This is a genomic window from Methylomonas sp. EFPC1, from assembly GCF_016925515.1.
GTDB classification, from domain to species: Bacteria; Pseudomonadota; Gammaproteobacteria; order Methylococcales; family Methylomonadaceae; genus Methylomonas; species Methylomonas defluvii.
Window position 1 is genome coordinate 3219559 of record NZ_CP070494.1, and the last position, 461373, is coordinate 3680931.

Annotated in this window: 409 protein-coding genes and 1 tRNA gene (2 of these 410 cut by a window edge); 202 read left to right on the forward strand and 208 right to left on the reverse strand. The window is 52.7% G+C overall.

Going from position 1 to position 461373, the window contains the following annotated elements:
* Both JWZ98_RS14870 and JWZ98_RS14875 read right to left on the reverse strand, forming a co-directional pair.
* Window positions 1-327: the 5' end (the start) of a hypothetical protein gene (locus JWZ98_RS14870; protein WP_205450686.1), read on the reverse strand. The gene continues 1044 nt to the left of window position 1, outside the view; the window shows 327 of its 1371 coding nt (coding positions 1-327); the start codon lies at window positions 325-327; its stop codon lies beyond the left edge, outside the window.
* A 102-nt stretch (window positions 328-429) separates the two neighbouring features.
* Window positions 430-1470 (reverse strand): M14 family metallopeptidase, encoded by a 1041-nt coding sequence (locus JWZ98_RS14875; RefSeq protein ID WP_205450687.1) that lies wholly within the window; start codon window positions 1468-1470, stop codon window positions 430-432.
* A 264-nt stretch (window positions 1471-1734) separates the two neighbouring features.
* On the opposite strand from JWZ98_RS14875, the gene JWZ98_RS14880 reads away from it, so the two are divergent.
* Window positions 1735-2091: an Imm51 family immunity protein gene (locus tag JWZ98_RS14880; protein ID WP_033155298.1), complete on the forward strand. Its 357-nt coding sequence runs from the start codon at window positions 1735-1737 to the stop codon at window positions 2089-2091.
* A 148-nt stretch (window positions 2092-2239) separates the two neighbouring features.
* Here the strand turns inward: JWZ98_RS14880 and JWZ98_RS14885 are convergent, their stop codons facing one another.
* The 8 genes from JWZ98_RS14885 to JWZ98_RS14920 form a co-directional block, all read right to left on the reverse strand.
* Complete coding sequence (locus tag JWZ98_RS14885; protein ID WP_205450688.1) at window positions 2240-3670, reverse strand: glutamate--cysteine ligase; 1431 nt, start codon at window positions 3668-3670, stop codon at window positions 2240-2242.
* Window positions 3671-3781: 111 nt separating this feature from the next.
* Entirely contained in the window at window positions 3782-4141 is a 360-nt protein-coding gene (locus JWZ98_RS14890; RefSeq protein ID WP_205450689.1) for a DUF4186 domain-containing protein, read from the reverse strand.
* Between the two features lie 9 nt (window positions 4142-4150).
* Window positions 4151-5164 carry a dihydroorotate dehydrogenase-like protein gene (locus JWZ98_RS14895; protein ID WP_205450690.1) on the reverse strand — a complete coding sequence of 338 codons (1014 nt, stop codon included), beginning with the start codon at window positions 5162-5164 and terminating at the stop codon, window positions 4151-4153.
* On the reverse strand, window positions 5157-8789 hold the full coding sequence (gene nifJ / locus JWZ98_RS14900; protein ID WP_205450691.1) for a pyruvate:ferredoxin (flavodoxin) oxidoreductase: 3633 nt from the start codon (window positions 8787-8789) through the stop codon (window positions 5157-5159). Before nifJ ends, JWZ98_RS14895 begins: the two co-directional genes overlap by 8 nt.
* A gap of 311 nt (window positions 8790-9100) precedes the next feature.
* A complete protein-coding gene (locus JWZ98_RS14905) occupies window positions 9101-9643 on the reverse strand; it encodes a hypothetical protein (RefSeq protein ID WP_205450692.1) in 543 nt (180 codons plus the stop codon).
* Between the two features lie 92 nt (window positions 9644-9735).
* A complete protein-coding gene (locus JWZ98_RS14910; protein ID WP_205450693.1) occupies window positions 9736-10200 on the reverse strand; it encodes an SRPBCC family protein in 465 nt (154 codons plus the stop codon).
* A 169-nt stretch (window positions 10201-10369) separates the two neighbouring features.
* Window positions 10370-10741 carry a hypothetical protein gene (locus JWZ98_RS14915; protein ID WP_205450694.1) on the reverse strand — a complete coding sequence of 124 codons (372 nt, stop codon included), beginning with the start codon at window positions 10739-10741 and terminating at the stop codon, window positions 10370-10372.
* 68 nt (window positions 10742-10809) lie between these two features.
* A complete protein-coding gene (locus JWZ98_RS14920; protein WP_205450695.1) occupies window positions 10810-12567 on the reverse strand; it encodes a L,D-transpeptidase family protein in 1758 nt (585 codons plus the stop codon).
* 382 nt (window positions 12568-12949) lie between these two features.
* Here JWZ98_RS14920 and JWZ98_RS14925 point away from each other — a divergent pair, with 382 nt between their 5' ends.
* The 4 genes from JWZ98_RS14925 to JWZ98_RS14940 are packed head-to-tail and all read left to right on the forward strand — an operon-like array spanning window position 12950 to window position 15189.
* Window positions 12950-14239, forward strand: coding sequence for a hypothetical protein (locus JWZ98_RS14925; RefSeq protein WP_033155306.1), 1290 nt, complete (start codon window positions 12950-12952; stop codon window positions 14237-14239).
* A gap of 15 nt (window positions 14240-14254) precedes the next feature.
* Entirely contained in the window at window positions 14255-14470 is a 216-nt protein-coding gene (locus JWZ98_RS14930) for a DUF2905 domain-containing protein (protein ID WP_033155307.1), read from the forward strand.
* A 24-nt stretch (window positions 14471-14494) separates the two neighbouring features.
* Window positions 14495-14998: a YqiA/YcfP family alpha/beta fold hydrolase gene (locus JWZ98_RS14935; RefSeq protein WP_101055280.1), complete on the forward strand. Its 504-nt coding sequence runs from the start codon at window positions 14495-14497 to the stop codon at window positions 14996-14998.
* Between the two features lie 17 nt (window positions 14999-15015).
* Window positions 15016-15189, forward strand: a complete 174-nt coding sequence (locus JWZ98_RS14940) for a rubredoxin (RefSeq protein WP_033155309.1) — start codon at window positions 15016-15018, stop codon at window positions 15187-15189.
* Window positions 15190-15208: 19 nt separating this feature from the next.
* On the opposite strand, the gene JWZ98_RS14945 is transcribed toward JWZ98_RS14940, so the two are convergent.
* The 4 genes from JWZ98_RS14945 to JWZ98_RS14960 form a co-directional block, all read right to left on the reverse strand.
* Window positions 15209-15565 (reverse strand): hypothetical protein, encoded by a 357-nt coding sequence (locus JWZ98_RS14945; protein ID WP_033155310.1) that lies wholly within the window; start codon window positions 15563-15565, stop codon window positions 15209-15211.
* 105 nt (window positions 15566-15670) lie between these two features.
* On the reverse strand, window positions 15671-16636 hold the full coding sequence (gene hflC, locus JWZ98_RS14950) for a protease modulator HflC (RefSeq protein WP_033155311.1): 966 nt from the start codon (window positions 16634-16636) through the stop codon (window positions 15671-15673).
* Window positions 16633-17610: an FtsH protease activity modulator HflK gene (gene hflK / locus JWZ98_RS14955; protein ID WP_051669611.1), complete on the reverse strand. Its 978-nt coding sequence runs from the start codon at window positions 17608-17610 to the stop codon at window positions 16633-16635. Before hflK ends, hflC begins: the two co-directional genes overlap by 4 nt.
* A 124-nt stretch (window positions 17611-17734) precedes the next feature.
* Window positions 17735-20998, reverse strand: a complete 3264-nt coding sequence (locus JWZ98_RS14960) for an EAL domain-containing protein (RefSeq protein WP_205450696.1) — start codon at window positions 20996-20998, stop codon at window positions 17735-17737.
* 314 nt (window positions 20999-21312) lie between these two features.
* Between JWZ98_RS14960 and JWZ98_RS14965 the strand changes: the two genes are divergently transcribed.
* Window positions 21313-21858: a peroxiredoxin gene (locus JWZ98_RS14965; protein ID WP_051669613.1), complete on the forward strand. Its 546-nt coding sequence runs from the start codon at window positions 21313-21315 to the stop codon at window positions 21856-21858.
* Between the two features lie 58 nt (window positions 21859-21916).
* Here JWZ98_RS14965 and corA read toward each other — a convergent pair whose 3' ends face one another.
* Window positions 21917-22906 (reverse strand): magnesium/cobalt transporter CorA, encoded by a 990-nt coding sequence (gene corA, locus JWZ98_RS14970; protein WP_205450697.1) that lies wholly within the window; start codon window positions 22904-22906, stop codon window positions 21917-21919.
* A 12-nt stretch (window positions 22907-22918) separates the two neighbouring features.
* Complete coding sequence (locus JWZ98_RS14975) at window positions 22919-24070, reverse strand: hypothetical protein (RefSeq protein WP_033155759.1); 1152 nt, start codon at window positions 24068-24070, stop codon at window positions 22919-22921.
* Window positions 24071-24271: 201 nt separating this feature from the next.
* Here JWZ98_RS14975 and JWZ98_RS14980 point away from each other — a divergent pair, with 201 nt between their 5' ends.
* A complete protein-coding gene (locus JWZ98_RS14980; protein ID WP_205450698.1) occupies window positions 24272-26983 on the forward strand; it encodes a cation-transporting P-type ATPase in 2712 nt (903 codons plus the stop codon).
* Between the two features lie 128 nt (window positions 26984-27111).
* Here JWZ98_RS14980 and JWZ98_RS14985 read toward each other — a convergent pair whose 3' ends face one another.
* Both JWZ98_RS14985 and JWZ98_RS14990 read right to left on the reverse strand, forming a co-directional pair.
* Complete coding sequence (locus JWZ98_RS14985; protein WP_205450699.1) at window positions 27112-27909, reverse strand: flagellin; 798 nt, start codon at window positions 27907-27909, stop codon at window positions 27112-27114.
* A gap of 62 nt (window positions 27910-27971) precedes the next feature.
* Window positions 27972-28361: a hypothetical protein gene (locus JWZ98_RS14990; RefSeq protein ID WP_205450700.1), complete on the reverse strand. Its 390-nt coding sequence runs from the start codon at window positions 28359-28361 to the stop codon at window positions 27972-27974.
* 316 nt (window positions 28362-28677) lie between these two features.
* On the opposite strand from JWZ98_RS14990, the gene JWZ98_RS14995 reads away from it, so the two are divergent.
* Window positions 28678-28968, forward strand: coding sequence for a hypothetical protein (locus JWZ98_RS14995; protein ID WP_051669617.1), 291 nt, complete (start codon window positions 28678-28680; stop codon window positions 28966-28968).
* Between the two features lie 150 nt (window positions 28969-29118).
* On the opposite strand, the gene JWZ98_RS15000 is transcribed toward JWZ98_RS14995, so the two are convergent.
* The gene (locus JWZ98_RS15000) at window positions 29119-30084 is read right to left on the reverse strand and encodes a VacJ family lipoprotein (protein WP_205450701.1); all 966 of its coding nucleotides are present in this window, start codon (window positions 30082-30084) and stop codon (window positions 29119-29121) included.
* Between the two features lie 233 nt (window positions 30085-30317).
* Between JWZ98_RS15000 and JWZ98_RS15005 the strand changes: the two genes are divergently transcribed.
* Window positions 30318-32099, forward strand: a complete 1782-nt coding sequence (locus JWZ98_RS15005; RefSeq protein WP_205450702.1) for a GspE/PulE family protein — start codon at window positions 30318-30320, stop codon at window positions 32097-32099.
* A 151-nt stretch (window positions 32100-32250) separates the two neighbouring features.
* Here the strand turns inward: JWZ98_RS15005 and JWZ98_RS15010 are convergent, their stop codons facing one another.
* The 5 genes from JWZ98_RS15010 to JWZ98_RS15030 all read right to left on the reverse strand — a co-directional run bounded on the left by JWZ98_RS15010 (window position 32251) and on the right by JWZ98_RS15030 (window position 40309).
* A complete protein-coding gene (locus JWZ98_RS15010; protein ID WP_165786410.1) occupies window positions 32251-32406 on the reverse strand; it encodes a hypothetical protein in 156 nt (51 codons plus the stop codon).
* A 204-nt stretch (window positions 32407-32610) separates the two neighbouring features.
* Window positions 32611-33327: a YebC/PmpR family DNA-binding transcriptional regulator gene (locus tag JWZ98_RS15015; protein ID WP_205450703.1), complete on the reverse strand. Its 717-nt coding sequence runs from the start codon at window positions 33325-33327 to the stop codon at window positions 32611-32613.
* A 190-nt stretch (window positions 33328-33517) separates the two neighbouring features.
* On the reverse strand, window positions 33518-36766 hold the full coding sequence (locus JWZ98_RS15020) for an EAL domain-containing protein (protein ID WP_205450704.1): 3249 nt from the start codon (window positions 36764-36766) through the stop codon (window positions 33518-33520).
* 24 nt (window positions 36767-36790) lie between these two features.
* Window positions 36791-37420, reverse strand: a complete 630-nt coding sequence (locus tag JWZ98_RS15025; RefSeq protein WP_165786408.1) for a biliverdin-producing heme oxygenase — start codon at window positions 37418-37420, stop codon at window positions 36791-36793.
* Window positions 37421-37537: 117 nt separating this feature from the next.
* Window positions 37538-40309 (reverse strand): bifunctional diguanylate cyclase/phosphodiesterase, encoded by a 2772-nt coding sequence (locus tag JWZ98_RS15030; RefSeq protein WP_205450705.1) that lies wholly within the window; start codon window positions 40307-40309, stop codon window positions 37538-37540.
* A 317-nt stretch (window positions 40310-40626) separates the two neighbouring features.
* On the opposite strand from JWZ98_RS15030, the gene JWZ98_RS15035 reads away from it, so the two are divergent.
* Both JWZ98_RS15035 and JWZ98_RS15040 read left to right on the forward strand, forming a co-directional pair.
* Window positions 40627-41148, forward strand: coding sequence for a hypothetical protein (locus tag JWZ98_RS15035; protein WP_205450706.1), 522 nt, complete (start codon window positions 40627-40629; stop codon window positions 41146-41148).
* A gap of 414 nt (window positions 41149-41562) precedes the next feature.
* On the forward strand, window positions 41563-42216 hold the full coding sequence (locus tag JWZ98_RS15040; protein WP_205450707.1) for a DUF2076 domain-containing protein: 654 nt from the start codon (window positions 41563-41565) through the stop codon (window positions 42214-42216).
* Window positions 42217-42413: 197 nt separating this feature from the next.
* Here JWZ98_RS15040 and katG read toward each other — a convergent pair whose 3' ends face one another.
* On the reverse strand, window positions 42414-44636 hold the full coding sequence (katG, locus tag JWZ98_RS15045; protein WP_205450708.1) for a catalase/peroxidase HPI: 2223 nt from the start codon (window positions 44634-44636) through the stop codon (window positions 42414-42416).
* 284 nt (window positions 44637-44920) lie between these two features.
* On the opposite strand from katG, the gene JWZ98_RS15050 reads away from it, so the two are divergent.
* The 23 genes from JWZ98_RS15050 (at window position 44921) to JWZ98_RS15160 (ending at window position 68981) form a co-directional block, all read left to right on the forward strand.
* Window positions 44921-45796: a LysR substrate-binding domain-containing protein gene (locus JWZ98_RS15050; protein WP_205450709.1), complete on the forward strand. Its 876-nt coding sequence runs from the start codon at window positions 44921-44923 to the stop codon at window positions 45794-45796.
* Window positions 45797-46116: 320 nt separating this feature from the next.
* A complete protein-coding gene (locus tag JWZ98_RS15055) occupies window positions 46117-46398 on the forward strand; it encodes a hypothetical protein (protein WP_240348006.1) in 282 nt (93 codons plus the stop codon).
* A 37-nt stretch (window positions 46399-46435) separates the two neighbouring features.
* On the forward strand, window positions 46436-46627 hold the full coding sequence (locus JWZ98_RS15060) for a hemin uptake protein HemP (protein ID WP_033155322.1): 192 nt from the start codon (window positions 46436-46438) through the stop codon (window positions 46625-46627).
* 82 nt (window positions 46628-46709) lie between these two features.
* On the forward strand, window positions 46710-47495 hold the full coding sequence (locus JWZ98_RS15065) for an energy transducer TonB (RefSeq protein WP_205450711.1): 786 nt from the start codon (window positions 46710-46712) through the stop codon (window positions 47493-47495).
* A 3-nt stretch (window positions 47496-47498) separates the two neighbouring features.
* Window positions 47499-48233, forward strand: coding sequence for a MotA/TolQ/ExbB proton channel family protein (locus JWZ98_RS15070; RefSeq protein WP_205450712.1), 735 nt, complete (start codon window positions 47499-47501; stop codon window positions 48231-48233).
* On the forward strand, window positions 48233-48655 hold the full coding sequence (locus tag JWZ98_RS15075) for a biopolymer transporter ExbD (RefSeq protein WP_205450713.1): 423 nt from the start codon (window positions 48233-48235) through the stop codon (window positions 48653-48655). The genes JWZ98_RS15070 and JWZ98_RS15075 overlap by 1 nt, the downstream gene beginning before the upstream one ends.
* A 303-nt stretch (window positions 48656-48958) precedes the next feature.
* Window positions 48959-51460 carry a TonB-dependent hemoglobin/transferrin/lactoferrin family receptor gene (locus tag JWZ98_RS15080; RefSeq protein WP_240348008.1) on the forward strand — a complete coding sequence of 834 codons (2502 nt, stop codon included), beginning with the start codon at window positions 48959-48961 and terminating at the stop codon, window positions 51458-51460.
* A 14-nt stretch (window positions 51461-51474) separates the two neighbouring features.
* A complete protein-coding gene (locus JWZ98_RS15085) occupies window positions 51475-51720 on the forward strand; it encodes a hypothetical protein (protein ID WP_205450714.1) in 246 nt (81 codons plus the stop codon).
* A 146-nt stretch (window positions 51721-51866) separates the two neighbouring features.
* Complete coding sequence (locus JWZ98_RS15090; RefSeq protein WP_026604117.1) at window positions 51867-52598, forward strand: VPLPA-CTERM sorting domain-containing protein; 732 nt, start codon at window positions 51867-51869, stop codon at window positions 52596-52598.
* Between the two features lie 122 nt (window positions 52599-52720).
* On the forward strand, window positions 52721-53722 hold the full coding sequence (locus JWZ98_RS15095; protein ID WP_205450715.1) for a ChuX/HutX family heme-like substrate-binding protein: 1002 nt from the start codon (window positions 52721-52723) through the stop codon (window positions 53720-53722).
* A gap of 69 nt (window positions 53723-53791) precedes the next feature.
* A complete protein-coding gene (locus JWZ98_RS15100) occupies window positions 53792-54337 on the forward strand; it encodes a pyridoxamine 5'-phosphate oxidase family protein (RefSeq protein WP_205450716.1) in 546 nt (181 codons plus the stop codon).
* A 102-nt stretch (window positions 54338-54439) separates the two neighbouring features.
* Window positions 54440-55339, forward strand: coding sequence for a hemin ABC transporter substrate-binding protein (locus tag JWZ98_RS15105; RefSeq protein WP_205450717.1), 900 nt, complete (start codon window positions 54440-54442; stop codon window positions 55337-55339).
* A complete protein-coding gene (locus tag JWZ98_RS15110; protein ID WP_205450718.1) occupies window positions 55336-56430 on the forward strand; it encodes an iron ABC transporter permease in 1095 nt (364 codons plus the stop codon). Before JWZ98_RS15105 ends, JWZ98_RS15110 begins: the two co-directional genes overlap by 4 nt.
* Before the next feature lies 1 nt (window position 56431).
* The gene (locus JWZ98_RS15115) at window positions 56432-57247 is read left to right on the forward strand and encodes a heme ABC transporter ATP-binding protein (protein WP_205450719.1); all 816 of its coding nucleotides are present in this window, start codon (window positions 56432-56434) and stop codon (window positions 57245-57247) included.
* A gap of 360 nt (window positions 57248-57607) precedes the next feature.
* Complete coding sequence (locus JWZ98_RS15120; RefSeq protein ID WP_026604111.1) at window positions 57608-57823, forward strand: SMI1/KNR4 family protein; 216 nt, start codon at window positions 57608-57610, stop codon at window positions 57821-57823.
* A 378-nt stretch (window positions 57824-58201) separates the two neighbouring features.
* The gene (locus JWZ98_RS15125; RefSeq protein WP_026604110.1) at window positions 58202-58783 is read left to right on the forward strand and encodes a hypothetical protein; all 582 of its coding nucleotides are present in this window, start codon (window positions 58202-58204) and stop codon (window positions 58781-58783) included.
* A 920-nt stretch (window positions 58784-59703) separates the two neighbouring features.
* Window positions 59704-60981, forward strand: coding sequence for an HlyD family efflux transporter periplasmic adaptor subunit (locus tag JWZ98_RS15130; protein ID WP_205450720.1), 1278 nt, complete (start codon window positions 59704-59706; stop codon window positions 60979-60981).
* 8 nt (window positions 60982-60989) lie between these two features.
* Window positions 60990-62138 (forward strand): cupin domain-containing protein, encoded by a 1149-nt coding sequence (locus tag JWZ98_RS15135; RefSeq protein WP_205450721.1) that lies wholly within the window; start codon window positions 60990-60992, stop codon window positions 62136-62138.
* Between the two features lie 50 nt (window positions 62139-62188).
* Window positions 62189-62434, forward strand: coding sequence for a hypothetical protein (locus JWZ98_RS15140; protein ID WP_168030509.1), 246 nt, complete (start codon window positions 62189-62191; stop codon window positions 62432-62434).
* A gap of 429 nt (window positions 62435-62863) precedes the next feature.
* On the forward strand, window positions 62864-63157 hold the full coding sequence (locus JWZ98_RS15145; protein ID WP_205450722.1) for a hypothetical protein: 294 nt from the start codon (window positions 62864-62866) through the stop codon (window positions 63155-63157).
* Window positions 63158-63251: 94 nt separating this feature from the next.
* A complete protein-coding gene (locus JWZ98_RS15150) occupies window positions 63252-63692 on the forward strand; it encodes a hypothetical protein (RefSeq protein ID WP_205450723.1) in 441 nt (146 codons plus the stop codon).
* Between the two features lie 434 nt (window positions 63693-64126).
* Window positions 64127-66886, forward strand: a complete 2760-nt coding sequence (locus JWZ98_RS15155) for a M16 family metallopeptidase (RefSeq protein ID WP_205450724.1) — start codon at window positions 64127-64129, stop codon at window positions 66884-66886.
* Window positions 66873-68981 (forward strand): peptidase domain-containing ABC transporter, encoded by a 2109-nt coding sequence (locus JWZ98_RS15160; RefSeq protein WP_205450725.1) that lies wholly within the window; start codon window positions 66873-66875, stop codon window positions 68979-68981. The genes JWZ98_RS15155 and JWZ98_RS15160 overlap by 14 nt, the downstream gene beginning before the upstream one ends.
* A 117-nt stretch (window positions 68982-69098) precedes the next feature.
* Here JWZ98_RS15160 and JWZ98_RS15165 read toward each other — a convergent pair whose 3' ends face one another.
* Window positions 69099-69344, reverse strand: coding sequence for a hypothetical protein (locus tag JWZ98_RS15165; RefSeq protein WP_205450726.1), 246 nt, complete (start codon window positions 69342-69344; stop codon window positions 69099-69101).
* Between the two features lie 707 nt (window positions 69345-70051).
* Here JWZ98_RS15165 and JWZ98_RS15170 point away from each other — a divergent pair.
* From JWZ98_RS15170 to JWZ98_RS15185, 4 genes are all read left to right on the forward strand, one after another.
* A complete protein-coding gene (locus JWZ98_RS15170; RefSeq protein ID WP_205450727.1) occupies window positions 70052-72244 on the forward strand; it encodes a TonB-dependent siderophore receptor in 2193 nt (730 codons plus the stop codon).
* A 117-nt stretch (window positions 72245-72361) separates the two neighbouring features.
* On the forward strand, window positions 72362-73072 hold the full coding sequence (locus tag JWZ98_RS15175; RefSeq protein WP_205450728.1) for a PepSY-associated TM helix domain-containing protein: 711 nt from the start codon (window positions 72362-72364) through the stop codon (window positions 73070-73072).
* A 3-nt stretch (window positions 73073-73075) separates the two neighbouring features.
* A complete protein-coding gene (locus JWZ98_RS15180) occupies window positions 73076-73759 on the forward strand; it encodes a Fe2+-dependent dioxygenase (protein ID WP_205450729.1) in 684 nt (227 codons plus the stop codon).
* 558 nt (window positions 73760-74317) lie between these two features.
* On the forward strand, window positions 74318-76327 hold the full coding sequence (locus JWZ98_RS15185; protein ID WP_205450730.1) for a TonB-dependent receptor: 2010 nt from the start codon (window positions 74318-74320) through the stop codon (window positions 76325-76327).
* A gap of 137 nt (window positions 76328-76464) precedes the next feature.
* Here the strand turns inward: JWZ98_RS15185 and JWZ98_RS15190 are convergent, their stop codons facing one another.
* From JWZ98_RS15190 to JWZ98_RS15235, 10 genes are all read right to left on the reverse strand, one after another.
* Window positions 76465-76851 carry a nitrogen fixation protein gene (locus JWZ98_RS15190; protein WP_205450731.1) on the reverse strand — a complete coding sequence of 129 codons (387 nt, stop codon included), beginning with the start codon at window positions 76849-76851 and terminating at the stop codon, window positions 76465-76467.
* A 226-nt stretch (window positions 76852-77077) separates the two neighbouring features.
* Window positions 77078-77920 (reverse strand): methyltransferase, encoded by an 843-nt coding sequence (locus JWZ98_RS15195; protein WP_240348010.1) that lies wholly within the window; start codon window positions 77918-77920, stop codon window positions 77078-77080.
* Between the two features lie 55 nt (window positions 77921-77975).
* A complete protein-coding gene (locus JWZ98_RS15200; RefSeq protein WP_205450732.1) occupies window positions 77976-80696 on the reverse strand; it encodes an EAL domain-containing protein in 2721 nt (906 codons plus the stop codon).
* A 6-nt stretch (window positions 80697-80702) separates the two neighbouring features.
* Window positions 80703-84002 (reverse strand): PAS domain S-box protein, encoded by a 3300-nt coding sequence (locus JWZ98_RS15205; RefSeq protein WP_205450733.1) that lies wholly within the window; start codon window positions 84000-84002, stop codon window positions 80703-80705.
* Between the two features lie 3 nt (window positions 84003-84005).
* Window positions 84006-84626 (reverse strand): YfiR family protein, encoded by a 621-nt coding sequence (locus JWZ98_RS15210; protein ID WP_033155769.1) that lies wholly within the window; start codon window positions 84624-84626, stop codon window positions 84006-84008.
* Between the two features lie 123 nt (window positions 84627-84749).
* The gene (locus JWZ98_RS15215; protein ID WP_205450734.1) at window positions 84750-87212 is read right to left on the reverse strand and encodes a TonB-dependent receptor; all 2463 of its coding nucleotides are present in this window, start codon (window positions 87210-87212) and stop codon (window positions 84750-84752) included.
* A 283-nt stretch (window positions 87213-87495) separates the two neighbouring features.
* Window positions 87496-87939, reverse strand: coding sequence for a roadblock/LC7 domain-containing protein (locus JWZ98_RS15220; RefSeq protein WP_205450735.1), 444 nt, complete (start codon window positions 87937-87939; stop codon window positions 87496-87498).
* 20 nt (window positions 87940-87959) lie between these two features.
* Window positions 87960-88373, reverse strand: a complete 414-nt coding sequence (locus tag JWZ98_RS15225) for a roadblock/LC7 domain-containing protein (protein ID WP_033155353.1) — start codon at window positions 88371-88373, stop codon at window positions 87960-87962.
* Window positions 88374-88406: 33 nt separating this feature from the next.
* Window positions 88407-88955: a V4R domain-containing protein gene (locus tag JWZ98_RS15230; RefSeq protein WP_051669630.1), complete on the reverse strand. Its 549-nt coding sequence runs from the start codon at window positions 88953-88955 to the stop codon at window positions 88407-88409.
* A gap of 23 nt (window positions 88956-88978) precedes the next feature.
* Window positions 88979-89806, reverse strand: a complete 828-nt coding sequence (locus JWZ98_RS15235; protein ID WP_205450736.1) for an OmpA family protein — start codon at window positions 89804-89806, stop codon at window positions 88979-88981.
* A 328-nt stretch (window positions 89807-90134) separates the two neighbouring features.
* Here JWZ98_RS15235 and JWZ98_RS15240 point away from each other — a divergent pair, with 328 nt between their 5' ends.
* On the forward strand, window positions 90135-90929 hold the full coding sequence (locus tag JWZ98_RS15240; protein WP_205450737.1) for an EAL domain-containing protein: 795 nt from the start codon (window positions 90135-90137) through the stop codon (window positions 90927-90929).
* 16 nt (window positions 90930-90945) lie between these two features.
* On the opposite strand, the gene amrS is transcribed toward JWZ98_RS15240, so the two are convergent.
* Window positions 90946-92028: an AmmeMemoRadiSam system radical SAM enzyme gene (gene amrS, locus JWZ98_RS15245; RefSeq protein ID WP_205450738.1), complete on the reverse strand. Its 1083-nt coding sequence runs from the start codon at window positions 92026-92028 to the stop codon at window positions 90946-90948.
* 155 nt (window positions 92029-92183) lie between these two features.
* On the opposite strand from amrS, the gene amrB reads away from it, so the two are divergent.
* From amrB to JWZ98_RS15285, 8 genes are all read left to right on the forward strand, one after another.
* On the forward strand, window positions 92184-92963 hold the full coding sequence (amrB, locus tag JWZ98_RS15250) for an AmmeMemoRadiSam system protein B (protein WP_205450739.1): 780 nt from the start codon (window positions 92184-92186) through the stop codon (window positions 92961-92963).
* Window positions 92950-93507, forward strand: coding sequence for an AmmeMemoRadiSam system protein A (amrA, locus tag JWZ98_RS15255; protein WP_205450740.1), 558 nt, complete (start codon window positions 92950-92952; stop codon window positions 93505-93507). The genes amrB and amrA overlap by 14 nt, the downstream gene beginning before the upstream one ends.
* A 204-nt stretch (window positions 93508-93711) precedes the next feature.
* Window positions 93712-95178: a glucose-6-phosphate dehydrogenase gene (zwf, locus tag JWZ98_RS15260; RefSeq protein ID WP_205450741.1), complete on the forward strand. Its 1467-nt coding sequence runs from the start codon at window positions 93712-93714 to the stop codon at window positions 95176-95178.
* 31 nt (window positions 95179-95209) lie between these two features.
* Entirely contained in the window at window positions 95210-95920 is a 711-nt protein-coding gene (gene pgl / locus JWZ98_RS15265; RefSeq protein ID WP_205450742.1) for a 6-phosphogluconolactonase, read from the forward strand.
* Between the two features lie 105 nt (window positions 95921-96025).
* Entirely contained in the window at window positions 96026-97846 is a 1821-nt protein-coding gene (gene edd / locus JWZ98_RS15270; protein ID WP_205450743.1) for a phosphogluconate dehydratase, read from the forward strand.
* A 141-nt stretch (window positions 97847-97987) separates the two neighbouring features.
* Window positions 97988-99433 (forward strand): decarboxylating NADP(+)-dependent phosphogluconate dehydrogenase, encoded by a 1446-nt coding sequence (gene gnd / locus JWZ98_RS15275; RefSeq protein ID WP_205450744.1) that lies wholly within the window; start codon window positions 97988-97990, stop codon window positions 99431-99433.
* 89 nt (window positions 99434-99522) lie between these two features.
* A complete protein-coding gene (locus JWZ98_RS15280) occupies window positions 99523-100152 on the forward strand; it encodes a bifunctional 4-hydroxy-2-oxoglutarate aldolase/2-dehydro-3-deoxy-phosphogluconate aldolase (protein ID WP_171695930.1) in 630 nt (209 codons plus the stop codon).
* A 108-nt stretch (window positions 100153-100260) separates the two neighbouring features.
* Window positions 100261-100815: a cytochrome b gene (locus tag JWZ98_RS15285; RefSeq protein WP_205450745.1), complete on the forward strand. Its 555-nt coding sequence runs from the start codon at window positions 100261-100263 to the stop codon at window positions 100813-100815.
* A 54-nt stretch (window positions 100816-100869) separates the two neighbouring features.
* Here JWZ98_RS15285 and JWZ98_RS15290 read toward each other — a convergent pair whose 3' ends face one another.
* The 5 genes from JWZ98_RS15290 to JWZ98_RS15310 all read right to left on the reverse strand — a co-directional run bounded on the left by JWZ98_RS15290 (window position 100870) and on the right by JWZ98_RS15310 (window position 104102).
* Window positions 100870-101283: a Dabb family protein gene (locus tag JWZ98_RS15290; RefSeq protein WP_205450746.1), complete on the reverse strand. Its 414-nt coding sequence runs from the start codon at window positions 101281-101283 to the stop codon at window positions 100870-100872.
* A 61-nt stretch (window positions 101284-101344) separates the two neighbouring features.
* Entirely contained in the window at window positions 101345-102358 is a 1014-nt protein-coding gene (locus JWZ98_RS15295; RefSeq protein ID WP_205450747.1) for a M48 family metallopeptidase, read from the reverse strand.
* Window positions 102359-102565, reverse strand: a complete 207-nt coding sequence (locus JWZ98_RS15300; RefSeq protein ID WP_275899117.1) for a DUF898 family protein — start codon at window positions 102563-102565, stop codon at window positions 102359-102361.
* 133 nt (window positions 102566-102698) lie between these two features.
* Window positions 102699-103064, reverse strand: coding sequence for a hypothetical protein (locus JWZ98_RS15305; protein WP_205450749.1), 366 nt, complete (start codon window positions 103062-103064; stop codon window positions 102699-102701).
* Window positions 103065-104102 (reverse strand): YjgN family protein, encoded by a 1038-nt coding sequence (locus JWZ98_RS15310; RefSeq protein ID WP_205450750.1) that lies wholly within the window; start codon window positions 104100-104102, stop codon window positions 103065-103067.
* 213 nt (window positions 104103-104315) lie between these two features.
* Here JWZ98_RS15310 and JWZ98_RS15315 point away from each other — a divergent pair, with 213 nt between their 5' ends.
* Window positions 104316-105896 carry a PAS domain-containing methyl-accepting chemotaxis protein gene (locus JWZ98_RS15315; protein ID WP_205450751.1) on the forward strand — a complete coding sequence of 527 codons (1581 nt, stop codon included), beginning with the start codon at window positions 104316-104318 and terminating at the stop codon, window positions 105894-105896.
* Window positions 105897-106032: 136 nt separating this feature from the next.
* Here JWZ98_RS15315 and JWZ98_RS15320 read toward each other — a convergent pair whose 3' ends face one another.
* Entirely contained in the window at window positions 106033-106599 is a 567-nt protein-coding gene (locus JWZ98_RS15320) for a thioredoxin family protein (RefSeq protein WP_205450752.1), read from the reverse strand.
* A 97-nt stretch (window positions 106600-106696) separates the two neighbouring features.
* Here JWZ98_RS15320 and JWZ98_RS15325 point away from each other — a divergent pair, with 97 nt between their 5' ends.
* From JWZ98_RS15325 to rpe, 4 genes are all read left to right on the forward strand, one after another.
* Window positions 106697-111817 carry an AAA family ATPase gene (locus JWZ98_RS15325; protein ID WP_205450753.1) on the forward strand — a complete coding sequence of 1707 codons (5121 nt, stop codon included), beginning with the start codon at window positions 106697-106699 and terminating at the stop codon, window positions 111815-111817.
* A gap of 28 nt (window positions 111818-111845) precedes the next feature.
* On the forward strand, window positions 111846-112547 hold the full coding sequence (locus JWZ98_RS15330) for a response regulator (RefSeq protein ID WP_033155367.1): 702 nt from the start codon (window positions 111846-111848) through the stop codon (window positions 112545-112547).
* 20 nt (window positions 112548-112567) lie between these two features.
* Window positions 112568-114958 (forward strand): EAL domain-containing protein, encoded by a 2391-nt coding sequence (locus JWZ98_RS15335; RefSeq protein ID WP_205450754.1) that lies wholly within the window; start codon window positions 112568-112570, stop codon window positions 114956-114958.
* Window positions 114959-115064: 106 nt separating this feature from the next.
* Window positions 115065-115736, forward strand: a complete 672-nt coding sequence (rpe, locus tag JWZ98_RS15340; RefSeq protein WP_205450755.1) for a ribulose-phosphate 3-epimerase — start codon at window positions 115065-115067, stop codon at window positions 115734-115736.
* Window positions 115737-115806: 70 nt separating this feature from the next.
* On the opposite strand, the gene JWZ98_RS15345 is transcribed toward rpe, so the two are convergent.
* Window positions 115807-117579 carry an autotransporter domain-containing protein gene (locus JWZ98_RS15345; RefSeq protein WP_205450756.1) on the reverse strand — a complete coding sequence of 591 codons (1773 nt, stop codon included), beginning with the start codon at window positions 117577-117579 and terminating at the stop codon, window positions 115807-115809.
* 311 nt (window positions 117580-117890) lie between these two features.
* On the opposite strand from JWZ98_RS15345, the gene JWZ98_RS15350 reads away from it, so the two are divergent.
* Entirely contained in the window at window positions 117891-119105 is a 1215-nt protein-coding gene (locus JWZ98_RS15350) for a nucleotide disphospho-sugar-binding domain-containing protein (protein WP_205450757.1), read from the forward strand.
* On the opposite strand, the gene JWZ98_RS15355 is transcribed toward JWZ98_RS15350, so the two are convergent.
* From JWZ98_RS15355 to JWZ98_RS15375, 5 genes are all read right to left on the reverse strand, one after another.
* Window positions 119084-119848: an inositol monophosphatase family protein gene (locus tag JWZ98_RS15355; protein WP_205450758.1), complete on the reverse strand. Its 765-nt coding sequence runs from the start codon at window positions 119846-119848 to the stop codon at window positions 119084-119086. The two genes, JWZ98_RS15350 and JWZ98_RS15355, sit on opposite strands and share 22 nt — an antisense overlap.
* Window positions 119849-119932: 84 nt before the next feature.
* Window positions 119933-121201: an ammonium transporter gene (locus JWZ98_RS15360; RefSeq protein WP_205454462.1), complete on the reverse strand. Its 1269-nt coding sequence runs from the start codon at window positions 121199-121201 to the stop codon at window positions 119933-119935.
* Between the two features lie 157 nt (window positions 121202-121358).
* Window positions 121359-121697 (reverse strand): P-II family nitrogen regulator, encoded by a 339-nt coding sequence (locus JWZ98_RS15365; protein ID WP_020485493.1) that lies wholly within the window; start codon window positions 121695-121697, stop codon window positions 121359-121361.
* Between the two features lie 181 nt (window positions 121698-121878).
* Entirely contained in the window at window positions 121879-123231 is a 1353-nt protein-coding gene (gene amt / locus JWZ98_RS15370) for an ammonium transporter (RefSeq protein ID WP_225587861.1), read from the reverse strand.
* A 73-nt stretch (window positions 123232-123304) separates the two neighbouring features.
* Window positions 123305-123643, reverse strand: a complete 339-nt coding sequence (locus JWZ98_RS15375; RefSeq protein ID WP_020485491.1) for a P-II family nitrogen regulator — start codon at window positions 123641-123643, stop codon at window positions 123305-123307.
* A 561-nt stretch (window positions 123644-124204) separates the two neighbouring features.
* On the opposite strand from JWZ98_RS15375, the gene JWZ98_RS15380 reads away from it, so the two are divergent.
* A complete protein-coding gene (locus tag JWZ98_RS15380) occupies window positions 124205-125428 on the forward strand; it encodes a porin (RefSeq protein WP_225892875.1) in 1224 nt (407 codons plus the stop codon).
* A 164-nt stretch (window positions 125429-125592) separates the two neighbouring features.
* Window positions 125593-127002, forward strand: coding sequence for a glutamate--ammonia ligase (glnA, locus tag JWZ98_RS15385; RefSeq protein ID WP_020485489.1), 1410 nt, complete (start codon window positions 125593-125595; stop codon window positions 127000-127002).
* A 131-nt stretch (window positions 127003-127133) separates the two neighbouring features.
* Here glnA and JWZ98_RS15390 read toward each other — a convergent pair whose 3' ends face one another.
* Complete coding sequence (locus tag JWZ98_RS15390) at window positions 127134-127496, reverse strand: hypothetical protein (protein WP_205450759.1); 363 nt, start codon at window positions 127494-127496, stop codon at window positions 127134-127136.
* 239 nt (window positions 127497-127735) lie between these two features.
* Here JWZ98_RS15390 and JWZ98_RS15395 point away from each other — a divergent pair, with 239 nt between their 5' ends.
* A complete protein-coding gene (locus JWZ98_RS15395) occupies window positions 127736-129115 on the forward strand; it encodes an L-serine ammonia-lyase (protein ID WP_205450760.1) in 1380 nt (459 codons plus the stop codon).
* A 329-nt stretch (window positions 129116-129444) separates the two neighbouring features.
* On the opposite strand, the gene JWZ98_RS15400 is transcribed toward JWZ98_RS15395, so the two are convergent.
* Window positions 129445-130011 carry a hypothetical protein gene (locus JWZ98_RS15400; protein ID WP_205450761.1) on the reverse strand — a complete coding sequence of 189 codons (567 nt, stop codon included), beginning with the start codon at window positions 130009-130011 and terminating at the stop codon, window positions 129445-129447.
* Between the two features lie 158 nt (window positions 130012-130169).
* On the opposite strand from JWZ98_RS15400, the gene JWZ98_RS15405 reads away from it, so the two are divergent.
* Window positions 130170-131345, forward strand: a complete 1176-nt coding sequence (locus JWZ98_RS15405; protein WP_205450356.1) for an integrase — start codon at window positions 130170-130172, stop codon at window positions 131343-131345.
* 338 nt (window positions 131346-131683) lie between these two features.
* Window positions 131684-131824, forward strand: coding sequence for a hypothetical protein (locus JWZ98_RS15410; RefSeq protein WP_155931185.1), 141 nt, complete (start codon window positions 131684-131686; stop codon window positions 131822-131824).
* Window positions 131825-132018: 194 nt separating this feature from the next.
* On the opposite strand, the gene JWZ98_RS15415 is transcribed toward JWZ98_RS15410, so the two are convergent.
* The gene (locus JWZ98_RS15415) at window positions 132019-132687 is read right to left on the reverse strand and encodes a Bax inhibitor-1/YccA family protein (protein ID WP_205450762.1); all 669 of its coding nucleotides are present in this window, start codon (window positions 132685-132687) and stop codon (window positions 132019-132021) included.
* Between the two features lie 126 nt (window positions 132688-132813).
* On the opposite strand from JWZ98_RS15415, the gene JWZ98_RS15420 reads away from it, so the two are divergent.
* Genes JWZ98_RS15420 through JWZ98_RS15440 form a run of 5 tightly spaced genes read left to right on the forward strand, consistent with a single transcriptional unit; the run spans window position 132814 to window position 136984 of the window.
* Complete coding sequence (locus JWZ98_RS15420) at window positions 132814-133206, forward strand: group II truncated hemoglobin (RefSeq protein ID WP_033155379.1); 393 nt, start codon at window positions 132814-132816, stop codon at window positions 133204-133206.
* Window positions 133207-133211: 5 nt separating this feature from the next.
* Entirely contained in the window at window positions 133212-135116 is a 1905-nt protein-coding gene (locus tag JWZ98_RS15425; protein ID WP_205450763.1) for a LapD/MoxY N-terminal periplasmic domain-containing protein, read from the forward strand.
* Window positions 135103-135774, forward strand: coding sequence for a transglutaminase-like cysteine peptidase (locus JWZ98_RS15430; RefSeq protein ID WP_240348011.1), 672 nt, complete (start codon window positions 135103-135105; stop codon window positions 135772-135774). Before JWZ98_RS15425 ends, JWZ98_RS15430 begins: the two co-directional genes overlap by 14 nt.
* A complete protein-coding gene (locus JWZ98_RS15435) occupies window positions 135771-136505 on the forward strand; it encodes a SprT family zinc-dependent metalloprotease (RefSeq protein WP_205450764.1) in 735 nt (244 codons plus the stop codon). Before JWZ98_RS15430 ends, JWZ98_RS15435 begins: the two co-directional genes overlap by 4 nt.
* Complete coding sequence (locus JWZ98_RS15440; RefSeq protein ID WP_205450765.1) at window positions 136505-136984, forward strand: protein disulfide oxidoreductase; 480 nt, start codon at window positions 136505-136507, stop codon at window positions 136982-136984. The genes JWZ98_RS15435 and JWZ98_RS15440 overlap by 1 nt, the downstream gene beginning before the upstream one ends.
* A gap of 23 nt (window positions 136985-137007) precedes the next feature.
* On the opposite strand, the gene JWZ98_RS15445 is transcribed toward JWZ98_RS15440, so the two are convergent.
* Complete coding sequence (locus JWZ98_RS15445) at window positions 137008-137397, reverse strand: PilZ domain-containing protein (protein WP_033155384.1); 390 nt, start codon at window positions 137395-137397, stop codon at window positions 137008-137010.
* 4 nt (window positions 137398-137401) lie between these two features.
* Window positions 137402-138046, reverse strand: a complete 645-nt coding sequence (locus tag JWZ98_RS15450) for an FHA domain-containing protein (RefSeq protein ID WP_033155385.1) — start codon at window positions 138044-138046, stop codon at window positions 137402-137404.
* Window positions 138047-138296: 250 nt separating this feature from the next.
* On the opposite strand from JWZ98_RS15450, the gene pta reads away from it, so the two are divergent.
* The 13 genes from pta (at window position 138297) to bfr (ending at window position 152835) form a co-directional block, all read left to right on the forward strand.
* Window positions 138297-140426, forward strand: coding sequence for a phosphate acetyltransferase (gene pta / locus JWZ98_RS15455; RefSeq protein WP_205450766.1), 2130 nt, complete (start codon window positions 138297-138299; stop codon window positions 140424-140426).
* The gene (locus JWZ98_RS15460) at window positions 140423-140950 is read left to right on the forward strand and encodes a DUF2380 domain-containing protein (protein ID WP_171695953.1); all 528 of its coding nucleotides are present in this window, start codon (window positions 140423-140425) and stop codon (window positions 140948-140950) included. Before pta ends, JWZ98_RS15460 begins: the two co-directional genes overlap by 4 nt.
* 24 nt (window positions 140951-140974) lie before the next feature.
* The gene (locus JWZ98_RS15465) at window positions 140975-142180 is read left to right on the forward strand and encodes an acetate kinase (RefSeq protein WP_101055159.1); all 1206 of its coding nucleotides are present in this window, start codon (window positions 140975-140977) and stop codon (window positions 142178-142180) included.
* A gap of 277 nt (window positions 142181-142457) precedes the next feature.
* Entirely contained in the window at window positions 142458-144488 is a 2031-nt protein-coding gene (locus JWZ98_RS15470; protein ID WP_101055157.1) for a TonB-dependent receptor, read from the forward strand.
* A gap of 80 nt (window positions 144489-144568) precedes the next feature.
* The gene (gene zigA, locus JWZ98_RS15475; protein WP_205450767.1) at window positions 144569-145786 is read left to right on the forward strand and encodes a zinc metallochaperone GTPase ZigA; all 1218 of its coding nucleotides are present in this window, start codon (window positions 144569-144571) and stop codon (window positions 145784-145786) included.
* On the forward strand, window positions 145779-146024 hold the full coding sequence (locus tag JWZ98_RS15480; protein WP_033155389.1) for a hypothetical protein: 246 nt from the start codon (window positions 145779-145781) through the stop codon (window positions 146022-146024). Before zigA ends, JWZ98_RS15480 begins: the two co-directional genes overlap by 8 nt.
* Window positions 146021-146806, forward strand: a complete 786-nt coding sequence (locus tag JWZ98_RS15485) for a ZIP family metal transporter (protein WP_205450768.1) — start codon at window positions 146021-146023, stop codon at window positions 146804-146806. Before JWZ98_RS15480 ends, JWZ98_RS15485 begins: the two co-directional genes overlap by 4 nt.
* A gap of 9 nt (window positions 146807-146815) precedes the next feature.
* Window positions 146816-147532, forward strand: a complete 717-nt coding sequence (locus JWZ98_RS15490; RefSeq protein WP_205450769.1) for a DUF1826 domain-containing protein — start codon at window positions 146816-146818, stop codon at window positions 147530-147532.
* Between the two features lie 10 nt (window positions 147533-147542).
* A complete protein-coding gene (locus JWZ98_RS15495; protein ID WP_205450770.1) occupies window positions 147543-149228 on the forward strand; it encodes a formylmethanofuran dehydrogenase subunit A in 1686 nt (561 codons plus the stop codon).
* A 43-nt stretch (window positions 149229-149271) separates the two neighbouring features.
* Window positions 149272-150060 (forward strand): GTP cyclohydrolase FolE2, encoded by a 789-nt coding sequence (gene folE2 / locus JWZ98_RS15500; protein WP_205450771.1) that lies wholly within the window; start codon window positions 149272-149274, stop codon window positions 150058-150060.
* 10 nt (window positions 150061-150070) lie between these two features.
* Entirely contained in the window at window positions 150071-151066 is a 996-nt protein-coding gene (locus tag JWZ98_RS15505) for a GTP-binding protein (protein ID WP_205450772.1), read from the forward strand.
* A 189-nt stretch (window positions 151067-151255) separates the two neighbouring features.
* A complete protein-coding gene (locus JWZ98_RS15510; protein ID WP_205454465.1) occupies window positions 151256-152230 on the forward strand; it encodes a GTP-binding protein in 975 nt (324 codons plus the stop codon).
* 134 nt (window positions 152231-152364) lie between these two features.
* Window positions 152365-152835 (forward strand): bacterioferritin, encoded by a 471-nt coding sequence (bfr, locus tag JWZ98_RS15515; RefSeq protein ID WP_205450773.1) that lies wholly within the window; start codon window positions 152365-152367, stop codon window positions 152833-152835.
* A 112-nt stretch (window positions 152836-152947) separates the two neighbouring features.
* On the opposite strand, the gene JWZ98_RS15520 is transcribed toward bfr, so the two are convergent.
* The 5 genes from JWZ98_RS15520 to JWZ98_RS15540 are packed head-to-tail and all read right to left on the reverse strand — an operon-like array spanning window position 152948 to window position 163155.
* On the reverse strand, window positions 152948-156106 hold the full coding sequence (locus JWZ98_RS15520) for a response regulator (RefSeq protein WP_205450774.1): 3159 nt from the start codon (window positions 156104-156106) through the stop codon (window positions 152948-152950).
* A gap of 52 nt (window positions 156107-156158) precedes the next feature.
* Window positions 156159-158801: a PAS domain S-box protein gene (locus tag JWZ98_RS15525; protein WP_205450775.1), complete on the reverse strand. Its 2643-nt coding sequence runs from the start codon at window positions 158799-158801 to the stop codon at window positions 156159-156161.
* A complete protein-coding gene (locus JWZ98_RS15530; RefSeq protein WP_205450776.1) occupies window positions 158798-161113 on the reverse strand; it encodes a PAS domain S-box protein in 2316 nt (771 codons plus the stop codon). The genes JWZ98_RS15525 and JWZ98_RS15530 overlap by 4 nt, the downstream gene beginning before the upstream one ends.
* Before the next feature lie 13 nt (window positions 161114-161126).
* Window positions 161127-162047, reverse strand: a complete 921-nt coding sequence (locus tag JWZ98_RS15535) for a response regulator (RefSeq protein WP_205450777.1) — start codon at window positions 162045-162047, stop codon at window positions 161127-161129.
* 7 nt (window positions 162048-162054) lie between these two features.
* Complete coding sequence (locus JWZ98_RS15540) at window positions 162055-163155, reverse strand: two-component system response regulator (RefSeq protein ID WP_205450778.1); 1101 nt, start codon at window positions 163153-163155, stop codon at window positions 162055-162057.
* A 283-nt stretch (window positions 163156-163438) separates the two neighbouring features.
* On the opposite strand from JWZ98_RS15540, the gene tgt reads away from it, so the two are divergent.
* Complete coding sequence (gene tgt, locus JWZ98_RS15545; RefSeq protein WP_205454466.1) at window positions 163439-164563, forward strand: tRNA guanosine(34) transglycosylase Tgt; 1125 nt, start codon at window positions 163439-163441, stop codon at window positions 164561-164563.
* A 71-nt stretch (window positions 164564-164634) separates the two neighbouring features.
* Here the strand turns inward: tgt and lpxB are convergent, their stop codons facing one another.
* From lpxB to JWZ98_RS15560, 3 genes are all read right to left on the reverse strand, one after another.
* Window positions 164635-165786: a lipid-A-disaccharide synthase gene (lpxB, locus tag JWZ98_RS15550; RefSeq protein ID WP_205450779.1), complete on the reverse strand. Its 1152-nt coding sequence runs from the start codon at window positions 165784-165786 to the stop codon at window positions 164635-164637.
* A 61-nt stretch (window positions 165787-165847) separates the two neighbouring features.
* A complete protein-coding gene (locus JWZ98_RS15555; protein WP_205450780.1) occupies window positions 165848-166945 on the reverse strand; it encodes a DegT/DnrJ/EryC1/StrS family aminotransferase in 1098 nt (365 codons plus the stop codon).
* 12 nt (window positions 166946-166957) lie between these two features.
* Window positions 166958-167896 (reverse strand): Gfo/Idh/MocA family oxidoreductase, encoded by a 939-nt coding sequence (locus tag JWZ98_RS15560; protein WP_101055132.1) that lies wholly within the window; start codon window positions 167894-167896, stop codon window positions 166958-166960.
* A gap of 371 nt (window positions 167897-168267) precedes the next feature.
* On the opposite strand from JWZ98_RS15560, the gene JWZ98_RS15565 reads away from it, so the two are divergent.
* Genes JWZ98_RS15565 through JWZ98_RS15580 form a run of 4 tightly spaced genes read left to right on the forward strand, consistent with a single transcriptional unit; the run spans window position 168268 to window position 172468 of the window.
* Window positions 168268-169734, forward strand: a complete 1467-nt coding sequence (locus JWZ98_RS15565; protein WP_171695972.1) for a hypothetical protein — start codon at window positions 168268-168270, stop codon at window positions 169732-169734.
* 2 nt (window positions 169735-169736) lie between these two features.
* Window positions 169737-170243 carry a cytochrome c3 family protein gene (locus tag JWZ98_RS15570; protein ID WP_033155403.1) on the forward strand — a complete coding sequence of 169 codons (507 nt, stop codon included), beginning with the start codon at window positions 169737-169739 and terminating at the stop codon, window positions 170241-170243.
* A gap of 11 nt (window positions 170244-170254) precedes the next feature.
* Window positions 170255-170836 (forward strand): hypothetical protein, encoded by a 582-nt coding sequence (locus tag JWZ98_RS15575; protein WP_033155404.1) that lies wholly within the window; start codon window positions 170255-170257, stop codon window positions 170834-170836.
* Window positions 170837-170851: 15 nt separating this feature from the next.
* Window positions 170852-172468 (forward strand): methyl-accepting chemotaxis protein, encoded by a 1617-nt coding sequence (locus tag JWZ98_RS15580; RefSeq protein ID WP_205450781.1) that lies wholly within the window; start codon window positions 170852-170854, stop codon window positions 172466-172468.
* A gap of 44 nt (window positions 172469-172512) precedes the next feature.
* Here JWZ98_RS15580 and JWZ98_RS15585 read toward each other — a convergent pair whose 3' ends face one another.
* From JWZ98_RS15585 to JWZ98_RS15595, 3 genes are read right to left on the reverse strand one after another with little or no spacing between them, the layout of a single operon-like run.
* Window positions 172513-173070: a Uma2 family endonuclease gene (locus tag JWZ98_RS15585; RefSeq protein WP_101055124.1), complete on the reverse strand. Its 558-nt coding sequence runs from the start codon at window positions 173068-173070 to the stop codon at window positions 172513-172515.
* Window positions 173071-173079: 9 nt separating this feature from the next.
* Window positions 173080-175329, reverse strand: a complete 2250-nt coding sequence (locus tag JWZ98_RS15590) for a heavy metal translocating P-type ATPase (protein ID WP_205450782.1) — start codon at window positions 175327-175329, stop codon at window positions 173080-173082.
* Window positions 175330-175381: 52 nt separating this feature from the next.
* The gene (locus JWZ98_RS15595; RefSeq protein ID WP_192396183.1) at window positions 175382-175591 is read right to left on the reverse strand and encodes a heavy-metal-associated domain-containing protein; all 210 of its coding nucleotides are present in this window, start codon (window positions 175589-175591) and stop codon (window positions 175382-175384) included.
* A gap of 120 nt (window positions 175592-175711) precedes the next feature.
* On the opposite strand from JWZ98_RS15595, the gene JWZ98_RS15600 reads away from it, so the two are divergent.
* Genes JWZ98_RS15600 through mutM form a run of 4 tightly spaced genes read left to right on the forward strand, consistent with a single transcriptional unit; the run spans window position 175712 to window position 178831 of the window.
* Window positions 175712-176917: an HDOD domain-containing protein gene (locus JWZ98_RS15600; protein ID WP_205450783.1), complete on the forward strand. Its 1206-nt coding sequence runs from the start codon at window positions 175712-175714 to the stop codon at window positions 176915-176917.
* A 28-nt stretch (window positions 176918-176945) separates the two neighbouring features.
* Window positions 176946-177383 (forward strand): rhodanese-like domain-containing protein, encoded by a 438-nt coding sequence (locus tag JWZ98_RS15605; RefSeq protein WP_205450784.1) that lies wholly within the window; start codon window positions 176946-176948, stop codon window positions 177381-177383.
* A gap of 1 nt (window position 177384) precedes the next feature.
* Entirely contained in the window at window positions 177385-178008 is a 624-nt protein-coding gene (hflD, locus tag JWZ98_RS15610) for a high frequency lysogenization protein HflD (protein ID WP_171695979.1), read from the forward strand.
* Window positions 178009-178015: 7 nt separating this feature from the next.
* Window positions 178016-178831, forward strand: coding sequence for a bifunctional DNA-formamidopyrimidine glycosylase/DNA-(apurinic or apyrimidinic site) lyase (gene mutM / locus JWZ98_RS15615; protein ID WP_205450785.1), 816 nt, complete (start codon window positions 178016-178018; stop codon window positions 178829-178831).
* Between the two features lie 5 nt (window positions 178832-178836).
* Here mutM and JWZ98_RS15620 read toward each other — a convergent pair whose 3' ends face one another.
* Window positions 178837-180540 (reverse strand): fused response regulator/phosphatase, encoded by a 1704-nt coding sequence (locus JWZ98_RS15620; protein ID WP_205450786.1) that lies wholly within the window; start codon window positions 180538-180540, stop codon window positions 178837-178839.
* A gap of 75 nt (window positions 180541-180615) precedes the next feature.
* On the opposite strand from JWZ98_RS15620, the gene JWZ98_RS15625 reads away from it, so the two are divergent.
* Entirely contained in the window at window positions 180616-180987 is a 372-nt protein-coding gene (locus JWZ98_RS15625; RefSeq protein ID WP_205450787.1) for a DUF6164 family protein, read from the forward strand.
* Between the two features lie 7 nt (window positions 180988-180994).
* Here the strand turns inward: JWZ98_RS15625 and JWZ98_RS15630 are convergent, their stop codons facing one another.
* From JWZ98_RS15630 to JWZ98_RS15680, 11 genes are all read right to left on the reverse strand, one after another.
* Window positions 180995-181231, reverse strand: coding sequence for a TIGR02647 family protein (locus tag JWZ98_RS15630; protein ID WP_171695983.1), 237 nt, complete (start codon window positions 181229-181231; stop codon window positions 180995-180997).
* Between the two features lie 24 nt (window positions 181232-181255).
* Window positions 181256-182029, reverse strand: coding sequence for a DUF3530 family protein (locus tag JWZ98_RS15635; protein WP_240348013.1), 774 nt, complete (start codon window positions 182027-182029; stop codon window positions 181256-181258).
* 8 nt (window positions 182030-182037) lie between these two features.
* Window positions 182038-183108, reverse strand: coding sequence for an AI-2E family transporter (locus JWZ98_RS15640; protein ID WP_033155782.1), 1071 nt, complete (start codon window positions 183106-183108; stop codon window positions 182038-182040).
* Window positions 183109-183126: 18 nt separating this feature from the next.
* The gene (locus JWZ98_RS15645) at window positions 183127-183762 is read right to left on the reverse strand and encodes a DedA family protein (RefSeq protein ID WP_205450789.1); all 636 of its coding nucleotides are present in this window, start codon (window positions 183760-183762) and stop codon (window positions 183127-183129) included.
* 67 nt (window positions 183763-183829) lie between these two features.
* Window positions 183830-184150, reverse strand: coding sequence for a cold shock domain-containing protein (locus tag JWZ98_RS15650; protein ID WP_051669653.1), 321 nt, complete (start codon window positions 184148-184150; stop codon window positions 183830-183832).
* Window positions 184151-184505: 355 nt separating this feature from the next.
* Window positions 184506-184868: a hypothetical protein gene (locus tag JWZ98_RS15655; protein WP_033155415.1), complete on the reverse strand. Its 363-nt coding sequence runs from the start codon at window positions 184866-184868 to the stop codon at window positions 184506-184508.
* A gap of 105 nt (window positions 184869-184973) precedes the next feature.
* Window positions 184974-185381, reverse strand: coding sequence for a ketosteroid isomerase-related protein (locus tag JWZ98_RS15660; RefSeq protein ID WP_064007374.1), 408 nt, complete (start codon window positions 185379-185381; stop codon window positions 184974-184976).
* 62 nt (window positions 185382-185443) lie between these two features.
* A complete protein-coding gene (gene cobO, locus JWZ98_RS15665; RefSeq protein WP_033155417.1) occupies window positions 185444-185980 on the reverse strand; it encodes a cob(I)yrinic acid a,c-diamide adenosyltransferase in 537 nt (178 codons plus the stop codon).
* A gap of 180 nt (window positions 185981-186160) precedes the next feature.
* Window positions 186161-186991, reverse strand: a complete 831-nt coding sequence (locus tag JWZ98_RS15670; RefSeq protein WP_205450790.1) for a hypothetical protein — start codon at window positions 186989-186991, stop codon at window positions 186161-186163.
* Window positions 186992-187124: 133 nt separating this feature from the next.
* The gene (locus JWZ98_RS15675; RefSeq protein ID WP_101055111.1) at window positions 187125-187889 is read right to left on the reverse strand and encodes a VPLPA-CTERM sorting domain-containing protein; all 765 of its coding nucleotides are present in this window, start codon (window positions 187887-187889) and stop codon (window positions 187125-187127) included.
* Between the two features lie 86 nt (window positions 187890-187975).
* Complete coding sequence (locus tag JWZ98_RS15680; RefSeq protein ID WP_205450791.1) at window positions 187976-188305, reverse strand: hypothetical protein; 330 nt, start codon at window positions 188303-188305, stop codon at window positions 187976-187978.
* Between the two features lie 134 nt (window positions 188306-188439).
* Between JWZ98_RS15680 and JWZ98_RS15685 the strand changes: the two genes are divergently transcribed.
* Window positions 188440-189384, forward strand: a complete 945-nt coding sequence (locus tag JWZ98_RS15685; protein WP_205450792.1) for a ribokinase — start codon at window positions 188440-188442, stop codon at window positions 189382-189384.
* Here the strand turns inward: JWZ98_RS15685 and JWZ98_RS15690 are convergent.
* Genes JWZ98_RS15690 through JWZ98_RS15705 form a run of 4 tightly spaced genes read right to left on the reverse strand, consistent with a single transcriptional unit; the run spans window position 189381 to window position 193002 of the window.
* Window positions 189381-190199 (reverse strand): GntR family transcriptional regulator, encoded by an 819-nt coding sequence (locus tag JWZ98_RS15690; RefSeq protein ID WP_205450793.1) that lies wholly within the window; start codon window positions 190197-190199, stop codon window positions 189381-189383. The two genes, JWZ98_RS15685 and JWZ98_RS15690, sit on opposite strands and share 4 nt — an antisense overlap.
* A gap of 19 nt (window positions 190200-190218) precedes the next feature.
* A complete protein-coding gene (locus JWZ98_RS15695; protein WP_033155423.1) occupies window positions 190219-190485 on the reverse strand; it encodes a SemiSWEET transporter in 267 nt (88 codons plus the stop codon).
* A 10-nt stretch (window positions 190486-190495) separates the two neighbouring features.
* The gene (locus JWZ98_RS15700; protein ID WP_101055105.1) at window positions 190496-190690 is read right to left on the reverse strand and encodes a hypothetical protein; all 195 of its coding nucleotides are present in this window, start codon (window positions 190688-190690) and stop codon (window positions 190496-190498) included.
* Window positions 190691-190695: 5 nt separating this feature from the next.
* The gene (locus tag JWZ98_RS15705) at window positions 190696-193002 is read right to left on the reverse strand and encodes a DNA translocase FtsK (RefSeq protein ID WP_205450796.1); all 2307 of its coding nucleotides are present in this window, start codon (window positions 193000-193002) and stop codon (window positions 190696-190698) included.
* 171 nt (window positions 193003-193173) lie between these two features.
* On the opposite strand from JWZ98_RS15705, the gene trxB reads away from it, so the two are divergent.
* The gene (gene trxB / locus JWZ98_RS15710; protein WP_205450797.1) at window positions 193174-194130 is read left to right on the forward strand and encodes a thioredoxin-disulfide reductase; all 957 of its coding nucleotides are present in this window, start codon (window positions 193174-193176) and stop codon (window positions 194128-194130) included.
* Between the two features lie 43 nt (window positions 194131-194173).
* On the opposite strand, the gene JWZ98_RS15715 is transcribed toward trxB, so the two are convergent.
* On the reverse strand, window positions 194174-194746 hold the full coding sequence (locus JWZ98_RS15715) for an isoprenylcysteine carboxylmethyltransferase family protein (RefSeq protein ID WP_240348015.1): 573 nt from the start codon (window positions 194744-194746) through the stop codon (window positions 194174-194176).
* Between the two features lie 88 nt (window positions 194747-194834).
* Between JWZ98_RS15715 and JWZ98_RS15720 the strand changes: the two genes are divergently transcribed.
* From JWZ98_RS15720 to JWZ98_RS15745, 6 genes are read left to right on the forward strand one after another with little or no spacing between them, the layout of a single operon-like run.
* Window positions 194835-195533, forward strand: coding sequence for an ABC transporter ATP-binding protein (locus JWZ98_RS15720; protein ID WP_205450798.1), 699 nt, complete (start codon window positions 194835-194837; stop codon window positions 195531-195533).
* Window positions 195530-197941, forward strand: a complete 2412-nt coding sequence (locus JWZ98_RS15725; protein WP_205450799.1) for an ABC transporter permease — start codon at window positions 195530-195532, stop codon at window positions 197939-197941. The genes JWZ98_RS15720 and JWZ98_RS15725 overlap by 4 nt, the downstream gene beginning before the upstream one ends.
* A 47-nt stretch (window positions 197942-197988) precedes the next feature.
* Complete coding sequence (locus tag JWZ98_RS15730; protein ID WP_205450800.1) at window positions 197989-200175, forward strand: PhnD/SsuA/transferrin family substrate-binding protein; 2187 nt, start codon at window positions 197989-197991, stop codon at window positions 200173-200175.
* Window positions 200172-202358, forward strand: coding sequence for a CHASE domain-containing protein (locus tag JWZ98_RS15735; protein ID WP_033155431.1), 2187 nt, complete (start codon window positions 200172-200174; stop codon window positions 202356-202358). The genes JWZ98_RS15730 and JWZ98_RS15735 overlap by 4 nt, the downstream gene beginning before the upstream one ends.
* Window positions 202348-202797 carry a response regulator gene (locus JWZ98_RS15740; RefSeq protein WP_033155432.1) on the forward strand — a complete coding sequence of 150 codons (450 nt, stop codon included), beginning with the start codon at window positions 202348-202350 and terminating at the stop codon, window positions 202795-202797. The genes JWZ98_RS15735 and JWZ98_RS15740 overlap by 11 nt, the downstream gene beginning before the upstream one ends.
* Before the next feature lie 2 nt (window positions 202798-202799).
* Window positions 202800-204464: a diguanylate cyclase gene (locus JWZ98_RS15745; protein WP_033155433.1), complete on the forward strand. Its 1665-nt coding sequence runs from the start codon at window positions 202800-202802 to the stop codon at window positions 204462-204464.
* Between the two features lie 32 nt (window positions 204465-204496).
* Here the strand turns inward: JWZ98_RS15745 and JWZ98_RS15750 are convergent, their stop codons facing one another.
* The 4 genes from JWZ98_RS15750 to crtI (JWZ98_RS15765) form a co-directional block, all read right to left on the reverse strand.
* On the reverse strand, window positions 204497-204910 hold the full coding sequence (locus JWZ98_RS15750) for an RNA-binding protein (RefSeq protein ID WP_033155434.1): 414 nt from the start codon (window positions 204908-204910) through the stop codon (window positions 204497-204499).
* Between the two features lie 168 nt (window positions 204911-205078).
* Window positions 205079-206596, reverse strand: coding sequence for a phytoene desaturase family protein (crtI, locus tag JWZ98_RS15755; protein ID WP_225892877.1), 1518 nt, complete (start codon window positions 206594-206596; stop codon window positions 205079-205081).
* Entirely contained in the window at window positions 206578-208161 is a 1584-nt protein-coding gene (locus JWZ98_RS15760) for an aldehyde dehydrogenase family protein (protein WP_033155436.1), read from the reverse strand. The genes crtI (JWZ98_RS15755) and JWZ98_RS15760 overlap by 19 nt, the downstream gene beginning before the upstream one ends.
* Before the next feature lie 12 nt (window positions 208162-208173).
* The gene (crtI, locus tag JWZ98_RS15765) at window positions 208174-209709 is read right to left on the reverse strand and encodes a phytoene desaturase family protein (RefSeq protein ID WP_033155437.1); all 1536 of its coding nucleotides are present in this window, start codon (window positions 209707-209709) and stop codon (window positions 208174-208176) included.
* Between the two features lie 59 nt (window positions 209710-209768).
* On the opposite strand from crtI (JWZ98_RS15765), the gene JWZ98_RS15770 reads away from it, so the two are divergent.
* On the forward strand, window positions 209769-209942 hold the full coding sequence (locus JWZ98_RS15770; RefSeq protein WP_165385975.1) for a hypothetical protein: 174 nt from the start codon (window positions 209769-209771) through the stop codon (window positions 209940-209942).
* Between the two features lie 80 nt (window positions 209943-210022).
* Window positions 210023-210868, forward strand: a complete 846-nt coding sequence (locus JWZ98_RS15775) for a PA4780 family RIO1-like protein kinase (RefSeq protein ID WP_033155438.1) — start codon at window positions 210023-210025, stop codon at window positions 210866-210868.
* A gap of 69 nt (window positions 210869-210937) precedes the next feature.
* Here JWZ98_RS15775 and JWZ98_RS15780 read toward each other — a convergent pair whose 3' ends face one another.
* From JWZ98_RS15780 to JWZ98_RS15795, 4 genes are all read right to left on the reverse strand, one after another.
* Complete coding sequence (locus JWZ98_RS15780; protein ID WP_165385976.1) at window positions 210938-211108, reverse strand: hypothetical protein; 171 nt, start codon at window positions 211106-211108, stop codon at window positions 210938-210940.
* Between the two features lie 127 nt (window positions 211109-211235).
* Window positions 211236-213593 carry a xanthine dehydrogenase family protein molybdopterin-binding subunit gene (locus JWZ98_RS15785; protein ID WP_051669657.1) on the reverse strand — a complete coding sequence of 786 codons (2358 nt, stop codon included), beginning with the start codon at window positions 213591-213593 and terminating at the stop codon, window positions 211236-211238.
* The gene (locus tag JWZ98_RS15790; RefSeq protein WP_033155785.1) at window positions 213590-214057 is read right to left on the reverse strand and encodes a (2Fe-2S)-binding protein; all 468 of its coding nucleotides are present in this window, start codon (window positions 214055-214057) and stop codon (window positions 213590-213592) included. The genes JWZ98_RS15785 and JWZ98_RS15790 overlap by 4 nt, the downstream gene beginning before the upstream one ends.
* Window positions 214058-214592: 535 nt before the next feature.
* On the reverse strand, window positions 214593-215336 hold the full coding sequence (locus JWZ98_RS15795; RefSeq protein WP_033155439.1) for a polyphosphate--glucose phosphotransferase: 744 nt from the start codon (window positions 215334-215336) through the stop codon (window positions 214593-214595).
* A gap of 1212 nt (window positions 215337-216548) precedes the next feature.
* On the opposite strand from JWZ98_RS15795, the gene JWZ98_RS15800 reads away from it, so the two are divergent.
* The 4 genes from JWZ98_RS15800 to JWZ98_RS15815 all read left to right on the forward strand — a co-directional run bounded on the left by JWZ98_RS15800 (window position 216549) and on the right by JWZ98_RS15815 (window position 219330).
* Window positions 216549-216965 (forward strand): DUF393 domain-containing protein, encoded by a 417-nt coding sequence (locus JWZ98_RS15800; protein WP_033155440.1) that lies wholly within the window; start codon window positions 216549-216551, stop codon window positions 216963-216965.
* A 24-nt stretch (window positions 216966-216989) separates the two neighbouring features.
* On the forward strand, window positions 216990-217607 hold the full coding sequence (locus JWZ98_RS15805; protein ID WP_033155441.1) for a heme-binding protein: 618 nt from the start codon (window positions 216990-216992) through the stop codon (window positions 217605-217607).
* A 9-nt stretch (window positions 217608-217616) separates the two neighbouring features.
* On the forward strand, window positions 217617-217982 hold the full coding sequence (locus JWZ98_RS15810; RefSeq protein ID WP_033155442.1) for a CbiX/SirB N-terminal domain-containing protein: 366 nt from the start codon (window positions 217617-217619) through the stop codon (window positions 217980-217982).
* A gap of 208 nt (window positions 217983-218190) precedes the next feature.
* Window positions 218191-219330 (forward strand): DEAD/DEAH box helicase, encoded by a 1140-nt coding sequence (locus tag JWZ98_RS15815; RefSeq protein WP_026604005.1) that lies wholly within the window; start codon window positions 218191-218193, stop codon window positions 219328-219330.
* 547 nt (window positions 219331-219877) lie between these two features.
* On the opposite strand, the gene JWZ98_RS15820 is transcribed toward JWZ98_RS15815, so the two are convergent.
* The gene (locus tag JWZ98_RS15820; protein ID WP_033155443.1) at window positions 219878-221053 is read right to left on the reverse strand and encodes a heparan-alpha-glucosaminide N-acetyltransferase domain-containing protein; all 1176 of its coding nucleotides are present in this window, start codon (window positions 221051-221053) and stop codon (window positions 219878-219880) included.
* A gap of 78 nt (window positions 221054-221131) precedes the next feature.
* On the opposite strand from JWZ98_RS15820, the gene JWZ98_RS15825 reads away from it, so the two are divergent.
* The 3 genes from JWZ98_RS15825 to JWZ98_RS15835 all read left to right on the forward strand — a co-directional run bounded on the left by JWZ98_RS15825 (window position 221132) and on the right by JWZ98_RS15835 (window position 224092).
* Window positions 221132-221380 carry a Rho-binding antiterminator gene (locus JWZ98_RS15825; protein ID WP_033155444.1) on the forward strand — a complete coding sequence of 83 codons (249 nt, stop codon included), beginning with the start codon at window positions 221132-221134 and terminating at the stop codon, window positions 221378-221380.
* 60 nt (window positions 221381-221440) lie between these two features.
* Window positions 221441-222115, forward strand: coding sequence for a transaldolase family protein (locus tag JWZ98_RS15830; protein ID WP_033155445.1), 675 nt, complete (start codon window positions 221441-221443; stop codon window positions 222113-222115).
* 204 nt (window positions 222116-222319) lie between these two features.
* Window positions 222320-224092, forward strand: coding sequence for a L,D-transpeptidase family protein (locus tag JWZ98_RS15835; RefSeq protein ID WP_225892878.1), 1773 nt, complete (start codon window positions 222320-222322; stop codon window positions 224090-224092).
* Between the two features lie 65 nt (window positions 224093-224157).
* On the opposite strand, the gene JWZ98_RS15840 is transcribed toward JWZ98_RS15835, so the two are convergent.
* Window positions 224158-225135, reverse strand: a complete 978-nt coding sequence (locus JWZ98_RS15840) for a DUF882 domain-containing protein (protein ID WP_033155447.1) — start codon at window positions 225133-225135, stop codon at window positions 224158-224160.
* Window positions 225136-226221: 1086 nt separating this feature from the next.
* Here JWZ98_RS15840 and JWZ98_RS15845 point away from each other — a divergent pair.
* Window positions 226222-227526 carry a DUF3422 domain-containing protein gene (locus tag JWZ98_RS15845; protein WP_225892879.1) on the forward strand — a complete coding sequence of 435 codons (1305 nt, stop codon included), beginning with the start codon at window positions 226222-226224 and terminating at the stop codon, window positions 227524-227526.
* A 242-nt stretch (window positions 227527-227768) separates the two neighbouring features.
* Window positions 227769-227939, forward strand: a complete 171-nt coding sequence (locus tag JWZ98_RS15850; RefSeq protein ID WP_084153209.1) for a rubredoxin — start codon at window positions 227769-227771, stop codon at window positions 227937-227939.
* Between the two features lie 70 nt (window positions 227940-228009).
* Here JWZ98_RS15850 and JWZ98_RS15855 read toward each other — a convergent pair whose 3' ends face one another.
* A complete protein-coding gene (locus JWZ98_RS15855; RefSeq protein WP_033155450.1) occupies window positions 228010-229719 on the reverse strand; it encodes a proline--tRNA ligase in 1710 nt (569 codons plus the stop codon).
* A 163-nt stretch (window positions 229720-229882) separates the two neighbouring features.
* Between JWZ98_RS15855 and JWZ98_RS15860 the strand changes: the two genes are divergently transcribed.
* On the forward strand, window positions 229883-230521 hold the full coding sequence (locus JWZ98_RS15860) for a response regulator (protein ID WP_033155451.1): 639 nt from the start codon (window positions 229883-229885) through the stop codon (window positions 230519-230521).
* Between the two features lie 43 nt (window positions 230522-230564).
* Here the strand turns inward: JWZ98_RS15860 and JWZ98_RS15865 are convergent, their stop codons facing one another.
* The 3 genes from JWZ98_RS15865 to JWZ98_RS15875 all read right to left on the reverse strand — a co-directional run bounded on the left by JWZ98_RS15865 (window position 230565) and on the right by JWZ98_RS15875 (window position 233308).
* The gene (locus JWZ98_RS15865) at window positions 230565-231470 is read right to left on the reverse strand and encodes an NAD(P)-dependent methylenetetrahydromethanopterin dehydrogenase (protein WP_033155452.1); all 906 of its coding nucleotides are present in this window, start codon (window positions 231468-231470) and stop codon (window positions 230565-230567) included.
* A 48-nt stretch (window positions 231471-231518) separates the two neighbouring features.
* Window positions 231519-232427, reverse strand: coding sequence for an NAD(P)-dependent methylenetetrahydromethanopterin dehydrogenase (locus JWZ98_RS15870; RefSeq protein ID WP_026603994.1), 909 nt, complete (start codon window positions 232425-232427; stop codon window positions 231519-231521).
* An 86-nt stretch (window positions 232428-232513) separates the two neighbouring features.
* The gene (locus JWZ98_RS15875; RefSeq protein WP_033155453.1) at window positions 232514-233308 is read right to left on the reverse strand and encodes an inositol monophosphatase family protein; all 795 of its coding nucleotides are present in this window, start codon (window positions 233306-233308) and stop codon (window positions 232514-232516) included.
* Between the two features lie 90 nt (window positions 233309-233398).
* Between JWZ98_RS15875 and JWZ98_RS15880 the strand changes: the two genes are divergently transcribed.
* From JWZ98_RS15880 to JWZ98_RS15900, 5 genes are all read left to right on the forward strand, one after another.
* Entirely contained in the window at window positions 233399-234124 is a 726-nt protein-coding gene (locus JWZ98_RS15880; protein ID WP_205450802.1) for an RNA methyltransferase, read from the forward strand.
* A 4-nt stretch (window positions 234125-234128) separates the two neighbouring features.
* Window positions 234129-234881 (forward strand): serine O-acetyltransferase, encoded by a 753-nt coding sequence (cysE, locus tag JWZ98_RS15885; protein WP_171696016.1) that lies wholly within the window; start codon window positions 234129-234131, stop codon window positions 234879-234881.
* Between the two features lie 288 nt (window positions 234882-235169).
* A complete protein-coding gene (gene iscR, locus JWZ98_RS15890; protein WP_205450804.1) occupies window positions 235170-235655 on the forward strand; it encodes a Fe-S cluster assembly transcriptional regulator IscR in 486 nt (161 codons plus the stop codon).
* Window positions 235655-236758 carry a cysteine desulfurase family protein gene (locus JWZ98_RS15895; RefSeq protein WP_205450805.1) on the forward strand — a complete coding sequence of 368 codons (1104 nt, stop codon included), beginning with the start codon at window positions 235655-235657 and terminating at the stop codon, window positions 236756-236758. The genes iscR and JWZ98_RS15895 overlap by 1 nt, the downstream gene beginning before the upstream one ends.
* Window positions 236759-236773: 15 nt before the next feature.
* Window positions 236774-237097, forward strand: coding sequence for an iron-sulfur cluster assembly accessory protein (locus tag JWZ98_RS15900; RefSeq protein ID WP_033155458.1), 324 nt, complete (start codon window positions 236774-236776; stop codon window positions 237095-237097).
* Window positions 237098-237148: 51 nt separating this feature from the next.
* Here the strand turns inward: JWZ98_RS15900 and JWZ98_RS15905 are convergent, their stop codons facing one another.
* A complete protein-coding gene (locus tag JWZ98_RS15905) occupies window positions 237149-237493 on the reverse strand; it encodes a hypothetical protein (protein ID WP_205450806.1) in 345 nt (114 codons plus the stop codon).
* A gap of 198 nt (window positions 237494-237691) precedes the next feature.
* Here JWZ98_RS15905 and def point away from each other — a divergent pair, with 198 nt between their 5' ends.
* Genes def through JWZ98_RS15925 form a run of 4 tightly spaced genes read left to right on the forward strand, consistent with a single transcriptional unit; the run spans window position 237692 to window position 240335 of the window.
* Window positions 237692-238219: a peptide deformylase gene (def, locus tag JWZ98_RS15910; protein ID WP_205450808.1), complete on the forward strand. Its 528-nt coding sequence runs from the start codon at window positions 237692-237694 to the stop codon at window positions 238217-238219.
* Between the two features lie 11 nt (window positions 238220-238230).
* The gene (locus tag JWZ98_RS15915; RefSeq protein WP_205450810.1) at window positions 238231-239145 is read left to right on the forward strand and encodes a quinoprotein relay system zinc metallohydrolase 2; all 915 of its coding nucleotides are present in this window, start codon (window positions 238231-238233) and stop codon (window positions 239143-239145) included.
* A gap of 18 nt (window positions 239146-239163) precedes the next feature.
* Window positions 239164-239997, forward strand: a complete 834-nt coding sequence (locus JWZ98_RS15920; protein WP_205450812.1) for a quinoprotein dehydrogenase-associated SoxYZ-like carrier — start codon at window positions 239164-239166, stop codon at window positions 239995-239997.
* Window positions 239997-240335 (forward strand): DUF2845 domain-containing protein, encoded by a 339-nt coding sequence (locus JWZ98_RS15925; RefSeq protein ID WP_101055009.1) that lies wholly within the window; start codon window positions 239997-239999, stop codon window positions 240333-240335. The genes JWZ98_RS15920 and JWZ98_RS15925 overlap by 1 nt, the downstream gene beginning before the upstream one ends.
* 135 nt (window positions 240336-240470) lie before the next feature.
* On the opposite strand, the gene JWZ98_RS15930 is transcribed toward JWZ98_RS15925, so the two are convergent.
* The 5 genes from JWZ98_RS15930 to JWZ98_RS15950 all read right to left on the reverse strand — a co-directional run bounded on the left by JWZ98_RS15930 (window position 240471) and on the right by JWZ98_RS15950 (window position 246218).
* Window positions 240471-241373 carry an EAL domain-containing protein gene (locus tag JWZ98_RS15930; protein WP_205450814.1) on the reverse strand — a complete coding sequence of 301 codons (903 nt, stop codon included), beginning with the start codon at window positions 241371-241373 and terminating at the stop codon, window positions 240471-240473.
* Between the two features lie 28 nt (window positions 241374-241401).
* Window positions 241402-242400: a sulfate ABC transporter substrate-binding protein gene (locus tag JWZ98_RS15935; protein ID WP_205450816.1), complete on the reverse strand. Its 999-nt coding sequence runs from the start codon at window positions 242398-242400 to the stop codon at window positions 241402-241404.
* Window positions 242401-242694: 294 nt separating this feature from the next.
* Window positions 242695-243423, reverse strand: a complete 729-nt coding sequence (locus JWZ98_RS15940; RefSeq protein ID WP_205450818.1) for a VPLPA-CTERM sorting domain-containing protein — start codon at window positions 243421-243423, stop codon at window positions 242695-242697.
* Between the two features lie 526 nt (window positions 243424-243949).
* Window positions 243950-245452: a hypothetical protein gene (locus JWZ98_RS15945; RefSeq protein WP_205450820.1), complete on the reverse strand. Its 1503-nt coding sequence runs from the start codon at window positions 245450-245452 to the stop codon at window positions 243950-243952.
* Window positions 245453-245816: 364 nt separating this feature from the next.
* Complete coding sequence (locus JWZ98_RS15950; protein WP_205450822.1) at window positions 245817-246218, reverse strand: hypothetical protein; 402 nt, start codon at window positions 246216-246218, stop codon at window positions 245817-245819.
* Window positions 246219-246662: 444 nt separating this feature from the next.
* Here JWZ98_RS15950 and JWZ98_RS15955 point away from each other — a divergent pair, with 444 nt between their 5' ends.
* From JWZ98_RS15955 to JWZ98_RS15985, 7 genes are all read left to right on the forward strand, one after another.
* Window positions 246663-247049, forward strand: a complete 387-nt coding sequence (locus tag JWZ98_RS15955) for a hypothetical protein (protein ID WP_101055002.1) — start codon at window positions 246663-246665, stop codon at window positions 247047-247049.
* A gap of 434 nt (window positions 247050-247483) precedes the next feature.
* Window positions 247484-249379 carry an ATP-dependent zinc metalloprotease FtsH gene (gene ftsH, locus JWZ98_RS15960; protein ID WP_205450829.1) on the forward strand — a complete coding sequence of 632 codons (1896 nt, stop codon included), beginning with the start codon at window positions 247484-247486 and terminating at the stop codon, window positions 249377-249379.
* Between the two features lie 243 nt (window positions 249380-249622).
* On the forward strand, window positions 249623-251137 hold the full coding sequence (locus tag JWZ98_RS15965) for a TolC family protein (RefSeq protein WP_240348017.1): 1515 nt from the start codon (window positions 249623-249625) through the stop codon (window positions 251135-251137).
* Between the two features lie 119 nt (window positions 251138-251256).
* Window positions 251257-251727 (forward strand): MarR family transcriptional regulator, encoded by a 471-nt coding sequence (locus JWZ98_RS15970; protein ID WP_205450832.1) that lies wholly within the window; start codon window positions 251257-251259, stop codon window positions 251725-251727.
* Window positions 251714-252163 (forward strand): YtcA family lipoprotein, encoded by a 450-nt coding sequence (locus JWZ98_RS23240; protein WP_240348019.1) that lies wholly within the window; start codon window positions 251714-251716, stop codon window positions 252161-252163. The genes JWZ98_RS15970 and JWZ98_RS23240 overlap by 14 nt, the downstream gene beginning before the upstream one ends.
* Before the next feature lie 15 nt (window positions 252164-252178).
* Window positions 252179-253336, forward strand: coding sequence for an efflux RND transporter periplasmic adaptor subunit (locus JWZ98_RS15980; RefSeq protein ID WP_205450834.1), 1158 nt, complete (start codon window positions 252179-252181; stop codon window positions 253334-253336).
* Window positions 253333-255606 (forward strand): FUSC family protein, encoded by a 2274-nt coding sequence (locus tag JWZ98_RS15985; RefSeq protein WP_205450840.1) that lies wholly within the window; start codon window positions 253333-253335, stop codon window positions 255604-255606. The genes JWZ98_RS15980 and JWZ98_RS15985 overlap by 4 nt, the downstream gene beginning before the upstream one ends.
* A gap of 88 nt (window positions 255607-255694) precedes the next feature.
* Here JWZ98_RS15985 and JWZ98_RS15990 read toward each other — a convergent pair whose 3' ends face one another.
* From JWZ98_RS15990 to JWZ98_RS16010, 5 genes are all read right to left on the reverse strand, one after another.
* The gene (locus tag JWZ98_RS15990) at window positions 255695-256825 is read right to left on the reverse strand and encodes a HupE/UreJ family protein (protein WP_240348367.1); all 1131 of its coding nucleotides are present in this window, start codon (window positions 256823-256825) and stop codon (window positions 255695-255697) included.
* A 122-nt stretch (window positions 256826-256947) separates the two neighbouring features.
* Window positions 256948-258087, reverse strand: coding sequence for a hypothetical protein (locus JWZ98_RS15995; RefSeq protein ID WP_205450841.1), 1140 nt, complete (start codon window positions 258085-258087; stop codon window positions 256948-256950).
* A gap of 92 nt (window positions 258088-258179) precedes the next feature.
* Entirely contained in the window at window positions 258180-259820 is a 1641-nt protein-coding gene (locus JWZ98_RS16000) for a DUF4331 domain-containing protein (protein ID WP_205450843.1), read from the reverse strand.
* Window positions 259821-259912: 92 nt separating this feature from the next.
* Window positions 259913-260602 carry a DVUA0089 family protein gene (locus tag JWZ98_RS16005; RefSeq protein ID WP_205450847.1) on the reverse strand — a complete coding sequence of 230 codons (690 nt, stop codon included), beginning with the start codon at window positions 260600-260602 and terminating at the stop codon, window positions 259913-259915.
* 12 nt (window positions 260603-260614) lie between these two features.
* Window positions 260615-260788, reverse strand: a complete 174-nt coding sequence (locus tag JWZ98_RS16010; RefSeq protein WP_205450848.1) for a hypothetical protein — start codon at window positions 260786-260788, stop codon at window positions 260615-260617.
* Between the two features lie 283 nt (window positions 260789-261071).
* Here JWZ98_RS16010 and JWZ98_RS16015 point away from each other — a divergent pair, with 283 nt between their 5' ends.
* Together JWZ98_RS16015 and JWZ98_RS16020 are read left to right on the forward strand one after the other, a co-directional pair.
* Entirely contained in the window at window positions 261072-261689 is a 618-nt protein-coding gene (locus JWZ98_RS16015; protein ID WP_205450850.1) for a sigma-70 family RNA polymerase sigma factor, read from the forward strand.
* A gap of 5 nt (window positions 261690-261694) precedes the next feature.
* The gene (locus JWZ98_RS16020; protein WP_205450851.1) at window positions 261695-262534 is read left to right on the forward strand and encodes a cupin domain-containing protein; all 840 of its coding nucleotides are present in this window, start codon (window positions 261695-261697) and stop codon (window positions 262532-262534) included.
* Window positions 262535-262563: 29 nt separating this feature from the next.
* Here the strand turns inward: JWZ98_RS16020 and JWZ98_RS16025 are convergent, their stop codons facing one another.
* Entirely contained in the window at window positions 262564-264156 is a 1593-nt protein-coding gene (locus JWZ98_RS16025) for an ABC-F family ATPase (RefSeq protein WP_036276341.1), read from the reverse strand.
* 145 nt (window positions 264157-264301) lie between these two features.
* On the opposite strand from JWZ98_RS16025, the gene JWZ98_RS16030 reads away from it, so the two are divergent.
* Entirely contained in the window at window positions 264302-264988 is a 687-nt protein-coding gene (locus tag JWZ98_RS16030; protein ID WP_205450857.1) for a glutathione S-transferase, read from the forward strand.
* 12 nt (window positions 264989-265000) lie between these two features.
* Complete coding sequence (locus tag JWZ98_RS16035) at window positions 265001-265303, forward strand: hypothetical protein (RefSeq protein ID WP_026603966.1); 303 nt, start codon at window positions 265001-265003, stop codon at window positions 265301-265303.
* Window positions 265304-265400: 97 nt separating this feature from the next.
* On the opposite strand, the gene JWZ98_RS16040 is transcribed toward JWZ98_RS16035, so the two are convergent.
* Window positions 265401-265562: a hypothetical protein gene (locus JWZ98_RS16040; protein ID WP_165786391.1), complete on the reverse strand. Its 162-nt coding sequence runs from the start codon at window positions 265560-265562 to the stop codon at window positions 265401-265403.
* 205 nt (window positions 265563-265767) lie between these two features.
* On the opposite strand from JWZ98_RS16040, the gene JWZ98_RS16045 reads away from it, so the two are divergent.
* Both JWZ98_RS16045 and JWZ98_RS16050 read left to right on the forward strand, forming a co-directional pair.
* The gene (locus JWZ98_RS16045) at window positions 265768-266052 is read left to right on the forward strand and encodes a type II toxin-antitoxin system HicA family toxin (protein ID WP_205450858.1); all 285 of its coding nucleotides are present in this window, start codon (window positions 265768-265770) and stop codon (window positions 266050-266052) included.
* A 73-nt stretch (window positions 266053-266125) separates the two neighbouring features.
* Window positions 266126-267379: a hypothetical protein gene (locus JWZ98_RS16050; protein WP_205450860.1), complete on the forward strand. Its 1254-nt coding sequence runs from the start codon at window positions 266126-266128 to the stop codon at window positions 267377-267379.
* 52 nt (window positions 267380-267431) lie between these two features.
* Here JWZ98_RS16050 and JWZ98_RS16055 read toward each other — a convergent pair whose 3' ends face one another.
* The 6 genes from JWZ98_RS16055 to JWZ98_RS16080 form a co-directional block, all read right to left on the reverse strand.
* Window positions 267432-271862, reverse strand: coding sequence for an EAL domain-containing protein (locus JWZ98_RS16055; RefSeq protein WP_205450869.1), 4431 nt, complete (start codon window positions 271860-271862; stop codon window positions 267432-267434).
* A gap of 5 nt (window positions 271863-271867) precedes the next feature.
* Window positions 271868-272812 carry an ABC transporter substrate binding protein gene (locus JWZ98_RS16060; RefSeq protein WP_205450872.1) on the reverse strand — a complete coding sequence of 315 codons (945 nt, stop codon included), beginning with the start codon at window positions 272810-272812 and terminating at the stop codon, window positions 271868-271870.
* A 50-nt stretch (window positions 272813-272862) separates the two neighbouring features.
* The gene (locus JWZ98_RS16065) at window positions 272863-275013 is read right to left on the reverse strand and encodes a TonB-dependent receptor (RefSeq protein ID WP_205450873.1); all 2151 of its coding nucleotides are present in this window, start codon (window positions 275011-275013) and stop codon (window positions 272863-272865) included.
* A gap of 205 nt (window positions 275014-275218) precedes the next feature.
* Window positions 275219-277057: a bifunctional protein-serine/threonine kinase/phosphatase gene (locus tag JWZ98_RS16070; RefSeq protein ID WP_240348021.1), complete on the reverse strand. Its 1839-nt coding sequence runs from the start codon at window positions 277055-277057 to the stop codon at window positions 275219-275221.
* Window positions 277058-277076: 19 nt separating this feature from the next.
* Complete coding sequence (gene cynS / locus JWZ98_RS16075) at window positions 277077-277520, reverse strand: cyanase (protein WP_101054970.1); 444 nt, start codon at window positions 277518-277520, stop codon at window positions 277077-277079.
* Window positions 277521-277595: 75 nt separating this feature from the next.
* On the reverse strand, window positions 277596-278408 hold the full coding sequence (locus JWZ98_RS16080; RefSeq protein ID WP_101054968.1) for a formate/nitrite transporter family protein: 813 nt from the start codon (window positions 278406-278408) through the stop codon (window positions 277596-277598).
* Between the two features lie 531 nt (window positions 278409-278939).
* On the opposite strand from JWZ98_RS16080, the gene JWZ98_RS16085 reads away from it, so the two are divergent.
* The 12 genes from JWZ98_RS16085 (at window position 278940) to JWZ98_RS16145 (ending at window position 292254) form a co-directional block, all read left to right on the forward strand.
* The gene (locus tag JWZ98_RS16085) at window positions 278940-280142 is read left to right on the forward strand and encodes a hypothetical protein (protein ID WP_101054966.1); all 1203 of its coding nucleotides are present in this window, start codon (window positions 278940-278942) and stop codon (window positions 280140-280142) included.
* Window positions 280143-280144: 2 nt separating this feature from the next.
* A complete protein-coding gene (locus JWZ98_RS16090; RefSeq protein WP_101054964.1) occupies window positions 280145-281275 on the forward strand; it encodes a glutathionylspermidine synthase family protein in 1131 nt (376 codons plus the stop codon).
* Between the two features lie 2 nt (window positions 281276-281277).
* On the forward strand, window positions 281278-281694 hold the full coding sequence (locus tag JWZ98_RS16095; RefSeq protein WP_051669659.1) for a DUF350 domain-containing protein: 417 nt from the start codon (window positions 281278-281280) through the stop codon (window positions 281692-281694).
* Between the two features lie 4 nt (window positions 281695-281698).
* Window positions 281699-282382: a two-component system response regulator CreB gene (gene creB / locus JWZ98_RS16100; RefSeq protein ID WP_205450875.1), complete on the forward strand. Its 684-nt coding sequence runs from the start codon at window positions 281699-281701 to the stop codon at window positions 282380-282382.
* Window positions 282379-283809 (forward strand): two-component system sensor histidine kinase CreC, encoded by a 1431-nt coding sequence (creC, locus tag JWZ98_RS16105; RefSeq protein WP_205450877.1) that lies wholly within the window; start codon window positions 282379-282381, stop codon window positions 283807-283809. The genes creB and creC overlap by 4 nt, the downstream gene beginning before the upstream one ends.
* A gap of 84 nt (window positions 283810-283893) precedes the next feature.
* Window positions 283894-285909: a pentapeptide repeat-containing protein gene (locus JWZ98_RS16110; protein WP_205450884.1), complete on the forward strand. Its 2016-nt coding sequence runs from the start codon at window positions 283894-283896 to the stop codon at window positions 285907-285909.
* Window positions 285910-286536: 627 nt separating this feature from the next.
* Window positions 286537-287100 carry a protoglobin domain-containing protein gene (locus JWZ98_RS16120; RefSeq protein WP_205450894.1) on the forward strand — a complete coding sequence of 188 codons (564 nt, stop codon included), beginning with the start codon at window positions 286537-286539 and terminating at the stop codon, window positions 287098-287100.
* A gap of 10 nt (window positions 287101-287110) precedes the next feature.
* On the forward strand, window positions 287111-287473 hold the full coding sequence (locus tag JWZ98_RS16125) for a roadblock/LC7 domain-containing protein (RefSeq protein WP_033155499.1): 363 nt from the start codon (window positions 287111-287113) through the stop codon (window positions 287471-287473).
* A 339-nt stretch (window positions 287474-287812) separates the two neighbouring features.
* A complete protein-coding gene (locus JWZ98_RS16130) occupies window positions 287813-288562 on the forward strand; it encodes a flagellar brake protein (protein ID WP_205450900.1) in 750 nt (249 codons plus the stop codon).
* A 131-nt stretch (window positions 288563-288693) separates the two neighbouring features.
* A complete protein-coding gene (locus JWZ98_RS16135) occupies window positions 288694-289326 on the forward strand; it encodes a response regulator transcription factor (protein WP_205450902.1) in 633 nt (210 codons plus the stop codon).
* A 43-nt stretch (window positions 289327-289369) separates the two neighbouring features.
* A complete protein-coding gene (locus JWZ98_RS16140; RefSeq protein ID WP_205450911.1) occupies window positions 289370-289894 on the forward strand; it encodes a PepSY domain-containing protein in 525 nt (174 codons plus the stop codon).
* A gap of 467 nt (window positions 289895-290361) precedes the next feature.
* Window positions 290362-292254 (forward strand): twin-arginine translocation signal domain-containing protein, encoded by a 1893-nt coding sequence (locus JWZ98_RS16145; protein WP_205450918.1) that lies wholly within the window; start codon window positions 290362-290364, stop codon window positions 292252-292254.
* 94 nt (window positions 292255-292348) lie between these two features.
* Here the strand turns inward: JWZ98_RS16145 and JWZ98_RS16150 are convergent, their stop codons facing one another.
* Window positions 292349-293854: a phenylacetate--CoA ligase family protein gene (locus JWZ98_RS16150; RefSeq protein ID WP_205450920.1), complete on the reverse strand. Its 1506-nt coding sequence runs from the start codon at window positions 293852-293854 to the stop codon at window positions 292349-292351.
* 99 nt (window positions 293855-293953) lie between these two features.
* Here JWZ98_RS16150 and JWZ98_RS16155 point away from each other — a divergent pair, with 99 nt between their 5' ends.
* The gene (locus JWZ98_RS16155; RefSeq protein ID WP_240348023.1) at window positions 293954-294931 is read left to right on the forward strand and encodes an alcohol dehydrogenase catalytic domain-containing protein; all 978 of its coding nucleotides are present in this window, start codon (window positions 293954-293956) and stop codon (window positions 294929-294931) included.
* 48 nt (window positions 294932-294979) lie between these two features.
* Here the strand turns inward: JWZ98_RS16155 and nadA are convergent, their stop codons facing one another.
* From nadA to JWZ98_RS16170, 3 genes are all read right to left on the reverse strand, one after another.
* Entirely contained in the window at window positions 294980-296074 is a 1095-nt protein-coding gene (gene nadA, locus JWZ98_RS16160) for a quinolinate synthase NadA (protein WP_205450924.1), read from the reverse strand.
* Between the two features lie 71 nt (window positions 296075-296145).
* On the reverse strand, window positions 296146-296541 hold the full coding sequence (locus JWZ98_RS16165) for a hypothetical protein (protein ID WP_205450926.1): 396 nt from the start codon (window positions 296539-296541) through the stop codon (window positions 296146-296148).
* A 157-nt stretch (window positions 296542-296698) separates the two neighbouring features.
* Entirely contained in the window at window positions 296699-297247 is a 549-nt protein-coding gene (locus JWZ98_RS16170) for a DUF2780 domain-containing protein (protein ID WP_033155505.1), read from the reverse strand.
* 265 nt (window positions 297248-297512) lie between these two features.
* Here JWZ98_RS16170 and JWZ98_RS16175 point away from each other — a divergent pair, with 265 nt between their 5' ends.
* The 3 genes from JWZ98_RS16175 to JWZ98_RS16185 all read left to right on the forward strand — a co-directional run bounded on the left by JWZ98_RS16175 (window position 297513) and on the right by JWZ98_RS16185 (window position 303304).
* A complete protein-coding gene (locus tag JWZ98_RS16175; RefSeq protein WP_205450928.1) occupies window positions 297513-298442 on the forward strand; it encodes a ZIP family metal transporter in 930 nt (309 codons plus the stop codon).
* 82 nt (window positions 298443-298524) lie between these two features.
* Window positions 298525-299181, forward strand: a complete 657-nt coding sequence (locus JWZ98_RS16180; RefSeq protein ID WP_205450930.1) for a TMEM165/GDT1 family protein — start codon at window positions 298525-298527, stop codon at window positions 299179-299181.
* Between the two features lie 25 nt (window positions 299182-299206).
* Entirely contained in the window at window positions 299207-303304 is a 4098-nt protein-coding gene (locus tag JWZ98_RS16185) for an EAL domain-containing protein (protein WP_205450932.1), read from the forward strand.
* Between the two features lie 189 nt (window positions 303305-303493).
* Here JWZ98_RS16185 and rnd read toward each other — a convergent pair whose 3' ends face one another.
* Window positions 303494-304642, reverse strand: coding sequence for a ribonuclease D (gene rnd, locus JWZ98_RS16190; protein ID WP_205450934.1), 1149 nt, complete (start codon window positions 304640-304642; stop codon window positions 303494-303496).
* Window positions 304643-304841: 199 nt separating this feature from the next.
* On the opposite strand from rnd, the gene JWZ98_RS16195 reads away from it, so the two are divergent.
* Window positions 304842-307172, forward strand: a complete 2331-nt coding sequence (locus JWZ98_RS16195) for a TonB-dependent receptor (RefSeq protein WP_205450936.1) — start codon at window positions 304842-304844, stop codon at window positions 307170-307172.
* Window positions 307173-307202: 30 nt separating this feature from the next.
* Here the strand turns inward: JWZ98_RS16195 and JWZ98_RS16200 are convergent, their stop codons facing one another.
* The 3 genes from JWZ98_RS16200 to lptD are packed head-to-tail and all read right to left on the reverse strand — an operon-like array spanning window position 307203 to window position 311718.
* The gene (locus JWZ98_RS16200) at window positions 307203-307754 is read right to left on the reverse strand and encodes a DbpA RNA binding domain-containing protein (RefSeq protein ID WP_205450938.1); all 552 of its coding nucleotides are present in this window, start codon (window positions 307752-307754) and stop codon (window positions 307203-307205) included.
* 6 nt (window positions 307755-307760) lie between these two features.
* Window positions 307761-309047: a peptidylprolyl isomerase gene (locus tag JWZ98_RS16205; protein WP_205450940.1), complete on the reverse strand. Its 1287-nt coding sequence runs from the start codon at window positions 309045-309047 to the stop codon at window positions 307761-307763.
* A 7-nt stretch (window positions 309048-309054) separates the two neighbouring features.
* A complete protein-coding gene (gene lptD / locus JWZ98_RS16210; protein WP_240348029.1) occupies window positions 309055-311718 on the reverse strand; it encodes an LPS assembly protein LptD in 2664 nt (887 codons plus the stop codon).
* Window positions 311719-311975: 257 nt separating this feature from the next.
* On the opposite strand from lptD, the gene JWZ98_RS16215 reads away from it, so the two are divergent.
* Together JWZ98_RS16215 and murU are read left to right on the forward strand one after the other, a co-directional pair.
* The gene (locus JWZ98_RS16215) at window positions 311976-312977 is read left to right on the forward strand and encodes a phosphotransferase (protein ID WP_205450949.1); all 1002 of its coding nucleotides are present in this window, start codon (window positions 311976-311978) and stop codon (window positions 312975-312977) included.
* A complete protein-coding gene (gene murU / locus JWZ98_RS16220) occupies window positions 312974-313672 on the forward strand; it encodes an N-acetylmuramate alpha-1-phosphate uridylyltransferase MurU (RefSeq protein WP_205450951.1) in 699 nt (232 codons plus the stop codon). Before JWZ98_RS16215 ends, murU begins: the two co-directional genes overlap by 4 nt.
* Here the strand turns inward: murU and hemJ are convergent.
* From hemJ to pyrC, 6 genes are all read right to left on the reverse strand, one after another.
* Entirely contained in the window at window positions 313669-314094 is a 426-nt protein-coding gene (gene hemJ, locus JWZ98_RS16225) for a protoporphyrinogen oxidase HemJ (protein ID WP_205450953.1), read from the reverse strand. The two genes, murU and hemJ, sit on opposite strands and share 4 nt — an antisense overlap.
* A 17-nt stretch (window positions 314095-314111) precedes the next feature.
* Window positions 314112-314564: a DUF4124 domain-containing protein gene (locus JWZ98_RS16230; protein WP_205450955.1), complete on the reverse strand. Its 453-nt coding sequence runs from the start codon at window positions 314562-314564 to the stop codon at window positions 314112-314114.
* Between the two features lie 127 nt (window positions 314565-314691).
* Window positions 314692-315063 (reverse strand): lipid-A-disaccharide synthase N-terminal domain-containing protein, encoded by a 372-nt coding sequence (locus tag JWZ98_RS16235; protein WP_033155518.1) that lies wholly within the window; start codon window positions 315061-315063, stop codon window positions 314692-314694.
* 47 nt (window positions 315064-315110) lie between these two features.
* Window positions 315111-315836 (reverse strand): glycosyltransferase family 2 protein, encoded by a 726-nt coding sequence (locus JWZ98_RS16240; RefSeq protein ID WP_033155519.1) that lies wholly within the window; start codon window positions 315834-315836, stop codon window positions 315111-315113.
* A 76-nt stretch (window positions 315837-315912) separates the two neighbouring features.
* Window positions 315913-317490: a glycosyltransferase family 39 protein gene (locus JWZ98_RS16245; RefSeq protein WP_205450956.1), complete on the reverse strand. Its 1578-nt coding sequence runs from the start codon at window positions 317488-317490 to the stop codon at window positions 315913-315915.
* A 203-nt stretch (window positions 317491-317693) separates the two neighbouring features.
* Window positions 317694-318731, reverse strand: coding sequence for a dihydroorotase (pyrC, locus tag JWZ98_RS16250; protein WP_205450957.1), 1038 nt, complete (start codon window positions 318729-318731; stop codon window positions 317694-317696).
* 113 nt (window positions 318732-318844) lie between these two features.
* Between pyrC and JWZ98_RS16255 the strand changes: the two genes are divergently transcribed.
* Together JWZ98_RS16255 and aspS are read left to right on the forward strand one after the other, a co-directional pair.
* On the forward strand, window positions 318845-319108 hold the full coding sequence (locus JWZ98_RS16255) for an FmdB family zinc ribbon protein (RefSeq protein ID WP_205450958.1): 264 nt from the start codon (window positions 318845-318847) through the stop codon (window positions 319106-319108).
* Window positions 319109-319197: 89 nt separating this feature from the next.
* Entirely contained in the window at window positions 319198-320988 is a 1791-nt protein-coding gene (aspS, locus tag JWZ98_RS16260) for an aspartate--tRNA ligase (protein ID WP_205450959.1), read from the forward strand.
* A 611-nt stretch (window positions 320989-321599) separates the two neighbouring features.
* Here aspS and epmA read toward each other — a convergent pair.
* Both epmA and efp read right to left on the reverse strand, forming a co-directional pair.
* Window positions 321600-322577 (reverse strand): EF-P lysine aminoacylase EpmA, encoded by a 978-nt coding sequence (epmA, locus tag JWZ98_RS16265; RefSeq protein WP_205450960.1) that lies wholly within the window; start codon window positions 322575-322577, stop codon window positions 321600-321602.
* Complete coding sequence (gene efp, locus JWZ98_RS16270) at window positions 322574-323143, reverse strand: elongation factor P (protein ID WP_033155525.1); 570 nt, start codon at window positions 323141-323143, stop codon at window positions 322574-322576. The genes epmA and efp overlap by 4 nt, the downstream gene beginning before the upstream one ends.
* 73 nt (window positions 323144-323216) lie before the next feature.
* Between efp and epmB the strand changes: the two genes are divergently transcribed.
* From epmB to JWZ98_RS16295, 5 genes are all read left to right on the forward strand, one after another.
* On the forward strand, window positions 323217-324203 hold the full coding sequence (gene epmB, locus JWZ98_RS16275) for an EF-P beta-lysylation protein EpmB (RefSeq protein WP_205450961.1): 987 nt from the start codon (window positions 323217-323219) through the stop codon (window positions 324201-324203).
* Window positions 324204-324302: 99 nt separating this feature from the next.
* On the forward strand, window positions 324303-328301 hold the full coding sequence (locus JWZ98_RS16280; RefSeq protein WP_205450967.1) for a PAS domain-containing protein: 3999 nt from the start codon (window positions 324303-324305) through the stop codon (window positions 328299-328301).
* A 4-nt stretch (window positions 328302-328305) separates the two neighbouring features.
* Entirely contained in the window at window positions 328306-329229 is a 924-nt protein-coding gene (locus JWZ98_RS16285) for a diguanylate cyclase (RefSeq protein WP_205450969.1), read from the forward strand.
* Between the two features lie 89 nt (window positions 329230-329318).
* Window positions 329319-330044 carry a sulfite exporter TauE/SafE family protein gene (locus JWZ98_RS16290; protein WP_020485298.1) on the forward strand — a complete coding sequence of 242 codons (726 nt, stop codon included), beginning with the start codon at window positions 329319-329321 and terminating at the stop codon, window positions 330042-330044.
* A gap of 11 nt (window positions 330045-330055) precedes the next feature.
* Window positions 330056-331009, forward strand: a complete 954-nt coding sequence (locus JWZ98_RS16295) for a sigma-54 dependent transcriptional regulator (RefSeq protein ID WP_033155529.1) — start codon at window positions 330056-330058, stop codon at window positions 331007-331009.
* A gap of 54 nt (window positions 331010-331063) precedes the next feature.
* On the opposite strand, the gene JWZ98_RS16300 is transcribed toward JWZ98_RS16295, so the two are convergent.
* The 10 genes from JWZ98_RS16300 to smc all read right to left on the reverse strand — a co-directional run bounded on the left by JWZ98_RS16300 (window position 331064) and on the right by smc (window position 342271).
* Window positions 331064-331810, reverse strand: coding sequence for a PP2C family serine/threonine-protein phosphatase (locus JWZ98_RS16300; RefSeq protein ID WP_205450970.1), 747 nt, complete (start codon window positions 331808-331810; stop codon window positions 331064-331066).
* A gap of 4 nt (window positions 331811-331814) precedes the next feature.
* A complete protein-coding gene (gene pdxJ, locus JWZ98_RS16305) occupies window positions 331815-332558 on the reverse strand; it encodes a pyridoxine 5'-phosphate synthase (RefSeq protein WP_205450971.1) in 744 nt (247 codons plus the stop codon).
* 73 nt (window positions 332559-332631) lie between these two features.
* The gene (recO, locus tag JWZ98_RS16310) at window positions 332632-333333 is read right to left on the reverse strand and encodes a DNA repair protein RecO (protein WP_205450972.1); all 702 of its coding nucleotides are present in this window, start codon (window positions 333331-333333) and stop codon (window positions 332632-332634) included.
* Window positions 333333-334223, reverse strand: a complete 891-nt coding sequence (gene era, locus JWZ98_RS16315; protein WP_033155533.1) for a GTPase Era — start codon at window positions 334221-334223, stop codon at window positions 333333-333335. Before era ends, recO begins: the two co-directional genes overlap by 1 nt.
* Window positions 334220-334903, reverse strand: coding sequence for a ribonuclease III (gene rnc, locus JWZ98_RS16320; RefSeq protein ID WP_205450973.1), 684 nt, complete (start codon window positions 334901-334903; stop codon window positions 334220-334222). The genes era and rnc overlap by 4 nt, the downstream gene beginning before the upstream one ends.
* On the reverse strand, window positions 334900-335277 hold the full coding sequence (locus tag JWZ98_RS16325) for a DUF4845 domain-containing protein (protein WP_033155535.1): 378 nt from the start codon (window positions 335275-335277) through the stop codon (window positions 334900-334902). Before JWZ98_RS16325 ends, rnc begins: the two co-directional genes overlap by 4 nt.
* A 96-nt stretch (window positions 335278-335373) precedes the next feature.
* Window positions 335374-336150, reverse strand: a complete 777-nt coding sequence (lepB, locus tag JWZ98_RS16330; RefSeq protein WP_033155536.1) for a signal peptidase I — start codon at window positions 336148-336150, stop codon at window positions 335374-335376.
* Window positions 336151-336162: 12 nt separating this feature from the next.
* Window positions 336163-337962: a translation elongation factor 4 gene (gene lepA, locus JWZ98_RS16335; RefSeq protein ID WP_101054918.1), complete on the reverse strand. Its 1800-nt coding sequence runs from the start codon at window positions 337960-337962 to the stop codon at window positions 336163-336165.
* A gap of 71 nt (window positions 337963-338033) precedes the next feature.
* Window positions 338034-338771, reverse strand: a complete 738-nt coding sequence (locus JWZ98_RS16340; RefSeq protein ID WP_033155538.1) for a cell division protein ZipA C-terminal FtsZ-binding domain-containing protein — start codon at window positions 338769-338771, stop codon at window positions 338034-338036.
* The gene (gene smc / locus JWZ98_RS16345) at window positions 338771-342271 is read right to left on the reverse strand and encodes a chromosome segregation protein SMC (RefSeq protein ID WP_205450974.1); all 3501 of its coding nucleotides are present in this window, start codon (window positions 342269-342271) and stop codon (window positions 338771-338773) included. Before smc ends, JWZ98_RS16340 begins: the two co-directional genes overlap by 1 nt.
* A 380-nt stretch (window positions 342272-342651) precedes the next feature.
* On the opposite strand from smc, the gene nhaD reads away from it, so the two are divergent.
* The 3 genes from nhaD to JWZ98_RS16360 are packed head-to-tail and all read left to right on the forward strand — an operon-like array spanning window position 342652 to window position 346372.
* Complete coding sequence (gene nhaD, locus JWZ98_RS16350) at window positions 342652-344100, forward strand: sodium:proton antiporter NhaD (RefSeq protein ID WP_205450975.1); 1449 nt, start codon at window positions 342652-342654, stop codon at window positions 344098-344100.
* Between the two features lie 50 nt (window positions 344101-344150).
* Window positions 344151-345677 carry an ATP-binding protein gene (locus tag JWZ98_RS16355; protein WP_205450976.1) on the forward strand — a complete coding sequence of 509 codons (1527 nt, stop codon included), beginning with the start codon at window positions 344151-344153 and terminating at the stop codon, window positions 345675-345677.
* Window positions 345674-346372, forward strand: coding sequence for a response regulator (locus JWZ98_RS16360; protein ID WP_205450977.1), 699 nt, complete (start codon window positions 345674-345676; stop codon window positions 346370-346372). Before JWZ98_RS16355 ends, JWZ98_RS16360 begins: the two co-directional genes overlap by 4 nt.
* Before the next feature lie 256 nt (window positions 346373-346628).
* Here JWZ98_RS16360 and JWZ98_RS16365 read toward each other — a convergent pair whose 3' ends face one another.
* Window positions 346629-346988, reverse strand: a complete 360-nt coding sequence (locus JWZ98_RS16365) for a hypothetical protein (protein ID WP_205450978.1) — start codon at window positions 346986-346988, stop codon at window positions 346629-346631.
* A gap of 294 nt (window positions 346989-347282) precedes the next feature.
* On the opposite strand from JWZ98_RS16365, the gene queF reads away from it, so the two are divergent.
* The 13 genes from queF to tpx all read left to right on the forward strand — a co-directional run bounded on the left by queF (window position 347283) and on the right by tpx (window position 358782).
* A complete protein-coding gene (queF, locus tag JWZ98_RS16370) occupies window positions 347283-347672 on the forward strand; it encodes a preQ(1) synthase (RefSeq protein WP_205450979.1) in 390 nt (129 codons plus the stop codon).
* Between the two features lie 6 nt (window positions 347673-347678).
* The gene (locus JWZ98_RS16375) at window positions 347679-347963 is read left to right on the forward strand and encodes an EscU/YscU/HrcU family type III secretion system export apparatus switch protein (protein ID WP_205450980.1); all 285 of its coding nucleotides are present in this window, start codon (window positions 347679-347681) and stop codon (window positions 347961-347963) included.
* On the forward strand, window positions 347960-348820 hold the full coding sequence (gene asd / locus JWZ98_RS16380) for an archaetidylserine decarboxylase (protein ID WP_205450981.1): 861 nt from the start codon (window positions 347960-347962) through the stop codon (window positions 348818-348820). The genes JWZ98_RS16375 and asd overlap by 4 nt, the downstream gene beginning before the upstream one ends.
* Window positions 348821-348928: 108 nt before the next feature.
* Window positions 348929-349279: a preprotein translocase subunit YajC gene (gene yajC / locus JWZ98_RS16385; RefSeq protein WP_205450982.1), complete on the forward strand. Its 351-nt coding sequence runs from the start codon at window positions 348929-348931 to the stop codon at window positions 349277-349279.
* 75 nt (window positions 349280-349354) lie between these two features.
* Window positions 349355-351202: a protein translocase subunit SecD gene (gene secD / locus JWZ98_RS16390; protein ID WP_205450983.1), complete on the forward strand. Its 1848-nt coding sequence runs from the start codon at window positions 349355-349357 to the stop codon at window positions 351200-351202.
* 148 nt (window positions 351203-351350) lie between these two features.
* Window positions 351351-351782 carry a nucleoside-diphosphate kinase gene (gene ndk, locus JWZ98_RS16395; RefSeq protein WP_020485277.1) on the forward strand — a complete coding sequence of 144 codons (432 nt, stop codon included), beginning with the start codon at window positions 351351-351353 and terminating at the stop codon, window positions 351780-351782.
* Window positions 351757-352869 (forward strand): 23S rRNA (adenine(2503)-C(2))-methyltransferase RlmN, encoded by a 1113-nt coding sequence (rlmN, locus tag JWZ98_RS16400; protein ID WP_205450984.1) that lies wholly within the window; start codon window positions 351757-351759, stop codon window positions 352867-352869. The genes ndk and rlmN overlap by 26 nt, the downstream gene beginning before the upstream one ends.
* A gap of 25 nt (window positions 352870-352894) precedes the next feature.
* Window positions 352895-353620, forward strand: a complete 726-nt coding sequence (pilW, locus tag JWZ98_RS16405; protein WP_240348036.1) for a type IV pilus biogenesis/stability protein PilW — start codon at window positions 352895-352897, stop codon at window positions 353618-353620.
* A gap of 19 nt (window positions 353621-353639) precedes the next feature.
* Window positions 353640-354926 carry a histidine--tRNA ligase gene (hisS, locus tag JWZ98_RS16410; protein WP_205450986.1) on the forward strand — a complete coding sequence of 429 codons (1287 nt, stop codon included), beginning with the start codon at window positions 353640-353642 and terminating at the stop codon, window positions 354924-354926.
* A 33-nt stretch (window positions 354927-354959) separates the two neighbouring features.
* Window positions 354960-355616: a tetratricopeptide repeat protein gene (locus JWZ98_RS16415; protein ID WP_205450987.1), complete on the forward strand. Its 657-nt coding sequence runs from the start codon at window positions 354960-354962 to the stop codon at window positions 355614-355616.
* A gap of 28 nt (window positions 355617-355644) precedes the next feature.
* Window positions 355645-356856, forward strand: a complete 1212-nt coding sequence (gene bamB, locus JWZ98_RS16420; RefSeq protein ID WP_205450988.1) for an outer membrane protein assembly factor BamB — start codon at window positions 355645-355647, stop codon at window positions 356854-356856.
* Between the two features lie 4 nt (window positions 356857-356860).
* Window positions 356861-358252: a ribosome biogenesis GTPase Der gene (der, locus tag JWZ98_RS16425; RefSeq protein ID WP_205450989.1), complete on the forward strand. Its 1392-nt coding sequence runs from the start codon at window positions 356861-356863 to the stop codon at window positions 358250-358252.
* A gap of 26 nt (window positions 358253-358278) precedes the next feature.
* Window positions 358279-358782 carry a thiol peroxidase gene (gene tpx / locus JWZ98_RS16430; RefSeq protein WP_205450990.1) on the forward strand — a complete coding sequence of 168 codons (504 nt, stop codon included), beginning with the start codon at window positions 358279-358281 and terminating at the stop codon, window positions 358780-358782.
* Window positions 358783-358860: 78 nt separating this feature from the next.
* Here the strand turns inward: tpx and JWZ98_RS16435 are convergent, their stop codons facing one another.
* The 3 genes from JWZ98_RS16435 to JWZ98_RS16445 all read right to left on the reverse strand — a co-directional run bounded on the left by JWZ98_RS16435 (window position 358861) and on the right by JWZ98_RS16445 (window position 360247).
* Window positions 358861-359415, reverse strand: a complete 555-nt coding sequence (locus tag JWZ98_RS16435) for a hypothetical protein (protein ID WP_205450991.1) — start codon at window positions 359413-359415, stop codon at window positions 358861-358863.
* Between the two features lie 154 nt (window positions 359416-359569).
* Complete coding sequence (locus JWZ98_RS16440) at window positions 359570-359959, reverse strand: glycine zipper family protein (RefSeq protein ID WP_205450992.1); 390 nt, start codon at window positions 359957-359959, stop codon at window positions 359570-359572.
* Window positions 359960-360061: 102 nt separating this feature from the next.
* Window positions 360062-360247: a hypothetical protein gene (locus tag JWZ98_RS16445; RefSeq protein WP_205450993.1), complete on the reverse strand. Its 186-nt coding sequence runs from the start codon at window positions 360245-360247 to the stop codon at window positions 360062-360064.
* Between the two features lie 171 nt (window positions 360248-360418).
* Here JWZ98_RS16445 and JWZ98_RS16450 point away from each other — a divergent pair, with 171 nt between their 5' ends.
* On the forward strand, window positions 360419-360925 hold the full coding sequence (locus tag JWZ98_RS16450) for a YkgJ family cysteine cluster protein (RefSeq protein WP_205450994.1): 507 nt from the start codon (window positions 360419-360421) through the stop codon (window positions 360923-360925).
* Here JWZ98_RS16450 and JWZ98_RS16455 read toward each other — a convergent pair.
* The 5 genes from JWZ98_RS16455 to JWZ98_RS16475 all read right to left on the reverse strand — a co-directional run bounded on the left by JWZ98_RS16455 (window position 360908) and on the right by JWZ98_RS16475 (window position 366956).
* Window positions 360908-361192 carry a hypothetical protein gene (locus JWZ98_RS16455; RefSeq protein ID WP_026603887.1) on the reverse strand — a complete coding sequence of 95 codons (285 nt, stop codon included), beginning with the start codon at window positions 361190-361192 and terminating at the stop codon, window positions 360908-360910. The genes JWZ98_RS16450 and JWZ98_RS16455 overlap by 18 nt on opposite strands.
* 128 nt (window positions 361193-361320) lie before the next feature.
* Window positions 361321-363126 (reverse strand): PAS domain S-box protein, encoded by a 1806-nt coding sequence (locus tag JWZ98_RS16460; RefSeq protein ID WP_205450995.1) that lies wholly within the window; start codon window positions 363124-363126, stop codon window positions 361321-361323.
* A 335-nt stretch (window positions 363127-363461) separates the two neighbouring features.
* Window positions 363462-363971 (reverse strand): aspartate carbamoyltransferase, encoded by a 510-nt coding sequence (locus JWZ98_RS16465; RefSeq protein ID WP_205450996.1) that lies wholly within the window; start codon window positions 363969-363971, stop codon window positions 363462-363464.
* A 215-nt stretch (window positions 363972-364186) separates the two neighbouring features.
* Window positions 364187-366055, reverse strand: coding sequence for a diguanylate cyclase (locus tag JWZ98_RS16470; protein WP_205450997.1), 1869 nt, complete (start codon window positions 366053-366055; stop codon window positions 364187-364189).
* Between the two features lie 88 nt (window positions 366056-366143).
* The gene (locus tag JWZ98_RS16475; protein WP_205450998.1) at window positions 366144-366956 is read right to left on the reverse strand and encodes a Crp/Fnr family transcriptional regulator; all 813 of its coding nucleotides are present in this window, start codon (window positions 366954-366956) and stop codon (window positions 366144-366146) included.
* A 506-nt stretch (window positions 366957-367462) separates the two neighbouring features.
* Between JWZ98_RS16475 and JWZ98_RS16480 the strand changes: the two genes are divergently transcribed.
* The 3 genes from JWZ98_RS16480 (at window position 367463) to JWZ98_RS16490 (ending at window position 372619) form a co-directional block, all read left to right on the forward strand.
* Entirely contained in the window at window positions 367463-370957 is a 3495-nt protein-coding gene (locus JWZ98_RS16480; RefSeq protein WP_205450999.1) for a PAS domain S-box protein, read from the forward strand.
* Window positions 370954-371562 carry a response regulator gene (locus JWZ98_RS16485; RefSeq protein ID WP_205451000.1) on the forward strand — a complete coding sequence of 203 codons (609 nt, stop codon included), beginning with the start codon at window positions 370954-370956 and terminating at the stop codon, window positions 371560-371562. The genes JWZ98_RS16480 and JWZ98_RS16485 overlap by 4 nt, the downstream gene beginning before the upstream one ends.
* Before the next feature lie 745 nt (window positions 371563-372307).
* Window positions 372308-372619 (forward strand): hypothetical protein, encoded by a 312-nt coding sequence (locus JWZ98_RS16490; protein ID WP_051669669.1) that lies wholly within the window; start codon window positions 372308-372310, stop codon window positions 372617-372619.
* Window positions 372620-372637: 18 nt separating this feature from the next.
* Here the strand turns inward: JWZ98_RS16490 and JWZ98_RS16495 are convergent, their stop codons facing one another.
* The gene (locus JWZ98_RS16495; protein ID WP_205451001.1) at window positions 372638-373459 is read right to left on the reverse strand and encodes a thermonuclease family protein; all 822 of its coding nucleotides are present in this window, start codon (window positions 373457-373459) and stop codon (window positions 372638-372640) included.
* Between the two features lie 14 nt (window positions 373460-373473).
* Here JWZ98_RS16495 and JWZ98_RS16500 point away from each other — a divergent pair, with 14 nt between their 5' ends.
* From JWZ98_RS16500 to JWZ98_RS16510, 3 genes are all read left to right on the forward strand, one after another.
* Window positions 373474-374019 carry a DUF1415 domain-containing protein gene (locus JWZ98_RS16500; RefSeq protein ID WP_205451002.1) on the forward strand — a complete coding sequence of 182 codons (546 nt, stop codon included), beginning with the start codon at window positions 373474-373476 and terminating at the stop codon, window positions 374017-374019.
* A 244-nt stretch (window positions 374020-374263) separates the two neighbouring features.
* The gene (locus JWZ98_RS16505; RefSeq protein WP_205451003.1) at window positions 374264-378337 is read left to right on the forward strand and encodes a response regulator; all 4074 of its coding nucleotides are present in this window, start codon (window positions 374264-374266) and stop codon (window positions 378335-378337) included.
* Window positions 378330-379493, forward strand: coding sequence for a two-component system response regulator (locus tag JWZ98_RS16510; protein ID WP_205451004.1), 1164 nt, complete (start codon window positions 378330-378332; stop codon window positions 379491-379493). The genes JWZ98_RS16505 and JWZ98_RS16510 overlap by 8 nt, the downstream gene beginning before the upstream one ends.
* Before the next feature lie 223 nt (window positions 379494-379716).
* Here JWZ98_RS16510 and JWZ98_RS16515 read toward each other — a convergent pair whose 3' ends face one another.
* Window positions 379717-380418, reverse strand: a complete 702-nt coding sequence (locus JWZ98_RS16515) for a hypothetical protein (RefSeq protein WP_205451005.1) — start codon at window positions 380416-380418, stop codon at window positions 379717-379719.
* 83 nt (window positions 380419-380501) lie between these two features.
* Here JWZ98_RS16515 and JWZ98_RS16520 point away from each other — a divergent pair, with 83 nt between their 5' ends.
* On the forward strand, window positions 380502-380828 hold the full coding sequence (locus JWZ98_RS16520) for a DUF2288 domain-containing protein (RefSeq protein WP_033155566.1): 327 nt from the start codon (window positions 380502-380504) through the stop codon (window positions 380826-380828).
* On the opposite strand, the gene JWZ98_RS16525 is transcribed toward JWZ98_RS16520, so the two are convergent.
* Window positions 380770-381429 (reverse strand): DoxX family protein, encoded by a 660-nt coding sequence (locus tag JWZ98_RS16525; protein ID WP_225892884.1) that lies wholly within the window; start codon window positions 381427-381429, stop codon window positions 380770-380772. The genes JWZ98_RS16520 and JWZ98_RS16525 overlap by 59 nt on opposite strands.
* A 42-nt stretch (window positions 381430-381471) precedes the next feature.
* Here JWZ98_RS16525 and JWZ98_RS16530 point away from each other — a divergent pair, with 42 nt between their 5' ends.
* The gene (locus tag JWZ98_RS16530; protein WP_033155567.1) at window positions 381472-381816 is read left to right on the forward strand and encodes a cupin domain-containing protein; all 345 of its coding nucleotides are present in this window, start codon (window positions 381472-381474) and stop codon (window positions 381814-381816) included.
* 60 nt (window positions 381817-381876) lie between these two features.
* Here JWZ98_RS16530 and JWZ98_RS16535 read toward each other — a convergent pair whose 3' ends face one another.
* Window positions 381877-383163 carry a DEAD/DEAH box helicase gene (locus JWZ98_RS16535; RefSeq protein WP_033155568.1) on the reverse strand — a complete coding sequence of 429 codons (1287 nt, stop codon included), beginning with the start codon at window positions 383161-383163 and terminating at the stop codon, window positions 381877-381879.
* 150 nt (window positions 383164-383313) lie between these two features.
* On the opposite strand from JWZ98_RS16535, the gene JWZ98_RS16540 reads away from it, so the two are divergent.
* Entirely contained in the window at window positions 383314-383676 is a 363-nt protein-coding gene (locus JWZ98_RS16540; RefSeq protein WP_033155569.1) for a PilZ domain-containing protein, read from the forward strand.
* Between the two features lie 53 nt (window positions 383677-383729).
* Here the strand turns inward: JWZ98_RS16540 and rapA are convergent, their stop codons facing one another.
* On the reverse strand, window positions 383730-386492 hold the full coding sequence (rapA, locus tag JWZ98_RS16545; protein ID WP_205451006.1) for an RNA polymerase-associated protein RapA: 2763 nt from the start codon (window positions 386490-386492) through the stop codon (window positions 383730-383732).
* 198 nt (window positions 386493-386690) lie between these two features.
* On the opposite strand from rapA, the gene JWZ98_RS16550 reads away from it, so the two are divergent.
* Window positions 386691-387128: an NUDIX hydrolase gene (locus JWZ98_RS16550; protein ID WP_205451007.1), complete on the forward strand. Its 438-nt coding sequence runs from the start codon at window positions 386691-386693 to the stop codon at window positions 387126-387128.
* Between the two features lie 44 nt (window positions 387129-387172).
* Here the strand turns inward: JWZ98_RS16550 and dapB are convergent, their stop codons facing one another.
* The 17 genes from dapB to nikR form a co-directional block, all read right to left on the reverse strand.
* The gene (dapB, locus tag JWZ98_RS16555; RefSeq protein WP_205451008.1) at window positions 387173-387979 is read right to left on the reverse strand and encodes a 4-hydroxy-tetrahydrodipicolinate reductase; all 807 of its coding nucleotides are present in this window, start codon (window positions 387977-387979) and stop codon (window positions 387173-387175) included.
* A gap of 3 nt (window positions 387980-387982) precedes the next feature.
* On the reverse strand, window positions 387983-389122 hold the full coding sequence (gene dnaJ / locus JWZ98_RS16560; protein WP_101054857.1) for a molecular chaperone DnaJ: 1140 nt from the start codon (window positions 389120-389122) through the stop codon (window positions 387983-387985).
* Window positions 389123-389163: 41 nt separating this feature from the next.
* A complete protein-coding gene (locus JWZ98_RS16565; RefSeq protein ID WP_205451009.1) occupies window positions 389164-389346 on the reverse strand; it encodes a hypothetical protein in 183 nt (60 codons plus the stop codon).
* Between the two features lie 4 nt (window positions 389347-389350).
* Window positions 389351-389944, reverse strand: a complete 594-nt coding sequence (locus tag JWZ98_RS16570) for a DUF4160 domain-containing protein (protein WP_205451010.1) — start codon at window positions 389942-389944, stop codon at window positions 389351-389353.
* Between the two features lie 262 nt (window positions 389945-390206).
* Complete coding sequence (locus JWZ98_RS16575; protein WP_205451011.1) at window positions 390207-390398, reverse strand: DUF2158 domain-containing protein; 192 nt, start codon at window positions 390396-390398, stop codon at window positions 390207-390209.
* Between the two features lie 105 nt (window positions 390399-390503).
* Window positions 390504-392438, reverse strand: a complete 1935-nt coding sequence (gene dnaK / locus JWZ98_RS16580) for a molecular chaperone DnaK (RefSeq protein WP_205451012.1) — start codon at window positions 392436-392438, stop codon at window positions 390504-390506.
* 71 nt (window positions 392439-392509) lie between these two features.
* The gene (gene grpE, locus JWZ98_RS16585) at window positions 392510-393148 is read right to left on the reverse strand and encodes a nucleotide exchange factor GrpE (protein ID WP_205451013.1); all 639 of its coding nucleotides are present in this window, start codon (window positions 393146-393148) and stop codon (window positions 392510-392512) included.
* A gap of 50 nt (window positions 393149-393198) precedes the next feature.
* On the reverse strand, window positions 393199-394239 hold the full coding sequence (gene hrcA, locus JWZ98_RS16590; RefSeq protein WP_033155579.1) for a heat-inducible transcriptional repressor HrcA: 1041 nt from the start codon (window positions 394237-394239) through the stop codon (window positions 393199-393201).
* A gap of 356 nt (window positions 394240-394595) precedes the next feature.
* Window positions 394596-394730 carry a hypothetical protein gene (locus JWZ98_RS23435; protein ID WP_275899126.1) on the reverse strand — a complete coding sequence of 45 codons (135 nt, stop codon included), beginning with the start codon at window positions 394728-394730 and terminating at the stop codon, window positions 394596-394598.
* 65 nt (window positions 394731-394795) lie between these two features.
* Window positions 394796-395125, reverse strand: a complete 330-nt coding sequence (locus tag JWZ98_RS16595; protein ID WP_205451014.1) for a glycine zipper 2TM domain-containing protein — start codon at window positions 395123-395125, stop codon at window positions 394796-394798.
* A 235-nt stretch (window positions 395126-395360) separates the two neighbouring features.
* Window positions 395361-396899: a TonB-dependent receptor gene (locus tag JWZ98_RS16600; protein ID WP_205451016.1), complete on the reverse strand. Its 1539-nt coding sequence runs from the start codon at window positions 396897-396899 to the stop codon at window positions 395361-395363.
* Between the two features lie 55 nt (window positions 396900-396954).
* Window positions 396955-397176 (reverse strand): hypothetical protein, encoded by a 222-nt coding sequence (locus JWZ98_RS16605; RefSeq protein ID WP_205451018.1) that lies wholly within the window; start codon window positions 397174-397176, stop codon window positions 396955-396957.
* 58 nt (window positions 397177-397234) lie between these two features.
* On the reverse strand, window positions 397235-397774 hold the full coding sequence (locus JWZ98_RS16610) for a hypothetical protein (protein ID WP_205451019.1): 540 nt from the start codon (window positions 397772-397774) through the stop codon (window positions 397235-397237).
* A gap of 15 nt (window positions 397775-397789) precedes the next feature.
* A complete protein-coding gene (locus tag JWZ98_RS16615) occupies window positions 397790-398899 on the reverse strand; it encodes a HupE/UreJ family protein (RefSeq protein WP_205451021.1) in 1110 nt (369 codons plus the stop codon).
* 10 nt (window positions 398900-398909) lie between these two features.
* Entirely contained in the window at window positions 398910-401114 is a 2205-nt protein-coding gene (locus JWZ98_RS16620; RefSeq protein WP_205451027.1) for a TonB-dependent receptor plug domain-containing protein, read from the reverse strand.
* A 1-nt stretch (window position 401115) separates the two neighbouring features.
* Window positions 401116-402552 carry a HupE/UreJ family protein gene (locus JWZ98_RS16625; protein ID WP_240348040.1) on the reverse strand — a complete coding sequence of 479 codons (1437 nt, stop codon included), beginning with the start codon at window positions 402550-402552 and terminating at the stop codon, window positions 401116-401118.
* Between the two features lie 165 nt (window positions 402553-402717).
* A complete protein-coding gene (nikR, locus tag JWZ98_RS16630; protein WP_033155586.1) occupies window positions 402718-403185 on the reverse strand; it encodes a nickel-responsive transcriptional regulator NikR in 468 nt (155 codons plus the stop codon).
* A 128-nt stretch (window positions 403186-403313) separates the two neighbouring features.
* Between nikR and JWZ98_RS16635 the strand changes: the two genes are divergently transcribed.
* From JWZ98_RS16635 to JWZ98_RS16655, 5 genes are all read left to right on the forward strand, one after another.
* A complete protein-coding gene (locus JWZ98_RS16635) occupies window positions 403314-403892 on the forward strand; it encodes a hypothetical protein (protein WP_205451035.1) in 579 nt (192 codons plus the stop codon).
* An 11-nt stretch (window positions 403893-403903) separates the two neighbouring features.
* A complete protein-coding gene (locus JWZ98_RS16640) occupies window positions 403904-404323 on the forward strand; it encodes a hypothetical protein (protein WP_205451037.1) in 420 nt (139 codons plus the stop codon).
* Window positions 404324-404332: 9 nt separating this feature from the next.
* A complete protein-coding gene (locus tag JWZ98_RS16645; protein ID WP_171696132.1) occupies window positions 404333-404722 on the forward strand; it encodes a copper resistance protein CopC in 390 nt (129 codons plus the stop codon).
* On the forward strand, window positions 404719-405345 hold the full coding sequence (locus tag JWZ98_RS16650; RefSeq protein ID WP_205451039.1) for a hypothetical protein: 627 nt from the start codon (window positions 404719-404721) through the stop codon (window positions 405343-405345). Before JWZ98_RS16645 ends, JWZ98_RS16650 begins: the two co-directional genes overlap by 4 nt.
* A gap of 143 nt (window positions 405346-405488) precedes the next feature.
* On the forward strand, window positions 405489-406046 hold the full coding sequence (locus JWZ98_RS16655) for a hypothetical protein (RefSeq protein WP_205451041.1): 558 nt from the start codon (window positions 405489-405491) through the stop codon (window positions 406044-406046).
* A gap of 191 nt (window positions 406047-406237) precedes the next feature.
* Here the strand turns inward: JWZ98_RS16655 and JWZ98_RS16660 are convergent, their stop codons facing one another.
* The 10 genes from JWZ98_RS16660 to JWZ98_RS16705 all read right to left on the reverse strand — a co-directional run bounded on the left by JWZ98_RS16660 (window position 406238) and on the right by JWZ98_RS16705 (window position 418092).
* Window positions 406238-406606 (reverse strand): hypothetical protein, encoded by a 369-nt coding sequence (locus JWZ98_RS16660; RefSeq protein ID WP_205451043.1) that lies wholly within the window; start codon window positions 406604-406606, stop codon window positions 406238-406240.
* A 123-nt stretch (window positions 406607-406729) separates the two neighbouring features.
* The gene (locus JWZ98_RS16665) at window positions 406730-407281 is read right to left on the reverse strand and encodes a HupE/UreJ family protein (RefSeq protein WP_051669675.1); all 552 of its coding nucleotides are present in this window, start codon (window positions 407279-407281) and stop codon (window positions 406730-406732) included.
* A 118-nt stretch (window positions 407282-407399) separates the two neighbouring features.
* Window positions 407400-409679: a TonB-dependent receptor gene (locus JWZ98_RS16670; RefSeq protein ID WP_205451054.1), complete on the reverse strand. Its 2280-nt coding sequence runs from the start codon at window positions 409677-409679 to the stop codon at window positions 407400-407402.
* A gap of 131 nt (window positions 409680-409810) precedes the next feature.
* On the reverse strand, window positions 409811-411133 hold the full coding sequence (locus JWZ98_RS16675; RefSeq protein ID WP_240348042.1) for a sensor histidine kinase: 1323 nt from the start codon (window positions 411131-411133) through the stop codon (window positions 409811-409813).
* The gene (locus JWZ98_RS16680) at window positions 411133-411798 is read right to left on the reverse strand and encodes a response regulator transcription factor (RefSeq protein ID WP_205451056.1); all 666 of its coding nucleotides are present in this window, start codon (window positions 411796-411798) and stop codon (window positions 411133-411135) included. The genes JWZ98_RS16675 and JWZ98_RS16680 overlap by 1 nt, the downstream gene beginning before the upstream one ends.
* A gap of 11 nt (window positions 411799-411809) precedes the next feature.
* Entirely contained in the window at window positions 411810-412244 is a 435-nt protein-coding gene (locus JWZ98_RS16685; protein WP_240348044.1) for a hypothetical protein, read from the reverse strand.
* Window positions 412245-412538: 294 nt separating this feature from the next.
* Window positions 412539-413549: a class II fructose-bisphosphate aldolase gene (fba, locus tag JWZ98_RS16690; protein ID WP_205451057.1), complete on the reverse strand. Its 1011-nt coding sequence runs from the start codon at window positions 413547-413549 to the stop codon at window positions 412539-412541.
* 82 nt (window positions 413550-413631) lie between these two features.
* Window positions 413632-415056, reverse strand: coding sequence for a sigma-54 dependent transcriptional regulator (locus tag JWZ98_RS16695; protein WP_205451058.1), 1425 nt, complete (start codon window positions 415054-415056; stop codon window positions 413632-413634).
* A complete protein-coding gene (locus JWZ98_RS16700; protein ID WP_205451059.1) occupies window positions 415046-417115 on the reverse strand; it encodes a DAHL domain-containing protein in 2070 nt (689 codons plus the stop codon). The genes JWZ98_RS16695 and JWZ98_RS16700 overlap by 11 nt, the downstream gene beginning before the upstream one ends.
* Window positions 417112-418092, reverse strand: coding sequence for a cytochrome c peroxidase (locus JWZ98_RS16705; protein ID WP_205451061.1), 981 nt, complete (start codon window positions 418090-418092; stop codon window positions 417112-417114). Before JWZ98_RS16705 ends, JWZ98_RS16700 begins: the two co-directional genes overlap by 4 nt.
* A 419-nt stretch (window positions 418093-418511) precedes the next feature.
* Between JWZ98_RS16705 and JWZ98_RS16710 the strand changes: the two genes are divergently transcribed.
* Window positions 418512-419354 carry a PEP-CTERM sorting domain-containing protein gene (locus JWZ98_RS16710; RefSeq protein ID WP_205451063.1) on the forward strand — a complete coding sequence of 281 codons (843 nt, stop codon included), beginning with the start codon at window positions 418512-418514 and terminating at the stop codon, window positions 419352-419354.
* A 149-nt stretch (window positions 419355-419503) separates the two neighbouring features.
* On the opposite strand, the gene JWZ98_RS16715 is transcribed toward JWZ98_RS16710, so the two are convergent.
* The 5 genes from JWZ98_RS16715 to JWZ98_RS16735 form a co-directional block, all read right to left on the reverse strand.
* Window positions 419504-419722: a bacteriocin gene (locus tag JWZ98_RS16715; RefSeq protein WP_205451064.1), complete on the reverse strand. Its 219-nt coding sequence runs from the start codon at window positions 419720-419722 to the stop codon at window positions 419504-419506.
* A 520-nt stretch (window positions 419723-420242) separates the two neighbouring features.
* The gene (locus JWZ98_RS16720; RefSeq protein WP_205451071.1) at window positions 420243-422156 is read right to left on the reverse strand and encodes a restriction endonuclease subunit S; all 1914 of its coding nucleotides are present in this window, start codon (window positions 422154-422156) and stop codon (window positions 420243-420245) included.
* Window positions 422153-422683, reverse strand: coding sequence for an endonuclease domain-containing protein (locus JWZ98_RS16725; protein WP_205451072.1), 531 nt, complete (start codon window positions 422681-422683; stop codon window positions 422153-422155). The genes JWZ98_RS16720 and JWZ98_RS16725 overlap by 4 nt, the downstream gene beginning before the upstream one ends.
* A 6-nt stretch (window positions 422684-422689) precedes the next feature.
* Window positions 422690-424279 carry a class I SAM-dependent DNA methyltransferase gene (locus JWZ98_RS16730; protein ID WP_240348046.1) on the reverse strand — a complete coding sequence of 530 codons (1590 nt, stop codon included), beginning with the start codon at window positions 424277-424279 and terminating at the stop codon, window positions 422690-422692.
* Between the two features lie 102 nt (window positions 424280-424381).
* A complete protein-coding gene (locus JWZ98_RS16735) occupies window positions 424382-426745 on the reverse strand; it encodes a DEAD/DEAH box helicase family protein (RefSeq protein ID WP_205451075.1) in 2364 nt (787 codons plus the stop codon).
* Between the two features lie 615 nt (window positions 426746-427360).
* On the opposite strand from JWZ98_RS16735, the gene JWZ98_RS16740 reads away from it, so the two are divergent.
* On the forward strand, window positions 427361-427546 hold the full coding sequence (locus tag JWZ98_RS16740) for a type II toxin-antitoxin system HicA family toxin (RefSeq protein ID WP_171696149.1): 186 nt from the start codon (window positions 427361-427363) through the stop codon (window positions 427544-427546).
* Complete coding sequence (locus tag JWZ98_RS16745) at window positions 427543-427938, forward strand: type II toxin-antitoxin system HicB family antitoxin (protein WP_033155605.1); 396 nt, start codon at window positions 427543-427545, stop codon at window positions 427936-427938. Before JWZ98_RS16740 ends, JWZ98_RS16745 begins: the two co-directional genes overlap by 4 nt.
* 99 nt (window positions 427939-428037) lie before the next feature.
* Here the strand turns inward: JWZ98_RS16745 and JWZ98_RS23245 are convergent, their stop codons facing one another.
* The gene (locus JWZ98_RS23245) at window positions 428038-428433 is read right to left on the reverse strand and encodes a site-specific integrase (RefSeq protein WP_346015178.1); all 396 of its coding nucleotides are present in this window, start codon (window positions 428431-428433) and stop codon (window positions 428038-428040) included.
* Window positions 428434-428457: 24 nt separating this feature from the next.
* Here JWZ98_RS23245 and JWZ98_RS23250 point away from each other — a divergent pair, with 24 nt between their 5' ends.
* Window positions 428458-428778 carry a hypothetical protein gene (locus tag JWZ98_RS23250; protein ID WP_240348048.1) on the forward strand — a complete coding sequence of 107 codons (321 nt, stop codon included), beginning with the start codon at window positions 428458-428460 and terminating at the stop codon, window positions 428776-428778.
* A 117-nt stretch (window positions 428779-428895) separates the two neighbouring features.
* Here the strand turns inward: JWZ98_RS23250 and JWZ98_RS16755 are convergent.
* From JWZ98_RS16755 to rlmE, 6 genes are all read right to left on the reverse strand, one after another.
* Window positions 428896-428980: transfer RNA gene (locus JWZ98_RS16755), tRNA-Leu, on the reverse strand.
* A 16-nt stretch (window positions 428981-428996) separates the two neighbouring features.
* On the reverse strand, window positions 428997-429398 hold the full coding sequence (secG, locus tag JWZ98_RS16760; protein WP_171696150.1) for a preprotein translocase subunit SecG: 402 nt from the start codon (window positions 429396-429398) through the stop codon (window positions 428997-428999).
* Between the two features lie 21 nt (window positions 429399-429419).
* Entirely contained in the window at window positions 429420-430166 is a 747-nt protein-coding gene (gene tpiA / locus JWZ98_RS16765) for a triose-phosphate isomerase (RefSeq protein WP_205451076.1), read from the reverse strand.
* Window positions 430167-430220: 54 nt separating this feature from the next.
* Window positions 430221-431561 (reverse strand): phosphoglucosamine mutase, encoded by a 1341-nt coding sequence (glmM, locus tag JWZ98_RS16770; RefSeq protein ID WP_033155614.1) that lies wholly within the window; start codon window positions 431559-431561, stop codon window positions 430221-430223.
* Window positions 431562-431632: 71 nt separating this feature from the next.
* Entirely contained in the window at window positions 431633-433552 is a 1920-nt protein-coding gene (gene ftsH, locus JWZ98_RS16775) for an ATP-dependent zinc metalloprotease FtsH (protein WP_205451079.1), read from the reverse strand.
* A 120-nt stretch (window positions 433553-433672) separates the two neighbouring features.
* Window positions 433673-434290: a 23S rRNA (uridine(2552)-2'-O)-methyltransferase RlmE gene (rlmE, locus tag JWZ98_RS16780; protein WP_205451081.1), complete on the reverse strand. Its 618-nt coding sequence runs from the start codon at window positions 434288-434290 to the stop codon at window positions 433673-433675.
* Between the two features lie 50 nt (window positions 434291-434340).
* On the opposite strand from rlmE, the gene yhbY reads away from it, so the two are divergent.
* A complete protein-coding gene (gene yhbY, locus JWZ98_RS16785) occupies window positions 434341-434607 on the forward strand; it encodes a ribosome assembly RNA-binding protein YhbY (RefSeq protein WP_205451089.1) in 267 nt (88 codons plus the stop codon).
* Window positions 434608-434648: 41 nt separating this feature from the next.
* Here the strand turns inward: yhbY and greA are convergent, their stop codons facing one another.
* The 4 genes from greA to JWZ98_RS16805 form a co-directional block, all read right to left on the reverse strand.
* Window positions 434649-435125 carry a transcription elongation factor GreA gene (gene greA / locus JWZ98_RS16790; RefSeq protein WP_020485125.1) on the reverse strand — a complete coding sequence of 159 codons (477 nt, stop codon included), beginning with the start codon at window positions 435123-435125 and terminating at the stop codon, window positions 434649-434651.
* 33 nt (window positions 435126-435158) lie between these two features.
* Window positions 435159-438374, reverse strand: a complete 3216-nt coding sequence (gene carB / locus JWZ98_RS16795) for a carbamoyl-phosphate synthase large subunit (protein ID WP_205451093.1) — start codon at window positions 438372-438374, stop codon at window positions 435159-435161.
* Window positions 438375-438391: 17 nt separating this feature from the next.
* Window positions 438392-439525, reverse strand: a complete 1134-nt coding sequence (gene carA / locus JWZ98_RS16800) for a glutamine-hydrolyzing carbamoyl-phosphate synthase small subunit (RefSeq protein WP_205451098.1) — start codon at window positions 439523-439525, stop codon at window positions 438392-438394.
* Between the two features lie 244 nt (window positions 439526-439769).
* A complete protein-coding gene (locus JWZ98_RS16805; protein ID WP_205451101.1) occupies window positions 439770-440210 on the reverse strand; it encodes a periplasmic heavy metal sensor in 441 nt (146 codons plus the stop codon).
* Window positions 440211-440388: 178 nt separating this feature from the next.
* Here JWZ98_RS16805 and JWZ98_RS16810 point away from each other — a divergent pair, with 178 nt between their 5' ends.
* From JWZ98_RS16810 to JWZ98_RS16825, 4 genes are read left to right on the forward strand one after another with little or no spacing between them, the layout of a single operon-like run.
* Window positions 440389-441072, forward strand: coding sequence for a response regulator transcription factor (locus JWZ98_RS16810; protein ID WP_205451103.1), 684 nt, complete (start codon window positions 440389-440391; stop codon window positions 441070-441072).
* A 1-nt stretch (window position 441073) separates the two neighbouring features.
* Entirely contained in the window at window positions 441074-442552 is a 1479-nt protein-coding gene (locus tag JWZ98_RS16815) for an ATP-binding protein (RefSeq protein ID WP_205451105.1), read from the forward strand.
* Window positions 442553-442554: 2 nt separating this feature from the next.
* A complete protein-coding gene (locus JWZ98_RS16820) occupies window positions 442555-442950 on the forward strand; it encodes a hypothetical protein (RefSeq protein ID WP_205451107.1) in 396 nt (131 codons plus the stop codon).
* Between the two features lie 15 nt (window positions 442951-442965).
* On the forward strand, window positions 442966-443481 hold the full coding sequence (locus JWZ98_RS16825) for a glycine zipper family protein (protein WP_205451109.1): 516 nt from the start codon (window positions 442966-442968) through the stop codon (window positions 443479-443481).
* 22 nt (window positions 443482-443503) lie between these two features.
* Here JWZ98_RS16825 and JWZ98_RS16830 read toward each other — a convergent pair whose 3' ends face one another.
* Window positions 443504-446266, reverse strand: a complete 2763-nt coding sequence (locus JWZ98_RS16830; protein ID WP_205451111.1) for an autotransporter outer membrane beta-barrel domain-containing protein — start codon at window positions 446264-446266, stop codon at window positions 443504-443506.
* 127 nt (window positions 446267-446393) lie between these two features.
* On the reverse strand, window positions 446394-446960 hold the full coding sequence (locus JWZ98_RS16835) for a c-type cytochrome (RefSeq protein WP_033155627.1): 567 nt from the start codon (window positions 446958-446960) through the stop codon (window positions 446394-446396).
* A 134-nt stretch (window positions 446961-447094) separates the two neighbouring features.
* On the opposite strand from JWZ98_RS16835, the gene JWZ98_RS16840 reads away from it, so the two are divergent.
* Window positions 447095-448756: a putative transporter gene (locus JWZ98_RS16840; protein ID WP_171696163.1), complete on the forward strand. Its 1662-nt coding sequence runs from the start codon at window positions 447095-447097 to the stop codon at window positions 448754-448756.
* Window positions 448757-448826: 70 nt separating this feature from the next.
* Entirely contained in the window at window positions 448827-449462 is a 636-nt protein-coding gene (locus JWZ98_RS16845; protein ID WP_205451113.1) for an alpha-ketoglutarate-dependent dioxygenase AlkB, read from the forward strand.
* Here JWZ98_RS16845 and JWZ98_RS16850 read toward each other — a convergent pair.
* From JWZ98_RS16850 to JWZ98_RS16865, 4 genes are all read right to left on the reverse strand, one after another.
* Complete coding sequence (locus JWZ98_RS16850) at window positions 449398-451155, reverse strand: LTA synthase family protein (RefSeq protein WP_205451115.1); 1758 nt, start codon at window positions 451153-451155, stop codon at window positions 449398-449400. The two genes, JWZ98_RS16845 and JWZ98_RS16850, sit on opposite strands and share 65 nt — an antisense overlap.
* Before the next feature lie 25 nt (window positions 451156-451180).
* Window positions 451181-451747 (reverse strand): hypothetical protein, encoded by a 567-nt coding sequence (locus JWZ98_RS16855; protein WP_240348050.1) that lies wholly within the window; start codon window positions 451745-451747, stop codon window positions 451181-451183.
* Between the two features lie 69 nt (window positions 451748-451816).
* The gene (locus JWZ98_RS16860) at window positions 451817-452212 is read right to left on the reverse strand and encodes a hypothetical protein (RefSeq protein WP_205451116.1); all 396 of its coding nucleotides are present in this window, start codon (window positions 452210-452212) and stop codon (window positions 451817-451819) included.
* A 32-nt stretch (window positions 452213-452244) separates the two neighbouring features.
* A complete protein-coding gene (locus tag JWZ98_RS16865; RefSeq protein ID WP_033155632.1) occupies window positions 452245-452703 on the reverse strand; it encodes a DUF302 domain-containing protein in 459 nt (152 codons plus the stop codon).
* A gap of 17 nt (window positions 452704-452720) precedes the next feature.
* Between JWZ98_RS16865 and mobA the strand changes: the two genes are divergently transcribed.
* Window positions 452721-453329: a molybdenum cofactor guanylyltransferase MobA gene (mobA, locus tag JWZ98_RS16870; RefSeq protein WP_171696167.1), complete on the forward strand. Its 609-nt coding sequence runs from the start codon at window positions 452721-452723 to the stop codon at window positions 453327-453329.
* Between the two features lie 17 nt (window positions 453330-453346).
* Here mobA and JWZ98_RS16875 read toward each other — a convergent pair whose 3' ends face one another.
* Together JWZ98_RS16875 and JWZ98_RS16880 are read right to left on the reverse strand one after the other, a co-directional pair.
* Window positions 453347-456610 (reverse strand): chemotaxis protein CheB, encoded by a 3264-nt coding sequence (locus JWZ98_RS16875; protein ID WP_205451117.1) that lies wholly within the window; start codon window positions 456608-456610, stop codon window positions 453347-453349.
* Between the two features lie 80 nt (window positions 456611-456690).
* Window positions 456691-457275 carry a PAS domain-containing protein gene (locus JWZ98_RS16880; protein ID WP_205451118.1) on the reverse strand — a complete coding sequence of 195 codons (585 nt, stop codon included), beginning with the start codon at window positions 457273-457275 and terminating at the stop codon, window positions 456691-456693.
* Window positions 457276-457748: 473 nt separating this feature from the next.
* On the opposite strand from JWZ98_RS16880, the gene JWZ98_RS16885 reads away from it, so the two are divergent.
* Window positions 457749-458681 carry a hypothetical protein gene (locus JWZ98_RS16885; RefSeq protein ID WP_205451119.1) on the forward strand — a complete coding sequence of 311 codons (933 nt, stop codon included), beginning with the start codon at window positions 457749-457751 and terminating at the stop codon, window positions 458679-458681.
* A gap of 63 nt (window positions 458682-458744) precedes the next feature.
* On the opposite strand, the gene JWZ98_RS16890 is transcribed toward JWZ98_RS16885, so the two are convergent.
* Together JWZ98_RS16890 and JWZ98_RS16895 are read right to left on the reverse strand one after the other, a co-directional pair.
* Window positions 458745-459299 (reverse strand): copper resistance protein NlpE, encoded by a 555-nt coding sequence (locus JWZ98_RS16890; protein ID WP_240348051.1) that lies wholly within the window; start codon window positions 459297-459299, stop codon window positions 458745-458747.
* A gap of 214 nt (window positions 459300-459513) precedes the next feature.
* Window positions 459514-459846: a hypothetical protein gene (locus JWZ98_RS16895; RefSeq protein WP_101054777.1), complete on the reverse strand. Its 333-nt coding sequence runs from the start codon at window positions 459844-459846 to the stop codon at window positions 459514-459516.
* 439 nt (window positions 459847-460285) lie between these two features.
* Here JWZ98_RS16895 and JWZ98_RS16900 point away from each other — a divergent pair, with 439 nt between their 5' ends.
* The 3 genes in view from JWZ98_RS16900 to JWZ98_RS16910 are tightly spaced (at most 9 nt apart) and all read left to right on the forward strand, a layout consistent with a single transcriptional unit that may run on beyond the window.
* On the forward strand, window positions 460286-460438 hold the full coding sequence (locus JWZ98_RS16900; protein WP_051669688.1) for a hypothetical protein: 153 nt from the start codon (window positions 460286-460288) through the stop codon (window positions 460436-460438).
* Between the two features lie 9 nt (window positions 460439-460447).
* Entirely contained in the window at window positions 460448-460972 is a 525-nt protein-coding gene (locus JWZ98_RS16905; protein ID WP_033155639.1) for a cytochrome c oxidase subunit II, read from the forward strand.
* Window positions 460965-461373, forward strand: partial view of a b(o/a)3-type cytochrome-c oxidase subunit 1 gene (locus tag JWZ98_RS16910; RefSeq protein WP_205451120.1) — the 5' portion only. Its footprint extends 1211 nt past the window's final position; only the first 409 of its 1620 coding nucleotides appear in the window; it begins with the start codon at window positions 460965-460967; its stop codon lies off the right edge, out of view. Before JWZ98_RS16905 ends, JWZ98_RS16910 begins: the two co-directional genes overlap by 8 nt.

The window sequence follows — 461373 nt, forward strand, 5'->3', positions numbered from 1 at the left end:
GCCAGCCGCTAAATCCAGCAAAATCTTGATAAATTCTTCGCGATGGATCACTTCGCCGAACTGAAAAAATTGCAACCACGCTGGCAGTCGGCAGCGACAGCGGCCGCCGATAGTCCGTTGCGTCAGGGTTAAGGCGGCGATGGCCTCGGCCTCGGTTCGGGAAAAGCGGGCATCCAACAATTCCAGCAAGTCGGCCAAACCGGTGCGCAGATTGCGGCCGCGGCTGGCCAGTAAATTCAAAATGCCCTGACTGATTAAGGTCACCGCCATGCTGACGATCAACATCACCACCGATAAACCCAGTAACACGTCGAGTGACTTCAACATTATTCTTCTCCTTTGGAAGGCCGTTGCGGCCGAATGAATCTAACATTCCCGCAAAGGCGGCGTCCAGGATTTTGGCTCTGCCGATCCAGCAGCAGCACAAACTCAAATGCCAGTCTCCACAGCCAAACGCTCCATCAAATAACACAAACAGTCCTGGCGGATGACTCGTGCGTCCAGCGTTAGCATGGACGGCATTGTTTGCCGAGTGATTTGCACTTGGCCATCCGTAACAGTCAGGAATTGCTCCGTAACCGGCTTACCGTCGTTGTCTTTGGCAATCAAGGGCATCCTGGCGCAGTCGGTTGTGCCCAACACCGTACCGGCCGGAATCTCCGTGAAATTCAGACTTTCCAATTCCGGATCAAGAAGCAGATCGGCAGTGGCATCGCTAAAGCTATAACGGACATTTTCGGCAACAGTCACTTGCGCCACCGTGTGATAAATATCCACATCCTGCTTCGCGACTGGTTGGGCCGGAAATTCATGCAAGTGCAGGCAACTGTCCAGAAATTGAAAAGCATGTTCGGTACCGTGCGGCTGGCCGGGACGGCCGCATTCCAAGGTCACCGCCGGGCAAAACTCGGCAAAGGCGCTGGATTGGGTACCCTTGGGATGGGTGAAATACACCAGCAAACGGCCGAACAGCGCACCCAGATGCAGAAAATCCTTATCCAATTTGTTGATGCAGGCGTAATGCGGATTCAGGCCGGTATTGTTATGCACATCCACACTGGCAAACACCTTGCGTTCACGCATAATCTGGCAGATCTGCGCCGCCCAAACCGTCTCCGGCGACTCGGGTAGCGCTGTGCCGGGCCAGATGCGGTTGAAATCCGGCTGGCCATCCAGCCGTCTTAGGTTAAAACGCGCCGCCTGGGTATTACCGAAAAACAGCGTCAAGCCGCGCGGCAAGCTTTGGCCGTGATATTTTTGCAGCAGCTTTTGTACTGCCAGAAAGCCGGTGAATTCGTTGCCGTGCAGCAGCACCGAGACGAATAACGTTTCCGGGCGTTTGCCGGGGAGGTGGAATAGTGTTGGTTCGGCGATTAGGGTGTGTAGGTTATTAACCGAAATATCCAGCAAACCGTTTGGCAGGCTGTCGAATTGTTTGGGGATGCAATTGGCGCGTGAAATCTGTGGCATAACGAATTTAACTGATTTGCTTGGAGCGATTCTATCGTTATTTTCAGGCTGACATAAATGAAACCGGGAAAACCACCTATGCTTACCCGGCCACAGCCTTATTAACCCGGCCCTATTTATCTCTGGTGCCCCGTTAGGGCTGAGCTCGTCGAAGCCTGAGGTGGCTGGCCCTTCGTTAAACTCAGTATCCTCAGGGCAAAGGCGAATGGCATTTCCGATCTACGCACCCGCTACATTTCACTAAATTTACATCCCGAGGTCCTTATGGATAAAGACAATACAGACAAGACTACCTATGCGCCGTTCATTCTTCTGGACTCGGGAGAATACCGGTCTCTAATACTTTCCGACCAGGATATGGTTGAGAAATTGCATGTATTCGAAGAGCGGGCTGACGAAGGCTGGAATGGCAACGGTTACGACTGGAACTCAATTGCTCAAGTCATACTATTCGAACAACTGCCCGATTTACAAGATGAGCTCGATTTCGATCCGGAGGCGGGAATGTTTTCCGCACAAGGATCACGTTCCGCGCTGGAACGTCTCGGAAAAGCAATGTCATTGGCCTTTAACAACGAAGAGGTACTTCGAGATCTGCTGTCACGGGCTGAACTTGATTGATCGGTTGGCGTAGAACAGTTGTTTATCATTCCCACGCTCCAGCGTGGGAATGTAGCCCGCACCGCTCCAGCGGTGCACATCGGGACGCTGGAGCGTCGTGCAACCCCGTTCCCACGCCGGAGCGTGGGAACAATGATGTTGTGCTTATTCATATCCCCCACCCGGCAACCGCTTCCTCGCTCCGCTGCCGCTGCAAATAAACCCGCGTCAGCTCCGCAAATTCGCCCGGATTTTCCTTGATAAACCGCCGCTGCCAGTGGCTGCCGGTCTGTTGATTGGCTAGGCGCTGGCGAATCACATCCAGATAATTCTCACAATCAGCAGTGCAGATGCCCAAAGCCTGCAAGCCCTGAACGGCACGCGGCACTAGCTCCTGCTCGATCAGCGCCGCCAACCTTAGTTTACGTTCCCCAAACCAGACGACATGGCTGTCCAAACCATGCCGCGCCGCTTGATAAAAATTATCCTTGGCTTGGGCGAAGGATAACTCCGCCCCGCCCGCTTGCCGTTCGTCGGCCAGATTTTTCACCAGTCCATAATAAAAGGCGGCGTTGGCAATCATGTCCAATACGGTCGGCCCGGCGGCAGGCGTACGGTGTTCGATGCGGATATGCGGGGTGCCGTCGGCATCAAAACCCACCAGCGGCCGGTTCCAGCGCCAGATCGTGCCGTTATGCAGGCGTAAGTGTTGAAACGCTTCCGGCGCATCGTCGAAATACTCCGGCAGCAGAACCGGAAAATGCTGCTGGTTTTCTACAAAGCATTCCAGAATCGAATGCCGGGCAAAATCGGAGCCAAAACTGACCCTGTGCAACGGGCCGTCCGCCGCGCCGGCATAGCCGCCGGTGGCAATGGCTTGCTCGAACAAGGGAATACGGGTTTCCGCCCACAAATCCTTACCAAACAAAAACGGCGCGTTGGCAGCCAACGCCACTATCGCCGCCGAAGCAATGATAGCCGCGTTGTAAACGTGATGGGCAATGTTCAAAGGACATTGGATATGCAATTGAAACGAAGTGGTGGCGGCCTCCAGCATCACATCGTGATGCTCTATTTTCAGATGGTCATGCCCGCATATATCCAGCACAATCGGCCGGCCTCGGCAGCGCAAAATCTGTTGATTCAAGGCCCGGTAGCGATTCATGTCCGACATATTGCCCAGATGCAGATCGCTTTGCTGCAAGGTTGGCAAGGTGCCTATCGCCAATAAATGCAAATCCCGTTGCCGGGCATGCTGTTCGGCTTGCTGCCAGGCGTTTTGCAAATCCTGATGCATGCGGCTGAATATGTCGCCGGTCAGCGCCAGCGGTAGCGTGTTCAGTTCGATGTTAAATTTGGCCAGTTCCGGCCCGGCCATAGGGTGGGCAAAAGAGTGCAGATAGGCCTGATTCATCGGTGCCGGCCGCATGTTGTCGTCCAGCAGCCAAGCTTCGATTTCAAAACCAGCCACCGGCTCGGCTTCCGAACAAGCGCGATTTTTAATCAGCCGGCCGAGCAGTTCGGTTTCTGCGGCTAGGCACTGGCGGAAACGCCGAAAGTCGGCATCTTGGTAGATTGCGGCATGAATTTCTTGACCCATGACATTTGCGCTCGTAGTCCGGCGGAACAGCAGGGAATAGTAAGACCATTGCAGCTAAAGCACGAATTTAATCCATTTATGCGGATTACAGATCTGCGGTTATCTGGCTGACTAAATATCGGTAACAGCAATCCTTAACCACCGCTCCAACACCTTACAAACATAGGTTTGTTCGGCGTCACTCAACTCCCTGCCTTGCGGAATTTTATGCCATTTTTCCAGGCACCCCCGGCAGCAGCAAGCGGTGGCGTGTTGCGCCACAAACACCGGATGGCCGCGAAATGGGGTTTGTTTACCGTCATTGCGCGGCTCTGCAGCAGCCAAGCGTTTTTCAACAAAGTCTCGGGCATGGTTCAATACCGTTTCCAGGCCCTTGTTGCGCAAATAATCCCGGTCTTTGGCATTCAAGCGAAACTGGCTGCGGAACCTGGATTTAGCCAAGCCGGCGAATAGTTCATCCAAATCCCGCACGGCTTCAGGCTATCTCAACACGCCCGCAGAGGGCGTGTAACTATCCAATACATGGATGTAATTGGCACGCTCATAGGCACTGGGGTCAATGGCGTGTTGCTGGCTGACGCTGCCTTTTAACTGGCTGATGGAATCGTATTCGTGTTCGATCAGCCATTGTTCCAGTTCCGCGCGGATTTCGCTGAGTTTGCCCACACCTTGCGCCAGCAATACGCTGCACAGATGCACCACGTCCGCGCCGGCCAGCAAGGCTTTGATCACATCCGCGCTGTGGTGAAAACCGCCGGTGACCGCCAAGGACAATTTCACGCGACCATATAGCAAGGCGGTCCAGCGGATACGCAACAAGGCTTCGGCTTGCGTGGACAATTGAAGTTTCGGCACCACTTCCAGCGTTTCCAAATCAATATCCGGTTGATAGAACCGGTTGAATATCGCAATACCATCGGCGCCGGCCGCTTCCAGGCGTTGTGCGAAATGAATCGGCGAACTGAATTGCGGACCAAGTTTCAGGGTCAGCGGCACGCTCACCCGGCTTTTTAACTCGCGCAGAATATCCAGATAGCGGTTTTCCACCGTTTCGCTGCTTTCATCGGCATTGGCCGCCAGATGGTAGATATTCAGTTCCAGCGCATCGGCCCCGGCTTGTTGCAAGGCTTGGCCGTATTCGATCCAGCCGCCCTGGGAAATGCCGTTCAGGCTGGCGATCACCGGAATATGCAAACTACTTTTCAAGCGTTGCAGATGTTCCAGATATTGTTCCTGGTAAGTCAAAATATGGTCCGGCACAGGATGAAAGGAATCGGCCTCGCCGTAACCGATACCCTGGCCGTAAAAAAATCGTTCCATCTGTTGCTGTTCGGCTTCGATTTTTTCTTCGAATAATGAATACATCACTAAAGCCGCAGCCCCCGCATCTTCCAACCGACGGGCACTATCCAAATCCTTGCTCAGCGGTGACGCCGACGGTACCAGGGGATGCGCCAGTTTCAGGCCCAAATAATTTGTCGTTAAATCAACCATGTTGGCTCTCCTGGGCAAGATCGGCTTTCAGTGCGGCTTTGGCGGCCGCGACGCTGGTGGCATCGCTCCATTCCAGCGCGGCCAGTTGTTGATAATAGCGGTAACGGTTTTTGACGTCCTGCTGCGCCTGTTTCAAAAACGCTTCGGCGTGATCGGGATGACTTTGCCAGAGCATGCTGAAGCGGGTTTCACTCATCACAAACTCGCGTAGCAGCACCGACGGTTCCGCGGAATCCAGTTGCATCGGATTCTTGCCTTGCTGAATGCGGCCGGGATTGAATCTAAACAAAGGCCAATGCCCGCTTTTCACCGCCAGATTTTGCTGTCTATGATTATTGGACAAATCCACACCATGGGCAATGCAAGGCGCGTAAGCGATGATGATGGAAGGGCCATTGTGGGCTTCCGCTTCCAGGAAGGCATTCAAGGTTTGCGTGTCCTTGCCGGCGTAGGCCACATGGGCGACATAGACATTACCGTAATCCATGGCCAGCAAAGCCAGGTCTTTTTTCGCGGTGGCCTTACCACCGGCCGCAAATTTAGCCACCGCACCCAGCGGTGTAGATTTGGAGGTCTGACCGCCGGTGTTGGAATACACTTCCGTATCCAACACCAGGATATTGACGTTACGGCCGCTAGCCAATACGTGATCCAGACCGCCGTAACCAATATCGTAAGCCCAGCCGTCCCCGCCGATGATCCAGACGCTTTTCTTGCAGAGATAATCGGCTAACGGTAACAAGGCCTGGGCAGCGGGTTGCTTCAAAGAGGGTAAATGCTGCTTTAATTCAGCGACGCGTTGGCGTTGTTCGTAAAGACCGGCTTCATCGGATTGGTCGGCTTGTAAAATCGCATCGACCAATTCGCCGCCCAAGGTTTCCCGCAGCGACACCAGCAATTCGGCCGCATGCTCGGCTTGCTTATCGATCGCCACCCGCATGCCTAAACCGAACTCGGCATTGTCTTCGAATAAGGAATTATTCCAGGCCGGCCCCCTGCCCTCTGGGTTCTTGGTCCAGGGCGTAGTCGGCAGATTGCCGCCGTATATCGACGAGCAACCGGTGGCGTTGGCTACCACCATCCGATCTCCGAACAGCTGCGACGCCAGTTTCACATAAGGGGTTTCGCCGCAGCCCACACAGGCGCCGGAGAATTCAAACAAAGGCTGTAATACCATCGAACCTTTTATGGTGTTGTTTTTTAGCAAACGGCGGTCATATTCCGGCAAGGACAAGAAGTAATCCCAGTTTTGGCTTTCCGGTTCGCGCAGCGGCGCTTGCGGTTGCATATTCAAAGCCTTGCGACTAGCGTTGGATTTATCGCGGATCGGACAAATATCCACGCACAAACCGCAGCCGGTGCAGTCTTCCGGCGCCACCTGATAACTAATCGACAGGCCGGCAGGAAAATCCTTACCCAGCATCGCCGCATGCTTGAAGGTTTCGGGCGCATTGCTCAGGGCTTCGTTAGGCACGATTTTGCTGCGAATCGCCGCATGCGGGCACACCATCGGGCATTTGCCACATTGGGTACACAAATCGGTTTCCCAGACCGGAATCTCTAGCGCCAGATTGCGTTTTTCGTAGGCAGCGGTGCCGGTCGGGAAGGTCCCATCGACCGGCATCGCGCTCACCGGCAAGGCGTCGCCACGGCCAGCGATGATTTCACCGGTGACGCGACGAATAAATTCGGGTGCGCTATCGGCGATCAACGCGGCAATATCGAAACCGCTGTCGGCTTGTTTCGGTAGCGGCACATGCCGCAAGCCGGCCAGGGTTTCGTCGATGGCTTTGAAGTTTAAATCGACGATGCGCTGGCCTTTTTTGCCATAGGTTTTTTCGACAGCGTGCTTAATCGCGGCAATCGCCTGTTCCTGCGGTAACACCCCGGAAATCGCGAAAAAACAAGTCTGCATGATGGTGTTGATGCGTTTACCCATCCCGGATTTTTCCGCGACCGCATTACCGTCGATCAGATAAAACCTGATTTTCTTATCCAGCATTTGCTGCTGCATCTTGCGCGGCAAGGTTTCCCAAACTTCATCAGGTGACGCGGGGCTGTTTAATAGAAACACCGCTTTGTCGGCGGCGTTGACCAGCATGTCGTATCGTTCCAGAAATACGGTTTGATGACAGCCGATAAATTGCGCGTCGTTCTCGCCGATCAAATACGTGGAACGAATCGGCTTTGGTCCAAAGCGCAGATGCGAAACGGTAATCGCGCCGGATTTTTTCGAGTCGTAAACGAAATAACCCTGGGCAAATAAATCGGTTTCTTCGCCGATGATTTTGATGGTGTTTTTGTTCGCGCCAACGGTGCCGTCGCTACCCAAACCGTAAAACATGGCCTGAAAGGTTTGATCGTGGGTATCGGTGCGGTAAGCGGGGTTCCAATCTAAGCTAGTGTGGCTGACATCGTCGTTGATGCCGACCGTGAAGTGATTTTTCGGTTTATCGTTTTTCAGTTCGTCGTAAACCGCCTTGATCATACCCGGCGTGAACTCTTTGGATGACAAGCCGTAACGACCACCCACCACTTTGGGCAGGCTGGTGAATTTTTCGCCGTCGCTGAAGGCTTGCGCCACTGCCCCCAAGACGTCTTTGTACAAAGGCTCACCGTCGGCGCCCGGTTCCTTGGTGCGATCCAGTACTGCGATTTTTCGACAGCTGGCCGGCAAGGCTTCGATCAAACGCTCCGGCGCGAACGGCCGGAACAAGCGCACTTTCAACAAACCAACCGCTTCTCCCTGGCGATTCAGATAGTCCAGGGTTTCTTCGACTGCCTCGGCGCCGGACCCCATAATTACTATCACCCGCTCGGCTTGCGGCGAACCGACGTATTCGAACAAGCGATATTGGCGACCGGTCAAACCAGCGAGCCGGTCCATGGTTTGTTGCGCAATCTCCGGCAACGCAGCGTAGTAAGGGTTGACCGATTCCCGGCCCTGGAAATACACATCCGGATTTTGCGCAGTACCGCGCAGCACCGGATTATCCGGGGTCAAAGCTCGGCCGCGATGCTCGCTAACCCAGTTGTCGTCTATCATCGCCCGGATGACGCCGTCGTCAATCTCAACAATTTTGGCGACCTCGTGCGAGGTGCGGAAACCGTCGAAAAAATGCATGAACGGTATGCGGCTTTGTAAGGCCACGGCATGTGCCACCAAGGCCAAATCCTGCACTTCTTGCGGCGAATTGGAACACAACATGGCGTAGCCCGTCATCCGCGCCGACATCACATCGCTGTGATCGCCGAAGATAGACAGGCCCTGACAAGCCAGCGAGCGGGCGGCAATATGAAACACGGTCGGGCTCAGTTCGCCGGCGATTTTGTACATATTCGGCAGCATCAACAATAAGCCTTGCGAGGCAGTGAAGGTGGTGGCCAAGGTACCGGCTTGCAGCGCGCCATGAATGGTGCCAGCCGCGCCGGCCTCGCTTTGCAGTTCGACCACGCGGGGCACAGTACCCCAAAGATTGGGTTGATCGCGAGACGCCCATTCGTCAGCCCATTCACCCATCGCCGAGGACGGGGTGATGGGGTAAATCGCAATCACTTCATTGAGTTTGTAGGCAATACTGGCCGCAGCCTGATTGCCGTCGATGGTGAGGGTTTGCTTTTGCATGGAATAACCTTTTCAGGAAATAAAACGGGGGAGCCGCCGGGCAAGTGCCGGCGGCTGTTTTTCTAAGATGCTCTAAGCATAGTCAAAAAATGCCTGACTAATTTTTAGTCAATTTAAAGATGTCCCAAACAGGACGGGCGATTGGCTGGTTTGCTCACGATTTGATCACAAGTTTATCCACAACTTCTGTGTATAACTGTACTTTTGGACAATGGCTGCCTGCGAAAACAATAGCCCCTAACCCATAAATTCAAGCTTGTTAATCCTCCCCCGGCAGCTTATCGGCCACCTAAAACTCGCAGTTCCTTAGTTTATTCAGACCAGTCGTCGCGCAGTACGATAGGCATCACTTTATCTTCGACTTCAATCACTGCCTTATTTAACACCACCAATTGTTTGTCCTCGACGAACTGCACACCCAACATATAAAAAATCGGCCCCCAAAACGGGTTGATCATCAAGCCACCAAGTATGCTTTTCCCGGTGCGTTGCAAATTTTTTAATGGGTTAAAAGCGACAGCCAGCGTTTGCTGGGGATGCTCGGCAAATACGTCCGTTATCGGCTTAAACGTGTGTTTATCCCGGCTTTCCAGCTCCGCCAAGGAAACCGAAAGCTTACGAGCCATTTTGTAAAAATGCAGACGCGCCGCGGTGGCCGATACCGCAAAGGCAATAGCCATCAGCGGTAACAGAATACTGGGCGGCAACAAGGGGGCGAAAGCCGGCGCCAGCAACACCAAACCATAACCCAACATCACCGTATCTTCACCGCGTTCGACATCGCGGTCCAGATTTTTAACGATACCAACCACTTGATTGCCGGACTGATCCAAATAACCTTTGTCTTGAGCCATATTCGTCTCCTTCAGGTTGAATGTGCAGGGTCTTGATTAGATGCCTGCGGATAAAAAAAGTCAACTGCCAAACCGATGCCCGATTTAATACACTACGGCTCGCCAACACCCCACTTTGCTTGCAGATAATCGCGGCGCGTATCGAAAATACGCTGCAACTTGTAGCCGATAAACCCATGTAGCAATTGTCCCAGCCAACCTAAGGGCATCGTATAAAACACGATGTCTTCCAGAACGACGCCCTCTTCGCAATTGCTTAGGCAAACCTCATGGCTCCAGAATCCGAAAGGACCGACCGCCTGCTGATAGACAAACCGATTCGGCTTATCGCAGTGACTGACTTCCGATAACCAGGACATGGGCACACCAAACACAGCCTTCATCCGATATCGAATCAGCAAGCCCGGGTAAATATCCTCGGGCACCGGCGAAGTAATATCGACATGAAAAAACTCAGGCGTAATTTGATTTAGATAGTGCGGAGACGAGAAGAAATCCCACGCCTGCTGCTGACTAAGCGCCAAGCGTTGCTGCCGGTGGATGTGATAAATTTTCATATTAATTGCGGATAACGATGCCGAACTACTGCGATAGTCAGCAATCTACCGTAAATTTTTTTTTGCGGTAGTGCTGCTTATGCAGCGCAGTCACGCGGATGCACAAGTCCGGAAATCAACTCGCCCATAGGTGAAACAACAGATCGGATAAACCCAAATAAACCGATGACTATTTAGTCTTTCCGCTTTCTTCCTTAATTTCCGCGATTAGATCGCCGAGGTTTTCGCGCTGTCTCAACACGAAATTCCGGCTTTCCTCGGCGGTGCGACCACCCAGCACGATGATGTCTTTGCGATGTTTATGCGCCAGATACCCCGCCAGCAAACCACCTGAGAATAAAGCGAGCGGGTGGCGGATCAGCGCTCGCGTGATGCTTTTGCTGGCGTGCGTCAACCCGGAAATAACGATGCCCATCACCACACCTTTGACCAGAATCTCGCCATTGGTTGGCGGCGCCATTCTGCCTTTCTTGCCTTTGCGCGTTGGCGACTTCTTAACTTTCTCGGCCACAGCTTGGTTTACTATTTTTGCTTGCGTCATACCCCTGTCTCCTAAAAAACAACACGCCAACTAACAGCATAATCCAAAACAGGCAAAACTGAATCCTGTTAACCGCCGCCAGCACTATTCACAGTTTTACTGACTAACTGCTGCTTAGCGCTCGGATCGGCGGCCTTGCTCAAAGCAGTCTGCAACAATTCATCTTGACCATAAATGTCCGGGTAAAAGCGCGGTTTATCATCAAGACCCACAAAAACAGTGGTATAAAAAAATAACACCGGTATCGATTTTTTCAGAGTGACTCGCTGGGTTTTAGGCCCGGCCATGGCCTGCTGTATGGTTTGCTGATCCCACTCGCTTTGGTCGCCGAGCACAAATTCCGCCAGCTTTCCAGCTTCCGCCACTCTAACGCAGCCGTGGCTGAGATCGCGGCGATCCCGGTTAAACGCCGCTTTGCCCGGCGTATCATGCAAATACACATCGGCCTTGTTCGGGAAAATAAATTTCACCCGCCCCAAGGGATTGTTACTGCCGGGGCGTTGTCTGGCGCGCACCCGCCCGCTCTTGATTTCGTCGACGATGCTGTCCTGATTTTCCTCTTCATCGTCGTCGGCGTCACGTCCCACCAACTCTATATCCTGATTCGCCAGAAACTCTTCATCGCTCACTAGCTTGGGCAGCATTTCCTTGTCCATAATGCTTTTCGGGATATTCCAATACGGCATGAATTCCAGATATTTCATGTCCTCCCAGAGTACCGGCGTCTGATTTTGCTCGGCTTTGCCGACGATGACTTTCATCGTCAAAGGCTGTTGATCGTCGCGAGAATTGAAAGCCCATAACTGAAACGCCGGAATATTCACAAATATCCTCGGCCCTTCCGGCAACTCCGGCATCCAACGCAAACGCTCCATGGCTAATTCAAGCATCGCAATTTTTTCGGCCGGCGTTTGATTCAATAAGGCCAGGGTTTGCTTACCGATCACCCCATCGGCTTTTAAGCCTTGTTGCTGCTGTAAGCGTTGCACTGCTTCCGTCGCGGCCGCATCGTAAAGTGTTTCCGTGTTGCCGGCACCGACAACGTCTTCCGCTTTCAACACACCCAACTCCAACAGACGCCGGCGTAACTCGGGCAATTGCGCGTCTTGCTCGCCTGGGCGCAACGATTTCGCCAAAAGTAGTTTTGGCTTCTGCGCCCCAGTATTTTGCTGTCGATAAGCCGCCAACAAAGTCTTTAACTGCTGATATTGCTTGAGTTTTGGCGCCAGCGCCGCCGGCAGTTCGGCAAGGGATTGTTGTTGAATATGTTGGTTCAGCGATACCGCCACCTCGCTTGCCGATTTGGCGGCAAACTGTGGGGGATAATTGAAGTCGCGCGGATCAACCCGGCCAATATGCAGATCATGCGCGTAATGCACCAATGCTATCGACAAAGCCACGTCGTAAGAGACCAACTGCGTCGTTGCAGTGTGTGGCAGCGCAGCGGCTTGTTGTATGTAGCCGCGCAAACGCTCGACTTCGTAAACGTCCGGATTTAAACCATCGACTTTGGCATTGCTTAACAGACTCAAAGCGTCTTCGCGATTTTTCGCGGCCCGACCTTCGCCCAGCCAAATCAGCTGGTTGGCATTCATCTGATACAACTGCTTCAGAGCATCGCTATACTGCGAAAAATCCGCTTGCGCCAGTAAAGGCTGCTGTTTGCCGGCTAGTAACGATTGTATGGCTTGCCCTACGGAAGGCTCCGGGCTCTGGCTGCTGGCGGATTGCGAAAAAACATACAACAGCATCAGTACCGTCAGCAGATACGGTGGAAAATTGCGCCATGTTGTTTGATTACTGCTTGATACGGCTTGCTGGGTCATGATTTTTGCAAGTTCAAATTCGGACAAAGGTTGCCATATTGACAAAATACGGGCTCAAGTTCTAGTTTTGCCTTATGAAAAAGGCTTAATGCCATACAGTTCTCCGATCATTGCCGCACCCTAAAAAGTTTCGGCTAAAGTGATGTTGCTATCGGCAAAATACCGTGCAGGCTCAAGTTTCACAAGTTTGGATCAAGCTGTTCAGAACATGTCGATCAGCATGTACGCTAGCTAACAAAATAAGCTCAACCGCCTGTTTGTAAATGATTTTTGCCGATTTAGCAGATATCTGTATAAGAATTTACCGATTAACGGACAGGCGTATCGCGCTAGAATAGCCGCGTAAATTCTGTTTCAGCACCCATCCACGCCTATCGTTTTCATGCATCCCCATCCAGAACCTGAGCAAACCCCTAACGCCAGACAGCTGAATAGCGATTGCCGCTGCTCGTCGCTAAATCGCACAGCGCTACGTCGCGAACTGAACAAGCTGGACGGAAACGGCGATTTGTATCGGATGATTGCGGAGGAACGGCCGAATTTGTTTGCCGAGTCTGCGGTGTTTATCGATCAAGCTTGCCTGGATCAACAATTGGCAATCATCGCTGCACTGGAACGGGTGATTGCACTACCGGCGTATCAACAACAGGTACTTACATACGCACCGGACGCGGCGCGGTTTTTAGCCAAAGCCCATGGCGTATTTCTAGGCTACGACTTTCATTTGAGCGCTGACGGCCCAAAACTAATCGAAATCAATTCCAATGCCGGCGGCGCGATGATTAATGCATTATTGATTCGCGCGCAAAACAGCTGTTGCGAAATCGCCGGCAACCAGCAGCCTGGCTCACTTAAATTGCCTGGGCAGGATACTCGGCCAGCCGAAACCTTATTTATCGACATGTTTTACCGGGAGTGGCGCGCGGAGCGTGGCTTGGCGCCGCTGCGCAGCATTGCCATTGTCGATGAAGACCCAGAAAATCAATACTTGTGGCCGGAGTTTCTGTTGTTTAAACAGTTGTTCGAACAACATAAAATCAAAACCGTAGTCTGCGACCCCAGGGCCTTGCGCTATGACGACGGCGCACTTTGGCACGGTGATCTGCAAATCGATCTGGTTTATAACCGCTTGACCGACTTTGGCTTGGAATCGCTGGAATGCCGGACTTTACGGGAAGCCTATTTAGCTGGTGCGGCCGTGCTGACGCCGCACCCCAGAAATCATGCGCTGTATGCCGACAAAAGGAATCTGGTTTGGCTAAGCAACGACGAGTTTCTGCGTACAATCGGCGTCGATGAGCGCACCCGAATACTATTGCGAGAAGGTATTGCCAGCACGGTGCTGGTTGATGCGCAAAATGCCGATCAGTTCTGGGCCGAACGTAAGCAGCTGTTTTTCAAACCCGCCAGAGGCTATGGCAGTAAAGCGGCGTATCGCGGCGATAAATTGACCCGGCGCGTTTTCGAGGATATTTTGCAACACGATTATGTCGCGCAGACGCTGGTAAAACCCAGCGAACGGCATCTGGATGCCGGCGAGCTAAAACTGGATTTGCGCCACTATGTCTATCAAGGCCAAACCCAATTGCTCTGCGCCCGCCTCTACCAAGGCCAAACCACCAACTTTCGCACGCCGGGCGGCGGTTTCGCGCAGGTGGTGGTAGTGCCATAACGCACAGGAAAAGAGATGGAACCCGGCAAAGCACTAATCGTTATCGGCGCGGCCATCCTGGTGATCGGCTTGATTCTTAATTATGCCCCATGGTTGCTGAATTGGTTCGGCAAGCTGCCTGGGGACATTCGGATTCAGAATAAAAACAGCTTCGTGTTTATACCGATTACATCGATGATTGTGGCCAGCGTGCTGATCACGTTACTGGCCAATTTATTTTTCAGAAAATAAGCTTTCGCACAGCGAGAAAAAATCATGAGCAAACTGGTGATATACAACCACGGCAAGGACAGTATTCCCTGGGGCGAAAAACCCTTGGCATTGGCGGAGGTCGCCAAACGGCAAGGGTTTGAATTTATCAGCCCGGATTATCAAGCCAGCAACGATCCGGACTGGCGGGTACAACAGCTGTTAGCGCTGGATGTATCGGGACATGAAACGATAGTGCTGGTGGGCTCCAGCATGGGTGCTTATGTTTCGACCGTCGCGGCGGAAATCATCAAGCCGAAGGGCTTGTTTTTGATCGCGCCGGCATTCTATTTGCCGGGCTACGCGCGGACCGAGTTTAAACCAACAACAGCCAATATCGAGGTATTTCACGGCTGGGAAGATGATGTGGTACCACCGGAAAACGCCTGGCGCTTCTGCCGCGAACATCGCGCGCGTCTGCATATATTGGATGCCGACCACCGCTTATTAAGCATATTGCCGATAATGGCGACTGCTTTCTCGCGATTTCTCGGCGATTGCGCCGCTTAATATCCAGGGAAAATCCAATGAGCGATTACAAAAAATACCATTGCCAGGAATGCGAACACATTTACGACGAAGCCAAGGGCGATCCGGATAGCGGCATTGCGCCCGGCACCCGCTGGGAGGACATCCCCGACGACTGGGACTGTCCGATTTGCGGCGCGCCGAAAAGTTTTTTCAAGTTACTGGAATATTGAGCGCTCCGATCAGGCAATCTCAGTACATACCGTTACCGAGCAAAGCCCCGGCGGCGGCACCAATGCCGGCGGCTATCGGGTCGCCATTTCCGAGCTGATAGCCCATTGCACTACCGACCATCCCACCTAACAAGCCCTGCGGCGAACGCTGGTCGTAGCCGTAATAAGCCGGTGGCGGTGGTGGCGCGTAATACCGAGGAGCCGGCACATATTCAACGACCGGGGCGGGTTGATAATAAACCACTTCTTCCCGGTACATCGGCCGATAATGCCCGTGATGATGGTGGCCATGATGATGCCCCCAATGCTCATGGTCGGCCAACGCAGCAGACGAAACCAATAAACCCAAAACGATGACTGTTGTTGTTTTTAACATCGCAAACCTCCTGTTAAACAATTATTTGCTTGCGATAAAGTTTGCCGTCCGTAGCTTAATTTTTGCTTATTGGCGATACAAACAGCAGCGCTGTTTTGGCGGCTATCAACGATTCTTTTGCTCCACCCGCTTCAACAAGCCAAATAAATCGCTATTGGTAGACAATACTATGGTGGCGTCGCCGTCTATCACTTTGCGATAGGTTTCCATGCTCTTCAAGAACTTGTAAAACTCGGCGGACTCGGACTTTTGCCCGTATGCCTTAGCGTAAATTTCCGTGGCCTTGGCATCCGCTTCCCCTTGAATTTCTTGCACGCGCTTGTAAGCCGTCGATTCGATTTCGTTAAGATCCCGGTCCCGATTACCGTTAATTCTGGCCGCCTCGCCTTCGCCTTCCGAGCGGAAGCGCTGGGCAATTTGCAAGCGTTCGCTGATCATCCGTTGATGGATACGCTCCAACACTTGATGGTTGTAATTAATGCGTTTGAAACGTACATCCAGCAGCTCGATACCAAACTCCGCCAATTTCGGCGCGGCCGCATCGAATACGTCTTTTTCGATTGCCGCCCGGCCCACCCGAATCGGCCGCAGCACCCCTATGGTGCCTTCGCCGGTCAACGGCCCCAAACTTTCGTCTTGCAAGGGTTTGCGATCCTTATCCGAACGCACCACTTCGATCAATTCATGGCGGGCAATCGCCGTGCGGGTCTCGCTACCCAAAATATCTTCCAAACGCGATTGCGCGCTGCGTTCGTCGCGCAAGCGCAAGTAATATTGCATGGGCTGGGTGATGCGCCAGCGGGCGAAGGTATCGACCTGTACATAGGTCTTATCTTTGGTGGACATTTCCACCATCGGCCCATCCCAGGCCAGGTAACGCTTATCGAAGCTATTGATCTGCTGGGTAAACGGGATCTTGAAATGCAAACCAGGGCTGGTAATCGGCTCGCCGACCGGTTTGCCGAACTGGGTGATGATGACTTGCTCGGTTTGATCAACGGTAAACACCGATTGCCATAGCAAAAACCCCGAAACAACGATTAACAGCCAGTTTCTTATCGATAAATTCATTTCACTACTCCCGCTGCCTGACCGGGAAACGGCAACATCGGCAATATTTGCTGCACCGTGTCATCGACAATAATTTGCTGGCTGGCTTGCGGCAACACCTCGCCCATGGTTTCCAGATAAATCCGCGCGCGGGTCACGTCCGGCGCTTTTAGATATTGCTCCAACACCTGATTGAAAGCGGTGACATCCCCTTCCGCTTCGTTAATTCGTTTAAAACGATAACCTTCCGCCGCGCGAACTTTCTGATCCGCTTCACCACGTGCACGCGGCACGGCTTTGTTATATTCGCCATTAGCCAAATTGATGACATTCTCTCTATCTTGCTGAGCACGATTCACTTCATTGAATGAGGGCTGTACCGGCTCGGGTGGATTCACATTTTTGAGCTGTACCTGGTTAATTGACACCCCCAATTGATAGCGCTCGGCCAACAAGCGTGCTCGCGCCAACACGGTTTCTTCAATTTCCTGTCGACCGATGGTGATGATTTCATCGACAGTGCGATCACCAACCACTTCGCGCATCACGGCTTCGGAAATATCCCGCAAAGTCACACCGGGGTCGCGGACCACAAATAGATATTTTTCCGGATCGGTGATCCGGTATTGCACGATCCACTCGACCAGCGCCGAGTTCAGATCGCCGGTTACCATAGATTTTTCCAACGCGGGCTCGTCACTGATTTGATCCGGGTTGGTGAAACCTGCCGTGGCAAAGCCAAACTCCAGCTTCTGCTGACGCTGAGTCGGCACGGTGATGACGCTATCCACGCCAAATGGCAGTTTGGCATGCAAACCGGACGGGACTTTTTCGATGTATTCGCCAAAGCGCAACACAATCCCCTCTGACTCGGCGGGAATGGTATAAAACGACATGCTCGCGCCGACCAGCACCGTGATGAGAATCAGAACCGCCAAGGGCGAAATCGGCAGCGAATCGGGCAGATTTTTAAAAAGGGGATTGACGTCGTTCAAGGGCTGACTCCGTTAAGTCGGCGAAAAATCAAGATGCAAGGCAAGGCATTGCCAGTCACCAGCACCACCGAATTTAGTAAACAAGCATGGACCCGCTCCACCCTTTCGTCAATTTGTATGCTATTCAAATCGCTATGGTGGACTCGATAACACTTTGCCGCAAAAACAGCTCAAATTGGTCACTGGGCATCGGCTTAGCGAATAAATAGCCTTGAATTTCCTGACAGCCCTGTTCGCGCAAAAACTCCCGCTGTTCAACCGTTTCCACACCTTCGGCTATGGTCCGCAAACCCAGGCTGGCGGCCAAACTAATCACCGCATTGACAATGGCTTTATCTTCCGAATCAGTACTGATGTCGCGCACGAAAGATTGGTCAATCTTCAACTTGTATACTTTAAATTTTTTCAGATAACTCAACGACGAATAACCGGTACCAAAGTCATCGATAGACATGCGTACTCCGCGCTCATGCAGATTATTCATCACCGCTATAGCCGCTTCTGGATTCTGCATCGACACGCCTTCGGTCAATTCCAATTCTAAATATTCGGGCGGCAAGCCCTCCTCTTCCAAAATACGCGACACCATCTCCGGCAAGGCCGGATGGCTAAATTGAGCAGCCGAGAGATTGACCGCCATGATCAAAGGCCCCACCCCCTGATCAAGGCAGGTTTTCGCTTGCCGCACCGCCGTTTGCAATACCCACTCGCCGATAGGCAAAATCAGTCCGCTATCTTCCGCCACCGGGATGAATTCGGCCGGCGAAACCATGCCAAACTCGGGATGCCGCCAGCGCAACAAAGCTTCCGCACCGATCACGCGCCCGCTATGAATGTCAGCCTGCGGTTGATAATAAACATGCAATTGTTGACGGTCCAAGGCATGGCATAAGGCATTAACCAGTTGCAGATTACGCTGGGCGCGAGCTTGCATTTCCGGTGTAAAAAAGCGGTAACCGTGCCGGCCATCGGTTTTGACTCGGTACATGGCCACATCGGCGCTTTTAGACAGGCTTTCCAGGTCTTCGCCGTCGTTAGGATACAAGGCTATGCCAATCGATGCGCTCATCGTCAAATCGAATTCCTCAATCCGGTAAGGTTCGGCTATCGCATCAAGAAGCTTCTGTGCGACATTCGCCGCCCCGCCGGCATCGGTGCCCGGCAACAAGAAAATAAATTCGTCGCCACCCAAACGGGTCACGGTATCTTCTTCGCGTAACACGGCACAAAGCCGATTGGCTAACTCCACCAATAGCGCATCGCCGACGCTATGCCCCAAGGTATCGTTAATATTTTTGAAATGATCGAGATCAAGAAACATCAGAGCTAAGTGGCCGTTACTCCGTTTGGCCAAACTCAATGCATATTTCAAATGATCGTCCAATTGACTGCGATTCGGCAAGCCGGTGAGCGAATCGTAATTGGCCAAGAAATAAATGTGCTCCTCCGCCTGCTTACGTTCGATAGCCAAGGCGACGAAATGCGCTACCATTTCCAGCAAGCGCAATTCATGTTTGCTGGGAACGGCAGGGTGACGATGATAAATCGCAAAGGTACCCAGCACTTTTTTACCGGCGGAGAGTACCGGCTCCGACCAGCATGCCGCCAAACCGGCCCGTTCTGCCAGCGGCAAAAAAGGCTGCCAAAAGGGATGCTCGGCCAGATTTTCCGCAATCGTTCTTTGCCCGGTGTACGCGGTATTGCCGCACGACCCCACTCCGGCACCAATTTTTAGCCCATCGATCGCCTGATTGTAAAAATCCGGAAGACTAGGTGCCGCGCCTAGCCGCAGACGTTCGTCATCATCCACGAGCAAAATCGAACAAACGCTACCAGCCAACATAATTTCCAGTTCGGTAACCGCATCATGCAAAATATCCGTCAACTGCAGGTTACCGTTGAGCCGTTCCAGCATAAACACCCGCAAACTTTCCATCTGCTGTGCTTGCTGGCGCTCGGCCTCACGCTCGAAGCCACCGATGGCATGATCGATGTCCATGGCCATTTCCAACAGCAGATTGCGCGCGGCATCGTCAAACACATTAATTTGATCGCCGTACAGCATAAACGCCCCAGCCGGCTTGCCGTTTCGATGCAAGGGTAAGGCCGCGGAAGCCTGCCAATCGAATTTTGCCCCACGCGCATGCCAGGCAATGGTGGCGGGGTCGTGTTGAAAATCCTGACACCAATATGGCTTGTCCTCCCTGACTGCGGTACCGGTTGGTCCGCACCCGGTCGGCAGGTTCTCGTCTATTGATATTTCAATGCCATCCAGATACTCAATGCCGATGCCATAACAGGCAACCGGTTTGATAGTTTGGCTGTTTGGGTCAAGCATGCCGATCCAGGCCATTTTCATGCCGCCAAATATCACGGCGTCGCGGCAGATTTGCGGGAATAATTCGGCTTCGCTGGTACAGCGAACGATGGCTTGATTACATTGACTTAGCGCGGCGTACAATTGCGTCAATCGCAGATTTCTTGCCTCGGCAGTGCGGCGCGCGGCTTCAACGCTTGCCAAACTGGCCCGCGTTTCCGCCAGCCAGCCCAACACGCTGTTGCGCATGCCCTTGCTTACCGGAATATCGGCGGAAAAATCGCCTCTACCCAAACGCACGATCTGATCGTGCAATTCATCGACCGAAGCCCCCAATATTGCGTGTAAAGTCCGATACGCCCGCCAAAGCGTCAATAGCAACATTACCCCGAACACCACAAACACCACCCGCAACCAAAAGGCAATACGCGCTCTGGCAACCACACTCTGTTGCGTGCGCAGGTCTATCAATTCGAAGGCGTCGATGATCGATTGCATGACTTTCGCTTTTGCTCGATGGTAAGTCGCATCGTGCAGCATTAGATTGGCTTGATGCCATTTGCCGTCGGGCATTCCCTGATTCGAATCAACCATGTCCATCGCCGTGCGCTCTATTTGGATAAGTGCAGCGGAATCGGTCGTGGCTTCGGCCATTTTCGCCAGTTCCTGCTCGGAAAACCCGGCTTGCCGCATCAACTCCAGCAAGGCCACCGGCTGCGTGCTTGATTGCGGCGCCGGATGAGCATTGGCGATCACCAAGTCCCAATACATGTCGTGATAATTTTCGGGCCTGGGCAGTTTGCCGTCGCGAATGTCGATAATCTCTTGAAAATAGTGTTTATAAACCGGATCGCCGGTCGCGACATAACTGCGCGCCACATGCGAGAGATCGTTGGACGATTGCCTAAATTCATCGGCCAGCAAGTGTGACGCAAAGCGGATTTCGTTGGCGCGATCAATTTGCTTCTCGGCGCGCACGTAAACCGCGAATGCGATCACGAAAATCACAAACATGACCAGATTCAGCCACAAAATTCGAGAAAACCGGGAAAAGTAATACGGTCGCGTCATTTTGCTTATTCCGTTATTCAACTCCAAAATAGACACCAGCCGGCCAAAAACTTAAAAACAACCGGCCTAAAACCACGAGTAATATAAGTGAAATATAAGGTGAACCGTAACACTAAAGTTTTCCGGCTTTCGGTCCGGACGCCCGAACCATGGGGCTTATCTGTTGAAAATGGATGTCGGGCCTATCCAAACGAATCACTGCGATTACCTATTCACCATTGTGTAAGCGGCTTTTTGCGGCATACTGGCGATTATAATTAAACACAAAAACATTCGGTATTTCACCGTCGTAAGCCCCTTAAGGGAGATCATGCATGCAAAAATACACTCTTACATTCAGGCTCTTGGTCTTCATGCTGCTCGCCTTACCAACGTTTTCGATGACAGCAAACGCGGCTCCGCTGCAAGTTGGCCAATCGGCACCGATATTTCAACTGCAAGCGCACGCTGGCGACCCAGTAAGTTTAGCCGCTCGGCGCGGGAAAGGTTGGACAGTCTTGTATTTTTATCCTAAAGCCGGTACACCCGGATGCACTGCGCAAGCTTGCGCTTTCCGCGACGCCATCGAACTGATCCGCAAACAAAATGCCGAGGTATACGGGATCAGTACGGATGACGTCCAGGATCTGTTGGCATTTCATCAGCAACACAAACTGACCTTCACCTTATTGTCTGACGCGGACGCCAAAGTCAGCGAAACCTACGGCGTAAAAATGCCCATATTGAACATGGCCAAACGCTGGACCTTTATCGTCGATCCCGACTTAACCATACGCCGTATCGATGACGATGTAGACCCGGCCCTGGATGCCAAACGGGTCGCGGAAACGCTGAAGCAATTGCAGGCGAGCGGGAACTGATACAAAGCCAAGCGTATAAATAATCACCCAACCGGGCAACTCTTAGCGGGTTTGTAGCTCACAACCATCCTGCCCGCTTCAAACGCCAATACAAGGCCAAGCTGCACACCGCCACGCTGCCCACTACCAAGGGATAGCTATAGGGCCAATCCAGTTCCGGCATATGCCGGAAGTTCATGCCGTACCAACTGAATACCATAGTCGGTATCGCTAAAATCGCCCCCCAACCGGCCAAGCGTTTGACCACCTCGTTTTGCCGCACGGTCTCGAAAGTCAGATGCACCTGCATCGCCGCCAGCAGCATCTCGCGCATACCGTGGATAGCCTGATCAACGCGCTTGATGTGATCGGCGATGTCGCGGAAATATACTCTGACATCCTTATGTATCAGGCCAACATGAAAGCGCATCAACTCGTTGCAAATGTCGATAACCGGATTAATCGCCCCTTCCAAAAGCAATAATTCGCGCTTTAGCTCGTATAAGTCTTCCATGGTTTGCCGGCTGGGCCGGTATTGAAATATCGCGGATTCCAGTACATCGAAACGGTCTTGCAAGCCGGCTATCGCCACCATGTAATTATCGACGATGAAATCCATAATCGAATACAAGGCAAAGCCCGGCCCCTTGCTGAGTTGGTGCGGCATGGCCTGACAACGCTCGCGCACCTTGCTCAAACTTTGCGACGCGCCATGGCGCACGGTGACCACAAAGCGCGGCCCCATAAAAATGTGCGTCTCGCCGAATTCCACTTTTTTCTCGATCAATTCCGCCGTATGCAGGACGATAAACAAGGAATCGCCGTATTCCTCGATCTTCGGCCGCTGGTGCGCGGCACAAGCGTCTTCAATCGCCAGATCGTGCAAACCAAACTCCTGCTGAATTTTTCTCAATATCTCGGCATTCGCCTCGCGTAGACCCAACCAGATAAAGGTATCGTCTTTCAGCAACACTTCGCTGATGTCTTCGATGGTGACATCGCCGATACCCAGGCCTTTTTGATAGGCCACGCAGCGCATCACCATGTTTTTATCGATAGTTTCGCTCAAAATGTCTCCTGTTTATTTGGAAATGGTGATTTCCGGCGCACCTTTGCGCGCCAAATCGGTCATGGTCATTTGAAAAATCTGGCATAACAATCTAAAACCTTCCCGATTCCATTGATAGCCGGTTTCCGGCTCTAAGGCATAATAATTGTCGCCGAAACGCACGCTAATATCGGTTGACGACGGCTCGTCTTCGCTAACCAGCAAGGCCATGGTTTGCGCAGGATTCTCTCTAACCGAAGGCGTTTGCGGATGTTTATCGACAGGATACTCCGGATCGTCGCTTATCGTTTGACCGATAAAATTCAATACATTGTGAAAACTGCGCAAACGAAACACGCCATGCAGCGGCCACTCGCCGCCAGGATAGCCTGCTCGAATATCGACGCTGACATCGTTCTCGGCGCCTTGATCGGCTTCTTCATGCAAACGCAAACGCTCTTCGTTGCTCAATGTTACGGGATCGTAATTGGTCAATAGGATTCGTCCGGTCACCCGCTTAGTTAAGGTCAGTTGCTTTTGGTCTGCGCTAAACTCCACTTTATAGTCTTTTTGCAAAGCAGCCAATTGCTCGGCGTTTAGCGATTCGGCAGGCAGACTCCAGCTGCGATTGAATATCAACGGTTCCACAAACAACTTATGGCTATCCTGAATGGACGACAAATGCAGCACGGCTTGGCGGAACAGCCTATAACCGTCACCATCCATGGGTTTGTTCAAGTACACGCCAGCCTGCTCGCCGCCGTTTAGACGCAGCTCGCCAGCAAGCAGACGCAGCACCAAATCCACGTCCACGCCTTGCCGCAACAACATGGTCAGCTTGCTTTCCTGAAACGGTGTCAACAAGCGCCGGGTAAACTCTTCGCCTTCAATAGGCACAATGCTGATAGTCGGATTTTCCGACATCGTCCCGCCAAATACCGGTGTCATCACCGAACCGACTTCACCGGTAAAAGCCGGCGTGGCGCCGGCATTGAATTGAAAATTAAACGTAGCGGCGATGTTCGAAACACCGGTGAAATGCATGGGTTGGTGCTGATGGGCCCGGCCGATATTCAGCAACAACTGTTTCGACAAAATATCGGTGGCAACCTTGTCGTATTCGACAACTGCCCTGTCCAGCGCCAGCGGCGAAAAGCAGCCTTGCAAAGCACATAAAGCCAACACAGTCGTGTACCTGACGGCGAAAGGCGCGAGAGAATAGCAGCAATTCAAGCTCATCTTTTCTGTCCAAACCAAAAATGAGAGAGTGTGCCTGCTACGCCATCCAAAACGCAAGTAAGCTGATGGACACACCGCGACGCATACCGGAAATACTCCGAGTCGTTTTAAACTGCCGAACCTAATTCTGCTGATCGGATTACGAGCATGAAAATTCACCATCTAAGCCCCGAAGAAGCTCTGGACAGTTTAGGCTCCAGCATGAACGGCCTCACCGATGCCGCCATTGAAGGCCGTTTACATGAATTTGGTTTCAATCGTATCGAGGAATCGAAAAAGACCTCGGCGTTGCTACTGTTTGCCCAAGAGTTTCTGCACTTTTTTGCCTTAATTTTATGGTTGGCAGCCGGCTTGGCGTTTTTCGCGGAATCCCGGCAACCCGGTGAAGGCATGGCCACGTTGGGCTATGCGGTGCTGGGCGTCATCGCGATCAACGGCTGTTTCTCATTCTGGCAACGGCATCAAGCCGAGCAAGCAATCGCCGCCTTACAAAAGCTGCTACCGCATCAAGTTAAGGTGATCCGCGACGGCGAGCTGAGTTTGGTATTTGCCGACGAACTGGTGCCGGGCGACCTGCTGGTATTGCAGGAAGGCGATAACGTGCCGGCCGATTGCCGGCTGCTGGAAGCATTTAATTTGCGGGTAAACAACGCCACCATCACCGGCGAGTCACTCCCCAAGGGCCGCGATGCGCAAGTGTCGGATGTCGAGGACATCAGCCAAAGCCGCAACATTCTGCTCGCCGGTACCTCGGTGGTAGCCGGCGAAGGCAAGGCACTGGTGTTTGCCACCGGCATGCATACCGAGTTTGGCAAGATTGCCCACACCCTAAAAACCACGATCAAAGGCCAATCGCCGCTGCAATTGCAAATCCGCCGCCTCAGCCGTTTTGTGGCTTTGCTGGCCCTGCTGTTGGGCGTGGTGTTTTTCTTTATCGGGCAAATCATCGGCCTGACCTTTTGGGAAAATCTCATGTTCGCAATCGGCATCATCGTCGCCAACGTGCCGGAAGGTCTGCTCCCCACCGTGACGCTGTCGCTGGCGATGGCTACCCAGCGCATGGCCAAGCGTAATGCCTTGATCCGTAACCTGCCCTCGGTGGAAACCCTGGGCTCGACCACGGTAATCTGTACCGACAAAACCGGTACGCTGACTCAAAACCGCATGGCGGTTAAGCAGCTGTTTCTGGACAATCAATATTGGCAACCCGAGCAATTGGGCAGCGATAGCCTGCAACATCACACCGCCTTTTTAGCCAACGCGGCTTTGTGCCATAGCCTGAAACACGTGGAAGGCAAAGGTTTGCTGGGCGACCCGATGGAAGTGGCGTTGGTGTCCATGGCACATGAACAAGGCATGCGCATCGATTACCCGAAAATCGGCGAAGTGCCCTTCGATACCGACCGCAAACGCCTGTCGACTATTCACAATACACCACAAGGCAAAATGTTGTTTTGCAAAGGTGCGCTGGAAATGGTACTGCCGCTGTGCCGGCACATTGTGATACACGGTAACGTAGAACCTCTAGGTGACGCTGGTCGTCAACAGCTGGTAAACGCACTAAAAACCCTGGCCGACCAAGGATTGCGCGTGCTGGCGTTTGCCTATCGGCCCCTATCGGACCCTGTCGAAGCCGAGCCGGAACAAGCCTTGATTTTCAGCGGCCTGGTCGGTCTGGAAGATCCGCCGCGGCCGGAAGTCGCGGATGCCATCGCTCAATGCCATATCGCCGGCATTAAAGTCATCATGATTACCGGCGACCATCCGCATACCGCCGTGGCGATTGCCCGGCAAATCGATTTGGTCAAAACCGAAAATCCCAAGGTGATTACCGGCGACAGACTAAAAAAACTCACGGGCAGCCAGTTGCAAGTGGCCTTGGATGCCCCGGAAATCATTTTCGCCAGGGTCGGCGCCGACCAGAAAATGCTGATCGTGGATGCCTTGCAGCGCAAGAAACATGTGGTCGCGGTGACAGGTGACGGCGTCAACGACGCACCGGCCTTGAAGAAAGCCGACATCGGCATTGCGATGGGCAAGGCCGGTACCGATGTCGCCAAGGAAGCGGCCGATATGATTTTGCTGGACGACAACTTTGCCAGCATCGTGGCCGCCATTGAGGAAGGCCGCGCGGTGTTCGACAACATCCGCAAATTCCTCACTTATATCCTCAGCTCCAACATCCCGGAACTGATCCCTTATCTGGCCTTTGTGTTGTGCAAAATTCCGCTGCCATTGACCATCATCCAGATTTTGGCGGTTGACTTGGGTACCGACATGCTGCCGGCTTTGGGCTTGGGCGTGGAAAAACCGGATGCATCCGCCATGAACAAAGCGCCGCGCTCTTACAAGGAAACGCTGATCGACTGGCGCTTGCTGGCCAGGGCATACGGCTTCCTGGGTCTGCTAGAAGCCCTCGCGGCAATGGCTGCATTCTTTTTTGTGTTGCATCGCGGCGGCTGGGATTATGGCGAGATATTGTCCAACCATCACCCGCTCTACCTGCAAGCCACTACCGCCTGCCTGACCGCGATCATCATGATGCAGATCGCGAATGTGTTTATTTGCAAACAGCGGCAACGCGGCCTGTTGGCCACATCTATTCTGGACAATAAACTGATCCTGTCCGGCATTGCTCTAGAAATTGCGTTGATTCTGACGATTGTCTACACGCCCTGGGGCAACGCGCTGTTCGGCACCGCGCCGATAGACATCAAAGTTTGGCTGTTTACCTTGCCTTTTGTGCTCGGCATGCTGCTACTGGAAGAATTCAGAAAATGGTTGGTGCGGCGCTTCACGCTTTTTCCTGTCCTGGTAAAACCGCTGAAACTGCGTAAGCGCTTACTGAGTCGCCACTAAGCAATCACGCCCACTAGGCTACCCATCCTTCAGCCTAAGCAGCGGCAGCGCGCCGATAAAACAGCGGAAAAGCGATAGGCGATTGCGGACAATCAAAACCTGACGTGTAGATGCAGGTCACACGGCGTTCAGATTCCGGTTAACAACGCCGATGCGGCTTTTTGATTGTCTTGATATAGCTTGAGCGCGTAGCTAGCCACCTGGTTTTGCAACTTTCCCTTGTTCAAGTCAGCAGCCGTTTGCGCATAGTCAGTGTCTTGAATACGGCTGCGGGTTTCGGCCAGATTCTGATAGCTGCTGCTCAGATTCGCCAGATTTGAATTCAAGCCTGCAGCGGTACTTGCCAAGTTACTCTGCTGATTCCCGACATTTTTAATCGCACTGTCTATGCTATCCAGCGCATTGGACGCATTTGCAGCGCTCGATACATCCAATCCCGACACACCCAGGGCGGTGCTGGATACATTACTGAGGCTTAAGCCAAAGGTATCGCCGGGATTGGGGCCGATTTGCAATTGACCGGAAAAACTGCCGTCCAACAGTTTTTGATCGTTGAACTGGGTGTTGCCGGCGATACCATCAATGCTTTTACCCAAGCCGTTGATCTCGTCCTGAAGGCTTTGCCGATCAGCGGCCGACAGAGAGCCGTTTCCGGCTTGCACCGTCAGTTCACGAATGCGTTGTAGGTTGTCGGTTACCTGAGTTAATGCGCTACCGGCTGTATCCGTGAGCGACAGACCCTTGCCGATATTGCCGATTGCTTGGTTTTGCCCTCCCAAGCGACTGCTTATGGCATCGGCAATTGCCAACCCGGCAGGGTTGTCGGCGGCCGAATTGATCCGCTTCGCGGAGCTAAGGCGCTGGATGCTGGTTTGGATCAGACTTTGGGATTTGTCCAGGTTGTTAGTATTGATTGACGACAACATGATGTCACCTCGCTTACTGTTTTTTGACGGCCTCTTGCTTATCTAACTGAACGGTAATCAGGCTAAGCAACGATGTCTATTGAACTCCCCACTGCTTTATTGTCATCAGCCGCAGAAGTTGTCGTTATACCCGCCACGGTTTGCGAATAGGTAGACGGTCTTACCTCAGCGTTCTGAATAGTCTTAGTTAACTGCGCGCCTGCATCTTGAAAAGCGTTGGACAGATTCAATCTTAAGTGTGCAGCGTCAGAGTTCACCTTGGCCTTACTGGCTTGGGAATCGAGCGCCTGAGCTTTGGCTGCGTATTGGTCGGCTTGAGCTTGAACGGCATCCGCCTGTTTTCTCAAGGCTTGCGCCATTTGCTCGGCTTGGTCGGCATTTCTTTTGGCCGTCAGCGCGCTCAACTGTTGAAAGCCGGATTGATTAACACTGGAAACAGTTAGGGAAGACATAGCGTTCTAAACTCCCTGAATACACCGCAGGCTGGCGGCAGGTTTCGGAATGAACATGCGGTTTCACTCCAATAGGACACCGTATTACTCCAGGTTCAGAGGAATGTCAAACACCAATTTCGGATATTGCCGGCACTCAGCGCAGCAAAGAAACCTCAGTCCGATAACACCAACGATTGCCGACAATCTTCGCCGGCATTCGCTGCCCACTCCCGCTGACAAGCAGCTCGAAACTGACTAAAATGCAGGCGATTTTTCTGCTGAGCCGCCGGGAAACCCGGTTGCGATTAGTCCACCAACTACGCCCGCAATCCACATGAACCACGAAGTTATTGCCACTAGGGTAGAACATATCGCCATGGCGACTGGCATCATTGCCGGGCTATCGGCTGTCGCGGCGACAATAGCCACGCCGACCGGCCTAAGCGCTTTTGGCGTCTGGTTGGGGCTGGTCGATGAACCTTTGATAGTAACCGTCGCGCCTATTCTGGATAAATTAGCCACGGTATGCGGCACCATTTCCGGCATGACCTACTTTTATGCTGTCAGGAAAAAGCGGCAAACCGCTAAGCAATCTGTATCCGATCATTCCGCACCATCCGATTAGATCAAATTCGCTCAAACAACAAACCTCTGGATTGCCCCTGCGGCGTTGCTTAGTACATTGTGGAAAAAAGGCCCTCTCCAATACGTTACTAAACAATCAAAACAGCTTGCCTGGATAAAGCCGCATAGTGGGCCTTATCCAGGTCTTTACTCACCTTCTACGCCTGTGCTTACTCAGTTTATCGAGCTTGTTTGAAGCTTCTTCAAACGATTGCAGCATGTTGTCGAAGGCATTGGTATCGGCAGTAGCGCCGACGGCAGGCTGAGTGGAGGGTGAACCACTCTGTTCAGTCTTGTTGGTGGTGTCTAGCGATGGCTTGAGAACTTCCGAGCTTTTAGACTTGGATTCAGCCGCAGCATCAACGGTCGGATCGATATCGAGATCATAGTTCGCGCTGTCGCTTTTTCCGTCGTTGACCAAATTGCGCCGATATTGCAGGAAGGATTCCCGAGTAAACACATAAGGGTCTAAAGCAGCCTCATTGATAAAGTTCAACGCCCCTTCGGCATTTGCCCGATCATTAATCCCCTCGAGAATACCGGTACCCGGCACGTAGGTACCTGGGTTGGCGGCTCTATCGAGGATGCCCGCGCCGCCATCGCGAATAGTGGTGGGCCCAAAAACCGGCAACACCAAATACGCACCTTGCCCGACTCCCCACACAGCCAAAGTTTGCCCAAAATCTTCAACGTTGTTTTTTAAACCGACCTCGCTGGCGACGTCTATTAATCCACCCACGCCAATAGTGGTATTGGTTAAAAAGCGTCCGGCGTCCGAAGCGCTCTGTTGGAATTTACCCTGAAGGACATCGTTGAGCACCACGTTAATACCCTTCAAGTTGGTGAAGAAATTATTGACGCCAGTTTCCATAAAATCAGGCGTAATAAATTTATAACCATCGGAAACCGGCTTAAAAAAATATTTGTCCAGTGTCATGTTAAACCCGTACATAGACCGGTTAAATCCCTCGTACGGATCAGCGTGGCCTGCCTCATAAACCGAAAGCTCGTCACGCTTTTCAGTACTCGCGCATCCGGGCAGCAGCAGTGCACTGGTCAATAAACACACTTCGATCAAAAGTGCACGGTTCTTGCCTGGATGCAATTGGGTAAACATCGCTTAAAAATCCTGAAAGTAGTTTGTTTCTGGAAGCTTTAATTGTAGGGTTAAGACTTAAACCACTCCATATTAAAGAATCGATTCGCTATTATAGCTCTTGTCGTCGTCTCACTTTGCCTTTTTGCAGTGTTCCATGCTCTGCCTGAAAATTCCACCGCCAAGCTTTAAATCTACACAGCGTCCTGCATATTTGGCTAGACTAAACCTTTATATCATAGCAAACCAGGCGTATGCGGGAAGAACACAAATCCGAAGACAGAAAGCTGGACATCAACCAGATCGTGAAGTGGCTGGAAGAAGACGGCATGTTATCCGCCAAGGATGTCGAAAAATGCCGGCAATACGCAGCCGCCAAAATCAATCTCAACAAGCACCCGTTAAAAGTCTTAGCCGAGTGCGAACTCACCGACCAAAGCCAGCTCGGCACGCCGTTGACGCAAGAAGACTTGACCCAATGGCTGGCGAAAAAGCTGGCTATGCCTTATTACTATTTCGACCCACTGAAAATCGACGTACCTACGGTCACTGCCTTGTTCAGCAAGGCTTACGCCGGCAATTATAATATTTTGCCGATCAAGATCGACGCCGATGAAATCGTGGTAGCCACCGCCGAACCCTTCATCCGTGCCTGGCAACTCGACCTGGCGAAGATGCACCACGGCAAGATTCGCTGCGTGTTTGCCAATCCGGACGAGATCAAACGCTATCTGGACGAGTTTTATAACTTTTCCAAATCGCTAAAAGGCGCGCAAACCCACAATGATGGCCGCACTGCGGAAGGCCAGAACTTCGAACAGTTGGTCGAGCTGAGTAAAAGCGCCGATTTGGACGTGAACAATCAGCATGTGGTGAATTTGGTCAACTGGTTGCTGCAATATGCCTTCGACCAGCGCGCCAGCGATATTCACATCGAGCCGCGCCGTCAGCAAGGCAATGTGCGATTCAGGATCGACGGCATTCTGCACAAGGTTTATCAACTACCGATGCCGATTATGAATGCGGTCTTAAGCCGCTTGAAGATTCTAGGCCGGATGAATATCGCCGAGAAACGCCTGCCGCAAGACGGCCGGATCAAGACCCAAAATAGCAACGGCAAAGAGATAGAACTAAGACTTTCCACCATGCCGACTGCGTTTGGCGAGAAGCTGGTGATGCGAATTTTCGACCCGGAAGTGCTGCTGCGCGATTACGAGCAGCTCGGTTTTAATAAACAGGAGCTGGGGATTTGGAACCGGATGACCAGCCAGACCCACGGCATTATTCTGGTAACAGGCCCGACTGGCTCCGGCAAAACCACTACCTTATATTCCACGCTGAAGCGCTTGGCCACCTCGGAAATCAATCTATGCACCGTGGAAGACCCCATCGAGCAAATAGAGCCGGCTTTCAATCAAATGCAGACTCAGGCCAATATCGGCTTGGATTTCGCCAGTGGGATTCGCACCCTACTTCGGCAAGATCCAGACATTATTATGGTCGGGGAGATTCGCGATTTGGAGACGGCGGAAATGGCCGTGCAAGCTTCGCTGACCGGACATTTAGTGATTTCCACCCTCCATACCAATAGTGCGCCGGCTGCGGTGACACGTTTGTTAAATCTTGGCTTGCCAGGCTATCTGATTCAGCAAACCATTTTGGGGGTAATGGCGCAACGCTTGATAAGGGTGCTATGTGGGCAATGCAAAACCGCGACAACCGTAGACCAAGCACAGTGGCAGGCATTGGTGGCGCCGTTTAAAGTCGCTACCCCTAAACACATTTATAAAGCTGTTGGTTGCAAGACCTGCCGCAATACCGGCTTTGCCGGCCGTATCGGCATCTACGAAATTTTCGAAAACCAGCCGACCCTGCAAAAATTGATCGTGGAAGGCTGCGACACACTGTTGCTGCAACGCCAAGCGATCAGAGAAGGTATGCGCCCGTTGCGGCTAAGTGGCGCGGAAAAAGTTGCCGCCGGCATTACCACCATTGAGGAAGTGTTGCGGGTGGCGCCGGAGCGGATAGATTTTTAAATCTGTCGACCAAATGCAAATTTATTGATCGCCTAGATTAGGATAAAACCGAGAAGAGACAGCAGACTCCAGAAAAACCCGGCCTAAGCCGATGCCTTATTTCCCTGCTAAAACGATATAGGCCAATAAAACCGCCCTATAATAAGCCAGCTTAATCCTGGCGCTTTTTCCGATTTGCGTTGATGTTGCTCGCAACAGTCGTTGAAGCAAATAGTGCCGATGAAAGAATAAATTCACCTGACATAAAACCGATCACGCCGGTGATAAAAGCCAAACCGTTCAAAATATCTTTTTGTAAGTCATTCATTTTTGTTACTCCGTAATAAACACGCTTACACTATAAGATAGATATAATTTATCAACAATACCCTCGAATACATACTGTTTGTTTTACAAAAAGAAACAATAGCCGCGTTATCACGGTAAAACAAGCAATGGCAATGCACTTTAGTGGATCAGGAACGCTGAGGTTCCTGAATGCAATATCTCAAATTACTGAACGGTTTTGCCTTTAATACTCGGCATCATGGAAAACGTTTTGCACGTCATCCAGGTCGTTCAACATATCCAAAAACTTTTCGAACATCACCACATCGTCGCCGCTGATAGGGGACACGCTTCTTGGTATAAACTGAATTTCATCCACTTCAAAATCGATCTCGCCCAACAAATCCGTTAAGGCCTGCTTGGCTTTCGCGTAGTCGGCATGAGGGGTAAACACGGTCAACTTGCCGTCCTCGTTTTCGATGTCGGACACATCCACATCCGCACTGAGTAGGGCTTCCAACACGGCATCTTCGTCGTTGTGTTTAAACGCCAGAATTGCCGAATGATCGAACATATGGCTGACAGCACCTTGCGTACCGATCTTGCACTTGGTTTTGGTAAAACACAGCCGCACATCGCCAAACGTGCGATTCGGATTGTCGGTCAAGCAATCGACGATCACCATGCAGCCACCAGGTCCAAAGCCTTCATAGCGGGCAGGCGCAAAATCTTCCCCGCCGCCGCCCTTGGCTTTATCGATGGCTTTTTCGATGACATGCGTAGGCACTTGGTCTTTTTTGGCTCTATCGATCAACCCCCGCAAAGTCAAGTTGCCGGATGGATCGATACCACCGGATTTGGCGGCCATATAGATTTCCCGACCATATTTGCTGTAAACCTTGGCCTTGGCGTCAGCCGTCTTGGCCATGGAAACTTTACGGTTTTGATACGCTCTACCCATTCGACTTTTGCTCCCCGGATCGCTTGGCAAAAAAACCGCGATTCTACAGATAAGTATTTGCCGTGGGAATTTTTTGACCTGTATATGCCAGGTCGGGCTCTGCGAATGATGCTTGGACTCGCTCCAAAACTAATCGAGCAAGCTCTAAGGAGGCTCTTATCAAATCCGTCCTCAACTAGTTAATAACCCCCTAGGGTAACAAGCGTTCAAAGCTATCTAACGGTAAGGGTTTACTGTAGAGATAGCCTTGAAATGTATGGCAGCCATGGTTTTCCAGAAAACTACGTTGCTCTTCGGTTTCCACCCCTTCGGCTATCACGTCCAACCCCAAATTATTGGCCATGGCAATAATCGTTTGGACGATCACGGTATCGTCCGGATCGACAGAAATATCTCTTACAAAGCTTTGATCAATCTTCAATTGATCGATAGGCAGTTTTCTAAGATTAGATAACGAGGAATTCCCGGTGCCGAAATCATCCATTGAAAAACGCACGCCAATTTCCCTTAACGCATGCATTTTGCGGATGGTCTCATCAATATCGTCGAGCACCAGACTTTCAGTTAACTCCAACTTCAAGCGATTGGGATTGATATCGCTCTCTCGAATGATTTGCCGCACCACGTCGACGAAATCAGTTTGCCTAAACTGCCGCGCACTGACATTTGCAGCCAGTTGCAAATGTTGAGTATGTGTGCTGCTTTCCCAAATCTTCAGTTGTCGGCAAACGGTTTCCAGTACCCAACGCCCTATCGGCACAATCAAACCAATATCCTCGGCCAAAGGTATAAACTCAGCCGGTGAAATCAAGCCGCGTTCGGGATGTTGAAAACGGATTAAGACTTCAGCACCGATAATATCCAAACCCTGCGAGACTTGCGGCTGATAATACAGTTGGAATTGCTTATCCGCTAAAGCACCGTGTAAATCCGCCTCCAATTTGACCCGAGCATTGATACTGGCCTGCATCGCAGGGTCGAAGAAACGTATGGTATTCCGCCCGGCTTTTTTGGCCTGGTACATGGCAATATCGGCTTGTTTCAGCAAGCTTTCTATGTCCGAATCATGGTCGTTGAATAACACCGCGCCGATACTGGGCGAATTGCGATATTCGTGGTCGGCAAGCCGGTAGGTTTGCGTCAAGGCAGTAAGGATTTTATTCGCTATCACTTCGGTCTGCGCGCCGGCATCCAGCATTTCATCGCTCAGATCGGTCAACATCACCACAAATTCGTCCCCGCCCAGGCGCGAAACCGTGTCGCCTTCGCGCACGCAAGCCACCAAACGTTGTGCCACCAATTGCAACAATAAATCACCCATGTCGTGACCGAGGGTGTCGTTTAAGGTCTTGAAATTGTCCAAATCGATAAACAGGATGGCCCCCTCCCGCCCGCTACGCGCACTGGCAATCAGCGCTCGTTTCAAACGATCTTGCAGTAATCGGCGATTCGGCAAACCGGTCAACGGGTCATAAAACGCCAAGCGCTCAATTTCCTCGGCAGCGGCTTTAATCGAGGTAATATCTACAAACGTGGCCACATAATTTTTGATGCAACCCGTCGGGTCTTTCACCGTACTGACGGCCAAATGCATGGGAAACACCGCACCGTCCTTGCGTTTACTAGAAATCTCACCTTCCCAGACCCCTGAGTTATTGACCCTTTCCCACATCTCCTCGTAATAGACCAGACCCTGCAAATCCAATTCCAATACCCGCGGATTCTTGCCTACTACTTCCTCGCTGAGGTAACCGGTAATACGGGTAAACGCCTGGTTTACCCGCAGTATCAAGCGATTCTCGTCCAAAACCACGATGCCTTCCTGCGACTCGAAAGCGGTAGCGGCAATCCGCAGCTCCGCGTCCAATAACTGTTGCTGTCTCAGCGCGTGCTCCAACCGGCTTTTTTGTGCCAAGCCCTCGGGTAAGGTCATCGCCAACATCCGGGCAATATCAATTTGTACAGGCGACCAAGGTTCGCTGCGACCCCGCCATAATTCCGTCCACATTTCAAATGACTTACGCGGTGTCAGTTGGTAGTTTCCGCTTTTGTCCATCACCAAGCCTTTCTCGGCCTTGCCCGCCCAGCTTACGGTGCGCGGCTTTTCCTGTCTGAACCAAACTATGACATTGCGCATATCGCCGGGCAGCGGTGTGGTCAATATCCCTGAGGCTATTTCCTGGTATTTTTCTGCCGGTAAAAAATCATTGGCAAGATGATCAGAACTAAATATCTGGCCGCTGGCTTGTTTGCCCAGCCAGAGCAATAATGCCCCTAGATCTGCAGGTTTCAACACCTCGCCGTAAACATGCCGCTTACCTTCCACCACAGCTAATATCCCGGTTGCATCCAGCAACGCCATCAATGGCGGTAGTAACCTTTGCAAGACCCGTTGCTCGTGATCGGTAAAAATATAATTCAGCAACTCACCGATCACATGGTTAGCGCTGGCAACGCAGTTGTACTGCTCCAAGGCCTCAATCGAGGATAATTTCGACGACACCATCCGGCTTATAAACGTCACCGCTTCGCGTTGAGCAATCGACACACGTTTTGCCGTGAAGTGATGACAAGCTATCAATCCCCACAATCGGCCGTTTTGCAGCAAAGAAATCACCATTGAGCCCTGCACACCGATATTGCGCAAATACTGGATATGTATCGGCGACAGGCAACGCAACGCCGAGTAACTCATATCCAAGGGCCTTTCGGTTACGGGATTGAGGCCAGGTAAAATGGGCACCGGCTCGGCATCAATATCGGCAACCAAGCGTACCAGATTACTCGTGTAAAGGCGCCGCGCTTGTGGCGGAATGTCACTGGCCGGAAAGTGCAACCCAAGGTAGGATGGCGCATGATCCACGCTATTTTGGCTGATCACTTGACCGTTCCAATTAGAGTCAAACCGATAGATCATCACGCTATCGTAGCCGCTCATCCGCCGCACCAACAGCGCGACATCATCGAAATAGCGCGAGAAATCGCTATTCGCGTCGTATCTCAGCAATGATTCCTGCATTTCCATTAGCAATTCGGACAATCGCCCTTCCTGGTCGGCGTCGTGATCAGGCACGAGTTCCAGCACAAATAGCCCGTCACTCAAATAAGCATGGGCCTGTAGATCAAAAGGGCCCTGGCGCTGGGGAATGCTGAGTTTCCCGGCGGCAGTGTTTTTACTCTGCGCCGATTGAAACATTTGCTCGATTTGCCCGGCAATTTTTTCGCCGACCAACTCCTGAAGCGGTTTACCGTAAACATCGCCGGTCAATTCGCTGAAAAATTCGCTAATATTGGCGCTCGCCTGCAATACCGTGTAAGGACGATCAGCGCTTAAAACCAACAAGGCGCCATGCGGCTGAATCTGCCCGATTTGTTGAATGGGCTCTGCCGCGCACTTTTCCAGGGCTTGTTGCAACGCCTGTTGATCAATATCATCCATTAGACCGGGCGGAGAACGTGTAACTTACGAATAGGCATAATCATCCAGTACTTGAATAAAAAATTGAAAAGTTTGGCAGGCCGCGTGCTCGGCAGCCGAACGCTGGTCATCGTCACCGGCTAGGTTTTCCGCAAACCGCAGAAAATCTTGCCACATAGGCCCGGTGTTCTGACCATAACCGCGGAAAAAGCAAGCGCCGGCTTCGCCATTTAAACCGTGGTAGGCCTCAAGGCTACGCGAAATAAGCTGTCCACCCAACATCGATCCCTCTATCACGTATAAAACCCCGGTATATTCACCCATGCTGGCTACCTGCGGTGCCGGCAGGTTTTGCGCCATGTTGTATTCCCTAAGCGGGTCTATCCCCAAAAACGCCAGATCGCGGCAAATCCAAGGCAACTTAAGGCGTTGAGAATAGTCGAATTGACAGTCTTGAGAGGACTGAAAGGCAATTAACCGCTGTTCCAAAGCCTGATAGAGATGGTAGTAAGCGGACAGCAGCTTTCGGTATTTAGCCAGCGAATAGTCTGGTTGGGTGATTCCGACCAGCAAACTATGCTGATTTAACCGGTTGTGATAGTCATTGCTTGCTGCCTTCAAAGCCTCGCGGACTGCCAGCCGGGAATTGTGCGGATGTGTATCGGACGATTTCATTCGGAGCCCCGGCAAACCCAATTTAGTAAAAACGGCAGTAAACAGGAATATACCAACAATTCCGCTGAAGGCCAGGTGCATACCTGATAGCCGGAGCGGCTACATTGACAGGCTGGGTTAACACTTGGGCAAACGCCGGCTCCAGGCCATAAACTCGTCTATCGGCACCGGCTTGCTGAACAAAAATCCCTGACAGGCGTGGCAGCCGTGCTGTTCCAGAAACAAACGTTGCGCATCGGTTTCGACCCCTTCGGCAATCACCTCTATCCCCAAGTTATGGGCCATGCCGATGATGGTTTGCACGATCACCGCATCGCTGGTCTTGACACCGATGTTATGCACAAAGGAGCGGTCAATTTTTAACTGGTCGAACGGCAACTGAGTCAGATAGGAAAACGACGAGTATCCGGTACCGAAGTCGTCCAACGAAAAGCGCACCCCTATCTCTCTGAGTGCATGCATTTTCAAGATCGTGTCGTTGATATTCTCCAGTACCAGACTTTCAGTCAGTTCTAGTTCCAGCAAGTCCGGGTTAACGCCATTGTTATCCAGCGCCCGCCGCACCTGTTCGACAAAATCCGCCGATCGAAACTGGCGCGCACTGACATTGACGGCTAACCGAAACTGCTGCGAATAGGCATGTTCCTCCCACTGCTTCAGTTGCGTGCAGGCGGCTTCCAGCACGCACTGGCCAATCGGCAGAATCAAACTGGTTTTTTCTGCCAAGGAAATAAACTCCAACGGCGATACCAATCCGCGTTCCGGATGCTGCCAACGCAACAGCGCCTCGGCGCCCACCACTTGATGGTTTCGATACATCTGCGGTTGAAAATACAGCTTGAACTGATTATGAGCCAGAGCAAGGCGCAAATCTTTTTCCAAATCGGCGCGAGCCGTGGCCAACGCCTGCATGCTCGGATCGAAGAAGCGCACGGTATTGCGCCCGGCAATTTTGGCTTGATACATGGCAAGATCGGCGTGCCGGAGTAATTCTTCCGCACCCTCATGATCGCGGTACAAGCGAATGCCGATACTGGCCGAACAATGGAACTCATAGCCATTTAAATCGTAAGGATGAGCCAACGCGTCCAACAATTTTTCGCCGACTTGCTTGGTTTGCATCGCGGCAAGCTCGACATCGGCGCTCAAATCCGCCAGCAACACCAAAAACTCATCGCCACCCAGGCGTCCGACGATGTCGCATTCGCGCACGCTAGTGCGTAAACGCCGCGCCACTTCGACCAATAACTGGTCACCGGCATCATGCCCGCGCGTGTCGTTAAGCGTCTTGAAATTATCCAGATCCAAGAACAGAATCGCACCATATAGGCCGTTGCGAGCGCCGGCAACCAACTCCTGGCCCAAACGATCTTGCAGTAAACGCCGGTTAGGCAAATGGGTTAAAGGATCGTAATAAGCCAAACGGTGGATTTCCGCCACCGCCTCCTTGTTCTCGGTAATATCCGAAAATGTACCGACATAATGGGTAATGCGGCCATCGGGTGCGACTACGGCTGCTATCGTCAGCCATTCGGCGACGATCAAGCCGTTTTTGCGGCGATTCCAGATTTCGCCTTGCCAATGGCCGGTCTCCTGCAATATAGTCCACATAGCCGCAAAGAAGCCCTTGTCGTGGCGCCCGGAGTTGAGCATTTGCGGCGTTTGGCCCAGCACTTCTTCCGAGCTGTAGCCGGTCAGCGCGATAAAGGCCCGATTCACCCGCAGGATCACTCCGTCCGGGGAGGTGACGATCATCGCCGCCTGCGATTCGAAGGCGATGGCGCTGATACGCAGCATTTCTTCCGCCTGCTTACGCTCGCTGATGTCCCGAATAATCGCAATACCGCCAACAATTTTGCCGGCACCGTCGCGCGACGGCGCGCAGATCATGTCTATCACTATGCCGGCGGCATCCAGCGCCGGCCGGAATTCGCCTTCATAACTCACCTTTTCACCGTTCAATGCCTGATGCAAGGCGGCGAGTATTGAACCGCCTTTAAACCCCTTAATATCCAATCCGACAATGTTATCGACGGTATTCTGCAAAATAGCAGCGAACGGTTCGTTACAGTAAGTAACGATCAGATCGGTGTCGTAATGAAAAATACCGATGGGCGAGTGTTTCAGCAACAAGCGATAGCGCTGCTCACTGATACGCATGGCCTCCTCTCTTTCCGCGGCATCCAGATGCAGCACAATATTCTCGGTGATACTTAGATTGATACGACGCAAGCTGATCACCATGAAGCACAGGTATAAAGACCCTGCCACGCTCATCGCCACAAACAATCCATTGCCTGACATGAACAAGCGAACAATGATGGGCAGCAGCGAGCTCAAAGAAAATAGCACCGCGCTGAGCAGATCGGCGGAAAATGCCACCACGCCGCCGGCCGACAAACCCGCCAGCATAAAAACCAGGAATAGTTGATGTTGCGAGTTGTTGGCCGGAAACATCAGAAAACCGGCCGCTCCCCACACCAAGCCCACGGCCAGCACCCCAATCCGAAATCTTTTCATCCAGAACCGAGTGCTTTCCCCGACTTCTGGCGCGGCGGATCGATAAGCCTTGACCAGCAAAGTGCGGGAAACCGCCACCAACACAATCAGCGTCAACCAACTGAGCACCACGGGGGCCGCAATCATGTCGCGCTGCATATAGGCCAGAATCGCCGCCAGTAGCGTACTGCTGATCAATGACACATTGCTTGCCGCAAACAGTTGCCGCAGCTGTGCCGCTTGAATTGCTGCTTGTTTGTTCGGGTTACTGCTCACGTATGATTTAGCGGCCGGCTGCTGACTAACGATTGAAGTGGGTTTGAAACGACTATCGATAAGCACTCTGGATTGTACGCTAACCGGATTAACAGGCAATGCTGTTTTTCGCATACGTTTTTCCGAGAACGTAAGCGGATTGCTTCTTACCCTAATCCGGCCAGATATAAGAATTTTTTTATTTCGACCGCCGCGCGCCGGGATATACGATGCCGATCTTTTAGCCAATAGCCAAGGCTAGAAAGCGCCAAATCAATGAAACTTTTCACATCCTCGGAGTTTACTAGCTCACTGATTCTGCTGACCGACCCTCCTACAGTAGGAACGTGACAATGCTTGAAACATGGCTTAGTCGCCCGGGCCTTGAAAATCGTTATATCCAGTTAGGAACGGGTGAAATAAATCCCTTAAACATTAATCGGGAGTCGATCATGACCACAACAACTAAATCTAAGATTTTGCAACACTGTGCGAAATTGGGCTTTTTAGCTTGTCTCGTTAGCCCGCTCAGTCAGGCTGGCCCGTTGGGGCTGGGTTCCAAAGTGCCGCCACGCTCGCAAGTGATTGCGTGCGGCATACACTTTTCATCTGGAGAGCATCCCGTCTCAGTGCGCTGCCCACTGACGACGGCTTGCAAAGGCACCCCTGAACCGGACGTATCCTTAGCGGTTAGCTGGGATGTATTGCGTTGGGATAACAATCAAGTAGTAGCAGGCCCGGACCAAGGCTGTGCGGTTAATCTGAATCTTCCTGCGATTCCGATGCAACCCGACGCTTGCGCGGCGGAAGTCGCCGCGACATTTACGGATAACCCGGATTGTGAAAACGCTGGGCTGAGAGCTATTGTAAAGCCGGCAATTACCGGACCTTACGTTGACATTTATTACGACCCGCAAAACCCGGGCGAGATGTCTATCCCCGGACCGGCGAGCACCGGCACCCTGGTAAAATAATCGATCCGGCCATACGGTAGCCTGTTGGCTTGGTTAATTTCCCCCTAAGCCAAGCCAATCGGCGACCATTACAGCGGGAAACCCTCGGGTAATTTTGACTGACAATTGCGAGTAACCCCAAGAATACCGAAAGAGCAGTAAACCCAATAAATTACCTGATTAGCAAGCTGCTTCTACTGAGTACCTCGTATATCCTCAAAATCGTCAGGTCGGCATACCTTCTTTGGCACATGAGGAATGCCGAAATCCACACCGCATAGACAGCTCGAAGCTGAATCACGGGTAATTATTTCGATCCGGCTATTGAAACTTCTGTAGCTTCACCCAACTGTGAAGGAAACTTTGCAGCCATTTTGAAGTCTTTGCCCATGCCGGCAGTTAGCCGGGTTATATCTTCACGATAGGAGTTATTGAATGAATTCACAGGAACGCAACCAGCTCAGCCAGTTTCTGAATCAACTGAACGAAGTTAAGCTCACGCAAAAAGATGCCGAGGCCGAAGCGTTGATTAGAGATGCGGTGGCCAAACAACCCGATGCCGCGTATCTGCTGGTCCAACGCGCCTTGTTGCAGGATCAAGCTTTGACTGCGGCTAAAGCACAAATCGCCGAGTTGCAAAATCAATTGCAAGCCGGTGCAAGCTCACAACGTAGCGGGTTTCTGGGCAACGATCCTTGGGCTCAACCCACTAACAATAGCGGTGCGGTGCCCGGTGTCGGCAATTATCAAGTGCCGAGAGCTGCTGCTCCCGCGCAATCGCCAGGCTTTTTCGGTGGTGGTGGCGCTGGCGGCAGTTTTCTGGGCAATGTCGCGACCACAGCAGCCGGTGTCGTAGCCGGTTCGTTTTTATTCCAGGGCATCGAAAGTCTGATGGGGCATCACGGTTCCAACGCCTTGGGCCAGCAAGCACTGGGCGAGCACAGCGGCGTTCAGGAACAAACCGTGGTCAATAACTATTACGGCGACGACGCCATCCAGCAAACCAACTTGGATAATAGTGACGATTTTTCGCTTAGCGACGCAGACTACAGCGTGCCGGACGAAAGCGACGACTCCGACTGGATTTGATTCACCTTGAGTTCTCCCTCACAGGGCAATCTTTGGATTGCCCTTTTTTACTTTTGCTCTATGACGGACGATGGTGACACTTGGCACAAGCGACAGGGGTTGACGCTAGTCTGTTAAGTTGACGATGAAAGGTCTTTTTGCGCAAGGCACCCGACTTGACCCAATCTCGGCCAAATTTGGTGCCTTGCAAGCCAAGCTCAGCGTTTATCAAATCGATCCAATTCCATCACTTTAGCCCAGGCATTCGCAAAATCCTGCACGAACTTTTCCTTGCCATCTGCCGAGGCATAGACTTCCGCCACCGCCCGTAACTCGGAGTGGGAACCGAAAATCAAATCCACGGGTGTGGCGGTCCATTTAACTTGATCGTTGGTCCGGTCCCGTCCTTCATAAATGCCTTCGGTAGCTGACTTGCTCCATTTCGTGGACATATCGAGCAAATTAACGAAGAAGTCATTGCTGAGTGTACCCGGACGACTGGTGAACACCCCGTGTTTAACACGGCCGGCGTTAGCATCCAAGGCCCGCATGCCGCCCACTAGCACCGTCATCTCCGGCACGCTCAAGGTCAGAAAATTAGCGCGTTCGACCAGCATTTCGGCAGGCGAATGCGCATTGTCTTTGCCAAAGTAATTTCGGAAACCGTCGGCTTTAGGCTCCAGCACCGCAACGGAATTGACATCGGTTTGCTCTTGCGCCGCATCCATCCGCCCGGGTTTAAACGGCACTTGCACCTTGTAACCGGCTTTTTTGGCCGCCTCTTCCACCGCTGCCGAACCACCCAGCACGATCACATCGGCCAGAGACACTTTTTTCCCGCCTTTCAGGGAGCGGTTGAATTCGGTTTGGACGGCTTCCAGTTTTGCCAGCACTTTGGCCATTTCGGCGGGATCATTGACCTCCCAATCTTTCTGCGGTGCTAACCGAATCCGCGCGCCGTTGGCCCCGCCGCGCATGTCGGTTCCGCGGAAGGTCACTGCGGACGCCCAGGCCGTTTTCACCAACTCGGGAATCGTCAAATCCGAGGCCAGGATAGTAGACTTCAATTTGGCAACATCCTTGCTGTCGATCAGCTTATGATCAGCTTTCGGAATCGGATCCTGCCAAATGAAATCCTCGGCCGGCACTTCGGCACCAACATAGCGAGCTTTGGGCCCCATGTCGCGGTGGGTCAGCTTGAACCAGGCCTTGGCGAAGGCCGCCTCGAATTCTTTGGGATTATCCAAAAAGCGCTTGGAAATTTTTTGGTAATCCGGGTCCATTTTCAAAGCAATATCGGTGGTAAACATGATCGGCGGGTGGCGTTTGGTCTGGTCATGCGCATCCGGTACAAAGTTGTCGCCTTTGCCGTCTTTAGGTATCCATTGCGTCGCACCGGCCGGACTTTTGGTTTGTTGCCAATCAAAGGTGTATAGCCAGGTCAGATAGTCGTGGGTCCAGCGAGTGGGGTTGGTCGACCAAGCACCTTCCAGACCGCTACTGACGGTATCGACGCCGTTGCCGGCACCGCATTTATTCGCCCAGCCTAAGCCTTGCTCTTCAACGCCGGCAGCGGCCGGCTCTTTGCCGACGCAATCGTCAGGTTTATGGGCACCGTGCGCCTTGCCGAAGGTATGGCCGCCGGCGATCAGCGCCACGGTTTCCTCGTCGTTCATCGCCATCCGGCCGAACGCTTCGCGGATATGCTTGGCCGCGGCCAAGGGATCGGGATTACCTCCCGGCCCTTCCGGGTTGACGTAAATCAAGCCCATTTGCACAGCAGCCAGCGGTTTAGCCAACTCGCCTTTGCCGTCGTGGCGTTCGTCGGCCAGAAATTTCTTTTCCGTGCCCCAATTGACCACTTCGGCCTCCCAATCATCGGCGCGGCCACCGGCAAAACCCAGCGTTTTGAAGCCCATATCTTCCAGGGCAACATTACCCGCCAGCACCATCAAGTCAGCCCAGGATAGTTTGGCGCCGTACTTTTGTTTGACCGGCCACAACAGGCGGCGGGCTTTGTCCAAATTGACGTTGTCCGGCCAGCTGTTTAGCGGCTCAAAACGTTGCTGACCGCCGGACGCACCGCCGCGACCGTCGAAGATGCGATAGACCCCGGCACTGTGCCAAGCCATGCGAATGAAAAACGGCCCGTAGTTACCGTAATCAGCCGGCCACCACGGTTGGGAGGTATGCAGCGCGCTGGCGATGTCTGCTTTCACGGCTTTCAAGTCCAGGGTTTTGAATTGCTCGGCATAATTAAAGGCTTTGCCCAAGGGGTTGGATTCGGCGGCGTTCTGCCGCAGCGGTTGCAGATTCAGTTGCTCCGGCCACCAGAAGCTGTTCATGGTCGGTTCCGGCTCGGCCTGCACCGGTGTGGCGGTCAACGCTGCTGATATGGCTAGCGCCAATGTGGAAGCCAGGAAAATTTGTTTGCTTGTCATGGTGCACCTCTGTTCCTTGTTGTGATTTAAGATAAAAACCAGCCGTTGTTTTTTTCGTTTTAAAGACCGCACGGGATTAACTGTAGCGGCATTTAGTTGCAACGGCACCCTATCCCTTCAGAAAACGGGTTCGGTGGACATATTCAACGGGAGATTGGCCGCAAACTGAAATTGATTTCTTCGATGGACCGATAGGCCAAGTCAATAATAGGCGCTTCCGAGCTGGTATGATTCCGGTCCGGGTGCGCTTTCGGAATACTTAACTCAACAGCGGATAACAGTCGATGAACTTGCGGGATTTAAGCTACCTAGTGGCCGTAGCGGAATTGAAAAACTTCAGCCAAGCGGCTGAGCATTGTTCGATTAGCCAGCCGACGTTGAGCACGCAGATTAAGAAACTTGAGGATTATTTAGGCGTGGATTTATTCCTGCGCGAAAAAAATGCGGTAGAAACCACCGACACTTGCCGGGAAATTTTACCGCTCGCCCGCCGTATACTTGACGATGCCCGCTCCATTCGCCAAATCGCCGCCCACGCCAGTGATCGGCACCGCAACATGTTGTCGTTGGGGGCTTTTCCTTCGCTGGCAAGTTACGTGTTGCCGGAATACGTCTTTCGCATCAAGCAGCATTACCCCGAGCTGAAACTCCAACTGGTCGAGGAAAAAACCAACGCACTCGTCGCCTTACTGCTCGACAAAAAGCTGGATGCTGCCTTGCTGGCCTTACCTGTCGAACAGGCGAGTTTGGAATCGCGAACCTTGTTCGAAGACCCTTTCACCCTGGCGGTGTGCGCCGATCATCCTCTTGCCGAGCAGGCAGAAATTGACCTGAACACGGTGGCCAAAGAAAATCTGCTGTTGCTGGACGAGGGCCATTGTTTGCGGGATCAGGCACTAAAATTATGCCATCCGTCGCGCTTTGTGGAGCACGACTTCCGGGCATCCAGCCTGGAAACCTTGCGTTTCATGGTCAAAAACGGCGTCGGCGTGACGTTGATGCCTTCGGTCGCTGTGCAGCCGGACGATCATGACATTCGTTATATCAGCATCCGCCAGCGGCCCAGCCGGCAAATCGCGCTGGTCTGGATCAAAAATCATCCCCGTAGCGAACTCCTGGAAACGCTGGCCGGACTGCTGGCTTATAAACCGCTGCCCTAAAACTAAAAAAAGCCGAAGCCGCGCTATAAGCCTGACCAAGGGTGGCGACTTCCGCTGCGATTTGCAGCCATATTCTCAAATCATTTACCACAAACAAAACACCTCTATCGTCTTCCCCACCCCGTTGGCCCTGCCAATTGCTTCCCGACAAATTCCCAAACCACCCACAGCAAAATACTTTTTCTTGACATATAGATGATAATCATTATCATTTGTATCCGACAGTCATCTCTCGTGCTGTCATTGCCGCACCTGCACAGCCTCCTAAGTTATCCAGTGTGCGGCAATTTAACTTATAACTTATGCAACCCGAGGTCATCATGTTTGAAGACAAATCTATCGGCGCGCCGAGAAGCCGCGATGTGGCGCAAATTCATGCCGCGACCTGCGTGTTAATGACCCAATTCATCAACGGCCATCACAACCCCAAGTTGGCACATCTCATCGTGCAGCAATTGGGGCGCCTGCTAAGCCACCCGGAACTGGCACATAGCGCCTCCAGCCGCGATATGTACCTGCAATTGCTGGAACACTGGCAAACCGTTACCAACCTGTTATTAGAGCGAAAAGCGGCTCGCCAGCAACCGGCAACAGCGCATTGAGCGGGTTTGGCATTTATTCGTCACCATTTTTAGTCCCATGAAAAATCCGTCTAACCCAGTGCGACTTAGCCCGTCAACCGCCGACACGCCGCCGGAAATACCGCAAGCCAGGCAGCGGGTGAATAGCCGTTTATTGTTCGGCACCCAAAACGAAATTGTCATCGAACATCAAGGCGACGAGTACCGCCTGCGTATTACCAGCAACGGTAAATTAATTTTGACCAAGTAAACCGTAACACCCGACAACACCAGCCAGCCAACCCCAGGGTAGCCAGCCAATCGTTTTCAGCTCAGTTAATCGAGAGGCCTGTATGTTACCGACCGCCAGTTTCCGCCAGCTTGCCTGTCTGGCCCCCATGCGCCTCGTAGCCAGCGAAGAGCCGTATAAATCGATAGCCACAATCCAAAAAGCCGAATATAACGAACGTGGCCTGGGCTTGCTCATCGCGCTCGGCTTGCATTTGGCCTGGTTCGGCCTGATGCCGAACAGCGAGAAACCGCAGCCCGTCACGCCGCCGCAACCTATCATGGTGCAGTGGATCGGCGACGCGCAAACTCAGCAGGCACCCGCCAAACCGCCGGTGCAGCAAGCCCAGCAACCGGTTGAAAAAGCCGTCAGCAAACCCAAAACGCCGCCCAAACCGGTTAAAAAACCGAATCTCGTATCGACCGCCAGCCAAGCGCCGGCGGCAATGGCGGCGCCCGAACCGACGCCGGAACCACCGCGCGCCGAACCTACACCAACGGCCGCTGCGGCGGCGCCTGCTCCGGCACCCAGTTCAGCCAGCACCAGCGAGGCCGCCTCGGCGCCGATGACCTTGCCCAACCTGAACGCCGATTATTTGAACAACCCGGCCCCGGCCTATCCCAGCGCATCGCGGCAACTCGGCGAACAAGGCAAGGTATTGCTGCGGGTACTGGTCAATACCGACGGTGCGGTCGAACAAGTCACGCTACGTAAATCCAGCGGCTACGAACGCCTCGACCAAGCCGCCCAGGAAACCGTCCAAAAATGGCGTTTCGTCCCCGCCCGCCGCGGCGAACAGGTGGTTTCCGCCTGGGTCGTGGTTCCCGTTTCATTCTCTCTCGAAGGATAAATCATGGCACTCAATCAAAGTCTCGACCATTTCCTGGCGCAAACCGACAGTGTCGGCGCCTTCCTGTTTAGCTTACTGCTGATTATGTCGGTAGCCAGCTGGTATTTCATCGTCGTCAAAGCTTGGCACGCCATCCAGGTCCGCCGTCGCGCCGAGCTGTTTTTACAAAAATTTTGGGCCAGCGATACGCTGAGCGAGGTAGCCGGACACCTACCCGATGGCTCCCAAACCGACCCTTTCTCGAATCTGACCCGCCACGCCTTAGCCGCCTCGCAACATCATGCCCGCCACGGTAGCCATGGTCTGCAACAGGCCGGCTCGACTGCCGAGTTTCTGACCCGCTCGATGCGCAGGGTCATCGACGAGGAAACCGCGCAACTGGAGTGGGGTTTGACCGCGCTGGCTTCCATCGCCAGCACCGCGCCATTTATCGGCTTGTTCGGCACGGTCTGGGGGGTTTACCACGCCCTGGTCAATATTGGTCAAGGCGGATTGGGCGGTTTGGATCAAATCGCCGGCCCGGTCGGCGAAGCGTTGATCATGACCGGCTTAGGTCTCGCTGTCGCAATTCCGGCGGTACTAGCCTATAACGATTGCGTGCGCAGCAACCGCTTATTACTGGCCAGGCTGGACGGCTTCGCCCACGATCTATTCGCCTTTTTAACCACCGGCGCCACCATCGCCAGCGCGCCAGCCGTTACCGGCGTCGAACTGGCCTACGCCAACGGAGAACACTAATGGCATTCGGCGGTTTCGATCAAAACAAGGGCGGCGGCCACACCGTCGCCGAAATCAACATGATTCCGTTAATCGACGTCATGCTGGTGCTGTTGGTCATTTTTATGATCACCGCCCCGTTGATGACTCATGCGGTGAAAATCGATCTACCCAAGGCCAGCAGCGTGCCGCAACCACCCAGCGACGATCCGGTGGCGCTGTCGGTAGATGGCGAGGGGAAATTGTTCTGGAACCAAGAGCAAATCGACCGTACCGTCTTGAATCAGCGCCTGGCGGACATCGCCCAATCGCCGCAGCAGCCGGAACTGCATATCCGCGCCGATCAAAACGTGCCCTACCACTTCGTCGCCGAAACGCTGGCGGATGCGGCCAAAGCCGGGGTCAGTAAAATCGGTTTCGTTTCCGAACCTGAAAAAAAATGATGTAAGCAAGTCTTGGCTTTCCCGCCGACAGCGGCAAGCCAAAACCAAACGCGGGAAAAATAACGGCCGGTTTCGGGGTGTCTGACGTAGGCAAGGCAAGGATTGCCGATTTGTAATGGCGAACAAAGCGCGGGAGGCCTAGCCGTCAGACACCCCGAAACCGGCCGCACATAGCCCGTTAAATTTAAGAACCCTATCCGTAAAAGCGGCTTCAGCCGCGATTACAAAACCAAACAAAACAGCCACCTAGCCATTCGTGCCAGGCAGCCAGCATTTGAGACTGCACTGCCTGTTGGAATCGCTATGCCTTTAACTTTAAGCGCTCGACCTTGGCCGGCCACCCCCCGTGCGGACTACTGTCCTTGCGTGTTGTGTGGCTCGACCGATAGTCGCTCCGTTTGTATCACATCGAAAATCAGCCGTTTCCGTCCGCTCGCCGGACCGATTGTTTACGCCCTGCTGTTACTGATGAGCGCGATGCCCGCCAGCGCCGCCGACGATGCCACGCTAGGTAATATCGAGGAAACCGAGGACGTGGAACTGGCAATCGTTACGGTAAAAGCCAAAAACGGCAATCCTCCGGCAAAAGCCGTTCCCGGTACCGAGTCGGAAATTGATGCAGCAACCATCGAACAACGCATGGTGCGCAACATCAAGGACCTGATCCGTTATGAACCCGGCGTCATCGTCGGCAACGACCCGCAGCGCTTCGGCGCCAGCGGCTTTACCATACGCGGTCTGGGCGGCAACCGGGTGTTGATGCAGATCGACGGCGTACGCCTGCCGGAAGCCTTTCGCATCGGCTCGTTTGCCAGCGCCAACCGCAACGCCGTAGACATGGACGCCTTAAAAGCCGTGGAAATCGTCCGCGGCTCCGGCTCGGCCTATTACGGCGGCGACGCAATGGGCGGCACCGTCAACTTCGTCACCAAGGACCCGCGCGATTACTTGAACGTATTCGGCAAGGATTACTACACCGGCCTGAAACTGAACTACAACACTACCGACAACGGCTTCGTGCAAACCGCAACCTTGGCGGGTGCCTGGGGCGGCTGGGAAAGCATGGCGCTATTCACTCACAACCAAAGCAACGAAACCGACAATAAAGGCACGGCGGATTTCGCCGACGGCCGCCGCACCACGCCCAGTCCGCAAGAAAACGGCAGCTACAATCTGCTGGCCAAACTGCTGTACCGTTTTAACGACGACAACGTGTTGCGCCTGACCGGCGAATGGCTGGACAGTCGAGCCGATATTGATGCCCTATACCTGCGGGGTGCCGACATCAGCCTGCGCAACGTCAACAGCATGCTCACCACCGATACCCAATCGCGCTGGCGGCTGACGCTGGACCACACCCTAAAGCATCTGGATACGCCGCTGTTCGACGCTGTGCTCTGGAAGTTTTACACGCAAAAATCCGCTACCGGGCAAGTCACGTTGCAAGATCGCACCGCCAACGTGGACGGCAACACACTCACCGAGCGGATTTTCGATTTTGCCAACGACGACTTCGGCGGCGAACTGCAACTGGGAAAGGACTTTGTTTTAGGCGAGACCGCGCATGCGTTGCAATACGGTGGCCAGATCAGTAAAAACAGCATAGCCCAACAACGCGACGGCAGCTACACCTGCGTCAGCGGCTCGGTTAACCCGCGCACCGGACGGCCCAATAACATTTGTCCCAAAGGCCGGATCAGCAAGACCGTGACGCCGGACGAGTTTCCGGTCCGCGACTTTCCGCTCTCCACCGTCACCAAGGCAGGCGCTTATCTTGAGGATAGTATTGGCCTGTTTGATAAACGCATCGAGCTGATCCCCGGCGGTCGTTGGGAATATTTCCGCTTATTGCCCAAGCCTGATTATTTGTTCGATAAAGCCTCCGCGGCAGCGGTTGCCGAAGGCGCCGATCCGGTTATACCCATCATCATCGACGCCAACGCCTTTTTACCCAGATTTGGCGCCTTACTGCACCTCAACGAGATATTCACGGTGCACGGCGAGTATGCGCACGGCTTTCGCGGCCCCAACTTCAGCGAGAGCAATCTCGGCTTTACCAATATCACCGGCGGATACACCAATCTGCCCAATTACAACATTCAGCCGGAAACCAGCGTCGGCGCGGAAATGGGTTTGCGCGGCCAGGGCGCTGCCGGGAGTTTCGACATAAGCCTGTTTCGTAACGATTACGACCACTTCATCTATAACGCGGTGATTTGCAACCCGGCGACCGCCGCCTGTCCGCCGTTGGGTTTTACCACCTATCAAAACATCAATAGCCCTGACCCGATCCGTATTCAGGGCATCGAAATGAAAAGCCAGTTTTACCTGGACTGGCTGGCGCCGTCGTTGTCGGGTGCCAGCCTGCTATTCAGCGGCTCCTTCACCGAAGGTTTGAATCTCAAGAGCCAACGCAGCGACGACGACGCCTTAAGGCAAATCAGCCCGATGAAAGCCGTCGTCGGCCTGCGCTACGACCAACCCAGCGGCGACTGGGGCACGGAATTAAACCTGACCTTGGTCGGCGCCAAACAAGCCAATACCGCCCCGGCTGACGCCCTATTTCTGCCCAGCGGTTACGGCGTCATCGATTTCAATGCCTACTACAACGCCAGCAAGCATCTCTCGTTCAATGTCGGGGTATTTAACCTGCTGGATAAGAAATATATCGACTGGGAAGACATCAACACCCGCGCCGGCGATCCGCATACCACGCTGGGCAATTTCGCCGGTGCGGAGCACTGGGCCGACCGCTATTCGCGTCCCGGTCGCAATCTCGGCGTCACGGTAAAACTGGCCTTTTGATGGAGAAAAATCTTATGACCAAGGGATACAGGGCAAAGAAAGAGGCCCAAAAAAAATTGGAAACACTGTTCGAAGAATTGCTGGAGCACGAAGGCTTTGGCGAATTGCGGATAGAGATGCGCTTGTTAAAACGCGGGCAAAAGGAAGTGATCATCTATTGCGGCAAACAGTACCGCTATGTCCTGGACTTTCAGGTGCAAGACGCGCCGAACGGCAATCGCGACACCAACCCGCTTCTCGCATGCCGAGAGCCGCACTGAGTTTTAAATTTCCGCCACCGCAAAGGCCATTGGCCAGCGCGGATAGCCGGCACGGGGCCGAAGCGGCGGAAGCTATTTTTGACGACAGCAACGGATCGTCTTCGCGGTGAAGAGATGCGTCAATTTACTCACAAAGGAAACCAACCATGAAAACTGCACAAAAACTGACTTTAATCGCCGGCCTGTTGGCTGTTTCCGGTAGCGCTTCGGCTGACTTGACCAATGGTCCCGACCCTTACGCCGCCGGCTACGGCTTCGACACCCCAAGCGAAGCCAGCTGGGGCAACTGGAACCGTGGCGATGCCGGCACGCTGTATGCGGAATGGGACAGCTTCGTGGATAACTCTTATCCCGGCATCCGCACCGCAGCGGCGGACGTGGGCAGCGCCGGCACCACCGACGCCAATATCGGCTGGAACGCCGGCACATTCGCGGCCGGATCGGGCAATTTGTACAGCTTCAGCGTCACCGAGAATTTCACGGCTTCGCTAAGCGGCTCTACCAACAACGAGCCCTTAAGAGCGGCATTGCAATTCGAAACCTGGGGCATACAGATGGACTACAACAGCCTGTTACTGAATGGTGTGGCGCCGACCTTTACGACGCAAACTTTCTACGATGACGACTATGAAAGTTCGTTCGGCCCTGTCGAACTGGTGCAATACCTGGCCTATTGGGATTTATCCGGACCGGCAAGCAATTATTTGTTCTCGTTCAACAGCGCCGGACATAGCTTGAGTTTGGGCCAAGTCGCTATCGACATCGGTCCCAGCACCGATCCCGTAACCAGTGTGCCGCTGCCTGCGGCAGTATGGCTGTTCGGCGCCGGCTTCATGGGCTTGCTGGGTTTAAATCGTAAAAAAGGCCTGGCGGCATAAACGTCGACCTGTAAACGCTTTGCATCCTGGCCGCGCGGCCCGGCTGCAAAGTCCCTAACCTGCGCTGACTTGGAAACATACAGCGCATTCGCTTAACGGAGCTCAGCGTAATGGCAAAATCCATGACTAAACATCCCGAATCCAGCGCGGACACTTTGAAGCAAGCTTGGCAAGACCTGCGCGCCGATCACCCGCATATGCGAATTCGCGATGCCGCGGCGACTTTGGGCGTCAGCGAAGCCGAACTGCTGGCAACCGACTGCGGCAACCGGGTCACCCGTTTGCGGGAATACTGGCCCGCGCTGCTGGGCGCGGTAGGCACGCTGGGTCCGGTGATGGCTTTGACCCGCAACGCTTTTGCGGTGCACGAAAAAACCGGGCTCTACGAGGATATATGTCCATGCGGCGACTTTATTCTGATTACCGGACACCATATCGAACTGTGCCTATCGACCGGCGTTTGGCATTCGGGTTTCGCAGTGATGGAAGAAACGCATCTCGGCCCGCGCCACAGCCTGCAATTTTTCGACTCAGGCGGCGAAGCCGTGCACAAGATTTATCTCACCGAGCATTCCGATGCCGGCCTTTACCGGCGCTTGATCGACATCTTTCGTGCCGACGATCAGTCGCCCCATCTGGCACTACCCACCGATGGCCCCAAGCCGGCGCTTGGCGCCATCGCCCCATCCAAGGATTTGTCGGAACACTGGCGGCGCTTGCTGCTAGCCGACACGACCGAGGCTGCCGTCACAGGCCGGATTGCCGTACCGGCACTACGCGAGCTCATGCAGCAACTGGCGGAACTGATGTTGCCGATACAAGTTCTAGTCGGCAATCCCGGCGCGATGCAATTGCACGACGGCCCGATTCAAAACCTGAAAATTACCGGACCCTGGTTCAATGTTCTGGACCGGGATTTCAATCTGCATCTTAACGAAATGGCCGTGGCCGGCGCGGACATCGTCCAACTCACTTGCAAGCAACAGGCTTTGACCGGTCTGCTGATTCGCGGCCAAAACCAGCAGACCATCGCCTCCGTCTTCGGCGGCTACGACGAAACCGACGGCGAAAGCGTTTTCTGGCGCGACTTGCTACTGGCCTCGGCGGTTACAGGAGGTTCCTAGCATTTTGCATCGCTACCTAAACCCGTTAACCGATACGTTTTATCGATACCCCCACACCAGGAAACCCGCATGAACCACAAAACCATCGATCTCGAACAAGTCAGAGCAGCCTATACCGCTCTGCCGCAAACATTTTCCTCCGCGCTAATGGCCACGGTCAGCGCCTCCGGCGAACCCGAAGCCAGTTACGCCGCCTATATAAGGCATGACGGCCAATATTACGTGTATGTCAGCGAACTATCGGCGCACACCCAAAACCTGTTGCACAACGGCCGGGTTTGTCTGTTGTTCGTCGAGGACGAGGACAAAGCCGCGCATTTGTTCGCCCGGCAGCGGGTTACCTATCACTGCTCGGCCGGCGAGATCGACCGCGATACCGACGCTTTCGCCTACATCATGGGCTTATTCGAGGAAAAATTCGGCGCGTTCATGAAACAGTTACAAAACATGCAGGACTTTCATCTGTTCCGCATCCGTCCGCAGCGCGGCAGTTTTGTGCAGGGTTTTGCCAAGGCCTTTTCGATAGAAGGCGACGATCTGGCGCAAATCCGCCACGTCAACGATGTCGGCCATAAACAGCGGAAAGCCGAAGCGGAAGCCGATGCCCCGGCTTAATTGCAAAACCAGGTAGTGCGCCGAGGCTAGGCATTCGGTAGGAAGGACTTGGTCGCGACTCCCGCCGACTTTTGATTTGTAGAGAGTATCTAAAACCCCAACATGAAACAGACCACATCCCTAAGCCATAAACTCGCGCAAGCGGCATGCGCGGCCGTCCTCTGGCTATCGGCCGTCGTGCCGGCCGCCGCCGGGCCGGGCCGCATCGTCTCGGTCGGCGGCGCGTTGACCGAAATCGTCTACGCCCTGGTCGGCGCCGAGCACCTGGTCGGCGTCGATAGCACCAGCCTGATGCCGGCCGCCGCCCAGGCGCTGCCGCAAGTCGGCTACATGCGCACGCTGTCGGCCGAAGGCGTGCTGTCGCTGCGTCCCGACCTGCTGCTGGCCAGCGCCCACGCCGGGCCGCCGGCGGTGCTGGAACAATTACGCGCGGCCGGTGTGCGTATCGAAACGCTGGCCGAGGATTACTCCACCGCCGGCATTGCCGCCAAAATCGGCACGATTGCCGGCTTGCTGGATAAACCGGAGCAAGGCCGGGAACTGGCCGGCCAAGTGCAAGCCGACTTCGACAGCTTAGCGCAGTGGCGCGCGCAAAGCCGTGAACAACCCAAGGTGCTGTTTTTGATGGCGGTGGCTCACGGCGCACCGCTGGCATCCGGCCGCGGCACCGCCGCCGACGCGGTGTTGGCGCTGGCCGGCGCCCGCAATGCCGCCGGCGAACTGCAAGGCAACAAACCCATCGGCACGGAAGCGATGATCGCCGCCGCGCCGGACGTGATTTTGTTAACCGACGTCGCCGCCAACGCCATCGGCGGTCTGGAGGCGTTCTACCGGCAACCCGGCATCGCCCAAACCCCGGCCGGCCGGCAGCGTAACATCTTCGTGGTCGATACCCTGGCCTTGCTCGGTTTTGGCTTGCGCAGCGGTCAGGCGGTGCTGGAACTGGCCAAACGACTACACGTCGAGCCGGCGGTCGCCATCGACGCGAATGCCGGCCGATGACGGTCCATGCCGCAGCCGCAGTAGCCGGACCGCGTTTTCGGCTGAAACCGGCCATGAGCCGCGCCGGCCTGTGCTGGCTGCTGGCATTGCTGCTGGTTATCGCCGCCTTAGCCGCGCTGGGCAGCGGCGCGGTCGCCATCTCGGCCGGCCAGGCCGTCGCCATCGTCGCCGACCGGTTCGGTATCGCCCTGCCCTGGCCGTTCGGCGCCGACCAGCAAGCGGTGCTGTTGGCGATTCGCGCGCCGCGCCTGGTGTTGGGATTGCTGGTCGGGGGAGCCTTGGCCGCGTCCGGCGCGGCGATGCAGGGTTTATTCCGCAATCCGCTGGCCGATCCGGCCTTGATCGGCGTTTCCAGCGGCGCGGCGCTGGCCGCGGCGGCGGTCATCGTCTTGCGCGACAGCCTGTTCGGTGCAGTGGCCGGCGTATTCGGTGCCTATCTATTGCCGATCGCGGCCATAGTTGGCGGCTTTGCGGTCAGTTGGCTGGTGTACCGGCTGGCCGACAGCGGCGAGCGGCTGGACGTAGCCTCGCTGTTACTGTCCGGCATTGCTATCAACGCGCTGGCCGGCTCGGCCACCGGCTTACTGGTCTATCTGGCCGACGACGACCAGTTGCGCAGCTTGACCTTCTGGAGCCTGGGCAGCCTGAACGGCGCCGGCTGGGACGGCGTCGCCATCGGCGCGCCGTTTTTACTGGCCAATTTGCTGCTGTTGCCGTGGCTGGCCGATGCCTTGAACGCCTTGCTGCTCGGCGAGGCCGAAGCCGGCCATTTGGGATTTTCGGTCGAACGCATCAAAACCGGCGTGGTGGCCTTGGTCGCGCTTGGCGTCGGCGCGGCGGTGGCATTATCCGGCGTGATCGGCTTCGTCGGCCTGGTGGTGCCGCATCTATTGCGGCTCGCACTGGGGCCGGATCATCGGTGGCTGTTGCCCGCGTCGGCGCTGCTCGGCGCCTTGCTGCTGATCTGCGCCGATTATCTGGCCCGCAGCTTGGCGGCGCCGGCCGAAATCCCGATCGGCATCGTCACCGGCCTGCTCGGCAGTCCGTTTTTTCTGTGGCTGCTGTTTCGGCAAAAATTGATGGGCCATTGACATGCTGCAAGCCATCGACCTGACCCTGCGCGCCGGCGCGAAAACCTTGCTGGACGGCGTGACGCTGGAACTGCGCCCCGGCGAAGTGCTGGCCGTGGCCGGCCCGAACGGCGCCGGCAAATCCAGCCTGCTGCGGGCCATCAGCGGCGAGCTGGCGCCGTTCGCCGGCCAGGTGACGATGAACGGCCGGCCGCTGGCGGAATGGCCGCCGCAACAGGCGGCCTTGCTGCGCGGCGTATTGCCGCAAAGTTCCGGGCTGGCGTTCCGGTTTACGGTGCGCGACGTGGCCCTGATGGGCCGCAGCCCGCAACGCAAAAGCCACAGTGCCGCACAAAACCGGGTCATCGCCGAACAGGCGCTGGCGATAACCGATACCGGCCATCTGGCCGAACGCATCTACACCACGCTGTCCGGCGGCGAACGCCAACGGGTGCAGCTGGCGCGGGTCCTGGCGCAAATCTGGGAACCGCAAAACCCGCTGCACCGCTATTTGTTGCTGGACGAACCCACCTCGGCGCTGGACCTGGCCCACCAGCACGCGGTGTTGGCCATCGCCCGCCGCTTCGCGGATGAACAACAGGCTGGCGTGCTAGCGGTCTTACACGACCTGAATCTGGCCGCGCTGTATGCCGACCGCATAGCCCTGCTGCACCAAGGCCGGCTGGCCGCCATCGGCACGCCCGCACAAACCCTGAGCAGCGAGTTGATCCGGCAAGTGTTCGCTTACCCGGTCAGCATCAGTAGTCATCCGCAAATCCCGGACGCGCCGTTGGTGATTCCGCAACGGCAAACCGCGCCGGGTATTCCGGCGCAATGAGAAAGTCGGCGATACGGCTGTAGCTCGATTAAGCCGGAATATCCGTTTTAGCGTGTTCGGAGGAATGCGTTAACAACAGCCGCCAGGGATGGCGGCACCTTACGATTCGATGCCACAGATTTTCCGGCAGGGCGATGGTGTTGTTGGGAGAAAAATCGAATAAACTGGCAGCGAACACAAGCCCTGTTGCAGTCGGTCGATCCAGTGATTCAATGACGCAAATTGCTCCGTTAACGGTCATTGGTTTTGGTTGCCCAGTGGTATACAGACAGGAAAATTGCATGCTAACCAATCAGTTATTGAAAAAGTGCGTATTTGCTTGGTGATATACGGAAACCGCTTAGCAATTAGTTAGACCTTATGACTAAACATCATCGCGAGTTTGCGACCGAAGAGCTCATACATAGCGCCGAGGCAGAGCTTGGCGTTGTGTTTCCTGCGGAGCTAAAAGCCATTTGGAGCATCAATAACTGCAATGAATTGCCCGGTGGATGGAGATTCTTTCCCGTGTTCGATCCCTCCAACCCGAGGAAGACGGCCGGTGCGATTACGTATGAGAATTTGCGTGGCGCTTGAGGAAAGCGCATTCGCGAGCTTGGGATGATTGCCCTCGCCTCAAACGGAACGGGAAATCACTTAGTAGCGCGTGTTGTGGATGGGAGTGTTGAGCCACACGTGTTTCACTGGCACCACGAGACTGAACGATTGACGCATTGGAAGCCTGGCTTAGAATCCGTATTGAGAGCTGCCACGAAGTCTGCTGACGCGATTGAGCGGCTCAGGACGCGGTTTGCGCGTGATAAGGCTTAACTCCAGTGTTGGGCGTCACCACAAAGAGGCCATAAATGCACGTAAATATTGTCACGTTCCCAGAAACAACCGCGCAAGGCCGGTTACCTTGAACACTAGGCCTCATGGCATCTTCTTTCATCTGCCCGAACTACGCACAACATCATGCCAAGATCACCGTCAGTCATAGACCAAGCACGACTACCACGGAAGTGGCCCACGGACCTTTTCCCGGCGGAGTTTTGGGAGCAACTTGGGCGCACGATCGCGGCGTTCGGGCTCCTTGAGGAAGTGCTCGGCAAAGCCATCTTCGCATTCACCGCCACAACAATATTCGACGAAAAAGATGCAATCGAGCATTTGGCGAAGTGGGACAAGCAGTTGCACCAAGCTCTAACAGACACTCTTTGGCCGCTCGCAGAGGTCTATGGCAAGGTCATGCGAGATCATCAGGAATCAGACTTCAAGAACCTCGAAGGACTCGTTGAAGACATCAAGAAGGCCTCCAAGATTCGCAATGCGCTGTGCCATGGATCATGGCACGCTCCCGATTCATCAGGAGCTACGGACCTGTACTACTTCGACAAGAAGGATGGCAAGTTCGATACTCGAATCGACATCGAATGGCTAAGGCGGGTCCATGATCACGTCGTTGTTCTCATCTGCACCGTCATTGATTCCGTGACCGTGATGGGATGGGAGTTCCCTGGCGGTGCCGGTCCAGGCGAGCCGATCTGGCAGAAGTGAATGTCAAAGTCCTGTAAGGTGGGCACGGGGTTTTGTGCCCACGCGGATTTGAATGGTGGGCAATTTTGCCCAGTCTACCTCTGCTCGCAACAGGCGCTGGCGTAGGCTACCGGTGAGATTGCGAACCGCACCGTTCGCGAAACGGTATAATTTATTCCTTGCGGTTCGTTACCTCACCGGTTGCCGCGAACCTCCTATTTTTTCACAGCCGGCCCGGCGCATACGCCGCCGAAACCGACAGCGACACGACGCTGCCAACCGTCGAAGTTAAAGCGCAAGCCGCAGGCGATCAGCGTGATCGACCATGACTAATTCACGGCCCGCCAGCGCAGAACGTTAATCGGGTGGCCGCGTAATCCCAGGCTTGCTAGCCGACATTGTCGATTAAGTGCCTGGGACGAATGTTTAAATCTGCTCGGCTTCGATAGACAGTTCAAGACGGGCAAATACAAGATTGGTTATTCAGTCGATGCCTTGGCTGCTGCAAAACTAAGCAAACAATATCTACCGCACAATATGAGTTGACAGAGAGCCAGAACTTCCTTAAAGTCCACTCAGCCTTCGTGCAGAAGGCGTATCGCCAGCCATGTCTCCTGACTAGCCAGCCCTCACGGTGCTAATCAATTCATCCAGGGGACCTTATGACCATATCATTTTTCGCTAGCCGCCATGTCGTTTCTAGCTTTCTCACTAAAGCCGCAAACTCCATCGGACAGCTGATTTTTAGCTCTACGTTATTAACCCAGCCCTTAAACACCGTTAGCCTCCATGCCCTTGAGGGTACTGAAGGGCCAACCCGCTCAGGCCTCGACGCGCTCAGCCCGGACGGGGCACATAGGATTAATAAGGCCGGATTTATCGCTTAAGCGGCCCAACGAAACGCTTCGCTGTCAAACATCGAAATTCGATAGGCAAGACGCATGTTCTCGACGAATCTTTATCGCGCGGAAGCCATGGCTGCGCAGACCGGACGCTTGGAAGGCGACATCCTGCTGGCAAGGTCCTGGTCGTCGTGGCTGGTATTCGCGATTGTGTTGACGCTGGTCGCCGCAACCATTTTATTTATCAGCTTTGCGTCTTATACCAAACGAACCAACGCTGCCGGTATGTTGGTCCCGAATGGCGGTGCGATTATTATTGCCACGCCGGCGCCTGGGCTTATTTCGGCCGTTCATGTTGAGGAAGGTCAAACGGTTCATGCCGGAGACACCTTGTTTACGTTAAGAGACGAACGCCATCTTTCTTCATTCACAAACCGGTCGGACGCCAGCGGAGCCCGATTCGCCGATCAGCTTGAAGCGGCACTCCGCGCCGAAGAAGAAGCCAATCTCCGGGAAAAGCGCCAATTAAGCACCCTGCAAGACAAAAATAATTCGGCACTATCCAGACAATTGGCGGCAATACAAGTATCGATTGCCGACGCCAAACAACAGATAAATCAGCATCAGGAAAGATTGCTCCTGGCGGAGCAGCGCCTGAATAAGCATCGCGGTCTGGCGACATCCGGCTTTATTGCAAAAGACAAATTGGATGAGGAGCTGGATAACCTGGCGCTATTGCGTGCCCAGGCAGCGGATCTAAAACGGGATTACGACGAATTAGCGCGGAAAAAACTCGAGCTGGAAGACGAAAAACGCATCGCACCGGAAAAAACCCAAATCAGCATCGCCAATATCGACCAAGACTTAAGCATACTCCGCCAAAAAATCCAGGAAACCCATATTCAAAGCCAATTGGCTATCGTCGCCCCGATTGACGGCATGGTCACCGGTATTAGCGTGCACCCCGGCCAAATTTCGGATAAGGATACCTTGGCAACCTTGCTTGGCGATGGCGCGGAACTGACCGCGCAATTGTACGTGACCACGCGCGGCATCGGCTTTGTCGAATCCGGCCAGAAAGTACGTTTGCGTTACCAAGCCTACCCCTATCAAAAGTTCGGCCAGTATTCCGGAACGGTCGCAACCGTCTCGAAAAATCCGGTTTCATCGAAGACCTTACCGAATTTATTCGCCAATTCCCCACCGGACGATTATTACCGCGTCACCGTAAAACTCGATTCCCAGTTTGCCTCGGTGTACGGCGAACCGAAACGACTGGTATCCGGCATGATCGTGGAGGCAGACATCGAACAAGATACGCGGCGCTTAATCGAGTGGATGATCGAACCGCTTTACGGATTAACCAAATATAACTAGGGAACGCTATGTCATTGATTCATTTTGATTTCGATAGAACACAGTTTTTCGACACTCACTATCAAAGCCGGTGGTGGCTGAAGCGCCAAGTGCTGTCCGAGAACAATTTAAACTGGAAGCATATCGACCAGGCGCTTTACGCCATGGAAAACGCCAATACGCAAATTAAGTTATTTAAAGACGGACCGGTCGAGCCAGGCCGCTATACCGAGCCCTATTGGGAACTGGGCGAACAACGCACACGTATCGTCAAAGACCTTTTTTACCGCTATTTAACGGACGGTGCGACCTTGGTGTTAAACAAACTACAGCTCTACCTCCCGGAAATTAACGACTATTGCATGGACGTGGCGCAATTCGTCGGCGAAAAGACCAACGCCAATGCTTATGCGGCATTCGGCGGCGATGGTTCGTTTGGCAAACATTGGGATACCCACGATGTGTTCGCCTTGCAACTGATCGGACGCAAAAGATGGCGCCTCTATCAACCCACATTCGAATTACCTTTAAACCATCAAACCAGCCTAAACCATAAAGCGGAATGCCCGGCGGAACCGGTGCTGGATACGGTATTGGCGGCCGGGGATTTGCTGTATATCCCAAGAGGCTGGTGGCACGAGGCCCTGCCTATCGCCGGCGACGAGACGTTTCATATCGCCATAGGCACCTTCCCGCCTAAATTATTGGATTATCTACTTTGGCTATGCGGCAATCGACTGCCGGACCGCATTGAAAGCCGGGGGTCTATCAACCCTTATCTCAATACGACGGACCTTATTGAAAGTTTTACTCCGCTATTACAAAGCACGCTAGCCGAACCGGAAAATCTCCATAATTTCTACATCGCTTTTACGGAACAGCAAAGAGTTAAATCGCGATTTAATATTGGCAGTTTGTCTCCGACCGGCATATCGGATAACCCCACCCTTCTGCGCAATAACATTCGAATAAACTCGTTCCTACCCATATCCAACGATCAGAAAACTTTATTAGCCAACGGCTTCAAGATAAATCTCGACACCGAAAGCGCCAACTTCCTTGCCGGCATCAGTTCAGCCGATAACTTGCAAGCCAATAAAAATGCTAAGCAATTATCCGACAAGGAGAATCAACTGTTGAAACAATTATCGATACTCGACCTTATTGAGCGGTTTTAGGTAATTCGATAAAAAATAATTTTATAATCTTTATTCAAGGAGATAAATATATGCGTGAATTAACTATTACGGAAATGGAGATTGTCAGCGGAGGGGTTGACTGGGATGAAGTTAGCGGTGGTTTAGCATTTGTAGGAACCGGCATCGCACTAGTTGCGGCCGCACCTGAAGTGGGCGCTGTAGTCGTTGCAACCGGGGCGGCGGCCGTAATCTTAGGTGGGTTTGCCATAGGAGATGGCTTGGTTGAAGGCGGTGCTTTGAGTAGCGGTGGCGGGGAAGATGGCGATGGAAGCTAAACATCATTCACTCCCATATTTATCAACTTAACATGGCGTTATTGCGATATGAACGAGACACAGACTTATTTATTGGTTTTCGGCATTATCCTTGTGATGATTACAACCATTATAGGAAAATCAAGATTTATTAAACCCAGCTCAGAAACAATAAGAAAGAGAGTGCTTTGGATTAGTTTATCAATTATTTATATCAACGCCTTGACTCATTTTACCATTAAACTTTTATCGTGAATAAATTACCTAACCCCATAAAATACGCCACACCGAAATGTTCGGCATTGCTTATATGGCTGGGCCTATTGATTATTTAAACTATCAGAACTACGAACCATTATCGCAATCCACCTTGAATCAACAACAAAAGCATTGAGAATCGGTGGCCGGTAAAAACAAATATACCTATTAATTAAGGATAAGGAGATAGAAATGCGTGAATTGACAATTACTGAAATGGTACTCGTTGGTGGCGGCTTATCGGAAGCAGATACTCTAGCAATTGCCGGCGCTTTAGGTGCCGGTGTGGGTATGGGCATGGCGCAATGGGCCGGGTTGACAACAGCACAGCAAATCGCCGCCGCCGGATATTTTGGCGTGGCCGCTTCCGCAGTAACCGCTGCCGGAATAGCGGGCTGGTCTATTGGTGAATATCTTAACCAACACACGCCGATTCAAAGTGTATTGAGTAATTTGCTAGGCGGAGAGGATGGGGACGGTAGTTAATGTATTCGACAAAGGGATACCAAAAGAAAGACTCTCTCACCATTTTGAGTCTTTCTTACCGGTGCAGTATTAAATTAATCTATCGGTACTACTCATGAGATATAACCCGTTTCTGATTATCATCGCGTCGGTTTTCGCCCTATTATCGACGCTTGCGGTATTAATATTCGTGTTTCCAAAGGCAACTTCGGATATCGCCTCTCATCTCGACGGTGAGCAATCGATTGTATTGTACATCGCTTTATGTTTAATATTTCTGGCAGGTTCTTTTTATTTTAAAAAAAACCAAAATCATATCGAAAGACTATTCTCGGGAAGACAAACCGCCGAATTTGTGTATAGACGCGATATAACCACTTACTTAGTGACGGGATTTATTTGTGCCGGCGCGGCTTCAGAGTTAATGACACAAGATAAAGCACTGCATGACAATATTGTTCTGATCTCGGGGATATTGTTATTACTGAGCATTATCTCTGTTATTTATCGGCGATTTTGGCCATCAAATAAACCGTTTCGACGAAATATCAATTGAACATCTCGGAAAAAACCGTAGATCGGATTAGTAAAACTTAATCGGACGAAATTGAGATCTACATTCCTCGGAATCGCTTCTCCATTCGAAACGACCAGGAATATACGATTTATCGTTTTAGGGTTAATAAAATGATTTACCTAATTGTTAGCTTATATTTTGCTGTGATGGCACTCTGTATTTCTTTAGAGATGTTAGTTAAAAATACCTTGGGCAAGTCCGAAGACAAAATTAACAGAATGCAGTTTTTGCTTCATGCGCTTAATTCCACGGCAATTCTCTTAGTTGCATGGTCTTATTTCAAAAATTGAGTTTTTAGTTCCGTCCGATTATAGAAACAAAATCTGACGAATTTTTAGTTCTCATGCCAGCGCACTTTCCAAAACTGATGAGCGCTTAATCCATTTATCCAACCCTAGAAAGGAATCTTACCCATGAACCCTACCCGCTCGACCTTAATAGCATGTTTAATACTAACTCTCGTCAACGTTGGTAGCGGGCACGCCACGGAAAATAATACAAATAGCGCCGCCGAGAAATACGGCGCGATCGAACGGCGATTCGAGAACGGTTTCCGGGCCTTGTTGGTTCCCGATACCAAGGCCGAGAAGACGGCGGTGACGCTGGTGTATTTCAGCGGTTCGCTCGCCGATCCCGAGGGAAAGTCGGGCCTTGCGCATTTGCTGGAGCATTTGCTGTTTAACGCGCCGACGACGCCGGACAATCATTCGCTGGTGAGCGAGCTGGCGCGCCGCAACATTGCCTATAACGGCAATACCCATTTCGACCGCACTATCTACCACACGGCCTTTTCCAGCGACCAGCCCACTCTGAACTGGCTGCTGGAGCAAGAAGCCTTGCGCATGCATAAACTGACGATTACGGAAACGGATATTGCCAGGGAATTACCCGTGGTATTGCGGGAAAAGGAGCTTGGCGATAGCAATCATCGGCAAAAATTGGCGCAACAAATACTGCCGGTTGTTACTCGCTTTGCCCCCTATGTACGCCCGCCGATAGGTAACGAAGCCGAATTACGCGGTATCGCCATCGAAGACGTCCGGGCTTTTTATCGGACACACTATCGTCCCGACAATGCGCTGTTGATCATTACCGGTCGATTTGACGTTGCCGAAACCTGGAAGCAATTGGCAACTCATTTTGGTGAGATTAAATCGCCCAAAGTCGGGCCACCACTCGCATTCCAGGCGGCGTCCGGACAGGAGAGTAGCGACTTGCAACGGAGTTTTCGCGGCGAAGGCGATGTTGCTTCCGTGTCGTTATTTTATCCGTTACGCCATTCGTTCGATGCCAAGCATGTAGCGGCGATGGGCCTACTGAGCGGCTTGCTGGCCGGTTCGCCCGCCAGTCGCTTACATGAATCACTGGTTAGTACCGGACAGGCAGCCTCTGTCTCGGCTATGCCCTTGCTATTACGCAATGCGGGTGCATTCGAAGTAACCGCGCTGCCGCTGTCAGCCGATAACGAAGCGTTGGAACAACTCCAACACACCTTAGCACAACAAGTGCATTCGCTGGGCGATACCGTGTTCACGGAAACAGAACTGGAACGCGCCAAAAACTTGATACGCAACGAGGCTTTACACGTGCAATCTCAAGCCGCCGCCTTTGGCTACCGTTTGGCTGAATTTGCCTCCCTCGGCAACTGGCGGCTGTGGTTCGAGAGCATCGACGCGGCCCAAGAAATGTCTTTGCCGGAGATTCAGCAAACCGCCAAAACGCTTTTCCAGCAAGGTCTCCCGGTTGCCCAGTTGATGAGCAGTCGCCATCCGGCAAGTGTCACGCCGCGGAAAGAAGCCCTCGTACCGCAAGCGACAAGCGCCGAACCATCCGCGTCCGCGCCTGCGCACCTGCCGGAAACCGTGACCCCGGCGGCTAACGATGCGACGGCGGCGGCTATTAATGCGCAAATCGAGCGCTTTAGCATTAACGAGTCGCTGGCGGTTGCGCTCTGGCCCAAGCCCATAACGACCGGCCGGGTGCAGGGACAGTGGAATCTGCGCATGGGCACGGCGAACAGTATGCTGGGCAAACGTATGTTGGCGGACCTAACCGGCAGCCTGTTGGCGCACGGTTCGGCCAGTTTAGATCGGCAACAACTCTTTGATCGCTTGGTGGGTTTGGATGCCCACTTGTCTATGACGCCGATGGAGGACCGCTTGGCGATTCGCTTCGATCTGCCCGCGAAGTCGTTGCTGGAATTTCTGGACGTTCTAATCGATGTTCTTCGTCATCCGGCACTGCCGGAGCAGGGATTCAAGGAAATCGGCAATCAGTTGCGCGTCGCCTACCAAAGCCTGGGCGCAAAACCACAAGTCGTCGCAGAACAAGCCTTGACCGCACTCACCAGCCCATACCCTGTCGGCGACATCCGCCGCGAGCCAGGCACGGCGGAAGCGCTCGCTGCGTTGGAGCGCATCGAATTGAACGATGTAAAAGCCTTCCATGCCGATTATTACGGCGCGAATGGAGAGTTGCTGCTGTCTGGGGAGTTTGATGCCAACGCAACACGCCGGCAATTGGAAAGCCTGTTAGGTCCCTGGCGCAGCAAGCAGACCTACCAGCGGCCGCCGCTACCTTACACCGCTTTGGCACCCGGCCGGCATGTCATGACCGTGGCCGATGGCGCGCACGGCATTTACACAGCACAGCTTAGACAGCCCTTGCAAGCGGACGAGACGGATGCCCTGGCCTTAATGCTGGCGAATGTCGCGTTGGGCGAGGATGCGATTCAATCCCGCCTCGGTCGCCGCCTGCGTCAACAAGAGGGTATTTCCTACGGTGTGGCCAGCAAGATGAGCGCTTCCGCCTTCGAACCGCGCGCCACCCTGACCATCAGCGCCACCTATGCGCCGGCCCTGCGGCAACAGCTCGCGAAAGCCGTGCACGAGGAACTGGCGCTGCTGGTTAAAGACGGCCTCAGCGCTGCGGAATTCGACAGTGCAAAAGAGAACTGGCGCCATCGCAACGATCTGAGCAAGCTGGATCATGACAAGCTGTTCGGCAAGCTGAATCTGCTATTACGCTTACGGCGCGACATGCGCTACTACGCCGACATCAATGCCCGCGTTGAAGCCTTGACGCTGGCCCAGGTGAATGCGGCGATTGCCCGCCACATCAATCCCGATCAGTTGCTGGAAGTGTTTGTCGATACCAACAATGAAGCACCTTAAGCACTCGCACCATTCGTCGTACTTGCAAACCACCGCGGCCGAATGCGGCTTGGCCTGCGTAGGCTATGTCGCCGCCTGCCACGGTGCCGCACACAGCATGAGCGACTTACGCGCCAAGTATGCTGTGTCGCTACGCGGCTCCACGCTGATGGATTTGGTCGGTATCGGCGCGGCGCTCGGGTTCTCGTGCAGACCGCTACGCCTGGAATTGGTGGAACTCGACCAACTCAGTCTCCCCTGTATTTTGCATTGGCAAATGAGCCATTTTGTCGTGCTAAAAAAAGTGGGGCGCGGCCGGGTGCTGGTCCACGACCCGGCCAAGGGCGAAAGGGAGCTGGCTATAGCCGAAGTCAACACCCTGTTTACCGGCGTGGCCTTGGAACTGACGCCTGCGCCGGCGTTCGAACGTATTACGCCGAGGTCGCGTATTCCCCTAGCTAAACTGGTCGGCAAGGTGGACGGCCTGATCCGGAGCTTGACGCAAATCACGGTATTGGCCGTTGCCATGCAATTATTCGCCTTGCTGACACCGATAGTTGCCCAATGGATAGTAGACGGTGCGATTGTGTCCGGCGACCGGGATTTCCTGTTGGTATTAGCCTTGGCCTATGCCTTGATTGCCGTGATTAAAATCGTGTTGGAAGCCGTTAGAAGCTGGCTGGCCATCGTGCTGGCGACACAATTCAATCTGCAATGGGCCGGCCGCATTATCGGCCATTTGTTAAGGCTGCCCGTGCATTGGTTCGAACTACGGCACACCGGCGACATCGTATCCCGGTTTCAATCGATGCAAGCCATTCAACAGACGCTGACCGGCAAATTAGTCGAAGTAGTCTTGGACGGCGGATTCGGATTAATCGTCCTGGCGGTGATGTTGCTGTACAGCCCCACGTTGAGCGCTTTCGCCGTCGCCGCCGTCTTGGCCTATCTGCTAATCCGCGTTTTGCCCCATGGAATTTATCATCGATTAACCGATGAAGCGTTGGCACAAGAAGCCAAGGCGCAAAGCCATTTTCTGGAAAGCATTCGGGCCGTTCACACCACAAAGTTGGCGGGTTTGGAAGAGCAGCGCCGGGCGCGCTGGCTGAATTTGTTCGTCGCCGGCGTGAATAAACGCATCGGCGCGCAAAAAATGTCGCTGGGATTTTCGCTGGGTTATAGCGCGGTGTTTGCCGCCGAAGCCATCGCCGTGCTGGCGGTCGGCGCGACCATGGTCATGGACAACGCTTTGACCGTCGGCATGCTGATGGCGTTTATTTCTTACAAGGACGACTTTACATCGCGGATGCAACGGCTGATCGACAACCTGATGTCGATGCGCATGGTCAGCCTGCACGTCGAGCGTTTGTCCGATATTGTCTTGGCGGAAAAAGAACAGATTGACGGTTGTGCCGCGGACAAAGTCATCAACCGAAAGGATTTCAGCCCCACCATCGAGTTTAAAAACCTGGGCTTTCGCTACGGCGCAAATATGCCTTGGGTATTTCGCAATTTGCATCTAGCCATCCAACCCGGCGAACACATCGCCATTGTCGGCGCATCCGGTTGCGGAAAAAGCACCTTGGTCAAGCTCTGCTTGGGCCTGCTGGAACCGACCGAGGGTGTCATCGAAATCGACGGCATGCCTTTAAGCCAATTCGGATTGGCCAATTGGCGCCGGCTGGTGGGTGCCGTATTGCAGGAAGACCAGCTATTCTCCGGGAGCCTTCAGGAAAATATTTCCGGATTTGACTTACAAACCAATTTCGAACTGCTGAAACAAAGCGCTCAACTCGCCGGCATCGACGATGAAATCGAGGCTCTGCCCATGCGTTATCTATCCCAGGTTGGCGACATGGGCAGCAGCTTTTCCGGCGGACAAAAGCAACGGCTCATCATTGCGCGGGCGCTCTACAAAGTGCCGTCGGTACTGGTCCTGGACGAAGCGACCAGCCACTTGGATGTCGAAAAAGAGCGAAGCGTGAATTTGGCAATCAATTCGTTAAACATCACCCGCTTAACCATCGCCCATAGACCGGAAACCATAGGCATGGCGGACAGAGTCGTCTCTCTGGATAAGAGCATATACAGCGAAAGCAGAATGGGTAGTTTCTGAAGGCTATTCCGCCATCCGACTATTAAGTCGCCCCTGAATAAATTCTAACCAATTGATTTATTCAAGGGCGACTATTTTAGGAAAACCTCCGGGGATTTTCCGGCAAGTGGCGTTTCGCTAGTTGAGTCTGGAGCTGGATTTAACAACAGTAAATCCGGCGCGTTTGCTTTTGTCTTTTTGACCGGCTCTAGCCTGGTGCGCGGCTTCGGACATGGTGTCGGCAAAGCTCAGGAAGTCGGCAACTTCCAGGCGCAAGGACATGTTCTGCAAATGCAGGTGGACGACGCCGCATTCGCGGCAAATCAATACCTTACTTAACTCCGTCGCCGCCAAACATTCGTGGGTACAGGGTTTCTTGCTCATACGTTTACTCCTTCAAAAATCGTCTGGGATTGGGTAAAAACTTTTAAGCGCATTAAAAATTATTGCCGCTCCGGATTCGCTAAACCACGACTGAGCTTGGCTTTTGCCTGAGACAAGAACATTTTCCAAACGATTTGTTTCGACCCTAGATCAAGACATCGGAAATCCGTGGCATGGATTTCGCCTTTTTCGACCAACGCCGCCAAAACTTCCGGAGCGATTGCCAAGCGCACAGCCTCGGGTTCTCTAAATAAGGGGAATAATCTTTTCACGTCACGGCAGCTGATTTTTAATCTGACTCAAATGATAATTATTCTCATTTGAAAAGTAAAGTATTTCTTCGCCCTTGAAAATTTCAGCCGTTAATTCGCCATTTTTTTGCAGGCGTAAGGCTGCTTTCCGCAAACCTTTAGGCTACCGAGTTCCCGAAACGGCTCGAATGCTTTCAAAGATGTAAGCCTACCCAAACTTTGATTTCGAATGGGGAAACGGTCTGCACACAAATTCCGGAGTTGACATTAGCTTCAAAAAAAATAAAATGAGAATCGTTATTATTTGAGAATGATCTTATTTCTTGGCTTTTTGGAGCCGCATAGCTCGAATAGCGATCAATAACCGATGGACAATAACTGTCGGTTCGTAAAATCTTAGCCACCCAGCATTCCCAGCCAGGCAGCCAGCAACATTTATTTAGTCACGGGAATACTATGTCTGCAAACCATTCGACCACTAAAAAAAACACCCCTGCCAAGTGGCGCTTAGGGGCGCTCGTGCCGCTGGGCGCGGCTCTGAGCGGGGCGGCATTCGCCGCCGACCCGACCGCCGAAGTAGCGGCCAACAATGATCAAGAAGTGGTTTTGGAAGACGTCAAAGTCAAAGCCAACCGCGAAAAGCAAGCCATTCGTTTCAAAGCTGAAACCTCGACCACCGGCAGTAAAACCGAGATGGCGCTGCGCGACATTCCGCAGTCTGTCAGCGTGGTAAAAAAAGAACTGATCGAGTCGCAAAACGCCTTCAACCTGCGCGATGCTTTACGCAACGTCAGCGGCCTGACCATTGCCGCCGGCGAAGGCGGCCGGACCGGCGATTCGATTACCTTGCGCGGTTTCGCCGCTAGCTCGGATCAATACCTGGACGGCGTCAAGGACAACGGCCAGTACAATCGCGACACCTTTTTCATTGAAAAAGCCGAAGTGCTGAAAGGCGCTTCCTCGATTTTATTCGGCCGCGGTGCCACGGGCGGCGTGATTAACCAGGTTGCGAAAAAGCCCACCGGCAAAACCGGTATTAACGGCAGCTTTACTTATGGCTTGTACGATTTCAAACGCACCGCCATCGACGCCGAAACCAAATATCAAGATTTATCGGCCCGGCTGAATGTCATGTACCAGGATGCCGATTCCTACCGCGACTACAACTACAGCAACCGTTGGGGAATAGCGCCTTCGTTCAAATGGGACATTAACGCCGATACCGATTTGACCCTAAACCTGCTGCATCAACAGGAAGAAGGCGTATTCGATTACGGCGTGCCTATGTATCGAGGCCGGCCGGCCGGCGTGCCTATCAACACCTTTTATGGCTTTACCGATAACCGGATGATGGACACCGATGTCAATGTGGCCACGGTGGCATTAACCCACCGTTTCAACCAGGATTTTTCGGTGAAAAACTCGATCCGCTACGGCGACTACGAACGCAAATACCTGACGCATCTGTATTCCGGCGCAGCGGCCTATAGCGGCGCCGATGCCGGTACTATCGCCCGCTCGCAAGCCTTGCGCCTGAACACCCAGGAAAACATCTACAACCAGACCGATTTTGTCTATAAAAAACCCTTGTTCGGCTTTAACAATACTTTGATGTTCGGTAGCGAATTCGGCTGGGAAGACTACGATTTCAAATCGAAAAACTCGACCGGCGTCAGCCGGGTGTCGATATTCAATCCGCGCCTCACCGCCAGCGTGACCGGCTTGGCGTACGACTTCAGCGGCACGCTGGCCACTGATCGACTGACGCAAGCCCAAACCTACGCCGGCTATGTGTTGGATCAATTCGAGATCAGTCCGGAATGGAAACTGTTAGCCGGCACCCGTTACGACGTGTTCGACGCGCAACAGACAGACAGGATAGGTACCGCCGACTTCAATAGTAGTGTCGATCAATGGAGCCCGCGCGGCGGCATCGTCTGGCAACCCAGCAAAGCGCAGTCCTATTACTTCAGTTACGGCAAATCCTTCAATCCGTCCGCCGAGAGTCTCAGTCTCTCGGCCAATAATGCCAACTTGCCGCCCGAGCAAAACCACAACTACGAAATCGGCGGTAAATGGGAGTTGTTCGACGGCAAACTGTCCGCTACCGCAGCTTTGTTCCGCCTGGAAAAAACCAATGCCCGCACTACCTCACCGCTGGATGCCAATCTGCAAATCCTCGCAGGAGAGCAAAGCACGGATGGCTTCGAAGCGGGTCTGGCCGGCGAAGTGTTGCCGAAATGGGATGTATCGCTGACCTATGCTTATCTTGATTCGAAAATCAGCAAATCTACATCAACAGCAACCGGCTCGGTCAGCGGCTTAGTGAAATCGTTTGAGGGGATGACGGCCGTCAACGTGCCGGAACACAGCGGCGTAGCCTGGAGCACCTACCACTTGACCGACAACTGGGAAGTCGGCGGCGGTGTGTACTACGCCAGCCACCGCTATGCCGACAGTGTCAACGAAGCGGTATTGCCGGGTTACGCCCGCCTGGATGCTGTGGTGGCCTATCACCAAAAACATTACGACGTGCAGCTCAACGTGTTTAACCTGACCGATACCGTCTATTACGAATCCGGACAAACCAACTCGGCCTTGCCGGGCATGCCGGTGTCCGGGCAATTGACGGTGAGCTTTAAATACTAAACGCTGCGTGTTTGAACGGTTAAGCAACATCCGCCAGTAGCGAGATTGTTTAACCGTTCCACCGATCCGCAAAACCCTTATTTGCAATTGCCATAGTCAGATTTTGGAACCCGACCCATGAACACCGCAACCGATTCATTATTGACGCCAGCCGCCCGCCCGCCCAAGAAAACCAACGGCGGCTATCTGTTTTTACCGAAAAACCTGTCGCGCGGCGCCTTCCTGAAATGGTTGCGCCGCACCCATGCCTGGTTCGGGCTATGGGGCGCGGCGCTGGGCTTATTATTCGGTTTTACCGGCATTTTAATGAACCACCGCGACGTACTGAAAATCCCCATCGGCCGCATGGAACAAAAAGAAATTCAACTGGCATTGCCGGAACCTCATCCCACGGACCCGAAAGCGCTGGCCGCCTGGCTAGGCCAAACTTTAAGTGTAGATACATCTCACGCCAAAATCCGCAAGGAACCCGGTAAAACCGTGACCTGGAACAATCAAGCCGTTCAGCAACCGGCATCCTGGCAAATCAACATCCGCAATCCGCAAAAAATGTTGTCCGCCGACTACTGGGAAGGCAACGCCTTTGTCACCGTCAAGCAAGGCGAGGCAAACTTGTTGACCACTCTGAATAATCTGCATAAGGGCACCGGCATGGGCGTCGGCTGGGTCCTGTTGGTGGATACCTTGGCGGGGGGCCTGATCCTGCTGGCCTTGACTGGCACTTTGTTGTGGACCAGGCTGCACGGCAACCGCTTAGCCGCCGCCGGCTTAGGGCTGGGCTCCATGAGTTTGGCGGTGTTTTTTGCCATGCAAGCCATCTCGGGCTAGACGATGTTGATCCAAATTCCGGAAGTTCTTTCCTCTACCGAACTGCAACAGCTTGGCGACATTCTGGCCGACGCTCCTTGGGCGGATGGCCGCATCACTGCCGGCAGTCAGTCGGCACAGGTTAAAAACAACTGGCAACTGCCGGAGCAAACCGAGCAAAGTCACGCCGCCCGCGCCATCTTGCTGGGCGCCTTGAATCGCAACCCACTGTTTCTGTCGGCGGCACTGCCGAAAAAGATTTTCCCGCCTTTGTTCAATCGCTATGCCGGTGAACACAACACCTTCGGCAACCACATCGATAACGCCATCCGCCACTGCCCGATCAGCGGCGAACGGGTGCGCACCGATTTGTCGGCGACGATTTTCCTCGCCGACCCGGACAGTTACGATGGCGGCGAACTGGTCATCGAAGACACCTACGGCGAGCATGCCGTGAAGCTGGCGGCTGGGGATATGGCGCTGTACCCCGGCTCCAGCCTGCACCGGGTGGCGCCGGTGACGCGCGGCGCGCGGCTGGCCTCGTTCTTCTGGCTGGAAAGCATGGTACGGGAAACCGAGCGTCGCCGCCTTTTATTTGAAATGGATATGGCTATCCTCGAATTGCGCAACACGCAGGGCGACAGCGCCCCGACCGTCAACCTGACAGGTTGTTACCACAACCTGCTAAGGATGTGGGCGGAGGTGTGAAACACGCCTGATGGTTATCCCGGCTCTTATAGGCCCAGTATCTTCATTCCCGCGAAAACGGGAGCGACAATATGTAGGGGCCGGGTAACAACAAGCCGCGTCAACTTCAGTCCTCTTGCCACTTCAGTTGGCATGCCGCTGAAAACTTTAACTTCATCCCTCCAACGGCCAACGGGATTCGCCCTCCGCCATTTGCTTAGCCCTCAGCGCCCCACGCTTCACCAAATCTTTACAATCAGCAACACTGTCAGCCATTAGATTGACCCATTTACCCAGCGTTTAATACCTTGCATTCGTCATTTCCGCTAAGGCGGGAACCACGATAGTTAACGGCGCAAGAGCGGACATCCAATGCCATGGATGGCAAGCTTCGTCCCAGCCATGGGGCCTGGATTCCGCCAATCGCTGCCGGAATGGCCAGCAACTTTTCGCATCTAACAAAGTAGAATGAATAAATGTTACAAAAACTTTGTGATACACCGATGCTGCGCTACATTTGCAACTGAAGAATTAACCCGAGAGACACTCTGTCTCTCGCCATGCCCCGTTTGCTACAGAATGAAAAATACCTTTTACACCGTTTGGATAGGTGCGCTATGTTTGGCTGTCCATGCGGAAATTGCTTCGGCCGATACCGATTTAACCGAGTTGAATATAGAAGAACTGCTATCGGTAAAAATCACATCCGTTTCAAAAAAAGCCCAAGCGCTGGGCGATGCGGCGGCTGCGGTATTCGTCATCAGCAACGACGACATCAAACGCGCCGGCGCCACTAACATTCCCGACGCACTGCGTCTGGCGCCCGGTATTGACGTCGGCCGCATAGACGCCAACAAATGGGCAGTCAGCTCGCGCGGTTTTAATGGCCGGTTTTCCAATAAATTACTGGTGCTGATCGACGGTAGAAATATCTACACGCCGGCTTTCTCGGGTGTTTATTGGGAAATGCAAGATGTGATGCTGGAAGACGTGGAGCGCATCGAGGTAATTCGCGGCTCCGGGGCAGCGCTATGGGGAGCCAACGCCGTGAATGGCGTGATCAACATTATCACCAAACATGCCGCAGATACCCAAGGCGGCTTACTCAGTGCCGGCGGCGGCAGCGAGGAACGCGGCTTCGGCTCATTCCGTTACGGCGGCAAACTCAACGAAACCACCAGCGGCCGGGCGTATATCAAAGGTTTTGAGCGCGACGCCCTCAGCAGACCTGCCGGCCAGCCCGCCGGCGACGCCTGGAGCAAAATGCAAGGCGGCTTTCGCATAGACTCAGACTGGTCCGCCGCCGACTCCGCCACCGTGCAAGGCGATGTTTATCATAGCGATTTAAACCAACAAATCGGTTTAGCCGCGCTCACGACTCCCTATCGAGAAACCATTTCCGACCAGGTCCAAGCCACTGGCGGCAACTTGCTTAGTCGTCTGCAACATCGCATTTCCGACACCTCCAATTACGCCCTGCAACTGTACTTTGACAGTTACGACCGCAGAGAAAGTTATATTGAAGAGGAACGCTATACCGGCGATGTGGATTTTCAACACCGCTTTGCTTTAAACGACTGGAACGACATAGTCTGGGGGGCTGGCTATCGGTATACCTACACCAAAGAAAACCAAGTTAAGCAGAGTATTGTTAATTTCACGCCACCTCAACGCGGCGAGAGTTATTTCAGTACCTTCCTGCAGGACCAATTAACCTTGGTGGACGAACAGCTGTGGCTCACGCTGGGTTCCAAACTGGAGCATAACGACTACACCGGCATAGAAGTGCAACCTACAGCCCGCCTACTCTGGGGACCGGACCCCAATCACCGCCTGTGGGCGGCGGTCTCCCGCGGCGTGCGCATTCCGTCGCGAGTGGATGCCCACATGGAACTGATCGGCCAAGTCGTGCCGCCGCTGACCAACCCCAATAGCACGCCTTTACCGCTCGCCCTCGCGGTAACCGGTTCCAACGCTTTCCAAGCCGAAGAGGTGCTGGCCTATGAAACCGGCTATCGATACACGCCCAGCAATAGTTTTTCCATAGATTTATCGCTGTTTTATAACGATTATGAAAATCTGCGCTCTTACCATCCAGGGGCGACAGACCCGGCAAATGTGCCGTTTTTTATCAAACAGCCTTTGATCATCGACAACACCGGCAAAGGCAAAACCTATGGCGTGGAAACCGCAGTGGTTTGGAAGATGCTGGATTGGTGGCGCTGGGACCTGAGTTATAGCGTGCTTAAAACCGAGCTTTTCAGCAATCCGTATTACCAGGAAGCGGTATCGCCGCAGCACAAAACCTCGTTGCGCGCGATGCTCAATCCCACCGAGGACATTACCCTGGATGCCTGGCTGCGGTATGTGGACAATGCCAGCGCCTTTACCCTAAGCGGGCCAGCCTATATTAGAGCCTACACCACCCTGGATTTGCGCCTGGCCTGGAAGCTGAATCAAGCTGTCGAGCTATCGCTGGTCGGCCAAAATCTATTGGATAACCAGCATTTGGAATATGTCCAGGAAACCTTCACCCAAGCCACCGAAGTGCAACGCGGTGTTTACGGCAAAGTGGTTTGGGAGTTTTGAGTTTGTAGTAAAACGACAGCACCGACCTAGTTATTGACACGGCCACTTAAATTCCTTGGAGCCCAAGGGCCGCGTAGCGAACCAAGTCCGGTAACTGGGCTCCTGCCTGTGCGGGAGCGACGCTATTTAAGTTCGAATCACTGATCGCTAGTTTTTAGGCAATGTGCTTCCTCATGCGGCAGGCCATCGACAAGTTCGCCGGCCAGATAGGCGGCCACCGCTTTCAATGGCGATGTATCGCTGGTGGTATGCAGTTCGGTATTTCTCTCCAGCAGGTTACGCTTTACCCCGTCTCCCGCCGACCCGGCAATCGCTACATCCACATAATGCAGCGGGTGCCGATTGCCGTCGCCGCGCACATGCCATTCATGCAGGCTGCCAATCTCGGTTAGATCAAGCGTCCAAGCCAGACTCGCTTCCGCTGCATTTCCAGCAACATAGACCAGCCAGCGCGACGCCCTGCCGGCATGTGGCGCAATATTCCCATCCTTTTCAACAGCTACGGCAATCAGTGTTTCGTTCATCGATTCGGCACCTTTATAACCAAGAAAATTTCCTGTGGAGTAAACGCCCTCATGTCGAAATAGTCAACGTTAGCGTCAGCCGTTAGCTAATTCAAAGGTACGTCCCGTAAGTCGTCATTTCGGCAGGGATTGCCGAAATCCAGACTGCATGGGTAGCTAGAAGCTTGCCGTCCATGGCGCTGGATGCCCGCTCTTGTGCCCTGTGGCTTTTTTTGGGCTAGCTGAGCTATTGCACCGCACCAAGCGCCGCGCCAGGCTTTATAAACCGCAAGGTCATTCGATCACTTTCCCCGATCGCGGCGTATTTATCCCTATCCTTGCTGCCTTGGCTGAATGCCGGCGGCAAGCGCCACACGCCGCCCTCGCGGTCTTTGCTGTCCAACGGGTTGGCATTGATCTCGCTGGCAGCCTGCAATACAAAGCCGGCCGCACCGGCCCAGGCAATCAGCTGATTTTGGCCGATATACCCCGAAAAATCGTCGTCCGCCACATCGCCGTTTGCCCGATGTTCGACCAGCCCCAGCGTACCGCCAGGTTTAAGCACGTCGAAAAAACCTTTGAACATCAATGCCACGCTATCCGCTTCCCGCCAGTTATGGACATTGCGGAACGTTAGCACCACATCCGCTGAAGCGGGTGCGCCAAATGTCGGCTTGGCTTCGTCATAAAGCCGAATCTCCGGACTACCGTATAGGCTCGGTGAGGCACGCAATTTGCGCTCAAGCGCGTTGAGTTGCTTTGCATAATAATGTTTGGCGCTGTTCTTGACGGCACTCTCAGGGTTTATCACCGCGGCAATGTAATGGCCGTTTTCCCGAAGCAAAGGTGCCAGAATCTCCGCGTACCAGCCATAACCCGGCGTAATTTCGATCACAGTCTGCTGAGGATTCACGCCGAAGAACGTCAGCGTTTGCAACGGATGCCGCCAGTTGTCGCGGGCGACATTGGCAGGGTCGCGCCACTTGCCGGCAACCGCTGCTTCCAGTGTCAGCACCGGCCCCGCCCCCGTCGATGTGGAATGTGCGTCCTCCGACGCAGGACAGGCAACCAGCGCGGCGATAACAACCATGGCAAGCAGTATTCGAATCACAGTCGCTTCAGCCCTCTTTGCATTCGGCTTATATTCAAGGCAATCCAAAAGACTCCGGCTTTTTAATGCACAGCGCTTCAAAATCAGCCAACGGTATCGGCTTACTGAACAAGTAGCCCTGATATAACTGACAGCCTTGCCGTTCCAAGAATGTCAACTGCTCTTCGGTTTCAACGCCTTCGGCGATACTTTCGATACCCAAGTTATCGGCCATGCCGATGATGGTTTGCACAATCACCGCATCACTTTGGGATACCGTGATATTGCGCACGAAGGACTGGTCGATCTTCAATTGGTCTATCGGTAACTTGGTCAGATAGTTCAGCGACGAATAGCCGGTGCCAAAATCGTCCATCGAAAAACGCACGCCAAAATCACGCAGTTGCTGCATCTTCACAATCGCGTCGTCAATGTCATCCAGCACCAAACTCTCGGTGAGCTCAAGTTTCAGCCGATTAGGGCTCAAGTCGCAGCGCGCCAGGGCAAGCCGGACTTGCTCAACGAAATCATCCTGATGAAACTGCAGGGCGCTGACATTCACAGCAAGCTGTAACTCAGACTTAAGCGGATCGTTTTCCCAAGCCTTGAGCTGCGCACAAGCCGAGTCCATGACCCATTTACCAATCGGCAAGATCAAGCCAGTGTCCTCGGCCAATGGAATAAATTCCGCAGGCGAAACCAAGCCGCGCTCGGGATGGAGCCAACGTATCAAGACTTCTGCGCCAAGAATCTGACCGGCGCGGTTGACCTGCATCTGGTAATACAGCACCAATTGCTGCTCGCTTAGCGCCACACGCAAATTGCTTTCCAATACCGCGCGGGTTTCCAAAGCGGCCTGCATCACCGGATCGTAAAACAGCAGCTTGTTACGGCCGCCGCGTTTGGCTTGGTAAAGCGCGGTATCGGTGTATTTCAGCAATTCCTCTGCCGTAATATGTTGGTTGCGAAACATGCAGATACCCATGCTGGCCGAGCAATGGTGATCGTATCCCTGCAACGAATAAGGCTGATTAATGGCAGAAAGAATTTTACCCGCCAGCATTTTGGTATGGGCAGACGCACGGGTTTCGTCCGCACTTAGGCTGTTCAATATCATCACAAATTCGTCACCGCCCAACCTGGCGACGGTATCGCCTTCACGCACGCATTCTCGGAGACGTTGGGCAACCTCGATCAGCAGCAAGTCGCCAATCGTATGGCCTTTGGTGTCGTTGAGCGCTTTGAAGTTATCCAGGTCAATAAACAAGGCCGCGCCATGCTTATCATGCCGGGCATTGGTGACTATGGCTTGTTGCAGGCGGTCGTAAAGCAGACGGCGATTCGGCAGATTGGTTAACGGATCGTAAAACGCTAGGCGCTCGATCTCGGCTTCCGCCTGTTTTTGAGCCAACGCGCGGCTGAAATTTTCCAAGGCGAAGTTAATATCCATGGACATTTCGACCAACAGGTCGCGCGCCGCATCGTCGAAGGCGTTCGCCTCGTCGGCGTACAGTACGAATGCGCCGACCGCCTGGTCGTTTTTGAGTAAAGGCAACGCAGCCGACGCCGCCCAGCCGGCGCGCAAACCTTGTTCGCGCCACGGCACGGTCATCGGATCGTTAATAAAATCCTGACACCAACAAGGGCGTTGTTCGCGGATTGCCACGCTGGCCGGACCGCGGCCGAAAGCACTGGCGGTATCCATGCACATATCGATAGTAGCCAACTCTTCCGCGCCTTCCCCAAAACTGGCAACCGGGCGTATCGAGCACTGATCGGCCGCAAACAAGCCAACCCAAGCCATTTTCATACCGCCAAACTCCACGGCAGCACGGCAAATTTCCAGAAACAGTTCGGTTTCATCGGCACTGTGGACGATGGCTTTATTGCAATGACTCAAGGCCGCATACAGCTGCATATGGCGTTGGACTTTCGCTTCTGCCGCTTTACGCTCGGTCACGTCGCGGGCGATGCCGAGCACGCCTATCGGTTTGCCGTCCTGATTCAATACCGGTGTCTTCAGCGTTTCGAACAAGCCGTAGTAACCGTTATCAGCGAAAGTCAGCCATTCTTCGTTGGCGCAAACCTTGCCGGCGGCCAGCGCTTTGCGATCATGGTCCCGGAAAAAATCGGCCAGCTCCCTGGAAGTAAATTCGTAATCGGTCTTGCCGACGATGTCGGCTTCCTTGGCGCCGTATAAGCGTTCGAATTGCAGATTGCAGCTGATATACACACCCTGCAGATCCTTTAACCAGACCAGATCGGGAATAGTCCGCAGCAAGGTGTGCATGAGGCTATGGGCCGCAACCAGATCGTTCAGACTGGCTCTGAGCTTTTTCTCGCTCTCCAGGAGTTGGTGGCTACGCTCTTCCACCAACTCTTCCAGATGATTGCGCAGCCGGTCGATTTCCAAATGTGTGCGCACGCGCGCCAGCAGTTCCTCACGTTGATACGGCTTGGTGACAAAGTCCACCGCGCCTAGCTCAAAGCCTTGGACTTTTTCTTCCGGGTCCGACAGCGCACTGATGAAAATAATCGGCACATGGCGGGTATCCGGATGCGCTTTGAGCAGACGGCAAACCTCAAAGCCTCCCATACCCGGCATCAGAATATCCAGCAACACCAAATCAGGCGGATTGGCAGTAGCAAAATTAACAGCCAGCTCACCGTTTATCGCCGAGCGTACCTCATACCCTTCAGCCTTAAGCAGGTCCGACAGCAACTTCAAAGACGCCGAAGTGTCGTCAACGACCAGAATTTTGCCTGCATTTACCATGATGTTTTAGTTAGTTCCCAATAGATTAAGAATAGTCGGATACTCATAAGCTTCGGCGAGCCGAGTCAATGCAGCGGCCACCCGCAGATCGTACGCTGCAATCTGTTGAATAATCCCGCCTATACGCTCGCTATCCAGATTATTCACTGCCAACTGCAAATCCTCGCGTAAATTCGCCGGCACGACCGACAGCATCTCCGGCGTCAAAATCACATCTTCGGACACCATTGCCGGCGGGTCGGCATAAACATAGCGCACGCCCAAGAGCCTGCTCAGACAATCATAGATTTCGTTGGCCCGGTAAGGCTTACAGATTAAGTCGTCCATGCCGGCCGCCATAATATCCGCCCGTTGCTCGGTGAAAGCCGACGCCGTGACCGCCACTATCTTCACCTGTTTACCGCCCGGCAAGCTTCGAATGATTCTGGTCGCCTCCAAACCATCCATGACCGGCATCTGTCTGTCCATCCAGATTAAGTGTGGCTGCCAACTTTGGAAACATGCCACGCCCAACTCGCCGTTCTCGGCTACCCTAACCTGAAAGCCCACGGCCTCCATCAGATTCACCAGCAATAATCGATTCTCCAGCTGATCTTCGATTATCAGAACCCGATAATTATCCTGCCCCGGCATCAGCCCCAGCACCGTGCGTTCTTCCGATCGGTACAAACCGTTAATATCGGCTGCCTGCGCCTGCTTTAGCGGCACATCAATGCGAAACAGCGAACCCTGCCCCGGTGCACTCTCCAGACTGATTGAGCCCTTCATTAATTGCACAAATTGGCGGGTGATGCTTAAGCCCAGCCCGGTACCTTTGTTGTCGGCCAGCTGTCCTATCTGCACAAACGGTTCGAAAATATGCTTTTGGTCTTCAGCGGCAATCCCAGGACCGGAGTCCTCCACTTCAATCAACAGATGGGCGATGGCGTTGTTCTTGGTGGACAAGCGTATGACCACCCCGCCTTGCTGGGTAAATTTCAACGCATTGCCCACCAGATTGATCAATATCTGGCGCAAGCGGGCCTGGTCACCGATGATATAGCGCGGAAATGAGGAAGACTGATCGACGACTATTTGCAGATTTTTCTCGGCCGCGCGTACCTGCATCATCTTCATCACATCCAGCACCATTTCCCCCAAATCGAATGGCGCATCTTCCAACTGGACCCGGCCCGCTTCTATCTTGGCCATTTCCAGCACGTCATTAATCAAGTTCAACAAGTGCTCGCCGCTACGATTGATAATTTCGACGTTGGCGCGATCACCGTCTTGTAGCCGGGCATTTTTCAGCAGAATGGCGGAAAAACCGAGAATCGCGTTCATCGGCGTGCGCAATTCGTGGCTCATGTTAGCCAGGAATACGCTCTTGGCTTTATTAGCCGCTTCGGCGGCGTCGCGAGCCAACAGCAATTCCGCCGTCCGTTGCTGCACAGTGTTTTCCAACTCGTTTCGGTAGCGCATCAGTTCGTTTTCTGCGCGTTTGCGATCAGTGATGTCGCGCGCAATTTTGGAAGCCCCGACAATTTCGCCTTTTGAATTTCGTAGCGGCGACACCGTTACCGAAACGTCAATCAATTGCCCATCCTTACGGCGGCGGATCGTCTCGTAATGCCTAATCGATTCTCCCCGCCTGACTCTATCCTGAATTTCCCGCTCCTCATTTTGGCATTCTCCGGGTATCAAAATAGCAATCGAATGACCGACGATCTCGTCGGCCCTATAGCCAAACATGCGTTCCGCCCCCTTGTTCCAGCTGGTAATGACGCTATCGAGAGTTTTACCGATGATGGCATCTTCAGTGGATTCAATGATCGCGGCGTATTCCGACAACAATTTCTCGGCGTTTTTGCGTTCGCTGATATCCCGGCAAATCGCCAGGTTGTATGTCTTGCCATCAAACTCAAAACAGTTACCGGTCACTTCCACCGGGAAAACCCGCCCATCACGTGTCCGGTGACTGGTTTCGAATTGCATTTGGCGACTCACGGACAGCACCGGCCAAAATTTCTCCCACACGTCCGGCGACCAGCTGGGATCAATATCGAACACCCCCATACCGCGGGTAAGCTCATCTCGACTGTAGCCTAATCGGTTGGCGGCCCCCTGATTCGCATAAAGAAATTTCGGATCGTTCCCCGGCATCAGGAATATGGATTCCTTCACTTGATCCAGGGCATAAGTCAGCAATTGCAGCTGGTGCTGCGCCTGTTTCCGCTCGGTCAGATCATAAACCAAGCCAACGAACCCGCTAACGGCGCCGCCCTCCCCCTGTAAAGCCGTTATAGACAGATTGACCGGCACGCGCGTCCCGTCCTTGCAGATAAAAGTCCACTCGTTTTCTTCGCGTAGACCCCGTTGAGAATGCGCGGTAAACACTTCGAATCCCGGATTAATCAAGACACCCAGTTCTGCAGACAATGTCTGAGCACGCTGTTGAATCTCGGCTGCATCGTGCCAAAGTGCCGGGGTGTGTTGGCCTATCAACTCGTCGGCCGTATACCCCAACAAGCGCTCCGCGGCTAAATTGAAGCTGGTAACCGTGCCGTCAGAGGATGTAGAGACGATGGCATAGGCCGCGTTGTCCAAAATCGTACGATGAAAGGCGTTAAGCCGGGACAATGCCATTTCACGTTCTTCAACCGCTTCCAACATGGCGTTGAAGCTTTCCCCCAAGCGCGCCAATTCATCGGCGCCGACGACTGGAACCCGATGCCGGTAGTCGGCGGACAGCCGAACCCGCTCCGCAGCGACGGTTAAGGAAGCAATCGGCTGAATGATAGTCCGCCGCAGCACCGCCAGTTGCCCTAAGGTAGCGGCCAACAGCACCAGCATACCGGCACCGAATAACCAGAGCAGCTGGTGAGTTTGCTGACTCAATTGCTCCAGACCCATCACGATGCGCAACCGCCCGCCTTTGCCTAAACCCTGCAACAACTCCGCGGCATCGTGGTTTAGATAAATGCCATCGGCTAAGGTTGGCGTACTCCGCGGCGGCTCGGAGGCAGTGTGGTTGAGGCTGGCCAGCATCCGCCCATCATCTAAAAAAATATCCGCCTCTTGAATTTGCGGATTGGCGCGCAAGGTATCCAGCACTTCCTGAGCCCGCGAGGGATCTTCGAAAGCCACCGCCGCCTCAGTGCCCACAGCGACCAACTGCGCGTAAGGTTCCATGATCTGCCGCACGCGCTGTTCCAGGGTCATACTGTGAAACAGTGCCAGCCCCGCCACAGCCAACACGAACGCCAACAGCGCCGCCCCCCAGAGCACTGCCGCAAGTCTGTTGTAAATAGTGGCTTGGATGGACATGACTTATCTCATTCGGCGCAGCTCGCCGTTTTCCAAAATCTCACTGGACACTTCCAACATTTTGGTCTGAATCGTCAAGGAAACCGCTCGGGCTTGATCGAGGTTGACGCTCATCCGCACCCTATCCGTCACTTCAAATCCTATGACTCCACCATCCGGCAAGAATTCCGGCTCGTCACTGACCGTCAGAACCGGTTGCTGTTTCAACACCGCCAGCGCCGTGCGCCGCTTTGCGGCATCCGCATAAGCCATGAAAACAATCTGACACGGCGGCAATTCTGCCACCGTGGCGGCGCGAACAATGACAAAGCCACGGCCCTGCTCCGTTCGTCCGCGCAAGGTGGTTTCTAAAATATCGCCAAACGGATCAGGCCCCAGCACACCGATACACCAAGGCGCATTTCCGGCGGGAAGCGCCTGTTTCGGCCAGACCACGTAATGGGCGAAATTACGCAGAAAGGCCGCTTTTACTTTGTAGGGGTTATCGACTATCACCTCCTGGCCGACTGCCAAACCCGGCAGCAGCAACAGGGCAGCAAGCCAAAGGGCCGCCCTGGCATGGCGCCTCGGACATAGCTTATTGCCTGCACATTGATCGCAAGCCCCTGATGAATTAGCACTCAAAACCGCACTCCTTGCGTAACACATCCGGCATAGCGCCCAACATTGGCAATGCCCAATGCTAACCGGCTTGCCGCTGCGAAACAGTACCGATAGTCGGCTAGTGTCATAGTCTTAGCCCCGGTATCAAAACTTCACCGAAAAGTTGATCATCAACTCGCGGGGCCTGCTACGGCTGCTTTGCGAAGGCCGGTATTGTTCGTCCAGCAGGTTTTTGCCCATCAGATCCACGCTCATACTATGCCCTCCCACTTCCCAGGTATAACCGATGAGGGCGTTCAACAAAGCATAAGTCTGCCGCGAATTAGCCGGGCTATCGGGTAACAAAGTCTGATCGAAGACCAGATTGACACCGCCGCCCAAATGCAGGCCGCGCAACGCCTCAATGCTAAAGTCGTAACGTGTCCAAAGGTTGGCCAGATGCGGCGCGCTCATTTGCAGCGGGGCGTTGTGGAAGCGATTGACGTTCTTGTAGTTAGCCAGCCCCGCTGCATCGAGCGTGCCGGGGTCTTGGGCGAGGATGGCATGGTCCTGACCGCTGAATTCGGTGATCCTGGCATCCATGTAGCTGTAGGACAGATACAGTTGCCAGTCGTCTGTCAGTTTAGCGGTGGCGTCCCATTCAATACCCCGGGAACGCTGTTCACCGCTTTGCAGACCGTAAATGGTGATGCCGCCGGCGGAATTGGTCAACGCCATATCGTTGACGATGTTTTTATTTAAGATCTCGAAGTAAGTCAGCGTGCTGGACAAACGACCGTCAAACCAGTCCGCTTTAATGCCGACATCATAACCCCAGCCCTCAGTCGGCTTGGGAATCGACGTGCTACCGTCCAGATTGTTGGCCGGAAAAGTACCCGGCACGAACGATTCCGCGTAGCTGGCGAACAACGACCATTCGGGTGCCAGCTTGAAGAGCAGCCCGTATTGGGGCGTGACCGCACTTGCGGTGGCGCCCTGTGCTTGGCCGGTCAGGCGGTTTGTGTATTGGCTTTCTGTTGATGTCCAGCGCCAACCGGCCAACAGCAGCAAACGGTCATCGAAAAAACCGAAGGTAGAGCTGCCGTAGACCGATTTGTCGACAGCGTTCACGTTCTCGTCGGTGAGGCTGGTCGTCAGCCGGGATAAGGGTATCGCCGTATGGCGGTTCCAGGTGTTGGGATTGCCGAGATCCCACAAAGGCAAGGGCGAAGCGGTAGGATTGCTGCCCAAGGCCGGATCGTTGGGTGCCTGGCCGGCGGTGCGATGGAAGTTGCGGTCAATGTATTGACCGCCCAGCAGCAAGCGCAGACTGGCGAAGCCCAGGTCATACTTACCCACGCCTTGCAGTTCTATCGTGTCGTCACGGTTGCTGTAGGCTTGCTGCCTGACTCGACGACCCTGCATCAACGTCGTGTTATTACTCATGCCCAAGTTACCGGTAAACAGGGCATCGACATCGTATTCCAGATGCGAATAGCCGGTGCGCAGATTCCAATGTTCGTCGGCCTTAAAGTCTATCCAGGTACTGAGATTGTGGGTGTGGCTACGCCGATAGTCGCTGTAAGCCATGCTGTTCCAATTGTCGGGCAAACCCGGTACATCGACGCCGGAAAGGTTGGGGTCCGCGGCAGTGGGCAACACGCCGGCATGCGTGTTGTAGCCGGGCTTTTGCATGAGTTGGGGCTCTTCTATTTTTTCGAAGTTTTCGTATTTTACCGAGACACTCAGGCGGTCGCTGGGTTGCCAAAGCAAAGAAGGCGAGATGTTCCAGGAATGCGCATCATAAGGCTCCCAGTAATGCATATCCTGATCATAAGAAGCCGCCAGCCGGTAGAACAGGCTTTTTGTAGCCGGTCCCGTTACGTCAACATCAAAACGGTACTCACCGTAGGAACCGTAACGCGCATCCGCAGCAGCGGCAAACCGGCGCTGCGGGTTTTTGGTGATGACATTGACGATACCGCCGGGCGCGACCTGACCGTACAGAAACGATGCCGGCCCCTTGACCACTTCAAGCCGCGAGATATTGGTGAAATCCAAAATGGACGGACCGTGGACGCCGTCGCGCAACGTGTGAATATTGCCGCCGGCCAGAGAACCCACTGCAAAGCCGCGAATGGCCAAGTTGGCGTTGCCTTCGTTGAAGTCGTTGCTGCGGTAAGTGACTCCCGGCGAATAGCGGGCTATGTCGAAAATATCGCGGGGTTTTTGATCCTTGATGAACGACTCGGTAAAGGCTTGGAGCGCAAACGGCAAGTCGCTGATCGGTGCATCGAAACGGGAGCCGGACACCGAATTCGAAGCAAGGTATCCGCTATCAAGCTGGGAAGACACATCGAACGGCGACACCTTGACATTCACCAGCTCCAGCAGATCCATATCCGCCACATCCCTGCCGGCCTCATCGGCCTGTTCGGAAAGACGGGTGTCGATAACAGCATCGTCAGCCGCTTTCAAATCAGTCGAAAACGTCCGGCCAGCCTGGGAATCGGCTTCGAAGTCGCCGCCGGGTTCCGCCGCCAGCGTTAAGGGCTGGCGCAGCACACTAAACACAAAAACCAGTCCGATAGACCAGCCGACGCCAAATTGAGACCCACAGTCTTTCATTTTGCATCCCCCCAGTGAGATTTATTAACCCGGCCCTTAAACATCGCCCACACCAGCCTGGACTTCGACGAGCTCAGCCCGGACGGCATACCCGCGACCAATAGGGCCGGGTTAATAACGCGAAGATCTAGTTATTTTTATGAAACCGCGGGACAACACCCCGTTCACTAAACAGCTTAGTTCAGTTGGTAACGGAGGGCAATTTCTACGAACGTGGGGATGGGGTTTCTCGCCAGCACCCGGCGAGAAGGAAGAAACGACGGCTGGATAGACTTGCCGCCGTCTATTTAGCCTGACTTAACACAGAGGCCAGATTGACGCCCTTGGGACTGGAAATACACAAAATGATAGGCCCGACGCTGAGCATTGCCAGCTTGTTGACGGCACCGACAATGACGATCTGTTCGATCTCGCCCAAACCCAGCGAGGTTTCACCGTGCTGTGCAGCACGAATGGTTTCCTGAATAATCGCCCCGAACGCATCCATATTGGGCGCTTCCGCGGATTGGGCCAGAATCAGGCCGTCGTGGTAGGCTGCGCAAGCGCTTACGCCATTGATCTTGACCACTTTATCCACGACAGACTGCACGGCGTCAATGAATGCCGCACGCTTTAAGCGGGTGGCTTCGCTGACATTGACGATGTCGGCCGCAGGTTGCCGGCGCGCGGTGAGATAATCGTCGGCGAGCGTATCCAACTGCGCCAACTGCGATTCAAACCAATGCATAGTTAAGCTCTAGACGGCGGTTAATTGGCCAGATAACTGGTGAACAATTTTTTCAATACCGGAATGGTTTCTTTTAATTCAAACCGCACCCGTCCTAACAACGCTTCCCGCTGGGTGACCAGAGCCAGAATAAAGCCCGCGTCTATCGGCGTCGATAAAATGTAGCCGTCGTTGTTTTCGCAGATCACCATATTGGTTAAATGATGGCCGACATGTTGCGCCGCTTTGGCCGCCGCGCCGAACACCACCTGCACCGAAGCGCCGATGGCGTCGGTGTTGATTTCAAAATCGCGGTGAATATGCGTGACAAAGCCGTCGCTATCGACAATGGCCGCCGCCGACACGCCCTGGATGTTCATCAGATTGCGCAAGATGGAATCGATTTCGTTGTTCTGAGATTTGCGCGGATCGAGAAATTGGACATTACTACTCATGTTGCTCTCCTGATGCTTTTAATAATTATCAACCTACAGTAAATCGACGCGGATTAAACACGTCTTATCGCCCAGCGCGTTGCACTTGGTTTCGGTGGCCTTTACATTACGATTGAAAAAAGTTTTGACGATGCCGCCGACCATGCCGGCTTCGAAATGGCAAATAGGCGCCGACACATGATGAATACCGGCGCAGGACACGCATTCGTCCACCCTTAACTCCAGCACGCCCGCCGACAAGTCCACTTTATCCGGCACCACCAAGCCGATACTCAGCTGCCGGCACAGCAATTTGATTTTGCCGACATAGGTTTCCAGGTCTTTATCGATATTGGCGGCGGCAATTTGGCCCATCGCCAAACCCAAACTCTGGCCGGAATGATAAACCAGCGAAGGAGCACCCTGGCCTAATATGTCTTCTACGTTTGAACCCAAAGCCACCATGCGCAAGGCTTGAAACAAGCGAATGGGAATCAGCGGGCCCAGATCGTTGCGATTTTCGATATCGAACTCGCCGGAAATAATACCGTCGAGAATTTGCTGCTGGGCTATCTGATAGTCTGATTTACTGTTTTGTATCATAGCGTCTACCCTCTTCAATTCGGTTAATTATCCACACACTGCAATTCGACCCGACGATTTAAGGCCTGGCCCTCTTTGGTATCGTTCGGCGCCGCCGGATTTCTCATACCTTCCGATGCGGTGAAGATGGCTGTTGAGCCGATACCTTTGCCGACCAACAGTCTTTTAACGGCATTAGCCCGCGTCACGCCCAACTGCACGTTGGCGGCATCACTACCCAAATTGCAGGTATGCCCGGTCAGTTTGATTCGGTTTTGGCAGCTTCTGGCCGCGCTCAATAGTTCGTTGCTGCTGTTCGCAGATTCCGGCGTTAATTTGCTGGAATCGAATTTGAAATACACAGTAAAAGACCGCGTGCCAGAGATTTGCGCCGCAGTATCCGGCGAGACTTTGGGAATACCCGCCGCGGTCGGCTCTGTAGGTAACTCAGGCATCGGATCCGATGTTTGCGGATTGTCGTTGCCGGATGCCGACTGTTGCGCCTCTTGCTTCGCAGCAATCGCTTGATCCGGTTTAGCCTCGGCAAGCAAGGCTGGAGCGGCTTCTGTTGAGGGCTGCGGCGCTTGGGTATCGGGGGTTGCCGGCTCAGGACCGGTTGCTGGTGTTGCCGGTTTATTCAAGGCTGCGGTCTGGCTAATGGCTGGCGGCTTTTGCGCTAAATCAGGCACTAAAACCGCCACCACGGCCAGCAAACCAATCACACCAAGCAACCACGGCACATTGCGGCGCAAGGGTTTTTTAAAGGTTTTGTCTGATTTGCCCTGCGGATTGGCAGAATTCAGCCGCGCTTTGTCCGTAGACGGAATAATGCCATCCAGGCCGTCGTGATCGAGTGATCGAGGTTTTTTCATGGAATTCCCTTAAGTTCCGTTTGCCAGAAGCCTGCTGAATATTTGCAGGGACAGTATGAGCAGGCACCGACTTAAATTTGTTGGGCTATCATATGCAAGTTTCCCTGCAGAATCAAAATTGATGCTGGTTCAAATAATTAAATCTTAGAATTTGACACTGAACTAATTCAGTGAATCCTAAAACCAACTTGACCCAGTAATCGAAAACTTGCGAAGTTAATGATGATTCGCATCAACTTCGCTACACTTGATAATGACGATTACCAGGGAAGCAAGCCTGCTCAAGCAAGGATGATCAACATCCTGACATCGATTTCGAGAATCCGTTATGCCAGAAAATACCGCACCAAATTCGCCACAGACCAACACCAATACCGACCTGCCCAGCTGTAACCGTTGCCGAGACCTGGAAGAACTGGATTTCGATTTTAGTTTTGCCTATCAGCCCATCGTCAATTTTTTTGCCCGCACCGTTTTTGCCCACGAAGCGCTGGTGCGCGGTGTTAACGGCGAATCGGCCGCATCGATACTCGCCAAAGTCACCGATGCCAACCGCTATCGCTTCGACCAAAACTGCCGGATTAAAGCCGTGGAAGGCGCAGCGAGGTTGGGTATCCAGGAGTTTGTATCGATTAACTTCATGCCGAATGCGGTTTACCAACCCGAAGCCTGTATCCGCTCGACTTTTGAAGCCGCGCAACGCTACAACTTTTCCAAAGACCGCATCATTTTCGAAGTGATTGAAGGCGAGGATGTGTCCGACCGTCCGCATTTAATCAATATATTCACCGAATACCGGCGCTTTGGTTTTAAAACCGCTATCGACGACTTCGGCGCGGGCTACGCCGGCCTGAACCTACTCGCCGAATTCCAGCCGGATGTGCTGAAACTGGATATGGATTTGGTGCGCGACATCAATCTCAGCAAACCCAAACAGGCGATAGTGGGAGGGGTTGTGCAAATCTGCCGCGAACTCGGCATCGAAGTGCTGGCGGAAGGCATCGAAACCAAGGCCGAACGGGATTTTCTGCTGGGCTGCGGCGTCACGCTGTTTCAAGGCTATCTATTCTGCAAACCCACATTTCAGGCTATCGGCCAAATCAATCCGGATGCCTGGTCTTAAGAGCAGGCCCGCTACCTTAAAACTTGACTGCCTGGCGCTTGGCACCCCAATCGCCGGGTAAAGGATTAAACACCCCGGCACAAGAACATCCGCAAAACCGGCAGTTGCCGGCGGCATCCAAATTCCAATCCGACAGTTCGTACCAGTCGCGGCCAATCAAAATTTTCCCGCAGCCGTGGCAATAAGTGCTCTCCGCCGATTTGTCGTGAACATTGCCGACATAGGCGTAACGCACGCCGTTTTTCAAGGCAATGCTGCGCGCCAGCAATAATGTGGCACGCGGCGTGTGCGGGGTATCAGTCATTTTCCAATCCGGATGAAACGCGGTGAAATGCATGGGCACATCCGGACCAAGATGCTCGACCACCCATTGGGTCATGGCTTCCAATTCCGTCTCGGAATCGTTGGCGCCGGGAATCAGCAACGTGGTCAACTCCAACCAGACCGGGGTTTCGTGTTTTAAATATTGCAGCGTTTCCAGCACCGCTTGCAGATGGCCACCGGTGATCTTGTGGTAAAAATCCTCGGAGAAGGCTTTTAAATCGACATTGGCCGCGTCCATGTAGCGGTAAAACTCCGCGCGCGGCTCGGCGCAGACATAGCCGGCGGTCACAGCCACGGACTTCAAACCCAGCTCCCGGCAGGCTTGTGCCGTATCGATGGCGTATTCGTGGAAAATCACCGGATCGTTGTAGGTATAGGCGACGCTGCTGCAAGCGTGCTCCAGTGCGGCTCGGGCTATTGCTTCCGGCTCGGCCCGGCTCATCAGCGTATCCATCTCCCGCGACTTGCTGATGTCCCAATTCTGGCAAAACTTGCAGGCTAAATTGCAGCCGGCGGTGCCGAACGAAAAAATCGGCGTACCGGGTAAAAAGTGATTCAAGGGTTTTTTCTCGATAGGGTCTATCGCAAAACCGCTGGAACGCCCGTAACTGGTCATCACGATCTGCGTATCCAGATTCTGCCGCACAAAACACAAGCCGCGTTGGCCTTCGTGCAATTTGCAAAAGCGCGGACACAAGTCGCACTGCACTTTGCCGTCCGCCAACACATGCCAATAACGGGTGGCTGCGGTATCCGCGCTGAGTAAAGTAGTCATGGCGATGCTCCTTGAACCCCAAGCATAAAATCGGGTCGTTATCGGCGAGAGTTAGCAGTAGAATAAACCCAAGATGGGCGGGGTATTCAATTTTTTGACGCGCCGCTATCCGCCCGGCCTCTGATCGTATTAAAACTTTAAAAAAGGATCAGCGCATGAATAGAAAACCCGCCGTAGCAGGACGGTTTTATCCTGCCCACCCCCAACAGCTCCACGACGCGGTATCCGGCTATTTGCAGGACGTACGCCCCACCGGCAAAGCGCCCAAAGCCATGATCGTGCCGCATGCCGGCTACGTTTATTCCGGGCCGATAGCCGCTACCGCTTACGCCCGTTTAAAGCCGGCCGCAGCCAGCATTACCCGCGTGGTATTGATCGGCCCTTCGCATCACGTGGCGTTTCGCGGCTTGGCAGTCAGCAGAACCCTGGCTTACACCACCCCGCTCGGCGATGTCGAGGTAGACAAGGCCGCTATCGAAGCCTTATTGAGTTTGCCGTTTGTGGAATACATCGAACAAGCCCACACGCTGGAACACAGCCTGGAAGTGCATCTGCCGTTTCTGCAATCGGTTTTACAGCAATTCACGCTGATCCCCATCGTGGCCGGCGACGCCAGTCCCGAACAAGTCAGCCAAACTCTGGAGCTGTTGTGGGGCGGCGATGAAACCTTGCTGGTGATCAGCTCCGATCTCAGCCATTATCACGACTACGACACCGCCAAACGCCTGGACCAAGCGACTAGCCGAATGATAGAGCAGTTGCAATACAACGAAATTTGCGGTGAGGCCGCCTGCGGTAAGGTGCCGGTCAACGGCTTGTTGAAGCTACTGAAACAAAAAGGCCTGTCTATTAAAACCATAGATCTGCGTAATTCCGGCGACACGGCCGGTAACAAACAGCAAGTGGTGGGATACGGTGCCTATGTCGTTGACTGAAACCTCGCAAAATCGCTTGCTGGCACTAGCCCGGCAATCCATAGCCCACGGCCTGCAAACCGGTCGGCCGTTACCGGTTGATTTGGATGCTTATCCAGAGGAATTACGCGAAATCCGCGCGACTTTCGTCACCCTGGAAAGCCGTGGCCAATTGCGCGGCTGTATCGGCATGCTGGAAGCGGTAAGGCCTCTGGCGGAAGATGTAGCGGAAAATGCCTTTGCGGCAGCGTTCCGGGATCGGCGCTTTCCGCCATTAGCCGCTGGTGAAGTGGCCGATCTTGACTTACATATCTCCGTGCTTAGCCCCGCCGTAGCACTGACATTTTTGTCCGAAGCGGATCTGATCGCGCAACTGCGCCCCGGCATAGACGGCATCATTTTGCAGGAAAGCGCCCGGCGCGGCACCTTCCTGCCCTCGGTGTGGGAAGATTTACCCAACCCCACCGAGTTTTTACAACACTTAAAACAAAAGGCCGGCTTACCCGCCGCCTATTGGTCTGACAAGATACAAGCCTATCGTTATACCACCGAGATGTTCGGCTAGCAGTCAAGCGTTTTGTGCGCCGCCAACCCCTATAAATCCGGCCTTGGCGGCCTTTGATCTTGTTCCAAACCGACAACGAACATTATAATGGCGGCATTTTCGACTGATCCGGGCTCAGAGTTTCCTGCAACGTGCGTTTAGTTTGCGCGCGGAAATCGACATGCCAAAGCCGATCAACCCTCTTCTTCATTCCTAGTATCACTGATGAAAAATCAAAATTACAAACCTTGCGACCTGGTGATTTACGGCGCATTGGGTGACCTATCGAAACGAAAGTTACTAATTTCGTTGTATCGTCTGGAAAAATCCAATTTGCTGGAAGCCGATACCCGGATTATCGGCGTCGACCGTTTGGAGGAAACCAGTGAAGGCTTCGTCCAAATTGCCCATAACAGCCTGAAATCGTTCTTAAACAAAGAGATAAACCCGGAAATCTGGGAGCGGCTGTCGCAAAGATTATCGTACTTGAAAATCGACCTGACTCAACCGGAGCAATATCTGCAGTTGAATGCCGCAGTCGATCCGGAAAAGCGGGTGATGGTCAACTATTTTGCGGTAGCGCCGTTTCTATTCAAAAGTATCTGCCAGGGTTTGCAAAGCTGCGGCGTATTGACCGCCGAATCGCGGATGGTGATGGAAAAGCCCATCGGCCACGACTTGAAGTCTTCCAAGGAGATCAACGACGTCGTCGAAGAAGTCTTCCAGGAAGATCAGGTCTATCGTATCGACCACTACCTGGGCAAAGAGACGGTATTGAATCTGCTGGCCCTGCGTTTTGCCAACTCGATTTTCACTACCAATTGGAACCACAACACCATAGATCATATCCAGATTACGGTGGGTGAAGACATCGGCATCGAAGGCCGCTGGGAATACTTTGATAAAACCGGCCAGTTGCGCGACATGCTGCAAAATCACTTACTGCAGATTCTGACCTTTGTAGCGATGGAGCCGCCGGCCGATCTGGAAGCGGAAAGCATCCACATGGAAAAAATCAAGGTGTTGAAAGCCTTGCGGCCGATTACCGCACGCAATGTCGAGGAAAAAACCGTGCGCGGCCAATACACCGCCGGTTTTATCAAAGGTGCGGCGGTGCCGGGTTACCTGGAAGAGGACGGTGCCAACAAGGAAAGCACCACCGAAAGCTTTGTAGCGATTCGGGTGGACATCGACAATTGGCGTTGGGCCGGCGTACCTTTTTACATGCGCACCGGCAAGCGCATGCCCAATAAGCGTACGGAAATCGTCGTCAACTTCAAGCAATTGCCGCACAACATCTTCAAGGACAGCTTCCGCGACCTGCCGGCCAATAAACTGGTGATCCATTTGCAGCCCAATGAAGGCGTGGACGTAGTGATGTTGAACAAAGTGCCGGGCATAGACGGTAATATCAAATTGCAACAAACCAAGCTGGACTTGAGTTTTTCGGAAACCTTCAAGAAAAACAGTATTTTCGGCGGCTACGAAAAACTGATTCTGGAAGCCCTGCGCGGCAACACCACACTGTTTTTAAGCCGCGAGGAAATCGAACAAGCCTGGGCCTGGGTCGATTCGATCCAAGACGCCTGGGCGCAAAACCACAGCGCTCCAAAATCTTACCCGGCTGGCAGCTGGGGGCCGATTGCCTCCGTGGCATTATTGGCCCGCGACGGCCGCGCCTGGGAAGAGTAATCAATCTGTATCCATCACGAGAACAACGAACATGGTTAGAGAATTTTTTTTCGAACAACGTAACCACCTGTTTACCGCCTTGGTGGCCGAATGCCAGGATGTGTTATCCGAAGCCGTCAGCAAACACGGTCAAGCCACTTTATTGGTGTCGGGCGGCAGCACCCCTGCCCCGCTTTATGAAGCTTTGTCCAAATCCGATTTGAATTGGAAAAAAATCAAGGTGGCGCTGGTGGACGAACGCTGGGTGGACAATCAACACAGCGCCAGCAACGAAGCTTTAATTCGCCGCAGCCTGCTGATCAACAACGCCAAAAACGTTGAGTTTATCGGCATGAAAACCCCGGCTGCCAAGGCAAAACAAGGTCAGGCAGAGGCTGAAGGCCGTTACGCCAAACTGCCGCAGCCTTTCACGCTGAGCATCGTCGGCATGGGCCCGGACGGTCATACCGCTTCGCTGTTTCCGCACGCAGAAGGTCTGGCCAACGCATTGAGTGAGGACAATCAAAATCTGACCGCGGCCATCACCGCCATTCAGAGCGAAGTGACCGGCCCCAATACGGAACGCCTGACCCTGACCCGCAACGCTTTATTAAAGTCGGAACGCATCGTGATTTTGTTCACCGGCGAAGATAAGTTGGCGGTGTTCAACAGCGCCCAGAAACCGGGCCCGGTAGAGGACATGCCGATTCGGGCCTTATTGAATCAGGAAGACGTGCCGGTGGAATTGTACTGGGCACCTTAGCCGCTTAAATTTAGGGTGGGTTAGACGCGCATAACCCGATCACTCTCGATTCCAAAACGCCGTTCGGCGCGTCGACACCACCCCATCTGCTGCCCTGGAGAGCTTATGCATCCTGTTTTAGAAAAAGTGACCGCCGACGTGGTGGAACGTAGCCGGGAAAGCCGCGCTGCTTATCTGGCCCGCATCGACGCCGCCATTGCCAACGGCCCACAACGTACCAATCTGCCTTGCGCGAATCTGGCCCACGGTTTTGCCGTCTGTTCGGCGGCTGAAAAAGACGCGCTATCGCATGCCGTGAAAGCCAACGTCGGCATTATCTCCGCTTACAACGACATGCTGTCGGCACACGAACCGTATCAACACTACCCGGAACTGATCAAACAAGCAGTGCGCGAAGCCGGCGGCGTCGCCCAGTTCGCCGGCGGCGTGCCGGCCATGTGCGACGGCGTCACCCAAGGCATGCCGGGCATGGAATTGTCGCTGTTCAGCCGCGACGTGATTGCGTTATCCACGGCGATTGGCTTGAGCCATAACATGTTCGACGCCGCCTTGTATTTGGGCGTCTGCGACAAAATCGTGCCCGGCTTGCTGATCGGCGCCTTGAGTTTCGGCCACTTGCCTGCGGTTTTTGTGCCCGCCGGGCCGATGACTACCGGCATCTCCAACAAGGAAAAATCCCGCACCCGGCAAAAATTCGCCGAAGGCAAAGTCGGCGAAAAAGAACTGCTGGAATCGGAATCCAAGGCCTACCACAGCCCCGGCACCTGCACCTTTTACGGCACCGCCAACAGCAATCAGATGATGGTGGAAATCATGGGTCTGCACTTGCCGGGCAGTTCATTCGTCAACCCTTACACCCCGCTGCGCGACGAATTAACCAAAGCCGCTGCCAAACAAGTGTTGAAATTTACCGCGCTGGGTGACGACTTCCGGCCGATTGCTCACGTCGTCAACGAAAAAGCCATCATCAACGCGATTATCGGCTTACTGGCGACGGGCGGCTCGACCAATCACACCATCCATTTGATCGCCATCGCCCGTGCGGCCGGCATCATCATCAACTGGGACGATTTCGATAATCTATCCAAAGCGATTCCGTTATTGACCAAGATTTACCCGAACGGTCCGGCCGACGTCAACCAGTTCCAAGCTGCCGGCGGCATGGGCTTGCTGATTCAGGAATTGCTCGAGCATGGTTTACTGCACGGCGACATTCTGACCATCGGCGACCAGCGCGGCATGGCGCAATACAGCCAAGTGCCGACGCTGAACGACGGCAAGCTAAGCTGGGAAGCAGGGCCGGCTGTGTCGCTGGATCCGGACGTGATTAGCAGCGTAGAACAACCTTTCGCTGCGGGCGGCGGTCTGCACGTAATGCACGGCAACCTGGGCCGCGGCGTCTCAAAAATTTCCGCCGTTGCGGAAAAGCATCAGGTGGTTACCGCACCGGCAATGGTGTTCGACGACCAACTGGACGTGGTGGCTGCCTTCAAACGCGGCGAACTGGAAAAAGACGTGATCGTGGTGTTGCGCTTCCAGGGCCCAAAAGCCAACGGCATGCCGGAATTGCATAAATTGACGCCGGTATTGGGCGTATTGCAAGACCGCGGCTTTCATGTCGCATTGGTCACGGACGGCCGCATGTCCGGCGCATCCGGCAAGGTACCGTCGGCCATTCACATGTGGCCGGAATGCATAGACGGCGGCCCGCTGGCCAAGGTCCGCGACGGCGACATCATTGCCTTAAACACCCAAACCGGGGAAGTCAACGTGCTGGTGGATCAAGCCGAATTCGATGCCCGCGTGCCTACTGCCAACAGCGCTACCGGCCATCATTTTGGTATGGGTCGCGAACTGTTTGGCGCAATGCGGGCAAACGCATCGACCTCGGAAACCGGAGCGACCAATCTGTTTTTCGTGGACTGAGATTCACACGTTTTAAGCAATGCCGTCTTAGTTTCACTTTGCCAAATCCGTCCTTCCACGGAAGGACGACTTTCTTGAAACCAGAATTAAGCAACATTGTGTCATCACCCCACAACGACAACGTTTACAGTAGGCAAGCACATGAAAGCAAATATCGGTTTAATCGGCTTGGCGGTCATGGGACAGAATTTGGTTCTGAACATGAACGACCACGGTTTCAAAGTGGCGGTGTATAACCGCACCACCAGCAAAGTCGATGAGTTTCTCGACGGCCCGGCTAAAAACACCCAAGTCATCGGTACGCATTCTCTGGAACAGCTGGTCAACAGCCTGGAGTCGCCGCGCAAGGTGATGTTAATGGTCAAGGCCGGTACTGTCGTCGATCAATATGTCGACGACTTGCTGCCCTTGCTGTCAGCCGGCGACATCATCATCGACGGCGGCAATTCGCTGTTTACCGACACCAACCGCCGCACTCAATATTTGCAGGAAAAAGGCCTGCTCTACGTCGGCACCGGCGTATCCGGCGGCGAAGAAGGCGCCCGGCACGGCCCTTCCATCATGCCCGGCGGCAATAAGGCGGCCTGGCCAGCGGTTAAGCCGATTTTTCAAGCCATCAGCGCCCATGTCGACGGCGACCCTTGCTGCGAATGGGTAGGCGATAACGGCGCCGGTCACTATGTAAAAATGGTGCATAACGGCATCGAGTACGGCGACATGCAGCTCATTTGCGAAGCGTATCAATTGTTGGCCGAAGGGCTGAACTTAAGCACCGATGAAATGCAGGCAATTTTCGCCGAGTGGAATCAAGGCGAATTAAGCTCTTATTTGATCGAAATCACCGCCAACATCCTGGCTTACAAAGAAGACAACGGCCAACCCTTGCTGAACAGCATTCTGGATACCGCCGGCCAAAAAGGCACCGGCAAATGGACCGGCATTAATGCGCTGGACCTAGGTATCCCGCTCACCTTGATCGGCGAGTCGGTTTTTGCCCGTTGCCTGTCCGCACAAAAAGACGAGCGCATCCGCGCAGCCAAAGCCTTACCTAAAACCAGCACCAGCTTTAGCGGCGACAAAGCCGCGATGATTCAGGCGATTCGCCAAGCCTTGTACGCCTCGAAAATCATTTCCTACGCGCAAGGCTTTAGATTGATGCGCGAAGCCGCCAAGGAATACCAGCTGGCACTGAATTACGGCGAGATTGCCTTGATGTGGCGCGGCGGCTGTATTATTCGCAGCCAGTTCCTGAACGACATCAAACAGGCTTACCAGCAAAATCCCGATCTGGAAAACTTGCTGCTGGCCGACTTCTTCGTCGATGCCATGAAGCAAGCCGAAGCGGGCTGGCGTCAAGCCGTGATACTGGGCATACAATTGGGCATCCCAACGCCGGCCTTCTCGTCAGCCTTGGCTTATTTCGACGGCTACCGCACCGAACGGCTGCCCGCCAATCTGCTGCAAGCGCAAAGAGACTATTTCGGCGCGCATTCGTATGAACGCACCGACCGGCCCCGAGGCGAGTTTTTTCATACCGACTGGACCGGACACGGCGGCAAAACCGCATCGACAACCTATACGGTTTAGGGTTTACCCCGAGACCGTTGTCGTTTTGTCAAACACGCACGCTTCACGGCGTGGGTTTTCCAAGCACCCTCACATTAGGAAAATAACAAATGACCGTATCAATAAAAGAAGTCATGACCACCTCCCCGGTAATGCCGGTGATGGTAATCAATCAACTGGAACAAGCCGTGCCGCTGGCGCGCGCGTTGGTGGAAGGCGGATTGAAAGTATTGGAAATCACCTTACGGACGCCCGTAGCACTGGACGCTATCCGCCGCATCAAAGCCGAAGTACCGGGCGCGATTGTCGGTGCCGGCACCATCATTAATACCCAAACCCTGAAAAACGCGATTGACGCCGGCGCGGAATTTATCGTCAGTCCAGGCGTCACCGACAGCTTGCTGGATGCGGCTCTGGCTTCCGGCGTGCCGATTTTGCCCGGCGTCATCACTCCCAGCGAAGTAATGCGCTTGATGGACAAGGGCATTACCGCGATGAAGTTTTTCCCGGCCGAAGCGGCGGGCGGCATCCCGATGCTGAAATCCATCGGCGGCCCGCTGCCGCAAGTGACCTTCTGCCCGACCGGCGGCGTCAATCCGAAAAACGCGGTGGAATATCTGGCACTAAGCAATGTGGCCTGTGTCGGCGGCTCCTGGATGGCACCGTCCGAGCTGGTCGATGCCGGCGATTGGGCGGAAATCACCCGCCGCGCCGCGGAAGCCTCCGCTTTGAAAAAATAAACCCATCGCTAGGGTTTTAAATCACCCAATCGCGGGCATCGTTTGGCAAATCGGCTCATTGCAAATTCGGCGTATTATGATTTTCTTGGCAAAAAGGCGTAATTAACGATGCAAAACCATGCCAACGAACGCTATGGCACGATGACGATTGCCTTGCACTGGCTGACGTTCATCGTGATAGCAGCCGGATATGCCTGTATCGAGCTACGCGAGTTGTTCCCCAAAGGCAGCGACCCGCGTGAAACCATGAAAGCCCTGCATTTTATGCTGGGTTTATTGGTGTTAATGCTGCTGTTACCGAGACTGGGTTTCCGTCTGGCCGGCCCCACACCGGCCACATTGCCGGAACCGCCGGCCTGGCAACGGCAGGCGGCACGTCTGGTGCATCTATTGCTTTATGGATTGATGTTGGGAATGCCGATAGCCGGCTGGCTGGCATTAAGCGCGGCCGGTAAAACAATTCCATTCTTTGGTCTGGAGTTGCCGGCGCTGATCGCCGAAAACAAGGAACTGGCCAAGACGATCAAAGAAATACACGAAACCGGCGGTGTGATCGGCTATTACCTGATTGGCTTACACGTATCGGCGGTACTATTTCATCATTACGTGCAGCGCGACAACACCTTAAGCCACATGCTGCCGGCGCTGAAGAAGCCAGACTGATACTGTCCAGCCATTCCTGTCTACAGATCCGGGAAACGGCTGGTCACAACGTCATTACTCGATAAAATCGTAAATCTTATATTTATCCACCAAAGGCCGCAGCACCTGTTGCGCCACACGCAGATATTCCGGATTCTGTAAAAACGCCTCGTAAGCCTGCTGGCTTTCGTAAATGCCGGATACGGCCACATCATAGCTTTCATCTAAGGCAGCATTCGCGCGTCCACGCTTAATCGCCGCCGGTGTACCGACATCGTAAGCCAGCACGCCCGGCAATTTCGCCAAGCCTGCACTCTGTTGAATATAGTGTTGGCGCAGCTGTTCGTCTCCAGCCTGTTTCAACCAAACGATAACCACGTGATGCACTTTGCGATTTTGCGCCTGCTGGTCTGGTTTGGCAGTATAGGCACAACCGGTTCCGCCGGCTGCCAGCAGCCCCGCCAGCGCGAGGACATAAAGACATTTCATGGTGTTTTGTTCTCCTGATACCTATAAATTGATAGCCAAAATACTCCGGCTGCCGAGCATTTTACAGCCCGCGCAAGCGTTTGATCCGTTCTTCGGTATTGGGATGGCTGGATAAATAATCCAGCGCTTCAACCGATTCTACAGGTTGTTTGGGTACTGTGGTTTGATGGGCGGCCTCCAGTTTTTCCAATATATCGGCCAGCCGACTGACCGGAATAGCGTTGGCGCGCAACAGTTCTGCGGCAAAAGCGTCGGCACGGCGTTCGAAATCGCGCGAATAGCGGGTTTGTAATAATACGGTCGGCGCGACGGCCAGCAGACTGCTGACATCGCCGATGTACCAAGCCATCGCCAAACCCACCACAGAAGCCTGAAGCATCTGCCGCAAGGAATGTTTTTCGTGGACATGGCCCATTTCGTGGGCCAGCACCGCCAAAATTTCTTGGTCGTTACTCGCCAAACTCACTAAGTCGTCGAGCAGCAGCACGTTGCCGCCCGGTAACGCGAAAGCGTTGGCACCCAATGTCGGGCTAGCGCGAAATTCAATATGCGCCGGTCTATCCTCACCCGGCGGCAAAGCCAAGCGCTGCCAGCCATCCTGAATAGTTTGCCGACGTTCGTCGGATAGTGTGCTGGGCTTCAATAAGGTTTGATCAAGGCTGGCGAAAAACTGCGTATCCATCCGTTCCAGCAAATAAACCGGCACTTGGTCCGCCGCCGCCCGCGCCGCATAAGGTAATCCAAACAAATACGCAACAACGAGCAGGCTCAAAGTTAACAGCAGCGCCGCCAACGCATACCACCAACTATTTTCCATACCCGCTACCGCGCTACTACCTGCATCCTGCAACATCTCGGCAAAGCCTTGCCGGTCGGCGACTTCGCAACGGCCGCCGTCGGCGAACAGAATCAGGCGCGGCGTGCTGCCGAGCGGTGGCGGAATTTTCAGACTGGCTAAATCTTCGCGGCGGACAATGTCCCTGCCCTGCAACAATAATTTGTCACCCTCTAAGCAGAGGGTAACAGGGTGCGGCCGGGCTTGCCGCCCGTCGTAGTAAACGGCCGTAAGCAACATTTACAAGGCAATATCGAAATCAAACATCTCGGCCATTTCCTCGCCGGCGGCAGACGTATTAGTCTGCAAACCGGCCACAAACTCGTCGATGCTGCCGCGTGGCAATAATGCGACGCGCTCGATGCGATACAGCACCAAGCGAATAGCGGCAAACTGCTTGTACAAGCCCAAAGTCCACAGTACATTACCAAACATAATACCCACCATCTCCCGCGCCACAAACCGGGCCTAAAAACCAAGCGGTCCAAATTGCGTGTTATTTCTGACTAAGTTCTGCGAACGCGCCGCGACGCAGGGATAGGCCAGTAAAAACAAGGCCAAATAAGTACCCCAAAAACACTCATCGCATCCACATGATGTGCAGAGTCAGATGCTGCAGAGCAAACAAATACAACGCGACAAGCAGACTCAAAGTTAACAACAACACTGCCAACGCATACCACCAGCTATTTTCCATACCGGCCAGTGCTCTATCCGGCAACATCTCGGCAAAACCTTGTCGATCTGCCACTTCACAACGGCCGCCATCGGCGAACAAAATCAGGCGCGGCGTGCTGCCGAGCGGCGGCGGAATTTTCAGACTGGCTAAATTTTCGCGCCGCACAATCTCCCGGCCCTGCAACAACAGCTTGTCGCCCTCAACACAGAGGGTAACGGGATGCGGCCGGGCTTGCCGCCCGTCGTAGTAAACGGCCGTAAGCAACATTTACAAGGCAATATCGAAATCAAACATCTCGGCCATTTCCTCGCCGGCGACAGACCTATTAGTCTGCAAACCGGCCACAAACTCGTCGATGCTGCCGCGTGGCAATAATGCGACGCGCTCGATGCGATAGCGCGCCAAACGAATATCAGCAAACGGCTTGTACAGCCCAAAGGTCAGCAAAGTCAACAGGACGTTGCTAAACATAATACCCAGCATCTCCCTCGCTTGAAGCTGGGCCTGAAACCCGTGCGGACCCAATTGCGTGCTATTCCAGACTAAGTTCTGCAGACGCGCCGCGACATAGGGATAAGCCAGTAAAAACAAGGCCAAATAGGTGCCTATCGCGGCGACCAATACACTCATCGCGACTAATTGCTCAGCCTCGACCGGAATCAGCTCCTTGCTACCCAGCAACATAACGCTGACCATCAGGCCGGCAAACACCAGCACACCTATGAATATCGTCATCAGATAGATGCGGTAGTAGGCGCCAATGCCGGCAAAGAATTTAAAAAACTCATTACCGTACGTGCTGTTTTCCCGTGCGTAACGGGCCATGCGCTGTTGCGCCAGCGGCCAGAGCAACCCCAGAGTCAACGCCGATAATACCGGCAATAGCAGAAAATTGAAGTACGCCGCGCCGGTGCTGCCATGAAACGCAAAACGTAAGCCTCGGTAACTGGTGTTATGCATTCTAAAGCGGAGCGAACGCATCAACAGCCAGGGCATCACAGATACGATCACCAGCAAAATTGCCACGCCTGCAAGCTGATCGAATTCACCGACCAGGGTATAACCAGCAAACAATAGAAAAGCGACGATGCGTCCTTTCAAGATCGCCTTGGGATCGCCGTGGTAGTCAAAACCCGCACCGGCTAAGGTAGTGTGGCGGTAAAAATATTGGTTACGTTTGACTTTGGCCCAGGCTGAGTAAACGCCCAAGGTGACGATACTCAAGCAGACATTGACGATCCAAATCCGGAAATACTCGCCACCGCTGCCGCTGAATTGCAACTGCCGTGATTGATATTCTGCCATTTCCATCCTCATTTTAGGTTTTTCCGTTGCAAGCATAGTGCATCGCCGCTATCTAACAATAAAAACGGCCTGCACATAACACACGCTAGTCAGGGGCCGGCTTTTGCAATCGCCGTAAAGCCTTTTATACTTCCTCGACAAAAGCGGTGCAGACCAGTCAGCCAGCGCTTGCGTGGGAACTTACCTTTCTATTTCTGCCGACCCGGTACAAAAATGAGAAAAAACCTACCCGTTACCCAACGTGAATTGATTTACTCAGCTTCGGCTACCATCACCTCCGGGACAGACCCCGCCGGCAAGATCAATTATGTTAACCAAGATTTTTTAAACACTAGCGGCTTTAGCGAGGCAGAGCTGTTAAACCAGAGCCATAACATCGTTCGCCATCCCGACATGCCGTCCGCCGCATTCGCCGATTTGTGGCAAACCGTGAAGAGCGGCCGGCCATGGATGGGAATTGTCAAAAATCGCTGTAAAAACGGCGACCATTACTGGGTGGATGCTTTTGTCACCCCGCGCTTCGAAAATAGCAAGATTGTCGGTTACGAATCGGTGCGGGTTAAACCGGACGTGACCTGCGTGACCCGCGCCAATACTGTCTACGAAAAGCTGAACCACGGCAAAAATATCGATTCGCCTTTGAGCCGCATCGGTTTGTCCGGCAAACTGACCGGCGGTTTTGCAGTGATTCAATTAATCACCGCCATCAACCTTTATCTGAGCGAAACGTGCAGTTTTGGCGTAGCGACAGCAATCTTCGCCGGCCCCTTAGCGGTCGGTTATGCCTGGGTTTGGCTTGTATTACAACCTTTAAAAGACGCAGCGGCGGAAGCGCGCCGGGTGATCGACAATCCGGTGATGCAGCAGATTTACACCGCCGATGGCGGCGAAGTTGGACAATTACTGTTGGCGGTGAAGCTGTTAAAAGCCAAATCCCGAACCATCATACGCCGTCTAACTCAAGCCACAGAACCCTTGGCAGGTAAAGCCGATACGAGCTACCAGGCAGTCAGCCAAGTTAGCGCAGCGATGGATAGACAGCTGGCGGAAATTGAACAGATTGCCTCGGCGATACACCAAATGAGCGCCACCGTCAGCGAGGTCGCCCGCAGCGCCGCCAACGCCGCTCAAGCCGCCAATGATGTCAATCGGCAATCGCAAGAAACGCTTTCGCGGGTCAACAATACCATCCAAATGATAGACCGCTTAGTGGTCGCGGTCGGCCAAGCCGAAACAGTCATTAAAATTGTGGCCGATCACAGCAAGAAAATCGGCGGCGTCCTTGATGTGATTCAAGGGATTGCCGAGCAAACTAACCTGTTGGCGCTGAATGCCGCCATCGAAGCAGCGCGCGCCGGCGAACAAGGCCGGGGATTTGCCGTCGTGGCCGACGAAGTCAGAACCTTGGCCGGACGCACGCAAAAATCCACGGAGGAAATCCATAAAATGATCGACGGCCTGCGCTCCGGCGTCAATAACGCCGTACAGGAAATGGCTAAAGTCAGGGAAATGGCGGCAACCGGCGCGGAACACGGAAAAAACTCCACCGAATCGCTGCAACAAACCACACTGTCGGTCAATATCATTAACGACATGATCGTGCAGATCGCCAGCGCCGCTGAACAGCAACATATTGTTTCCGAAGAAATTTCCAGAACGGTAGAAGCCGTCGGCAGCTTATCGCGACAAACCACAGAGCATGCGGTTCATGCCAGTACGGCCAGCGGCGGTGTCTCGGCACTCAGCAAAGAGCTGGATATGTTGGTTGAGCAATTCGACGACGTACCACGCTAAAAACGCACCGTGCCGAAGACTGGGGGCAATGATTTGTCAGCCTGAATACACCCCTGCGCAAGCCGCCGCCAGAAAAGTTCAAAAACCTGAGCGGCGGTTTTTACCGAAGTGACAACGGATTGCGGATTACCGGCATTTACTCCGCAAGTTTCCATTTGATGTTACAGCCGATGCTGGGAATTTGTATCGTATCGACAGGCTTTCCCGCCAGTAAGTTATCCAGGGCATTGCGCAAATCTTCGCCGGTAACCGGCACATCGTTCTTCGGCGTGGCGCCATCCAGGCGGCCCCGATAAACGCACACCAAATCGGCATCGAACAGATAAATATCCGGGGTGCAGGCTGCCTGGTAGGCTTTGGCCACCGCCTGCGATTCGTCGTACAAATACGCGGCAAAAGGATGTCCCCAGTCTGCCATCATCTGCTGCATTTTATCCGGCGCATCCTGCGGATAGTTTTCGATGTCATTGGCACTGATCGCCACCGTCGAAATGCCTGAGGCCGCGTATTGCCGGGCAATGGCGATCAATTGCTCTTTGACGTGCAACACATACGGGCAGTGGTTGCAGATAAACAAAATCAAAGTGCCGCGTTCGCCTTTCAAGTCCTGCAAAGCATACTCGCGGCCGGTCACGGTGTCCGGCAAACAAAAGTCCGGGGCGATACTGCCCAGAGGCAGCATAGTGGAGGCTGTCGCGGCCATGGCTAATCCTGTTGAGTCAAAACAAGACTAGAATTATAAAACAGCCCGCCCCCGGAACTGCCGCGAAAATCGCCTTAACTTTCCCACTCGCCAGCGCATGATCGATATAAGCACCCGAACCGTTCCGCTTCAAAACGCTCCGCAACTGGACAGCTATGTGCTGACCGACAAACTCGGCGAAAGCCTGCAAGCCACGGTTTATAAGGGCTATCACAAACATGTGCCGGAATACCCTCTGGTGGTTAAATGCCTGAAATTGTTGTCCAGTTGGGACGACCAATCCCGGCATCTGCGGCAAAAAATCGAACGCCTGAAAGTATTGCACGACCCGCGCGTCTGCACGCCCTTGGCTTTGGAATCCAACGACGGCGATCAATTCATCGTCCAGCCTTGGTTCAACGGCCAACCGTTGAATGTATGGATCGCTCAACAACAGGCGGTGAATCTGAGCGATTTTTTTACATTGGCCTGCTCCTTGGCCGACACCCTGCAATCGGTGCACGATGCCGGCATTACCCATGGCGGCATCAAACCGCACAATATTCTGGTGCAATCCGGCAGCTTGAATTTGCGCCTGACCGACTTCATCACGCCGCTGGACATCCGCGATGTCAGTCATTTCATTTACGATCCGGAATTCGTCCGCAACACCCTAGCCTATACCTCGCCGGAGCAAACCGGGCGCATCAACTACCGGGTCGATTTCTCCACCGATTTATATTCGCTGGGTATCGTGTTTTACGAACTGCTGACCGGCCGACTGCCGTTTTTTTCCGACGATCCACTGGAACTGATTCACTCGCATCTGGCCGAGGAAGCCATCAAAATCCACGACATTAGTCCGGGCATCCCCAACACCCTGAGCGAAATCATCGCCAAACTGATTTTGAAGCAACCGGAAAAACGTTATCAAAGTGCTTCAGGTTTGTTGGCCGATTTGCTGCGCTGCCAAAAAGAACACGAAACCACCGGCAGCGTATCGAATTTTGGCATAGGCCAACACGACCGCAGCCGCCGGGTGGTTTTCATTTCGAAAATGGTCGGCCGCCAAAGCGAAGCCGAGCTCATTCGCCAGGATTACAGCGAGGTGACCCAAGGCCGGTTTCGTTCGGTGCTAATTTCCGGCCTATCCGGCATCGGCAAAACCCGGCTGATTCAGGAACTCCAAAAACCACTGGTGAAAAATCGCGGTTATTTCAGCTCCGGCAAGTTCGATCAGTACCAAAAAAATATTCCCTACAGTTCGCTGATTCAGGCCTTGCGCAACCTGATACGCACCTTTCTGACCGAAAGCGATGCCCAAGTGCATGATTGGTCCGCAAAAATTCTCGACGCGCTGGACAATGCCGGCGGAGCGATCATTGATGTGGTGCCGGAGCTGGAATTCATCATCGGCCCGCAAGCCGAAGTACAGCCCTTGCCGCCGGTGGAAGCGCGTAACCGTTTCAACAATTTGTTCGGCCGCTTCCTGGCTTGCCTGGCCAGCGAGGACAATCCCTTGGTGTTATTCATCGACGATCTGCAATGGTGCGACAGCGCCACCTTCGATTTTTTGCAAAACCTGTTCGCCAATCACCGTGAACACCCCTATCTATTTTTGCTGGGCGCGTATCGGCATAACGAAGTCGATAGTGGTCATCCTTTGACCAAACTCATCCGTAGCGTGCGAGAAAACGCCGGCCCACTGGCCGAGATCCATTTGACCGAACTCAGCGACGCCGATTGCCACGAAATGGTTGCCTACATTCTGGATTCGTCGCTGAATGCCACCGCCAATTTGGCCGACTTTATCGCCCATCTGACCGAAGGCAACCCCTTATTCGTCAGTGAAAGTCTGGCCTGGTTGTACAACGAAGGTTTACTCAGCATCGACGCCAATCAACACTGGCAATGGGATATGAACCGCATCCGCGACACGCAAATGCCGGCCAGCGTGGTGGAACTGTTCAGCGCCAAAGTGCGTAAATTGCCCAACCAGACTTTGGATATTCTTTATCATTGCGCCTGTATGGGTAATCGCTTCACAGCGGAGGATGTCGGGCTGGTGCTGGACAAGCCCATTGAGCGACTGTTCGAGGACTTAAAACCGGTATTAAGCATGGGCCTGATACTGGAAAATAAAGCCGACCTGCAATTTGTCCATGACCGGGTACAGGAAGCGGTATTGCAGCAAGTTGCCGCCGCGGCGCGCCCCGGCATCCATTGGCGGATCGGCAATCGCTTGCTGTCGGTGGTGCCGCCGGGAGCCGAGCTGGTCAGCCTCGACAATTTATTCACCATCGCCGCTCATCTCAATCAAGGTTGCCCGAATGATCTGGACGAAGAAACCGCCTACTGGCTGGTGAATATCAACTTCAATGCCGGCAATAAAGCCCTGGATGCGCTGGCCGGGGATGCCGCCAACGAATTTTTCCTGAAGGCCCACCATTATTTGCCGCCGGATTGTTGGGAAACGGCTTACGCGCTGACGTTTCGGATTTATCAACGCTTGGCGAAAACCGATTTGATGTGCGGTCGCTACGACAGCTCGGAAGCCTTGCTGAACCGGCTGATCGAGCATGCGGTCAGCGACCTGGATAAGGCCGAGGCGTTGGCCGATCAGACTACATCCCTGTCCTCATTCGGCAACTTTAAGCAAGCTATCGCCACGGCCAACCGTGGCTTGGCGTATTTCAACAAATCCATTCCCGACGACCCCGAACAAGCCCGGCAACGCATGGAAAGTCTGATGCTGATCATTGACCAGCAAGACGATGTCTGGCAAAAAATCCTGAACATGCCGTTTACCCAGCAGCGGCAAAGCAAAATCGAACTGGCTTTTTATAGCGAGTTGATTCCGGATTTGTACATGTGCGGTCTGGTGCCGCAGCTGTATTTATCCGCCGCCCAATCCACCCTGCACTGCCTGGAAGGCGGCATGGACGAATCGGTGATTTATTCGTTTTCCATCATGGGCCTCAATCTGGGCGAACAGGGCAAATTCGACCAGGCGTTTCGATACCAGGATTTGGCTCACGATTTGTGCGCCAAATACCCCAACACCTTTGGCGCTACCCGAGGCATGAACGGCATCGTTTGGTGCAATATGCACTCGCGCAGCCACCCGGCCGATATTGTCGATTACGCGCACAAGGCCATTCAGTCCGGCAAGAACTGCGGCGATCTCTACAACGCCGGCCTGTCCTACGGCCCGCTGATGTGGAATCTAATGGCCCAGGGTAAAAACCTGCGCTGGGTCGAGGAAGCCGCCGATGAATGTCTGCAATTTTCCCGCAAAAACCAGTTGTCGTTTTCAATAGGTCTGGCCCAGGCGGTGCTGGCCGGCTGGGTATTGCCGATGAAGCCCGATTACCGCCCGCTCGATATGCAAACCACGCTGGCGGACTGGCAGGCCAATAACTATGTGGCCGCTACCGGCAGTTACTTCGCATTACTGGGTTTTGCCCAATATTACCTGGGCGACTATGGTGCGGCGGCAATATCGCTGAAAGCCGTGGAAAACTATTTGCACGGCTTAACCGACAATGTTTTGAAACGTCTTTGGTACGCCTTTCGGATCTTGAACTTGCTGCGCTCGGAAATGGATGCGGCGCGAATCGATGCCGAAATTGCGCCCTTGCTTGCGCAACTGGAAGTGTGGGGGCAACTTGGTCCCTTGCTGAAACCCTACCTAATGTTTGTCCATGCCGAGCTTGCCAGACAGCAGGGCCAATACCGCGAAGCGCGCAATCTGTACATGGATGCCATTGCCTTGTCACTGGCGCAGAACTATGGCCTGCTGACCGGCCATATATACGAAACGCTGGCAGATCTGTTGCTGAAGCACCGCTTGGGCGACGCGGAACTGTATTACGGCGAAGCGCGCCGCCACTACCGCTTATGCCGTGCCGATGCGAAAAGCAACCAGCTGCAGGAACGTCATCAATACGTCAGTCCGGAGACCGGCGCCAGAATAGCCAAACCTCAGCCCGCTCCCACCACCTTACCTAGTCTGGACATCAGCTATCTGATGAAATCGGCGCTGGCGTTATCGGCAGAAATCGATCTGACACAATTGATGCAAAAAATCATGGCCGTGGTCTTGGAAAGCTCCGCAGCCCAGCACGGTTATCTGTTGATCAAACAACAAGACGAATTATTGGTGGCCGCCGAGCAGCACGTCGGCAAAAAACGCACGATACACAAACACTATTACAGCTTGAACAAGGTGCGCGGCATCTGCCACGCCATCGTCAATTACGTGCAACGTACCCACGAAAAAGTCGTGCTGAGCGACGCCTGCAGCGAAGGCGAGTTTCAAAATGCGCCCGAGGTTGTGGCGTTTGGCTTACGCTCGGTATTGTGTTTGCCGGTGATCAAGCAAAGCGAATTAATCGGCTTGCTTTACCTGGAAAACCGGCTATCCGAAGGCGTATTCACCCCGGAAAAAATCAGCATGACCGAGCTGTTGACCGCCCAAGCGGCCATTTCGTTGGAAAACGCCCGCTTGCTGGAACAAACCCGCCAAGCTTACAAACAATTACAAGAAAACCAGGATCATATGCTGCAAATGGAAAAGCTGTCGGCACTGGGCACGCTGGTCGGCGGCGTGGCCCATGAGATCAACAATCCGCTGATGGGCGTGATGAACTTCGTCGAATTTGTCTCGGACCGCACGGAAGATGCCAAATCCAAGCAAATACTGGCGCAAGCCTTACAGCAAATTCAACGCATCAAAAACATTGTGTCGAATATGCTGGTGTTTATGCATCAAAAAACCACGCCAACCGGCAGTTGCTCGCTAGAGGAAGTTTTAGGCCAAACCTTGTTGTTGCTGGAAGGCGAATTGCGCAAAACCGCAATCCAAGTCCGTACCGAGATACCGGAAAACTTGCCCAAACTCGCCTGCACGGCGGAAAGCATGCAACAGATTCTGATCAATCTATTGATCAATGCCCGCGATGCGCTAAGCGGTATTGCGCAACCCGAAATTGAAATCAGCGTTCGTTGTGCCGAAAAAATGCTAGAGTTGAATATAAAAGACAATGGTCCCGGCATCCCCGACGAAGTACAAGGCCGCATGTTCGACCCTTTCTTTACCACCAAACCGCCCGGCCAAGGCACCGGCCTGGGTTTATCCGTCACCCGCCGCTTGATTCAAGATGCCGATGGCTCGATAGCCGTGGAAAGCCGCATTGGCGAAGGTTGCCGCATCCGGTTAAAATTCCCCCACATTTAGTATTTGTTAACGAATAGAGACACAGGCGATGGTAAACAACATTCTGGTAATTGACGACGATCCGGCGGTACGCGGCGCCTTCAAGCTGATTCTGGAAGAAGAAGGCTATCGTGTGCGCGAAGCCGAGAACGGTCTGCAAGGTATCGCCATGGTGGAAGCCGATCGTCCCGACTTGATATTTCTGGACTTACGCATGCCCGGCATAGACGGCGTGGAGACCTTACGCCGCCTGAAGGCCTTGGACACCAGCTTGAATGTCTATATCGTCACGGCCTTTGCCGCCGAATTCATGGATCAACTGAAAGACGCCCATGAAGAAGGCTTGCAATTCGAACTGGCCAGCAAACCCTTGTCGGCATCGCAAATCCGCAATATCGCCCAAGTGGTACATATCGCCAAAGTTCACGAAGAACGCCGGGCCAACCACCATAAGCTGGTTTTGACCTTATACGTGGTGTCGCTGAATCCGGAAACCCGCAGGTTGGTCGAGCAAATCAGCGCGGTGCTGGCCGGCATATACGAGCCGGGCCATTGGGTATTCGACGTGGTCGAAGTGTTGGGCATGCCGGAAAAAGCGCTGGAAAAAGAAATCTTTGCTACGCCGATGCTGGTGCGCGACCTGCCGGAACCGGTGTTGAAACTGCTAGGCGATCTTTCGCGAATGTCGTCGGTGATGGCGGCCATCACTACCCAAAATGTTGGTACAGGTGTGCAGACAGTGATTGTTTGATGCCCGGTCGTAACCCGTAAATGCCACAAACACTCAAACAACTCAATCTGATCCTGGACACCATTACCGACGGCGTAATGGTGGTCGACCCGCAAGGCGTCGTTATTTATGCCAATCAAGCCGCAGAACAATTGCTGGAACGCGGCAGCCTGATCGGCCATTCCCTAGCAATTCCGATTTCCGCCGACAAAATTCAATTTCAAGACATTAACCTGATTCGCCCCAGCGGCATAGCCTGGGCGGAACTGCGCTCCACGCCGCTGGAATGGGAAGGCGCGCAAGCCTATGTCATCGGGCTGCGCGACATCACGGCCCGTAAGCAAGCGGAAATCGCGTTGCAGGAAAGCGAACTACTCTTCCATACGCTATCGAAGATTGCCCCAGTCGGCATTTTTCGCACCAACGAAAAAGGCGAATGCGACTACGTCAACCATCGCTGGTGCGAAATCACCGACTTGCATTTTATTGATTCGCACGGTGACGGCTGGATAGCCGGTTTGCTTGCCGAAGACCGCGATTCGGTGATTGCCGAATGGCAGCGTTGCGTATCCGCCTTGCAGCCCTTCAATATGCAATACCGTTTTCAACTGGCGAACGGCAGCGTGCGCTGGGTGGTGGGGCGCGCCGAACCGGAACTGGACGAAACGGGCGGATTGTGCGGTTACGTCGGCACCATTACCGATATTTCCGACATCAAAGCCAACGAGGAGCGCTTGGGACAAGCCGCCGCCGTATTCGAAAGCACCCGAGAGGGCGTGATGATTACCGACGCCCAACGCCGAATCACGATGGTCAACAAGGCCTTTAGCAACATCACCGGTTACGATAATCGGGATGTAATCGGTCATAGCCCCAGCATCTTAAGTTCCGGCCGCCACAACGCCGATTTTTACCGGGAAATGTGGGCCAATATTGCCACTACGGATCATTGGCAAGGCGAAATCTGGAATCGCCGCAAGTCCGGCGAGGTGTATCCGGAATTGTTGAGCATCAGCACCGTGCGCGACGGCAAAGGCGAGATCAGCCACTACGTGGGTGTGTTTGCCGACATTTCCAAGCTGAAGGCGTCGGAAATGGAACTGGAATTCCTGGCCCACCACGACCCGCTGACGAAATTGCCCAACCGCATGCTGTTCCTGTCGCGCCTGCAACACAACATCGAAAAAGCCCGCCGTCAGGCCAACAAGATGGCAGTGTTGATGCTGGATTTGGACCGCTTCAAGGACGTTAACGATAGCTTCGGCCATTTGGCCGGCGACGATTTGCTGCAAATGGTCGCCGAACGCCTGACTACCCGGCTGCGTACCAGCGACACCATTTGCCGGCTCGGCGGTGACGAATTCGTGGTATTGCTGGAGGAAGTCAACCAACCTGAAACCGTCGCTCATGTGGCCACGCAAATCATCAATGCCTTGAACCAAACTTGGCAACTACCCAGCGGCCATGAAGTACGCATCGGTGTCAGCGTCGGCATCGCGATGTTTCCCGAACACGGCGCTTCGCCGGACGAGTTGATCCAACAAGCCGATACGGCCTTGTATCAAGCCAAAAATGAGGGCAGGAACCGCTTCAAATATTTCTCGGAAGATTTGACCCGCGCCGCGCGGGAACGTATCGATATAGAAATCCGCCTGCGCCAAGCTATCGAGCAAGGCGAATTGCGGGTGTTTTTCCAACCGCAAATTTGCATCGAGAATGGCGCGATTATCGGTGCCGAAGCCCTGGTCCGCTGGCAGACTGCCAGCGGCGAACTGATACCGCCGCTGCGCTTCATCCCGATTGCCGAGGAAACGGGTCTGATTACCAGTATCGGCAATTGGGTGTTGAGAGAAACCTGTCACCACGGCCAGCGCTGGCGGAAAGCCGGTTTTCCAGCCTTGCGTCTGGCGGTTAACCTATCGCCGCAACAGTTTTTGCATAGTGATATTAGCGACGTGGTCGCCAGGATTTTGGCAGAGACCGGTTTTCCGGCCGAGTGCCTGGAACTGGAACTCACTGAAAGCGCGTTGATGAAACGGGAAAAAGAAGCTATCGAAATTTTACACAAGCTGCACGGGTTGGGTGTGCATCTGGCCATTGATGATTTCGGCACCGGTTATTCGTCGCTGGCTTATTTGAAACTCTTTCCGCTGGATGTCTTAAAGATCGATAAAAGTTTTATTGAAGACATCCCCAAACACACTGACGATATGGAAATCACCGCGACGATTATCGCCATGGCTAAGACGCTACGCATGCGCGTGGTAGCGGAAGGCGTGGAAACCGCCGAGCAACTGGCTTTTCTGAAAAGCCGGCAATGCGATCTTTACCAAGGTTATCTGGTCAGCAAACCGCTACCGATAGCGGAATTCGAAAAGTTTCTGACCGACTACGCTCTTAACAAAAATCTTGAGCCCGTAGTGTCGGCTTGAAACAAGCGCCGGCAGCCCTAAAGTGTGCAATCAATCCACTGTTTTAGCCAAACGCCGGAAAAAAGTTATAATGCCGGTTTTTTAACCTCACCAAAAGGATCAAAAGATGGCTGACAATCTGATTGCACCTTCCATACTTTCCGCAGACTTCGCACGCTTGGGCGAAGAAGTTGTTAATGTCTTAAATGCGGGCGCAGACATTGTGCATTTCGATGTGATGGACAACCATTTTGTGCCCAATCTGACTATCGGTCCCTTGGTTTGCGAAGCGCTACGCAAGCATGGCGTTACCGCCCCAATTGACGTGCATTTGATGGTGGAACCGGTCGACCGTATCATTCCGGATTTCGCTAAAGCCGGCGCCAGCTACATTACTTTCCACCCCGAAGCCTCCAGACACATTGACCGTTCACTGCAAATGATCAGAGACTTGGGTTGCAAATCCGGCCTGGTATTCAACCCAGGCACGCCGTTGCATTACCTGGAGCACGTACTCGACAAAGTCGATATGATTTTGCTGATGTCGGTCAACCCCGGATTCGGTGGTCAATCTTTCATTCCATCCGCGTTGGATAAATTGCGCCAAGCCAGAAAAATTATCGACGACAGCGGTTTGGATATCCGCCTGGAAATCGACGGTGGCGTAAATGTTGGCAATATTCGTGAGATTAAGGAAGCCGGCGCGGACACCTTCGTTGCGGGCTCCGCTATTTTCGGTAAACCGGATTATAAAAAAGTCATCGACGACATGCGCGCGGAATTAGCCGCAGCCAAATAAGTCTGAAATAAAGACAGCCGCTGCGGGATGTCCCGGAGCGGCCGCCTCCCCAAAGCATTCGCTAAATTCCTTAAAACGGAATTCTCGCCCCCAACTCGATAGTGTGATCGGTAATATAGGCCTGCCCTAAGCGGTATTCGTATCGCAAAAAGCCCGCCCGACCTTCCGGCAAACTCAACGCCAACGACGTACCGATATTGAAATAGTCGCGATCCGGCGTATCGGTTTTTACGCTGAATCTGCCGGCACCGGCAGCCGCCTGACTAAAGCGCGCCTGAATCAAACGGCTTTCGTCCAGATACTGATGCACCCATTCGAAACGCACGCCGGGTGACAACACACCCCAAGAGGTACTGATCGCGTTACTGGCTTGACCGCCGATAGTCGATGTCGCCGAATCGATAGATTGGCCGGCAAACTCCATGGCTAAACCACCACCGCCGCTTTCCTGATAGCTATCCACTTCGGTTTTGCTGTAATCCAGCCTCACATAGGGATTAATCACAAAACTTTGCAGCGCAAAATCTTTACCAAACCCCAAACTAAAGCCGTACTGGTCGCCATTAGCGCTACTGGTAGCCGTATTATCGAATCCCGTATATTGGATGCGCCGATTGATATCGAAGGAATGCAGCGCATAACTCATAATCCAGTCGATATAAAATGACTGCGGCAGGAAATAACTGCCATACGACGAAAATTCGTACGCATCGGTCGACATACTGCCGCTGTTTAAATTGTAATTGGTATCGGTAGAGCCGTAACCGAAGGCCGCACCCAACACCAATTCATCCATAAAACTGTAATCCAGACCGAAGGTAACCGCCTTTCTGTCGGCTTTGAAGCCCCGCTCGCTGCCGGTATTGGCTTTTTCGCCGACGTTGAATTGACCTTTCAGAAAGAAACCTAACGGGCTATCGCGAAACGGCTGTTCGTTTGGATCATCCCCAGCCGCCCCGCCCCGAGCCGGGCCTAATGCTGTCATCAACGCCTTGCCGACCGGTATGGTTTCGCCGTTGACATTAATGGTGGAATAACCCAGTAACGAGGCGCTTTGCTGTTGGGAGTTGCGCAGATTAACGATGCGGCCATGCACCACGGAAAATTGCTTGTAACCAAAATCTACAGCCGCCGCACCTTGCGCGGCCACCGCATCCGGAATCACCGCATTCAGGTCGGCGTTGTTTATTTCATTGCAGCGGGCCAATAAATCACCACTCGCTCCAGAGCAAGCACTGGTTAAACCTTCGTAAATTGCTTGCTGATTAGGGGTAAAGGTCGGATCGGCGGTTAAGTTGGGCGTCGAGGTTATTGGCGTAGTGGGCGTCGTTGGCGTGGTGGGGGGCGGAGCGACGTCGTTGTCCGCAATGCTGGCGACTGCTGACGCGCCCGCCGACACCGAATCACCGGTACAGCTTGGCGTTACATTCTGAAGAGATAAGGTCACAGTTTCAGTGCTTTCTACCAATGCATCGTCGATAATATTGATGGATACCGGCGCACTATCGGCATGAGACCCGCCAAACAAAAAGGGAACGCTGAAAGAAAAGGTGCCGCTCGAAATATTGTAGTCACTGCCTGCGGTTGCACTGCCGCCGGCAGCGACGACATCGCCGCTTATGGTGCAGCCGCCATAATCGCCGGAGCTGCTAGCCAGACTAACATTAGCCTGGACAACACCATCCGCTTCGTTAAAGTTATAGGACCTGGAAGAAAAATCCAGAGTCCAGGCTTGTACTGAAAATGGCGCGAAAGATAAAGCGGCCGCCGCTGCCAGCAATACTTCCTTGGAACTGAATGCAAGGGGTCGAATTGCCCGGTTTAAGCACTGGCGCGAAGACATTGGCGGCATTGCCGTTAGTCCGCATAAACCTGATAATTTTTCTGAATGTAATATAGGTAGGATCATGAGAATTTAGCAGGTTAGATACAGCGTAATTAAAGAATAAAAACCTTGTATGCTAATTATGGCACTGAATACTATCGATGATTCCAAATCATTAGCAAACGGTCTGAATTCTATTATTGACTGCCATCATGAGCATAGATAAATGCTAGCGCATAAATTCTCAAACCAGTTGTTTCAACAAAAGTTATTGCTAAACGCTGTAGACAAACTCCAACTTCAACCTTTTGTGAAGCAAATCCACTGCCATGGCTAGAGTCCTGTATTGCTGGGAATTAGGGGGCGGCTACGGCCACACCGCCGCATTTCTGCCCATAGCCCGACAACTTAAAAGTCTCGGGCACGAGGTCATATTCGCGCTTAAAGATTTGGAATACGCCGACACTTGGTTAGCTGCCGATCACTTTTGTTACCTACAAGCCCCGATACGCTGGCCTGACAGTCGTCCGCAAGCGCCAGCCTCCAGTTATCCGGGAATTCTACAAAACGCCGGCTATACCGATAAAACCGGTCTGTTAACCCGAGTAAAAGCCTGGGAATGCCTTTATCGCCATGTAAGTCCTGACTTGATCGTATGCGACCATTCACCGACCGCGTTACTGGCTGCCCGCAAATTTGACACGCCTCGAGCGGGGTTCGGCACCGGCTTTTTTTCGCCACCGCGCATCAGTCCGATGCCCAATATTCGCCCCTGGTTGCGCGTTAGCGATAAGGCCTTAAACATTATCGAAAGCCAAGTGTTAAACACGACTAACTCGGTTTTAGAGCGTTTGAATACACCACCATTAAGGATTTTGGCGGACTTGTTAGAGTTTACGGAAGATTTTATCTGCACGTTTCCGGAGCTGGACCATTATCGGCAATACCGTAACGCAAATTATTGGGGGCCGACCATTTTGCAGACGGACGGCATGGAGCCGATCTGGCCGAGCGTCGGAGCCGAAAAAATATTCGTCTATTTGCACCCGGAATATCCCGGCCTGGAAGTGTTGCTAAAACAGTTGCGCGCGTCACCTTGGTCGATATTGGCGCACATACCCGGCACAACACCTGTATTTATAGAAAAAAACAGCAGCGCCAATCTACACATTACTCCGCAGCCGGTAATAATCTCGGCTGCTGCCAAACAATGCGATTTGGCTATTTGCCATGGCGGTATGGCGACATTGTCGGCATTTTTGCTGTCTGGCAAACCCTTGCTGGCATTGCCTTTTCAGCTGGAACAACTGATCAGCGCTCAAAACCTCGCTACTCTCGGCGCGGGCACTTACATCGCCGCGGAAAGCAAAAATCCCAACTACAAAACAGCCGTAACTGAGCTATTGCGCCATTCGAAACACAAACAGACCGCCCAACAGTTTGCGGATAAATACGCCGGCTTCTCGTCCGCACAACAAGCTAGCGATATTGCCAAACGCTGCGAGATGTTGATGAAAAACGCTTACATCAACGGCAGCAACTGATCGAGAATCTTGCCGTTTGTTACAAAAACCTGCTTGGGAAACACGCCGGGATTACCTTTAAAATCGGTGATGGTTGCGCCGGCTTCTTTGGCTATCAACACGCCCGCGGCAATGTCATAAAGGTTGAGTTCCTGCTCCCAAAAAGCATCGACCTGGCCATCCGCAACCGTGCATAAATCCAATGCAGCCGAACCCAAGCGCCGTTGGCCGGTGGTAGCCTGGGCGATACGGTTGAAACGCGGCAGGTTGTTATCTTCCAAATACTGACGCAGGCACGCGAAACCGGTGGATACCATGCTGCTGGCCAAACTGGTTTCATCCGAAACCCTGATAGGTTTGCCGTTTTTCCAAGCGCCCTTACCTTTTTCCGCGCAGTAATAATCGTCCAAGGCCGGGCCGTAAACCGCGCCCATTCTCAATTCGCCGTCAATTTCCAAGGCTACACTAATGCCCCAAAAATACTGGCCTTTCGAGAATGAATGGGTACCGTCAATCGGATCAACGATCCAGCGGCTGGTTTGATTGGCGGTTTGACCGCTTTCCTCGCCCCAAAAACCGTACTCGGGACACTGCTCGCCGAGAGCTTGTTTCAGATAATTTTCCACCGCAACATCGGCATCGGTGACCAAGTCGCGCGCACTTTTTTTGTTGATCGCCAGAGAATCTAAGTCGTTGAAATATTGCATCGCCACATCGCCGGCGGCGCGAACGATGGTTTCTAAAGCTTCGAGAGTAATGGGCATGATTTTCCTGATTTTATAGGGATGCGGGCAACACGGCCATCCGCCCTGCCCGCAAAGAGAAGCCTGTAGTTTAAGCGCTAATGTTTACAGATTGTGGTAGCCGGTTTCTTCGTGCAACACAATATCCAGACCTTGCTGCTCTTCGTCTTCGCTGACGCGCAAACCGATGAACACGCCGATGAGTTTCAATAAAACGTAGCTGAACAAAGCGCTCCAGGCCGCCGTCACTAAAACCGCAAGCGTTTGCACGCCGACTTGCTGGGCAATAGTCACGCCGTTCAATCCCAAGCCGCCGAAACTTTCAGCAGCAAACACGCCGGTTAAAATCGAACCGACGCAGCCGCCGACGCCATGTACCGGAAACACGTCCAAGGAATCGTCGATTTTCAAACGGCGTTTGACGAATTGCGTGGCGTAAAAACACACGGCGCCAGCCACAATACCAATAACCAAACCACCCATGGGCCCGACAAATCCAGAGGCCGGCGTAATGGTGCCCAAGCCGGCGACCATCCCGGTGACGATACCTAAAACACTGGGCTTACTAAAACGCAGCCATTCAATGGTCATCCAGGTTAAAGCACCGGCGGCCGCGGCGATATGCGTCACGGCAATCGCCATCCCTGCACTGCCGTCGGCTTTTAACGCGCTACCACCGTTGAAGCCGAACCAGCCGAACCAGAGCATCCCGGCACCCGTAACCACCATGGTCATATTATGCGGCGGCATCGCCACCGTGGGAAAGCCTTTACGGCGCCCCAACACTAATGCCGCCACCAGAGATGCCACTCCGGCGTTGACGTGAATCACAATCCCGCCGGCGAAGTCCTTCGCACCCATCGCCGCCAGCCAGCCGTTGCCCCATATCCAATGGCAAATCGGCATATACACCACAATCAGCCAAAGTCCGCTAAACCACAGCATGGCTGAAAACTTCATCCGTTCGGCAAACGCGCCAACGATCAAGGCCGGGGTAATAATCGCAAAAGTCATTTGAAACATGAAAAACACGGTTTCCGGAATATCGCCGATCAAAGTTTGCGTGTTCATGTCCGGCAGAAAGATCTTGCTGCCGCTCCCCAAAAACGGCTGCCAGCTGCCGCCATCGGCAAATACGAAGCTGTATACACCGGCCAGCCACAGTAGCGATACCAGACAGGTAATCGCAAAACATTGCATCAATACCGACAGCACGTTCTTGCTTCTGACCAAACCGCCATAAAACAGCGACAAGCCAGGAATGGTCATGAATAAAACCAGCGCGGTGGAGGTTAAAACCCAAGCGGTGTTGGCTTGGTTAATGCCTTCGGCCCAAGCCTGCTGCGGCAACATCAAGCTGTATGCCATTAGCATCAGCGTTCTTTTTATTGTTGTCATTGTCTTTCACTAGATGATGGTGTGTTGTTATTTTTAAGCTGTCTATAAACAACAAAATCGCCCTGGTCTGCGAATTTCGCGCAGACCAGGGCGATTTTTGATGTTCTACTGCTTTTTATTTTTTGTTGAAGACTTAGATAGCGTCTTCTCCGGTCTCGCCGGTTCTGATACGGATAATCTGTTCCAGGTTGGTCACAAAAATCTTACCGTCGCCAATTTTGCCGGTGTTTGCGGCTTTGACGATGGTTTCCACGGCTTGGTCGACAACGTGTTCCGCCACTGCAATTTCCAGCTTGACCTTAGGCAGAAAATCCACCACGTACTCAGCGCCGCGATATAACTCGGTATGGCCTTTTTGCCTGCCAAAGCCTTTTACTTCGGTTGCCGTTACACCCGCCACCCCGATCTCGGACAAGGCTTCCCTGACGTCGTCCAGCTTGAATGGTTTGATAATCGCTGTAATTAATTTCATGCTATCCCCAAATTCGAATGATTAAAAAGCTGTTTCGTCACTGTTGCCACCATAATAAATAATTCCGGTAGAACCTACAATTTACCCGAGCAAAAGCACCAAAGTAGTGCTTCATGATAACAAAAACGGGCAGCCATCGCCGACCACCCGTTTCTTTTCGCGTTAACCGCAGCTTTCAACCCTAAACGTGATAAGCGGTTTCGCCATGCTCGGTGACATCCAGACCTTCGCGCTCAGTCGCTTCGCTAACCCGCAGACCAAGAGCCACATCGGCAATTTTGAAGGCAATGAAGGACACCACGCCGGACCAAACGATGGCGATGCCTACACCCCAAGCTTGGCTGGCAAGCTGGGTAAGCACACTGTAGTCAGGCAAGGTTGCGTTGGTGACGTAGTCCCAGACGCCGGTACCACCCAAATCAGGGCTGGCAACCACAGCAGTACCCAAGGCGCCGATAATACCGCCCACCCCGTGCACACCAAACGCATCCAGCGAATCGTCGTAACTCATCGCGTGTTTCAAAAAGGTTACCGACCAGAAGCATACTGCACCGACTACTAAGCCCAAACCGATAGCTCCCATCGGCCCTGACCAGCCGCAAGCAGGCGTAATCGCAACTAAACCGGCCACCGCACCTGACGTAGCACCCAACATGCTGGGTTTACCACGCACAGCCCATTCCGCGCCCATCCAGGCCAGAGTTGCCGCCGCGGCCGCCAACAATGTGTTGACAAAAACCAATGCCGCCAGACCGTTGGCTTCCAGGTTGGAGCCAGCGTTGAAGCCAAACCAGCCTATCCATAACAAGGATGCGCCTATCATGTTCATCGTCACGCTGTGCGGCGCGATAAATTCTTTACCATAACCAATACGCTTGCCTATCATTAAGCAACCGACCAAGCCGGCGATACCTGCGTTGATATGTACCACCGTGCCGCCGGCAAAATCCAAGGCGCCTTTTTGGAATAAAAAGCCCGCAGTCGCACCGGCAGTTTCCGCAGCGGCCGCATCGGTATAGGCATCAGGGCCTGCCCAGTACCAAACCATATGCGCCATCGGTAAGTAGCAGAAACTAAACCAGATCACGGTAAACAACAGCACCGCTGAAAATTTAACCCGCTCGGCAAATGCGCCGATGATCAACGCGGGCGTGATGGCCGAGAAAGTCAGCTGGAACGCTACATAAATAAATTCAGGTACATAAGCCCCTTTGCTGAAAGTGGCCGCCATCGAATCCGGGGTAATACCCTTCAAAAATGCCTTGCTGAAACCGCCGAAGAAAGCGTTACCCTCGGTAAACGCGACGCTGTAGCCGAACGTCGCCCACATAATCGCCGTCAACGAAAAGATAACAAAGACTTGCATCAAGATAGACAGCATGTTTTTAGCACGCACCATACCACCGTAGAACAAGGCCAAGCCAGGTATTACCATTAACGCAACCAGTACGGTTGCAACTATCATCCAGGCGGTATCGCCTTTGTTAACGGTGGCTTGCACGGCCGGTGCCGCCACCTCTTCCGCAAACGCCATGCCCGAGAGTCCAAACAGCGCGAATAGCGCCATGCCTGTTAAATATTTCATTGTTGGTTTCCCCATCTTCATATTAAAGAGCTTCTTCGCCGGATTCGCCGGTTCTAATCCGAACCACCTGCTCCAGATCGGTTACAAAAATTTTGCCATCGCCGATCTTTCCGGTATTGGCTACTTTCACAATCGCTTCGACGGCTTGCTCAAGCAAAGCATCCGCAACCGCTACCTCGATTTTTGCTTTGGGTAAAAAATCCACCACATATTCGGCACCACGATACAGTTCCGTATGGCCCTTTTGCCGACCAAAGCCTTTTACTTCAGTAACCGTCACGCCAGATACACCGATATCCGACAACGCCTCACGCACGTCGTCTAGCTTAAACGGCTTAACCACCGCTGTTATCAGTTTCATAGTTCAACACCTCTTTGCTTGAGTTAATAAATTCCCGAAACAAGCAAAGCATGATGCATGCCACTATTTATTCCCCTGATTTTTAAAGCTTTATTAAACACATCCAATAAAAGCACAACAGAAACGCACCAAAGCAGTGCAACGCTTTTTGGATTGCACCATTGCAACTCAATACCACCCTACAGGCCTTGATCTGCCAGTTTCAGTGGTTTGCTTTAAGAATAAATAGGGTTTTGTCGCAACATAGCAACACTGCATTACTTTGGTGCAACAAAAAGAATTTGCACCATTGCGAATCATGAACTAGTCTACATATGCCGCCTATCTTATTGATTTTTAATAAATCGAATATGGCCTAAAAACTGCTATAGAATCTTCAGTAGTCACTGAACCAAGGGGATAACCACCATGAGAAACAACACAACGTTAACAAAATCACACAGCCGCGCTTGCTTAGCCGGATTAATGGTGATTTGCAGTGCCTCCGCTAGCGCGGACAGCTGGACAGAAGCATCCGGACTACTGGGTGCAGCTGGCATTGATCCGAACACATCTAAATTTATGACCGATCACAATCTGAAGGTTGGCGGCTGGCTGAACAGTAGTGTCGGCGCCAACATGAATAGCAACGGTGACGGTTTTAACGGCCCAGTGACATTCAACGACCGTAGCGGTGAATTGCAACTCAACCAGTTGTATCTGTATTTGCAAAAAGCCATCAATGTGAACGGCGACTCTTTCGACATCGGCGGTCGCGTCGATGTGATGTACGGTACCGATGCCGCGTTTACACAAGCTTACGGTTCATTCGGATTCGACCCCGGCACCCTAGCGGACAGTGACCGTGGCAACTGGGATCTGAATTTGAGCGGACACGGGGAGCGCTTCTACGGCTTGGCATTACCACAAGCATACGCCGAGTTTAACCTCCCATTCGGTAATGGTATCGCAGTCAAAGCCGGACACTTTTATACTCCAATCGGTTACGAAGTAGTTACCGCTCCCGATAACTTCTTCATCACCAAACCCTACACTATGCAATATGGCGAACCATTTACCCATACCGGCATACTAGCAACCTACGCATTCAATCCGAATTGGACAGTAATGGGCGGTGCAGTTACCGGAAGCAACTCGGGCGGCTGGGACGGCAACTGGGACAGAGACCTGGGCAACTGGGCTTGGTTGGGCGGGGTAACCTGGACAAGCGACGACGCCGGCACATCTCTGGCTATTACTTCAACGGCTGGCGAACGCTCCGAAAACAGCAAAGACACATGGGCCATGTACAGCATCGTCGGCAAGCACAATTTCACCGACAAGTTGCATTACATCATTCAACACGATCACGGTTTTGCCAATAATATCTGGACCGGGAACGCAAGCCTTGCAGGGCTTCCAGACGGCAGGGAAGACGCCGAATGGTATGGCGTCAACCAATATTTGATTTATGACGTCAACGACAAAGTCTCAGCCGGTCTGCGCGCAGAATGGTTCCGTGATCATAACGGCATCCGAGTTCTCGGCCCTGGCCGTTGCTATGCAGCAGCAGGCACAGTCGGCGACAACTTCGCTTGTGGCAGCAACTACGGCGCTAACTATGTTCCGTTTCAAGAAGCCAGCGGATATTACGCCGTTACAGCCGGCTTGAGCTACAAACCGGCAAAATGGTTGAACTTGCGTCCAAACCTGCGTTACGACTTTACCGATAATGCTAAAGCGTTCGACAACGGTACACGCCACAACCAATTCTTGGTTACTGCGGACGTAGTCATCACTTTCTAAGTTGGTAGCCTAAGTAAATCATCGTTATAAAGCTCTACGCCTCCATTGCGTTGAAAGCCCTTTGGAGGCTCTGTTTGTTATAGCTCTTTACTACGTTTGATGATATTGTTAAATCGTTTAAGCTTCTCAACCAAAACAACTACAACCTACGGAGACCCTCACTAATGTCTGTTGATCACGTTCTGAAATTAATCCAAGAAAACGACGTCAAATTTGTCGACTTCCGCTTCTGCGACACTCGCGGTAAAGAACAACACGTTACTTTCCCAGCGCACACCATCGACGAAGACACCTTTGAAGAAGGTAACATGTTTGACGGTTCGTCCATCGCCGGCTGGAAACACATCAACGAATCGGACATGATTCTGATGCCGGACCCCAGCACCGCGGTTATCGACCCTTTCTTCGACGACAAAACCCTGATCTTGCGTTGCGATATTATCGAACCGAAAGATATGCAAGGTTACGCTCGTGACCCACGCTCTATCGCCAAACGCGCTGAAGCCTATTTGCAATCTACCGGTATCGCCGACACCGCGTTCTTCGGTCCTGAAAACGAATTCTTCATTTTCGACGACGTCCGCTGGAACACCAGCATGGGCGGCTGCTCCTACCAAATCGACTCAGAAGAAGCCGGCTGGAACTCAGAAAAAGTTTACGAAAACGGCAACATCGGTCACCGTCCAGGCGTTAAAGGTGGTTACTTCCCCGTACCGCCCGTCGATTCATTCCAAGACATGCGCTCTGCAATGTGCCTGGTTCTGGAAGAAATCGGCCAAACCGTTGAAGTACACCACCACGAAGTGGCAACTGCCGGTCAATGCGAAATCGGTGTTAAATTCAATACTTTGGTTAAAAAAGCCGACGAAGTACTGGGCTTGAAATACGTGATTGCCAACATCGCGCACGCTTACGGCAAAACCGCAACCTTCATGCCTAAACCACTGGTTGGCGACAACGGCAGCGGCATGCACGTTCACCAATCTTTGGCTAAAGGCGGCGTCAACCTGTTCACCGGCAACCTGTATGGCGGTTTGTCAGAAACCGCGCTGTACTACATTGGCGGCATCATCAAACACGCTAAAGCGTTAAACGCCATCACCAACCCATCAACCAACAGCTACAAACGCCTGGTTCCTGGTTTTGAAGCACCTGTGATGCTGGCTTACTCAGCACGTAACCGCTCTGCGTCTATCCGTATTCCTTACGTCACCAACCCTAAAGGCCGCCGTATCGAAGTACGTTTCCCAGACTCCACTGCTAACCCATACTTGGCGTTTTCTGCCATGTTAATGGCCGGTCTTGACGGTATCCAAAACAAAATTCACCCAGGTGAAGCGATGGATAAAGACTTGTACGACTTGCCGCCAGAAGAAGAAAAAGCGATTCCACAAGTGGCGTTCTCTCTGGACGAAGCCTTGGCGGCTCTGGATGCAGACCGCGAATTCTTGACTCGTGGCGGCGTATTCACCGACGACGTAATCGATGGCTACATCGCATTGAAACAAGAAGATGTGACTCGTCTGCGCATGAGCACTCACCCTGTTGAGCTGGATATGTACTACAGCCTATAAATAGCTAAGCCTGTTCTTAACGGGCCTGTACTATCCCAAAGCCCCGCAAGCTTTCGGCTTCGCGGGGTTTTTTATGCACTGGCGCGCACCTTACACACCTGCGCCGCTTTTTCGGTGCGTCGAAGAACAAGCTATTTGTCATCGTTAGGCAACTCAGGCGCCTTCCATGATCCGCGCTTATGGGCTTCCATCACGGTTTGCCACCCATTCTCCAGCTCCTTTTCCGTGATACCAAATTGCTGAAGAATGCCATTAAGGCCGGACGGCACGTCAAAAGCTGGCTTGGCAATATTATTGGCACGCGGCACGCTCGTTGGAGAAGATGAAATTATTACGCTGCCATTAATAGGTTTGATGTCTCCTTTAGCACATCGCGCCTGATCGTCGGTACACAAGGTTTTTCCATCGACGACACATTTCATTGGCTCGCCCAACGCCTGACAAACCGGTAAAAATGCGGATATGCTAACGCCCATTAAAAATAGTATTTTCACGGCCTGGTCCGATTAGTTCAAAAGAAAAACATTCGCAGCTCGAACGCAATGTGCGCCGGAAAAACCGACAGCCAATTCGTTTTCGCAAACCACCTTTACCGATAAGTCTAGTTTGGAATCCTCCGTCGACATGGTGTTTATAATCTGGCGACGGGGCATGTTAATTGCTTTACTATCGCGAGGGGATACTCCCACTTTATTCCCGACACCCTTTCCTCAGCACTATTTAGGCGACAATTATGGCTATCAGCGTCTTCGATATTTTTAAAATCGGTATCGGACCTTCCAGTTCTCATACTGTGGGACCCATGCGGGCAGCAATGACGTTTGTCAATAATCTGGAACAGCGAGGCTTTATTAGCGAGGTACAGCGCTTGCGCATCGAATTATTCGGTTCGCTTGGTGCGACAGGTAAAGGCCATGGCACCGACAAAGCGGTATTGCTTGGCTTGGAAGGCGAAGCACCCGATTTGATTGACCCCGCCATCATTCCACAACGCCTGGCCACAATCCGCGAATCCGGAGCAGTTAGGCTATTGCAACGATACCCGGTACCGTTCAACGAGAAAGCCGATTTGCTGTTTCAACGTAAAGTACTCCCCTATCACTCCAACGGCATGCGCTTTAGCGTATTCGGCGCAAACGGCGCCGAACTGCTGCAAAGCGATTACTATTCGGTAGGCGGCGGATTTGTCGTGACCGACGCTGCGGCTGCTGCGGACAGGCTGAGCAATGACGACACCTGCCTACCCTATCCTTTCAAAACGGGTGCAGCGATACTAAAACTGTGCGCGACACATAACAAATCAATCAGCGACTTGATGCTGAGCAATGAAAAAGCCTGGCTGGGTGAAGAGGAAATCCGCCAGAAATTATTGAACATTTGGCAGGTGATGCAAGCCTGCGTCGAACGAGGCCTGCATGAAGAAGGGGTTATGCCGGGCGGCATGAAAGTCAGGCGCAGAGCGGCCAATCTCTACCGGCAGTTGAGCGGCGAAATTCCTCGGCAAACTCCAAGCATGCCGGTGGGAACCATGGAATGGGTAAACTTATTTGCACTTGCCGTCAGCGAGGAAAATGCTTCCGGCGGACGGGTCGTAACTGCACCCACCAACGGCGCTGCCGGCATCATCCCTGCGGTATTACATTATTACTGGCGCTTTTGCGATGGTGCGAATGAAGAAGGGGTGATTCGCTTCTTGTTGACAGCCGCCGCAATAGCGATTCTGTATAAAGAAAACGCCTCGCTATCCGGCGCCGAAGTCGGCTGTCAGGGCGAAGTCGGCGTTGCTTGCTCTATGGCTGCCGGCGCACTGGCTGAAGTATTGGGAGGCACGCCCGAGCAGGTGGAAAATGCCGCCGAAATTGGCATGGAGCATAACTTGGGCTTAACCTGCGATCCTGTTGGCGGTTTGGTGCAGGTGCCCTGCATCGAGCGTAACGCGATGGGTTCGGTTAAGGCTATCAACGCGGCGCGCATTGCCCTGCGCGGCGACGGCAAACATTTTGTATCGCTGGACAAGGTAATCAAAACCATGCGCGAAACCGGCGCCGACATGAAAACCAAATACAAGGAAACCTCACGCGGCGGTTTGGCGGTGAATCTGATTGAATGCTGACAACGGCTTAAACGCAATCTCAAGCTGTTTTATATACCCTCTTTCGCAAGAATCTCCAGCGCAGCGTCGCCCCTGCATGGAAACGGGTAGCCAATCACATAAATGGTACGCTGCGAATAAGATTTTCTGCGCTGATCGGCTTTGAGAACCTTCTGCATGAGGGAATGACGAGCTTTTAGGCGCCGGTTTTAAACGCTATTCACGCTATCCTTACAAATTACCTTTCGCCTTAATGCCTTTAGTCTATTGAAGGCCACACAAGCCCGGGCCTCGACGAGCACAGCCTGAACGGCATAAGCGTAATAAACAGGACCGGGTAAACAATAAAACTAGCCATGCGTCCGGAAGTCGGTCGTTTTTTCACCATCATCATAAATAGCTTGGCCCCTGCCCAGAATACCGTCCCGGCCGGAAGCCGCGAATGCCATGATCTGCTCAGTCGTTTCCTGCGGAACTTGCAATTGATTGAGGCTGCTTTGCAACAGTTCCAACACCACATCGTAGTTATCGTCAATGGGCTGTAATCTTAAAAAATGGGAATGTCCGGGACATAGCAGGGTCAGATGGGGTTTCTCGTCGCTACCGACTAGATCGCCCGTAACGAACATCTCCAAAAACGCAAAGTCTCGATTATTGACCAAACTGGGCTTGGCGTTCCCTCTGGCAAAAGCCGCCGCAAAATAATCATCAGCCAATTCGGCAAGTTTTTTAGGCTCGACCGGCTCTGCGCTGAGCAAAGCATTAACAAGTTGCTTCAGCGGTTTGGTTTGTTCTTCTATGGGCCTGGAGTAAAAATACCGGTTGATACGATAGTCATCGAGCATGCCGGCATAGAAAATGTCCACGATTTTGGACACCAGGTTCTCGTCAATTTTTGGCAATAGTTTATTGTTCATCGTTTTATCCCCCGTTTTTGTAGTTAACCAGCTTATTTGCTTAAGTCAAATACCGCATGAGTAGGCGAATTGCCTCAAATTAAAAGTAACCCAAGGGGTCATTAAAAACGGGTCGTTGCCTCACATTGTGTGTAACCGAAATCAAGCGGGTTACCACCATGGGAAAACACGAACGACGAGCCTATTTACAGGCTATCCAAAAACGTTATCGACAAAGTGATAGGGCCACGAAACAAACGATCCTGAACGAGTTTTGCGAAGTCTGCGGCTACGCCCGTAAGTACGCGATTCGTTTGCTGAATCGAAAAGCCAAGCCAACCGCTTCGCCTAGCAAACGGCCCGGCCCCAAGCGGAAATATCAAGCCGAGGTGTTGCTGGAGCCATTGAAGCGCATCTGGTTTGCTAGCGATCAACTGTGCGGCAAGCGCCTGAAAGCCGCGATACCGATCTGGCTGCCTCATTACGAAGATCAATACGGCCCCTTGGCGGATGGCGTGCGCGCCGACTTGCTCAAGGTGTCGGCGGCGACCTTGGATCGCTTGCTCAAACCCTTGCGCGTCCAGCACCCCAAAGGCTTGTCCGGCACCAAACCCGGGTCTCTGTTGAAAACCCAGATTCCCATCCGCACTCATCACTGGGACGAGACCCAGCCCGGTTTTGTCGAAGCCGATACTGTCGCTCACTGTGGCAATTCGCTGGCCGGCGATTTCGTCTGGAGCCTGACGATGACGGACATTGTCACCGGCTGGACCGAATGCCGGGCCACCTGGAATAAAGGCTCGCAAGGTATCCTGGAACAGATTCAGGCCATCGAGAACCTGTTGCCATTCCCTTTGAAAGGCTTCGATTGCGACAATGGTTCTGAATTTCTCAATCATCACCTGGTTCGCTATTTCACCGACCACCCGCAAAAGCCGGCGTTTACCCGCTCCAGGCCTTACAAGAAAAACGACAATGCCCACGTCGAGCAGAAAAACTGGACTCACGCCAGGCAATTATTCGGCTACGACCGGCTGGATAATGCCGCGCTGGTGCCGTTGATGAACGCGGTCTACAGCACGCTTTGGTGCCCTTTGCAGAATCATTTCTGTCCCAGTCTGAAACTGCGGAAAAAACACCGAGACGGCGCCAAAGTCGTGAAAAAATACCATGCCCCGCAAACCCCTTACCAACGGGTGATCAATCATCCTGACATTCCGGAAACCACCAAACAGACTCTCCAGGAACATCATGCCAAACTCAATCCATTTGCTCTTAAGGCCGCCATTGAGCAACAATTGAAACTCATTTTTTCACAAGTCCAGGTTACCTCTAATGTGAGGCAACGACTCTGATACTTCGGTTACCTTTTTCTATGAGGCAATACGGTAGGTCCCTTTTGCGTCTATTAACCGCTGCACAAGAGTATAAGTCCGATCCGATAATATCCGCTTAAACGTTTTTCAAAAATCAGCGTCCGCCAGCTAGAGTCATAGCCTCTGAAAAAAAAAATTTTAGCAAACAACATTAAGGTCCAATGTTAAGTCTCTGAAGATACGTAACATTGAAAAATCGCGCCACAGATGTCGTTTAAAAACCACTTGAAATCCTTATTTAACATAGGAAAATCGCGCCCGAAGCGAGGTTTTTTTAGACGCTGTTCACACTTTATTCGATCAAATGAGGAGGCATTATGAAAATTGCACTTGTCGCTATGGCCGGAGTCACTATCGGGGCGCTGATAGCTATTTCAGCTTTTCAATTACTGAAAGTCATTTTTCAAGAAATGTACAAAATGGCAGCTGAAGCTTGGTATAGCCCCGAACAACATTAAAGCGGCCCGTATACATCCTTGCGGACGGGTTAAGTACCAGGCGAAAACCAGCCCTTCGCTCGCCCCCCAGCTTTAATGCCTATACTCAAAAAAAATGCCCCGCCGGTTTCCCGACGGGGCATTTTCTTTATCAACGTTGCTCTAACAGTCCGCTTTGTCTAGCACGCACAGTGATAAGGTATTTGACCGAATTATCAGTCGTTACCACCGAATACGCCCAACAGTTGCAGTAAGCTGGTGAACAGGTTGTAGATGGACACGTACAATGACACGGTAGCTAAAATGTAGTTGGTTTCGCCGCCGTGGATGATTTCACTGGTTTGATACAAAATCATACCGGACATCAACAATACGAACATCGCGGAAACCGCCAACGACAGCGCGGGCACCGAGAACAGTAACGCAGCCAAACCCACGAAGAACGCTACCAACACACCCACCATCAGGAAGCCGGCCATAAAACTAAAATCCTTGCGGGTGGTCAAGGCATAGCCTGACAAACCAAGGAAAATCACGCCGGTACCGCCCAGTGCGGTTAAAATCAGTTCATGACCGTTGCTGAACGCATGTATATACATGTTTAAAATCGGCCCCAAGGTCATCCCCATGAAACCGGTCAATGCAAACACAAACACCAAGCCCAAAGCACTGTTACTGAAACGGGTGGTTAAAAACAGCAGGCCGAAATAGCCTACCATGGTGATAATCAAGCCCGGATGCGGCAAATCCAGCGTCATGGCTACCGCAGCCATAGCAGAGCTGAACAGCAAAGTCATCGATAGCAATAAATAAGTATTCTTTAAAACCTTATTGGTCGCCAGTATGCCGGCTTCCGAACGAGCAGTTGCAGTATTTAAACGCATGATCAGTTATCCTCTCAAAGTTACAAGTAATGCTATGACCGCGCAACGGCCCTGGAGTTTCAAGGCATTGTCGGTACCGTCTGCTAGTATACCTAAAGAAATTGCACATACGAGGTTAAATAGGACATGAGCCCCACCCCCTACGAGTTAATCGGCGGCGAGAATGCGTTGCGCAGCCTGGTCGACAGATTCTACTTTTACATGGATATTCTGCCGGAAGCCCAGGGCATCCGGGCCATGCATGCCCCCAGCTTGGCAAGCGCCAAAGACAAATTATTTAAGTTCTTCTCCGGCTGGCTGGGCGGCCCCAATTTGTTTATCGAAGAATTTGGCCATCCCATGCTGCGCGCCAGACACTTTCCGTTTCAAATTGGCGAATCGGAGCGCGATCAATGGATGCTATGCATGAACAAAGCCTTGGATGAAATTGAGACAGACCCACGCCTGCGCGAAAACATCCGTACCGCCTTACAACAACTCGCGACGCATATGATCAATCAAGAAGCCACGGGAAGCTGAGCCAAATGTCATTATCCAAACAATTGTTAATCCTGATATCCGCGCTGTTTTTGATGATCTTCAGCGTCAATTTCGCATTGAGCGTCAACAACATCAAGGACTATCTGGAAGGCGAATCAAAAAACCATGCCCAAGATACGGCCACTTCGCTGGGTCTTTCGCTTAGCCCTTACATGGTTGATAACCGCGATCCGGTGATTAAAACCATGATGAGCGCCATTTTTGATATGGGTTATTACAAGGAGATCAGACTGGTCGACGCCGACAACAAAGAGCTGGTAGCCCTGAGCAGCGACAAACGCATAGAAGGCGTGCCGGACTGGTTTACCGAACTGCTGCCCATGACATCGGCCACCGCCGAAAGCGAAATCAGCTCGGGCTGGAACATGAGCGGCGTGATCTACGTGACAGTCAACTCCAGCTATGCCTATTTAAAACTGTATGAACAAGCCAAATCCGGATTTTATTATTCCCTGGCGGCATTTTTACTATCCATTGCCTTGTTAGCCTTGTTATTGCGCGTCACGCTGGCATCGCTAAGTAGAATCGATTTACTGGCTCAGCAGATCAGCGACGGCCATTTCGAAAGCATCGAAGCCTTGCCCTGGACCCGCGAAGTGCGCAACGTGGCGGCATCAATGAACACCATGTCGCATAAGATCAAAACTACGATAGCAGCGTTGCATGGCAAGCTGGATCAAATGGGCGCCAGCCTGTTACGCGATGACTTGACCGGGCTGTATAAAAAGTCCGTGTTCGAAACCGACATGAAAAATTTGGCATTGGAAGACGCCGATGCCTTTGTGGTTTTGATCAAAATCGATAGCCTGGTTGATCTAGTCAAAGAGCGCGACAGCGACGTGATCGATCAATTCTTACAAGCGTTTGCCGCCATCCTGGGAAAAATCGCCGATCTGGCTGGAGCACAAACCGGCAGAGCTTATCGATTCTACGGCGCCGAATTTGCACTCGTGCTGAAGCTTGGGAATTCGGAACAATTGGAAGGGTTGATGAAAACCTTGAGCAACGAAGTAACCGAATTAGGCGAACGTTACCAAAAAACCGATTTGGCCCACATTGGCGTGGTTGCTTTCAATCCGCTGCTGACCACCGAAATTTTATTGGAAGCCGCCCACGAAGCTTATGAACAGGCGCATCTGATCGGCACTAACAGTTATTTCATCCGCACCGGCGATAATTTTGCGCGTGATATTGCCACCTGGAAGGACTTGGTCTTCGATTGCGTCGATAACGACGGTTACTCGGTTTGGTATATTGGCCAGATCGCCGCATTCAGTAGCGGCGAACTGCTGATGGAAGAGGCTTTCATTCAGGTACACGATAAACAGGGCGGCCTGGTGGCCATCGGTCCATTCATCTCGATTGCCGAAAAATTCGCCAAAATCGTCGATCTGGATAAAGGTGTGATACGCATCGCGCTAGATCATATTCAACACAATCACATCGAGCACGCCATCGCCGTCAACGTATCGACTCGCACTATCAAAAACAGCGATTTCCGGCTCTGGTTGGAAAAACTAATCAAACAAAATCCGGCGGAAGCCAAAAAGCTGGTATTCAGTTTGTCGGCTTATGCCGTCGTCAAGGATATAGACGCCTATCAGGCCTTCATCGAAACCGTGCATCACTGGGGCGCGCGGGTGATGATCAAACGCTTCGAAACCCAATCCATGTCGGCGGAATTGGTCAAACGCCTGAAACCAGACTTTATCCGCCTGGCCCGCGACATCGGCAACGGCATCGACAGTTCCTCGCAAAAACACGCTTTTGTGCAAACCATGCAAGAAATTTCCACATTGCTGGATATTTCCATCTTGGCAGAAAACGTGCAATCGGATCAGGATTATCGCCGCTTAAAGGCGATAGGAATCGTCGGTGCCAGCCGTTAACAAGGGCGCACTCAACGCTGCCAAAATCGCTATTATCGCCTTCAGCCTGTGTTTCGGCATTGCGCTGGCAGCCGGCCTGTTAATCGATCAGAGTCTGCTGGATAGAGTCGAAAAAAAATACGGTGCGGCCGCCAAGCAACGTTTTGTGGACTGGCAAAGTTTGATCGAGAACGGCAAGAGCTGGCCTGACGCAGAGAAATTGGAGCGGGTGAATAATTTTTTCAACGGTAACGTCGAGTTTGTTGACGATATTATCCTGTGGCAAAAAACCGATTACTGGGCGGCGCCAACCGAATTTCTGGCTAAAGGCGCCGGCGATTGCGAAGATTACTCCATCGCCAAATATTTTACTTTGGTGGAAATGGGCGTCGATGAAAGTAAATTGCGAATTACCTACGTCAAGGCTTTGGCACTGAATCAGGCGCACATGGTATTAACCTACTTCGACTCGCCGCGCGCAGTGCCCTTGGTGCTGGATAATCTGAAGCCGAGCATAGTCCCGGCTACGCAGCGCAGCGACTTGCAGCCCGTATACAGCTTTAACGGTACCGGCTTATGGCTTGCCAAAAGCAAAGGCTCCGGGCAACATGTCGGCGGTTCGGACCGCTTAAGCATGTGGACCGAGCTTAAATTAAGAATGCTGGAATCACCTTTTTGAACAAGCAAACCGCCCCCTTACCTTACAAGCTGCGCCGCAGCAGCCGGGCCAAAAACACCCGCATCGTGGTCACCGCCGACAAAATAGAAGTGGTGGCTCCCATGAAAGTGTCCGAACGGCGCATTCAGGATTTTGTGCAAGCCCAAAAAGACTGGATAGAAGCCGCACTAAAGCGCGTCGCCGGCAGAGTTCAAGCCGCCGCCCCCAAGCTAGCACCAAGCGAGTATAGGGATGGCGCGCACATACCCTACCAAGGCCGCCGCTTACCACTAAAAATCACCACCGGCAAAGCCAAAACGGTCCGCATCGAGTTGCTTAACGACGAGATGTTTTGGGTGAAATTACCGGTTGGGATTGCCGATGAACAACACTCCGCACTGATCCAGCAAGCATTGATCCGCTGGATGAAAAACCAGGCCAAACAGAATGTCCAGCAATGGGTCGATCTGCACGCGCCGCGCTTTGCCCTGTTTCCGCGCAGCATCCGCATCAAAACCCAAAAAAGCCGCTGGGGCAGCTGCGGTCCACAAAACGACATCAATATGAATTGGCTACTAATGCTGGCTCCGGCCGCCGTTTTGGAATACGTGGTAGTCCACGAACTTTGCCACATCAAACACAAAAATCACTCTCCGGCTTTTTGGCAATTGGTTGTCGAACACCTACCCGACTTTAAACAACGCCGGCTCTGGCTAAAACAGCACGGCGCCAGCGTGATGCAAGGCTTGTAATGCTGAAAAAGTTGGGATTTTATATATTTGCGGCACTGTTTATCTTTGCGGGGCAATTTTTAGTCCATCAGGATTTGGTCAGCGGCACCCCGCCGCCCATAGTGCAAACCACGCTGACCGGCGAAAACCCTATGCCACGCATACATAAAGGACCGGCTGTGTTGTATTTCTGGGCTGAATGGTGCGGGATATGCCGAAGCATGCAGAGCAGCATCAGCAACATCATGCGGGATTATCCGGGCTTGACGGTAGCGGTGCGCTCCGGTGACGACGGCACATTACAGAACTATCTGAACGAGAAACAACTGAACTGGCCGGTTGTGAACGACAACAACGGCAATCTCGGTCAACGCTATGGGATTAGAGGCGTGCCGGCTGTATTTTTTATTAACGCCGCCGGCGAGATTGTCTTTACGACAGTAGGCTATACGTCGGAATGGGGTATGCGTATTAGACTTTGGCTGGCAGGATTGAGTTAACTATATCGAGGAAACAATCCGGATTAATGATCGGCTTGTTCAGCCAAATCACCCAGGGCCGCCAATTCCCGCTCCAGCAACTCGCTATCGCCCAGGTTGAGTTCCACCAATCGGCGTAAGTTAGAAATGCTATCTATATCGATATGTACGCATTTAAAACCCACCCTGTTGGCATCGGCATGGGTGGCGGCCACTTCCATGCTGATACTGATTTCTTCGGATAAATCGAATTTCAAGTTATATAAGGTATCGGCCTGACCGGCTAAGGGCTGCTCACAATCCAACAGGCAACCGCGCAGGGACAGATCAATAATTTTGCAAGGATAGGTTTGCCCCGAACCGGTTAACACAGCCCCTGTATGGTAAAAAATCCTATGAAAACGGCGTTTATCATCGCTTTTTTCAAATGTCATACGCTTAATCCAAGAAAAATTGCATTGAGGTACTGTCAACGACAATCACATCGTTGCGTTGCAACTGTACGGTGCGGTCGCCTAAGGGCTCATCGTTAATCGCCAGACCCTCATGTCCTTGCAAGGCGGAAAGGAAATAGCCGTCCTTGCGTCTGGCTATCACAATAACCCCTGCGCCTTCGTGGCCCAGGCGGGTCATGGCTTTCTTCAAGCGCAGAATTCGACCGATATGCATGCCGTTCAATACTTGCAAATTGGCTTCGGGGGATTTGACGGCATCTTCCAGCTTTTCATTTAAGGCCCGCACGTCTGCATCGCCAAAGTCGGCTGGCGTCGATACCAGGACTTTTTCCGAAAATTCATCGGTCGTGTTGTAGACGATATAGTGCTTGCCGATATTGATGATGTCGTTGTTTTGCAGACTCCATTCTTTGGTGTGCTGATCGTTGACCAACAGCGGAAATTTTTCGTTCAATTGCTTGAGAACGCAAGTGCCGTCTTTAATCACGGCAACGGCATGCGCGGGCGCGACGGCAAGACTATCAACCACTAGGTCATTGGTTTCATCACGACCAATATGCACTACACCAGAATCAAAAACACCTGTATGGATTGCATTGTCTTTAAAATAAACGGTAAATTTCGCCATCTCTGTTGTTCAAGTAATCCCTGCGCCCGGCTAGTAGTATAGCCATTAAAGCCAAGCTTGCAGATTAATCAATAATTATTTTGATATTACATTATTTTTTAAATCCAAACCTATGATAGCCAAAGACTATTTGCATGCTTCTAACACGTCCGCGGTGTCCGAATAAATAAAAATATACAGTCGCCAAGCGGCGCGCCATGTGGCAACATCCACGGTTAGACTTTCCCATCAATACATTAAGTCATCGATCATGAATCCAACTCAGCCCCATGCACCAAGCGAGCCCTTGATTTCGCAAGACATCTATATTGCCGGTGTCGACGAGGGTAACGGTAAATCCTTGATCATGTTGGCCATCATCGAAATGTTATCCGGCTACGCCGACAATATCGGTTTTTTTCGGCCCATTATTCAAAGCGATACCGACAAAGACGACTTGATTCAATTCATTAGCCACCGCTATCAGCTCTCCATGCCGTACGATGCCATGTATGGCTGTACCAGCGCGGAAGCCAGGCAGCTCTTGGCAAACGAACAGTACGACGAACTGCTGAAAACCATTCTGGCTAAATACCGAGCCTTAAAGGCCCGTTGCGATCATGTGCTCTGTGTCGGCAGCGACTATCGACACGGCAACGCCATTTCCGAATTCGATTTCAACGCCGATGTCGCCAACAATTTGGGCTGCCTGATGATGCCGGTTATGCAGGGCGAAAATCGTAGCGACGAACAAATTTTAAACGGTTTGGCCAGCCTGAAACATTCCATGCACGAGCACGATTGCGAATCGCTGGCCACAGTCATCATCGGTGTCGCGCAAAATCAAATTGCCAGCCTACGCCACAGCTTGAATCATTCCAACGAATTTCCAGTGTACGTGGTGCCTGCCGAATCGTCCCTGGAAAAACCCACCATCGGCAATATTGCCAAGGTCATCGGCGCGAAAGTATTTTCCGGCGAAAACGCCACCATGAGCCGCGAGGTGTACCACTACAAAGTGGCGGCCATGTTGGTGCCGGACTTTCTGGACTATGTGGAAACCGGTGACTTGATCATCACGCCTGGCGATAGATCGGACATCATCATGGCCAGCCTGATGGCCTACAACTCTAGTAACTATCCGCAGATCGCCGGCTTGATATTAACCGGCCACCAACAGCCTGCCCCGCAAGTGCAAAAATTGATCGACGGCCTGGGCGGCACACCGTTTGCGGTACTCGGCGTCGATTCCGACACCTTCACCACGGCTATGCAGGTCAGCCAGGTCACCGCCCGCCTGCATTCGCAAGATGACCGCAAGATCGCCACCGCGCTGGGATTAATCGAAAGTAACATGAATATGGTGGAACTGCGGCTGCGGCTGTGCAGCAAGGTTTCGCATAAAACCACGCCACTGATGTTCGAGTACGATTTGCTGCAGCGCGCCAAGGCCAAGAAGCAACATATCGTGCTACCGGAAGGTAATGAAGAACGGATTCTGCGGGCGGCGGAGATTTTGCTGCTACGCGATGTCGTGAAAATCACCCTGCTGGGTAACGAAGCCGAGATCCGCCAGAAAATTCAAGCCATGGCCTTGAAGATGGACAATGTCAACATCATCGACCCGATTAAATCGGATCTGCGGCCCTTGTTCGCGGAAACCTATTACCAGGCCCGCAAACATCGGTGCATCGTTTACGACACCGCCTTCGATTTAATGGCCGATCCCAGCTATTTCGGCACTTTGATGATTCATCTTTCTTATGCCGACGGCATGGTCTCCGGCGCGGTGCATTCGACGCAACATACCATTCGTCCGGCCTTCGAAATCATCAAAACCAAACCGGGCGCGTCCATTGTTTCCAGCGTGTTTTTCATGTGCCTGGAAGATCGCGTATTGGTCTATGGCGATTGTGCGGTGATTCCCAACCCCAACGCTGCGCAATTGGCCGACATCGCGATCAACGCCGCCGAAACGGCACGCATGTTCAACATCGAGCCGCGCGTTGCCATGCTGTCCTACTCCACCGGTGAATCCGGCAAGGGCGAAGCGGTGGACAAAGTCAGAGACGCCGTCAAAATCGCTCAAAGTCTGCGTCCGGACCTACAGCTGGAAGGCCCGATGCAATACGATGCCGCCGTGGACGCCAGCGTTGCTAAAACCAAACTACCCGACAGCCAAGTTGCCGGCCGGGCCACAGTATTGATTTTTCCGGACCTGAATACCGGCAACAACACTTATAAAGCGGTACAGCGTTCCTCCGGCGCAATCGCTGTCGGCCCCATCCTGCAAGGCTTGAACAAACCGGTCAATGATTTGAGCCGCGGCTGCACCGTGACAGACATCGTCAACACCGTCGTCATCACCGCGATTCAAGCCCAAGAAGCCGACAAAACATGATATATAAAACGCTATCAAGCAGTTTGCTGTTTTGCCTTCTAAGCTTTAATTTACAGGCACAGACCCGCATCGCCATCCTGGATTTTGAATTGAAAGACCTGACACTGGCTCCCGGCGTCCCCGCCGAATTGCAAAGAACCGCGTCGATCAAACCGCTGCTGGAACAAGAATTAGCCCGCGCCGGCTATCTAATCGTAGCCATACCGCACCAGGCACAGCAAGCCGCCAATAGCGGCGTTGGCTATTTGTTCGACCATGCCGACGCCGCCGCGCAACTTGGCAAGCTATACCACGCCGACTACATTTTGGTGGGGCGGCTACACAAACCCAGCTTTTTATTCGCATATCTAATGGGGCGTTTGGTCAAGGTAGACAATGGTAGATTGGTCGGCGATTACATTGCCGAATCCAAAGGCCCCAACGCCAGCCTGACCATCAAAGCCGTGGAAAGCCTGACCACGAAAATCGACCATGATCTGGAGCGCCGCTACAGCCCACCGCCACCGGCGAAGCTTGTACATTAATCACCCCACCCTTTTACGATATTCATGAAAATCCTGGTGCTCAACGCCGGCAGTTCATCGGTTAAATACAGCTTATTCGAGATGTCTGATCGCTCGGTGCTGATCGCCGGTATCATCGAACGTATCGGCGAAGATGCCGCTAGCCATAGTTATGCGCTGGCGAATAATGACCGGACACGTGACGAAATCAATTGCCGCAACCATCAACAAGCCTTGCAATTGTTGTTCGAAACACTGGCTGCCTGCCGCGTTTTGACCGACCGCCGCGAACTGGCCGGCATTGGTCATCGGGTGGTGCATGGCGGCGAACATTTTCGTGAACCGGCCTTAATCGATGCGCAAGTGATGCAGCGCATTGCCGAAGTGATCCCATTGGCGCCGCTGCATAACCCTGCCAATCTTTTGGGCATTGAGGAAGCCATCCGGCAAATGGACGATACGCCGCAAGTGGCGGTATTCGACACGGCGTTTCATCAAACCCTGCCCGATTATGCCTATCGCTATGCCGTGCCCAACCATCTTTATACCGATCATGGCGTCAGACGTTACGGCTTCCACGGTACCTCGCACCGCTATGTTGCCGAGCAAGCCGCGCAGTATCTTAGCAAACCGTTGTCTGACACCAATCTGATCACTTTGCACCTTGGCAACGGTGCCAGCGTCACCGCCATCCAAAACGGTCGGAGTATCGATACCTCGATGGGTATGACGCCGCTGGAAGGTTTGATGATGGGCAGCCGCTGCGGCGACATCGATCCGGCCATCCATTTTTATCTAAGTCGCACGCTGAATTTGTCCAATGAGGCCATAGAAACCTTGTTAAACAAAGAAAGCGGCTGCAAAGGCGTTTGCGGCGAAAACGATATGCGGGCGATACACCGGATGGCGGAAGCCGGCGACGATCATGCCCGGCTGGCATTAGCGATGTACGCCTATCGCATCAAAAAATACATCGGCGCTTATTTTGCGGTGCTGGGCCGGGTCGATGCCTTGGTATTTACCGGCGGCATCGGCGAGAACGACGCTTGGCTGCGCGAACACGTCTGTCTGGAAATGCAAATCTTCGGTATTGCCTTGGACCCGGAAAGAAACCAAAAACCGGTGAAACCATGCGACAACATCAGCCCAGCCAACGCCGGCGTGGCGATATTGGTGATTGCCACGAACGAGGAACTGGAAATTGCCATCCAGGCCCAGCAATGCCTGGAACAAAAGCACGCCCTAAATTAGCCGGCCGTAGGCACAAACTACTAGGCGTTACCAACTCAGCCGGGAATAAGTATTTCATCCCGTAGCTCAAAGAAACATTTCCGTAACATTTCAACCCTATGATCTCGAAAGCGGTCCGCGCCGCCCTTCGGGATTGTTACTGTCAGCTTGTTGTTTTCACCACGCTTCGAACGCAAATCTTCAAATAGGCCGCAAAAAAACCAATGTGATAATATTGCATTCATGTGCGTTACAATATAACATCTTTGCACATCTTTACTGACAGCTTGTCTTACTCATGAAAAAAACCGCTGCCCTAATTTTAATGTTGCCATCGCCGGTTTTGCTGGCCGAAGAACTTGCGATTCAAGCACTAGACGAAATCATCGTCACGGCACCGCTGCAAGATAAAAAATCGGACAGTCCGGTACCGGTCACCGTGTTGAGCGACGACGATTTACGTATGAAGACCGGCCACAGCATCGGCGATACCTTAAAAAACGAATTGGGTATCAGCAGCCAATCTTTCGGCCCCGGCGTCGGCACCCCGGTGATACGCGGCCAGGCCGGCCCGAGGGTGAGAGTCTTGAGCAACGGTATCGGCAGCAATGATGTCTCGGCGATCAGCCCTGACCACGCCACCAGCGTCGAACCGCTGCTGGCGGAGCGCATCGAAGTCCTGCGCGGCCCGGCCACCCTACTCTACGGTAGCGGCGCGATGGGCGGCGTGGTTAACGTCATCGACAACCGTATCCCCGGTCGCCAGTTCGACAAGCTGGTAGGTGCGGCGCTCGAACAACGCTTCGATTCCACTTCCGATGAAACCAGCACCACGATGAAAGTCGAGGGCGGCAAGGACAACATTGCCTACCACCTGGACGGTTTTTACCGCCACCGCAACAATCTGGACATTGGCGGCAGCGGCATAGACACCGCTAAAGTGGCCATCACCGATCCCAGCTTGGCGATTGTCGACAACCCCAAAGGCTATCTAAACAACACCGGCGCCGAAGCCATCAGTGGCTCGGCCGGTTTATCTTGGATCGGCGCGCCCGGCTTTGCCGGCGTATCCATCAATAATATAAATAACAACTACGCCATCGCTCCGGACGGCACCGGCGACGAAACCGTCAGCATCGCGATGCGGCAAACCAAATACGACTTTAAGAGCGAATTGAACAACCCGTTCCGCTTCGCGAAAAGTCTACGCACCCGGCTGGGTTACACCGATTACCAACACACCGAAATTGCCAACGGCGAGCCCGGCGCCTATTACACCAACCAGTCTTACGAAGGCCGCATGGAAATGGCTCACCAGGACCTGGGACCGTTGCGCGGCGTGGTGGGTTTTCAAGCCCAAGCCAGCGACTTTAATGCGATCGAAAAACTCACCGGCGCCAGCATCGTCCCGCGTTCGGACATCAGCAGTTACGGTGTATTCGCCGTGGAATCGTTCGATATTGGCGCGGTGACCTATCAACTAGGCACCCGCGTCGAACAAACCGATATTCGCCCGGACGGTTTCGCCAATCTCAGCTACACCCCGGTCAGTGCTTCGGCATCCGCGGTATGGAAACTGGATAATCGCAACAGCCTGAATCTGGCAGTCACGCGCTCCTCGCGCGCCCCGCAAGTCCAGGAACTACTATCCGACGGCTACCATGATGCCACTCGCAGTTACGACAGAGGCGATCTGGGTTTAAGAGAAGAAACCTCCTACAACCTGGATCTGGGTTACCGCTTCAAAACCGACTGGTTGCGTGCCGAATTTGACTTATTCCACAACTGGGCCAGCGATTATATTTTTCAGCAACGCAGCGGCGAATTCGTCGATCAAGACGGCAATCCCTGCGTGGCGGATTGCGTGCCTTTGGTTACCAGCGGACAACACGACGCCATCTTCAAAGGCTATGAAGCCAAACTGATTATGCCCATGATGGAAAACCAGGTCGGCTTATTAGAGATGACCTTATTCAGCGACTACACCCGCGGCGAATTTCTAAACGGCAGCGACGTACCGCGCATGCCGCCTTTGCGCTACGGCCTACAACTGGATTTCAACCGGGACAAATTATCCACCTATTTGCGCTTTACCCGAGCCGAATCTCAGCCCCATGCCGGCGATTTCGAAACTTCCACCGCGGGCTATTTCTTGCTGAATGTCGGCGCCAACTATCAGGTCCGGGCCTATAAAGACGCCAAACTGATGGTGTTCGCCAAAGGTAACAACTTGCTGGATCAAAACATCCGCAACTCGACATCTTACTTGCGAAACTTTGCGCCGGAAGCCGGACGCGGCGCGGAAGTCGGCTTTAGAGTCAGTTATTAAAACGCTGAAACCGGCGCTGTTTTTTTCGACAGCGCCTTTTTTTGGCCAAGCAAAAGCTACAATATACCATCCAAAACACCATGACCCTCGCATCCGCACCAGCCAAACAACTCCCTGTCACCGTACTGTCCGGCTTCCTGGGTGCGGGTAAAACCACCTTGTTGAACCACATCCTCAACAATCGGGAGAATTTAAGAGTGGCCGTAATTGTCAACGACATGAGCGAGGTGAATATCGATGCGGCAACGGTCAAAAACCAAGTACAACTGAATCATGGCCAGGAAAAACTGGTCGAAATGAGCAACGGGTGCATTTGCTGCACGCTACGCGAGGACTTGCTGATCGAGGTCGGCAACTTGGCCAAGGATGGCCGCTTTGATTACTTGGTAATCGAATCCACCGGCATTGCCGAGCCTTTGCCGATTGCGGAAACCTTCACGTTTCGCGACGAACAGGGATTGAGTTTATCGGACATTGCCCGCCTGGATACGTTGGTGACCGTGGTGGACGCGGTCAACTTTATGCGCAATTACCTGGAAGCCTTGAGTTTAAAAGAAACCGGCGAATCACTCGGCGAAGACGACGCACGTAACGTCGCCGATTTGCTGGTCGATCAAATTGAATTTGCCAACGTCATTCTGATTTCCAAAATTGATCTGATCGCCAGCGACGAGCTTATCAACCTAAAAGCGGTGTTACACAGCCTCAACCCCGATGCGGAAATCCTCCCTATCGTGATGGGTCAGGTCGATTTAAGCAAAGTACTCGACACCGGCTTGTTCGATTTCGAAAAAGCCGAGCAAGCCCCAGGCTGGTTAAAAGAATTGCGTGGCGAACATAAACCGGAGACCGAGGAATACGGCATAAGCAGCTTCGTTTACAGCGCCCGGCGCCCGTTTCATCCGCAGCGTTTCTATGATCATCTGCACCACGGCGATTGGGATAACGGCACCTTGTTGCGTTCCAAAGGTTTTTTTTGGTTGGCATCGCGCCCGGATCACGCCGGCAGCTGGTCACAAGCGGGCGGCGTGATGCACCATGGTTTGGCGGGTCGCTGGTGGGCGACAGTACCGCGCCAGGAATGGCCGCAAGACTATCTGCTGGACATCCAGTCACAATGGGCCGAACCCTACGGCGACTGCCGCCAAGAACTGGTGTTTATCGGTCAAAACCTCAATGCCGACCAAGTGCGCCGCGAATTGGACGAGTGCCTGTTAACCGACGCCGAACTGGCAGCCGGCCCGGCAGTTTGGCGACACTATCAAGATGAATTTCCGCAGTGGTTTGCCGATGGCTAGCATCGACAGCTATCTGCATATCATCGGCATTGCATTGTTGCTTATTCTGGCCATTGTCTTGCCCTTGATTGACAGACCGCCCACCAAACGTGTGCTGTCAAAACTGTTTTTGACTGTGTTGGGGTTCATGCTGGCGCATTTTGCTACCCATGCCTTGCCGAACAAATTAGCCGGATTTATTTACAGTTCTCAGCACGAATACCACTCGCTCAAAGCCAAAACACCCCATCGCACATGACTATCGCTATCAGCACTATGGCCGGCGTCATTGCGGCCTGTCTCGCCGTCAGCCTTTGCTCGTTGTCCAGCTTATTTGCATTGTGGTTGAAACCCGACACCTTGCATCGGGTAGTACCGTATCTAGTCGCGCTGGCAGTCGGCGTACTCCTGGGCGATGCTTTTATTCATTTGATCCCCGATGCCATAGACCGCCACGGCAGTGTCAGCGATGTCTGCCTGACGGTATTAGTGGGTGTATTCGGTTTCTTTGTATTGGAAAAATTGGTGCGCTGGCGGCACGACCATAATGTCGACAGCACGCCAACCGGTGGTGAGGTCATGCCATTGGCTAAAATGAATCTGATCGGCGATGCCATGCACAACTTCGTCGACGGCATCTTGATTGCCGGCAGCTTTCTGGCCGATCCGGCACTGGGACTGACCACCACCTTGGCCATTATCGCCCACGAAGTCCCGCAGGAACTCGGGGATGTTGGCGCCCTGCTGCGCGGCGGCTATACACCCAAGCAAGCCGTACTCTACAACTTTTATTGCTCGCTGACCGTTTTGCCGGGCGCGATTTTTACCCTGTTACTCAGCCAGTTAGCCGAATCTTCCTTGTCGCTGCTGTTACCCATCGCTGCCGGCGGCTTTATTTATATCGCCGCCTCCGATCTGATTCCGGTATTACACGAACCATGCAGTTTTTCCAGCCTGAGCGGACAAACCGCCGCGTTTGGTTTCGGCATAGTCTTTATGCAATTCATCGTATTTTTCGAACAGTTCCTGATCGCTAGTTAAGGAGTTTTTGTGTTTGCTCGCATACCCTTTCGTCAATCATCCCTGTCGCCGTTAACCGGCCCCACATCCTTCCAGCCCGTTTCGTATCGGCCATCGACCCGCTCCGTCGTCTCCACAAACTTCGTGGATTTGACGCGCATCTACGAGGATGGCGTGAACTTTTGCTTAATAGAACGACCATTGCCCGCCACAATTGAAGGCTTTATCTATCAAGCCTTGAAGCTATTCGGCCCCTTGGAACTCAGTCAGCCCGTCAATCCATCCGAATTCAACTATACAAACCTGTGGCCCCAAACCCGGCAACTCGATGGCTATGACACATGGCTGGCAGACATCGAACTATTGACGACGGCGTTCTGCGAGCTATTCGAACTCAAGCAAGCCGGCTTGCGCCTAAGGACCTTGAAAACCGCCATGTGTCCGCGCTTTCATGTGGATAGAGTACCCGCACGGATGATTTGTAGCTACGGCGGCATCGGCACCGAATGGCTACCGGAATATGCGCTGGATCGACGAAAGCTGGGGATGGGCAGTGGCGGCCTGGATGATGCGCAGTCCGGTTTGATCGTCGACCAAACGGCGATTCGGCGGATGCCCGCCTATGCCGTGGGCCTGATGAAAGGCGAAGCCTGGGAAGGTAACGAAGGCCAGGGGTTTGTGCATCGATCACCTACGCCAACGGCGGTGCAGCCGCGGCGCTTGGTACTGACGCTGGATATGCTGTGAGGGCCGGCCATTGCTGATCAAATTAGCAGGCGGACACCTCTACGATCCCGCACAAAACCGGCAAGGTGAATCGCACGATCTATTTATCCGTGATGGCGTAATCACAGCCGACCCGGGCCCCGACGCCAAGTTCGATCAGGTATACGACGTATCCGGCCAGATTGTCATGGCCGGCGCGGTGGATATTCACAGCCATATTGCCGGCGGCAACGTCAACACCGCACGCCTATTGTTGCCTGAACAACACCGTAATCACATGGAACGGCGCTTGCGTCATCCCTTCAGCACGGCGAAATGGTCGACCACCGACACCGGCTACCGCTACGCGCGCATGGGCTACACCACGGTGGTCGAACCGGCCATGTTACCGGTCAATGCCTTGGACGTGCATTTGCAGATGGCCGATATTCCCATTATGGATACGGCCGCCCTGGCTATTCTGGGTAACGACGACTTGTTGTTGCGACTGATACGAGCCAAAGCCAGCCAAAACCAAATCAACGACTACGTAGCCTGGACTTTACACGCTACCCGCGCGCTGGGCTTGAAAGTCATCAACGCCGGTGGTGCCAACGCCTTTAAAAGCAATGCCCGCCAATTCGCTTTGGATGACATTGTCCCCGACTACGGCGTCAGCTCCCGGCAAATTCTGCAAACCTTGCAAACTGCCGTATGCCAACTAGGCGTGCCACACCCGGTACATGTGCATTGCAACAACTTGGGTATTCCAGGAAATATCGAAACCATCATAGACACCATGGCAGCCGCGCAAGGACTGCCTATGCATCTAGCCCACGTCCAGTTCTACGCCTATGGCAAGGACGGCAGCAAGGGCTTTTCCTCTGCAGCCGCGCAACTTCTGGAAGCGTTCAACCGCCATCCGAATATCACCATGGATGTCGGCCAGGTGCTGTTCGGCCAGACCGTGACCATTTCCGGCGATGTCATCGCTCAATACAGCCGCCACGCGGATGCCAGCCCCAATAAATGGGCAATGTGGGACGCCGAGTGTGAAGGTTCCGGCGGCGTGGTGCCTTACCGATACCGGGAAGCCAGTTTCGTCAACACCTTACAATGGGCCATCGGCTTGGAGCTTTTTTTGCTTGCAGAAGCCCCGGAGCGTTTATTCTTTACCACCGACCATCCGAACGGCGCACCGTTTACCGCCTACCCCGAATTGATCCGACTGTTGATGGACGCCGATTACCGCCAGGCCTATATGGCAGGCTTAAATCAAGAAGCGCTGGCGATGACCTTGTTGCCCAACCTCAAGCGCGAATTTACCTTAAACGAAATTGCCAGCATGACCCGCAGTGCTGCCGCAAAGTTATTGGGCTTGCATGATCGCGGTCATCTGGCGCCGGGGGCAATAGCCGACATTGCCGTCTACGACCCGGCGGGTATTGGCAGATGCGATCCGATCACCGGTGCATTTACCACCCATCCCCAAGCAAATATCGCTGCCATGTTCGCCAATGCCGCTCTAATGTTTAAACACGGTGAACTAGTGGTGCAAAACGGCGTGGTCGTGGCGCGGCCAAGCGGCCGAGCTCAAATGCTGCAACCCAATTACGATGCCCGCATCACGCGGACGGTGCAAGATCATTTCAACCGGTTCTACAGTTTGAAACTTAACAATTTCGCCATCAACGATGCCGACTTCGCAGAACGCCCCCGGTTTAGGGTGCACCGCTGATAAGCGGACGAACACAAAAATCCTGAATAATTCAGTTAAACTCATGCTCCCTATCGAAGACATTCAAGGCCGCCCTGACACACGGCGCATTGCCATCGACAAAGTCGGCATCAAAGACATTCTGCACCCGATCCGGGTCAAAGAGAAAAGTGGCGGCGAACAACGCACCGTTGCGCACTTTGCGATGTACGTCAATTTGCCGCACGACTTCAAAGGCACCCATATGTCCCGTTTTGTGGAAATCTTGAACGATCACGACCGGGAAATCAGCATTGCCTCATTTCCGGCGATGCTGCAGGACATGCTCGCCAAATTGGAGGCCGAATCCGGGTATATCGAGATGCGTTTTCCCTACTTCATCGATAAAGCAGCGCCGGTCAGTGGCGTCCGCAGCTTAATGGACTATCAAGTCAGTTTTATTGGCGAAATCGATAACGCCGGCTGTCGCATCAAAGTGAAGGTGATAGTGCCGGTCACCAGTCTGTGCCCTTGCTCCAAGGAAATTTCCGAACGCGGTGCCCATAATCAACGCTCACACGTCAGCGTGACTGTAGAGGCCAAGTCGTTTATCTGGCTTGAAGAACTGATCACGCTGGTAGAAGCCGAAGCCTCCTCGCAAATTTACGGCCTGTTAAAGCGCCCGGACGAAAAATACGTCACCGAATACGCCTACGACCACCCCAAATTTGTCGAAGACATGGTGCGCGATGTAGCCGCCCGCTTGAACGCAGAGCCACGGATCATCAGTTACAGCGTCGAATCGGAAAACTTCGAGTCTATCCATAATCACTCAGCTTATGCACTGATACAGCGTGTCAATTCCCCATCCTGACGGAGGCCCTATGAACGCCAACCCCAAACGTAACTACCCCGTACCGGTGACCATTCTCACCGGCTTTCTCGGTGCCGGCAAAACCACTTTGCTTAACCGAATTCTTAGCGAAGACCACGGCAAACGGATTGCGGTGATAGAAAACGAATTCGGCGAAGCCGGTATCGACAACGAGCTTTTGATGCAGGCCGACGAACAAATCGTGACCATGAATAACGGCTGTATTTGTTGTACCGTGCGCGGCGACTTGGTGCGTATCCTCGGCGAACTCAGCGATGGCCGCGAATCCGGAGAACTCCAATTTGAGCGGGTCATCATTGAAACCACCGGTTTGGCCGACCCGGCTCCGGTTGCCCAAACCTTTTTCATCGAGGAAAACATTGCCGAAAACTACCATCTGGACGCCATCATCACCGTCGTCGATGCCGTGCACGCCCACCACCAGCTAGCCGAACACCACGAAGCGCAAGAGCAAGTCGGCTTTGCTGATCGCATCCTACTATCCAAAACCGACCTCCAAGAACCGGAAATTGTTTTAGACCTGGAAACCCGCCTCCGGGCTATGAACCCCAGAGCGCCAATCAAACACGTGCATTTCGGCCAAACCGAACTGCAAGATATTCTGGATATTGACGGTTTTAACCTGGATGACATTTTGAAAATCGAACCGGATTTTCTGGAAGACGTCAGCCACGAGCACGAGGACGACATCCGTGCCTTGGTCTACCAAACCGACCGGCCTCTGGATGCCGCGCGGATTCTGGCATTCCTGAACATCATGATCCGCGACTACGGCAACGAGTTGCTCCGCTACAAAGGCATTCTCAACATCGCCGGCAGCGAACAAAAAGTGATTTATCAAGGTGTGCATATGCTGATGACCGAGACTTTCGGCAACCCTTGGCAAGCCGATGAAGCACGGGAATCGAGTATGGTGTTTATCGGTCGCGACTTACCCAAGGAGGATATTCTGGAGGCCTTGGCTTCTTGCCGGGTAGGCGTTTAGACAAAATCGCTGAATGGGTTTTTGGGCACTGGGCAGATGGCCAGTCACCAGTTGTCTTTGACGTTCCGGTTCAAAAAACAGGCATAATTCGCCTTTACAGATAACCGGTCCGAATAGGTAAATTAAATTTGTATTCGCTTGGACCTCGTAATCACAGCTTTTCATGAAGAAAGCGGCGACCACTTGAAAATGCCCGATCCAGACAAAATCCCTGTTTTTGTGCTCACCGGCTTCCTCGGCAGCGGCAAAACCACCTTGTTGAATCGATTTTTGGCTGACGGGGTAAAGACCGCTGTGGTGATAAACGAGTTCGGCGAAATACCGGTCGATCAGGATTTGTTGGCAAACCAAAATCTGCCGCTGACCGTGCTGTCCGGCGGGTGTCTATGCTGCAAGGTCAAAGGCGCGTTGGCGCCCACGTTAAAAAACCTGTGGATGACCTGGGAGCAAGCGGCAAGCAAGCCTTTCGCACGCATGATTATCGAAGCCAGCGGCATCGCCAGCCCGGAACCGATTCTGGATACTCTGTTGCGCGAGCGCTGGCTGGCCAGCCGTTATCATTTACAAAACGTCATCGCCACCCTGGCTATACCCTCGGCTGCAGCACAGCTGGACAGTTTTGCCGAAGCGCGGGCGCAGGTGGCTTGGGCCGATACTTTATTGCTGACCCATGCCGACGTAAGCAATGCCGACCAGCAAACCGCATTGGCAACCCGCTTGCAAGTTCTAGCGCCGGCCACGCCCAGACTGACGGCAGAAGACTTTCATGCACTTAGCCTGCTGACTAAAGCAGGCCCAAGCTTGCGCCGCTTGCCTCCTGCCGGCCCGTTACCGGTACATAACTTTCGCAGTATCTCGCTGCATCTGGAACAAATTCTGCCCTGGCAACACCTGCAAACCCTCCTCCAAGAGCTGCTTAACCGCCACCCACAAAACTTATTGCGCATCAAAGGCGTGGTTTATCTTGCCGAACAAACCGAACCGATGGTGATTCAGGCAGCCGGCACTCGACTGTACCCACCTACCCCATTAACCGCCAGAACAAGCGACGACGGCCGCAGCCGGCTGGTATTCATCATTCATGGCGAGCCAACGGCACTTGCTACCGATCTAAACAAGACTTTTGTTCCGCTGCTTAGCAGGAACGCTATCAAGCTGCATTAATTTATTAAGCCGAATGGTATTTTTAAGGGCCGGGGTGACAATGGCCCAGCGGGAATCCACGCAAACCCAGTATCCGGCGGCATTTTGTATTACCATAGCCCAGGGCATTAGCAAATTTATCCGGGAGGCGGCATATGCAAGGCGACAAACAAGTCATAGCTCACTTAAACGAATTGCTGGCAGGCGAACTGACCGCAATAGACCAGTATTTTATTCATTCCAGGATGTATGAAAACTGGGGCTTCAGCAAATTATACGAACGCATCAATCACGAGGTTCAAGACGAAACCAACCACGCCGATGCCTTGATCAAGCGAATTTTGTTTCTGGAAGGCACGCCGGATTTATCCAAACGCGAACCGCTGGCGGTCGGCACCAACGTGCCGGAGATGCTGAAAAACGATCTGGCGGTCGAATATAAAGTGGTTGCGGATTTGCGTAAAGTCATCGCCTATTGCGAAACCGTGCGCGATTACCAAACCCGAGAAATTCTGGAAGTGATGCTGGACGACACCGAGGAAGATCATGCACACTGGCTGGAAAAACAATTGGGATTGATCGACATGATTGGTTTGCCAAATTATCTGCAATCGCAAATGTCCTGACTCGGCACTTTGCACAGCAATAGCCGCGGTCGCTTTTAGTGACTGCGGCTTTTTTATGCCAGCCGCTACCGATTGACAGCCATAGTTTTAAAACCTCACTCAGCTTACAGCCTTACAAATCCGCAGCTTGTAAAAGCAATAAAGCAGCTTGATAGTCGAACGCTTCGATTTGCCTGGCAAAATCCGGATATGTAGCCCCCAATTTTGACCGCAGCAACACGGCGTATTCCCGCGCCAAACGGCTGGCTTGCGCATCGCCAATTGCCAAAAGACTTGCCAGTGCAGCTACGACTTGGCGCATATTTTCCGCGTCGATAATTTCCTCATCCGCGTCGCTGCTTGCCGGTTGAGAAGGTAAATCCAGAATAGCGCGAACCAAATGCGTCAATTCGCTATCGCACAACGCCGCCAACTCCATGCAGACCGCCAAATCGCTGCTTTCGGCTATCGCCCGGTCCAATTTAGCCGCCAAATCGGCAACCTGTTTGGCACCCAGCGTGCCGGCAACGCCTTTTAAGCAGTGACTGATGCGTTTTGCTTCGGCGGATTTGCCATCAACCAAGTAGGCCTGAACTTGTTTCAAGTCTTCATTGTGGGCATCGGCAAACATACTCAACAATCGTTGATATTTATCCACGTCGCCCTTCACTACAGCCAGGCCTTGCTTGGTGTCCAAGCCGCTGATGGCCAGCAAAGCCGGCGGCAGCGTATCGTCCGATGCCCCTGTTTTTGCCGAAAAGCGCCCTGCCTCCGCTTTATCGGGCCTCAGGGGACGCGGATCAGAACGCGGTGCCAACCAGCGCAACAAGGCCGCGTAAAGATCTTCCGGAATCACCGGTTTAGCGACAAAATCGTTCATACCCGCAGCGAGCGAAACATGCCGGTCTTCCTCGAACGCAGCGGCGGTCATGGCCAAAATCGGCAAGCCGGCAAAACTCGGCTGCGCACGTATCGCCCGCGTCGCCTCCAGACCGTCCATTTCCGGCATCTGTACATCCATCAACACCAGATCGTAGGCGTTCTCGCCGATTTTTTCGAGGGCGATTCGCCCGTTCTCGGCGGTATCCACTGCCAAACCCACGCCATGCAACAACTCCAGCGCCACTTCCCGATTGATCGGATTATCTTCCACTAAAAGCAAACGTGCGCCGGCGTAATCTCGGCGTAACGCCATTTCCGCGTCGACGGGCTTTTCACTGGGGTGTAAAGGCATGACGCCGTGCCCGCGTTGAACCAGTGCGGTAAACCAAAAGCAACTGCCTTCGCCCAATACGCTATCGACGCCGGCATCGCCGCCCATCATATTCGCCAGACGGCGGGTAATCGCCAAGCCCAAGCCTGTCCCGCCATATTTGCGGGTGGTCGACACATCGGCCTGGGTGAAAGCCTGAAATAAACCGGCTTGTTGCTCCGCTTCGATACCGATTCCGGAATCGTTCACCTCGAAGCGCAGCAGCAAGCCCGCGGCGGTTTCCTCCTGCACCATCGCCCGCAACCGGATCGAACCGCGTTCGGTAAACTTCACGGCATTGGTGGCGTAGTTGAGCATCGCTTGGCGCAGACGCATCGGATCCCCGCGCAGCCATTGCGGAACGCCCTGCCCATCCACCTCTATGCTCAAGGCCTTGGCCCGCGCCTGATCGGCGATAATGGAACGAATGTGGTCCAATACCGCCGCCAGGGAAAAATCGGTTTGCTCCAGCTCAAGCCGGCCGGCTTCGATCTTCGATAAATCCAGCACGTCGTTAATAATCGACAATAGATGTTGGGCGGCGCCATCAATTTTGTCCAAACGCTCGCTTTGTTCCGGATTGGGACTGCTTTGCCGCAGCAAATAAGTCAAGCCGATGATGGCATTCATGGGGGTACGAATCTCGTGACTCATATTGGCCAAAAAGGCGCTCTTGGCTTGATTGGCGGCATCGGCCAACAGTTTCGCCGCTTCCAGTTCAGCCGTGCGGCTGGCCACTAAATCTTCCAGGTGGTGCCGATACTGATCCAGCTCCAGCGCCACACGTTTCTTCTCGGTGATGTCTTCCTGTACCGCAACAAAATGGGTTACGCTGCCGTCGGCCTGACGGATTGGCACGATAATGGCAAATTCCACATACTCGCTACCGTCCTTGCGTTTATTGATAAATTCGCCTTTCCAGGTCTGACCACAGCCCAGTGCGGTCCACAACGCCCGATAATTTTCCGGCGGGGTTTTTTTCGATTGCAATATGCGCGGATTACGGCCGATGACCTCGTCGCGCCGGTAGCCGCTCACCTGCAAAAACGCCTCGTTAACGTATTCGATATCGCCGTTCAGGTTGGTGATGATAATACTGGCCGGGCTTTGTTCCACCGCCTGCGCCAACTTACGCAGTTGCTGTTCGGTTTGTTTGCGCTCACTAATATCCAGATTGACCCCAAACAGCATGATCGGTTTACCCGCGGCATCGTATTGCGCACGGCCCTTGCTGCTCAGCCATCGCGTTTCGCCGGTTGGCAAAATATAGCGAAACTCCACCTCGAACGCCTCGCCACGCAAAATGCGGCTTTCCCACTGTGCATCAATCAAATGCTGATCGTCCGGATGCACTCTTGCGCGCCAGTCGGCGTTAAACCGCACACTGCCGGGTTCCAAGCCATATAGCCGCTCGCATTCCGGCGACCAATAACCGCGATCATTGACAATATCCCAATCCCAAATCCCGACATGCGCCCCCTCCTGCGCCAGCATTAAACGCCGTTCGCTCGCGCGCAAGGCTTCCGCGGCATCTTCCGCGCGCTGGCGGGCCGCGATGGCATCTTCCATCAAATTTAAGGCCGCCAGTTGCGCCTGATGCTGCTCTAACAGCGCTTGCTCCTGGCTTTGCCGCAAGGCCTGCTCCGCGTCACGTCTTATCCTGCGTTGATCGCGTTCCTCGACAGCCCGGCGTATGGAGGGCACCAAGCGGACCGGATTGTCCTTGTACACGAAATCGACCATCCCCAGCCGTAACAACTCCATCGCGACTTCTTCGCCGACGCTGGCGGAGACCAGAATAACCGGCAAATCTTTACTGTGCGTTTGAATGAATTGCAAGGTATCGCGAATATCCATTCCCGGTACCGCGTAATCCGACAGCACCAAATCCCAATCGTCTTGCAAAGCCAGCGCCAGCGCCGCACGGCTATCTATCCGCCGGCATGCCACGCTTAGGCCGTTCTGCTGCAGGTGGTGCACCAGGGCCAGATAATCAGCCTGTAATTCTTCGATAATCAGTAATTTCAATTCAGGATTCATAGACCCATCACGATCATCATGGCGGCTAAGTAATACGCAAACCGAGCGCGTTTCATCCCGGAACATTCCCAACCGGGTTTGTGCCGGCTTGCTCTATAAACGCCAGCGGATAGGGTCGTTCCTGTCCCAGTTGCCCGGACAGCTCGTTGATGGTTTGTTTCAATGCGATCATGTCCATTTCCCTGCCGACCATGGCTCGGTTGAAACGCTGCAGGGCCTCAGTTTGCTCGCGCAGAGCAACCTCGGCGGCTTTGCGCTCGCTAATATCTAAGGCATAGGCCACACGCCTGATGGATTTGCCGTCGCCGGATTTGATAATAGTCACGTCTATCATCACCGGAAAACGACTGCCGTCCTTGCGTTGATGTTCCGCCTCAAATACCCCATGACAGGTCGAATCCAGAATACTGATCTGCTGTTTGATCTGTTCGACCCAATCGACCGGATAAACCGTCATGACCGGTTTGCCGATCAGTTCTTCTCGGGCGTAACCACGCTCCTTAGCAAATACCGGATTCACAGCCAAGAACAAATTGCTCTGCGCGTCGGCAATCGCCAGTCCGAACTCGGCGTTTTCGAACGCTTGCGCCCAGAGCTTGAGTTCGTTTTCAGTATTTTTACGTTCGGTAATATCGATACAAACCCCAAATACCCTTTGCGCCCGGCCCATATCATCGTAACTGGCTCCGCCCTTGCAATTTAGCCATCTGAAACGCCCCGGCTCCGCTTGCACCCGAAAATCAAAATCAAAAGTCCGATGCGCGGCAACCGCTGAATCTCGAAAATGCTCCAACTCGGCCAAATCGTCGGGATGCACGCGCTGGGAAAAAGCCGAGTAGTCCCCGGAAAAAGTGCCTGGCGCATAACCGAACATCGTCTCAAGTTCCGGAGTCCATTGCACTTTGTCGTTATCAATATGCCAATCCCAGATGCCGATATTGGCAGTACTTTGGGCCAGACGTAAGCGCTCCTCGCTTTCGACCAAGGCCATTTCCGCCAATTTGCGCTCGGTGATATTGGCGTGAGAAACCACCGCGCCGCCTTCCGCGAATCCCAAAGGCGTGACGACCATGGCAAACCAGCGCTGCTTCTGCGCGGAATGGCAGGCATATTCATACCTGAAGCGGGGAAGCCGGCCTTCCAGCACCGCCGACAATCCGTTGAATACGGCCTGCGACCCCTGCCGATAAGGACCCGATGCCTGCCGGCAAATCTGCAAATAATTGGTGCCTATGCTGCAAATATCAGCGGATTGCCCGCATGCCAGAGCATCATCCTCGGCAAACTGCTGCCAGGGTCGATTGACGGAGACAATCACACCATCGCGGTTCAGCACGGCAATGTTGGCGCTCACCGAATCCAAAATAGCCCGCTTAAATTCTTCGCTTTCGCGCAGCGACGCATTCGCCGCTTCAACCGCTTTGCGGGCCGCCAGCGCATCTTCCATCAAATTGAGTGCGGCTAGCCTGGCCTCGCGTTGCTTTTCCAGGGCCACCCGCTGCGCATCGTGCAGGGCAAGCTCGGCCTGTTTACGCGGGGTAATATCCTGCACGGTGCCATGCAAAGCCACGATGTTAGCCTGCTCATCGCGGACCGGCTCGCCGCGGGCCACTACCCAGCGATGCAACTCGCCATCGTTCTGCAATTCCGCTTCGCATTCGTAAGGTACACCGTCGCTACAGGCCTGAGCTACGGCAGCTTGCACGCGCAGCCAGCTGTCGGGCTTAAAGTATCGGGCAACCTCGTCATAATCGGCGGGCGGTAAACGAGGGTCGCGACCGAACACACTATAAATTTGTTCCGACCACTTCAATTCGCCGGTGCGCAAGTCCCAGGCCCAACTGCCCAAGGCGGCTAAACGCTGGGCAATTTTCAAGGCCGTCTCGCTTTCGTGTAACGCTAGTAACGCTTGTTCACGCTGCTCAATGTCTTCCATGATCAAGATATAACACTCAAGACTACCATCCGGTTTGCGCGTAGCGGAAGCGTTTAATCTTATCCAGACAACACTGCCATTCTTACGAATAAAACGCTTGTCTCCGGAAAAACTATCAATTTCGCCTGTCGGCATCTGCGACAAATCGCCAAAATCCTCCCCATAGGTAATCTCCGAAAAATTGCTGGTTAGCAACTCCTCCTGGCTATAACCGACTATCTCGCAAAACTGGCGGTTAACCTTCAGCCAGCGCCCGTCCGGCGCCAATAGACAAATACCTATCGCCGCCTGTTCGAATGTGGTCTGGAATAAGGTTTCGGTATACCGCAGCTGGTCCCGCGTTTCCAGTAATTGGCGCCAGTGCGCGTTTTCGCGTTGCCTAGTCCGAAGCAAAAACTCGCTAAGCAGGCTGATTAAAATCCCATTTGCGATCAATAACGTCCATTGCACAACATCGTAAAGGCCGGCAATTGCCAAGCTGCGATAGGGTGGCAGCAGCTGGAAATTACTAACAATGGCCGACATGAATGTAGCCAATAATCCAGGCCACAAACCGCCTAATAAGGCGCTCACGATCACCGGGAATAAAAACAACAGCAACATCGGGCGCTGGCCAAAGGATGCCGGCAAATACAGGCGAATTACCAGCGCAACCAATACCAGAACCACCGCCGACACATAGGCGAGTCTATGGCGGCTCCGGTAACGGGAGCGCACCAACGCGGAAAAATCGCCGAAAGGCGGCTCGGGGATACTCATAAATAGTCTTCTTCCGCAGCCGATGTATCGCCGCCAATCAACCCGGCGCCATTGTTTACTGATATTACGTTCGGTTTGAGAGGGTCCAAGCCAGATTCGGCGTGAGCTTCAGCAGAATCATAGCCTTCAGGTTGGGCTGATAGAAACGTCAATGCATAAGGGGGCTGGCGGCCCAGCTCCGCAGTCAGATCATTGACCTGCTGCTTTAAATTAACCATATCCAGCTCGCGCCCGACCATGGCCCGATTAAACCGCTCCAATTCGTCATTACGCGCCTTTAATTCCGCGGACTGGAGATTGAGCTGGTCTTCGGCGGCTTTACGCGCGCTGACATCAAGAATAAAACCAATCACCGCCGGCCGGTTTTTGTAATCGAAACTGCGGCCATGTACTTCAACGTCAATGCAGTGGCCGTTGCGATGTAAGCCTTCGAAGCGGTAGTTAATGTCTTCAATCTCGCCATCAATGCGTCGGCGCAAATTTTCCAACACCATCTGCCTGTCCTGCGGGCAGACCAGATCAGCTACTGTTTTGCCGTCGATAATATCCTCAGTCCGCTGATAGCCGAAGATCGCCGCAAAACCCGGATTGACGTAAACGAAACGCCCGTCTTGAATAATATAAATGCCCGCCAACGACTGTTCCACCAAACCGCGAAAGCGCGCCTCGCTCTCGCGTAATTCAAGCTCGGCCTGCTTACGTTCGGTAATGTCCCGTGAGATACCAAACAGCCCTATTACTTTACCGTGTTCATCGCACAGTGGCCCTTTGGTAGCCAGAAAAATCCGCTGTCCGAATTGCGTATCCAGCGCTTCTTCTTCCGTCAGCGTTATATTTTCCGCCATCACCCGGCGGCCAAACTCTTTTAAGTGCTCGGCTTGTTGCTGCGGAAAAAGAGCACTATCGTCTTGACCAAGCACGTCCTCTACCGGCTTGCCGACAAAATTGGCGGCGGCGGTATTAAACAGGATGTAACGGCCCTGAAGATCCTTGGCGTATATCGCGTCCACGGACAAGTCGGATATGGCGGCTAATAAATCGAGGGCTCGCAAACGCTCCGCTTGCGCCTTCTGCACCGCCGTGGCCAAAGCCAGGCTCTGACTCTGCCGCAACACATAAAAACCGGCGCAGACTATAAAAATGGTCAAACTGCCTACGCACACGATCCACACTACTTCGCTACTGGCCTTGGTATAGATTTCGGCCTTATCCAGCTTGGTCAGTAACAACCAGTCCGTGCCGCTTATGGCCTGCACCAGGCCTATGACGGAGACATTGCGGTAGTCCTTGGCTTCCAGGATGTTATCGAGGCTAGCCTGACTCTGCAGCGCCTTGCTGGCCAATAAATTTGCAGTGTTGATTGGCAGACGAAAGGATGCCGCCGCATCCGGACGAAAGCGCAGCGGATTCAGATAGAGAATTTCATCGCCCTCACGCCGAAACAACAAGGTTTCGCCGGTACCGCTAGCGACCGGCCAACTCTCCAGAACCGGAAATAGCCACTCGCTAAGATCAAGATGTAAAACAATCAGCGGCGGCGCTACCTGATGATGGGCTGTCAGCGGCACAACCAAATCCAGCAGGACACGTCCGCCGTCATCTTTGTAAGGATTAACTAATTGGATTTGCTGAGTTTTAGTCGACAGCTCTGCAACCTTTAGCTGCCCAGGCAAGAGCGTGGAGGGGGCATTAGCGGAACGCCATAAACGCTCGCCTTCAGGTTTAAGCAGGCTGATGGCCGAGATCCGCCAGCTTTTGCGAAATTGTTCCAAACGGCTTTGCAGGCGTTCCGCGCTTTGCATATCGCCGTCAATCTGCCAGCGTTGATACAGGTCGATGATAAATTCGCTGGTTTGGATAAAATCCGCGTCGCCTCGCCGTTCATTCAGCCAGTCGCTGATTTGCCTGGACTTGAGGCCGGCAACCGCCTGAAGCCTCCCGAATTCTTCTTGGGTGTGTTGCTCGATAGTCAGCGCCGCGCTGGCGATCATCAAAGCCAGGATGACGACTATCAATAAGCCCAGCGACAACAAATGAGTTCGCGGAGCGGGGGAAACGGTTTGCGGTTCGCTGTTTCGGCCAAACCAGCGCCGCATCAAACCGTAGAGCAATAAAGAAGTCACCAGTACATAAACCCAGCCTTTCAGCATGCTGGCTAGCGTCAACTGGTCCGGATCTTTGAAAAAGTGGTGTACCAATTGATCCGATGCCAATATCCAGCTGGCGGCGAAGATGGCGTATGCCAGCACGACGGCTAAGATACTTTTGCGGCTGACCTGCGCTGAGTTTGGTTGATCGTTATTCGACAGCATGGGCTTAGTCGAATTAATTGTCGAAGCCGTACAAAGAAGACACGCCGTTAACCACAGCTGTTACCGTATTGCCGTTACCTTGATATTCCAAACGATCAAAGCTCATCAATCTGGCCATCGCGATGCCGCGGCCATGCAAATCGAACACCCGTTCCGGGGAAAAGTCCAGGAAGTCCTGCCAATCAAAACCATCACCCTGGTCTTGAATAGTAAACACCAGCTTATCCGGCAGACGCTGGAAATGCACAGTAACAAAACGCCGGTTAAATTCCGGGAGTGTCAAACGTCTCTGAATTTCCTCCAGCCAGACTCCCGCCAACATCAGTTCGCCTTTTTCCGCGTAGGAAACGCCCAAGTTGCCATGCTCAACCGCATTAATCATCAGTTCCTGCAAACCCTGTATGACACGCTCTGGCTCCGGGCAGGATTGGGCCAAACAATGACACAACATCTTCGCTTCATCGAGATCGCGAAAACGAAACACGGCGGAATGGACTAGCGTCAACGGACGCCCGGCGCGATTGACTGATTCGGACATCTCCTGCAACTCACGACGTTGTTGCAGTGCGGCATTGATCACGGCGATCAATATTTCCGGTTGAATCGGTTTGGTCAGATAGTAATAAGCCCCCTGGCTAAGCCCTTCCTGGATACTTTTTTTGTCGCTGCGGGCGGTCTGCATAATCACCGGAATGGCGGCCAAGACTCGATCACCCTTGATCAATCGCAGCAGTTCCATGCCGTTAATCCCCGGCAAGCCCCTATCCAACAGCACCAAATCGTAGCCGGTCTGGTCGCGTTGTAAGGTTTCCCAGGCAATGCGGCCGTTTGCACAGACCGTCACCAGAAAACCTTCGGCGACCAATAAATCCCGAATTATGATGGCGATAATTTCCTCGTCTTCAACCAACAATATGCGAGCGTTTTGGGTCATAACTCATTTACTCCGCGATGGAATCGAGATGGCGTTGGGCAATATTACAGAAGGCATCGAAATCGGCTAAAAAGGCATCAGCCATATCCGGATCAAAGTGGCGACCACGTCCCTCAGCAATAATAGTCTTGACTTCAGCGAAAGCCATGGGCTCTTTGTAAACACGTCGGGAAATCAAGGCATCGAATACATCGGCGAGCGCCATAATCCTCGCTGAAACCGGAATGGCATCGCCGGCCAACGCATCCGGATAGCCGTTGCCATCCCACTTTTCATGGTGCCAATGTGCAATTTCCTTGGCCAAAATCAAAAACTCTACCGAGCGCGTGGCATCACGTTCGGCCATTTCTATCGCGTCGCTACCCAATTTGGCGTGGGTCTTCATCACCGCCCATTCCTCCCGGGTTAATTTGCCAGGTTTTTGCAGGATTGCGTCCGGTATGCCAACTTTGCCAATATCATGTAAGGGCGCGGAGCGCGTCAGCAATTCGATGTAATGATCGGTCAATGTCGCAAAAAAGCGCGGATGGCTCTGCAAGGCCAGAGCCAAATGCTGAACATAACCTTGGGTGCGCAGGATGTGGTTGCCGGTTTCCGGATCGCGAATTTCCGCCAGATGCGCCAAAGCGCGGATGCTGACTTTTTGAATCAGCTCGTTTTCACTCATCCGTTTAGCTATTTCCATTTCCAGGTAGGTGTTTTCGTCGCGCAACCAATCTCTGGCCTGCTTTAACTCCAACTGGGTGCGGATCCGCGCTAAAACGATGGGCGGCAGAATGGGTTTGGTAATGTAATCGACCGCGCCGACATCCAATCCATGCAGTTCGGACTCCATGCTGTCCATCGCCGTGACGAATATCACCGGAATCGTGCGCGTAATAGGATCGGCGCGCAGATGCTCAAAGACTTGGTAACCGTCCATGCCCGGCATCATCACGTCAAGCAAAATCAAGTCCGGATAAGGCTGATTGGCGGCCATCTGCAAGGCTCTTTGCCCGGAGGTAGCGACGCGCACGCGGTATTGCGGTTGCAGTAATTCGCTGATGACGGTGAGATTTTCCGGAGAATCATCGACTACCAAAATGGTTTTGCTTTTAGTATCCAACATACTTCTCCCGATAACGGCCGATTATTGTTGTTATGGCCTGAAGAAAATTCATCAATTTTGCTAGTTTACATAGTGAAATGAACAATATCCCGATAATAAACGGAATTACCAAACCTGAGGTATTTCGATAGAAAAGCTGCGGCAAGTGCCTCAAATTTATAACACAATCCGACACCAACAAGTTTTCTCAGGGGACAAAAGCCGCCACGCTCGCCTCTTGAACTCAAAACGACAACTCCACTGGCTTGTGGAACGAAAAGGACCGATAATTCCGCCTTTTTTCATTTGCCGGATTTGCATGGAATTCAAACTCAAAGCCACCGATGGTCACGCCCGCCGCGGTCAACTGACTTTTGCCCGCGGCGTGGTGGAAACCCCCATCTTCATGCCGGTCGGCACCTACGGCGCGGTAAAATCGCTAACCCCGGAAGATTTAAACGCACTAGGTGCACAAATCATTCTCGGCAATACCTTTCATTTGCTGCTGCGACCCGGTATGGAGGTGATGAAAGCCCACGGCGACCTGCACGACTTCATGCGCTGGCAAAAGCCTATTCTGACCGACTCGGGCGGCTTTCAGGTATTCAGCCTGGGCGCGTTGCGAAAAATCAGCGAACAAGGCGTGACATTCAAATCGCCGGTCAACGGCAGCAAAATCTTCATGGGCCCGGAAGAATCGATGCAGGTGCAGCGCGATCTAGGGTCGGATATCGTGATGATTTTTGATGAATGTACCCCATACCCGGCCACCTATCAAGAAGCCGCTGACTCCATGCGCTTGTCCTTGCGTTGGGCTGAACGCAGCAAGCGCGCGCACCAAGGCAACTCCGCCGCCTTATTTGGCATCGTGCAAGGCGGTATGTATCCGCAATTGCGCGAAGAATCCATCGCCGGCTTGACCGACATCGGCTTTGACGGCTATGCCATCGGCGGCCTGTCGGTCGGCGAGCCCAAGCACGAAATGCTGGCGACACTGGATGCAATTCACCAGAAAATGCCGGTGGATAAACCCCGTTACTTGATGGGCGTCGGCACCCCGGAAGATCTGGTGGAAGGTGTCAGGCGCGGTATCGATATGTTCGATTGCGTGATGCCGACCCGCAACGCCCGCAACGGCCATTTATTTACCCGCCACGGCGTGATCAAAATCAGAAACCAGCAATACCAATTTGATACCCGACCCTTGGACGAAGATTGCAGTTGCTACACCTGCCGAAACTACTCGCGCTCTTATCTAAAACACTTGGACAAGTGCAAGGAAATGCTGGGCTCCAGGCTCAACACCATCCACAATCTGCACTATTACCTTGAGTTGATGCAAGGTTTGCGGGACGCGATTGACGGGCAGACTTTCGATGAATTTGTTGCGGCGTTTTACGACCAACGCGGCAGCCGCGGACCGGTTTAAAAGCCGCCGTTATGTTTCAAAATACGGTGGTTTGCCGGCAAGCCGCCGGATGCTTTACCCGTGTTGAGCGGCTAAGCACCGCCCAACATCTCTAAGGCCAGTTGCGCCATATTTTTTGAGCCGCCGCCATCGCCAAGCTGATGTTTGACGGCCTGCAACTCTGAAATACAGCGCTGCCGATAATTGCCGTCGCCCAACAGTTGCAGAATCTCGGCCGCCAAATTTTCCGGTGTTAGTTGTTCCTGAATCAATTCCTTGACGATGGCTTTGCCGGCAATGATATTCGGCAGCCCGATAAATGGAATTTTTACCAAGCGCTTACCCAGCCAATAGCTAAACGCAGCCAGCCGATACACAATCACCATCGGCACCCCGAGTAAGGCAATTTCCAGCGAGGCGGTGCCGGAAGTGGTCATCACCGCGTCGCAGCATTGGATGACATCATAGGGCTGCTGTTTGATTACCTTAACGGCTAGCGAAGTGTTTACGAAATGCGCAGCCAATGCCGCATCGCTGATCGAATCGGCTTGCGGTAAGACAAACTGCAATTCCGGCCGCTGCGCGGCCAAACTAGCCGCGGCAGCCAGCATCACCGGCAGGATGCGTTTGATCTCGTTGCCTCGGCTGCCGGGGAGTATGCCGACGACAGGCCGATGGGGGTCCAGGCCGAACAACTCGAAATCCTCAGACCGACTGCGCTGCGGATGGACTTTATCGACGGAAGGATGGCCCACATAACGGACCGGTACGTTTTCGGCTTCGTAATATTGAGTTTCGAATGGAAAAATCACCGCCATCATGTCGATGGCCTTGCCGTAGGTCACTACCCTGCCCGGCCGCCAAGCCCAAACTTGTGGACTGACGTAAAACAACACCTTCACGCCTTGGCTTTTTGCAAAGCGCGCCAGCTTGAGGTTGAACTCTTTGTAATCGACGCAAACCAGCAAATCCGGTTTTTCATCGCGAATGATCTGTTTCAGTAAATTCAATGCGCGGCGGATCTCGCCGTAGTGCTTCAGAATTTCCACCAAACCGATCACGCCGATGCCGGCCGAGTCGTAGCGCACGTCGATACCGGCCTGGCGCATTTTGCTGCCGCCCATGCCGATGCCGCGCACCGCAGGACAGCGCTGTTTCAATTCCAGAAACATATTGGCGGCGTGTTGGTCGCCGGAGGATTCGCCGGCGCTAAACAGCACCGTGTAGGCAGATTGATTGGTCATTTGGGAACAGTTGGTGGGCTGCGCGGTGCTTAGCCCACCCTACATTAATGCGTTTTGGAATTTACGCTTGGAAAACGCCGCGAATGACGCCGACAATTTGCTTGACGGTATCGTCGCTCAGATTAGAACAAATCGGTAAAGAGAAGCAACGCGCCGCGACTGACTCAGTAACCGGCAGGGAAAGGCCGGCGCACTCTTCTTTAAACACATTTTGTTGATGCAGCGGTACCGGATAGTAGACGGCACAACCAATCTTCTGCTCTTGCAAGGCTTTCATGACCTCGTCGCGGCGGTCGGACAACAAGGTGTATTGATGATAGACATGCACACCAATGCCGTCTTCATAAGGCGTAGTCAAGGGCAAATCGGCCATCAGATCAGAATACAAATGCGCGGCATGGCGACGAGCGGCATTGTATTGATCGATGCGTTTTAACTTAGCGCGCAACACCACGGCCTGTAGCTCGTCCAGCCGGCTGTTGTAGCCTATCACGTCGTGGTAGTAGCGCACGTCCGACCCGTGATTGCGGTATTGCTTGATCTTGGCCGCCGTCGCGTCGGAATCGGTCGTCACCAAGCCGCCGTCGCCGAAGCAGCCCAGGTTCTTGCTGGGAAAGAAACTAAAACCGGCTGCATTGCCGAAACTACCGGTTTGCTTGTTGTAGACGGTCGCGCCGAAGGATTGCGCGCAATCCTCGATCAGTTTCAAATCATGTTTTTCGCAAATGGCTTTGATGGCCGGCAAATCGGCAGGTTGGCCGAACAGATGCACCGGCATCACCGCCTTAGTTTTGGCTGTGATGGCTTTTTCGATATTTTCCGGGGTGATATTGAACGTGCCCGGATCGATGTCGACAAACACCGGCTTGGCGCCGACGTATTTGATTGCTTCTGCGGTGGCGATAAAAGTAAATGCGCTGGTAATGACTTCGTCGCCCGCGCCTATGCCTTCCGCCAATAAGGCTAAATGCAATGCATCGGTACCGGACGCGCAACCGATGGCATGTTTAACGCCCAGGTAGGCAGCGGCTTCTTTTTCAAAAGCCTGCACATTCGGCCCCAGGATAAACGCGCAATTGTTAAGGGTTTCGGTGAAACCGCCGACGATTTCATCTTGAATTTCCGCATACTGCGCTTGCAGATTGACCATGGGGATCATAGTGTCAGCCCTTTATCGATGGGTTAAAAATTTGGTGATTTCTATTGCGGTAGCCAGGGCTTTGCGGCCCGCTTCGCCGGGAACCAGCGGATTTTCGCCGGTCTTGATGCAATTGACAAAATGTTTAATCTCATCAAGCAAGGCATCGCCGCTTTCGAATACCGATTCCTCGGTGACGATTTCCGGAATACCGGGGAACATTTCTTTATCGCCGGTTCTATGTTTAATCAAAACCCGATTCTGAAAATCCACGGAAATATAGGAACAAGGACGGAACATGCGCATCTTGCGTTCCATTTTCATGCTGATGCGGCTGGCGGTGACGTTCGCCACGCAACCGTTTTTAAAGGTGATGCGGGCATTGGCGATGTCGGTACCTTGGGTTAATACGGCGGTGCCGCTGGCATCGATTTTTTCCACTTCCGAATCGACCAGCGCCATGATGATGTCGATGTCGTGAATCATTAAATCCAGCACCACGCTCACGTCATTAGCGCGCGGATTGAACGGCGACAAGCGGTGCGACTCGATAAACAGCGGTTTGTCTTCCATTTTCTCCAAACCGCGTACGGCCGGGTTGAAGCGTTCCAAATGCCCGACCTGCAGAATGACGTTCTTTTCCTTGGCAATCGCGATCAGCTCATCGGCTTCTTCCACGGTAACGGTGATCGGCTTTTCCACCAGTACATGCGCACCGGCATTCAGAAAGTCTTTGGACACGCTGTGATGGTAGCTGGTGGGCACCACAACACTCACCGCATCGACTTTGCCGAGTAAATCATGGTAATTCGTCAACGCTTGAGCGCCGTTTTTTTCGGCAACTTGTTGCGCCGCCTCGGCATTGATGTCAACCACCGCCACCAACTCGCAATCCTTTAACGATGCGTATTTTTCCGCATGAAATTTTCCTAAATATCCGGCACCTATCACGGCACATTTCAGTTTATTCATAAACGACCTAAGCTTGATTCGCGGTTTCCCAGCCTTTGACAGACGCGCGCCGGGCATAAAACCGTTCATTGTAACATCAGATTCTGTGTTGAATAAGCCGCACCAGCATTCGCAAACGGATCGGCGAATGGTTAACCCGGCCCTTAGATACCATTCGCCTTTATGCCCTTGAGAGTACTGAGTCTATCGAAGGACAAACCACTCCAGGCTTTGACGACCTCAGCTCAAACGAGGCGCCAGGGATAAGTTGAGCCCGTTGAATAAGGCCAGCCCCATGCATCAACTTGAAATGCCTACAAAAGCAACTAACCTTGCCTCGATACGAAGATTCTGAAAAAAATGTAGTCCTAAGCTTACACACAGAGACAGTTATGCATCCAAGAAACCAGCGAATAGCTATCGCCCTGCTCAGCCTGGCAGCCCACGCCAACGCGCATGCCACCGCTGCGGAAGACGAACATATCCGCCAGATTGTGCAAGGCGTGCTGAAGGAAAAGGACCAGAAAATCGAACAACTGGAAGCCCGTATCAAACAACTGGAACAAGAAAGAAGCGGCGCTGTAGCGGCAGCGCCGAGCCCGGCAGTCGCTAAGGCCGGCGAACCCGCCCCGGCACCGGTGAAAACGGCTGCGAACGGCAAACCTGAGCCAACCGTGGACACCAAACTCCAGGCTCTGGACAAAAAAATTGCCGCATTAAAAGAAGCGGCCGAAGCCAACGGCCTGCAAATGAGCGGTTTTTTCGACATCAACGCCAAAACCGGCAACTCTACTGACCAGACCTTTAGCGTCGGCTCGGTGGAGTTGGACCTGGACTATGTACACGACGACCATTTCGGCGCCAGCTCGGCTTTAGTGTTATGCGGCAACTCATCCAACGCCGACTATGGTGCGCCCGGTGCGGTATTTTGCGGTAACAGCGGCCCCGGCGCGCTGAGTGGCGGCAGCACAATGGCCGGTATCGCCGTCGCGCTGGTCGACTACCATATGTTTAATGATCGTATTCCGCCGCGCGGCCGGATTTTCAATAACAAAGGTCTGCACATCCAGGCCGGCCGTTTCGACTTACCGTTCGGCAACGATTACCAAAACTTCGCTAACAAAGACCGCATCACTGTTACCGCACCGTTGACCACCTCCCGCATGCAGCTGGGCGGTTACAATGCCGATGGCATTCGTTCCTACGGTGCTTGGGATATATTCAACTACTCGGTATTCTGGACCGACGCACTGTACGCCAATGACGGCCATACCGTCGGCGGCCGGGTGGGCCTGGCTATGGGGCAAAATACCTACAAAATCCACAACGCCAATCCGGAAGGTATCGAAATCGGTGTCTCCCATCTGAGCGAGTTCGATGGCGAAAACCGCATCCGCAATACCGTTTACGGCGCTGACTTGAGTATCGGCTACGGCATGTGGCGTTTACAAAACGAATTCATGCTGCTGAACGCACATCAACAGGTGTTTTTGGAACAAGACGCGGATGGCAACCCACTGCCTGTCATCATCCCCGATCCAAACACCAGCCCGTTCGGCAAGGGCCACCAATTGGGCTACCACTCCACGCTGACCGTGGATTTGGAAAGCCTGAGCAAACAGCCCATTGTGGTGTTCGCCCGCTACAGCCGCTGGCAGCCTTCGCAAGACCTTGGCTTGGACTTTGATGGCAGCACCGTGGCGATCAACGATCTCTCCATGCTTAGCCTCGGGTTTAACTACAAATTCAGCGATCATTTACGGGTCAAATTTGAATACAACGATTCGCTGGGCACCGAAACCGCCGAGCGTTATTTCGACAGAAAACTGGGCATAGCCCAAATCGTTATGTCTTTCTAATCATGAACAAGCTCCTATACAAATGCTTATTGGCCGGCGGCACCGGCGCACTTTTGCTGTTGTTCGTCAGTGGCGCGCATACCGCCGACGACAATCCGCACCTCATTTCCAAGCAATCGCCGCAAGCCGGGTGTAGTAATTGCCATACGACGACGCCGGAAATCAAAGAGGACGGCATTTTACACAGCAAAAATATATCAGCCGATCAAACCACCTTTAGCAAGGACGGCGTGGCCATGTGCTCCTCGTGCCATAATCCGAACCAAGGCCACAAAGTGGGTTTGAATATCGACTTTCCGGTACCCGCCGACTTGCCGCTTAACGAGGAAAACGACATTACCTGTCTGACCTGCCACTACACGCACGGCAAGCTGGATAGCGACCGGCCGCAAGCCAGCCACAGCTTCATGGATAAACTGATGAACGCCGAAAGGCTGAAAAAAAGCTTTTTACTCCGCCGTAACAACAGCGACGGCGAGCTCTGTTTAACTTGTCACAACGTCAACTAAGGTTCCTGAAAATGAACAATACCGTTACCAAACGTCGCCAAATTTTTATCAAAAGGGATTTTCAAGGCCGTTTCATCCTCGGCGCTTTTGCACTGATATTGCTGGCCGGATTATGTTCGGCCCTACTGATTTATTGGATGACCGGCGGCGATCTGCAAGCGCAATCCCAGTCGGCGCACGCCAATATCGTTAATGCGGCGGAACGCCTGGGCGTATCGATTTTAATCGGCAACTTGGTGGCTATTTTGGTTGCCGGCGGCATTGCGGTGAGCACCGTTCTTTACGCCTCGCATAAAATCGCCGGGCCCTTATATCGCTTCGAAACACTCTGCCAAGAGGTCGGCGACGGCAAGCTTGATACCGTCACGCACTTGCGAGAAAACGATCAGCTACAGGATTTGGCGCTGTCGTTTTCGAATATGGTTGCCAAACTACGCAACCGCCGCGAGCATCGCGCACGCTTAATTGCCGAACTCAACCGGCAGATCGGTTTGTACGCCTTAAACAACGGCGACGCCCTGTCAGAAGCCCAACACCATGCCGTTGCGGCAATGGCGGCGTTGGTGACTGATTTAGAAAAACTTGAAAAATAATTACCCAAAAACCTCATGTTTAAAAATATCTCAATCAAATCTTCGCTGATCTTAATTGCTTCCGCTTTGGCATTTGCCAATCTGCTGTTTGTGTTGTCGCTGTGGCATGCATTTCAGTCCATAGACGACAACTTGCAAGCAGCAGCGCAAAAACAAAACACCTCGGACTATTTGTCTCATGTGCGTTTTCATGTCGTGCAGATTCAACAATTTCTGACCGACGTCGGCGCGACGCATGATGATGGCGGCTTTGCCGAAGCCAAAGAAAACCTGGACGCCGCATTGTTAAATCTGGACAAAGCCGAACAATCTCACCCGGCATTGCACGCGCAAGTCGAAACATTGAAGCGGGAAATTCAAGTAATGCACGATGCCGGCGTAAAGATGGCTTGGGATTACATTAAGTTGGGCACCGAAGCAGGCACCGTAACCATGAAGGCGCCGGGCTCAGGTCTTGACGACACAGCTGCCACGCTGACCGAAGAATTAATCAGAATTACCGAGCAACTTGATCGGGAGCTTGTCCTCGCCAAACAACAATTAAGTTCGTCTTTGCACGATTACAGCCTATCGCGTATTGCTTTTTCCATCGTGTTGCTACTGTTTGTGACGGTCTGTTTGAGCATGCTTTATTTCAAAATAGAGCCGCCATTGACCGAGCTGCAAAAATCGCTGTATCTGCTTAGACAGGGCGGCGGCGATTTGACCCGGCGCATTCCGCACGAAGGCAGTGACGAAGTCGGCATTATCGTCACCCAGTTCAACGAATTTTTAAGCGTGTTACATAGCCTGATGCGGCAAGTGGCGACGGAATCCAACCAGTTGAACACTGCCTCAAACCGCTTGAGCCAAATGTCCGAGCGGGTACAAGAGGATATTTTGAAACAGCAGATGGGCACGGATCAGGTCGCGGCAACGGTAACGGAACTATCCGCGACAGTGACGGAAGTGTCCAACAACACGGCTAACGCCGCGCAAACGGCGCAGAAAAGCAGCGTGGCCGCCAACCACGGCAAGGCGGTGGTGACCAATACGGTGCAATCGATTCATGCGCTGTCTAACAATATCGACAGGGCCAGCACCGTAATCGGTAATGTCGAGCAAAACTGCGTGAATGTCAGCTCGGTGCTGGATGTGATTCAGAGCATCGCCGATCAGACTAATTTATTGGCGCTCAATGCGGCGATTGAGGCCGCCAGAGCCGGCGAACAAGGCCGTGGTTTTGCGGTAGTGGCGGACGAGGTGCGGACACTGGCCAGCCGAACCCAGGATTCCACGCATGAAATTCAAGCGATGATAGAGCGCTTGCAGCAAGGCTCGCGGGAAGCGGTGAAAGCCATGTCGGAAAGCCGAAATCAGGCTAAGGAGACCGTTGAAGTCATCGAAAGTACCGGCGAGTTGCTGGATAATATCTCAAGCATGGTGGCGCAAATTTCCACGATGAATACGCATATTTCCGACGCGGTGAAAGAACAAAAAATCGTCGTCGAGCACATTAATCAAAACATCAATTCGATTAATGACGTCACCATCAACAACTCGAAGGACGCCGAGCAAACCGCGCAAGAAGCCCATCATTTGCAAAAAATCGCCGGTAATTTACACACCACGATTTCCCAATTCAAACTATAAGCCACCCAGCGCGCTATTCGGTTTGCCTGCAAGCCAATAGCGCCTTACAACTCAAAAACCTCCGCCAAGGGCAAAATCAACTCCGACAAACTCAACAGGGGCAAATCTTCCTCAACCCCAAAAACGTCGGCATTGGCATAGCGACCGTCTGCGCCCAGAAAAAAACGCTGAACATAATTTTCCAACGGGTCGATGACCACATATTCCCTCACGCCGGCACGCTCGTAGAGCGCTTTTTTTTCTCGCATATCCTTCAGCGCCGTGCTGGGGGATAAAACCTCTACCACCAAATCCGGCGCCCCGTGTATGGCTTTTTCGCCGATCTTTTCCGGGTTGCAGACCACTAACAAATCCGGTTGCACCACGTCATGCTCGGAGAGAATGACGTCCACAGGGGCGATGAAAGGCTTGCAGGGCTTACCTTTTAAAAATTGTTCCATCCGGCTAAAAACACGTCCAGCAACCGTCTGATGTTTGATGCTGGGTGCGGGACTCATATTGTAAGGAACGCCGTCGATTAACTCCCAGCGCTCGTCGTCCGGCCATCCCGTATAGTCGGCGATACTGAAGGTTTGTACCGACGCTTTAGGCACGCTATTCATTCTTCGCCCCTACTGAACATCCAGCTTAATCCAGCGCAAACGATTGGCGTTACTGACGACCGTGACCGATGACATGGCCATGGCCGCGCCGGCAATCATTGGGTTGAGTAACAAGCCAAATAACGGATACAGCAAACCGGCCGCGACCGGAATGCCGATAGTGTTGTAGAAAAATGCACCCAACAGGTTTTGCTTGATATTGGCAACCGTCAATGTCGACAGCGCCATTGCCTCGGACACCTTCAATAAGGAGCCTTGCAGCAACACAATGTCGGCGCTTTCGATAGCCACGTCGGTGCCGGTGCCAATCGCAAAACCGACATCCGCTTGCGCCAGGGCCGGCGCGTCGTTGATACCGTCACCGACCATGCCGACAATTTCGCCTTGCTGTTGCAAGGCTTTTACCACGGCGGCTTTGTCTTGTGGCAAGACTTGCGCTCGGACTTCGCTGATTCCGGCTTGCGCCGCTATCGCTTGCGCGGTGATCTCGTTGTCGCCCGTCACCATCAGCACGCGGATACCCTGCTTCCGTAATTGCCGTACCGCTGCGGCGGAATCGGGTTTAATCGGGTCTGCGACCGACACGATGCCAACCACCGAATTTTCGACGGCCAAAAACATTGGTGTCTGGCCTTTTGCCGCCAACTCGGCCATTTTATCGCGATGCTTGCTATCGTCGATGCCATGTTCCGCTAGCAACGCGGCATTGCCGAACAAACATTGCCGATCCGCGATGCGGCCGGCGATACCGTGCCCGGCCACGGCCTGAAATTTTCTGACCTTCTCCAACTTAAGCTGTTTTTGTTCGGCAGCCGCCAGTATCGCTGCGGCCAAGGGATGTTCGGACCCCGATTCCAGACTGGCGGCATACTGCAACACCTGGGCTTCGTCGACATCGCCAAAAGCGATCACTTCAGCCAGACTGGGCTTACCGGCAGTGACGGTGCCGGTCTTATCCAGAATCAGGCAAGTCAACTTGCCGGCGCTTTGCAAGGCTTCGCCTTTGCGGATCAATATACCGATTTGCGCGGCACGACCGACCGCGACCATCACCGAAATCGGCGTAGCCAAACCCAATGCGCACGGGCAAGCAATTACCAACACCGTCATCGATGTGACAAACGCATAACCCAGAGCCGGGTCTGGGCCAATACTCAACCAGATTAAAAAAGTCAGTACCGATATGCCCACCACGGTGGGGACAAATACCGCGGAAATCTTGTCCGCCAGTTTGGCAATCGCCGGTTTGCTGTTCTGCGCTTGCCGCACGCTTTGAATAATCTGCGCCAAAGCCGTATCACGGCCGATGCGGGTCGCGCTGAATAAAAAACTGCCTTGCTGATTAATCGTGCCGGCGGCGACACTGGCACCTTCGACTTTCTCAACCGGCATCGATTCGCCGGTGAGCATGGATTCGTCGATAGTCGAGTGGCCTTCCAGCACCACCCCGTCCACGGCGACTTTTTCGCCGGGTCTAACCCGTAAGGTTTCGCCCAGACCAACTTGCTCAATAGGAATATCGATCTCCTGCCCTTCGCGCACCACGCGAGCGGTACGGGGTTGCAAGCCAATCAATGCGCGTATCGCCGCCGAGGTTTTGCCCCGTGCGCGCGTTTCCAGCGCACTACCCAGATTGATGAAGGCCAAAATCACCGCAGAGGCTTCGAAATAAGCGTGCGCGGACAACGAAGGCAGCTGACTGGAATAATCGATAACGATACAGGAATACAACCACGCCGAACCGGTACCCAGCGCGATCAGGGTGTCCATATTGGCTTGCTTAACGAGCAGCAATTTCAGCGCGCTGTGAAAAAAATGTCCGCCGGAATAAAACATCACCGCCAACGTCAACAGGGCCACCTCGGACCAAAACACCGTGCCGGCGGCACTGCCCATGGCCGGAAACCAGTCCAGATGTGCGCCCAGCATCAAAGGCAGACCCAATGCGCCGGCCACGCCAGCTTTTCGCAGCAGGTCGCGATAACGCTCTTCTTCCTGCTTTTCCTCTTCACTCGGGTCTTCCAAGCCTTCCATCACCGCCGCATCGTAGCCGGCGGATTTTAAGGCCTGCTTCATGGCTTGATGATCGGGATCGCCGCCGACGGTAGCAGAGTGGTCGGCAAAATTGACGGTGACGGACGCAACCCCCGGCACCGATTGCAAGGCGGTTTCCACTGCGCTGACACAACCGGCGCAACGCATGCCGAGTATGGAAAGGCGTATTTCCTGCTGCTGATTAGTCGATTGATCTAAAGTCATGACGATTCCCAAGCAATATCGTGTTGATCCGTAGGCAAACGGCGATGCGGTTTTATTCGACCTTGAAACCGGCGTCGACAATAACGTCTTCGATTTCGTCCAAGTCGGTTTGCGCCGGATCAAATTCAACTTCGACCCGTTTGTCTTTATGCGAAGCCTGCACCGTTACCACACCGGCAATCGCCGATACTTTACTGACGATGCTGCTCTCGCAACCGCCGCATTTCATACCGCTTACTGTTAACGTTGCTGATTCGGACATGTTGATCTCCTTATGATTGAAATTAAGACTGGCCGGCCATTCTCGACTTAAACTGTTTGAACATGGTATAAGGCGCGACCTATTCGCATGATAGTGCAATGATCGGGAGCCCGTAAATAAATGACAGATTTTCTGATTGGCAGACAGCAAATTCTGGACCGCCATCTGGACACTTTCGCCTACGAGATTTTATTCAGGGGCAAAGACTTCGATCTCAGTTTGAAAGATGGTGCCGCCAACGCCACAAATCAAGTTATTACCGATACGCTGCTGGAAATCGGCCTGAACGAACTGGTCGGCCCCCACAAAGCCTTCATTAATTTCACCACGCAAAACATCCTAGACAAAACGCCGCTGCATCTGCCCAAAGAGCGTATCGTCATCGAAGTATTGGAAAGCGTGACTATCGATGACAACATTGTCGCCAACCTGAAAGAATTATCGCAGCTGGGCTATACCATCGCGCTGGACGACTTCGTCTTGTCCCCGGAGTGGCTGCCCTTGCTGGAGTTTGCCGATATTATCAAGCTGGATGTGATGGCCGACGGCCTGGACGGCACCCGGCAACTGATTGAACAGCTAAAACCCTATAAACTCAAATTGCTCGCGGAAAAAGTCGAAACGCATCAGGAGTTTGAAACCCTACGCGAATGGGGCTGCGAGCTGTTTCAAGGCTTTTTCTTCAGTAAACCCAATATTGTGGAAGGTAAACGGCTGGGTGTCAGTGAAACCGCGGCCCTCCAGTTACTGTCGGCCGTGAACAAGGCGGACGCCAGTTTTGCGGAAATCGGCAAGATTATCTCGCAAGACGTCGGGATGAGTTTTAAATTGCTGCATTATTTAAATTCCGCGTTTTTCGGCTTGCCGCAAAAAATCGAATCCATTCAGCATGCCATAGCGTGCCTGGGACTGGTCGAGATCAAACGCTGGGTGAATATTCTGGCCTTATCTTCCATGTCCGGCAAACCGTCCTCGGTGCTGCAAAACGTGCTGATCCGCGCCAAAATGTGTGAATTAATAGCGCGAGAACTTAAAGACGATCAGGAACACTATTTTCTAATCGGCATGCTGTCGGGTTTGGACAGCCTGTTGGACATGCCGGCGAACAAAGTATTGGAACAATTGCCGCTGGCGGAAGATGTTGACGATGCCATTTTGAAATATCGCGGCAACGCTGGCGAAGCGTTACAATTCTGCATCGCCTACGAGCGCTGGGAACCTGGCCTTGGCACCTTCCGCGGCATAAATCCCGAGTGTATCGCCAATATCTATCTGGAGAGCATAGACTGGTGGGCGACGCGCATTTTACCTTTCTTGGCCGCTTGAGCCATTTATCCTACCTACCGACATCATCATGAAACTGAGACTGACTTTATTCTGGCTAGGCTGTCTGTTCGCGGCCCATCTTTGCGCCACCGAATTAGGCGTGGTGACGGCAGAACAACTCATAAACATGCAGCAAAATCAGAATGCGCTGGTCGTGGATGTGCGTACCGCGCCGGAATGGCAAGCCACCGGCGTCATCGCCAACAGCCAAAAATTGGAATCCTTTGACGGCAACGGCCACTTCGACCAGGAAAAATGGCTGGCCAACTTGGAAAAACTGAAATCGTCGCCCGACCAACCGATCATTTTGGTTTGCCGTTCCGGGAATCGGAGCGGCAAGATCGGCCAAATCCTCACCGAACAGCTGGGTATGAAAAATGTCTATCATTTGTCTAACGGTATCCAGTCATGGATCAAAGACGGCCGCCCCGTTAAAGCCGATTGTTTGACTACCGCCTGTAAGTAACATGTCCCTGAACACGCTCAGTAACCAAACCATCGCGCTGGCCGGCATTGCCCAGGCCTGCTCCTTGGTGCATCAGCTTGCCGGCACCGGCACTTGTCCAAACGCCGCATTGGAAGCTAGCATCAGCAGTTTGCTGAAAATAGACGCGGACAGCGTGATTGATGTCTACGGCGGCTTGATCGGTATCGAACACGGCTTACAACAGCTCACGACCCAGCTCGGCAGCCGAGTGTTGGCCAGTCCGGAACAGGCCCGATACGCGGCACAGATTGTCTATTTGCAAAAACAGTTGAACAAACAGCCGGACATGCAAAAAACCATACAGGCCGGCGTCAGCAAGGCTCAAGCTCAAACCGAACATTTCGGCGTGCTGCATGAAAATGTGCTGGCCAATCTGGCCGATGTGTATCACAGCACCATCAGTACCCTGCAACCGCGGATCATGGTGCAAGGCGATCAGCAATATCTGGGCAACCAAAGTACTGTGAATAAAATACGCGCCTTACTGTTGGCTGGCATACGCGCCACTTTATTGTGGCGGCAATGCGGCGGCAGCCGTTGGAAGTTATTGTTCTTCCGCAAAAAAATCCAGGACGAAGCCCAGTTTTTGCTCACCCAAATCTGACGCCAACATGCCGGAACTACCCGAGGTCGAAACCAGTCGGCGCGGCATTGCGCCGCATATTACCGGGAAAACCTTTAAAACCGTGATTGTGCGTCACCCGCAGTTGCGTTGGCCGGTTCCCGAGTCCCTGACCATCGATTTGCCGGGCCAGCGTCTGGACGCTGTCGAGCGGCGCGGCAAATATTTATTACTCGGTACGGGGCGCGGCACGCTGATCCTGCATCTGGGCATGTCGGGGAATCTGCGCATCACCACACCCGAGCAAACGCTGCGCAAGCACGACCACATCGACTTCATTTTTGCCGACGATACGGTACTGCGCTTTAACGATCAGCGCCGCTTCGGCGCGGCCTTGTGGACTGCCGAAGATCCGATGTTGCATCCCTTGCTGGCCACGCTGGGGCCTGAACCGCTCTCCGCGGCATTCGACGCTAACTATTTGCGGCAGCGGGCGGCAAACCGCGCGGTGCCGATCAAATCATTGATTATGGACAACCATGTCGTGGTGGGCGTGGGGAATATTTATGCCAGCGAAGCCTTGTTCTTAGCAGGCGTACAGCCGATGCGCTGCGCCGGAGAACTGGATACGCCGGCGTGCGAAGCGTTGGTGGCGGCGATCAAAACCGTATTGCAACAAGCCATCGATAAAGGCGGCACCACGTTGCGCGACTTTAGCAATGCCGAGGGCAAGCCAGGGTATTTTAAGCAATCCCTGAATGTGTACGGTCGCGGCGGACAAGCCTGCCTGCGCTGCGAGGAACCAATTCAGCAACTCAAAATCGGCCAACGCGCCAGCTACTATTGCGGCAATTGCCAACACTAAGCCCGTTAATGCCGCCAATCGAAAACGGCGGTTACGCGATTGCCGCAACCGTGGTAGCTCAGGCTGCTGCATAAAGTCTCCAGCATGATAATGCCGCGGCCGCAATAGGCCTCATCACTCTTCCGCAAACCGATGCGCCGTCGCCAATCGAAGCCGTTGCCGCTATCGACGACTTTAACGATCAAGCGGCCACCGTATTCGGTCGCATGATGGATAAACGATAAGCGGATTTTGCCGCGCTGGAGCTGTTGCAAGCGTTCGTCCTTCATCGCATAAAAGCGCATAAAGCCCTCCGGACTGCTCTTCAGAGCCGAATCCAAGCCCAGCACGCCATGGTCCAGCGCATTCGCGAACAATTCACTGACTATCATAAAAATATCCTGGCGATAATTCTGTAAACCCTGGATTTCCATGACGGTGTTGACCATGACCGGCACCGGATTGATCAGGCGCAAACTATCGATGTCAAATTCCAGTACCTGCTTCCAGGTCGTCGCGGCGGTCCGCTGCCGGGGAAGCCGGACTTCTCGCCGCCCCCAGGGCACGCTATCGACCGCACAGCTCAAAATAACCAGGGTATTGTCATCTTTCTGAATCGCACCGCCGGTGTGCGCTTCAAGGCTGGCCTGCAAATTTTTGATGGCGTCGGATTTACTTTGCCGGATAGCATTAAGAATGCGTTCCCCGCCGAAAAGCTCACCTTCAGCATTTTCCGCCTCAAAAATGCCATCCGTGAGCAGATATAAACGCTGATTCTCGCTTACCCGATGCAGTTGCTCTTCGATGTCAATCGAAGGCTGAATACCCAGCGGAATATTCAAAGAGCGTATCACCAAAAAACTGTTGTCGGCATGATTAACTAAAAAATGCTCGGGTAGCCCGCAGGTAATGCTTTTCATCGACGACGACTCGGGATACAGCGCCACCACCGTCGCCGCCAAAAAGCGGTTGGCCGGCAACACTCGATACAGTTTGGCGTTAATTTCGGTAACGATTTCGTTAATATCGAAACCTTTCCGCGTCATGCCATAGAAAATGTCCGCCAGCGGCGTAGCGGCTATCGATGCCGACAAACCGTGGCCGGTAAAATCGCCCAACAGCACATGCAAATGATTTTCCGGGGTTTTGGCAATCAACACCAAATCGCCGTTAAACAAGGCCATCGGCGACATCACCACTTCCACGGCTTCAGTTTCCAGAAAGTCGGCTTTTAACACGTCGTTGAACAGTTTGGCCGCGACTTCATGTTCCAGGTCGGAAGTCTGCCAATAATCGAGCAACAGCGTTTTTTGCGCGTGCTCGTGCTGATATAACATGCGCAGTTTTAACGACGACCGTATTTTTAACAGCAATAAATGCTGATTGACCGGTCGACAAATGACGGCGTCGATCTCAACAGCGGCGCAATGGTCCAGCAGCGTGTCGGTTAAATCATCGGCAATCAATATGATAGGCAGGTAGGAGTCGGCTGCATCGCGCATATCGGCTACCTGCCGCCAAGGCCAATCTCGACAGGCAATAATCAGTAAATCCACCGGCGCATTTGTCAGCAGCTCCATCACCTCTTCCGCACTCGACGCCACCGCACAGCGAAAATCCTGCGCGCGCAGCACGCCTTGCAAACTATCTGCACTTGGGTTTGCTCCAGCATCCTCCAGCAAAACAACAGAGGTCTGAGCAGGCAGTGGAAATGGGCTGGGATGATTCATTCTGAAGAGTTTGCCCGGCGCTCGATGCACGCTTATTGATTTATAATTTGCGCTTCTTACACCATGCGGCTGGCTATGACGATTTTATTTTTCTCGCTAAGAGGCGTACCCACGGACGAAGCAGACGATGTTCGGCAGTTACTGGCCAACAACGATATTGAATTTTACGAAACGTCAGCAGGCAACTGGGGCATTTCCATGCCGGCTATCTGGCTTTATCAACGCGATGACGTCGATAAAGCCAGACAATTATTCAACGAATACCAACAAGAACGCGCCCTAAACCAACGCGCACTGTACCGGCAATTGAAGGCGCAAGGCGAATACCAAGGCTTTTTCCGCCACAATCTGAACAAGCCCATCCGATTTCTCGGCTATAGCGTGCTCATAGTCCTGATTTTTTACGTCTCTTTGAAATGGTTGTTCGAGCTGGGCCTAGGCCTTTGAATTGTCGTTAGTTAGACTGCAATATCGTCAACATCCGTTGGGCGTGTTCAGCCACTTCTATACCCAGGTCGGTCAGATACCCGCCGTCATGCTGGGTAACCAAACCTTTGTCGAACAGACGTTGCGCCGCCGCAATCAATACCGGCTCGGCATTGCCATGCACCTTGACACCTTCTTGTACGGACTCCAGATTGAACAAGGATAAAAATTTGATTTCCGCGACCAATTCTTCGGTTAAAAGCATGTGTTACACCCTTTGTAATAATTATTAATCTTCGCTGACCGTCGTAGTCAGCCAACTGTATACGCGCTTTACAAGCAAATCGTAATCTTGTTGATAGCCGTGATCCTCGCCATCCATTTTTATCTGCCGATACACCGGATTATCTTTACCGGCCATACGCCGTTGCCGGGCGCTATCGAGCACTGCCGGTAAATCAAACTCGGCATACACATCCAAACAAGGCAATTGCACTTTTTTAATCAAATCGAGGCTTTGCGCCTGTGTTGCAGTGGTTTGCGGCACGGGCAAACTAATCGATACCAGCGCCGTCACGTCATTGGGTTTATCGGCAAGCCTGGACGTGGCCATCAAAGCGCCCATGCCGTAGCCGACAATTGCGATATGTTTCGCACCGTTTTTCAGCAGATGCTCCACAGCCGCATCAATGCGTCCACGTGCTTCTTCGAACAGCGGGTAATAGTCTTCAGCCTGCGCGCCGCTTTCCCTGATAGGCATTTGTAAGGCAAGCGTCGCCCAATTATGCATCGGTAACGTGGTTCGCAAGCGATGAATCAAGGGCTTGGCATCGGGATGTTCGCCCATATCGTGCAGTACGATTGCCACCTGGCTGTTGTCGGTCTTTTCGGCTTCCGAGAAGAGCGCCAGAAAGGTTTTGTCGGCGGATTTCAACCAAGTCGCCTGCCCCATGGACAATTGTTGCTGAATAGCCGCAGCAAAGTCCTGCTCTCTGCGGCTATCGGTCGCAAACACCGATGTCGAAACTAGCAATAATGCCGCAAATAACGACGCATTGCGCATAGTGAACACTAACCTTTGCTGTAAAAACCGCTAAAGGTATAACGCTCATGGATATGCCGCAACAGCACCATAATCACCGACGCCACCGGCAAGGCCAACAAGACGCCTAAAAACCCGAACAGCTGACCACCCGCCAGTACAGCAAACATCACTGCTACCGGATGTAAACCGATTTTGTTTCCGACCAACCACGGCGTCAACAGCATGCCTTCCATACTCTGACCCACCGCAAAAACGATCAACACCGGCAATAAATGCATCGCATCCTGAAATTGCAGCAAGGCCGCGATGCAGGCAAAGACGATACCGGTAATAGCGCCCATATAAGGCACGAAACTGACCAAACCAGCCAGCATACCGATCACCAGGGCCAGTTCCAGATCCACCAACCACAAGCCGACGCTGTAAATCACGCCAAGCGCCAGCATCACATAAAACTGGCCGCGCATGAACGCACCCAACACCACGTCGGCCTCGCCGGCTAGTTTGGCGACAGTGCCGGCAACGCGGCGTGGAAACAAATCGTGGATTCGCGCCACTAAGTCGTCCCAATCGCGCAGTAAATAGAAGGTAATCACCGGAATCAACACCAGATTCATCACCCAACCAACGATCACCGCACCGGAATGGGAGACCGATTGAATCAGGTTCTCGGCAACGCCGTCGCCGTCTTGCCAATGGCTCTTGATCAGATTAATCAATTGATCTTCGCGCAACGGTCTAATCGTGCGTCCCAGATATTTTTGCAAAACCGGCACGACCGATTTGTTTATCCAGTTTAAATAAGACGGCAGTTTGTCGATGAATTCGCTGATTTGATATTCCAGGGCAGGAATGATGACGATCAGCAGCGCCGCTATCGAAAAAATGATGCCGGAAAACACCACCATGACTGCCAGCGTCCGATTTAAACGCCAACCGCGGAATTGCAAAGTTTCCAGCCTATCCACAACAGGATCGCCGAGGTAAGCGAGAATGGCCGCAAACGCAAAAGGCATCAGCACCGGCGCCAACACATACAATAGGCCGCCGAAAGCCAGTATAAAGGCCAGTACAAACCATTTTTGCGAATCGTTCATCTCTACCATCATGCGACCTTATTGCTTGGCTTGTTTACGGGCTTTCCAAACTTCCAGGACTATCGGCAAGACCGAAATCAGCACGATGCCTAACACCACTAACTCAAAGTTTTTCTTCACCAGCGGAATATTGCCGAAGAAATAGCCGGCAAACACGCAAATCAACACCCACGCCACTCCGCCGATAATGTTATACAAAATGAAAGTGCTGTAAGGCATTTTCCCTATCCCGGCCACGAACGGCGCAAAGGTTCGCACGATAGGCACAAAGCGCGCCAGTACGATAGTTTTACCGCCGTAGGTATCGTAGAACGCCTGGGCGCGGTCAAGATGTTCGCGGTTTACCCAACTGAGCGAATAGGCGCGTTGACCAATGCTGCGACCTATCCAATAGTTGACGGTATCGCCCAGCACCGCCGCAGCTCCCAAGACGCCGAGCAATATCGGCAGATTGAAAGCATCCATCGCCACGAAGGCACCGGCGGCAAACAACAGGGAGTCACCGGGCAAAAACGGCATCACTACAAAACCGGTCTCGACAAAAATCACTAAAAACAAAATGGCATAGGTCAGCGTACCGTAGTCGCTGATGATATTGGCCAAATGTTTATCGATGTGTAGCAGAATGTCGGTCAAATAGTTTAGCCAGTCCATGTTTTACTCGTTTGGTTGAAAAATCTCGGTCAATAATATCTGCTACCGATCACAGCTTTTCGGCGCGCTAGAAGAAATAAGCCGCTACTGCCCCGCTTATCAGAGCAAGTGCCGCCGCCAGCAACCATACCCACAGTTTAGGCTTACCGGATTTTTGCTCGTAAGGCACGCCTTCGATGCGCGCATTCACTGCTTTCAATTTACCGCCCGTATCACGGGCGACTTCATAAAACAACACATCGCCGCGCACCGGACGGCGAGCCATGCCTTTTAAAGAGGAAATATGTACAAAAATATCTTTGTCGCCGTTATCCGGCTGAATAAAGCCAAAACCTCTATCGTCTTTCCAGGTTTTTAAAACACCTTTCAGGATGGTCGTATCCGCCATCTTTTCACCTCTAGTTAATTATTATTTTTGTGTATTTTGTCTGAAAAATCCCGAAAACATAAAACCCGGCCTGGGCGCTTTTGATCGATTACGCCGCCTGACTTTGCGATTCCCGGTAAACCTGGCATCCGCTACTACGATGCGTTAGCTGTTTTACCAGCCAACGTGCCTGGCAAACGGCAGACGGTATTGCCGGTTCTGTTTGGATGGTTAATTTGCGAAGAAGACGACGACCACACCCGGCGTCGATATTCATAAAAGCACTGACAAATCGGCTAACGAAATCTTTCACCGCTAACCGATCAATGGGAGACAAGGCGACGTTTCCAGCTATCGCGCAAAACGCCGCCTTTGATTAAAATTTCTTGTCAATCAAAACCTTATCATCGATAACCAGCTTCGACACGCCTCCCAATGCCAAATGCAGGGTGCAGGATGCGGTTTTGAAGTTAGAGTCTTTCTCGCCTACCCATTCCATCGTGACATAGGTCGTTTTATCGGTATCGGTTTTGGACGGGAAATACACTTGGGTACCGGTTTTGTTTTCGATCAATTTCGGACATTTTTGGTTAGCCATTTCCTGCATGGCTACCAACGTGCGGATTTGCGCAGCGGCCTCTTTTTCCTCGTTGGATTGATCCTTGCTGACACCCACCAAGATAAAACCGGCTACAAACACCCCCACCACAGCGATCATCAATTTCTGTGTTTCACCCATTGTTGCTCTCCTCTGTTTTGTAGTTATTTTTTCGGCGAATCCGAATTGTTACCCTTCGGATTCTATGCCAATCGACCGGTATCGGCAATGCGCCTGACAAAAGCCTTACTGCGGATCCACCTGCGCAATCCAATCGCCTAAATTATAGTAGTTGGTGATGCGCGCGACTTTACCGTCGCGAATATCGAAAAACGCGCCGGCCGGCAAACGATAAGTTTGGCCGTTGGCTTCCGGCAGACCTTCGTCGGTATTCAGATATTCGCCCAATACCACAAACTCCGCTGCGCCGCGGGTGCCGTCTTCGTTAGCCATGATCACCATATCCACCAACTGTTCTTTGTAGTGGTGATTCATTTTTTTCATGAACTCGCCGAAAGCGGCCTTGCCTTGCTCGCGGTCGCCCTGGTTGATGTCATGTACCACATCGTCGGTCAACAAGCTCAGAAAGGTATCCATGTCGCCGCTGTTGAATGCTTGATAGTACTGTTCGATAAGTTTTTTTGCTTGTTGCATAGTGGTATTGGTGCCTGGATTAAAAACCGGCAATTCTGCCAGAAGCCCGGTTTTTTTTCAGCTTAAAATTCCACGCCCTGCTCGGCTTTGATGCCTGCGGCAAAAGCGTGTTTGATTCGGGTCATCTCGGTGACCGTGTCGGCTGCTTCGATGACTTCCGGTGCCGCATTGCGGCCGGTCATCACCAAGTGTAGCCAGGTGGGTTTATCGTTTTTGATGAAATCGGCGATTTCCTGGCCGCTGATCCAACCATAGCCGCAGCAGTAATTGATTTCGTCGAGGATTACCAAATCAAACTCTTCGGAGAGAATTTTTTGTTTGGCAAACTCCCAAATTTCCCGGCTGGTTTTAATATCTTGTTCCGGATTCTTGGTATCCCAGGTAAAACCATCGCCCAAGGCATGCCACTCGATTTCTTCGAATCGCGTCGCCGCCCGTTGCTCGCCGGTTTGCCACTGGCCTTTGATGAATTGAATCACGCAGACCTTCATGCCCCACCCGGCGGCGCGGAATACCATGCCAAACGCACTTGAGGACTTCCCCTTACCTTCGCCGGTGTGTACCAGTACGACACCGTGCCTTCTATCTCTGGTTTTCATTAATTATGCTTCTCTGGCCGATTTAGCAGCCGCTCGTTCAAATTGGCCGGGCATTGTAACAACTTCGTAGCTGCTAAGAGACAGAAGCAGGAATGCCGTACCGCAACCGGTCAGGCGAAGGGCAAAGCCGCAGTGAAGAATACTTTTGCCGCGCCTGCTTAAAGGCAATGGCGTGTCGATCTAGCCCAGGCACGACTTGCGCCGTACGGAATAGCCCAACGTATGCAATCCGGCAACAAAAGTCCAAAACGCGGCAGGTAACGGCACGGGGGCGTAGCTAAAACCGCTGCCGCTCAGCAGCTGATAACGGCTATCGGCAATACCGAGATACACCAAACCGGTGTTCCCGAAATTAGCGGACGACTGGGTCAGAGTAGGTTTGAAATAGCTACTGGCGCCCGCGCCGACTTCCAGAAAAGCATCCAGTGAAATCAAGGTATTGACCGGCAGCGAAAATGTCGCCACACCGGTACACGACGCCAGCCATGAACAACTGAAGCTGCGCGGTGTATAACCATTTTCCGTGAAAGAAATACTGTCACCCGTACTTAGTTGCACAGCACCGCTGGCGGCCGCGGTGCCGGACAATGCTCCCGACACCAAATAAGTCAAAGTCAGATCGATATTTCGACCGCTGGGGCCCACCAACTTGAAGTTATCGGCAAATGACACCCTGCTGCTGGCGCTGGCGACATTCGCGGCATAGGCTGTCGCACTGGCACTGGCACTGGCTTTCATTACGCCGGGAGTGACAAAACCGCCGGCGGCGGAGCGGTACGTCTCAACGTAACTACCCGGCCCGCCCGCATTGGGTACTTGATACAACGCATCGACCGTAGACGATGAAGGGCTATTGATGTTGTTTAACACCTTGGAATCCGCATCGTAGGACTGACTGCCATAAGCGGCGTTCGCACTGGCGATCACGGTCAACGATGTGGTGTACGCAGCTGCTGTTGGTGCATAAGCCAACACTGCACAAAGCGCCAGCAAAGACGGGAAGCGATTCATAAAAGCCCTCTAATTGATTAACGTTGTTAAAAATGGTGGATGTCACAACTACCGGCCAAGCTCAAAACGAGTGCCGGTGCGCTTAAACGCTACTTGGGAAATCAGAAAAGTTTCAGATACCGGCCGCAGCGGCTCATTGCCGACGCACCGCTCCGATTAGCGCCAATAATGCCGATCCGAAAAGCCAAGCCGAGGCTGGCAACGGCACTTGAGAAATCCCTGAAACGTTTGCGTAAGCATGAGTGGTAACCTTGAAGGATACCCGCCCTGTACTCGTGGTAGGCAGCGTGACCGATAAAGTGCCAGCGGCCTGGTTCGGCAAACTACCGACGAAACTGGCATTAAGGAACAGATCCTTACGGCTGGACAAAGATCGGTTGGGATCACCGAAATCGTTTACCACCAGCAACACCCAGGCCGCCGCCACATCATTGGTCCCGCTGCCAGGCACCAAACCGATATTCATGCTGTAGTCGACCGAGAAGGTTGTCGCACCGCTTCCGGAACCGGTGAAGCTGCCGGTGCGATAACTTTCGGTGGTCACCGCGTCGCCGAATGCTGGATCTATATCCTGGGAATAGCTGTGCAAAATATTTGAATCGACATCGGCTTTCGAGGTAAGCGAGCGTATCCCACTCCCCGTTTGTAAGCTGGCCAACGGCGTCACCCAATCCGATGAATAGGTGCCTTCGCCGTAAGGCGTGTCCATGCGCGTATCCACGCGCGAAGATTTATCGTACCAAGCAATTCCCGCATTGGTGCTGGTTCCCGAAGTCACTCTCAAGGTATTCCAGTCAACGGTAACCTCGGCAGTTGCATTCGCACTCGCGACGGCATTTGTATTGAAGGCCATCAGATTGAGGATGGACAGGGTTAGTAAAGCAGTTTTGACTTTCATAATATTTCCTTTGGAAATGCGAAGCGTGGCTTTACCGGTCAGTTCGAATTTCTAAACGAACTGAAATCGGTAGCATAAATAAAGGGCTACTCACTTGGACCAATGGCCAGATAACTGCAAAATACATCGACATCGGTTTCCAAACCGGTTTCGGTATTGGCTGCCGAAATGGCTATCAGGTCTCGGCCACCAGCCGCACCACCCGGAACGTACTCGATAGACCACGGAACAAACGTGGTACCGGCGTTTGGCATACCTTCGGCGGAATAGATACTAACGGTTACATCAGGTCTGACCGAAAAAGGTGGCACACTGGCCCAGAGCAATCGGGTATGCGCGCCGCCCTCGCCTGGTGTCATGTTTTCCGTACCGCTGACGATTTGGGTGTTATTGATATTCAGAACTTGCTGGGTCATGGCTAATACTCCATCTTTTTGGTATTTAATTAAGTAACCATATAGATACCATTTAGATTTTTTTGCGTCAATCGTAAATTATTGGTTTTATTTCGGTACTATTTCACAGACTTTTTTCCTAAAACGGAGATTTCGTGTCCATCCTAGTATTAGCCAGCTATGTCCATGCTCATTGCCTGAACGTTGAGCGCTTGCCTTGTTCGGGCGAATCCTTGCAAGCAACCGGCATGATTGAGGAACACGGCGGCAAAGGCTTGAATGTTGGCATAGCCGCGCATAGGCTTGGCGCTGAGGTGGCAATGCTATTGCCGCTGGGAATGGACTCGGCGGCGGATGAAGTAATCGAGCTCATCAAGAACGCGGGCATGAACAGCCGCTGGCTGCTGAAAACAGGACCGCAATCCGGTTTTGGCGTGGGCTTCATTAGCCCGACCGGCGAGAACTTCCTGGCAGTCTATCCGGGCGCCAACACGCTGCTGAAAGAGGAACACGTCGAACAAGCCCTGGTCTCCCTGCCCCATCTAAAACTGATTTACGCCCAATTCGAAATCCCGGAAGCACCGATCCACAGAGCCTTCCAGATCGCTGGTCAGCGTGGTATCCGCACTATGCTGAACCCCTCGCCCTGGCGGCAACCTGATCCCGGCTTGTTAAAGCTGACCGATATTTTGGTGGTAAACGAAACCGAAGCCGCTGCATTATTCGGCCTAAGCAACAATGTGATCAGCCTGGCGCAGTGGCTGAGTAACTTATCCAAGTGGGCGCAACAAATTGCCTGGTCCGGGGAACTACTGGTGGTCACACTGGGTGAGGCGGGATGCGTGGCGTTAACGAAAGACGTGGTTCTTCACCAACCGGCTTGGCCAATAGCCGCACTGGACGCCACCGGCGCCGGCGACGCATTCAGCGCCGGTCTGGCAACTGCCTTGCTGAATAACCTGAGTTTAACCGAGGCTTTGAGACTAGCTAGTGCCAGCGGTGCCTGGGTTGCCAAGCATCATGGCGTATTGGGGTGCTTGCCGACACCAGCCGAGATTAATCATTTTATAAAAACCAATCCAATACCAAAATTAGTCTAGTTCGGCCGGATCTTCAGATTGACCCGGTAGGTATAGGCGTCGCCGCGAAACGTGCCTTCGACATACTCCACAATCTGCCCGTTGTCGGCGTAGGTCTTGCGCTTCAACAACAAGCAGGGACCCGGCTGGTCAAACCCGAATACGGCCGCTTCCACGTCATCGCTGAGTACCGCTTCGATGGATTGTTCAGCGTGCACCAAGCCCAAGCCACATTGGAGCTCAAGGTATTGATAAGCGGAGCCTTCGCCGTTCCAATCAGCCAAAGCCGGCGCTACCGTTAGATCGTACCAAGCCACTTCGCGCGATAGCGGCATACCGTCTCCCAAGCGCACCCTTACCAAACGTAGAAATCGCGTAGACGCCGGACGATTAAAAATAGACGCGATAGTTCTATCGACGACAATCTGGTGATCGAGAATTTGCGTGGATGGCGTGATACCCAGCTCGCGCATTTCTTCGGTAAAGCCTTTCAGCTTACCCATCTCCGGATTGATCCGCGACGGCGGCGCCTTAACGGTAACGCCGGCCCGGCCATGGGTGGCAATACAATCCTGAGCTCGCAATTCTTCGTAACAACGCCGCACCGTGGTGCGGCTCAGATCCAACGCTTCCGCTAATGCCCGTTCGGATGGCAGGCTAATACCGTCACCAAGCTCGCCGGACTGAATCATATCGGTAATACGTCTTTGCAGTTGCTTGTAGACAGGCTCGGAAATCGCGGTATTCGGGCGAATCTTCTCAATGAAAGCACTGCTGTCATTGGCGGCGGAAGTATCGGATTTTATTTCGATATGGCTGGAAGCACTGGAAGACATTGTGATTGACCCGGCATATTCATTTACGCAGCAGATTGTGAATCTTAAAGCCCAAGATAGCCGCTGCCAGCAAAAAGGTAATAGCGTTGGCTACTATGATAGCTATATTCACCAAATAGATACCATAAATCAACCACAGCAACACCCCCAACGTAAACATGCTGTACATGCCTAGCGACAGGGATTCGGTGTCGCGGGTTTTGAAGGTCTTAATTGCTTGAGGCAGAAAAGAAGCGGTCGTCAAGGTCGCCGCCAGATAACCGATTAGCTCGGGAATTAGGTTCATGTCGGAAGAATCAAACCAAGAAATGTTGCCAGCCAAAGTAGCCCAAGGCGATCAGCAGGAATTGCACAAAAGCCAGCAGCCAGAAATAACCAACAAACATCATGATTCTGACCGGGGTTTCCTGGCTTTGTTTGGAACTAAGCAACCAGCCGCCGATGCCGGAAATAGCTGCGACGGCCAGTAAGCCAATGATAACGATATTCATCGCAATCAGCGCGGCGGCGGCGCCAACACCTCGCGGGAGCCGTTGGTTTCCGGCATGCTGACCACGCCGGCGTTTTCCATGTCTTCGATGATGCGCGCCGCCCGGTTGTAACCGATTTTGAAACGGCGTTGCACGCTGGAAATGGAGGCCTTGCGCGACTCGGTGACGAAAGCCACCGCTTCGTCGTAAAGCGCGTCGGATTCGCTGTCTTCGCTATCCAAGCCGGCGACTTCACCGCTATCGGTACGTTCCTGGGTGATTTCGTCCAGATAATTGGTCGGACCGGTTTTTTTCAAGAACTCCACCACGCGATGCACTTCATGGTCATCCACAAAAGCGCCATGGGCGCGCAACGGAATGCTGGTACCGGACGGCAGGAACAACATGTCGCCGTTGCCCAGCAGGGCTTCCGCACCGCCTTGGTCGATGATGGTCCGGGAGTCGATACGTGACGATACCTGGAAGGAAATCCGGGTGGGCACGTTGGCTTTAATCAAACCGGTCAACACGTCCACGGACGGCCGTTGCGTCGCTAACACCAGGTGGATGCCGGCCGCGCGGGCTTTTTGCGCCAAACGGGCGATCAGTTCCTCGACCTTTTTACCGACCACCATCATCATGTCGGCCAACTCGTCGATGACGATGACGATGCTGGGCAGCGTATCCAACAGCGGATAATCCTCCAAGGCTACCGGCGTTTCCGACCGGAACAAAGGATCGCGAATCGGCTGACCGGCCGCTTCCGCTTCTCTGACCGCCTGGTTATAGCCGGCCAGATTCCGCACCCCGACTTTGGACATCAATTTGTAACGACGCTCCATTTCCGCCACCGCCCAACGCAAGGCGTTTTGCGCGTCCTTCATATCGGTAACAACAGGCGTCAGCAAATGCGGAATGCCTTCGTACACCGACAATTCCAGCATCTTCGGGTCTATCATGATCATTCGCACATCTTCCGGCTTGGCTTTGTACAGCAAACTCAGAATCATGGTGTTGATCGCTACCGATTTACCGGAACCCGTGGTACCGGCCACCAGCGCATGCGGCATTTTGCCCAAATCGGCGACGACCGGCGTACCGGAAATATCCTTGCCCATCGCGATGCTGAGCTTGGATTTAGCCCGCTCAAACTCATCCGATACCAGCAAGTCGCGCAGCGAAACCATTTCCCGCTCTTGGTTGGGAATCTCCAGGCCAATCACGGATTTACCTTCGATAATCTCGACGATACGCACGCTGGTGACCGACAAACCGCGCGCCAAGTCTTTGGCCAGGCTACTAATGCGGCTGACTTTCACACCGGCCGCCAAGCGTAATTCGAATCGGGTAATCACCGGTCCAGGCAATACCGCTTCCACTTCGGCGGCGATACCGTAATCCTGCAATACATCCTCGACTTGGCGGGAAATTTCTTCCAGCTCGACTTTGGAATAGCGCTTCACTTTGATTTCGCGCTTATCCAGCAAAGACAAGGTTGGCAAGGCGTTGATATAGGCGCCGGGCTCCATGTCGTCGACCGGCTTGCTGTCTTTTCTACGTAGAGGTCTAACCGCAGCGGCGGCAGAAGGTTGCGCGGTTTCCAGCACCTGAATCTGCGACTTTTTGGCGCGCTCTTCGGTTTTAACTTCGGATTGCTGATTACGCGGTTTTTTGGTTTCTTTTACAGGTTCGGGTCGCGCCGGTCTATCCGCACGGTAACGCTCGGGCACCTCGACTGCCTGCCGGCCCACAACCGAACAGGCCGTCATCGCGCATTTGCCGATAAAGGCCATCATCGTCAACCAGGACAAGCCGGTAAACAAGGTCACGCCGGTCATAAAGATGGCCAACAACAGCAAGGTAGAACCGGAGTTGCCTAATAGATGTACCAAGGCATCGCCGATTTCCCGCCCAAGAATGCCGCCCGGACTCTCAGGCAAATCCATCTTGGTACGCAGAAAATGCAGATGCAAAAACAGAATGGCCGAACCGGACACTGTTGTAGCCAGAAAACCGGCCGAGCGCGATGCCAGCGCCCATTGCCCACCAGTCTGGCGGGAACCTTGAAATAAGATGTAGCCGTACCAGAAAATCATCACCGGAATCAGATAGGCCATCAAGCCCAGAAAACTCAGTACAAAATCCGCCAGCCAGGCACCAAACAAACCGCAGGCGTTACTGATGGATTGATACGATGTGCTATGACTCCAACCCGGATCGTTGGAATTAAAAGTGACTAGGGCAATTAAAAAAAACAACGCACAACTCGAAAATCCCAGTAATGCGATTTCGCGATAGCCTCGCGCGGCTCTTTCTTCCACAACAGCAACCATAGTTGTCGGCTCACAATAAAAGCGTCACAAAACATGATTATAGATGATGTAAATCGATTTCACATTAGCTTTACCGGCCACGCCATTAAAAACCAGTCGGTAAATCGGTTTTATCGCGGGGGGAATGCCCTTATAATTTTGCTACCCTAACCCGCATGGAGACTCGAAATAATGGCTGCCGCAAAACATTGCAAACTCTTAATCCTAGGTTCCGGCCCGGCCGGTTACACCGCAGCCGTTTACGCCGCGCGCGCTAACTTGAATCCGGTGATGATCACCGGCATGCAACAAGGCGGCCAATTGACCACCACCACCGAGGTGGACAACTGGCCCGGCGACGTGGAAGGCTTGCAAGGTCCGGATTTGATGGAACGGATGCGCCTGCATGCCGAACGCTTCAATACCGAAATCATATTCGACCACATCCATACCGCCGATCTGTCGCAAAAGCCGTTTACCTTGACCGGCGATGCCGGCGTTTATACTTGCGATGCGTTAATTATCGCCACCGGCGCTTCGGCTAAATATCTGGGCCTGCCGTCCGAGGAAGCCTTTAAAGGCAAAGGTGTTTCCGCCTGCGCCACTTGCGACGGCTTCTTTTACCGCAACAAACCGGTCGCGGTGATCGGCGGTGGTAATACTGCTGTGGAGGAAGCACTGTATTTGTCTAACATCGCCTCCGAGGTGATCGTCGTGCACCGGCGCGATAAATTCCGTTCCGAAAAAATCTTGTCGGATAAACTGATCGAAAAATCAAAATCCGGCAACGTGCGTATCGAATGGAATCACGAGCTAGACGAAGTACTGGGTGACGACATGGGCGTTACCGGTCTGCGTATCAAGAGCACGCAGGACGGTAGCACCAGAGATTTGGACGTGCACGGCGTATTTATCGCCATCGGCCACACTCCGAACACCGACATTTTTACCGGCCAGTTGGAGATGGACCACGGCTACATCGTCGTTAAAAGCGGCATCCACGGCAATGCCACGGCCACCAGCGTACCGGGCGTATTCGCGGCTGGCGACGTGATGGATTCGCATTACAAACAAGCCATCACATCAGCCGGCGCCGGCTGCATGGCCGCTTTGGATGTGGAAAAATATCTGGACGAATTGACCGGCTAGGTCTATCCGCTATTGGGGCGGTTAAAACCGCCCCAATACGCTTTCAATATATCCAAGGCAACAACCGCCAGGTCGATAAGCAAAAATCGGCATAAACCGCACCGAACTCAGCCAGCAACATCCGCTCTTCTATCTCAATGCGCCGGGTAAACGCCCAAACCGTCGGCCCTAGCAACATCGCCAACGCCAGAACATCACCCATCGCCACTCCGGCGGCAAACAAGGCTATCAACAAGCCGGTGTAGGCCGGATGCCGTAGCCAACGGTAAGGCCCTTCTTTGATTAATCTGTGTTCTTGCTGTATCAGCACGTTAGTTGTGAAAAATCGGCCCAATTTCATCACCGCCACGTAACGCAAATAAAGCCCCGAAGCAAACAACAGCATGGCCAACATTTGCCTAGGCAGATAATCAATCCTTATAGGCGCCAACGCCAGATTTTTAAACCACAATGCCAGCGCCAGACTTGCCAAAATACTGATCCACAAAATGCGCTGCGAACGCCGCTCCGTATTCACGACCGGCCCGGCTTGCAGCACAGTACGGCGGGCCAAAGCAATTTCCGCCGCTATCCAAACCAGGCAAAGCACTAGCCACAAAATCCGTACCGATGTCATTAATCGCCCTCCGGCGCAGTGTGCGTGAAATGACGGGTATGCCAGGATCCCCGCGCCTCGTGTAACATACCGCAATTTGCCGGCTGTTATGAAAAAGATCATCGAACTGAAACAGGTTTATAAGGACTATCCGCAAGCTGGCACGCTGCAAACTGTCTTGCACGACATCAATCTGGATATTTACCCCGGCGAATTTGTTGCTATCGTCGGCCCGTCCGGCAACGGCAAATCCACCCTTTTAAACTTACTCACCGGCATCGACCACCCCAGCCAAGGCCAAGTCAGCGTCAACGGCACCGAGCTGCAAACACTCAGTAACGAAAAACTCAGCATCTGGCGCGGCGCCAATGTCGGCATCGTGTTTCAGTTCTTCCAGTTATTGCCTACCTTAAATCTGCTGCAAAACATCGTACTGCCCATGGATTTTCTCGGCCGATTAAGCAAAAGCCAGCGCCGTGAGCGGGCCATGTATTTACTGGAACTGGTCGGATTGGCCGATGCTGCGGAGCGCTTGCCCAGCCAGGTTTCCGGCGGCCAACAACAACGGGCGGCGATTGCCCGCGCGCTGGCCAACGATCCCCCGCTGATCGTCGCCGACGAACCCACCGGCAATCTGGATGCGGCCACCGCCGATTCGGTGTTCGATTTGTTTGCGCATCTGCGCGACCAAGGCAAAACCTTGGTAATGGTCACCCATAACGAAACCCTGGCCGACGCCGCCAGCCGCAAACTGGAAATTCGTTCCGGACGAATCCACGCCGACAGCCAACCGGTAGGCAGCAGGTGAATACGCTGTGGCATAAAGTCTGGGCCGACTTATGGCTGACCAAAAGCCGCACTACCTTGGCGATTATCAGCATCGCCGTCGGCGTCTGTTGTGTCGGGACTTTATTCGGCATGATCGATTTACTGCTGAACAAAATGGATGCCGCGCATCGGCAATCGCAACCCTCGCATATCAATCTGATCTTGCGCAATGATGCCGATATTAGTTTGTTGGCGCAAATCAAAGCCATACCCGGCGTAGCCGGCGTCGATACCATGACGCCGCTGAGCGTACACTTCCGCAGACCGGGCGAGACCGACTGGCATCTGGGCACGCTGATTATTCGCCCCGATTATGAACACCAGCATTTCGATAAAACCGCGCTGCAATCCGGCGATTGGCCGAGTGCTGACCGGATTGTGATAGAAAACCTGTCCGCCCTGTCCAGCGGCATGCAAAGCGGCGACATAGAATTCGAAACCGCCCAAGGCCCGCAGACCTTGCCGATTGGCGGTATCGTCCGCCATCCCTTCGTTAAACCGCCCAAATTCGGCGGCCAAATACATTTTTTTGCCGGCACCGCGCAAGCTACCCAATTCGGGATTCCGGCACACAGTTTCCGGCAGTTGCTGGTGCAAATCGCCGAACCTTACAGCAGCGAATCCGCCCGCAACGTTGCCGGGCAAATTCGCAGCCTGCTGAGCGCGCAGCATATCGGCGTCAATGTCACCTTATTGCAAGACCCGGAACAACATTGGGGCCGGCCGTTTCTAGCCGGGATCAACGGTGTACTGCAAATCATGGCCTTGGTCTCGTTAGCCCTGGCTAGCGTATTAATTTTAAACACAGTATCGGCCCATATTACCCAGCAAACCGATCAGATCGGCGTGATGAAAGCGCTGGGCGCCAAGACCATCACGATTGCCAAACTGTATCTGCTGGAAATCCTATTTTTATCGTTGATGGCGATAGTTTTCGCCGTACCACCCGCCCTGGCTGCCGCTTATTTCAGTGCCTGCCGACTGCTGGCTTTATTCAATATCGACTGCGGCGCATTCGCCATTTCAGTGCCCGCCGTTAATTACATGCTACTCGGCGGCCTGCTGGCGCCCTTGCTGGCGGGTTTACCGCCGATTCTGCGCGGTGCGGGAATGACGGTACGTGCAGCAATCGCCAGTTACGGCGTGGGCGCCGATTTTGGCTACAACCGTTTCGATCTACTAATAGAAAAGTTCGGCGCGCGCTTTCTACCGACTTTATCCGCCGCAGCTTTAGGGAATTTGTTCCGCCGTAAAGCCAGGCTGGTCTTGACGCAAAGCGTATTGGTCTGCGCCGGCGTGATGTTTTTGGTGTTGACCAGCTTGATCGCCTCGCTGAATTTAACACTGGACCGGGAAATGGCCCGCAGCCGTTATACCGTGCGGCTGGGTTTTACCCAAGACCAATCCGAACAAACAATTCGCGATATTGCCGCAGCAGTAGCCGGCACGGCACAAATTGAATTCTGGCAACGATCCAGCATACAAATTGCCAAGGACGGCCTAGCGTTGCCGCAAAAAGGCAGCCTTGGCCTGCAGATGCTGGCCTTGCCAGAAAACTCAAGCATGTATCAACCGCTGATCGAATCCGGGCGCTGGTTGCAAGCCAGCGATGCCGGCCAGCGCGTACTGGTGCTGAGTGCGGATACGGCCGCGCTGAACGCTGTCCGAGCCGGCGACATGCTGGACGTCGCACTGGGCGCCGATCACCAGAAATGGCAAGTGATAGGTATCTATCGTTGGTTGGCCGGGAATAGCTATGCGGTGGAACCGGTCTATGCGCCGTTGGAAACTCTACGGCAGATTACTCAAAACCGGAAAATGGCGTCGTTTGCACTGCTGGATGCGCCGGTCGCCGACCTACATCAGGAGGCCGACTACCTACGCAACTTGCAACAACAGTTTCAGGACCATGATGTACAACTGGATGTTTACACCACGCTTGCCAAACTGGAACAACGCCAGTTTACCCGCAACCAGTTCAAATCAGTGCTCAACACCCTGCTGGGCCTGGCCTGCATGATTGCAGCGGTCGGCGGTATCGGTTTATCAGGCACATTAGCCATTAGCGTATTGCAGCGCATTCGCGAAATTGGCGTGTTGCGCGCCATCGGCGCCCCGTCCAAAAAAATATTCCGCATGTTTTTACTGGAAGGCCTGCTGCATGGCGGCATGGCTTGGTTACTGAGTATTCCTTTGGCTTATTTGGCCGCCGAGCCGCTAGCCAAACAACTCGGACAGACTATGCTTGGCATACGGCTGGATTTCCGTTTCGACTGGTGGGCTGTTCTGTACTGGCTGATGATCATGTTAATCGTGGCCTGGATAGCCGCCTTCTGGCCGGCGCGCAAGGCAACCCGCCTGAACATTAGAGAATGTTTGGGACATTGAACAGCTGAGTATTAGGTTTTACCTAAATGAGCCGTGGCCATTTATTAATGATTACAAACGCTTTGCTTAACCGGATGAAATTTCTGTTACTGGGCTGTTGCGTGCTGGTCAGCTTTTCAGCGCTGGCCGACGCACCAGTGCGGATCGGTGTATTAGCCTATCGGCCCAAGCCGCAAACCCTGGAACAATGGCAAGCACTGAGTAAAGTCTTGCACCAGGCTATACCGGAGCGCGAATTCATCGTCGAAGCTTTGAACTACGACGAACTGGAGGCCGGTGTGGACAGTAGCCAATTGGACTTTGTGCTGACCAATCCCGGCCACTATGTCCATATCAGCTATCAACACGGCTTTTCAGCACCGCTGGCCACATTGCTCAGACACGAGGACGGCGGCTCTCAGGATAAGTTCGGCGGCGTCATCTTTGCGAAAGCCGAGCGTTTGGATCTCAACGCACTCGGCGACCTGCGCGGCAAAAAAATCGCCGCTACCAGTCAAGACTCCCTGGGCGGCTTTCAAATGCAAGCCTACGAAGCCGCCCAAGCCGGCATAGACATAGTCAAGGCATCCCAATTGGTCATCACAGGTATGCCGCACGATGCGGTAACGGAAGCGGTATTGTCCGGGCACGCCGATATAGGCTTTGTCCGCACCGGAGTTCTGGAGGATTTGGCCAAAAATGGCAAGCTCGATCTGCGGCAAATCAAAATCCTCAACGTCCAACCCTCTACTGAATTCAAGCTGCTATCGACTGCGCTTTATCCCGAGTGGCCGTTTTTAGCCATGCCCAACGTAGACCGCGCGCTGGCCAAAAAAGTCGCCGGCTGTTTGCTGCTGATGAGCCCCGACCTTATTCCGGGGATTGAAGGCTTTACCATCCCGGCCGATTACAATTCGGTGGAACAATTACTGCGGAACGTGCGCGCCAAGCCGTTCGACGCCGTTCCGTCATTCACGTTGACGGATATTTGGCAACGCTACCCGACACCGATACTGGCACTCAGCGCCGGTGTCATGCTGGTAGTGTTGCTCAGCTTGAGTTTGTTCTGGGTAAACCGTTATCTCGCTGCGGAACGGCGCCGAGTCCGGGAACAGAATATTCGACTGGCGGATAGCGAATATCGCTGGAAATTTGCTCTGGAAGGCGCCGACGAAGGGGTATGGGATTGGGACATTGTCAGCGGCGAGGTGTTTTTCTCGCCGCGCTGGAAATCAATGGTGGGTTATCAACCGGAAGAATTCGCCAATAACTTCGATGCCTGGCGCGACAGCCTGCATCCGGACGACACCGACCGGGTACTGCAAACCCTGTCCGACTACTTCGACGGCAAGAATAAATTGTATTGGGTGGAGTTTCGCATGCGCTGCAAGGACGGACGCTATAAGTGGATACTCGCCAAGGGCATGGTGGTGGCGCACACGCCGGAAGGCAAACCGCAACGGATGTTGGGTACGCATGTCGATATCGACAAGCATAAACAGATAGAACAAGAATTAAGGCAAAGCCACGACGCCTTGTTGCGTTCCAATGTTGATCTGGAACAGTTCGCTTACAGCGTCTCCCACGATATGCGCCAGCCTTTGCGCATGGTCTCCGGCCATTTGCAATTTTTGGAACGCAATCTCAGGGAATCACTGGATGAAGACGCGCGGCAAAATCTGAATTTTGCCTTGGAAGGCGCCAAACGGATGGATGCGATGATCGTCTCGCTGCTAGAGTATTCGCGCGTCGGCCGCAAGACTCAACAAAAATCCTGGACTGCCAGCGACGCGGTCCGCGACGAAGTGTTGCAATTCGTCGAACCCCTGGCAACACAATGCCAAGCCAACATCCGTTGCCAAGGCGACTGGCCTATCCTGTATGCCAGCCGCGACGAGCTCAGCCGCCTGCTGCAAAACCTGTTGGTTAACGCCCTGCACTATCAGCAAGAATACCAAGCTCCCATTATCGATGTTAACTCCGAGGTCATTGACGGCTGTTGGCGGCTCAGCGTGCGCGACAACGGCATCGGTATAGACCCCGGACAATTTGATAGGCTGTTTCAGTTCTTTAGCCGCCTGCAAGCCCGCACGCGCTTCGAAGGCACCGGTATGGGCCTGGCTTTGTGCCGGCGCATAATAGAACATCACAACGGCAAAATATGGGTGGATTCCGCCGGCGAAGGCCTGGGCTCCTGTTTTACGTTTGAAATTCCCTTGGGCTATACCCCCGCAACCGACAGCCAGCCGACATGAATAAGCACCCTGAAACTTCGGTCGGCGCCCAGCCACGCTCAAGCCTGAGAAAACCGCGGTATTACAGCCACTGGCTGACGGTGGCAGTCCTGCTGATTACATTGCTCACCAGCTATCAGGCTTGGCGGATTGCGGTTGAAGACTTGGCACACGAACGCCAGCTCTATTTCGATTTCCGCGTCCGGCAATTGGTGCAAAGTATTGAGCAACGATTACAAACTTACGAGCAAATGTTATATGGCGCCCGGGGTTTGTTTGCCGCATCAGGATTGGTAGAACGCAGCGAATATAGGGAATACGTCTCCGCACTGAACCTCGACCAACGCTTTCCAGGCATCCAGGGCGTGGGCTTTTCGCTGTGGATACCGAAAACCGAGAAAGACCGGCATGTTGCCGAGATGCGCAAACAAGGCTTTGCCGATTACGACATCCATCCCGTCGGCGAGCGGGATTTTTACACATCGATAATTTATCTGGAACCATTTTTAGGTCGCAATCTACGCGCATTCAGTTTCGACATGTTCTCTGAGCCAACACGAAACCGCGCGATGAGCTATGCCCGCGACAACAATAGCCTGGGCATCAGCGGCAAAGTAATCTTATTGCAGGAAACCGAACAAGACGTGCAAGCCGGCTTTTTAATGTACCTGCCAGTGTATAAAAAGGACGTGCCGCACGACACGCTGGAGCAACGCCGCGCCGATCTGCTGGGTTGGGTTTACGCACCATTCCGCACCAAGGACTTAATGGCCGGAATTGGCGGCGAACTAGAAAGCGATTTGGGATTGGAAATATTCGACGGAGAAACATTAAACGAAGAAAGCCGCATGTACGGCTCCGCACCGCCGGCAAACATTCAACCACTATTGACTTCCAAACAACAGATTGTGTTGGCTTGCCACCCGTGGACCCTATTGATTCATGCCGAACCGAATTTCCAAGCGCGTGTCGATCAAGACAAGCCATTCATTATCGCCGGCAACAGCGTAAGCCTGAGCCTGCTATTAAGTCTGTTGACTTGGCAATTGGTGAATAGCCGCAGCCGAGCAATGGTCCTGGCAGAAAACATGACCGCCGAATTGCGCGAGAGCGAAAGCCGGTTCCGGGCCATGGCGGACTCGGCGCCAGTGATGATTTGGCTCTCGGACTCAGCCAAGCGCTGTTACTGGTTCAACAAAGTCTGGTTAGACTTTACCGGGCGCAGTATTGAACAAGAACTAGATAATGGCTGGACAGAAACAGTGCATCCGGATGATCTGGAGTATTGTCTAAACTACTACACCGGACACTTTGAAAAACGCCTGCCTTTCAGCATGGAATATCGTATGAGACGCCACGATGGTGAATATCGCTGGTTGTTCGACACCGGTATTCCCCGTTACGACGACCACGGCGAATTCGTCGGTTATATCGGCTCTTGCATCGATATTACCGAGCGTAGACGAATCAGCATGGCTCTGGAATCCAGCAACGCCGACCTGAGCCGTTTCGCAGAAATTTCCGCCCATCATTTGATGGAGCCGACTCGCCGCTTCAGCAGTTTTACTCAACGCTTACGCAACTCATTAAAGGCGTATCCGGAGGCCTTGGGCGACGAAGACATTAATAGTAGCCTGGATTATCTGGAACACGACGCACTGCGTTTAATCGGTCTGGTACGTGACATTCAACTTTACGTGACCGCCAATCAAGCCCGCGACAAAATGACTCATGTGGACGCCAAAACCGCTGCCCAAGCGGCTATCCACGCTTTAGCGGACGCGATAGCGATTGCAGGCGCAAGTGTCAGCGTCGGCGAACTACCGCATGCCTATATCGATCTCCCCCGCATGGCCGAGCTATTTAGATTGCTTTTGGACAATGCACTCAAACACGGCCGGCCAGCCAATTCTGAACAACCCTTACGGATCGAAATTGGCGGCGTATCCGATCTGGACGTAAATCGTTATTATGTGCGCGATAACGGCGATGGGATAGATGCGGAATACCGGCAACGGGTCTTCGAAATTTTTGAGCGCCTGCATTATCGCGACAACGAGGCCGGCACCGGCATTGGTCTGTCGATAGCCCGCCGCATCGTCAGCAGTTGTCGCGGCAAAATTTGGATTGAAAGTACAGCGCAGAACGGTACGGCAGTGGTGTTCGAGCTACCCAATATAGAAGGAAATAAGCATGACGGATAAATCAACGCCGCTGTTCGATGTGTTGCTGGTGGAAGACGAACCCGCCGACGCCCATCTGGTGAAAATGAGTTTCAAGGAAAACCGGGTGCGTTGCAATCTGCATCATGTCTGGGACGGTGTCGAAGCGCTGGCGTTTTTACGGCGGCAAGGCGCCGACTATGCCGACGTGCCGCGCCCGGATTTGATCTTACTGGATCTGAATATGCCGCGCATGAACGGCCGCGAGTTTCTGGCTAAAATCAAGTCGGAACCGGACTTTTCCAGCATTCCGGCTATTGTCCTGACCACTTCCGATATTGAGCGCGACGTGGTCGCAACCTATCAACTAGGCGCCAATAGCTACATTACCAAACCGGTGGATGTCGAACAATTTATCGCGGCGGTTCGGCAAATCGAAGGCTATTGGTTCAATGTAGTGCGCTTACCCAGCAAGCAATAATTATGACCGAAGCGACAAATTGCTGCGTTTTATTAATCGAAGACGAACCGGGCGATGCCAGCCTGGTTCGTCAATATTTGCGCGCCTCGCCTACTCTGCGTTTCGAATTGATCTGGCGCGAGAATTTGGCGGATGGCGAACAAATTATTGCCCAACAAAAAATCGACGTGGTGCTGGTGGATTTAAGCCTACCGGATTCGCGAGGCTTGGATACCGTCAGACGCATTCGCAAAGCGACCCGACTACTGCCGATTATCGTGCTGACCGGGCACGACGATACCGAGTTTTCTCTGAAGGCTCTGGACTGCGGCGCGCAGGATTATCTGATCAAATCCAGCATAGACACCGACAGCCTGGTCAGGGCCATACGCTACGCGTTGACGCGGATAAGCTTGGAAAAACGGCTTCACGAGTCCGAGCAACGGATGGGTATGGCCTTACAGAGCGCAAGCTTAGGCTTATGGGATTGGCATATTCCCAGCGGGAAAGTGATTTTCAACGACCTATGGGCCTCTATGCTGGGCTACACGCTTGACGAGGTGGGATCCGATATCGACATTTGGAAACGCTTGGTGCATCCGGATGATTGGCATTTAATCACAGCCTCTCTGGAGCCGCATTTGCGCGGCGAAACCGAGCTTTACTCTGCTGAACATCGCTTACTGCACAAGCAAGGCCATTGGGTTTGGGTACACGATACCGGCCGCGTGCTGGAGTGGGATTTTCAGGGCCAACCGATTCGCGCGGTCGGTATCCATCAGGATATCAGCTTGCGCAAGGCGTCGGAGTTGCGCGACCACTTGTTAATATCGGCCCTGGAAACGGTGGAACATGGTGTAGTGATTACCGACATAAATGCCAATATCGAATGGGCCAATAAAGCCTTTGAAACGCTGACCGGCTTTAGTCGCCAAGAAGCCACCGGCATGCGGCCCAACGAGCTGGTTAAATCCGGCAAGCAAGACCAGGCGTTTTATCAGGCTTTATGGGAGACCATACTAGCTGGAAATACCTGGCGCGGCGAAATCGTCAACCGGCGCAAAAATGGCGAACTGTATGACGAAGAACTGGTGATTTCCCCCGTCAAGGATCAGCAAGGCTGCATACGCCATTTCGTGGGCGTTAAACAGGATGTTAGCGAACGCAAAAGGATGCAAACCGAGCTGTGGGAATTGGCAACAACCGACGGTTTGACCGGTTTTTTAAATCGCCGGCACTTTATGGCCCGTCTGGAAAACGAATTTGCCAGAGTAAAGCGCAATAATCACCGGGTAGCGATATTAATGCTGGACCTGGATCATTTCAAGCAGATTAACGACGGTTACGGACACCCCACCGGCGACGCGATGTTGCAGCACTTTGCCGGCATTATGCGCGCGGAATTACGTCAGATTGATGTGGTGGGCCGGATTGGCGGCGAGGAGTTCGCGATATTCATGCCTGAGACCGATGCCGAACCCGCCATGATCATTGCCGAACGCTTACGTAAGGAGCTAGCCGATACACCGCTGATGATAGATAAGCATGTGATTCCAATAACCGTCAGCATCGGGATTGCCTTAATGCATGCCGATAGCGGTACGGCGGATTGCGTCTTGACCAAGGCCGATAAAGCTTTATACACCTCTAAGGAAAATGGCCGGAACTGCGTGCGCGTCTGGCTTTAGCAGCAGTCTAATAGCCAAACGGCATGGCGCCTTTAAAGCGTGATGGGATAGAACACATTGGAAAAATCGACATAAATTTCCACGCTAGCGCCGCGGCGCCGATCCTGAATGCGTTTCTCGATAATCTCTCTCGGCACCGGCACCCCATTGCGGCGCCGGTCATTTTTGACGTCGCGCTGTTTGTAAACTCGCACCAAAACCTCGCAACCGTTAAACAACAGGCCGTTCAGATTCTTAATAGCGCGAATACCGGCTTCATCGGAATTCACCGACACCAGGCCGTGATGCTCCAGCTGATTGCTGCGCTTGTCCCGAATCACCATCACATCGACGGTTATCACGTGCTTGGCCTGTTCTATTAAATCTTCACTGACCGCCATCGCCACGTAAGAATACAACTCGTTGGGCCGGGTCGATGCCGGGATATTCCGAAAAAAAAGCAGCATAAAATCTAGCTAACAGTAGGCATACGAAATAAGCCAAAGGCGCGTGAACACTGCACTCCGGCGCGAATGGGTTTATGCCGGGCTAACCCCAAGCCATACAAACGCCGCTTAAGTTTAGGCTTAAATTTAACCGGCTTATGCAAATCCGAATTTTTTGTCTGCCTGGGGCTAAGCCTGCCCCAAATCCGCCAAAATCTTATCCCGCACCAACTGTCCGGACAAGGTCACCATCGGCATACCGCCGCCCGGATTGACGCTGCCGCCGACGAAATACAGATTGCTTAATTGCTTGCTGCGTTGCGGGGCCTTGAAGCCGAGATTTTTCCAACGGTCCGCCACCACGCCGTAAATCGAACCCAGGTTGGAATAGTATTTGGCCTGAATATCCAGCGGTGTCCAGTATTCCTCGGTAACGATATGCTGGCGTAAATCGGTGAGCCCCATGCGCTCCAGTTTGGCCAATACCCGCTCGCGCAACGCCCAATAATCGTCGGCCGTCAGCGGTTTGTCCGGATTGATATGCGGGATGTGCGGCAGGATTTTGATGATTTCGTAACCGTCCGGCGCCTGGCTCGGATCGGTTTTGCACGGCGCCACCAAATAAATCGTCGGGTCGTCGGACAATTTGCCGCTATGAAACACCGCATCGAAATGCTCGCGCGGATGATCGGAATAAAAGAAATTGTGATGCGCCAATTGCGGATACAACCGGCTCACACCCAAATGCAACACCAGACCGGAACAGGTCGGCTCGAAGCGCTGCATTTTTTTCAGTTCCGCCGGTGAGTTATGCAGCAATTTGTCCATCGCCGGAATCACTTCCATATTCGACACTACGATGTCGGCCGCCAATACTTCGCCGCCTTGCAGTTTGATGCCGGTGGCTTTGCCGGCTTGGTATTGAATTTCCTCAACTTCGCTGTTCAAGCGAATGGATACGCCCAATTCGATCGCCAGCTTTTCCATGGCCTGCGCCAAGCCGTACATACCGCCCTTCACATACCACAAGCCGTATTCATATTGAATGTAAGGCATCAGATTCATCAAAGCCGGCGAATCGTAGGGCGACGAGCCGACGTATTTGATGAAGTAATTGAGGATGTCGATCAATTTGGGATGGGAAATAAAGCGTTTGACGCCCTGATCCATCGACCGAAATACGTCGAAATTCAAGGCGCGGATGGGGCCGTAAAACTTCAGCAATTCCCAGAAGGTATCCAAGCCCTTGGCAAAGTAACCGGCTTCGGTTTCCGTACCCAGCTTTCTGGAATAGGCCATAAAGTTGGCGAATTCGGCGGCAGTATTCGGGCCCAGTTTGTCCAGCTCGCGGCGCTGATTTTCCGGGTCTTCACACAAATCAATGGTCGTGCCGTCTTCAAAGAAATTGCGCCAATGCGGCTCGACTTTTTCGATGCCGACATAATCGGCCATGTTTTTACCGACTTTGGTAAACAGTGCTTCGAAGATGTGCGGCATGGTCAGGATCGACGGTCCCAAATCAAAGGTAAAACCGTCTTTAGTCATAATGTTCAGCTTGCCGCCGACCTTATCGTTCTTTTCGACCAACTCCACCGCGAAACCTTCACTAGCCAGCGAAATGGCCGCCGACAAACCGCCCAGACCGGCGCCGATCACGACGACACGTTTATTGTTATTGTTTTGCTTCATCAGTAGTCCCGTTTCCATGACAACAGTAATTTAAGATTTTGCCAGCGCTGGGTTAAATCGAACGCTGAATATTCCCGAAAAGCTTGTAGCGCCGGCCAGTTGCGTTTGATGCGTTGTATCAACGAACCTTCGCCGTAGACAAAGTCCATATAGCCTTTAAAGTCCTGGTAGCGCTGTTCCGAATACGGAAACCAGTTCGGTTCCTTGGGTAAATGGCTGCGGCTGGTCATGCCGGCCACGGGGTAGGTAAAACTGCGTAAACCTTCCGCGCCGTGATAACGACCGAAACCGCTTTTTTTCACGCCGCCAAACGGCAGGCCTGGATGACCGATATTTTTGATCACATCATTGATCGCCCAATTGCCGACCTGCAGCTGGTCGGCAACTCGCTCGGCTTTAGCAATATCCTGGCTCCACACGCTGGCATTCAAGCCAAATTCGCATTCGTTGGCCAAACGGATTGCTTCGGCTTCATCGCTAAAGACCATCACCGGCAGCAGTGGCCCGAAGCTTTCCTCACGCATCACCCGCATGCCGTGATGGACATTCCATAGCATGACGGGTTTAAGGTAATTACCCTGCCGTTCCAGCGGCCCGGAGGCTTGCGCGCCTTGGGCAATGGCGTCCTGGTAATGCGCCTCGACAACTGCAATTTGCCTTTCGCTGGTCATTGCACCCAAGTCGCCGTGCGGGCCGTGCCCGACCTGCAATTGCGAAACGCCCTGTTGCAACAAGCTTAAAAACTCATCGTGGCAGTCCTGCTGGACATATAAACGCTCGACCGACACGCACACCTGGCCGCTATTGCAAAACGCGCCGTACAAAGCCGCATCGGCCGCGCGTTGCAATGCCGCATCGTTGAATACCAGCATCGGGTCTTTGCCGCCCAGCTCCAGCAACACCGGAATCGGATACTGCGCGGCGCGTTGCATAACGGCTTTACCGCTATTCAGGCCACCGGTGAAAAACACCAAATCCGGGCCGGCATCGATCAGCTGCGCCCCGGTCACACCATCGCCGACCAGCCATTGCACCAGGCCTTCCGGCAAGTCCAGCTGCTTGAACAAATCGACAATCAGCTGTCCGACCGGCAAACTTAGTTCTGATGGTTTCAGAATCACCCCGTTGCCGGCAAACAAAGCGGTCAGCATCGGCCCGACCGACAGTTGAAACGGATAATTCCACGGCGAAATCACCGCAACCACACCGTAGGGCCGCCGCTCGATGCCGGCAGTGGCGCCGGGAAAAGCGAAGGGTGAAGTGGAAATGCCTTGATAGCTCAGGATATTGGCGGCGTACTTTTGGTAATAGCGAGCCAAATCCAAAACCGGGTAAATCTCGCCCAGCAGGGCTTCGGTGCGGACTTTGCCGGTAGTCAGGCTGATTTGCTCGCAAATCGCGTCCAATTCGGCCATCAATAAAGGCACCAGCTTGGCTAGAATTTTCGCCCTTTCGGCTACCGGCCGCTTGCCCCAGATTTGCGCCGCTGCACGCGCAGCCAGCATCTGCTGCTGAATCGCCTCTAAATCGCTAACCGGAAAGTCGCCCAACACCCGGCCATCGACCGGTGAAACGGCCTGCATCGTCGCCACCGCTTAGGCCTTGGCTTTTTTCAGCCAGGTACTTTGTTGAATTTCCTTGAAATGCACCCGGTGTTTGCGGGAAATCAGATTCGAGGAAATCCGCGCCGACTCGTATATGGTCGGCAAACCGCTACCCGGATGGGTGCCGCCGCCGACCAGATAGCAGTTATCCAGCTCTTCAAAGCGATTATGCGGCCGCCAGTACAGCATCTGGCTGAACTTGTGCGACAAGCTGAAGGTAGCGCCTTTGTATACGTGTTCGTCGCTTTCCCAGGTGCCGGGGGTGATGATCTTTTCGCATTCGATATGCTCTCGTAAATCGCTCAAACCCAGACGCGCACCCAGCGTATCCAGCACTTGCTCGCGCACATCGGCGCAATGGGTTTGCCAATCGACGCCGCTGTCGTTATTCGGCATCGGCACCAGCACGTATAGCGCCGACTTGCCGGCCGGCGCCAGGCTGGCATCGCTGACCGAAGCGTTTTGCACGTAAAACGAAAAGTCCTCGGTCAAAGTTTTATTGCTGAAGATATTGCGGATATTGGTACGGTAATCCTTGGCAAACACAATGGTGTGATGCGGCAGATCGTATTGTTTATCCAGGCCCAGATAGAGCATGAAGGTCGAGCAGGAATACTCGCGCTTTTGCAATTGCTGATGATCGTATTTGCGCAAGGTACCGGGCTCCAGCAAATGCGTCATAGCGTGGGCAAAATCGGCATTGACGATCACTTCGTCGCCGCGCACTTCCTCGCCGTTTTGCAGTCTCACACCCTTGGTCGCGCCGTCTTCAACGATCAGCGAGGCCACTTCGGCATTCAGATGAATATCGCCGCCGGACTCGGTCACCACTTGCGCCATCGCCGTCGCAATCTTATTTAAACCGCCGGCCACATGGTAAATTCCGTATTCATGCTCAAGGTACGGCAACATGGTAAACAGTGCCGGACACTCCCATGGCGACATGCCCAGATACTTGGATTGGAAACAAAACGCCAGGCGCATTTTTTCCTTATCAAAATACTGGCCCAGGTTGTTGAATACGCTTTTCGGAAAGGCCAGCCAGGGCAAGGCCTTGATCAAATCCAGCGAGAAGAACGAAGACCAATTGGAGTAATCGCGGGTAATGCACGGGTACAAACGATTGAAGCGGCTGCGCTCGTTATCCATGAAACGCTCGTAGCCGGCGCTGCCTTCATCGAAAACTCGCTCCAGTTCGGCGCGCATGTTTTCCCTGTCGGAAAACACATTGATCTCGCGGTCGTCATACAACAGCCGGTACATCGGACTGAGCGGCATGAACTGCATATAGTCCTCGCTGCGCCGGCCGCATAATTCAAACATTTCATCCAAAACACCCTTCATCAATAAAAAGGTCGGACCGGTATCGAAGGTAAACCCGTCCATCGTAATGGCCCGATTGCGGCCACCAACATGGGGATGTTTATCGAATATGGACACTTTAAAGCCGCGATGGCTGAGTAACATGCCGGCGCACAAGCCGCCAGGGCCGGCGCCAACGATGATGATATGTTTTGAATCTGCCATGATATGAGATGAGCGGTGCTTGCCGAGTCGTTTTATAAAAGCGCTAATGTAACAGCAAAATGTCAAAAAGCGACCTATTCACCAACACCAAAGTAAAACCAAGCGCACTAGCAGAGGCTACGCGAACCCGGCAAACCCGATTTTATCTAAGGTTGCGCCACCGAGAAATCAACGGCGATTCAGTGTATCGGCTTTACGCGCCGATTATTGATTTGAGCCTGCGCGAACCCTAAGGATTGTTCTCGCGGCTAAAAGTGCATCGATTGGCAGAAGTTTTGCGCGATATTCCTGCGAGCGCGGCATAATAGGCAGCATGAAAACACCGAAAAGACTTGAACCCCTAATCGATAGCGGCTTGATCGACGAGGTCATAGGCTCGCTGAAGAGCGGCAAGGAAGCCGCCGTGTATGTGGTGCGTTGCGGCGCGGAAATCTGCTGCGCCAAAGTTTACAAGGAGGCCGACCAGCGCAGCTTTAAAAAAAGTGTGCTTTACCAGGAAGGCCGCAAAGTGCGCAATAGCCGCCGCGCCCGCGCGATGGAAAAAGGCAGTAGCTATGGCCGTAAAGAACAGGAATCGGCTTGGCAAAACGCCGAGGTGACGGCTTTATACCGCTTGGCGGATGCCGGCGTGCGAGTACCGAAACCCTACAACTTCATCGACGGCGTGCTACTGATGGAATTGGTCGCAGATGCCGACGGCCACCCGGCGCCTAGACTCAACGACCTGGAAATGCCGGCCGAGCTGGCCCGCGAATACCATGCGTTTCTGATTGACCAGATCGTGCGCATGCTCTGCGATGGCTTGGTACATGGCGATTTGTCCGAATACAATGTGCTGGTCGGCAGCGACGGGCCAGTGATTATCGATTTACCGCAAGCGGTGGACGCTGCCGGCAATAACAACGCCCGCGCGATGTTGGAGCGCGACGTTGCTAATATGGCCGCCTACTTCGGCCAGTTCGCCCCGGAATTGTTGACGACACGCTTTGGTAAGGAAATGTGGAAGCTATACCAAAGCGGCGATTTGCACCCGGAAACTCAGCTGACCGGGCATTTCGCAGACAGTAATAAACCAGCCGATCTACGCAGTGTGATCCGCGAAATAGACGCCGCACGCGAAGACAACGAAGCCAAGCAGCGTTTTCTCCAAACTCCATAGCCCTGAGCCCTAAAAAAGAAAAAGCCGGTGTTACCCGGCTTTTTCTTACTGCTTGGCACCGCTGGCCTATCAGGCATAGGTGTCGATTTTGCTGCCTATTCTTGCATCATTATCGCCATCTGTGTCTTTCACAACCGCTTGCACGGGCGGCGTTGCTGCTTGCTGATTGGCTGCGGGCTGTTTCGCTTGGTTGGTGATAGGGAAATACGGTGTTGAACCTACTCCCGATACGGATGACATGATTTATCTCCTCTGGATTGAATAGTACCCGCCATGTTTCGGCTGGCATCCATTTATCGACCGGTTTTACCAAAGCTTTAAACGGGTGCGGCAAGCTAATTCAGCTCACCGCCATGCCCATAAATTCTCAGTCTTTCAGCAGCTGATCGCCTATCGGTAACTGCCGGATCCGCTGCCCGGTGGCGGCAAAAATCGCATTACACAGTGCCGGCGCAATCGGAGGCACGCCCGGTTCGCCAACCCCGCCCAGGGGCGTATCGAATTCGGCGGGCGGCAGCAGATGCACTTTGATTTCGCGTGGCGCGTCATCGATGCGCGTGAGTTGATAAGCATGAAAATTGTCTTGCTGCACGGCGCCGTTTTTAAAACTGATTTCACCGAGCGTCGCCAAGCTGACACCCATGACACAAGCCCCCTCGATCTGCGCACGAATCCGCTCCGGATTGACTTGCGGTCCGCAATCCACCGCCACATCGACTCTAGGGATGCTTAATTTGCCGGCCTCATCCACCGCCACTTCCACGACGACAGCCACATAAGTCACAAAGCTGTAATGCGCGGCCAACCCCAAGCCATGGCCTTTGGGCAACTGCCGGCCCCAGCCGGCTTCGCGAGTGGCCGTCTCGATCACGCGGCGCAGACGGCCGGTATCGACCGGGTAAAGCGCCGGCGATTCGCCGTGGTTCCAGGTGTCATTTAAACTGGTCGGATCGATCCGCCGGGCCGGACCGATTAAATCCAGCAGAAAATCCCGATGATCGCGGCCGGCCGCGGTCGCCATTTCCGCCACAAAGGACTGCACGGCAAACGCATGCGGAATATTGGATACCGAGCGAAACCAGCCGATACGGGTATGCGCGGCGGCCGGCGGATTTTCGATGCGCAGATTGTCGATGGCAAACGGCACGTTAATCACGCCCATCCCCAATTCCACCGGCATCTGTTGCTTGCTGTCCGGTCCGAAAGTAGATGAAATGCTCGGTGCCGCAGTTCTGTGTAGCCAGGCTATCGGTTTGCCTTGCGCATCCAAACCCGCTTCCAAGCGTTCCAAGGACACGGTATGGAAATAGGCATGATGCAGATCGTCCTCGCGGGTCCAGGTCACTTTCACCGGTTTGCCTTGCATCGCTTGCGATAACAAGGCCGCTTCGATGACGTAATCGGGCTTGGATTTACGGCCGAATCCACCACCCAGCAGCGTAACATTCACTGTCACCTTGTCTTCCGGCAGTTTTAGCCATTTCGCGACCTTATCCCGGGTTAACTGCGGCGCCTGGGTACAAGTCCAGATTTCGCAATGGCCCTTGACGATACGTGCCGTCGCTGCCGGCGGTTCCATCGGCGCTTGCGCCAGATGCGGTAAATAATATTCCGCTTCCAGGCGTTTGGCCGCGCCTTGCAAGGCAGCATCGACATCACCTTGTTGGCGCACCACTTTGCCTGGTTGACGGACTGCGGCTTCCAGTTCGGCTTTGTAAGCTAGAGAATCGTAGCTGGCGTGTTCGCCATTGTCCCACTCGATTTTTAAGGCGTTGCGGCCCTGAATAGCCGCCCAGGTGTTGCTGGCAATCACCGCGACGCCACCAAGCGGATTAAATTCGGCCGGTAGCGGACTGCTAGGTAGTTCCACGACCTTTACCACACCCGGCACCTTCAGTGCGGCGCTGGCATCAAATTTTAAAACTGTGCCGCCCAATACCGATGGCCGCGCCACGACGGCGTACAGCAGACCTTTCAGCTGGGTGTCTATGCCGTAAATGGCGCGTCCGGACACAATATCGCGGCCATCGTAAATGCCTTTCCGACCTTTACCGATGTAACGAAAATCCGCCGAATTCTTCAAACGCAAGCTGTCGCGGTCTGGCACCGGCAATTTTGCCGCCGCTTTGGCTAATTCACCGTAGCCCAAGGTTTTGCCGCTGGGGACGTGCAATATCCGGTGTTGCTCGGCGCGGACTTCTGTTACCGGCACGCGCCAACGCGCTGCCGCCGCAGCTTCCAGCATTTGTCTGGCAGCCGCGCCGACTCGGCGCATCGGCATGAAAAAGTGGCGCATGCTGCGTGAGCCGTCGGTGTCTTGATTACCAAAGCGCTTTTCGTCGCCGGGCGCCTGCACGACATGCACCCTGGACCAGTCGGCTTCCAGCTCGTCAGCCACCACCATCGGCAAGCTGGTGCGTATGCCCTGCCCCATCTCGGAACGGTGGCAGATGATATTGACCGCACCGTCGGCGGCAATGGCCACAAACACCAAAGGATTATCGACCCAACCGTGCGGCATCGCATCGGCGCCAAACTTGCCGGCGGCTGCGGGCGCTGCGGCTTCGTCCGCCTTAAGCAAAGTAGGCAGGCCAACGGCCAACACAAAGCCGCTCAGAGCAAACTGCTTGATAAAGGTCCGGCGGCTGACGTTGTCAATCAAATAACCGTCGTCGGTATCGCTTTGCTCGGCATTGGCTTGCAGAAATTCGGCTGAGTTTTTCATGATTGCACCTCTGGTAAACCGGCGGCCTGCTTGATCGCGGCGCGAATCCGCGGATAAGTGCCGCAACGGCATAGATTGCCGCTCATGGCTTTATCGATGTCGGCATCGCTGGGTTGCGGATGATTTTTGAGCAAAGCCGTAGCCGCCATCACTTGCCCGGCCTGGCAGTATCCGCATTGCGGCACGCCCAAATTCAACCAAGCGTCCTGGACTTTTTTACCGGTCTGATCCTGTTCTATCGCTTCGATAGTGACAATTTTTTTGCCCACCGCAGCCGAAATAGGCGTGACACAAGCGCGCGTTGGCTCACCGTCGATATGCACCGTACAGGCGCCGCAGACTGCCATGCCGCAACCGTACTTGGTGCCGGTCAACCCTAATTGGTCGCGCAGCGCCCAAAGCAGTGGTGTGTCAGCGGGCAGATTTATCTTGCGGCTTTTACCGTTGATATTGAGCGTTGTCATGAGTTTTCTCGCTTCGGTCGGCGGTTGATAACGGCGCCGGCACATCCATCAGCAATATCGGCGCGATAGTTCGCAGCATGGTACACGGGCGGGATTGGGCAGTAAAGGCACTTGGCGTTGGAACAAACTAAAACGCTGGTACATGGCGTTTTAGTCATTTGGGGATAAAGAAACTACCAGGAATGATACTGATGACGGGCCTCTAGCTATCTCCCGACCTAGAGGCTTGCGTCACCAGCACCACCCATGATTTGCACCAATCTCCGACAAGCTTGCGATACAAGAAGTCAGAAAATTAGCTTTTACTACATATGGAAAATATGAGGCTGCCGACTATCTTGTCTGATTGCTCTCACGGAAAAAATAAATTTTTCACTGCCCGCAACCTCATGAACTTAGGTTACCGCGGGTAATTTCATAGTCAAGGTGACTTGGAAACAGAATTTATCGAAGGTAAAAAATATTAGCGCTACTTGAAAAAACTCTTGTTTTACCGTCTTCAATAACAAGGTTTTCTGTCCTGAAGCGCCATCGCTCAAGTAACTTTCGATTTAGCAAATAAAGCCGCGCCGACAATACCGGCCTGGTTTAGAAATGCCGCCGGCTTCACCGGCGTTTTTATGCCTATCTGCTCTTTGAATTTATCGAATTTTTTACTCGCGCCGCCGCCCAAAATAATCAAATCGGGCCAGAACAGTTTTTCCATCGTGTTTAGATAAATGTTGAAACGGTTGCCCCAAGATTTCCAACCTAGGTCTTGCAGCTTTCGGGCAGCATCGGATGCGTAACGCTCGGCCTCCAGCCCATTTTCCAGATACACGTGACCCAGTTCCGTATTGGGTAGCAGATGGCCATCGGTAAACAGCGCGGTTCCCAAACCGGTGCCGATAGTGATCAACAAAACCACGCCTTTTTGGTCGGCACCCTCGCCGAAATGCATTTCCGCAATCCCTGCCGCGTCCGCATCGTTTAAGTTGTGACACTCGCAGTTAGTGGCTGCTGAAAACAATTTATCGATATTAGTGCCGATAAAGGCCTTGGAGATGTTGGCGGCCGTGCGCACCACGCCCTGTTGAATCGCGGCCGGAAAACCGCAGCCTATGGGTCCAGTCCAGCCAAAGTGCAATACCAATTGCGCCAGCACTGCGGCTACCGCCTCCGGGGTTGCCGGCTGCGGCGTATCGATCCGGTGCCGTTCGGAGACCAGTTCGCCCGTTAAGGTATCGACAATCGCACCTTTGATACCCGAACCGCCAATATCCACACCAAGAATTTGCATAAAATATCCTGAAAGTTTGCCATGCAGATTAGACATTCTAGGCGAAGAGCAGCTAAGAGCTTAGAAAATTTTCCGTCAAAATGATCGGCAAACAAAGGTTGCAGCTATCGATTTCCGGTGTTGAGTAATTGATGAATCAGGTAACCGTGGTCAATTATTAGCCAATTTACGAGCGCCTGCTTAAATACAGCAACTTGCGCTAACTTTTACCAGCCTACCAACAAGCTTATCCACAGTTTTTGTGGAAAACCCCGATCAGCGCCGACAACACTAACACGCAAAAGCTGTTGCCAAAGCAATTACCGGATTATGTACCCGGATTTCTGTTATAAATGCCGCACAACAATAAAGATAACCAGGAGTACAAAATGATTACAGTGACAATTTACCTCTTAACCATGTTTTTTGCCGGCTACGCGATTTACCACGTACGGAGCAAATAGCCCGTCATGTAGATAAAAAAAAGCCTCTACCGAATACCACGATAGAGGCTATAGAGTGTGCAGTGCCGGAGTCACTGCTTACGAGGGAGGTCACACATAAAACATAAAGCACTAGCGGGTCCAACAAAAATCAAAGTTCTGAAAATTCGCAGCAGCGAACGACAGCGTAGATATAACCAACTCATCCATCGAAAAGTTCCAAATACCCACAGTAAACTGAGGATAGGTAATACTGTTTTTCCTAAGCTTACCTGAAGCGTTTATCTACTCTGCATCAAGCGTTTGCAGTGGCTCTAAACTACGGCTTCACTATAATCCCCTGTCGAAAATTTACAATTAGCCATTTAAGTTATTCATAATTCCCTTTTCATAAACAATAAAACGGGAACTATCGCTGGAATAACCTATCAAGATCGTTTTTGTCCCTGCCGCCCAGAAAGCGGGAATGTGGCGAGATCACCCTACCTTTTTTAGCATTCGCCCCCTTGCTTCCGCCACATCCGCTGGTAGATTGCGGAGTGCTAAATTTGTTGATTCCTGAAACACGTTCCGTCCTCAGAGGGGTGCTTGATAGCCCGTAATCCCCTTCGATGCGAGTTTCTCGCCAACTGCGCGAGTCCCGCATCGCGAGGGGACTTTTTTGCGTAAGCGAATGTAAACTGCGCAAACATTGTGAAAATAAAAAACAAATCAATACAGACCTGCAGGGCTATTGAGTCGCCAGCCTGGATAAAACAAACTCGCTAACACCACTTCCCGGAACAGCCTCATGAATAGCCAACACGAATTCACGCTACTTTACGACGGTCGCTGCCCCATTTGCCGGAAGGAAGTGAACTGGTTACAGTCGCGAAACAAGCATAACAAGCTGGGTTTGCAAGATATTCATGCCGAGGGGTTTAATCCGGCGGACTATGGTAAATCGCTGGACGAATTGATGGCGGAAATCCATGGGGTGAACCCCGATGGCCGCGTAATTAAGGGCATGCCGGTGTTTTACTCTGCTTACAGCGCTGTCGGCCTGGGATGGCTGATTGCACCCACCCGCTGGCCTCTGCTAAAACCGCTGTTTGACCGTCTGTATGCAGGGTTTGCCCGGCACCGTTTACGTTTAGGTACTTTGTTTGGCGCCAAACCCTGCCAAGATGCCAGTTGCAGCATTCGCTCCGGTCATGGAAAAACATGACCCTATTTGACAAGACTCGTTTACATGAAAAACCCCTTAGCACTACTCGGCAGCCTGATTTTGACTGGATGTACGGTGATGGGCATTAGAAGCAGCGCGGAACCGCAATACCAATTGCTCTCGGAACAGGGAGACGTGCAAATCAGGCAATATCCTCCCTTATTGATTGCCGAAACCGTGATCGACGCCGATTACGCGCAAGCCGGCAATATCGGTTTCAATCGCTTGGCCGGCTATATTTTTGGTGGGAATCAGCAAAAGCAACAGATGGCCATGACCGCCCCGGTGTTTCGGGAAAATGCCGGCGAACACATCGCGATGACCGCGCCAGTGTTACAGCAGGCAGTCGATAATAAATGGACGATGGCTTTTGTGATGCCGGACGGTTACAGTCTCGAAACCTTACCAACGCCAATCGATCCCCAAGTGACTATCAAAGCTTTACCCGCGAAAAAAGTCGCGGTGTTGCGCTATTCCGGCAGTCTGACTTTGGAAAAAATTAACGAAAAAAGCCGCCTCTTGATGGCCTGGATCGAACAACAACAGCTCACTGCCTTATCTGCCGCGCGTTCGGCGGCCTATGATCCGCCTTGGACTTTACCTGCCTTACGCCGCAATGAAATTCATATCGACATCGAATAAGGCATTCCGGTGACACATTTGTTAGTGGTGGCACACGGCAGCCGTCGGGAGGATTCCAACCTTGAGATTCGCGAGCTGATAGAAAAACTGCGGCTGATGACTACTCGCTTCGCGGCAATAGACTGTGCTTTTCTGGAAATCGCCGAACTGACTGTCGCGCAAGGCTTACGCCAACAAATAGCCCAGGGCGCGCGGCAGATTGTCGTGATGCCTTATTTCCTGTCAGCGGGACGCCACGTCAGCATCGATATTCCCGAACAAGTGCAAAGGATACGCGACACACATCCGCAAATCGACATACGTATTGCCAACCATTTGGGCGCCACGGAAAAAATCGGCGGCATAGTACTCGATCTGGCCAGTTTGGCTATTTGAACACGGCATTTGCGCATCAATTTCACTGCCGCGAGCAGCCGTTCAATCAGGCTAGCGCCGGTTTCCTAACCTTAAACCAGTAACCGTGATAGACTGCCCGCTGAAAGTTCATCTTCAATATGTAATTCCCTTAGTCCCCGGGCGGACATCGCGACAGCAGTACTGCCGAACCCAGATTTCTCCCCTTATTTTCCCCATTGAGACCTTAATGCCATTTTCCAATCTCGGTTTATCCGAGGCTTTAATAAAAGCTATTGCCGATTCCGGCTACACCACCCCTACACCTATTCAAAGTAAAGCCATACCCGCCGTGTTAACAGGCCGAGACTTACTGGCCGCCGCGCAAACCGGCACCGGCAAGACCGCCGGCTTTACCTTACCGATCTTGCACCGTTTGGCGCAAACCGACTATGGCCGCAATCGGCCCGTGCGCGCCCTGATCTTGACGCCCACACGAGAGTTGGCCGCGCAAGTTGCCGAATCCGTTGCCAAATACGGAGCGCATCAACAACCGCGCTTAAAATCCGAAGTCGTATTCGGCGGCGTGAAGATCAATCCACAAATGATGCGCTTGCGCGGCGGCGTGGACATTCTGACCGCAACGCCGGGTCGTCTGCTGGATTTGGTCAGTCAAAACGCCGTAAAACTGGATAAAGTGGAAATGTTGGTGCTGGACGAAGCTGACCGCATGTTGGACATGGGCTTTATCAAAGACATTCGCAAAATCCTGGCCATGCTGCCGAAAAAACGCCAAAACCTGTTGTTTTCCGCGACTTTTTCCGCCGATATTCGCAAGTTAACCGGCGATTTGCTGGTTAATCCGGTCAAAATTGAAGTGGCCGTCGAAAACGCTGCTGCCGACCTGATCGATCAACGGGTTTATACCGTCAGTAAAACCGCGAAAACCGCCTTGTTGACCCATCTGGTGAAAACCAAAGACTGGCAGCAAGTATTAGTGTTCACCAGTACCAAGCACGGCGCGAATAAACTCACCGAAAAGCTCAACATCGCCAATATCAAAGCCGCGGCGATTCACGGTAATAAAAGCCAGGGCGCCAGAACCAGCGCTTTGGCCGGTTTCAAAGCCGGTGACATTCGCGTGTTGGTCGCGACCGACGTGGCAGCACGCGGCATCGATATTGCCCAATTGCCGCATGTGGTGAATTTTGAATTACCGCGCTCGTCCGCCGATTATGTACACCGCATCGGCAGAACCGGCCGCGCCGGACAAAACGGCCAGGCGGTTTCGCTGGTATCGCAAGACGAATATCAGGCCTTGCGTCTGGTGGAAAAACTGATAGGTCTGCAAATCCCCCGAGAGCAGGTAGACGGCTTCGCGGCCGCTTAACTTATGTCAATCCCCGCTCGCCCCCAGATCACGTTGGTGAGCGTGCAAAAACCTAGGATGCATCGCTGTTCCGTCAAGTGTTTTATCGACAGAACGGCGCGACATATTGGACTGCAATTCACCGCAGTAAAATCTTACCCGCACTTGCCTGTCGGCTTTTCGCTGGTAGATTCTTGCTCGCAGTGGATTAGTTTCAATATTTCCTAGTTAATGCTCCCGCCAGCTCGATCAAAGCAATACAGCGCATCGTTGCTGAGCCGGCGGGAGCACTTTTATCCCTAATCAATGCACCAACAGAGGTTTATCATGCCGTTCGCTCACCAACCACCTCCTCCTCGTCCCGGCTGGAATTATCAAAGCTATTTTTTAAATCAGTTGAACAAGCAAAAGCAGGCTAAGGAAGCTACGTCGGCTTAATAGCGATTTAAAATTTTACCGCGTGCCGGGTCAAAGGCATTTGGCCCCTGGCAAACTTGAGGCGAAAACTCAATGGAAAATTGCCGCCGGTCATGGTCAGCCTTCTTCTAGTGAAAACACGCCATGCAGGTTACAGGTATTTGAGCCAAGGCCAATCAGGCTTGCGGGCTTTTAAGGCTTCAAAACTTCGGCAAACCGGATACAGCGTTAGCACCACTAACACCCAAATGCCATAAACCACCGGCAAACCATAGCCGTAGCCTTGCGGCAGCTCCGGCACCCAAATACCGCCACCGATTATTGCTGACACAGGTCCGTCTGTGACCGCCGCCACCAATACTGCCAGACCATGAATCAGGTACAAGTGCAGTAGATAAAATAACAACGGATTCCTGCCGAATACTTGCAAAACACCGAAGCGTTCCGCGGACTTGCCCTCAGCCAGCCCCAAAATCAGCAGCGCCGGTCCCAAAGTCATTAACAGATACAATAAGGACGGCGGGTATTTATGACAGTTGATAAACGACAATACGCTAAATACCGGGTCTGGATAGCTTTGCCATGGTTTGGGGTCACCGTAAACATTGCTGAAACGCAAAACCAAAAACACCCATAGCAGGGTTAGACCTAAAGTAAACAGCCGGCGCCGTGTGCGCCAGGCATTGTCAATCAATAAATTGCCAAAACCGAAGCCAACCGCCATCACCCCTATCCACGGAATCAATGGATAGTAAGGATTCAATAGCCAGCCGTCACCGAACGGCACATCGTCACCGGTATGCAGCACGGCCCATAAGGGACCAAAACCACCCAAATCAGCTGGCTTGACTGCATCGAAGGCATTATGCCCGACGATCATGGCTGCACCGAAGGCTACACACCAAGCCAGCGGCAACTTCACCAGCCCGGCCAAGGCGATCATCGACCAAGCAATTGCCCATAACACACCGCCGTCAATATGCCGCAGATCGGCGCGAAAATTCCACGACCAGGCTTCCACGGTACAGGTTAAAACCAACAGCAATAGGCCACGTTCCAGCAAAAACCGGCTCAACGGTGCATCCGCTCCCCGGCGACTCTGCCATAGATACGCGCTGGTACCGGCCAAAAACACGAACACCGGCGCGCAGAAATGCGTGATCCAACGGGTCAGAAACAAGGCCACTGAGGTCTTATCCAGATCGGTGGGACTAAAACGGCTGTCGCTGAAAAAATCGCGAGTGTGATCCAACGTCATCAATACCACGACCAGGCCGCGCAAGATGTCGATAGACGCCAAGCGTGTTGAAGATGAATTGCTATCCAAAATAATTTGCCCCAGATGATTGGCTGTCGAAGACGTCGAGGGTAAGATCGATGAACAAAAAACTCAAGGGGAGATGCCATGAGCGAATCACGAATCGCTTGCGATTTACACGACTATATCGAAATTGCCTGTCTATACGGCTATCGGGTCAGATTGACATTAAAGGATCAAAGAATCGTCGAGGGCCGGGCACTGAATGTAGTGACTGAAGAAAGACACGAATTTCTATTGTTAGAAGATAGCCCTGCCGGAAAAATCGCGCTGGATCAACTGGCAAAACTGCAAGTACTGACATCGAACGCACGATTTACCGAGGTAATTTTCTAAAGATAAGCAACAGCACTGGTTATACTGGCCGCTTTTATCCGTAAAACCACACGCCGTTCCATGTTAGAAATTTATTTAGACAGCGCCGATGTCGCCGGCATCAAAAACCTTTGCCCAGCTTTGCCCTTGGCGGGCGTTACTACCAATCCGTCGATTATGGCCGCCAGCGGTATGGGCCTACAGGAACTACTACCTGCGCTGACAGACATCATCGGCCCACAGGCGCGGTTTCATGTGCAAGTACTTAGTAGCTCGGTTGACGGTATCATTGCGGAAGCACATAAACTTCATGAATTGCCGTTCGACATTATCGTCAAAATACCCGCGCATACCGCTGGTTTGAGTGCTATCAAACAGCTGAAAAAAGCTAATATCCCGCTGTTAGCCACTGCGATTTACAACGTGCAGCAAGGGATGCTTGCTGCGCTGCATGGCGCGGATTACCTGGCGCCTTATCTCAACCGGATCGACAATCAAGGCTTTGACGGCATTGCCGTCGTCAGCGATTTGCAGACCTTCATCGACCGCTACCAATTGCCCAGCAAACTTTTGGTTGCCAGCTTCAAGAATGTCAATCAGGTGTTGCAGGTGTTAAAACTTGGCGTTGGCGCAGTCACGTTGCCGCTGGACATTGCCCAGCAAATCTTGACCACTCCCGCTACCGACACCGCCGTTGAGAAATTCAGCCACGACTGGCAATCGGCATTTGCCGATAAACTGTCTTTTGAAAGCTAAAGTGGCTTGAGAAGATTTGGAGAACTCTGTAAACAACTGCGCCCTTCTCCGAATACCGCCACTACAAAGCTTTGGCAAGCTTTTCGCGTCAATTGTTGTCATAACAGGGTACAATTAGACCAACATTATATTGATTTGCTTTGCGGCTAAACTTAAGCGCAAAGCGCACAATAAACACCCAATTCGAACCCTATTCGTGTAACCATGACAACTCAATCGCACGCCCTGAAAAATTCGCGCCATAGGTATGCCAGGTTAGCGTTGGCGGCCTGTATTTATTATGCGGGAACGGAGCAGGCATGGAGCGCAGATATGCCGGCTACAGTGCCGGAAACCAGTCTGCCTTCGATAAACAGCGTTCCTGAAGTCGTTAATCCTATCCCTGCCGACAACCCGATTGGCGCCATTCTGCTTAGCAAACGACATCCGCTGTTGTTACGCGCCGACTTTAGCCGCGTTAGCGAACTTGTTAGCCAAATCTACCTGAGCACTCAATTTCAACCGATCTGGTTTACAGCAAATCGCTCGGAAAAAAACCTTAACGATTTATTGAGCATATTAAACAATGCATCCAATGATGCGTTGAATCCTGCCAATTATGATGTTGACCGCCTGAAACAGCTGATCAATGAACCAAATCCGGATAGTGCGGCCGTTGCGGGATACGATGTGGCTTTGACCGTATCTATGGCGCGTTATCTACACGATTTGCGGCACGGCCAAGTGGATCCACGCGATGTTGAGTATCCGGTACACATCGCCCCCAAACCCGCTTTGGACTTGGCTGGCTTGTTGAAACAACACTTGGCAGCGCAAACATTGACCGAGGTAGTCGGTCAGTTTGAGCCTAAAACCAAACAATACCAACAACTCAAACAAATTTTCACCCGCTTGCAGCAGTTGGGAAATCAAACGGGGGCTCAGGAATTCAAGCCCGGCAAAATGCTACGTCCCGGCGATAAACATCCGCATATCGTGCATTTGCGCCAACGGCTACGGGACATGGCCTTACTGGACAATAATAATGCCGCCGACAGTAAAACTTACGACAACGATTTGGTTGCCGCCGTCAAAAAGGTTCAGCAACAACAAGGTTTAACGGCCGATGGCGTGATTGGCTCGGCCACTGCGGCATTATTCAATCAATCTTCGAGCGAAAAAATCGCCCAGATCGCGCTAGCCATGGAGCGCGCGCGCTGGATTCCGGACACCACCGACGGGCCGATGATTGTGGTTAATATCCCGGCATTTGAGTTATGGGCGTTCAATTCAGTTGACGATCCCAACCCGCTGAACATGAAAGTGGTAGTAGGGAAATCCCCGAGCAACCAAACGCCGGTACTTTGGGAAGAAATGAAGTATTTGGAATTTATGCCTTACTGGAACATTCCAAAAACTATTTATGAAAAAGAAATTCTGCCAAAAGCAGCCAATAACCAAGGCTATTTAGCCAGCCAGGAAATAGAACTGGTAAGACACCAAAACAGTGAAGAGAAAGGCGGTGGCAGTTATTTACGCGCGCGCCAGCGGCCTGGCAAGAAAAATCCGTTAGGACGGGTTAAGTTCGTATTTCCCAATACCGCCGATGTGTATTTACACGACACCCCAGGCCATGCCGCATTTAACCGCCCTCGTCGGGATTTAAGCCATGGTTGCGTGCGGGTATCGGCGCCGGAACAATTAGCCGAATTTGTTTTGGGTGATCAGGCCGGCTGGGACAAAGAATCTATCAAGCAAGCAATGTCGGCCCCTAAAACCCGCCACGTGACGCTAAAACGTGCCGTACCGGTACTGTTTTATTACGGCACGACATTTGTCGACCATCAAAACCAGTTACGTTTCTACCCGGACGTTTACGGCCAGGACGAACAACTGAAAAAGGCCTTGGACAAAATCCATGCGCCGACAACGGCTAGTTCGACAGCGAATAATCAAATAGTGATGAGCAAAAGCACGGACGTCGGCACTAATCCATAAACAGGAAAATCGAGCAGACATAAAAAAAGCGCCGCAAATGGCGCTTTTTTTATGAGCGAACGACTCTATAACTTCCAGGTTCTGAAGGTTCCCGTGTCCAGATGGATAAAGTTTGACTCAGGGTAATATCCAACGCCGCCACGGTGCATAGCCAGTGCCGCGCCATGAATACGCCGAAGGTCAAAGCGCTCGATACGAATATCCACTGCCCGCCCCTGCATGTGGAAGCTATTGTTCGCAACACCGGAATTCTCGGCATGCAGTTTAGCGTTGGTCAATGGCGAACGATAACCGCAAATAACATCAAAAGGTTGATTTAAACCCAAAATTTGTTTCAAATCGTGTAACTGATCCAGTAACTCCGGATCAATAGGATGCACATCGTCGGTACGATAATCGCGCAACAAAAAGCTGATTTCATCCAGGGCATCGCTAAGGTAACGACCTCTTTCAAAATACGTCAGGCTCAATTTGTCCCCAGTATGCGGATTTTGAAAAGCCAAGGCCCGGTGAGTTGCAAAACGCCCGTGATCCGCTAAAAACAACGAATCTTGGCTAGGCTCCATGAATGATTCTCTTGGTGCCGGCTGAATAATAGAATGCACTCTACCGCCCTGATTACCATGTCGATTGGCATGGTAGGAAGCCGTGTTTACGTGTTGTTTTTTGCCTGTATAAATATCTCGTACACGAGACTCATGTAGGGAGTGGCGTTCTGCATGGGCTGTATGCAGCTGTCCATGCTGGCCGGCTACAGGCCTAAGGTTATTGCCGCCAGCGCTTTTGCTTAGTTTGGCAGGTTGACGAACAGCCTTAGTCGCTTGAATGGCTCCATGTTTAGGCAAGCGCACTGCACTCCTTGCCGACTTCTCCAGTCGATGGTTTTTATCCGCTTTTACCGCTACGCTTTTCGCAGCATGAACGACGCCGGGCATCGCAATAGATAAAACCGCACCAACAGCCAGACGCCCAAAGAAGCTGCGTCGAGACAGCTCTACGTCGTCTTGCTTATTGTCTTGATTTTCTAAATTATGTCTCAGCATCCATAATCTCCTGATTCAACATCATTCGGATAGTGATGATTCCGAAGGCTAATGCCTAACGGGCTTTTGCAATTATAGCACTCTGTCACATTTCAAATTCGCTTTTGCCGACATTTTGCCGCAAGGATTGCTTACAAAGGAGACACGTGCAAACGTTCAATCAGCATCAAATTGCCACTCAATACCGCTTGAAACCTCGCTTTCTCTGCTTACTATTCGCGCTGATAGCATTTTACCGACCGCTGTAAAAGCAACAGCAACAGCCTGACAAACGCGAACAATTTAACCCCTTTGATATGCCAATACAGTCAAGCCGCATCATATTGAAATACTCAATTCCTGCCAGTAAGGTAGCGTAAAAGCTGACTTGAAAATTAAGCCACCAAAACTTGCGGGGGACAAACTACCCCGTAAAACGAAAGCGCCAGCGTTGTGAATAGGCCTGTTTTCTTGCCATTTTTTTGATAAAAACACAAAATAATTTTAACTACGAACCGCTTATCACAGAAGCTTTTTGCTAGAAAGCGTATGGTATCTCGACTGCAAACCATTGGAGAACGACATGGAAAAACTAATTAAACCCCAAAATCAACTGACACTGTCTCAACAGCTCTGTCATTCCTTTTTTTCCCAAAAAGGCTACGATCCTTTTATAAACTTTCATTCGCACGATGGCAGCGCAATGTACGACTCTTACTTACATCATCAAAGGAGTTTTGCATCCGGGATAACAGGGCAAAATTGCCAAATCAGTTTTGTAAGCAAATTCACCAAATTGGAGTAATACACAACGGCGAACATAAAAGCCGCAACCGATTACTCAAACTAGTGAAGCGTCACGGATAAATAATCGGCCTGTGCCAACAGCAGTAGACTTAGCAATCTCGACACCTAACCCATATCAGTCATTAGCTTGGCACAAGCCGCTTTATCAACACATTAGGATATGAGCATCAACAGTTCTGATGCAGTTTTTTTATAGCCCATTGCCCGCATTCACTTAGGCAGTAGCAACCTAGCCCTCTCTACGTTATATTCATCGGTAAAAGCGATAGACGCTAACCTTTGATGCTACCCAATTTACTTGTGACTACTCTATTTCAAATCCCGGAAAATCATCCGCAACGGTTTATATTACATAACGAGGTTCATGCCAGAGCCTCGTCTATTCTCAGCTTGCCGGTCAGGGCCAGTTACCTGGCGCTGGCGTTATCAAGCGATGAAAAAATGCAGGAACGTCGGCATTTGAAAGCACTTTGCGAACGGTTTGGAACTGTACCACCCGACCTAGATGCAGACCACTTTAGCGCGAGCTTCGATGCGTTCCAGATGAGTTGGGAGCAACACGGCGAATTCAGTACCTACAGTTTTTATGCCTACGACATAGACACAGAGCCGTTTGCAGCTCCTGCTTTAAAAAAAGTCCCGGTCGATTGGTTATCGCAGATCAGCGGAAAAGTGATTGTTGCCGCACACGCCAGCATCGTTTCCGCCGAGGAGGTTAATTATCAGGATGAAATGGATTTATCCCCGTTAACCGCCTACTTTGCCGGCAACCCAATCGTTGGTTCAAAAGTAACCGGCGGCGCGGCAGCCGTATTTACCGATTTCCGGATTCATGTTGATGGCTTTAGCCGTTTCTTAGTGGTTAATCAAAACTTGAGAACCGCGCAGGCCGGACGCTTATTGCATCGTTTGTTCGATATTGAAGTTTACCGAGTGATGGCGCTGTTGGCGTTTCCTATCGCGCGCAAACTGTATCCGGAATTAAAAAAGGCTGATCGGCAGCTGTATACCATTACTAATTCGATGACCCAGCCGGATAACGACGACGCTAAACTATTGGATGAATTAACGGCATTAGCGGCTGAAGTTGAGAATCACATTTCCACTCATCAATTTCGTTTTGCCGCAGCCAGCGCATATTACCAATTGGTCGGCCAACGCCTGGAAGACTTGCGCGAAGTGCGGATTCAGGGCATTCAAACCTTGGGCGAATTCATGAAACGGCGTATGGAACCGGCGATGCATACCTGCAATTCCGTATCCCACCGCTTCACCCTGGTTTCCGAGCGCGTCAGCAATGCCAGCCAGTTGTTACGCACCAAAGTCGACATTATTATCGAGCGGCAAAACCAGGGCCTGTTATCCTCCATGGCCCTGCGTGCAAAAATGCAGTTGCGCATGCAACAAATGGTGGAAGGCATTTCGATGGTAGCTATCACCTATTATGCAGCGAGCCTAATCGGCAAAATCGCCGAAGCATTGCACAGTTTAGGATGGCACGTAGACGCCGAGTTGGTGGAAGGCGCATCGATTCCGTTTATTTTGGTCATCATCGGCATAAGTACTAAGCGAATTCACAAGATCATCGCCAGTACGACGGAATGAATACCATCCCATCATGGTGCGCGCCGTAAACCAGCCAAATATTGAACAGGACGAAGATGACATTTATTTATAAAAATCATGCCATTAGATGGTTTTAAGGATAGACTGATTAAGCCCGGCCGGACGACTTTCAGGCAGTCCGAACAATCCCCTCCAAATCTTCGTGGTTTTTTGTGCGCAGAGCTTCGGCTACAATCGCCGGGCTTTCTTTAAACCGTGATTACAATTCGAGGAATCTATCAATGGCAGAGTATAGAAAATACAAATGCAAAACCTGCGGCCACGTTTACGACGAGCAGTTGGGCGATCCCCGCAACGGCGTGGCCCCCGGCACTCGTTGGGAAGATGTTCCAGAAGATTGGGGCTGCCCTAAATGCGGGGCGGTAAAATCTATGTTTACGCTGGTACGTTAACAAGCGTCTAACGCAGTCAATAAAAAGGGCGCAATTTGCGCCCTTTTTCGTTTGATTAATCCGACGAAAGTTATGCGAGTTTGTTCTTAATAAAGTCGACGAGTTTATCAAATTCAACATTCTGGCTTTCTTTGTCCGTGCGGCCTTGATATTCGACGGTACCGCTATCCAGGCCACGGTCGCCGATGACGATCCGGTGCGGAATGCCGATCAGTTCCATATCCGAGAACATGAATCCGGCTCGAACCTTTCTGTCGTCCAACAACACTTCGATACCGGCATCCGTTAAATCTTTATAGATTTTCTCGACCGTATCAATCAAACGATCAGACTTATGCATATTCATTGGGCAAATCGCCACTTGAAATGGCGCCAGCTCATTGGGCCAGATAATGCCGCGCTCATCGTGGCCTTGTTCGATGGCCGCCGCAACCACCCGCGAGATACCAATCCCATAGCAGCCCATGATCATGATCTGGTTTTTACCGGCTTCGTTAATGATAGAGGCGTTCATCGCTTCACTGTATTTTGTACCCAGCTGGAAAATATGCCCCACCTCGATACCTCTAGCAATGGTAATTTGCCCTTTGCCGTCGGGACTCGGATCACCTTCGACCACCATGCGCAAATCCGCAATCTGCTCTGGCAATGCTAAATCGCGCTGCCAATTGACACCTTGATAATGTTTGCCGTCTTGGTTGGCTCCGCAAATAAAGTCGGACATCAGGATTACGCTGCGGTCAGCGATGATCTTTATGCTCAGGCCGATAGGACCTATCGAGCCGGGTTTGCAGTGACAGGCGCCGAGAATTTCTTCATCACTGGCAAATTGTAATGGCGACAGTACACCGTCGATTTTTTCGACTTTAATCGGGTTTAATTCGTGATCACCCCGCAGCAGCAAGGCAACCAAGCTGGCGTCCTCACCTCTGACAATCAAGGTTTTCAGGCACTGTTTGGCATCGATCTTAAAAAATCGGCTGACGTCTTCGATGCTATGCTGATTTGGTGTATCAACCAAAACCATAGTTTGAGTCGGCTCGGCGCGTATCCCTTCAGGCATTAGAGCTTCGGCTTTTTCGACATTCGCGGCATAATCGCTGGCGGTGGAAAAAGCTATCGCATCTTCGCCGGATTCGGCAAGTACGTGGAATTCGTGGGAAACCGCGCCGCCAATTGAGCCGGAATCGGCTATCACGGCCCGGAATTTCAAACCAAAGCGGTTAAAAATATTGGTGTAGGCTTGATACATTACGTCGTAAGTCGCCTGTAACGATTCCTGATCGAGATGGAAGGAGTAAGCGTCTTTCATGATAAATTCGCGTGAACGCATCACACCAAAACGAGGACGAATTTCATCGCGGAATTTACTCTGAATTTGATAATAAGTGATAGGCAGCTGTTTGTAGCTTTTCAACTCATGACGAGCGAGGTCAGTAATAATTTCTTCGTGCGTCGGACCCAGACAAAATTCGCGGTCGTGGCGATCTTTCAGCCGTGCTAATTCCGGCCCGTATTTTTCCCAACGCCCGGTTTCCTGCCATAGCTCTGCAGGTTGTAAGGCCGGCATCAGTACTTCCAGACCGCCCGCTTTATTCATTTCCGCACGTACAATGTGTTCAACTTTACGCAATACCCGCAAACCCAGTGGCAGCCAGGTGTAGACGCCCGCGGCAAGTTTACGGATCAAGCCGGCGCGTATCATGAGTTTGTGGCTGGCTATTTCGGCGTCGGCCGGTATTTCTTTGACGGTACTAAGAGGAAATTGGGAAGTGCGCATATTGGCCCTGAAGTTGTTTTATCAAAACCGCTATTTTAACGGCTAAACGCCAAAACCACGAATCAACGACACTATTTGAGTCTATCCTACTAACTTTTAGCATTGCTGTTGTTGATGAAATTTGGGAAACTTGACCTGATAGAAGCCCCAGAAAAAGGAAGTTATGATTAAAGTATTGCTGGTTGATGATCATGAGCTTGTCAGAAGCGGTATAGAAGCTTTGTTGGCAGCTGAAAAGGATATTGTGGTGGTCGCCGTCTGTAATTGTGGCGAGGAGGCTTTGCGGATTGTCGAACAAGAGCCGCCCGATGTCATTTTGATGGACATTAATATGCCCGGCATAGGCGGGTTTGAAGCGTGCCGGCGCATACTGCAATCGCAGCCATCGATTAAAATCATCGCCTTGTCGGTGCATAACGACGGCCCCATACCGCAACAACTGCTGAAATTGGGTGTGGTCGGCTTTGTATCCAAGGCTTCGCCGGTCAGCGAAATGGTGGCGGCAATTAAATCGGTAATTTCCGGTAAGCGCTATTTGTGCCAGGATGTGGCCAGTAATTTGGCTTTTCAGTTTTTGCCAGGCGCGGATGTCTCGCCTTTTTTACAGCTTTCCCAGCGTGAGGCTGAAGTAGTACGTCTGATTTTGCGCGGCAGGAGCATTCAGGAAATGTCGGAGGCTTTGCAACTGAGCGACAAGACTATCAATACCTATCGCTATCGCTTGTATCGCAAGTTGAATATAAAAAACGATGTGGAATTAACCAGGCTGGCGGTCAAATTTAATTATTTGGATGCCCTTTAAATAGCAGGGATGCGTGTTCGGCTAACGCACATCCCTGAAATACTTAGACCAAGGTGCGGGCTTTGGTAAAAGCTTCCCGAAAATCCAGAAATACCGGTTTCTCAGCTTCCAGCATCATTTTCAACAATTCGTGTTGTAACTGGTATTTAACATTCCCTATCGCCAGCGCGCCGACACCGACGGCATTAGTCGATTGATTTGCCAAGGTTAATGGTGCCGATAAATCGTTTAACTCTATGCCTTCTATACCTGATGGCGGTACGGCATTAACATCACCGGCTACTTTCAACTGCTTGGCTTGCGCCAGAACGGCCGCATTGATAACTCGAATACCGGCCTTTGCCGTGCAGAATACTAAGTCTGCATCGGCTATTAACGCGGCTTTTTCTTCGTCATTGCGGGCAACTCCGCCACTCATGGTGGCACCAAAACGCCGGTTGTATTGTTTGGCCGCGTCTTTTGCGGAATCTATTGATAGATGATCCACCAAGATTGTTTCCGCGCCTTGCAACGAGGCTATCACGCCGGTGGCGATGCCGACCGGACCGGTGCCGCCGAACACTACCGCTTTACTGCCCTTCAATTCCTTACCATGATGTTGTTTAAGCGCCTTTTCCACGCACGCCACCAAAGCTGCTGCGGTGGTGCAAGCGCCGCTCGGATCGGCAAATACTGAAACCTCAAACGGCGGCACCATGGCCGGCTTGGTGGCTTGCAACATATCGATCGCCATGCCCATATCCCTGCCGCCGATAAAGATTGCGGTTTTCTTACTGGCCGACGGACTACGCGAAAAAATCGCATCTTGGGTCAAATTGTGAATAGTCTCCAATTTAACGTTGGAATACGGCATCAGCACATCAAAGCCTGCGTCGAGTGCCATGTTAATGTCAAACGGACTGTTGTTTGGCATGGGGTCGAACATGTGAAGTATGCTGCGTTTTGCCATTTTTTACCTTACCCTCTGTGATAGGCAGACTTTGGGGAGCTTAGCTAATTACTTAGAAGATTTGATGAATTCGCGAGCGACTTCAAAAGCGTGTTCGAAATGTAAGAATAGCGGTTGATCGCTTTCCAGCATTCTTTTCAGCAAACGACTTTGCGCTTGGTATTTGATGTTGCCTATCGCTAGCGCGCCTATGCCTACCGCACCGCTGGTGGATCCGGCCAACGGTTTGCCGTTATCGAACGCATCCACACCGGCAATACCGGCCGGCGGCACCGCGTTGACATCAGCGGCTACTTTCAATTGCGCAGCTTGGGAGATTAATTCTGTGCTGAGCAATTCAATGCCGGCCGCACCCGTTGCAAAAACCACATCGGCGGTTTTCATGTATTCGGTCTTATCGGCGTCGGCGCCTGCCAGCACTGTAATTTTGCCATCGCCAAATTCTTCGCTGCATAGCTCTGCGGTGCGCTCGGCTTTATCGAGTTGCCTACCGATGATTCGGACTTTAGCGCCCGCTTGAGCGGCAATCACCGCAGCCGCTTGACCGACCGGACCAGTACCGCCCAAGGCGATCACGTTTTTACCTTCCAGCGTGGTGTCGAATTTTTCAGCCAGTTCTTTTTCAACTGCTGCGACCATGCCGGCTGCCGTGGTGAATGCGCCGCTAGGATCGGCGAATACCGATACTTCGAAAGGCGGGACCATGGAATTCTTGGCCATTTTCAACATATCCATTGCTTGCTTGGTCTCCCGGCCACCGATAAAGATGGCGGTGCGCAACAGACCTTTCGGGCTGCGCGAAAAAATAGCATCTTGGACCAAGCCCCTGACTTCGCTGGGTTCAACATTGATGTAGGGGATTGCTGAAATCCAGCCGGCGTCCATCGCCATATTGACGTCGAACGGGCTTAAGTTCTTGGCTGTAGTCAGCATGTGCAGGATAAAGGGTTTTTCCATGATGGCCTCTTATAATTTGATTAGCCGGTAAGTATAAAAGAAAAGGCAAGACGATAACAATTTTAGGCTAAATGCCGAATTGCGCATTATTTTAAGCGCGCCGGCACATGCGGCTCGATAGCGTGGTACATCAATTGATGCATCTTGGGGTTACCAACAATGATATTGCCGGATTGTAAGTATTTGTCGTTAAAGGAAAAATCTGTGGCGACACCACCAGCTTCCTGCACCAGCAACACGCCGGCAGCAATATCCCATTCCTTCACGCCGATTTCCCAGTACGCATCCAGACGACCGCAGGCCACGTAAGCCATGTCCAGTGCGGCGGCTCCGGCGCGGCGGATACCTGCTGAGTCGGCACAAACGGCTTTAAACATGCCCAAGTAGGGTTCGATATTTTCCATGGTTTTAAATGGAAAACCCGTGCCAATCAGGGCGCCGCGCATACTGCTTTGTTTGGTGACCCGGATTTTGCGATTGTTCAACATAGCGCCGCCGCCGCGTTCGGCAGTGAAAAGTTCGTCGCGGCTAGGGTCGTAAATCACACCCAACTCTAGTTTATTTTTGTTTTTTAGCGCTATAGACACGGCATATTGTGGAAAGCCGTGTAAAAAATTAGTGGTGCCATCCAAAGGGTCAATTATCCAGGTGTAGTCGTTACCTTTGTGTTCGCCGCTTTCTTCGGCCAGAATGCCATGGTCGGGAAATGCTGCGCGAATGACTTTGATAATTTCCTGCTCGGCGGCCCGATCAACCTCGGAGGCGTAGTCATTACGGCTTTTTTGATCGATAGTGAGTTTCTCGATATTTTGTGAAGAGCGTTGGATTAGGTCGCCGGCGTTCCGCGCTGCGCGGACGGCAATATTAAGCATCGGGTGCATAGATCGAATTGATAATGAGCAGTTAGAAAACTCGGATAGGATAGCAAATTTTGCTAGAATCGCTGCTTTTTTAGCCGCAGAGGCCGCGCATTGCTATCCCATTTTAAAGTGGTTTTAGTGGAGACTTCCCATCCCGGCAACATCGGTGCGGTGGCTAGAGCCATGAAAAATATGCAGATGGACCAACTGCGCTTGGTGTCTCCAAAAAGCTTTCCGCATGCCGATGCCACGGCCAGAGCGTCCGGGGCCGACGATGTACTTAGATCGGCAACTGTCTTCGATTCTTTACAAGATGCCATCGCCGATTGCCAGGTAGTATTGGGCTCCAGCGCACGCGATAGAACCATCAGCTGGCCAAGCTTGACTGCCAGGCAAACCGCCGAAAAATGGGTGGGTGCATTGCCGAAACAAAATATCGCCTTGGTGTTCGGCCGGGAAAATTCCGGTTTAAAAAACCATGAATTGGACTTATCTCATTATTTGTTGCGGATTCCGTGCAACACAGAATATAGCTCGCTGAACTTGGCGGCGGCAGTGCAAGTTGTGTGCTACGAGCTATTCGTCGCATCCGGCCAGGAAATGGTCAGCAATGTGGGCGATATGGGTGAAGAACCTCTGGCGACAGCCGAACAGATGGAAGCCTTTTATGTGCATCTCCATCAGACCATGGCGGATATTGGTTTTCTGCACCCGGAGCGTTCTAAATCAATCATGCGTCGCTTGCGGCGCATCTTTAATCGGACCCAGCTTGATACCAAGGAGCTGGATATCCTGAGGGGCATACTGCGCTTCTCGCAAAATCACAACGGCAAATAACCCCATGCTGGCCAGACTCAAAGAAGATATTAACTGCGTATTTGCCCGAGACCCGGCCGCGCAGTCGGCTTTTGAAGTGATAACCACCTACCCTGGCTTTCACGCCGTACTGATTCACCGTTGCAGCCACTGGTTATGGTTGCGTGGCTTTAGGTGGGCCGGTCGTTATGTATCGTTCTTGGGCCGGTGGTTAACCGGTATCGAAATTCATCCCGGCGCCCAAATCGGCCGGCGGTTCTTTATCGACCACGGCATGGGTGTAGTGATAGGTGAAACTGCCGTGATTGGGGACGATTGCACGCTATATCATGGCGTGACCTTGGGCGGCACCAGCTGGAACAAGGGCAAGCGTCATCCGACCCTGGGCAATGGCGTAGTAATAGGGGCTGGGGCCAAGGTGCTGGGACCGATTGAGGTCGGCGATGGCGCGAGAGTCGGTTCGAATTCAGTAGTAGTAAAATCGGTACCCATGGGAGTAACGGTAGTTGGGATTCCCGCACATATCGTCGACCCAAAAGCCAAACAAGAAAAAGCCCGGCGCGATGCAATGGCACAGAAAATGGGTTTCGACGCATACGGCGCCACGGGTGATATGCCGGATCCCATCGCCAATGCCATCAATCTGATGCTTGACCATATCCATCAGCTCGATAAACAAATAGCCGATATGCAACAGGTATTGAACGATGCCGGCATTAATTGCCATCGCCAGGCCATGTCGGCTTTGGATGATTGTGAAATTAAGGATAAGCAATAACGCTGTCAGGTATTTTCTGATACTGAATGCTCGAACGCTGGTCATCGGCGTGATTCAAACTGAGTAGCGTATGCTTTAAGCTTCTTGCAGAGCCGCGAGAGTTCAACCCCGCAAATTCCCAACGAGTTCAAGCTGTAAAACGCTTGATCTGTCCTCAGAATTGAAAAATATGTGTTACAGCTTGTCTGTGTTTAATACCTCAAGAACCACTTACGATTGAATACTTGACCAAATTACTGGGTTTATTTATAGTCAGCATTATTTTCATTAGTTTGTAAGGGGTTTGAAATGCGGCTTACCACAAAAGGGCGTTACGCGGTCACCGCGATGCTGGATTTGGCTTTTCACAGTCAAGCCAACCCGGTTACTTTGACTGACATTGCGACTCGACAAACCATCTCCTTGTCTTATCTTGAACAATTGTTTGCTCGTTTACGCAAGGCCGGCATGGTCAAAGGCGTACGAGGACCCGGTGGCGGTTATACGCTCAGCCGTAGCGCCCGGGATATTAACATCGCTGACATTATCGAAGCAGTCGACGAACCTGTCGATTCGACCAAATGCGGTGGCAAGGCCAATTGCCACAACGACGAACCTTGCCTGACACACGATTTGTGGATGGGTTTAAGCGAGCAAATTCGCGCGTACTTAAAAGAAATTAGTCTTGGACAATTGCTTGAACGCGATTTTGTCAGCGACGTGGCAAAAAGACAGAGCAAGCACGTGGAGCATGTCATTGAAATGCAACCCCGCCAGGAAAAGCGCATTGCTTAATGATCTACCTGGATCATAACGCCACTACCCGCTGCGATGAGCGGGTGGTGGAAGCGATGTTGCCGTACTTGCAGGGTATGTATGGCAATCCATCCAGTCTTTACAAGCTTGGTCGCATAGCCCGCAGTGCGATAGATACAGCCCGGGAACAAATCTCTGCACTTATCGATGCGCCAGCAGCAGGAATAGTTTTTACCAGCGGCGGTACGGAAGCCAACGCACAGGCACTGGCAAATGCTCGCGGAGTGGGACTGGCTATTTCAACTATTGAGCACCCTTCCATTTTCGAAAACGCCGAATATCACCAGCAATGTTTCCGGCAATTGCAAACACTTGCGGTAGACGTTACGGGATCTGTGTCGCTAGCCTCGTTGCATCAAGCAAATTGGCATGCCGGTGATCTGGCATCGGTGATGTTGGCGAACAATGAAACTGGGGTTATTCAGGACGTTGCTGTCATCGCCGAACGTTTGGCTGCGCAAGGTGTCAACCTGCATACCGACGCAGTCCAGGCCCTGGGTAAAATACCATTTTCGTTCAGAAAACTGGGTGTTAAATTGATGAGTTTATCCAGTCACAAAATATACGGACCAAAAGGCTGCGGTGCGTTGGTGGTTGCGGAAGATTTTGTTTTAAAGCCCTGGCTGCGCGGGGGCGATCAGGAGCATGGCTCGCGGGCCGGCACGGAAAATGTGGCGGCGATAGTGGGTTTTGGCAAAGCAGCGGAATTGGCTAAGGCGGAAATGAACGCAAGGGAAGCTCGCATGCTGGCGCTGAGAATGCGTTTGGAGCAAGCTCTACGCACCATTCCGGGCTTGGCGATATTTGCCGAACACAGCAAAAGATTGCCGAATACCGTGCAGTTTGGTATCCCCGGCATTAGCGGCGAAATGTTGTTAATGCAGTTGGATCAGCGCAATGTCGCCGTTTCCAGCGGCTCCGCCTGCTCAGCGTCGTCCGGCGAGATCAGCCCGGTGTTGACGGCTATGGGAGTGGAAGCCTCCTTGGCTAAATCGGCTATCCGCGTCAGTTTGGGTAAAGACAACCAAGAAACCGAAATCGATCAATTCGTCGATGTGTTAAAAACATTGATAGCAAATTAATTAGGAGAATGAGCAATGGCTATTACCGTGACCGAAAGTGCCGCCCGGCAAATCCAAAAACAGTTACAAAAGCGCGGCACAGGCTTAGGCTTGAGATTGGGCGTAAAAACTTCCGGATGCTCCGGCTATGCCTATGTGTTGGATTATGCCGATCAGGCCGAAGCCGATGAGGTGGTATTCGATCAACACGACGTAAAAGTGCTAGTAAAACAGGCTGATTTGGATAAATTGAGCGGCATTGAGCTGGATTATGCCAAGGAAGGTTTTAACGAGGCCTTTAAATTCAACAACCCCAATGTAAAAGGGACTTGCGGTTGCGGGGAGAGTTTTTCGGTTTAGCTTATAAAAACGCCGGCTTTGCAATCTCAATAAAGCCGGCGTCATCGGCATTTATTTCATATTAGCGCCGCAGTTTCCTTCCATTTTTTTACCGTCAGCGGCTTTGTCGGCGGCTGGAGCAGCCGGTTTGTTACCAGCACACTTGCCTTCGGTAACGGCTTTGCTATCAGTGCTTTTTTTCATCATAGCCGCGCCGCATTTGCCTTCACCGCAAGAACCGTCTTTCATTTTATCGGCACCCGCTTCAGGTTTCGCTTCGGCAGTCAGCATATAGCCTGAGCTCAACTCCGACAACGCAAACGGGTTGCTGTCAGCTTGAGCAAAATTGCCCGCCAGCGTTGGCAGCAGAGATGCGCCGATTGCAATGGCGAACGGGGTTTTGTTGATTTTCTTCATACTATCTCCTGTGGAAAAAACGAATTGTTCTAATAATCGGTTTGCAACCGGAGCCCTGCATTTCCGGCAACTGGCCTGTTGTTAATATCACAAAAAAGCCTTGTAAAGTAAAGGCAGGAAGATTACGCCAATCGGCAGTATACTCTCGCCCGAAACGACTTATTTCCGCAACCTGCCTATACGCTATCCGGCACAACCATGACTTCGAAAACACCGATTGCCCAACTGGGAGCCGAGGTATTGCGGCAGCAGGCGCAGCCTGTTGACGACTTTGCCTGCCCGGAGTTCCATAAACTGATTGAAACCCTGCATGAGACTATGCTGGAGGCTAATGGTGTTGGCATAGCCGCCCCGCAATTGGGTGCTTCCCGGCAAATTTTGATCATCGCTTCCCGGCCGACAGCCCGTTATCCCCATGCTCCGGAAATGCCACCGATTCTGATGGTCAATCCAAGTTTTAAGATTGTCGATAACTCATTGCATAAAGACTGGGAAGGCTGTTTAAGCGTGCCGGGTATCCGGGCGCTGGTGCCGCGTTACCGGGCTATCGAAGTGCAATATCAAGATCAGCAAGGTGAACCCCACCGTTTGGCCTTGCAGGATTTTCCAGCCCGCGTCTTCCAACACGAGTTCGATCATCTATTGGGATTGGTCTATCTGGATAGGGTGGAAAATAACCAAGATATTATCGCCGAAACCGAATTTTTCAAACGCATTGCCGCATAGGAGCCAACTGAATGAAGTTTGTGTTGTTGTTAATGGGCCTATTGACCAGTTACAGCAGTGTGGCTGCGCCGCCGTTGTCTTTCAGCCAAGTGGCGCCGGGCATCTATCTGCATACCTCAGCACATCATTGGCCTGATCGAGATAATCACGGCGAGATTGCCAATATCGGCTTTATTGTTGGTGAGCGCTGCGTAGCGGTGATCGATAGCGGCGGCAGTCCACAACAGGGGGCCGCGTTGCGAAATACCATCAAGCAAGTGACCACCAAACCGGTTTGCTATGTGATCAACACCCATGTGCATCCCGACCATATCTACGGCAATATCGCTTTCAAGGGACCGGGCGTGCAGTTTGTCGGCCATCATAAGCTGGCGCGGGCCATGGCCACGCGCGGCGACCATTATCTCGGTCGCGCAGCGGAATTGCTGGATATTCAAGTTAATCACGACAACATTATTCCGCCCGATATAGAGGTGAATGACAGCATGACCCTGAACATCGGTAATCGTGAACTGCTGCTGACCGCCCATCCCAGTGCGCATACCGATAACGATTTGAGCGTTTACGACAAAACCACCGAGACTATGTGGCTGGCCGATCTGTTGTTTTTGGAGCATATTCCGGTGATAGACGGCAGCATCAAAGGCTGGTTGTCGGAGATGGCTCGCTTGGAGAAAAATCACTATAAATTAGTGGTGCCCGGCCACGGGCATTTGGTGAAAGATTGGCCGGCTAGTCTACAGCCGCAAAAAGCCTATTTGAATAGTCTGGCTACCGAAGTACGGACTATGATCAAACTGGGCAAAACCCTCGAGCAGGCTGTGAATACCGTCGGCCTGCCTGCTAAAAAAAATTGGCAGCTATTTGAACAATTCCACCGCAAAAACGTGACCATCGCGTTTGCCGAGCTGGAATGGGAAGATTAAACAAAGGAGATTAAAAGCATGCACAAACCTTATAACGCTATTTTTCTGCTGGCTTTAATGATATTGCCGGCCATCGCGGTTGCCGAAGGTGACGACATTACCTGGAACACGGTTTTGAAAAGCCAGTTTTTCGCCGGTAAAAATATCGACGAATCCAATGAGGTTATCGAATTGGATGCCCCTTATCGGGCAGAAGATCCGGCGATTGTACCGGTTAAAGTCACCAGCAAATTTGCGCAAAGCAAAGATAAATACATCAAAAAAATCTGGCTGTTCGTCGATAAGAACCCGTTTCCATTTGTTGGTGAATTCGAGTTCTTTCCAGAGAGCGGCAAAGCCGATTTGGCTCTGCGTGTACGGGTCAATACCTACAGCGATATTCGCGCGGTTGCCGAAACCAATGACGGCAAGTTCAGCATGACCAAAAAATTTGTCAAAGCCAGCGGCGGCTGCTCGGCACCGATTGGTGCGGATCTGGATGAAGCCATGAAGCGGCTGGGCAAAGTTAAGTTTCGGCTCGACGACGGCATTCAAAGCGGCCAACCGGCTTTGACGCAATTAATGATCAGCCACCCCAACCTGACGGGTATGCAGATGGATCAAATGACCCGATTCATCCGAAAATCGCACTTTATCGATCAACTAAAAGTGACTTTTAACGACAAGCCCGTGCTTAACGCCAAAATCGATATTGCGATCAGCGCCGACCCTAATTTCCGCTTCTACTTTGTGCCGGATAAGGCCGGCGAGTTAAAAGCCGAATTTACCGATGTCTCCTGTGAATCGCCCACCAGCCGAAACGTCTGCAATAAAGGCGGCAGCTACTCGCAAAGTTATACGGTAAGCCCTTAATGACCCGTTCGCCAATCAGAGGCATTTTGTTGGGATTGGGCATGCTGGTATTTGCCGGCGATGCGCTTGCGCTGCGCTGCGGACATAAATTGGTCCAGGTGGGTGATTATAAAGCCGAAGTCTTGGACAAATGCGGGGAACCGGATTCGGTCGAACAGCGCCGCGCAATCCGCGGCAGCCGCTTACGGCATCCCTACGGCGCGTTGGAGGTAGATCAATTTGAAGAGGTGCTGATCGAAGAATGGATTTACAACTTCGGGCCACGCAAGTTTCAGCAGTTGCTGGAGTTTGAAGATGGGGAGTTGAAAAAAATCAGCAATTTGAGTTACGGATACTAAAGCGCAAGGTTTTCAGCCCTGACCCAACCTCAAAAAAGCCCCCGCCGAGAAGGCGGGGTTAGCAGGATTGCCACAGGAGAGCACATCTCACCGAGTTTTCGGTAAACCATCAAACTATCTTGCAGTCGTTACACACTACATACCGTGCTGAGCCGGGACGCTGAAACTGCCGAAATGCATCGGCGCACCGGGCATTAACAGATTCTCTTGCACCGCCAGCCTGGGTTTTTGCCAATACCCAGCCGCCGCCGGCCTTCCCAGGAAATAACCTTGCAGTAATTTGCCGCCGGCATCCAAGGCAATATCCAGCTGTACTTCGTTTTCGATGCCCTCAATGATCGCTTGCGCGCCCAGGGCCTGGATGATTTCGATTAATTTGGGCAACACCCGGCGGATCTTGGCATCGGTTTGCGCTTGATGGATGATGCTTAAATCCAGTTTCACAAAGCTGGGCGATAAGCGCCACAAGCGATCCAGATTGGAATGCCGGCTACCGAAGTTATCAATAGCCACCTGGAAGCCGCGGTCGCGGTAATTGTCCACCGCTTCCAGCAACTGTTGATCGGCTTCCACCGCGTTTTCCATGATCTCCAACACCACCCTTGTAGTCGGCACCGAATGCAGATGCAGAATGTGTTCGAACACCTTGCCGTGCGTATTCACGCTGACCAGCAATTTGGGATGTACGTTTAAAAACAGCAAGCCCTTATCCGCCGGCAGATTCAGATAATTCAGCATGTGCAGGGTTCTAGCCACCCTATCCAGCTTCACCAATTTGCCCTGGTTGTCCGCCCAACTGAACGCAAAATCCGGACTCACGGCTTCCAAGCCGGTGGAAGTGCGCAGCAAGGCTTCGTAGCCGAGCAATCCCTGGGATTTACCGGCATCGAATATCGGTTGAAACTCGCTGCGCAATTTCAGGCCTATGAATCGGCTCAGTACTTCCTGTTGCTCGATTTCCAGTTTGAATTCGTCCAAATCCAGATACAAGGCCCGTTCCAAATCGTCACGGAGCAATTCGATGGTATTTTCCACCATGGCTACACCCTCCTCTGCCTAAACCTTCTTAGCGCCCGTAAATTTTGTCAAACACGCCGTTATCGTCGAAGTGTTCTTTTTGAATCAAGCCCCAGCCACCCAATTGGCCTACGCTAACCAATTCCAAAGTCGGGAATTGTTTGGCGTATTTGGCTGCGATGTCTTTGTCGGTGGGCCGGTAGAAATTTTTGGCGATAATCCCTTGGGCTTCTTTGGTGTAGAGATATTTCAGGTATTCGATCGCCAGATCCTGGTTACCATTCTTTTTCGCCACTGCTTCGATCACCGCGACCGGCGGTTCGGCCAGGATACTGAACGGCGGGGTGACGACTTCGAATTTATCGGCGCCGAATTCTTTGAGCACCAAATATGCTTCGTTTTCCCAGGTAATTAAAACATCGCCGATTTCGCGTTCGGCAAAAGTAGTGGTGGAGCCGCGCGCACCGGAGTCGAGGACCGGCACGTTTTTAAACAGCTTCTCCACAAAAGCCTTGGCGGCGTCCTTGCTGCCGTTTTTCTTTTCCGCGAACGCCCAGGCCGCCAGGTAGTTGTAGCGGGCACCGCCGGAGGTTTTCGGGTTGGGGGTGACGACGGAGACGCCGTCCTTAATTAAATCGTCCCAGTTTTTGATAGCTTTGGGATTGCCCTTGCGCACCAGGAACACGATAGTCGAGGTGTACGGCAGGCTGTTGTTGGGCAGTTTGCTTTGCCAATCTTTGGGTAACAGATTGGCTTTCTCGTGAATTTGATCGATGTCGCCGGACAGAGCCAAGGTCACCACGTCGGCTTCCAGGCCGTCGATCACGGCGCGGGTTTGCTTGCCGCCGCCGCCGTGTGATTGCTGGATACTAACGTCTTCGCCGGTTTTGGTTTTCCAGTATTGGGTAAACAGTTGGTTATATTCTTTATACAACTCGCGGGTCGGGTCGTAAGACACGTTCAGCAGGGTGCGTTCGGCCAGCGCATTGCCGCTGAGGGCCAGGGCGATGCCGAAGAGTAAGGGCTTGAAGGTATGGGTGAATCTCATGGGTACTCCTGAAAAAAAGTTATCGATCTGCTTGCGGCAAGCTGAATGTTGGTTGACCACGGGGCTTATGCTACGCAAAGCCGATAACCAACAAAAACGATATAATTAGAATTAAATATCTTATATTGCGATATTTAATTCCGGATACAGGCAACCCTGACGCATGGCCAGGTTCGCCGTAAACCAAGGTTTTCAGGAAAATTCCGGCAAAGCGGCGAGTAAGGCGTTCGCCGGCTGGTGCCATACCAGAACAAAAAGCAGCGGGAAGCCCAAGCCTCCCGCCGATGAGCAAGGTCAAACCCCAGCTATCTTACGCCGCCCTACCGTCGCCAATCCGGCCAGCGCGCTGCCGAATAGCCATACAGCGCCGGGAATAGGCACTTGCGAGACCGTGATGGTATTGCCCACCAAGGAAAAATTTAGCGTATCGGAACTTAAGGTCAGCCGATAATCGCCATGATCGCGGGCGGGAAGCCCGGTCGGTAAGGTCAAGTTGTCGTTAGTATTGATACCGGCGACGGCTTCACTGGTCGATAAGGTGTAATCGGCCACCAGGTATAAATAATTACCGGCTTGCAAGGTGACGTTAAACGCCGGATCACGTAAGAAAAGCGAACCATCCGCCGAACCGTCGGTATTTGTCAAAATCGGCTGATTGCTGCTATCGGGGCAGTGATTGCCATCGGAATCGTCGCAACGCGCCAACATGTCGCCGGCATCCAGCAAGCCGTCATCCCGGTAGATATAAGTATCCGGGTCCAGAAAAGTAATTTCACCGTCGTTGTTCAGGTCGACTTCCTGATAACCGGCGGTGGATGTTTGCTTTTGCGTGGCCTCATAAGCCAACACATCAACTTTGAATGTACCGCCGCTAAGCATATTGATTTTCCAAGTATCGTAAGTAGTGCCGCCACTTACTTTATAAATGGTGCCTGACACTTGCAGTGTATTTGCTTGGGCCTCGGCAAAGAGCGCACACCCTGCCAATCCGGCGACACCGATTGATTTTATTAGTTTATTCACGATTACAACCTTTATGTTGATTGAAGTTAAAGCGCGTAGGGATCTTGATTTTAGGAGCCTCTAAAAATTCGCCGTTCCCTCGTCTTTGAAAGCAGGTAGGCCGCGGCGTACTTAGTTTGCTAAGTTGCCTATAGAAACGAGTATGAATTATCGGAAGTCCTGCATCGTGTTAGCCGTTTCCACGCCTATGGCTAAGCACGGCGATCCCTATACAATATTCAGACCACAAAACATTTTTGTTTAAATACAGAAAGATACGTAGATGACCAGTATTAATGCGCGGTGAATTTTCCGTGAAATAACTTACGCACAACGTTATTTGCCACAATTTATGCCCTTTGGGTATCTGCATAGGCATGACGGATTTTTGGGTTTAGCTGAAGCCGCTTATTAACCCGGCCCACAAATATCGTCGCTCCGGCCAACGCGGGAATAGCGGAACCCGGTATTTTAAGGGTCTACTGAATAAGTCAAAGAGAGGGTGCGCAGCCGCTGATGAAAACTGCTTGGGCAGAGGTTCCTTCAATCAGAAAACTTCGGTATTTCTCCGTTTCCCGCGCACCAGCCAGCCAAACCCGCCGAGTACGGAAAGAAACAGGGAAAACGCCCCCGGCAAAGGCACCGGTGCCGATTGCAGCGGGCTCATATGCCAGGCCAACGCATAATCCCAGCTGAACGGACTGGCTTCGCCGGATTTGACCCGCAATTCGTAGTCATGACCGGTGACCAATCTAAGCCACAGGTTCTCGCTGTTGTCGGCGCTGCTCGCCGAGAAAGCGGCGATGTTTTGCGCCGTGGCGTCGAATAACTCCAGATTCAGATCGTATAAAGTGGTTGTTAGATTCAGATCGTTCGATACCCCAAGGTTCCAAACCAAAGACGCCTGCAAATTCAAAGCCGTCGCGGCGGCGAATTTGTATGTCGCCAAACTATTACTAGCCAAGCCGCCGAACGCCGTATCGACATCGAATCCAGCCAAGCCGATGCCGTTTGCCGCACCGCCATCTTCCAGGCTATCTTGTTCGCCACCGGCGATGATTTGGTAACTATGCAAAATATTCAGTTGGCCGGCACCGAATCTATCATCCAGGCCGTTCAGTGTTTGATGCCCGCTGCGGCGATAGTCGACGATGTTGTCCGTGGTTGAAGTATTCTGCGTCGCTCTGTCGGCACCAGCCAGCAACGCAGCTTTAACGGTTTCGGCGCGTTCAGCGTTGTAAACGGTTCCCACGCCCTCAATATTAATCGATCCCTGCGATAAATTAGCCCCACCCTTGTGGCCGGTCTCAACTAATAACGCGGCAGCAGCGGCTACTATGGGTGTGGCTCCGCTAGTGGTGGTTTGCGGCGCCACTAAATCGGGGCGCGTCCGCCCCGATATATATAACGAGTCGACCGCATCGGATCCTCTATCCTGCCTACCGTCCGTGCGCCCCACTGCAATTGCATTGTAAGCGCTGCCCAACAGCGGCGAGTCGCTGAGGCCATTGTGCATACCAACCACCTGGATGAATTGGTTGCGCTGCACCTGTCGATCAACTAGGCGCAGAATCATCGCCGTTTCCGGCACGGTGTCGCCTTTGCCGACCCAGCTATGGTTAGCAATTCGACTGGCGTTGAAGGGAGTCAAGGCCGTCGGACTAATCAGACTATCGATCCAGGCGTTGGCATCATAACTGGCGATGTTGCCGATGCCGTTGGCAATGGAATCCTTACCGTAAAATCTGGCACCGACGCTGTCAGCATGTCCCGATGGTGCGGTACTGGCTTTTTTTCCCGGAAAACTGAACGTCTTACCGGCGAATTGGGTGTTACGAATATTCGGCGCATAGATGGGGTAATCCGAGTGATCCCGCGATTCGACTAATGACGCTTCGGCGTGAACCACATTGACACCAGCGCCGGTCGGCGTGTTTGCACCTAATTGTGTGAGCAAGGCTTGATAGCCGATGTCGGCTTTGTAATCAGCGGCGACAGCGGATGCGAAAAACAACATCGGAAACAGATAAAACCCAGGCTTTTTAGTCATTGTTATCACCCTTTTAATCGCTTGAACTGCGGTCAACGCTATCCGGTCGTTCCGAAAATTACCGCGCAGCAAGCGGGATAAAACTGGCCGTCCGACTCGTGGCGGCACCGGAATGTGGCGCGCACTGAGCGCATCTAACGTCCCAGCACTGGATATGCCGGTCAACCGCAACTATAGACCAGATACCAAGTCTTGCCGGATGCGCGTTGTCCGTTGATTTTGGTGATTACAGCATTCCGGAAGGGAAGGCTCTGAATGTCCGGTGTAGATTGTTCCTAACCTTGGAAATTGCGGCGGCCGCATGAAGAATGGGACTCCCGCCTGCGCGGGAGTGACGATGTTTGACGGCCGAATTAATTAGCGATTAATGAATGCGAATCAGATAGCCGTCGGTTTTTTCACAACCGGGTTTGCTGTGGGCGGTAATACTCAAGCGCGCAAATCCACCTTCTATAGGTCTATCCACTTTGCCCTTTATCTCCAAGCGGCCACTAGGTTGTTGGGTGATTTGCAGTTGCTTTGAGGTGAAATGGTATTTGGTTTCGCCGGCACTCACGTTAACCACCACCGATGTCAGTGTGGTGTTCGCGGAAGCCATAAACGAAAACTCGCTGAACGATTGCAAATATTTATTGGTTGCCGGCTGAAACTCCGAAAACACCGGTTTATCGCAGTGCTGAGAACTCTGGCTGCTGCCGTAGGCATGTGCCGCAGTGCCGCTCAAACTCAACAAAGTGGCAGCAGCAATTTTTAATACCATGATCATTATTTTCTCCGAGGCGTGGTTATAAGAATAGTTATGCCCTTAGCTTACCAATAAAACCGCACATTGCTGGCGTTCAATTCAATCAAGCAAACGCCAGCGCCCCCACTATGGCTGGCACGCTATGCATACTCAATTATAAACCCGGCCCTATTTAACACGGGTACACCGTTCGGACTGAGCGCGTCGAAGCCTTATGCCGCGCGTCCTTCGACACACTCAGCCCGAACAATATTTAAGATTCGGGGCAATAAAAAGTGTGACGAAAAGCACACATATAGTTCTTATGAAAACAAATTAAGTTCTAATCAGAACCATAGTCTGGTAGACTTTACCCACACTATCAATTGAAACGAAGCTCTCGAAACATAAGTTCGTTTTGATCCTGAAGTGCCGAGGCGCAAGCCGCTATCGATTTATTTTTTCTGGTTTACCGAGGCTAACATCATGATGTCATGCAAAAAATTCATAACTTTCTCTATCGCAATCTCCCTTATCAGCGCGCTGAGTTTTCCGGTCTCCGCGGCGACTTTTAGCCACGAAGAAGTAAGAGCCGCTCTGGAAAGTACCATTTCCAAAGTCAAAGCGTCCATCTCCGCAGTAGAAAACGGCGCAGACAAGGAAACGGTAGCCGAGCTGGTCAGCCATGCCAAACAACAGCAAAAAGACATCGAGAACAACGATCTCGAAGTCAAACGCCAGCATGCCGGTAAACGCCTGAATACCGCCTGGAAAGCAGCCCGCGGCGGCGATTTGCAATTGGCCGGCGAATCCTTGAAAGACGCTTTAAGTCGCTACGAGGAAATGCACACGCTTTATATTTCCAGCCATTAAGCCGCGTAAAACCGCCGGTTGAGCCACGCCTCAAAGGGCCGAGCGGCGCACAAAATCGGGGCGTTTTGTGTACAAATTGGACACAGGCTAGAGCATTGTAGGGCTCAAGCTGTATGTAAAGACTGCCATTTACGACCCGCATTGCGGATAACGCCGGCGCATTTGATGCGCGTGCGTCGGCCTTGGACCTATGTTCCAAGCGTTTTCTTACCTCCGAAAAGAAAAACGTGACAGTTAACTTGTTCGCCAACTGGCGAAGCGGTGATGCGGGTCTTTTTTATATCGAATTAATGGCGCAAAAGTTGCTGATTTTTTATGTCGAACCAGGGCTCTCTATTCTCGCCTGATTCGATGCGGCAAACGTCCGTGCATCAATCCAAGTCTTGCCGAAGCGTATCACTTGAACCTTGCATCCTAAACAGGAGATCGCAATCATGAAAAAGCTCTTCATCGCTCTATCCGTAACCGTTGGCATTGCTATCTTGATGTTCGCGGTATTCAATCCCAGGCTGTCTTCCTACAATTCGCAAAACGACATTTCCTATTCCGATTTCATCAAGGATGTGCGCAGCAAATCTGTTGCCGAAGTAGTGATCGACGGCAGATCCATCGACGGCCGCCGCCATAACGGCACCCGCTTTGCCACTTACAACCCTGGTGATGCGCGGATCATAGACGATCTTTTGGAATATGACGTCAAGATCAAAGTCGAGCGGCCTGAGACGCAATCCACCCTGACGCAACTGTTATTCTCTTGGGCCCCCACTTTGCTGCTGATCGGGGTATTGATCTATTTCATGCGTAAGCAGCAACAGGGTGCCGGCGCGCAAAACGGCTTTGGTAAAAGTCGGGCCAAATTGATGACTGAAGATCAAGTTAAGATACGATTCAATGATGTGGCCGGCGCCGAGGAAGCCAAACAGGACGTGGCTGAAATGGTCGATTTCCTGAAAGATCCGGGCAAATACGAAGCTTTGGGGGGCAAAATTCCGCGCGGCGTGTTGATGGTGGGCCCTCCCGGTACCGGTAAAACCCTACTGGCTCGAGCGATTGCCGGCGAGGCTGGCGTACCGTTCTTTTCCATCTCGGGTTCCGACTTCGTGGAAATGTTCGTCGGTGTCGGCGCCTCCCGGGTAAGAGATATGTTTGAGCAAGCTAAAAAGCGCGCGCCCTGCATTATCTTTATCGATGAAATCGACGCCGTCGGTCGCCAGCGCAGTAGCGGCGGTAATATCGGCGGCGGCGAAGAACGCGAACAAACTCTTAACCAGTTATTAGTGGAAATGGACGGCTTCAGCGGCAACGAAGGGATTATCGTCATCGCCGCGACCAACCGGGTCGATGTGCTGGACAAAGCTTTGCTGAGGCCGGGCCGTTTTGATCGCCAAGTGCAAATCGGCTTGCCCGACATCAAAGGCCGCGAACAAATTCTCAAAGTCCACGCCACCCGCGTTCCCTTGGCGGACGATGTGAATATCACCGACCTGGCGCGCGGCACACCGGGTTTTTCTGGCGCCGAACTGGCCAATCTGATTAACGAAGGCGCCTTGTTCGCTGCCCGTAACAACCAACGGGAAGTGACGATGCACAACCTGGACAGCGCCCGCGACAAAGCCATCATGGGTGCCGAGAAACGCACCATGATCATGAGTCGCGAGGATTTGCTGATGACGGCCTACCATGAAGCCGGCCACGCCATCGTCGGCCGTTTGATGCCTGAGCACGACCCGGTTTACAAAGTCAGTATCATGCCGCGCGGCGGCGCGCTGGGCATTACCATGTTTCTGCCGGAACACGACCAATACAGTGCCTGCAAAGATAAACTGGAGGGCCAAATTTCCAGCCTGTTCGGCGGTCGGATTGCCGAGGCCTTAATTTACGGCAAAAACAAAGTCACCACCGGCGCCTCAAACGACATTCAGCGTGCTACTCAATTGGCCCGGAATATGGTGACCAAGTGGGGCTTATCTGATCGCCTGGGTCCCATGGATTGCGGCGACAACGACAGCGGATTTATGGGTTCAACCAAACCGATGTCCGAGCAAATGGCCCGCCTGATCGATCATGAAATCAGACAAACCCTGGCGAATAACTACAGACGCGCCGAAGCCATCCTGAAAACGCATATGGATATTCTGCACAATATGGCGCAAGCCTTGCTGGATTGGGAGACGCTGGACAAATATCAGATCGACGAGCTGATGCAGGGCCGCAAGATCGCACCACCCAAGGCAGCCCAGCCGGCAAAACGGCACTCCGACAACGGCAAATTGCCCAGGCCGACCACTGAAACGGTCGCTCCTATCGGCAAAATACCGGCTTTGTCGTGATCTCAAGACCTGACAGCCCCTTCGCACAGCAAATTTCGGCAGATCCTCTCTCTCCCCGCCGGCAGGGCTTGGGCGAGGGATCAAAAAACCGAAATTTGACGTGCGACGACTTTATAAAACTTAACTGCATCAATGAACTGTTTCTCGCCGGCCCCAAATAAATGATAGAGTCGGGTTTAAACAATACAGCAATGACCAGAGGATTTTTTCCAAATTAGAGTGATTCGACAACCCAATAAACGCTTGAAAAAATTCGTTTCCAATTCGGCACTATCGGCTTACTTAGCGCCAAGCTATCGCAGCGCGGCGACTGCAACATTGACAGTGTTGACAGCCTGCAGCGTGCCGACGCCGCTACCGCATGCAGAAAACACTCCGCCAGTCCCCGCCCAGTCGGCTGTGTCTTGGCGCGCTTATCAAGCCCAAAACCGGCCGCCAGCACCTGATACATCCAGTCCCAGCGCTGTGGACGCCGGAATCGATATCCAACAAACCTACGATTTACCGGCCTTGGTGGATTTGGCTTTACGCACCCATCCGGAAACCCGGATTAGCTGGGAGGAAGCAAAAGCCGCTGCCGCGCGCCTGGAAAGAAATCGCAGTACCTGGTATCCAACGCTAACGGCAATGGCATTCGGCCAACATTTTACCAGCAGCTTTCCCATCCCCGGCAGCGCGCTGGTCAGCAACGGTTACGCGGCGTTCGCCAGTTTGGATTTGGCATGGACCTTATTCGATTTCGGGCGCCGGGAGGCACTGGTCGATGCCGGTACGGAGCGTCTGACCGCGGCTAATTTTGCCTTCGACCGTAAACACCAGGAAATTGCCTATCGGGTGGCCAGCAGTTTTTTTGCCTATCAGGCCGCCTTGGCCAAGGTGACGGCGGCGCAGCAAACGTTCGAGTCGGCCAAGACCAACGCCGACTCGGTGCAAGCTAAACTCAAACAAGGCCTAGCCACCAAGCCCGACTTGTTGCTGGCCTTGCAAGAGCAGGCAAAATCCAGTTATGACTTGCAAGATGCGCGTGGCTCGGTGACTCAGGCACGCGCCGATTTGACCAATAATTTGGGTATTTCGCCGGCATATAGCCTGCATCTGGTTGACCTGAGCCAGCTGCCCTTACCCGCCGAACTGGCGCAATCGGTGGAAAAAATCGTCGATCAGGCCTTGGAACAACGACCCGATTTGCTGGCGCGCCTCGCCGAATTGCGCGCCCGCGAAGCGGAGGTTAAAAAAGCCAGAGCGGAATTCTGGCCGAAAATATCGCTACGCGGCATGGTCGGCAATCAATACTGGGGTGACGTGCAGACCAAACCGAGCGGCGGAGAGAATTATTCCGCCAACGCCATGGTCGATACGGCCATGTTGAATGTGGAATGGACATTGTTCGACGGTTTTGAACGCAGCAATGCGGTGCGGGAAGCCGAGGCCAAAAGGTCGGCATCCCAAGCCCAGTTGGAGGCCTTGCGTCTGGAAATCATGCGCGACATCTGGAAAGCTTACGCCGACACCAAAACCGCGCTGGAAAAACGCGAGTTTGCCTTGGCGCTGTTGAAAGCCGCCGAAGAGTCCTACGCCGCCACCCAGGAATCCTATACACACGGCTTTTCGACGGTAATCGAACTGTTATCGGCGCAAAAAGATCTGGCGCGGGCCCGCTTTACCGAAATCGACAGTCGTGCGGGCTTATTGCGGTCCGCCGCGACACTGGTTTATGTGTCAGGCAAGCAAAACCAGGACGTGTCAAATGAGCCTTAAACGGCCGTCTTTCATGACCACACAGCCAGTAACCCCAAACCCATGCGCCGGGATGGTCTTGAGCATGAATGAGCTTACGGTTATCATCGAATCCTAATTAGAACAATTATTTTCACATTATGTCCTCCGACTCTACCTTTCCAACCGTTTTGCGCCAGTTACTCCGCACCCACCAGGCCTTTTTGTCTTATGCGGCCCGCCACGTTCACCGGCTCGAATTAACCTTGCCGCAATACGATGTCATCATCACGCTAGGCAAAACCGCCGGCATGCAGCCCAAGAAACTTGGCGAAGAAACCTTGATTACCAAAGGCACGCTCACCGGCGTAGTCAGCCGTTTGGAGGACAAGGGCCTAGTGGAAAGGTTGGCCTCAAAAAAAGACGGCCGCAGCCAGATCATCCGCCTGACCGATGCGGGCCGCGCCGTATACGAACAAACTTTTCCCGAGCATTTGGCCCATATCGGCCGCCTATTCGACGATTATGCGCCCGAGGACATCGAAAGACTGGAGGCGGATTTACAGCGGCTGCATGAAGCGGTCATCGCCGCTCGCGGCAATCATATCGAACAAGTCGATGATGAATTCTAACGAGTACCGAAATCTTTATACGTTTGAAGTGAAGCGCACAATGATCTCCGGGCCATTACTTAAGTGGGCCTCTAAAAATAAAAACACCTCCTTCTCCTCACGTAAGAAGGTTGGGATGAGGGAATTAAAATCAATTACTTACCCCCCTAGCCCTCTCCCTAAGGGCGAGGGAATGTTTAGAGGTTCCCTTAAAACGTTTTTCCCGGCGAGTCTCCCGATTTTCCTGACCGCGTGCGATCCGCTGCTCAGCGTGCAAGGTTCGTTCTGGCCAGCCTGGATCATCTGCATCCTCGGCGGGCTGGCGGCCAGCATGCTGCTGATGTGGCAATTGGTACACTATCGCCTGGCACCGCATTTGGGGCCACCGCTGCTGATCGCCCCCAGCCTGTGGGCTTTGTGCACCTTTAGCATCTGGCTGGTGTTTTATGCAGCATGAAAACGGCGGTGCCTGATGGAAAACAGTCAAAACGATAGTCAAGGGTTAAGCCTGAAAAATCGGATGTTGCTGGGTCGCCTCATTGGCATAGCCATCGTGCTGGGTGCGGTGGCGACCGGCTCGCTGGTTTGGCATATCAACTATCAAAATCCGCGCACCAACGATGCGATGGTGCGGGCCAACATCGTCGGCATCGCGCCGGAAGTCAGCGGCCGCATCGTGGAACTGCATGTACAAGACAATCAGTACGTCAAACAAGGCGACTTGCTGTATGTGATTAACCCGCAGCCTTATCAGGCCAGATTGGACAAAGCCAAGGCCGAATTGCTGCTGGCGGAAAAAGACGTGGATTCCCGGCGCGCCTCCAGCGGTTCCGCGGAAATGGCTATCGAACGCCTGGAACACCAGCGCGCTGCCGCCAGTGCCGAAGTGAAAAAAATCGAGGCGGAAGACGAATATCTGCATAACTATCTGGAACGGCTGGAACCGTTGGCGGATAAGCAATACGTCACCGCCGACCAGCTCAAACAGGCGCGCTCGCGTTATGCGGCTTCGCGCGCCGAACTGGCGGATGCGAAAGCTAAAGAACTGTCGGCTCGCAGTGCCATCGAGGAAGCCAAGAGCGATAGCCGGCGAGCGGTATCGTTAGTCGCCCAGGTCGGCGACGTCAATGCCCGTATCGAAGCCGCCAGAGCCCTGGTCACCGCCGCCGAGCTCGATCTGGAATACTGTTACGTGCGAGCGCCTTTCAATGCCTACGTCACCAATTTGAATACCCGCGATGGCGAATACGCCAAGGCCGGTACGCAAATGTTCGCTTTGGTCGATGACCGCCAGTGGTATGTGATCGCCGACTTCAAGGAAACTTATTTGCAGTCGATCAAACCCGGCCAGGAAGCCGAGGTGTTTCTGGTTGCTTATCCGGGCAAGCGCTTTCGCGGCGTGGTGACCGGGATCGGCTGGGCCAATTCGCCCGACAATATCAAACAGCATGGCGTGTTGCCGGAGATAGATCGCACGCTGAACTGGGTCATTCTGGCTTCGCGTTTTCCGGTAAGAATCGAGATTAAACAGCATGACCCCGCGCATCCGCTCCGTATGGGCATGACCGCGTTTGTGACGGTACGGAAAGTCACTGCCGACGCAACCGGTACAGCTCTGCCGCCGTCATGACCCGAGGCGACAGCCGGACTGGTTCAAGCACACAGTCAAAACCCAACCGGCTTTGGTTTGGCACCAGCCTGGGGCAATTCCTAACCGCCGAACTCAAAGATACACCGGCACGGCGCGTCGCCGCCCTGCGTTTATTCGTCGTCACCCTGACAATCGCACTCGTCAGCCAAACCTTGCATATCCCACCGCTGGGGGCAATTTCCATCTTGATTTGCCTAAGCTACGACGCTTACGCCAACGCCGGCCAATCCCTGGCATTTGGTATACGCCAGCTCGGTTACCTGATAGTCACGACCTTGGTATCGGTATTGACCCTGATGCTGGCCGGCAACGACCCTTGGTTATTGTTGCCGCTGTCGTTCGTCATCTTGGCCTTGTCGCTGTTCCACGCCCGGCTGATCGCTTGGCCCACGGGCATCGCGTTATGGTATTCGGTGGCGGTGCTGTACAGCCCCAGCACGCCCGATGAAAATATTTACCATGCCTTATGGAACATCCCGATCATCGGCGTATTGGCGCTGGGAACCTGGACGGTCGTGCACCTGACCATCAAACCGCAAGACCCGCTGAAACTGTTAAAAGCCGAGATTGCCACGCAGTTGGCAGCGGTGGAATACATCCTCAGCGTCCGTCTGGCCGATGCCGGCGCGTATAGCCCCAGACCTGATGCCTCTATGCATGCCGCTGCCGGCAGCCTCGGCAAACTGCTGGGTTTGTTAGCCAACGCCGAATTGATCCATCCCGGTTTGCACGAACGCCACCAGATTTACCGGGCACTGCTGTTGGAAATTGACGGTCTGCGGCAGTTGGCGGATTGGCTGAATCAAGTGTTGGCCGCGGAATATCGAGCCCAGCCGCTGACGCCGGAAAAATTAAATGTTTATCGGGCCTTACAAACCGCCTGCGCCCATTTGCGACAAGGCCTGGCGGAATCACGCGATGTATCCGCAGACGTCACGGGCTTGTTAAACGAGGAAGTGTTGCAAGCTTATGCCCGAGAATCGAATCCTTCGCTATTAACCGCCTTGTGGCGGGCCTTGCAACGCATTGCCGGTTTGATGCAGGCTTTACATCAACCTTTGGATGCTGCGGACAGTAAGGACATCGACCAGGAATCCGACGATAAGCCTGAACATGGCTGGCTGCCGGCCTGGTTGGGTTACGAGTTTTGGGCCAGCCATGCCGACAGCGTGCAATTTGGTATCAAATTCTCACTGGGCGCGATCCTGTGCATGCTGATCGTGGAAAGCCTGGACTGGCCCGACATCAACACCGCGATTCCCACCTGTCTGGTCGCGGCGCAAACCAGTCTCGGCGCCGACTACCGGCTCTCGCTGTTGCGGGTGACGGGCGCTGCTGTCGGCGGCATTTGCGCTTATTTTTACGTATTGGTCTTTCAATCTCAGCTCGATACCGTGGTCGGCTTTGCTTTCGCCACAGCGCCGTTCTGGGCCTTGGCGGCCTGGATTACCGCCGGCAGCGAACGCATCGCCTACCTGGGCCGGCAGCTGGGGTTTTCGTTTGCGTTGTTTGTGCTGCACGATTTCGGTCAAGTCACCGATCTGTATCTGCCGCGCGACCGGGTCATCGGCATTTTGCTCGGACTGATCGTGATGGGCGTTATCGATTACGCGCTATGGCCGCGGCGCTCGACAGTGCTGGCGCGCCATCACAGCATTGCGGCGTTACGCACCCTTGCCAATTTCACCAGCCGCCTACCCGATGTCAGCCAGCTTTTTACTTACACCTTACCCTTACGGCTATCGGCGGAAAAACAGCTGGCCGCCGCGCAAGACTTATTGGCGCACGCGGTATTGGAACCGGATGCGCGCTTAGCCGAAAAAGTGCATGAACGAGCGGCGCTGCGGACTATTGTCAGGGACGCCGGCCATTTATCCGGTTTGTTACAAGTCCGCAAACGCTACCGTTTACTCAGCGGCCAGCGCTTCAGTCATTTTCCCGACGAATTGCAACAACTCAGCCGGGCCTTCGATGCCGCGCTGACAACCGCCCTGGAATATGCCGCCAGCCTCCTGCAAGGCGAACCAGTCGGCAAACCCGTCGAGCTTGCCGAGCACCAAGCACGTCTAAAGCAAAGTTATACCGAACATCATGGTATCGACAATCTGGCAGACGATTTGGCGGTGGAATGGCAGCTACGCTTTATGCTGGACGAGCAAATTGTGGCGCTGATAGCTCGCATCGAAACAGCAGTGCTGGCCGCCAACTCATATACGCAAAAGTCCGCGCCGTACCTTGATTTTCAATAAGACTACCCTACGAATCCACTATAGCCGCTGGTCTCCCGCCCTGGCTGGCGCGACGATAAGTAAGCCGCAGCGATATACGCCAAGTTGCTCAAAATATGTTCATCTGAAAATCCAGACTCCGTTCCGCTAGCCAGACCAAAGCCACGGTGACGATGGAAGCGGAACCGGTTTTCATGACCAGCAGCGGATAATAGCGATAGCGGCTAAAGCCCACTATCAGAGGCAAAACCGCGCCGACAATCGCCAACTGCCCTGCTTCCACGCCCAAATTAAAACCCAATAGCGGTAACAACCGCTGCGTGTCCGGCAAGCCCATATCTAGCAACACGCTGGCAATGCCCATGCCGTGGATCAAGCCGAAAGCAAAGGCAAACCAGGTGCGGCGTTTTACCAACAGCGGATAAATATTATTCAGCGCCGCCAACGCCACCGACGCAGCAATCGCCGACTCTACCCAGCGGGATGGCAGGGTAATGTAGTGCAGCACGGTCAGACTCAGGGTCAGAGAATGCGCCAACGTAAAAGCGGTGACCACACCCAGCACGTCGAAAAATACCGGTCTAAAGCTTGGTTTTGGCTGCCAAGCGCCCTGCTCCCACGCCAAAGCCGCCGGCAGCAACAGACTTAACAAAAATAGAATATGGTCAAAGCCGATCCAGATATGCCATAGCCCGGCGTAGCCGAATCGCGCCACGGTCCGCCACCCGGCATAATTTGCGTCCCGCACAAATTCGCTACGTTGCAGGTCAGGACTAAAGATCGCAGTGTCGGTTTTAGCGGCATGCTTGACGCTTATCAGCCCGCGATGCTGCGGGTCGAGATCGAAAAGCAAGCGATAGTCTATGGACAACGGCGCGGACGCAGACGGACAAATCGCCCGGAAATTTAATACGGCGTAATGACCATCGCTGTGGTCGTCCACCCGTAAATCCCCTGCTTGCAGCGAACAGACTTGCTTAGCCGTCGTCATTTGCAAACGACTTAGCGCATAGGCATACACAACATCCCGACTATTTCGCAACTCCGCCCAGGTAATATTACCGTCGTCGTTGGCATCCAAACCCAGGGCATAATCCAGGTCGCGCAAGGCAATATCCCATTGCCCGGAGATTTGCTGCCCGTCAACCTGCACCATCATGTAACTATCGCTGGCCTTATGGGCAAAAGCGCTAAAACTTGCTGTCAGCAGCAAGACCATGATCAATCCGGCCCAAATCATCACGTTCGAGCTTAATCTTTCAAAGCTTGGCGGGGCCGAACCTTCGACAAGCCTGCCTTGAGTGCAGCCTGGAGATTCAGGGCAAAAGGTATCTAAAAGGGCGATGAATTTCGCTGATCCGTTCATATTCTGCCCCCGCCAATTTGCGCGAGCAGCGTTTGCAGTCGCGCATCTTGCAATTTGGACTCGGTTAAAAAAGCCAGCAGCGGCTGCGGATTTTTGCCGGCCGCCAGCGCCGCTTCCAAGAAAATGCGCGCATCCCGCGGCTCGCGCTGCACGTCCCAATTTTTTTGCGCCAGCGCCAGCGCCGATTCAGGCTGATTCAGCACATGCAATAAAAAGCGCGCCTCATCGCCTTGATGACTGGTATCGCCGCGCATGCGGCTGGCGGCAAAGCGAGCGGTCAGCGCATCTATATGCACAGCGGCGGTTGGCAGCCGCAGTGCTATTTCGGCAAAAGTCAGGCGCAGTAATAAGCCGTCGGCGCGCGTATCGTTGGCTAATAATTCCACCACGTCTTGGAAACGATTCCGGTCCAATAAATAATCGGCATAGGTAGCCAACAGATAACCATTGCAGCGCGGCATTTGCAGCGCCTGCCGGTAATAACCGTCGGCCGCATCGTTATTACCCATGCGCTCGGCCATTTCCGCCAGCGTGGTCAATGCCCATTGTTGGTCTGCCGGTGCGGCACTGTGCGCAGCGCTTACTGCTCGTGCCAACTGGCGATAAGCGGTGTCGAGCTGGCCGGAAACACTCAGAATGGAATTCAGACAAACTTGGCCGATCAGCGGCTCTGCCAATTTCAACAAAGGTAAACAGCTGTTCAGAGCATCGGCGTGTTGGCCTTGCACTTCCAAAATCGCCGCCCGCGTCAACCAGGCTTGCGCCAAGCGCGGCTGACGCGCCAAAGCCCAATGCAAATATTCCAGAGCCGCCGGAAATTCGTGGCGATTTTGAAACAAGGTGGCTCGCAACGTCAGGACTTCGGCACTCGGTTGCGCGACTGTCAGCCAAGGCGCCAACGCCGCTTCCGCGTAACCGAAATAGCGCGGATCCGATTCAGCGCGGCCCAGTTCGATATAGCGCCGGACTAAAGCTAAAGCCGGTTCCAAGTCATTGGGCTTAGCCGCGACTTGTTTGCGCAAGTAACGAATTTCCAGCCAGCTTTCGCCCCTGGCCGGCAAGACTTCGACGATTTCGTCATCGGTCTTGGGTAAATAAGCTTGCGCCCCCGCATCACTGAGTACAGCAACAGACATTATTAAACCTAATGTAAGCCAGTGCTTCATTGGCTCCTCCTTCGGATGTTTATCGAACAGGGGGCGAGCACCGCCGCCCCCTTCCCTCTTTTCTAATTGTTTGGACAACTCCCCACAGCCAGGGAGACGGCATCGAAACAACCGGCCTCACCAGGATCGACATGGCGGCTTTGCCGGCCGCTATTGGCAAAAGCTACATAAGGAAACACTTCCTGATAGCTTCTATCGTTGGTGTTAACGCCGTCGGCAACCCGGTTATTCGGAAAGCTGTTAAAGGCCGGATTCAAAACCCCAACCACAGCCTGCGCGGCAATATCGGTGACGTCGTCGGACACCCGCCGACCATTGGGAAAGCCGGCAGTATCGCCCGCCAGAAATGCCATGCGTTTACGGGCGCTGACAGGTGCGGGGCCGATGCCGGTGTTCAAACGCAGCAAATCCGCGACCGGTCCGCGTTGCGAGGGAGAACAACCTGGGCAAATCGGCGCGGCATAAAACACCAAGGGACCGAGATCGAAACTGGGGTTGGCCGGATTAACTCGCGGTGGCGTCGGAATGGGTACCGCACCGCCGTACGCGGCATTGACAACTCTAGCTAACAGCGGGTCCAGCACATAACCGGCAAAACTGGCGTCGTCCTTGGGTTCGCTCATGCTGAATTTGTCTTTATCGCCGGTGCCGATCAACACCTCATTAATCAAGGGATTACCCATCCGTTGAATCTGCACATAGGCATTGGCGAGTTTGGGTTTGCCGCCCGGTTTATCCGCATAGGCTTTGGTACGTGGCCGGGAGGTGGTGGCGTAAGTACCGACTACCGCCAAGGCTTCGCCGGCGCTATGTTGCTTGCCGTCTTGGGTAAGCATGGCGATAGGCAACTCGATAGCAATGGAATTGACGTTGTACCCGGCCACATCGTCGGACGCGAAGTTTTGATTTTCTGCATCATTTTGGTTCTCGGCAAACACTCCCGGCACACCGACGCCGGACGCGCCAGCCCTAAAATTAAACGTATCGAAAGTCGCACCCAAATCAATGTAAAACGGATCGTCGACGGTGCCGGCAAACACGCTAACCCCGCCGCCAAGATCGTAAATGCCTTGGCTGGCCAGATTTTGATAGTTAGGCATCGTGCGCGGCCCGACGTTGGAAGGCACCGCATAGAGCTTTTGCTGATTGGTCAGATCGATAACTTGCCGGTTGGCACCCTTCCCTTTGATCAGCGTCACCGTATAACTTTGCCGCAAACCCAAACCTTCCGAGCCAGGGCCATCCAGTGCGGTAATGGCCGGCGGCACAATCAAGGTACCGGCTGCGATCGGGTTGGGTGAATTAGCCGGCGCTACAATGCCGGTGCCGGCACCGACAAATCCGGTAAACACGCCGGGCAAGCGGTTTTCGGTTTTAAATCTGAACTGGAGGGTAATGTCTTCGTCGGCGTCGAAATTGTTATCCACTTTCATTTCATACAAAATTTCCGGATCGAACGGAAAATAATTCGGGCCGTTGCTGGGTTCCAGCAACGGATCGACATTTAGAATCATGGTCACTTTACTGGGATCGTTGTAACTGACAAAGGCGTACCAATCGGTGATGTCGGCCTTGGTATCCAACGCTGTTAACGGCGCTTCGCGATGATTGGCGGCCTCAACGGACGGTATGCCGCCCATCAATAATAAAGCGCTGGCGAACATGGTCAGCGGCCAACGGCTGTAGTGATGTAAGTCTTTCATAGTCTAATTCCTCATTAATTAAAGCCGCAGCTTCAAGCAGCTGCGTTAGGGAATACGTGGAAAATCGGCAAACGGATGCCGGAAAATGGAATTTATGCCAAACGCACTGGACTGGCCGCTTCCGCGTCGGTTCGCGGTGCGGATCTAGCCTTTCCCAGCCGGCCACCGAGCAAAAACAAGCCGGACAAACTCAGCAGCATCAGGGTGGGCGGTTCCGGCACACTGACGATCTGGGCGTTGGCGACGTTGAGAATGTGTAGATCCCAAGCCGCCGTGCGATTCGGTTCCACCGGATCGCCATTGCTATCGGTTAAAGATCCCTCGCAAAACCGGCCGTTCGAACAACCGAAGGCGGCGGTAAATTGCGGATCGGCATCCCGTAAAAATCCGTCGGCCAGCGCGGCGCTTACCGAAAAGTTGTCGTATTGAGTCAAGGTTGCCAGGTAATTCCCGGCGACAAGATTGATGGCTAAATAGCTGTCGAATTCGCCGTAATTGAAATTAACCCCGTTCGACAATTGGCTGCCGCCCAAGCCGCCGTCGTCTTGCTCGGCCAATTGGTTGCCTAAGCCGTCCCACAACGTCAAAATCGGATCGAAACCGCCGCCCAGCCAGGACGAGGTAAACAAGGTCACCGTGCCGGGCGAGCCGAGCGAAAAGGCAAAGCTCAGCTTATCGTTATCGTTGGCAAAGTTGCCGTTAAATTCAAAGTCCGCGGCCTCAACCGCTGTCGCTGCGGTCAGGCAGGCGCCCAACAACGCAACCGGAAATAGCTTTTTCATCGTGGTTTCCTCTCAGTCTGTGGTTAGAAATGGCAAGCCGGCGGCGGATTCCAGATGCGGATGGCGATACTCGGCATTCGCGCCGGCTTGCGATGACTGATACGCGGCCAATTCGGCAATGGATGCAAAACAGGTAAAAATATTTGCGGCCGGGTTTGTACAACGAACTGGGTCGGTGCTTGGCACATAAGCATCTTTCGATAGGAAACGACGAGTGTTATTAACCCAGAGCACAAGCCATAATCGCTTCGGTAGTTTGACTATTTGCCACGCGCAAACGGCTGTTTTATAGTGGTCCAACCTCAAACTCCTACTCTCTGCCTTCTTAAATGCGCCCACCAATCTTGGCAAACCAAGAAAAATCCACAGCCTTTATGTCGGTTGGTTCACACTTTGAGCGCTATCCCAACATCGCCTCGCATCCAAACCAACCGATGCCGCGTATAGCTTTTAAAGGGATGCGAGGACGATGACGGATAGCGATTCGGACGACGACCAGAACCGACAGCTCGCAACGACCGCCGACGAAGCCTTACTTAGGGAATGGATCGCCGACATCGTGGATCAGGATCAAGCCGCGCTGGGGCGCTTATACGATAGCCTGGTCGATCAGGTCTACGGTTTGGCACTACGCATCACCCGGCGGTCGCAGTGTGCCGAAGAAGTGGTGCAAGACACGTTCTGGCAGATCTGGCGGCAGGCGCCGCGCTTCGATGCCGAACGCGGTTCGGTAAAAGCCTGGGTGATGACGATGGCTCGCAGCCGGGCACTGGACGCCTTGCGGCAACTGGACGGCAATCTAAGCGAGCTGGAACCGGACGCTCTGGTGCTGATCGAAGCCCCAGCCGAACAAATGCCGCCGGATTTACTATCAGCGGTGCAGCAAGGCCATCGCTTGCAAACGGCCCTGGCGGCTTTGGAGCCCTTGCCCCGGCAATTGCTGTCGTTGGCATTTTTCCGGGGTTTGAGTCACGACGAAATCGCTGTTTGCAGCGGTTTGCCATTGGGTACTGTGAAATCGCATATCCGCCGGGCCCTACAGACTATGCAGCAATTATTGACAGCCGATGCCGGCGAGGTTAACTAAACAACATGACAGACAAATTCCCGCCTTTGGATAGCGCAGATGCCAACGATTTGCGGCAACTCGAAACGCTGCTGGCCGACGGTTTGGCGCCGATTCCGGTTGCCGGCGAACGCCGCAATTCGTTACGCCAAGGCCTGATGATGCAAGTCTCTGCCAGCCTTGCCAAACAAGCCGGCTTACTCACCGTGCGCGCCAGACACGGCGCCTGGCAAGCCCTGAAAACCGGCATCCGCGTCAAACCACTCTGGGACGGCGGCCTGCAAGGCCACTCGGTATTGATCGAATTCGCCCCCGGCGCCAGCCTGATAGCGCATCGGCACAACTGCCTGGAAGAAGGCATCGTGCTGCGCGGTGATTTGCAAATGGGCGACTTGCGGCTAGGCCCCTTGGATTACCACGCCTCGCCGGCCGGCAGCCGGCACGGCGGGATAAGGTCTGCTAACGGCGCACTGGCCTATTTACGCGGCACTTCACTGGGCGATAGTCGCGAGGTGTTGCGGGAAGTACTGGCGGGGCTGCTGCCGTTTGGCAAGGCTGAGTCTTTTAGCGTGTTTACCAAGCAAATAGACGACTGGCAGGAAATTGCCCCCGGCGTCTGGAAAAAACCGCTGTGGCAGGACGGGGAACGCGAATCCGGTTTTTATCGCCTGGAAGCCGGCGCCAAATGCCCGGCACACGGCCATCGGCTGGAAGAGGAATGCATGATGCTGGACGGCGACTTGTTTATCGACGACGTGTTGCTGCGCGTCGGCGATTACCAACTGGCGCCGGCCGGCAGCGCGCACCGAGAGGTGTATACCGACGTTGGTGCGACGCTGTTCGTGCGCGGTGCCAGAGATTACTAACCGATTTATCCGCGCCTGGCGGCTTAGCCTTAGTTGATGTCTTGACTGTTTAAATAGTCTTCGTAATTACCGCTGAAATCGACGATGCCGTTCGGGGTCAACTCAATGATCCGGGTCGCCAGTGACGACACAAACTCGCGGTCATGGCTGACGAAAATCAGCGTGCCGGGATAGTTTTCCAAGGCCGCGTTCAGTGATTCGATCGATTCCATGTCCAAATGGTTGGTGGGTTCATCAAGCACCATGACGTTGTTTTTTTGCAGAATCAATTTGCCGAACAACATCCGCCCTTGCTCACCACCGGAAATGACTTTTACGGATTTGTTGATTTCGTCATTGGAAAACAACAAACGCCCCAGCGTGCCGCGTATGGTCTGATCGTCGTCCGATTCCTTGCGCCATTGGCCCATCCATTCAATCAGCGGCATGTCTTCGGCAAAATCCTCGGCATGATCCTGCGCAAAATAACCGACGTCTGCGTTTTCCGCCCACTTCACTTCGCCGCTGTCCGGGCTCAAATCGCCGACCAGGGTTTTCAGCAAGGTAGATTTACCGATACCGTTGGGACCAATCACCGCCACCCGCTCGCCGACCGCAATCATCATGTTCAAGTTCTTGAACAAGGGTTCAGCGCCGTAGCCTTTGGCCAAATCTTTAGCTTCCACCGCCAAACGGTACAGTTTTTTAGCTTGGTCGAAACGAATGAACGGATTAACCCGGCTGGACGGCTTGACTTCGTCGAGCTTGATTTTCTCTAACTGCCGCGCCCGAGAAGTGGCTTGCTTGGCCTTGGAAGCATTCGCCGAAAAGCGCGCCACGAAGGTTTGCAACTCGGCGATTTGGGCTTTTTTCTTGGCGTTGCCGGCCAGCAATTGTTCGCGCACTTGGGTCACGGCGGTCATGTAATCGTCGTAATTGCCCGGATACACCCGCAACTCGCCATAGTCCAAATCGGCCATATGTGTGCAAACACTGTTCAGAAAATGCCGGTCATGCGAGATGATGACCATGGTCGAGTTACGCTCGTTCAGCACGTTTTCCAGCCAGCGAATGGTGTTGATATCCAGGTTGTTGGTCGGCTCGTCGAGCAGCATGATGTCGGGATTGGAAAACAAGGCTTGCGCCAGCAATACCCGCAGTTTCCAGCCTGGCGCCACCGCGCTCATCGGGCCGTTGTGTTGTTCCAGCGGGATGTCCAAACCCAACAATAATTCGCCGGCCCGGGCTTCGGCGGTATAGCCGCCGAATTCGGCAAACACCGTTTCCAGATCGGCGGCGCGCATGTAGTCGTCTTCGCTGGCTTCCATATTGGCGTAGATCGCGTCACGTTCCGACATGGCCGCCCACATCTCGGCATGACCCATCATCACTACATCCAGCACTCGCTGCTCTTCGTACGCGAATTGATTCTGGCGCAAGATACCCAAACGCTCGTTGGCATCGACGCTGACGTTGCCGGATGTAGGTTCCAGGTCGCCGCTGAGGATTTTCATAAAGGTCGACTTGCCGCAGCCGTTGGCGCCGATCAGGCCGTAGCGGTTGCCGTTGCCGAATTTCACGGAAACGTTTTCAAACAGGGGCTTGGCCCCAAATTGCATGGTGATATTAGCGGTAGAAATCAAGAGAGTGTCCGAGGATTAAGAGTAAAAAGAGCGTTGTCGCCGTTTCAGGCGTGTGACGAAATAAATGGGTTGACGCGAAAATGGGTTATTTTACCAGACTTTAATCAACGATCATTTACAGTAATGTGTCACTGACAAGCCCGATATGATTGCACCGTCCCCCACCGCAGAACCGATTTATCCGATCTTTTACAGCTTCCGCCGCTGTCCGTATGCGATGCGGGCACGCTTAGCCATTGCCGTATCGGGGCTAAGCGTCGCACTCCGAGAAATCGAGCTCAGCAATAAACCGGAGGCGATGCTAAGCGTTTCGCCAAAAGGCACCGTACCGGTATTAGTGTTGCCCGACGGCCAAGTGATCGAACAAAGCCTGGATATTATGCGGTGGGCCTTGGCGCAACACGACCCGCAAGACTGGCTGGACCAAATGCCGGAAGATGCGAAGCGATTAATCGACTGGAACGACGGCGATTTCAAATACTATTTGGACCGCTACAAATATGCGGACCGCTATCCGGAACAAACCCAAACTGTTTATCGTCAACAAGGCGAGGTGTTTTTAGCCGAGCTGGAAACCCGCTTGCAGCGGACTCGCTTTTTGTGCGGCTTAACTTTCGGCTTGGCCGACGCCGCCATTGCGCCGTTTATCCGGCAGTTTGCCGCAGTGGATAACGCTTGGTTTGCCAGCTCGCCCTACCCGGCCTTGCAACAATGGTTGGACGACTTTTTAACATCCAATCTGTTTGCGGCGGTTATGCGAAAATACCCGCCCTGGAAAGCTAACGATCCGTTAGTCCTTTTCGGGAACGAGGCCGGCCTCGTACCATTTTAAAAGGTGCCCGACATGTTAAAAATCTACAAGAAAACCATACTCATCGACAGCTCCGGTGCGCATCCCCGCCTTGAGTCACCTCCACAAAGCAAGCTGTCCAATCTGCTGACCATTCCGGCGATGATTGCCGGCGCGGTCTTGGGTACCGTGGTGTTTTCGGCGTTTTTTGCCTTACTGCTAATTCCGCTGACAATAATCGGTATCAGAGGCTGGTGGTTGCTGCGAAAGCTGAAAAATGCGCAGGTTGACGGGCAAAGCCTGGAAGCTGAATATACTGTGGTTTCAGACCCGGCAAAAACCTCCAAGTCCGACTGAGAAATCGCCTGCTTGACTACAAAAAAAGCCCCCACCTTGAGCAGGGTGGAGGCTGTGGAATGTGTAGCTTTACAACGAGGAGGTACTACGAAAAAACTTAAAATCGGACCGGTTTAGCCACTTCGATATTGCTAAACAGGGAAGCAGCGCCAAAAAACAGTGTGGAAAGAACAAACTGACCGGACAGGAAGCTGAACATACCGGTAGCAAAAAACAATCCGGTGACGATGTCTTTATACAGATTGCTTGACTTGTTCATTTTTCCACCTTGACTGGGTTTCAGCCGATTCATTGAAGACGGTTTAACTATAAACCTTTGCCATTTATTTACAATAAGGCATTTATTACATGATTTGTTTCTTATTTTGAAACAAATTTAGTTAAACACCACCTTTCACCAGCCAAATTGAACCCCAACTCGGTTCAAACTTAAGCTACCAATTTTGATGCAGGAGGATGCAGCCATGAGCCACCATTTAAATCTGCTACGCGCGATATTCCAGGATCCGGTTAGCGGCAACATCCATTGGCGGGAAATAGAATCGCTGTTGCACCACCTGGGCGCCAACCTGCAACCTAGCCACGGCGCGCGCTTTCACGTGAGTTTGAATAACGTCGAAGGCGTGTTACATCATCCTCACCACAGCGGCATATGCACTAAACAAGAAATCAAACATCTGCGCGAATATCTGGCAAGCGCCGGCATCAGTCCGTCCACATATGAAGAACAGCGCAATAAACCGCATTAGCTCAAGGCCGGCGATAAGGTATTAAGCACTTAGCATGGTCATTGCCCACAGCAAGGATTGAACAGAACGACCCATGAAATGGATTGCAAAAAGCTTGCTGCTGGCAGTATTGCTATTACCTGTATTGTTTGGACTGACACTGTGGCTGGCGATTGACAATACGCCGAAATTACAAACCCGAGCCGACCTGACCCCGGAGCAAATTGCCCGAGGCAAACTGATTTTTCGGCAAAACGATCCGCGCCGTTTAAAGTCAGGTGCTATCGCCCGAGTCGTACTGGATCAACAAGAACTGGACCTGGCGATCAATTATCTTGCCAACCAATACGCTAACGGCGTGGCGGGCTTACGGATCGACAAAGGCGGGGCCCACATTGACGCCACCCTGCGTTTGCCCCGCAATCCCATAGGCCAATATCTGAATTTGACGCTGGAGTTCAAGCAAACCGCCAACTTACCGGAAGTCGATCAACTGTCTGCTGGCAAACTCCGGCTACCCGGCATGCTGGCCAAACCCTTGCTGAGTTTGGCGCTCAACACCTTACACCCGGCGGCGGATCGTCAAGCCTTCGCCAACATTGTCAAACATGTGCTGTTTCAACCGCAGCGCCTGACGATCACGTATCGTTGGCAAGCAGACTTACCCGGCAAATTGCGCGGCGCATTACTAACGCCGGCGGACCTGCAACAACTGGAAGCTTATCAGCGACGTTTAGCCGAACTAAGCCAGACAGATAATAAAAGCGTCAGTCTCACTGATCTCAGCAAACCACTTTTTATACTGGCATTACAAAGAAGCGCCAGCGGCGACCCGATTGCGGAAAACCGGGCATTGATTTTGGTATTGACGCTTTATGTCAATCAACAGCGCCTGACGAAAATCATCCCCGAATCGCGGCTCTGGCCGCGCCCGCTTTGGCGCCAGGTAACGTTGAACGATAGAGACGACCTGACCAAACATTATATGGTTTCGGCGATGCTGGCCGCCTATTCGGGCACCCCCTTGGCTGATGCGGTGGGATTGTTTAAAGAAATCGAAGATTCCCGCGGCGGCAGCGGCTTTTCGTTTAACGACCTCGCCGCCGACCGGGCCGGGACGCGCATGGGCGAACAAGCTGTCGCCAGTCCGGCGCTGGCACGGAAAATCCAATCAATATTAGCCAACGCCGATGAAAATCAAATGATGCCGGCTACCGCCGATTTACCGGAATCGCTAAGCGAAGCCGAGTTTATCCGCCGCTTTGGCGGTACCGACGGCGAAGCGTACAAACAACTGATGCAAGACATAGAACGGCGTATCGCGGCCTTGCCGGTGAATCGGGAATGATGGATGAGCGAAAACCTGGCTAGCCGGCGAAGCCACCGCAAACGGTTGGTGACTAACCCACGGCCACTTTTGCTCGCGCCAACAAGGCCGTAAACTCGTCGGCGGCCATCGGCTTGCCAAACAGATAACCCTGCGCCTCATCGCAGTCGTTTCGTAACAAGTATTGCGCCTGCTGCTCGGTCTCCACGCCTTCCGCTATCACCTTGAATTTCAGAATCTTGGCGATGGAAATAATCACCATCACAATCGCGGCGGCGTCTGCGTCGTCGGGTATGTTCGCCACAAATGAGCGGTCGATTTTCAGCTTGTCGAAGGCAAACTGCTTGAGTTGGTTCAAACTGGAATAACCGGTGCCGAAATCGTCTATCGAAATTTGCAAGCCGGCTTCCCTGAGCTTGGCCAATATAGCCCGCTTCCGTCCCGGATTGCGGATGAACAAACTTTCCGTCAACTCCAATTCCAGGTATTCGGCGGGCAAGCCGGTTTCATTGACGATGTCGATAACTTGCGCGACAAAGTCTTCCTGATCCAATTGCCGCGCCGACACGTTGACCGCCATCGTGAACGCCGGATAGCCGCTTTGCCGCCAAATTTGGCTCTGCCGGCACGCCTCGCCCAACACCCACGCACCTATCGCCTCGATCAGGCCGATTTCTTCGGCGACCGGAATGAATTGATCGGGGGGAATCAAGCCCAGCTCGGGATGTCGCCAGCGGATCAGCGCCTCGGCGCCGACGATCCGCCCGGAATCCAGATCGATTTGCGGCTGGTAGTGAAGAAAAAATTCGTCGCGTTGCAGCGCCCGGCGTAAGTCGCTTTCCAGACGCAGCTTGGTCGACACGACAAATTCCATATTATCTTCATAAAAACAATAGGTATTGCCCTGCTCCTTGGCGCGGTACATCGCGGTATCGGCGTGTTTGATCAGCAAACCGCTGTCGGCGCCGTCGGCGGGATACAACGAAATGCCGATACTGGAGCTGACGTAAAACTCTTGCTCCATCAACGCGAATGGCTGGGCGATGGCGATACGGATCTTGTCGGCGACGGCAGCGGCGACTTGCGGATTGCTGATATTTTCCAACAGCAGCGTAAATTCGTCGCCGCCGAACCGGGACACCATGTCTTCCCGCCGCACACAGCCTTGAATCCGCTCTGCCGCAGCTTTCAACAACTGGTCGCCGACATCGTGCCCCAAGGTGTCGTTAGTCAGTTTGAATCTATCCAGATCCAGAAACAGCACGGCATGCAGCTGATTTTGATCCGCGCTGACGGCGATCACTGAGTTCAGCCGGTCGATGAATTGCGTGCGATTGGCCAGATTGGTCAAGGGATCGTGGTAAGCCAGGCGATTCAAGGTCCGCTGGGTCAGGCTGGCTTCCAATAAATGCGCGATACGCTTGCGCAACACCGCGAAATGAATCGGTTTGGGTATGTAATCGTTAGCCCCTATCGAAAAAGCCAATTCCACCAAATGGTCGTTTTCCAAAGCGGTAATCATCAGTATCGGCACGTCGGCGCCATGGGGCAGCGCGCGAATTTTGCGGCAGGCCTCGAAACCGTCCATTTCCGGCATCATCGCGTCCATCAAAATCAAATCCGCCATTTGCCGCTGGCACAACGCCAGCGCCTGCCGGCCGGTGCCGGCCAAATCCACCCGGTAGCCGTCCTTCTCCAAAACATCTTGCAAGGCAAACCGCATGGCTCTGTCGTCGTCCGCCACCAGAATTCTGGGGCCGGCCTGCGGGAGCGGATCAGCAGCCGTTTCCGTGCCTATTTCCAAACTCAATAGTTGCTCGATGAACCGGTATTCGTCGCGCAATTGCTGCAGCAAGGCCTCGCCGTTTTCAATCTGCGCTTCAGCCGCCTGCTCTTCCAGTTGCCGGGCAATCAGCGCCAGCTTTTCTGCGCCCAGGTTGCGGCTGGCACCTTTCAGGCCATGGGCCGATTCACGCAATTGCGCGTGATTGTCCGTCGCCAGCGCCTGGGCGATTTGCTCGATTTGCGCCGGCGCGTCTTCCAAATAATAGCCCACCATCTTCACAAAACCCTGGCCGATTTCCTCGCGCAATTGGCGTAAAACCGCGTGATCCAGCGCCTCCAGCGACGGCTCCGGCGAGAGCGGCTCGGCGGTCAGGCACGGCCTGCCCTCGAACCAACTCAGCAGTTTTTCCCGCAACGGCTTCAGCTTGATCGGTTTGGCCAGATAATCGTCCATCCCCGCCGCCAGACACAAATCGCTATCGCCTTGCTGAGCGTTGGCGGTCATCGCCACGATGGGCAGCCGGCCCACGGGTTCAGGCAGCAGCCTGATGCGTCGAGTCGCCTCAAAGCCGTCCATAGTCGGCATGTGGCAGTCCATTAGGATCAAATCGAAAGCCTGATGCTCCAGCCAGGACAAGGCCTCGACGCCGGAGCCGGCGATTTCGTAGCGGCAACCCAGCCGCTCCAGCATGCCCGCGGCCACCATTTGACTGGCACGGTTGTCTTCGACGATCAATATGCGCCGCCCGAGCACGACGCTTTGCTCGACCTCGGGCGCCAAGTCGGCCGCGGGTTCCTGATAATCCTGACCGGCGGTTAATATGAAATCGTACAGTTTGGAAACCTGTACCGGTTTCGCCAACTGCGCGGCCACGTTTGGCAAGCGCGGCAGATTGACGGCATTAACGGGGTCGGACAGCAACACGATTTTGACATCGGCCAGCGCCGGATCGTCAACGATCATATCCACCCAACTGGCATCGCCGGCATCTCTCAGATCGATGATGACAAAATGATACGCCTGGTCCTGATCATTGGCGGAACGCAACATATCCACGGCTTTGATGCCGTAGCCGCTATGCCGGTAGTGAATTTTCCAACGCGCCAGACTTTGCGCCAAAAACTGGCGCATTTTGTCGTTCTCGGTCACGACCAATATCCGCAGATTGGCGAAATAGGCTTGCCGAGCCTCAGAGATGCCCTCGGTACCGCGCGGCGGATTGAAGGGTACGGTAAACCAGAACGAACTACCTTGCCCTTCCCGACTTTGGACGCCGATTTGCCCCCCCATCAGTTGCACCAATTGCCGGCAAATCGCCAATCCCAGGCCGGCGCCTTCGTGATGACGGGTCCTGGAGCCGTCGGCCTGCACAAAAGCATCAAAAATACTGGTTTGCGCCGCCTCGGGTATGCCCATTCCGGTATCGGTCACACAAAACCGCAACGGGATGGTATCGCTCTCCGCCGCTTCGGTTTGCACATCAATGGTGATGCCGCCTTGTTCGGTAAACTTCAGCGCGTTGCCGACCAAATTAATCAGCACCTGCCGCACCCTGGACGCTTCGCCGTTCAACACTAGCGGTATATCGTCGGCTAGCGAGTAGGTGAGCTGCAGATTTTTTCGGTGCGCCTGCGCAGACATCAATTCCACGACTTCGTCCAAGGTTTCGTAAAGCACGAAGTCAACCGGCTGCCGCTTCATCATGCCGGATTCAATGCGCGAGAAATCCAGAATATCTTCGATTAACTTCAACAGTGCTTCGCCGGCGTTGCGGGCTACCATCGAGTATTCCAGTTGCTTCGGCGTCAACCCCATGTCCTGCAGCAACTCCAGCATACCCAGTACCGCATTCAGCGGCGTGCGCAGTTCGTGGCTGACATTGGCGGCAAACTCGCCCTTCAGGCGCGCCGATTCCAAAGCCGTGTCACGAGCCCGCTCCAACTGCTTTTCCCGGGTTTCCAACACCGCCATCATGGTGTTGAAGGCTTCACCCATTTCGATGATGTCGCGCGACCCGCTCAAGCGGGCCCGCACGTTTTTCGCGCCGGCTGAGGCCTTGCGCATCCTCAGCGCCAGTTGTTGAATCGGCAAAGTCAAACGCCGCGACATCGCCAATAGAAACAGCAGAAACACCGTGGCCGAGCCGCTGGACGCCATCAAAGTGGTCCAGCGAATTTTTTCTTTCATGACATTCAGCGATTGCTTGCCCATCACCAAGCGCACATAGCCGACCAATTCCGGCGTCGGCGTTTGCGCCTCGAACGGTGACGCCTCTTGCTCCGCGGTGTTACGCGCGTATACCGGCGCGGCAAAATACCAGGCTTGTTCGTTCTCATGCACCAAGGCCAGGGATTCCGGCCAGCGCGCCGCGTCGGCGTCGGCAGCGGGCATGGCCGGTTCGCCGCGTTCGAATAAGGGCTGCAGGGCGTTGTTGTAAATGGCTACGCCGTGCACATCGGGAAACGCCAGGAAGCGTCGGGCCGGCTCCTCGGCGTTCTCCCGGCTGGCATACAGCAAAGCCAGCGTGCTCTGTGCCGCAAACGCTTCCGTGGATTGGAGGCCTTGGGCGACCCATTTATCGCGGACGATGTAGTAAGACAGCGTGGAAATGCCGAATGCCGACAGTATCGAGATCACTACCAGACCGAAACAAAAGGTCACGGCCAGCTGTTGCAGAAAGCTCGCCCGCTTGAACCTGGGCCATCGCAAACGCTTCATTGCGTTTAAGGGACCGGGAAAACCATCGCGAATTCGCGGCGTGTCTGACTGGAAAAACGCAAACCCAGATGTTCCGCGGTGCGTAAATTAACGGCCACCAGCAAATCCCGCAGCAATTCGACCGATTCGAACTTACCGCCCGCCTGTACTTGCTGGACGGCCAGACCGGCCAAACTGCGGCCCATACTGAAATTGTCGGGGTATAAGGAAAATAATGCCCCTTTGCGCACATGGTCGAGATTGCTGGAAAACACCACGAAATTTTTCTCCCAGGCTTCGCGCAGTACTTCCGGTAACAAGGATTGCTCGTCCATGGCGGCGTTTTCGCGCGGCAGCCAGAGGGCAATGGAGTTGTCTTTAATCTCCAGCAAAATCTGCCGGAACTGATCCGAGGAATCGTGTAAGTTGCCGGTCGGTTGCGCCACCAGCGTCAAGCCGCGTTCCAGAGCCGCCCGTCCGGCACGCTCGATCTCCCAGGCGGTTTGCCGAGGATCGTAGATCACGGTAATTTTTTTCACCTCCGGCACCAATTTTTTCAAATGGTCGAACATGGCTTCCGGGGCCGGCGTCAGACTAATACCGGCCAAGCCCTGCACCTCATCCGGGCGGATCATGGTCGCCCCTATCACCACCGGAAATTGGGAAGATACCGATTTGGCGACCGCCAAACCGGCGCGGCCCAAAGTCACGACCACATCGATCCTGTCGCTTTTCAGGTCCTGAATCAATTTTTCGACGGACTTGTCGCGCTCGCTCAACAGGTAATGCCCAACCGGCTTACCCAGCTCCTGTTCCATGCCGCGCGCAATCTCCATGAACACCGAGCGGTAGGGCTCGCGCACATCGGGATAAACGATGGCAACGGTCGGCGCTTGCGCCCAGGCGCCGCCGCAAAAAGGCCACAGCAGACATAAGGCCAACCCCAGCTGAAAAAATAGTCTATAGAACAAAATGACTCCCGAACTACGGTGTAAATAAGACCCAAGCAACGGCGCCTCGGCTAAAAATGAAGACTGATTTCGCCGTAAAAACTGCGCGGCGCCAATGGTAAATCGTTAGGAATGGCGGCCGGATTGCCGGCCAGACTGGGTTCCCGTGCACTGACATCAAACAGATTGCGCACGGAAAACGCCACTTCCAGATGCTTGGCCATATTCTGCCGGCGTAGCGTCACGTCCACCCAAGTATAATCCGCGACCGGCTTGCGGGTATCGCCGAAACTACGGTCGCGGCCCACTATCCATTTGGCTTGCGGACTGAGCTGCCAGTCGGGCAAAAACTCCCAATTCAGACGCAGATAGACCTGATGGTGCGGCGCATACCCGCTATCACGATCCAGAGCCTGGTCGCGGCTACGTTGATAGGCGTAGTTGCCGATAATTTTTAAAGTGTCGGCGGCCTGCCATTCCGCTTCCAGTTCGGTGCCGTAGCCTTGCTGGACACCGGTATTTTGCGCGGTCGAGGTGGTGGCATTGACATCCGGTACAAAACGGATGATGTCCTTCCACCAGAAGTTAAAGAAATTCAAACCCAGGCGCAGACTATCCGTCGGCCGATAGTCGAAACCCAGTTCGACGTTTTCCATGGTTTCCGGGCGTAAGGAGGCATTACCGAGTTGGGCCGGGTTGTTGATGATATACATTTCTTGAAACGACGGCGCCCGAAACGCCGAGCCATACATCAGCTTTGCCGTTAAATCGTAGCGGGCTTCCCAGATCAAGGCCGCGCGCGGATTGAAGGTATTGCCGAAGTCCGAATAGCGGTCGTAGCGGGCACCGGCGGTCAAACTCCAATCGTTGGCAAAATTCCATTGGTCTTGTAAAAACAGGTATGCCACTTTCCGGTCCACTTCCGGAATGAAGGTCGCGGAGGTGCCGGAAACGTCGGTCAGCGGAATCCCCGGCAGCGACGGTATTGGCGCGCCGGTGGCGGGATCGATACCAAAATTCTGACTGACCCGCGCCTTGAACAGGCTGTCGTAATTAAAACCGATGCCGCTACGTAATTGATGTCCCTGAAAACCGCCGTAAGCAAAGGTCTGGCTGATACGGACATGGCGTTCCCACACCTCAGGGTTGCCGATGTAACCGTTGGGAAAGGTGACCGGCGCGCCGGCGCCGATCTGGCCGTTGGCGCCGATAGGCAAGGTAGTGCCGGCCGGAAATAGCGTCAGATTGCGCTCGATTTCCTGACTGGTTTCGAAATAGCTGGCTTGTGTCGTCAAATCCCAGTTTTCGATGTCGGCGTTATGGTAAGTAACGTCGGCGTTCCAACGGTCGCTGGCATAACGGTTGACCGGGTCCAGGGCTTGCGCGATACCCGAGGCGTTACCCAAATCGCTGCGGTGTTGCAGCCCGCCGCGAAACCGCCAATGGCCGCGCGACAAATCCAATCGGGCGTCGAGATTGTCTCGCGACATGTTCAACGGCCCCGGCGCCAGCGAAGCGCGGGTCCCCAACAAGCTATCAAACTGGCTTTGTAGGTCGGCATCGACGTTGGCGTCCTGCCCGGCAGTCTTGTGATATTCAAAAGCCAAGGCAACGTCAAAGCCGGCCCATTCGCCGCCATGCAAGGCCCAGCCGTCATAGGTATCGAAGCTACCGACCCGGCCACCGACCTCAGTACCTTCAATGTCCTGTTTGGTTTTGGTGATGACGTTGATTACCCCGGCGAAGGCATCGGCACCGTATACCGCCGATCCCGGCCCGCGCACAATTTCGATACGGGCGATGTCGCGGATCGGCATGCCGCCCCACACCTCGCTGCGGCTGCCGGTATAGGAATTGGTGATCGGGATGCCGTTAATCATCATCAGCACTTGCTGATTGAACTGCGAATAAATGCCGCGAAACGTGTAAATCGGGTTATAGCCTATCGTGTTGCGTTCGACGTGCAGGCCGGGCACGCTTTCCAACGCTTCGTCTATGTCGGTGGCGCCTATTTGTTTGATGTCGTCGGCCGTGATAACGGTGGCAATCGACGGGGCTTTGGAAATCGGTTGCTTGTAACCGCTGGCGATACTGACCATATCCTCGGTGCCGTAGATTTGCGACAAAGCTCTTTCTTCCTCTTCCGTGGAAACCGGTTGCGCATGCGCGGACGCACTGATCAGGCAAGCGCAACAAGTGACAAACAGCGGGCGGACCAACATGGCTAACTCCAGTTTGGAATTCTAGTTATTTCGGAAGTTATGCATTAACACTGGGGCTAATTTTGCCGAAGGATACCAAGGAGCGGGCGATGTTTGTTAATTTTCAGCCTATCGATTAACTCAGATCAATTCTTCCAGGTGTTCCGGCACAGCCGAAAGGATAGCAGAGACAATCAAATTCGGGCCGGCGATACCGATGGGCAGGCTAGCGAGTGTGGGGTGACCCGGCCCTGTTTGCCGCAGGCGCGGGGGACCGGCCACCCTGTTCCACCCGGCTGTTCCGGGCGCAGCTAACAGACTCGGCTTGATCGGTATTTGCGGATTGCCCGATTAACAAGGCCGCGATACACCCCGCCAATATGCAGGACACGCCCTTCCAGAACGCCGCCGGATTGCGTTCCAGCAATGCCGGACCGGTTTTGGTCAAAAACGCCGGATTGGGATGGCGTAAGTCAAAAATGAATTCGGATAAATCTTCGTAGCGCTTATACGGATCGGAATGCGCGGCCTTGCGGATCGCATCATCCACCCAGCTCGGAATATCCCGGTTGCGATACAAGCTGGCGTCGTAACTGAGTTTGTTTTGGGCGGCCCTTGATTTACATTTCGCCACTTCCGCCCCGTAAGGCAGTTTGCCGGTCAGCATTTGATAGGTAATCACCGCCAGGGAAAACTGCTCCGAGCGCACCGTGCCCGGCTCGCCCAGAAAATACTCCGGCGCGGTGTATTGCGCGGTACCGAGCATATGCTGATGGCCTATAGGCGTACCCATTTCCAGCACACCTGCCACTCTTGTCGAACCAAAATCGATGATTTTCACGGTGCCGGTGCTGTCGATCATGATGTTGTCCGGCCGCAAATCCTGATGCAGCATTTCCAGGCGGTGAAAGCCGCGCAAGCCTTTGGCGATTTGTTCGACGATGCCACGCACGGTTTCCAGGTCCGGTTGTGGGTGATCGATCATCCATTGCTTCAGGGTCTGGCCGTCGATAAATTCCGTCGCCACATAAAGAAAATTGCGCTTGCGCGTCTGCGCGCACGGCTGCAACACATGAGCATTATTGATGCGCCGGGCAATCCAGTCTTCCATCAGAAAGCGTTCCAAATACGCCGGGTCGCCGCGCAAGTCTATGGATGGGGTTTTAAGCACCACTTGGGCCTGGGTGTCGTTGTCCACCGCCAAGTAGATATGGCTACGGCTGCTGGCATGCAATTGCCGGACGATGGTATAGCCATCAAACTCCATTCTGGCGTCCAACGGCGGCGGAAACGGCAAATCGGTCAAGGACTGATACAACTCGTTGGCGCTGGGTAGCGGCAGTTGGTCGATACGCACAATCTGCACGGTCAGATTATCGCTGCTGCCATTTGCGTAGGCCGCCTCGACGATGTTTTTTGCGGCAGCGTCCAGATCGTCACCGGCTTGGCGAAGGGTTTGGGTAACGAAGCGCGGGCTGACGTATTCGTAGACGCCGTCAGTCGCCAGCAAGAACAGATCGCCCAAACTGACGGTCAGCGTTTGATAGTCGATTTCCAGATGCGAGTCCATGCCCATGGCCCGGCTCAGATAGCTTTTTTCCTGAGACAGCCACAAACGGTGGTCGTGAGTCAGCTGTTCCAGTTCGTCGCCGCTTACCCGATAAATCCGCGTGTCGCCCACAGAAAACAGATGTGCGGTGGCGGATTTAATCACCAGCGCACTCAAGGTGCAGACATAACCGCGATCCATATCGTAGCAATCGCGGCTTTGCCGGGTTTGCGCATACAGCCAGGAATTGGTGGCCGTGAGCACCCGTTGCACCGACTTCTTCACCGACCAAGCTTCCGAGGTGCAAAAATAATCCGCCAAAAACCCGGTCACCGCCGCCTGACTGGCGATGTGGCTAACCTCGCTGCTGCTGATGCCGTCAGCCAAGGCTATAGCAATGCCTTTGGCGCTTAACTGCGGTTCCTTGGCGATATACATGCCATGAAAATCCTGATTCAGCGGCTTGCGGCCCTTGTCGGAATATTGGCCGACGGTGATGCTTAATTTCCCGGACATGGCTTACAGCAAAACAGCCTCAGTAACTCTTGTAAGGCAGAAATTTCCCGCTCATGACGATCTTAACCCGGTCGCCTTTCGGATCGGGTTCACGCTGCAAATCCATACTAAAGTCGATGGCGCTCATGATGCCGTCGCCGAATTCTTCATGGATCAAAGCCTTAAACGTAGTGCCGTAGACATTCACCAGCTCGTAGAAACGGTAAATCAATGGATCGGTCGGCACAGCGCTGGGCAACGAACCTTTGTAAGGCACCACTTGCAGTTGGGCGATAGCCGCGGGCGGCAGCTCCAGCAACGCACCAATGATCGCGGCTTGTTCGGCATTCAGGGTCATCTGCCCCAGCAATGCGGCGGTGGTCCACTCCTTACTCAAACCAATCGCTTCGGCCAGTTGTGCCCAGCTCAATTGCTTGGCCAGTTTTTGCGTAACGACCAATTCGGTCACTTCGTTGCGTGTCATCTTTAACTCCTTAGCTTGGTTAACAGCGAGAAAAAACCCCGTGCTCAGCGGCATCGGGGCCGGATCGCTTGGCGCTTAGTTGAAAGAGCGCTTCGGCGCGGTTTTGACATGCGTGGAATACAGCGTCAAACCGGTAAACGCCAAACCGCCGACCAGATTACCCAACACGGTGGGGATCTCGTTCCAGACAAAATAATCCATGATCGAAAAATTGCCGCCCATGATCAAACCTGAGGGAAACAAAAACATGTTCACCACCGAGTGTTCGAAGGTCATGCCGAAGAACAGCATGATCGGCATCCACATCGCGATCACTTTACCGCTGACCGAGGTGGAAATCATCGCGCCCACCACACCCGTAGACACCATCCAGTTACACAGCATGCCGCGGATAAAAATGGTCATCCAGCCGGCTATGCCGTATTTGGCATAGCCCAGGGTTCGCGCTTCGCCGATGCCGGCCAGTTTTTTGCCGACGGCGTCCGGTTCCACGGAGAAGCCGTAAGTAAAGACCACCGACATCATCACCGCCACCGTCAACGCGCCGAGAAAATTGCCTAAAAACACCAAGCCCCAATTTCTGAGCACGCCGCTCAACGTCACCCCGGCGCGCTTGTCCAACCAGGCCAGCGGCGTTAATACGAACACGCCGGTCAGCAAATCGAAACCCAACAAATACAACATGCAAAAACCAACCGGGAACAAAATCGCCCCAAAGATCGGCGAGTTGGTTTGCACGGTAATCGACACCGCAAATACCGCCGCCAGCGCCAGGATCGCGCCGGCCATGTAAGCGCGGATTAAGGTGTCGCGGGTAGACATGAAAATTTTGGATTCACCGGCATCGACCATCTTTGTGACGAATTCCGAAGGGATCAGATAGGACATAACTCACCTTTAAATTGTGGGAAGGACTTGAATGTCGGTGGTTATCAAGCACCGACATTCGTTTAAATAAGCCTGTATGCGCAAGCTAAAGCTCCCTTGGAAACGGCGTGTTTGTGGTCAGCGAAAGTCCTGAAGGGATAAAAGCAGGACAACGGCCGAGCAAACAGTATTGCGGGTTATAAAACCAGCAACGTTTCAACGCCGTTGTTGAAGGGAACCGAGGGTGCGCCATTGCACCGGGTAAATTCCAGCACGGATTGTGCCAGCGCTTTGAATGCAGGCTGACCTAGCTTTTTGTTGCCAACCTCAGCAACCCAAACCCGCATCGCGCACCAAAACGGACTGCCACCGCACCAAAACAGGAAAACACCAATCTGAGACAAGCCCGGAGACAGATACGAAGCCAGTATCAGCAATCCGCTTCCCGCAACCGGCCACTCGCGGCTATTTTCAGCAAAAACATCGAGTAGCGGCTATGCTTCGCCGACGATTATCCAGCATCTAATTCCATCGCCCTATTTAGCCGAGCCTATGCCATCGTCGTCGCTTAATAAAAAACTGGTTCTTACTTACAGCGCTTGGAGACAACTGCTTGCTCTACTGGGATTTGCGCTGGCCTGCCTAATGGCTTGGGCGGGATTTCTAAGTAATTTTTTCATCGTCGAAGTTAGTTTTATTTTATTCGGCGCTTATGCCGCTTGGGCGCTGCTTGGCATCGTATCGACTCAATCGATTACGCTGTATCCCGACAAAATCGTCAAACGCAGCTGGATCGGCGAAACCACCATTCCAACCCATGCCTTGCTGGTGACTGATAGCCAGGATCAAGGAAATGCGAAATCCTGGCGCTTTTTTCACGGCTCTAACAAAAACCAACGCGAGTCCATTCAAATAGCAGGCAATTTTTTGTCTCCAGAGCTGCGACTATGGGTGGATTCGTATCGACGTAACATCTATCGGCTTGGCAGTTTCTCCAGCAGCCCGTTGAGCAGCAATAGCGCCGTCTGCGTGGAGTTCGATAAAGCGGTGTCATCCTTTCGTTTCATGGCCGTGCTGACCGGCGTCTATCTGCTGGTGTACGTGATTTATGCAACGATGCTGCACTGGCAATATCCGCTATTTGCCGGTTACGCGCCCCAATTGCCGGCCTGGCCGGTGCGCTTGTTGTTTGTTGCCATCGCCTTGGCGGCCTATCCGCTATTGCAAACGCTAGCCAAGCCGCCCATCGGCGTTTCGAACTATACGGTGCGCGTCGCACAGGCCCATCAGCGAGCCTTCCGTTCCGCATTGATAGCCAATGGCGTGGCCTGGTTGGGCTTACCGCTGTTTCTGCTGTGCGGTAACCGGCTGGATTTTTATCTGCTGTTGTCGATAGGCGCTCTTTATCACTACGACTTTTATCCTCGGCTATCCACCTGGGAAAGCGTGTTGCAAGCCGCACCGGAAACCCGGCCGGTGCAAGCGGCAGTCCCTCGGCGTTCCATGCAGGTATCCTTGGCGTTATTGGGCGGCTTATCGCTAGCCAATTATCACGGGAACCCGGACGATTTTCGGATCCGCCAACAAGATTGCGTCGACGACCAGGGCAATCCTATTGAATGCCGAAGCAGCGGTGGCCACGGCGGCGGCTCGAGCTCCCGTTATAGCGGCAACGGCAGCCCGGACAGCCATAGTTCGGTCAGGCGCGGCGGCTTTGGCTTCTTCGGCGGTTCGCACAGTTCTTTCGGCGGCTAAGCATGCAACGGATCGAACTAAGGCCCCGCGCCGATTGGCAGCAGCGGGTGGAAGCCGTGGGGATGAATTATCACACCCTGGACGGCGATGTTTATTGGGACGAATCGGCCTGTTACCGGTTCACGGCCAGCCAGATCGATATGCTCGACGACGTCACCGCCGAATTACATGCACTGTGTCTACAAGCCGTGCAGGCCATCATCGACCGCAAGTTATTCAAGCGATTGTTGATTCCGGATTGGGCCGTGCCTTATATCGTCGACTCCTGGGAACGCCGCGAACCCAGCGTTTACGGCCGCTTCGATCTGGCCTGGGACGGCAGCGGCCAACCCAAATTGCTGGAATACAACGCCGACACGCCCACCGCACTGCTGGAAGCCGGCGTGGTGCAATGGTTCTGGTTGCGGGATTGCTATCCGGACGCCGATCAATTTAATTCGATACACGAAAAACTGCTCGGCTTTTGGCAAGATTACCGGCAGCGCCAGCCCAGCCTGCATTTTGCCGGCGTCGATAGCAGCGACGAGGACAGCGGCAACTTGGAATATCTGCGCGATACCGCCGTGCAAGCCGGCCTGCAAACCCAACGTCTGGCTATCGAACAAATCGGCTGGGACGCCAGCGGGCACCGCTTTGTTGATCTGAACCAAGCCACGATTCGCGCATTGTTCAAGCTTTATCCCTGGGAATGGCTGTTGCAAGAAGAGTTTGGCCCTTACCTGCCGCAAGCCCAACCGGCGATGCTGGAACCGCCCTGGAAACTACTGCTCAGCAACAAAGGCCTGTTGCCTATTTTGTGGGAGCTGTTTCCCGGCCACCCCAATCTGCTGGAGGCCAGTTTCGCCGACCGACCGCTACTGGGCGATTATGTACGCAAGCCGCTGTATTCCCGGGAAGGCGCCAATATCCAGATTCGCCGGGGCGCCAGCCTCGTCGAAACCGGCGGCAGTTACGGGGGCGAGTCCTGCATTTATCAACGCTATACCCCGCTGCCCGAGTTTGGCGGCAATTTCCCGGTGATCGGCTCCTGGATCATCGCCGATCAACCCGCCGGCATCGGCATCCGTGAAGACAAAACCGAAATCACCGGCAACAATAGCCGCTTCATCCCGCATTATTTCGTCGAGAATTGACTATGGAATCGCTAGACCTCTCTCACATCCTGGCCGGCGCCAACGGCTTTTTTCTGCATTTCATCGCGGCCGCCGCGCTAACCGGCGCGTTTGCTTTTTGTTATCTGTGGATTACGCCGTACGCGGAATTTAAACTAATCCGCGAGGGTAAAACCGCGCCGGCCGTGGCGTTTAGCGCCGCGCTGCTGGGCTTTGTGTTGGCGCTGTCCGGCGCCGTCGCCAACAGCGTGTCGTTTATCGATATGTTGATTTGGGCCGGTATTGCTTTATTTTTGCAAGTGCTGGTATTTGTTGGACTGCGGCTGGCTTTCGCGGACCTGTGCAAACGCATTGCCGACGACGAACTGGGACCCGCCATCGTCCTGGCCGGCTTCGCGCTCGCGGCGGGCTTATTAAGCGCGGCCTGCATGACTTATTAACGCCGTGACTGCCAGCAAACGCATCTTAATCGTCGAAGACGAACCGGCGATTGCCGACACCTTGATTTATGTGCTGAACAGCAGCGGTTACCGAACCGAGCACGTCGGATTACTGCAAACCGCCTTGGTCAGATTGCAATCCACCGAGTTCTCTTTGGTGATTCTCGATGTCGGCCTGCCGGACGGTAACGGCTTTGACTTGTGCCGGCAGTTGCGTCGATTTTCGGATATTCCGGTGATTTTTCTGACCGCGCACGGCGACGAAATCGACCGTATCGTCGGCTTGGAAATCGGCGCCGACGACTATATCACCAAGCCGTTCAGCCCGCGCGAAGTCGCGACCAGAGTGGGCGTAATCCTGCGCAGACTGGGAGCTCCCAATCCAACACCGGCACCAAACTCGCCTTTTGACCTGGATAGCCAAGCCGGTCGCATCCGCTATTGCGGGCAGTTACTGGATTTAACCCGTTACGAATTTTTGTTGTTGAAACTATTCATCGAACACCCCGAGCGGATTTTCTCCCGCGAACAACTGCTGGAAAGAATCTGGCAAGACCCCGGCGACGTGTTCGACCGCACCGTCGACACCCATATCAAAACCTTGCGCGCCAAACTACGCTTGGCCGCCGCCGACCAAGATCCGATACGCACGCATCGCGGCTTGGGTTATAGCTTGCAAAGCCGATGAAGTTATCGGTACGGCTGTTTTTAGGCTATTTCCTGCTGGTGGCCGTGACCGGGCAACTGGTGTTAATGCTGGTGGTGAAGCAGATCGGCCCCGGCGTGCGTACCGCGCTGGAAGCCAGCCTGGTCGATACCGCCAACCTGCTGGCCGAACTGGCCGCGCCGGATTTACGGCAAGGCAGCATCGCCGACGGCCATTTCGCTCAAGCGGTCAAGCGCTATAGCACACGGCCGGTATCCGCGACCATCTTCGGCTTTCCGAAACAAACGCTGGATTACCGGGTTTACGTCACCGACGCGGCCGGCATCGTCCAATTTGATTCGGCCGGAACGGCAATCGGCGAAAACTACTCGCGCTGGAACGATGTGTATCTAACCCTGCAAGGCCAATACGGCGCGCGTTCCTCGCAAGCCCATCCCGGCGACAAGACCAGTTCGACCATGCATGTCGCGGCACCAGTGCGCGACGGCGATAAATTGATCGGCGTGGTCACCGTCGCCTACCCCACCGCCCTACTGCAACCCATCGTCGACGCCAGCAAGAATGCTATACAACGCGGTGCCTTCTGGCTGTTCGGCGGCGCTTTGCTATTCGGCGCGATATTCAACTGGCGCTTGACCCGCGCCATCGATTTACTGGTCGGCTACGCCCGCAGCGTGGCGTCCGGCGGCAAAGCCAGCCCGCCCAAATTGCGCAGCGTCGAATTGTCCACGCTGGCACACGCGCTGGAAACCATGCGCCAAGAATTGGAAGGCAAACAATACGTTGAGCGCTACGTACAAACCCTGACTCACGAAATGAAAAGCCCGCTGGCGGCTATCCGCGGCGCGGCGGAATTGCTGGAAGAACCGCTGTCGGACGCCGACCGCCGCCGCTTCGCCGGCAACGCCCGCGAACAAGCCGAGCGCCTGGACCAGTTAATCGAACGCCTATTGGGGCTGGCGGAGTTAGAGCAGCGCCAGCAATTATCCGATCCACAGCTATTGGATTTAGGCGAATTGCTTAATAGCGTCCTGGCCGAAAAAATCCCACAACTGCTGCAACTGCGTCTGCAAACCGCCGTATCGCTGCACGAGGCGCTACCGGTACTGGGAGAGGAATTTTTATTGCGGCAGGCCATCTCCAATTTACTGGATAACGCATTGGCCTTCGCGCCCGCCGCTTCGACGATCGAAATCGACAGCCGCCGCGACGGCAAGCAAATCATCTTGCGCATCCGCGACCACGGCCCCGGTATCCCCGAATACGCGCTGGAACGTGTGTTCGAACGCTTCTATTCCCTGCCGCGCCCCAACAATGGCCGAAAGAGCACCGGGTTAGGCTTGGCCTTCGTTAAGGAAGTGGCTTTGTTGCATGGCGGCGAGATCAAAGTCGGCAATGTCGCGGGCGGCGGGGCTGAGGCGGTGTTGAATTTGTCGGCAAGTGATTGAGAAACAGCGCAATCGACGACCAATTTACCTTTGTCTGACCATTATTCCAAACTCCTGAATTCTGGCTAATCATAAGGAAGAAAAATGAAAACATCGATAATTGCAGTCGTCAATTTCAATGTCCGTCTGCTAAAAGCCACAATAGCAATAAAGAATATTCGTATCCTAAGATCAGACAAGCATGGCAAGCCAGCAAATGTGATCCTTGTGGCATGGGTTTTGGGTTTGGCGACAATACCAACTCAGGCACTCGCTTGTAGCTGTTGGCATCCAACACCGGAAGAATATCTCCAATCCAGCACAATGATTTTCAAAGGCACGGTGGTATCGGTTGAAAAGGTCGTGCCGAAAGCCTTAGCTGGCGAATACGATATCACCACACTACCTGAACGGGGTTTCGGAAGACGCGCCAAATTTAAGTTGACGACTTCTTATAAAGGACCTGAAGTCGATGAGGTCAATATAGAATACATGCCAAGTGATGGTGTGAGTTGCGGCACGAACTTTACGGTTGGTCAGGAAATCACAGTGTTTGCTGGTGGCAATCTTAGGGACGGATTCGGAACCAACAGGTGTACGATGATTCCTTATGCATCGGCCGATAGTCAGGGGGATAAGCGCTTTCAGACAGCGATTGAAGCTTATCGTAATAAAAGACATTCCTTGGCCGCAGCTTTACGGAAGCAACCCAATAATCTGCAGCTATTACGAAAACAAAGCGCATTCTTTGTGCATTACCAGGATTACGACGCTGCGGAAACAGCGTTTAGCCGTTTACTCCAGCTTAGGCCCAAAGACCTGAAAGCTTTGGAGGGCCGTGCCGATGCTCGGTATAAACAAGCGCTATATGAGCTTGCTTTGTCAGACTATCAGTCTATCCAAAAGCTGGATAAACAGAATAATGCTGCTAGACATGGAAAAACTCTGGCATTGTTAAAACTTGGTAGAACCCAAGAACTGGGCAAGGACAGAGACTTTAGCGGGTACAAAAATGAGTCGATGCATCCTTCTTTTGCCAGTTTGAATTTGGTGGGCGCGAATTTTCGTGGAGCGAAGCTCAACGGAATCGATTTTTCAAACGCCGACTTAACAAACTCGGATTTTTCTGAAGCCGATATGCGCGCTTGTAACTTCTCGCGAGCGAAACTCAATCATGCGAAATTCCGTAACCTGAAAAGCGCATATGAAACACAGTTTAATCACGCCGATCTTGAGCATATCGACTTTAGCGAAGCCGACTTGGTTTTAGCCAACTTCGACAACGCCATCCTTGATAATGCCAATTTTTCAGAAGCCAATATGGAACACGCCTCCTTTGAAGGTGCTTCAATCAAAAACGCGAAACTAAACGGTAAGAGTTTAATACAAGCCAAGCTTCGAAACCTACGATTCTTGAATCAAGATCTATCGGGCATGGACTTGAGAGGCGCTGATTTGCGTGGCTCGACATTCCGCAGCACTAATATCGACGGCACGGCTTTCGGAGTTGCGGCATCAAATATTAACAGCATCATGTCAGGGGAAATGACTAATCTACAAGGCGTAGACTTATCGGAGGCGAACCTTAGTCATGTTGATTGGGGTGTGGCTGTTATTGCTGATTGTCGCACCAAACTGCCTAGCAATTTAGATTTGACCAGTTTGCCGGTTTTTCCGGTTTGGACCAATTGCGAAGGAATGCCTCCGAAAACGAAATCACTTGGCGGCTATCCCTTTCGGAGAGGGCCGATAGTGCAAAATCTGAATGCACAGAACTCCTTCTTTGCAAATCAAGAGTTTTCGGGGTTCTGGTTCTGGCAATCCAATTTCGACAACAGCGATTTTTCGCATGCCACGCTGATCGGTTTGGATATTCAAGGCGGAAGCTATCAAAAAGCTAACTTCGAATACATCAATCTCACCAATGCCCATTTTACGGCAGTGAATTTTACCGAAGCTTCATTTGCCCATGCCGATTTATCCAACGCAAAGCTGAGAGAGGTGGATTTTTCCTCGGCGAATCTGGAAGAAGCGAAGCTTACAGGCCTGTGTTTCGACGTTAAGAGTAAATGGCCGGAAGGATTCGATCCGCTTGCCGCTGGCGCTAAGTTGTGCGAATAAGCTGCCGTGACCCACAACTGAGCAAAAGCCATCCGCAGTTAACGCCCCCAACGAATCCAATTCATCAAACAAACGCTCGATGCTCGCTTAGGTCCCCTCACAGCCTTTTAGGCTAGAGTGCGCGAAGTGTTCCCTAACAATTTAGCTTCCATTTGTCACGCAACCACTATCGCCAACCCGCCCTAAACATCACTTGTTTCCAGTCAGCAACAATCAAGTTTTTAACGTATATTTTCCGCATATTTGCAAAACCGGCGATCACTATCAATGGAAGACAATTCCGCGATTTCCAGCCCAAAACACATTATCAATTACCTAACGGGAATCCCGCGGCGTCATTGCATTTTGTCCGCTCGCTATGCGGTTAATGATCAAGCGGTTTTAACCGCAATGCTACAAATTGACCTTAAGCACAATGCTTTGGCGATAGACGCTCGAAAAATTAATAACATTATGGTTTGCGAGCCAATTCTCATAAACCGCAAATAAGCAACGCAGAAAAATACCCAAAAAAAAACCTGGTATATGCTTTCCTCGCTGAGTCTAACTAGCAAGACCATGCGGCCGCAGTAAAAACACCCCTATAAAGTCGGCTGCATTTTTTTTAGTTCACGAGGAGAGTGTTTAATGTCACTGGATTTCGAAAAGCTGACCGTATACGGCAAATCGTTTAGCGGGTTTACCCCCGATAAGGAAGCTTTGTTGCTAGAGGTTGGGTCGCAAATTAAGCCGTATCTGGCGGCGGTAACCGACGAATTTTATCAACAGTTGGCCACCATACCGGAAACGGCTTCGTTTCTGGAAGGACGAGTCGAGGGTTTGAAAAAAACCCACCGCCTATGGATGGAAGGGCTATTCACAGGCCCCTATGATAAAGACTTTACCGCACAGATGTTCAAGGTCGGTGATGTGCATGTCAAGGTTAAATTGCCTGTCGAATTCATGGCCGGAGCGATGACTTTGATCAATAACCGTCTTTTCACGCTGATAGTTGAAACCTTTGGTGACGATAAGCAATATTGCGCTCGGACGATTGCCGCAGTTAACTCGGTAACCGGCTTTTCATTGCTGGTGATGCAGCAATCCTATCAAGCCTCGAGCCTGGCGGAAGAACTGGAAAAGTTTTTGAAAATTTCCGGCATGAGTCGCACGTTATTCACCAATCTGGCCTTGGCCTACAGAGACAAATAAGGAGATCACTATGCGCGCGGATTTATTAATATCTGTTTTGACGGAATTGAATGGTTCATCGGCCGACATCGAAGCCAGTGGCGTGATATCGACTGATGGTTTAATGATGGCCTCGGTATTACCGGCTTCCATGGACGAAGACCGGGTAGGCGCGATGAGCGCCGCCATGTTGTCATTAGGTGACCGGACTGCGCAAGAGCTGGCGAGAGGCGAGTTGGAGCAAGTGCTGATCAAAGGTAAGGCCGGCTATGTGTTAATGACCTATGCCGGTTCTGAGGGTGTTCTCACCGTTTTAACCAAGTCATCGGCCAAATTGGGCTTGATATTTCTTGATGTTAAGCGAGCGGCGGTTCAGATCGCGGAGATGCTGTAAAGATTGAATTGGAGTGACGGGATTACGCCCGTCACCTCGTCTTACCACCGGTCAGACTGTTTTCCGCATCAGGCAGTCGATCCCCGCCTTCAAATACCTTTACCGCTCTCAGGGGATGTCAATACCAAAGCTAGATAGATCAAGGTGCGCGCTATGCTTCCCTGACAACTTAGCCTGGTTTTGTCACATAGTCACTCACTCATTGCTCCAGCGTTGCACCCACTAGACCTAAACGTCCCCGCCCTAAAAAGCTTAAGCCCCTCCTTATTTCCAACAAGGCAACAATCCGGTTTTTAACGTATATTTTCCGCATATTTGCAAAACCGATGATCACTAGCAATGGAAAACGACTACGCGATTTTTAGCCCGAAACAGATTGTCAATTGTTTAACGGAGATCCAGCAGCGTAATTGCATTTTGTCGGCTCGCTATGGCGCGGATAATCAGGCGTTTTTAACTGCGATTGTGCAAATCGACCCTAAACACAATACCTTGGCGATAGACATTGCGCCCACCCAGGAATTGACGGACCGTTTGTTACTGAGCAAGCGCGCGCATTTCTTTACGCAGGTGGATGGGATTGATGCGGCTTTTCAGGGGGTGAACATCAAACTGGCGCAAAGCACGCATGGTGCGGTACTAATCATGCCCTTGCCCGATAGACTGTACTGGCGGCAACGGCGCAATTATTACCGGGTGAAAGTGCCGCAGTCGCATGCCGGCACGTATTGTCAATTCGGTTTTAAGCTAAGCGGTGCGGATGGCGAACAAACATCTGTCGTTAAAACCTTCAAACTGATCGATATTGGCTTGTGCGGACTGGCTTTATTGAATCCGGACCATGATTTGCAACAGGAATTGCTTAGTGTTGAAGTCGTCAGTTGCACCTTATTTCTGCAAGACCACGAACACCACCACGCCGACGTTGGGATGCACGCCAAATACAGTATCGACGTCAAAACCAATACGATAAGCACTGCGCATCGCATAGGTTTTCAATTTACCGCCATTTCGCCGACTTTTGAGAGTAGTGTGCAGATCTACATGCAATCTATCGAACGGATGCTGAAAAACATCGAGAGTCATTGAATCGGCGCTAAACCGCCCGGTTTCCGTTAATCTCCAAGTTTAGCTAGGCTCAAACCAAAAACGGCAATACCTTATTTACCAAAAGGTCCTAGGTTTGCCATTCCACCCGTTTAGACAATAGGCTATATATCGTGTCAGTCATCAGGTTATTGCTACCCGCGCAAGGGTTTGCAGAAATTAGCCTTAATCCTAAAGAATTGGAAAACCAAGGCATTGCCGTCATCACAATCGAGCCAAACACCACGGAAACATTGAACTTGTTGGCTTTAGACGTCGTCCTGATCGACGGTGACACGGCGTTGCCAGACAATCTGGATCTGATCGATCAAGTAAAAAGCATTGCCCCCAACAGTAAGTTTGTAGCCTTGCTTAGCCATTCCAGCGCCCATGCCCTGACCTATTTGCAGGTCGGAGTGACCGGGTTGTTGAGATGGTTTCCCGACGCGGCCAAGTTAGCAGGGATCATCCGCACGATTGTGCAGGGTGAATATTACCTGGACCAAGAGATTGCCCAATTGCTGGCCATGCGGCAAATCAAACAACAGTTAGAACCCTTTGTTTCTCTGAGCTCCCGCGAGTTTGATGTGTTTTGCCTGTTAGCCGAAGGTTGCTCATTGCAAACGATAGCCGCGCAACTGGGTATCAGCAGTAAAACGGTCTCCAATTGCCAAACTCAAATCAAGCTGAAACTGGCTATCGACAATCGGGACACACTGACAAAATTTGCCAATAGCCATGGCTTGATTATGCACAAAGGCGTATGATTCCCGATATTCGGGAATTTTTCCTATTTTTGCGAGGTGGTTTATGAAAAAGTCAGTGTTAGCATTATCTGTATTAGCCGGTTTGGGCGTGTTATCCGCTAGTGCCTTAGCAGCCGATCAAGGCTTGGAAAATTGCATCCAGGCCGTCAAAAAAGAAAAGGCAGGCGAGCTGGTCAAACTGGAAAAGCTCAACGTAGCCGGTAAAGGCGCCTATGAACTGGAGCTGCGCGACAACAACCGCCAGGAATGGGAATATATGTGCGATGCCGACAGCGGCAAGCTGACTGAAAAAGAAGCTGAAGTAGCCGATCCAAATAGCCAGGCATTCAAAAAGAATGTCAAAATCACCGAGGAAGATGCCGCGGCAATTGCGTTAAAAGCCAACCCCGGCAAGATTGAGGAAGTCGAATACGAAGTGGAGGAAAACGGCGGCTCGTCTTACGAATTCGACATCGTGAATGACAAAGGCTTAGAAACCAAAATCGAAGTGGATGCCGCCAGCGGCAAAATCATCGAAACCGCCACCGAGGAATGGGAAATCGGCGAAGAGGTTGACGAAAAACGTTAATCAGGGCTTAACTGACTAACGACTAACCCTTGGGACTCTCCCATGTAGAGTCCCAAGAATAACCAAGCAGTCCGCCGCACACCGCGATGCGGCCAGTTACCCATCCGATGTTCCGTCAATCTGCCAATGCTGCTCAGGTATTGACGTCCAAACCAATAGCCTGCCGGTGTTTTTCCCAAGCATTATCCAATAGCACATCTACCCGGGCCGATATACGGAACACCAAATGAAGACGTTTATCTTCACAAAACTTAAGAATTAATCTTGCCAGGGTATTACCTTAGCAACAGCGATAAACCAAATGCTGCTCCATCCGCAGCATATTGACCCGCGCCAAACCAGAGGATTCGCCGTATTTTAGTTGGCATGGAATTTGAGGTGACTACATTGAGGCTCAGAAAACCTCGATTCTCAGGACACTTTAATTGCCATGTCACATTAAAAGATTTTTTACGGAGCAAAATCCTATGCCAACCAAATCCTTTTCCGCACAAAATTCTGTATCCAACTTATCCGCATCGGACGACGGTCAAAGCGCCGCGGACACCGCGGATGCGGGTGCAAGCAACATCAGCCGACGCTCATTTATCGGCCGGGCCGCCGTAATTTCCGCTGCAGGCGTGTTGGCGCCAAGCTTACCCGTATCGGTTCAAGCGGCTGTCGGCCGGGGTCATTTTGACGATGACGACTCAATCCCCGAATCGCTTGGCCAAGACTTCTCAAGAAAATATCAGCGCAATGTTTTCGATACGCTGCATAGCAAGGATTTGCGGAAAAAAGCCTTTAAAGCGCGGCTAAAATCCGCCGAAGCCGAATACCGGATCGATATTCCCCCGCAACCCAATAATGGCGACGAACTGCGCTATCCGAACAAAATCGCGATTTCTACAAAAGGCTTGCAACACGATGCCAACGGCCATGTGCTGCCCGACTCCTACGAATCGTTTTTAAAAGCGTTAAAAACCGGCAAACACGAGGATTTTGAAAAAATCAAACTGGGCGGCACCACTAAATTGGCCGGTATTCAGGAGCCTTTGACGGCCAGTCTGGAAGGCATCGCCAATAGCCAGTTGGCCATTCCGGAAGCCGCCCCGCTCGACAGCGCCGAACTGGCCGCGCACCACATCGAGGTATATTGGCAGGCATTGCTGCGCGATGTGCCGTTTAACGAATATCGCAACGACACCAATAACGAGTTGGTGTTGGCCGCGGTCGCCGAGTTGAACAGTTTAAAAGCCTTCAATGGACCTAAAATCGATGGCAAAGTCACCCCGGAAACCTTGTTCCGCAGCACCGCATCCTATGTCGATTACCAGGCCGATCCGTCCGGTAAAAAAGGTAAATATGTTGTGCCTGACGGCAGCTTGGATGGTCCTTACATTTCGCAGTTTTTATTGCGTCCTATTCCAGCCTGGGGCACCATCGCCAGCCAGGCACAAACCCGCCCTATTCAAAAAGCCGGCGAGACATTTGGCGCCACCTATGAAGAATGGCTGGCGCTGCGTAACGGCCAAAGCATAGGCAGAAATATTACCCTGGAAGCGAGTCGCCGGCATATCATCAATGGCCGCGATTTGGCGACCTTGGCACGCGGCAGCGGCCCTACGTATTTGCACGTGCTGCAAATACTGACCTCCGCACCCAATGCCAACAACCCGTTGCTGGGCGGAGTGGGCGCACCATTGAATCCGGCGAATCCTTACAAAAACTCAACTACTCAGGATGCTACCGCCTCGTCCTTCAGCACCGCGTTCATCCAAGGCTTGCTGGCACTGGCCGGCGCTTATACCAACCGGGTGTCTTACTATCAAAACTGGTACGTCAATCGCCGCTTGAGACCGGAAGACTACGGCGGTCTGGTCCACAAAATTCTGGCCAATGGCGCCAATTACCCTATCCATCCCGATATTCTAAATTCGGAGGCCGTGGCACGTATTTACAAGCAATACGGTAGTTATTTGCTGAACAGCGCCAGCAATGTCGGCGCCCCCACCCATCCTGGTTATCCAAGCGGCGCGACCATCAGCGCGGCGACGCCTATTACCCTGTTGAAAGCATTCTTCGACGAAAACTATGTGATACCGAATCCGGTCGAGGTCGACCCCAACGATCCAAGCAAACTCAGACCTTACACCGGCTCGGAAAAACTGACCGTGGGCGGCGAGTTGAACAAACTGGTCAACAACGTCGGTTTCGGCCGCAACTTTAACAATTTCCATATTCGCGCGGATATTTCCGCTTCGCATAGCCTGGGCGAAGCGCTGGCAATCAGCCTGCTTAGAGATCAGCGTTACACCTACAACGAGCCTTTTGCCGGCTACACATTTACCAAATTCGATGGCAGCAAGGTAACGGTTTAGGTTTTCGGAAACGATGGGGCGTGCGGGTGCTACGGATATTAATGCACCTCTCGCCTCAAGCCTATTAATTCAACCCAGTCTTCGCGGAGTTCCTTTAACGTCGGGTATAGCGATGTTTTACCCCGGCGGGAAAATATTCGGCATCCGCAAAGCTATGTAAGCTAATTATCGGCAGTTGTTTTTCGGCTGGGGTGTAATGGGCAAACTCGCTGTTCAGGCGCAGTAGTTGTGCGCGGATGGAGGCAGCTATCGTCGGCGCAATTGCCGGTTCGGGCGCCACACCCGGCAATAATTCCACGGCAATCTGCAGATATTTATCGCCCTCCGCATTCTCCTGGGTTTGCAGAACAAATTTGCCGGTCACCCAAGCCAAGATCTCCGGCTGCTCCAGGCCCACCGTGACGTTTTCCGGATAAATATTGGCGCCGTAGTAGGACACGGTAAAATCGGCGCGGCCGAACACATACACAAAAGGTAAGTCGCGAGCTTGAAATCCGCTAGCCAAACCTAAATCCTCGACCGACTGCACGCCGTGCTGTCGCAGAAAATCCCAGATTTGCGCGTAGCTCAGCACCCCGCCCTTGTCGGCGATGTGATAGCGCAGCAAAGGTACGCTGTTCTCGCCGGAGACCACCAAAGTCCCCTCGTGTTCTTCGAAGAAACGGCTATGTGGATCGTATTGCACCAGGGTCGGCAAGCGCGACTCGCCGAACAAACTTCGCGCCGCTTCCGGCCGTTGCGCCAGCCAACGGCGAATGGCGATGCTAAGCGGCGTTTCATTACCCAGCACGCCGCCGTCGGCGGTACCGTATAACGATGCGGAATCGAAACAAACCGACTGCGAGCCGATACGCTCGGACAGCAAGCTGCGCCATTCCTCGCTAAACACCTCGCCGGCAAACACCAGTTTGGGTTTGAATTGCGCCCAGTCTATGCCTTCGGCGGCACCGGCATCGATCACGTCTTTGACAAACGGCGGATACCCCAACAATACGGTCTGTTCGAAATGCGGCGCCAGTTCGCGCACCACTCGAAAAATTTCGGCTTTGTTATTACCCGGCGTCGCCACCAGCAAGGGATAGCCCTTCTGCGCCAGATGCCAGCAGCAGGATGTGGTAAACAAGCCGCCCACCCAATTACCCAAGGCAAAACACACCACCGCCAGCGTACTGCGTTTATCGGCCTGAAAACTGTCCCTGAACACTTGCTCGAAGCGCACCGCCACATCCAACTCATATGCCGCCGAACGCGGCCAGAAAGTCGGCACGCCGGTGGAGCCGGACGACACCGCAACCCTATCCGCACCGATTAAACTACCGCCGAAGCAACGCGCCGGCAACGGGTAGGCTTGCATATAGTTAGCTTTGCTGATTAACGGTAGCTTTTGAAAATCCGCGTAATTATTAATCTGCACGGGATCGATTTGCTGGGCTTGCAAAAACTGCCGATAAGCGGGAACCTCTGCCGCGCAGCGCTGAAATAACGCCAGCATTTTTTGCTGCGGATTAAGCGCTTGATGCTTGTTAAGCAAGGTATCCAATGGCGTGGCCAGAAAATGTTGAAATGCTGCCGCAGAAGACGTCGTTGGTAAATAGCTCATCGCAAACCACCTGAAAAATGCTGGGAAAACACTAAAGGTATATTCTTGGATTGAATGTCTGGTAAAAAGTTAATTCTGCACAACACCATGCCCATACCGATGCAAGCATTGAGATTAGACAAGTCATTATCCTACCGCAACGATATGCCGATACCCGAATTAGCTGCCGACGAAGCTTTGATTGAACTGCGCCTGGCCGGCATCTGCGCCACCGACCTGGAACTGGTGAAGGGTTATGCCGGTTTTTCAGGCATCCTCGGCCATGAATTTGTCGGCACGGTCATCGCCGTTGCCGATGACAAACACAGAGATTGGCTGAACCGGCGCGCGGTGGGTGCCATCAATATCGGCTGCAACGTCTGCGAGGTTTGCCGACGCGACGGCCCCGAGCATTGCTTGAATCGCAAAGTGTTGGGAATACGCGGCAAAGACGGGGTATTCGCCGATTATTTCAGCCTGCCGGTTGCCAACTTGTACACCGTCCCCGACGCAGTGACTGACCAAGCCGCCGTGTTTACCGAGCCGCTGGCCGCAGCTTTGCGCGTAGTAAAACAAATAGCCGCACAGCCCATCACCGACATCGCGGTGGTCGGCCCCGGCCGCTTGGGCTTGTTGATCGCCAAGGTATTGAGTCTGGCCGGCTACCAAGTCACGGTGTTGGGCCGGTCGGCGGCATCCTTGGCATTACCTAAACAGTGGCAACTGGCGACCGGCTTGACTAACGAGATTCCAGACAACAGCTTCGGCTGCGTTGTCGACGCCAGCGGCCAAGCCTCAGGCTTTGCGCAGGCCTTGCGTATCGTCAAACCGCGCGGCACCTTGGTGTTGAAAAGCACCTTTGCAGCCAACGCGGCACTGGATTTAAGCAAAGTGGTGGTTTACGAAATCAACATCATCGGCTCCCGCTGCGGCCCCTTCGCAGAGGCACTAACACTGTTGGCGGAAGGCAAACTGCCGGTGGCAACGATGATAGACGGCCAATACCCACTGAGCGATGGACTTGCCGCATTCGATCACGCCGCCCAAGCCGGCGTCAGAAAAATTCTGTTACAGCCCGCACTGCATTCAGATGATTAACCCGCTTGAACTCGCCAGCACCGCCAGCGAGCGCAAGTGTAGAAGGCGTCAAGACGCCAGCAGCATATTATCCAAAGTCTTTTTCGCCAGCGCCGCCTGCTCGGCAGGCACGGAGACTTGGTTGACTACATGCCCGGCCGCCAGATTTTCCAGCACCCAACACAAATGCTGCGGGTCGGTGCGGAACATCGTCGAGCACATACTTAAAGTAGGCGCCATGAAATGCACGCTTTTGCCTTGTGCCTTGCATTCCTGATTCAGGCGATTAACCAGATTCAGCTCGGTCGCCACCAACCAACGGGTATTGGCTTCGGCTTCGCGGACGATTCTCAAAATCATTTCAGTGGAACCGATGTAATCGGATTTTTCGCAGACTTCAAAACAGGCTTCCGGGTGAGATATGACGATGGTTTCCGGGTATTTTTCCTTAAAATTGTCGATTTGCTCCGGCTGGAAGGCCTGATGCACGGAACAATGACCCTTCCAAAGAATAACCTTGGCATCGCGGATTTGCTGCTCGGTCAAACCGCCCTGCGGTTTGTTGAAATCCCAGGTCACCATGTGTTCCAGCGGGATGCCCATCCGGTAGCCGGTATTGCGGCCCAAATGCTGATCGGGGAAGAACAATACTTTTTCGCGTTTGGCAAAGCTCCATTTCAGGATTTTTTCGGCATTGGAAGAGGTACAGACAATACCGTCATGCTGGCCGCAAAACGCTTTTAAGTCGGCGGCGGAATTGATGTAAGTCACCGGGGTGACGGTGTTTTCCACGTCAATCACTTTCGCCAACTCGTCCCAGCATTGTTGGACTTTGACCTTATTGGCCATGTCGGCCATGGAACAACCAGCCGCCAAATCCGGCAAAATCGCGATTTGCTCCGGCCGCGACAAAATATCCGCCACTTCCGCCATGAAATGCACACCGCAAAAGACGATATATTCGGCTTCGGATTGTGCCGCTTCCCGCGATAATTTCAATGAGTCGCCGAATATATCCGCATGTTTGAATACTTCGTCGCGTTGGTAATGATGGCCCAGAATAATGCAGCGTTTGCCGAGTTTGGCTTTGGCGGATTCTATGCGCGCGGCACATTCGGCATCATCGAGCAGGGCGTAATCATGTATGGGTAAGGCAGCAGTCATTTTTTAACCTGAAAACAAAAAGCGAGAATTTCGAAAACTTAGGCCCGACTTTTTACAGCCGGTTCCATGGGTCATGCCGACAAAGCATGATTCAGTAAAGTGAGGCCAATCCAGCCAAAACCAAGGGTGGTGACGACAAAACTCAAAGCCGAATAAATCCGCCATATCGGCTTGGACCAAAAATCCGGATCGAATGCCGCCGCCACAAACACGCCGGGATTGGTCAGACCGCCGATCACAACCAACCAACAAGCGGTGACCGGCAACGGCACTTTTGTGCCGTAAAAGCCCAGGCAAAACAGCGCCATCAACGCAAAGTCCACATGCGCCCTGATCAGGGTTTTGTAGTCTTTTAAAAACTCGCCGTCTATGCCTTTTATCGGAAACCATTTGGCAAAAGTCATCAGCCATGCGGATAACAAAATGGCGAAGATCATCAAAACGGCGCCTATCAATAATATTTCCATGATTTTTTAGTCTGTGATTGTAAAAATTAGATTGAGGTCCACGCCATTTCATTCACCAGGCCCTTATATCTTCTGATGTCGTCATTCCCGCCTGAGCGCAAACGACGATATTCGCGGGCGGAGAAGCGGAGCCCAAACCGGAAAGTGGGCGCGCTGTTCAATATAAAGCGTGCTGAAGCAAACTCATAGCCCCAGCACCGCTTTGGTTTTGTACATATTGTAAAACCACCGGCACAAACTGGCTGACCATGGACGGATTCATACCCAAAGATTGAAACGATCCGGCTAAATTCGCCAGACTGCCAAGTTGCCCGCCCATTAAGCCGCCCGCAGCGCCCAGCAAAGATTGCGAGCCGGAAGCAGAAACCTGTTGCGGTACCGAGGACAAATAGCGGTCCATATCCGGTACGGCATTGCTCAATTGCGAAAAATCACCGGGATTCATGCGTTGCTGCGCCACTGAAAAAATTGACCCCACGCCACCCAGCGCTTGCTGCGGGCTGATGCCCAATTGCCCAACCAGAATATCGATTAACCCTAGTTGGTTGGCCTGCCCCACCGCACCGGCGATAGAACCTGCTGCACCATAGACGGCTGGCGACCCGCCCAAGGCAAAAGTCTGATCTGAAACCTGCTGTTGAACCGGTGCGCAAGCGCTGATGACCGCGAGAACACCGACCGCTGTAAAACCTTGCAAAACCTTCATTCTGTCGAACTCCTGAAAAACGCCGAAATACCGGACCAAGCCACATCATGGCCGCCCAAACCGGCACTGTAAATCGAAACCTGCCCAGGATACAACCTGGGCTCTTTTATCGCCGCAGGCGGACAGCCGCGGCGTCCTGTGCAATACGGCGTGTTATCTGCCGATAACCGAGAAACTCCCCGCAAACATTGTGGGTAAAAATCGGCAATTCGCATGAATTCAGTATAATCCTGGCTTTAGCCACAAGAACAATAAAGGTAAAAATATGCTGAATATTCAAAAGACGCTCGAAGACTATTATCTTCGCTTGCAAGCCCATCCCCAATACTTGCATGTGATGACCTTGCCGCTATTGCAGCGTTGGGGGGTATTTATCGGCTTGTTTTTGCTCTCGCAAATCCTGGTATTCGGCAGCCTGTACCTTATTTTTGACAAAGTCGTGGTGATCGGCTTTCTGGCCAGCGTCCTGGCGGGATTGGCTACCGGCATCGGCGCCTTGCCGGCCTTGTTCTTTAAAAATATTTCCGACCGGCTATTCAACGGCTTGCTGGGCGCCGCAGCGGGCGTAATGCTGGCGGCCACCGCGTTTTCGCTACTGGTGCCCGGATTGGATTACGGAGAGCAAATCTGGCCCGGCAAAGGCTTATGGATCGTATCGGCCGGCATGCTGATCGGCGCGCTGTTTTTACATTTTGCCGACAGCCGATTGCCGCATCTGCATTTTGATTCAGTCAGCGATCATTCCCTGGATTCGCTGCAAAAAATCTCTTTATTCATCATCGCCATCACCATCCATAATTTTCCGGAAGGCATGTCGGTCGGCGTCAGCTTTGGCTCCGGCGATATGAACAATGGCTTGGTGTTGTCTATTGCCATTGCCTTGCAAAATTTGCCGGAAGGCCTGGCAGTCGCCCTGCCCCTAGTCGGCCTGGGTTACAACAAATGGAAAGCCGTCGCTATCGCCACGTTGACAGGCTTGGTGGAGCCGGTGGGCGGCCTATTGGGCATTACCATGGTCACGGTGTTTTCGTCGATATTGCCGATTGCAATGGGGTTTGCAGCCGGTGCGATGTTGTTCGTCATCAGCGAAGAAATCATCCCGGAGACGCACGCCAAAGGCCGCTCGCGCATCGCTACATTTTCATTAATGGCCGGTTTCATCATCATGATGATCCTGGACAAAATACTGACATAAACACCGCCTAAACCAAGCGCGCCACCCAAAAAGCAGCAGCTTTTTGGGTGTTTTATCTTCCGATCAAACCCCTCAGTGCCGAATGGAATACCTAACCGCATTCATCACCCAAATAAGCACCTTAAACTTTGCGGAATTGCTCGCGACCGGCGGCACCAGCTTTGCACTGATAGCCGCCGCAGAAATTGGCGATAAAAGCCAACTGGTATGCATGACCCTGGCCTCCAAGCACAGACCGACTCCGGTGTTATTAGGAGCGATTGCCGCGTTCGCGCTGCTGAACACTTTGGCGGTGGTTTTTGGTGCGGCGATTGCAACATGGTTACCGGAATATCTGGTCGCGGCCACCGTCGCCCTGCTGTTTGCCGCATTCGGTCTGCATGCTTTGCTCAACCACGACGAAGACGATGACAACGAAGAAATCGTCGAGAAAAGTGGCCACGGCATTTTCTTTACGACCTTTTTATTAATCACCGTCGCCGAATTTGGCGATAAAACTCAATTGGCTGTCGTTGCATTCAGCAGTACCGCGCAACCGATTGCAGTGTGGCTGGGCTCAACGTTGGCGCTGGCGTTTACGTCCGCGCTGGGCGTGCTGGCTGGCCGCACCGTGTTGCAGAAAATCCCCTTGTCCTTGCTGCATAAAGCCAGCGGCGTGTTTTTCCTGATTTTATCGGCAGTCGCGGCTTATAAAGCTTACGAAAGCTTGCTGGCTGCGGGTTTGCTCTCCCAGCTTTAGCCAAATTCCAGACTTGCAGCGATTCATGGCATTTCCCAATTACCGCTGGCTAGACGTTGCGGCAATACTCGGCTTGGCGGGGCTGTATTGCCTATTAGCCAAAATTGTACTGTCTTATTTCTCGGAGACCGGTAACATCACCTTGGTGTGGTTTTCCGGCGGATTGGGATTGGCCGCCTTGTTGCTGAAAGGCCTTCGCTATTGGCCAGGCATATTTCTGGGCGCGTTCGCCGCCGGCTTGATGGTAGACGACTCGCTCCCACTGTCTTTTGCCATTGCAACGGGCAACACACTGGAATCGGTGACAGCCGCCTACCTGCTAAAACACCAACAGCGTTTTTCTTTAGACTTAACCGAGCCAGGCCACTTTATCTGGCTAACCCTGACCGGCGCCGCTTGCTCGTTGATCAGTGCAGGCATTGGCCCTTTGGCTTTACATCAGGCCGGCTTCATACCGCTAGCGGCTATGCCGCAAGCGATTTTACATTGGTGGATGGCGGATGCTTTCGGTATTGTCACGACCACCCCGATATTATTGGTTTGGCGAAATTGGCCAAAGCAATGGTTTGCTGAAAAGCGCGGCCTGGAAGCGTTGCTGCTGATCATTGTTGCTTTGTTCGCCGGCCAAGTAGTATTTCTCGATGCTTTCCAGCCTGTGTTTGGCAAAATCGCCCGCGGTTACTGGATGTTTCTGTTTGCCATTTGGGCCGCCCTCCGTTTCAATCGTCATGGCGTGACCCTGATTGCCGGCTTGATTACCATCCAAGCGCTATTCGGTGCCGCACATCATCTAGGCTTTTTCGGCGACGACTTCGAGAAAAGCGAATTGCTGAATCTTTGGTTTTATATATTGGTACTGTCCTGGACCGGCACCACTTTGGCACTTACTCTGCACAAGCAGCAGCTGATTACCTCAGGACTGAGCGATAGCGAAAAACGTTTGAAGGCTATCATCGACTACTCGCCAGTACCCCAGGCCATTTACAACGCCGAAGGCAAGTTCACATTGCTAAATCCGGCTTTCAGCAAAGCTTTCGGTTACACCTTGGAAGACATTGAAACGCTTGACGAATGGTGGCCCAAAGCCTATCCGGACCCTGCCTACCGCCAGAATATTATGGAAACCTGGCTGGAGTTGACTGATAAATCCCGTCGCGTGCAAAGTTTCGAAACCCTCCAAGCGGAAATTCATTGCAAACACGGCGAACGGCGCACTGTACTCGCCGGCTCGGTATCCCTGGGCGAATCTTATGTCGGAGACAATCTGGCCATTTTGTTCGATATTACCGAGCAACTAAAATCCGAAAAAGCGCTGACCGAATCCCATTTACTGTTGCAGACCATCCTGGAAACCTTGCCAATCCGTGTATTCTGGAAAGACCTGAATTCTCGCTATTTGGGCTGTAACGCGCTATTTGCCGGCGATACCGGACAATCCAGCTCCAGCGATTTAATCGGCAAGGACGACAGTCAACTGAATTGGCGAGATCAAGCCGCAAGTTACCAAGCAGATGATCGCCAGGTGATAACATCGGGGGTAGGCAAACTGGCGTATGAAGAACCCCAAACCACACCTGCCGGCAATACCATTTGGCTACGCACCTCGAAAATACCCTTGCGCAATTCCGATCATGCAATGATCGGCATTTTGGGGATCTACGAAGACATTACCGAAAACAAAGTCCGCGAAGACGCTTTAGCCCAATCGGTTTCCTTGCTAAAGGCTACGCTGGAAGCCACGGCCGACGGCATTTTGGTGGTCAGCCTGCAAGGTCAGATCGTTACTTACAATCAGCGTTTTTTTGAACTGTGGCAGTTGCCCAGCACGGCTGTTGGAGAAGATAAAGACGATATAAAACTTTTGCATTTAGCCGTTAAGCAGCTAAAAAATCCCGATGCGTTTTTCGACAAAGTTCAGGCTCTTTACAATCACCCCGCGGCAGAAAGTTACGATCTGATCGAGTTTACCGATGGCCGGATTTTTGAACGCTATTCCAAGCCACAAAGTATCGCCGACAAAATTGTCGGCCGCGTCTGGAGTTTTCGCGACATCAGTAATCAACATCGTACGGAGCAAGCGCTGCAAAAGAAAGAATATTATCAACGCGCATTGCTGGATAACATTCCGCATGCGATTTGGCTAAAAGACACCGATAGCCGCCTGCTGGCCGTCAACCAGGAGTTCGCCAACGTATTTTCCGCCGTCAACCCGGAGGCGCTGGCGGGCAAAAACGATTTCGACATTGCCCCGCCGCAACTGGCCGAAAGCTACGTCGCCGATGACCGGCGCGTGATGGCTTTGAGAGACAAATTGATTGTCGAAGAGGAAATTGTCGATCGCGGCGTGCGCAAATGGTTCGAGACCTATAAAGCGCCTGTAATGGATGAGCAAGGTCAGTTACTGGGTACGGTTGGTTTTGCCCGCGACATCAGCGAGTTGCGCAAAACCGAAGAGAACCTGCGGCTGGCGGCCCTGGTTTATCACAACAGCAGTGAAGCGATGATAGTGGTGGACAGCGACAATACCATCCTCAGCGTCAACCCCGCATTTACCAAGATGACTGGGTATACGGAGGCCGAGGTTGTCGGTAAAAGTCCGCATGTTCTCAGTTCCGGCGAACATGATGCGGCGTTTTACCGAGAACTGTGGGCCAAGTTGCAAGCTACCGGTGCGTGGCGCGGAGAAATAAAAAATCGCTGTAAGGATGGCCGCCTGTTCGTCGAAGAGCTGACCATCAACACCATTTATGATACGGAAGGCAAGCCGCTACGCCGGGTCGCCCTGTTTTCCGACATCACTCAGCGTAAACGGTCCGAGGAACAAATTTGGCGACAAGCCAACTTCGATCCGCTCACCGGCCTACCTAATCGGAGGATGTTCCGCGACCGCCTGGAACTGGAAATCAAAAAAGCCCACCGCATGGGCCAATTGTTTGCCCTGTTGTTTATCGACCTGGACCGCTTCAAGGAAATCAACGATACGCTGGGCCACGATATGGGCGACAACTTACTGAAGGAAACCGCGCGGCGTTTACAGACCTGCGTGCGGGAGTCCGATACCGTAGCGCGCTTGGGGGGCGACGAATTCACAATTATCTTGAGCGAGTTGGACTGCATCGAAGTGTCCGAACCGATAGCTAAAAACCTGCTGCAAAAACTCAGTGCACCGTTTAGCTTGGACGGCGAACTGGCTTATGTCTCTGCGAGTATCGGCATCACGTTTTATCCAAACGACAGCACCGATTTAAGCCAATTACAAAAGAATGCCGATCAGGCCATGTACGCTGCTAAAAACCAGGGCCGTAACAACTACCATTTCTTTACCCAAGCCTTACAGGACGCGCTGGAAGCCCGCGCCGCAATGCTCGGCGACTTACGTACGGCGCTGGCCAATACGCAATTTTTGCTGTGCTATCAACCCATCGTCGATTTGCTGAGCGGCGAAGTGCATAAAGCTGAAGCCCTGCTACGCTGGCATCACCCAAAACGTGGCTTGATTAACCCGGCAGAATTTATACCGCTGGCGGAAGAAACCGGTCTAATCAGAGAAATCGGCGATTGGGTATTCGAAACCGCGGCACGGCAAGTACAAACGTGGCGAACCACTATCCATCCCGAATTTCAAATCAGCGTCAACAAATCGCCGGTACAATTTCAAAGCCCCGAGCATGCCCCTCAAGACTGGTTCAACTATTTGAATCGACTGGGATTGTCTGGCCAAAGTATTGTGGTGGAAATCACCGAAGGCTTGCTGTTGGACGCCAATCTGTCTGTACACAATCATTTGATGGCGTTCCGCGACGCCGGCATGCAAGTCGCTATAGATGACTTCGGCACCGGGTATTCCGCATTGTCTTATCTGAAAAAATTCGACATTGATTATTTGAAAATAGACCAGTCGTTCGTGCGCAATTTAACGGAGGATTCGAACGACTTCGTACTTTGCGAAGCCATCATCGTTATGGCGCATAAATTGGGCTTGAGAGTCATAGCAGAAGGCGTGGAAACCGAGCAGCAACGCGATTTGCTGACCGCTATCGGCTGCGATTACGGTCAGGGTTATCTGTTTGCCAAACCGCTGCCGGCGGCAACATTTGAACAACAATTCGGTAAATCAGCATAGCGGATTCTCAGCCGTTCCCCGCCGCCGATGCAGTTATCTTTGTTATCACACTCGCTAACGGGCAGGCGGCAGCCCAGTCAATAAAAACGCTGCTATTCGATGATAGACCGGCTTATACGGAAATGCCGGCCACCGATACATTGGGGGGATTAATAATTCAGCATTATGGCTATTGCAGGCCGCCGCATGCTAAACCGCACTAATCACCACGCCATCCGGCTTCAAGCTCAAGGTTAAGTCACCGCGCAATAAGCCCTGCAACTCCCGACCGGCCATGTTGTAACGCCAGCCGTGCAACAACAAGCAATCCTCATCGCCGGACAGTAATTGCTCCAGATCCTTGCGGGTAGCCAAGATGATGGGATTCAGCGAGTTTTCCTCAGCACGGATTCTGACCACCGCGCTGAGTACATCCAGTATCGCTTCGTGCTGTTGGGTTTTCTTGCCGGCTTGATCCTTTTCGGCCAAGGGTTTGGGCGGACGTTGTTTGGCACTGTCGATCAATTCGCAAATCGTTTTGCCGTAACGATTGACGGTACGGTCGTTGATGTTGCGGATCTTGGCTAGATCGGCCAAGGTCACGGGTTGTAATTTGCCCAGTTCCAGCAGCAAATCGTCCTGCAACAACCAACTGCGCGGTTTGTTTTCTTGCTGGGCGGTACGTTCGCGCCATTCGGTGAGACTTTGCATGATGGACAATTGCTTGCCGGTCAGTTTGTTTTTGCCGCGAATCTTCAACCAGGCATTTTCCGGCGAGAGTTGGTAAAGCTCCGGATCGTTCAACAAGGCAAAATCACTTTCCAGCCAATTTGCACGCCCTAACTTATCCAATTGCTCGCACATGATTTTGTAGATCTTGCACAGGTAAATTACATCGTCGGCGGCATACTGGATTTGATCCTGGCTCAAGGGCCGCTCCGACCAATCGGTACGGGTATGCGCTTTGCTGAGATTGACGTTTAAAAAGCTGGATACCAGCATCGCATAACCCGGATTTTCCTGAAAACCCAGCAGCGGTGCGGCAATCTGCGTATCGAAAATCGGGCCCGGAATTTTGCCGGTAATCTGGTAAAAAATTTCCAGATCCTGCCGGCAGGAATGCAGCACTTTGACAATATTGGGATTGTAAATCGCCTCTAACAGTGGCGTTAAATCGGCAATCGCTAACGGATCGACACAAGCCACCCACCCCGGCGCGGCTATTTGCAGTAAACAAAACTTGGGGTAATAGGTTTTCTCGCGAAGAAATTCGGTATCCAGGGCGATCCAGGGCTCCTGGCTTATCAGTTGGCAAAGGCTATCGAGTTGATCCGGGCGGTTGATATATTGAATAGTCATAGTCGCTATGGCAATTAACGGGGCTTGCCGAAAAACGGCGTGACTGCGTATTTTACCCCGTCGGGGCGTGATTGACTGAAATATTCCGGCATTGGCCGACGCGATGCAAATCAGGAATTTTTCCTTTTTATTGCCGACACTGGAACCCCCGGCCCTGCTTGTTTACCATGCCGCTTTTGTTTTGTACTCAGGTAAATTTATGAAAAAAGTTGCGCTCGGCGTGCTGCCATTGTTCAGCATGCTGCCCTTAGCCGAAGCCATAGCCGCGGAAGTTGCGACCAATCTGGAGGAAGTGGAAGTTGTGGCGGTAACGCCTTTACAATTCGGCGGCGTCGATATCAATAAAATTCCGGCGAATGTGCAAACAGTGTCAGCCGAGAAATTGCAGGAAGCCCAAGCCCTGTCTCTGGCGGACTACATGAACCGCTATCTCGGCAGCGTCAACATCAACGATGCGCAAAACAACCCCCTGCAACCCGATGTGCAATACCGCGGCTTCAGCGCGTCCCCGCTGATGGGCTTGCCGCAAGGCCTGGCAACGTATGTCAACGGTATTCGTTTCAATGAACCGTTCGGCGATATGATCAACTGGGACTTAATCCCTAACGGCGCTATACAGAATATGAGCCTGCAACCGGCATCGAACCCGGCGTTTGGTTTGAATGCGCTGGGTGGTTCGATCAACATCAACACTAAGACCGGTTTCTCGGCACCCGGCCACAGTTTCGAAGCCCAAGGCGGCTCCTGGGACCGCCATTCCGAAGAACTCACCAGCGGTTGGAACAACGGCACCTGGGGCTATTTCCTGGATGCCAAATATTTCAACGAAAAAGGCTGGCGCGCCCACTCCCCGAGCGAAGCCAAACAAGGCTTCGGCACCCTGAGTTGGCGCGGCGTTAAATCCGGCCTGGACTTAAGCATCGCCGGCAGCGACAACACCTTGCGCGGCAACGGCGCCCTTCCCCAGGAAATGCTGGCATTCGGCCGCGATCAGGTATTTACGCATCCCGACATTACCCGCAACCGGATGATGCTGGTGTCGCTGGCCGGCGATACCTGGCTGAACGACCACAATCAATTATCCGGTACGATGTACTACCGTCGAAACAAGATCGGCACCTATAACGGCGACGGGAGCGAATTTGGCGAATGTATTGATGAAGGCGCTGGCGAGGACAACTTTTTGTGCGCCGAATCCGGCGGCGAGTTGGACGATGAGGGCTTGTTCGATCTAGGCGGCAGTAATATAGATGCCTCACCAGCGGTCGAGGGCGGCACCATCAACACCTCCAGCACACTACAGCAATCGTTCGGCTTCGCCTTGCAAAATGCTTTCGACCACAAAATATTCGGCCGCAACAACCATCTGGTAGGCGGGGCCAGTTTCGACCACGGCAACGCCCGCTATCATGCCGACACCCAGCTGGGTTCGTTAACCGCTGACCGCGGAGTGTCAGGGGGCGGGGTATTGCTGCAAGACGCCCATGTCCGCCTGACTACCGAGACCGATCATTACGGCGTATTTTTAACCGACACCTATTCCTTGACGGACAAACTGGATCTGACCGTCTCCGGCCGTTACAACCAATCCCATATTAAACTGCGCGACCATGTCGGCGACGACCTGAACGGCTCGCACTCATTCGACCGCTTCAATCCGGCGGCGGGTCTGACCTACGCCTTCATGCCGGAATTGACCTTTTTCGGTAACTACAGCGAATCGTCGCGGGTACCAACACCGATGGAGTTAAGCTGCGCTAACCCGGACGATCCGTGCCGCTTGCCCAACGCCTTCGTATCCGATCCGCCTCTCAAGCAAGTAGTCGCCAATACCTTCGAAACAGGGGTGCGCGGCCGGTTGAAAAACTTGCTGCCGGGCTACATGGACTGGAATTTGGCTTTATTCCGCACCATCAACAATAACGACATCATCTTCAAGAGCACCGGCGGTGTCGGCAGCAATGTCGGTTATTTCGACAATGTCGGTTCTACCTTACGCCAAGGTGTAGAAGTGGGATTAGCGGGTAATTTTTACGAGCGCTGGCGCTGGTCTAGCCATTACACCTATATCGATGCCAGCTTCGAAACGCCGTTTCTGGGCAGCAGCCCCAACAATCCGCTGGCGGATGGCGACGGCAATATCCAGGTACAGGCCGGCGACAAGCTACCCGGCATCCCAGCCCATCAGTTCAAGTTCAGCGCCGACTTCGACATCGTCTCCGCCTGGACTCTGGGAATGGATATGAATTACAACAGCTCGCAATATCTGCGCGGCGACGAAGCCAATTTGACGGCCAAGCTGCCGGGATTCGTTGTATTTAATTTGCGTAGCGAATACCGCTTCAACAAAAACGTCGCGCTGTTCGGTAAAGTGAGCAATTTGTTCGACCGCCAATATGCCAATTTCGGCACCTGGGGCAACACCGGCGATGTACTTGACGGCGTGGGATTGCCAGGCGACCAACAAAGCCGCTTCATTGGCGTGGGCGCGCCTCGCGCCGCTTGGATAGGCATTCGCCTGACGATGTAGTCCAAACCTGGACGAGGAAAACGGCTGAAATTAGCCGTTTTCCTCGTCCAGCTGATTGTTGTTACGGGTTTGCCTGAATTTATTCGGCTTGATGCGTTTGATGTTGAGGCGATGCGGTCCTATGGACGCTTCGGTCAATAACTGAAAAATATCCGCCGGCATGCCGTCCGGTAACTCCACCAACGTATACGTGTCGCGAATGTCGATCCTGCCAATGCGCTTTTTATCTACGCCGGACTCTTCGACCAATACCGCTTGAATATCGTCGCGACTGATTTGGTGCTGGCTGCCGACGGCCAGTCGATAACGCACCATTTTGCCATTTGCATGCGGACCGCGACTGTGAGGTTGCGGTAGAGGAACCAACAACCTGGGCTGCTGAGTATGAGTATGCGCGGGATACAGGTTGGGTTGGCTTAGGTAAACCAAGGCCGCGGCGCAAGTCAATAGGTCTATATCCAATTCCGCCGCGGTACGCTGAATCAGCTCCCGTTGCTGGGCCAGATCTTCTTCGCTGACTATGCGTTGCAAGCGCCTTTTAAACTTATCTTCCTTACGACTTTCGGCAGAGAAAGCATTCATAGTGCCTTACAATCTATCCAGATCGATTTCCACAAAAGCCTCGTCGCGCAAGCGCCGCAACCATAATTCGGTTTCTTCCTCGATTTTACGCTTACGGATTTCCTCGCGAATCTTGTCTTTTTTGAATTGCTCGCTGTTGTCCTGATTTTCGCGCCCCAAGACCTGGATCATGTGCCAACCGAACTGGGTTTGCACCGGCTGACTAATCTCGTTAATCGCCAACTTGTTCATCGCTTCCTCAAAAGGCGGCACTAATGCCCCCGGACCCACCCAATCCAGCGAACCACCGTTAATCGCCGAGCCTTTGTCGTCGGAATGCGCGCGCGCCAAATTGGCAAAATCGTCACCGTCATTGATCCGTTCTCTCAGCGCTATCAAACGCTTCTGCGCTTCGGCGTCGTCCACCAATTCATTGGTCTTTATCAAAATGTGCCTGACCTTGGTTTTGGTAACGATATGCTGTCCGGCACCCTCAGTTTCCAGCATTTTAATGATATGAAAACCGCTGGGACTGCGGATCGCTTCAGAGACATCGCCTTGATTCATCGTCGTCACGACTTCCGTAAACAGGGATGGAATCTGGCCGATGCTGCGCCAACCCAGATCGCCGCCCTTCAAGGCGTTATCGTCGTCGGAGACACTAACCGCAACTTGTTTGAAATCCTTGCCGCCGCGTAAATCGGCGATGACTTGATCGGCCTTGTCCTTAGCTTTTTGAATCGCGGAGGCCGAAGCCGCCTCCGATACCGCAATCAGAATATGCCCTAAATGATACTGGGAATTGCTCTGGCCGGCTTTGCTCTGCGTTTCCATGTAATGCAACACTTCGGCATCGGTAACTTTGACCCGCGAACCGATTTCCCGACCGCGCAGCTGGTTGATGATAATTTCGTTGCGCAGATTATCTTCGAACGCTTTGTAGTCCATGCCTTGCTTGACCAACTCGTTACGAAAACTTTCAACAGACAGGCCGTTCCGGCTGGCTATATCAGCAACTGAAGTGCTGAGCATTTCGTCGCTGACCTGTACGCCCGATTTAGCCGCCAGTTGCCGTTGCAACTTGTCGACCACCATGCGTTCCAACACCTGTTTGCGCAGCACATATTCGGGTGGCATCGTTACGTTGTTACTACGCAATTTGCTGACGATGGCCCCAACTTCGTTATTCAGTTCGCGTTCCAGAATCACATCTTCTTCCACCACCGCCACTATTCGGTCCAACACCTGGGCTTGGCCCGGAGCGATGTAAGCGCTTAGCAGCAAACAGAAAATCACTACCCATTTTTTTATCATGCGTTGCTTACTCAAAATAGCTGGCTTTGCGATAGCCTTTCAGGTTGGTTTGCAGGAACGTATCGACATTGTCACCGAAGCTGGACAGACCTTTCAGTTCCAACTGTACGAAAAACGCGGTTTCCGGCTTGGTGCTAGGATCGATAAAGGCGATGGTATTGGCACCGTTGATAAAGCGCCTGCCCAGAATACGGAAGCGCCAGCAACAGTTTTCCCGCTCCACGCCAATGAAACTTTCCGTGGTTTTATCGAAATTCAAAGAGTACTGCCAGCGACCGAAGCCGTACCATTCGCCAAACAAAGGTAAGCGGAACGATACGTCGGTTTGCGAGATGGTTTGTAAGCTGTCCAAGGGGTTACGACGGTACCGATAGCCAAGGTTCACAATCTGGTTCGGTTGCATATTGTATTTTAACGCCACCTGGCCACGCGCGAAGCCGTTGGCTTCCGGATCCCATTGGGTACCGGTCATATACGACCAATGTTTGCTGAATTGGCCGCTCAGTTCTCCGACGAAATTGGAGGTATTACTGGTCTCAATCGGCTGCCCAGGCATCGTCACGGTTCTGTCCTGGAAATACATAATCTGCCCCAGACTGACTTTTAAAGGCTCCAAACCGGTATTGGAATCGATAAACCGCGAAACGGTGGCCAGCGTGATCTGATTGGCGTCCTGTATCCTGTCCCCACCGGCGAAACGGTTTTCCCGGAACAAGCTGTAAAAATTGGTATCGTACAGAGCGGTATCGAAGACCGGAATATTGCTTTGATCCTTGCGCGGGATATACAAGTAAAAAGCCTGCGGCTCCAAGGTGTGCAGATACTGCGAACCACCGAAATTAAGGTCTTTTTCGAAATTCATGCCGCTGCTAACCGAGAAGATCGGCAAGGTCCGGCTAATAGTACTGGGCTGCCCGGCTAAGGTTTGGTTGCTCAATTGATACTGCGTGTATTGGCCGGTGATTTTCGGGATGAAATACCCGGCGCTACTTTCCAATGGCAAGCTGAGTGACGGGGCAATATTAATCCGCTGACCGTTAACCAGATCAGTGTGATAGAAATGGGTAAACTCGTTATTCATCGCCAGCGTAACCGGCAAACCTTCAAACGCATGCGCCACATTGAAATTGACGCGAGGCAGCATATCGTAGGGCATCGCGGCATCGGGAATGGTTTTATCCACAGATTGATAATGATATGCCCCTACCGACAAACCTAGAGCGGTGCCGGCAACAGCCCCGCCGTAACTCAGTAATGCGGTACTGGGCAAATAACTGGTATTTTGGAAACCCAAGGCATTATTCAAGTCGTTGAAATAGGTTTTGTCGGACACGTAGTTCAAATCCAACAAGGAATTTAAACCCGGCAACAAGGTAGATTGATCCTTCCAGCTTGCCGAGTAACGGGCCTTGTTGACCAATTGATCGTTGGGCATATATTCCGCAGAAAACGTACCTCTGGATATATCGGTCAGATAGCGGAATTTATTGCGTAACTGCTCACCACGCTTACTCATGTAACGCGGCGTGACAATATCGTCGAAGTTGGGGGCGATATTCCAATAAAACGGCACGGAAACGTCAAAACCGTTCCGTTGCGTACTACCCCAAGTTGGCGCCAACAGGCCCGACAGGCGGCGATTGTCGGTAGGGAAGGAAATATAAGGCGTGTACAACACCGGTACGCCTTTAAATTCCAGCCAGGCGTTTTTCGCTGAACCTTGTCCGCTGTCCCGGTTAATTTTCATCCGCGAAGCATGCACAATCCAGTCCTGATTGCCCGGCGCACAACTGGTAAACGCGGCATCGTTATAACGCGACAAGCCTTTACTCTCGCGATAAACCACCCCGGCGTTGCCGCGAAACGGCGCCTCCGCGACGATAAATTGCGCCTTGCGCAAGCGTGCTTCGTCTTTACCCAGGCTCAACGAGGCGGTCTCGCTGGAAAAAGCCAGCTGGTCTTCGCTGTATAACACGCTACCTTGTGCGTCCAAGGTTTCGGCAACCGTATCGTAACTGGCCTTGTCGGCAACCAAATGCTGATCCGCGCGCACCATATCCACATTACCGGCAAAATTAAGCACTTCGCCGTCGAAGACTTCCGAAAAATCGGCATTAATATCGGTAGTTGCTGCGTCGCGGACTTCGGCGGAGGTGGCTCTGATTTTGCGTTTTTTAGCACCCCACACTTCGCAGCTTTGCCAAGGATCTTTATCAAACTCGGCCCGTAAGGTTTGAAAATCCCGCTCTTGTTTGCGATCAAAGGTAGGCGTAAACCAAGACGAACCGGACTCTTCACTGCTGCCGCCTTCGGCTACGACATGGGCCTCGCCTTTCGGATCGGCACCCACCAGATTACAGTTCCAACCGCTCTTATCATCACCGGTTTTGCAAGTCCAACCGGGCACTTTGCCGGTATTGGCATTGGCTGTTTCGGTTTTGGGCTCGACTTTTTCCAGCACCGGTTTTTGATTTTCAGTCACTTTAACCCGTAACTTTTGCGGCTCGGCAACGGCTTTTTCCACCGCCTTTTCAACCACCTTAACTTTTTCCGGCTCGGGTTCCGGTTTGATCGCTTGCTGAACCGGCGCGGGCACGACGGGAACAGGCGGCTGCGCGACTGTTTCCGGCTGGGCAGGCTTGGTTTGGGCGGGCGGGGTGGGTTTAATCACTTGCGGCTGAGCAGTTGGCTCGTTGCCAGCAGGTGTTTGATTTAGACAAGTCCATTCGCCATTTTTGGTTTGCTCACAATTCCACGCCGCATTATTGGCAGCAGAGGCGACGCCCGTAAAAAACAATAATGCTGAAGAAATAGTATAAAACCGATAATTCATGTCTTGGCGAATGCGGCTAAATTGACTTAGCGGAATGGAAATCGAATAAAATGCTTGTCATCATTTTACCTTAGGTTGACCCGCAATTAATAAAAATGTACGTTTCCAGCTCAGACCGCCGCTTGGCGGAGCTTGTCGATTGGCTCAATAACGACGTCGCTCTTGATATACAACAAATCACCCCTGCTTCCAGTGACGCCAGCTTTAGGCGATATTTCCGAGTTGAGCACCGGGACGGCTGCCACATTGCCATGGATGCACCACCGGACAAGGAAAATACCGAACCGTTTGTACGCATCGCCGGATTGCTGAAACCGAGCGATATTCATATCCCGAATATCTATCAACAGAATAGCCGACAAGGTTTTCTGTTGCTGGAAGACTTAGGCTCCACAAGCTTTCTTGACCGCTTACAAACAGGCGATGCAGAACTGTTGTATCGACAAGCCATGGACAGCTTGTTCAAACTACAAACCGGCGTAAATCCGCTCGATTGCGGCTTGCCGGTTTACGACAGCGCTCTGCTACTGCGGGAACTCGGTATTTTTTACGAATGGTTTTTGGAAAATCTACTGGGCATTACGATTCCCCATACGCTCGCGACATCTCTCAACGCTATCTTGATTGATTCGGCACTTGAACAGCCGCAAGTCTGCGTGCACCGCGACTTCCACTCGCGCAACCTGATGGTGCTGGAACACAACTCACCGGGTGTTATCGACTTTCAAGACGCCGTCGTCGGCCCTATCAGCTACGATTTAGTGTCGCTGCTGCGCGACTGTTACATCGCTTGGCCCGAACAGCAAGTCATCAGCTGGGCCCAGCAATATCATCAACGCCTGTTGTCAGCCGGACTGCTGAAAGCCGATTTCAATCAATTCAAGCGCTGGTTCGATCTGATGGGCATGCAACGCCACCTGAAAGCCGTCGGCATTTTCGCCAGACTGCATCTGCGCGACGGAAAATCCGATTATTTGGCCGACATTCCGCGCACCCTGGCTTATATTTCTAGGGTTTGCGAGCTCTATCCCGAGCTCACCGAGATGCAGCAGTTTCTGCAAGAACAGGTGCTGCCGCGTGTCGAGGCATCTGCATGAAGGCAATGATTTTAGCGGCCGGGCGCGGAGAAAGAATGCGGCCCTTGACCGACCACACCCCCAAACCCTTATTGAAAGCCGCCGGCAAGGCGCTGATTGAATACACCCTGGAAAACCTGGCACACGCCGGCTTTACCGAAATCGTCATCAACATCGCCCATCTAGGCGCGCAGATTAAAGACTATTGTGGAGATGGTAAGCGCTGGAATGTTTCGATTGGGTATTCAGATGAAGGCGAAACCGCGCTGGAAACCGCCGGAGGCATTGCCAAGGCCCTGCCTTTGCTGGGCAATGAGCCGTTTCTGGTGCTTAACGCCGACATTATTTGCGATTATCCCTTGGCCAACTTGCGAACCCAAGCCATTGATCTGGCTCATTTGGTGATGATCAATAATCCGCCGCATCACCCGGAAGGTGACTTTTCGCTGAATGCCGACGGTGTATTGTCGGAACAAGGCTTGAACAAACTCACCTTCAGCGGTATCGGCGTTTATCACCCCAAGCTGTTTGCCAACATCCCGGTCGCGCCGTTAAAACTGAGACCGGTGTTAAACCAAGCCATGCAGCAACAGCGGATTAGCGGGGAGAAGTTTTCCGGCCTGTGGATGGACATAGGCACACCGGAACGCTTGGCTGCACTGAGTGAGCATCACTCCCGCCTCAGGGGCCTACATGCCGAGGATGGCATGTATTAGAAAGGTTTGACGACGGCCAGCAAGACTATGGCGGCTAAAAACAATACCGGAATCTCGTTGATCCAGCGGAAATACACATGCGAATGCCGGTTGCGATCATGCTTGAAATCCAGCAGCCATTTGCCGCAAAACACATGGTAAAACACCAGCAAGCCCAACAAACCCAACTTTAGATGTAGCCAACCGCTGCCGGAATACAGCATCCAGGCGTAATCGCCCAACATCCACACACCAAAGATAAAGGTACAAATCATGCCGGGCGTCATGATGCCATAGTACAGTTTGCGTTCCATGACTTTAAAGCGCTCGTTGCTGATACTGTCGTCGCTCATTGCGTGATAAACAAATAACCTGGGCAAATAAAACAAGCCGGCAAACCAGGTCACCATAAAAATCAAATGTAAGGCTTTTAACCAGAGCATGAGGTTCCCGAGACTGACTAACGTAAAATTTCGGTGGTCACCGGTGCGGGCATGCCCGGTAACGCGGTGGGAGGCGCGACAATCAACACCCTATTACTGTTTTGTTGCGCTTGTCTTTCCAAGGCTGCTGCTTGGCGTTGTTCCGCTTCAACTTGCTGCTGTTGCGCAATCGCACTTTGCTTTAGGGCATTTGTCGATTCGGTTTGGTTTTTCAGTATCGCATCGCGTCTTTCAGCTTCCAGTTTGGCGGCTTTGGCAGCTTCCTGTTCGTTTTGCAGGGCTTCCAGCTTGGCTTTGGCCGCTGCCTCTTGTGCTTCATTGGCTTGAATATCCAACTGCACGGTCTTATCGCTGGTTTGGCAAGGTTTGGCCTGATAAATGGTTTTGCCGTCCTTGCCGATACATTTAAATACCTCCGCGCTTGCCGAGTGATAACTCAGAACCATCGCCAGCAAAATTAACACCCTCATCGCACACCTCGTCAAAACGCCATTTGCTCGGGCCATAGTTTAGGGTAAAAATTCAGTCTGTTTTCAATAGTTAGGAAAAATCCTTGCGCCAAAATAGCTTATGTCGTTATCCGGCTAGTCAAATCGATTAGGTCCCCAGATCTTGCTCGGTCATCTCCGCCAACGCATCGCGATGTTCGCGGCGAATTAATATTAGGTTCCTGGCATACACAAAAGTACCGGGCAATTGACCCAGGATAATCACGGGATCCACTCGGTGAATACCGTAAGCCAATACGATGACCCCGCCCGACAAACTGAAATACCAAAAACTTACCGGAATCATGCTCTTCTGGTGCCGCTCGCTGTGTATCCATTGCACGATAAAACGCATCATGAACAAGGTCTGGCCCACCAAACCGATGCTGAGCCAAATTATGTCATTCGAGTCCATGATAGATAAATGGTGCTGCCATTTATCCGCCAAATGCGTAAAAAAATAAACGATTCCATTTTCCATGTTAAAGACTCCTAAAATACGCCGGAACAAACGGGTTGAACCAGCAACTAGCCACGCTGAATCTCGCTGACAATTGGCAGGCTATGGCGTTTTTTCAACCAAACCACGCCCAGCAAGTCGACGATGCCAACCAGCGCCCGGTCCAAGGTTCCGTACTTCGACGTGCCGAAATTTCTCGGCCTATGATTCACTTTTACGGAAATGACATTTCCGCCCGCCATCCGGATTAACGCCGGCAGGAAACGGTGGATATGATCAAAATACGGTAAGGCCAAAAACTTATCGCGCAGGAATAACTTCAAGCCGCAACCGGTATCCGGCGTGGCGTCATGCAAAATTGACTGCCGCACCGCGTTGGCAAACTTGGAGGAAAACTTGCGCCAACCGGTATCGTTGCGCTTATGCCGAAAGCCGGCCAGCATCCACAATTGGCTGTCGTTTTGCTCGCGCCAAGCCGCGACCAGATGGGGTATATCGGCCGGATCGTTCTGGCCGTCGCCGTCCAAGGTGGCGATCCATGGGTAGCGCGCTGCCGAAACGCCGGTATGCACGGCACGGCTTTGTCCGCAACTGCGTTGATGTGTCAGCACGCGCAGAGTCGGATATTGTTGCATTGCACCTTGCAGTTTTAGGCCAGTGTCATCGGTACTACCGTCGTCCACAAAAATCATTTCATAGGTTTCCCCATCGCCCAGCGCACGATGGATTTCCTCGATCAGCAATTCGACATTGTCCGTTTCATTGTGAACGGGGACTACTACAGAAATCTTCATATCTTGGTAAAAGTTGAAAAAGTTGTGAATTGTATCAAACGCTTATACACGGATAAGAATTTTGTACAGGTTTGAGTTATAGGGGCTTGACATCAGCAGCCTGCCCCGCGCGCCGAAATACCAGCCAATATTCCCGATGCGGCTGTAGATATACGACGTCGCTAGGCTGGTTTTTTTCCAGGGAAATCAGGTAACCGTCCGCATGCTGTGCCGCCCAATCGGCAAGCCGTTCAGCAGGTAAAACCGGCAGTGGCTGGGTTAATCGCCCCAAGAAATTGAATTGCCCTTGGTAATTGCCAACATAGACATAAGGAATATGCCGATCGTTAAAGCTTTTCACTTTTAACGCAGCGGGTTGCAGGTCGTATGCCGGGCCGGCATAACTAAAGAAAAATATAAATCCGACAAAAATTGCCGCCACCAACGCAGTCGAGATTGCCGCAACCGACAACGTGCGCTTAATCCAAACCAATAGCGCCAACATGACGGCAATAGCCAACACACTCAAACCCCATGCCGGCTGCACAGTCTGGACCCAGTTCAATTTCGACAAACCCGGTACCTTGGGCAGATAAACTAAAAACACCCCGATTGCGCCGAACAACACCGGCAGCAACCACTCGCCACCCAATCTCGGCTTTTGGGTATGCACCACCACCTTGGCTACCAACAACGCAAACGCCGGTAACATCGGAATCAAATAATGAATTTGCTTGCTGGGCAATAACGAAAACGCCACAAAGGTTGATACCAGCCAAACCAGACAAAAGCGCAGACCGTTATCATTAAAAAATCGGCTGCCGCGCAAACTGCCCCAGAAATGCGGCCAGAACAACCAGGGGAACAAAAACATCGGTAAAAAAGGCAGATACCAAAACAGCGAACGGGTATGGATTTTGGTGCTGACTGCGCGATCAGCGGTCTGATGCCACAATATCGCGTTGGCGTATTGCTCGCCACCGGCAATGGCAGCCGGAATCGCCCAGACTAGCGCTATCGCTGCTCCGATCAAAGCTGCGAGCAACAAGCCGCTTAACCAGCGACTGAATACAATAGGACGCGGCGCCCAGACAATCACCAAAACCACGGTGGGGATTAGATGCAAAAAAATCACAGGTCCTTTGCTTAGAATACCTAAACCCAACGCTGCCGCAACCAGTATCCAACCCTTGCGCTCCGCACCTTGCACAACTTCCAGAACACCTAGCATGCCTAACAGCACCCAGCTAGTCAGCAGAATATCAAACATGATAGACGTGGCGAATAAGGTCCACAGCAACGTCGCAATCAATATCCACGGCGCCGATAAAGCGACCGCAGCCTGCTCCGGCCAAAGTTTTTCCGCCAATTTTCGCGTCAATAAAAGATTTGCCAGAGCCAAAAACGGCCCAACCAAACTTGGCCACCACTCGTTAACGCCGAATACACTCCAACCGGCCTGAATCAGCCAGAATAATAAAGGCGGCTTATGACTATAGGTTTGACCATTCAAATACGGAACAAGAAAATCGCCACGTAGCCACATCTCCCAGGCCACGCTGAGATAGCGCGTTTCATCGATGGGTATGGGCGAGCGAAAATAAACGCTTGCAGACAACAATAGCCAAAGCGGTAGGATGCCCCAGCGGTAAATCAGTTTATCGGGTATGGTCATTTTTCGAGATAATATCGATCCGGGCAATGGACATTCAAGCAACCAGAATCGTGCCAGCGTTATGCCAAAAGATTAAGCCAGTTTCATGCCAACACTATTACAGCCGGCAATGCCCGATACATCTCAAGTCGACATCAAAAGACGCCAGGATCGGTTGAAACAAACCGTTAAGCGGGTTGAATTGCCCCACTCATTACAAGGGATCAGGCGGCCACTAAGCGCCACGCCAAACTCTCTCCAGCCCGTAATGGGGTAATAGTGTCATCGGTATTGGCATAGGCTTCCGGTACCATCCAGGCTTGCTTTTCTAAAGTAACGCTCGCGGAATTGTGCGGCAAACCGTAAAAATCCGCGCCATAAAAACTGCCGAAGCCTTCCAGCTTGTCCAGTGCGCCAACCTGCTCGAAGGCTTCGGCATACAATTCCAATGCCGCATGCGCGCTATAACAACCGGCACAACCACAGCTATTTTCTTTCAAGCCGGTCAAATGCGGCGCACTATCGGTACCAAGGAAAAATTTGGGATTAGCGCTGGTAGCCGCATTTATCAGGGCTTGGCGATGATGCTCGCGCTTTAAGATAGGCAAACAATAGAAATGCGGACGAATACCGCCCGCCAAAATGGCATTGCGGTTATAGAGCAAATGCTGCGGGGTAATAGTCGCGGCGATATTCTCGGATGCAGCTTCGACAAATTGCACCGCTTCCTGGGTCGTCAGATGCTCTAAAACGATGCGTAGTGCCGGAAATTGCCGGGTAAGCTTGCTTAGCTTGTTATCGATAAACAGTTTTTCGCGGTCAAAAATATCGTATTCCGCATCCGTCACTTCACCGTGGATTAACAGCGGTACGCCGTGTTGCTCCATCGCCGCAAATAAAGGATAAGCCGCTTCAATGTCGGCGACTCCGGCATCGGAATTGGTGGTTGCTCCGGCCGGATATAGCTTGAAGGCATGAACATGCTCGGCATCGGCCACCTTTTTGATTTCCTCAACGGAGGTACTTGCCGTTAGATACAAAGTCATCAAAGGCTGAAACGTGGAGTCTGGCGGCAAAGCGGCCAAAATTTCCTGCCTGTAAAGCAAAGCCTGCGCGACCGTGGTGACCGGGGGTTTTAAATTCGGCATGATAATGGCGCGACCGAACTGCCTGGCAGTATGCCCGATCACCGTTTTTAAAATACTGCCGGTTCTGACGTGCAAATGCCAATCATCAGGTTGGCGAATGGTCAATTTATCCATAATCTCCGGGCGTTTTCATTTAAAATAGCTAGTTATTCTAACATTAAGGGCCTTGAAAATTTAAAACCCCGCCCTTAGTAAGCCGATTTAAACACTTTCAACTGGAGAAGCAGATGCCTATTTACGAATACCAATGCAATGCTTGCGGACACGAACACGAAGCGCTGCAAAAATTGGGTGCCGAGCCCCTGGTCGTGTGCCCTGCCTGCAATGAAGCGGAATTAAAAAAGAAAATTTCCGCAGCGGGATTTCGTTTGAAAGGCGGCGGCTGGTACGAAACCGATTTTAAAAGCGGCAACAAGAAAAACGTCGCCGGCGAAAGCAAAGCCCCGGAAAAAGCCAGCAGTTGCAGCGGCTGCCCGAACCATAACCATTAGGAATCTCATGGTAACTGCCAGTTTTCCGAAACGACTGGCACTTCCTAATTTTTACCTATCCCCGTATTTTGATTAACCCGAGAACAACTATGCGTAGCCACAAGTGTGGAGAATTGAACACCCAACATCTAGGTCAAACCGTTGCCCTGTGCGGCTGGGTTCATCGTCGCCGTGACCACGGCGGCGTTATTTTTATCGACTTGAGAGACCGCGCCGGCTTGGTGCAAGTGGTGTTCGATCCCGATATGGCCGAAAGCTTTGCGATTGCCGAACACGTGCGCAGTGAATATGTGCTGCGTATCGAAGGTATCGTCCGCGACCGGCCTGAAGGCACGCATAATCCCAATATGTCCACCGGCCAAATTGAAATATTAGGCAAGCACATAGAGGTACTCAACGAAGCGGAAACTCCGCCATTCCCGCTGGAAAGCGACATCGAAGTCAACGAAGAAACCCGCCTGCGTTTCCGTTACATCGACTTGCGCCGCACCGCGATGCAGCAAAAAATGAAAGTACGCCGCGATGTGACCCGCAACCTGCGTCAATATCTGGACGACCACGAATTTTTCGAAATCGAAACACCGTATCTGACCAAGGCTACGCCGGAAGGCGCGCGCGATTACATCGTACCCAGCCGGACCCATCAAAATTCGTTCTTTGCTTTACCGCAATCGCCGCAGCTCTACAAACAGTTGCTGATGATTGCCGGCATGGACCGCTATTACCAAGTCGTGCGTTGCTTCCGCGACGAGGATTTGCGGGCTGATCGCCAACCGGAATTTACCCAGCTGGATATCGAAACCTCGTTCATGAATGAACAAGAGATCATGGCGGTAATGGAAGAAATGATCCGCCGCTTGTTCAAGGAGATTATCGACGTGGATTTGGGCGACCAATTCCCGGTCATGAGTTATGCCGAAGCCATGAATCGTTACGGTTCGGACCGTCCGGATCTGCGTATCCCGCTGGAACTGGTAGACATTGCCGAGGAAATGAAAGGCGTGGATTTCAAAGTCTTCTCCGGCCCCGCCAACGATCCAAACGGCCGCGTCGTGGCCATGAAATTGCCGGAAGGCGGCGACTTGAGCCGCAGCGTGATCGACGAACTCACCAAATTTGTCGGCATTTACGGCGCAAAAGGCTTGGCTTATATCAAAGTCAACGATTTAGCTGCTGGTGTCGAAGGCTTGCAGTCGCCTATCGTCAAATTCGCTCCGGCTGATGTCTGGGCCAAAGTCATGGCGAAAGTGGGCGCTCAAAACGGCGACCTGATTTTCTTTGGTGCCGACAAAGCCGGCATCGTCAACGAAGCCATGGGCGCTCTGCGCGTTAAGCTCGGCCTGGATCGCAACTTGTTGACCGGCCCCTGGAAACCGCTTTGGGTCGTGGACTTCCCGATGTTCGCCTGGGACGAAAAAGCCCAACGCTACACCGCAATTCACCATCCGTTTACCGCACCGAGCTGCTCGGTGGAAGAATTGGTCGCCAACCCCGGCACCGCGCTGTCTCGCGCTTATGACTTGGTGTTGAACGGCACCGAAGTCGGCGGCGGCTCGATTCGGATCAACCGCACTGCGATGCAACAAACCGTATTCGACATTCTCGGCATAGGCCACGAAGAAGCCCGCGAAAAATTCGGCTTCCTGCTGGATGCCTTGAAATACGGCGCGCCTCCGCATGGCGGTATCGCCTTTGGTTTGGACCGCTTGGTGATGTTAATGACCGGCGCCAGCTCGATCCGCGACGTCATAGCGTTCCCGAAAACTCAGACTGCCGCTTGCCCATTATTCAATGCGCCGGCATTGGTCAGCGAAGAACAATTGAAAGAATTGGGTATAAGACTGCGTACCCCTGCCGGCAAAACAGAAAAGCAGGATTAAGGTAAATCTGAGGGCGGACTGTCTTGTCCGCCCTTTGTTCTTGTTAAGCTTACCACCGGATACCTTGGGAAGCAGTCATCCAAGGTATTGATATACGTCAAAAAACCCCACCAAATACTCGTTGACTTTTTTTGCCAAATTGATAAGTTAATCACGTTATTTTTATTAAATAACAGATCCCGGTCGCGGATCTTCGCATGGCATAAGGATTACCGCCCAACACTCCGAATGAGGAGGGGGATGCTATGAATAAAATAACTCCACATCTACTTCGCGATTTGAACTCTACTCTTCCTGAGGGCACGGAGTGCTATCTGTGCGGCGCAGTCAGAAGAGCGCTACACCATTACCGCAAGGGTCGCGAACCCGTGGCCTACCTAGACAAAGATCAAGCTCTACCGGTGCTAGCCCATCGCCTTGGCCGCGGCCTTAGACGCTTTTTCGTAGACGACATACAAACAGCGCTAGATGCTGCAGACCATCCGGACCAGCAAAAAAGCTCGCTCAGCTGGCCCTACTAAATAAATCGATTAATCGTTTTTAGGTACACCTACCTACTACATCCCCCTTCGGCGAAGGGGGAGTTTTTTCAAGCCTTTCAACATTGAGCTTCAAACGCGGACCGGAAAAGCCAGCACATCACTGATAGACTCACTGCCCAGAGCAATCATCAGCAGCCGATCCAAACCAATTGCTACCCCGCTGCAATCCGGCAAACCGAATTTCAATGCCTGCAAAAATGCTTCATCTTTGCTAACTACCGGCAAGTCATGGCTTAGCCGATAGGCAATTTCCTTATCAAAACGTGCCTCCTGTTCAACAGGATCGGCCAGCTCATAAAAGCCGTTGCCCAACTCCACACCGTTGATGAACACTTCAAAACGCTCACTGAGCCGAGAGTCATCGGCATTTAGGCGCGCCAGCGAAGACTGTATCGCCGGATAGCTATGCAGCAAATAAATCGTATCTTTATCCATCGTCCGCTGGACGCAATGGCTAAAAATAAAATCCAGCCACAAGGCATGATCGTCGCCGCATAGGTCGACAGCTTCCGGAAGCGCATTCGCAGCCGCATAAGCCTCATAATCGCTGCTGCAAAATGCCAAGGGATCCAAGCCGGTGGCATCCAAAAATAGCTGTTGGTAGCTGATTTGTTTGGCTGGCAATGCGGCATGAAAAGGTTGCAACAACTGCAACAATAATTCGGCGACTTCCGCCATCAATTGCCGCAAATCGTAGCCGACCCGGTACCATTCCAAAATCGTGAATTCCGGATTGTGATAGCGCCCGGCTTCGCCGTTCCTAAAGGCCTTGCAGATCTGATAAATACTGCTGCTACCAGCGGCCAACAACCGTTTCATCGCGAACTCAGGCGAAGTTTGCAGAAACAGAGTGGGTCGGGTGGGGGGGAAGTTAAACTGACTGCTGAAAAAATCCAGCTGCGGATCGGTACCGGTGGCTGGGCACAATAGCGGCGTCTCGACTTCCAGCACACCCCGTACCTCGAAAAAACGCCGTATCGCCGCCAGCATTTGCGCGCGAGTGCGCAAATGCGCCAGTGGGCAGCTCGGCTGCCAGCTTACCGTCACTCTTTGACGCGGGAAACGTATTCGCCGGTACGGGTATCGACTTTAATCACTTCGCCGATCTGTACAAACAAGGGTACGCGCACCACGGCACCGGATTCCAGCGTAGCCGGTTTACCGCCGCCGCCGGACGTATCGCCCTTCAGACCGGGATCGGTTTCGGTTATGGCCAATTCTACGAAATTGGGCGGGGTAACCGACAGCGGTGAGTCGTTCCACAAGGTCATCGTGCAAATATCTTGCTCTTTCAACCATTTGATCGCATCGGACACCGCATTTTTATCGGCTTGATACTGCTCAAATGTATCCGGCACCATGAAATGCCAGAATTCGCCATCGCTATACAGATACTGCATTTCCTTATCAACGACATCCGCACCTTCGACGGTATCGCCGGATTTGAAGGTACGTTCGATGACGCGGCCGGTTTTCAGATTTCTGATCCTGACCCGATTGAACGCCTGCCCCTTGCCCGGCTTAACAAACTCGTTTTCGATAATCGAACAAGGGTCGTTGTCCAGCATGATTTTCAAACCGCCCTTGAACTCGTTGGTGCTAAAAGTCGCCATTTTTTCCTCGTGAAACAAATAATAGTCGGACGATTATAATGGATAAGATTTTTAATCGGAAACCGGAGCAGCATTGAACACCCAAACCGCCGGCTGGCAACAGGCGCTGGCCGACGCATTTACCAGCGTCGAGGCCCTTTGTGACTATTTGAATATTTCAACAGACAGCATGGCATTGCTGCCGGATTTCAAAGCCTTTCCGCTCCGTGTGCCGCGCGGCTTTGCTGATTGCATGCGCCGCGGCGATCCAAATGACCCCTTGCTGAGACAAGTGCTGCCGACTCAGAACGAACTGATCGACTATCCGGGCTACAGCCATGATCCGGTAGGCGACCTAGGCGCGGTCGCCGAAGCAGGCATCATTCATAAGTATCACGGCCGGGTATTGTTGATCAGCACCGGCGCTTGCGCAGTGCACTGCCGGTATTGTTTTCGGCGCAATTTCCCTTATGCGGAGTTGCAGTTGTCAACGCAAAAAATTCAACAAGCGCTTAGCTACATCATTAGCCATCCGGAAATCAGCGAAGTCATCCTCAGTGGCGGCGACCCCTTGCTGCTAAATGACGAAAAACTCGGCCAGCTGTTGGCACGGTTAGGTGAGATTGAACATATCAAACGTATTCGCATTCATAGCCGAGTGCCCATCGTGCTACCAATGCGCATCACCCAACCACTGCTCAACTCTTTCTCCAGCCTGTCGCAACAAGTTGTGATGGTATTTCACGCCAATCATGCGAATGAGCTGAGTGCTGCCGTTGGAGCTATTTGCGGCGATTTACGCCGCCACGGCATCACTTTATTGAACCAAAGCGTTCTGCTAAAGGGAGTTAACGATGCCGGCCGCACTCTCTGCGAACTGAGCGAAAAGCTATTTGATCTGGGGATTTTGCCTTACTACCTGCATTTGCTGGACCACGCCAGCGGCACCGGTCATTTTGAAGTCTCCGAAACCACCGCCCGGCAATTGCTCGAAGATATGCAAAGCCATCTACCCGGTTATCTGGTTCCCAAGCTGGTTAAAGAACAGGCCGGAGCAGCCTATAAAATCCCAATTTGCTGAGCACCGGACAGTTTTCCGGCGACATGGATTCACATTTACCGATACCCGGTCTAAGATTTTTCCCGTCCCTCCCGGCCAGATCCCCGACATCAGCAAACTATGACAGATAAACTTGCCAATACTGCCAATCAGATACGCCGGTTCGTGCTGGTCGCAGTGTGTTTACTGTTGATAGGTGAGATTACCGTTGTGCTCTATCAAAACATAAACGGCACGAGTGAGCTGACCAAAATATTGATAGTTTTGCTGCCCGGACTGGCTGTCTTGTTGATTTTTAGCGAACTGCTGTCAAATCGGCAAATTTCATCCTCCGGACTGACACCCATCGGCGACTTTTACGACCATCTCGCCCAATCCGCCATCGTGGTCGATAATCAGGGGATTATTCGCCATGCCAACCAGGCAGCCGCTTTGTCGGTTGGCAAGTCCCCGGCGGAATTAGTCGGACAAGCCATACACGCCTGGTTTCACCCGACCAACCATGCCGAAACAGAATGTCCCTTATGCCAACACATCAAAGCCGGCAAGGCTATGCCTGCTAGCGACTATGCCTTTCCAAATCAAACATGGCAGCAAATCTCGCTTACCCGTCTGTCCACGCAGAACAACAGCGAATTAATTCAGTTCCATATCGACATCACGCCGCGAAAACAAGTTGAAGAACAATTGGCCCTGGTCATAGACGGCGCCCAGCTAGGCTACTGGGATTGGAATTATCTAAGCGGCGAACATTCCGTGAATCAACGTTGGCTGGACATGTTGGGCCTCAGCCATGACGAGCTGGATAACTATGTCAGCGACTGGGACAAACGCCTGCATCCGGACGACAGACAACGAGTGAAACAGTTCGTTGCCAAACATATAGCCTCCGACCGCCCCTATGTCGTGGAATTTCGCATGCGCCATAAACTCGGCCATTGGGTATGGATACAAGGTTCCGGCGCCGTTGTCGCGTACGATCCGGTCAGCGGCGCTCCAAGCCGGCTATGCGGCACGCACCAAGACATCAGCGTGCGTAAGCAGTCGGAGCATAATCTGCAACGCGCCTATCAAATTATCAGCCAGAGCGCGGCGGTGGTATTGAAATGGAATAATTCCGAAGGATTACCGATAGAGTTCGCCACTGAGAACGCCCGCCAGCTGTTCGGCTACAGTGTCGAACAATTGATTACCGGCAATCTGTTTTATCTCAACCTGATCCATCCCGACGATGTCGGGGTTTTCCTTCGCGAGATCGCCACCTGCCGCAACGATCCGGACTGTTCCGAAATAGCGCATCAACCCTATCGCATCGTCGCCCAAAACGGCGGCATAAAATGGGTGCAAGACCGCAAGATGGTGGTGCGCAACGAGCAAGGCAAGATTATTGACTATCAGGGTCTGGTGAGTGACATCACTCAGCAGCGTCAGCAATCCAGTGTGATTAGGAATATCGTCTCCAGCAACCTGCCGCAAAGTGCCGCGTCGCTGCTGGATAATCTGACGCTATTGACCGTGGAGACCCTGGGAGCCGATTTTGCATTAATTGCCGAAACAACGGGCAATGGGCGTGCCCGTAGCCTATCGCTTTGCACAAAAGGCAAAATTGTCGGTAACCGCGAATTCAGCCTGGATAATTCGCCTTGCCGCGAGGTGGCCGCGGGCTCTATTTGTTGTGTCGAACATAATGTAGCGGAACGATTCCCCGACGCCGACTGGCTGCGACGCCAACAAATTCAAGGCTATCTGGGCATTCCGTTACACGACAAACAACAAAATAGTTTCGGATTTATCTCGGTATCATACTGTCGGCCCATTCCCGATACTACCTTTGCCACAGACACCCTGAAATTATTCGCGTTGCAAATTACCGCCGAACTGGAACGCAGCCGTGCCATCAATGCACTGCAAGACCAAAAACAGCGCTTACTGGATGCACAAAGTATTTCCCATATCGGTGATTGGCATTGGCATTTGCCGGACAATCACTTTAGCTGGTCGGACGAAATGTATCGGATCACCGCAACCAGTAAAGCTGTTTTTACTCCCACCTTTTCCAGCCTTTTAAGCACGCTGGTTCACCCGGACGACCAAAGCTTTTTCAAAACATCGATGCAAAACGCGATCAGTAGCGGCAGTCTCGATTTCAGACATCGGATAGTGCTCGGTAACGACCAAATTCGTCATGTCCACCAACGCGGACAAGTTATTCGCGACGTTAATGACAAACCCACTGGCGTTCAAGGCACCATGCAAGACATCACCGACCGGCTGCAAACCGAGCAACGGCTGTTGGAAGCCAAGCAGCAGGCAGAACAGGCAACACGGGTAAAATCGGAATTTCTCGCCAATATGAGCCACGAAATACGCACGCCGATGAATGCCATTATCGGCTTGGTTGAATTATGTCTAAACAGCAGCATCTCCGCCAAACAGCGCGACTACCTGGAAAGAGTGGAAACCGCCTCGCGCTCGTTGATGACCATCATTGACGACATTCTGGACTTTTCCAAAATGGAAGCCGGAAAAATGCAACTGGAATCCGTACCTTTTCTATTGGAAGAAATGCTGGACAAGGTGTTTTCCACGATGTCGGAACTCTGCGCCAGCAAAGGCATAGCCTTGATTCGCCCACCTAAGACGCTAACTTTTCTCCCGGTGATCGGCGACCCGCAACGGCTAAGGCAAATTTTTATCAATCTGATCGGGAATGCGATCAAATTTACCGAACATGGCGAGGTAAGAGTCACGCTCACCGAACTTAAGCGCTCTGCGCAACAGACTTGTTTGCAGTTTAGTATCAGCGATACCGGCATCGGCATGAATGCAGAAAAACAAGCCAAACTATTCCAGGCGTTCAGCCAAGGGGACAGTAGCGTCACACGTCATTACGGCGGCACGGGCTTGGGCCTGATCATTTCCAAACAATTGGTTGAACAAATGGGCGGAACGATAAGCGTCACCAGCCAAGAAAACCTGGGCTCTACATTTACCTTTAGCGTCAAACTGGGCATTACCAGCCTTGCTTCGATACGCAATGCGCAATACCAACAAAAGCTCCCCCTCGATACGGGGAAATTGCAACATATCAGCGGCGCCCGAGTATTGCTGGTTGAAGACAACGAAGTGAATCGAATTGTGGCCATCGAGTTGCTGGAACAAGCACATTTGCAAGTCGACGTGGCCGAAAACGGCGAAATCGCCTTGGGCAAACTGCAACAAACCACTTACGACTGCGTGCTAATGGATGTGCAAATGCCGGTGATGGATGGCTATCAAACCACCAAACAACTACGAACACTCCCCGGCTGTCAAACCTTGCCGGTCATAGCGATGACCGCTAACGCGATGAGTAATGATCGCAACAAATGCTTTCAAGCCGATATGGACGATTTCATCAGCAAACCGATATTACCGGAAACGCTTTACGCCACGCTGGCAAAATGGATTAAACCGCGAGCCGACGGGATACCCCAGACCGATCCCAACAGCGAACAGTTGGAAAGCAATCCGCTTCCTTATCTGTATGGCATAGACACCTCGGCCGGCTTACAACATACGGCAGGGAATCTTGCCGTCTATCGAAAAGTGTTACTAAAATTTGCTGAAAACCATGCGGATACCATGAACGAAATCGGCCAAGCCTTCATACATAACCAGCACGACAAGGCCTATCAATTAGTCCATACTTTGAAAGGCTTAGTCGGCTCCCTCGGAGCGTTACAATTGCAAAGCCACTTAGTACGGCTGGAAGAGTCGCTAATCGATTTCCGCGCCAATATTGCCGACGTCCCGTATATCGATAGTAATATTGCCGCCACCACACTGGAGATGAGCAAGGTTATCAGCAGTATCAACAGTAATTTGGCCAACAGCGAAAGCCACAGCGACGGTGAACTGCGCTACTCGACACTGGAAACTCGGCAACAGCTGGCCATATTGATTGATAAACTGCAAACCTTCGATTCCGACTCGGACCAGCAACTTGAGCGGATTATGCGCCATATCGATGATAAAGCTCTGCTGCAAATCTTATTGCCCATCAAAAAACAAATTGCCAATTACCAGTTTGTAGATGCCGCGCAAGCTCTCAACCACATACTGGAACATCGGATATAGGAAAATGGAAAGTAGAAACACGCATACCATTCTGGCCGTGGATGATAGCCCGGAAAATCTGGATCTTATCAAGAATATTCTCGAACCCCATTACACGGTAAAAGTAGCCGTGCATAGCGAACTGGCGTTACATATCGCCACCAGCCAGCTTCCCGATCTGATCCTACTGGACATCATGCTGGACGACATGGATGGTTATGAAATATGCCACCAGCTCAAGTCGTCAGATAAAACCCGCAATATTCCGATTATTTTTCTGACCGCTAAACACTCGGAAGAAGATGAGGTACACGGTTTTCGAATCGGCGGTAGCGACTACATCACCAAACCGTTTTCGCCATCGATTGTTTTAGCAAGAGTACGCACTCAAATACAGCTAAAAACTAAATCCGATTTATTGGAAAAACTGGCATCGCTGGATGGACTGACCGAGATACCCAACCGCAGAGCGTTTGACGCCGCCCTGGAACGCCAATGGAACCAGTCCAAACGCACCGGCATGCCGCTCTCGTTGTTAATTGCCGATATTGACAATTTCAAACAATTTAACGACTACTTTGGCCACCCTATGGGCGACGAGTGCCTGAAACGGGTGGCGCGTGCCTTGCAAACCATTACCCACAGACCCGAAGACTTGGTAGCAAGATTGGGCGGTGAAGAGTTCGCCATCCTGCTTCCCAACACCGACAGCATAGGCGCCCTGATGCGTGCCGAGCAGTACCGCGAAACCATAGAGAACCTGAAAATACGGCATACGCAGAACAATCCCAACAATTTCGTGACCATATCCCTCGGGGTTGCGACGCTACAGGCCCACACGTTCGACGACGTTGCCAGTTTATTGAAAGCAGCGGACGATGCGTTATATCAGGCCAAGCATCAAGGGCGGAATCGTATCTGCGCGAATAACTTGTCCAACGGCAGGTAGTTTAGAGATCTGCGCGTCGTTCCAGTTTCGGAAAGCGTCTATAATCCCCGCTAATCCACTCGATACCTTATTACCTCGGCTTTTTGTTTATGCATCTTTACCTCGACTTTAATGCTTCCTATCTTGCCGCGTTTGTAATGGGTTTATTCAGCAGCCTGCATTGCATAGGCATGTGCGGCTCCATTATCGGTACCCTGACTTACAGCCTGAAACCCGAACTTCGTAACGACAAGCGCCGTCTGTTCGGCATCGTGCTGAATTACAACATCGGTCGGGTTCTCAGCTACGCGATGGCCGGTGCCTTGGTTGGCGTGCTGGAGGCCTTCTTAACTTTACCTTTTGCTCAAGGCCAAGCGCACAGATTTTTGCAACTCCTCTCCGCCGTGGTGATGGCGGGTGCAGGGCTTTACCTTGGCGGCTGGTTTCCGTATTTTGCCTATATAGAAAAAATGGGCGCACGCTTCTGGAAACTGATCGAACCATTCGGCCGCCGATTGATTCCGGTACAAAACCGCACCCAAGCTTTGTTGTTTGGTATGGTGTGGGGCTGGCTACCCTGTGGCCTGATTTATACGGCATTGGCACTAGCAGTTACCACGGGGAGCATTACCCACAGCGCGCTCACGATGTTAGCATTTGGATTGGGCACTTTACCTGCCGTAATGGGTGTCGGTATAATGACCTCATTACTGGCGAGGCTTTCGAAAATCCGGCACTTTAAACACGCGGTGGCAGCCTTGTTTATTATCTTTGCGCTATTAGCAGCCTTCCCATGGCTCTATCCGATGCGCGTTGAACACATCATGACGTTTTGAGAGGTTTTACAGTGGATAACTTCGATCCTATTATTGGACAATCTCCCGCAATCGAAGCATTGATTCGCAGCGCTCGTATCGTTGCGGCGACCGACGTTACCGTGCTGATCAAAGGCGAAACCGGCACGGGAAAAGAAGTACTGGCAACGGCCATTCAAAAGGATAGCCCGCGCGCAAATAAACCTTTCATCGCCTTAAATTGCGCAGCACTCCCTGAGGGTCTGGTTGAATCAGAAATATTCGGCCATAAGAAAGGCGCTTTTACGGGCGCGGTATCGGACAAGCAAGGTTTGTTTCAGGCAGCCGATGGCGGCACTTTGTTTCTGGACGAAATCAATTCCTTACCCTTGGGAATCCAGGCAAAACTTTTGCGCTTTCTGGAGTCGGGAGAATGTTTACCCGTTGGCGGCACCAAACCCTACATGGTGAATGTGCGCGTGATTGCTGCCTCCAATGCCGACCTCACCAAACTGATAGAAAACGGTCAATTTCGTCAGGACTTGTATTTTCGCTTAAATGTAGTGCCGCTGGAATTGCCGGCATTACATCAGCGCACCGAAGATATAGAAATACTGGCGAAACACTTTTTCACACACTTCTCGGCCGCACATTCCCTGGAACCACCTACTTTCAGCAGACAAGCCATAAAAACGCTGCGCAGCTACAAATGGCCGGGCAATGTACGTGAATTGCGCAATCTTTGCGAAAGACTAAGCATTCTGCTGGCGGGCAAAGTAATCGAGCCGGAAAATCTGCCCCACGAATTCAACCGCAGCGCAATAACAGTCAGCTCGGACTTTACTTTGCCGGAGTTGGGTCTACAACTAGATGCACTGGAAGCAGATATGATTCTGCAAGCTTTGAACAGAACCAAAGGCAATCGCAGCAAATCGGCGCGCTTATTGGGCATTTCCAGAGACACCTTGCTTTACCGGATTCAAAAGCACGGCTTGGCAACACACTAAGCCATACGGTTTACCGGGGGCTGCATGGTTCAGCCCCAGCCTCCACTTAAACAGCTAACGCCGCCGCCTGACCCACTGCACAGTAACATTATCGCTTTTACCTTGGGCTCGTAACACTGCCATTTTTGCCATCTTCTGCAACTCCGGCTTTCCGCTACCCTCTTGCGATAACGCCAACAATTCCTGTTCCTTTACAAACTCCCAAAAACCGTCGCTACAGAGCAGAAAGGTTTCGCCGCATTTCATCGGTGGGAAACAGGCAATATCCACCGCAGGCGCAGTCAACACATTGATACTTCGGGTCAGCTTATGCTGATCGGGATGAACACCCATCTCCCATTCGCTGATTTTTCCCTCGTTAAACAGTTGTTGGGGCACAGAATGATCTTTTGTACGCCATAGAACTTGCTCGGAATTGATCCGATAAACTCGCGAATCTCCGCAATGCGCCACTATCGCTCGTTCCTGGTCCAGATACAGGATTGCACAGGTGGTGTGGGCATCGCTTGCAAACGGATCGTCGGCAAATAGTTCACTCATATTCCTAACAGCTTCCGCAATCCAAGCAGCCATGACCGTTTCTGCCTTCACTGAGGCTATATGACCATGATATTTTTCCGCCAGAGCAATCAAGCTACGGCAAAAAAATTGTGAAGCTTTTTCGCCGGAGTAATGTCCGCCTAATCCGTCAGCGACCACAAATAATGCGTAATCAGAGCACACCCGGTGCGCCATGCAATCCTGATTGACCTCGCGATTGCCTATCGAGGTTAATTGATAAAACTCGAGTTCGTTCTGCATTACATCAACCGAGTAAACGCGACTCCCGCATGACGCGCTTCATATCCCTGACCGCGCTATCCAAGCCGGAAAACAACGCTTGCGCAATCAAGGAATGACCAATATTTAGCTCGACAATCTGCTCAATCCGGCAAATAGCTTCCACATTGGCGATATTCAAGCCGTGGCCGGCATTCACTTGCAATCCTGCTTGGTGCGCATAAGCCGCAGCCGTGCGGATTCGTTGCAATTCTTGCTCCCGCTCTAGTTTACTTGCAGCATCGGCATAGCGACCAGTATGTAACTCCACCACCGGCGCCCCCGCCTGGACCGCCGCGTCGATTTGCCGATAATCCGGATCGATAAACAAAGAGACTTCTATATTCGCATCCGCCAATTGTTGGCAAGCAGAACGCATCTTTTCCGCGGCGCCTGCCACATCCAGACCGCCTTCGGTCGTCAATTCCTCTCGGCGCTCGGGCACCAAACAACAAGCTTGTGGCTCGACCTTAACCGCAAACGCCAACATGGCTTCTGTCACGGCCATCTCCAGATTCAACCGGGTGTGCAACATATCCTTTAACAAATAAATATCTCTGTCCTGAATATGCCGCCTGTCTTCGCGCAAATGCGCGGTAATACCGTCAGCACCGGCTTGCTCGGCGATCAGCGCAGCCTGCACCGGCTCGGGATAACGAGTACCTCTCGCCTGACGCAAGGTCGCAACATGGTCGATGTTGACACCTAATAAAATGATTTGTTTTTCCATTGAATATTGGTCCGCAAGCGGATGAGAAAGAGGGATGAAAGACGGTCAACCTATCCTGACTTTTATCTTTCGCCTATAAATACTTAATAATTTTTGCCAGGACATCCCTACTTTTCAACTGTCTGCCTTGCAAATGTCCATCCAGCATTTTTCTGAAGAGCAGTTTGGCTTCGAGCAGCGCGCGGCCTTCCAACGAAGCCCTTTCGGCCAATATTGACAAGGTTTCACCAGCGACCAAACCTTCGTTATCCGCGACCATGCCGAAATCAGCTAAAAAATTGTAGCGCTGACCTATCTTGATGGGATTACCGTTAGCTTCCGAATCCATCGCAACGGCGTAGCCAGCTTCTTGCAATAAATCCAGTTCAAAATAACGCAGAGTCTGCTCGATACATTCACCAAGCAATAAACCACTCAAGCAGCGCTCGTAGCAGCTAAATATCTCGGGCTGGGGATCGTCTTTGTGCACGAATAGTTGCACCAACTCGTTCACATAAAATCCGCAGTAAAGCGCCAAGCGCTCTAAAGGGTAGCTGTCGACGTATTCCACCTGAGACAGAATTTTTAGTTCGTTTTTATCGACAAACGACAGCCGCAAGGCGCTGAAAGGCAATAACAACCCGGCTATTTTCGACTTTTCCTTACGTACGCCCTTGGCGAGCATGGAAACCACGCCAAAATCCCGGGTAAAAACATCTAACAATACGCTGGTTTCCCGGTATGGCCGATGCTGCAGAACAAACGCCGGCTGTAAATAAACGGCCAAGCCGCTCATTAATGGCCAAAATCGCTAAAACCTAAACTCTGTAAGGCGCGCTCGTTATCCGACCAACCCTTTTTCACTTTAACCCACAATTCCAGATAGACTTTTTGGCCGATCAATTTTTCAATATCAACCCGCGCCTCGCTACCGACTTTTTTCAGCATTTCGCCCTGTTTACCGATGACGATGCTTTTCTGGCTGTCCCGCTCTACTAAAATCGCCGCGTATATTTTGCAAAGCTCCGGAAACTCCTCGTAGCGTTCGATTTCGACAGTCAGCGCATAAGGTAATTCATCGCCTAAACGCCGAGTCAATTTTTCGCGAATAATTTCAGCGGCAAAAAAGCGCTCCGGCCTGTCGGTGATTTGATCTTCCGGATAAATGAGCTCGGCCTCGGGCAGCAACGCCATAATGTGCTGTTCCAGCACCTCAAGATTGGTATTTTTCAAGGCCGAAACCGGCACGATATGCTGAAACGGATATTTTTGCTGCGCCTCGGCGAAGAACTTCAGCACCGCATCCTTATCCTTGATTTTATCGACCTTGTTGATTGCCAAGATAACCGGCAGTCCGGCTTGCTCGAGTTTCTTGAAAATCTTCTCGTCGTAGTCGTGCCAATACAAGCCATCCAGCAACCAAATCACGACATCGACTCCCAGCAAGGTGCTGTCCGCAGTCTTATTCAGATAACGATTCAATACCTTTTTTTCGTCGCTGTGCATGCCCGGTGTGTCCATGAAGATGGCTTGACCAGCGGCTGTCGTCTTGATACCCAGAATTCGGTGCCGGGTAGTTTGCGGTTTTCTTGAGGTGATACTGAGTTTCTGACCCAGCAAATGATTCATCAGCGTCGATTTGCCGACATTGGGCCTACCGATTAAAGCAACATATCCGCAGTTCATTTATCCCTGGATTGTAAAAAATTTAACATATTTTCGGCAGCAGCCTGCTCGGCCTTCTTTCTGGAAATACCGACGCCATTGCGCGTTTCCGGTGTTAATGCGATGGTGCATTTCACTTCAAAGGTTTGGGCATGATCCGCGCCGGACATGCTGACCAATTCGTAAATCGGCAAGGGTTTACGGCTGGCTTGCATCAACTCCTGCAAACGGGTTTTCGGATCTTTGGTCCAATCGTCTACTTTCAGCGCGGCCAGCTTGTCATCGAATAATCGCAATATCCACTGCTGACAAACCTCAACGCCTTGGTCTTTCAGCAAGGCCCCCATGATGGCTTCCAACGCATCCGACAAAATCGAATCTCTACGGAAACCGCCGCTTTTCAGTTCGCCGGAACCGAGAATTAGATAATCACCGATATTGTGCTGTCTGGCCACTTCCGCCAGCGAATTCTGGTTGACCAAACTGGCACGTAGCCGGCTTAAGGCGCCCTCTCCCGCCTCGGGGAACAGTTCGTATAGTTTTTGGGCGATCACGAAGCCCAACACGGAATCGCCCAGATATTCCAGGCGCTCGTTATTTCTGGCACCCATGCTACGATGAGTCAAAGCCATCGTAAATAAGCTGGGATCGTTAAAGGTTAAACCCAACTTACCGGCTAGAGTTTCAGGCTTTTTAATCACTTATTGCCAGCTTCGAATCCCTCGTGGAATTCAACCAACACACTCAAATTACCCATAATGGGCTCCACTCGCTCGTAGTCGATGTCAACCCGTACATAGCCGGGTTGCGCGACAATTTTGATATTGTCATTGGTGACGTGCTCTACATAATTCATATCAAAGCGTTTTTCCAAGCTACCCTTTATATCAGACTTAGTTTTAGTCACTATATCGGTAGTGTTTTCCACCGCTTTCAAGGCGTTTACCACCCGGCTATGATTGATATAAATCGGCGCAATTTTTAGAATCAATAAGGTAAAAAAACCAATTAACGCCAAAATAAAGGCAATGGACAGAAAGGTTAAACCGCGTTGTTTTTTTAATGATGACGGCATAACACTACCCCCAAGAAAAATTAGAAATAAACCGACGACTGTTGAGAGTCCACCGCATTAAGCATTGTTTTTTCGGATTATCTAACAGCAAACCGCTCAACGCAGCACTGTGCCTAGCCGGTCGAAAGCAATACCGTTATTTTGCCAGTCCCAATTCATCCAGATAAAAAAGGCTCTACCCACCAGATTAGCTTCCGGTACCGTACCCCAATAACGACTGTCATTACTGTTATCGCGGTTATCGCCCATGACGAAATACTGACCCTGCGGCACAACGAACACATCCTCTACGGACGAAGCCCCGTGACTTACCAGGATGGAATGCTCAACCCCCAACAAATCCTCTTCCAGCCGCTCGGCACCGCTCATATTGCTGCCCTGCCCGACGCCTTGATAACGTCCCAAAGACACTTGCTTGGCGGGTACGCCGTTGACGTAAAGCTTTTTATCAAAGTAAGCGACGCGGTCGCCCGGCAAACCTATCACTCGTTTGATGTAATCGACTTCCGGCTGTTTCGGAAACCTGAACACCACGATATCGCCGCGCTTGGGCTCACCCATTTCGATAACCTTGGTGTTCAGCACCGGTAAGCGCACCCCATAACTGAATTTATTCACCAAAATAAAATCACCGACCAACAATGTCGGCATCATCGATCCCGAGGGAATCCGAAAGGGTTCGAACAGAAACGAGCGCAGCAACAATACGATCAACACCACCGGAAAAAACGAACGGGCATATTCGACCAATAACGGCTCGTTCTCAGTAGGATAAGGTAGATTGGCCCGCTTCAGATATAAGCTATAGCCACCCCAGACAACGCCGGTGACAAAACTGGCTACCACCAGAAAAAATGAAAAATCGTAATCCATAATTGATCGTTATTACTCTTTATTGACCTGCAACACCGCCAGGAAGGCTTCCTGTGGAATCTCGATACTACCCACCTGCTTCATGCGTTTCTTACCGGCTTTCTGTTTTTCCAGCAGCTTTTTCTTACGGGTAATGTCGCCACCATAACATTTGGCTGTGACATTTTTGCGCATGGCTTTTACGGTAGAGCGGGCGATGACCTTGGCACCAATAGCCGCCTGAATCGCCACTTCGTACATCTGCCGCGGAATCAGATCTTTCATCTTATCGACTAAATCTCGACCACGGTTCTGACTCAAATCCCGATGCACAATAATAGACAAGGCATCGACTTTATCGCCATTGATCAAGACGTCCAGCTTAACCAGCGGCGCAGGCTCGAAGCGCAAAAATTCGTAATCGAAAGACGCATAGCCGCGGCTACAGGATTTCAAACGATCAAAGAAATCCAGCACTACTTCACTCATCGGTAGTTCGTAACTAAGCGATACTTGGCTACCGGCATATTGCATGTTTTTCTGGATGCCGCGTTTTTCGATACACAGATTGATCACATTACCCAAGTAGGCCTGCGGCACCAGAATATTGGCCTGAATAATCGGTTCGCGAATCTCGACAATGGTGCCGACGTCCGGCAGCTTAGCCGGATTGTCGACCATAACGACCTCGCCGCCATGGGTTTCCACTTCGTAAATAACAGTCGGCGCGGTGGTAATCAGATCGATGTTGTATTCGCGCTCCAGCCGTTCCTGGACGATCTCCATATGTAGCATGCCGAGGAAGCCGCAACGAAAGCCAAAACCCAGCGCTTGCGAGGTTTCCGGTTCGTAATTGAGTGCCGAGTCATTCAGACGCAATTTATCCAACGCTTCGCGCATGGCGCCGAAATCGTCGGAACTGACCGGATACAAACCAGCAAACACCCGCGGCTGGACTTTTTCAAACCCCGGCAGTACTTCACTGGCTGGATTGTCGGTAGCCGTAATGGTGTCGCCAACCGGTGCGCCGAAAATATCCTTGATGCCGGCGACGATAAAACCTACTTCGCCGGTGTTGAGTTGCTGTTTCTCCAGTTGTTTGGGGGTATAAACGCCCAATTTATCAACCAGAAATGACTTTCCGGTCGACATGACGGTAATTTTTTGCTTTTTACGTAGACTTCCGTTGACGATGCGCACCAAGGACACCACGCCCAGATAGTTGTCGAACCAGGAATCGATGATTAAAGCCTGTAACGGCGCATTTTCATCACCCGCTGGCGGCGGAATCTTTTGAATCAGTTGATCCAGCACCGCTTCCACGCCGATGCCGGTCTTCGCGCTGATCTTCAAAGCTTCATCGGCCGGAATGCCGATCACATTCTCAATTTCTTCCATCACCCGCTCGGGTTCAGCTGACGGCAAATCGATCTTATTCAAGACCGGCACGACTTCCAAACCTTGTTCGATGGCGGTGTAGCAGTTAGCGACGCTTTGCGCTTCGACGCCTTGAGCCGCATCGACGACCAGCAAGGCACCCTCGCAAGCCGCCAGCGAACGCGAAACTTCATAGGAAAAGTCCACGTGGCCCGGCGTGTCGATAAAGTTCAGCTGATAGGTGACGCCGTCACTGGCCTTGTAATCCAGGGTGACGCTTTGCGCCTTGATGGTAATGCCGCGTTCCCGTTCCAGATCCATGGAATCGAGTACCTGCGCCTCCATTTCCCGGTCGCTTAAGCCGCCACAAATTTGAATAAATCGGTCTGCCAATGTCGATTTCCCGTGATCGATATGGGCAATGATGGAGAAATTTCTGATATTTTTTTGATCCACTTAGCTTCTAGTTAATTCGTTAGGTTTACAGAATAAATGCGGTAGCTGCCCTGCCCCCGCGAGGTACTGCTTTAGGCGGCCTTGGCCAGTATTTGTCTGAATTGCGCGACGGTTTCGGCAGTCAGCGGCTGCCGCTGGTTGTCCCAGACCACGCCGTCAAGTTCGTCGGCCAACGTATCGATGGTTTCCATGAAATCATCGAATACCGCCAACGGTGCATCGACTTCGCGCGGTTGCATAAAAAACACGATGCCGGGGCAATAAAAATCTTGTAGCCCGGTGTCCGGGAAAGTACCGGGGTCAACCATGCTGGCGACCGCGAAATCGACCATGCGATTGGCATCCACCCGCTCGAATACCCGCACACTGCCATAGCGCAAGCCCACACGTTCGAAAGCCTCGAACAGATCTTCGCCATTAAAGCCTTGGTCGGCACGGGCAACGATGCTGAACTCGATCAAAGCCGGCAATTCCAAACGCCGCGAATTAGCCAAGGTCGCGGCTTGTTTTTTCTCGACATCCTTGCGCAAAGCATCGGCAGACGGTTTTGGGCTGGGCTTGATGGCTTGATCGTCTAACAGAGCATCTCCATCAACCAACTCGTTGCCTAACGCAAATACATCCATTTCATCGTCGTCTTCCTCGACCGAAAACTCGTCAACCACTCGGTCGTCGTAAGAGTCCTCGTCGTAATAATCGTCAGGGGTGCGTCTTTCTCGCAACGACTTGACGAAATGCCACAACACCATGCCGATCATCACCAGCACGCCGATCAAAATAATCACGACTCTTAATAATTCTTTATCCATTAGCTTTCTGCCATGCTCACTGCTTCATCAATATCAACCGCCACCATTCTGGATACTCCAGGCTCCTTCATGGTAACACCTGCCAGATGTTTTGCAATTTCCATTGTGACTTTGTTGTGCGAAATATACAAAAACTGTACGGTTGCCGACATGTCTTCCACCATCTGCGAAAAGCGCACGACGTTAGCATCGTCGAGCGGCGCGTCCACTTCATCCAGCAAACAGAATGGCGCCGGATTCAGTTCAAAAATAGAAAAAACCAAGGCCACCGCCGTCAAGGCCTTTTCGCCACCGGACAACAAATGAATCGAGCTGTTGCGCTTGCCGGGCGGCCGGGCAATGATGTTGACGCCGGCTTCCAGCAAATCGTCTTCGGTGAGCTCCAGATAAGCCTGACCGCCACCGAACAAACGCGGAAATTTTTCTTTCAAGCCACTATTGATCTTGTCGAAAGTCTCTTTAAAGCGTTGGCGGCTTTCCTTGTCGATCTTACTGATGGCCTGATCCAAAGTATTTAAGGCATCGACCAAATCGTCATGCTGCTCGTTTAAAAATTTCATCCGTTCGGATTGGGTTTTGAACTCTTCGATGGCAGTCAGATTGATGGATCCCAACTTTTCTATCTGATCGGTCAATTCGTCGACGGCATTTTTCCATTTCGTTTCGCTCGCGCCTTCGGTTAGATTAGTTAGAATCACCTCCGGATCGGCATCAACCTCGGTCAATTGCTCCGCAATCGTTTGCTGACGCACCCGGCTATCCTGTTGCTCGAAACGCACCTGATCCAAGGCTTCTTTTTGTTTTTCCAAGGAGCGTTGCGTTTGCGAATATTGCTCGGCTAACTGACTGACCGTCTGCTCGCTAGCCTGCTGAGCCTGGCGCTCGGACTGCAGGTTGTCCTCGAATTCGGCTTTGCGCTCCAACAACTCTTCCAATTGCATTTTCTCATCGTCGAGCGGCGCCAATGAAAAGTGCAACTTGTTTTCCAGTTCGGCGATACGATCAGCCGATTGCTGATGCTGCAATTGCAAACGCTCAATCTGTTTGGCGCTCAGCACTTCCGAAGACTTCAGCGATTCGATCTGCGCATGCAAGCGGTGCAAGTGCCGGCGCGCTTCATCGACCGAGGCATCGGTGTTTTGCTGTTGCGCTTGAATCTGTTGATTCAATTGCTCCAATTCGGTTTTCTTGTCGCCCAAATCGCCCAAGGCCTGCTCGGCGTCCTGCTTGATCATTTCCGCTTCGGAAATGCTTTCGGCGTTTTCCGCCAGATGCTGGCTAATTTCCTCGATCTCGTGATCGAGCTGCTCCAGGCGCCGCTTTTGCTGTTCGAAACGCGCCGATTGCGCACTGTACTCGGCGCTCTTAGCGGAAAACTCGGCACTGAGCAGTTTTTCCTTTTGTTGATAGTGCTCGCGATTGCTTTCGGCGGCCTTCAACTCCTGTTCGGAGTTGGCCAATTGCTCTTCGTCTTCAGCAATCATCATTTGCAATTCGCTTTGCCGCTGCTTCAGTTCGCGTAATTCCTTTTCCCTATGTAGTACCCCGGCCTTGCTGTCGCTACCACGGCTGATTTTGATCCAGTCCTTGCCCAACCAAGTGCCGTCGGCTAATACCACCGACTCATGCGCCTGCAAATTCATTTGCCGGGCTTGCTGCATGGTCTCCGCACAATAGATTCCGCTTAGCAGACCGGATAAATCCCAGCGACTACGCAACTTACTAGCCAAGGCCGCTGAATCGGCACTGGCGCCACTCGAACTGGCATGCGTCTCAAATACCACCAAGGACTGTTTGGTCAAATCCTGCAGCTCACCCAAAATTGAGTCCGCGCTATCCACACAGATCGCCTCTAGATAACTACCCAGTACGGTTTCCACGGCGGTTTCCCAGCCTTCTTCCGCATCGAGAAATTCGGCCAAGCGCGGTTGTTGCTCCAAGCCCACCTGCTCCAGCCAGACTCCCAACTCCTTTTTGTCCTTACCCATCGCATGCTGCTGCAACAATTCCAAGGAACTGATCTTACCGTTGACCTTCTGCAACTCGGCGCGATTGGCGTGCAGGCTGTCGTGAAGTTGTTTGATGGCCGGCCTTAGTTCGGCGATGCGTAGCAGCACGACTTCCAGTTGCTGCTGCAACTGTTCGCGTTCGGCTTCAATCAATTCGATACTGCTATCCAGGGTTTCTAATTCCAGTTGCAACTGTGTATCGGCCAAACCACCGCGCTCACCCTGTAATTTATCCAGTCGGGTCTGCAACTGCCGATTCTGGTTTTCCAGCTGCACCAGCTTGGTCCGCTGTACTTCGGCTTGTTCGCGGTAGCCGGCGTTTTCCGCCAAAAAAGCTTCCCACTGCTGCTGCCATTGCTGCTTTTGCAGATGCGCGTCTTGCTGAATGCCCAGCAAGTCTTCCTCACGCTCGCGGGCAACGATCATGGTTTCTTCAGCTTCCAGCAAGGTCTGACGGATTTCCTCCAATTGCTGCCGGTCCTGCTCGCATTCGGATTGCGCCTGCTCAGCTTGCAGTTTCAAGCGATTGATTTCGACCAGGGTTTCCTCGTGGCTTTTTTGGTTGTGCTTGATGGCCTGCTCCAGCCGACTGACTTCGGCGACCACCGCATAATATTCGGCTTGGGTACTATCCAAATGCTGCTGCTGGGCTTTTTGTTCACCGCGTTTAAGTTCCATGGCTTTTTCGGTATCGCGCAGCAACACGAACAAACGATTGTGCTCGGCGGCGATACTTTGCAGTTTTTCCTCCAGCTTCTGTGCGGAACGCTGAAAATTTTGCCAGCGCATCGCCAGCAACTCTTGTTTGTACTGGCGTTCCTGCTTTTTCAGTTCCGTGTATTTCTCGGCTTTCTCGGCCTGCTTGGCCAAATTCTTGATTTGCTTTTCGACTTCGTCGCGCAAATCGTTCAAGCGCTCGAGATTCTCGCGGGTATGGCGCATGCGGATTTCAGTTTCCGAACGCCGTTCCTTATACTTCGATACACCGGCCGCCTCCTCGATATGCACCCGCAAATCTTCGGGCTTGGCTTCGACCATTCGGGAAATCGTGCCCTGTTCGATGATCGCATAGCTGCGCGAACCAAGACCGGTGCCCAAGAACAGATCGGTAATATCTTTACGCCGACATTTGGAGCCGTTGAGCATGAACAGCGATTGGCCGTCGCGGCTGACTTGGCGCTTGATGGAAATGGTGGCGTACTGCGAATACTCACCGCCGGCCTTGCCCTCGCTGTTGTCGAATACCAGTTCGACTGACGCCATACTGACCGGCTTGCGGCCCGACGAGCCATTGAAAATCACATCGGCCATATTACCGCCGCGCAAATGCTTAGCCGAGCTCTCGCCCATCACCCAACGTACCGCGTCGATGATATTGGATTTGCCGCAACCGTTCGGACCGACGATCGCAGTCAAATTGCCGTTGATCGGTATCGTGGTGGGATCGACAAAGGATTTGAAACCCGAAAGTTTGATTTTTTCCAGCTTCATGCCTGATTTATGACGCTCAAGACCGTTTACAAAGCCCGCTATTATCGTCGAAATGCCGTTTCGATTCGAATGGAATTTAAATCGGCTTAACACAGGGCCTCAAACCAAAAGCAGGATTTCGTCTCGAAAATCAATACTTAATCAGATTGCGGGTATCGCTTGACCAAGCCGACCTAAAAGTCAGACTGCCAAATCCAGCAACCGAAAACCGCCCGATATTGCAGTCGACGCCAGCTTTGCGCATACATTGGCATTGCCCACAAACATCCGCTCTTTACGCCTTTTTTACACGGCTAAAAATAAAATCCGCAGATAGCCAAAAGTTGCCGAAAACCAAGCAATTTTGCGGCATTTAATTAATCTCGTTAGCCGGAGAACGCATGCTGCGGATCATTTATCTGTTTGGATTGGTATCACTGATTTTTCCGGAACTCGTATCTGCCGAATCGGCGCCAGCAGCGCCACAGACCTTTCACCTTGACCTTACCCAACATTGGGTTGGCTACTTTTCACTGGTCGTGATGATCGTTGCCTATATCTCGGCAATGCTCGAAGACTTAACCAATCTGCGTAAATCCAAACCCATGCTGCTGGCGGCAGCTTTAATCTGGTTTGTCATCGTCCTGGCGTATCAACAACACGGCAATAGCTTACCGGCAACCACAGCATTTAAAGGTAACTTGCAGGCTTATATAGAATTGCTGCTGTTCATCATGGTTTCGATGACCTACTTGAATGCGATGGAAGACATGGGTATTTTTAATGCGCTGAAGATTTGGCTGGTCAGTAAAGACCTCAGCTATCGCCGACTATTTTGGATAACAGGATTTTTAGTTTTTCTCATTTCCTGTATCGTCAACGGCTTGACCGCTGGCTTGTTGATGGGCGCTGTCGTGGTAGCCGTTGGCAAAAACAGCCCGCGTTTTGTCTCGCTGGGCTGCTTGAACATCGTGATTGCCACGAATGCCGGCGGCACATTTAGCCCACTGGGCGGCATATCGACACTGTTTGTTTGGCAGCATGGCATCCTGGGCTTTACCGAGTTTTTTAAATTGTTCGTACCTTGCCTGGTCAATTTTCTAGTCCCGGCGGCAGCCATGCATTTTGCCTTGCCCAAAGACAAACCCATCGTCGACGCCGAGCAAATTTCGTTACCGCGCGGCGCCAAGCGCATCCTGTTCTTGTTCGGCGCCACCATCAGCTTGGCAGTTGGTTTTGACATGGCCTTGGGATTACCGGCGGCGGCCGGCATGATGGCAGGCCTATCCTTGTTGCAATTCTTTTATTTCTATCTCCAAAAATCCGATAAACCGAGCAGTCCGCAACAGTCGGAGTTTTCCCTATTTTTCGGCGGCGGCGACGTGAACTTGATGACTAACGAAGCCAAGCGCCTGGATATTTTCGATAAAGTGGGCCGACTGGAATGGGATACCTTACTGTTTTTCTACGGCGCGATGATGGGAATTGGCGGCTTGGGCTTTATCGGCTATCTTGATGCCATTTCTCAGGTGTTATACGGACAATTCAGCCCGACTCTGGCGAATGTGATGATCGGTTTATCGTCGGCATTCGTCGACAACGGTACGCTTATGTTTGCCGTGCTAACCATGCACCCGGATATTCCGCAAGGCCAATGGTTGTTGCTGACCTTGACCCTCGGTGTCGGCGGCAGCCTGCTGGCCATCGGCTCGGCCCCGGGCATCGGTTTGATGGGGCAAGCCAAGGGGCAATACACCTTTGCTAGCCACATGAAATGGTGCCCGGTCATCCTGTTGGCTTACTTCGCCAGTATCGGTACGCATATGCTGTTCAATGCCGGGTCTTTCTGACCGGTCGAATGGCTAACAACCGCAACCCACGCGCTAATATCGACGCCCCAATGACACTATCCGAAGCTTGGCTATCCCCGCAAAAGCGCGAGCGCTTCCTCGGCCATGCCTGGGGCGTCGCCGCCCCCTTCATTTGCACGTTGATCGATTGGCCTTTGCGCGATCTGTTGGGACCGGCCAGCATCCTGATAACTTATTTACTGGGCGTATTTCTGGTCGCCAGCCGCTACGGCCGTAGCGCATCCATCGTCGCATCGCTACTCAGCGCACCAACTTTTGCCTTTTATTTTGCCCGCCCCATATTCTCCTTTGCGATTAGCGACTTGGAAAATATCGTCGGCTTGGCGGTGATGATCATCGTCGCGAATGTCACCGGCAGTCTGCTTGAAAAATCGCGCATGCAAGCCGAGTTAGCCAAACAGCGTGAATCGCATACCAATGCGCTCTATCGATTGAGTCGCGACCTGGCGGCGGCACAGGATCATAACGCCGTAGCACGTATCGCGGCCGAACATATCGACAATGAATTTGGTACCGATTCGGTTCTGCTGATTGCCAATACCGAAAACGGCCTGCAAATTCAAACGAATCAAGCATTGCCCATTTCATTGCAAAGCCTCGACCATACCCTGGCACAGCAAGCCTTCGAGACAGGTGAAGCCAGACTTCAGCCCCTATTAAGCTATTACCCACTGCAAGGATCTAGCGCTGCGCAAGGAGTTCTAGCCGTCCTACAAACCGAAGCATTGGCTAGACAAACGCCAGAAGTAAACACCTTCTGCCATTTAATCGCGCAAACCTTGGAACGATTTCAACTCGCCGCGCAGGCCCGAGAGGCCAATCTGCAAGCCGAAACCGAAGCCTTGCGCAACGCCCTGTTAAGCTCCATATCCCATGATTTGCGCACGCCTTTGACCCGCATCATCGGCGCGGTCGGCACCGCTATCGAGAATGATGCCGGATTATCAGCCCCGGAACGCCAGGACCTGAATCAATCGGTATTGGAAGAAGCGCAACGCATGTCGGAGTTGACCGGCAAAATTCTGGACATGGCTCGCTTAAGTAGCGGTCAAATCATTTTGCACAGAAGCTGGAACACCATTGAGGAGATAGTCGGCAGTGCTCTGAACCGTTTGGATAGACAGTTACAGGACAGACCGGTCCGCACCCTGCTGCCTGATAGCTTACCGCTAGTTTGGATAGATGCCGTGCTGATCGAACAGGTGCTGGTGAATCTAATCGAAAACGCGGTTAAGTACACGTCGCCAGGCAGCCCGATTGACATCGAGGCCGTGTCGCTGCGCGATCAATTCCGCTTAACCGTAGCGGATTACGGTCCGGGCATCGCCAAGAACCAACAAATTCGGATTTTCGAAAAGTTTTATCGCGGCACTACCGAAACCGGACAAAACGGGGTTGGCCTGGGACTCGCATTGTGCAAGGCGATCATCGAGGCACATGGCGGGATGATTTATGTGAAAAACCGCATCGGTAAGGGCGCGGAGTTTCTTATCGAACTGCCTTTGCACGAACCGCCGCAGTTGGCCGAATCGGAAGCGATTGGAGGCCTAGCATGACTAATGCGCCTTTAATTTTATTAATAGAGGACGACGCGCAAACCCGACGTTTTCTAAAAACCAGCCTCAGTCTTCGCGGCTGGTCCATGATCGAAACCGACTGCGGCAAATCCGGCCTGGCGATGCTCAGCAATGCCAATCCCGACTTGGTGATCTTGGATCTGGGCTTACCTGACATGGACGGAATCGCGGTGACGCGACGCTTGCGGCAATTGTCTGACCTGCCCATTCTGATACTGTCGGCGCGCAGCCAGGAACAAAACAAGATCATGGCACTGGATGCCGGGGCCGACGATTACTTGACCAAACCCTTTGGCAGCGGCGAATTGCATGCTCGGCTACAAGCTTTGATGCGCAGGGTTACACGCAGCCTGAGCAATCAAGAGACTTTTGAAAGCGGTCAGTTAAAAGTCGATCTGACGCGGCGCAAAGTATTTGTTGTCGACCACGAAGTGCGCATCACCCCTATCGAATTTAGGCTACTCGGCATTCTAATCCGTCATGCCGGGGTGGTCGTCACCCATCGCCAGTTACTGCAAGAGGTCTGGGGTGTGGAGCACATACACGATCAACATTATCTACGTATTTACATGGGCCAGTTGCGCCACAAACTGGAAGTCAATCCGGCGCGGCCGCGTTATTTGCTGACTGAAGTGGGGGTGGGGTATCGCATGGCGGTTAACGATGACGATTAGAGTTTGACCCAGCCTGTAACAGCGGCTCTTTCTAAACTGTTGACTGCACCCGGTGCTGGCCTGTCGAGGTGGGAGTCCAAGATTCTAGGAATCTAAAAACTAATCGAGAAGCCTGTTACGGTGAATTCCTTTCGAAATGGCCGTGTCAGGTATTTGGTTCCGGAAAACCGCGTGGTTTTAACGGATTAGGAAGAAGCGAGCCAATCCATCAAGACTGGCTCTAGTCGTCTATGCCCAGGCCTAAAAAGGCCCGCAGCTAATTCAACAATGCGCCTAAGTTGTTAGGCCGCCGATTGGCAACAGCGGATTGCGCTTGACCGGGATTGTTTTGGATATCCGAGATTAACCTTCCAAGCACCTGTTGCGCCTGTTCCGGGCTACTAATTCGGGCCTGACTGTCACTATTTTGTCCGCTGGCAGCCTGCGCCAATTTCAAAGACTCCTGCGACAAACTAACCGTGTCGCTTGGGCTGGGCTCTGGTCTCTCGGCCTGATTTTGCGAATTGGCCGCCTTCCTGCGTTCGGCCAACGCTTCAATCGCGCCGGCTTTTTGATCTTTGGGTAAGCCTTGGCTAGCCAAGGAATTTGGGTTTGGGTATGTAGTGTTGATTTCCATCGTCGACTCCCCTGCAAGTTAGACTCACATCTTAGCGGTTTTTGCGATTCGCCTTAACAATAATTTTACATCATTCGCCGCAAGTTGTTGACAATTCTGCCCATCAAATGTTTCGACTGATTCAGGAGAAACAAACCCGGGACCCTACGCAAGCGCCAGCTCAAAATTACACGATAACTCATTGAGTTTAAATGCTTAATACGTTATCGCATCTTAGCTGGTAAAATATTGCCGGACTTAACTGGCGGACATCCCATTCGCTACTCCGGAATCCATAACAACCCAAATCAAGCAATGACTACAAAACCCAGCGCAGACCTCACCACTTTCGAAAACCCCAGGCCGGCGCGCGACTTTACGATTCGCATCGACATCCCGGAATTTACCTGTTTGTGCCCGATGACCGGCCAGCCCGACTTCGCCAAACTGGTTCTGGAATATGTACCCAGTAAATTATGCGTGGAACTCAAGTCTTTGAAGCTGTATATGTGGACTTTCCGCGAGCGTGGCGCCTTTCATGAGGCTGTTACCAACGAAATTTTGGATCATATCGTCGCGGCAATTTCGCCCAATTTCATGCGACTGCGTGCAGAGTTCAATGTGCGCGGTGGTATTTACACCACCGTAATCGCCGAACATCGCGACCCAAGCTGGCAAGCGCCTGAACTGGTCAATCTGCCGTAAAGCAACGTGAGCGGCCGAACCTTCTACAACAGCGATATTGCCGTCGCCCTGCAGTATGATGGCAAAAATGCGCCGAAAGTAACGGCAAAAGGCGAAGGCTTGACCGCTCAGCAAATTCTGGCCATCGCCGAAAAACACGGTGTACCGCTGCAAAACGAACCGGAGCTGGCGCGAATTTTGGCGCAAGTCCCACTCGGCGAGGAAATCCCCCAACAACTCTATATTGCCGTCGCCGAAGTCATCGCTTTTGCGTATTTCATCAGCGGCAAAACCCCTGATCCCGAATCATGAATTTAAAAGAAACTCTTACCGTGCTGCCGCAATACGCATTGCCGCATCACGCACTCTCCGGCGTGATGTCCAATCTAACCCACTGCCAAAACAAAATCTGGAAAAACCTGTTTATCAAATCCATCGTGCAGTTGTACGGGGTAAATATGCAGGAAGCCAAGTTTCAAGACCTGGATCACTACGCCAGCTTCAATGATTTTTTTACCCGCGAATTAAAAGACGGCGCCAGACAGATCGCCTCGGCCGCCGACGCCATAGCCTGTCCGGCGGACGGCGCGGTCAGCCAAGCCGGAACGATCAACAACGGTCGAATTTTCCAAGCCAAGGGCCACGACTACAGCGCCATGGAATTGCTGGGCGGCGACGCCGAACGGGCGCAGGCCTTTGAAGATGGCTCCTTCGCCACTATTTACTTGTCGCCCAAGGATTACCACCGTCTGCATATGCCGCTAACCGGCACTTTGAAAGAAATGGTGCACATTCCCGGCCGGCTGTTTAGCGTGAATAACACTACCGTCGGCGCCGTGCCGAATCTGTTCTCCCGCAACGAACGCGTGGCCTGTATTTTTGACACAGCCGCCGGGCCGATGGCATTAATTTTGGTGGGTGCGATTTTCGTGTCCAGCATCGAAACTGTCTGGCACGGCGTTGTCACTCCACCGAGCATCAGCACGCCCAGAACTTGGCGTTACGACGACAATCCGCCGGTTATTGAAAAAGGCATGGAAATGGGCAGATTCAATATGGGCTCGACGATTATCGTCTTGTTCGGTAAAGAAAAAATAGCCTGGAACGGCGACTTCTCCAGCGGCAAAGCGGTACAACTGGGCCAAGCAATCGGCCGGACGCTAGCATAAACCGGGCAAATCGACAGCGTAATGTGATAAGCACTGCTAGTGTGGCATAATGCGCGCCTGTCCGCCCGGCCGGACCTTTAAAACGACGATAACAATAAGAGGATTACCATGAGTTTCTTGATTTCCGATGCGCTGGCCCAAACAGCGCCCACTGCCGTTCAACCCGGTTTTGAAGGCATGCTGTTCCCTTTGGGCATTCTGATATTTTTCTATTTCCTGTTCATCCGCCCGCAATCCAAGCGTAACAAGGAACAGAAACAAATGCTGGCTGCATTGGGCAAAGGCGCCGAAGTGGTCACCACCGGCGGTATTTTGGGTAAAGTGGCCGAACTGGATGACAACTTCGTCAAGCTGGAAGTATCCGATAACAGTTTTATTCAAGTACAGCGCCATGCCATCGCCAACATGATGCCTAAAGGCACTTACAAAACCTTGAACAGCAAAAAAACCAAAGACTAAGCTTGCATTAACCCTGCGATATACCCCGCTTTAATTCGCAACAGCCTGGCTGTCACTGCTTTTAATGGAATAACCATGCAAAATCATTTCCCTGTCTGGAAAAACATCCTAGTAATTTTCGTGCTGTTAGTCGGTACGATTTACGCGTTGCCTAATCTGTACGGCAACGACCCGGCAGTGCAATTGGCTTCGTCCAGCCCGACGCCATTGCAGCAGTCTCAGGCTGACGCAGTCGCCACCAGCATCAAAAACGCTGGTTTCACGCTGAAAAGCTTTGAATTTGCCGACGGCAAAATCCTGGCGCGGTTCAACAATACCGACGAACAGATGAAAGCGGCGGACATATTGCGCGAACAAATGTCCGGCAAAGCGACGGTTGCCTTGAATTTAGCGCCCGCCACCCCCGCTTGGCTGCGCGCTTTCGGCGCAAACCCCATGCATCTTGGCCTAGACTTGCGCGGCGGGGTGCACTTCCTGTTGGAAGTTGACATGGACTCCGCGCTGAAACAAGCCGAAGAACGCTACACCAACGACATTCGCTCGGCCTTCCGTGATGCAAAAGTTCGGTATCAATCCGTTTCGAAGGAAGCTGGCGGTATCAAAGTCGTGTTGCCTAACGAAGAATCCAGAGTTGCCGCCACGGAAGTACTCAATAAAGACTTCCGCGGCCTGGATTTAGTGGAAAGCGGTCCGAATGAATTTACGTTAAACATCCCCGAACGTAACCTGCGCGAAATCAAGAAGGCGGCGCTGGGCCAAAACATTACCACGCTGCGTAACCGGGTCAACGAACTGGGTGTCGCCGAGCCTATCATTCAGCAACAAGGCGACAGCCGCATCGTCGTGCAACTGCCCGGCGTGCAAGACACTACCCGCGCCAAAGAATTGTTGGGCACTACCGCCACACTGGAATACCGTTTGGTTGACGTAGAGCATGATGTGCAATCGGCCCTGGGCGGCCACGAACCTATCGGCAGCCGCTTATATAAAGATAAAAACGGCGCGCCGGTGCTATTGAAACGCGCGGTTATCGTCACCGGCGACCAAATCACCGATGCGTCATCAGGCTTGGATCAAGACGGCTCACCTGCCGTATTCATCACATTGGATGGCGTCGGTGCCAAGAAAATGGGCAAGATGACTCAGGAAAATATCGGCAAGCCGATGGCGGTGGTGTTCATCGAATACAAATCCGAAACCCGGGTCGTTAACGGCGAGAAAGTTCAACATAAAGAAAAAGTCGAAAAAGTCATCAGTGTCGCCACCATCCGCGACAGTTTCAGCAAACGCTTCCAAACCACCGGCCTGGACAGCCCTGAAGAAGCCCGCACTTTGGCCTTATTACTTAGAGCCGGCGCCTTGGCGGCTCCAGTTGAAATTGTCGAAGAACGCACCGTCGGCCCTAGCTTGGGCCAGGAAAATATCGATCAAGGCATGATGTCGATTACCGCCGGCTTCCTGCTGGTCGTGTTTTTCATGGTAGCTTATTACCGAGCTTTCGGCTTGATCGCCAACTTTGCCTTGTTATTCAACGTCGTGCTGCTGATCTCCATTATGTCCGTGTTGCAAGCCACTCTGACCCTGCCAGGCATGGCCGGCATCGTCTTGACTGTGGGTATGGCGGTGGACGCCAACGTACTGATCAACGAACGGATCCGCGAGGAGCTGCGTAATGGCTTGAGCCGGCAGGCCAGCATATACGTCGGTTACGAAAAAGCGTTTGCGACCATTCTCGACTCCAACGTGACTCACTTCATCGTTGCGGTATTGTTGTTCGGTTTTGGCACAGGCCCGGTCAAAGGTTTCGCGCTGGTCTTGATGATTGGTATCGCCACCTCGGTATTTACCGCCGTCACCGGCACCCGGATGTTGGTCAACTGGTTCTACGGCAACGACCATCGCGCAGACAAAATTTCCATCTAGCCAAAAATTTAGGCTCGGCGCAGCACAAACCGGGCCTATTCAGCAGTTTCGGAAAAGCACTATTCGGCAGGGCGTTTCTCAACACCCTGTCCGACAAGCTATAATGCGCAATTAATTTTTCAATCACTATCCTCACTGGAGTTACACAATGGCAATCGAACGTACTTTCTCAATCATCAAGCCTGATGCAGTCGCTAAAAATGTGATTGGGGAAATTGTCAGCCGCTTCGAAAAAAACGGCCTGCGCATCGTCGCAGCAAAAATGCTGCAATTAAGCCAAGAACAAGCCGAAGGCTTTTATGCCGAGCATAAAGAACGCGGTTTTTTCAAAGACTTGGTCAGCTTCATGACGTCCGGTCCGGTCGTTGTGCAAGTATTGGAAGGCGAAAATGCGGTTCTGAAAAACCGTGAATTGATGGGCGCCACTAATCCTAAAGAAGCCGCTCCCGGCACCATTCGCGCCGACTTCGCGGTCAGCATCGACGAAAACGCCGTACACGGTTCCGATGCACCGGAATCTGCTGCGAGAGAAATCGCTTACTTCTTCTCTGCTGATGAACTCTGCGACCGTATCCGCTAAGCCAGCATTGATTAATCTGCTGGATTTCGACAGAAAAGGCCTGCAAGCCTTTTTTGTCGAGCTCGGCGAAAAGCCGTTTCGTGCCACTCAGGTGCTGAAATGGATTTATCAGGAAGGCATCTCCGATTTCGACGAGATGACCAACCTGAGCAAATCGTTGCGCAGTCATTTAAAAGAACACTGCCAGATCAAAGTCCCGGAAATCGTCGCCGAACAATTGGCGTCCGACGGCACTTGCAAATGGGCGGTGCAGATGCACTGCGGCAATCGGGTTGAGACCGTTTACATCCCGGAAGAACGCCGCGCCACGCTATGCGTGTCGTCACAAGTGGGCTGCGCCCTAGCCTGCACCTTTTGCTCGACCGCCAAACAAGGCTTCAACCGCAACCTGTCCACCGCCGAAATCATCGGCCAGCTCTATCTTGCCCAACAACGCTTGGGACCGGAGCGCCGCATCACCAATGTGGTGATGATGGGCATGGGCGAACCGCTGCTGAACTTCGATAACGTCGTGGCAGCCATGAATTTAATGATGGATGACTTTTGTTACGGCCTGTCCAAGCGCCGCGTCACCATCAGCACCTCGGGCATTGTCCCGGCAATGAAACGCCTGAATGAAGTTTGCGACGTCAGTGTCGCCGTATCCTTGCACGCCCCGCATGACGCCTTGCGCGACCAAATTGTACCGATCAACGTCAAATACCCGTTAAAGGAGTTGATGGAAGCCTGTCGTGAGTATGCCAAAACCGGCCCGCGCAAGCACATCACCTTTGAATACGTGATGCTGGATGGCATCAACGACAGCCCGGAAGACGCGCGCACCTTGGTCAAACTGTTAAAAACCGTGCCGTCGAAACTGAATTTGATTCCGTTCAATCCGTTTCCGCAATCGCATTACCGCTGCTCCAGTAATGCCGCGATTCTGAAGTTTCGCGATATTCTGCATAATGCCGGTATTGTCACCACTGTCCGCAAGACGCGCGGCGAAGACATCGATGCAGCCTGCGGACAATTGGTCGGCCAGGTGCAAGACAAAAGCCGCAGGCATTTAAAACTGCAAGCACAAGGACTCTCACATGCCCAATAGGCAAATGGCTCGCGGCTTAGTTCTGATGAGTTTATTGTTAGGAGCATGCGGCTTGCTACCTGACACCCGCGATACGATGAGCAATGCCGAAAAAGCCAAGCTCAATTTGCAGATGGGCGCCCGTTACCTGGATATGGGCATGCTCGACGTTGCCAAGGAAAAGCTGGAAACTGCGGTGCGGCTGGATTCCAGCAACCCGGAAACTCATAACGCCCTGGCGGTCTTCTACGAGCGCATCAAACAAACCGAAGCAGCCAGCGACAGCTATCAAACTGCGCTAAATAAAGACTCGGATAACTTCAGCATCAAGAATAACTACGGCCGATTCTTGTGCGAGCAAGGCAAATTCGACAAGGGTATAGCTCTGTTGCAAGATTCGATGGCATCGCCAATGAACAACCGGCCCTGGTTTGCATTAACCAATCTGGGCGTTTGTTACGTTAAGCAGAACGACATGCAGCGCGCCGAAGAGTATTTTCGCCAAGCTTTGCAATCACAGCCCGATTACTCGCCGGCCTTGCAGGAGATGCAGCGCATCAGCTATCAGAATGGTCAGTTCATGTCGGCCAGGGCGTTTCTGGAGCGCTACCTGGGCGTTGCCAAACATACCCCGGAAACGCTGTGGATCGCGTTTCAAACCGAACGGGCGCTGGGTAACAGCAAAATATCGGAAGAATACCGCGAGCAATTGATTAGCTCTTTTCCGGCTTCCAAAGAAGCACAACAAGTCAAAACCGCGATCAGCAAATAATCCGGCAACAAACAAGATCATGGCAAAACAACAACAGGCTATCCAAGCCATCCGCGGCATGCACGACATCCTTCCCGAGCAATCGCCTTATTGGCAATGGCTGGAAGGCCAGGCCAGACAAGTACTGAGCGCCTACGGCTATCAGGAAATCAGGCTGCCCATCGTCGAAAAAACCGAGCTGTTCAAACGCTCTATTGGCGAAGTCACCGACATCGTCGAAAAAGAAATGTACACCTTCGACGACCGCAACGGCGACTCCCTGACCTTGCGTCCGGAAGGCACCGCCGGTTGTTTGCGCGCCTGCCTGGAGCACGGTTTACTGCACAACCAAAGCCATCGCTTGTGGTATTACGGCCCCATGTTCCGCCACGAACGCCCACAGAAAGGCCGTTACCGGCAGTTCTACCAACTGGGTGTGGAAACCTACGGCATGCCCGGCCCGGACATCGACGCGGAGATCATCGCCCTAACCGACCGGCTCTGGAAGCAACTGGGCATCCGCGATAAAGTCGAGCTGCAAATCAATTCCCTGGGTACCAGCGAAGAACGTCTGGCTTATCGCGGCAAACTGGTCGAATATTTCCAACAACATCTGGCAGTTTTAGACGAAGACAGCTTGCGCCGCCTGGAAACCAATCCGCTACGCATCCTGGATAGTAAAAATCCGGATATGCAGGCTATGTTGCAACAGGCCCCGGTACTACTTGAGCATCTTGGAGAAGAAAGTCTGGCACATTTCAATAGCCTGAAAGCCACGCTGGACGATCTGGGTATTACCTACCAACTGAATACTCGCTTGGTGCGCGGCCTGGATTATTACGGCAAAACCGTATTCGAATGGGTCACCGAGCACTTAGGCTCGCAAGGCACCATCTGCGCTGGCGGCCGCTATGACGGATTGATCGAACAACTGGGCGGCAAGGCGAATCACGCCATCGGCTTTGCGATGGGCATGGAGCGCATCCTGGCCTTGCTTGAATTACTGGATAATGTCCCAGTCGCAGCTAGCACCGATGTCTACATGATTCGCGTCGGCACCAACGCCGAAGCAGCCGGCATGCGCTTGGCAGAACGCATCCGCGATGCGCTTCCCGGCCTGAAATTGCAGGTCAATTGCGGCGGCGGCAGCTTCAAGAGCCAGTTTAAAAAAGCCGATAAATCCGGCGCCGAGTACGCCATCATCATCGGCGACGACGAAGCCCAACGCGGCGAAGTGGCTTTAAAACCCTTGCGCATCGACGCTGAGCAAAGCACACACAATCACGACCAACTCCTGCAAACCCTGCAAGACTGGCACGGCCAATAATCCCTTATAACCTGATAATAGAAGAGAACTAGCGTGGCAATTTACGATACCGAAGAAGAACAGCTGGAACAGTTGAAAAAATGGTGGGAAGCCAATCAGACTTCATTGATCGCCGGTGTTGTCACCGCAATAGTATTGGTGAGCGGCTGGAATCTCTGGCAAAACCACCAACTGGAAAAACGCGCCCAAGCCTCGCAGATGTACCAACAATTGTTGGATAGCGCGGCCAAGGACAACAGCGAATCCACCGAAAAACTGGCGGAACGCTTGCCTATCGAATTTCCGGGCACCGCTTACGCCCACTATGCCGGCCTGCAATTGGCCAAAAGCAAAGTGCAAAAAGGCGATCTGGAAGGCGCTAAAGCGATTCTGGAAAAATCCATCAAAGAAGCCGACAGCGATGAATTAAGACATGTTGCCCGTCTACGCCTGATTCAACTGATGCTGGCTACCGGCCAATACGAACAAGGTTTGCAACTGATCGCCGCGGTCGATCCGGCTAAATCCGAAGGCTTTTCCGCCAGTTACGACGAATTGCAGGGCGACCTGTACGTCGCACTGGACCGCTTGGACGAAGCCCGTAGCGCGTACCAAAGCGCGATCAGAACCGGTCAAGCCACCCCGCTGACGCAGTTCAAGCTGGACGACGTCGCAACGCCTGGCAACGCTGCCACGGCGACTGCCAATTAAGCCCACGCCAACGGATACACGCTTTAGCATGTTAATCAGGAACATCAGATACCGCTCACTTCTCCCGCTGCTTGCCTGCCTGCCGATGCTAGCCGGCTGCGCGGGCTTGGATGCCGGACGCGACTTTATCTCGGGCTTAACGGAATATATCACCGGCGACGACGACAATGCCGATCCACCGGCCGCCTTGCAGGAATATACCCCGGAAGTACAGCTTGAGGTGCTGTGGAAGGAATCAATCGGTAATGGCGCGGATGAAAAATATCTGAAACTGATACCGGCAGTCGCCGAAGGCACTGTATACGTCGGCGACAACAAAGGCCATTTGCAGGCGCGTGGCGCCGGCAACGGTAGTCTGAGCTGGGAAAACAACACCGATTACAGCTTCTCAGCCGGTCCCGGATTGGGTGTCCACACTGTGGTGATGGGTACCAGTACCGGCGAAGTCATAGGTTTTGACAAAGCCAACGGCGAACAGCGCTGGAAAATCGATGTACCCAGCGAAGTATTGGCGGCTCCGGTGGTAAGTCACGGTATTGTCATCGTCCGTACCACCGACGGCAAAATCATCGGCCTCAAAGAAGATAATGGCGCGCAACTCTGGACCTTCGAACACAGCGTACCGGCCCTGAGCATCCGCGGCACCGGTGCGCCCATCATTGTCGACGACAACGTGATCGCCGGCTCGGCCAATGGCAAGCTGGAAGCCCTGCAATTGAAAGACGGCAAATCCATCTGGGAAGCCACTATCGCGATACCCAGCGGTCGGTCCGAAGTCGAACGCTTGGTCGATCTCGATGTCGATCCGGTCGCGGCACGCGGCGCCATTTATATTGCCGGCTTCACCGGCGGCGCATCTTCGGTATCCGAAGTGGACGGCGATGTGCTGTGGCGCAACGAAGCGGTGTCTTCCTACACCGGCCTGAGTCTGGATTACCGTTACCTTTATGTCAGCGATACCCAAAGCCATGTCTGGCAACTCGATCAACGTAGCGGCGCCTCGCTGTGGAAACAAAAAGACTTACACAACCGCCAATTGACGGCGGCGGTGGTTTATCAAAATTATGTCGTAGTCGGCGATTTCGAAGGTTATGTACATTGGCTGTCCAATAGCGACGGCCGCCAATTGGGCCGGATTCAGGTCAGTAAAGCGGCAATAGAAGCCAAGCCGGTAGTCGTGGACGATACGGTTTTCATTTACGCCAAAGACGGCACCCTGGCCGCTTTGAGAGCAAAATAAATTCATGTTACCTGTTATCGCCCTGGTGGGCCGCCCCAATGTGGGCAAATCTACGCTATTTAATTACTTGACGCGCAGTCGCGAAGCATTAGTTGCCGATTATCCCGGCCTGACCCGCGACCGCCAGTACGGTCGGGTCAAACGCGGCGAGCGCGACTGTCTGGTAGTCGATACCGGCGGTATCACTGACGAACAGGAAGGCATAGACGTCTTCGCCAAAAAGCAGGTGGAAATTGCGCTGCAGGAAGCCGACGTGGTGTTCTTCCTGGTCGACGCCCGCGACGGTTTGAACGCCACCGACGAAGCGATTGCCGATATGCTGCGCAAGCTGGGCAAACCGGTAGTGCTAGTGGTGAATAAAGTCGACGGCATCGACAGCAATACCGTGACCAACGATTTTTATAGCCTGGCACTCGGCGAACCCATCGGGATTGCCGCTACCCACGGCCGCAATGTCCACGACTTACTGGATCGTATTGACGAGTTATTGCCGGTAGTCGAGGACGAATTCGAAGAGCAGGATCCGGGTATCGCCATTGCCATCGTCGGCCGTCCTAACGTCGGCAAATCGACTTTAGTGAATCGGCTGCTCGGCGAAGAGCGCGTGGTGGTGTTCGACGAAGCCGGCACGACCCGCGACAGTATCTATATTCCGTTCGAACGCAACGGCCAGAAATTTACCTTAATCGATACCGCCGGCATGCGCCGCCGCTCCCGCGTATCGCTGACCGTGGAAAAATTCAGCATCATCAAATCGCTGCAAGCTATCGAGAAAGCCCATGTGGTGATTTATTTGATCGACGCCCGCGAGGGTGTCACCGATCAGGATGCGCACATTTTGGGCTTGGTGTTGGAAGCCGGCCGGGCTTTGATTATTGGTTTGAACAAATGGGACGGCCTGCACGCCGAACACCGCGATTTCGTGAAAAAGCAAATCGAGATCAAATTGTCGTTTTTGGATTTTGCCGAAAAGCATCCGATCTCCGCGCTGCACGGCAGCGGCGTCGGCAAGTTGTTCGACGTGGTGCATACCTTGTACGATTCGGCTATGACCGACATGTCAACGCCCTTGCTGACCCGGATTTTGACCGACGCGCTGGCCGCGCATCAGCCGCCGCTGGTCGGTGGTCGCCGCATCAAATTGAAGTACGCGCACCAGGGCGGCCGCAATCCACCGGTTGTCGTGATCCACGGCACCCAGACCGATGCCCTGCCCGGTGCGTACAAACGCTATTTGATGAATTATTTCCGCGATCAGTTGCGACTGACGGGTACACCGATACGCCTGGTATTCAAGTCGCCGGAAAACCCGTTTCAAGGCCAGAAAAATCCACTAAGCGATCGCCAAGTGAAAAAACGCAAGCGCTTGATCGATTTCAGTAAACGAAAAAAATAATAACTCAAGATACCTGGAGCATTCCTATGGCAACCATTACTTTCCAAGGCAAACCTATCAACACTGTCGGCGATTTACCGGCGCTTGGTACGCCAGCGCCGGATTTCCAGCTAACCAATCGTAAAATGCAGGATGTGGGTTTGGCCGAGTTCGCCGGCAAGCGCAAAGTGCTGAATATTGTCCCCAGCCTGGATACGCCCACCTGCGCCACCTCGACCCGTAAATTCAACGAAAAAGCCGCGCATCTGGATAATACCGTGGTGCTGGTGGTGTCAGCCGACCTGCCTTTCGCGCAAGTACGGTTTTGCGAAGTCGAAGGCATCAAACACGTCGTGCCGCTCTCCAGTTTCCGTTCCAAATTTGCCCACGACTATGGCGTCGAACTATTGGACAGCATTTTGGCCGGCCTGACCGCCCGCGCCATCGTCATCATCGACGAAAACGACAAAGTGATCTATACCCAGTTGGTCAGTGAAATTGCCGACGAGCCCGATTATGTCAGCGCGTTGGCCGCGCTGCATCAACCGTAAACCAGAGCGCCGAGTCAGATTTTCAACTCGGCGCAAAGAACAGGCTAAATACCCCGGCGTCTCCAAACCGCAGATTTACTAAGCTTTGCTCTGGCGTTCCGCCTGATCGTACATCGCGCAAAATAGCTGAATAACGACAAAAATCATGGTCCGGGTGGTGCGCAGCGCATCCGGATCAGTCGGGCTTTCGGCGACATATTCGCTGATCGCTTCGTCCATGAATTTAACCAAGTCAGGTTGCGAATTGCTCTCGATCAGGCGCTCGGTAAATCGATTCTGAAATTTATCGCGAAACTTCGTATCCATCTGGTTACCCGGCATGAATGCCTGCAACTCGGCATCGAGTAAGGCGGCGGTGTTCTGTAACCATTCCATGCTCAAGACCCGCTGATCCGGCAAATCGCCGAAAGCATGCTTGAATACGCAAATCACATCAAAACAAAGATCCATGAATAGATTCGCCAGGTTCCGATCCTTGTCGGCAATCAACGCCGAAAACACGCCAAAGATGGTTTGCGCCAAGGCAGGCTGCTCGGTTTGGAATTGCTGAAGTATGGCGCGGCCAGCATTTTCATCCTGGCTTTTGGCGTATTGCAGGGCCTGATACAACTCTCGGTCGGTTAATTCACGCATCGTCATTTCTAAATAAGTTCAACAAATTTCCAGGCGATATAGTATCAAGCCACTGCCTGATAACGGATATTTATAATGTGTAGAACTATTCACTCGGTCCTTAAATAGCGGCTCTCCCGCGTACACAGCAATCAGGTATTTTCAGAGGTTTTGTTTAGTTAACCAGCGTATGACCGCGTTGACGCATACAGGTTTTAAATGCCCGTTTAAAGCCCTCGTTGGCTTTGTACCCTTCCCACAATCCTGCAGGAATAGCCAATATAGCGCCACCGGCGGCACCGGTTGCGGCACTACCGGCTATCGCACCGACTGCCGCGCCGCCCGCGGCACCGGTAACCGCACCGACACCCGCACCCATACCGATTTCTTTGGTGATATCCGACGCTTGTTCCGCAAGCGACTTGCACTCGACCATGTCGCGTTGCGCGGTTTCCGGCTGTTGGTCCAAGCGCGGATCGATGATCGGATGCCAACCACTCATGGATGCGCAGCCGCTGGTTAATGTGACAAGTACCAACATAGTGGGTAAATATTTTTGTGTCATTTTTTCTCCAAAACAGACATGTTTAAATCGTTAGATAACATTTCAGCATTTATGCTTAAGACATAGAGCGATGCCGCTGCGGGATGGACACCGCGGCACGCATTAGAAGTGATAAAGTTGCGGGATATTACTGCCGGCTGGTTTGTACCATTCCTTAAAATCTATCGGCAGTTCAAGTAAGGGCGCTGTTATGCAATATTTTAAATGGCCGTCAATGGCAACATACGTGCCGCCGCCAATGCGTTTTTCGCCAAGCTGTTGATTCAATAAAGCATTCGAGTCGCACATAATCACTCCACAAGTTATTCACTTGCGGAAAATTCTAAGTTTGGCGACTTAAAATCTACTTAAGCTTTGATTAGGATCCGGTTAAAAGCAGCCGGCTATTTAGACCGCGCCGAACCGGCATCATGCTCGGAAAGGCTTTGCAAAACCTGGTTAAACAGGCAGTATATTCAAATGAATACCCTTACCCAACTCCAGACAGATATAGACGCGCGCGTAAAAACCATCCGCGACGGCCAACCCGATTGGCTATGCCGCCAAGGTTGCGACGGCTGTTGTCGACGGCTTGCCGCCGTACCCAAAATCACCGCAGAAGAATGGCATTGTCTGCAAAAGGGCCTAATGGCCTTACCCCAAGAACAACTTAAGGAAATCAGCAAAGAGATAGCCGTGCTGGCCGGCCAAGTATCACGCCCGGTCATCTGCCCTCTGCTGGACCAAGCGAAAGGCGCCTGCCTGGTCTATGCCCACCGCCCTATCGCTTGCCGGACTTACGGTTTCTATGTCCAGCGCGACCAGGGGCTTTACTGCAAGGATATCGAATCGCGCGTAAGCGATGGCGCGCTGAACGAAGTAGTGTGGGGCAATCATGACGGCATCGATCATCGACTACTCGCTCTAGGCGAGTCGCGCGAATTGCCGGAGTGGTTTGCGGATTGGTCTCTAGCAGACTTGAAATAAGGCTCCTGCCTCGCAGTGAGCTAATTGAGGGCAATGCGAACAAATGCTTGCCACTTCCGACAATAGATCATTCTGCCTTTCCTCCTGAATTTGCCGCAACAAATACGCATTAAATTTATTGTCGGGTGGCTTGATATATAGCGGATAGCCGAGCCCGAGTAACAAAGTGCTGGCGAACTGGGCTTTGCGTCCGCCATTGTCTATCATCGATTCCTCTTCCAAAAATCGCGCAAGCGGGCAATTTCGCCCGAAGTCTATTTTGCTCATTACCGTATGCTTTTTACATAAATTCATGTAAAAAGCATACGGTAATGAGCAAAAAAAATAACCACCTGTATATGGTAATTATTTAGCACATATATGCCAATCACATAAAATCGAAGAGCTTGGATGCGCTACTTGGTAGTAATCAGACCGTGATCGATGGCAAAGCGCGTGACTTCGGCCGTGCTGTGCAGGCCTAGATTTGCCATCAGGTTCCTGCGGTGCGAGATGACCGTTGGCGTGGCTAGGTGTAGCTGTCTTCCGATTTCGGCAGAGGTCATTCCCGTAGCAATCATCCCGAGAATCTGCCGCTGCCGCTTGGTCAGACTTTCGGCTGCTTTAACGTTTTCTGCCTTAGAGGTTAAAGGCGATGAACTTTCGCGTATGAGCGATTCAATCCGCTTCAGCAAGTCCACACCTTCTTCATTCAGGCGCTTGCGTTGGCTAATATCCAATATCGTGCCGACCATGCGTAGCGGGTTATTTTGCCTGTCCCGAAGGGTAACCCTGCCTCTTGCTTCGACCGATACCCAATGGCCATCCTTGTGCCTCAACCGGTGTTCGCTTTCGAAGCTGACGGTTTCACCCAGCAAATGCGCTGAGATTTTCTGTTTGAAGTGTTCAAGGTCCTTGGGATTGACCAAATCCATCCAGTCGTCTTCGTTGTCGCCCAACTCCTCCTTGTTGTAGCCGAGTAATTCGAACCAGCGATTGCCTGTTGTGACTTTACGTTCAGGAATATGCCAATCCCATAAAACCAATCCTGATGCCGCCAGCGCCATTTCGAGTTGTTCCTCGCTTTCTGCCAGCGCCATTTCGGCCTGCTTTTGCTCGGTAACATCCTGGCCCATGCCCATCCATTCGAGAATGCGGCCTTGTCTATCGCGAACCGGCACCGCACGCACGTTCATCCAGCGCCATACGCCATCATGACGGCGAATGCGGTGTACGTTCAAGAACGGTTCTCCGCGCTCGACGGCGGCTTTCCAGAGGGCTGCGGCCGCTTCGACATCGTCGGGATGCACAACCTTGGCCCACCCCGCGCCGAGCATTTCTTCCGCTGTCTGGCCGGTGAATGCCATCCATGCCGGTTGGGGGGTAACATGAAGACCATTGGCAGGGCAGAACCACGTCACGACACTGGTTGCCTCCACCAGCGTTCGGTAACGTTCCTCGCTTGCCTGCAACTTGGTCAAAGCTTCGTGCTGGGCTGCAATGTCGCGACCAACCGACTGAATTTCCTTGAGTATGCCGCCAATATCGTAAAATCCTCGATTGACGAATTGCATCCAGCGCAGTTCGCCCCCAGCGACATACACCCTGTTTTCGATGGTGACGACGGGGTGGTCCGGCGACATCTCGCGCAGCTTGGCCTCGATCATGGGAATATCGTCGGGATGGGCTGCCGGATGCCAGCGATGGCCAATCAATTCATCGGCGGATTTGCCGAAAACCCTACAATACACATCATTCACAAACTCGAAGGTTCCATCCGGCAAAAACCGACTTATTACCTCTGTTTGATCCTCCACGACCGAGCGATAACGTCGCTCGCTCATTTCAAGTTGTTGAACACTTTGATAGCTTGCGGTTCTATCGACGATTGCGCCCACGGCCGCATCAGCGCTATCTCCAAAACTAGAAATATTGAATTCATACCAACCCGTCGAACCATCCTTGCGTTTCTGCGGGAGAATGCCGGTATAGGTTCTGCCTTCCGCAATAGCTGCATAAGCCTCACGGCCGAATGCCTCATAGCTGTCCTGGTCAAGAAACAGAGTTCGGGTAGCTTGGCCAATTAGTTCATCCGGCTCGTAAGCAAAAATACGATGCATGGCCGCGTTGGCCCAAACGATGTGCCAGTCCTTGATTATCGCGATGGCGATAAAATCACTATTCAGGATTGCGGCTGATTGACCAATTGATTTTTCGAGCATGACGCAGACCCGGCTTGTAGATAGCCAGGTATTTTGCCAGAAGGAACGCTTTAAGCGTCGAGTAATTGCCCCACTTACATGTTCAAAGCATGAGCCGGGCGTCTGGCTGGAGAAATGAGGGAACCCACGGCTTGAGTTCCAATGCCTATTTGTTAACCCCGCCGGCAATAAACCAAATTAATAGTGGCCAGCATCTAAGACCTTTAAGCGGTTACGTTATTGACCCGGCCCGTAAATATCGTCGCTCCCGCGAAGGCGGGAGCCCAGCGGTTATACTGGATTCCCGCCTTCGCGAGAATGACAGCTCCAGGGAATTAAGGGCCGAGTCAACAATATCATTCAGCAGCAGGTGAATGATGGCTATTGTGACCAGGTATGTCCGGATTGCCGTGGTCCTCGGCTTGGGCATCGAACCACTCGTGCAGGGCCTGAACAAATTGGGGATATTCGGTGGAAAAATGAATCTGTCCGCCGTTATCCAAAGCTTGATATTGAACTTTAATATCATCGACTTTTGCCTTTTTTAACTGCGCCAGCCCCGACATTTCCGCACCATGCAGACGTTCGGTCAGCGCATAATTGCCCGCTTTATATTGTTCCGCCCTTTTTTGCAAATGCGCCTGGATTAATTTGATTTGCGAAGCGTTGTCCGCCGATTTGATCACCACATGCTGGACGCCGCCGTGAACCGTTTTGGTAAAGGTTTGTACCGTCCCCTTCACCGCGTAAGGCACTATTGCCTGCAATTGTTCTTGATTGATGGGTTTAGCGGGCACATGTTCAATGGCTTGCACAACGATAAGGCATTGCAAAAGGCCCAGTAATATTAATAGGTAATGTTTCATGGCGATTCTCCGAGTAAGTTAACATTCATCCTGAACACTGAGTCTTTTATCCGGCCGTTCAATACCGTTCTCTCCGGACCTACCGAAGGACATAGCCCACTTGGCTTCGATAAACTTAGCCGGAGCGGGATACCGGTAATAAACAGGGCCGGATTAGCAACTTAGTGATTCGCTGGTTCCGTTCTTCGTACACAAAATGCGTTTTGGAAAAATCTTTAAGCTTTCCATTGGCCGAATTGATCGAGTCGCTCGACATTGTCGGGTAAAAACACATGTACCTGGTTACGGCCTTTTTCCTTGGCTCGGTAGCACGCGCTGTCGGCGTTATTTAAAAACTCATCGACATCTCGAACAGTACACGTCACCGCAGCTACTCCGATACTGGCGCTAACGGTAAATTCGGTATCCCCCCAGTTAAATTTGAAATTGCGCAGGCTGTCGCAGAGTTCATGGGCGATATTTCGCGCCTGATCAAGCGTGGTGTGTTCCAGCAATAAGGCGAACTCGTCACCGCCCAGCCTGGCCAAGGTGTCGCGTTGCCGCAGCTTGGAGGATAAAACGGTACTTATTCTGCGCAGTAATTCGTCTCCGGCCGCGTGTCCGCAGGTATCGTTAACCTGCTTGAAATGATCCAGGTCGAGATAACAGAGCGCATGTTGAAAATAGCCGGGGCGGGCACTGGCCAATACTCTGGTCAAGCGTTGTTCGAAGGCTGTCCGATTTACCAGCCCGGTCAAGGGGTCGTGACTGGCCTGATAGGCCAAACTCTGGATTTTGGCGTCAGATGCCGACATGTCCCAAAATACCAGCACCACGCTGTCTACAAATCCATCCAGCCCTACCGGATAAAACGAATACTCGACCGGAAATGAACGGCCATCCTTGCGTTTAAACTTAGCGATACTACGCTGAGCTACTATGTCGCGGGCGAGTTCAGGCGACCCGAGAGCTTCCAGCGCTAGCGTTAAATCATCCGCCATCATGGAAACGATGTCGTGTCCCAGGGCATCTTTCTCAGCGTAACCCAACATCTGCAACGCGGCCCGGTTAACGAAGCTGCAACGACCATTAGCATCAAGACCTACAATACCTTCGCCGGCCGAGTCGAGCAGTAAGCGAAAGCGCCTCTCGCTGTCGCGCGCCTCGGTATTGGCGTGTTTGAGCTTCACCAAGGTTGCGTCAAGGCTGGCATTGGCGGACTTGAGGATGACGCATTGTTTTTCCAGTTGCTCAGTGCGCTTAAACACCAGTTCCTCCAGGCGCTGCCGGTAATAGCTCAGCTCCTGCTCGGTTTCCTTGTCTTTGGTAATATCAACCAGAACGCCCTGCAGAAACAAACTTTCGCCAGCTTCATTCCGCACCACATTAGCTTCGTCCAAAAACCAGCGATGGTGTCCGTCATGTTTGCGTAATCGGTATTCGCATCGCAAAGGCGCACGATGTTCATAGGTATAGGCGTAGGCTTCCGCGGTCACGGCCAGATCATCCGGATGCACCCGCTTAAGCAAACCTTGCGGATCATCAAGCCAATCTTGCTCGGGAAAACCCAATTGAGAAATTTGCGGGCTGACATATAACAGCTTTACCGGCGTTTCCAGCGATGCGATATAGGTGATAACCGGCATTTGATCTACCAAGGTCCGGTACTTAGCCTCCGCCTCACGCAATTGCTCCAGGGCTTCGGTCTTCTCCACAAACATTTGCTGTTCGCGCTGTTCTCGGCAAATTTCAGTGGGGGATTCGGCGTCCGCGACGTTAGTGCAGTCGTGAGATTCGCCCGCTAAAGATGCCTCATCATCCGATTCTACCTGCATCAGGGTGGACACATTAGGCTGCTTGAGCGTTTCCGATTGATTGGCGAGATACGCGGCGTCCTGCATATCCCGCAGTTGCCGGTCCCAGCGCACTCGTTCGGGCTGACGGTCTTCGGCGAGTTTAAGACCATGATGACTGGGTTCTCCCTCGCACAACGCCGAATCGTGATCCTGAAACCCCGCTAAGGAATGTTTGTTAGCCATCCGGTTGGCAGGGTCGTGGTCCATAACTAGTAAGCAGCTATTGGCTTTGGCGGATGCAGTGTTCATAAAATCGCCCCCTATCGGTGACTGGGTTTCAATAGCCGGAGTGACCAGACAAAACCACTGGGCGATTTCTCACCGCCGGTAGGTTTTATCAGCCAAACGCGTAGCGCCTGCTGAGATCTTTGGCATGTCCATAAGTCGTTATTGCGGTAATAGGTTTGGACAACGGCGACGGATTGACGCTAATAGCGAGTAGCCGAGCAAACTCGTTTTTGATGACCTGATAGCACTCGCAACTTTGCGCTTCCAGGCCGGCGCGCTCCAGCACGCTGATGTGACCACGGCAATACCGAATTACCCCGGCTTGCTGTAATTTCCCGGCAGCCTCGGTGATGCCTTCGCGGCGCACGCCCAATAGGGTAGCGATGGATTGTTGCGTTATCGCTATCTCGCTACCGCTCTGCCGGTCCAGGATCATCAGCAGCCAGCGGGAGAATTGCTGTTCGATTGAATGGTGCCGGTTGCAGGCCGCTATCTGCGTCATATGCGTAATCAGTGCCTGGGTATAGCGGAGTAACATGCCATGTAACGCGCCGCTACGCTGTCCGCCTATCCGTTCAATTTCCTCCTCAAATAGACTCCTGCACAAACGATAGGCATAGCCCGGCATCACGACTACGGCTTGATGCGGCATGGATTCGCCGCCCATGAACAGCGATATGCCCAGCATGCCTTCGTTGCCAATCAAAGCCAGTTCGCGGGAGGCGCCATTCTCAGTAAAGTAAAGCTCCGCTATCACGCCGGTGACGGGAAAGTAGACATAACGCAAAGACTCATCCGGTTCACAAAGCGCGTCGCCACACTCCATTTCAACCCGTTCCAGTAAACTTGAAACACGGGCATACTCGGGTTCAGGCAGCATAGCGAGAAGCTGGTTTTGTCTTGGATGGTCCAATTCACTCATCAGTTATTTCCGGATTGTTTGGCGAGGGGTAAATCAAGTATTCATATTGCTGAAACGGTAAAGCCATACCAACATAGCGCGTTTTAACACAGCCGCTATCCGCTAAAAATACGTACTGCTACTTAGATTGAAGATAAGATTGACAGGGCTAATTTTTCGCCAGCATACTTCCGCGCGAACTGGGGCAAGAAGCCAACTCTAGGCATAGATTTTCACAAACTAAGGCCGGCTATTTTGGCTTATGCCCGGGTTAAGACCCGGTTGCCGCCTCCCGCTGTTGCCGAAACAGGGCTTCTCGGCTAGCCACATCCGTATAATAGGGCTTGTGTTACAACCATCGAAAGAATGCCTGAAGCGGTCTAAATTCTGTCCAAAATAGAAGATGTCTCATGACTGACGAGCGCTGTAAGTCTGCACACCCTGACAATACTGTTCGACAAGGAGCTCAGAACAGCCCCCCAAACTCAAGCAAAACCAACTGTTCCCTGGATGCTCCAGAAAAAATTTTGCATGAGCTGCAAGTACGACTGCTTGAATTAGAAACCCAAAATCAATCGCTGATTCAGGCGCGAGACCGCTTCCAGCATCTTTACGATTTCGCCCCGCACGCCTGCCTCACACTCAGCCCGGACCAGCGAATATCTACCATCAACTTTGCGGCCGCCGCCTTATTGGGTGGTGAGCGTCAACACTTAATTGGCCGTCATTTTTCAAGCTTGATTGCCGATCAAAGCCGCGACTTTTGGCAACGGCATTTATCGCAGATTCAGCAACGTAGCGAAATTCAGCCTTGCGAATTGCCAATGCTGCGTGACGATAACGCTGCATTTCCTGCCAGACTCGACTGCCTGATGCTCACCGGTCTCGCCGACCAGCCGGAACTGCACATTACCCTCACCGATCTCAGTCGACAATCACAAACAGAATCACCTGTGCAGGCGCAAAGCCCGGCACTGTGCGCGGCACTTATACAAGCCGCGCGGGATGCCATTGTCTGCATCGACGCAAAACACCGTGTCGTATTATGCAATCCCGCAGCCGGCAAGTTGTTCGGCTGCCGCGCGGATCAAGCCATTGGCGACGCTATCGAACGCTTTATTCCGGCTGGTTTTCCGGCCATTTATTTAGCACCAACAGGCGATAGCGATCATCAGTCTAAAGAACTTCGCACAGTAACCGGTTTGCGCGCTAACGGCGAAGAGTTTCTTATAGAAGCCGTGATTTCCGAGATAGACACTGGCCAGCAAACCTTGTATTGCCTTGTCCTGCGCGATGCAGACGGACGCAGCCCACTACCAGCCGAACATCATTTACAGGATCAGCTGTCCAAAGTGGCGGCTTCCGTACCCGGCGTTATTTGTTCTTTTCGTTTGGCTGCGGATGGCTCAGCCAGCATGCCTTATGCCAGTCAGGCGCTTGAATCTTTGTACGGACTGCCGCCCGAAGCGGTGGCCGAGGACTTTAGTCCGGTATTCGCCAGGGTGCATCCCGACGACATCAAACTGATCAACGAAACCATCAGCGAATCGGCGCGCAGCCTGACGCCTTGGCGCGACACCTTTCGCTACCAACACCCTAGTAAAGGCGAAATCTGGATTGAAGGTCATTCCATGCCGATGCGGGAACAGGGCGGCAGTATTTTGTGGCATGGCTATCTCCAAGATATTACCGCGCGAAAACAGGCTGAATCGGTCTATCGCGACCAGGATAGGGAACTGCAACTGATCATGGATGCCACGCCGGCGCTGATCGCCTATTTGGATGTTGATTTTCGCTATGTACGGGTCAATGCAACATATGAACACTGGTTCGGCATCTCTCCGGAACAGGTTATCGGCCGCACCGTGCCGGAAATTCTGGGTGGCGCGGCCTGGGACATAGTCCGCCCGTATCTGGAGCGGGCATTGGCGGGCGAGCCGGTTAGTTTTGACCAGCAAATTCCTTATGGCAACGGCAAACCCCGCTGGGTGCATGCGACCTATATTCCCAATGCCGATGAAGCCAGCAGGTTGAAAGGTATTGTGGTGCATGTGATCGACATCGAAGAGCGCAAACTGTCCGAGCAGAAAATTGCCCTATTGAACCAACGCTTGGAACGCCGTCTGGAGGAAATGCAGGTTATTTACAACACGGTACCCATTGGACTCGCCATCGCCAATGACAATAGCGGACAACATATCCGCGGAAATCGGGCGAATGAGCAGATGCTGGGCCTGCCCCCCACCTCGGAACTTTCACTATCGAGCCCAACCCCGCCGGCCATCACAGTATTGCAAAACGGCTATCCGCTGGCCGCTGAAGATCTGCCGATTCAGCGTGCTTGCCGGGGAGAAGTGGTGAGCGACGAGACGCTGGATATAGTCCGCCCGGACGGGAAAGTGATTACCGTGGTGTCCAATGCATCGCCCTTGCTGGACAATAAAGGGCAGCCGCGCGGGGCCGTTGGCGCATTTTTGGACATTACACCACTGAAAGTCGCTGATGACGCCCTGCGCCGTAACGAGGCTTTCGTACGCTGCGTTCTGAATTCGCTGCCCGCGCATGTGGCAGTACTGGATGATAGCGGCTTGGTGACGACGGTCAACGCGCCCTGGGATTGCTTTGCTATCGAGAACGGCGGTTCGTCCAGTCAATTGTCGGAAGGCGCCAATTACCTTGAAGTTTGCCGCCGCTCGTCGGCAGCAGGCGACCGGGACGCACAGAAGGCTTTGACCGGCCTTGAGAGCCTGATAGCGGGCCATCAACAGGAATTTATGATGGAATATCCCTGTCGAACCGCGCTGGGTGAGCTTTGGTTTATGATGCATGCCAAACGCATTACCCAAGGTTTCCAGGGCATGATTATTACCCATGTAGACATTACCGAACTGAAACGCACCCACGCGGAATTGCGGCATACCGAGACCCGCCTGGCACTGATCATCGACGAAGTGAATGCCGGTTATTGGGACTGGGATTTGGTCTCGCAAACCTTATTTCTCTCGCCGGAATGGAAACGGCAAATCGGTTTTGACGACCATGAGATGCAAAACCGCTGGGAGGAATGGGAATCTCGCTTGCATCCGGATGATCGGGTATGGGTCCTGGCAGCCACCAAAGACTACCTGTCCGGGCATGTATCCGCTTACGAACTGGAATTCCGCTTACGCCACAAGAATGGCTCCTACCGCTGGATACATTCGCGCGGCAGCTTATTGCACGACAAAAATAATCGGCCTTATCGCTTGCTGGGCATCAATTTCGACATCACCGACTATAAACTGACCCGGGAATTGAGCGAACGCCGAAATCGGATGGAACAGTCATTTCGAGTATCGTTGGCGACGCAGACGATAGCGGCGATTGCCCACGAATTAAACCAACCCCTGGCCGCTATTTCCTCTTATGCCGACGTGGCGTTGCGCCTCTACCAATCGGAAAAACCGGATTCCCAAAAACTCAACCACGTACTGGAAGCCTGTGTGCAACAAGCTCAGCGTGCCGGCGAAGTCATCAGACAATTATTTAGCCATTTGAATAAAACCGAGGCCGTCGGTGAACGGGTCGATATTAACTTTCTCGTGACAGAAGCCTGCGCGTTTATAAAAAACGACAAAACCCTAGACACTTTAAACATAGAACTGGACCTTGCCGCCGACTTACCGCAGACCACGGTCAATGCGCTGCAAATTCAAAAGGTGCTGGTCAATCTGATCATTAATGGTCTGGAAGCGATGCAAGAACACGGTAAGCTATCCGAGGTATTGCGCATTACCACCGGCCGATACGCCGACGATCCTGATATGGCGGTAGTCTGTGTTTGTGACAGCGGTAAAGGCCTGGCGGACGCCACTGCCCTGAAAATGCTGTTTCAACCCTTTTACTCGACTAAACCCGCGGGACTGGGAATGGGCTTGGCCATCAGCCGTGCCTTGATTCAAGCCCATGGCGGCCAACTGTGGGCGGAGCGGAATGTCGGCGACGGCCTTAGCCTGTTCTTTACCTTACCGTTTGCGAAATGAATACTCAGCCCTGCTTATTCGTGGTGGACGACGATGATGCAGTCCGCGACAGCTTGGGTTTGGTATTTGAAACCGCGGGCCTTGCGTATCAAACATTTGCCAGTGCCGAGTGCTTTCTGGAAAGCTATTCTCCGGAGCAGCCAGGCTGTCTGGTGCTGGATGTCAACATGCCGGGTCTGGATGGTCACGAACTGCAAGCCGAACTTATCCGCCGCCACATCCACCTTCCCATTATTTTCCTGACCGCCTATGGCGACATACCGATGACAGTGCGCGCGATGAAGGCGGGAGCTGTTGATTTTCTGACCAAACCGGTCAGCACCGAACTATTGCTCGACAGAGTACAGGCCGCGCTACAGCTTGAAGTCAACACTCACGCACAGGCCAATAAAGGACAAGCGCTGTGTAATCGGCTAAGCGGGCTGACGTCACGCGAACTTGAGATTATGGGGATGGTGGTGGCTGGTCTAACCAACAAAGAAATAGCCAGGCGTTTGGGGATTAGTCACCGCACCGTTGAAATCCATCGCGCCAAAGTGATGGAGAAAACCGGCGCGCCGAATCTGCTGGAACTCGCCCGCATCTATGCGGCCTGCCGGCTTTGAATTTATCTATCCCGTTACCCCGCCCTTCACTACCCTTGTTTCTATGCCGGCGGAAGGCCGATAGCCCCAAATGCACGTTATTAATAGAGCTGATGAATATTACTAATTTAACAAATCCTGTTTTTTGACTTACCGTATGCCGGCGTCAAGTAAAACCCCATATACAAGACCCGTTAGCAATACCAAATCCGAAAATAGGTGTAACGATGGCTAGAGAAAAACTGACTACTGCTCAAATAAATCTGCTGAATAAATGCCCTAAGGAATGGGCTGTCGTACCGGTTGGATCCACTAATAAAACATTGATTGCGCTCATGAAAAAAGGCCTGGTCGATTCGCGGCTATTAATCAATACATTGTTCCCTGAGCTGTCCAGGTGCGAATGGCGCATAGCGCCATAGCCGCCAAAACAATAAAAAGCGCTTGCAGGCCTGCGTTGTTCGGCGGAATAAGACATAGCCAATAATGTCTCCCGGATTTTTGGATCGCCATCCAAATTACAGGTAATGATTGATCAACTGCCGCGGTTACCGGGAACTTTGTCCAGTAAAATGACATCCGAAAGCTAAGTTTGATTGAGCATTTGGGCCGGTACATTTAAAATCCCTACCTAGATACTCAGATTTTCTTGAGAAGCTTATTATTTTGGTCGAATGTTATTTAGGTCGTATTTTTTTTACATCAATTCGCCGGTTGTCCTCTACAGCATGCGTGTATGCGGCGGCATAGGTCAGTGGTAGCCACTATGATGACTAGCGATGATTCGGCACGCCGCCGAGGGGCGCGCCGTCAGCAAGAACGCCGGACTAATCCGTTCGCCTTCAACTCAGCGGAGTGGATCGCTTTCGTTCAGCAACAATATGTGCTGTGGCCAAAACAAGACCGGCGGGTTTTGGATCGCCGGCGGGCCGAGCGCCGCGAGATTGATCGTCGCGCCGGACTGCGCGACGCGGAGCGGGAAATCCCGTTTCAACGCACTCGCTGGTTTTCCGCAGAGCACATCCTCGACGACGAGGAAAAGCAAATGATCCAAGCGTTATTCGCCGAAGAAGAGTAAGCGGCCCGGCGGCCGGCATCAACGCAACACGATGTCCGCCGGATGCCGCACCTGCACGGCAAAACGCTGTTTCGAGCGCCTCACCCACCCCCGCACTTCCACATCCTTACCCACATAGGTTTCCAGCGGCGGAAACAAGCCGGCCGATATTGGCTCGACACTGATGGATACCGCATCGGAGAATTGCAGGTAGCTGTGTTTCGCTGTGTTTTTGAGCGCGCGGATGCGTCCTGTTAAGCGTTTCCAACCCTGGTAATTACCCTCATCGAGCAGTTCCGCCGCCAGCGGCGCGTAGGCTTGGTCCCCCCAAATCCCTAATTTGGCTTGCTCGGCACTGCGCTGAGCCGACAGCAAGCTGTCGAGATATTTGAAATTCGGCGGAAAAATGTTAACCGTGGCCAATCCGCGTTTCACCAATTCCAGGTTGATATGCTCCTTGTCCTCGGTAAACACGTAGGCCAAAGTGCGCTGATATTTGTCCTGTTTTTCCACATCGCCTTGCAGGAATACCTTCTGATGCTCCAACTTTTGCTTCAACCAGGCCTTGGCCTGCTCGCCGCCGGCTTCTGCTGACTTGTTACGGCCGGCAACCTCCGGGGTATTGATCCCTAAAAAACGGACTTTCTGGCCGTCGCTTAGTAAGATAGTATCGCCATCGAACACCTTTTCTACCCGATAAAAGGCGACGCCGGGATCGATGCTTAAGACTTTGGCGTTTTCATTGCCATGGTCGGCATAGTGGCGGCGACCTTGCGGATCGGTCCATTGATAGACTTCGGCAGATAGCAAAGCCGGCAATATCGCCAACAGCCAGAGACAGTGTTTAGTGCTTTTCTTCATTTTTTTCGATCACCATGACTAACCAACAGATTATCGCCGCTACGCAGGCCTGGCTAAAAACTTTTGTTATTGAATACAATATTTGCCCGTTTGCCCGCCGCGAGCAGGAGAAAGGCAGTATTCGCTATCAGGTCGTGTCGAGCAACAGCATTGAGGATAGCCTGGAAGCGGTCATTGCCGAGTGCGAGCATCTCGATTCCGAGCCCGACACCGAAACCACCTTGCTGATATTTAATGAGGCGTTTGCCGACTTCGAAGATTTCCTGGATTTGCTGGCTATCGCGGAGCAATTGCTGATTGATCAAGGCTACGAAGGCATCTACCAATTGGCTAGTTTTCACCCGGACTATTGCTTTGCGCAAACACCGACAAACGACCCCAGCAATTACACCAACCGTTCCCCCTACCCCATGCTGCATCTGATTCGCGAAGACAGCATCGAAAAAGCCGTCGCCAGTCATCCCGACCCGGAGGGTATTCCAGACCGAAATATTGCGCTGACCCGTGAATTGGGCCTAGAAAAATTGCGGGCGATTGTCAATGCCTGCTACCAACAGTAGCGAAAACCTTTACCCGTATGCGTTCGGTTTTCTCGTTTCAAGATTAGCCGAGTTCTGATATGGCAAAGCGGCGGCGCAAAATAAGTCTTTCGAATTGTTGTTACGTCAGGATTGCATAGAGCCGTTCACGAGGGAGCTTGACTCGCGCCGGTTTATGCGCGGCCATCTCAGCGGCTCACTTTGAGTCCTCGGCTTTTTAGCAATTGCCGAATTTAGGTGATAATTTATAGCCGGGAGTGGGCACATGAAACAACGTTTTCCAAGAATATCGGCATTTGGGTTGGCAATCGCCGCTGGCTTGGTCGGTATCTTGGGATTTGTGGCGCTGATGGGCTTGAGCCTGCAGCAAGAGCGCGATAACCACAGAGAACACGCGCGTATCGAAACAGCAAATATCGCTCTGGTTCTGGAGGGGCATGCGCTGGCCACCCTACAAAAAATCGATCTGATTCTGAAAGATATTCAGGGGCATATTCGACCCGAGGACATGCGCAGCAGCCAATTCGATAACGCCGTTGAAAACCATGCTATGCAAGCCTTGCTGCAGGAAAAGGCCAACGATATTCAGCAAGCGGCGGTGATCGAGATCGGCGGAATCCAGATATTCAATACCAACGGCGATTGTATCTACAGTTCTATCGATGCTCAGCCAGCCATCAATGTCGCCGACAAAGAAAGCTTTCAATTTCATAGGGATCATCGCCAGACTGGCTTACACATTTCCCCGCCGGAAATATCACGTACTCTGGGCATCTGGCATATCTCCCTGACCCGGCGTATCGATTTTCCCGACGGCGGCTTTGCCGGATACGTTAACGTCATCGTGCAATTGAGTTCATTCGAAAGTTTTTACGCGACGTTGAACCTTGGCGAGCACGGCGCGGTGTTACTCCGCGACGAACAGATGAGGCTTTGGGCACGCCATCCGCATCTGGAAGCCAATCTAGGCAAAACCATGCCTAACCACCCCCTGCACCAATACATCGCCCAGGGCATGACCCACGGCTCCTATCTACAGCCCGGCCCGGGCGATGGCGTCAAACGCCTCTATAGTTTTCGACGGGTCGGCGATTATCCTTTGTACGTGCTGGCCGCCATCGCCGAACAGGACTATCTCGCCGAATGGCGGAAACATTTGGCCTGGTACGGCACGGCCGGACTCGTCATTTTGATCGCTTCGTTAGTATTAGCCTTGGTTGCGCGGCACAGCCGTTTGAAATGGCAGAACGACGAAAGAAATTACCGCTACATTATCGAGAATGCACCGGTCGGCATTTTTCAGAGAAATTTTGCAGGTCAGTTTAGCTTTCTGAATCTCACTTTGGCACGCCAATTGGATTGCGACTCCGTCGATACCTTTCTGCAACGGTATGTGCCGGCCGAGAAGCTGTGGGCCGATCTCGATCAATTGAAGTTGTTTTATCAGTTGTTGCAGACAAATAAAGAGGTACGCGGCTTTGAAGCGCAAGCGGTGCTCGTAACCGGGCAAACTAAATGGTTCTCGATGTCCGCTTATCTGGATGAAGAAAACGGACAGATCAACGGTTTTACGCTTGACATTACCGAACGTAAGCAAGTCGAAGAGCAGCTCAAAACATCGGAAGAGCGTCTGCGCTTGACGATGGATGTGGCACAAATCGGCATTTTCGATTGGGACGTCAAAAAGGACAGTTTCGAGATGTCACCGATTTATTTCACCATGCTGGGCTATCAAGCAAAACCCGGCCCCGGTGATCGTAACGAATGGCTGGAGCGCCTCCATCCCGACGACAGGGCCGGCATCGCCGAAAAAATTGCGGCCGTATTGTCGAAACGCGCCAATGCCTACAGTTACGAAGCCAGGATGCGCCATGCCAACGGCAGCTATCGCTGGATCAGTGTTAAAGCATTCTGCGTGCAGCGCGACGACGACGGCATGGTTAGCCGTATCCTGGGCATACGTATGGACATCACCGACCGCAAACGCTACGAAGTCGAATTGGAGCACTACAAAAATCATCTCGAACACCTGGTAAACGAGCGCACGACGGAGTTGTTGGACGCCAGGAAACAAGCCGAAAGTGCCAATCTGGCCAAATCCGATTTCTTAGCGAACATGAGCCACGAGATACGTACCCCGATGAACGCCATCATCGGCCTGACGCAACTGGCACTGGATACCGAGCTAAACCGGAAGCAACACGATTACCTCAGCAAGGTATTGAATTCATCGCGAGCCTTGCTGGGTATTCTGAATGACATTCTCGATTACTCAAAAATCGAAGCCGGGCGCATAGACATTGAGGCCATCGAATTCAGCTTGGAAGACATACTGCGGGCAACGGCAGACTTGTTCTCCATCCGTGCCGATGAAAAAGGCCTAGAGCTGTTCATCGATATAGCACAGGATGTGCCCGATCAGTTGCAGGGCGATCCGCTCCGCCTCAGCCAAATCATTAACAACCTGGTCGGCAACGCCATTAAATTCACCCATCAAGGCGAAGTCCACCTTCGCGTCGAGACTCAGGAAAGAACGGACAATGCCATACGCCTGCGTTTTGCGGTGAGAGATACCGGCATCGGCATCACGGCCGAACAAGCCGGCCAACTGTTTCAGCCTTTCGCGCAGGCCGATGCCGGCATCACCCGCAAATTCGGCGGCACCGGCTTGGGGCTGACAATCTCGAAACGCCTGGTGGAATTGATGGCGGGAGAAATCACCCTGGAGAGCGAACCCGAATCCGGCAGTACCTTTGCCTTTACGGTTAGACTAGGCCTGCCGGTCGGCGTTTCGTCCAGCGAGCAGACACAGGGCTGGCGTTTGCAGGGTTTATGCCCCATGCGCACCCTGGTGGTTGACGACCAGGAAACTTCACTGACGATACTGCGCTCGATTTTGGAAAGTTGGCAATTCGAAGTGGCGACGGCCGATTCGGGCGAAACAGGTTTACGCTTGTTCGCCGAAGCGGCGCGATGCGGCAAACCCTTTGAGCTGTTGTTATTGGATTGGAAAATGCCCGGCATGAACGGTCTGGAACTAGCCGAGACCATAGCCCATGACGAGCATAACAGCCGGCCGCCAATATCCATCATGATCACAGCTTATGAGCGCGAGGCGCTGGCCAAGTCGGCGGGCAACATTCCAGTGGACGCGATCATCGCCAAGCCGGTCACACCCTCCAGCCTGCTCAACACCCTGATCCAACTGCAACGAAACGAAACCAGCCAGCCTGTTCCCGCCGCCGAAGTATTCAACGCCACCCGAACCACGCTGGCAGCTATCCGCGGCGCGCGGATTTTGCTGGTCGAGGATAATCAACTCAATCAACAGGTGGCACAGGAATTTCTGATTAAAGGCGGCTTGGCGGTCACGACTGCCAACAATGGCCTGGAGGCCTTGGCATGCCTGGAGAAATCCCATTTCGATGCGGTGTTGATGGACCTGCATATGCCGGTGCTGGACGGCCTGGAGGCCACCCGCAAGATTCGCCAATTGCCGGCGTTAAAGGAATTGCCCATCATTGCCATGACTGCTGCGGCGATGAATCAAGATAAAGAGGCCTGCGTAGCGGCCGGCATGAATGACCACATCGCCAAGCCGGTCGAACCGGAAGAACTCGCCAATGCGCTGGCGAGGTGGATCAAGCCCAAACCCGCTACGGCGCAGCAGGAAAAAGCTGCCGACATTCGCCCGGATACCAAGGCGATTGCCCAACTCGAGAGCAATCTGCCAGGCGTGGCGGTGCAAGCGGCTTTGGCCCGGCTGGGAGGCAACATCGCCCTTTACCGGCGCCTCTTGCTGGCGTTTGCCGAGCAGCATCGGAACGCTGCAACACTATTGCGCCAACGACTTGCCAATGGCGATTCGGAGCAACTGTTTTTACTCGCTCACAGCCTGAAAGGCGAGGCCGGCAATTTAGGCCTCGGCGCACTTCAAGCCTCGGCCGACCGACTGTGCCGGATGCTCAAAGGCGGAGAGGAGAGGAATTTGACGGCGCAAACGGAAATACTTGCACAGGAATGCGAGGCGGTACTCCTGTTATTGAGTCAGTCATTAGAAGATGCTGACGATAGGCGGCTTGCCTTATCGGTTAATTCAGAAAAACTGTTTAAACATGCCAATCTGCTGCCCGACCTACAGAAATTGCTTCGCCAATTGAAAACTAAGAATCTGGATGCCCGGTATTCGGTCACCGATCTCGTCCACAAGATAGGCGATCATGAACTCGCCTTGGAATTTGCGGAAATTGCGCAAGCGACACAAGAATTGCGCTACGATGCAGCATTGATTGCATTAGAGAAACTCTTAGAGCGCAATAGCTGGACAGACCATGAATAGCCAAGATAAACGACCGAAAATACTGATCGTAGACGACTCCTTAAATAACATCGAGGTGTTGAGCAACATCTTGGGCAAGGGATACAGCACCCGCTTTGCCAGCGATGGCTCCGAGGCTTTGGCGCTGATTGGCCTCGACGCGCCGGACCTGATATTACTGGATGTCGTCATGCCGGGCATCGACGGCTTCGAGGTTTGTAAGCAACTTAAAGCCAACCTCGCGACTCGCGATATTCCGGTGATTTTTCTGACCAGCTTGGATAGCGCCGTGGACGAGGAGTGCGGTCTGTCGCTGGGCGCCGAGGATTTTATTCACAAACCGGCATCCGCGCCGGTGGTGTTGGCCCGGGTCCGTAATCATCTGGCCCTGGCCACCACCAGGCGCGAGCTGAAACAGCATAACGACAATCTTGAGCAATTGGTGGCCGAGCGCACGGCAGAGTTATTTCGCAAAGACAGGCAGCTAATCGCCGCGCAAAGCTCCATCATCGCGGCTTTTTGTGCCTTGGCGGAGGTCAGGGACAACGAGACCGGCAACCATATACGCCGTACCCAACGATACGTGCAGCTGTTGGCCGAACGGTTGCGCACCAATGCTCGCTATAGTCTCACCGATGGCGCCATCGAACTATTGTTTAAATCCGCGCCTCTGCACGACATCGGCAAGGTTGCCATTCCCGATGCGATACTGCTTAAGCCGGGAAAACTATCGCCGGATGAATGGACAATTATGAAAACGCACTGCGCCGAGGGAAGGTCTGCCATCTTGTCGGCGGCGCGGGATTTTGGCGACAGCGACTGGTCGTTTTTAAATTACGCGGTGGAGATCGCTTATTGCCACCATGAAAGATGGGATGGCGCCGGTTATCCGCAAGGGCTTTCGGGAGAGCAAATCCCGCTGAGCGCCCGTTTGATGGCAGTCGCCGACGTTTACGACGCTCTGATCAGCAAACGGGTTTATAAAGAAGCGTATCCCCACGAAGAAGCGGTGCGGCTGATCGCTAAAGGCCGGGGAACGCACTTCGATCCGGATGTCACCGATGCCTTTTTGGCTATCGCCGAGGCATTCGATGAAACCGCTCAGCGCTACAAGGATGTCGGCGACGCCAAGCCTGCCATGGAAACCAAAGCGCATTCGCTATCAGCTAAATCCTGAAAGACATAGCAAGGTTCATCTTGCCGGTACAACAAACAACCTGGACGGAAAAACCCGATTAATGCCAACGTGCATCAAATAGCTTGCTTTCATCCCCTATCCGCGGACAAAAACGGATTGGCTATATGGAAAACCGCGCAGATGGTCAATCTGGCTCATTCAGACCTAAAACCCCGCTAAGCCTTGGCCCGCAAGGGTATTCAAGTTTGAATGGCCTAATAACTTATGAGTAGTAATCAAAATCCTCTTTTTTCTCTATCTTGAAGCCCGGCTCGACATTGATTTCAATATCCTTGAGTTTGGTTTTTTCCGGGGCCGGCGTAGCGCGTACCTCCTCCATAAACGCCTTGAACCAAGGGGCATTAATCACGCCGGCCATATCGTCGTCTTGCAATATATTTTGTTCGTCGGGCAAACTACCAAATTCCCTGGCGGTTTGCAGTGCGGCCAAGCAGGCGTCGTTATCGCCGCGCAACGCATAAACGCAGGCCAGATTGTAAGCCGCGCTGCCTTTTTGAATGGCGCAGGCCTTCTCGAAAAAATCTTCCGCCAAATCGTAAAGGTCGGGCTTCGCCGCCTCGGCACTGATGCGGGCCAATTCCATAAATGCTACGCCGCCGTCTATCGCCGCCCCCAAATAGTTAGGCGAAATCAATAAGCAAAATGAAAACTTGGAAATGGCATCTTCGTAAATTTCAATAGCGGCTTTCGGTTCTTGAGTCCGGGCTTCGTGTAATAGCCCAAATCCCCAGTGATACAGCGCTTCGGAGACGATCAAATGGTCGGCAATGACATTAGCAAAGCCTTGATACGCACCCTTGTATAGTTGCTCGGCTTTGCTGCCTTCGCTTTTACGGGCCTGGGCAACTTGCTTGATCGCCGCGTCCAGGGTGGAACGCTTTTTAAATGAACTCAATAGCGACATCGATGAATCCTCACTTCTGTTTTATAAACCGGGTTACGATAAAATAGCTGGGCATACTACAACATCCCAACCGGAAAATGTTAATGAACGACTCTCTCCCCGATCTGGAAAAAGCCAAGGTGAATTTGGAAACCTCGTCCATTCCCTGGGCCGAGTTGCAACGATTTTTCGCGGCCGGCCTGGCAATCTCGGTTGCAAAGGAACTGGATCTGGTAGAAGTGGCTTATCAGTTCTCGCGCGACAACAAGGCGCAAGTTGAGCAATGGCTGGAAGCCGGCCTAATCGGTCATGTTTCGGATCGACAGGCCGGCGAATGGATCAGTGCCAACAGTTCGGTGTGGGCTGTGGTGGTCAGGCCCTGGGTGTTAGTTCAGGCAAATACTTGCGCGCCAGCCAATAATCCACACTGACAAACCGGCCGCCGCCCAGGAAAAACAAAGCCAGCAACATGACGAAATAGGTGGCGGCAAACTCAACCCCGTTATTCAGTATCACCAAGGCGCCGTTCTCGGTCAGCCATTGATAGTCGCCCTGCACCTGTAAAATTTCCTTGGCCCGCTCCAGTCGCTCTATCGCACCTATCGTACGTTCGCTAGCAAAAATGCCGCTACCGGCCGCAATGGCCAACCAGCCGTTTTGGAGATGCGCGCTGACCGCTGCGACCACCATGATGATCATCAATGGCAAAGTGATAGGCCGGGTGGCAAAACCTAACAGTAAAAACAAGGCGCCGACAATTTCAAATAGCGCGACCAGAAACACCAACACATAGGGCGCCGGCAAACCCAAGCCCCATTCAGCATTACCAAACCACTCGGCCGTGTCGGAAAAATTGGCAAATTTTTTGGTACCCGCCATCCAAAATACCGGTGCCAAATACAGCCGCAGCAACAGCGGCGCCAAAAAATCCACGCATTTAGCAGTATCGCAACTGCGTTGCGACAGTTGCATAATCCCCGGTAGTTTATCGATAACCACCGCCATTAACGCAGTAAAAGACGTATTATTCATATTCATTCCCCTCCCCCAATTTTTTATTATGTACCCGCTTTTATGAACATCAGCAGTTCGTGCATTTTTACAGACATTCCAGCTCAGTTGCCAATAGAATTATGCCAAACCTTGTTTAGCAAGCCTACTATTCGCATTGAACGCATCGTTTCCAAGGGCCATTGCAGCGCGGAAAACGAGTGGTACAATCAAAATCAGGACGAGTGGGTAATATTGTTACAAGGCGCAGCACGGCTGACATTTGCCCAATCTGCGCCTGTGGACTTGAAGCCGGGCGACTATCTGCTGATTCCAGCGCATTGCCGGCATAGGGTGGATTGGACCCATCCGGATATTGAATCTATATGGCTGGCAGTCCATATGTACGCAGAGCCGGTTGCGGAATAAACCGGCATTCGGCGGGAGACGAATGCCGTGCCCATGACCGGGCACGACACGTCAAACGGATTAACGGGGCTTGGCAGTTTGCGGACGCGGTTTGCGCGAATTCGGCGCTCGTTTAGTCGACTCCCCAGGCCGGCCATTTTGCGGCCGCCTGGTTGCTGGCTTGTTCGGCTGAGCCGGTTTCGGCTGTGGCTTGCTATTGGTCACGGCCAATGACACGCTGGGATAGCCGGTATCGTCGACTCGCGGAATCTGCCTTTTCAACAGTTTCTCGACGGCGGCGAGCAAATAAGCCTCTTCCGGATCGACTAGCGAAATTGCCTGACCCTCGGCGCCGGCACGGCCAGTACGGCCGATGCGGTGTACGTAATCTTCAGCTACTTGCGGCAAATCGAAATTCACCACATGCGGTAATTGATCAATGTCCAGGCCGCGCGCGGCAATGTCGGTGGCAATCAATGCGGTAATCGAACCGTTTTTAAAATCTTCAAGCGCCCTCACCCTGGCCCCCTGGCTTTTATCACCGTGCAAGGCCGCGCAACGGATACCATCCTTGATCAACTGCTTGGCCAAACGATCCGCGCCGTGCTTGGTGCGAACGAACACCAATACCTGCTGCCAATGGCCGTTGCCTATCAGGTAGGACAGCAATTCGCGCTTGTATTCGCGGCTAATGCCATAAACCAATTGCGAGACGGTATCGGCGGCGGCATTGCGTTTGGCGACAGCGATTTCAACCGGATCGGTGAGAATTTGTTCCGCCAGCGCGCTGATTTCCGGAGCATAGGTCGCCGAAAACAGCAGGTTCTGGCGTTTACTCGGCAACAACGCGATGATTCGACGAATGTCGCGGATAAAACCCATATCCAGCATTCGGTCGGCTTCGTCGAGTACAAAATGCTCGACCTTCGACAAATCCAGATGTTGTTGCTGAATCAAATCCAGCAAACGGCCGGGCGTAGCAACGACAATATCGGTGCCGCGCTGGATCTTCTGAATCTGCGGATTAATACTAACGCCGCCAAATATCGCCTCGGCAAAAAAAGGTAAATGCTTGCCGTAGGTTCTGACGCTTTCATAGACTTGCATCGCCAATTCGCGGGTTGGCGTTAAAATCAATACCCGAACCGGACGCGGCTTTTGCGGAACCGGTTGTCCTTGCAGCAACTGTAGCAAAGGCAAGGTGAACCCGGCGGTTTTGCCGGTGCCGGTTTGCGCGCCGGCCAACACATCGCGGCCTTGCAAAATGACCGGAATGGCCTGCGCCTGAATCGGCGTCGGGGTTTCATAGCCTTGTTCGGCAACCGCCTTAAGTAGTTGCTCGGACAAACCCAATTCTGAAAATAACATGCAAAAACCTTATTTTATGCCCGTAATTAACGGGTGTATGAATAGAAAAGATATGGCATGATGAGCACGCCACAGTAGCAAAAACTGACTTTGCACCTACACTAAATCCTCAATAGCATTACCGCAATTCTTCAGCAGAGGCCACAACACATGAGTTTCGAAAAACGAATTCACCGTAGAGTAAAACCTAGAGGCCTGCAGGCCGGCATTATTTTCAATAGCAGAACACCCCGGGAAATTTCGCTGAATGCGGAAATTCTGGACATCAGCTATAGCGGCATCCGGGTTAAGCTTCAAGACCCCATCAGTCCCGATGTTGCCGGCAAAGTTAAAATCACCATGGTATTGCCTGAATCCGGAACGCCGTTCAGTGTACACGGCATTCTGAAACATCAACATGTCGATTCGGAATGCGGCTTACACTACGTAGACCACGTCGAAGGTTCTATCGACGATCTGATGTTTGAATGCGTGGAACTGGACGACACCACCGTGCTGATCAAAACCGCTTAATCGTCATCCCGGCACAAAACGGCACCTGCTCGCCGTAAATCGCTGTCGGCAAGTTAGCTGGTAATCACAAACCGCACCGCATCCAGCCGCAACTGAGTTTCCTGTATGCTTTCGTGCGAGAGCATGGTCATCTCCTTGAGTTGCTCTATTTCCTGCTCCTTGATGCCGGGATTGATCTTTTTCAGCCGCACCAGACGTTTGATTTCCCCGGTTAGCGTGGCTATCATCAGATTACTGCTTTCCGCTATCAACTTCTGCATTTGCGCACCCGCCAACTGCTCCGCGACTTTGATCATATCCTGAATATGCTGGCGTTGGCTGTTCAAAAACTGGCTGATCTGCGCCTTATCAAAGCTATCGCCGGTCTCGACCAAGCTGTCGTGGCTAATAACAGCCGTTAGATCCTTTTTATTTTGATCGACCAAAACGCGCAGCGGCGTGTGCGGTAAAAATCGGCCGATTTGCAATTCAGCGGGCGCGCTGCATTCGGCAACAAACAACAGCTCCAGCAGGAATTGGCCGGCTTTCAGTTTTGGATGTTTGACCACGCTGACCGCGGCATTGCCGGTCTCGCTGGATAGCACCAAATCCATGGCCGACAACACCATAGGATGTTCGGCGGTCAAAAATTGCATGTCTTCCCTGGCCAACGCGATGTCTCGGTTGATGGTTACCGTCAATCCGTCGTCCTGCAGCATCGGAAAATGGGCGATGCGCAGATTTTCGCTGGGCCAGAGGATATGACAATCGCGCGAATGGTCTTCAACATCGACCCCATAACAATCGAACATCGCTTCCATAAACGGCCACAAACTACCGTCGCGTTCGCCGGCGCTGATCTCTTCCACCAGGCGCGCGGCTTCTTGCGGGCGGCAAGAATTCAGTTCCAACAGCAAATCGCGGCCTTTATGCAATTCCTCTTCAACTTGGCTGTTCAGAGCCTTCGTATTGGCGATCAAGGCTTCTACTGCCGCCGCATCGCGGCTAAGCAATGCGCTGTCACGAGCATCACCGAGCAACTTCAAGACTTGTGCGGCACCTGAACAGTTATGCCGGAATGCGTCCAGGCCCTCGTCGTACCAGCGGAACAGCACATGCTGCGCACTATCGAGCAGATAAGGAATATGAATTTGAATCACATGCTTTTGGCCGATTCGATCCAAACGACCGATACGCTGCTGCAACAAATCCGGATTTTCCGGCAAATCAAACAAAAACAGATGCCGCACGAATTGAAAATTGCGCCCTTCACTACCGATCTCGGAACAAATCAACACTTGCGCGCGGCTCTCTTCGTCGGCGAAAAATGCCGCCGCCCTATCCCGCTCGACGATACTCATGCCTTCATGAAACACCGCTGCCGTATGGCCGACGTGCTGCCGTAATAATTGCTCCAGCTGGATCGCGGTTTCCGCGCGTTTGCAAATCAACAAGGCCTTTTCGTCGCCCAAGGCCTTCAACTGCGCAACCAGCCAATGCAGATAAGGACTGTTGGCTAAGTCCGCCGTGTCCTCACCTTGCAGCGGATAAGCATGGCGTTGCCGATCCGGAAAGCCCTGCACGGTTTGCCGAGAGTTTCTGAACAAAATCCGGCCGGTGCCATGATGATCGAGCAACAATTTGATCAACTCTTCGCGGGCATTGGCTTGGCTGTCGTTAACCTGCTGCAGCAGTTTGTCGACGTTGTCCTGTTTTAATAAACTTTTCAATTGCTCCTGCTGTAAAGCATCCAGCACTTCGCCGGAAATCAGCAAATTAGCCAGTCGGGCCACCGGCTCAAACTGGCTTTCTTCAATTAAAAATTGTTCGAAGCGATAAAAACGGTCGGGATCGAGCAAGCGCAAACGCGCAAAATGGCTTTCCTTACCCAATTGCTCGGGCGTAGCGGTCAACAGAATCAGGCCGGGAGATGCCAAGGCTAATTGCTCGACAAATAGATAGTCGGCGCTAGGTGCGTCTTCGCTCCACTCCAGATGATGCGCCTCATCGACCACCACCAGATCCCAACCTGCATCCAAAGCTTGTTGCTGGCGATGCGGAGAATCTGCAAAGAAGCGCTGGCTGCACAGCACTAATTGTTCGCTGAGAAACGGGTTCTCGTCGGGACTGGCAAAGCAACGGCTTTCGTCGAAAATGCTGAAACGCAGATTGAAGCGGCGCAGCATCTCCACCAACCATTGATGCAGCAGGCTTTCCGGCACCAAAATCAACACCCGCTTGCTTAAACCGTTAATCAAGCGATGCTGGATGATTAAACCGGCTTCGATGGTTTTACCCAAACCCACTTCGTCGGCCAGCATAATCCGAGGCAAGGCGCGGCTGGCGGCTTGATGGGCGATATACAGCTGATGCGGAATCAGCGAAGCCCGTGCGCCCTGCAAACCTTTGGTCGCGGCTTGCTGGTGCTGTTGCTGGCGCCGCCAGGTTTCGTAGCGCAATAAAAACCAGGCTGTCGGATCGAATTGACCGGTGAACAAACGGTCTTGCGGTTTGTTAAATTGAATATGATGGTTAAGCTCCATCTCATCAATTTGTTGCAGCTGACCGTCTTCATCGATACCGATGTAAGTCAACAAGCCATTGTGTTGTTGCACCTGTTGCACGCTAATCTTGGCGTAATCCGCCGATTCGATCACGTCGCCTTCGTTGAACTGCACCCGGGTCAACGGCGCGTTATCTCTGGCGTAAACCCGCCGGTCGCCAGTCGCTAAAAATAGCACGGTGACGCGGTTAAACTCGGTGTCTATGACCATACCCAAACCGAGTTCCGATTCGGTATTACTAATCCAGCGTTGGCCGGGAATAAACTCATTCATGTTTTGATTCTTGGAAATTTGATTCGACTTTAAAAGCGCTGTGTAAAGCGGCTGGGATGATATGAAAAGCCGATTAATTCATGATTAATTGGTCGAGGAAAAAGCATCGAGAATTTCAGCAACGCTTGAAAACATGGTTAAATTTAGCAGAACACGCCTATTTTCAATGCACTAAAACTCATCATTTTCAGGAATGCCATGGCAAAGCCCGTCACCCCCTTGTTAGCCGCCGATATTTTGATCGAACTGATCGACCACCCCCAGCGTCCCTTCGTGTTGATAGAGCGGAAATATCCACCCTATGGCTGGGCAGTTCCCGGCGGGTTTGTCGATGTCGGCGAAACGATTGAGCACGCGGCCATCCGCGAAGCCAAGGAAGAAACCTGTCTGGATGTACAACTAACCGTACTGCTGGGCCTTTACTCCAATCCGCAACGCGACCCACGCAACCACACCGTCACCGCTGTCTACCTGGCGCAAGCGCATGGCACACCGATGGCGGCCGACGACGCTAAAAACTTTGGTTTATTCAACTTCGACAATCTGCCCAGCCTGTTGGCTTTCGATCACGCTCAGGTTATTGCGGATTTCCGGCATTATAAACTGACTGGTGAGGTAACGCCTCTACGAATATAAGTCTTAGCTGATTCAGCGGCGTGCAGACAATATTTAAGACCTGATCAGCCTTTCAGACCCAACACGTCTTGCATATCGAACAGGCCGCTTTGTTTGTCCGCCAACCAAGCCGCGGCTCTTACCGCACCGTTGGCGAAAGTCATACGACTGCTGGCTTTATGAGTGATTTCCACCCGCTCACCCTCGTCGGCAAACATTACCGTATGCTCGCCGACTATATCGCCGGCCCGGATAGTGGAAAAGCCGATGGTTTTGCGGTCGCGCGCGCCGGTATCGCCTTCGCGGCCATAGATGGCGCAGTCTTTCAAATCGCGCCCCAACGCAGCAGCAACCACTTCGCCCATCCGCAACGCGGTACCCGAGGGTGCATCCACTTTGTGACGGTGATGCGCTTCAACCACTTCGATGTCGGTGTAATCACCCATCACCTTGGCGGTCATTTCCAGCAACTTTAAGGACAGATTGACGCCGACGCTGAAATTGGGCGCGATGACTATTGCCACATCCTGGGCAGCCTCAGCAATCGCGGCTTTTTGCGCCTCGCTGTAACCGGTGGTGCCGATCACTATTTTTTTGCCCGCCTGCCGACAGATTTCGATGTAATCCATCGACGCATCGGGCCGGGTGAAATCGATCAATACGTCAAATTTATTAGTCAGAGCAGCCAAGTCGTCGCAGACCTGAATACCTGCCGCCGACACACCGGCCAGTTCACCGGCATCCTTGCCCAGCGCCAAGCTATCGGGGCGGGATACCGCTACCGTCAACTCAGCATTTTCCGCCGCCAGCGCGGCTTTCAGCAAGCACAGACCCATGCGCCCGGAAGCGCCCACTATCGCAATCCGCACCATGGTTTATCCCGTCAATTTATCGAAGAAGTTTTTAACGCCATCCATCCAGCCATGCTCTTGCGGGCTGTGATGTTTGCCGCCGCCGGATAAGGATTCGCCCAACTTCTCGATCATGGCTTTTTGATCTTTGGTTAGATGTACCGGGGTTTCCAATTGCACCTTGCACAACAGATCGCCGACAGCACCGCCCCGGACCGGTTTCACACCTTTGCCGCGCAAACGGAACATGCGTCCGGTTTGGGTTTCCGGCGGGATTTTCAACATGACCTTGCCGTCGAGCGTAGGTACTTCCAGTTCGCCGCCCAAGCAGGCCATGGGGAAACTGATCGGCACTTCGCAATACAAATTGGCACCATCACGGGTAAAGATCGGATGATCCTTGACCTGAACTTGTACGTATAAGTCCCCAGCCGGACCACCGTTCGCACCGGCCTCGCCTTCCCCGGCCAAACGAATCCGGTCACCGGTATCGACACCCGCGGGCACTTTGACGTTGAGGGTTTTGGTTTCCTGTACGCGGCCTTGACCATAACATTTTGGACAGGGATCTTTGATCTGCTTGCCAGTGCCGCGGCAGGTCGGGCAGGTTTGTTGCACCGAGAAAAAACCTTGTTGCATCCTGACTTGGCCGTGACCATGACAGGTGTTACAGGTGACCGGGCTGCTACCTTTTTTAGCGCCGCTGCCGTTACACTCGGTGCAAGCCACCAATACCGGTACCTTGACTGTCGCTTCGGTGCCACCAACGGCTTCTTCCAGGGTTAATTCCAGGTTGTAGCGTAAATCAGCACCGCGTTGCACGCTGCTGCGTTGCTGCCGACCGCCACCGAAAATATCGCCGAACACATCACCGAAAATATCGCTAAAATTCTCCGCCCCGCTAAAGCCGCCACGACCGCCGCCCATAGACGAATCGACGCCGGCATGACCGAATTGATCGTAAGCCGCGCGTTTTTTTGGGTCGGATAAAATCTCGTATGCTTCCTTGACCAGCTTGAATTTCTTCTCCGCTTCTTCCGGATTATCCTTGTTTCTGTCGGGATGAAATTTCATCGCCATCTTGCGATAGCTCTTCTTGATTTCGGCTTCGCTCGCGTTGCGATCCAGTTCCAGCAGTTTGTAAAAGTCTTCTTTTGCGGCCATTTAAATGTCTTGAGTCACTTGATTAATTTATCTATTTATTTTTACTTTCTATATTCGGCCTTTATTGGCTCGCTAAACTTTGGCGGCAATAATGCCTGTTGATCTCGCTGAAAACTCAACAACTCACTTGCTTTGAGCGACATTATTTCGGAAGGTATCAATTCAACGATGCCGGCATCGATCTCTTCTGCTCTGGTTTCCGCCAAGTCTAACCAATTATTCATAAATCTACGCTGCCGATTCAATATAAGTACCGTGTTCCAAACGATTCATATACAAATCGATCATCGGAAAACATAATTCATAATCGCCCCACACCAATTCCCCGTACTCGATACGATAATCGGAAAATTTCGCCGAATCGAGGTAAGCTCGAATATCAGGATGCCGGGAACGCATCAAAAATCCCTTGAAGTCGATAATCTGCTCCTTGCCATCATCAAACTTTAAGCGCAAAAGATACGAATCGATCTGCTCGGCGCTACAAATATTAACAACTTGATTCATTTCAACCTCGTACATCAACCTCGTACAAATGCGTTCTGGTCGAATCGATTTATGCCAAACAAAATAATCGATCCATTTTTGCACAATGTCATTAACACGAGCCGTGACAATCTCGCGGAAATATTGCATCTCACGCTCGGATAACATTTCACGGCCGGAGACTGTAATATAACGAACACTATCAACTCGCCCATCTACCAGAATAATTTCGGCCTTCGCTTCCCGCCCCTGGCATTTGCCGTGAACATGAACGGGTTCGTGTTCATTGGCATAAAACATCACAATTAAACCGAAATATTCGTATAGTTTTGGCATTGCCGGTTCTTGCCTGTATTTCTGCCGAATTCGGTTTATTCAATGTAGGATGGGCTGACGCCAGGAAGCCCATCGTTTGCAAAAGGTCCGCGGTGTGAGTACCCTACATGACTAATCTGACCTTCGAGGGCTTAATACGGCGCAATGCCCGTTGGTTATTGCGCCCTACCGGACTTTGACTTCCGAAGCAGTGATTCGCATACTCCACCTTCACACAAACAAAAAGGTACGCGATGCGTACCCTACAAAACTATTCGAAGAGTCAAATTGTAAATGGTGAAGGCAGGGAACCATCATCTAACTCAAGAGTATCTTGATGATAGCTTTCACGAAAAGGCCTCTCTTTCTCGTGCCATACACAAACAACAAAATCTCGTTTTTTTTCATCAAAACCTTCGACAGTCATAAGAGTGCCGCCTGACTTTAAGCGTACAGTATTACCTATGTTCAACATATTGAATCCTTATTGCCAATATTTAAGCGCGCAGGGCGAAAGCCGCTAGGCGTTCCTCCATATCAAAAGCAAAGGCGGATAGGCTTACGCCATCCGCCTTACACCTTACTTCTTATCATCCTTAACTTCTTCAAATTCGGCATCGACCACATTGTGGTCATGCTCTGCGGCAGCTTCCGCCGCACCGGCTGCGTGACCAGCCTCAGCACCGCCTTCCGCACCTTTCTGTGCGTAAACGCGCTCCGCCAATTTGCCGGACAATTCAGTTAAAGCGTGGGTTTTCGCTTCAATCGCGTCTTTATCGTCGGATTTGAGCACTGCTTGCAGGTCTTTGATCGCCGATTCGATGGCCGATTTTTCGTCGCTAGCTACTTGGTCGCCCAGTTCTTTCAGCGACTTTTCAGTGGCGTGGATCATGCCTTCCGCTGAGTTACGCGCCGAAACCAATTCTTTCAGTTTGCGGTCTTCGTCGGCATGCGCTTCGGCGTCCTTGATCATACGTTCGACTTCGTCATCCGACAAACCGCTGGAGGCTTTGATCACGATGGATTGTTTCTTGCCGGTGGCTTTGTCTTTCGCCGATACGTTCAAGATACCGTTGGCATCGATGTCGAACGACACTTCGATTTGCGGAATGCCGCGCGGTGCCGGCGGGATGTCTTGTAAATCAAAACGACCCAGTGATTTATTACCCGCCGCGACTTCGCGCTCACCTTGCAACACGTGTACGGTTACCGCGGTTTGGTTATCGTCCGCAGTCGAGAAGGTTTGCGAGGCGTTGGTCGGAATCGTGGTGTTTTTCTCGATCAATTTGGTCATCACGCCGCCCAGGGTTTCGATACCCAAAGACAGTGGTGTTACGTCCAACAACAGTACGTCTTTAACGTCGCCGCCCAATACGCCGGCTTGAATCGCCGCACCTAAAGCCACCGCTTCGTCAGGGTTAACGTCTTTACGCGGCTCTTTACCAAACAATTCTTTAACGAACGCTTGCACTTTCGGCATGCGGGTTTGACCGCCCACCAAAATCACGTCGTTGATTTTAGAGGTCGAAATACCGGCGTCTTTAATCGCTTGCAAGCAAGGGCCTTTAGTCCGTTCGATCAACTCGTCAACCAGCGACTCCAATTTGGCGCGAGTCAGTTTCACGTTCAAATGTTTCGGGCCCGAGGCATCAGCAGTGATGTACGGCAGATTGATGTCGGTTTGTTCGGCCGAAGACAATTCGATTTTGGCTTTTTCTGCCGCTTCTTTCAGACGTTGCAGCGCCAATGGATCGTTGTGCAGATCGATGCCACTGTCGCGTTTAAATTCGCCGGCCAAAAAGTCGATGATGCGCAAATCAAAGTCTTCACCGCCCAGGAAGGTATCGCCGTTGGTGGCCAATACTTCGAACTGGTGCTCGCCTTCGATTTCAGCGATTTCGATGATGGAAATATCGAAAGTACCGCCACCCAGGTCGTAGACCGCGATGGTGGTGTCGCCTTTGGGTTTGTCCATACCAAACGCCAACGCCGCCGCGGTCGGCTCGTTGATGATGCGTTTGACGTCCAGACCGGCGATACGGCCGGCGTCTTTGGTCGCTTGACGTTGCGAGTCGTTAAAGTAAGCCGGCACGGTGATGACCGCTTCGGTGACTTCTTCGCCCAGGAACGCTTCAGCGTCTTTTTTCAGTTTCATCAACACCCGTGATGATACTTCGGGCGGCGCCATTTTTTTACCGTGGCATTCCACCCAAGCGTCGCCATTGTTGGCTTCCATAATTTTGTAAGGCACCATTTTGATATCTTTTTGTACCGCATCTTCTTTAAAACGGCGGCCGATCAAGCGTTTGATCGCGAACAACGTGTTTTCAGGGTTGGTCACCGCCTGCCGTTTGGCGGACTGGCCGACCAATACTTCGTTGTCGCCGGTAAAAGCGATGATGGAAGGCGTGGTGCGCGCGCCTTCGCTGTTTTCGATAACCCGCGCGGTGCCGTTTTCCAGGACTGCGACGCAGGAGTTGGTGGTTCCTAAATCGATGCCGATCATTTTGCCCATTGATATTCTCCAGACTTGAATTGGTAATAAATTAAAAAGTTGTTAGCGATATGCGGTTGATCGTCTTAATTTCAAGCCTGCTCATCGATTTTTGCGCTATCGGCAGGTTTGTCCTCGGCTTTCGCCACCACCACCATGGCAGGGCGCAATAAACGGCCGTTCAACACATAGCCTTTTTGGAAGACGTTTAACACGGTATTGGGTTGGGCGGTGGCACTTGGCTGCATGACCATCGCCTGGTGCAATTCCGGATTGAATGCTTGACCGATGGGGTCGACAGTTTCGATATTAAACTTGGCAAATACCGACTCGAATTGCTTGATGGTCAATTCACTGCCTTCGCGTAGTTTCACTATCTCCGGGCTATCGCCGGTTGCCGCTTGCAGGCCTAATTCCAAACTATCCAGAACACTCAGCAATTCTTTCGCAAATTTGGCCAGACCGTATTTGCGTTCGTCGTCCAAGTCTTTTTGCACGCGCTTTTTTAAATTTTCCATCTCGGCCATCGTGCGAATGGCTTTATCTAGATTCGCAGCAGCTTGTTGCTGGGCCTGCTCCAATTGTTCCTGCAAGGCTTCCACAGTGACTGCGGCGGCGCCAGATGCTTCGGTTGGCTGTTCGTCGGCGTCGATTGGCTTGGTCTGTTCCAAAACTTCGGCGATCAAATCGCTATCCGATTGGGGTTCGTGGCTAGATTGCTGATGACTCATTACTTACTCCATGGTTCTAAATTTTTTGGTTGGCCTAACGATAGGGCCATTTATTTGGGATTCAAGGCCGCGCCCAATAATTTTGCCGTCACATCCACGAACGGAATCACTTTTTCATATGCCATTCGGGTGGGGCCGATCACGCCCAACACCCCCACCACTTCGTCATTCACTGAATAAGGCGCCGTCACCAGGCTGCAATGATCGAATGCGCTATAGCCGGACTCTTCACCGATAAAAATCTGCACGCCTTCGGCCTGTAGACACTGATCCAATAAATGAATGACGCCGCGCTTTTGGCTGAACGCTTCGAACAGCTGCTTCAAGCGCTCCATATCCGACAACTCGGAAAAGCCCATTAGATTGGTTTCGCCGCTCAACACATAATCATCGTTGGGTTGTTCGCTGAAGGTCAGCTGTGCCATGTTCACCGCGTCCATCATGCCTTGATTGACCTGCCGCTGATCGAGCTCCATCTCCCGCACCACCAAATCGCGAATTTTCGCCAAGCTGCGGCCGGAATAAACCGAATTCAAATAGTTGGCAGCCTGTTGTAATTCCGCAGGACTGAATTGCTTGTGGGTGTGAATAATTTTGTTGTGCACTTCCTGGTCGTCGGTGACGAAAATCACCAACACCCGAGTATTGGACATAGGCAGAAATTCGATGTGCCGCAAGGTGACGCTTTCTCTGCGCGGCAAAGTCACCACGCCGGCCATCCGCGTTACGTCCGACAATAATTTGGAAGCCTTGTTCAACACGTCACTCGCTTTATCCGCCTCCCCTTTCAGGCCATGTTGCAGTTGGTCCAATTCGCTGGATGCCAAAGGCTTGACGGTTAACAAACTGTCGACAAATAAACGATAGCCGCTCACGGTCGGGACTCGGCCGGCGGATGTGTGCGGGGAATGGATCAAACCCATCTCTTCCAGATCCGCCATCACATTGCGAATGCTGGCGGGGCTCAGCTTTAACTGCGGATCTTTAGATAACAAACGCGAACCAACAGGCTGGCCGTCCTGGATATAACGCTCAACCAAGGTTTTTAATAAATACAGCGATCTTTCGTTTAAATCTTGTCCGCCAGCCACGTCATCCCCCAAATTCCGTTAGCACTCGATATTGGTGAGTGCCAGACAGCAAAGCTATCAGCTGGGTCCGGCCTTGTCAACGGCTTGAACAGGTTATGAATAAACTAAGCGCTGCCAGCACAATCAAGGGCTGGGATTGAATATCCGAAGCCCCCGTGTCGTGGAGAACGGATCAATGGACAGTTTGTTCCGGAATTACGATTTTTAGATGTATCTTCGATATTGCCCAACAACCGGCAATAAAAAAACCCTGCAAGTCTTACGACTTGGCAGGGTTCTGATTCGATCTAGCGTTTGCTTATCTGGACTGTATGGCAGGAACGCAAACGGCCAATAAACCGCAACCGTCAGTGGTCTCAAGCCCCCATTTGGGAGAAAGACAACACATAGTAGCTATAGTAGGCAACGACAAAAAACAACAATACATTCAAAAACTTTTCTACTCTACTGTACTGTTCTTGTTGATATTTTTTACCATTTTTTATTCTCATTTTGTCCTCCTGTCGCATGAGTCATCCAAAAATTCAAAACCGGTTAATTGATTGGCGGTAGCTGATTAACGGCTCATGCTGTTGCCGAGCCAGGCGCCGGCGGCGGCACCGATGCCGGCTCCCAACGGATCGCCTCTACTCATCTCGTAACCCGCCGCACTGCCTAACGCGCCACCTACCAAGCCCTGAGTGGAGCGTTGGTCGTATCGGTCGTAGCGCGGCGCGGGCGGCGGTGCCGGGACGTACTGCGTAACCCTCCCCGGTACATACACCCGCTCGACCTCGACGTACCGGTCATGGTGGTGATGTTTGTGATGACCTCGCCCATGCCCGTCAGCGATGGCTATTGGCGAAACCAACAAACTGATTACAACGACACTTGCCACTCTAAACATAAATCCCCTTGATCGAGAATAATTCATCTATGAGTTGATTCTAGAGAGCAATGTTTAAGTCTTGATTAGGAAAAGATTAAGAACAGATGAAGACAGCAAAGCCGGCGCTTACATTGCCAATTTTTGTGAACTGTGCACGCTAAGCGAGGACTATAAACTACCAATAGCCATTACTCCGGATACTCGCAAACCGAATATCCGGAGCAGATTGCGCCGGAGGCGACAGTCACGCACATTAAAAGCTGTAAGACACTTCCCCGTAAACGGTGCGGCCGGCTTGTTGGTAAAAAGAGGAATATTCCCGATCCAACAGATTATTCACCGAAAACGACAGATCGATATTTTTCGTCGCTTGATAAGCAATACGGGTATCGACCAGAAAATAAGGGTCGTAACTCCCTGGGACGCCGGCCCTTTGATCCAGATTTTGGTCGTTCGTATACTGCTGGCTGACATAGCGCCCAATAATGCCACCGCTCCACTGCTCATATTTGACATCCAAGCCGCCACTGAACATGGTCTCCGGCAACAACACCATCTGTTTGCCAACCGACAGCGGATTCGCCTCGTTCTTGGTAATTATCGAGTCGTTTAAGGTGTAGGTCCCGGTAAAATGCAGCCAGTCCCAATACAATTTCTGCCTTAATTTGGCCTCCACGCCTTCAACCTCCGCTTCACCCGCATTTTGCCGCTCCTGAAGCCGATTGGTTGCGCTTAATGTCGTATCTTTACGGTAAATCAAATCAGAAATGTAATGGTGAAAATACGAGGCGGCAATCGTTGTACCTTCAATGGGGGTGGCCTCTCCGCCTACTTCCCATGAATACATGGTTTCCGGTTTCAGATTCGGCCCGGCTTGCGTCAAGGTAAAAACACTGCCGCTAGCCGTTTGTGATGTCGAATACAAATCCGAGTTGGTGGGTGGACGAAATGCCCAACCGGTTGAAGCAAACAGCTTGTAGCCATCCGCCGGCAACCAGGTCAAACTGAATTTGGGATTAAACTGCGACACGGAACGTTCGCTGTATGTTTGCGTCAAATTGGTCGTGGTACCCGTGGAAGTGACAGTAGCCTTTTGTACGATGGAACCGGAAGTTGACCAGTCGTCATAACGCACGCCAAGATGAGCAATCAAGTTTTTACGCAACCAAATTTCGTCCTGAATAAAGGCGGAGTAAATACTCGACTCGCCCTTGCCATCGTAAACAGTATTCGTCACTGAGGACCAATCTTGCCAATTACTCAAGGCCAAACGTTTTTGACCTTCCAAATTGTTATGGTTTGCGCCAAAACCGACCGTGACAAAGTTGCGTTGATCCCACAAAAACGGGAAGCGCAATGCCACGTTACCGTCAATCCGTTGGCTAGGCGTAACCGTTAGCTGGCCTCTGCCGCCGCTTAAGGTATCGTCGAACGCCGCGCTGTTTGGACTGGGCGAATAAGTCTCGTGATCCATGTATTGAAAATCGACATTCAATTTCACGTCATGCCCGAAATCATGTTTCAGGTGGGCAAAATAGCGGCGAATGTCTTCTACTGACGGCAAAAAATGCAGAAATTGCTGCTCGTAGACATTCAGTCGCTGCCCATTTAGATTAAGGTTGTTGCTTTGCGCCAGGCCAGCCACGCTGGCGACTGAATTGACAGTGGGGTTTCCGTTAGCGATTGCAATTGGCGAGCCTCCGGCGTTGGTCAAATAACTGTTAAACGTCCCTGCGCTGGTTTCGCTGCGGCTCCAGCTCATACCGCCATCAATCTCGGTGCTATCAGTCAAATCGTAATAGAGATGCAAGGATGCGGTGTTCTGCTCCCAAGGGCGCTCCCCTTTATCACCTATGATGTAGGTCGAGCCACCTTGGGTGGTTGCGGTCGGAATGGCGCCGAATACCGGTGTCGCGGCGTTTCTTAACGCGGTAGCCGTGTTCGCTCTGACTACCGCATTCGGTATAGACCGAATAAGCGGCCAACAAGGTGACGATCAGCAATACCGGCAGGTAAAGCGATGATGAGATCATGTATAGAATTTGTTCTAGCGCGTGGGTAAGTGCCACTGTTCCTCTCCTGGTTAATGCTTTTTTATAGTTATGTAGTTATGTGTTTATTAAAATTTTATCGGGACCGCTTCGCTCTCTCCGGTTCAAGCGATTTATGACGCAGATCGACATAGTTACCGCCCACCGATTGCCAAAAGGTGGCGGCCGCTTCCGGGCTGGTGCTCAGCAATTTAACGGCGATGGCGCCATTGCTGCTGATGTCGGTGATTTGCGCGTCTATATCAATCGTGGCTTGGTTGTTCACAACGCGCCTGTCGGTATCGAAACGAAAACTAACCGACTCGCCGACTTTGAATAGCAAATCGTTCTTCAAGCCGCCCAAAAATTTCAGCCTATATTCCGCTACCGATTGATAAGGCAGAACGAACTCGGCATGCCATCGAAACGGCGGACACTGGATGGGACCGCTACCTTTAGGAAAATGCACGGTATAACCGTCATCGACTTTGGCCTTGACCACGCCTTTGGTGTAAATTTCACGGCAGTTGGTTAAAACCGCGTCACCCGGTTCAAAGTGATATTTGCCTGCGGCCAATGCTGGCGACTGGATCAGAACCAGCAGCCATCCCAGATAAAAAAACCTTGTCCTTTTCATGTCGTATTCCTTTTGTTATTGGAGAACGGTGCGTTCCAGTAACCAAAAAACCCCCATCAAACTGACCGCAATCGAACCGGCTTTCAAAAACTTCTCGGCTGTCGCTATCTTATTATTCAGCCACCAGATCATCGGCAACACGATAGCCGCGACGGCGATTTGCCCGGTTTCTATGCCCAAGTTGAACGACAACAAAGGCAACAAAATCCCGGTATCGCCGGAAGAAATATCCATTTCCTGCAAAACCCCGGCAAACCCAAAACCATGGATCAAACCGAAGCCAAAGGTTAGCCAATGCCGGCCCTTGGGATGGTCGCCGCGGATGATGTTTTCCACACCCACGTAGACAATCGTCGCGGCAATAAACGGCTCGACGAAACTGCTCGGCAGCTCAATCAGATTAAGCCCGGCGCAAGCCAGCGTGATGGAATGGGCGACGGTAAAAAACGTGATGATTTTCAAGGCCGGCCAAAAGCTGTGAGTGACCGCCAACAGTGCGAATAAAAACAGTAAATGATCGTAACCGGTTAGGATGTGCTCGATACCCAGCTTAAAAAAATCGCCAAACGCCGCAAACGGAGCTTGGGGGGACTCCGCATCCGCGGCGTTGGCGATTGGTAAACTGATCTGATCGTCGTGTTTGCCCAGCATTTTTTCGCTGAGCGCTTTGCCGTTGACGTCTCTGACCGTCAAATACTGCTGATGGCCGTCGGGCAGCAAAGCCAAAAACTTCGACTGCACCAGCAAAGTGGTTTGCATAGCTCCCGCATAGTGCAGTTCCACCCGCGCATTATTTTGATCGTCGAAACTGACCTGTCCTGGTTCGCTGGGCAGAACATCCCGGCTATCGATATTCATGCGCAGCTGCTCGGCCAATAGCTTGGCAATCGCCGGCTTGGCCGCTTCCCGTTCGGCATCGGTCACCTCCGCGTCCAAATCGGCATCCATCGGCGTAAAGGCTTCGATGTCTTGTAAGGCGAAGGTCACCTTGGCGTCGAGTTGCGCGGGTTTGATCGTTACATCCAGCGAACTTAGACCGGGTGGATGCGCATAAACCCCAGCGGATTGCAGCGTTAACAACACTGCAATCAAGCTGATAGCCCAGTGGGTTGAAGCAAATTTCATCAGGCTATCCTTAAAAATTGACCGTGATGGTGCCGCGCACCATACGTGGCTCGACCGGATGTTTCATCAGGCCTGCGCCAGAAACACCGTTTGGATAGTTATATTCGTAGTTGTAGGCAATGTCGTTGCTTTGCGAACCGAGAATATTGAAGATGTCGACCTCGAATTTGTATTGCTTTTGCTTATAACCCGCACCCAAGTTGACGATGTTGGTATCGCCGGCCCAAACCGCGCCGGATTCATCCAGCGGCACGCTGCCGAAATGTCGAAAACGCAAGGTGCCGAACAAGCCATTGGGGGCTTCGATCAGGGCACCGGCACTAATGACCCGGCCCACGGAATTGGGGATGTACTTATTGGTGGCGCCGTCCGGGGCTTTGTTGAATTGTGCCGTGGTCAACGCATAGTCGGCATCCAGCGTCAGCCATTCGGTGGGTTTGTAGTAGTTGGTAAACTCGATACCGTAGCGTTGCGATTTACCATTCACTTCGGTCGTACCGGCATCACCGACGAACACCAGCTCCTCACTGGATTGCAACCACCACAACGCAAAGGTGCTGTTCAAGCCGGGGATGATATTGGTACGCGCGCCCACTTCGCCGCCGCGCGACCAGGCCGCCGGACGGATACGCGGACTAACCGCATTGCCATCGGGGTCAAACTCGGTGCCGGTGACCGGATGCACTTGCAGCGTGGTGCCGCGCGCATCGTTGGAGTGATAGCCGTAACCGATATTCGCGAAGTATTCGGTGTTGTACCAGGGGCCGACCACCAGACTCAATTTCGGACTGATCATGGCTTTGCCGCGACTGCCGGAGTTAGCGGCGTTGGTCTCGGCCGTGCCGCTGCCGCTGGCCAGCACTTCGACGTCATTATTAATGAAATCGCCGCGCAAACCGGCGATGGTGCGGACTTTATCGTGCCAGTGGGTAGTATTTTTGAAATAAGTACCCACGGTGGTCACACCAACATTGCTCTTGCTGACGGTATTGACGACCTGCCGGGCTGTAGTTTCGTATAGACCCAAATCCATGATCTGGTCATTACGAAATTGCAGGCCAATGCTGTTGTCCATTTCAAAGCCGAACAGCTTGTTATAGCGGGTGTGTTCGAAATGACCGCCGGTTTGCACGCGGCGCTCGGTTTGCAGAATCTGGTCGCCGCCGTCGCCGCGGGTAAAGCCGCTGAAATTGGAGAACAAATTCAAATCGGTGTAGACCGCGTAGATATTCGCGTCGTTTTTCCAGTTGCCGCCCTGGTTCCAGAAGCTGGCCGAAGCGCTATAACGATTGCTCTCGCCGCCGTCAGTCGGGTCCATGCTGCCGTACAGACCGATGGCACCGCTATCAATGGCCGCCTGCGGAATCTGGTTGGTGGCGGTCCAGCTATTGGTGTAAGCCTTGCCGTTAATCGCCATGCCCCAATCGCCGCGATCCAGCGTGTAGCGCAATTGGCCGTTAAATTTCTTCGAATCTTCCGGCACTTCCCAAACGCCGTCGTACAGATTGAATTCACCGGCATAGAGCAAATCGCCGTCGCCAATTTTATGGGAATTGGCCACCAGCGTTCGGTAGTAATCAAACGAACCGGCGGTAAATTTGGCGATACCTTGATCCAGCCTGTCCATACTGAACATTTTGGCGTAACCGGCCGCCGAGAAGTCCCCCACTTCCGCGTAATACGGGCCCTTGCCGTATTCGACTTTTTTCACCAGCTCCGGAATGATGCTGTTGATGTCCATATAACCTTGGCCGTGGGCGTGGGTAGTCATGTTCATCGGAATACCGTCGACGTAAGTCGTGAAATCGGTACCGTGATCCAGGTTAAAGCCGCGCAGGAAGTATTGGTTGGCCTTGCCGGAACCGCTATGCTGGGTGGCGATGGCGCCGGGCACCACTTCGACCAGTTCGCCGTTCCGCGAGAACGGCCGGTATTCGAATTGCTTCTGGCTGACTTCGCCTTGCGAGGCCGACGGCGCAATACCGATCAGATTCTTGCCGCGGCCGTCTTCTTCCACTTGCACCGCTTCCAGTTCTTCTGACTTAGCGGTTTTGACTTTCTTTGTGCTCTGTTGCGAGGTCTCTTGCGCCGTTTGTTCGACAGATTCCGCGTCGGCATTTGGTGCGGCGTTCAGATCCGCACAGGCCAGACCTAAAATAATTTCCAGGCCGATGACCAGGTGCTTCTTTTTGAAATAGGTATTGCAGGATTTCATCTCAGCTCCGGGAGGTATTTAGTAAAGGCGATGGGTGACGCGAAGCGCCGGCAGGGTGTTGCATAAGGTCTTCCTCGATGTGCGTTATTGTTTTAGTTGTTATTGTTTTTGGGGTATTGCCTGGACCGAAATCGGTCGAATTTTCTAAACCGCGCGCTATGAGCCGTTGAACGCCGACAGCGCGAGAATGAACCGGGAGGAATAAACGTGCCGAGCAAAGCGCTGGCTCGGGGAGCGAAAACTGCTTGCTGGAAACCGCAGCCGCTAAAGCGTCCGGCTGTAACTCGTTAAATGATTGGGTATTAAAATCGCCGAGGAGAGTGCTGGCGAAAGTCGGTTGAAGACGGGGCGCTTCAACAGTGGAAACCGGGGACTTGCGAAGAGTAAAAGAGGTGCTTACAACAAAGAAATTCGAATAGGCAGGCGGCGATGTGCGACCGACGCCACTGCTGGACAAATGCGTACCCGGCGTATGATTGATGTCCGGAAACAGCTGCCTGAAGTTTAAGTTGCCCAGTGCTGCCAGACCATCGAAATCGACGATAGCCTTGAACAGCACCGACAGATTCTGCAAATAAGCGCTCAATGAAGCACTGAGCCCAAGGGTTTGACCGTCCGTAGCGCAAGCCTTTGTCGCCGAATATCCGGCCGGACTACCCAATGCTTGACCGCCCGAAACCGCATCATCCAGCCCCATCGCAGCTACTTGCCGCTCAAAATCAGGCCGCTCGGCCAACGCTCCGGTATTGAATAAGTCCGTCCAGTTGCTCAACGCTGTTGAACTGGTGTTCTGGCTTAGCGTTGTAATGTTGTCGGTGTCGCTGACCATGGCGTCAGCGGCTTTGGCCAACGCCGCTTGCGAGAATAACAAAGTCAGCAAGCAGGTAGCGGTCAATACCACCAATTTAGCCACCAGTATCCCGGCGCCGTGCAGCAACAACGTTGCCAGCATAAAGCCCAGTGTATAAGACAATAAACTAGCCGACGTGGAAATTTCCTGGCCGTGGGCGAAGCCGTGGAAAAACGCGAAAAAGGCGACGATAAAGACGTTGACCTTAGCGCTGAAACGAATTTTGCGGGTAATCAGTACGGCAAACACCGCGCAAGACAATAGGATGATGCCTTCGACGCTCGGAATCGTCAGCCCGGCCGCGCCGGCCAATCCGCCCAAGCTCATCACGCCGACAAAGGCCAACGGCAACATCCAGATCGCTTGACCGCGTAATTGCGCGGCCCAGATCCCCACCGCCAACATGGTCAGCAGGTGATCCCAGCCCCCCAAGGGATGACTGAAGCCATTATTCCAACCGATATTATCCAAACCGCCAGAAATATTGAGCAACGGAAACATCAACCCAAACGCCAAAGCCAGGCACGACGCGAGCCATAAACGGCTGCGGGCTGACTCTGTTAGCTTGGTTTGAAACTGAAATTGCATGAGATTTATCTGGGTTTATCGGTCTTAAAGCTCGATCTATGCGCCACGTAGGACAAAACGGAAAACCATCATACGATAGAAGTCACATTTTTTAAAATTATGAAGATTTAACAAAATATCTTATTATCTTCGCCAATAAACTGCTCGTGCCGCTAACTCGGGCCTTCAAGTACGCGGATGAAAGTGGCTGTGAGTATGATCGTGGTGACCATGCTGGTGATGCGACATTGCCATTTTCACCGGCACCAAGTTTAGCGATGCGTGGCGCACCCCGGTTTCGGCGGACATTTTGTCTGCCAGCGACCGAATTCGTTGAGTCATGCCGCGCAGGAACAAGGTTTCCATGCAGTCGTCGTGATCGAGATGAACATGCATGGACGACACGACCAGGTCATGGGCGTCGTGTTGCAGGCTGGTTAGGCGTTCGGCTAAATTGCGTTCGTGATGATTGTAGACATAGGACAGCGTGGCGATGCTGTAGATGGCTTCATCCTTGCTTAGGCGCTTGGTTTCGATTTCCTTGCGCAATAAATCGCGTACGGCTTCGGAACGGTTGGAGTAGCCGCGCGCTGCAATCCATTGATCGAATTCGGCGGCCAAATCGTCGTTGAGAGAGATGGTAAAACGTTCCAAAGTCGGCTCCTGTCGTTATTGTTATGGGATCGCCGATTATAACGCAAAGCCCTGATTCGCTGGCGTTTACGCCGATATAGATACCCGCCGCACTGCCGGCGCGATTAAAACAACAAGAGGCATTTTTCATGTCCACCGGACATTACATACACGACAACTTCAGCAAACTCGTCATTCGCAGCCAAGTCGGTATTGCCTTAACACTGCTGTTGATATTAACGGCGTCAGACTTTTGGTATCCGAGCGAGTATAGCCTGAAGGCCGGCGTGCATGGCGTGAGCGCTATCCTCGCTGTCGTGGTCGGCACCTATCTTACCCATCGCGCCATTCCGTTGATAAAAGGCATGCACGTCAGACTTGAATCGTTGCGCCACTGGCTGCTGGCCGCCACCCTGCTAAATCTGGCCGGCGCGATTAGCGGGAACTGGATCTATATGCGCTACCGCGGTCAAGACGGTCCGCGCGACTGGATATTGGCTCATGTGCCGGCAATTCATAACGTGCTGATGGAATTCAAGGAATTCGTCTCGCTGTTCCCGTTTCCGCTGATGCTTTTGGCTACCGCGACACTGTACTACTACGGCCTATCGATCCAAATGCGCCGCGACCTGACCCGCTTCGTCGGCATCACAATCCTGGTGTCATGGAGTTTTCTGATGATCGGCTTCGTGGTTGGCTTGGTACTGGCCAAACTACGCTTTGTTTGAAGGTGACCCGCGTGATACATAATCAAAACCAAATCGATTCCAATAACGAGCCCCTGTACTCCGGGCCGGTGGTAGCGGCCAGCCTGGCGCTATTATTGGCATTTTTGACCTTGATGGTCAGCCACCATATTTCGCGATTGTCGCCCGGCCTGGATAAATTAGTGCATAGCTTCGGCTACTGGATTCCGGGTTCGCAAGGCAAGGGCCCGGACGGCAGCATAGGCTCGTATACGGGCAAGGAAACCCTGGCTATCGGCGTCTGGTTATCAAGTTGGCTGGCATTTCATTTGCTCTGGCGCAAACAGGATTTGGATCTGACGACCTGGACCCGGGTTTTCGTTATTAGTCTGGCGGCGATAACCTTGGGCTTCTTTCACCCCTTATCCGATCCGCTGGTACTGTTCATCGCCGGCTTCTTCGGCCTGCCCTAAGGAAACTCCATGCGTAAGCTTTTAAATCCATTCATCCCGGTGTTGCTGGCATTGGCCAGCCCAATTAGCCTTGCCGAAGGCGTGCTGCTAAAATCCGACCCCAAAAACAACGCCGAAGTGACCGGTTTCGACGGCACGGTGAAGTTCTGGTTCAGTGGTAACGTCGGCGAGCGTTCACCTTCGGTCGTGGTTGTCGATGCCCAAGGCAAGCGGGTGGACAACGGCGATGCCCGCCTAGTCCTCGGCGAACGCCATCGGCTAACCGCCACCACCCAAACATTGCCGCCCGGCGCTTACGCCACCCGCTACCGGGTGATTACCGAAGACGGGCTAATCGTCAGCGGGGTTTCCAAATTTTCCATCGTCGCCGAATCGGCGCCCGGGGAGGCCAAACCATGATCCGTATCAGCCGACTTTCCGCTGTTTTATTGTTGTTCGCGACCGGCTTGCAACTGGCTATGGCATCGGTGCCGCTGGGCGGTAACCGCAAAGGCGCCAACGGCAGCTACGATCTGTACGGTTGCATGCTGACCAATGACTATTACGTCGTCAATTTTGCCGCCTACCAGATCGATCCTAATCGTGCCAAGGACGACAAATCCGTACCTCAGGCCGAATGCGTCGATCTGCCGCACGTCGGCAAAACTCAGATTGCGATCGATTTGCTGGATCTGGATGTACGCAAGAAGCCGGTGGCATTGAAAATATTACGCGAAGACGGTCAATCCATCGCCGAATTACCGATGGCCGTGGTTAAGCAAGGCGTATTGACGACGACAGTGGATTTTAAAACGCCGGGTAAATACCAAGCAGTGTTGTTCGTAGAGGACAACGACTTGCATACGCCACCGGAGATCAGCGCGCTACACATGCCGCTGACCGTTGGCTTGCTTGTGGAACCAACGGCCACTAGCGGCAATAGCCTATGGATTGTGGTGGGGTTGCTGGGCGGATTGATAGCACTGGCGGCCTATTTCGTGCCGCGCTGGCTAAAGCCCAATCCAGCTCATACACCGCATTAATTCCGATTTCATCGCTCCGGCCACAACCGTCCTGCCGTAACCCCATGCTACGGGCCGAACGAAAAGATACCGGCGCGCCGCGTATGTCGCGACCGTCGGTAGTCAATAGCCTGCTTTCACTCTGTCTTGCAAAGGAACCCCCTATGACACCAATCCGATTTAAATCGACCATACTGGCCGCTTGCGTGTTATCGCTAACCGCCTGTGCCTCCCATCACCACCACGATGAACAGCACGCCGACGCCGGTTTCGTACCAGGCCTGGGTGAAATCATGGCGCAAACCGCCACTCGCCACGCCAAATTATGGTTTGCCGGTCAGGCCGAAAACTGGGCACTGGCGGCCTATGAAATCGACGAACTGCACGAAGGGATGGAAGATGCCGGTAAGTACCACCCCACGCATAAGCAGATCAAACAAGCGATTCCGGAATTGATCGCCCAATATGTCGACCAGCCACTCACAGCGCTGGAACAAGCGATAAACGCCAAAAACAAAGCTGAGTTTATTGCAAATTACGATAAGCTCACCGCTGGTTGCAACGCCTGCCACCAAGCCACCGAATTTGGCTTTAACGTGGTTCAACGCCCCAGTTTCAACCCCCTTTGCCAACCAGGCTTTCTAACCAACAGTAAAAGCCAACTTCTGCCGTCGCCGGAGTTGGCACACTCGAATAACAGCGAGAGGTATTGGCGTTTTTGACGTTTATTTTCTTGCCTATCCCTGTGAAAAACGACCCGTTAGTTCTTCATCGCGCTATTTTTCCGGCCACTTAAATTGTCCACGCCGGCCCAGTCGGCGGCGACTTCCGGTATTTTTCTTCCGCGCAAAAAAAAGGGCAGCCTAAGCTGCCCAAACTGCATACATGAAGTATTTGTGTTATCAAAATGCCATTACTGGAATTTTGTCAGACCGGCAAAGCCTTCTCTGGCTTCTTTAAGTTCTTGTTCTGCCGCAGCAAAATCCGACTTTTTAGCCAATTCTCTGGCTTTTTTCAATTTCAAAACTACTTTGTCGCGTTCGAATTCGAATTTATAGTTGGCGCTAAGTTCGCTGGCGCTTTGTGACGCTTCCTTGATCAACGTGGCTATTTTTGTCGAATCAGCGGACGGAATCGCATCCAAAGCGGCTTGCATATGCGCATCCACTTCTTTCAACACCTCTGGCACGGTTTTATGGGCTTCTTTTGCATACGTTGCACCGGAAAAGCCCAGAATCGAAACCAGCAGAGTTGATGCGATAAAAATTTTCTTAAATGTCATGTGTTTCCTCTTAGTTAAAATGAAATGTAACGGGTAAAGCAAATTGTCCTGATCTGAGATTAAACGCTACTGAGCGGGCGACTCCTGTGGTTGAAATTATTTTCGAGTGCTTGGCGTGGCTATTTATTGGGGCATCCGGCCGGCCAGCTTAGCCAGTGACATCAAGATACCCAGGTTTACGGCAACGCCGATTGCCAATAGACTTGAAGTCGCCAAAGCGAAGCCGGCCGTATAGCCCAGCGCTTCAACATCCAGCCAAATAGCCAAAGCGTGCACATAACCGTGAAACACCGCGACGGCAGCAATCAGCAGCAACGAAAAAACCCAGTGCAATTTGCGTCCCGACGCCAACAGCAAACCCAAAACCAGCACGCTCGCATACATCAGCGTTTCAGCGTGGGCAATCTCCAACGGGATCAGGGTCAAACCGCCGCCCAGCAACAACATGCACAAGAACAATAACACCTGCCAAACAAACGATTTGCCGCTACCTGTCCGGCAAATCCACATGCCTACCGCGAGCATCGTCAAGATGTGATCGGAACTGGAAAAAGGATGGAGCAAACCGCTGCCAAAACCGACCGATTCTTCGGCCCAATGCAACGGGTGCGCCTGCACAGCTGACACAGACGCCAGCATTACAACTAAAAACCGTCGTAATAATTGTTGCGTCATGCTTCTGTCTCCGATAGCGGCAAGGTTGAGGAATTTTTATAGAAACGCCGCCATCGTAGCAGAAATAAGACGAATTAAAAATATTTCATAACCAAATTAAAATAAAAAACCCTGCCTCTCAAAACTCGTACTTAAACCCTGCCTGCACCAGACGCGACATGCCCGACTGAATACCGCGCACCCGGTCGGTGATGTAGGTGTTGTCCAGCATGTTTTTCAGCGACACGAACAGGGTCAAGTCCTTGCGCACCTTGTAGGAGCTGGCGAAGTTGACCACCACATAGTCGTTGATCTTGCCGTAGCTGCCACCCAAAGCCGCGCTGCTGGTCGGGCCGTTGGGATGGTCGACGCCGCTGTCCAGATTCAGAAAATCGGCGTATTGCTCGCTGACGAAGGCTGCTTCCAAGTGGGCATCGAAACCGGTCGGATGCGAATAGCCCAAGGTCGCGGTCAACAGGCTTTCCGGCGCGTAGGGCGCGCGCTTGCCGGGCGCGGAACCGAACACATTGCCGCCGGGGCAACTCGCCGGATAGGCGCCGCTGGACAGCGGCACGCAGCGGAAGGCTTCGGTGGTCTCGGCGGTCGGCAGCCACATATAGGCAATCTGCACATAAGGATTGTGAGTCCAGTTGAACACATCGCCGAAGTCGGCCCGCGCCATCAGTTCAATGCCTTCATACAAGGCCTTGCCTTGCGCGACCGGTACGGTGCCGCCGCCGACCGTGCCCAATACCGTTAAGGAATCGAAGTCGTTGTGGAAATAGGTCAGCTCGGTTTTGACGCCGCGCACCGGCCGAGCTCGGACGCCGAACTCGGTGTTCCAGCTGATCTCGGCGCCGACTTCCGCCGAGCCGCCGGTATCGTTGTAAACCGCGTCCTCCACTCGGGGTGGTGCGAAGCCACGGTGAATGCCGAAAAACAGCTCGGCGCTATCGATGGGCGCATACGTCATCGCGAACGACGGCAGGATTTCGGTCAGGCTGCTTTGGCCTTGCGCCCCGTTCAGCAAATTCTTGCGCTCGTAGCTGACCGATTCCAATCGTACGCCCGGCGTGAAGGTCCAATCGTTCCAGATGAATTTGTTCTGCACAAAGCCGGAATAGGCGTCGGCAAAGCGCTGGTTATTCTCAGTCAGTTGACCGTAATTGCCGCCGTTCGGGTTGCTCGCGTCGCGTGCGTCCGCGGTACTGCCGCGAATCATGCGCCGATACTGATTCTCGAAATGCGCCCGAAAACCCGCATCCAATTGGCTTTCGATGCCGAACAGGTCGTGCTTGGCGTGCAAGGTCGGTGCCACGCCCCAGGTTTCGTAGTTGCGCAAGCGGCCGGAGTTGTAATTACACAAATCCATATCGACCGGAATGCCGTTCTCCCGATCCTGCACATAAGTGGGGATGCCTCGGCTTACGCACTGGTTCTCGGTCGGAAATTCGTTTTGCTGCCGCCACCAGTTTCGCTCGTACGCCGACCAGTAAAAACTGGTTTCCAGCGTTACGTCGTTAGTAAAGCTGTGCTCGTAGGTGGCCGAGGTGGACCAGCGGTCGTTGGTAAAATTGGCGTTTTTGTCCGGATTGTAACGTGCGCCCAGTTTGCGGTATTCGGCATCGGTCAAACCGAAGGCCGCGCCTTGTTCGTCCTGATGGTAAAAGTCGCCGCGCAGGGTTAGACGGTTGCGAGCGTCGAAATCGATGATGCTTTTTAAGTTGGCGTCGTCGACCACGGCAAAGGTATTGTCGCGGTTTGCCATGCCTTCCTTGTGGATATAATCGACTACGCCGCCGACCGCGTCCAGGCCTTGCACGTTCTTGACCATGCCGCCGTAACGGGCATGGCCGTTCAGGTAATCGCGGTTACCTCCGGTAAAGCTGACGAAACCGCCCGGCGTGGTTGGTACCTTGGGTGTCAAGTAATTGATTGCGCCGTTGATGGTTTGCGGGCCGAATTGAGTCAAATCGGCGCCCTTGTAAATCTCGATGCCGTCGTAGCGCTCGATGGGCGGATGGTAGTAGATGTCGTTGTCGCCGTAGGGCGCGAAGTTGAACGGGATGCCGTCCTCCAGAAACAACACCTTGGTGGAACGGAACGGGTTCTGGCCGCGAAAGGCGATATTCGGCCGCAGACCAAAGCCTTCCTCGTCGCGCACGTAAACGCCGGGCGCCTTGCGCAAGGCTTCGTTGACGGTAAACACCTGGTCGCGTTCCAAAGTGTCTTTACTGATCACCGCGGTGGAACCGGAGAAGGTCGCAGCTTTCTCGACGCTTTCTTCGACTTCGACGCTAGTCAGCGTGTCGACGGCATTCTCGGCTGAAGGCGAATGGGTCTCGGGTTCGGCCGCCGCCACGCTCCCGGCCATCAGACCCGCTAGCAAAGCCGGCAATAATCCATGTTGTTTGGGCATATGATTCACTTCGGATTGAATATTGATTAACAACGCATCCAAGCCCCGGCAGGCCGAAACTGAATACCGGGGCGCAATGTAACCAAGCCAACTGAATCGAAACTGAAAATCCCGGCGCTTTAAATCCGGTTTTAGCGATGCAACGGCAAACTCACCGTTACCAAAAAGCCGCCCAGCGACTTACTGCGGCTAAAACCTATTGCGCCTTGGTAGGTGTTTACGATGTCCGACACGATACCAAGACCCAGGCCATGGCCCTGCACCGACTCATCCAGGCGCCGGCCGCGTTGAGTCAGGTAGTCCAGATCTTCGTTTTGGCAACCGGGGCCGTCGTCGGCAACCCGAATCACCACCCCACCTTCCAGCGCCAATTCGACATCAATCCGCTGCTTCGCCCATTTGCAGGCGTTATCCAGCAGGTTGCCTAGGACTTCCATCAAGTCTTCCCGGTCGAAATGCAGCAGTTGTTTGGGTGCGGTGACTTGAATATCCAGCGGCTTGTCGGCGTAAATGGCGCGCAGGGTCTTTTTCAGAGCGATGATTTCGCTATGCGGGTTGAAAGCCGGCGCCGCCTGCTGGTCGCCGGCGATCCGCGCCCGTTTTAATTCGCGTTCGATGCAATGGCGTATAGCTTGGCTTTGCTCATCCAGGCGCGACCGCAAGTCAGGCCGGCCATCGAAATGCGGGTCTTCGCCGATTCTTAGCAATAGCGCCATCGGCGACTTCAGCGCATGCGCCAGATTGCCCATCGCGGTGCGCGACTGTTGCAAGCGGCGGACGACCAATTCCAGCAAATGGTTAATTTCCTCGACCAGCGGCTGGACTTCGGCCGGCACCTCGCTGCCGATATGTTGCCTGCCGCCGCCGGCGACCTGCTCCAGTTCGGCGCGCACCGTGGCCAGCGGACGTAGCGCGCGCTGGATGTCCCAGCGCAGCAGGCCGATGGCGCTGAACAATATCAGCAAAGTCAAACTCAAATAGGCAACGCGAATGGCGGTGATGTCGTGGTCGACCGCCGACAGGTCTTCGGCCACGCTGATGTTGATGCGATGGCCGAAACGGACCGCGCCCAAGGTCAATACCAACAGAGGCGTTTTCTCGGGCCCGGCCGCATGGTACAGCATCGATTGCTCCGGCCCGACGGCCTCGACCGCCAACGGAAAATCCAGCAAAGACGGCGACGGGTAGCCCTGAGCGTCGACCTTGACTAAGTAATAGTGGCCGGATAACCGGCGGTTGTAGACCGAACTGATATGGAAACTATTGAAAGCGACTTGGTCGGCGTCGCTATAGGCCAGAGACTCCAGCAGCGAATAGCCGTCGTCGGTCAAGCGGTTGGCCATTTGCTTTTCGGCGGCGCTACGGATGATCCAGTCGGCAGCGATCCAGTGCAGAATGAATATCGCGCCCAGCACCGCGATCAGGCCGCGGCCCAAGCGCTTGCGTAAGGACATCACGGCTTGAGACCGAACAGATAGCCCTGGCCGCGCCGAGTATGAATCAAATCGGTGCCGACAATCTTACGCAGGCGTTTGACGTAGACTTCCAGCACGTTGCTGTCGGGTTCTGTGGATTCGCTGTAGACGTGTTCTCCCAGTTGCGCCTTGCTTAACACCTTGCCGGCATTCAGCATGAAATAGCGTAACAGCCTGAATTCGATGGCTGTCAGCGGTTGAGCTTCGCCGCCGTCAACCAGGGCGGTTTGTTCGTCTTCGTCCAGTTCGACGCCGAACAGTCTTAGTTTGGCTTGGTTGAAATGGTGCACTCGCTTCAACACCGCCTGCAAGCGGGCCAGCAATTCTTGGGGGTGGAAGGGCTTGCAGACATAGTCGTCGGCGCCGGCTTTAAAGCCGTCGACTTTTTCGTGCCAGGCATCGCGAGCGGTCAAGACAATCACCGGCATGTGGTTGCCGGCGTCGCGCCAGCATTTCAGTACTTCCAGGCCGGCGAGCTTGGGCAAGCCCAAGTCGAGAATCGCAGCATCGTAGGGCTCAGTCGCCCCCAGGAACTCGCCCTGCGCACCGTCGGTTGCGGTATCGACGACGTAGCCGGCGCCGCGCAAATCGTCAGCCAACGGCAAAGCAAAGGCCGGATCGTCCTCGACCAGTAGTAGACGCATAAATGCGCGAGTTACATCGCGTGCATCTTGTAGTCGACGCGGGGGTAATCCTTTTTGTCGCGCGGATCGGCGCTGTCGGCGGTTTCTTGAGCGTTGCGTTGTTGCGCAGACTTGGCAATCATCTGCTCCCAATTCTCGTAACGGGCATATTCCTTATCGCCGGCCGCTTTACGCTTCGTGAAATTGTCTTTCCCCAAGTCGATCAACTCTTTCGAAGTCTTACCGTCGATGAGTTGCAAGAACTCATCGTTATTCTTGATTTGCTCGCGCAATAACCAATAGGAAACCTCAAACGGCATACGTTCGGCTTCCGGTAAATGTTCTTTGATGTAAAAAACCGACTTCTGCGCAGTCTGTAAACTCCGGGCATTGATCTGATTCGCCTTGCTGCAAGCACCCATCACGCATACCAGCGATGCAATTAACACAATAGCCAAAACTCTCACATTTCCTCCTAATGACTACGCTGTAGCCCGTTCCCGTTCTCACGGATAAAAAATAAAGGACTCACTTTCGGACAAACCTAATCGGCCGCGAATTGTAGCATTATTAAGATAATTATTTTTTTAGTCTTACATCGAATGGAAATAGCGGGGGTTAAGGCGGGATTTCTGTCGGAACTGCCCAGTCGGGCTTTACGGGATTGCCAACGACAAGCCCGCAGGATAGGCAAGCAGGGCATTCGATGCTCAGAACATCATAGGCAACTTTGCGAAAAATCCGCTCGGCGTTTGCCTATCTCAACAATAGCTTTTCACCATCCGGCTTAATGGCACCACTTTAATCTTGCCGGCATGTCCAGCCGAACCAAATGCTTCGTAACGCGCCTGGCAAAGCGTCTGCATCGCATCCCTGGCAGCCTGGTAAATCTTGCGGGCATCCAATTCCGCGGCATGTTCCGGTTGGGCGATAAAGCGGCGAATCGCGCCGGTGGAGGCCATGCGCAAGTCGGTATCGATATTGACTTTTCGTACCCCGTATTTAATGCCTTCCACAATTTCCGCCACCGGCACGCCATAGGTTTCCGGAATATCGCCGCCGTATTCGTTGATGACTTGCAGCCAGTCTTGCGGCACCGAACTGGAGCCGTGCATCACAAAATGCATATTCGGCAGACGCTGTTGCAAGGTTTTTAAGCGACTGATCACCAACACTTCACCAGTCGGCGGTTTACTGAATTTATACGCGCCATGACTGGTGCCGATGGCCACTGCCAACGCATCGATTTGGGTGTGTTTGACAAATTCCACCGCCTCGTCGGGATCGGTCAGCAAGCGGCTGTGATCCGCATCTTGCTGATTTTCCAACGAACCCAGGCAACCGATTTCGCCTTCCACCGACACGCCGCAGGCATGCGCCATGTTCACTACGCGGTGGGTCACCTCGACGTTATAGGCAAAAGACGCCGGGGTTTTCATGTCCTCCAGTAAAGAGCCATCCATCATCACCGAGCTAAATCCCGATTGAATAGCCTGGGCGCAAATGTCCGGCGACGGTGCGTGATCGCGGTGCATCACCACCGGAATATGCGGATATTGCTCGACGGCGGCCAAGATCAAATGCCGCAGAAATACCTCGCCGGCATAGCGATTAGCGCCAGCCGAACCTTGCATGATCACCGGACTATCGCAGGCATCGGCCGCCTGCATGATGGCCTGCACTTGCTCCATGTTACTGATATTGAAAGCGGGCACGGCAAAGCTGTGTTCGGCCGCGTAATCCAAAAGTTGTCGTAAAGATATTAAAGCCACGCTTGGCTCTCCTTGGCGTTGTTATATTTAATTAGATGGCGTCTGACGGCATCTACACCGTCGGAACAAATAGGTTATCGGCTCACAAGCTTTCCGCGTCGCGGCGAATCAGCCGCTTGTTTAAAGCCTGCCGGCTGATGCCCAGCAAACCGGCGGCGACCCCTTGATTGCCTTGGGCGCGTTGTAAAGCTTCGGCAATCAGTGACTCTTCGGATTCCTTCAGCGTCGGCAAGCGCTCCGGAAAACTGCCGGACGAGGCCGACATCCCGTCCATGACACTAGCATCGCCGGGCATCGGCATTTGCTCGGCAATGGCCTCCTTGAAACTCTGCAAGGACAGTACCCCACCCTGGCTACGGGCGACCGCATCGAAGGCCATGCCTTCCAGCTCGCGGATATTGCCGGGGAACGGGTAATTATGCAACCACTGAAACAACGCCGGCGGCACGCTGGGCGCGGGCTTGCTCAGGCTGTCGGCGGCTTTTTCCACAAAATGCAGCGTCAGTTGCGGCAAGTCTTCCCGGCGTTCACGGAGCGGCGGCAGTTGGATATGATGGGTCCGCAAGCGAAAATATAAATCCTTGCGAAAACTGCCGAGTTCGACTTGCCGTCTGACATCGCAATGGGTCGCCACAATGATGCGCGCCCTGCTCTGCCGGGGCCGATCCGCGCCTATCGGGTAGAAGGAGCCGTCCTGCAACAAACGCAACAATTTGACCTGCGAAGCGATACTGAGGTCGCCGATTTCATCCAGAAACAACGTGCCATCGCCGGTGCTGGCCAGCAATCCGTCACGGGCCCGTTCCGCGCCGGTAAACGAGCCCTTGGCATGGCCGAACAACGTATCGGAAAACAAGGTATCGTCCAGGCCGGCGACATTGACCGCCACCAAATCACCCGCGCGCCCGGACAAGCGGTGCAAGGCACGGGCAATCAACTCTTTGCCGGCCCCGGTTTCGCCGGTGATCAACACCGGTTGCGGGGAGGCGGCAATAGCTTCGATGTAGCGGAAGATAGCAAACATGGCCGGGCTTTGCGTGACGATGTCGGCAAATGCGCTGGGTTCGTGTGGGCTGTTGGTGAGCATTCGCTCTTTCAGCGACAAAAATTCCGCGCGCAGCACCCGGCTTTCCACCGCCCGCCGCACCGCGGCCACCAGACAGCTATGCTCCACCGGCTTGAGTAAATAATCGCTGGCGCCGCTGCGCATGCACTCCACCGCAATCTGCAAATCGTTGGTGGCGGTCATCATGATCACCGGGATTTCCGGATACTCGGCGGCTATCTGCTCCAATAACGCCTTGCCGGACAGATGCGGCATGGTTAGATCCAGCACTATTACGCCGACCGTTCGACTAGCCAACAACGGCAGCACCGTCCGGCTGTCGTCCAGCGTCAGCACCTCGGCAAAGCCGGCGCTACGCAATACCAGACTGGCGCTGTGCAGCAATTGCGCTTCGTCGTCCACCAACAAGATAGGCAGGTTGCCCAGGTCTTTACATTGCATGATTCGCGTCCATCGCCAGCCCCGGATTAACCTGAAAAATAACCCGTGCACAGGTGCCTTGCCCCGGCTCGGATGAAAAACTTAAGCTACCGCCTTGAGCGCGCAGCAATGAAGCACTGATCGCCAAACCCAAGCCGGTGCCGCCATTAGCCTGCTTCGTGGTAAAGAACGGGTCGCAGAGTTGTTGGATATGTTCGGCGGCGATACCTACGCCTTCGTCGCGGACTTCCACGCAGAGCTGGCGGCCGTCATTCATTAGCTTGGTGGTAACGCTGACGGATTTTTCCTGGTCCGGGAGTGCTTCCAAGGCGTTGATCAACAGATTGACCAACACCTGTTCCACCTGCTGCGGATTGCCGCGCAGCTCAGGCAAGCCCTCGGCCAAATCGGTTTTGAAATGCCGAGTTTTTTGTTCGATCAAATGCTTCAGTAAAGCCAGCGCCCGCTCCACCACGTCATTAATTGCGAAAGATACCGGAGCCTCGTTGCTGGGCGGGCGGGCATAGTTTTTCAGTTCGGCGACAATACGTTCGATGCGTTTAGCGCCATCCCTGACATCGCGGATCAACACCGCCGCACTATTGCGCATTTCGCTGTAGGGCAAGCCGCCCAAGGAAAACTCGCCGGCCGCTTGATAATGCTCTTCCAACACCTCCAGCGCGTCACTCCAAATATCGGCAAGTAAGCCGGAATTAAACAGAATCAGTTGATTGGGGTTATTGATTTCATGCGCGACGCCGGACACCAAAGTACCCAAGGCAGTCATTTTGTTGGCTTGAATCAGTTGCAACTCTTGCTGGCGAGCCACCTGTTCCAGTTGCTTGCGCACGCTAATGTCGCGGATGATCGCGGTCAAATAGCGCTCGGCGCCGCGCGTCCAACTGGATAGCGACAACTCAACCGGAAACACGCTGTTGTTCCGCCTTAACGCTTTCAATTCCCGCATTGGGCTACTAAGTCGATTTGCGCCTTGTACTTCCTGGATTTGTGCAAAAAAATCCGGCGCCGGGTTTGCCAGCAACTGCTGAAACGGCTGACCCAGCACCTGGTCTGCCGGAAAGCCAAACATCATCTGCGCGCCCTGGTTCCAGGACACGATATTGCCCTGCATGTCCACAGAAACAATCGCCTCATGCGCCGAATCGGTAATGGCGCGCAGCCGGGCTTCGCTTTCCCGCAACCAGGATTCGGCTTGCAAGCGTTCGTTGGTTTCTTGTTGCAAATTGGCGTGGGCCTTTCGTAACGCCAGCGTGTTCGCCCTGAGCAGGACAAATTGATACAGCAAATACGCCAACAGGATGACGGCGACCAAATACAACGCCAAACGATAGGCTTCGGCTTGTTGCTCCACGCTGCCGCTGTATTGGCGCAGGGCTTGTTGCAAATCATCGACCCGGCTAACGATGGGCTGGGCGATGATCTGCCGCAGCAGCGTATCCACCTTCGGCGACACCTCGATAATAAGCCGGCCGTGGGCGATCAGCACCCGATAGTCATCCGACTGCGCGGCCAATCCGGCCAGCCGATCAAGCTCCTGCTGAATTTCCACGGCCAGTTCCGGCTGCGGGCTGTCCATGAAACTAAACATCAAGCGCCATAAATTGCCCAGCTTGACGGCATCACCCGGCTTCGCGGCAGCGCGCAAGGTTTTACCGATTTCGTCGAAGGACATCACCGAATTACGCAGCAAGGCATTATCGGATTTCAGGTATTCGATCTGCCCCAAGCGTTCCTGCACCGTTGCGGTTAGCTGGTCCGCTAAATTGCCAAGCAATTGCTCCGCCGCCTCCACCGCTTGCAATTCGGTTTGCAAACTCTGCGACAAGCGCAGCAGCTCCTGGCCGGCTTTGGTGAGGGCATCGTAGTTGGCCAGCAGGCCGGCGCGGGCCAGCAAAATATCGCGCATCAGTTCCGCATCGCGCAATTCGATGATGCGCAGCGTGGTTTGCAGGCGGTTACGCCGTTCCAGTTCCGGGCTGGCGCTTTGTAACCAGAGATAGGTCAAGGCCAGCAACAGACCGGCGACGATCAATCTGGGCCGCCAGGAAATCACGGTCATGGCTTGGCTGATTGGCTGGCGACCAAAGCCTTGCCGGCGTATTCCCCGGTCAATGTCTTTAGAAATTTAACGATAGCATCGCGCTGCTTCGCCGCCAGCCGCTTGCCCAATTGATGCTCGGCCATCGTATCCACCGCCGCTTCCAGGGTAGCGGCGCGGCCGTCGTGAAAAAACGGCGCGGTGACGGCCACATTGCGCAGGCTAGGCACCCGAAACACACCGCGGTCTCTGTCGTTGCCGGTGACGCTGTAACGGCCCTCGTCCACCGGCTCTTGCGGCCCTTGCGGTGCGCCGAATACGCCGAACTTCTGGAATAGATTGCCGCCGATATTGACGCCCTGATGGCAGGCCACGCAGCCCAAGGCCTTGAACAAATGAAAGCCTTCCTGTTCGTCAGCGTCAAGCGACGTGGTTTCACCGCGCAGAAAGCGGTCGAAGCGGGCATTGGGCGTGATCAAACTACGTTCGAAATGGCTCAAGGCATCGACGACGTTGGCTTTGGTCAATCCGTCCGGGTAGATTCGGCTAAACGCATCGACATAATCCGGCACCGCGCGCAAACGCTCGATCAGCTCCGGCCATTTGGCGTTCATGATTTTTGGATTGAGCATGACTTTTTCGGTGTGGGCTTCCAGCGTGGTAACTACCCCATCCCAATTAAAAAAGTAATTGAACGAGACATTGAACAAACTGGGGGTATTGCGCAGCCGCGACACCCCGTCCGCCGCTTCGGCGCGGACCTTGCCGTCCATGCCGCCGCTGTCTAGCGGATGACAACTGGCGCAAGAGCGCTGGCCTTGGTCGGAGAGTTTGGGATCGTGAAATAAGCGTTGGCCCAACACCACGCGCGGGGCATCTAAAGCCACTGTGAGCGGTAAGGGCGCCAGCGGTTCCGGGGTTTGCGCCCGCGCGGCCATCGTTAAGGCCATCCCCATGCCAACCGCTAAAAAAAGCCCAGGCATACTTTTTTGCGTCATGTTTACGTGTGTCAAAGCGTGGTTTAAGAGTCCGGTCTTCATTCTATCCTCGATTGAAATCGCGGTAAGCCTAAATTTCACGCTGGATCAACGGCCTTTTGCTGCGGCCATCAGGTTACATTTAAGCCTTCCGTTAACCCACCCTGAGACAAAAGTTGCTGAATAAGCCACTCTGTCAACCGCCCTCCGCCGCTTAATGACCGGCATCGCAGCGCTTTCCAGCACCTTTGCTGCAACTTTCGTCGCACCCACTCGCCGGCACAAACACGGAAAAACAAAATCTTAAACAAATGATTTTAAACGATTATTTATAAAAAACTTTCTTGGCACGCTACTCGCATTGTTAGAGACAGAAGCTGCCAGCAGTTTCTTTATCCGAGACCAATTCTCAGCAATTTAACCCTTTTAGGAGTACCGACATGCAAAGCAAATTAATCCCCCTTTTGGCCGTTTCCACCTTGTTCGCCGCCAACGCCGACGCCTCAGCCTTCTCGTTCAGCACCGGCGGCCCGGATTACCGAATCGCCACCGGCGCGCAAGCCGGCGGCACCAGTCGGGAAATAGAATCAGCGGACGACTTTGTATTAACGCAACACACCCAATTAAATCAGGCCACGTTCACCGGTTTGCTCGCCAACGGCGCCACCCTGAGTGACATCGCCAATGTGAATGTGGAAATTTACCGGGTATTTGGTAAGGATTCCGTGAACCCGCCCTCCGGCCGCGTGCCTACCCGCGTCAACTCGCCTTCGGATGTGGCGTTTTTGGGCCGCGAATCGGCTGACAACTCCTTGAGCTACAGCGTCACATTACTAAACAGCAACGCCTTGGCCGGCAACTCGGTAATCAACGGCATTCATCCGCTGCCCAACCAAACCACCGGCGGCGAAGGCGCTGTTTCCGGGCAGGAAGTAAGATTTGACATTAATTTTAACGACGCCATCTCCTTGGCAGCCGACCATTACTTTTTCGTGCCGCAGGTGGAATTGAAAAACGGCAATTTCCTCTGGTTGTCGGCTGCTAAACCAATAGTCGGCGGCAGCGGCCCGTTCACGCCGGATTTGCAATCCTGGATACGCGACGGCAACCTGGACCCGGACTGGCTGAGAATCGGCACCGACATCGTCGGCGGCACCACGTTTAACCAAGCCTTCTCGGTATCCGGCGTTGCCGCCGTACCGCTGCCCGCTGCCACCTGGCTGTTTCTAAGCGGCATCCTGGGCGTTATGGGCTTGGGTAAACGCAAAACAGCCGGCGCGTAACTCTTCCAGCACTCCCCTCCTACCTGCCATGCCGTTAGCAAACAAGTTGTTGGCGGCATGGTTTTTTTCTAGGCCGGTAACTCAGCCTTTATTTACTTGCCGCCACGTAAAAAAGCCGGCACGGGGCCGGCTCTTCTAAGCTTAAGCGCTTACTGCGCGAAAAAGCCGATTTCAGCGGGTGGCAACGGTTGCGGGTTCAAACTGACCATGGATAGCTTGCTGACCGCGCCACTAAACAAGTCGGGCAGCGGACCGGGTTTTGGCCCTTTCCAGAAACCGGGGTAAGTCGTACCGCACCAACCGCCGGCTACCTGTTGCAGTTCTTCCGTATTCAGAACCCTAAAATTTTGATTTACTTGCGTGTTCATTTGACTGGCTCCTTTGAAATATCAATAAATTCCCACCGCTAAAAGGTGGTTCCAAACCGCGACTTGAACCGATCCGTGTTTAAACAAAGCGTTCATCCGCATGCCGTTTTGGGCACACCTATTCAAATCGCAGATGCTCTTGGCCAGCGCCTCCGTTTGCTGGCCGGAGCCAAAAAGCAATGCCTATTGCAATCTGACCGACGGCGACCATTGATAGGTCGGGTCGCAAACCCTTGCTGTTTGCCGGCATAAGCACTTTACAAGCCGCCAGCCCTTACATCTGTGGCAAATTACCGACAGCCGGACGCAATAATCCACAGCATCAGCAATCACGCGCCTTTAGGTTTTGTTGGGGAATACGGCATGGTTCATGAGCAGCGCGCCGGGTGTCTTGTACACCGGCCACATCGGCTGCACCCAGCACAGGCCGGCTCAGCGGACGATATAGCTACGGCCCATAGATATAAACGCTCGGAAAAATGATTAAAGGCGGCTTTCTATTCAGGCGTTGAGCAATACATCACGACATGATGGCCCGCTCAACCATCCCATCCGCCAGCTTTTGCTGCAACTGATTAGCGGCGGCGAGGCGGGCTTTTAGTTGGTCGCAGAGGGCCATTAGTTCTTCGACTTTGGCGACTATGCGGTGTTGTTCGGCGAGAGGTGGGATAGGAACAATCATATTCTTCAGCATTGTACCGTTTACATTAGCCTGTCCGCACTGCTGTGTTATACATGGACTTATCTGTGTATCGCGGAAAAATGGTGCGTTCATCGCCAAATTAAAATACTCAGGATTCGACGATATTTTGGAAAATCGTATCCGAATAAGGTAGGAAGCAAAGGTATATTCAAAATCATTACCAAGATAAATGCCCGTCTTGCCAACCAGGTCTGCACTATTAGTGCGGTTATATAGAAGGTCGTACTTATCTAGGTAGAGTGCAGGGAGCTCATCAATTAGCTCCGGTACCTTCTTCTGACCACCCAGGAGTACTTGTCCATTCTGAATGTCTCCCATCTTTAATACCGGAACACCGTTTTCGGTATCAAATGTTTGCAGTGATATTCCGTATTCTGTAAAGAGAGCTGTATCTCCGATTTTCTTCCATCGCCAATCATCTGGAATCTGAAATGGAATATTGTCGAGAGAGACTTGTGTAAGCGGTTTCTCCTTCCTAATACGACCAGTTTTTATTAAGAAAGCGCGCTCAGATTGAATTAGTGCGAGCGACTCATCCACAGATTCGTCGTTTGGGTTTTGCGGTTCCAGTTTGCCCATTACCGCCAGTTGCAACAGGGTTTGCTTGAGGGCATCAATGCTGGCTTGGGTGGTGAACAAGGTGTCGAAATGCGCGGCGATGCGCTGCCAGTCTAAATCCCCCCCAGCCCCCCTTTTACAAAGGGGGGAAACTGTTTTTTGCGATTGCGTGAGCGTGCCGAGCAAGTGGCTAACCAGTTTTTCGTGGGCTTCTGCGGCGTTGTTATGCTGGGTTTCCAGTTGGTCACACAGCGCCATTAGCTCATCGACTTTGGCGACGATGCGGTGTTGTTCGGCGAGGGGTGGCAATGGAAATGGATGTGAAATAACTGTAGAGGTATTTAATTCAATTTGATTGGTCGTTCCCGAGGCGGCACTTTCTATCTTGGACTGGACGGAAGGACTTTGAATCCATCGCCATAAAAAAACACTCAAAAAGGCGATCGGTCTGATTACCGTCACATGAGAGTCTGCAACGAGAATTGGCTTATGTTCCAACTCAGGGATAACACATGCGCGCCCGATAGTGCCTGTTCCGGTGGAATTCCATAAAACATCTCCCTCGCAAAGCATCCTTATGGCTTCGTATTTATGTATCGAGTCTGAATCGATAAATCGTGCTTGGGAAAGATCAAGCCCAGTCCACCTAACGCATTTTTGGGATATAACCGAGTAGTCAGATTTATCGGTATAAACAGGGCCTTTGCCGCGCTGAATGTAAGAACAAACTTCGCCAAGCCTCACCCACTCCCACCCCTGCGGCAATTCAAACGGCTGCTGTTCATCAGAAATCCCCCCCGGCCCCCCTTTTGCAAAGGGGGGAGGATTTGAAGTTGACGTTGATGTCGTTGCTGTGACTGCCGTTGAATTTGATCCCCCCCTTTGCAAAAGGGGGGTTAGGGGGGATTTGCTGTTCTTGATCTTGCCTTCCGCAATCAACTTGGCCTTTTCCGCCTGTATCCGTTTCAGCAATTCACTGGCCGGCTCGTCGTTAGCATCTTGCGGCACCAGTTTGCCGCGCACGGCCAGCTCCAAAATCAGCTCGCGCAATTTCTTAATGCCATAAACACCGGCCGCCGTCCCGGCACCACGGCCCCGGCCTGACTTTTTCGCGGTGTCGGCAGCGGTCCAGAGGTCCAGGTGTTCGGTCAGTAATTCGTGAATGGCGCTCATGTTGAAGTACCCTTTTTTGAAAATCCCCCCTGCCCCCCCTTTTTCAAAGGGGGTGTTGTCCGTGGTGTCATCTGTGCCTGTGCTGCTTCGGCATCCAGCTGCTCTTTGTCAAAAACAGACGTTGATGATGACGCAATAACTCCCCCCTTTGCAAAAGGGGGGCTGGGGGGGATTTGCTTTTGAACGGTACTAAAAACAACGCTCATCACAGCATCCAATTCCGTCAATACCTGGCGGTTATCAAACCGCAACACGACGATACCCATTGATTCCAACACCCGATCCCTTTCTGCATCCTTAACTTGGTGCTCCGCTTGGAAATGCTGCGAACCATCCAATTCAATGACGAGATTAGCGGCTGCACAATAAAAATCGACGATGTAATTTGCCAAAGGTTTTTGGCGATAAAACGGCAAGCCCAATATTTGCTTGCGCCGTAATTTTGACCACAGCAACTGTTCAGCATCGGTCATGTTGCTGCGCAAGTTGCGGGAAAATGGTTTTAAGGTTGGATTGTATGATTTCATAATCCCCTAGCTCTCATTTTTCAAAGCAGCGGACTTTGGGTTCTCTCCTTCGTTCAAAGCTGGGAACTTTTGGTTTTCCACCATTTTGTTAGAAGTTGAGTTCTTGCTCACCCCTTTGAAAAAGGGGGGCTGGGGGGGATTTAAAGCTGCATCCAAAATACCTTTCAATTGCCCGCGCAAGGCGGCAATGTCGGCTTGCATGGTTTGGTATTGGGCCAGCAGCAGTTCGGGGTCGTGGATTTCCTGCTCGCCGACGTGCGGGTTTTTGCAATCCAGGTTGTAGTTGCGGGCTTGGATGTCTGCCAGGCTGACTTGCCAGGCTTGCGGGTTTTCCACGCGCTGACTGAAACCATCCGCTTCGCTGCCCCACCAGGCGGCCTCCGCCGCAAACTCTTCGATCTTCATCGGCTTGGTTTTGTTGTAGCTTTTGACGCCGGGCGGATAGGGGTGTTCGTAAAACCAGATGTTTTGGGTGGGCGTGCCTTTGCTGAAAAACAGCAAATTGGTTTTGATGCCGGTGTACGGGGCAAATACGCCGTTGGGTAGGCGGACGATGGTGTGCAGGTTGCATTCTGCCAGCAGTTTTTCCTTGATGCGGGTTTTGATGCCTTCGCCAAACAGAAAACCGTCCGGCAATACCAGCGCGGCGCGGCCACCGGGCTTAAGCAGTTGCATGATCAGCACTAAAAACAGGTCGGCGGTTTCGCGAGTCCGAAAGCTGGCTGGAAAATTGGTTTCGATACCGTCTTCTTCCATGCCGCCAAACGGCGGGTTGGTGACGATGACATCGACGCGGTCTTTGGGCGTCCAGCTGATGAGCGGCCTGGCCAGGGTGTTGTCGTGGCGGATATTGCTGGGGACATCCATGCCGTGCAGGATCATGTTGGTGGTGCAGAGCAAATGCGGCAGCGGCTTTTTCTCGATACCGAAGATGCTGGCTTGCAGTTGGGCTTCGTCATCGACGGTTTTCACGTCCTGTTTGCGGATGTGTTCGATGGCGCAGGACAGAAACCCGCCGGTGCCGCAGGCCGGGTCCATGACTTTTTCACCCAGGCGCGGGTTGACCATGCGCACCATGAATTCGGTGACTGCGCGCGGGGTGTAAAATTCGCCGGCATTGCCCGCGGACTGTAAATCGCGCAGCAATTGCTCGTACATATCGCCGAACAAATGCCGTTCCTGGGCTTTGTTGAAATCGACGCCTTCCTGAATTTTGTTGATGACTTGCCGGATCAACTGGCCGGATTTCATGTAGTTGTAGGCGTCCTCAAACACTGAACGGATGACGTAGGCGCGCTGGTCGCCGCCCTTGGCCGGCAGTTGCTGCAAGGAGGGGAACAGCTCGTTATCCAGGAACGATTTCAGCGCATCGCCGGTCATGCCTTCGGCATTGGCCGCCCAGTTACGCCAGCGATAAGGCTCCGGCAACGGCGATTGATAGTTGTCTTGCAATATCTCCCATTCGGTTTCGCGGTCGTCAAAGATTTTTAAAAACAACATCCACACCAATTGACTGAGGCGCTGGGCGTCGCCATCGACACCCACATCTTTGCGCATGATGTCTTGGATGGATTTAATGGTGGCGGAAATGCTCATAAATGGGGGCTTATCATGTCTGTTAAGAGGGATATTCAAAGGGTGGGTGGACAAGTTTTTCTGCCCACGCGAATCGACTACAGAAATTATAAAAACCGGAGTTTACGCATACAGATGGGCTTCTAATTCTTGCAATGCGGCCAGGTAGGCCGGCTTGCCGCCAAAGGCCGAGACCAGTTCACTGGCGGAACCCATGTTTTTGAACGGGTCCAGGGTGAGGATTTTGATGTCTTCAATGTTTTCTATGCCGGTATCGGCGTATTTTTCCAGCAGGGTTTCCAGCACCTGGCGAGCCTGCTCGCCGTATTTGGCAAAGTAGTTGCGCTTTTTAACCTGCTCGGCGCGCTCGCGACGAGTGAGCGGCGGTTGGTCAAAGGCGACGTGGCAGATGAGATCGAAGGCGTCGAAATCCTTGCCCACTTCATCAGCCAATGGTTCCAGCAACAGGCCGTGTTGTTCCAGTTCTTGCAGGATGGCGGCTTTGCGTTCGGCTTTAGTCCAGCGGCGCAGGAAGTCATCGAGCGAGGCATAATCCTTGCGCACGGTGGAGCGCGTGTAGTCCTTGAGCGATTCTGTGATCAGTTTGCCTTCCGGGCCGTAATACTGCACACGTTCGGCAATCACATAGACGCTGACATCGCCGAGCACGTATTTTACTCGACCGCGTGGCTCATCGTCGCCCTCGTCTGCAGTGGCATCGCCGGTATTTCCGGTAGTTTCTGAATCGGGATGATCGGTTTCAGCGCCGGGATTGTCGTCAGGCGGCACGGGGGATGCTTCGCCTTCGGGCGCGTAAATCATCACCGGCTCGCCATCGAAATCCTGGTCGGCAAACAGCTCGGTGGCTTTTTTGAAGTCCATGATGGTGAACCAGTATTTGTCGTAATCCTCATTGATACGGGTGCCGCGACCGATGATCTGCTTGAACTCGGTCATCGATTTAATATGCTGATCCAGCACCACCAGTTTGCAGGTTTGCGCATCCACGCCGGTCGTCATCAGTTTCGAGGTGGTGGCAATGACCGGGTAACGCTCTTCGGGATTGATGAAGTTATCCAATTCGGCTTTGCCTTCGAGTTCATCGCCGGTAATGCGCATGACGTATTTGCGGCTTTCCTTGATTCGCTCCGGGTTCAGGTTAACCAAGGCTTGGCGCATGCGCTCGGCGTGGTCGATGTCATCGCAAAACACGATGGTTTTGGCGTAAGGATCAGTGGCAGTCAGAAACTCGGTGATTTTCTTAGCGACCAGTTCGGTGCGTTTTTCCAGTACCAGGATGCGATCCATATCAATCTGGTTGTAAACCCGGTCTTCTATCAGTTGGCCATTTTTGTCGGTTTGACCTTTGCTGGGTCGCCAACCTTGCAGATCTTTGTCGATGTCGATGCGCACCACTTTGTAGGGCGCCAAAAAGCCATCTTCGATACCTTGTTTGAGGCTGTAGGTATAAACCGGTTCGCCGAAGTAAAAAATACTGGATACGTCTTTGGTTTCTTTGGGCGTGGCGGTTAAGCCGATATGGGTAGCCGAGGAAAAATAGGCCAGAATGTCGCGCCAGGCCGAGTCTTCTGCGGCGCTGCCACGATGGCATTCGTCGATGACAATCAAATCAAAAAAGTCGGGAGAGAATTGTTTGTAGATATTTTGCGCTTCTTCGCTGCCGGTGACGGCTTGATATAGAGACAGGTAAATCTCGTAACTTTTATCGACCTGCCTCTTGCTGATTTTGGTCATCGCCGCGGCAAACGGTTTGAAGTCGTTGTTTTTGGTTTGATCCACCAAGATATTACGGTCGGCTAAAAACAGGATGCGCTTTTTCGCGCCGGATTTCCATAGGCGCCAGATGATCTGGAATGCGGTGTAGGTTTTACCGGTGCCGGTCGCCATCACCAGCAAGATGCGCTGCTGTTGTTTTGCTACCGCTTCAACCGTGCGGTTGATGGCATTGGCTTGATAATAACGCGGCGAGCGACCGGTGCCGTCATCGTAGTACGGCATTTCCACAGTGTGACGAGCGGCGTCTGTCTCCAAACCTTTCCATCGGCAATAACGCTGCCACAGTTCGGCCGGCGACGGGAATGCGTCCAGCGCCAGCCATTGCTCAGTCTTGTCGGACAAGCCGGTGCGGTCATGCATCAGAAAGCCGTCGCCATTGGAACTGAATACGAACGGCACGCTGAGAGTTTCGGCGTAGTGCAGCGCTTGCTGCATACCTGCACCCACGCTGAGGCTGTTGACCTTGGCCTCGATGACGGCCAGCGGCATATTCGCTTGATGGTAGAGGATGTAATCCGCGCGTTTTTGTTCACCGCGCGTATGCAGTTTGCCGCGCACGATAATGCGGCCTTTGGTGAAACCGACTTCTTCCCGAATCTGGCTGAGCAAATCCCAGCCGGCGGCCGTTAGGGCCGGCGTGATAAATTTGCTGCAGATGTCACGTTCGCTGAGGTTTTTTTTGTTATTCATTTCCGGGAAAAATCCTTGTAAACCTTTGAATAAGTCCTGACTCGCCGCTGATGAAAACATCCCTGTAACTAAAACTACAACCTCAAGTTTGGCTTAGTCTGAAGCGCTGAATATTATCTTAAAATCCCTACGACGTGCTGTGTGTGGCTGCGCGCTAGAGGCAGTGGCAAAGCATAGGCTATTCACATGGAAACAATCAACGGTTTTGCCAAGCCACGCAATTGCCTTCATCGCTCGCTTGGACGACTCTAACTTCGGCATTCTAAATTCACGCTTTCACGAATTATGGGCTTTAGAGCAACTGCGAGGTGCGATTAGCGCATTATCCACTGCTAAAAAGCTCGCTGTGTAGTATGGCCTTTGTGAAAACCCGGCAGAAAGTCTTGGTGGCCGCAAATTGGAAGATGATTTCAATGTGCTGCACGATATCGATACGTTTGATCCGTTTCTTGAGTCAATATGCGATGACTTACAGCCCGCCATGTAATCCGGCGGCCCTTTGAAATCGAGTGACTTAGAAATCGATGATTAGTGATTCATTACATCCCAAGAAGATTCCAATACCAAAGGGAGCGCCGACTTGTCAGCCACCCCATGGTGGTTATAATACACACCATGAATAGCAGGCAACTAATCAAGCTACTTGAAGATGATGGGTGGACGCTGCGTAGCGTTAAAGGCAGTCATCACATCTTTGTTCACCCGGTTAAGCCGGGGCATTTGACGGTGCCGCATCCAAAGAGCGATTTAGGCAAAGGGTTGGTAAACAAGCTGTTAAAACAAGCGGAGTTGAAGGTATGAGATTTTTTGTTGCGATAGAACCAGGTGATGAGGATCATGCTTTTGGCGTAGTGGTGCCCGATTTGCCGGGTTGCTTTTCGGCAGGCGACACCCTGGACGAGGCATTCGAAAACGCGAAAGAAGCCATTGATCTATGGTGCGAAACAGTTATCGAAGATGGTGCAATGATTCCACCCGGCAAAACGCTAGCGGAACACCAAGCAAACCCAGAATTTGCCGGATGGGTGTGGTCTATCGTAGAAGTGCCGGTAGAACGGTATTTAGGCCCCGCCGAGAAGATCAATATTACATTGCCTAAGCTGTTGCTGACTCGTATTGACGAATACGCCAAAGCTCATGGCGCGACCCGTTCCGGGTTCTTGGCTCAAGCCGCGCGGCAGGCGATGCGTTAAGCCTTATCCTTGTTTTCGAAACGGTATCACTTGAGCCCCGGCCGTCAAGCTATCAAGGTAATCAACCCAGCTCTACATCCGCCGCCGCTCTTCTAGGTATTACCATCGATTATAGGCAGCCCTTACCTGGTCAAATGGAGTCTGAGCCAATTGTCGTTCAATAGCATCGGGTGACCAACCTTGTTCATTTAGCAGGGTTGATGCCGTGGTTCTGAAGCCGTGTGCTGTCATTACGTCTGAATCACAACCTAACGATTTATGTGCCGTTCTGATAGTGTTATCCGACATTCGCCGTCCATCGCCCCGACTTGACGGAAAGACATACTGGCCGCCACCCGTGAGCGGTTGGACGGCTTCCAGTATGTCAATAGCTTGGTTTGATAGCGGCACGATATGATGAAAGTCTGTTTTAGACACATAGGGCCGCCATTCCCGCACCATTAGGTCAACATCAGCCCAAAGCATTTGTCGGATTTCGCCGGGCCGTTGAAACATTAGAGGCGAAAGCCTGAACGCCGATTGCACAACAAAGGTTCCCTGATAGTTTCTTATATCCCTGAGCAATTGCGCCACAAGTTTTGGGTCGATGATTGCAACTCGGTGTTTAACCTTTTGCGCAGGTATCTGTTTGGCGACGGATTGCGCCGGGTCGTAGTCGGTAAAGTTGTGGACAATCGCATAAGCAAAGATCGAACTGATTTCAGCGTGGAGGCGGTGGGCCGTTTCAAGCTGCCGTTTATCAACATCGGCTTTAGCACTGCCAATATTTCAGATGATTTGACTTCCTTGATTGGCTTATTCCTTAACCGTCATTTTGTTACCTTTTTTCAGGCACTATAGGCTCGGTAGCAAAAAAGTAATATTTTTAGTTGTATATGTCGCTGGACAATAAAAAACCCGCGAGCCCAGAAGATTCGCGGGTTTTTGCACTTCTTTGCACTTCCGTGCATTCTCAAATGGTACCGACGGGCGGACTTGAACCGCCACGACTTGCGTCACCACCCCCTCAAGATGGCGTGTCTACCAATTTCACCACGTCGGCTTTATTTGTTGCTAACTTATTTTGCCGCTGGCTTTTCGACTTCTTTGATAGCCGGCGCTGCAGGCAAAGTCGCATCCTGGATCGGCAAGCTGCCGTCTGCCGGCATGCCTTGCGTTAACGGTACATCAGACTTAACGGGTTCAGCAGCAGGTGTCGAATCCAATATGACGTCGGTTTTTTTACCTTGATAGCCGCTTAAGACGGCCAAGCCTAAGCTGGTAATAAAAAACAATGTGGCGAAAATAGCCGTGGTTCTGGACAAAAATGAAGCAGAACCTTGAGCGCCGAATACTGAACCGGATGCGCCACCGCCAAAAGTCGCGCCGGCATCCGCGCCTTTTCCTTGTTGCATCAGGACCAAGCCAACGATGCCTATACCCAGGAAGATGTGAATAATTATTATAATTTGGTACAACATAAAGACCTTAATCGGATGAGACTAAACCGAATGGCAAATCTGCAGGAAGCCTTTTGCATCCAGCGATGCGCCCCCAACCAAACCACCATCAATGTCCGGCATCGCAAACAAGCCTTTTGCGTTATCTGGCTTGACGCTACCGCCGTATAAAATTTGTACTTTTTCCGCGATTACCGGATTTCTATCGGCAATCCGTTGGCGAATGTACTTGTGTACTTCTTGCGCTTGCTCGTCGGTCGCCACTTTGCCGGTGCCGATAGCCCAAACAGGTTCGTAGGCAATCACAGCTGTTTCGAACGCTTCGATGCCCGCGGCGGCAATCACTGCGTCCAATTGCTCGTCAACGACTTGGAAGGTTCTGTCTTGTTCACGCTCTTCCAGTGTTTCGCCAACGCACAGCACGGGCACCACACCTTTGCTCAAGGCTTGGCAAAAACGTTTGGCAACCGACTCGTTGGTATCGCCGTAGTAGCTGCGACGCTCGGAATGGCCGACTAAGGCATATTTGCAACCGACTTCGCTCAGCATTGCCGCAGACACTTCCCCGGTATAAGCACCGGAAGCTTGGTCGGCAACATTTTGTGCGCCCAATGCGATGGGGGATGCCGCCAATACGCTACGAATATCTGACAAATAGACGAATGGAACGCAAACCGCGACTTCCTGCTGAACGTCACCTAGACCATCAGCCAAAGCTTGAGCAAGTTTTTGCCCATCTTCCCGAGAGCCGTTCATTTTCCAGTTACCCATAATCAAAGACCGACGCATTACATCCTCCGAGCTAAATAAGACCGCATATAATATCGAGTTAAGCCTTTTAGTTCAAGCCGGAATAGCTTTCTTGACATCGGCCGCCAGTTGGTTGGCAAACTTGACCACCTCGTCTTGATCTACACCTTCCACCATCACTCGGATCAATGGCTCGGTGCCGGAGGATCGCAGCAACACTCTACCTCGTTCACCCAGTTTTTTCTCTACTGCGTCCACGGCTTTTTTGATGCTGTCGATCTCTTCGATTTTGACTTTTTTATCGGTTTTGACGTTAATCAGCACTTGCGGGTATTTGCTCATACCGGATTTAAGCTCGTTCAGGCTTTTGCCAGTACGTTGCATTTCCGCCAACACTTGTAAGGCGGAAACAATACCATCGCCCGTGGTGGTTTTATCCAGACAGATAATATGTCCGGAGCCTTCGCCACCGAGCATACCTTTGTGCTCAGATAACATTTCCATCACATAGCGGTCGCCTACTTTGGCGCGCAGCAGAGGCACGCCGACGGCTTTCAGCGCATGCTCCATGCCAAGATTAGACATCAGCGTGCCAATCACGGGCCCGAACAGCTTGCCTTCTTCCAGGCGAGATTTAGCAATGATGTAAATCAACTCGTCGCCATCGACAATTTCACCTTTGTGATCGACCATGATAATCCGGTCGCCGTCGCCATCCAGCGCTATTCCCAGATCGGCGCGGAATTCCAGCACTTTGGCAGCCAGATTTTCCGGCTTGGTAGCACCGCATTCGTCGTTAATGTTCAAACCGTCCGGGTCGGCACCGATGGTGACAACTTCGGCGCCCACTTCACTAAATACATGCGGTGCGATGTGGTACGTCGCACCGTTGGCACAATCGATAACAATCCGCATGCCTTTAAAATCCAAATGCGGCGGCACGGTTGCTTTGCAAAATTCGATGTAGCGGCCGGCGGCATCGCTGACCCGTTTGGCTTTACCCAATTTTGCCGATTCCACCGTAGTCATCGGCGCATCCAAATATTGTTCGATCTGATGCTCTACGTCATCCGGCAATTTGGCGCCGTCCACCGAGAAAAACTTGATACCGTTGTCATAGTAAGGATTGTGAGAAGCACTGATGACAATGCCGGCTTTCGCTCTTAAAGTCCGAGTCAAATAGGCAATACCAGGCGTGGGCATAGGCCCCAATAAACGGGTATCCACACCCGCCGCCGACAACCCCGCTTCCAACGCTGATTCGAACATATAGCCGGAAATGCGCGTGTCCTTGCCCACCAACACGAAACCACTGCCTTCCTTGGCAAAGACTCTGCCTGTCGCCCAGCCCAGTTTTAGCATGAAGTCGGCAGTAATGGGGTACTCACCGACTTTGCCGCGGATACCGTCAGTGCCAAAATATTTTTTTGCCATACTCAAATTCTCTTAACTAAATCCCAAAAAAAAGAGAGGCCGGAGCCTCTCTCGCTTTTGCCGTTACAGCATCAGCCTTGCTCGGCTGCGCCTCCGATTGATGGGTCGGTATCTTTTTGATCCCAATGATCATTTTTGATGCCACCACTGGAAGACGGCGTATCGTCCTCCCAACCTTTTGGCTCTCTTACCGGTTTTCTTTCCATCAAATCATCGATCTGATATTTATCGATGGTTTCGTATTTCATCAAAGCGTCTGCCATTGCATGCAGAATATCTTCATTTTCCTTCAGAATCGTTTCCGCTCTTTCGTAATTTCTGTCAATGATAGACCGGATTTCTTCGTCGATAGTGTGAGAAGTTTCTTCGGCGACAGATTTATGCTGAGTTACAGAGCGGCCCAAGAAAATTTCGCCTTCTTCTTCGCTGTACGCCAAAGGACCAAGACGTTGCGACAAACCCCATTTGGTCACCATGTTTCTGGCCAACTCGGTAGCACGTTCGATGTCGTTGGAAGCACCGGTGGACACTTGTTCCCAGCCAAAAATCAATTCCTCGGCAATCCGGCCGCCGTACAAGCTGGAAATCATGCTATCGAGTTTACGTTTGCTAGCGCTATATTGATCGCGCTCAGGCAAGAACATGGTTACACCCAACGCACGGCCACGCGGCATGATGCTGACTTTGTAGACAGGATCGTGTTCAGGCACCAAGCGACCGACTATAGCGTGACCGGCTTCGTGATACGCGGTCATTTTCTTTTCTTTCTCGTCCATCACCATGGAACGTCTTTCCGCCCCCATGATCAGTTTGTCCTTGGCTTTTTCCAAGTCCACCATGCTGACTAAACGCTTGTTGTAGCGCGCGGCGAACAAGGCCGCTTCGTTAACCAAGTTAGCTAAGTCAGCACCGGAAAATCCTGGCGTACCTTGGGCGATATATTTGATTTTGACGTCATCCGCCGCAGGGACTTTTTTCAAATGCACATTAAGAATTTGTTCCCGGCCCCTCACGTCAGGCAAGCCAACCACCACTTGACGGTCGAAACGACCTGGACGCAACAACGCTTTATCCAACACGTCGGAACGGTTGGTTGCGGCGATAACGATAATACCTTCGTGACCTTCGAAGCCGTCCATTTCAACCAGCAATTGGTTCAAGGTTTGTTCGCGCTCGTCGTTACCACCACCTAAGCCGGCACCGCGTGAACGGCCAACCGCATCGATCTCATCAATGAAGATAATGCAAGGCGCGTGCTTTTTAGCTTGTTCAAACATATCACGCACCCGTGAGGCGCCGACACCGACGAACATTTCCACAAAATCCGAACCGGAAATAGTGAAGAACGGCACTTTGGCTTCGCCGGCTATCGCTCTGGCCAACAAAGTTTTACCGGTACCCGGAGGCCCCACCATCAAGGCACCGCGCGGTACTTTACCACCCAGTTTTTGGTATTTTGACGGGTCTTTAAGGAAGTCGACCATTTCTTCGACCTCTTCTTTAGCCTCGTCGCAACCTGCCACGTCGGCAAACGTCACCTTGTTTTGATCCTGATCCAGCATCCGCGCCTTACTTTTACCAAAGCCCATCGCACCGCCGCGACCACCGACGCCGCCGCCTTGCATTTGGCGCATGAAGAATACCCAAACCGCGATCAGCAACAAAATCGGACCGAATGACACGAAGATTTGCATCAGCATGGACGGCTCTTCGGGAGGCTGAACGGATATTTCCACACCATTAGCCAACAGATCGTCGATCAAATGCGGATCGTTAGGCATATAAGTCTTAAACTTATCGCCGGAGACCATTTTGCCTTTGACAGTATTATCGGAGATCGCAACCTGCTGAACTTGTCCAGCTTTGACAGCGTCGATCAATTGCGAGTACGAAAAAGTCGCGTCGCTACGAATCGCCCGCGACCCGAAACTGTTGAATACAGCCATCAACACTACGGCGATGACCACCCACAAAATTAAATTTTTAATCATATCGCTCAAGTTACGCGCTCCGGCCTGGAATGGCCTCAAAATTTAAAAACCGAGTAATTGTATCAGGACTACTCGCATCCCACCGCCATCATAGCCCTATGAACGGCGACTTTCGCAGTTTTATTTAAAACCTTTCGCCAAAATATACACTTCGTTACTTCTGGGCCGCGAAGCTTTCGGCTTTCTAATCACCACACTGCTGAACTGCTGACGCACTTGATTATAGTATTCATCAAATCCGGCGCCCTGAAACATCTTGATCAAAAACGTCCCACCCTTAGCCAATATATGTTGCGCGGCATCCAGAGCCAATTCGCCCAAGTAAATCGCCCGCGGCTGATCCATTTCCCGGCTACCACTCATATTGGGGGCCATATCCGACAATAACAAGTGAACCGGTTCGCCATCAAGCACTTTATATAGCTGCTCCAGCACGTCGTCTTCCCGGAAATCGCCTTGAATAAAATCCACGCCGTCAATAGGATCGATAGCCAACAAATCCAACGCAATCACCTTATTTTTTTTACCGACGATTTTGCTGACATATTCGGACCATCCGCCCGGTGCAGCGCCTAGGTCAACTATATTAATACCAGGTTTTATGATTTTGTCTTTTTCTTGGATTTCTATCAGCTTGAACACGGCACGAGAGCGGTAGCCCATGGCCTGCGCTTTCTTGACATACTCGTCTTGGAAATGTTCCTGCATCCACTGCTGGCTACTTTTGCTGCGTGCCATATTTTCTATTCGTGTAAAATTGCTGGGTTTTTAAAGTTTAAGGAAACAGAGTGAATCCTATTCAAAAGAAAAAGCTGAAAGCTGAAGCTCACCCGCTCAATCCGGTGGTGATTATCGGCCAGGCAGGCTTGACCGAAGCAGTTATCAAAGAAATTAATGTAGCGTTGGACGCTCACGAGCTGATCAAAGTCAAAATTCGCGCAGAAAGAGACGAGCGCGCGGCTATTAGAGAACAAATCTGCGCGCAAACCAAGGCGGAACTGGTGCAATCTATTGGTCAAATAGCCGTTATTTATCGTTTGAACCCCAAGAAATAAACTCAATGGGGAGGCATGCCTCCTCCCCATTACCAATCAACTTAAATATATTGGACCGAGAGAATCTCGTATTCGATATTGCCGCCCGGCGCTTTTACCGTCACCACGTCTTCAACTTCCTTGCCTATTAATGCTCTGGCAATCGGCGAACCCACCGAAATGCGGCCTTCCTTGATGTTGGCTTCGTCTTCGCCGACGATCTGATAGGTCACTGTCTTGCCGGAATCGAGATCTTCGATTTCCACTGTCGCCCCGAACACGACCTTGCCGTTGGCTTCGGTTTTTGTCACATCAATGATATTGGCGTTGGATAACTTGCCTTCGATTTCAGCGATGCGGCCTTCGGCAAAGCTTTGCTGTTCGCGCGCCGCGTGGTACTCGGCATTTTCTTTTAAATCGCCGTGGGCGCGCGCCTCAGAGATGGCCTGAATGATGCGCGGTCTAACCACAGTTTTAAGTTCTTCCAATTCGGCGCGCAATTTATTGGCACCCACCACTGTCAGTGGAAATTTTTGCATTTACTGCTCCCCTTTTGAATTCAAATTCATCCGTTAAAATGTTTTATGCAAGTCTTGCAGGCAATTCACGTCGCCGGCATCGAGTTCGCCCAAGGCATAACACGCGGCACGCGCACCCGCCATCGTCGTGTAATAGGTCACTTTGCGCTGCAAGGCTTCACGGCGCATGGTAAACGAATCGGCCACGGCTTTAACGCCTTCGGTCGTGTTAACGATCAACTGCACCTCGCCGTTTTTAATCATATCCACGGTATTGGGCCGACCTTCGTTGACCTTGAAGATTTCCTTGCAAGGAATACCGGCTTCTTTCAATACCTTGGCAGTACCGCGAGTGGCCACAATCTCGTAATTTTTGTCGATCAGCATTTTGGCCAGTTCCGGCAGCTTAGGTTTGTCGGCATCACGGATACTGATCAACACCTTGCCGCTGTGACTCAAATCCACACCACACGCGCGTTGCGATTTGGCAAACGCTTCGCCGAAGGTCTTACCGACGCCCATGACTTCACCGGTCGATTTCATTTCTGGTCCCAACAGCGGATCAACGCCGGGGAACTTAATGAACGGGAACACCGCCTCTTTCACCGAGAAATATTCGGGAATACGCTCTTCGGTAATGCCCTGCTCTTGCAAGGATTTACCGACCATCACCCGCGCGGCGATTTTCGCCAGCGGATAACCGGTGGCTTTGGAGACAAACGGCGCGGTTCGCGAGGCCCGCGGATTGACTTCCAGTACATAGATGGTTTCGCCTTGAATCGCAAACTGAGTATTCATCAGACCGCGTACACCCAGCGCTTCGGCCATTTTCGCGACTTGTGCACGCAGCTGATCCTGCATATGTGCCGGCAAGTCATAAGGCGGCAACGAACACGCAGAGTCACCGGAATGCACACCGGCTTGCTCGATATGTTCCATCAAGCCACCAATCAGCACTGTCTCGCCGTCGTAAATCGCATCAACGTCCATTTCCACCGCATCGTCCAGAAATCTATCCAGCAATACGGGCGAATCGTTGGAAACGCTGACCGCTTCTTTCATGTAGCGGCGCAGCCCTTCTTCGTTGAACACGATCTCCATCGCCCGACCACCCAACACATAGGATGGGCGCACGACCAAGGGATAACCGAGTTCGCGAGCCGAATTAACGGCTTGCTCGACCGAACGTGCAGTGGCATTGGGTGGTTGCAACAGATTCAAACGCTCCAGCAATTTCTGAAAACGCTCGCGATCTTCAGCCAAGTCGATAGAGTCCGGCGAAGTGCCGATAATCGGCGCACCAGCAGCTTCCAAGGCCCTAGCCAGTTTCAACGGTGTTTGCCCGCCGTACTGGACGATGACGCCTTTGGGTTTTTCCAATTCGATAATTTCCAACACATCTTCCAGCGTCAAAGGCTCGAAGTACAAACGGTCGGACGTATCGAAGTCGGTAGAAACGGTTTCCGGGTTACAGTTGACCATGATGGTTTCGTAACCATCTTCGCGCAACGCCAAGGCCGCATGTACGCAGCAGTAATCGAACTCTATACCCTGACCGATCCGGTTCGGGCCACCGCCAAGGATGATGATTTTTTCCTTGTCGGACGGATTAGCCTCGCATTCCTGTTCGTAAGTCGAATACAGATAAGCCGTATCGGAAGCAAACTCCGCCGCGCAAGAATCGATGCGCTTGTATACCGGGCGCACGCCTTTTTTGTGGCGGACGCTACGCACTTCCGATTCCTTGGTTTCCAACAGTTTCGCGAGGCGTCTATCAGAGAAGCCTTTACGCTTCAGCCGCAACAACTCGCCCGGCTCCAGGGTCGCCAGGGTTTTGGTGGACAAGGTTTTTTCGGTATTAATCAGATCCTCGACTTGCGCCAGAAACCACGGATCAATTTTCGACGCCTGATGAATATCCGCAAAACTCAAACCACTACGGAATGCATCCGCCAAATACCAGAGGCGTTGCGGGCCGGGATAGCGTAGTTCTTTGAGAATGGTGTCTTCGCTATTAGCATCGTTCAAATCGGCAATTTCATCCAGACCATCGACACCCACTTCCAAGCCACGCAAAGCTTTTTGCAAAGATTCCTGGAAGGTGCGGCCAATCGCCATCACCTCGCCGACCGACTTCATTTGCGTGGTCAGCCTGTCATTAGCTTGCGGGAATTTTTCGAAGGCAAAGCGCGGCACCTTGGTAACCACGTAATCGATGGACGGCTCGAACGACGCAGGCGTAGCGCCGCCGGTAATTTCGTTACGCAATTCATCCAGCGTATAGCCCACAGCCAATTTGGCCGCGACTTTGGCAATTGGAAAACCAGTGGCTTTAGAGGCCAGCGCCGATGAACGCGACACCCTGGGGTTCATTTCGATGACAATCAAGCGGCCGGTGTCGGGATTGATGGCAAACTGTACGTTGGAACCGCCGGTATCCACGCCGATTTCCCGCAATACCGCCAAGGAAGCGTTACGCAGAATTTGATATTCCTTGTCGGTCAGAGTTTGCGCCGGGGCTACGGTGATCGAATCGCCGGTGTGCACGCCCATAGGATCGAAATTTTCGATCGAGCAGATAATGATGCAATTGTCTTTGGAATCCCGCACCACTTCCATTTCAAACTCTTTCCAGCCCAAAATGGATTCTTCGATCAATAGCTCGCTGGTCGGCGACAAATACAGGCCGCGCTCGCAAATCTCGATGAACTCTTCGCGGTTATAGGCAATACCGCCGCCGCTGCCGCCCATCGTGAACGAGGGGCGAATCACGGTGGGGTATCCCACTTCTTCCTGTGCGGCAAACGCTTCTTCCATGCTGTGTGCGACTTTGGCTCTGGACACTTCCAAACCAATGCGCGCCATCGCTTCATTGAACAGTGCACGATCCTCGGCCATATTAATCGCTTCTTTGGTCGCGCCTATCATTTCCACGCCGTATTTCGCCAATACGCCGTGTTTGTCCAACGCCAACGCGCAGTTCAGCGCGGTCTGGCCGCCCATCGTCGGCAGGATGGCGTCGGGACGTTCTTTTTCGATGATTTTCTCAACGGTCTGCCAGTCGATAGGCTCGATGTAAATTGCATCGGCCATATCCGGGTCGGTCATGATCGTCGCCGGATTGGAGTTGACCAGAATCACCCGGTATCCCTCTTCCCGTAGCGCTTTGCAAGCCTGGGTGCCGGAATAGTCGAACTCGCAAGCCTGACCGATGACAATCGGTCCTGCGCCCAGTAATAAAATCGATTTTATGTCGGTTCTTTTTGGCATATCACTCTGTATAAAACTTAAGCGGAACGAGGCTGGTTCATCAAATCGATGAAATCGTCGAACAAGGACTCGACATCTTGCGGGCCGGGACTGGCTTCCGGATGCCCCTGAAAGCTGAAGGCCGGCACGTCGGTGCGGGCGATACCTTGCAGACTACCGTCGAACAGCGACACATAGGTCGCTTTCAGATTGGCGGGCAAAGAGTCGGCGCTGGCGGCAAAACCGTGGTTTTGGCTGCTGATCATCACCCGGCCGGTTGCCAGTTCTTGCACCGGATGGTTGGCACCGTGATGGCCGAATTTCATTTTCTCGGTTTTCGCGCCGCTGGCTAAAGCCAATAACTGATGGCCCAAACAAATACCGAACACCGGCACTTTTTTATCCAGGATGGTTTTGATCGCTTCGATGGCATAGGTGCAAGGCTCCGGATCGCCGGGGCCATTGGATAGGAAAACACCGTCAGGATTCATTGATAACACTTCGGCGGCGGGCGTTTTGGCCGGAACGACCGTGACCTTGCAGCCGCGGTTGGCCAACAAACGCAGGATATTGCGCTTGATACCGAAATCGTAAGCCACTACATGCTTGGTCAAATCAGGCGCTTGTTGATGACCTTCGCCCAGCTTCCAGACGTTTTCGGTCCAGACATAGGCTTGCGCGGTAGTCACTTCCTTCGCCAGATCCATGCCTTTCAGGCCTGGGAAGCCTTCGATGGCCTGTTTCGCAGCGTCTAAATCAACGGATTCGCCGGCCATGATGCAACCGCGTTGCGCGCCTTTGTCGCGTAACAAGCGGGTTAATTTGCGGGTGTCGATGTCGGCAATCGCCACCACGTTGTGCTCGCGCAAATATTCGGGCAGGGTTTTCGCGTTACGCCAGCTGCTGGCCAGCAAAGGCAAATCCCGTATCACCAGGCCGCTGGCAAACACTTTGACAGATTCGTCGTCTTCAGGATTAGTACCGACATTGCCGATGTGCGGATAAGTCAATGTGACGATTTGCCGTGCGTACGACGGATCGCTGAGAATTTCCTGATAGCCGGTCAGTGCCGTGTTAAAAACCACTTCTCCCACGGAACAGCCGTCGGCACCTATCGAAATGCCGTGAAACACCGTCCCGTCTTCTAGTACCAGTAATGCAGGTTTGTTCAAGATTGGCCACCTTAGATGTAGAAAACGGGATAAATCTTGCGATTCATCCCGTTCCTGATAGATAAAAACTTAGGTGATTTTACGAAATTATGGCTGTTTGGTCATTAACAATTTTCTAACTTGGTGCGTCACCGAGATTCCGCTGTTTCACAAAGGCGCTGTATTTATTGCCAATTCCGCCTTATCCGGATTGGCCGGGCGCCAGCAGCCACTGCACCGGGCTGTGTAAGGACAACAGGTTCAGTCAATGTTCGAATTTGCCGATTTCGGCTTGCAGTTTTTCTTGCTGCGCCGCCGTTAACAACATAAACACCTCATGATCGAGCTTGGATTTTTCCAAGGCCATCTGCTGATGCATCGCTGCGGATTTCTCAAGCAACGCTTTGGCCTGTTCCTCATTGTAATCCGCGGAAAAGCTCAAAGCGTGCAATTCGGCTCGTAGCGCATGCTCGTCTTTAAATCGGGCCTGGCCGTCACCAATTCGGGTTTTCATTAAATTCTTGATATCCGCTTCCTGCTTTTCGCTGAGATCAAGATTTTTTAAAAATCTCGGCAAATGTTGCTCGCCGTCCGCTTCGCCAAACCTATGCATCGGCGGTTTGCCGCCGCCATGGTGCCCGCCGTGCGGCGGCTCAGCCATTGCAGTTAGGGGTAACAAGCCAAGCACTAACACTAATTTTTTCATAACACTCTCCACAAAACGATGATAAATCCAAGGACAAAACCTGTTCAATTTCGTCGTAGCCAGTATTTCAAATCAGAGGTTAAGTGCTGTTAGTGCCGTGTAAAATCAGGTAAACCCCGCTGGTTGTCTAAAGAAGCCGCGGCTATGATGATGAACACACAGCCAACGAGCGAGAACCATGCATAAAGTGTTAATTATCGATGACGACGTCGAACTGGCGGGATTATTCCGAGAGTATCTAACGCAGGAAGGTTTTAATGTGGACGTCAGCCATACCGGCGCATCCGGACTGCAACATGCCCTATCCGGCGAATATCAATTAGTCATTTTGGACATCATGCTGCCGGATATCAAAGGCACCGAGATATTGACGCGCATCCGCCTGGAAAGCAGGGTTCCGATACTGATGTTTACCGCCAAGGGCGATGACGTGGACCGCATCATTGGCATGGAATCCGGCGCCGACGATTACGTCCCCAAGCCCTGCACGCCCAGAGAACTGGTTGCCAGAATTCGGGCGATTTTGCGCCGAACCCAGCCCGCCGCCAGTTTGTCATCAGGACCGATTGTGGCCGGGCCGTTGAAACTGTGGCCGGAAAAACGCAAAGCCACCTGGTTTGAGCAAGACCTGGACCTAACCAGCACCGAGTTCAATTTACTGGAAACTTTGGCCAGTCAGGTGGGCCGGGTCGTCAGCAAAAACGAGCTCTCCGAAAAAGCCCTGGGCAGGCCTCTGGCGCGTTTCGACCGTAGCATTGACGTCCATATGAGCAGCATCCGCCAGAAACTCGGCAACCAACCGGACGGCCATTCTTACATTCAAACCGTGCGCGGCCAAGGCTACCAGATGATCAAGGTATAAGATGGGCAGATTGTTTTGGAAGTTTTTCTTTGCTTTCTGGCTGGCTCTATTGACCGCAGGCATCGGTGTCGGTACCGCCGTCTGGCTAAGACACTCCGCGCAGCAAAACCTGTCGGCCAAACCAGCCGATGTCGTCGATGTCAGACGCGCTTCGCTAGTCAAGCTGGCCGCCAGCACCATGCCGCATGGCGGCGTCAAGGGCTTGCACGATTTTATTCAGACCTTGCAAAACACCCGTTTTCCACCGATATACGCAGTAGACGATACGGATCGGGAATTACTGGGCAGACCCTTAGCGACAGAGGTATTGCAGCAGGCCAGAGCCTTACAGCGAAAAAACGCCTACCCGGATGCCATACAAATGATTGCGGCCGACGACGGCCATCGTTATCTACTTTTCGTACCCTTGCCGGAACACGGTTTTGGCAGCCTGTTCAGGCCGTCATTTCCGGGCAACCCCGAACTGCCTGCATTTGGCTTCGACGGCCCCCTTTTTGGAGACCGGCCACCCCCGTCGAGCGCTAACCTGGAAGAGCACGGCCCTCGCCCGCACCGCGAGCCGCCCACGCCGATTTTACCGATAATCTCCGGCAGCTTGGCTAGCCTGCTGTTCAGCGGACTGTTGGCCTGGTATTTCGCCAAACCCATTCGCAGCCTGCGCGACGCTTTAAGCGCTGTAGCTCAAGGCCGGCTAAATACCCGCATCGGCAATGCAATGGGGAGACGAAGCGACGAATTGGCGGACCTGGGTCGTGACTTTGACCATATGGCGCAACAAATCTGCTCGCTAATCAACGCCCAGCAACATCTGCTGCACGATGTGTCTCACGAACTGCGCTCGCCGTTGGCGCGTATCCAGGCCGCTATCGGCCTGGCCCAGCAACAACCGGAAAAATTGCCGGCCACGCTGGAACGCATCGAACGGGAATCGCAACGCATCAGCGATTTGGTCGGCGAACTATTGATGCTATCTAAGCTGGAAGCGGGCGTTGCGCCAGGAAAACTGGATGCAATCAATCTCGACGACCTACTGGCCGACATTGTCGCCGATGTGCGTTTCGAAGCAGAACCGAAACATATCGAACTAAGGTATCTCGGCGATGTTGACGTGGAGGTCGAATGCCAAGGCGAACTATTACATCGCGCTATCGAAAACGTGCTGCGTAACGCAGTGCAACACTGTCAAGCCGAAGGCACGGTATTCATTGCCGCCGATTTTGATAGCGCTAATCGTCACTTAAGAATTCGGGTGGACGATGACGGCCCTGGGGTACCCGATCAGGATTTGACGGCCATTTTTCAGCCGTTTTTCCGCAGTGGTCAAGCGCAAAAACCGCACAGCACCGGCCTGGGACTCACCATCGCCCATAGAGCCGTCGAGGCGCATGGCGGCAACATCAGCGCCGGCAACCGACCGGAAGGTGGTTTAAGTGTTCTGATTGAAATCCCGTTTCCAATACGGCACGCAAACGAGAGGTAAGTATGTTTAAACTCAAAAAGTGGCTGTCAGCCACGCTGATAGCTTTACTGTCGGCATGGACGCTAAGCGCGAGCGCCGACCCGTTTCATCATCACGGCGGCCGGCATTTTGGCGGACACTTCCGTCCGGGTTTTGGCTTCTACTTTGGTGCGCCACTGTATCCCAGACCCTTTTACCCGGCTTATCCCTACTACCCGGCGTATCCCTATTACCCGCGGGAAATTATCACCGTACCGGTGGAACCGCCGGTCTATATCGAACGCGAGCGCAGCCAGCCTCAGAACGCCCCTTTAGCGGAAGGCTATTGGTATTACTGTAACGATCCGGCTGGCTACTATCCTTACGTAAAGGACTGTGCGAATGGCTGGCAACAAGTTGAGCCGACGCCACAAAATTAGCAGGAGACCGCAAACATGAAGAGTAAAACCCCAATAGCAGGAATCTGCGTGGCACTGGCCTTGAGCGGCTGCGCCCATATGCCTTCAGGCCCGAGTGTGATGGCGCTACCCGGCACTGGCCTGTCGTTCGAACAATTTCGCCAGGATGATTATCAATGCCAGCAATACGCAGCCGGACAAGTGGGGGCCACACCGAATCAAGCCAGCACCGATAGCCAAATCGGCAGTGCCGCAGTCGGCACGGCAGTGGGAGCGGCCGCCGGCGCCGCTATTGGTGGCGGCGGCGGAGCGGCAATCGGCGCGGGCACGGGATTAGTGGCCGGGACTATCGTCGGCAGTGGCGAATCAAGACGCTCCGGCTATGCCACCCAACAAGGTTACGACAATGCCTATGTGCAATGTATGTATGCCAAGGGGCACAGAGTACCGGTATCCGGGCAGTTTTCTTACCAATCGCCGGCGCCCAAAGCCTCACAACCCAGCATTCCGCCACCACCACCCGGCTTGCCACCACCACCTCCTTACCAATAACCAGCAGGAAGGGCTTGCGTAACTAGAAAGTCATCCGCAAGCCCGCTTCGAGAATGTGGTCGGAAATATTGGTTTGGCCCAAGCGGGTCTCATAACGCACGAACCCTGAGCCGCCATTGGGCAATGTAGCGCTGAGCGAACCGCCGAGGTTGACATAATCGTGGTCGGGCTCGCCGGTTTGAATCGTAAAATTACCCTGCCCCGGCTCGGCCTGAGCCAAGCGCATGTGAATCAGCCGGTTGTCGTTAAGGTATTGATGCTCCCATTCCACGCGCACGGCCGGCGTGAATACGCCCCATGACGTGCTGAGCGCATAACTGATTTGGGTACCGAAATTGCTGACGAAAGAATGATTGATTTGCTCGCCGGTGATGATGTCGAAACCGTTGCCGCTGTGCTCTTGGTATTGGGCGATAGTCATGCCCAGATACTCTAAACGCAGATAAGGGCCGATGGCCCACTCGTCCCAATTGAAGTCTTTGCCGCTGCTTAATGCAAAACCGTATTGATTGCCGGTGGTTGTCGATGCGGATTGGCCGGCGAATCCGGAAAAGGCGTATTGGCGGTTAAAGGCATAGTCATTACCGCCGTAGTTTCCCACCCAATCCAGATAAATATCCTCGGGCAGATAATAGCTGCCGTATAGTGCACCCAGATAAGTATCGCTGCTCATATTGCCGGCCGAATCGGCATATTGGGTGGAAGAATGCGTGTAGTTAAACGCCGCACCAACCACCAATTTGTCGCTTAGCCGATAATCCGCGCCGCCCGTCACGGTGCGCGCTTGCGAATCAAAGCCGCGATCCCAGGCATCACCGCGCAGATTGGCAAAATTAAACCGGGTTTGTAAAAACACACCCAGCGGCGAATCACGGAACAGCTCATCATCGCCCGCCGCGCCGCCTAGCCCCTGAGAGCCCACGGGGTTGGCGGATAATTGGATCCCGTTAAAATTCACCGACAAGGGCGCACCGGCGCCAGCGCGTAAACTCGCCAATCGGGTCAACGGGCCATCCATGCGCGTTGCGCCCAATTTCACCGGCCCGGCCATCTGGCTCGGCACCTGATCCGGCGTTAATGCGGCAACAGCGGTGGTTTGCTGTTCCGGACTGAGCGCTTGCAGTTGCAGACACCGGGTCGCCAAAATCCCGCTTGGGGTCGCGCAAGCCTCATTCAAGGCGGGCGCGAAAGTCTGCTGGTTAAAGGTTAATTCCGGTGAGGTGCTAGTCTCTGTTGTAAAAGGTTGCAGGCTCCAGGGGGCCAATTGGCCTCGACCGCCACCGAAACTGCGTATCGCTCCCAATAAGTATTGGTTTTCCGGCAGATTGGGATCGATGTAAATGTCGTAGTCGCTGCTAATGCTGCTTAATTGGTTCACACCATCCGCCAATACCAGTCGACTGGCATACAATGCGGCGCCCGGCGTGCTATTGCCATCGACCAAGCTCAAACCGTTGCCGCTCGCTACCGTTACAGAACCCCAGGCAAAATTATTGACCGCACCGGCAGTGGTCTGCCCCTGATCGCTACCCACCAAGCTCATCGCATGCTGCGTCGCGCTCGGGCCGCTGAAAACCAGATCGGCATTTGCGGTATTCCACAGGGTATTTTGCGTACTGGTATTAATAAAGTCGCCGGTTACGATGAAAACATCGCCGGCACCGCCCACCAAATAACCGCTGGCACCTATGGACAGATTGTTGAATTGATTGATCGACGGGTCGCTCTCATAGCGGCCGTTATTCGTGAAGTTACCGGTAAACGCCACCGAGGTATTTACCGTTCTGAAAACACCGTCGTTACTGACATTGCCATCAAACCGATGCGTGTTGTTACCGGAAATATCGACGCGCCCTTGCCCGCTGTTATAGAAATCGCCGGTCCCGGTAATTAGGCCGGTTTGCGCCAGATTGAATTGGCCGGTATTGCTTATAGTGCCGGTATTGTTCAGCACGCCGTGATTGCTGAAAGTACCTTGGTTACTCAGTTGCCCGGCGTTGCCGAAATTTCCCTGATTGACCAGTGCGCCGGCGTTTGTCAGCGTATTGCCTGCTACATTGTCGATGCTGCCGCTATTGACCATCTGTCCGGCATTCTCGATTACACCTTGGTTGTTGATGGCGCCGAAATTGGCGAAAACGCCTGAGCCATGACTGAACGTGGCGCTGTTATTGACTAATGTGCCATAGTTGTTGAAATCGCCGCCGGTGTTGTAATAGTAACCGGGCAGAGTGCTGAAACTGTCATTCGCACTAATAGAACTAACGGCTATAGGTATGACAGTTACCTGAAAAGGCGCGAAACCGGATATGCCATTCTGGTCTTTCCCAAACCCGCCGGCAGTATTCGGTTGGTAAACATAGTCCAGCGTTGCGCCAAGACCGATAAAGTAAGTCCCCGGTGTTTTAGGAGCCGTGAGTTGGCCAGAAAACGATCCGCTCAGGCTACCGAAACCGGGACCGATCCCGCCGGAGTAAAACCCGGCCGAGCCAGCCTGTGCCGGGGCAATCCAAGCGGTATAAAGCTGGATAATGCAGCCTGGGCAGTAACTGGTGTCGCCTTCCTGAATACTGTAACCACCCGCCAAATTAACGGTGGCCCCCGAACCTACCGTTGCCGAATTTCCGGCAAAACTCCCCCTGTCTGCGCCGGCAAAGAACGGCTGAGTAATCGTGACATTACGCCCAATCACCGACCAGGACACATCGGATGACAACGCATCGGCTAGCGCAGACCCGGAGGCGCAAGCCAACAAGCCAATCCGTATCGGACCCTTTAATTTCATCACACTGTTAATTTGCTATGCGCTTGGATTGCGGGATTTTGAGAACTATGCACATAAGGTTAGCCGAATCATTCAACAAAACAACCGCATCGTCAGGTACTCTCAACGATGCGGAATATCAAATAATTTATAAGGACCCCAAATAAGCGGCCACCGCCTTGATGTCGTCTTCGCTAAGCGATTGTGCCAGAGCATTCATTTGCGGGGCCTTGCGCGCGCCTTTTTTGAAATCGGTTAGCTGTTTGGCTAAATATTGCGGATGCTGTCCGGCCAGTTTCGGCACCATACCCATACCTTGCGCATTGTTGCCGTGGCAACCCAGACACATAGCAGCTTTGTCTTTACCCTGCTTAACCAAATTGGCGTCGCTGCTACCGGCCGATTTGCCGTGCAAGCTGGCGTAATACGCAGAAATATTTTGAATGTCGGTGTCGCTCAAGCCTGAAGCCAATGGCTTCATCACCTCGTTATCACGCTGACCGTTGCGAAATTTATTCAGCTGACTCTCGATATACACCGCGCTCTGCCCCGCCAGACTGGGCCATAACGGGCTGCTACTGACGCCGGCCGCACCGTGGCAACCTTGGCATGCAGCCGCTTTCGCCTTGCCTGCTTCGATATCCGCTGCATTGACGCCTGCGGCAAACAGCCCCAGCATGACGATATATTTCATTTTATGATATTTATTATTCATCGGAATCACCCTTGGTTGGCTTGTTGTACAATCCTGACCACATAATGCGCTATCAGGCTTCTGCATCATAGTCAGGCGACATTGACTAAGCAAACCTAAATCCCTTCAACCCACTCGAACCAAAGGAATAGGCCATGTCGTGGTTGCTATCGCTTTTTAATCAAGATTCCGTGCCGCACACACTACTAATTATTAGCTTGGTAGTGGCAAGCGGCCTGGTGTTGGGCAGAGTAGCGCTGGCCGGCATTCAACTGGGCATCGCCGGCGTGCTGTTTTCCGGACTGCTATTCGGGCATTTCCAACTGAGTATCAATCCGGAAGTGATGCATTTCTTGCGAGAATTCGGCTTGGTACTCTTCGTTTACGCGATTGGTTTGCAAGTCGGCCCCAGCTTTGTCAGCTCGTTTTTTCGTTACGGCTTGCGGCTGAACGGCATGGCCGCCGCTATTGTGCTATTGGGCGCATTAATTACGGTATTAATCAGCATTGTCGGCGAGATTCCGATGCCCGTGGCGGTGGGCCTGTTTTCCGGCGCCACCACCAATACCCCCTCCCTGGCCGCCGCCCAGCAAGTACTGGGCGGGATTGCCGGCATCGACAGCGAAACCTTGAAAATGCCGGGCTTGGGCTATGCGGTGGCCTACCCATTCGGTATCGCCGGCATCATTCTGGCCATGCTACTAAACAAACGCTTGTTTAAAGTCGATATAGCCGACGAAGCCAAAAGCTTTGCCGACCAACAACAGCAAGACACCCATGTACCGATCTGGAAGGATTTGCGGGTGGAAAACCCTAATCTGAACGGTTTAACGCTGAGCCAAATTCCGTTTTTCGAAGGCATGAACGTGGTGATGACCCGGATTCTGCACAATGGTGCAGTCGATGTCGCCGGCCAGGAAAGCCGCCTGGCAATTGGCGACACCATCCGACTGGTCGGCGAACGTGAACCTTTGGAACAACTGAAAATTCTGATCGGCCCTGAGTCGGATATCGATCTGAAACAAATTGCCACCAATTTGCAAAGCCGGCGACTGGTAGTCACCAACAAATCCGCGATCAATCAAACTGTCGGCAATCTGTGCATGCTTTACGGCGTGACTATTTCCCGGATTCATCGGCCTGATGTCGAGTTCTCGCCCACCAGCAATGTGCATGTCCACTTCGGTGACGAGCTGAATGTGGTGGGTCATCAGGAAGCGTTAAACAGTATCGAAAAAGCCCTGGGTAACTCGCTGGAAGAACTCAACCATCCGCAGATCATGCCGATTTTTATCGGCATCTCGCTGGGAGTGTTGCTGGGCAGTCTGCCCATGTATTTACCCGGCATTCCCTCCGCGGTCAAACTGGGCATGGCCGGCGGGCCTTTGCTGGTGGCCATTATGCTCAGCCGGGTGGGTAACTGGGGCACGATGACCTGGCATTTACCGAAAAGCTCCAACATCATTTTAAAAGACATCGGCATTGTGTTGTTCCTGGCCTGCGTCGGTTTGCACTCCGGCGATCAATTCGTCGAAACGCTGGTCAAAGGCGATGGTTTTTACTGGATGGCCTGCGCGGCATTAATCACTTTGCTGCCTCTGCTGATCGTCGCGGCCGTAGGCCGGATAGTCTACAAACTCAACTTCCTGACGCTTTGCGGCTTGCTGGCCGGCAGCATGACCGATCCGCCCGCGTTGGCGTTCGCTAATAACCTCAGCCCGGCGGCAGCGGTGTCCATGGCCTATGCGACCGTGTATCCCCTGGTCATGATTCTGCGGATCATCGCCGCGCAGCTGATTATCTTGTTGGTGCATTAAAACTGATTCATTCATCGGATTGTCTGGTTCGGCGGCTAAAATCCCCGAGCCAACTGAGGCGCGTACTGCGATGACATCGACCTTAATCATCAACTACCAGAATTTGGCTCCCTGCGATGGCGAGTTGTATCTACTGCCAGCTTTCTACCCACCCACCATTGCAGATGGTTATTTGCGCAGCTTGCTGCAAAACCTGGCCTGGCAAACCGAACAAATCCATATCTTCGGGCGTTGGGTGCCGGTACCGCGCTTGATGGCCTGGTACGGCGACCCGGGCGCCGACTACCGCTATTCCGGGGTAGATCACCAACCCTTGCCCTGGACCAGCGAGCTACAATCCATACGAAGCGACGTCGAAACCGTTTGCCAGCAGCCTTTCAATAGCGTTTTGGCGAATCTGTATCGCGACGGCAAGGACTCGATGGGCTGCCATACCGATAATGAAAAAGAGCTGGGGGCGAATCCGCTGATTGCTTCATTAAGTTTCGGCGAGACGCGATTGCTGCGCTTTCGACACGCCCGCAGCTGCACGGTGCTGGATATCGAGCTAAGGCACGGCGATTTGCTGATCATGGCCGGCGAGTTGCAGCACCATTGGCGCCACGAACTTCCCAAAACTCGCCAAGCCAAGCAAGCCCGGATCAATCTGACTTTTCGGCGGATTGTGTCAACGCCCACTTCGCCCGCGCTATCCGCAGCGCGTTAACCTTATCGACCAACAGCTGCCGGACAGTCTGCTCAGCCGGTAGCTTGCTATTTACGCGAGTATTATCGCCATCCAGTTTCACCAGATATTCTTCGTTTTCGGCAAATATACTAACCATATCCCGATTATCGCCGCGCCGATGAATGATGTATTTGGGTGAGGCTTTAGCTGCGCCGAACAATACCCCGTTCCAATCCGAATAACATTGTTTGCCGGCAACCAAACCTCGCAAGCTGTTAAAAACATCAATTTGTTGATATTGATTATTTTCCACGCTTGCAGGCTGATAACCATCGGCAATTACTAAGGGCACTTTGGCCGACGCTTTATACTGACCATATAACTCGACTTCGGCTTTTTTTAAGGGCGTCATCGAATGATGGTCGCCGACAATAATCAAGAGACCATTCTTGAAAAAACCGTTATTTTGTAGCTCTCGATAAAACCGGCCTATTTGCTTATCGGTATAGGTAATGGCTGCCGATTCGGATTTTTCCTTAGTCTCCGGATTAATATAAGGATGATGACTGCTAACCGTTTTGATAAACAGCAAAAAATTATTTTTTTTATTTTTATCGATCCTGTCCAAGGCTCTTAAATACAAGGCCTCGTCCGGCGCCGCCTCAAAATGAAACCGTTCCCATTTGTCGTACTCCGGCTGGTCGTGGCCTTCGATATAATCAAAACCTACACTTTTTGCCCAGACTCCAGTATTACCAAACTCCAAATCGGCAGTCGTTAAAAATTCGGTTTTATAACCGTGCTTTTTAAGAATATTGGGTAGGGAATCTTTTATATTATAAAAACTATAAAACGACGTACCGCCGTCGTCGGTATAACTGGAGGGCGGATAGAGCGGCTGCAAGCCCGTCAGCAGCGCGACTTCGCCATCTTCGGTGATAAAACCGTTGGCGTAAAAATTCTTGAACGCTTGATGTTGGCTGGCAATGGCATCCAGATTGGGCGTCCAATCGTGGATGCCGGAGAAATATCGGCTTTGATAAGCGGAAAGCGACTCCACCATCAAAATAATAATATTCTTAGTGTCTACCGGCTGAGTTTGGCAGTCTATATGCTCTTGAAAACTGAAGTTATCGACATAGGCGGCACTATACGGCGCAGCCTCGGATAATATGGTTAAGTTATAGTCAATGACGTTTTTATAAATCCAGGCATGGGCGTATTTTTCATTATCGGCAAACGCAGCGGCCAACGGTAAACCAAGAATTAAGCAGATGGGCCACTTTTTGATATAAGGATTTATGGATTTAAACCTTACCCACGAAAAATATAACGGCACAGCCAAGACTAATGCGCTAAGCCCAAGCATACCAAAATCGCTTAATCCATAAATTTGCTGAATATATTTATACGAATAATCCGCATATTTTATTGCGTCACCCAAAGCCAAATGGGTATTAAAATTAACGATAATGGCGTAATCGATAATATAAAGCGCAAACAACAACAAAGCCGCCAAACGTAATATTGCTGCCAGCCCACGCATGATAGTCGGCAGAAACGAAAAATACAGCAATATAAAAATACCGCCATAAATCAGCGCGTCATTACATAAAACCTGAGTAAATCCCAGCAAACGGGTGCCGGTATAGTGATAAATAAAATTATCGACATACCACCCTTTCAGCAGCAAGGGCACAACCAAAATAAGCCATAAAACCGTTTTGCCCATGCCGAGGAAGCAGTTGAAAATGCGGTTAATCGCGAGTTAACTTCAGGAAGTGAAAGATATCAACTTCAATCACACCGAATGCAGTGATCCACAGCAACGCATCGTAAGCATCCAGCCATTCTGACTGCATCAGCCAAGCCACGACCATACCGATCAAGCCAATAAATACCAGCACGGTGACCAACCAAAACGCCTGCCGGTGCCGCTCCACCAAAGCCGGCCAGCGCACTTCCAACTCGAGCAACACGATCAATCCAAACCAAAGCAAGGAGTTGACCACATCCAGCCATTCGTTATCGCGGACGTAGCTGCCGAACACCAGCGCAATCACCACAATCAATACATTACGCACTGCGTGCAAGGTACGCTCGTTGAATGGCGCGGCCTTGACGGTTTCCAGCTCGAACATCACCAACAATATCACCCAGGTCAGCGCATCAACCGCCGTGGTCAGCGTATCGACCGCTGCGTATATGCCGATATTCAACGTCAACAAGGCCAGTATCGCCAGTTTGTATTTGGGGTAGGTAAGAAAAAACTCGGCGTTGGGCATAACGGTAAGATGAATTGAGTCGAACGCCAAACTACTCATGGCAAAGGTTCGACGGAAAAGACATGAACCAAGACGACACCTGGCTGGCGCCGTCATGACCAACAGGGATTATTTAACGAAACAGGCTTTTTCCGCCTCGGCGTCCGCGTCTTTCAGCTTAGTGCGCAAATCCTTGGATTGTTTAGGATCGCGAAACGCCGCGCCGGCTTCGCCTGGAGTTTTTTGCATCTGGGTAAAGGTTTTAGCCGATTCGTATTCCTCGAAGCTGAGTTTTTCGGCGATTTTGTCGATTTTGCAACCGCAAGCGTATTGGCTGATATAGGTTAGGCCGCCATGTTTGGCCACACATTCCAGCACGTATTCGACGCGGTCGCGGGTGGGATAATCATTGACCAGTACCGCAGGCTCGCCGGCAGCGGCGTCCGGTTTTGAATTTTCCTGGGTAGCGGCGCAACCGCTTAACAGCGTTACAACAGCGAGAGTAGCGAAGAATGATTTTGTCATGGTGCTCGTTTTTTCGTTATAGGGATATTAAATTATTGCTCGGCCGCGAAGTCGACAATCTGTCGTAATTGCGGGTTCATTTCCTTGGCAAATTTGTTCAAGGCCGGGTTGCCAGTATCTTCCGGTAACAAATGCGTCCTGACGATGGTTTTACCTTCGAATTGATAGGTCACCACATTGCAGGGCATATAGCCTATCGCGTGCGGGGTGATTTCCAGCACTACTTTTGCCAACGTCAGATTGCAAAACTGTACCGTATCGTATTCCGGAAAGTTCGTGGCCCCTCTGTCGCGTATGACCTTCCCCACCCGACTGTGGCCGGTAATGCGAAAGTTGTGTTCGGCAATCGCTACTTCCAGTTCGGTCAATACTTCGTCGTAGGGTTTGCTGGTTTCCACCTGATAATACGTCACTTCTTCGGTATGCACAGACTGCGCGGCACAACTTGCAATCAACGGCAGGCTTGCGAAAATGACGACTCTTTTAAACATCGGCAAAGCTTACCATCATGAACGGGCAAAACAAAGTGAGCGGCGTAGTGCTGGCGGGCGGTATGGCTCGGCGCATGCAGGGCCAGGACAAGGGCTTGTTGATATGCCATAACCGGCCCTTGGTGAGTTATGCGCTGGCCGCCATGAACCCATTGGTCAACGAGTTATTCGTCAGCGCTAATCGCCATCAAGACCAATACCGGCAATTCAATTATCCGGTCATCAGCGATGCCGAACTCAGCTTTGACGGACCGCTGGCCGGCATTCTGGCGGCGATGCAGACCGCTCAGCATCCGATATTACTGGTAGCGCCGTGCGATTCACCGTTGGTTGCAAGCATGCATTTGCAACGCTTGCTCGACGCATTAATTAGCCAGGATGCTGACATCGCCGTGGCTTTTGACGGCGAACGCTTACACCCGGTTTTCGCCGCGCTGAAAACGCGCTTGCAAACGGATTTACAGAACTACCTGCATAGTGGTGAGCGCAAGTTACAAGCTTGGTTTCACCGGCATTCACTGGTCGAGGTGGATTTCAGCGACTCGCAGCACCTCTTCGTCAATATTAATACGCTGGCGGAATTGTCGGCTGTGGAGCAATCGTTAGCCGAAATCTTGCCTCAATAGCGAGTTGATATAGCCGCTCAGTGCACCGCTTTTTCACTGCTGACGATTAACAGCGCTTCTCCCGAGCGATTACCCAAAACCGTTGCATGCATACGCACCGGGATAATTTTCTGATCCTTGGTGATACGTTTGGTCTTAATACTTTTCACGCCGCCAGCAAGGATCAATTCCTGAATCAGTTGTTGGGTAATGCCCCTTTCATCGTCAGAGACGATCTCGGCAAACGTCATACTGGCGGCGTCCAAGCTATCCCAGCCGTATAAGATTTCGGCACCTTTATTCCAAGCGGTAATCTTCCCTGACACTTCAAACAGAATAATTGCTTCGTCGGTATCCATCACTATCGTGGCCAGCTTTTGCAAACAATTTAAACACTCCTGTTTTTCGACTTGATGCTGGTGAACGTAATCGCGCTCGGTTAACGCGATTAACTCCCTGGCCGAGTTCTCGGCCTGGAACATACAAGCCGACGCCGAAACGTGCACCACCTTACCGGATTTGCTCAGCCGCTTGGCCTGAAACGACGGCAAGGTGTTACCCACTTTCAGGTTGCTTAAACCTTGCTTGGCAAAATGCTTTTCGTCGTCCGGAATCAGATTGTAAAAATTCATCCCCAGCGCTTCATGCGCCGACCAGCCATACAGTTTCTCGGCGGCATGATTCCACGTCACGATGGTACCGTCCGGTTCGAGCAAGGTAATCGCATCGTTGGAAAACTGCACAAACTTGGCCAATCTCAGTGTTTCCTGCTCTTCACGCTTATGCAACTCCAATTGCGCGCTTTTCAGCTGATTGATGTCCACAAAAGTCAAAATAACGCCGGCATTGACTTTCGCAGAAACCACGTAGGGAATTACCCGCAATAGATACCAGGTGCCGTTTTCAAGTTGAATTTCCTGATCGAAACAGTTGTGTTGATCGTTGACACCTTTAACGACAGCGATAACATCCAGGTCTTTGATCGTATGCGTCAAGTGATAAAACGGTCGACCTAGATCGGTTTCCAAAATATGGAATATCGACTGTAGTTTCGGAGTAAATCGCCTAATATCCAGATTCTCGTCTAAAAACAGCGTAGCGATATTGGTACTATTGAATAAGTTATCCAAATCGTTATTCAGTAAGGTCAACTCGACTATCTTGCCCTGGTGTTCGGCATTGACGGTATAAAGCTCTTCGTTGACCGATTGCAATTCCTCATTCGTACTCTGCAATTCCTCATTACTTGCCAATAATTCTTCGTTGGTGGCTTGCAATTCCTCGTTGGAGGTTTCTAACTCTTCCACCGTAGCTTGCAGGTTTTCGCGGGTAAACTGTAATTCTTGCTCTAAATCGATAATGCGTTGTTTGGCGTCTAAATTGACATCGTAGATCAGGGTTTCCGTCTCGCTAAAACAAGAAGGATCCACTGTCTCAGTAATCATCGCCGCCACTAAGATTTCTTGGCCCTTCTTGCCCGGCAGGGGTTTAAATTGCAATCTAAACGTCCGCAAACTGTCCTGTTCTCTGACCCGAATATTGGACAACACAATTTCGTTATTCGCTTTTAAGGCTTTTTGGATACCTGTGGAAATGGGTATGGATAAATCTTTTTTAACAATTTTACTGACATTACTCACCAGTTTGCCGCTGGGATAACTCAAATAATCCTTAGAGTCGCCGAAAATATGGGATATTTCCATATTTTCATTAATTATCATCGTAAACGGCAAGACATCATTGGATATTGCCCTGATGAATCGGTCCAATACTCTTTCTTCCTGACCACTAGGCGCATTCGAGGAGCGCACCGAACTCGGATACGGCGCGTAAGTCATTAAAGCACTGGGGGACGCAGTAAAACCCAAAGATTTATATTTGCCTTTGGAGCGATATAGTTTTGATTTAGCACTTGCCACATCAAAATACTCACCCATATCACCTATCGTTTCACTGGTACCCAGCACCAACAAGCCTTCCTTTACCAGAGAAAAGTTGAATAACTCCAATATTTTCTTCTGTAAAACAGGTTGCAAGTAAATCAACACGTTTCGACAGCTGAGAATATGAATATTGGTAAACGGCGGATCTTTAATCAGGTTATGCTGAGCAAACACCACCATTTCCCGAACTTTTTGACTGACCTGAAAATAATCTTCCCGGCGAATAAAATATTTCGACAGGAGCTTGGGCGGAATATCCGCAATAATACTTTCCGGATATTTGCCGTTACTGGCTTTCTCAATGGCTGTTAGATCGACATCGGTCGCAAAAATCTTCACGCGAAAATAATGTCCTGAATACTCTCGATATTCCGATAACAACATCGCCAAGGAATAAGCTTCCTCCCCGGTGGAACATGCAGTCACCCAAACTCGCAACTCATCTTCTTGCAATAACTTGACAACTTTTTTTAACCAATGCTCACGAATATCGTCAAATACGTGCTCGTCGCGAAAAAAACTGGTAACCCCTATCAACAACTCCTGAAATAACACTAAAACTTCATGAGGATTTGTTTGCAACAAGTTTAAATACTCGGATATATCTTTTAAGTGATTGATCGATATACGCCGTTCAATGCGTCTAACTACCGTATTGGGTTTATAAAAGGTAAAATCGATTTTGCACTTTTCTCTAAGGATTGAAAAAATCCGCGTGATGTCACTGTCGTCAGACGAGACGATGTTTTTTTCCTGTAAGGTGGCATAGGGATGCTTAACAAAAGCCAACAACTGACCCGGCATCTTCTCCGGCGGCAAGCTAAAATCCGCTAAACCCGTGGCAAAAGCATTCTTGGGCATACCGTCGAATTTGGCGGAATTTTCGTCTTGCACCATCACCATGCCGCCGAATTCTTTGATGGCCCGAATACCACGTGTGCCATCACTGCCGGTGCCGGACAAAATAATACCTACCGCCAGCTCTCTGGCGTCTTCGCTCAAGGAGCGCAAAAATATATCGATCGGCAGATTAATCCCTTTGCTGGGATCTTGCTCGGCCAGCAATAGCTGGCTGTGAAACACCGTGACGTTTTTCCGGGGCGGAATCAAGTAGACGGTGTTGCGCTCGATTTTCATACCGTCCTCGATGCGCTTTACCGGCATGGCGGTATGTTTGGACAATAGTTCAGCCATCAAACTTTTATACTGTGGTGACAAATGCTGAATCACCACAAACGACAAACCGCTATTCGCAGGCATATTCTTGAAAAATGCCTCAATAGCTTCCAAGCCTCCGGCCGAAGCACCTATCCCGACAATATACTGCGGCGGCACTTTTACAGTGTTTTCATTATCCATAAAACCATGTTATTTAATATCAATCGTTTAAATTAATAAAGCCTCTGGACAACATTACCGTTCACGCGGCGATAAAAAAATCAAGCCTTATTTGCGTCGGCGATCACGTCGCTAATATTTGTGATAGTCACGACTAATTTACGCGCTTTCAAATCAAACGATTCGCCTGCTGTATCGCTACCGTCATCCGCATTACCTTTAATCAAAGCAGGAAAAGCCAAGTTCTTATCGCCTTGCAAACGCAACTGCAAACTTTTATGGGCTGGCGCTTTGAAAAAAGCATCAAAACGGTGAATAAATATATTTTTATCTTCTTCGAAGATTAGCTTGGAAAAATGGGTTTTCTGCAATTTACTGGCTTTATAACCCAACATATCTGCAAACGTATGATTTGCTTGCTCTATAAAACCTTGATAATCTAGGGTGATAATACCCACCGGAACGCAATGGTAAGTAAAATTTAACTTATTATTTAGGCGGGATAACTCAAATTGCGCTTTTTGCAGCTCTTCATTCTGCATTTGCAATTCAATTTGGTAAACTTGTAAATCATAAAATAAACGCTGAATTTCTTCCGGCGTAATACTACTGATTTCTTGCGGCGTGAAATCTATAATTTTCTCCGCCATTTCTTTTAATTTAGCAGCATGAGAATCTAATGTCATAACAGTATTTCCTTATTAATTTATATTTATTTTTTGAAAAACTTAGTGGAAAACTCTAGTTCCCACTATTTCTACTCCCTATCGATTCGTCCACTTGTATCCTCTTCGGATTTTACCGATACCTTACCTGCAACTTATTGAATTAAAACCTGACGCAGCGCCCAGCACTGGGATTGTAATACAGAACAGATACTCGAGCGTTTGCTGCGTAGTGTTTGCCTGCCTTAATATCCCTAGTTTTTACTTGAACATTTATTTCAAGCGGTGAATTTTTTTGTTCCCGAATAAACAGATATCCGCGCAAATAAACCACCGCCTTTTCTGGTCAAACACAAGCAAGCTCAGCCTAGTTTTCCGCAAAATATCAGCACTGGCAAACACTACAATTAGTGGCGTTAATATCCGTCCGATCAAAGGTTGTGTCATTTACGCCGCATTATGCTAACGTAAATTTTTTTTTGCTTGGAACCACGATGAAACGATCCACTCTTGCCATCATTCTGACATGCTGTTCGTCGGGTATTTTTGTCCCATCAGCCTTTGCAATCACTACGCCGGCAGATCAGGATAAATTGCGCATTCATACCAGCATGCCTCGAAGAACCAGCGATTCGCTGTTTTCATACACGGCGGAATGGCGTATCGACGATGGGGAGCTATATCGTTCTACCGGCTTGAGCTTTCTGAATGCACACAAGTTTGATGACCCGACACAGGCTCACGCGGTCACCAAAAAACTACTTACATCAATGAAAGACGGCATGATTCAGCTCGATCCGAATTGGCGCGGCATCACGATTACCCAACCGCCGGAACAAGCAGAATTAATCATCGCCAACAAAACCGGCTATTCGTTGACCACGGTAACGGTTAGAGATTACAGCAACCAAGGCTTGCGTTTCGATCTTGCTGATAAACACTTCAACGCCGACGGCGTGCAAGTGGCTTTTGATTTGGTGTTCAGCGCGGATGTGGAATATCTGGACGGCTTTTCCTCGAAAAAAGCCCTCACCGCCTCACAAGGCGAAATCGAGATTAAGATAGACGACCAAAAACCGATTCATATCAAAACCGACGGTAAAACCACTCGCGAACTCGAGCAAGAAATCGCCAAACAGTTGAGTGTCTCTCACCTTGCTGAAACACCGCTTTATCCTGGCATGGTCAGCAACGATACCCGCAACAACAAACCGTTCGATGGCAGCGAAGTGCAATTTTTAAATCTTGCCGCCAAGTCGATTGCCATTGATATTACCGACCCCGCCTTGGGCGTACTCGCCAAGTTCAAGTTCAAAGACGACAATCATTCGGTGAAGGTCGTGGAACCGCGCTTCATGCTTGGCGCGTTGGCCTTGACGGTACTTTTAGCCATTGTCTATTTTCGGCGCAAAAACCAACAGAAATAGATATAGCAGTTGTAATCTCCGGGTGGCCGCCAGGGCGCGCGGCCACCCGGCCTAACGTTTAAATCAATGCCCGGAATGTTCAGGCTGCTTATCGGTGACGCTGGTTCGACGCAAAATGTAGCGATCAGCAAGTTTGCCGGTGAACCGGTTGCCGCTAGTATCCAACTGAATCAACGCATCTTTTTCAACCAGATATTGCTGGGAAGTTGCGCCATTCTTTGGCGTCAAAACCAGAGTGTTGGCTTTTTCGCCAGGGGCAAACTTACCCTTTTCAGTAAACTCCCGTTCCGATTTCCCCAAAAATTGGGTCATCAGCAGATAACTGCCATTTTTGTTCAAAGCCAGCGTGGTTTTCACGCCGATGCAGTCGGCACAAGGGGTTAAGCCAGTATAAATCCCTGGCCAATCCATACTCTTGTGTTCGTGATGAGCATCCTTATCGTCAGTCCCCGCCGTTTCGGCAAGCACTGGATTAAAAGCAGAAAAAGCAGCCATCACCAGAAAAATGACCAGATTTTTTTTTAATTTTGATCTAACTGTTCGCATATTTGCTCCTGAGCAAACCGTCGCTAATAATAATTTTTTGAGTACGTACCACGCTGGAAATCCTTTGTACACCGGGGTTCATTCACGAAAAGCCTGGCTAAGGAAAAATCTGCAGTAGACACCCCATGCCCACCTTTTGATTTCTATTCATTGACCTAAGCGCATACAGTTGCTCTATTAAAGCCCCGCTTACAAAACCTCAGGATTCCAACTGCCTATTGTGGCATAGCTGCAAAGGATTGACTGATTTCAATCAACAAACATATTTAACGGAAGCAACAAAGCTTTAAAACGGAAATACCGATAGATTCAAACCGATCATCGCGACATTCATTACAAATCCGTAGTTAGCCATGGTTTTGCGGAGTTTCGACTTAAACATCGCCACGGCAGCCAACGCTAAGCCAACCAGATCCATCAAGATAAAAGCCACCACTAAGAAGCGTAAGCCATCGCTGTTGGAGACGCCATCCGTAGCGGCATAGATCGGAAATAAAATAAATAACCAGATAACAAAGTTACAAGCCGCCAGCAACAACGCCGCATTGGAAAACCCGAGTAATCGATATTTCACTTGGCGGGGCTGCGTTTCTTGAAATTCGTTGATCGGTTGATTCATTGTGGCTACCACGGGTTAGTGATTCAACACGGACGCTTGCAAGCAGTGTTTCGGTGTTTCATGCCAGCGGGTCCCGTTAACTTTTTGGGGCAAACTATCGATTTGCACCAAATAGTGACACGACGACTTCGCCATTACCAGTTTTTTGGCTTTTTGGCTCACATCAGAGATTTCCAACCGCACAGGGTTTCTAAATTTCCCGTTCTCCATGTCTTCCCCGCTCCGGTAAATACCGAGGCCGTTCTCGGCGCGCTTTCAGCCCACCCTCCTCAAACAATTAGTACCGCTGATTTATTGCTTTCGGTTAGCCCGGCGCTAAAGGTATGATTACCCTAGCAATCAGATGGTAAAGTCATCAGTAAGAATGACAAAGCCCCTGCTGTTCATGCCGTTGGTTGCCAACCTAATTCCTATCAAAACGCATACAAGAAGGAAGGATATGAACAATCTCTCAGAAGAAGAACGTCAAAAAATTTTGCAAAGCTCACCGGTCGGCACCTGGGCATTGATGTTGATAGTCGGCGGCGGCATGGTCGTAGCTTGGCTGTTAATGTACTACGGCATCTTTTTGCCTCGCGGCCATATTGGTTAAGGGGGAGACATGCATATCGATAAACTGGAAAAAAACTGGGCCGGTATCTCGTTAGGGATAGCCGGCCTGTTTGTGACCGTCATTTTAGGGTCAGCGTTTTTTCACGGCATTCACGCGCCGAGTAACGTCGAAACCATAGACTCCGCCAAATTGCATCTTTCTGCGGAATTTGCCGAGGATAAACTCGGCGTACAACATAACGCTAACGGTAGCGTCACCGTGCGCATGGTAGCCGGCCGCTACGGCTTTTATCCGAAAGAACTCACCCTGCCCGCAGAAACCGAAATCACCTTTCGCTGGGTCAGTCTGGACGTGATCCACGGCGTGCATATGCCGATGACCAATATGAGCACGATGATTGTGCCCGGCTACGTTGCGCAGGTAAGCACCGCCTTTCATCACGCCGGTGAGTATCCAGTGCTGTGCAACGAATATTGCGGCATGGGCCACGCCCATATGTGGAGCAACATCAAAGTGGTGAGCAAGGCGCAATGGGAAGCGCTCAATAAACAAGGGGGAGCAAATCATGGATAACTCAGCGGAAAAAAAATTGGCGCTGACCCATTTCTGGGTAGCGTTTGGCTCGTTCGGGCTGGCGGCAGTGATGGGCCTGTATCAGGTCATCGAACGTAGCGGCTTCTTCGGCTTTCTGGAGTCGAGGGAAGTGTATTACGCATCGGTCAGTACCCACGGGGTGTTAATGGGCTTTGTGCTGACCACATTTTTCATCATGGGCTTTGGCTATTATGTGGCCAACACCACCTTGAAATTGCCGGTTTGGAACAAAACCTTCGCCTGGACCGGCTTCGGCGTGGCCCTGACTGGCGTAGTCTTGGCGGCATTACCGTTGCTGCTGGGCCAAGCTTCGGTGCTGTTCACCTTTTATCCGCCATTGATGGCGCATCCGCTGTTTTACATCGGCGCAACCTTATTGG

Excerpts from the sequence above, each read along its gene's own strand:
- JWZ98_RS15510 (WP_205454465.1), top strand. The coding sequence starts at position 151,256 with ATGCCCGATCCAGACAAAATCCCTGTTTTTGTGCTCACCGGCTTCCTC.
- JWZ98_RS15560 (WP_101055132.1), bottom strand. The coding sequence starts at position 167,896 with ATGAATAAACTGAAATGTGCCGTGATAGGTGCCGGATATTTAGGAAAA.
- JWZ98_RS16000 (WP_205450843.1), bottom strand. The coding sequence starts at position 259,820 with ATGAAAGACTTACATCACTACAGCCGTTGGCCGCTGACCATGTTCGCC.
- JWZ98_RS16355 (WP_205450976.1), top strand. The coding sequence starts at position 344,151 with ATGACACTATCCGAAGCTTGGCTATCCCCGCAAAAGCGCGAGCGCTTC.
- JWZ98_RS14880 (WP_033155298.1), top strand. The coding sequence starts at position 1,735 with ATGGATAAAGACAATACAGACAAGACTACCTATGCGCCGTTCATTCTT.
- JWZ98_RS15485 (WP_205450768.1), top strand. The coding sequence starts at position 146,021 with ATGACTATCGCTATCAGCACTATGGCCGGCGTCATTGCGGCCTGTCTC.
- JWZ98_RS16045 (WP_205450858.1), top strand. The coding sequence starts at position 265,768 with ATGAGCCACCATTTAAATCTGCTACGCGCGATATTCCAGGATCCGGTT.
- JWZ98_RS16840 (WP_171696163.1), top strand. The coding sequence starts at position 447,095 with ATGTCGTGGTTGCTATCGCTTTTTAATCAAGATTCCGTGCCGCACACA.
- murU (WP_205450951.1), top strand. The coding sequence starts at position 312,974 with ATGAAGGCAATGATTTTAGCGGCCGGGCGCGGAGAAAGAATGCGGCCC.
- JWZ98_RS16655 (WP_205451041.1), top strand. The coding sequence starts at position 405,489 with ATGACACCAATCCGATTTAAATCGACCATACTGGCCGCTTGCGTGTTA.
- pgl (WP_205450742.1), top strand. The coding sequence starts at position 95,210 with ATGGTTAGAGAATTTTTTTTCGAACAACGTAACCACCTGTTTACCGCC.
- JWZ98_RS15040 (WP_205450707.1), top strand. The coding sequence starts at position 41,563 with ATGAATTCACAGGAACGCAACCAGCTCAGCCAGTTTCTGAATCAACTG.
- JWZ98_RS16455 (WP_026603887.1), bottom strand. The coding sequence starts at position 361,192 with ATGAGCAAAATAGACTTCGGGCGAAATTGCCCGCTTGCGCGATTTTTG.
- JWZ98_RS15055 (WP_240348006.1), top strand. The coding sequence starts at position 46,117 with ATGTTTGAAGACAAATCTATCGGCGCGCCGAGAAGCCGCGATGTGGCG.
- JWZ98_RS16530 (WP_033155567.1), top strand. The coding sequence starts at position 381,472 with ATGAACATCAGCAGTTCGTGCATTTTTACAGACATTCCAGCTCAGTTG.
- JWZ98_RS16450 (WP_205450994.1), top strand. The coding sequence starts at position 360,419 with ATGAATACCCTTACCCAACTCCAGACAGATATAGACGCGCGCGTAAAA.
- JWZ98_RS16165 (WP_205450926.1), bottom strand. The coding sequence starts at position 296,541 with ATGGAAATATTATTGATAGGCGCCGTTTTGATGATCTTCGCCATTTTG.
- JWZ98_RS16230 (WP_205450955.1), bottom strand. The coding sequence starts at position 314,564 with ATGAGGGTGTTAATTTTGCTGGCGATGGTTCTGAGTTATCACTCGGCA.
- def (WP_205450808.1), top strand. The coding sequence starts at position 237,692 with ATGACTTCGAAAACACCGATTGCCCAACTGGGAGCCGAGGTATTGCGG.
- JWZ98_RS15920 (WP_205450812.1), top strand. The coding sequence starts at position 239,164 with ATGCACAAACCTTATAACGCTATTTTTCTGCTGGCTTTAATGATATTG.
- JWZ98_RS15870 (WP_026603994.1), bottom strand. The coding sequence starts at position 232,427 with ATGGAAAAACCCTTTATCCTGCACATGCTGACTACAGCCAAGAACTTA.
- JWZ98_RS16900 (WP_051669688.1), top strand. The coding sequence starts at position 460,286 with ATGAACAATCTCTCAGAAGAAGAACGTCAAAAAATTTTGCAAAGCTCA.
- JWZ98_RS15065 (WP_205450711.1), top strand. The coding sequence starts at position 46,710 with ATGTTACCGACCGCCAGTTTCCGCCAGCTTGCCTGTCTGGCCCCCATG.
- trxB (WP_205450797.1), top strand. The coding sequence starts at position 193,174 with ATGGCTGCCGCAAAACATTGCAAACTCTTAATCCTAGGTTCCGGCCCG.
- JWZ98_RS15800 (WP_033155440.1), top strand. The coding sequence starts at position 216,549 with ATGAATAGCCAACACGAATTCACGCTACTTTACGACGGTCGCTGCCCC.
- JWZ98_RS14885 (WP_205450688.1), bottom strand. The coding sequence starts at position 3,670 with ATGGGTCAAGAAATTCATGCCGCAATCTACCAAGATGCCGACTTTCGG.
- JWZ98_RS16805 (WP_205451101.1), bottom strand. The coding sequence starts at position 440,210 with ATGAAAAAATTAGTGTTAGTGCTTGGCTTGTTACCCCTAACTGCAATG.
- JWZ98_RS15790 (WP_033155785.1), bottom strand. The coding sequence starts at position 214,057 with ATGACAACGCTCAATATCAACGGTAAAAGCCGCAAGATAAATCTGCCC.
- pilW (WP_240348036.1), top strand. The coding sequence starts at position 352,895 with ATGAGTTTATTGTTAGGAGCATGCGGCTTGCTACCTGACACCCGCGAT.
- JWZ98_RS16495 (WP_205451001.1), bottom strand. The coding sequence starts at position 373,459 with ATGAAGAAAAGCACTAAACACTGTCTCTGGCTGTTGGCGATATTGCCG.
- rlmN (WP_205450984.1), top strand. The coding sequence starts at position 351,757 with ATGAACTCTGCGACCGTATCCGCTAAGCCAGCATTGATTAATCTGCTG.
- JWZ98_RS15585 (WP_101055124.1), bottom strand. The coding sequence starts at position 173,070 with ATGAATAGCGTGCCTAAAGCGTCGGTACAAACCTTCAGTATCGCCGAC.
- JWZ98_RS15120 (WP_026604111.1), top strand. The coding sequence starts at position 57,608 with ATGACTAAACATCATCGCGAGTTTGCGACCGAAGAGCTCATACATAGC.
- JWZ98_RS16565 (WP_205451009.1), bottom strand. The coding sequence starts at position 389,346 with ATGAATAATTGGTTAGACTTGGCGGAAACCAGAGCAGAAGAGATCGAT.
- JWZ98_RS15185 (WP_205450730.1), top strand. The coding sequence starts at position 74,318 with ATGAAAAATACCTTTTACACCGTTTGGATAGGTGCGCTATGTTTGGCT.
- JWZ98_RS16535 (WP_033155568.1), bottom strand. The coding sequence starts at position 383,163 with ATGTTATTTTCAGAATTGGGTTTGTCCGAGCAACTACTTAAGGCGGTT.
- dapB (WP_205451008.1), bottom strand. The coding sequence starts at position 387,979 with ATGGTGCGGATTGCGATAGTGGGCGCTTCCGGGCGCATGGGTCTGTGC.
- JWZ98_RS15680 (WP_205450791.1), bottom strand. The coding sequence starts at position 188,305 with ATGACCCAGCAAGTTCTGAATATCAATAACACCCAAATCGTCAGCGGT.
- JWZ98_RS14960 (WP_205450696.1), bottom strand. The coding sequence starts at position 20,998 with ATGACGCGACCGTATTACTTTTCCCGGTTTTCTCGAATTTTGTGGCTG.
- JWZ98_RS15900 (WP_033155458.1), top strand. The coding sequence starts at position 236,774 with ATGGCTATTACCGTGACCGAAAGTGCCGCCCGGCAAATCCAAAAACAG.
- JWZ98_RS15650 (WP_051669653.1), bottom strand. The coding sequence starts at position 184,150 with ATGGCGGATACGACCATCCTGAAAGGTGTTTTAAAAACCTGGAAAGAC.
- JWZ98_RS23435 (WP_275899126.1), bottom strand. The coding sequence starts at position 394,730 with ATGAGAATAAAAAATGGTAAAAAATATCAACAAGAACAGTACAGTAGA.
- JWZ98_RS16625 (WP_240348040.1), bottom strand. The coding sequence starts at position 402,552 with ATGCAATTTCAGTTTCAAACCAAGCTAACAGAGTCAGCCCGCAGCCGT.
- JWZ98_RS15860 (WP_033155451.1), top strand. The coding sequence starts at position 229,883 with ATGATTAAAGTATTGCTGGTTGATGATCATGAGCTTGTCAGAAGCGGT.
- JWZ98_RS16490 (WP_051669669.1), top strand. The coding sequence starts at position 372,308 with ATGATGACTAGCGATGATTCGGCACGCCGCCGAGGGGCGCGCCGTCAG.
- lepB (WP_033155536.1), bottom strand. The coding sequence starts at position 336,150 with ATGGATTACGATTTTTCATTTTTTCTGGTGGTAGCCAGTTTTGTCACC.
- JWZ98_RS15875 (WP_033155453.1), bottom strand. The coding sequence starts at position 233,308 with ATGCACCCGATGCTTAATATTGCCGTCCGCGCAGCGCGGAACGCCGGC.
- JWZ98_RS15795 (WP_033155439.1), bottom strand. The coding sequence starts at position 215,336 with ATGCAAATTCTTGGTGTGGATATTGGCGGTTCGGGTATCAAAGGTGCG.
- JWZ98_RS16830 (WP_205451111.1), bottom strand. The coding sequence starts at position 446,266 with ATGAAATTAAAGGGTCCGATACGGATTGGCTTGTTGGCTTGCGCCTCC.
- JWZ98_RS16340 (WP_033155538.1), bottom strand. The coding sequence starts at position 338,771 with ATGGATAAAGAATTATTAAGAGTCGTGATTATTTTGATCGGCGTGCTG.
- JWZ98_RS15175 (WP_205450728.1), top strand. The coding sequence starts at position 72,362 with ATGAACACCGCAACCGATTCATTATTGACGCCAGCCGCCCGCCCGCCC.
- JWZ98_RS15125 (WP_026604110.1), top strand. The coding sequence starts at position 58,202 with ATGCCAAGATCACCGTCAGTCATAGACCAAGCACGACTACCACGGAAG.
- JWZ98_RS15135 (WP_205450721.1), top strand. The coding sequence starts at position 60,990 with ATGTCATTGATTCATTTTGATTTCGATAGAACACAGTTTTTCGACACT.
- JWZ98_RS16905 (WP_033155639.1), top strand. The coding sequence starts at position 460,448 with ATGCATATCGATAAACTGGAAAAAAACTGGGCCGGTATCTCGTTAGGG.
- secG (WP_171696150.1), bottom strand. The coding sequence starts at position 429,398 with ATGTTGTACCAAATTATAATAATTATTCACATCTTCCTGGGTATAGGC.
- JWZ98_RS15540 (WP_205450778.1), bottom strand. The coding sequence starts at position 163,155 with ATGTTGGATACTAAAAGCAAAACCATTTTGGTAGTCGATGATTCTCCG.
- JWZ98_RS15785 (WP_051669657.1), bottom strand. The coding sequence starts at position 213,593 with ATGAAAAACTCAGCCGAATTTCTGCAAGCCAATGCCGAGCAAAGCGAT.
- JWZ98_RS14875 (WP_205450687.1), bottom strand. The coding sequence starts at position 1,470 with ATGCCACAGATTTCACGCGCCAATTGCATCCCCAAACAATTCGACAGC.
- JWZ98_RS15640 (WP_033155782.1), bottom strand. The coding sequence starts at position 183,108 with ATGAACGATTCGCAAAAATGGTTTGTACTGGCCTTTATACTGGCTTTC.
- JWZ98_RS15570 (WP_033155403.1), top strand. The coding sequence starts at position 169,737 with ATGAACAAGCTCCTATACAAATGCTTATTGGCCGGCGGCACCGGCGCA.
- edd (WP_205450743.1), top strand. The coding sequence starts at position 96,026 with ATGCATCCTGTTTTAGAAAAAGTGACCGCCGACGTGGTGGAACGTAGC.
- JWZ98_RS15205 (WP_205450733.1), bottom strand. The coding sequence starts at position 84,002 with ATGTCCATCCAAGCCACTATTTACAACAGACTTGCGGCAGTGCTCTGG.
- JWZ98_RS15415 (WP_205450762.1), bottom strand. The coding sequence starts at position 132,687 with ATGCGTTTAAATACTGCAACTGCTCGTTCGGAAGCCGGCATACTGGCG.
- JWZ98_RS15745 (WP_033155433.1), top strand. The coding sequence starts at position 202,800 with ATGACCGAAGCGACAAATTGCTGCGTTTTATTAATCGAAGACGAACCG.
- JWZ98_RS15360 (WP_205454462.1), bottom strand. The coding sequence starts at position 121,201 with ATGCTAATGGCATACAGCTTGATGTTGCCGCAGCAGGCTTGGGCCGAA.
- JWZ98_RS15750 (WP_033155434.1), bottom strand. The coding sequence starts at position 204,910 with ATGCTGCTTTTTTTTCGGAATATCCCGGCATCGACCCGGCCCAACGAG.
- nadA (WP_205450924.1), bottom strand. The coding sequence starts at position 296,074 with ATGACTGCTGCCTTACCCATACATGATTACGCCCTGCTCGATGATGCC.
- JWZ98_RS15400 (WP_205450761.1), bottom strand. The coding sequence starts at position 130,011 with ATGAACAATAAACTATTGCCAAAAATTGACGAGAACCTGGTGTCCAAA.
- JWZ98_RS15835 (WP_225892878.1), top strand. The coding sequence starts at position 222,320 with ATGACAACTCAATCGCACGCCCTGAAAAATTCGCGCCATAGGTATGCC.
- JWZ98_RS15705 (WP_205450796.1), bottom strand. The coding sequence starts at position 193,002 with ATGGTTGCTGTTGTGGAAGAAAGAGCCGCGCGAGGCTATCGCGAAATC.
- iscR (WP_205450804.1), top strand. The coding sequence starts at position 235,170 with ATGCGGCTTACCACAAAAGGGCGTTACGCGGTCACCGCGATGCTGGAT.
- glmM (WP_033155614.1), bottom strand. The coding sequence starts at position 431,561 with ATGGCAAAAAAATATTTTGGCACTGACGGTATCCGCGGCAAAGTCGGT.
- JWZ98_RS15930 (WP_205450814.1), bottom strand. The coding sequence starts at position 241,373 with ATGGTGGAAAATACCATCGAATTGCTCCGTGACGATTTGGAACGGGCC.
- JWZ98_RS16150 (WP_205450920.1), bottom strand. The coding sequence starts at position 293,854 with ATGAGCTATTTACCAACGACGTCTTCTGCGGCAGCATTTCAACATTTT.
- creC (WP_205450877.1), top strand. The coding sequence starts at position 282,379 with ATGAAGTTATCGGTACGGCTGTTTTTAGGCTATTTCCTGCTGGTGGCC.
- recO (WP_205450972.1), bottom strand. The coding sequence starts at position 333,333 with ATGAGCGGCTTGGCCGTTTATTTACAGCCGGCGTTTGTTCTGCAGCAT.
- JWZ98_RS14990 (WP_205450700.1), bottom strand. The coding sequence starts at position 28,361 with ATGTCTTCCCTAACTGTTTCCAGTGTTAATCAATCCGGCTTTCAACAG.
- JWZ98_RS16180 (WP_205450930.1), top strand. The coding sequence starts at position 298,525 with ATGGAATACCTAACCGCATTCATCACCCAAATAAGCACCTTAAACTTT.
- nifJ (WP_205450691.1), bottom strand. The coding sequence starts at position 8,789 with ATGCAAAAGCAAACCCTCACCATCGACGGCAATCAGGCTGCGGCCAGT.
- yajC (WP_205450982.1), top strand. The coding sequence starts at position 348,929 with ATGAGTTTCTTGATTTCCGATGCGCTGGCCCAAACAGCGCCCACTGCC.
- JWZ98_RS15025 (WP_165786408.1), bottom strand. The coding sequence starts at position 37,420 with ATGAAATCGTCCGATACACATCCGCACAATTCCCGGCTGGCAGTCCGC.
- JWZ98_RS16825 (WP_205451109.1), top strand. The coding sequence starts at position 442,966 with ATGAAGAGTAAAACCCCAATAGCAGGAATCTGCGTGGCACTGGCCTTG.
- era (WP_033155533.1), bottom strand. The coding sequence starts at position 334,223 with ATGAACTGCGGATATGTTGCTTTAATCGGTAGGCCCAATGTCGGCAAA.
- JWZ98_RS16360 (WP_205450977.1), top strand. The coding sequence starts at position 345,674 with ATGACTAATGCGCCTTTAATTTTATTAATAGAGGACGACGCGCAAACC.
- JWZ98_RS15190 (WP_205450731.1), bottom strand. The coding sequence starts at position 76,851 with ATGAACGAAACACTGATTGCCGTAGCTGTTGAAAAGGATGGGAATATT.
- JWZ98_RS15590 (WP_205450782.1), bottom strand. The coding sequence starts at position 175,329 with ATGACTTTAGATCAATCGACTAATCAGCAGCAGGAAATACGCCTTTCC.
- JWZ98_RS16120 (WP_205450894.1), top strand. The coding sequence starts at position 286,537 with ATGTCACTGGATTTCGAAAAGCTGACCGTATACGGCAAATCGTTTAGC.
- JWZ98_RS16435 (WP_205450991.1), bottom strand. The coding sequence starts at position 359,415 with ATGCGTGAATTAACCGACCGAGAGTTGTATCAGGCCCTGCAATACGCC.
- JWZ98_RS16470 (WP_205450997.1), bottom strand. The coding sequence starts at position 366,055 with ATGAACACTGCATCCGCCAAAGCCAATAGCTGCTTACTAGTTATGGAC.
- JWZ98_RS14935 (WP_101055280.1), top strand. The coding sequence starts at position 14,495 with ATGAGCAAACTGGTGATATACAACCACGGCAAGGACAGTATTCCCTGG.
- JWZ98_RS15105 (WP_205450717.1), top strand. The coding sequence starts at position 54,440 with ATGAAACAGACCACATCCCTAAGCCATAAACTCGCGCAAGCGGCATGC.
- JWZ98_RS15335 (WP_205450754.1), top strand. The coding sequence starts at position 112,568 with ATGCCACAAACACTCAAACAACTCAATCTGATCCTGGACACCATTACC.
- JWZ98_RS16445 (WP_205450993.1), bottom strand. The coding sequence starts at position 360,247 with ATGTGCGACTCGAATGCTTTATTGAATCAACAGCTTGGCGAAAAACGC.
- aspS (WP_205450959.1), top strand. The coding sequence starts at position 319,198 with ATGCGTAGCCACAAGTGTGGAGAATTGAACACCCAACATCTAGGTCAA.
- JWZ98_RS16865 (WP_033155632.1), bottom strand. The coding sequence starts at position 452,703 with ATGTTTAAAAGAGTCGTCATTTTCGCAAGCCTGCCGTTGATTGCAAGT.
- rnd (WP_205450934.1), bottom strand. The coding sequence starts at position 304,642 with ATGACTATTCAATATATCAACCGCCCGGATCAACTCGATAGCCTTTGC.
- JWZ98_RS14915 (WP_205450694.1), bottom strand. The coding sequence starts at position 10,741 with ATGACGCAAGCAAAAATAGTAAACCAAGCTGTGGCCGAGAAAGTTAAG.
- carB (WP_205451093.1), bottom strand. The coding sequence starts at position 438,374 with ATGCCAAAAAGAACCGACATAAAATCGATTTTATTACTGGGCGCAGGA.
- JWZ98_RS16740 (WP_171696149.1), top strand. The coding sequence starts at position 427,361 with ATGAATAGCAGGCAACTAATCAAGCTACTTGAAGATGATGGGTGGACG.
- asd (WP_205450981.1), top strand. The coding sequence starts at position 347,960 with ATGAATTTAAAAGAAACTCTTACCGTGCTGCCGCAATACGCATTGCCG.
- JWZ98_RS15950 (WP_205450822.1), bottom strand. The coding sequence starts at position 246,218 with ATGATCATGGTATTAAAAATTGCTGCTGCCACTTTGTTGAGTTTGAGC.
- JWZ98_RS15235 (WP_205450736.1), bottom strand. The coding sequence starts at position 89,806 with ATGAAAAAACCTCGATCACTCGATCACGACGGCCTGGATGGCATTATT.
- JWZ98_RS16130 (WP_205450900.1), top strand. The coding sequence starts at position 287,813 with ATGGAAAACGACTACGCGATTTTTAGCCCGAAACAGATTGTCAATTGT.
- JWZ98_RS15770 (WP_165385975.1), top strand. The coding sequence starts at position 209,769 with ATGTCAAAAAGCGACCTATTCACCAACACCAAAGTAAAACCAAGCGCA.
- JWZ98_RS16500 (WP_205451002.1), top strand. The coding sequence starts at position 373,474 with ATGACTAACCAACAGATTATCGCCGCTACGCAGGCCTGGCTAAAAACT.
- hflD (WP_171695979.1), top strand. The coding sequence starts at position 177,385 with ATGTCCCTGAACACGCTCAGTAACCAAACCATCGCGCTGGCCGGCATT.
- JWZ98_RS16465 (WP_205450996.1), bottom strand. The coding sequence starts at position 363,971 with ATGAAACATTACCTATTAATATTACTGGGCCTTTTGCAATGCCTTATC.
- JWZ98_RS15320 (WP_205450752.1), bottom strand. The coding sequence starts at position 106,599 with ATGGCCGCGACAGCCTCCACTATGCTGCCTCTGGGCAGTATCGCCCCG.
- grpE (WP_205451013.1), bottom strand. The coding sequence starts at position 393,148 with ATGAGTCATCAGCAATCTAGCCACGAACCCCAATCGGATAGCGATTTG.
- JWZ98_RS15030 (WP_205450705.1), bottom strand. The coding sequence starts at position 40,309 with ATGCGAAAAACAGCATTGCCTGTTAATCCGGTTAGCGTACAATCCAGA.
- JWZ98_RS16285 (WP_205450969.1), top strand. The coding sequence starts at position 328,306 with ATGGAAAGTAGAAACACGCATACCATTCTGGCCGTGGATGATAGCCCG.
- JWZ98_RS16550 (WP_205451007.1), top strand. The coding sequence starts at position 386,691 with ATGGCAAAGCCCGTCACCCCCTTGTTAGCCGCCGATATTTTGATCGAA.
- JWZ98_RS15935 (WP_205450816.1), bottom strand. The coding sequence starts at position 242,400 with ATGAGATTCACCCATACCTTCAAGCCCTTACTCTTCGGCATCGCCCTG.
- JWZ98_RS15285 (WP_205450745.1), top strand. The coding sequence starts at position 100,261 with ATGCAAAACCATGCCAACGAACGCTATGGCACGATGACGATTGCCTTG.
- JWZ98_RS14995 (WP_051669617.1), top strand. The coding sequence starts at position 28,678 with ATGAACCACGAAGTTATTGCCACTAGGGTAGAACATATCGCCATGGCG.
- hisS (WP_205450986.1), top strand. The coding sequence starts at position 353,640 with ATGGCAAAACAACAACAGGCTATCCAAGCCATCCGCGGCATGCACGAC.
- JWZ98_RS15730 (WP_205450800.1), top strand. The coding sequence starts at position 197,989 with ATGATTACAAACGCTTTGCTTAACCGGATGAAATTTCTGTTACTGGGC.
- JWZ98_RS16005 (WP_205450847.1), bottom strand. The coding sequence starts at position 260,602 with ATGAAAAAGCTATTTCCGGTTGCGTTGTTGGGCGCCTGCCTGACCGCA.
- JWZ98_RS16875 (WP_205451117.1), bottom strand. The coding sequence starts at position 456,610 with ATGGATAATGAAAACACTGTAAAAGTGCCGCCGCAGTATATTGTCGGG.
- JWZ98_RS15350 (WP_205450757.1), top strand. The coding sequence starts at position 117,891 with ATGGCTAGAGTCCTGTATTGCTGGGAATTAGGGGGCGGCTACGGCCAC.
- JWZ98_RS16170 (WP_033155505.1), bottom strand. The coding sequence starts at position 297,247 with ATGAAGGTTTTGCAAGGTTTTACAGCGGTCGGTGTTCTCGCGGTCATC.
- hflC (WP_033155311.1), bottom strand. The coding sequence starts at position 16,636 with ATGAATTTATCGATAAGAAACTGGCTGTTAATCGTTGTTTCGGGGTTT.
- JWZ98_RS16745 (WP_033155605.1), top strand. The coding sequence starts at position 427,543 with ATGAGATTTTTTGTTGCGATAGAACCAGGTGATGAGGATCATGCTTTT.
- secD (WP_205450983.1), top strand. The coding sequence starts at position 349,355 with ATGCAAAATCATTTCCCTGTCTGGAAAAACATCCTAGTAATTTTCGTG.
- cysE (WP_171696016.1), top strand. The coding sequence starts at position 234,129 with ATGCTGGCCAGACTCAAAGAAGATATTAACTGCGTATTTGCCCGAGAC.
- cobO (WP_033155417.1), bottom strand. The coding sequence starts at position 185,980 with ATGAAAACCAGAGATAGAAGGCACGGTGTCGTACTGGTACACACCGGC.
- JWZ98_RS16815 (WP_205451105.1), top strand. The coding sequence starts at position 441,074 with ATGGGCAGATTGTTTTGGAAGTTTTTCTTTGCTTTCTGGCTGGCTCTA.
- JWZ98_RS14945 (WP_033155310.1), bottom strand. The coding sequence starts at position 15,565 with ATGTTAAAAACAACAACAGTCATCGTTTTGGGTTTATTGGTTTCGTCT.
- JWZ98_RS15150 (WP_205450723.1), top strand. The coding sequence starts at position 63,252 with ATGAGATATAACCCGTTTCTGATTATCATCGCGTCGGTTTTCGCCCTA.
- JWZ98_RS16035 (WP_026603966.1), top strand. The coding sequence starts at position 265,001 with ATGTTAAAAATCTACAAGAAAACCATACTCATCGACAGCTCCGGTGCG.
- JWZ98_RS16635 (WP_205451035.1), top strand. The coding sequence starts at position 403,314 with ATGTCCACCGGACATTACATACACGACAACTTCAGCAAACTCGTCATT.
- JWZ98_RS15380 (WP_225892875.1), top strand. The coding sequence starts at position 124,205 with ATGACCGATCACAATCTGAAGGTTGGCGGCTGGCTGAACAGTAGTGTC.
- JWZ98_RS16845 (WP_205451113.1), top strand. The coding sequence starts at position 448,827 with ATGACATCGACCTTAATCATCAACTACCAGAATTTGGCTCCCTGCGAT.
- zigA (WP_205450767.1), top strand. The coding sequence starts at position 144,569 with ATGACCCTCGCATCCGCACCAGCCAAACAACTCCCTGTCACCGTACTG.
- JWZ98_RS15595 (WP_192396183.1), bottom strand. The coding sequence starts at position 175,591 with ATGTCCGAATCAGCAACGTTAACAGTAAGCGGTATGAAATGCGGCGGT.
- JWZ98_RS15420 (WP_033155379.1), top strand. The coding sequence starts at position 132,814 with ATGAGCCCCACCCCCTACGAGTTAATCGGCGGCGAGAATGCGTTGCGC.
- JWZ98_RS16670 (WP_205451054.1), bottom strand. The coding sequence starts at position 409,679 with ATGCCCAAACAACATGGATTATTGCCGGCTTTGCTAGCGGGTCTGATG.
- JWZ98_RS15375 (WP_020485491.1), bottom strand. The coding sequence starts at position 123,643 with ATGAAACTGATAACAGCGGTGGTTAAGCCGTTTAAGCTAGACGACGTG.
- JWZ98_RS15395 (WP_205450760.1), top strand. The coding sequence starts at position 127,736 with ATGGCTATCAGCGTCTTCGATATTTTTAAAATCGGTATCGGACCTTCC.
- JWZ98_RS16680 (WP_205451056.1), bottom strand. The coding sequence starts at position 411,798 with ATGCGTCTACTACTGGTCGAGGACGATCCGGCCTTTGCTTTGCCGTTG.
- JWZ98_RS15090 (WP_026604117.1), top strand. The coding sequence starts at position 51,867 with ATGAAAACTGCACAAAAACTGACTTTAATCGCCGGCCTGTTGGCTGTT.
- JWZ98_RS15955 (WP_101055002.1), top strand. The coding sequence starts at position 246,663 with ATGATGTCATGCAAAAAATTCATAACTTTCTCTATCGCAATCTCCCTT.
- amrB (WP_205450739.1), top strand. The coding sequence starts at position 92,184 with ATGAATAGAAAACCCGCCGTAGCAGGACGGTTTTATCCTGCCCACCCC.
- JWZ98_RS16650 (WP_205451039.1), top strand. The coding sequence starts at position 404,719 with ATGATCCGTATCAGCCGACTTTCCGCTGTTTTATTGTTGTTCGCGACC.
- JWZ98_RS15405 (WP_205450356.1), top strand. The coding sequence starts at position 130,170 with ATGGGAAAACACGAACGACGAGCCTATTTACAGGCTATCCAAAAACGT.
- JWZ98_RS16720 (WP_205451071.1), bottom strand. The coding sequence starts at position 422,156 with ATGAGCGCCATTCACGAATTACTGACCGAACACCTGGACCTCTGGACC.
- nhaD (WP_205450975.1), top strand. The coding sequence starts at position 342,652 with ATGCTGCGGATCATTTATCTGTTTGGATTGGTATCACTGATTTTTCCG.
- JWZ98_RS15805 (WP_033155441.1), top strand. The coding sequence starts at position 216,990 with ATGAAAAACCCCTTAGCACTACTCGGCAGCCTGATTTTGACTGGATGT.
- JWZ98_RS23240 (WP_240348019.1), top strand. The coding sequence starts at position 251,714 with ATGATGAATTCTAACGAGTACCGAAATCTTTATACGTTTGAAGTGAAG.
- JWZ98_RS14980 (WP_205450698.1), top strand. The coding sequence starts at position 24,272 with ATGAAAATTCACCATCTAAGCCCCGAAGAAGCTCTGGACAGTTTAGGC.
- JWZ98_RS15100 (WP_205450716.1), top strand. The coding sequence starts at position 53,792 with ATGAACCACAAAACCATCGATCTCGAACAAGTCAGAGCAGCCTATACC.
- JWZ98_RS16245 (WP_205450956.1), bottom strand. The coding sequence starts at position 317,490 with ATGACCATACCCGATAAACTGATTTACCGCTGGGGCATCCTACCGCTT.
- JWZ98_RS16200 (WP_205450938.1), bottom strand. The coding sequence starts at position 307,754 with ATGAATGCTTTCTCTGCCGAAAGTCGTAAGGAAGATAAGTTTAAAAGG.
- JWZ98_RS14920 (WP_205450695.1), bottom strand. The coding sequence starts at position 12,567 with ATGACCCAGCAAGCCGTATCAAGCAGTAATCAAACAACATGGCGCAAT.
- JWZ98_RS15530 (WP_205450776.1), bottom strand. The coding sequence starts at position 161,113 with ATGCTGTCGAATAACGATCAACCAAACTCAGCGCAGGTCAGCCGCAAA.
- JWZ98_RS15915 (WP_205450810.1), top strand. The coding sequence starts at position 238,231 with ATGAAGTTTGTGTTGTTGTTAATGGGCCTATTGACCAGTTACAGCAGT.
- JWZ98_RS15115 (WP_205450719.1), top strand. The coding sequence starts at position 56,432 with ATGCTGCAAGCCATCGACCTGACCCTGCGCGCCGGCGCGAAAACCTTG.
- rpe (WP_205450755.1), top strand. The coding sequence starts at position 115,065 with ATGGCTGACAATCTGATTGCACCTTCCATACTTTCCGCAGACTTCGCA.
- JWZ98_RS15775 (WP_033155438.1), top strand. The coding sequence starts at position 210,023 with ATGAAAACACCGAAAAGACTTGAACCCCTAATCGATAGCGGCTTGATC.
- JWZ98_RS16735 (WP_205451075.1), bottom strand. The coding sequence starts at position 426,745 with ATGAATAACAAAAAAAACCTCAGCGAACGTGACATCTGCAGCAAATTT.
- JWZ98_RS15070 (WP_205450712.1), top strand. The coding sequence starts at position 47,499 with ATGGCACTCAATCAAAGTCTCGACCATTTCCTGGCGCAAACCGACAGT.
- JWZ98_RS15945 (WP_205450820.1), bottom strand. The coding sequence starts at position 245,452 with ATGACTAAAAAGCCTGGGTTTTATCTGTTTCCGATGTTGTTTTTCGCA.
- JWZ98_RS16065 (WP_205450873.1), bottom strand. The coding sequence starts at position 275,013 with ATGTTGGTCCGCCCGCTGTTTGTCACTTGTTGCGCTTGCCTGATCAGT.
- JWZ98_RS15995 (WP_205450841.1), bottom strand. The coding sequence starts at position 258,087 with ATGTCTGTTGCTGTACTCAGTGATGCGGGGGCGCAAGCTTATTTACCC.
- JWZ98_RS15280 (WP_171695930.1), top strand. The coding sequence starts at position 99,523 with ATGACCGTATCAATAAAAGAAGTCATGACCACCTCCCCGGTAATGCCG.
- JWZ98_RS15130 (WP_205450720.1), top strand. The coding sequence starts at position 59,704 with ATGTTCTCGACGAATCTTTATCGCGCGGAAGCCATGGCTGCGCAGACC.
- JWZ98_RS16675 (WP_240348042.1), bottom strand. The coding sequence starts at position 411,133 with ATGTCCTTACGCAAGCGCTTGGGCCGCGGCCTGATCGCGGTGCTGGGC.
- JWZ98_RS15075 (WP_205450713.1), top strand. The coding sequence starts at position 48,233 with ATGGCATTCGGCGGTTTCGATCAAAACAAGGGCGGCGGCCACACCGTC.
- JWZ98_RS16615 (WP_205451021.1), bottom strand. The coding sequence starts at position 398,899 with ATGAAATTTGCTTCAACCCACTGGGCTATCAGCTTGATTGCAGTGTTG.
- JWZ98_RS15465 (WP_101055159.1), top strand. The coding sequence starts at position 140,975 with ATGAAAATCCTGGTGCTCAACGCCGGCAGTTCATCGGTTAAATACAGC.
- JWZ98_RS15180 (WP_205450729.1), top strand. The coding sequence starts at position 73,076 with ATGTTGATCCAAATTCCGGAAGTTCTTTCCTCTACCGAACTGCAACAG.
- tpx (WP_205450990.1), top strand. The coding sequence starts at position 358,279 with ATGGCAACCATTACTTTCCAAGGCAAACCTATCAACACTGTCGGCGAT.
- JWZ98_RS15690 (WP_205450793.1), bottom strand. The coding sequence starts at position 190,199 with ATGTCTTCCAGTGCTTCCAGCCATATCGAAATAAAATCCGATACTTCC.
- JWZ98_RS16595 (WP_205451014.1), bottom strand. The coding sequence starts at position 395,125 with ATGTTTAGAGTGGCAAGTGTCGTTGTAATCAGTTTGTTGGTTTCGCCA.
- JWZ98_RS15605 (WP_205450784.1), top strand. The coding sequence starts at position 176,946 with ATGAAACTGAGACTGACTTTATTCTGGCTAGGCTGTCTGTTCGCGGCC.
- JWZ98_RS15675 (WP_101055111.1), bottom strand. The coding sequence starts at position 187,889 with ATGAAAGTCAAAACTGCTTTACTAACCCTGTCCATCCTCAATCTGATG.
- JWZ98_RS15325 (WP_205450753.1), top strand. The coding sequence starts at position 106,697 with ATGATCGATATAAGCACCCGAACCGTTCCGCTTCAAAACGCTCCGCAA.
- JWZ98_RS15050 (WP_205450709.1), top strand. The coding sequence starts at position 44,921 with ATGAACTTGCGGGATTTAAGCTACCTAGTGGCCGTAGCGGAATTGAAA.
- JWZ98_RS16070 (WP_240348021.1), bottom strand. The coding sequence starts at position 277,057 with ATGTCCGGGAAATTAAGCATCACCGTCGGCCAATATTCCGACAAGGGC.
- JWZ98_RS15215 (WP_205450734.1), bottom strand. The coding sequence starts at position 87,212 with ATGAAAGACTGTGGGTCTCAATTTGGCGTCGGCTGGTCTATCGGACTG.
- JWZ98_RS15095 (WP_205450715.1), top strand. The coding sequence starts at position 52,721 with ATGACTAAACATCCCGAATCCAGCGCGGACACTTTGAAGCAAGCTTGG.
- JWZ98_RS16710 (WP_205451063.1), top strand. The coding sequence starts at position 418,512 with ATGCAAAGCAAATTAATCCCCCTTTTGGCCGTTTCCACCTTGTTCGCC.
- JWZ98_RS15300 (WP_275899117.1), bottom strand. The coding sequence starts at position 102,565 with ATGGTGGGTATTATGTTTGGTAATGTACTGTGGACTTTGGGCTTGTAC.
- JWZ98_RS16460 (WP_205450995.1), bottom strand. The coding sequence starts at position 363,126 with ATGCTCGAAAAATCAATTGGTCAATCAGCCGCAATCCTGAATAGTGAT.
- JWZ98_RS15290 (WP_205450746.1), bottom strand. The coding sequence starts at position 101,283 with ATGAAATGTCTTTATGTCCTCGCGCTGGCGGGGCTGCTGGCAGCCGGC.
- dnaJ (WP_101054857.1), bottom strand. The coding sequence starts at position 389,122 with ATGGCCGCAAAAGAAGACTTTTACAAACTGCTGGAACTGGATCGCAAC.
- JWZ98_RS15780 (WP_165385976.1), bottom strand. The coding sequence starts at position 211,108 with ATGTCATCCGTATCGGGAGTAGGTTCAACACCGTATTTCCCTATCACC.
- amrA (WP_205450740.1), top strand. The coding sequence starts at position 92,950 with ATGTCGTTGACTGAAACCTCGCAAAATCGCTTGCTGGCACTAGCCCGG.
- JWZ98_RS15645 (WP_205450789.1), bottom strand. The coding sequence starts at position 183,762 with ATGGACTGGCTAAACTATTTGACCGACATTCTGCTACACATCGATAAA.
- JWZ98_RS16660 (WP_205451043.1), bottom strand. The coding sequence starts at position 406,606 with ATGACATTTAAGAAAATTTTTATCGCATCAACTCTGCTGGTTTCGATT.
- JWZ98_RS16240 (WP_033155519.1), bottom strand. The coding sequence starts at position 315,836 with ATGAAGATTTCTGTAGTAGTCCCCGTTCACAATGAAACGGACAATGTC.
- JWZ98_RS14910 (WP_205450693.1), bottom strand. The coding sequence starts at position 10,200 with ATGAAAATTTATCACATCCACCGGCAGCAACGCTTGGCGCTTAGTCAG.
- efp (WP_033155525.1), bottom strand. The coding sequence starts at position 323,143 with ATGGCGACTTTTAGCACCAACGAGTTCAAGGGCGGTTTGAAAATCATG.
- JWZ98_RS15170 (WP_205450727.1), top strand. The coding sequence starts at position 70,052 with ATGTCTGCAAACCATTCGACCACTAAAAAAAACACCCCTGCCAAGTGG.
- JWZ98_RS15905 (WP_205450806.1), bottom strand. The coding sequence starts at position 237,493 with ATGAAGAAAATCAACAAAACCCCGTTCGCCATTGCAATCGGCGCATCT.
- JWZ98_RS15230 (WP_051669630.1), bottom strand. The coding sequence starts at position 88,955 with ATGATACAAAACAGTAAATCAGACTATCAGATAGCCCAGCAGCAAATT.
- JWZ98_RS15315 (WP_205450751.1), top strand. The coding sequence starts at position 104,316 with ATGAGAAAAAACCTACCCGTTACCCAACGTGAATTGATTTACTCAGCT.
- JWZ98_RS16520 (WP_033155566.1), top strand. The coding sequence starts at position 380,502 with ATGAACGACTCTCTCCCCGATCTGGAAAAAGCCAAGGTGAATTTGGAA.
- JWZ98_RS16850 (WP_205451115.1), bottom strand. The coding sequence starts at position 451,155 with ATGGGCAAAACGGTTTTATGGCTTATTTTGGTTGTGCCCTTGCTGCTG.
- JWZ98_RS15525 (WP_205450775.1), bottom strand. The coding sequence starts at position 158,801 with ATGAGTATCCCCGAGCCGCCTTTCGGCGATTTTTCCGCGTTGGTGCGC.
- JWZ98_RS16020 (WP_205450851.1), top strand. The coding sequence starts at position 261,695 with ATGACAGACAAATTCCCGCCTTTGGATAGCGCAGATGCCAACGATTTG.
- JWZ98_RS15410 (WP_155931185.1), top strand. The coding sequence starts at position 131,684 with ATGAAAATTGCACTTGTCGCTATGGCCGGAGTCACTATCGGGGCGCTG.
- der (WP_205450989.1), top strand. The coding sequence starts at position 356,861 with ATGTTACCTGTTATCGCCCTGGTGGGCCGCCCCAATGTGGGCAAATCT.
- JWZ98_RS15695 (WP_033155423.1), bottom strand. The coding sequence starts at position 190,485 with ATGAACCTAATTCCCGAGCTAATCGGTTATCTGGCGGCGACCTTGACG.
- JWZ98_RS23245 (WP_346015178.1), bottom strand. The coding sequence starts at position 428,433 with ATGTTTCAACGGCCCGGCGAAATCCGACAAATGCTTTGGGCTGATGTT.
- JWZ98_RS16215 (WP_205450949.1), top strand. The coding sequence starts at position 311,976 with ATGTACGTTTCCAGCTCAGACCGCCGCTTGGCGGAGCTTGTCGATTGG.
- JWZ98_RS16155 (WP_240348023.1), top strand. The coding sequence starts at position 293,954 with ATGCAAGCATTGAGATTAGACAAGTCATTATCCTACCGCAACGATATG.
- JWZ98_RS15310 (WP_205450750.1), bottom strand. The coding sequence starts at position 104,102 with ATGGCAGAATATCAATCACGGCAGTTGCAATTCAGCGGCAGCGGTGGC.
- JWZ98_RS15480 (WP_033155389.1), top strand. The coding sequence starts at position 145,779 with ATGGCTAGCATCGACAGCTATCTGCATATCATCGGCATTGCATTGTTG.
- ftsH (WP_205451079.1), bottom strand. The coding sequence starts at position 433,552 with ATGATTAAAAATTTAATTTTGTGGGTGGTCATCGCCGTAGTGTTGATG.
- JWZ98_RS16055 (WP_205450869.1), bottom strand. The coding sequence starts at position 271,862 with ATGAAGCGTTTGCGATGGCCCAGGTTCAAGCGGGCGAGCTTTCTGCAA.
- JWZ98_RS15715 (WP_240348015.1), bottom strand. The coding sequence starts at position 194,746 with ATGACATCGGTACGGATTTTGTGGCTAGTGCTTTGCCTGGTTTGGATA.
- JWZ98_RS16835 (WP_033155627.1), bottom strand. The coding sequence starts at position 446,960 with ATGAATAATAAATATCATAAAATGAAATATATCGTCATGCTGGGGCTG.
- JWZ98_RS15020 (WP_205450704.1), bottom strand. The coding sequence starts at position 36,766 with ATGGATGATATTGATCAACAGGCGTTGCAACAAGCCCTGGAAAAGTGC.
- JWZ98_RS15140 (WP_168030509.1), top strand. The coding sequence starts at position 62,189 with ATGCGTGAATTAACTATTACGGAAATGGAGATTGTCAGCGGAGGGGTT.
- greA (WP_020485125.1), bottom strand. The coding sequence starts at position 435,125 with ATGCAAAAATTTCCACTGACAGTGGTGGGTGCCAATAAATTGCGCGCC.
- JWZ98_RS16255 (WP_205450958.1), top strand. The coding sequence starts at position 318,845 with ATGCCTATTTACGAATACCAATGCAATGCTTGCGGACACGAACACGAA.
- folE2 (WP_205450771.1), top strand. The coding sequence starts at position 149,272 with ATGCTCCCTATCGAAGACATTCAAGGCCGCCCTGACACACGGCGCATT.
- JWZ98_RS14925 (WP_033155306.1), top strand. The coding sequence starts at position 12,950 with ATGCATCCCCATCCAGAACCTGAGCAAACCCCTAACGCCAGACAGCTG.
- JWZ98_RS15865 (WP_033155452.1), bottom strand. The coding sequence starts at position 231,470 with ATGGCAAAACGCAGCATACTTCACATGTTCGACCCCATGCCAAACAAC.
- ndk (WP_020485277.1), top strand. The coding sequence starts at position 351,351 with ATGGCAATCGAACGTACTTTCTCAATCATCAAGCCTGATGCAGTCGCT.
- JWZ98_RS15840 (WP_033155447.1), bottom strand. The coding sequence starts at position 225,135 with ATGCTGAGACATAATTTAGAAAATCAAGACAATAAGCAAGACGACGTA.
- pta (WP_205450766.1), top strand. The coding sequence starts at position 138,297 with ATGAATCCAACTCAGCCCCATGCACCAAGCGAGCCCTTGATTTCGCAA.
- mobA (WP_171696167.1), top strand. The coding sequence starts at position 452,721 with ATGAACGGGCAAAACAAAGTGAGCGGCGTAGTGCTGGCGGGCGGTATG.
- JWZ98_RS16485 (WP_205451000.1), top strand. The coding sequence starts at position 370,954 with ATGAATACTCAGCCCTGCTTATTCGTGGTGGACGACGATGATGCAGTC.
- JWZ98_RS15980 (WP_205450834.1), top strand. The coding sequence starts at position 252,179 with ATGGAAAACAGTCAAAACGATAGTCAAGGGTTAAGCCTGAAAAATCGG.
- gnd (WP_205450744.1), top strand. The coding sequence starts at position 97,988 with ATGAAAGCAAATATCGGTTTAATCGGCTTGGCGGTCATGGGACAGAAT.
- JWZ98_RS16715 (WP_205451064.1), bottom strand. The coding sequence starts at position 419,722 with ATGAACACGCAAGTAAATCAAAATTTTAGGGTTCTGAATACGGAAGAA.
- JWZ98_RS15460 (WP_171695953.1), top strand. The coding sequence starts at position 140,423 with ATGATATATAAAACGCTATCAAGCAGTTTGCTGTTTTGCCTTCTAAGC.
- JWZ98_RS14940 (WP_033155309.1), top strand. The coding sequence starts at position 15,016 with ATGAGCGATTACAAAAAATACCATTGCCAGGAATGCGAACACATTTAC.
- crtI (WP_225892877.1), bottom strand. The coding sequence starts at position 206,596 with ATGGAAACGGGACTACTGATGAAGCAAAACAATAACAATAAACGTGTC.
- JWZ98_RS15655 (WP_033155415.1), bottom strand. The coding sequence starts at position 184,868 with ATGGGTGAAACACAGAAATTGATGATCGCTGTGGTGGGGGTGTTTGTA.
- JWZ98_RS15015 (WP_205450703.1), bottom strand. The coding sequence starts at position 33,327 with ATGGGTAGAGCGTATCAAAACCGTAAAGTTTCCATGGCCAAGACGGCT.
- JWZ98_RS15345 (WP_205450756.1), bottom strand. The coding sequence starts at position 117,579 with ATGTCTTCGCGCCAGTGCTTAAACCGGGCAATTCGACCCCTTGCATTC.
- JWZ98_RS16880 (WP_205451118.1), bottom strand. The coding sequence starts at position 457,275 with ATGACATTAGATTCTCATGCTGCTAAATTAAAAGAAATGGCGGAGAAA.
- rapA (WP_205451006.1), bottom strand. The coding sequence starts at position 386,492 with ATGAATGAGTTTATTCCCGGCCAACGCTGGATTAGTAATACCGAATCG.
- JWZ98_RS15220 (WP_205450735.1), bottom strand. The coding sequence starts at position 87,939 with ATGCATTGGTTTGAATCGCAGTTGGCGCAGTTGGATACGCTCGCCGAC.
- JWZ98_RS15555 (WP_205450780.1), bottom strand. The coding sequence starts at position 166,945 with ATGATCCCCATGGTCAATCTGCAAGCGCAGTATGCGGAAATTCAAGAT.
- JWZ98_RS15165 (WP_205450726.1), bottom strand. The coding sequence starts at position 69,344 with ATGAGCAAGAAACCCTGTACCCACGAATGTTTGGCGGCGACGGAGTTA.
- JWZ98_RS16820 (WP_205451107.1), top strand. The coding sequence starts at position 442,555 with ATGTTTAAACTCAAAAAGTGGCTGTCAGCCACGCTGATAGCTTTACTG.
- amrS (WP_205450738.1), bottom strand. The coding sequence starts at position 92,028 with ATGACTACTTTACTCAGCGCGGATACCGCAGCCACCCGTTATTGGCAT.
- JWZ98_RS15060 (WP_033155322.1), top strand. The coding sequence starts at position 46,436 with ATGAAAAATCCGTCTAACCCAGTGCGACTTAGCCCGTCAACCGCCGAC.
- JWZ98_RS16525 (WP_225892884.1), bottom strand. The coding sequence starts at position 381,429 with ATGAATAATACGTCTTTTACTGCGTTAATGGCGGTGGTTATCGATAAA.
- JWZ98_RS15990 (WP_240348367.1), bottom strand. The coding sequence starts at position 256,825 with ATGATTTGGGCCGGATTGATCATGGTCTTGCTGCTGACAGCAAGTTTT.
- queF (WP_205450979.1), top strand. The coding sequence starts at position 347,283 with ATGACTACAAAACCCAGCGCAGACCTCACCACTTTCGAAAACCCCAGG.
- JWZ98_RS16090 (WP_101054964.1), top strand. The coding sequence starts at position 280,145 with ATGCAACGGATCGAACTAAGGCCCCGCGCCGATTGGCAGCAGCGGGTG.
- JWZ98_RS16205 (WP_205450940.1), bottom strand. The coding sequence starts at position 309,047 with ATGATAAAAAAATGGGTAGTGATTTTCTGTTTGCTGCTAAGCGCTTAC.
- JWZ98_RS16855 (WP_240348050.1), bottom strand. The coding sequence starts at position 451,747 with ATGAGTAGTTTGGCGTTCGACTCAATTCATCTTACCGTTATGCCCAAC.
- JWZ98_RS16510 (WP_205451004.1), top strand. The coding sequence starts at position 378,330 with ATGAATAGCCAAGATAAACGACCGAAAATACTGATCGTAGACGACTCC.
- JWZ98_RS16440 (WP_205450992.1), bottom strand. The coding sequence starts at position 359,959 with ATGACACAAAAATATTTACCCACTATGTTGGTACTTGTCACATTAACC.
- JWZ98_RS16110 (WP_205450884.1), top strand. The coding sequence starts at position 283,894 with ATGAAAACATCGATAATTGCAGTCGTCAATTTCAATGTCCGTCTGCTA.
- JWZ98_RS16015 (WP_205450850.1), top strand. The coding sequence starts at position 261,072 with ATGACGGATAGCGATTCGGACGACGACCAGAACCGACAGCTCGCAACG.
- JWZ98_RS15670 (WP_205450790.1), bottom strand. The coding sequence starts at position 186,991 with ATGAATCGCTTCCCGTCTTTGCTGGCGCTTTGTGCAGTGTTGGCTTAT.
- smc (WP_205450974.1), bottom strand. The coding sequence starts at position 342,271 with ATGAAGCTGGAAAAAATCAAACTTTCGGGTTTCAAATCCTTTGTCGAT.
- JWZ98_RS15355 (WP_205450758.1), bottom strand. The coding sequence starts at position 119,848 with ATGCCCATTACTCTCGAAGCTTTAGAAACCATCGTTCGCGCCGCCGGC.
- JWZ98_RS15985 (WP_205450840.1), top strand. The coding sequence starts at position 253,333 with ATGACCCGAGGCGACAGCCGGACTGGTTCAAGCACACAGTCAAAACCC.
- JWZ98_RS15445 (WP_033155384.1), bottom strand. The coding sequence starts at position 137,397 with ATGACATTTGAAAAAAGCGATGATAAACGCCGTTTTCATAGGATTTTT.
- JWZ98_RS16140 (WP_205450911.1), top strand. The coding sequence starts at position 289,370 with ATGAAAAAGTCAGTGTTAGCATTATCTGTATTAGCCGGTTTGGGCGTG.
- JWZ98_RS16280 (WP_205450967.1), top strand. The coding sequence starts at position 324,303 with ATGACAGATAAACTTGCCAATACTGCCAATCAGATACGCCGGTTCGTG.
- JWZ98_RS15565 (WP_171695972.1), top strand. The coding sequence starts at position 168,268 with ATGCATCCAAGAAACCAGCGAATAGCTATCGCCCTGCTCAGCCTGGCA.
- JWZ98_RS14965 (WP_051669613.1), top strand. The coding sequence starts at position 21,313 with ATGCAAAAATACACTCTTACATTCAGGCTCTTGGTCTTCATGCTGCTC.
- JWZ98_RS15925 (WP_101055009.1), top strand. The coding sequence starts at position 239,997 with ATGACCCGTTCGCCAATCAGAGGCATTTTGTTGGGATTGGGCATGCTG.
- JWZ98_RS15700 (WP_101055105.1), bottom strand. The coding sequence starts at position 190,690 with ATGAATATCGTTATCATTGGCTTACTGGCCGTCGCAGCTATTTCCGGC.
- JWZ98_RS15600 (WP_205450783.1), top strand. The coding sequence starts at position 175,712 with ATGACAGATTTTCTGATTGGCAGACAGCAAATTCTGGACCGCCATCTG.
- JWZ98_RS15895 (WP_205450805.1), top strand. The coding sequence starts at position 235,655 with ATGATCTACCTGGATCATAACGCCACTACCCGCTGCGATGAGCGGGTG.
- JWZ98_RS15195 (WP_240348010.1), bottom strand. The coding sequence starts at position 77,920 with ATGGTTGTTATCGCCGCGCTGGTTGCCTGTCCTGCGTCGGAGGACGCA.
- JWZ98_RS14905 (WP_205450692.1), bottom strand. The coding sequence starts at position 9,643 with ATGGCTCAAGACAAAGGTTATTTGGATCAGTCCGGCAATCAAGTGGTT.
- JWZ98_RS15000 (WP_205450701.1), bottom strand. The coding sequence starts at position 30,084 with ATGTTTACCCAATTGCATCCAGGCAAGAACCGTGCACTTTTGATCGAA.
- JWZ98_RS16730 (WP_240348046.1), bottom strand. The coding sequence starts at position 424,279 with ATGAGCATTTCCGCCACCATTAAATCCATCCAAGACATCATGCGCAAA.
- dnaK (WP_205451012.1), bottom strand. The coding sequence starts at position 392,438 with ATGGGCAAAATGATCGGCATCGATTTAGGAACCACCAACTCCTGCGTC.
- JWZ98_RS15085 (WP_205450714.1), top strand. The coding sequence starts at position 51,475 with ATGACCAAGGGATACAGGGCAAAGAAAGAGGCCCAAAAAAAATTGGAA.
- JWZ98_RS15440 (WP_205450765.1), top strand. The coding sequence starts at position 136,505 with ATGCTGAAAAAGTTGGGATTTTATATATTTGCGGCACTGTTTATCTTT.
- JWZ98_RS16610 (WP_205451019.1), bottom strand. The coding sequence starts at position 397,774 with ATGAAAAGGACAAGGTTTTTTTATCTGGGATGGCTGCTGGTTCTGATC.
- JWZ98_RS15470 (WP_101055157.1), top strand. The coding sequence starts at position 142,458 with ATGAAAAAAACCGCTGCCCTAATTTTAATGTTGCCATCGCCGGTTTTG.
- bamB (WP_205450988.1), top strand. The coding sequence starts at position 355,645 with ATGTTAATCAGGAACATCAGATACCGCTCACTTCTCCCGCTGCTTGCC.
- ftsH (WP_205450829.1), top strand. The coding sequence starts at position 247,484 with ATGAAAAAGCTCTTCATCGCTCTATCCGTAACCGTTGGCATTGCTATC.
- JWZ98_RS15625 (WP_205450787.1), top strand. The coding sequence starts at position 180,616 with ATGACGATTTTATTTTTCTCGCTAAGAGGCGTACCCACGGACGAAGCA.
- JWZ98_RS15850 (WP_084153209.1), top strand. The coding sequence starts at position 227,769 with ATGGCAGAGTATAGAAAATACAAATGCAAAACCTGCGGCCACGTTTAC.
- JWZ98_RS16885 (WP_205451119.1), top strand. The coding sequence starts at position 457,749 with ATGAAACGATCCACTCTTGCCATCATTCTGACATGCTGTTCGTCGGGT.
- JWZ98_RS16050 (WP_205450860.1), top strand. The coding sequence starts at position 266,126 with ATGAAATGGATTGCAAAAAGCTTGCTGCTGGCAGTATTGCTATTACCT.
- JWZ98_RS15240 (WP_205450737.1), top strand. The coding sequence starts at position 90,135 with ATGCCAGAAAATACCGCACCAAATTCGCCACAGACCAACACCAATACC.
- JWZ98_RS16095 (WP_051669659.1), top strand. The coding sequence starts at position 281,278 with ATGGAATCGCTAGACCTCTCTCACATCCTGGCCGGCGCCAACGGCTTT.
- JWZ98_RS16185 (WP_205450932.1), top strand. The coding sequence starts at position 299,207 with ATGGCATTTCCCAATTACCGCTGGCTAGACGTTGCGGCAATACTCGGC.
- JWZ98_RS16365 (WP_205450978.1), bottom strand. The coding sequence starts at position 346,988 with ATGGAAATCAACACTACATACCCAAACCCAAATTCCTTGGCTAGCCAA.
- JWZ98_RS15330 (WP_033155367.1), top strand. The coding sequence starts at position 111,846 with ATGGTAAACAACATTCTGGTAATTGACGACGATCCGGCGGTACGCGGC.
- JWZ98_RS15660 (WP_064007374.1), bottom strand. The coding sequence starts at position 185,381 with ATGCAACAAGCAAAAAAACTTATCGAACAGTACTATCAAGCATTCAAC.
- JWZ98_RS16705 (WP_205451061.1), bottom strand. The coding sequence starts at position 418,092 with ATGACGCAAAAAAGTATGCCTGGGCTTTTTTTAGCGGTTGGCATGGGG.
- JWZ98_RS14930 (WP_033155307.1), top strand. The coding sequence starts at position 14,255 with ATGGAACCCGGCAAAGCACTAATCGTTATCGGCGCGGCCATCCTGGTG.
- JWZ98_RS16515 (WP_205451005.1), bottom strand. The coding sequence starts at position 380,418 with ATGTCGCTATTGAGTTCATTTAAAAAGCGTTCCACCCTGGACGCGGCG.
- crtI (WP_033155437.1), bottom strand. The coding sequence starts at position 209,709 with ATGGCAGATTCAAAACATATCATCATCGTTGGCGCCGGCCCTGGCGGC.
- amt (WP_225587861.1), bottom strand. The coding sequence starts at position 123,231 with ATGGCGTTTGCGGAAGAGGTGGCGGCACCGGCCGTGCAAGCCACCGTT.
- JWZ98_RS16125 (WP_033155499.1), top strand. The coding sequence starts at position 287,111 with ATGCGCGCGGATTTATTAATATCTGTTTTGACGGAATTGAATGGTTCA.
- JWZ98_RS16540 (WP_033155569.1), top strand. The coding sequence starts at position 383,314 with ATGAGTTTCGAAAAACGAATTCACCGTAGAGTAAAACCTAGAGGCCTG.
- JWZ98_RS15160 (WP_205450725.1), top strand. The coding sequence starts at position 66,873 with ATGAAGCACCTTAAGCACTCGCACCATTCGTCGTACTTGCAAACCACC.
- pyrC (WP_205450957.1), bottom strand. The coding sequence starts at position 318,731 with ATGGATAAATTGACCATTCGCCAACCTGATGATTGGCATTTGCACGTC.
- JWZ98_RS15305 (WP_205450749.1), bottom strand. The coding sequence starts at position 103,064 with ATGTTGCTTACGGCCGTTTACTACGACGGGCGGCAAGCCCGGCCGCAT.
- JWZ98_RS16575 (WP_205451011.1), bottom strand. The coding sequence starts at position 390,398 with ATGTTGAACATAGGTAATACTGTACGCTTAAAGTCAGGCGGCACTCTT.
- JWZ98_RS16810 (WP_205451103.1), top strand. The coding sequence starts at position 440,389 with ATGCATAAAGTGTTAATTATCGATGACGACGTCGAACTGGCGGGATTA.
- JWZ98_RS14895 (WP_205450690.1), bottom strand. The coding sequence starts at position 5,164 with ATGGTTGATTTAACGACAAATTATTTGGGCCTGAAACTGGCGCATCCC.
- JWZ98_RS15145 (WP_205450722.1), top strand. The coding sequence starts at position 62,864 with ATGCGTGAATTGACAATTACTGAAATGGTACTCGTTGGTGGCGGCTTA.
- JWZ98_RS16695 (WP_205451058.1), bottom strand. The coding sequence starts at position 415,056 with ATGCAATGTAAAGACCTGGGCAACCTGCCTATCTTGTTGGTGGACGAC.
- JWZ98_RS15760 (WP_033155436.1), bottom strand. The coding sequence starts at position 208,161 with ATGCAGGCCGTTTCACCGGTCGATGGCCGGGTGTTGGGCGACTTTCCG.
- JWZ98_RS15010 (WP_165786410.1), bottom strand. The coding sequence starts at position 32,406 with ATGAATGACTTACAAAAAGATATTTTGAACGGTTTGGCTTTTATCACC.
- JWZ98_RS15575 (WP_033155404.1), top strand. The coding sequence starts at position 170,255 with ATGAACAATACCGTTACCAAACGTCGCCAAATTTTTATCAAAAGGGAT.
- JWZ98_RS16570 (WP_205451010.1), bottom strand. The coding sequence starts at position 389,944 with ATGCCAAAACTATACGAATATTTCGGTTTAATTGTGATGTTTTATGCC.
- cynS (WP_101054970.1), bottom strand. The coding sequence starts at position 277,520 with ATGACACGCAACGAAGTGACCGAATTGGTCGTTACGCAAAAACTGGCC.
- JWZ98_RS15580 (WP_205450781.1), top strand. The coding sequence starts at position 170,852 with ATGTTTAAAAATATCTCAATCAAATCTTCGCTGATCTTAATTGCTTCC.
- JWZ98_RS16325 (WP_033155535.1), bottom strand. The coding sequence starts at position 335,277 with ATGCCGTCATCATTAAAAAAACAACGCGGTTTAACCTTTCTGTCCATT.
- JWZ98_RS16145 (WP_205450918.1), top strand. The coding sequence starts at position 290,362 with ATGCCAACCAAATCCTTTTCCGCACAAAATTCTGTATCCAACTTATCC.
- JWZ98_RS16085 (WP_101054966.1), top strand. The coding sequence starts at position 278,940 with ATGCCATCGTCGTCGCTTAATAAAAAACTGGTTCTTACTTACAGCGCT.
- JWZ98_RS15855 (WP_033155450.1), bottom strand. The coding sequence starts at position 229,719 with ATGCGCACTTCCCAATTTCCTCTTAGTACCGTCAAAGAAATACCGGCC.
- JWZ98_RS15720 (WP_205450798.1), top strand. The coding sequence starts at position 194,835 with ATGAAAAAGATCATCGAACTGAAACAGGTTTATAAGGACTATCCGCAA.
- JWZ98_RS15365 (WP_020485493.1), bottom strand. The coding sequence starts at position 121,697 with ATGAAATTAATTACAGCGATTATCAAACCATTCAAGCTGGACGACGTC.
- JWZ98_RS16080 (WP_101054968.1), bottom strand. The coding sequence starts at position 278,408 with ATGTCCTATCTGATCCCTTCGGAATTCGTCACAAAGATGGTCGATGCC.
- mutM (WP_205450785.1), top strand. The coding sequence starts at position 178,016 with ATGCCGGAACTACCCGAGGTCGAAACCAGTCGGCGCGGCATTGCGCCG.
- JWZ98_RS16505 (WP_205451003.1), top strand. The coding sequence starts at position 374,264 with ATGAAACAACGTTTTCCAAGAATATCGGCATTTGGGTTGGCAATCGCC.
- lpxB (WP_205450779.1), bottom strand. The coding sequence starts at position 165,786 with ATGACCAATCAATCTGCCTACACGGTGCTGTTTAGCGCCGGCGAATCC.
- JWZ98_RS16030 (WP_205450857.1), top strand. The coding sequence starts at position 264,302 with ATGATTGCACCGTCCCCCACCGCAGAACCGATTTATCCGATCTTTTAC.
- JWZ98_RS14985 (WP_205450699.1), bottom strand. The coding sequence starts at position 27,909 with ATGTTGTCGTCAATCAATACTAACAACCTGGACAAATCCCAAAGTCTG.
- JWZ98_RS16895 (WP_101054777.1), bottom strand. The coding sequence starts at position 459,846 with ATGAATCAACCGATCAACGAATTTCAAGAAACGCAGCCCCGCCAAGTG.
- JWZ98_RS15620 (WP_205450786.1), bottom strand. The coding sequence starts at position 180,540 with ATGAATCATCCCAGCCCATTTCCACTGCCTGCTCAGACCTCTGTTGTT.
- JWZ98_RS15110 (WP_205450718.1), top strand. The coding sequence starts at position 55,336 with ATGACGGTCCATGCCGCAGCCGCAGTAGCCGGACCGCGTTTTCGGCTG.
- JWZ98_RS16700 (WP_205451059.1), bottom strand. The coding sequence starts at position 417,115 with ATGACCGTGATTTCCTGGCGGCCCAGATTGATCGTCGCCGGTCTGTTG.
- hemJ (WP_205450953.1), bottom strand. The coding sequence starts at position 314,094 with ATGCTCTGGTTAAAAGCCTTACATTTGATTTTTATGGTGACCTGGTTT.
- JWZ98_RS15295 (WP_205450747.1), bottom strand. The coding sequence starts at position 102,358 with ATGTTGCTTACGGCCGTTTACTACGACGGGCGGCAAGCCCGGCCGCAC.
- JWZ98_RS16040 (WP_165786391.1), bottom strand. The coding sequence starts at position 265,562 with ATGAACAAGTCAAGCAATCTGTATAAAGACATCGTCACCGGATTGTTT.
- JWZ98_RS16860 (WP_205451116.1), bottom strand. The coding sequence starts at position 452,212 with ATGACAAAATCATTCTTCGCTACTCTCGCTGTTGTAACGCTGTTAAGC.
- glnA (WP_020485489.1), top strand. The coding sequence starts at position 125,593 with ATGTCTGTTGATCACGTTCTGAAATTAATCCAAGAAAACGACGTCAAA.
- pdxJ (WP_205450971.1), bottom strand. The coding sequence starts at position 332,558 with ATGGAAAAACAAATCATTTTATTAGGTGTCAACATCGACCATGTTGCG.
- katG (WP_205450708.1), bottom strand. The coding sequence starts at position 44,636 with ATGACAAGCAAACAAATTTTCCTGGCTTCCACATTGGCGCTAGCCATA.
- JWZ98_RS16235 (WP_033155518.1), bottom strand. The coding sequence starts at position 315,063 with ATGGAAAATGGAATCGTTTATTTTTTTACGCATTTGGCGGATAAATGG.
- bfr (WP_205450773.1), top strand. The coding sequence starts at position 152,365 with ATGCAAGGCGACAAACAAGTCATAGCTCACTTAAACGAATTGCTGGCA.
- JWZ98_RS16620 (WP_205451027.1), bottom strand. The coding sequence starts at position 401,114 with ATGAAATCCTGCAATACCTATTTCAAAAAGAAGCACCTGGTCATCGGC.
- JWZ98_RS16475 (WP_205450998.1), bottom strand. The coding sequence starts at position 366,956 with ATGAGTGAATTGGACCATCCAAGACAAAACCAGCTTCTCGCTATGCTG.
- JWZ98_RS15155 (WP_205450724.1), top strand. The coding sequence starts at position 64,127 with ATGAACCCTACCCGCTCGACCTTAATAGCATGTTTAATACTAACTCTC.
- JWZ98_RS15520 (WP_205450774.1), bottom strand. The coding sequence starts at position 156,106 with ATGAATCCTGAATTGAAATTACTGATTATCGAAGAATTACAGGCTGAT.
- JWZ98_RS15225 (WP_033155353.1), bottom strand. The coding sequence starts at position 88,373 with ATGAGTAGTAATGTCCAATTTCTCGATCCGCGCAAATCTCAGAACAAC.
- JWZ98_RS15535 (WP_205450777.1), bottom strand. The coding sequence starts at position 162,047 with ATGACCCAAAACGCTCGCATATTGTTGGTTGAAGACGAGGAAATTATC.
- JWZ98_RS15830 (WP_033155445.1), top strand. The coding sequence starts at position 221,441 with ATGTTAGAAATTTATTTAGACAGCGCCGATGTCGCCGGCATCAAAAAC.
- JWZ98_RS15825 (WP_033155444.1), top strand. The coding sequence starts at position 221,132 with ATGAGCGAATCACGAATCGCTTGCGATTTACACGACTATATCGAAATT.
- JWZ98_RS16175 (WP_205450928.1), top strand. The coding sequence starts at position 297,513 with ATGCTGAATATTCAAAAGACGCTCGAAGACTATTATCTTCGCTTGCAA.
- tpiA (WP_205451076.1), bottom strand. The coding sequence starts at position 430,166 with ATGCGTCGGTCTTTGATTATGGGTAACTGGAAAATGAACGGCTCTCGG.
- JWZ98_RS15450 (WP_033155385.1), bottom strand. The coding sequence starts at position 138,046 with ATGGCGAAATTTACCGTTTATTTTAAAGACAATGCAATCCATACAGGT.
- JWZ98_RS15815 (WP_026604005.1), top strand. The coding sequence starts at position 218,191 with ATGCCATTTTCCAATCTCGGTTTATCCGAGGCTTTAATAAAAGCTATT.
- JWZ98_RS15970 (WP_205450832.1), top strand. The coding sequence starts at position 251,257 with ATGTCCTCCGACTCTACCTTTCCAACCGTTTTGCGCCAGTTACTCCGC.
- zwf (WP_205450741.1), top strand. The coding sequence starts at position 93,712 with ATGAAAAATCAAAATTACAAACCTTGCGACCTGGTGATTTACGGCGCA.
- JWZ98_RS15740 (WP_033155432.1), top strand. The coding sequence starts at position 202,348 with ATGACGGATAAATCAACGCCGCTGTTCGATGTGTTGCTGGTGGAAGAC.
- JWZ98_RS15735 (WP_033155431.1), top strand. The coding sequence starts at position 200,172 with ATGAATAAGCACCCTGAAACTTCGGTCGGCGCCCAGCCACGCTCAAGC.
- JWZ98_RS16300 (WP_205450970.1), bottom strand. The coding sequence starts at position 331,810 with ATGCAGAACGAACTCGAGTTTTATCAATTAACCTCGATAGGCAATCGC.
- JWZ98_RS15200 (WP_205450732.1), bottom strand. The coding sequence starts at position 80,696 with ATGGTAAATGCAGGCAAAATTCTGGTCGTTGACGACACTTCGGCGTCT.
- JWZ98_RS15505 (WP_205450772.1), top strand. The coding sequence starts at position 150,071 with ATGAACGCCAACCCCAAACGTAACTACCCCGTACCGGTGACCATTCTC.
- JWZ98_RS16645 (WP_171696132.1), top strand. The coding sequence starts at position 404,333 with ATGCGTAAGCTTTTAAATCCATTCATCCCGGTGTTGCTGGCATTGGCC.
- rlmE (WP_205451081.1), bottom strand. The coding sequence starts at position 434,290 with ATGGCACGCAGCAAAAGTAGCCAGCAGTGGATGCAGGAACATTTCCAA.
- JWZ98_RS16195 (WP_205450936.1), top strand. The coding sequence starts at position 304,842 with ATGAAAAAAGTTGCGCTCGGCGTGCTGCCATTGTTCAGCATGCTGCCC.
- JWZ98_RS16725 (WP_205451072.1), bottom strand. The coding sequence starts at position 422,683 with ATGAAATCATACAATCCAACCTTAAAACCATTTTCCCGCAACTTGCGC.
- JWZ98_RS16290 (WP_020485298.1), top strand. The coding sequence starts at position 329,319 with ATGCATCTTTACCTCGACTTTAATGCTTCCTATCTTGCCGCGTTTGTA.
- JWZ98_RS15630 (WP_171695983.1), bottom strand. The coding sequence starts at position 181,231 with ATGCTTTTAACCGAAGAATTGGTCGCGGAAATCAAATTTTTATCCTTG.
- JWZ98_RS15635 (WP_240348013.1), bottom strand. The coding sequence starts at position 182,029 with ATGCGCAATGCGTCGTTATTTGCGGCATTATTGCTAGTTTCGACATCG.
- JWZ98_RS15005 (WP_205450702.1), top strand. The coding sequence starts at position 30,318 with ATGCGGGAAGAACACAAATCCGAAGACAGAAAGCTGGACATCAACCAG.
- JWZ98_RS16665 (WP_051669675.1), bottom strand. The coding sequence starts at position 407,281 with ATGACGCAACAATTATTACGACGGTTTTTAGTTGTAATGCTGGCGTCT.
- JWZ98_RS15425 (WP_205450763.1), top strand. The coding sequence starts at position 133,212 with ATGTCATTATCCAAACAATTGTTAATCCTGATATCCGCGCTGTTTTTG.
- JWZ98_RS15080 (WP_240348008.1), top strand. The coding sequence starts at position 48,959 with ATGCCTTTAACTTTAAGCGCTCGACCTTGGCCGGCCACCCCCCGTGCG.
- JWZ98_RS15035 (WP_205450706.1), top strand. The coding sequence starts at position 40,627 with ATGACCACAACAACTAAATCTAAGATTTTGCAACACTGTGCGAAATTG.